The organism is Corynebacterium sp. UMB2355A (assembly GCF_033877495.1).
In the GTDB taxonomy this organism is placed as follows: Bacteria; Actinomycetota; Actinomycetes; order Mycobacteriales; family Mycobacteriaceae; genus Corynebacterium; species Corynebacterium pseudogenitalium.
Genome location: NZ_CP138855.1, coordinates 517,823 through 979,195, shown reverse-complemented (window position 1 = coordinate 979,195; position 461,373 = coordinate 517,823). Strand labels below are relative to the sequence as shown.

The window sequence follows — 461,373 nt, the reverse complement described above, 5'->3', positions numbered from 1 at the left end:
GCCCGAAGAACCGCGCCGACGGCTCCTCGCCGGTGCGCATCACCAGCTGCTGCGAGTCCACGACGATCTCGCCCACGTACTCGCTGCGCCCATCCCCGTGGGAGAGCGTCGCCGAACCGGCCACCACCACGCCCGTGTCCGTCCTAATGCACGGCGACGGCACCACAGGCCCCTCCACGGCCAGGTCCACGGAGCCCGCACCCCATGCCACCGCCGCCGGCGACGCCGGATCGGTGGGCAGGTAGGCCACCTCCACCCACATCACGTCCGCGCGCATCAGCCGCGTCAGCACCGCACTCAGTGCAGCATCACTGCCGGACACGACCACACGCAGCCGCTCTTCCGGCCGCTGCGGCGCCAGCTGCGGGGCACCCAGGTGCTCCACCGACGGCGACTTCTGGATCTCCGCCAGGCTCGGCGTCGGGTCGTGGGGGAGGGTGGAGCTGGCGGCGTCGAGAAGAAAAGAAAGCTCACTTCTCGACGGCACCTCCGACAGTGTGACCTCCTCCGCACCCGGAACTGTGAGGGAGCTAGCACACGCACAATGAAGAAGACGCATGCCATTCACGCTACAATAAGCCCGGATTAGTGCCTATTAAAGGAGAGAGAATGTCCGCCATCATCATTGTCGGCGCCCAATGGGGCGACGAGGGGAAAGGCAAAGCCACCGATATCCTCGGCGGGAAAGTCGACTACGTAGTCAAACCCAACGGCGGTAACAACGCAGGTCACACGGTTGTTGTGGGTGGCGAAAAGTACGAACTTAAGCTACTGCCGGCAGGTGTGCTCAGCGAGAACGCGACCCCGATCTTGGGCAACGGCGTCGTTATCAACCTCGAAGCGCTTTTCGACGAAATCGACGGCCTCGAAGCCCGAGGCGCCAACGCCTCACGCCTGCGCATCTCCGGCAACGCGCACCTCGTCGCGCCCTACCACCAGACACTCGACCGCGTCCAGGAACGCTTCCTGGGCAAGCGCGCCATCGGCACCACCGGCCGCGGCATCGGCCCCACCTACGCCGACAAAGTCGCCCGCGTCGGCCTGCGCGTTCAAGACATCCTCGACGAATCAATCCTCCGCCAGAAGATCGAATCGGCGCTGGACGTCAAGAACCAAATGCTGGTCAAGATGTACAACCGCCGCGCTATTGAGGCCGACGCAATGATGGACTACTTCATGTCCTACGCCGAACGCCTCAAGCCCATGATTATCGACGCCGAAAACGTCCTCAACACCGGACTGGCCGAAGGCAAGCACGTCCTCATGGAGGGCGGCCAGGCCACCATGCTCGACGTCGACCACGGCACCTACCCGTTCGTGACCTCCTCCAACCCGACCGCCGGCGGCGCCTGCGTCGGCTCCGGCATCGGGCCGACCAAGATCACGGCGACCCTGGGCATCGTCAAGGCGTACACCACTCGTGTCGGCGCGGGCCCGTTCCCAACCGAACTGTTTGATAAGTGGGGCGAGTACCTCCAGGAAACCGGCGGCGAAGTCGGCGTGAATACCGGCCGCAAGCGCCGCTGCGGCTGGTACGACTCCGTCGTCGCCCGCTACGCCGCCCGCGTCAACGGCTTCACCGACTACTTCCTGACCAAACTCGACGTCCTCACCGGCATCGGCGAAATCCCGATTTGTGTGGCCTACGACGTCGACGGCGTCCGCCACGACGAAATGCCGCTGACCCAGTCCGACTTCCACCACGCCACCCCCATCTACGAAACGATGCCGGCCTGGGACGAAGACATCACCGGCTGCACCACCTTCGAGGAGCTCCCGCAGAAGGCCCAGGACTACGTCCTCCGCCTGGAGGAGCTCTCCGGCGCGCCGATCAGCTACATCGGAGTCGGCCCTGGCCGTGACCAGACCATCGTCCGCTTCGACGTGATGGACCGCTAGCTTTCTGCTTCCTTCGAAGTTCGGGACCTGGGAGACGCTCCCAGGTCCTCTTTTTTGCTCGGGGCGAGGGGGTGGATATATGCCTCTCAACTTTATTCGGAAAATCGTGAACAAAATTGCGCTTTTTGTGACAGCGCACACAAGCAAATTTGTTCACAATTTGCCGACTCCGCTCGAGAGCACACCTTCCCCTCTCAAGTTTGCTCGCCACATACGCAGCTGAATATGCTGACCACTATGAACGCAGCAATGCCCGAAGAGCAGCAGTCAGAGCAGCAACAGCAGCTCGACAACGAGCCCATCACTCAGCTCGACCCCGCGCGGGATTTGAGGTGTGACCCTCGCCAAGTGCTGGTGCTGGGCGACAGCGTGGTTGAGGAGGAGCTTGCGTGGTCCTTCAAGCAGCTCGGGTTTGACGTGACGCACCTGCACACCTCCGAAATTGCAGCGGAAGACATGCAGCAGCGGTATCCGTCGTTGACGGTGGCGGGAGCCGGGGTGGACCCGGAGGTGCTCAAGGAACTGGAGGAGCGCGCCGGGTCGATTGTGGCGCCGTCGGTGGAGGCGCAGGAGTTGTGCAGTTCGCGTGAGGGCGTGCGTGCGACGGCGACGGATTCCTTGGGCTTGCCGACGTTGCGTTGTGAGTTCGTCCGTTCTCCGGAGGAGCTGGAGGAGGCGGCGTTGCGGTTGGGTTTGCCGGTCGTCGTGAAGCCGGGGCGCTCGTCGGAGGGGCAGGGCCAGACGGTGCTGCGGAGCGAGCAGGACCTGCACGCGGAGGTAACCACAGCGTGGGAGGCGGCTGCGGAGGTGGACCCGGAGGGTCCGGTGGTCGTGGAGCGGTTTATTGAGTTTGATTTTGAGTTGACGATTTTGGCGGCTCGTTCGGTGGACCCGGCGACGGGTGAGTTGGCGACGTGGTTCTGTGAGCCGATCGGTACGCGGCATGAGCGCGGCCGTTTGGTGGAGGCGTGGCAGCCGGCGGTGTTGTCGGAGGCTGCGGCGGGGAACGCCCGGTCGATTGCGGCCAGGATTACGGGGGCGCTCGGCGGGCAGGGTGTGTACGCGGTGGAGATGTTCGTGGCCGGTGATGAGGTGTACTTCTCGGATGCGCGGCCGCGGCCGTCCCTGGATGGGTTGCTGACGCGTGCGACGCAGCGCCTGAACCAGTGTTCGTTGCACGCGAGGGCGGTCATTGGCCTGCCTATTGACGCCACCTTGGTCAGCCCGGGCGCAATGGTCCTGGTGGAGGATGTTGTCCCGAGCGTGGACGATCTGGCGAAGGCGATGTCGGTCGCGGAGACTGGTGTGCGTTTTGTGGATGGTGCTGCGGTGGTGACGTCGACTGGTGAGTCGGCGCAGGAGGCGCGGGACCGGGCGACGCTGGCGGCGTCGCGCCTCTGAACCGGGCCCGTGTTGGATTTGGACTAGTTTACTGGTTTAATTGACAGATTACTGCAATCTTTTTTAGAGATGGAGTTGTCTGCGCATGAACACTTCCCGGTTGGGTATGGCGGTGGTTGCTGCGGTGGTGGCGTCGTCAATTGTGGTGCCGCAGGCGTCGGCGCAGATTGATGTGGAGGCGGCGAAGCCGTTTCTGAACGTGGTTGCGCCGGATTATGCGCAGGCGCTGCATTCGACGGAGGCGCTGTTTTCGCCGGGGAATCCGGATGATCCGGCGACGGTGAGTGGTTCGGTGAAGCTGCCGATGGAGGTGGCGCGTTCGGCGCGGACGGTGAGTGCGTCGGCGAAGGTGCTGACGAACCGCAAGGGGGAGCCGCTGGGGCGGCCGGTGATGGTTGATGATGGTTCGGGGAATTTGACGCCGGCGTTGCATCCGGGGACGTGGGCGCCGGTGCGTCGGGAGCCGATTCGTGTGTTCGCGCAGTGGTATGAGGGCGTGTATACGGAGCATTCGTCGCCGACGTTTTATACGGAGGTGGATGAGAACGGGAACTTTTCGCTGAAGCTGCAGCCGTATGTGGATGCGCGTGGGGTGGAGCGTGAGTTTTTGGCGGATGCGACGGTCGGCGTGGTTGGTTCGGGTGATCGCGGGCGTGATCAGTTGCGTGAGAAGCTGCGCGTCTGGGTGGAGCTGCCGGAGAGCGTCCGGGATGACTACCGCCTGATTCATCAACCGGCGGGTATTGTGCCGCCGACGAATTGGTTGGGCAATGTGACGCCTTCGTATGAAACGAATGGTTGGTGGCGTGGCGGCAAGGTGAATGGGTTCTTCGTGGCGTACCAGGACCGGAGGAACTCGGCGCAGCATCTGAAGGACCGCTCGAAGTGGGTTGAGAATGACGGCTCGGGAACTCCGTTTGGTGTGTACACGGGGCAGATGTTTTGGAATACGGTGGATACGCCGTATAACCGGCGCTACCAGGAGTCGATGACGAACAATGCGGGGGATGCGCCGGCTGCTGGGATGATGGTGGTCGGCTCCTACTTGTCGGATGAGGCAGTGGCGAAGACGCTCGAGTATGGCAAGAAGCAGTTCGGCAAGAAGGTGCGTAGCCGATCGTGGACTCCGGAGGATGAGAAGCAGCTGCAGCTGTGGATTAATGAGCAGGTTGCGAAGGACCAGAGCTGGATCGCGGAAACGGCGATGACCAGGACCGACGAGAACGGCGATTTCAACCTGTACTGGCGCGGTACCTACGGTGACACTTACAGCTATCCCGGTCTGGTAGGAAGCTGGCATCACCGGGTTGCGGAGTCGTGGGATGAAGGCTCGTGGGCCAAGGGCAATATGTATTCCAAGCACATCAACTGGGAATGGACCTATATTTCGATTTTGACGCCGGACGGCAAGGAGCTGCCGAACAACGTCGGTGCGATCCACCCGTGGGCACTGGGCTACTGGGGCGGCCCAGGTCCGAGTGGTGGCTACTTCGACTACTGGTCGGGCTCGGATGTGCCGTGGCTGAAGGCCTGGGCAGGCTCGGCGTACGCGGGGTCGACGCTGGTGAGCTCGCCGCGCTACGCTTTATCGACGGCCCCCTTGAAGTTCCACGTGGAGAAGCGGAATACGTTCAATAACTGGGCGCCTCCGGGGGAGACGGTTCGCACGTTTGGTTCGGGCGTGCCGCTTTCGAAGGGGTTGAGCTACAAAATCGTCTGGTATGACGATGAAGGCGAACGGGTTCACGAGTGCAAGGCAACGACGCCGGATGACCAGGCGCGCATTGCGTCGTGTGACTTCAAGGTGCCGGATGATGCGAAGAAGGGCGATACGTACATTGCCCGCCTGTTCTACGCGTCGGACGCTGGCAACGTGCAGGCGATGCTGGCGCAAGATTCGTTTGCGGTGACGCACATGTTCTTGGAGTACGGGGATCCGGTGCAGGCGGCCGTCGGTAGGCAGGCGCTTGCCACGCCGAGCTTCGATAACCCGGATTCGGATCCGTTGGAGGAGAAGCCGGAGCGCGCGGAGTTCCAGCTGGGCTCGCTGCCGTTCGGGGTTGACGCGTCCCAGGTGAGCGTGGATGATGAGGGCGTGGTCCGTTTCACGCCACGCATGGACCAGGTTGGCGAGCGCATTGAGATCCCGGTGGAGATGCTGGACCCGAGTAACAAGATCCAGCGTTATGATGCGCAGGGTTCGCAGGGCCCGGGCTCGCGTCCGGTGTCGGCCGCGATTGCGACATTCGTGCCGCACGTTGCCCAGTACGCCTTGGAGTACAAGGAGCAGCAGGTGGAGCCGGGGCAGACGGCGAAGTTCCCGGCACCGACGTTCGATGATCGCGCGACGAAGAAGCGTGAGAAGCTCACGTTCGAGGGCACCCAGTTCGAGCTGGAGCGCCCCGTGGAGGGCGTCACTATCGACGCCGACACCGGCGAGCTCACGGTCGATGTTTCGCATCGCCAGCTCACTGATGTTGAGGTCCCGGTCGTGGCACACGTGCCGTACGAGGATCCGATCCGCGGCGTGGCGAAGGTTCGCCTTCGCATGCCACTGCCGGTACTGAGCACGGTTGAGCAGCAGTCAGTAGCGGCGGGTGCACACCAGGAGCGCCTGGTTCCGACGGTGGAGCACGCCGGCAACGCACAGGCTCGACTGGAGCGCATCGGTGCCGAAGGGAAGTCTGTTGAGGGTGCCTCAGTAGACCTGGACCTGGATTCTGGCGCGATGCTGCTGACCGTCCCGGTGGAGACCAAGCCTGGCGACGACTACGTGATTGTCGTCTCCGCGCTCTCTACCGGCGAAGAGATTGGCCGCATTCCGCTGCGCGTTACCGAGAACGTCGCGGACCTCTACACGCCGAAGTACCAGGGCGCGACGACGAAGGCCAACGGGGATATCACGCTGGACAACCTGGGCGATGCCCTGCCGAAGGATGCAGAGGTCTCCGTCAGCGGGCCGCTGGACTGGGGCGTTACCGTCGAAGGCGATGCGGTGAAGCTGCACGCGCCGAAGCACGCGACCCCGGGCACCGTGGTCTTCGATATCACGGTGCGCTACAAGGACGGCTCCTCCGACGTGATCCCGGTGCGCGTCCGCGTGGCCGCCCCGGTCACGACGACAGCGCCGACCTCCACCACACCGACCTCAGCTGCCCCTACGGCGACGGTGTCGACGTCCACCGCGACGCCTGAACCAGCACCGGTGACGACGAAGGGGACGTCGACAAGCGAGGCGACCTCGCAGGCCCCGACCACCCCAGCGACCGCGCCGGGCACCACCCCAGTGCCGACCACCTCGTCGGTCCCGATTCCGCCGGCGGACGCCCGCGCGAACTACGCGGATCCGAACAGCGCGCTCGGCCGTGTGCCGGTTGACATGGGCGGACGCGCCATGACGCGCGACCCGTTCGCCGACTCGCTGGCGCTGGTGCGCAGCTACGAGATGCACGCCCCAGCGGGCGCGCACGGCTGGGAGTTCACCCTCGACGAGAACACCGGCCAGATCCACGCGGTTGCGCCGTCGCAGGAGTTCCTGGCCGCGCTCTTCGAGGAGGCCTACGGCAGCGCCCGCGACGGTGTGGTGCAGCTGCGCCCGCCGGTGTGGGCCCAGTTCGCGGTGGACTTCCAGCACGTGCTTCGCCCGGCGGTCAACGTCATCGTCGAGCACGAAGACGGCCGCGTCGAGCTGGCCACAGCAGCCTTCGAGCTTCTCGACGCCCACAAGCACCCACTGCTGGACCGCACCGCGGACGCCGACGGCGACGGCGTGTCCAACCTCGACGAGTTGGAACAGCGCACGAACCCGTTCGCCGTGCCCGCCCCGACCCCGACCGCGGAGCCGGAGCAGCCAACCGAGACCACTACGCCTGCGCCCACGACGGCGCCGTCCGAGGATTCGGAGCGCTGGGAAGTGGAGAAGTGCATCGCCGTTTCCGTCGCAGCCGGCGTGCCGCTGCTGTTGTTGCTGCCGTTGGGTATTGCGGCGCAGGAGATCCCTGGTGTGCAGCAGGCGCTTGCTCCGATGCGCAAGGCGATGGCCGACGCGTTCGGCCCTGGCGGCCAGTCCGGCGTGAAGAACCCGGAGATCGCGCTGGCTGGCGCGGGCCTGCTGGCGTTCGGCGTGGCGCTCAGCGCGTTGATCTACACGCAGTGTGGGCCAGAGGTGAACAAGGACGGGCTGAGCAGTAAGAAGTAGAGGTCGGTTCCGGTATAGTCAAGCGCATGTCTGAGTGGAGGTTTGAAACCCTAGAGCTTGAGAACTTTCGTAACTACGAACGGTTCTCGCTCCACTTTCACGAGCGCTTGACTGTTCTTACCGGTGTGAACGGTGCCGGAAAGACTGCAGTGCTGGATGCATTGAAAATCATCCTTTCGGTGCCAGTTGGGGTTTTCGGCTACCAAGCAGTTGGAATCAAGCAGGACGACGCGCACTTAGCGCCACAGTTGGGAAACAACAACCGCGTGTCTCAGGTGGAACCGTACTACCCGGTGTCCGTCAATGCTGACTTGGTATGTGGCAATGAACGTTTTGAGATGACGCGCTCACTCAACGGGCCGAAGCGGAAAACAGTTGGGGCGAATTCTGAATTCCGGAAGTACTGTGAGTCCTTGAAAGAGGAGCTTATCGCGGACGCGAGTATGAAGACCGCTCCGCTCCTTGCAGCGTATGGTGTCGAGCGCTTAGTGAAGGAGATTCCGCGCAAGGCGTCTGTGCCCACTTCCCGTCTATCGGCCTACGACAATGTGCTGGATCCTCGTTCGGATTTGAACCAGCTTTCGTCATACATTGAATATCTGGACGCGCAGCGCCTCGACGCGCTCAGCGCTGACGAGTCTCTTAAGACGAATGCCGATGCACAGCAGCTGCAGTCCATCTTTGACTCGTGCAATAGCATCCTTGAGCCAACAGGGTGGGGGAATGCCCGGTGGGACCGGAAGGCGAAGTCCGTGGTGCTTACGCACAAGCAACATGGGACCCTGCCACTTTCTTTGATGGCAACTGGCACGAAGATTTGTGCTGGTCTAGCGCTTGATATCGCTACTCGTATGGGCCGACTCAACCCACACCTTTCTGGTGAGGAGCTGCGGCGCCAGACTCCCGGCATCGTGCTCATTGATGAAGTGGACATGCACTTACACCCATCGTGGCAAAGGAAGATTTTGCCGACGCTGTTGGAAACCTTTCCCGCCGTACAGTTCATCGTGACGACGCACAGCCCGTTGGTCATTGCCAACGCGGAGACGGCATCAGTCCGGGCTCTCGTTGACAATGAGGCGCACACACCCGAGTATGCACAGGGCCTTGATATTGAGACGGTAATCGAACGAGTCCAGGGGGTGGATCCTACACCGGATACAGCGAACCGCAGGATGCTCACCACCTATATGGAGATGGTTCACGCCGGGCAAGGCAATAGTGAGGAAGCCCTTGGATTGCGCCGACGGATTGAGGAATCCCTCGGCGGCCTCGACCTTGTACCAGAACTATTGGAAGCAGATGCGTATCTGTTTCTTGAAGGTGACGGTTAGGGGGGAACCGACAGTGTTTATTCAGCGCCGTCAGGACAACCAAGAAGAACAGCAGCTGCGCGCAGAGCTTCAACGTGCGCTTCGCCAGGGCTTGGAGTTCCATGATTACTCAGGCAAGGATAAGCTCCGTGCGTTTCTGCTGAATCGTCAGGGATACAGGTGCGCCTACTGCGAACGAAGGATCAACGACAAGCGGCGCACCTCAAAGAAATCTCAAGCAGACACGCGCCGCGCTCCAACGAATAAGATTGAGCACTTTCACCCTCAGAGCAGTGTGTCTGCTAGTGATGAGTGCAGGGCTGCTGCGGGATGCAACGAATTGCACGAATCTTCTCTGGAACTCACCAACTTGCTCGCGGTGTGTGCAGGGCAGGCTGACTTTGCAGGTGCGGTGAGCCGCCATTGTGATACCAGTAAGGCAAACACTGACATTTGCGCCCGATTGAAAAACCCAAACACCGCCGAACAACGCGATCCATCGGCTTCTGAGCTCGGCAGCCTGGTTGTCGTGGAAAGGGACGGAACGGTGCGCCCAAACCCGGCATATTTTCCCGGCGAAGAGGAAATGAAGGCCGCGCAAGACGTTCTCAACGATGTACTCAACCTCAACGCCATTTGGCTGAAGGAGAGTAGGGCAAAGCTGTACGCGCTCTTGACACAAGGCCTTGTTAGTGCGATCGAAGAGCAGTCGCGCAAGCACCACAACGTGAGCCGACGCCAGCTACGCCAGAAGATTGTGAGGGCGCGGCTCAAAACGCTTGAGGAGAAAGCTCCGGAGTTTCCGTCGGTCTACCTCAGCTTCTGCGTTGAAAACTCGCAGTAAACCGCCTTGTATCAACTATTAGAACGCCCCTATTAGGGGGCGTTTTGCGCTTCTTGGAGATTTCTCGCCACCGCTTTGGCTGATCTTTGTCTGGAAAACTCGGGGAGGAACTCGTTTCGGCAATTACCGGATAAGACGCTGAACTAAAGGTCTGATGCAAATGTCGTGAGCGCTACGTTTGTGTTTCGTTCGATGTGTTTAGGTTTTATTCCCGTTGGGGCTCAAAGAATGTTTGGCGGTAATCCGCTTGGCTGCTGTTGAAAGTCAAAAGAAATAGGGCCGTTATCAATTCATTCTTAAAACGCTTTAACCAAAAGAAAAGTAACCGGCCGGGGATGGGGTTTCAGTTTGAGTCGATGCAGGCTGCCGTGGATTACGGTCGAATAGGCGCTGAATACGGGCGGAATTGCGCAAGTTTCTCGCGAAAAAGGATTCCTAGAACAGTGCACTCCTGTCGATATTGTTTAGTTTCGGGAAAGGTCTGTGCGCCTTATTGACGGGCACGGACACAACTTTCTGGACATTCAGATCTTCGGGAAGAAGGAAGAAACATATGCGAAAGAGCATCACGGCACGTCGTGGCACTTCGATTGCTGCCGCGGCGTTGTCCTTTGCACTGGTGGCCCCGCTGGCTCAACCTGTTGCGTTTGCACAAGACAACCCGCCGGCTTCTGCTGCTCCTGCCTCAAGCGCTGACAAGGGCGCCCAGCAAGCAGCAGCGAACGATGCCGATCCGTACGGCGCGATCTACTCGCCAGGCATCAGCGGTGGAAAGCACACAATTAGCGGTAACGCCATGGTCTTCGACCAGCTACCGGGTAGCTCATGGGGTCCGAGCTTGCCAGAGTATGGCAAAGCGCTGCCAGCTGTGAACTCAGGAACCGGCGCAAACTTCAAAGGCGCTACCGTATACGCGCAGTGGTTTGAAAAGCCTGACAAGTCGGCCACCGGTGGCGAACCCAACGTGGCTTCACCTATCTATAAAACGACGGTCAATGAAGACGGTACGTTTGCGATTAACATGCGTCCGTACCTGGATCCGACCGGCCAATATCGCGAGTTTTGGGCGCAGTACGCTTTCACTGCAGGAATGCGTGGACAGCGGGTAAAGATCTGGGTTGATGGGTACGACCGCAACGAGTTCCGCGCTGCGCGTGGCTACGGTGAGCGCGTCATGCCCGATGGAACGGTTATTGATACCACTGGTGGTGTCTACTGGAATACCCCGACTGGTTATGTGTCTAGCGCGCACCAACTCTTCGTCCGTAAGTCGAAGCCTGAGGAGATGCTTGGGCCAGAATCCGGATGGCGTGAGGTCTCGGAGCAAGAAAAGAAGATGCCGTGGTCGAACGGCGGAGCCATTACAGGTAAAGCGTACTGGAACCTGAACCAAGGTCTGGGCAAACAGGCTCAGAAAGATCTGGCTGGTTCAAGCGGTGACCGCAAGGTCAAAGGTCTGAAGGTTGTCGGTGCGTATCTCTCTGACAAGGCTGTGAACGCGATTACTAAATACGCTGAGGAGAACCGTGGTTCAGAGTTCCAGGACCACACCCTTCGCGGTGCAGGTTGGGATATCCAGGATGAGACGAAACTCCAAGCGTGGATCCGCGACCAGATTAAGCAAAACCCTGACTGGATTGCAGAAAAGGTCACCACGACGACGGACGGTAATGGCGAATACCGCCTGCAGTTCAAGGGGACGTATGGCATTTTGCCGAACAAACCGGGGTACGTTCCGGAGGAGCTGGCCGGAACGGTAGCGAAGGACGCGGCCGATGGCACGTTCACGGCGAACACTGCGTATCTCTATGCTGACGCCAAACACGTGAACTGGGACTGGATGTACGTGGAGGCACCCGACCTGCCAGAGGGAACGTCCAACATGGGCGCCTGGCGTGGAAACGTGTGGCAGGGGTTGACGTCCACAAACTGGGGTGTGTCGAACCTGGCGACGTCTGAGCCAGCCGACCAATTCGATATGCGTGGTATGCAAGCAGTACTCCGCACCCCTAACTACAACATTTCTTCGTGGGACATGGTCCTGTTCCCGAACCGAATCAATTTTGAAGTAGCAAAGTACGATTCGAAGACGAAGTTCGCGCGGAAGGGTGATTCTACGTTCGCGCAGACCGCCAGCTTGCCAGCGGCGGATATGAACGCGTTGTATGAGGTTGAGTGGACGGACTCGAACGGCAAGGTCCTGCAGGTCTGCAAGGGTGCCGATTCATCAGGCAAGCTGCTTCCAAGTGGTGAGGGCAACGGCCTCACTGCGTCCTCTGCCGGGACGTTGCCGAACTGCCCTGTGAGTGTTCCTGAGGACCTCAAGGAAAAGACCATCTACACGGCGACGCTGTATGGCTTGGACGAGAACGGTGCACGTATCCCGCTTGGGTCCGACTCGTTCACCGCCGTGGTTGGCATTGCGGCAGAGGTCGGGCCGGAGTACAAGGAAACCCCTGCGCGTATCGGCGAGGAAACCTCGTCAAAGCCTGCGACGTTTGTTGACCTCGAATCGGGTGAGGCGATTCCTGCCGATGACAAACGGTTAGAGGGCGCAACGTTTGAGGTCGTCGAGGACGCGATCCCAGAGGGCTGGGTCGTGGCTGTCGACCCGAAGACCGGTGCAGTCACATTCACGGCTGGTCCGAACGGACGTGACGGCCATGCGCTCAAGCCTGGTGACATTGAAGAAATCCCTGTCCGGGTCAAATACTCCGACGGTACGACGAACGGCGCGATTGCACCTGTGCGTATTGCTGGTGAACGCGACGAAGTTGAACCAGCCTACGATGAGCAGCGTGTGGTTCCAGGAACACCTGCTTCGACTGAGCCAAAGTTCTTTGCTCAGCAGCTTGATGGAACTGTTACGGAGACCGCCGTAGAGCACCCTGAAGGTGTTTCGTTCAAGAAGGATCCAGACTTTGAAACCCCGGCCGGGTACACGGTTGATGTAGATCCCGCGACCGGAAAGGTTACGGTGACTGCTCCGGAGAAGCCTGCCGATGACACGGCTGAGGTTGTCACGGTGCCCGTCGTTGTTACATACAAGGACGGCACGGAAGATACAGTTGAGGCGGTGTTCAAGCTTGACACTGATGGCGACGGCACGCCGGACGTCGACGACACGGATGACGATGGTGACGGCATCGACGACGTCGACGAGGAGAAGGCCGGTACGAAATCGAAGGATGCAAATTCTGCGCCGTCGAGTATCGGAGATATTGATGACGCCACCGTTACCGTCCGCGAGCCGATTGCTCCGATCGCAGTGGTGGTTGAGAAGCTACCTACTGGTGGTTCCGTTGAGGTAACGGGGCTGCCGGATGGCCTGAAGTACAACAAGGAGACGGGCCAGATTGAGGGCACTCCGACAACACCGACGCCGGAGGGTGAGCCTGCCGAGGTCACCGTGAAGGTGCTGGGCAACGACGGCAAGCCAGTCGTTGATAAGGATGGTAAGCCGGTTGAGAAGACCTTCAAGATCACGGTGCAAAGCCAGGCAGGTAAGTACAACCCGCACGGCAAGGACCAGGAGGTTGCGAAGAACTCCGAGCCGAAGGCTGAGGACTCGGTCGCGAACAAGGATGAGCTTCCGGAGGGCACCGAGTACGCCTGGAAGGAAGCTCCGAAGACCGACACTTCCGGTGACAAGCCAGCTGTCGTTGTTGTGACCTACCCAGATGGCACCACCGATGAGGTGCCGGTGACCGTGAAGGTCGCTAAGGATCAGGCTGAGCAGTACGACCCGGAGGGTAAGGACCAGACGGTTGAGACCGGCAAGAAGCCGGAACCGAAGGACAACGTCAAGGATGCTGACAAGCTGCCGAAGGACACGACGTTTAAGTACAAGGACGATCCGGATACCTCTACCGCTGGTGATAAGCCGGTCACGGTCATCGTGACCTACCCGGATGGTTCCACCGACGAGGTTGAAGCCAAGGTCGTTGTTCAGGATAAGGTTACGCAGGCTGACCAACATGACCCGCAGGGCAAGGACCAGACGGTGGAGACCGGCAAGAAGCCGGAACCGAAGAACAACGTCGAGGACGCTGACAGCCTACCGAAGGGCACGACGTTCAAGTACAAGGAAGATCCGGACACCTCTACCGCTGGCGACAAGCCGGTCACCGTCATCGTGACCTACCCGGACGGTTCCACCGACGAGGTACAGGCCACCGTGAAGGTGGAGGAGCCGAAGACGGAGGATCCGAAGCCGCAGCCGAAGAAGTCCGACGCCGACACCTACGAGCCGCAGGTCCAGGACAAGACCGTCGCGCCGAATGAGGTGCCGGAAGCCAAGGACCACGTCACCAACATCGACGAGCTGCCGGAGGGCACGACTTTCGAGTACGAGCAGGCTCCGGACACCTCCACTGAGGGCGACAAGCCGGTGACCATCGTCGTCACTTACCCGGATGGCACCACCGACAAGGTCAACGCCAACGTCAAGGTGCAGAAGAACGCGACCGACGCCGACAAGCACGACCCGCAGGGCCAGGACCAGAAGGTCGAGAAGGGCGGCACCCCGGACGCGAAGGGCAACATCAAGGACGCGGACAGCCTGCCAAAGGGCACGTCGTTCAAGTACAAGGAGACCCCGGATACTTCGAAGCCGGGCGTCTACGACGTCACTGTTGTTGTGACCTACCCGGACGGCTCCACCGACGAGGTGCAGACGACCATCACTGTCGGTACCGACGCTGAGCGCTTCGTGCCGGAGTACGACAAGGTCACGGGCGTTCCGGTTGATGGTGAGGAGAACACCAACGACCCGTTCGGTACCAAGGCGCCGGTGGAGAGCGTTGAGGCGAAGAAGCCTGAGGGCGCTGAGAAGTGGGCGTTCACCCCGCAGGAAAACGGCGTGCTCAAGGCGAAGGCGCCGTCGATGAAGGATGTCTCTGACGAGTTCAAGGCGAAGCTGCCGGAACTCAAGAGCACTGACGTCGAGAAGCGTTGGGATAAGTTCTTCGAGACGTTCAAACCGTTCGCCCGCCCGGCTGTCGAGGTTGACTTCACTTACGAAGACGACTCGACGAACAGCGCGACCGCCAACTTCGACCTGATCGGCAAGGACGGCAAGTCGCTGCTGGATCCGAATGGCGACTTCGACGGTGACGGCGTCACGAATGAAGCTGAGGTCAAGGCTGGCTCCGACCCGGCAAACGACGGCGAGAAGCCGGACACCACCGCGCCGACGGTGAACCCGATTACGGCTGGTGACACGAAGATCTCCGGCAAGGGCGACCGCCCGAACGAGACGATCATTGTCACGTTGCCGAATGGCAAGGAACTTGAGGCCACGACCGACGCGAACGGCAACTGGTCCGTGAACCTGCCAAAGGGTGTTGAGCTCAAGCAAGGCGACAAGATCAATGTGAGGGACGGCCACGGCAACAAGGCGAAGACTGTCACGGTTGCTGGCAAGGTCAACGCTGGTGCCTGTGCAGCATCCGCTGTTGGCTTCGGTCTGCCGTTGATTGCGTTGCTGCCGCTGGGGCTGGCTTCCCAGATTCAGATCCCTGTGCTGAGCGACCTCGCGGGACAGGTAGAGGCGCAGCTGAAGACTGCGAACACTCGCATCCAGCAGCAAGCTGGCATCTTCAACCCGGAGATGGCTGCTCAGGCTGAGCGCATCAACGCGCAGCTGCGCACCGTCGGTGCGGACCTCGGCATGGTTGTCGCAGGCATCGCACTGATCGCAGCTGGTGTCCTGGCAGGCACGTTCATTTACGACGCCTGCAAGCCTGGCGGCCCGAGCTCTTCTGTGAAGGACCTGGAGCTGAAGGGCTCGTCTGGTAAGACGACGAAGTTGTCGTCGGAGCACGCGAAGAAGGATGACAAGCTGACAAAGTAGCAAGTTGCCGCGCGACCCGCTTACACCCCCGAGTAGGGGGCCAGGTTGCGTGAAGCAAGCCTGAAGGTCTGTTAAGAAAAGCTATAGCTGTGGCCCGTTATCGAATGTGTAACGGGCCACAGCTTATTTATTTTATGAATTGGGCTATTTGGGGAACAGGTACGCCACATATGTAATTTTGGGCTAGAAACCAGGTGTGATGACGTTTCGGGGGGGGGGGGGGTATGTATTTAGATGTATAAAAACGTACTAACTGGCCCAAAAATGGGCTATATGAAGGCCGAAAATCGACGTTTGTAAGTCTATGACCTGCAAGATTAGAAAACAACTGTACGTAATCTGTGGCCTGTATGGATTGATACAATTTCTGGTGAATGGCTTTTAATTGGCATGCAAAATCATTTTTGTCTGGAAGTTTATTCAGCGATTTGGTTGGTGAATTGAAAGTCATACCGCTTGGATTAATGGAAGGAATCTTCATGCGAAACTCATACAGGGCGCGTCGTGGCACATCGATTGCTGCAGCCGCGTTGTCGTTTGCGTTAGTAGCGCCACTGGCGCAGCCAGTTGCGTTTGCTCAGGAAAAGCCAGCTGCCGTGCAGAACCAGAATGCGGATACACCGAAGGCTGACGTACCTGCCGTTGGTGGTGACGAGAAGGCGATTTACTCTCCGGGTGAAGCGAGCCAGGAAGGCACGATCTCCGGCTCCGTTAAAGAGATCGTGGACCCTGGTTCTCTTGCCGGCAATGGTTTCGAGAAAACCCAGGCCACTGGTCACGCGATTCCGGGTGTCAAGGTGTACGCCCAGTGGTACGAGGGCGAGAACTCTCAGCACTCGTCGCCGGTGTACTACACCGAGTCGGATGAAAACGGTAACTTCACCCTTAAGATGGCGCCGTATGTTGATGCAAACGGTGTGACCCGTTTCTTTGATGCGGATGCATCTGTTGGTCTGACCACTGGTAACGATCGCGGCAAGCGTGATCAGAAGCGTGAGAAGATTCGTGTCTGGACTGAGCTTCCGGAGGACTTGACGGATAAGTACCGTCTGGTGCACCAGCCAGCAGCTGGTATCTTCCCTCAGCTTGGTATTGTGTCCCCTACCACCCCGACGACGCAAGGTGATGGGCCGTGGGGTGGCAACAAGGTCACGGGTATGGCCATCCAGTACGCGCAGAAGGATAAGCTTCCGCAGCACCTGCCGGAAGACCAGTGGCAAGAAAGCACTGGTCGGTCCAGTAACCAGGGTAACTACGCTGGTCAGGCGTTTTGGAACCTTGACGTCCTGCAGGGCGGTAAGACCCACAATGACGTAAGTGCCTTTAATCCTAAGGATATTCCTGCTGCTGGTCTGAAGGTGGTTGGCTCCTACCTCACAGATGAGGCAGTGACCAAGATTGAGGAGTACGCGAAAAATAACTTTGCAGGCAAGACCCTACGTGGTAGCGAATGGACCGCTGTTGATGAGGCTGGCCTGCAGCGTTGGATTAATGAGCAGGTAGCAGCCGATCCGGAAGGCTGGATTGCTGAGACAGTGACCACCACGACTGGTGCTGATGGTCGTTTCCAGTTGTTCTGGAAGGGTATCTACGGTTACAGTCACAACAGCACTGGTGGGAACGTTCCCAAAGAGAAGCAGCACAAACTGGCTGGTTCCTGGGACGAAGGCCACTGGGAAAATGTTGTCTATAATTCCCTTACCGATTCCGCTCCTAAGCACGTCAACTCGCATTGGAGCTACGTCAGCATCTTGGGCAAGGATGGCAAGAAGCCGCTGCCGGATAATGTCGGTGTGCTGTATCCGTGGTCGCTCGGCCAGTGGGCTGGCCCAGGCTTCGGCGCTGACTTGGGCTCTGGTAATTACGCGCAGCTTTTCGGCGGTCAAGGTGCCTTGATCGGTGAAACCACTGATAGCTTCACCGGCTGGAATATTGCGCTTGCTCCGCAGGCGTTGAAGTTTGATGTGGTTGATAAGAACACGTCGGATAACTGGGCCACGATTGGTGAGAAGGTTCAGACTGATACTTCTGGTCTGCCTCTTGCTGAAAACTTGAAGTACTACGTTGAGTGGTTCGATAAGGATGGCAAGTCGGTCAAGAGGTGTGATCCAGTCCCGGCTGATGCTGCTACGAGGATTCCGAGCTGTGAGTTGCCGGTTCCGGCTGATGCGCAGACGGGTGATACGTTTACTGCTCGTTTGAAGGCTACTACCGGTGAGCCTGCCGATGGCGATCTTGTGTTGGCGATGGATGCCTTTGCGGTAACGCGTGCTTACCTTGATTACAAGGAGGTTCCAGCGAAGCAGGGTGTTGAGGCTTCCTCTGCACCGGAGTTTGATAACCCGGCGACTGCTGAGGCCAAAGAGACGAAGCCTGAGAAGGCAAAGTTTGAGCTTGGTGCGTTGCCTGCGGGTGTGACTGCTGATCAGGTTGAGGTTGATCCTGCGACTGGTGTGGTGACGTTTACGCCGAAGGCTGGCCAGGAGGGTAAGACGTTTACGTTCCCTGTTGTGATGCGTGATGAGGCTCTGCAGGTTCCGAAGCTTGATGAGAACGGCGATCCGGTCAAGGACGATGAGGGTAAGCCGGCTACGCAGGCGCGCATCGTTGCTCGTGGTGAGGCCCCGTTCAAGGTTGCCGCTCCTACGGATGCTGAGAAGTATGAGCCGAAGGGTCAGGATCAGGAGGTGCCGGTGAACGGTACTCCGGATCCGGAGAAGAGCATCGAGAATGTTGGTGATCTTCCGGAGGGTACGAAGTTTGAGTACAAGGAGACTCCTGATACGAAGACTCCGGGCAAGAAGGATGTCACTGTTGTGGTGACCTACCCGGACGGCACCAAGGACGAAGTCACCACGACTATCACGGTGACCGAGACTCCGAAGACCGATGCTGAGAAGTATGAGCCGAAGGGTCAGGATCAGGAGGTGCCGGTGAACGGTACTCCGGATCCGGAGAAGAGCATCGAGAATGTTGGTGATCTTCCGGAGGGTACGAAGTTTGAGTACAAGGAGACTCCTGATACGAAGACTCCGGGCAAGAAGGATGTCACTGTTGTGGTGACCTACCCGGACGGCACCAAGGACGAAGTCACCACGACTATCACGGTGACCGAGACTCCGAAGACCGATGCTGAGAAGTATGAGCCGAAGGGTCAGGATCAGGAGGTGCCGGTGAACGGTACTCCGGATCCGGAGAAGAGCATCGAGAATGTTGGTGATCTTCCGGAGGGTACGAAGTTTGAGTACAAGGAGACTCCTGATACGAAGACTCCGGGCAAGAAGGATGTCACTGTTGTGGTGACCTACCCGGACGGCACCAAGGACGAAGTCACCACGACTATCACGGTGACCGAGACTCCGAAGACCGATGCTGAGAAGTACGATCCTAAGGGTCAGGACCAGGTTGTCAAGACCGGTGAAAAACCGGATCCGAAGGGCAACATCAAGGATGCTGACAAGCTTCCTGATGGTACGACCTACGAGTATGAGGGTGGGGCCCCGGACACGTCTAAGGAAGGCACCCAGGGCGTCACGGTCATTGTGACCTACCCGGATGGCACCAAGGACAAGGTCACTACCACGGTTACGGTGAAGGACAACCCGACTCAGGCTGAGCTGAATGATCCGCAGGGTCAGGACCAGAATGTCCCGACTGGTGGTACTCCGGATCCGAAGAACAACATTAAGGATGCGGATAAGCTTCCTGATGGTACGAAGTTTGAGTACGAGGGTGGTATTCCGGATACCTCGAAGCCGGGTGAGTACGATGTCACCGTTGTTGTGACGTACCCGGATGGTTCGACCGATAAGGTTGACACGAAGCTTATTGTTGGTACTGATGCTGAGCGTTTCGTACCGAAGTACGACGAGGTCACGGGCGTTCCGGTTGATGGTGAGAAGAACACCAATGATCCGTTCGGTAAGACGGCTCCGGTTAAGGATGTCGCCGCTACGCCGAGCGAAGGCTCGGATGCGGATAAGTGGACGTTCACCCCGCAGGACAACGGTGTGATCAAGGCTGAGGCTCCTTCGATGAAGGATGTTGAGGGCAAGATCGAGGCGAAGCTGCCGGAGATCAAGAGCCATGAGGCTGGCAAGCGTTGGGCCGAGTTCGTGAAGGACTTCACTCCGTTTGCTCGTCCGTCCGTCGACGTCGGTTTCACCTACAACGATGGCTCCGAGAACAAGGCGACGGCTGGCTTCGATCTGGTTGGCAAGGATGGTAAGTCCCTGCTGGATCCGAAGGGTGACTTCGATGGTGACGGTGTGACCAACGAGGATGAGATCAAGGGTGGCTCGAACCCAGCAAATGATAGCGAGACCCCGGACACCACTGGCCCGACGATCAATGAGATTAAGCCTGGTGCTAAGGAGATCTCTGGTAAGGGCGACCGCCCTGGTGAGGAAATCATCGTCACGATCCCAGGCGTGAAGGATCCGATCAAGGTCACAACGGATAAGGACGGCAACTGGAAGGTTGAGGTTCCGGCTGGTGTTGATCTGAAGACCGGCGACACGATCACCGCAACTGATGCTGCTGGTAACAAGACCGAAGCAAAGGTCTCGATTGATACCGGCAAGTGTGTCGCCTCTGCCGTTGGCTTCGGTCTGCCGCTGATTGCGCTGCTGCCGCTGGGTCTGGCTTCCCAGATTCAGATCCCGGTTCTCAGCGATGTGGCTGGTCAGGTCGAGGCTCAGCTGAAGACGGTGAACACCCGTATTCAGCAGCAGGCTGGCATCTTCAACCCGGAGATGGCTCGTCAGGTTGAGCAGATTAATGCGCAGCTGCGTACCTTCGGTGCGGATCTGGGCATGGTCGCTGCAGGTATCGTGCTGATCGCCGCTGGCATCCTCGCCGGCACGATCATTAACGACAACTGCAACCCGAATGGCCCGAAGTCCTCTGTGAAGGATCTGGAGTTGAAGGGTTCGTCGGGTAAGACGACGAAGTTGTCCTCTAAGGAGGACAACAACGTATCGACGTCCACTCCGAAAGCACCTGCAACCGATACGCCAAAGGCGTAAAAGGATCGTGATGTAGCCTCCTCCCCCATGCAGGGGGCTACATTTCGTAAATCTTGCCTAAAGTCTTGGTAAGAAAATTACAGTTGTTGCCTATTGCGTTTACTGCAATGGGCAGCAACTTTTATATTTGCCCGATTGGCCTTAATTGTTTCGACAATTATTAACATTTGTCTTCCAGTTTAATTGAACTGGTCCTATTGGAACTGTGTTAATGAGTTCCATTTATAGTGACCAAAATGTATCACTAGAAAAAATTGCGACATTCCGCCTGTGCTTATCTGACATTTGTACTTCTTTGTGGTTGAGAATTAGAAAAGCCCTGTAGGGATCCTGCATTTTCCATAGATTGATACAATTTACGGTGAGTGACTAATCGTTGACCACTGTCTACGTCCACCACCTGCAGTTTTGTGGTTTTACTAGACCTTGGCTGACAGGTAGGTAGCCACATTGATTAGACCATATGGAAGGAATGTTTATGCGAGGCCAATTTAAGGCACGTCGTGGCACGTCGATTGCTGCGGCCGCATTGTCGTTTGCTCTGGTGGCACCGCTGGCGCAGCCGGTGGCGTTTGCGCAGGAGGAGAAGCCCGCTGCTGAGTCTGCTCAGAATCCGGAAGCTCCGAAGCCTCCTGCCGAGGCGCCGGCTTCGAATGCTGAAGCTTATGAGGATGCGATCCACTCGCCGGGTGATCCTGAGAACAAGGGTACGATTTCTGGTTCCGTCAAGGAAGTAGTGGAGATCTACAAGGGCTTCGGTAAAGTTCAGGATGCTGGTAAAGCTCTTGAAGGCGTGAAAGTGTATGCCCAGTGGTATGAGGGGCGTAGGTCCGAGCATGCCTCGCCGGTGTACTACACAACGACGAACGCGCAGGGTAACTTCTCATTGAATATGGCGCCGTATACGGATGCCGAAGGCGTGGAGCGTCGTTTCTCTGCTGATGCATCAGTGGGCGAGACTGTTCCACAGCGCGATCAAAAGCGCGAGAAGATCCGTGTTTGGGCAGAGCTGCCAGAAGATTTGGCAAGTAAGTATCGTCTGGTGCATCAGCCGGCCGCTGGTATTTTTCCTCCGACGGCTATTACTCCTGGTACGCAGGGTGATGGTGTCTGGAGTGATAACAAGGTCTCTGAGGTGAAGATTCAGTTTGCCCAGAAGACGCAGTTGCCGCAGCACCTGCCACAGGACAAGTGGGTTGAGTCTCAGGGCAGTGGGCTGTACGGCTCGTATCAGGGGCGTGCGTTTTGGAACTTGGATGTTGCCTCTGGCGCGTTGAGGCATGAGACGGTCTCGAAGTATGACGGCAAGGATGTGCCTGCTGCGGGTCTGCAGGTGGTTGGTTCGTACTTGTCTGATGAGGCTGTTAAGGCGATCAATGAGTACGTGAAGAAGAACTTTGCGGGTAAGACGCTGCGTGGCAATGGCTGGACTGTTGATGATGAGCAGGGCCTGCAGAAGTGGATTCATGAGCAGGTAGCAGCTGATCCAGAGGGGTGGATTGCTGAAACGGTCAAGACCACCACGGATGCTAATGGTGAATTTTCGTTGTATTGGAAGGGCCTGTGGGGCAATAGCTGGGAGAGCACTCCTGGTACTTTGACGCCGCCGGCGGACAAGCTGCACACGCTTGCATCTCGTGATGAAGGTACCTTTATCAACGGTAATAAGAGTTCCAAGCACGTAAACATGGACTGGTCGTTCGTGCAGATCCTGGATAAGGATGGCAATGTTCTGCCGGATAATGTGGGTACGTTGTATCCGTGGTCGTTGGGCAATTGGGATGGCCCGAACGCTGGCCGGGACGCGGAGGTCTTCGGCGGCGGCGGCGTCGAGATCAACAAGTCTGATGATAAGTACCTGCGTTGGAATATTGCGTTGTACCCAGCACCGTTGAAGTTTGATGTGCTGGAGAAGAACACCTATGACAACTGGGCTCGTGTTGGTGAGACTGTTGAGACGCTGACGACTGGTTTGCCGATTGGTGAAGGTCTTGAGTACTTCATCGAGTGGACCAATGATGCTGGTGAGGTTGTCAAGACCTGTGGTCCGGTGATGCCTGATGCTGATACGGCAATTGCATCGTGTGCGGTGAAGGTACCTGAGGGTGTTAAGCACGGTGATGTGTTTACTGCTCGTCTGTACCAGGGTAAGGACAACTCTGGTGCGTTGCTTGCGCAGGATGCGTTTGCTGTGACCACCTCCTACTTGGCGTATGAGCCTGAGGATGCGAAGGTTGGTGTTGCGAAGGATTCGACACCGAAGTTTGATGATCCGGATACTGCTCCTGTTGAGGAGAAGCTTGAGTCGGCTGAGTTCTTCTTGAATGAGGAGAAGCTTCCTGAGGGTGTTACTGCTGATCAGGTCGAGGTTGATCCGAAGACTGGTGTTGTGACGTTTACGCCGAAGGCTGGCCAGGAAGGTAAGTCCTTCGACATCCCGGTGAAGATGGTTGATACGGCTATCCAGGTGCCGGTGTATGACGATAACGCTGACCCAGTTGTTGACGCGAAGGGTAACCAGGTTACTCGCCCGCGTACGATTTTCCATGCGTCGGCAACGTTTAATGTTGTGGACAAGGACAATGCGTCCTTCGAGCCGAAGTATGAGCACACTCTTGTGACGCCGGATAAGCCGGCGGAGTCGTCGCCGACCTTTACTGACAAGGACGGTAATAAGACCGAGGCTCCGGAGGGGTCGAAGTTTGCGGTTCCGGAAGACTTTACGGCTCCTGAGGGCTACACCGTTGACTTCGATGAGAACTTCGAGAACAACGGTAAGATCACGGTGACTGTCGATAAGGACAAGCTCAACGGGGATACTGTTGAGGAGTTTGATGTTCCGGTTACGGTGACGTACCCGGATGGTTCTACGGATGAGACGTCTGCGCCGTTCTATCTGGATACCGATGGGGATGGTAAGCCGGATGTTGATGGTGGCATCAAGGATGAGGACGGCAAGGTAGTTGTCGAGGGGGATGACGACGACGACAATGACGGTGTCACCGATAAGGAGGAGAAGGATAAGGGTTCGAACCCGAAGGACGAGAAGTCTGTTCCTGCGTCGGTAGATACCGAAAAGAAGATTGTTGTTGAGGGCCAGGAGACTGATCCGTTTGATACGGCGAAGGATGTTCCGGAAGACGGCGAGGTCACGGTTAAGGACTTGCCTGGTGGTCTGACTGTTGATGACAAGACCGGCAAGGTCACCGGTACCCCGGAGAAGATCAGTGACTGGGGTAAGGAAGAGGAAGAGCGTGAGGTGACTGTCACGGTCACTATCACCGATAAGGACGGCAAGAAGGTTGCCGAGGATCAGAAGGTCATCACGGTTCAGCGTGATACCGATGGTGATGGCACCCCGGATGTCACCGATACTGATGACGATGGTGATGGCGTCTCCGATGAGGATGAGAAGACGGCTGGTACGGATCCGAAGGATTCGAATTCGGTTCCGTCGACGATTGCTGACATTGCCGATAAGTCTGGCACTGTTGGTGAACCGATCGATTCGTTTAAGATCGAGGTTGACAACGTTCCGACTGATGGTTCGGTCAAGGTTGAGGGTCTGCCTGATGGCGTGACCTACAACCCGGAGACTGGTGAAGTTTCTGGTACGCCGGAGAAGGCTGGTAAGTCCACGGTCACCGTGACTGTCCTGGATAAGGACCGCAAGCCGGTTACTGGTGCGGATGGCAAGCCGGTGACGAAGACGTTCGAGTTCGACGTCAAGGACAAGGCTGTTACCCCGACGCCAGATACTCAGGACAAGGACAAGTACCAGCCTGAGTACGAGGGTGGCGAGGGCAACCCTGGCGGTACGGCCGAGGTTCCTGCTCCGAAGTTCAAGGACGACAAGGGTAACGAGACCACGCCTCCGGAGGGCACGACGTTCGACAAGGGCGAAGGTGCACCTGAAGGTGTCGAGATCGACAAGGATGGCAAGATCACGGTCAAGGTTCCTGGGGATGCCACTCCGGGTGACAAGATCACTGTTCCTGTGAAGGTGACCTACCCGGATGAATCAACTGAGACCGTTGATGTCACGGTTAATGTTGTCAAGCCTGATCCTTCTGTGAAGGAGGGTGACAACACCACGGTTCCTGCTGATGGTGGCGAGCACACTGTTGGTACGGTCGAGAACCCGAACGGTGACGAGAAGGGCAAGCTCGTCGATAAGGACGGCAATGAGATCCCTGGATCGAATGTCGAGATCGACAAGGAGACTGGCAAGGTCAAGGTCACGGTGCCGGAAGGTACTGACCCGCAGGATGCCAAGGTCATCATCACCGATGGCACTGGTAAGGACACGATCGGTGAGATCGACGTCAACATCGTCGATCCGGAGTCTGATGCGGCGAATAACGTCCCGAACTACGGCGATCGTAAGAACGTCGAGGCTGGTGAGACCGAGAAGTCTGATCCGTTTGAGGGCAAGACTGATGTTCCTGTGAAGAAAGCAACGGGCACTGAGTCCGACGGTTCGGAGGCGTGGACGTTTAACACGGCGCCGAAGACTGGTGTTGTTGAGGCGAAGGCTCCTAGCTATGACGATGTCAAGAAGAAGATCGAGGCTGAGCTGCCGAAGATTGATAGCAGCTGGGATAAGTTCAAGGAGATCTTCACCCCGTACGTTCGTCCGTCTGTGACGGTTGATTTCGTCTACAACGATGGTTCGAAGAATGATGCAACTGCAGGATTCGATCTGGTTGGTAAGGATGGTAAGTCCTTGCTGGATCCGGATGGTGACTTCGATAAGGACGGTATCTCTAATAAGGATGAGATCGAGAAGGGTTCGAATCCTGCTAATGGCGATGAGATTCCGGATACTGAAAAGCCGACGGTGAATCCAGTTAAGCCTGGTGATACGACGATCTCGGGTAAGGACGATACTCCGAATTCGACGATTAAGGTCACGTTGCCGAACGGTACGGTCGTTGAGACGGAGACCGATAAGGACGGTAACTGGAAGGTTGATGTTCCGGCTGGTGTTGAGCTGAAGCACGGTGACAAGATCACGGTTACGGACAAGAGTGGCAAGTCGACTGACGTCACAGTTACCGACACCGCGGCGCCGACCGTGAACCCGATCAAGCCTGGTGATAAGACGATCTCCGGTAAGGGTGACCGTCCGAACGAAACCATCAAGGTTACGCTGCCGAACGGTAAGGTTGTTGAGACCGAGACTGATAAGGACGGTAACTGGAAGGTTGATGTTCCGGCTGGTGTTGAGTTGAAGCCTGGTGACAAGATCACGGTGACCGATGGCGCCCACACGGTCGAGGCGAAGGTCGGTATTGATACCGGCAAGTGTGTGGCGTCTGCTGTGGGCTTTGGTCTGCCGCTGATTGCGCTGCTGCCGCTGGGTCTGGCTTCTCAGATTCAGATTCCGGTTCTCAGCGATGTTGCTGCGCAGGTTGATGCTCAGCTGAAGACGGTCAACACCCGTATTCAGCAGCAGGCTGGCGTCTTCAATCCGGAGATGGCACGTCAGGCTGAGCAGATCAACGCGCAGCTGCGTACCGTTGGCGCAGACCTGGGCATGGTCGCTGCAGGTATCGTACTGATTGCTGCCGGTATCCTGGCTGGCACGGTTATCTACGACAACTGCAACCCGAATGGTCCGAAGTCTTCGGTCAAGGATCTGGAGCTGAAGGGTTCTTCCGGCAAGACGATGAAGCTGTCCTCCAAGGGAACCGCGGCTCCTAAGACCACGGCAAAGCCGAAGAAGGAGCAGTAAGAAATACGCTCTGAACAGCCACCCCCTTGCGGGGGAGGCTGGGGGTTAAGCGCTTACTGAACGCTTTCTAAGAAGAGAAAAGCTGCCACCCGTCATATATGACGGGTGGCAGCTTTTTGTATTGGTACTGACAACGGTCGCTGTTAGTTCTGGGAATCTTCGTCTTCGCAGGTGACGTACATATGTCTGCTAATTATCTATACAAACAATTACATGCGCACTATAGGACAACCGTCCTAACGCTGCCTACCTGATGGATTCTTAGAGTTTGAAACATATCAGTGTCGCAAAAGCCTGCAATGGAATAGCCCTAAAGGTCTATTAGAAGCGCAGGCCATTCGTTGTTATTCTTTGATGACTGTAAACCACGTAGCGCCTGTGTTTGTGCCTAAAGATCGGTGAAAAACGCGGCGGTGCGACTATATGTTTCAAATCAACGAATGAAAGGAATTGTTGTGCGAAGCTCCTACAAGATTCGTCGCGGTACCTCGATCGCTGCGGCAGCACTTTCGTTTGCGCTCGTTGCGCCGCTGGCACAGCCGGTTGCGTTTGCCCAGGAGGAGACTTCTGCTACGGCCGACCAGGGATTAATTGCTCTGGAGCCGGCTGAGTCGGTCGGGGCATACGAGGATGCAATCTACTCCCCAGGTGAAGCGGATAAGAAGGGGACCATTTCAGGGTCTGTCAAGGAAGTTCAGGAGATTCTTGCGGGGTTCGGTGAAGTTCAGGATGCCGGTAAGGCACTTCAGGGCGTGAAGGTATTCGCCCAGTGGTATGAGGGTGTTAATACTGAGCACGCTTCTCCGGTGTACTACACCATGTCTGATGAGAACGGTAACTTCACGCTGAATATGGCGCCGTATACGGATGCTGAGGGCGTCGAGCGTACGTTCATGGCGGATGCCTCTGTTGGATTGACCACGGGTAAACCATCTGGTCGCCGTGATCAGCGTCGTGAGAAGATCCGTATGTGGGCCGAGCTTCCTGAAGAGTTGGTTCACCAATACCGACTAGTGCATCAGCCAGCCGCGGGGATCTTCCCAACGACGACGACCACACCTGGCACACAAGGCGATGGACAGTGGGTCGGCAATCGTGTCAAGGGCGTCACGATCCAATATGCACAAAAGACAGACCTGCCACAGCACTTGCCACAAGAGCAATGGGCTGAGTCTCAAGGTGGCGGCTCTGCAGGTGCGTATTGGGGTCGTGCATTCTGGAATCTACGTGTGCTTCAGGGTGCGCTCAGGCACGACACCCTTTCGAAATACGACGGTTCCGACGTACCGGCTGCCGGTTTGACCGTCGTTGGGTCCTATTTGAGCGATGAGGCCGTTAAAGCAATCCACGAGTACGTTAAGGAGAATTTTGCAGGCAAAACTCTTCGTGGCAAAGGGTGGACTGTCGATGACGAGCAGGGTCTGCAAAAGTGGATTAATGACCAGGTAGCAGCTGATCCAGAGGGTTGGATTGCTGAGACAGTCAAGACTACGACAGCCGCTGACGGCAAGTTTTCGTTGTACTGGAGAGGCCTGTGGGGTAATAGCTGGGAGAGCACTCCTGGTACTTTCACGCCGCCGGCGGACAAGCTGCACACGCTTGCTGATTCCCATGACCAGGGCAGCTGGGCGGAAGGTAACCGAAGCTCGAAGCACGTGAACACGGACTGGTCATATGTTCAGTTACTTGATAAGGACGGGAACACATTGCCAGATAACATCGGCATGCTGTACCCATGGTCTCTGGGACACTGGGATGGCCCAAATACTGGTACCAGCATGAAAGTGTTCGGTGGCGGTGGATCATTAATCTCTCGCTCTACTGGTGCCTATGGCAATTGGAATATTGCGCTGTATCCAGCACCGTTGAAGTTTGATGTGCTTGAGAAGAACACCTACGACAACTGGGCTCGTGTTGGTGAGACTGTTGAGACGCTGACGGATGGTTTGCCGGTTGGTGAAGGTCTTGAGTACACCATCGAGTGGACCAATGATGCTGGTGAGGTTGTCAAGACCTGTGATCCGATTGCTCCGGATGCGTCGACGCGTATTCCGTCGTGTTCGTTGACGGTGCCGGCTGATGTTGAGCACGGTGATGTGTTTACTGCTCGTCTTTACCAGGGTAAGGACAGCTCTGGTACGTTGCTTGCGCAGGATGCGTTTGCGGTAACGACGTCGTATTTGGCGTATGAGCCTGCGGATGCGAAGGTTGGTGTTGCGAAGGAGTCGACGCCGACGTTTGATGATCCGAAGACTGAGGCTGAAGAGCCGAAGTTGGAGTCGGCAAAGTTCTTCTTGAATGAGGAGAAGCTTCCTGAGGGCGTGACCGCTGACCAGGTGACGGTTGATGAGACCACCGGTGTGGTGACGTTTACCCCGAAGGCTGGTCAGGAAGGCAAGTCGTTTGATATTCCGGTGAAGATGGTTGATACGGCCATCCAGGTGCCGGTGTACGACGAAAACGGTGACCCGGTTGTTGATGAAGGGGGTAACCAGGTTACTCGTCCGCGTACGATCTTCCATGCACCAGCAACGTTTAAGGTTGCTGAGAAGCCTGTTGCTGACACGGTTGAGCCGAAGTACGCCAATGAGCTTGTTGTTCCGGGTAAGGAGACGAAGTCCACGCCATCCTTCACCGACAAGGACGGTAAGGGCGTCGATGTTCCTGAGGGTGCGAAGTTTACGATCCCGGAGGACTTCCAGGCTCCTGCTGGCTACAAGGTCGACATTGATGAGACCACCGGTGAGATCACGGTGACTGTTGATGGTGTTAATAAGGACACTGTTGAGAAGTTTGAGGTTCCGGTTACGGTTACCTACAAGGATGGCTCCACTGATGAGGTGACCGCGCCGTTCTATCTGGATACTGATGGTGATGGTAAGCCGGACTTTGATGGTGGTTACACCGATAAGGACGGTAACGACGTCGAGGGTGATACCGACGACGACAATGATGGTGTCTCTGATGAGGATGAGAAGGACAAGGGTTCTGATCCGAAGGACAAGAATTCCATCCCGGCAACGGTAGACACCGAGAAGAAGGTCGTTGTTGAGGGTCAGCCGACGGACCCGTTTGATACGGCGAAGGATGTTCCGGAAGGTGGCAAGGTCACTGTTGATGGTCTGCCGGATGGTCTGACTGTTGATGACAAGAACGGTAAGGTCACCGGTACCCCGGAGAAGATCACTGACTGGGGTAAGGATGAGGAAGAGCGTGACGTGACTGTCACGGTCACCATCACTGATAAGGACGGCAAGGAAATTGCCAAGGATAAGAAGGTGATCACGGTTCAGCGTGATACCGATGGTGACGGCACCCCGGATGTCAACGACAATGATGACGACGGTGACGGCTTCACTGATGAGCAGGAGAAGGAAGCCGGTACTGATCCGAAGGACCCGAACTCCAAGCCGGAGGATAAGACTCCGGCACCGTCGATTGAGACCGGTGAGAAGACCGATGAGGTTCCGGCTGATAACAAGCCGAAGACTTTGGATGACAAGGTCAAGAATCCGACTGAGGGTATGACGGGTGATGTCCTGGATAAGGACGGTAACCCGATCGAGAATGCCAAGGTTGAGGTTGATCCGAAGACTGGTGAGATCAAGGTGACGGTGCCTGAGGGTACCGAGCCGCAGGATGGCAAGGTTGTCGTCAAGGACAAGGACGGCAACAAGGTCGGTGAGATTGACATCAAGATCACCGAGCCGAAGGACGAGACCCCGGCTCCGTCGATTGAGACCGGTGAGAAGACCGATGAGGTTCCGGCCGATAACAAGCCGAAGCCTTTGGATGACAAGGTCAAGAACCCGACTGATGGTATGACTGGTGATGTTCTTGATAAGGACGGTAACCCGATCAAGGATGCCAAGGTTGAGGTTGATCCGAACACTGGTGAGATCAAGGTAACGGTGCCTGAGGGCACCGAGCCTCAGGATGGCAAGGTTGTTGTTAAGGATAAGGACGGCAACCCGGTTGGCGAGATCGACATCAAGATCACCAAGCCGGCACCATCGATCGAGCCTGGTGGCAAGACTGACGATGTTCCGGCTGATAACAAGCCGAAGACGTTGGATGACAAGGTCAAGAACCCGACTGAGGGTATGACTGGTGATGTCCTGGATAAGGACCGCAACCCGATCAAGGATGCCAAGGTTGAGGTTGATCCGAACACTGGTGAGATCAAGGTGACGGTGCCTGAGGGTACCGAGCCGCAGGACGGCAAGGTTGTCGTCAAGGACAAGGATGGCAACAAGGTCGGCGAGATCGATATCAATATTCTTGATCCGAAATCTGATGCTGTGAAGAACACGCCGGATTATGGTGCGCCTAAGAATGTTGAGGCGGGCAAGACTGAGACGTCTGATCCGTTTGAGGACAAGACCAATGTTCCTGTGAAGGAAGCGAAGGGTACGCCTTCTGCTGGTTCTGACGATTGGGACTTCAATACCGTTCCGGAGACTGGTGTTGTTGATGCGACGGCTCCTGGCTACGACAAGGTTGGCGAGAAGATTAAGTCCGAGCTGCCGAATATTGATAGCAGCTGGGAGAAGTTCAAGAAGATCTTCACTCCGTATGTTGAGCCGTCTGTGACTGTGGACTTTGTCTACAACGATGGTTCTAATAACTCGGGTGTTGCTGACTTCGTTCTGGTTGGTAAGGATGGCAAGTCCTTGCTGGATCCGGAGGGTGACTTCGACGGCGACGGTATCTCGAATAAGGATGAGATCGAGGGTGACTCGAACCCAGCAAATGGTGATGAGATCCCGGATACCACTGCACCGGAGATCAATCCGGTGGCGCCTGGTGACAAGACCATCTCTGGTAAGGGTGACCGTCCGGGTGAGGACATCAAGGTCACGCTGCCGAACGGCAAGGTCATTGAGACCACGACCGACAAGGACGGCAACTGGAAGATCAGCGTTCCGTCCAACGTCGAGTTGAAGCCGGGCGACAAGATCACAGTCGAGGACGGCAAGGGCAACTCCGCGGAAGTTACCGTTAAGGACACCACTAAGCCGACGATCAACGACATCAAGCCTGGTGACAAGACGATCTCTGGTAAGGGCGATCGTCCGGGTGAGGACATCAAGGTCACGCTGCCGAACGGCAAGGTCATTAAGACCACGACCGACAAGGACGGCAACTGGAAGATCAGCGTTCCGTCCAACGTCGAGTTGAAGCCGGGCGACAAGGTCACCGTTGAGGATGGCTCTGGCAACACTGCCACCGCACAGGTCGGCATCGACACTGGTAAGTGTGTGGCGTCTGCTGTTGGCTTCGGTCTGCCGCTGATCGCGTTGCTGCCGCTGGGTCTGGCTTCCCAGATTCAGATTCCGGTTCTGAGCGATGTTGCTGCTCAGGTTGATGCTCAGCTGCAGGCTGTGAACACTCGTATCCAGCAGCAGGCTGGCATCTTCAACCCGGAGATGGCTCGTCAAGCTGAGCAGATCAATGCACAGCTGCGCACTGTTGGTGCTGACCTGGGCATGGTTGCTGCAGGTATCGTGCTGATTGCTGCCGGTATCCTGGCTGGCACGGTTATCTACGACAACTGCAACCCGAATGGTCCGAAGTCTTCTGTGAAGGACCTTGAGCTGAAGGGTTCCTCTGGCAAGACGACGAAGCTGTCCTCCAAGACGGACAACAAGACTCCGGCAAAGCAAGAGAAGAAGCAGCAGTAAGAAATACGCTCTGAACAGCCACCCCCTTACGGGGGAGGCTGGGGGTTAAGCGCTTACTGATCGCTTTCTAAGAAGTAAAACGCTGCTGTCCGCCATTTGTGGCGGGCGGCAGCTTTTTGCGTTGCTGCAAGGTTGGGGCGGCCCGTCGCGCGCCACCTCAAATTGCTCGAAGCGTGCGATTAGAAGCGTGCGATGCAGGTCGCGCATTCTCACCGGCCCGGGGCGACTTTCGGCGACCAGCGTCGCTCGCACTCCTTTAGTACCTCGGCCCGAACGAGGATCACGCAAAAACAGCACGAAGACCTCGCGGAAACAACGCACAGCGAGCCCAGAACGCGCATGATCCCACAGCCACTGAACCCTATATGGCTATGTCAAAAAGTAGGTACAACAAACCTGCCGCAGGGTTTTCTCGGCAAGATGGCGAAGCTCTCGACTAAGAAGGACAACTCGACTTTCGTTTCGCGGTCGTTGGCAATGGCTGCTTGGGCTAACAAACTGCGCATGTACTCTGCCTAACCCGCTGGGGTGAAAGCGGGAGATTAATGCTACGCTTGCAAGCACCACGACTAGCCGTCATTTCCGATAAGGAAAGGCGGCTGGTTCTCTTTTTGTCCTTATAGTTTGAAGCCCAGATCTCGTTACTTGAAGAGTGCGGCACGGCTTTTGAAGACAAGCAAGATTGAAATTGTTCCCCGAACCACGTTGATGGCGGGACCTTTCTTCGTGGACAGGCGTCCCGACCTAGGGAAACGTAAACGTTGGTCGACGGGAGCCGACCTGAAACGCAAAATAGTTCCCGGGCGGCGGCGCGGGAACTTTTTTGAAAGGCAAACCGGGAAGCCGGCCATCCAGCGCGCCACCGCCACAACTGAGACCCAGAACCAGAAATCAAAGAAATGTGAACTGGACCCCAATTGTCTGCCCGCGTGTCGTGATGGGGCTGTAGAATGATACGCATTTATGTCCGCCACGATCGTAAAGGCTGGGTTATGGCTCAACATCTACTGCTTACCTGCACGAACACGAACCTCGGCAGTGCTGATGCTGACGCGCTCGCGGCACAGCACGGCCTGCGCACCGTCCGCGTCACGGGGGAAACGCTCGCCGAGGCCTACGCCGCCTGCGAGGGTCAGGAACAACCCACCTTGTTAGTGGGGCAGGGGGAGTGCTCCTTTGATGCAGAGCTCGCCGCAGCACTCGGGGCTGCGGTCATCGTGCTTATCGACGCCCCGCAGCGCGCACCCCTCGCGCAACGGATAGTGGAACGCCACGGTGCGACGCTGCTCGCAACGGTCACGGACGTGCAGGAGGCGGCCGACCTCACCATTCCGGAGGTCGCGCCGGTGATGTCCCCACTGGTCTTTGGCTCTCACCTGTTGGGCCAGGCCCGCGAGGTCGGCGCGCACATCGTCCTGCCGGAGGGCGAGGAGCCCCGCGTGCTGGAGGCGGCGCACAGGTTGTTGGCGGGGGGCGTCGTGAAGCTGACGCTGCTGGGAGACGTGGACGCGATTGCTGCGAAGGCGCGGGAGCTTGAGTTGGACGTTTCGGCGGCGACGCTGCTGGATCACCGCACCTCCGACCTGGCTGAGGAGTTCGCGCAGACCTTCGCTGAACTGCGCAAATCCAAGGGTGTGACCCTGGAGCAAGCACGCGAGACTATGCAGGACGTCTCCTATTTCGCCACGATGCTGGTGCACACCGGACGCGCGGACGGCATGGTCTCCGGTGCGGTGCATACGACGGCGGAGACGATTAAGCCAGCCTTCCAGATCATCAAGACGCGCCCGGAGGCCTCCGTGGTGTCCTCGATCTTCCTGATGGTGATGCAGGGCCGTCTGTGGGCGTTCGGCGACTGCGCCGTGAACCCGAACCCGTCCGCGCAGCAGCTCGGCGAAATCGCTGTGAGCTCGGCGTTGACCGCCGCTCAATTCGGTATCGAACCGAAGGTTGCGGTGCTCTCGTACGCCACGGGCAGCTCCGGCGCGGGCCCCGACGTGGAGCGTGCAGGCGAGGCCGTCGCCGCCGCCCGCGCTATTGATGCGGACTTAATTATTGACGGCCCCCTCCAGTTCGACGCTGCGTGTGATGAGGGCGTCGCGAAGCAGAAAGCCCCCGACTCACCCGTGGCGGGGCAGGCGAACGTGTTCATCTTCCCCGACCTTGAGGCGGGCAACGCCGGGTACAAGATCGCGCAGCGCACTGGCGGCGCGCTGGCGGTTGGCCCGATTCTGCAGGGGCTGAACAAGCCGGTCAACGACCTTTCGCGCGGCGCGACGGTCGATGACATTGTGAACACTGTGGCCGTGACTGCGATTCAGGCAGGGGTGAAGTAAATGAGCTACGTACTGGTGATTAACTCTGGTTCCTCCTCGGTGAAGTTTCAGATCGTGGACCCTAATTCGGACGCCTCGGACGCGCCGTTCGTCTCCGGGCTTGTCGAGCAAATCGGGGAACCTCAAGGCCGCATTACCATCAAGCACGGCGAGGACCGCTGGGTGCTGCAAAAATCCATCCCGACGCACAAAGACGGGCTGGAGGAGGCGTTCCACCGCCTGGCGCTGCGTGGCGTGAGCCCGAAGGACCTGGATGTGGTGGCGGTGGGGCACCGCGTGGTGCACGGCGGCATGGTGTTCAGCCAGCCTGAAATCATCGTGGACCAGGTTGTCGACATGATCCGGGACCTGGTGCCGCTGGCGCCGCTGCACAACCCGGCGAACATCGACGGCATCGAGGTCGCCCGCGAACTGCTGCCGGACATCCCGCACGTCGCGGTGTTCGACACCGGCTTCTTCCACTCCCTGCCGCCGGCCGCGGCGCTCTACGCCATCAACGCCGAGGTGGCCAGCCAGAACCAGATCCGTCGCTACGGCTTCCACGGCACCTCCCACGAGTTCGTCTCGGGCCAGGTGCCGGGGCTGATCGGGTCCGACCCAAACCACACTCGCCAGATTGTGCTGCACCTGGGTAACGGTGCGTCGTGCTCGGCGGTGGCGAACGGGCACGCGATCGATACGTCGATGGGGCTCACCCCGCTTGCGGGCCTGGTCATGGGTACGCGATCCGGCGACATCGACCCGGGCATCATCTTCCACCTGGCGCGCCACGGCGGCATGAGCATCGACGAGATCGACGAGCTGCTGAACAAGCGCTCCGGTGTGAAGGGCCTGGCCGGCGTGAACGACTTCCGCGAGCTGCGCGCCATGATCGAAAACGAGGACGGCGACGCCTGGCTGGCCTACAACGTCTACATCAACCGGCTGCGTAGCTTTATCGGCAGTTACATGGTGGCGCTGGGGCGGGTGGACGCGATCACGTTCACCGCGGGCGTGGGCGAGAACGACAAGTTCGTGCGCGCGGACGCCCTGGACAATATGGAGGCCTTCGGCGTGAAGATCGACCCCGAGCGCAACTCCTTGCCCAACGACGGGCCGCGCATCATCTCCGCCGACGACTCTCGCGTGAAAGTGCTTGTCGTGCCGACGAATGAGGAGCTCGCCATCGCGCAGAAGGCGGCGGCGCTCGCGCGTCGCGCGTAGCCTCCCGTGCGCCTGCCTGTCATTGTTCAACACCTTTGTTGTATGTCCGTTATTCGTTAGAATTTAAAACGGCATGTCAATAGCTGTAAAAGCAAATGTCTGCATAGTGAGTACACTGAGTAGCGTTTAGCAATTTACGGACAGTTTTAAGAAGGAACGATGATGGGCAACGTGAGCGGTCGCAACGGGGCGAAGCGGCGAGGTGGGGTGTCGGTAGCAGCCTGCGCGCTTGGGGCATCGTTAGTAATCACAGGTGCGCCGGTGGTGGCAGGTACAGCCACGGCGCAGCAGCCCACTGCTGAGTCCACGTCATGGAAAACGCCACGCACTGAGGCGGCCCGGACGGACGTCACGTTCCCGGACCTCGTCGTCGCGCCCGGTGAGACCGCAACGTCGAAGCCGCAGCTGAAGCGTAACTTCTGGACCGCCGCCTGGAACAAGATCGGTACCCCCGTCAAGTGGGAGCTCAAGGAGGGCTTTTCGACGCCCACCGGCTGGCACCTCACGTTTTCCGACGACGGCACCCTCAATGCCACCGCCGGCGAAGGCATCGAAACCACTACGTTCAAGGTGCCGGTGACCATCACCTTTGCTGACGACTCCACCAAGGACGTCGAGGCCAACGTCACCCTCGCCGACGGCCCAACCATCGAGCCGATCAAGGACCAGAAGTACTGGCAGAACCGCCTGATCCAACCGCGCCGCGTGATGGCGTGGAACGTCCCGGCTGACGCCGTCATCGAGCTGGAGGGCCTGCCCGCGGGCCTGAGCACCTCCGCCCAGACCCGCCTTGGCTCCGGCTCCTACCTCTTTATCAACGGCCGTCCAACTGAGACCGGCACGTTCAACGTGACTGCACGCGTCACCGGCGCAGGCGACCCGCTCGAGGAAACGTTCACCATCACGGTCGCCGACTCGGCTGAGCTCGGCGAGCCGGAGGACGCCGACATCGCACCTTCCGAAGTCCCGCCAGTGCGCCCCGGCACCGACGTGCACATCCCGCTCGACGTCGAGGACGCTTCCTCCGTGGAGGTCGAGGGCCTGCCCGATGGCCTGAAGTACGACGGTGAGCAGAACGCGATCGTCGGCACGCCGACGAAGGAGGGCACCTCCGAGGTCGTCGTGGACAAGGTCACGGAGGATGGCACGCACAAGCGTGATTCCTTCGAGTTGACGGTGGACGAGAACGCACCGGAGCCAAGTGAGCCAAGTGAGCCGTCCGAGCCCGCAAATCCGTCGGACCCAGCAGACCCATCGGACCCAGAGGGCCCCGTTGCCCCGGACCAGTTCGAGTGGAACCCCATCAAGGTCCGCGCAGGCGAGGAAACCGGCGTGACCCCTGTCCGCTCCACGCAGGGCGTGCGCGTGCTCGCGGAGCCCGGGAACCCGGATTGGTTCACCGTCTTCGCCAACGGCGCCGTGTACGCCGCCCCGTCGCGTGACGCGAAGCCGGGCACCTACACCATGAAGGTTCGCACCGAGAAGGGCGAACAGGACACCATCACCGTCGAGGTCACCGCAGCCGTCAAGGACTCCGTACGTTACGAGTCCTCGTACGCGGACACCTACGTCCGCGCCGGCGGCACCGCCACCTCACCTGCGCCGTACGCCCGCCTGGGCTACAACGGCATGGTCTTTGAGCGCCAGCCGTTGCCGAAGGAGGCGTCGTTTAGCACGAAGTCCGAAGGCGTGAAGCTGAACCAGCACACGGGCCAGATCACCCTTTCCGCGGACCTGACCGCGGAGGCGGGTAGCACCATCGAGGTGCCCGTCACTGTCACCTACCCGGACGGCAGCACGAAGGAGATCATCGCGCACTTCCAGGTGCTTGCGCCGCAGTTCGCGCAAACGCAGAAGTTTGAATACGAGCGCCGCGAGGCCTTCGAAGGCGAAACCATCAAGGTCAACCTCACCGAACCTTTCGACCCCGCCTCCGACCCCGAGTTTGCCATCCAGACGAAGGCCTCCAAGTACCAGGGCTGGGACCTCTTTATCGACGCCACCACAGGCACCATCACCGCCACAGCCCCAGCGCAGGACGCGAAACCGCTGAACGTGGAAGTCGTTGCGCGGTACGCAGACGGTTCCCACAAGACGGTCGTGGCCGTGATCGGCGTGCGCGACGCGAAGCCGCAGGCCTACACGTCCAACCTGGACTTTGAGGACGCCGTCGTCGGCGACGACGGCACCGTCACCATCACCCCGAAGGGCGACATCCCCACCGGTGTGGAGTTCGAGCCGGAAGGCGCGGCTGCGCTCGGCGGCGTTGCTGGCCTGCGCGTCGACGTCGACGAAAAGACCGGCCAGATCAAGGTCACCCTGCCGAAGGACGCCAAGCCCGGCCAGGGCTACGACCTCGGCGTGCGTATCAACTTCCCCGACGGCGGCTCGAAGGTGGTGCAGCTCAACGTCGCCCGCGACTCGCAGGCCCACCGCGAGCAACCGTCCTGGACCCCGATCGGCGTGGCCATCGGCGCCAACGCCGTAACCCAAGAGCCGAAGGTCGCACCGAAGGGAGCCACCTACGCCATCTCCGCCGACTTCGCCGCGGAGGGCTGGAAGGCCGCCGTCGACGCGACCACCGGCGCACTCACCGTCGCCGCCCCCGCGTCGGCGCATGTCGGGGACCGCACCATGATCCCGATCGTGGTCACCTTCGAGGACGGCTCCCAGAAGCTCGTCGAGGCGCAAGCCACCGCCGTCAAGGCGATGGGCGGGGCAGTCTCCAACGCGTACGACCCAACCCAGGTCCGCGCAGGCGAAACCACCACGCTCACCCCGACGCTGAAGGGCGCGCACTACTCGCTGCTCAACCCAGTCGGCGGCCTCGATACCCGTATCGACGCCACCACCGGCGCCCTCACCGTCGGCGCCCGCCCGAACGCGGTCCCCGGCGTGCGTGAAGTCCCGGTGCGCATTAGCTTCCCGGACGGCTCCACGACCATCGCGAACGCACGCATCTCCGTGCTGACCAGCGACGGCAAACCATCCCTCGCCGAGGCGACCCCGGAGTTCACCGACACCATCAAGGTGCACCCAAGCAAGGCCACCACCTACGTAGTGCCGAAGCCAGCCGGGGCCGCCAAGGAGGCGTTTGCCCTCGGCCAGCTACCGAAAGCGCTCGCCAACTGGAAGATCGACATCGACGCCACCACCGGCGCACTCACCATCACGCCACCTGCTGGCACGGCGCCTGGCATCGTGCCAGTCCCAGTCGTGGTCAGCTTCGCGGACGGCTCCCAGGCCACCAAGCTCCTCCGAGTGCAGGTGGTGAAGGGGCCGCAGGAGGTGGAGAAGGGGTCGTCGACAAGCAGTGAGATTCCGCCAGGCGCGAAGATCGCGGGCTTCGTGCTAGGCCTGCTCGCCTTCCTGGGCGGGCTGGGCTACTCCCTGTACGAGCACCGCGACTTCTTCCGCACATTCCTAGCATTCCCAATCAACCAGCAGCGCTGAGAGGACAACGACAGTGACCGGCAAAACCAACAAACAACGCATCGCAGCGATACTCGCAGGCGTTAGCGTCGCCGCAGGCATGGTCGTGGCCCCACACGCGGATGCGGCCATTACCCCAGGCAGCTTCGCCATCGGTGTCAACCGCGACTCCGATAGCGGCAACTTCCGCGTCGACGTGAACAAAGCGCGCGTGTCCTGGATGTACTTCAACCATCCCGAAGGCACCACGCGCCTGCTGCAGAACGCCTTCTACATCGACGGCGCCGTCAACGGCTCACCCATGAGCTACGTCGGCAACGCCACCGAAGTCGTCGAAGCGAAGCCCGTCGGGAACACCGACCGCGTCGTGCTGCGCCACACCGACCCCAACTCGGGCGTCGAGATGACCCGCACCTTCGTCGTCGGCGACGACTCCATCCAAGTCACCGTTGACCTGCGCAACACCACCGGCCAGGCCGCTAACATGCGCGTCGAGATGGCCAGCGGCATCATCGACCGCGACTTCCAAGTCACCGGCGTCCCCCGCGGCGACGGCTACCACGTCGACGTCAGCAACGCCTACAAAATCAACGTCGACTTCATGGGCGCCACCAGCAAGGGCAAAGGCGAACAGCGCCACGACGCCATCAACGGAGGCACAGGTGACGACGCCCACTTCGTCGCCGGCGTCTGGGAACAAGACGTACCCGCCGACGGCACGCTGCGCGCCACCACCGCCATGACCCTCGACGTCGCCCAAGGCACCATCGACACCGACGGCGACGGCTTCCCCGACGAATGGGAAGAAAACGGCTTCACCGACGAAAACGGCAACGTCTTCCCGCTCCAGAAGTGGGGCGCCGACCCCAAGAAGGTCGACCTCTTCCTCCAACTCAACTGGATGAAGTCCGAATGGGAAACCAAGAAGTGCTCCGAGCAGCGCAAATACGCGCCAACCGAGGAAGACTTCCGCAAGTTCCTCGACTGCTCCGAAGCCAACACCAACGTGTACCGCCCGTCGCGCCAAACCCTCAACGACCTCGTTGACGCCTTCGCACAGCAGAACATCAACCTGCACATCGACGCCGGCGACTACTACAACCCAATGCGCCTCGAACACCCACAAGGCGGCCCGACCGAAGACTTCACCCCGTACTACTTCGAAGGCAAAGTCCCCGGTATCAAGATGCTCGAGGACCGCGACCGCCTCCTCAACGGACGCCAGACCGTGTTCCGCGTCGGCGTCATCGGCGACCAACAAACACGCACCAACTTCTCCTCAGGCAACGCACTGATCGGGGACGGCGCTTTCTACGTCGCAAAGAACCGCATGATGACCTCGCAGGACCAGCTGCGCAACACCATCCTGCACGAGTTCGGTCACAACCTTGGCCTGACCCACTCCGGGCCACTCGCCGACACCAGCCGCCCAATCTCTGACTACGTGCCCGGCTACCTCTCAGTCATGAACTACCTCTACCAGTTCACTGACTTCCGCTACTCCAACGAGCGCTCTCGTCCGACGGGCAAGCTGCCGAAGGCGTGCCAGACCGTCCAGTGCTACACCGGCGACTACGACATCGACCCCGACTGGCCAAACCTCGCCTTCATCGGCGGCCAAATCGGCCGCGCCAACGGCACCACCGGCACCCCCGGCCACGACGACCACGAACACGCCGACGACGAACCAACCGTCCGCGAACTCGAGGTCTACTCCGCCGAATTCAACAACGGCAAGGCCGGCCTGCGCGTGCGCAACGAGGAAGGCGCTGGCAACATCATTATCGCCAACCGCACTGACTCCAAGATCGCCTTGGAGCTGTCCAACCTGGGCATTGACATCCACAAGTTCCGCCTCCAGGCCACCTACCCCGGCGGCCGATACGAGCAGGAATACACCATCGAAGGCGCCCTCAGCGACGAGTCCAAACTGCCCATCAGCGTCCCAATCACCAACACCGCCGGCTACACCGGCTCCACCATGCCGATCACCTTCCGGGTGTTTAACCAGGACAACGACATCGTCGCCGACGAAACCATCGAGTTCTCCGCCCTCAACTACAACGGCGAAGACACCGCGAAGCTCATACGGGAACTTCGCAAGAAGAAGTCCGACCTGCTCAAGCGGGCAGAGCAGACCGTGGGCAAGGCGGAAGGTGGCGCCGGACCACGGCCAACCAAGCCACTCGCGACCCAGGCCAACGCCGCCATCCCGACCCGCGCCGGCCAAGCACCAGTGACCTCACTGAACGCGGCGCCGAGCGGAACCTACGACGCCCCGGCTCCCGCGCGCCCTGCCAAGCCGACCACTCGCCCAACCGCCCACCCAGCGCCTTCGACTGCGCAGCAGCAGAACCCAGGCAAGGGTGGGGAAACGGGTGGCCTGTCCGGCGGTGCCATCGCAGGCATCGTTGTCGGCCTGCTGGCGCTGCTCGGTATTGTGGCCGCAGCCGTTGGCCTAGGCGGCTTCTAAGCCCGCTGATTGGGTTTGCACCAAATTCCCCCAGGTCCTAGGGCTTCAGCCCGCGAGCTGGGGGAATTTCTTTTGGGAGCTGGGGCCACGAGCGTGCACACCACATTCCTTCCTGCGGAGCCCACGAACTGGGGAAATGTAAAACCCGTCCGCCGAAACCCCGGAATGTGGTGCGCCTAGCTAGGGGGCAGTGCCAAGAGGCGCAACTCGAATTGGACCAGATGTTCAAACGTACTGGTAGTAAAAGGGCTAGATAAAAGCGAATGCGTCTTTTGGCACTGGCATCTCAAGCGGCGCACCAAATTCCCTCCCGAGAAACCAACGACCTGGAGAAACGCAAAGCTTGCCCGTCAAAATCCCGGAATGTGGTGCCAGGTGGACGTGGGAAAGCAGTGACCCCAGCGATTTGCAACTTAATGCAGGGATTGTCCTGGGGCCTTCGCTGCTCGAGGCTATCGGATTCGAAGGGGTAAGTCAATGTATTGGCGATATCGCGACCGTTTCGTTTGGTGTATACACTTCGTGCTATGCCTGCACGTGAGAATCAGCCCGTCCGTCAGAACCCAGAAGTCTCAGCTTCATTCACTGACCTAGAGTGTTGGTTCTCGGTTCCGCGTATGGAGACCTTTTCGAACCAGAAAAACCCTGTGGACTTATACCTTTGGAATGCACGACTGGCCAAAGCATTCCTTGAAGACACTGAGCATTTTGAAGTACTGCTGCGCAATTGGATTGATCGATGCGTTGCTAAAGCTTGGGGGGAGAGGTGGTATGACAATATAAACTCCCCGTCGAATCCCGCTGGGCTGAACTTTAATAGCATTGACAAGCGGGGCATAGCGAAGGCTAAAAGGCGCGTGGGAGAAGCGGATCCGCCTCCGGGGCGTGTGATTGCAGAGTTGACGCTCGATTTTTGGGTTCACATATTTGATAAGCGGCATAGTGCGACTATCCACCCAAAGCTTATCTCAGCCATTAAACATCGTCATTCTATTGAAGACTTTGCAGTCGAGATACAGATTGTTTACCGACTGAGGAACCGTTGTGCCCATCACGAGCCGTTGGTCAAGGCGGATCGCAATGTGGAGTGTGAAAATGTTGATCGGGCATTGCGCGCAATTGAGAATGTGACCAGCTGGATAAGTCCTGATGCGGGTAGATGGATAATGGGAAATTCTCGGGTAAGAGGGGTGTATGCTCGACGCCCCTAGTGGAGTGCGCACGAAATTCCCTCCCGGGAAACCGGCGACCTGGGAAACGCAAAAACCTGCCCGCCGAAATCCCGGAATGTGGTGCGCCTGGCTAGGGGCCAGTGCCAAAAGACGCAACTCGAATTGGACCAGATATTCAAACGCACTGGTAGTAAAAGGGCTAGGCAAACTCGAATGCGTCCTTTGGCACTGGCGCCTCAAACAGAGGCACCAAATTCCCCTCCAAAACCCAAGCAAACCCTAGAACCACGTCACGGGGCGGATCTTGTTGGCCATGTCCACGAGGTCGAAGCGGTGTTGGAGGTATGGCGCCACCCTGGCCAGGGCGCGAAGGGTCCTGGCGAGTTCGTTTTGGAGCTCGTGGGCGGTGAACCTCGTGTCCAGGATGGGGGAGGGGTCGGGGTGGTGGCCGTCGAGGGTGTAGGTGAGGGCGGCGCGGAGGATGAAGACCTTGATTTGGAGGTAGCGGGGTTCGGTGTTGGGGATGCGTTGGAGGCGGAGGGCGGCGTTGCGGATGCGGTTTTCGGTGGGGTCGGTGACGAGGCTGAGGATGGAGGTGAGTTGGGCGAGTCGGTTATGTCGTGAGGCGACGGGGACGCGGTCGAGGGCGGCGGCGGCGAGTTCGGGTTGGTTTTCGTGCATGAGTTGGCGGGCCAGGCCGAAGGCGGAGGAGACGGTGGTGGGGTTGGTGCTCCAGACCAGGGCGTAGAGGCGGATGGCGTGGAAGCGCAGCATGGCGGGGTTGGTGGTGACCATGGACCAGTCGGGGTCGAGGGAGCCGGTTTCGTGGAGGTGCTCGAAGACGGTGTTGGGGAGTTCGTCGAGGTGACGGTTCATGCCGGCGGCGCCGCGGGCCACGCGGGGTTCCAGCAACGCGGTGTCGTGGAGGTCGGCGGACTGGAGGAGGAGTTCGGCGACGGCGGCAAGCGCCAGTTTGGAGGCGGATTCGCCGGGCAGGATTTGCAGGACACGAGAGAAGGCGACCTGGGCGTCGGTGTATCTGCTGGTCAGTAGGTTGGTGATGCCGGTGTACCAGTGGTAGCGCCAGTTCTTCCGCAGGCCCTCGTCAAGTGAGTCGAGCCAGGTGCGCGCTTGGGTGGTGAAGCCGAGGTCGAGGAGGGTGCGGGCGACGGCGAAGGGGATTTCGATGGAGTCGGGGTGGCGGTCCTCGGCAAGCGCTTGGCGCAGGGCGGCAAGCGTTTCGGAGGGTTCGGAGTAGGCGGTGCTCTGCAGGGTGGCGGCGCCGGGGTCGGTGGCGTCGACAAGTGGGACGGGCAGGGCGATGTTGACTTCCTGGGGCGTGATGGTGACGGTGCGGGTGATGCCGTCGATGAGTTGATTGGTGCGGAAGACGACGTGCTTGGTGCCGAACGTGCGGCGCTGCGGGGAGAAGAGTGAGTGTTGGGCGGGGAAGGTGCGGCCGTCGCGGATGGCGAGCACTTCGCGCAGGACGCCGAGAAGTTGGGCTTCGAGTTGGGTAACGGAGTCGAAGCGGTCGTCGCGGTTGGGGGCGCAGCAGCGGGCGATGAGTCGGTAGAGGGAGATGTAGCGGCGGAAGAGGGGTTCGGTGGTGGGGGTGGGGATGTCGGCGTCGTGTGGGAGGTCGATGATGAGGGCGGCGAGGGTGCGGCCGATGGTGTAGATGTCGGATTGGACGGAGGGGCCGTCGGTAGCTACTTCGGGCGCTTGGTAGCCCTTGGTGCCGTAGATGAAGCCGTAGGAGCCGATGCCTGAGACCGCGCCGAGGTCGATGAGTTTGACCTGGTCTTCGGTGACGATGATGTTGTCGGGCTTCAGGTCGTTGTACACGACGCCGCGCGAGTGCAGGTAGTCCAGCGCGGGCAGCACTTCGAGGATGTAGGCGATCGCGATGTCCACCTCGCACCTGCTTATCGACGGCCCACCTACGTACTCCATGACGATGAACCCGCCAGGCACGCGCGGGTCGTCGATGAAGTTGAAAATCTTCACGATGCCGGGGTGGGTGATGTCGGCGAGGAACTCGCGCTCGGCGACGGCGGCGGCCTCCTCGTCCTTGTTGCGGGCCGAGTGCAGCCCCTTGAGCACGACGTTTCGCCCGGAGACGAAGTGGTCGGTGGCTAAATAGATCCAGCCCATGCCGCCGTGTGCGATGGTGCCGAGCACCTCGTACTGTTCGGCGACCAGGTCGCCGGGCTTCAGCGCCGGGGCGGGGACGCCTTCGAAGGTGGATGGGTCCCGAAGGGCGTCGGTGGGGTTGATGGGGTGGACCCAGGGCAGTTCGACCATGCCGTCGGCAACCGTGCGGGTTTCGCGCTTCGTGCCGCGCAGCTCGCGGAACCGGTCGAGTGCGCGGCGCCGCGAGCGTTGCGAGGTATCCTCCTGCCGCTTCTCCTGACGCAGCGCCTCGAGGTCTTCGAGGAGGGCGGACATGGAGTCGTCGTACTCGAAGAGGTCGTCGTCATCGTCGTCGGCGAAGGGGTCGAAGGCGACGGCCTCGGTGCCTGGGTCATTCGTGCTCATTGGGTTCCTCCCGGTACATCAGCGGTGGGGGGTAGGGGTCTGTGGTGGAGTCGGAGAGCCACTCCTGGAACATGCGGTGCCAGGTGCCGTCGGAGCGGATGCGCTCGATGGTCGCGTTGACCTGCCGCACTACTGAGTCGTGCTCAAGCGGGATGCCGACGGCGTAGTACTGGGTGGCCAGCGCGTCGGGCAGGATGTCGGTGTGCGGGTCCTGGGCGAGCATGCCGGCGAGGATGGCGTCGTCGGCGATGATGGCGTCGGCCTGGAACTGCTGGGTGGCCATGAGGCAGTCGGACCAGGAGCGGGTGCGCAGCACCGGGGAGTGCGGAGCGAGGGTGCGCACGATGTTGAGCAGCGTCGTGCGGTCGACGACGCACACGGTGCGCTCTGGCAGGTCGTCCATGCTCGTAATGCCGCGATCAATCGGGGCCAGCACCCTGACCTGGGACTTCAGGTAGGGGGTGGAGAACGCCACCTTGGAGGCGCGCTCCGGGGTAATGGACATCGTCCTAATCACAATGTCCACGCGCCCCTCCCGGAGCAGCTCCGCACGCGAGGCCGAGTCCACGAAGCGGAAGTCCACCGCCTCGGGGTCGTCGAAAAGGTCGCGGGCGATTTCCCGGGCCAGCTCCACCTCGAACCCGCGCAGCTGCCCGCGCACCATATCGCGGTAGGACAGTAGGTACTGGGACTGCTCCACGCCCACGATGAGCCGGCCGCGCTCCCGGATCTGCTCCAGGGCGGGGTCATCTTCCGGAGTGGCTGCGCGCGGGCGCAGCGAGCCCTCCCAGTCCAGGCCGTGCGGCACAAACTCCATCGACGGCTGCTTGCCGGCGCCGTCCAACAGCGCGCCGGGCGGCAGCGGGATCGCCTCGTGCGCCGTGGACGCCGCCCCCGTCGGCAGCTCTTCAAGCGAGGGCCGCGGCGCACACCCCGCAGCGCCCGCCGCCACCGCGAGCGCCACCAACAACGAGCCAGCTCTGCGCATCATACGTACTCCCTGAATCGCCGCTGCACCCCGAACCACATGCTGATGACCGCCAGCAGCGACAGCAGCGCGACCACCGTCGACACCAGCCTTGTCGCGTCCAGGGAGGTGTGGATGTAGTTGCGCATCTCGGCGCGCGCCGACTCAATCAACGTCACCATGTTCGCGTCCAGCTCCGTGTACGCGGTGGACGCGCTCGGGTGGTCCGCGCTATCGACCATCAGCACGTCGACGGCGCGCTCAAACCGGCCGGCATCGAGCGTCGAGACGAGTTCGCCATGCGCCTGCGACCACTGCTCCAGCGCCCTGCTTGCCGACGCCACCTCCGGCGCATCCGACGCCGTATCCAACGCCGCGCTCACCCCCTGGTACGTGGACTCGAAGGACTCCGCCGACTCCGCAACGGACTGTCGGCGAAGCAGCGCCATCGTCTCGTCGGTGCGGGTCTCCTGGGCGCGGAGGCGGGCGTCGGTAAGCTGGCGCAGCGGCGCCGCGGCCTGCTCAAACCCGATGACGCCCGAGCGCCACGAAATGAAGTTCGAGCCCGCAACCCACGCCAGCGCCACCACCATCGCCGCCGTCGCCGCCACGAAGCCCTTATTCCAACGGCGGCGGAACGTGCGCCACAGCCACCACTGCGCCCCCGCCAGCAGCAACAGCGCCGCCACCAGACCCGAAAGCGGCACCCACTGCGGCGCGTTGAGGCGCACCATCTCCACCGCCACCTGGCGCTGCGTCAGCGCAAACAGCGTGTTCGCCGAGGTAATCATCCGCTCACGCATCATGCCGGACGCCTCCGACATATAGGACACGCCCACCGGGTTGCCCAGGCGCTGGTTCACCTTCGCGCGCTCCATGAACGCCACGTACAGCGGCAGGTCGCGTTGGATGGAGCGCACCAGGTTCTGGATTCGCTCCTGGTCCTCCGGCCGCGTCAGCTCCGAGGCACCCTCGTAGATGTCGCTCGCCGCGATCACCGCCTGATCTATCGACGCCAAGTACGCCTTCACCTCATCCGGCGTCATCAACCCTGCCTGCACGAAGCCCGTCGTGGCCACCGTGTCCGCCTGCGACAGCGACGTGAGCAGCACGTGCGCGGAGTGGTTCATCGGCTCCGTGGTCTGCACCAAGACGTCGAGCGCGTGCTGGCGCTTACTCATCGACTGGCTCTGCGCGAACCCAATCGCGCCCACGGCCACCGTGAGCACCAGCATCATCGCCAGCATCTTGCCCGGCGTGGTGATCACGAAGTCCGCCAGGCGCCGCGCCGCGCGAATCGGCCCACTCAACGCGCGCTGCTGCGGATGCAGCGCAAGATCATCCAACCAGGCGTCGCTGGGAGGTGGCGTCGTGACAGTCATTCCTCAACCATAACCACCGCGCCCGACCTATTTCTAGGAAACGACCTACAGTGGAACACATGCAAGGAGACGGCAACGGATGGGTCGAAGGACCCAACGGACAGAAAATGTGGGGCAAACACGGCGCCGCGGGGCTCTTCCTGCAGGCCACGCACGGCGGCGAGCCCGTCGTGCTCATGCAACACCGCGCCCCCTGGACCGCCCAAGGCGACACGTGGGGCATCCCCGGCGGCGCCCGCGACTCACACGAAACGGCCTCCCAAGCCGCCCTCAGGGAGACGGAAGAAGAATGCGGCATCGATGGGGGCGAAGTGGACGTCGATAAGGAGCTCGTCACCTCCGGCCCCGCACCCAGTGGCTGGACCTACACCACCGTGCTCGCGCGCGTGCGCTCCGGCGAGCCACTCGAGACCACCGCCAACGAAGAAAGCGTTGAGCTGCGTTGGGTTCCCCTGAAAAAACTCGAAGAACTCGCCCTACACCCGGGGCTGCGTGCCGCGCTGCCAGACATTCTCAGGCATACTGTTTCGCATGATTGAAGTCCAAAACCTGTCAAAGGTCTACGGCCCCGTCCGCGCCGTCGACGACGTGAGCTTCCGCGTCAAACCCGGCATCGTTACCGGGTTCCTCGGCCCCAACGGCGCAGGCAAATCCACCACCATGCGTATGATCGTCGGCCTGGATAAGCCCACGTCAGGCAGCTGTCTTATCGACGGCACCAGCTACCGCAACCTCAAGCGCCCCGCCCAAAAAGTCGGCGCGCTCCTCGACGCCAAAGGTGTACACCCCAACCGCTCCGCCCGCGCGACGCTCCTGTGGCAGGCGCAGGCCTCCGGCATCCCCGCCTCCCGCGTCGACGAAGTCCTCTCCCTCGTCGGGCTGACCGACGTGGCGGGCAAGAAAGTCGGCGGGTTCTCCCTCGGCATGGGGCAACGCCTCGGCATCGCCGCGGCCCTGCTCGGCGACCCCGAATACCTCATCCTCGACGAACCCGTCAACGGCCTCGACCCGGAAGGTATCCGCTGGGTCCGCTCCCTCCTGCGCGCACTCGCGCAGGAAGGCCGCACCATCCTGGTGTCCTCCCACCTGCTGGCCGAAATGGCGCAGACCGCCGACCACCTCATCGTGATTGGCAAGGGCAAACTCGTCGCCGACACCTCCGTCCACGACTTCATCAAGGCCCACTCCGGCTCCCGCGTTGTGGTGCGTGCCGCTGATGATGGGCTTTCTCGTTTGCAGGGGGCCGTGGAGGCAGGCGCGCCGGGCGCCAGCATCAGCCCAGGCACCGACGCCGACGGCCGACCCAACCTCACCATCAACGACGCCACCCCCGAAACCATCGGGCGCATCGCCTTCGAAGCTGGCGTCATCCTCACCGAACTCAGCGAACACCACGCCTCCCTCGAAGACGCCTACATCCAATCCACCGAAGGCACCGAACAGTTCGCATCCCGCACAGTCCAGGAGGGCAAGTAACCATGAACCTCATACTTTCCGAGTGGACCAAACTCCGCAGCACCCGCTCCTTCTGGTGGACCAGCGCCGCCATGATCATCGTCGCCGGCATCTACGGCGCACTCTTCGGCTGGCTGGCCAACACCTCCGGCATGCCCTACACGCCCCTGACCGTCGTCTCGACCGTCTCCATGACCATCGGGATCGTCGTCATCGTGCAAGCCGCCATGACCGTCACCACCGAATACCGATTCGGCATCCCCGCCACCAACTTCCGCCTCACACCGCAGCGCTGGCGAGTCGCCCTGGCCAAAGTCGTAGTGGGCGTCGTCGGCGTTGTGGTTGCGACGCTGCTAGCCGTGGTCGTGGCGTTCATCCTTGCCGATCTCACTACCGCCGTCCCCGCAGGCTGGACCACAAATAGCGCCACCCAGCGCGCCCTGTGGGCAGTACCCCTCGGCATGGCGCTGCTCACCCTGTTCACCCAGGGCGTCGGCTGGATCGTCCGCAACACGTCCGCCGCCATCGTCATCGGCCTGTCCATGATGCTCCTCCTGGAGACCATCGTCGGGTTCATCCCCAAATACGGCCAAGACGTAGCGAAGTTCCTCCCCTTCAACAACCTCATCGCCTTCATGATGAACCAACCCACCCAACACTGGGAGCTCGGCGCCTCCCTCGGCATCTTCGCCGTGTGGGCCGTGGCGTTGTGGGTGATCGGCGTGCTGTTGACGGAGGCGCGGGACGCGTAGCTTGATAGCAGTGCCAGAAGACGCAATCTCCTAAGAGTACCCCATTAAAACCGCTGGTTATAAAAGGGCTATATTTATAGGCTTGCGTCTTTTGGCACTGTTCACATTCGGTCAAGTAATTCTTCCATCCGGGGGACCACCTCATGGAACGTGGCGGCGGCGAACCTGACCACGGTCCAGCCCTCCAACGCCAGATCCAAGTTGATTCGGGCATCCTTCTGACGCTGGTCATACTCCCAATGGTGCTGGCCGTCATACATGATCCCGATTTTGAGCGGTTCGATGGCGAAGTCGAACGTCGTTACGAGGCGGCGGCCTCTATATACCGGGACTTGCTCACTTAGTTTCAGTCGGCGTTGCTTTGTTACGGCGTGAAGTAGCAGGCGCAGCTCGGTTTCGCGCGGCGAGTCGGCGAGCTTGCTGGAAAGCTTGAGTACCTTGTTGAGCCATCGCTTCTCCACGCGCCAGTCCGCTGCTTGGCGCAGCGAAGATGTTGAAACGTTGAGGTGCCTGCGAACGCAATCCACCAGCTGCACTGCCCGTACTTGGAGGGGGTCGAGCCCCTCGGGCGTGATGACGGCAGGAGAGTGCTCTCCGCTTTTTAGCATCTGGATCGCCTGAATCGTGGCGTACGCGGGGGCCGCTGCGTAGATCGTGTGTCCGAAGTGGTGCACTGTTGTGAGTGCGATACCGTCGGCTCCCCGGCGTTTGAGTCCGGGCGTTGTTGGGGTAGGGGAGCGGGTCTTACTGGTCGGGCCGATGAATGTGACGGGGGCTGCGTCTGTAAGGTAGGGCAACCTGTAAAGGGTGAGAGCTGAGTAGCCGCTGGCGATGTGGGTCGGCCACTGTTGTGCGTAGTCGAGGATCATCTGTAGTGCCTCCGGTTGCGGTGTTTGTCTGTAATTCATATTTGTTTAGACGCATTTGATGGGCGCCTGGTTTCCTTGTTCTTCCACAATTTCTGTTTACAGTGCCAAAGGACGCAACCAATAAGCTCTAGCACTTTTGTGACCAGGTGTTATGGCGGTGTCCGTTTTGGGAATTGCGTCTCTTGGCACTGGGCAGATTTGGTGGGGAACTTTCTTGACCCACAAACCACACCCGCCACATGAGAAAACATTTAGAAAGTTGCGGAGGTTTAGGCAAAACGACTAATGGGGACTACCCTGGGAGTGTCATTGGCTTTTGCTGCAGAAAGGATTCGTTGTGGCGAAAAATCGCGGCCGAGCAGCAGATGAAGCTCGCCGGGCGGGTTCGCGTGTGCGGACCCGGTTGCGGAGGGGTGTGGTTGTTGCGGCGGCGGCGTTGATCGTGACGCCGTTGGTGCAGGTTGCAGGGCCAACAGAGCTGCAGGTGCAGGCAAATGCGCAGGCGAAGGGACCGGCGCTGGCCGAGACGAATCCAATCAAATATAAGCTGCTGGAGGTCAGGCCCGGGAAGCTGGGGCGTAGTGAGCTGGAGTCGGGGGACTTGGCGTCGATAGGCAGGGTCGAGCGGCTTATCAAGAAAATTAAGTTTTCGGACGTGGCGTGGCACCCTACACCCACGAGCGGCATTGATGCGACGCATCGCTTTCAGGTGAGTGTGTGGGCACCGGAGATTGGGGTACTTGCCACCGAATATCACAAAGAAGTGCTGTCGGGGAAGGACTCCATTTATAAGTGGAATCCTCAGAAGTTTTTGGATGACCAGTCGAAGATCAACGAACTGGATTTCGACATTAGGTTCACGGATGGCTCGGTGCAGGAGAACGTGGTCTTGCCGCTGCGTCTCTTGGGTCTCGACGGCCGCCTCGCCAACGATCCGGATGGGGATTTTGATGGCGATGGTGTGTCGAATGGCGAGGAGGCCAAGAAAGGCGCGAACCCGTTTGACGCCAGGGATAGGGGTGTCGCGAAGAATCCGTTGCCGAAGCTTCCGGAGACGACAACGCCGGCGCCTACTTCAACAACGACGAGCGCAAAACCGCAGCCAAAGCCGTCGCCGTCGAGCAGCACCCCGCAGCCGCAGCCGAAGCCGAGCAGCGCGCAGCAGACGAAGCCTTCGAGTGCGAAGCCGACGTCGACAAGTGTGAAGCCGACTACGACGACGCGGAAGCCATACATGGCTGAGCAGTACGACCCGTACCCGGGCGAGCTGCTGGTGCGGCTGAAGCCGGGCCAGGAGTTCCGAAGCGGGACGCCGTTCGGCAATGCTGAGGTGAAGGTGCGCTCGATTCGGTATAAGGGCGAGCAGAACGGCAGGAAGTCGCCGGCGCTGGACCACGCGCTTGTCGACGCCTCCGACGGCAACCGTTTCGTTGTGAAGGCGAAAGGCCTGGAGGCGTTCGCGGAGGCCTACGAGCAGGAGTTTGGGAACTCGAAGCCGGAGTTTGAGCGGGTTTCGAAGTGGTTCATGAACACCTTCATCACGCATGCGCGCGTGGAGGTGGACTACCCGGATAACTCGTCTGATGCGAAGGATTTCTTGATCGGGTTTGTTGGCGAGGACGAGCGTGTGTTCTCCATCCCAGCCGCGGACTTCGACGGCGATGGCGTGAGCAACGAGGACGAAGTGAGCTTGGGGACGAACCCCTTCTCGCCGGACAGCACTCCTCATGAGAAGCCGAAGTTCGCGATTACCTCGAAGAGCGTAAAGCCTGGCGAGGTGTACGAGTTCGTGCCGTCGGCGAAGTTGGACCCGAATACCAAGTTCCTGGGTGCGGAGGGCTACCAGGTGTCGCTGACGCCGGATGGCAACGTGCGTGTTGTCGGCAGTAGTGACAAGTGGAATCACAAGTTCTCCTTCAAGGTGTGGGACCCGCTGTACGAAGAGCTGGCGACGCTTCACGTCGAGTCTGATTTCTCGGAGGATTGGACGCCGATCAACGTGAAGGCGGGGACGACGCTTGAGACGAACGTGATGAGCCCGGATGAAATCGCGAGCGGCATGGAGATCGTCTCGACGAAGGATGAGCTGAAAGCCGGTGGGGTGCCGGATTGGGTCTCCATCGGTAGGGACGGCGAGGTGTTCTTGAAGCCGCCGCGCTCCGAGGGCGGATCGAAGGGTGAGCGCAGGTACTGGGTACGGCTCTCCACCGGCGAGCAGCGCGTGATTAAGGTCAACGTGCTCGACCCAACCCCGTACGCCGAAGGGTACAAGCTGCAGTACCCGGACGTGTTCGTCCGCCTGGGCGAAGAGACCCGCAGCCACGCGCCGCTGGCGACCCTGACGCAGGGCGCCGAGGTGTTCTTCAACCAGCCGATCCCGGAAGAGGCGCAGGTCTCCTACTCGATCGAGGGCGAAACTGACGCGAGCGTCGTTGAGCGGGAGGGCACCGCCGAGGACGGCGAGCAGCCAGGCATGGTCACGTTCAAGGCCACTGGCGACGACCTGGAGGCCGGTGACGTCGTGCAAGTGATGGTAAAGGCCAGCTTTAGCGACGGCTCCACCCAGCACGTCCCCGTTTACTTCAACATCCTGCCGCGCCAGATCGCGGGCAGCTACAACCACGCCTATGAAACTGGCCGCGAGGTGCTGCCGGGGACGCCGATCGTCCTGCATAGGACGGATGTTCGCAACGTGCCGGAGGGCACCGACTTCGTGTTCTTCGAGGACGCCGAGGGCAACAAGAACCTCAATGGGTGGAAGGTGTCCGTGAATCGTGACACCGGCAACCTGGTTGTGCGTGCGCCGGAAAATGGTGCCCGGCCGCTGGACGCGGTGGTGACGGTGTCCTACCCGGACGGCAGTTCCACCGATGTGCCATTCCACGTCGGGGTGAAGCACAGCAAACCGGACGCGGAGGCATTTACGCCGAGGTACGCGCCGGAAACGCTGACCGGCGGCACCCGCACGTCCTACGAGATGTTGACCCCGGTGCCGGAAAACACCACGTTCTCGATTGAGGAGAACGCTGGGTTGGATGTGAGCGTCGATACGAAGACGGGCCGCATCACCGCCGTGCTACCGAAAGACGCGCCGGGCGGCGCCAAGTACAACGTGCGCGTGCGTGTGAAGTACCCCGATGGCTCCGAGGAGTTTATCGACGCCGAGCTGCGCAAGAAGGCTATCGCCGACGAAGAGCGCCCGCGCTGGAGCGACATCTACGTCAACGCCGGCGACTTGGCTTCCACGCCGCAGGGCCAGCGCGTCCCGCCTGAGACCACCTTCGGTATCGACGCCAGCTTCGCCGCCAAGGGGTGGCAGGTGCACGTCGATAAGTATTCGGGCAGGCTGCAGGTGCTGCCGGACGCGTCGGTGAAGTCGAAGTCGAAGGTTGAGGTGCCGGTTGTGGTGACCTACCAGGACGGCTCGCAGCGCACCGTGAAGGTGTCGGCGTACGTGCGTGAGCCGCGCCAGACCGCTGCGCCGACACCATCGACAGAGGCACCCACGTCCACGCCGACACCGACCCCGAGTACCCCGGCGCCAACGCCGGAGCCGGACCCAGCCCCCGAGACTGGGAGTTCGGCAGCGGGGTGGATTACTGTAATTCTCGGTGCACTTGGGTTCCTGGTAGGCGCCGGTTTGCTCGCGCTGCAGGAAGTCCCAGTTGTTCAGTCGAATCTCAGACACCTTATGCGTGACCTGGGCTTGAGGAGGTAAAAGGATGCGTTTTCACAAGACAGTGATTGCAGGTGCAGTGACGCTCGCGCTCGGCATGGGCGCAGTGTCGGCCGTGCCTGCGACGGCGTCCCCCGTCAATTCAGATGATGATGCCATCCAGACCCAGCTCCACATCCGGAAGAGCTACCACGAGGCAACCCTGACCTACATGAACCCGAAGTCGGTTGCGGGCAAGTTGGAGAACCAGGTCGGTGTGATCGGCTGGGCCGATGGGCGCGTGGTGGCGCCGATCGCGAAGAGTACGACTGAGAGCTCCCCCGAGGACGGCGTCACGGTGCTGGAGCACACCGACCCGCGACGCGAAGTCACCATGAAGCGCACCTTTACGGTCAAAGGCGACGAGATCAACGTGGTCACCGAGCTGACCAACAACGCCGGAACCGCCCGTGAGCTGGCGATCCGCATGTACAACCACGCCAAGCCAATGAAGGGCACCATGACCGCCGCGCAGTTTGGGGACAGCCTGCGCGGGGAGGACAAGTCCGCCTACCGAGTCGACGCGAACTTCCCGGGTGCGACGGCGCTTGCCACCGCTCAGGATCCGGCGACTCTCCCAGAGTGGAACGCGGGCTCTGACAACAAAAACATGGAACGTGGTGAAGTCCTCAGCGGCACCTGGGTCCAGACCGTCGAGTCTGGCGCGACGATGAAGGCCGAGATGACGGTCAAGATCGAAACGCAGCTGGGGGCGCTGGACTCGGATGGTGACGGCCTGCTAGACATCTGGGAAATGCAGGGTGCGAATGTAAATGGCGTCGATATGCCGTTGCACCGCTGGGGCGCCAACCCGTATGAGAAAGACATCTTCCTCCAGATGAACTGGATGAAGTCCGAGTGGGAAACCGAGGGCTGCCAGGAAGCGGCGCGCTTCGCCGTCAACCCCGAAGGCTTCGCCCGCTACGACGCCTGCTCGAAGATGAACACGAACGTCTACCGCCCGTCCGGGCTCATCCTGGACCAGCTGGTGAAGAAGTTCGCCGCACACGGCTACAACCTGCACATCGACGCAGGTAAGGGCTACTCCAAGAACTTCGAAGCCCGCGACGACGAATACCGCGGCGGGCCGATCCTTGGCTACAAGGACCACTACTTCAACTCGCCCGAAACGTCCGGCTCGGAGCTGATCACCACGTCGGTGGACCTGCTCAAAGAGCGCGAAGGCATCTTCCGCTCCGGCGTCATCGGCGACCTTATGGACGCCCCCTCCGCCAACGGCTCCATCAACTACGCCACCGGACGCGCACTGATCGGCGGCACGAGCTTCTACGTGTCCAAGAACGCCCGCATGGGCGCCGAGGACAAAGTACGCAACACCATCATGCACGAGCTCGGCCACAACCTGGGTCTGAACCACAACGGCATGCTGTGGGTCGACGGCAAGCGCCAATCCGTCTACGAATGGACCAAGTACGGAGACTGGCTCAGCGATCGCCCATCCGCCATGAACTACGCCTACCAGTTCGTCACCTTCGACTACCAGGAGGAAGACAAGAGCGGCAACCAGGAGGCCCCGCACCCAGGCTGCGCCGACGCCCCCGACTGCTACGTCGGCGAGTGGTCCGTCCCGTCCGAGTGGAAGAACCTCAACGTCAAGGCCGGCGGCATCGGTGATGTCTCCGTCAAGCCCGCCGAGTCCGACTCCGAGTCGGACAAGGACGCCGAGAAGCGCCGCGGCATCGAACGCGACGCCCGCGAACTCGACGCCGCCGCTGCCCTCAAGAACGACGGCAAGGCCGACTTCTACATGGCCGACGAAAACAGCATCGCCACCGTGCGCGCCGACAACAAGGTTGTGGGCACCATCGGCAACCGCGGCTACCACGACCACGAATTCACCGTGCGCGCCTTCTACGGCAAGGAACTTTCCCGCATCGCCCCAGTCCAGACCATCAAGGTCAAGGGCATCGGCGACGCCAAGGAAGCCGGGCCGCAGTCCCGCAAGGAAATCCAGATCCCAATCCCGGACACGCAGCGCTTGTACGGCTCATACGTGCCGGTCTACATCCAGATCGAAAACGAATCCGGCGAAATCGTCTTCAGCGAGCTTTTCGACATCAGCCTCCTCGACTACACCGAGGACGAGCTGCGCCAAGTCAGCACCCAGCTCGGTGACTCCGTGCTGGGCCAGCGGGCATCCGCACTGCTCTCCCAAGGTAAGCTCGGCGACTTCCAGGACACCAACCGCCGCAACCTCGCGGACACCAAGGAACTGAAGCAACCTAAGCGGCCATCGACGCCACCAACCACGTCAGCGAAGCCGTCGCCTTCAGCGGCCCCGAGCACCGCGGCGCCAGCTGACCCAACCACGCAGGACGCCAAAGCCACCGACGACAAGGGCGGCGTCGACGAGAAGACCCGCAACACGATCCTGATCGTTGTCGGCGTGCTGCTCGGCATCCTGGGCCTGGGCGGCGCGGCCGCCGCCGTGATGGCGAACAAGTAGGTCGCTTATTCGCCCGACGCACCAAATTCCTTGGTTTTGGCTAGGGTTCCGGCGTTTTCCCAGGTCGCTGGTCGGTCGTGGGGGAATTTGGTGTTTGGCGTGTGAGGGCGCGCACCAAATTCCAGTTCACCCCAAATGCGCGACCTGAGGAAACGTAGGGTTTGCTCGCGAAAATCCAGGAATCTGGTGTCTAGCTAGATGGGGGGACACCAAATTCCCGGGTTCGAGCACGGGGCCTCGGCGTTTTCCCAGGTCGCTGGTCGGTTGTGAGGGAATTTGGTGCGCTCGTCCTCACCCCAGTGCCAAAGGACGCAACCCCCTTTTCACGACCTGGTCTTTTACCCCCTCCCCCAACAGGAATTGCGTCCTTTGGCACTGCCAGTGAACTACTGCAGCGCCGAGGTCAGCTTCATCACGTTGTCGATGTAGCGGCGGTACCACGGCCGCGTGTTCCAGCGCTCCAGCGTCAGCTCGCGGGTCACCGACAAGTACGTGGTGGCGAGTTGGTTGAGGTTGCGGAGGAGGGGGCCGTCGCAAATTAAGAGTGAGCTTTCGTAGTTGAGTGAGAAACTACGAATGTCCATGTTGGAGGACCCAAGCACGCCGACGGCGGCGCCGGGCTCCTTCGAGGTGGGGTCGACGAGCAGGAACTTGGTGTGCAGGACGTAGGGGGCGGGGAACTCCCAGATGCGCACACCGGCCTCGAGGAGTTGTTGGTAGTAGGAGGACTGGGCGTGCTGCACCATGAACTGGTCTGCCTTCTGGCCAACGAGCAGGTCCACGCGCACGCCGCGGTAGCAGGCGGTGGTGATGGCCTCCAGCAGTGAGTCCTCGGGGACGAAGTAGGGGGAGCACAGCACCAGGTGTTCTTTGGCGTGGTGGATGAGGGTGTTAAACATCCGCAGGTTCGGTTCGGCCTGGTAGCCGGGCCCTGATGGGATGAGCTGGACCAGGTTCGCGTCTGCGGGGGCGCCGAGATCCAAAGGGGCGGTGAGCTCGATGGGCTCGCCGGATTCGGAGTACCAGTCCACGGCGAACAGCGCCTCGATGGAAGTGACGATTGGCCCTTGGAGTTCCACGAAGGCGTCGACCCATTGGCGTCCGGCGGCGCGGTGTTGGCGGGTGAGGTAGGTGCGGTCGATGAGGTTCATGGAGCCCATCATGGCGGTGTGGCCGTCGATAATGATGAGTTTGCGGTGGTTGCGCAGATCCGGGCGGCGGAAGCGGCCCTTGAGCAGGCTCAGCGGCAACATGAGGTGCCAGTGGATGCCGGCCTTCGTCAGGCGCCGTTTCAGCGCGCGGAAGCCGGGGTATTTCATGGAGCCGATGTGGTCGAAGAGGAGGCGGACGTGGACGCCGCGGGCCACGGCACGCTCCAACGCCTCAAACACAATGGCGGTGGTGTTGTCCCAGGCCACCGCGTAAATCTCGATGTCGACGTATGCTTCCGCCTTATCGACGAGCTCCGCAATCCGCACCATCGTCTTCTCGTAATCCGCCCACATGGCGACCGCGCTGCCGTGCACGGCGGGGAAGCCGGTCAGGGTGCGGTTCAGCGTGATCATCGAGGTCACTTCTGGGTTCGCCTGCTGACCGGCGGGAATGTCGGGGATGTCGGAGTAGACGTCGTTGAGGACGGCGTTCGCTTCCTTCTGGATGCGGTGGCGCCGCTGCGAGACGTACTTGGACCCCATCAGCAGGTACAGCGGCAGGCCCACGAACGGGAGCAGCAGAATGAGTAGCAGCCAAGCGTTCGCGCTCGACGGCTTGCGGTTCGACGGCACCACGCCAATCATGACGAACTTGATGGCGTAGTCGATGCCCATGGCGATGAGCTGCCACAGGGAGAGGCCACTGAACAGAGACAACATGGCTACCGCACCTGGTCGAGTGCGAGGTCGGCGGTGTCGTAATCAGCGATGACGGGCGCGTGATCCGATGCGCCCTTGCCGTCGCGCTCCGCCACGTCCACCCGAGCCTGTTGCAGGCGGCGGGCGAGCGGGGGCGTCGCTAAGTGGAAGTCAATGAGCATGCCTTCGTTCTTGGGGAAGCGCATGGACTTGTAGTCCCAGAACGAGTAGGGGTCCGCGTGGCGGATCTCCTCCAAGCCGGACTCCAGCAGCATCTGGAACGCGGCGCGCTCCGGCTCCGTGACGTGTGTCTTGCCCTCAAACCAGGCGATGTCCCACACGTCCTCGTCGCGCGGCGCAATGTTGAAATCGCCCGTGAACAGCTGCAACGCTTGCGGGTCCACGGTCTCGCGCAGGGAGTAGAGGAACTCGAGCTTGTAGTCGTAGTGCGGGTCGCCGATCTCACGGCCATTCGGCACGTACAAGCTCCATATATCGACGCCCCCACAGCTCGCCCCGACCGCCCGGGCCTCCACAACCGGATCGCCCTTCTTCGCGAACGCCGGTTGGCGCTCAAAGTGTGTCCGCACGTTCTCCAGCCCCACCCGCGACGCGATAGCCACACCATTCCACTGGTTGTAGCCCACATGCGCGACCTCGTAGCCCGCCGCCTCGAACGTGGAGTAGGGGAACGTGGCGTCCTTCGTCTTCGTTTCTTGCATGGCCAACACGTCGACGTCGTTGCGGTCGAGGAAAGCGGCGATCCTCTCCGCCCGCGTACGTACAGAGTTCACGTTCCAAGTGGCGATGCGCATGCCAATATCCTAGCGCAGACGCAGGACACGCCGCCGATGATGGTCATCGCCCACGATCTCCTCCGGGCCGACCTCCCACAGCTCCGGGTGTCGCGCCGCGTGCTTCTCCGCCGCCTTGCCGATGCGCTCCGGCACCAACAGGCGCACTGGGAGGGAGTGGGCGTCGTAAAAATCTTTGAGCTCGGTGAGTGGCAGCGGTGCGAGTGCCGCCGACGGGCCCAACGGCACTGCCGTATTATCCTGCGGGTTCGCGGCGCCCGCGCGGGCCAGCCACCCCTCGACCCACTCCTGCACCGGTGCCGGGTTCGCCTCCGCGAGCTCCACCTCTTTTCGACGAATCTCCGAATTCCGAACCGTCTTCGGCGCCAGCGAACGCACCGCCACCGGTTCCGTGATTGTCACCTCGCGCCCATCGCGGCGGCGCACCCGCAGCGGGTCCAACCCCACGACCTCCCCGATCGCCTCATTGACCCCGGACTCCGTGCGGTAGCGAACCGTCACCCTGCCCCCGACAGCGGGCGCTTCTTGGCGGAACATCTTGGCTATAGTGCCTTTAGTGTCCGAACGGGTCTTCGTCCGTGCCCGGCAGCCACGTGTTGCCCGGCTCCGTCCACCCGTTCGCCTTAATCGCGCGCTTCGCCTCCCGCTTGTAGCGGCCGGTCAGCACGTCCGTGTACACGAAGCCATCCAGGTGGCCGACCTCATGCTGCAGACACCGCGCGAAGAACCCAGTGCCCTCAATTTCAATCTCGTTACCGTTCTCGTCCAGGCCCGTGACCTTGGCCCAGTCCGCACGGCCGGTGGGGAAGCCCTCGCCCGGGACGGACAGGCAGCCTTCGTCGTCCTCGCCGTCGTCGCGCGGCATGGTCTTCGGGATCTCGCTTGTCTCCAGCACCGGGTTGATCACGGTGCCGCGGCGCATCGTGTCGCCGTCAGGGCAGTGGTACACGAACAGGCGCAGCGGCACACCAATCTGGTTCGCGGCCAGGCCCACGCCGTTGGCGGCGTCCATCGTTTCGTGCATGTCCGCAATGAGTTCCTGCAGCTCCTCGACTGGTTGCTCCACCGGCTTCGTCGGGTTGTGCAGGACAGGGTCGCCATAAATAACGATCGGTCGAATGGTCATGGCTACCATAATAGGCATGCCTGAGCAGCTTTCAGATTCGGACCGCGCCATCCTCACCTTCGAGGCCCACGCCCCGCGCGCCATCGGCGCCAAAGAGGAAGCCATCACCACGCAGCTCGGGCTTACACCGGTTCGCTACTACCAAAAACTCAACCTCCTTCTCGACGACCCCTCCGCCCTCTCCGAATTCCCCCAACTCGTGCGCCGCCTGCAGCGCCTCCGCGACCGGTGATCGGTTCAGGGATCCATTTCGCGTTTCCCCAGCTCGCGTCGTCTGTCCCTACAGGAACTTGGTGCACACCTGGCCGCTCCTCGCCCCAAACTGCTCGTAGCGTGCGCTTAGAAGCGTGCGATGCAGGTCGCGCATTTTCACCCAGCCCGGCCGATTTCCGACGACCAGCATCGCACTCCTTGAACACCTCGACCGGAATGTACTGGCGGTTGGCGAAACCAAGCACGTGGTGCGCGTGGGAAGATGTAAACGTCTGCAAAAACGTTTAGAGTGGCGCATGTGACTAATGTGAATCCTGAGAACGAGTACCAGGGCGCCCACCGCCGCGCCGAAGAGCCCGAAGAGGACGACTACGACCAAAACTACGAAGCGGCGCCGGCGGCGGCGTTCCCGAAGCGGGGCGTCGCGATGATCCTGCTGGCCGTCGCAGCCCTTCTGTTGCTGTGGGGCATTTACGCCATGAACAAGGGCGACGGAAACCAGGACGCGGCCGCGCCGGGCACCACCGAAGCCACGACCGCCCAAGCAACCCAAGCTACCCAGGCAACAACCGCGATCTCGGCGCCGGCGAGCCCATCCGAACAGGCCAAGCCGGAAGGAACCCAGCCCACCGAGCAGCAGCCAGCCCCGGCCGAAAAGCCAGCCGAGCAGGAACAGCCAGCGCCAGCCCCCGCCGGCCTGGCCCGGGAGCAGGCGCAGGTGTACGTCTACAACAACTCCGGCATCCCGGATCTGGCGAACCGGACCGCCGGTGACCTCGCCGCCCAGTACAACGTGGCGAACCGTTCCAATGACGCCGCCGCGATGAACATGCCGGAGCAGACCTACGGCGCGTTCCCGCAAACCTTCGTGTTCTTTAACCCGAACACTCCGGGTGCTGACGCGGTTGCGGCGGAGCTCGCGCAGCGGATCGGTGGTACGCCTCGGGCGACGACGGATGTGCCGGCGAATACGAGTTTGCCGCGGGAGGCCGTCGAGAAGCCGGAGGCGATCACTGTCGTCCTTGCGGGAGAATAAAACCCCGCGCGGGCCCAGCGCAGCGTTTAGACTGGCTACTTATGGATCCATACCGCGAGTTCGCCCGTTCCCCCGAGCCGACACTGGGAGTGGAGTGGGAGATCTGTGTTGTCGATAAGGAGACGCGGGACCTGGTACCCCGCGCCCCCGAAATTATCGACGCCATCTCCGCCACCAACCCCAACGTGCACCTCGAGCGGGAGTTCCTCCAGAACACGGTCGAGCTGGTGACGCCGGTATGTAAGAACACGAAAGAGGCCGTCGACAAGCTGGCGGAGAACTTGGCCGTCGTGCGCGCTGAAGCTGACGCCCGCGACCTCGACCTGTGGGCCAGCGGCGGCCACCCATTTTCCGACTTCCGCGAGCAAGCCCTCAGCCCCAAAATTTCCTACAAGGAAATGATCAACCGTACTCAGTACTGGGGCCAGCAAATGCTGCTGTGGGGTATTCACTGCCACGTCGGCATCAGTCACGAAGACCGCGTCTGGCCAATCATCAACGCGGTGATGACGCACTACCCGCACCTGCTCGCCATCTCCGCATCCAGCCCGGGCTGGGACGGGCTGGACACCGGGTACGCCTCCAACCGCACCATGCTCTACCAGCAGCTTCCCACCGCCGGGATGCCGTATCAGTTCCAGAGCTGGGCCGAATGGGTCCAATTCATGGACGACCAGCGCACCTCCGGCGTGATCAACCACACCGGCTCCATGCACTTCGACGTCCGCCCCGCCGCCAAGTGGGGCACCATCGAAGTCCGCATCAGCGACGCCACCTCCAACCTGCGCGAACTCGCCGCAGTCGTCGCGCTCACGCACTGCTTGGTCGTCTACTACGACCAGCTTCTCGACGCCGGCGAAGCCCTCCCCACGCTCCAGCCCTGGCATGTCGCCGAAAACAAGTGGCGCGGGGCCCGCTACGGCCTCGACGCCCTAGTAATCACCAGCCGCGACACCGACGAACGCTGGCTCCGCGACGAACTCGTTACGTTGGTGGACACCCTGCAGCCTGTGGCTGCGCAGCTTGGGTGCACGCGCGAGCTGAACCTGGTGCTGGAGATCATGCAACGCGGCGCCGGCTACCAGCGGCAACGCCGCATCTATGAGATGACCGGCTCCTGGCACGACGTCGTCGCCGCGACCTGCGCCGAGATGCAGGAGATGACTTGGGAGTAGGTCCTTCCTAGCTGCTGCGCACCAAATTCCCACGTGGGGTGCGCGCGACCTGGGCTTTTGTGTGCGCGCCCAACCTGAATACAGGAATTTGGTGCTTGTCCTCATGTAGCAGTGCCAAAGGACGCACTTCTTGTTGCGGGAGGAGGCAAAAGCCCAGGTCGTGAAAAGCGCGTTGCGTCCTTTGGCACTGGCAGGCCAGACAGCGCACCAAATTCCATTGCGGCGAATGTGCGACCTGCGGAAACGCCCAGGCGGCCTCCTGAAATCCAGGAATGTGGTGCGCGCGACTCGCGCGGGAGCGCAAAAACCTACTTCTTGGTGGGGTCGACGCGCTTGGGGTGGTAGGCGGCGGGTCGGTCGTTGCGGCTGAGGGTGTCGGGGTTGCCGTAGAGGCCTTCGCGTCGGGCGACGCGGCCGAGGCGCTGCGCGGTGACGGGGTTGGTCATCAGGGCGAAGATGAGCAGGATGAGGATGACGCCGATGTCGTGAAGTTCGTGGGTGCCGGCGGCCCCTCCGGCCTGCCCATTCGAGAGTCGAATAATCGTGCCGATGATCATGAGGACCAGCCCCGTGGTTTGGGGCTTCGTGATGGCGTGGATGCGCGCCATAGTGGACTGGAAGCGCGCGGTGCCGATGGCGGCGGAGAACACCATGAATGCGCCGGGGAGGATGAAGACGAGGGAGGCGGCGTCGAGGAAGAATGCGAGTGTCATTGGTGGGTCCTTCCTAGGAATTGTCGCGTTTGCGGAAGCGGGCGACGGACAGGGAGGCGATGAAACCGAGGAGCGCGATCACCATCATGACGTTGACGACGGTGGTGTCGAGCGTCCAGCAGATGTAGAGGGCGAGGACGCATTGGAGTGATGCGGTGATGGCGTCGTTGCCGAGGACGCGGTCCATGGAGTCGGGGCCGACGATGACTCGCCAGGCGAGGACGAGGAAGCCGATGGCGAGGAAGATGCCGGCGGCGATGAGGAATGCGTTGTATACCTGGGGGTTCATGGGTTATCGCCTGCTTTCGAAGATGTCGATCATTTGGCGCTCGAGTTTTGCCACGTTGGCGATTTCGCGGTCGATGTCGGTTTGGTTGTCGGCGTGGAGGACGTGGATGGTCCATTCGCGGTTGGCGATGTCGATGTCGGAGACGCTGCCGCCGGGCTGCAGGTTGTAGGCGCAGGTGGCGAGGTAGAGGACCAGGTCGTCGGAGACGCGCATCGGTACGCGAAGGATGGCGTTTTTGGGCGGGGCGGCGGGCCGCAGCGCGAGCCAGGAGACTTTGGCGGAGGCGACGATGAGGTCGGCGAACCACTGCAGTACGAACAGCAGCAGTTTGCCCCAGTGGATTTTGTTGCCGCTACGGGGGATGTTCGGCAGCGGCAGCACGAGCACGATCAGGACGCCGAGCGCCAGCCCGGCGGCGACGTTGCCCCAGGTGAGGTCGCCTTGCATGAGGACCCACATGAATGCGAGCCAGAGGACGAAGGCGCCGCGGAAGCGGTTTCGGATGCCGGTGAGGAGGTGGTTCATCGGTGTGCTCCTGTCGGTTCGGCGGTTGCGCTGGCGGGGAGGGGGACTCGTTCTGTCGTGACGACGTCCTCTCCGTCAGCGGAGCGCGCTGATTTGCGGGCGAGCGCGTCTTTGCCGCCGCCGGAGTCGGTGGGTTGGCGGAAGGCGTCGAGGTCCCGGGTCGGGTTGGTGGGGTCGCCGGAGAGGACGGCGTGTTGGTAGATGCGTTGGTCGCTGGCGGATTCGGCGGCGCGGTCGGTAATGGCGGAGATTGGGCCGGCGAGGAACGTGATGGCCACGGAGGTCGCTACGAGGAGCGCGGTGGACAGCAGCATACCGACGGGGATGCGGCCGACGTCGGCGCGGTCGTCGACGGCGATGGTGTCGTGGCGCTCGGTAAGCGATGAGGGCCGCGCCATGGCGACGGATTCGGGGGCGTCGGCGCGGTCGCGGAGGAAGCCCTTGGACCAGACGAGGATCATGGCGTAGAGCGTCAATAAGGAGGTGACGACGGCCCCTGCGATGAGCACCCAGGCGAGCCAGGAGCCTTCGGCGGCACCGGCCTGGATGAGCATGATCTTGCCGAGGAACCCGGAGAACGGCGGGATGCCGCCCAGGTTGAGCGCCGGGATGAAGTAGAGCAGCGCGATGAGTGGCGCGGTGTAGAGCAGGGAGCCGAGGCGGCGCAGCTGCGCAGACCCGGCCTGGCGCTCGATGAGGCCGACGACCAGGAAGAGCGAGGTCTGCACCAGGATGTGGTGGACGGCGTAGAAGATCGCGCCGGACAGGCCGGCGACGGTGCCGAGTGCGATGCCGAAGATCATGTAGCCGATGTGGCTGACCAGAGTGAAGGAGAGGAGACGCTTGATGTCGTTCTGCGCGAGTGCTCCCATCACTCCGATGACCATGGTCAGTAGTGCGACCCACATCAGGAGGGTGTCGAGGGAGCCGTCGATAAATATGGTGGTGCGGACGCGAATGATGGCGTAGACGCCCACCTTGGTGAGCAACCCGGCGAACACCGCGGTGACCAGGGAGGCGGCGGTGGGGTAGGAGTCGGGGAGCCAGGCGTCGAGCGGGAAGACGGCCGCTTTGATGCCGAATGCGACGAGCAGCGTGGCGAAGATCGCGGCGCGCGTGCCGTCCGGGACCTCGGCCATGCGCTGGCCGACCTGCGCCATGCTCACCGTGCCGGTGGAGGAGTAGATCAGCGCGAGCGCGAACAGGAACACCATCGAGGACGCCATGGAGACCATCACGTAGCCGATGCCGGCGCGCACGCGCCCCGGCGAGGCGCCGAGAGTGAGCAGCACGTACGAGGCCACGAGGAAGACCTCGAAGCCGACGTACAGGTTGAACAGGTCGCCGGCGAGGAAGGACAGGTTCACGCCCATGCACAGCAGCATGTAGACGGGGAGGAAGACGGCGACTGGGTCGTCCTCGTCGCCGTCGCGAAGCCCTTGGGAGATGCCGTACCACATGACGGCGAACAGCACGATGGAGGAGACGAACACCATGATGGTGGACAGGCGGTCCGCCACCAACGTGATGCCGATGGGTGCTTCCCAGCCGCCCATCTGGACGGTCTGGATGCCGTGGACGTCTGCGATGATGATCATCGCACCCGAGATGACGGCCAGCGCGAACAGAGTCGTCAGCGCGATGGTGCGCTGCAGGGTGACGGCGCGCCCGGTGACCAGGATCAGCGCCGCTGCCAGCGCTGGCAACAGCAGCGGCATGACAGTGAGGATCGGCATGGCGGGCAGCGCCCAGTGGGCGAACTCGAACAGGTTATTCGTCATCGTCGGCCTCCTTGACGGGGTCTTCAAAGGAGCGTGGGCCGAAGGCGTCGCCCTCGGAGCTCATGCGTCCGGTCTCTGGGTCGTCGGAGGCGTCGTGGTCGGGGGCCGCCGCCGGGGTCTTCGGACGGGCGGCGATCGCGCGGTCTTCCTCGTCGCGCTCGATGATGTCGTCGGTGCGGTAGCGGTACTGGCGGTAGGCCAGGGCCAGCATGAACGCGACCATCGCCATCGAAATGACAATCGCGGTGAGGATCATCGCCTGCGCGAGCGGGTCGGCGGTGCGCTCGCCGAACAAGGTAGACATGCGCCCAATGATCGGCGGAGCAGCCTGCCCGCCGGATTGCAGCAGCAGCAGGTTCGCGCCGTTGCCGAGCAGCAGCACGCCCATGATCATGCGGGTCAGTGCCCTATCGAGCATCAGGTACACGCCGGTGGCCACGAGCACACCCGACCCGATGAGCAGGAACAGGTTCGCTTCCATTACTCGCTCCTTTCGCGGCCACGCGCGGTGGTGTGCACCGGCGCCCCAATTGTCGACGCCCGGCCCCGCCCTGCCGTCGCGTCACCGTCACCAGTGACCGCTTCTCGACGCCTCTTTCGCGCCAACCGCTTCGTTGCCTGCGCTTCGCGGCGTCGTTTATTCTTCTCCTGCAGCTCACGAGCGCGCTGGCGAGCGTACTGCTTGCGGTTGTCTTCCTCTTGGTCGAGGTAGCCGCCCATGGAGGTCAGGATGTGCAGGGTCAGGCCGACCACGATGAGGTACACACCGGCGTCGAACACGAGCGCCGAGGTGACGTCAAACGAGCCGATAAGCGGCAGCGTGACCGTGGTGTAGCCGGACGTGAGTGGCGGGTTGCCGAAGAACATCGGGGTCACCGCCGCGGCGAAGGAGAACAGCATGCCGGTGCCCAGCAGCTTCGCCGGGTCCACAGGCAGGGCCTCCTCGATTTCCTGGCGCCCGCCCGCGAGGTAGCGCAGCGTGAACGCCAGCGCCGCCACCAGGCCGCCGGCGAAGCCGCCGCCGGGCGCGTTGTGGCCGCCGAAGAAGAAGTACAGGGACAGCAGAATCATCGACGGGAACAGGATCCGTGTTGCCACGTCCACCATCAGCGAACGGTTCTGCGCCGTCTCCGAATCCACGCCGCTGGCCAGCCAGCGCGGCTTGGTGGTGGACAGCGTCGGGCGCCTCGAGGAGCGCCCAAACTTGCCGGTGCCGAAGATCAGGCTGGCCACGCCCGTCGCCGCGATCACCAGCACAGTGATCTCGCCGAATGTATCGGCGGCGCGCAGGTCCACGAGCAGCACGTTCACCGTGTTGCGGCCGTGGCCGATGTCGTGCGCCAGCTCCGGCATGAACACCGAGATCGGGTCGGCGGTGCGCGCGCTCATCGCAAACATGGCGATCACCACAACCGACACGCCAGTCAGGATCGACAGCCAGGCACGGGCCCGGTTGTCGTCGCTGCGGGGCTCGACCTCCGTCGGCATCTTGCGAAGGATCAGCATGAACACCACCATCACGATGGTCTCCACGAGCGCCTGCGTCAGCGCCAGATCCGGCGCGCCGTGCAGGGCAAAGATCGTCGCCATGCCGTAGCCGGTCAGCCCCACCATCACCACGGCGGATAGGCGGTTGCGTTGGACCGTCGCAAAGACAGCCATGCAGACCATGATGAACACCACCAGGCCCTGCCACGGCGAATCCCACAACATCATCCGAATATCGTTCGAGCGGCCCAGCACCAGCGCCGCCAGCGGCACCACGGCCAACACCGCGAAAATCACGCCCAGGTTGATCACCAGGGAACCGCGCTGCGTCGACGCCGTCAACCGCAGCGACGCAGTCCGCAGCTGCGTGAGCAGCGCGTCCCACAACGCGTCACCATTGCCGAGCGCAGGCTTGCCCGTCTGCAGCGGTTTCAGCAACGCACGCTGCCAGAACATGACGACGCCACCCAGCACAATCACGGCCGTCAGCACCAGCGGGATCGTAATCCCGTGCCACAGCGCCAACTCCTCCTGCTCGCCGCCGGGGAAGCGCACATCCAGGTACTCGTTGAACGCCGTCGACAGCAGCACCGGGAAGATACCGCACACCACCGTCAACGTGGTCAGCACCGCCGGCGAAATCCACAAGGTCGGGCCGATCGGGTGCATCTCGCGCACCGCCTTCGACTCGCCGTTGTTGTGTGCTGGCTTCGTCGCAAAGGCGGACCACCAGAAGTACAGCGAGTAGGCCATCGTCAGGATGGAACCAGCGACGATCGCCACCAGCGTCATGTAACCCGGCATGCCGTGCAGCATCTCCTCGTTCAGGACCGCCTCCAGCGCCGACTCCTTCGCCACAAAGCCGAAGAACGGCGGAATACCCGCCATCGACGCCGCCGACACCGCCGCCAAAAACGCCACAAACGGCTCCCGCTTCGCCAACCCCGACAGCTCGTGGATGTCGCGGGTGCCCGTCGAGTGGTCAATCGCGCCCACGATCATGAACAGCGTCGCCTTGAACATCGAGTGCCCGAACGTAATTGCCAGGCCAGCCATCGTCGCCTCACGCGACCCAATACCGATCACCGTCGTGATAAAGCCCAGCTGAGACACCGTGCCGTACGCCAGGATCAGCTTCAGGTCACGCTGCTTCAGCGCCAGCCAGCCACCCAGGATCATGGTGAACACGCCGGTCGAAAGCACCACCAGGTGCCAGGTACTCACCACCGCCAAATCCGGCGCCAGGCGCGCCACCAGGTAAATCCCGGCCTTCACCATCGCCGCCGAGTGCAAATACGCCGACACCGGCGTCGGCGCCGCCATCGCCCCCGGCAACCAAATATGCCACGGGGCCTGCGCCGACTTCGTCATCGCCCCCAACATAATCAGCACAATCGCCGTCGAAATCGCAGGCGTATTCTCAATATTCGCAAACTGCGACACCTCGCTGAGGCGCCAAATCCCCGTCTTGTAGCCCAGCAGGTTAATGCCGACGAGCATCGCCAGCCCGCCGAACGTCGTAATCATCAGCGCCTGAATCGCCGCCCTTCGCGACGACGCCCGCTCACCGTAGTAGCTGACCAGCATGTACGAGAGTATCGACGTCAACTCCCAAAACACGTACATCAGCAAGAAACTGTCCGAAATCACCAACCCGTACATCACGGAGGCGAACATGGTCAGCTCCCCGCCAAACTTGGCCAACCTGCGCGGATTCGAATCGAAATAGCCCCAGCAGTACAGCAACACCAAGGAGCCGACGCCCAAAATAATCAAACTGAACAAGCCCGCCAGGGCGTCCAACCTGAAATCCAGGTTCAACTCCGCCGACGGCATCCACGGAATCCGCGAAACGATCTCCCCGCCATCCACAAAGACACCCTTTGCGAACAGGTACACCATCCACGCGAACCCGCCCAGCGGCACCAACGCCACCAGCGCAAACGCCGATCTACCGATCGTACGGATCAACAACGGCGCCGCCGACGTCGCGACGAACAGCGCGACAAGTAGCGTCAACACAACCCGGGCCTCCTTGTTCAGCTTCCTTAGCTTCTTCAGCTTCGGCGCGCCACAGCAACGCAGCTGCCCACCATGCACCGTCGAAACTAGAAACAAGGCGCGTCATGATCAGTGGCGCGACCAACAAAATCTCACTGTACTCACAGCTCCGACATTTTGCGAACGGCTTTCGCCCGGGCCGCCCCGCCGCTGGCTGGCCCCTCCTGTGCCCGCGCCCCGCGCCTGTGCCCTCTTTGAAAAAGTTCCCGCGTCCGGGAACCATTTTGCGTTTCGGACTGGTTCCGGTCGACCAACGGTTGCGTTTCTGCAGGTCGCGACGGCTGTCCACAAAGAAAGGTCCCGGGTTCACGCTGGGCCGGGGAACTTTTCCGGGGTGGCGGGTTCGCGCGCCGTGGCTTTCACGTGATTCCTGTTCGTGTCGAGGCGTTAAAGGAGTGCGACGCTGGTCGCCAAAAATCACGCCAGGCCAGCGAGAATGCGGACCTGCATCGCACGCTTCTAATCGCACGCTTTTAACCTTGGAGGCGGAAAACGGGGGAGGATCAGCCAGGGAATATACATACGAAGAACCCCCAAATCTGCAAAGTGTAGTAGGTGGATTGTAGTAATCCTCGAAAAAACGTGCGAAACGGGGATTACTACATTCCTTTTACTCCCATTTGGGTTTCGGCAGCGCCCCAGCCAGCAAAAACAAGCCGAAACCCAGCCGAAACCCGGCCGAAACCCGGCTACTTCCCGTACTGCTGCAGGAAGAGCGCTTCGGCGACGGCGATGCGTTCGATTTCGGTGGGGTCGACGGATTCGTCGACGCCGTGGATGCCGCACTGCGGTTCCTCGACGCCGTAGAGGGCGATGGCGGCGTCGGGGAAGTGGTTCTGCAGCGTGATGGTGAGTGGGATGGAGCCGCCGGAGCCGATGAGGGCGAGGTCGGCGCCGTCGTAGGCGGTTTGGAGGCAGTCGCCGAACAGGGCGATGGCCGGGTGGTTGGGGTCGGTGGCGAATGGTTCGTTGACGCCGGAGATTTCCACGGTGACGTGGGCGCCGTTGGGGGTGTGGGCGTGGATGTGTTCCTTGACGGCGTTGGCGATGGCGGCGGCGTCGGTGCCGGCGGGGACACGCAGGTTGTATTGGGCTTCGGCTCGGTGGTTGACGGCGTTGACGGCGTCGGCGACGGGGGTGGAAGTGAAGCCGATCATGGTGATGGCGGGGCGGGCCCAGACCATGTCGGCGGGGTTGTCGTCGGGGGTGCCGTTGAGGGCGACGCCGTCGAGGACGCCGGCGTCGGTGGCGAAGGTGTCGGCGGGGTAGGGCTGGCCGTTCCAGGTGGCGGTGCAGTCGACGCCGTCGATGCTGGTGCGGCCGGTTTCGTCGAAGAGGGAGTCGGTGATGCGGACCAGGGCGTGGGCGGCGTCGGGGGCTGCGCCGCCGAAGGAGCCGGAGTGGATGGCGCCCTGCAGCGTTTCGACGGTCACGTTGATCTGGGCGCCGCCGCGCAGGGAGGTGGTGAGCGTTGGGACGCCGACGGCGGCGTTGCCCGAGTCGGCGATCATGATGGCGTCGGCGCGGAAGAGGTCGGGGTGGGCGTCGATAAGTTTGCCGAGGCCGTCGTCGCCGCCGAGCTCCTCGGAGCCCTCGACGACGACCTTGATGCCGAGGTCGGTGCCGCCGTTGGCCTGGATGAGGCGCAGTGCTTCGAGGTGCATGGCGAGGTTGCCTTTGCAGTCGGCGGCGCCGCGGCCGTACCAGCGACCGTCGCGCTCGGTGAGGGTGAAGGGGTCGCTGGTCCAGGCGTCGGGGTTGTTGGCAGGCACGACGTCGTAGTGGGAGTAGAGCAGCACGGTGGGGGCGTCGCCGACTGGGGCTTTGGTAGCGATGATGGTGTCAGCATTATCGACGGTCGCGTGGCGGGTCACGTCCAGCCCGAGGGCCTCGAGTGCGGAAACCGTCCAGGCGCAGGCGGCTTCGTGCTGGTCGGCGAGCTCAGGCGTGGAGTGTGGGGAGTTGAAGCCTACGAGGGCGGAGAGGTCGTCGAAAATTCGGTCGCGGTTTGGGGTAAAAGCTGTTTGTGTCATGTGGTCGAAAGTACCACCAACCGGAGGAGTACAATCCTTTCCGTTCGTTTTTATGCCTATATATTGAAAGGTCTTGCAATGGCCTCGACGATGCGTGAGTTGACGCTGCGCGGGATCATCATTGGTGGTTTGATCACCTTGGTGTTTACTGCTGCGAATGTGTATTTGGGGTTGAAGGTCGGGTTGACTTTTGCCACGTCCATTCCGGCGGCGGTGATTTCCATGGCGGTGCTGCGGAAGTTTGCTGGGCACAATGTGCGTGAGAACAACATTGTGCAGACGATTGCGTCGGCGGCGGGTACGCTTTCGGCGATTATTTTCGTCCTTCCGGGCTTGGTGATGGTCGGCTACTGGCAGGGTTTCCCCTTTTGGACGACAGCCCTGGTGTGTGCCCTGGGTGGCACGTTGGGCGTGATGTATTCGATTCCGTTGCGTCGCGCGCTGGTGACCGGGTCTGACCTGCCGTACCCGGAGGGTGTCGCGGCGGCGGAGGTGCTGCGCGTTGGCGACGGGGATAATGGTGGTTCGGAGCGCGATCACGCGGAGAACTCTGAGGGCCTGCGCGTGATTATTCTTGGTGCGGTTGCGTCGGCGTTCTACTCGCTGTTGGCGGCGATGAAGGCGGTGGCCAGCGAGGTTGCCGGGTTCTTCCGCGTTGGTGGCGGCGGCACGATGATGGGCGGTTCGCTGTCCCTGGCGCTGCTGGGCGTGGGCCACCTGGTGGGCCTGCCGGTGGGTATTGCGATGCTGGTTGGCGTCGTCATTTCCTTTGCGATCCTCCTGCCGATGAAGTCGGCGGACAACATGGGAGCAGGCCTGGAGCTGGCCGAGGTGGTTTCCACGACGTTCGCGGACGAGATCCGCTTTATCGGTGTGGGCACGATGGCGGTGGCGGCGCTGTGGACGCTGATCAAGATCGCGAAGCCGATTGCCACGGGTATTGCGTCGTCGTTGGCGTCGTCGAAAAAGAGACATGACGGCGTGGCCGTCGATGTGACGGAGCGGGACATCCCGTTCCCGATCGTGGCGGGAGTGATTGTGGCGTCGATGCTGCCGATTGGCATGCTGCTGTGGAACTTCGTCCGTGGCACCGACATCCACGAGCACGCGCTGTCGCTCACCATGATCTCGGTGCTGTTCATCCTGGTCATCGGCCTGATTGTGGCGTCGGTGTGTGGCTACATGGCGGGGCTGATTGGGGCGTCGAACTCCCCAATTTCCTCGATCGGCATCATCGCGGTGCTGTCGTGCGCGCTGCTGATTGGCGCGTTCATGGCGGGCACGGACGCGAATGCGGCCTCGCTGGTGGCGTACACGCTGTTTACGGCGGCGATTGTGTTCGGCATCGCCACGATTTCGAACGATAACCTGCAGGACCTCAAGACGGGTCAGCTCGTGGGGGCGACGCCGTGGAAGCAGCAGGTGGCACTGATTATTGGTGTGCTGTTCGGCTCGGTGGTCATCCCGCCGATCCTGCAGGTGATGCTCACCGGCTTCGGCTTCCAAGGCATGGAGGGCGCAGGCCCGGACGCGCTCGCGGCACCGCAGGCGGCCCTGATGTCCTCGGTGGCGAACGGCATTTTCAACAGCTCGCTGGACTGGGGCCTGATTCTGCTGGGTGCGGGCATCGGCGTTGCGCTCATCATTATCGACGAGACCCTCACCCGCACCACGGGCAAGTACAGCTTGCCGCCGCTGGCTGTGGGCATGGGTATGTACCTGCCGGTGTCGGTCACGGTGATCGTGCCGATCGGCGGGCTGGTCGGATACATCTATAACCGTTGGGCGCAGGTGCAGCGCCACCCGGACTTCGCGCGCCGTATGGGCACGCTGGTGGCCACGGGCATGATCGTTGGCGAGTCCCTGTTCGGCGTGCTCAACGCGGCGCTCATCGCGGGCGCGGCAGGGGAGAGCCCGCTGGAGGTGTTCACGGAGCAGTCCTGGACGCCGTGGTTCAGTACGGCCCTGTTCGTTGTGTTGGTGTGGTTCGTGTACTCGAAGACGCGCTCCAAGGTCAGCTCGGTGGCCGAAGACGGTTCCTTGCACTCGGCGGGCGAGAGTGCTAAAACTGTGTCTTAGCACTCGAGGCAATTGAGTGCTAACGTGGGTGAGGTTGGCCGCGCGTCAACCGTGCCGTCGCGGGCGCCTGCATTTTACGACGAATACAAGGAGAAAACTTACATGGCTAAGATGATCGCATTCGACGAGGAAGCACGCCGCAGCCTAGAAAACGGCCTGAACACACTAGCCGACGCCGTCAAGGTCACCCTTGGGCCGAAGGGACGCAACGTCGTCCTGGAGAAGTCCTGGGGCGCACCGACCATTACCAACGACGGCGTCACCATCGCCCGCGAGATTGACCTCGAGGACCCATACGAGAAGATCGGCGCCGAGCTGGTCAAGGAAGTAGCCAAGAAGACTGACGACGTCGCCGGCGACGGCACCACCACCGCAACGGTCCTGGCACAGGCGCTGGTCCGCGAGGGTCTGCGCAACGTCGCAGCTGGCTCCAACCCAATGGGCATTAAGCGTGGCATCCAGGCAGCCACCGAGAAGGTCTCCAAGTACCTGCTAGACAACGCGAAGGAAGTAGAGACCCAGGAGGAGATCGCCTCCACGGCTGGCATTTCGGCATCCGACCCGGAGATTGGCAAGAAGATCGCTGAGGCGATGTACGCCGTCGGCAACGGTGCGGTAAACAAGGAATCCGTCATCACCGTTGAGGAGTCCAACACCTTCGGCGTTGACCTCGAAGTCACCGAAGGCATGCGCTTCGACAAGGGCTTCATCTCCGCATACTTCGCCACCGACATGGAGCGCGGCGAAGCCGTCCTGGAAGACCCATACATCCTGCTGGTCTCCTCCAAGATCTCCAACGTCAAGGACCTCGTTCCGCTGCTGGAGCAGGTCATGCAGTCCGGCAAGCCACTGCTCATCATCGCCGAGGACGTCGAGGGCGAAGCTCTCTCCACCCTCGTCGTGAACAAGATCCGCGGCACCTTCAAGTCCGTCGCCGTCAAGGCACCGGGCTTCGGCGACCGCCGCAAGGCCATGCTGCAGGACCTCGCCATCCTCACCGGCGGCCAGGTCATCTCCGAAGAGGTCGGCCTCTCCCTGGAGACCGCCACCCCTGAGCTGCTCGGCCAGGCACGCAAGGTTGTCGTGACCAAGGACGAAACCACCATCGTCCAGGGCGCCGGCGACCAGGCCCAGATCGACGGCCGCGTCAAGCAGATCCGCGCCGAAATCGAGCACTCCGACTCCGACTACGACCGCGAGAAGCTGCAGGAGCGCCTGGCCAAGCTGGCCGGCGGCGTCGCAGTCATCAAGGTTGGCGCAGCCACCGAGGTTGAGCTCAAGGAGCAGAAGCTGCGCATCGAGGACGCCGTCCGCAACGCGAAGGCAGCCGTCGAGGAAGGCATCGTCGCCGGCGGTGGCGTCGCCCTCCTGCAGGCCTCCCGCGAGCTTGTCGACGACCTCGGGTTCGAAGGCGACGAAGCTACCGGCGTCAAGATCGTCCGCGAGGCGCTCTCCGCACCACTGAAGCAGATCGCTCTGAACGCGGGCCTGGAGCCAGGCGTTGTCGCCGACAAGGTAGCCAACCTGCCTGACGGCCAGGGCCTGAACGCCTCCAACGGCGAGTACGTGGACATGATGGAAGCCGGCATCAACGACCCGGCCAAGGTGACGCGCTCCGCACTGCAGAACGCTGCCTCCATCGCGGCCCTGTTCCTGACCACCGAGGCCGTCGTTGCCGACAAGCCTGAGCCAGCCGGCGCCGCCGGTGGCATGGACCCAGACGCCATGGCAGGCATGATGTAAAACGCTAGTTTCTGACTGGCTTTCTCCCGGGTGCCCCGCTTTCGTGGTGGGGCGGCCCGGGATTTTTGTGTTCGGGGTTGTTCGGGTTTCGGGGTGGGATGTGTCGCTCCGAGCTGACTCGGAATTTTGTGAACAGATTTGCGTGTGGTTCGGCATCGGTTTCGCGCTGACTAGCGTTGGTCGACCGGAAGAGGTCGACCGGAATGATTGTGGCAGCAAAAGGCCCCGGAGAGAGCATGCCTGAAACCGTACCCGCAGCAGCCTGGAAAATATGAGGAAATTCTTAGAGTTTTAGCGGAGAAGATAGGCATGAATGTCTAGCAATAATGGACAGTTGGTTACATAAGCAATGGTCAACGAATAAAACCGATTTGCTCAGCGAAAATCGGAGAATATGTCGACTGAGAAACCTTGAGATTCGTTCAAATCCGCCTGGACAAAGCGGGGGGGGGGTGATTAGATTCAATGTGTTCCCAAAGTCGGGCCATTGACGCGTGCGCAAGAAATCTAAACTTCTTGAAGTGCGCTGAGGGCCCTGAGCAACCTCTTTTGGAAGGAAACCAAATGGCAATTGCCCTCAAGAAAACCGCCGCGATCGCAATCGCAGCAGGCCTGACCTTCGCCGGCTCCGCTGGTATCGCGGCGCAGGACGCGATGGCGCAAACGATGAATGATGAGCCAGCTGTAGCAACCGATGTCCTGGATGCCGGCACGATTGGTGATGCACCGGCCAAGCTGACGATCCATAAGATGGTGAACCCGACCGAGCTTCGTAACGCTACCGGTGAAACCGACCAGGGGGCATCTGGGAAGCCGCTGCCAGGTGTGAAGTTCACTGCTCAGAAGATCAAGGGCATATCACTCAGCAGTCTGTTTTCAACCAAATCGCCAAGTTTGCGAATGATCGTGATGTGGCTGGTGCCACAGCCCTTGGTCTGGAAGGCCAAGAGTACACTGGCACTACCAATGCGAAAGGTCAAATCGCTTGGGAAAACATGCCTGTAGGCGCTTACCTCGTCAAGGAGACCAGTGCTCCTGAGGTGAAGTCCCCAGCAACTGAAACCTACGTCACCGCTAAGCCTTTCATCGTTTTCCTGCCGATGACCACTCCAAAGGGTGACGGTTGGAACCGCGACGTTCACGTTTACCCGAAGAACTCGATGGCGAAGGTCAGTAAGACCGTCGTTGATCAGGATAAGAACACCAAGAGCGACGCAGCTCAGGGTGAGCAAGGCAAGCCAGGCTTCCTCGGTGCACGTCCCGCAGATAATGCCGTAGTTGAGTACACCCTGGACGGCGTTGTTCCGGCCGCACCGGAAGGCCGCGAGCTGAAGAACATCACCCTCACGGATGCTTCGAACAAGGCTGAGCTTCAGTGGGATGAGAACTTTATCGTGAGCGTTGAGCGTGTTCGTGGTGCGGATACGACTCCGATCACCAAGTACACGCCAACGGGGATTCAGAAGCTCGATCCGAATCTCAACAACTCCAACATCGCTGCTGGGGCAAACCAGACCTTCAGCGTCACGGTTAACCCTAAGGAAGCAGACCTGCAGCCTGGCGACATCGTCCGCGTCACCGTGAAGGCGACGATGCTGAAAGATGACACTACATCAAAGGGCATCGAGAACTCGGTGAACCAAACCTTCATTTTCCATAATCCAAAGACGAAGACGGATGATGAGCCGAAGCAGACGCCGCATGACAAGGTTGTGACCTACGTTGGTGACATCTCCGTGTACAAGCGTGGAGAAGTTGATGGTAAGGATAACCAGCCGCTTGCTGGTGCTGAGTTCCAGATCGGCAAGTGCAATGCCAACAAGGACGACCTCGACGGTGGCGCTATCCAAACTGGCATTACCAACGCGGATGGTAACTTGACCTTCCCAGGTCTTCACGTTACTGACTGGGTTAATAACGCTGCGCCGACTGAGACTGTAGCTAACTACTGCATCAAGGAGACCAAGGCTCCTAAGGGCTACGAGACTCCGAAGGGTAAGGCAGCAGTCCGCGAGATCGTGCTGACGAAGGAAACGACTAACAAGCTCAATGCTGGTAAGACCGCATTCGAGGCCGTAGCTGGCTCGAACGAGATCGCTAACGGCGCTGTGGTCGACAACCTGAAGAAGACCACGCCGACCCTCCCAGCCACGGGTGGCATGGGTATTTTGATCGTGGCCCTGGCGGGTCTCGCGATCATCGGCGGCGGTGTCTACGCGGCACGTCGTAACTCCCGCACTGCGTAATCAGTACGTGGTGTAGGAGCCCCCTGCGGAAAGCCCCGCAGGGGATGGCCGGTCGGCGGGAAGGCCTAAAATTCCCGCCCCAGTTTTGGAAGAAGGGGACGTCGATAAGGCGTTCTGGATGAAAGGAAGACGCGGTGGCAACAGAGGTGAAGGCGAAGCATCGGCGGAGCCGGCGCAGCAATCGTTCTTCAGGCGTATGGCGCTGCCCGTCATCCTGGTGCTGGTGGGCATTGCGGTGCTCATGTACCCGGTCATTGCGACGCAGTGGAACAACCGGGTGCAGGAGCAGATAGCGAAGCTCTACGAGGAAGAACTGCAACAAACACCAGTCGAAGAAGTAAATACGGCATTCGAAGCCGCGAAGGCGTACAACGAGGCGCACACCGACGGGCCGATCCTCGACCCGTGGCTCGCCCGCATCAGCGAAGACAACGCTGATTACAAGGAGTACGAGCGTCAGCTGGAGGGTGTGTCGGCGATGTCGCAGATCGCGATTCCGGCGATTGACCTACGCCTGCCCGTTTTCCACGGCACGGCGGAAGACACCCTGCAGAAGGGTCTCGGTCACCTGTACGGGTCGGCGCTTCCCACAGGTGGCAAGGGGTTCCACTCGGTCATCACGGGTCACACAGGCTTGACGACGTCCACCCTGTTCGACAACCTTTCCGACATCAAAGTCGGCGACGCCGTCTACGTCTCTACGTTCGGCGAGCGCATGAAGTACAAGGTGTACGACATCGAGGTTGTCCTGCCGGATGAGACCGACAGCCTGCGCGCCGACCCAGAGCGCGACCTGCTGACGCTGATCACCTGTACGCCGTACGGCATCAATACGCACCGGTTGCTCGTCCACGCGGAGCGAGTGCCCATGGACCCAGACGAGGCCAGCGTCCTCGACGACTCCACCTCCACCCTGCAGTGGTGGATGTGGGCCCTCGGCGGGGTGTCCCTGCTGATCCTGCTGGCGCTGATCTGGTGGGTGTACCGCGAAAAGAAGAAGAGCGACCGTTCCGGCGCTGTGAACGAGGAGGTTCTGTCCTAATGCGCTTGTCCCAACTATTGGCAGCGTGTGGTGCAGCCACGATGCTTGCCGCGGGTGCGTTTTCGCCCGCGGTGGCTGACGTGCGCCCAATCAGCGGTAATGACGCCAACCTGAATCCGGCGAGCATCGACAAGAATAAGCCGATCCAGTTGCTGCTGAAGAAGCAGGGCACCAACCCGTACGACCAGGTCCCGGCCGGTCAGAAGCCTCCCGCCATCGCCGGCGCCAAGTTCACCTTGTCGAAGGTGCGGGGCATCGACATCACCTCGGAGCAAGGCCGCAACGTGGCAAAGAAAACCACGCTTGACGACGCCCGCTCGCGCGGCCTCGACGTCATCGAAACGAAGGCGACGAACCAGCGCGGCGAGGTCATGTTCGACAACCTCACCCCGGGCCTGTACCTGGTGGAGGAGTCCGCGCCGGACACGAAGTACGAGTACCACCTGAGCAGCCCGAAGCTGCTCATCCTCCCACTTCCTGACGAACGCGGCATCCGCTACGAGTACGAAAACGTCCTGGTGATGAAGTGGGACAAGAGCTACGGCACCCCACCACCGTGGGAGCCTTCCGAGCCACCATCAACGACGCCAACAAAGCCCGGTAACACGGTGACCACGACGAAGACGACGACGTCGACACCTCCTCGAGTGAGCACCACCATCCGGACGACGTACACCACGACCCCTCCGAATGGCACACCGACAACGGTGACGACCACGGTGCCGTCGACAATCGTGACAACGAAACCGAACGGGGTGGTCACGACGGTGACCCACCCCCGCGCCGTCCCCGAGGAAGAGCGCGGGTCGCTGGCGTCCACCGGCGCGAACGTGCTGTGGGCCGCGGGACTTGGCGGACTGTTAATTGTGCTGGGATTGTTCCTGGCGCGGCGAAGCAAGAACGAGACACGGTAAAGCGGAAGTAGGGAAAGAAAAATGCGAAACTTTATCAAACCTGCAGGATCTCCTGCTCGGCACCGTGCCCGTGGACTTGCAGCCGTAGTAGCCTCGGTGGCGTTGGCCGCCGGCCTGGGCGCGTACCCGGCCGTTCAGGCGGAGGAGACCACGACGGTCTCCGACATCACTACCGACGACGCCGGCCTGCCCACCTACTCGTGGATGGACGACGACACACCGTCTTCCTCCGCCACGCCTTCGGCGCCTGCCGCAGCGTCGGCCTCTAATCCGGCCTCTGCATCTGCTTCGAAACCAGCAGAGGCCCCGGCCACCGCGAACCCCGTGACCGTCGAGCGCAAGGGCGTCGTTGACCGCATCGTGGTCAACGACCCCGATGGCGAGGCATGGGAGTTCGGCGGCAAGGCGTCGAAGGAAAACATCTTCGCGCTCAAGCGTGAGGGCAAGGGCGAGATCAAGGAAGTCCTGTCCGTCACTGCTGATGGCCGCAAGCTCGAGCCTTACGACTACGGCTACGTGAACGCTAAGGATGGCGGTTTTGTGGCGTTCAACCTGAACGCCCTGCACACGATTCCGCCGCAGGTCGTTGAGATTGAGGCCCGCACGACCGACGCCGGTGAGTACGCGATCGCCGAGAGCGCCGAAGTGCCGTCCGAGGCACAGCTTGCCGAGTCTGGTTATGGCAAGGGGCGCCCCGCGGAGGAGGTTGCGGATTCACAAGACCGCGCTGCTGCCCCGGGAGATATTCCGGGTGTCCCAGGGCAGCAGGATCAAGAGTTTTCTCTTACCGATGCTAAGCCAGATTTCTTGGGGGACAACCCCCAAATTGAATTTAAGATCAACGAGACTGGTAACTGGCGAGTAACCAGGTTCGCCATCAAGAAAAACCGAAACGATAACAATACGAAGGATATCTCCGGTCCAGTTAGGATCCGCGTCGTTCGTCAGGGGGCGATTGTCGTTGACCGAACCATTGATTTCGCTAACGCGATTTTTTGGAATAAGAACGCCAAGGGAAAGTCTTATGACACGGAGTTTCAGCTCATTCCGAGTATTACTGACCTCTATATCAAGGGTGGCGACTCGGTAATCCTGAATCCCGTGGCACCTCCAAACGGTATTTACCGGGTCCAGATGTGGGGCCAGGACATGGACAATAAGCCTCAGGACCACAAGGTGAATGTCGCAGGTGATGGTATTCCAGTATCCTCGCACACGACTATTGGCGACAATCCGTACGAGACAACATTCGATGTTCAAGCGCGTTCTAATTTCTCAAGTGCAACAGTAACTCTGAGCCCTTCAGTCCGATTAGAAGATGTGTTTTTCTCTATTCCAATTGAGCAAACGGACGGTGTAAGGCTCGAAAATAAAGTTGAGACCTACCCGGATCGTGTGGTTATTACATGGTTCCCGACGAAGGACGGCCGCCGAATCGACTCGGTACCGGTTTCGGCAGACTCGACTGTGACGCTTCGGACTTCCTACAGATCGGCTCCAACCAGACCCGAGGACATCACTTTGCAAGGCTCCCTCGCGGCTCCGGTAGAGAAAGATCTTCCGATTCTTCCTTCAGCCGACGCTGACGTGTTGCCACTTACGCACGGCGATAAATGTGAGCTTCGCGATGTAAAATCTGTTCATCGACAGCCACCTCGCTTACTTTCCATTGCGGAGCAAAAATATGGCTTCCGACGATTTATCGTCGCGAGCCCACAAGCCTCTAGCAATAGAACTTCTTCGCAGCTGTATCTTCAGGTAGAAGACGGACAAGGTGCATTGCAGTCAGAAAAGATCGGACCCGCCAGCGGGTGGGTATATAACGCACTTGCCTACAACGAGAACGATAACTACCTCTATGCTGTTAGTCAGCCCAGGATTTCGGTGAAGACGGGCCACAGGGATGACCCTTGTTTCCCCGCAGGCCACTTACTGCAGATAAATCCTTATACGGGTGAAGTTTTTGATTTGGGCAAGCTTCAAGGACTTGATGGATTTCTTCCCGAGAATCATCCGGACAATACAACATCCAACGACCTCGGTAGCGGCATCAACGCAGGTACCTTCGATGATGACGGCACATACTGGGTCGCAGGTGCGTCTGTATGGGGTAGTGGCCGTCTTTACAGCGTGAATTTAGACACGATTACTGCAACGCTAAAGCCTGCAAAAAACGTGACTCTGCAAGCCAAAACAATCTGGAATCCGGGACAAACATTCCGTACGGTTTCAGAGGACTTTGTTGCCATCCCAGGTGCGAAAGGGTATCTGTGGGGCCTGCAAAGTGGGTGGGCGCAAAGCGATGGAAGGAACAAACAGCGCGTTTTCTTGGAACGTATTAGCACGAGCGGTGGTGCCCCCCTGCGCGTGGATATTACCGATATGAAGATGCCTGATGGGCAGACCGTCGGTCAGTTTCTCAACATTACAGACCAAGCGCCTGTTTGGGGACAAGCATGGGTTGAAGAAGACGGATCGATTGCTTTCGGAAAGGGTGGCCGGTCTTCCGTGGACTCGAACACAACGGAAGTAATCAAAATTAAGGTCGGGAACCCGACGGCGAAGGCTCCAAATCTCCTAAAAGTCGAAGTAGTCGGCGCTCAAACTGCACCGTCCTCATACAATACTGACGGTGCATCGGCAAAGGCTCCTACGACGACACCAGAACCAATTGTTCCAGACGTCACCAAAGAAGCGATTGGACAGTCTGCGAAGAAGCAGGAAGACGGGACCTATATAGTAAAATACCAGGTAAATGTAACAAACCCAGGAAATCGCGAGGCTGCCTATAGTAAGGTAGTCGACACTCCAACGATGCCGACGGGGATTGTTGTGAAAAAGACTTCTTGGTCCTTGGTCGATGAATTCGGGAAATCGTATGCCACGACATTTCAAACTGGCCAAGGTCCGTTTGTGCTATCTGGCGGTGGAACGATACAGCCGAAGGGGCTCAATAGATTTGGTGCTACAAGTAATGGCATCCATCAATTTAATGTTGAAATGACAATCTCTCTCGATGCCTATACAGGAAACGAGACTGGAGATGAATGTGCACCCGGCAAATCGCTTTTCAACTCTGTACAAGTTGGGCCCAAGGAGGCGAAGGCCTGTGTGCCTCCGCCAGAAGTAGAGAAAAAAGCTCGGCTTGTGATTGCAAAGATTTCTTCCGATGCAGTTTCGCACGAGCTATTGAAGCCAGAAAACCGTCTAGACGGTGCTGAGTTTATACTTCAAAAACTGGACGAAAATGGCCAAGTCATCGGTAATGGAATCCCAATGATTTACGATAAGGAGAATCGAATCTTCAAGTCAGAAGAATTGGAGCCGGGTCACTATCAGCTCGTAGAGACTCGGTCGCCTCAAGACAGTCTGGGTGTTTACAATCTTCTTGTGAAGCCGATTGTGTTTTCGTTGTCGGTGGACAACGGGAATGTGACGATCGCGCTAGATGAAGATGCCAAAATTGTCGCGACGCAGGTCGATAAGGCGGTGGCACCGAGCTCCTGGCAGCTTACCTCCCAGGATGCGGTACTGACCGTTGCCAACGTCCGCCAGGGCAACCTGCCCAAGACTGGCGGAAACGGCCTGCAACTGCCGATCCTCCTCGGCGGTGCGCTCATCGCCGCTGGTGCGTTGGTGGGACGACGACGGGTCGTCGCTTAGTGGAGAGTGCGTCCTGAGCGCGTGACGTTACGAACAAGCTGACGGGGCTTGGCGCTGATCAACAGTGATCGGGGCCAAGCCCCTTCGGGACTTTGGAGTGCAATCGACCAATTGCCGACAAGTGGCGCTACGGTGTAATGTCTTCGCTCCCGGTTTGAAAGTGAACCGTCTGACTAGAAAGCAGATTTGGTCACGCGTGAATCGGATTCGACTTTGGGCTTGTGGCAGCTCGGTGAGCGGACAAGGGCAAAGCGACGGGCGAAGCCTTCTATCTGGTACCGTAGAAAACGTTAGCCTCGAGGCTACCGGCTCTAAAAGGATTGCTTTTAGTTGCGTCAAGGTCTCTCGGGGTGCTTGTTTTTAGGGGGGCATCGGGGGAGATTGAACATGCCCCTTTTGAGGCTTATGGGAGGCCGCGCTCAGAGGAGATTGTGTTCTTTGGGTTGGTGGGGCCGTCGTCGATAAGGAAGACCTGCACCCGTGGCGATGGTGACTCTCAAATTACGAGCCTTGCCCTCGACCTCTTGTGTGTGTACATTGTGAGTACAAGGGTTTTGGGAGGTTGAAATGGCTGTGAAAGATAGACGGCTGAATCTGCGTACATCGTCAGTGCAGGAGGAGTGCCTGCGGCGTGCGGCTGAGGTGACGAATTCCTCGGTATCGCAGTTTGTGCTTGAGAGCGCTGTTGAGCGCGCTGCCAGAGTGCTTGCTGATCAGCGGCTCTTCGTGTTGGGGATGGACGATTTTTCTCGTGTGGAGGAGTTGCTTGCTCAGCCTGCCGACTTTTCACGGCTAGGTACGCTTTTTGCGGAGGAAACTCCTTTTGGCAAGGAGTTCAGCTTTGGAAGCTGATGGGATTCTTCACCCGCCACGTCGGTTGGAGAAGTCGGATAATCGGGCTGAGTTTCGGTGCGGGGAGGCGTCGCTTGATACGTGGTTTCACCGCTACGCGATGCAAAACCAGCGTGCCAACAACTGTGCGGTGTATGTATCAACGTGGAATGAGCGGGTCGTTGGCTACTATGCGGTGTGTACCGGGGGTATCGTCGCTAAGGTGGCGCCGGAGCGTTTTGCGAAGGGGCGGCCGGATCCTATTCCGGTGATCATCCTTGCACGGCTTGCGGTTGACCAGAATGCTCAGGGGAAAGGCGTTGGCAAGGCGCTGCTGCGCGATGCGCTGGAGCGCTGTTTTACCGTTGCCGTTGAAGTCGGTGCCGCGGCGGTAGTTGTGCACGCGCTGGACGAGCGGGCGAAGCAGTTCTACATGCAGCACGCTGGTTTTCAGGAGATGCCGGGGCAGCCGCTGCATCTTCTGCTGTCGGTGAAGGGGATTGAGCGGTACATGGCGTGATGGGGGCTGAGGCAGGTTTTCGCCGACCAGCTGTTAGGACTACGCATTTAGTAACGTGGTGTTCCCCTCACTCGGGCGGGTTGTGCACAACTAGAGCCAAAAACTGCAGATACCAACTACGCTGTTTTGGGAGCCGACTCCCACGTCTTGGACGAACCGAATGCTTTGCCTCGGCCAGCTGCAAGTAGTGGTGTCTGGGTGCTCGCAAAACGGAAAATGTACAAAGGGGAACACACGTCGACTACGCCTGACGTGTTGCTTATTTGGAGTAATAAGTAATAGTGCTAGTGCTAATACTGGGGGTGGCACATGGGCGATCTCAATCAACATAGGAAATTTTTGTCCAAAAGTACTGAAGAGCGGTTGCCTTCTCAGCGGCTTAAGGTCAAGCTCCTAGTTTGTGGATTTCTCCTATTAATCGGTGTAATTGCTGGATACTATATTTGGTGTTCAGACCTATCATGGCCGTTTTATTTGTCAAGGGTATGCAAATATGTTTTTCCTAGCTTGACCCCAATAGTTGCAGCTATAGCGTTGATATCTGGGTTCAAGACTATTGAGCAGAAAAAAGAGTCAGATGATCGCACCGAGTACTACAAACAGCTGCAATGGGCAATTGACAACTCTCTTACCAACAACGCCCTCATGCGATTGCAGTCACCGAGTCTCATTAGGAGCGTTTTGACTTCGCGCAAAATCGCCGAAGAAGAAAAGGAAATCGCACAGGCAGCTGAAGATTACGCCAATGCTCTTGAGGCTCAACTGCGCAAGGAGTCGAGTAGTCCAGGAAACCTTACGCCAGGTGGGGGTCTCGCTTTTGCCGAACCGGAACGAAATAGGAGTGGAACAAACACAACTCTTCGTTCACTTGGGATAATCCCATATTCCGTTGGATTCATTTGTATTTTTGCGATGCTCCTGCCGGTGCTCATTTTGCACTACGATGACGAAGATGAGGGGAAGGAGAAACTCAAATGACGACACGCTATCCGCAGCGACGTAAAGACAAAGCGCACATTTCGTCAGTCGACCCTGAAATTGTTGCTGCCCTTTTGGAAGCTGCCGAAACTTCACGTCACCGCACAGATGAATTCATGGCACGTCGCTACCCTGAGGATCGTTCGAAAAATAGGTTTTGGAAATCGTATTTTCTGAAGAAGCGCGCGTAGCATTTTCGAACAACAACGTAGTGAGGAAGTAGCCACCGCGGGGATGGCGGGTACCCCACGAAACGTCGCGCTGTTTTTGCCGATAACACCCTCCGGGCAGCTCGGATGTAGCCGTTGCGTCTGTCAGTAATCCAGTTCCTTAACGATGTTGCTGCTGGGTGCCGGCCGGTAAAGTGTGCTACCCAGTCGCAGACTTCGGGTGTGGTCATTTCTTCGCGGTGTTTGTCGATCGCGGACTCGCGGATGAAGGCCTTAGGATCTCAACCACTTTGTTTAACAGGTGACCCCAATTTGTGTATCTCCGCGCTGGAGGTTTTTAGGTCGTAGATGGCGTCGTCAATGAGGCGGGCTTATGCGCGGGGTGACTTGCGCTGTATAGCTATGCTTTGTTGCTGTGAAGTTCGGCCTCTAGCTCGGACCGGGAAAACCCTAAATGCTCGATGACTTCGTCGAGGCCCGTGCGGTTGCCTTGTCTCTGGCGACGCGAACCAGCGCCAGCGTTGCGTCCTGAAGCGTTTCTCGGTCGCGGAAAATCGTTCTACCTCGCAAGCGTCAACGACTTCGGAGACGAGTTTTCCGTGATACGACCAGGCAACCTGCGTGTGTTCCTCGGCAGGCGAAACGGTTCCAGTGTTGCCGTGCTGCGACGCTTCAGTAACCGTGCCCAAAAAACTATTTAGAAATCTATGTAGTTGCAACGGGGGTACGTTTGCGTGACAGGGCTTTGGCTGGCCTTCGGACTGAGGCGTGAGGAGACATCAATCTCACGAAAAGACGTCATCCTTAGGCATTAGCTCTAAAAACGGATTCTCTGAGGTCTTAAAAAGCTCTGGAGCCTAGGCGCCTCCAGGCGACAACGCTCCGGTAACCGGCCCGTCGTCACTCCAACATATCCTCTTTTGCCGCCATGAGCCATAGACGTGACCCACTAATAACAGCGTGATAGAGTTCCACATGCGAAACTAGGCAAAAAGAAAACCCGCCTCCGAGGAGAACGGGGAAACTATGTATCGGATTTTACACGATTGAAAAGGTTTGTCGAGACCGAACCAACACGAGGAACGGTTGTATCGACGACAGTGATTAACATCTGCGGCCGGGCGAAAAATCTGGGCTAAAGCGTGCATGCCAGTCAACATGGCTTGGGGTGTTCGGTATTGCCGAACGTTCGCTAATGCCGAACGCTTTTTAGCTGGGGTGAGAGATCGTCGTGGCGGTGGGGTGGAAGCGAAAGCCGTAACGATCCGTGCTCAGCGAACTATCAGAAATAGGGGGCCGTGCAACAATGGTTCGAATGTCGCTTTTACACAGGAAGTTCAAAGAAACGGTGGAAGAATAGTTTGCGGTCACCTGTATGAACGCATTTCAGCAGCTTAAGTAGTATTTTATATTTTGTGGTGATGCGCTGGGGAAACTCGCCTGAACGTTTGCTGTCACGTCATGTATGTAAGGTACACGCGCCGGGTGCCCCTAATGTGAGGTGAATCATTCACGAAGCCTTGACGTGAGTTAAAAATACGTGCAAAATTAACGGCTAAGACACACCATCACGGTGTGCAACCTTAAGAAATGTAGACACACGGGCACCCGCCCACAATGTCAAGACCTGTAAGGGGTAAGTATGGATCTCGCAGTCATCACCGACGCGTTGAAGGACTTCAGCACCTTCTCCAGCAATATCGTCAAGTTGTTCCGCCTCATTCCGGACCTGTTTATCAACTTCGGCAAGCTGGGCGACAAAGCAACTGCCCTGCCGAAATAATCACGGCTTAACTCTCAACATCCCACTGATTTTAAACTCAAAGGAGTAAACTCATGCAGGCACTCGAGAACTGGGCGTTCCTCTCGTCTGACGCACACGTAGCAGGCGCACTTCTGACCATTCTGAAGCAGCTCGGCGAAGGCGCAGACGCCATCGTGAAGCTGATCGGTCTGGTTTCCTAAGACCCCCTGATACAAACCCCGCCACAAAATGTGGCGGGGTTTTCCCTTTTGGGAATGCGTGGGAAAACGGGGGTGGCGTCGATAAATAAAAACCAACAATCAGCGCCGATCCGGGGGCAATGGGGTTAAACTTGATACATGGCTGACCACAAGGATGACGAACTCCCAATGATCGACCTCGCCGCCGTAGAAGGCTGGATCGTCGACGACACCGATGAAGACGACCCGGCGCTGCTCATGCCGGACGGGACACCAATCGAAACCTGGCGCGAAAACTACCCCTACGAAGAACGCCTCAGCCGGAGCGAGTACGAAGAACAAAAGCGTGCCCTCCAGATTGAGCTGCTGAAGTGGCAGAACTGGACTAAAGACACTGGTCAGCGCCACATCATTATTTTTGAGGGTCGTGACGCAGCGGGTAAAGGCGGCACCATCAAACGCTTCAACGAGCACCTCAACCCGCGTGGTGCGCGCACCGTCGCCCTGGAAAAGCCGAGCCCGCGCGAATCCACCTCCTGGTACTTCCAGCGCTACATCCAACACTTCCCGGCAGCAGGCGAAATCGTGTTCTTCGACCGCTCGTGGTACAACCGCTCCGGCGTCGAACGCGTCATGGGCTTCTGCACCGAATCCCAACACGCCGAATTCCTCCGTGAAGTGCCGATGCTTGAGAACATGATCCTTGGCTCCGGCATCTCGCTGACCAAGTTCTGGTTCTCCGTCACCCAGAAAGAGCAGCGCACCCGCTTCGCCATCCGCCAAGTAGACCCGGTGCGCCAATGGAAACTGTCGCCGATGGACCTCGCATCCCTGGACAAGTGGGACGACTACACCAACGCCAAGGAAGAGCAGTTCCGCTACACGGACACTGACGAATCGCCGTGGATCACCATCAAGTCGAACGACAAGAAGCGCGCCCGCCTCAACGCGATGCGCTACATCCTGAGCAAGTTCGAATACACCAACAAGGATCATGATGTGGTGGGGACGCCGGATCCGCTGATTGTGAAGCGTGGGCGTGATCAGATCGGGGACTAGGGAGTAGGCCTATCTGGGAGGCAGCAACGGAAAGGGAGGACTTTCCGTTGCTGCTTTTGCTGGGGGCTACACGCATGATGTCTCTTCAGCCCCTGATAGGTCCTCGGAGCCGACTTCTTGGGGATAGGTATTTGGGGTGGGATAGTCATCACGAGCGGAGTCGGGATTTTGTGAACAGAATTGCAGATGGGAGTAATGCCCCTTTAGACCCTTAAGCCTGAGACTCGGCTTTCGATGAAGGTGCAACGCTAGTCGGACACTCTAGCATGGGTAGCCCGTCTGTCGTGCAAAGCCACGCTGCTAGCAAAGTGCTGCAGACGGCGGCTTCTACGCGGAGAAACTGTGGGATTAATGGCTGAAACGGACGGACAGGCGGTTAGAGAGTTAATCGTTGAGGCGCCTCAAACCTGCGGGAGGATGCCGGTCTAAGACCACATTCCATATGGACCTCGAGTGTTGTGAGCTGGTGAAACGTCGGGTTTGATGGGGATAAATCGAGGAATTTGGTGCGTGGACGTTGGAGTCTGATGTCGCCTGTACTTACCTGCCAGAAAGGGATGTCGATGGCATAATTGTCATAGTGTAATGGCTATGGGACAATAAACGTTCTTTACCAGGAGATGGAGGTGGGATGGCGAATGAGCACTCGAACGATGCGCAACATGACCCGTGGCAGGGTGATAGCTCGCTCCAGCGACGGTCGGATAATTCGGGAAGCACGTATCCACGATCCAGCGGAAAACCTGGAGAAAGCGTGGAAGCAAACGGGGCAGGCACTGCGGCAGGCGATCGACTCTCAGAACAAGATGATGTTTTAGAAGCCGAGGTGCTAGATCAGGTTAGTAACAGGGTCACGCACGATCTCATGAGCGTGATGCGAGTTGCTCCTTTGCCTCATCCTAGTGAACTTCAAGCTTACGAAGAGGTCGAAGCTGGTTTAGCAAACAGAATTGTCGCAATGGCAGAGGACTCTGCCATTGCGGCGAATGAAGCGACAAGGTCCAACGCCGCAGTCAACTACGCTCTAGCCGAATCAATCCGTGAAGAGGGGAGAGCGGTGAGAAGAGGACAGTGGATGTTTGTCTGCCTAGCGGTTTTGTTTTTGGCTGTGGCGGTAATTCTTGAGCTGCTTGACCGAACTCCATTTGCAACGGGTATGGGGATTCTCGGTTTCTTAAGCCTGTTGGGCAGTATGTTTATTCCCAAGAAGAAGCCCCAATGGGGTCCTTCAGGAAAAGGGGAAGAAAGCTCAGCAAGGTAATGCGGAGGGCCCCACAGTGCGCCCACCCAAAAAGCAAACCCCCACCCCCATTTACCTGGGGATTCTTAAGGCTCTGTAAGTATTGCTGTTCTCTCCTCGAGCACGGTACGATTGCGGTGTTTTACACCAATAGAAGCATCCATAGAAGCTGGAGCACAGCAAAAAGGGCGGTTTCATGACAACAGCGGGTTGGCCAGCATTTGGCGAACCGCCTCGGCTGCGACGAGCCGCAGCGGCAGTAGTTGTGTCCATGCTGCTCGCGCTGGTTGCCGTGCTCGGAGGCCTCGGCGGTCAAAGCTCAGCGAGCGCCGCCGACGCTAACGGCCGCGTCAATATTGGGGACTGCTCGTTTCGTAAGGCGGACGGGGACGCCAAGAAGTGGGCGAACCAGATGTGTTGGATTGATGCGTCGGATATTGCGAAGCCGGGGACGCACAATGTGACGAAGCGTTTCGGGGATTACACGCTGACGTACACGGTGACGGTGGAGGCCTCGGATACGGGGACGGGGTCGAATAAGGGCAGCTTGTCGGCGGGGCAGCAGCCGCCGTGGAGCCGGGCTGCGTTCGGGAACCAGATTGCGGGGCAATCGTTCTTCGTTGCGGAGACGGGGGCTACCGCGAATGACATTTTCCAGACGGAGAAGAACCGCTTCGTGCGCCTTTCGTTCCGCAACGTGAAGTTCACGTACCGCGGGCAGCCGCTGCCGTCGTTTCGGATGATGGTTGCGGATGCCGAGTCGACGGGCAGTGTGCTCGGCGGCGAAATGATCAGCGTGGATGTCTCCAACTCGGGCGGCACGGGCACGGTCAATCCGCCGATTAGGCTGACGCCGAACGGCAGTCGTGAGGCGTGCCGGAAGACGTTCGGGGCGGGCGTCGAGAGGAATCAGTGGCAGTGGGCCGACATGGGCGGCAAGAAACGTGACTTCATCTGTGATAATGACTCCGGCGGTACCTACGGCACGTTCCTTGTTGGGTTGGATTCGCCGACGGCGTTTGAGATTGGCATCGCGTCGAACTCGGGCGGTACGGCACGCTTCCCGGACCCGCGCGGCAACCAGGCGTTCGCGATGGCGATCGCGCTTAACCGCATCTCCACTCAGGAAGGCAAGGAGCTGGGCACGGCGGACACGGCGGCGCAGCAGGCGTTCACCGGCCAGGCGGAGCAGCCGGTGACGAGGATTTTCACCCAGGATGGGCAACAGCGTAACTGGATTGAGCCAGTCGGTGGGTCGAGCACTACTCCGGTGCTGCGTCGTCTGAACGCGGACGGTGTGCCGGAGGATACTGTCGGGCTGCAGTCGACGATGGCTGGGAAGGATCTGGCCTTTCGTCGTTACTCCCCGGAGTGGACGTGTAGCGCGATTTCCGCTGACGGCGCCACGGACACCTTCGTGTACGAGCCAGGAGCCAACACTGACCAGGCCCCGGTGCGTTTGACGCACAACGGTGCGCCGCTGAGCCGCGCGGATGCGGAGCGCAGTGGCATTTGGTTCCGGGAAAACCGCGCGGAGGGCGTCTCCGAGGTGCAATTCGCGAACAAGGAAAACCGGGAAATCAACTGTAACGTGCACTGGAAGTCTCGCTTCGCCCCGGCATCGTTGGAGCTGAACAAGCGGGTCACCGGCACGGCGAGCAATTACGCGGAGCTTGCCGGCAAGAAGTTCACCATCGACTACGCGTGCACGGCCCCGGAGGGGTTCCAGGCCGCGTACCCGGATGTGAAGCTCAGCGGGTCCCGCGAGGTGCAGCCGGGTTCTCGCCAGCTTGTCGACGGCCTGCCAGCCGGCGCGACGTGCACCCTCAAGGAAACCGCGCCTGCGGCGGTGTCGGGCGCGGACCTGGATCTGCGGTGGAATGGCGCCACCCACGGCACCCCGAACCAGGGCAGCGCGCAGCATACGTTGACGCTGCAGCCGAATACCGCACCTGCGGCTGTTGAGGCGGAGAACCAGTACTCGGCGCGGACTGCGACGCTGCAGTTGCGTCATGTGGTGCAGGGCCCGGCGGCGACGCCCGTGCTGCAGAATCAGGAATTCACGTTTGAGCTCAGCTGCCCGGCCACCAATGCGCCTGCGCGGCAGATCACGGTCCGCGGGGGCGCCCCGGTGACCGTGGATGGTGTGCCACGCGGGCAGGATTGCGTGTTGCGCCCCGTCGAAGGGCTGACAGCGGAGCAGCAGAAGTACATCAGCCTGACCAGCAGGGACGCCACCGGTGCCGCCCAGCAGCAGGACGGGCTGGCGCTCCGCCTGCCTGCGACCGGGCCTGCGGCCGCCGAGCCGGTGGAAATCCGCAGCACCTACGACTACCGCACCGCCGATGTGCAGGTGCACCAGGTGCTTGCGGGCCCGGCGGGTGCGTTGCCGTCCGTGACGGGCCAGGGCTTCAGCGCGAACTATGCGTGCACGGCCCCGGACGCGACGAAGCGCACCGGCACTGTGACGCTGACTGATGGCCACGCCGTCATCCCGAAGATGCCGGTCGGATCTACGTGTACGTTGAGCTCGCAGGAGCCCACCGCGGCTCCCGGCGAGGGCCCGGTGCGCACGTTCGAGCTGCAGAGCACGACCGTCGCGCCGCAGACGTTGACGGTCGGCGATGGGCAGGCGGACGCATTCACCATCACCCGTACTTACGACTACAAGTACGGCACTGCACAGCTTTCCAAGGTCGTGACTGCCAACGGGGTGCGCAGCTTGCCCGCGAATTACACGTTCAACTTCGCGTGTGGTTCCCGCAACGTGGTCACCGACGGGCAGGTCACGGCGGTCAAGCTTGAGGGCACCGCAACGGTCGCCCCTGGTGCGCCCGTCACGCTGAAAGTGGGGGATCCGCGTGTCGACGACGGCCCCGGCGCCACCATGCGCGTGCCCTACGGCAACACCTGTACCTTCACCGAGGATCGCCCCCAGCTGCCCGGCGGCGTGAACTGGGACACGGACGTGGATAACGTGGCGCTGACCATCACCGGCGCCACCAACACCGCCACCGTGACCAACACGTTTACCCCTGCCGGCAACGGGCTGACCATCACGCAGCGCTACACCGGGGAGCAGGCACTGTACCCGAAGGTGGGCGTCGATTATCAGTTGAGCTGCGGTGCATTCCAAGAGACCTTCCAGCTTGCCGACGGCGCCCAGCGCACCTTCAGCGCCGCCGAAATCCCCGCAGGCACCCAGTGCACCCTTGCGCGACGCAGCCCGGTGGACACGCAGCGCACCAACAGCAAGGGCGTGGACTACCCGATCACCCACACCACGGTGGGCCATTACGCGCCGGGTGGCGAGCAGGCCACGGAGCTGGCGCCTGGCGTGTCGTTTACGGTCGGGGAACGCGCGACGCTGGCCATGGAGGACGAGTTCGCCTACCAACGCGCCACCCTCACCGGGGTCAAGCGCGTGCGGTTCGACCCGGCGACCAAGGACCTGATCGCGCCTGCGAAGCAGGAGGCGTGGCTTGGTCGGGAGTATCCGGCGTCGCTGCGCTGTGTGCTGCCGGACGGCACGCCGGGGGCGTCGCTGCAGGCGTCGGTGCGCAATGGCGTGGCCGTAACCCAGGGCGACCTGGTGGTGGGCAGTAGCTGCACCGTCGCGGAGAACCCGCTGACCCCGGAGCCGGGCATCCACATGGCGGCCACGACCGCCGTGGACGGCACACCGGGCAACACGTTTACCGTCGCGCGGGCTGGTAACTCGGTGGAGTTCATCAACACGTTCTCCCGCCGGGTCACCGACGCAACCGTGCGCACCGGCGTGGTGCTGCCGGGGACGGCGCGCCAGGACTATGAGGTCACGGGGAAGACGCTCGGCGCGTTGCTGCCCGCCCACCCGTTGACGATGGTGTGCCGCGACGGCGACGCTGAATTGCTCCGCCGCAGCGCCACCGTCGACGGCGAAGGTGCCGTCAGCGTGGCAGGCGTGCCGGTTGGCGCGGCCTGCACGGTGGAGCTCGGCGGGTATGCGCCGCTGGATCTCCAGGCGGACACCCCGGAGGGCCCGCTGCGGGCAACCATGCTGCCGGACGCGGTGGACTGGACGCTCAGCCGCCCGGACTCGACGCTGGCGACGGGCAAGCCACTCGAACAGCCCAGCGCGGCAGCGCTGTCCCCAGCGTTTGTGGTGGAGGAAGACGCGGCGGCCAACGTGGTGCGTGCTACGAGCCGCTACGTGTACCAGACCGCGCCGCTGAAGCTGCGCAAAGACATCCAAGGCAATCCCGCGGACATGCGACTGCTCGGCGAGGCGAACACGATGCGCTTCGCGCTGCAGTGCCGGGCGCTCGGCACCGAGTTGACCAGTGTGGAAGGGCTGCCGCTGCAGCTGCAACCCGGTGACTTCACGGCGGTCGACGGCTGGCTGCGCTACATCTCCGCAGGCGGCGCGGAGTCCGCGGTGCCGGTCGGTGCGCATTGTCGCCTGCGCGAAATCGCGGTAGACAACGTGCCCGCCCAGCTCACCGTGGTTGCGGTCCAACCCAGCGCGAAGGCCGACGTCACCACCCAGGGCGCTGAGCTGCACCTGGTGAACAAGGTCAGCCGACGCACCACCAACCTGCAGGTGGCGATGCGCCAAACCGGGTACCTCCACGGCGCGGACCCCGCAGGCTACACGGGCACGCTCGTGTGCAAAGACGACGACGCCACCCTGGCCACCCGCCCAGTCCAGTTCAGCGTGGCCGAAGTTCCCGAGCGCCCGCTGCCCGGCGCGGACGCCGTGCCGGTGACCGGGCTGCGCACCATGGAGGTGCCGGCGGGGACCTCGTGCACGCTGACCATGGATGCCGCGGCGGCGCTCAGCGCGCGTGGCGAGCTTGAAGTGTCCGTGGGTGATCGCCGCCCGTACCTCGGCTTCGCCGCCTGGCACAACGGCACCTACGACGGCCCGGATACCACCGTGGACGGCGTCGCCCCGCAGGACGTGCGAGCCAAGCAGTACGAATACGCAGTGGACGTCCCCGCCGACGCCCCAGACACAACCGCGGCTGACCCGGCGGTGGTCGTCGGTGTGCAGGCGCACCACCCGCGGGCAACCGTAGACGTAGCGCTGACCAAGCAGGCTGCCGGCGCTCCCGACGCAGCAGGCACCTACACCTTCCGCGCCAATTGCGGCGACGGCACCCGCGAGCCGTTTACCCTGCGCGCCGGGCAGACCCACGTGTTGCGGAACGTGCCCGTGGGCAGCGAGTGCACCGTGGAGGAAGAGCAGACGGCTGGTACGTACACGTTCGCGCTGACCTCCCAGGGCGCCAAGCTGGGGGAGAGCTACCAGCCTGAAACCGGCACACCGACCGTGGCGTTTAAGGTGCTCGCCCCCGAGGCCACCGACACGAGCCGCGCGGGCGACGCCTGGGCGGCGACCGCGCTGAACAAGTACGCCAGCGTGGCGCTGAACAAGCGCATTTCAGGCACCCCGCTGTCCGGCGTCACCAACGTGGTGGATACCGCCCTGTTGCCGGATCACGCCACCACCATGGACGTCACCTACGAGCTGACCAACACCGGACAGTTTGACCTGAGCAACATGGTGCTACGCGACCCAGCCTTGGCAGGCATGACCGCGCGCACGCCCGACGGCCCGCGCACCATCGGCGAGCAGGGCACCATCCCCGCCACGGCATGTTCTGCGGTGCGGGCGGCGCTGGCGCCGGGCCAGTCCGCAACCTGCACCGTCACGGTGGACATCCCCGCGGAAGGAACGTTCCACCACCGCGGCACCGCGACGCTGCAGGCAGCCACGGGCACCCTCGGGGCGGTCAGCGCCGAATCCACGTACGGGGCGCTGCGGGTGCCGTCGACCATTGGCTGGTTGTTGCCAGATACCGGCCGCACTACACTCGTGTGGATTCTGCTGCTTGGCCTGCTGCTCTTTGGCTTCAGCGCCCGTCGCTTCCTTACAGAGACTTCAACCTCAACAACTCCAACAACAGAAAGTTAGACACCATGAAACACATCATTTCCCGCACAGCACTTGCAGTATCCACCGCGGCCGCGGTCGCGTTCGTCGGCCCGGTCGGCGCTTCCGTCGTGGCAACGCTGCCTGCTGCCGTCGCCCAGTCGCAGGTTGACGTCAACCAGGCCACGAAGCTGACGATCAAGAAGTACGAGGGCGAACCGATCGGTGAGGGCGGCAGCCTCGATGACATGAAGACCATCAAGGGCGTCACCTTCAAGGTTGAGCGCATCGCCACCGCGCCGCTGAACACCGCGAAGGGCTGGGACGACGTCGCCGCAGAAGGCGAGAAGAAGGTTTCCGATGTGCAGGCGGACCCGAGCTTTAAGGCGAAGGAAGTGGCGACGAACGCTGACGGCGAGGCCGTGTTCACCGACCTCGGCGTGGGTCTCTTCCGCGTCACCGAGCTACGCGCCGAGGGCGCGAAGCACTCCGTGGCGACCCCGTTCCTGCTTACCCTCCCGGCATTCGAAAAGGGCGTAGCGCAGTACGAGCGCACCATCAGCCCGAAGAACCAGATCCTGGAGCCGAAGAAGTCGCTCATCAGCGAAAACATCACCCAGGGGGATAACGCCCGCTACCGTATCGACGCCCCCATCCCAGCGTTCGGCCCGAACCCGGAAGGCGATCAGCTGAGGGTCGTCGATAAGTTGGCTGCGAACCTCAAGTGGAGCCAGGCCGATCACCCCGTGCAGGTGCAGGTGCTGAAGTCCGCCAAAGACGAGAACCCGGAGACCCTTGCCGTTGGGACCCACTACACCGTGGCCGATGCAGGGGGCAACACCGTCGACGTCGAGTTCACCGAGGCCGGCCTGAAGAAACTACGCGAGCTGCGCGCCGCCAACCCCGGCCTGACCGTACGCACCGAGTTCGACGCGACGCTGGTCAAGCTGCCTGAGAACGGCACGATCGACAACACCGCGCAGGTGTACTACTCCAACGACGATCAACCGCACAACACCACCCCAACCGACGACCCGAACGACGGCGCCACGACGCTGAACTTCGCCAAGGTTGAGGTGACCAAGCTGCTGAACAAACAGGCCAAGGACGGTGACAAGAACGGCGCCGGCGCCGAGTTCCAGATCTTCACCTGCACCAAGCAGGACGACGGCTCCTGGAAGGTGGACGAAGGCACCGCCGCTCAGCGCGTCGTCATCGGGAAAGAGGTGAAGACGACCCTGACCGCCGACCAAACCGTCGCCAAAGGCGACCACGCCGGGGCAGCCCTGGCGAAGGCCGAAGGCCTCAACCTGACCAAGAAGGACAGCAAGTTTGCCGACTACTGCGCCGTAGAAACCAAGGGCGTGTCCGGCTACCTGAATAACCCGGAGCCACAGCCGTTGAACTACGACGAAGCCACGAAGACGCTCACCGGCAGCGTCAACAACGTCAAGGACAACCTGTTCGGCCGCCTGCCAGCAACCGGTGAGCGCACCATGCTCATTATCCTGGCGCTTGGCGTGGTCCTCTTCGGCGGCGGCGCTGTCTACCAGCTGCGCTCCCGCAAGGCATAGGTAGAGGAGCACACGGCGGTGAGAAACCCGGGGACTGCGATGGCGGTGGCGCTGGCCGTAACGGTCGGCGTTGCCGACGTCGGCATGCCTGCGTTCGGGCCACCCGTCGCGGTGGCCGCCGCACCGGGCAGCGTCACGGTGGACCTTCGCGCCGCCGCAGGTGTCGACGGCCTGGACACCATCGGGGAGCGCACCGTCACCGCCTCACGCATCACCACCGTGGACATGAGTACCCAGGCCGGGCGCGAATCCCTAGCCACCCTCGACGTCCCCGCACTGCTACGCACGCAGCCCGACACGATCGTCGAAGTCGCCACCGCGCGCACCAGCGGCGGACGCGTCACCCTCGACGGCCTGCACCCCGGCGCGTACCTCTTCACGCTTGGCGACAGTGAGGCGAAAGCGGCGTCGCAAGTCTTCTTCGCGCCCTTCGTGGTGCCCGTGACGGGTGGCTCCGCGCGCACCGTGGAACCGAAAGCCCAGCACCTCAACGTAGTGCTCACAGCCAGCCGCCAGCGCGTCCACCCCGGCGAGGACGTCGCCCTCACCGTGCGCGGCGTTGCGCCCAACCCGTCTCTCGACGGCACCATCGGCCACTACGAGCTCACCCTGACGCTCACCGGAAACCTGGAATCCGACGGGGAACCCACCGTGCGCATCAACGGGGAGGCACTCAGCCCAGGTGACGTCACTTTCCACCGCGAAGGCAACCGCTTGCGCGCAGCCTTGACCAAGTCCGGCCTGGAAAAACTCGCGCGCACCCGCGCCGCTGACGTCACCACCACCGTCACGCTCGAGCAGCGCGCCCGCGCCACCGCGGAAGGCACCGCAGGTGCCGACGCCACCCTCACCACCGACGGCATGGACCCCGAACGCAACCACGTCACCATGCAAGCCACCCACGCCGACGTGCTCATCGAGGCGCCTGCGCAGCAGGGCTCCTCCACGGGAGATTGACGCTGGCTGTGGGGCCTACTCGGCCTGCTGCCGCTCGTGCCGCTTCTGCCAGGGCTGCCAGGGCAGGCGGGGTCCTCGGGCACCGCCCCGGCTGGACCATCGCCGACAGGCCCGGCACCGAAAGCGACCGCGCCGGAAACACCGAAACCTACAACTGAGACGCAGCCTTCACAGGACGGACCGCGGGGGCGCGTCGGCCAAGTACTCGCCTACACCGGCGCCAACGTCATCTGGCTCGCGCTGCTCGCCCTCGCCCTGATCGTTGCGGGATGGTTGCTGGCGCGTCGAAAAGAAGACGAGCAGGAACAGTGAGCCAACCCACCCGCAAACGCGCCGGAAACCTCATCTCCCTCATCGGGCTGATCCTCGGCGCGCTCCTGCTGCTGTACCCAATCGTGGCCACACTCGCCACCAACGAACAGCTCCGCCGCCAAGCCGACGCCTACAGCGAACACACCACCAACCTCAGCGCCGAAGAACGCGACGCCCAACTCGCCCGCGCCTGCGACTACAACCAACGCCTGCTGGCCACCGGCACACACGCACGCCCACCCTCAACAAACGACCCCGACATGCCCGACTACATGGCACAACTCAACCTGCCAGGCTCCGGGGGCATCATGGCACGCATCCGCATCCCAGACATCGGGGTGGACCTCCCCGTCTACCACACCACCGCACCCCACGTACTCTACGAAGGCGCAGGCCACATGTTCGGCTCCACCCTGCCCGTCGGTGGCGACGGCACCAACTCCGTCATCACCGCCCACACCGGCATGGTCAACGCCGCCATGTTCGACTCCCTCCCCACCCTCAAACCAGGCCAAGACATCTACATCGACGTAATGGGGCAACGGCTGCGCTACCAAATGGTTAGCCGCGAAATCGTCAAACCGGACCAATACCAGGCCGTGCGCTACCAGCCGGGGGAAGACCGTCTCACCCTGATCACGTGCACCCCCTACGGCCTGAACACCGACCGGCTGCTCGTCCACGCCATTCGCGTGCCCCTCGACCCGGACGCCCCCGAACCGCGCGTCACCGGCCTGGGGATTAGCTGGTGGATGATACTCGTGGCCCTGATCGTGCTGGTGGTGCTGCTGCTGATCCTGTGGCGCTGGTGGAAACGGAGGCGCCGGGAGGCTGGGTAGGGGTAGTTGGGGGTTGGCGTGGCACCAAATTCCTACACGCAGGGGTCGCGACCTGGGGCTTTGCAGGTCGGCCTTATTGAAATCGGGGAATTTGGTGCAGTAACATTCGAGCCTGACACCAAATTCCCACGCTCACAATCTGCGACCTGGGAAAACGCGACGGCACCTCTTCCAAAAGAGGGAATTTGGTGCATAGATGGGGCAGCGAGTGACAAAAGGCGCAATCCTGCCCGCTGACTCCGGCAAAATCCCAGGTCGTGAAAATTGGGCTGCGTCCTTTGTCACTCGGGGTGGCGGGGCAGACACCAAATTCCCTCCCGCGAGCCACGTGACCTGGGGGAACGCGGAACCCTCCCCAGAAATCAAGGAATTTGGTGCGCAAGTCTGCAGTGCCCCAAGCACCCCAACCAAAAACTACAAAATCGCCTGCGACAGCTTCCGCAGGTTCTTGAGCTGCTTGTGGTTGGCGGCGTCGAGGGCGCGTTCCTCGGCGGCGGCCACATCCTCCGCGAGTCTGGTCAGGGCCTTGCCGCCCTTCTTGGTGGCGGTCACGATTTGGCGGCGGCGGTCCTTCGGGTCGCGTTCGCGTTTGACCCACGCGTGCTTCTCCAGGCAGTCGATGAGGCGGACCATGTCGGAGGCGTCGATCGCGAGGAGCTCAGAGAGCTGCGACTGGGAGCGTGCTTGCTCGGATACGCAGCTGAGCACCCAGAACTCGCGCATGGAGGAGTCGTGCTTCGCCAGGGTGCGCTCCACCTCGTCTTTGGTGTGCCTGCGCACGCGCTCGATCTGGAACGATGGCGAAGTAGTCAGCGCCTCTGGGAGTTCAATCGTGGCCATAAATCTCAGAGTATCGGGCTGCTGGCCAGGAATGAAACCGTGCTACTCGGTGGGCAGCCCGTTGGCGATCCACTCCATGGTGCCGCCCTCGACGTTGATGGGTTCCCAGCCGTGTACCTGCTCGAGGTATTCGCATGCGCGGGAGGAGCGCCCGCCGGAGCGGCAGATGACGTAGATGTCCTGGTCGGGGTCGATCCGGTCGGTGAGGGTGGTCAGTTCGCTCAGTGGCAGGTTGGTGGCGCCTACGGCGTGGACTTCTGCGTATTCTTCGGGTTCGCGGACGTCGATGAGCTGGGCGTTTTCGGGTACTTCTTTAACGTTGATGGATTGCATGTGCGCGATTGTAGCGGAAGTGCCGGGTGCGTCGGCTACGATTTCCACTATGCGTACGCCTCCTCGAACTCGACCGCCTCAGTGGGTGTTTTGGGTGCGCCGGGTTGTGGCGTTGGTGCTGCTCGTGGCACTCATCTCGCTGTCAGCAAGGTGCGGCAAAGAGGAGCCTGCGCCTGCGCCCGAGCCTCCAGCAGAGGTTCCTGCAGCACTTGGTCAGTCGCAGCCGCTCGAGATGTTTATTCCCTCGGTCGGGCTTCGCGCGCACTTCGAGGAGGGCCCGTGCCGCGTGCGCGCGGACGCCTTGGATCCGGCCACATTAGATAAGGCATGTGTGTATACGGCGCCGGAGAAGCCGTATTCGCTGCCGGGGCCGGGTGCTGAGGATCTGGTGGTCGTCGCTGGTCACACGGGTGCAGGGGTGCACGGGGTCTTTGACCAGCTTTTCGACGGCTCCTCCGACCAGCACACCATCCGGGTGGGGGACATGCTGTACCTGCGCACCGCCGACTCCGAGGCAGCTGGTGGGAAGTGGTTGTCGTACCGCGCGACTGACCTGCACGATCCGGTGAAAGAGGTCATGGCCAGCGATGTTGATATTTGGGGTGATGGGCCACGCCCGGGCCTGCTGCTGACGATCTCCTGTATTCAGCCGCGCAATATTTTGGCGGACTCGGTTCGCAACGCGGTCATTGGGTGGCAATTTTCGTCCGTGCTGGATGCGCCACCGACCGATACCGGCGCAAAGTAACTGAAGTTTTTTGTGTAAACACTTGTGACTGGGGTGAAGTGCGTCTACAGTGGGGCTAAACCATGAAGTAAGACTTGAGACTTCATGTTGAGCAAAGGAGCCCCTAATGAAGCGCAACACCGTTTTGGCCGCCGTCATGACCGGCGCGCTCGCAACCGCCATCGTCCCCATGGCCCAGGCACAGGACATCCCGCTGCCGGCCGTGACCCACGACATCAACGGTGCCGAGTACTTCCTCACCCAGGACGGCACCCACTACGTGCCGGACCGCAACCTGGTCAACATCGCCTTTGACCAGCTCTCGGCGGCTGACCGCGAGCGCGCAGTGGACGTGGCGAAGGCGGCTGTCGCCGGGCTTATCGACGCCCCCGCCGCCGAAACCGCAGCGCCCCAAGCTCCCGCAGCCGAGGCAACGACCCCTGTCGAGCAGCCAGACCCGACCGGCGACCACCAGGACGTCCCATTCACCGCCGAAGACGTTGACCCGAACAACCCGGCACCAGCGGCAGCCGGCCTGATCGCCCTGCCAGCAGTGCTCGCTATCGGTGGTCTGACGTACTACCTCAACGCTGACGGCAAGACCTACGTCACCGACCTGGCCCGCATCAACGAGCCTCCAACCGACGCCGAGGTGAAGGACTCCAACGCGCTGCTCGCGGAGAACGCCGCTGAGGTCGCGCGTCAGGGCCTGGCAACCTCCAAGGCTGCAGGTCAGGCGCCTGTTGAGGCGCAGCAGCAGGCCGCCCCAGCGCAGGCTCCGGTTGCAGAGCAGCGTGGTATCGCGGCTGAGACCGGGTCGAACACCCTGGTGCGGGCGCTGTTTGCGTTGGTGGTGGCGTCGATAATTGGTGCAGCCGTCTTTGCATACGGGCGCCGGTTCCTCATATAGTAAACCTTTGTGAAAACTCGAAATGTTCTTGCTGCTGTTTGTGCTTTCTCCCTGGTACTAGGGGGTACGACGCCCGCTTCCGCGCACGTCGACGTGAGGCCCAACGGGTCCGAATGCAAAGCGTTGAAGTCGCAGTTCAAGCGGGGGCAGCAACTGGACATTTCGCGGTTTACGTTCGCGGGTGACCGCAATACGGGCATCCGCAACAACACCCTCTACCTTTACGACACCACCGGCCACCGCGCCGACATCCAGCGCGCCGCCGACCTGTGGGTCAAGGCCGTGCGCGACCGAGGTGGATACCTGGATATCAAGTTCATCGACCACAAGACGCCCGAGGCCGTCAGCGTGATCGTGGACCCAAGCCTGCGGCCGCTGGGGCGCGTGACCGGCGGCGGGCCGACACTGACCGTGCGGATTAGTCCCAGGATGTTTGGGCGCTATGTTGAGGCGAAAAGCCGCATTATGACCATCGCGCACGAAATGGGCCACGCGATGGCACTCGCGCACAGCTGCGACGACCTCCTTATGGTCGTCGGAGGCTCCCGTAAACCCGGCCTGGTACCCCAGCCTCTCGACGCCGAAATCCTCATCCAGCGCAACAACCTGCGCCAGAAGCCGACTCCTACACCGGAGCCTTCGCCTGAGCCTTCGCCTTTGCCACCGGTGGTGACGCCGACGACTTCCGAGCGTCCGAAGCCAAAGCCGACGACATCGTCTTCTTCGTCTTCGTCGTCGAGCCAGCCGTCCCTCCCGGACCTGCCACCGTTGCCGATGCCGACGATCCCGAGCGCCCTACCGCTGCCAACGACCTCGACGAGCTCGACGACTTCTGAAGCGCCCTCCGTCACTGTGACGATTGCTCCGGAGACCACGCCGTCTACCTCGACGACTGCTACCTCTAAGCCTTCTACCTCTAAGCCGTCCTCGACGTCTTCGCAGGTACCGAGCACCGACTACATCGTTGCGCCGGAATACGTCGCCCCGCCAAAGCCTTCCACGGTCGAAGAGGGCGAACGCATCGTCGCCGACGCAGAAGCCACGTTGAAGAAGGCCGAGCAGGCTGAGAAGAACGCTCGGAGTACGAAGGACCGCATCTTGGCGCGCCTGCACGTGGAGAATGCGGAGCGTGCCCTCGCGGAAGCCAAGGCAAACCTCGGGAAGCTGCGCGAGCAGCTCGCCAGCGAGACCTCAACGACCACGTCCACAACGCCTACCACGTCGACCACGTCCGCGCCGCGGACAACCGCGACTACGTCGGTTGCGCCAACTCCGACCACGTCGATTACGTCCGTTACGCCAACTCCGACCACGTCGACTACGTCCGCGCCGCGGACAACCACTTCGGCGGCCCCGAGCGTGTCGGCAACGCCAACTACGTCTACGACTTCCGCTACGCGGACAACGCCGACGGTGGGGCCGTCGACAAGCGGGGAGACCTCCACGTCATCGCCTCGTTGCTGCCCGAACTGTGGAGCCACAACACCGCAGTACGAAGCCCCGAGCTACGCGCCCGCAGTGAAACCAAAGAGCGTTGAGGAAGCCCGCGCGGCGCTGGCGACCGCCAAGCAAGAACACAAAATCGCCGAAGCGCTCATGAAGGTTGTGCGCCGCACCGGTTACGCACCAGAAATCAACAAGGCGCAAGCCGAGCTTGACCGCACGTTCTTCCGCGTCGTCGAGGCGCAGGAAAACCTGGACGAGCTGCTGGCAAAGGAGCCGACGCCAACAACCACGGACGTCACTTCTTCTGCTGCGCCATCGTCGGTGACTACTTCGGTCACACCGTCTCCGACCACGTCAGAGGTTTCGACGACCACATCCTCGTCCGCGACCTCGTCCACGTCTTCGTCCGCGTCCTCGGAAGCACCGAAAGCGTCCGCGCCGCGGACAACCGAAACGACTACGGCGGAGCCTTCCACGGAGCCTTCGACTTCCGAGGCGCCGAAGGTGTCCGCGCCGCGGACAACCGAAACCATCGAACCTTCGACCTCGGAGACGTCGAAAGTGTCCGCTCCGCGGACAACTACGCCAACGACTACGCTGGTTGAGCCCGCACCAGAGTCTTCAACAACGCTGACTACGACGGCATCCTCTTCGACGACCGAGTCGACTACCACGTCCGAGTCCGCCGCGCGGACAACTGAGGAAGCCCCAGAGCCGGAGGTGGGGACGTCGACAAGTGAGCCGGCACCCGAGCCGAGCGTTCCGGCGCCTGCGACCTGCGCGAAGGATGGTTCTTCAAGTGGATCCTCCGAGAATTGCGAAGGCAGCTCGAAGGGCGGCATCATCGCGGCGATCCTGGTGCCGCTGCTTGCGCTGCTGGGCGCGGCGGCGTTCTGGGCGAAAGATCACCTCAAGTTCTAGACGCTCGTGGTGTGCAGATTGGGCAGCCAGTGACAAAGGACGCAACCCTGCAAAAGCGCATCCTTATTTCCGCTGGTAGGAAAAGGGCTGGATGTATTGGGTTGCGTGTTTTGTCACTCAGGCCGACTCGGGCCTGCTGAGCCGACGCCAAAACCAGGAATTTGGTAGAGGCCCAAGCAAAAAGCCGCCCGGGAACACCCAGGCGGCTTCAAAGGCAGCAGACTACTTCTTGTAGTTGTCGATGGAGGCCTGCAGGATTTCTCAGCCTCTGCCTTGTTGCCCCAGCCGGAACCGGAGACTTCCTTGTTCGGCTCGAGGTCCTTGTAGTGGACGAAGAAGTGCTCGATTTCGTCCTTGAGGAACTGGGAGACGTCGTCGATGTCCTGGTAGTGGTCGTAGCGGACGTCGTCGATGACGCAGAGGAGTTTGTCGTCGCCGCCGGCTTCGTCGGTCATCTTGAAGACGCCGATTGGGCGTGCCTTGACGATGACGCCTGGGAAGACGGACTCAGGGAGGATGACGAGGGCGTCCATTGGGTCGCCGTCGTCGGCGAGGGTTTCGTCGATGAAGCCGTAGTCGAGTGGGTAGGCCATCGGGGTGAACAGGTGGCGGTCGAGGTAGACCTTGCCTGTTTCGTGGTCGAGTTCGTACTTGTTGCGGGAACCCTTGGGGATTTCGATGGTGACTTCGACAGCCATGTGCGCTCCTTTTGTAGTCGCGTTGATAATACCGGTACTTATCATACGGGGCTGCGTCGCCGTGTGGGTTTGGGCTACGCTTATGCGCCGTGAAGCTTTGGACTTGGATTGTTGGCGGGGTTGCGTTGGTCGCGGTGGGTGGCGCGGCTGGCTTCGGTGTGGCGGCGCAGCAGGAGTTGGCGCGCATTGAACACGCCCCGGCGTATCAGTTGCCGCAGGCGGAGCCGGTGTTGGTGCCGGCGGTGCCACGCCCGGTGGATGTCGAGGCGCTGCAGGCGCGCCTGGCGGAGCTTGCGGAGGACCCTGCGTTGGGCACGTTCCACGCGCGTGTATCGGACGGCTCGACGGGTGAGGTGCTGTTTGATCGGTTGGCGGGGGAGGCGTTGCGCCCGGCGTCGACGACGAAGATTCTGACGGCTGCGGCGGCGGTGTTGGAGTTGGGGGCGGATGACAGGATCGAGACGCAGGTGGTGAGTGGGGAGCAGCCGGGCTCGGTCGTGATCAAGGCGAATGGTGACGTGTGGCTGGACGCGGAGGCCATCGACCAGCTCGCCACACAACTCAAAAACCAGCAGGTCACCGCCGTCTTCATCGACACCAGCGCGTGGGAAGAGCAGCCGACCATGATGCCGGGTTGGGACCCCGTGGACATCGATGGCGGCTTCGTCGCGCCGCTGGAGCCGGCGATGCTCTCGGGCGGTCGCCTGAACGGGGAGACCGAGGGGGACGTGCCGCGCTCGCATACTCCGGCGTTGGATGTGGCGCAGGCGCTCGCGGACCGCGTGGGCGCCGAGACGGTCGGTCTCGGCCCGGCGCCCGCGGAGGCGGACACGCTGGCAAGTGTGGAGTCGCCGGACCTGGTGCAGCGCCTGCACATGATGATGAAAGAGTCCGACAACGTCTACGCGGAGGCCATCGGCAGGGAGGTGGCGGCCCACGTAGGTATCGACGCCCCCTCCGCCACCCTGCACGTCCTGGCGGAGCACGGCTTTGACACGGACGGCATCACGCTGGTGGACAGCTCTGGCCTGTCGGTGGACAACCGGATCACCCCGCGCATGTTGGACAGCATCCTGAGTGATGCCACCCAGCACGAGCAGCTGCGCCCGATGCTGGACGCGCTGCCGGTCGCGGCCGGCGACGGCACCTTGGCCACCCGCTATGGGGACCTGGCCGGGCGTGGCTGGGTGCGCGCGAAGACGGGCACCCTGGACGAGACGTCCGGGCTGGCCGGCACGGTGACTGCGGAAAGCGGCAACGTGTACACGTTTGCGCTGCTCTCGAATGACTCGGACATTCTGGAGGCGCGCCGGGCGATGGACACGTTCGCTTCGGCGCTGCGGGAGTTCTAGCCATGGAGCCGTTCTGGCCCCGGCGCAGCCCCCACTTTTTGGCGTGCCGGCGCGCAGTGCGCGGGTGGACGGAGCCTGCGGTAATTGGGCTGTCGGGCGGGGCGGACTCGTTGGCGCTGGTAGCGGCGGCCGCAGCGGAACGCTTGGACGTGACGGCGCTGGTGGTGGACCACGGGCTGCAGGAGGGATCGGCGGAGGTGGCCAGGCGCGCGGCGGAGCAGGCGCGGAACTTTGGGGTGCCCGCGGAAATCGCGACCATCCAAATCACACGCACAGGTAAGGGCACGGAGGCCGACGCCCGCCAGGCCCGCTACGCGGCCCTGTTCGAGCACGCCGGCCCCGACCGGGACGTGTGGACGGCCCACACCGCGGACGACCAGGCCGAAACGCTGCTGCTCGGGGCGCTGCGCGGCAACCCGGCGGGGATGGCGCCGCGCGCGGGTCGACTGGTTCGCCCGTTGCTGGGTGTCCGCCGCGCGGACACCGCGGGCGCCTGCGCCGAACTGGGCGTCGCACCCTGGCAGGACCCGATGAACAAGGACGAGCGGTACCGGCGTGTGGCGCTGCGCACCCGGGTGATTCCGCTGCTGGAGGAGATCGTCGGTGGGGAGGTGGTCCCGGCGTTGGCGGGCACGGCGGACCGGATCGCGCAAGCCGCAGCGCAGCTGCAACGCATCACCCCGGCCCCGAACGCCGAAACGCTGGATTGCGCGGAGCTTGCAACACTGCCGCCGGTGGTGAGGAGGGCGGTGTTGGCGGAGTGGGTCGTCGAAAAGCGGGGGGAGGTCAAAGGTGCCCACCTTGCGGCTATTGAAGCCCTGGTGACGAACTGGCGGGGACAAGGTGCGGTGCAGCTCGGCGGGGGAGTGCGGGTGGAGCGGCGCGGCACAACGCTTCTGTTCGCGTAAATGGTTGTCCAAGGTGACGTGAAAGTGGCAAGATGATGAACTGATGCCAACCGAGAAGGGCTTGAGAAAGGGCACCCGATGACCGAGCTGTATGACAAGAAGGATTTCAACGTTGCGCCACACCGCTACGGAGACGACGTAGAGGCGGTGTTGATTCCTGAAGAAGACCTGCAGCGGCGCATCCAAGAGCTGGCTGACATGGTCTCCGAGAAGTACCGCGACTCCGAGCAGGACCTAGTGCTCGTGTGCGTGCTCAAGGGCGCGGTGTTCTTCTTGACGGACTTCGCCCGCAAGCTCTCCATCCCGTGCGAGATGGAGTTCATGGCGGTGTCCTCCTACGGCAGCTCCACCACCTCTTCGGGCGTGGTGCGCATTCTGAAGGACCTGGACAAGGAGATCGAAGGCCGCGACGTGCTCGTGGTCGAGGACATCATCGACTCCGGTTTGACCCTGTCGTGGCTGCTGAAGAACCTGTCGGGGCGTAACCCGAAGAGCCTCGAGGTGATCACGCTGCTGCGTAAGCCTGAGGTGCAGAAGGCCAAGATTGATCTTCTCGACGTCGGCTTCGACATCCCCAACGAGTTCGTCATCGGCTATGGCCTGGACTACGCCGAGCGCTACCGCGACCTGCCGTACGTGGGCACGTTGCACCCTCGCGTCTACTCCGACGCGCCTGAGGACATCTAATACACACAGAAGAGCTGTATGACCAAGAATAAAAACGTGTTGCGGTGGGGCCTGATCGGCGCCACCGTGCTTATTGTTTTGTACCTGCTCACCCTCATCGGGGATGACACCCGCGGCTACCAGCGCGTGGACACGTCGATCGCGATGGAGCAGCTGCAGAACAAGAACGCCAAGGAAGTCCAGATCGACGACCGCGAGCAGCGCGTCCGCATTGACCTGCGGGAGCCGATCAAGGTCGAAGAGCGCGAGGGCGTCGAGCAGATCAGCGCTCAGTACCCGGCGCGCACCACGCCGGAGATTTTCGGCGCGGTGAAGGAAGCCGCGCCAGACAAGTACAAGACGAACGTGACGCAGGAGTCCTTCCTGATGTCGATGCTCGGCTTCATGCTGCCGATGGTGCTGATCTTCGGCCTGCTGTTCTTCTTCATGTACCGCATGCAGGCCGGGGGCGGCATGTTCGGGATTGGGTCGTCGAAGGCGAAGCAGCTGTCGAAGGATAATCCGACGAATACGTTCGCGGACGTCGCGGGTGCGGACGAGGCCGTCGATGAGCTGCAGGAGGTCGTGGACTTCCTCATTGACCCGAAGATTTACGAGTCGCTCGGCGCGAAGATCCCGCGTGGCGTGCTGCTGTACGGCCCGCCCGGCACGGGTAAGACGCTGCTCGCCCGCGCAGTTGCGGGTGAGGCCGGGGTGCCGTTCTACACCATCTCCGGCTCCGACTTCGTGGAGATGTTCGTCGGCGTGGGCGCCTCCCGCGTGCGCGACCTGTTCAAGCAGGCACGCGAGAACTCGCCCTGCATCATCTTTATCGACGAGATTGACGCCGTCGGCCGCCAGCGCGGCTCCGGCATGGGCGGCGGCCACGACGAGCGCGAGCAAACCCTGAACCAGCTGCTGGTGGAGATGGACGGTTTCGGCGACCGCGAGGGCGTGATCCTGATCGCGGCGACGAACCGCCCGGACATCCTGGACCCGGCGCTGCTGCGCCCGGGCCGCTTCGACCGCCAGATCCCGGTGACCAACCCGGATATCGCGGGCCGCGCCCAGATCCTGAAGGTGCACGCGAAGGGCAAGCCGTTGTCCAAGGACGTGGACCTGGATGCGCTGGCGAAGCGCACCGCCGGTATGAGCGGTGCGGACCTTGCCAACGTGCTCAACGAGGCCGCGTTGCTCACCGCCCGCATCGGCGGCAACGTGATCACCCCGGACGCGCTGGAGGAGGCCACGGACCGCGTGATCGGCGGGCCGCGCCGCTCTTCCAAGGTGATTTCCGAGAAGGAGAAGAAGGTCACCGCCTACCATGAGGGTGGGCACACGCTCGCGGCGTGGGCGCTCAAGGACATCGAGCGCGTCTACAAGGTCACCATCCTCGCCCGCGGCCGCACCGGCGGGTTCGCCATGACGGCCGACGAGGACGACAAGGGCATGTACAACCGCGACGAGCTCTTCGCCCAGCTGGTCTTCGCCATGGGCGGGCGCTCCGCGGAGGAGCTCGTCTTCGGCGAGCCGACCACGGGTGCCTCCAACGACATCGAGCAGGCCACCAAGATCGCGCGCGCGATGGTCACCGAGTACGGCATGACCTCGGCGCTCGGCACCGTGAAGTACGGCCAGGCGCAGGGCGACGCCTTCTCCGGCATGGGGGCGGGAGCCAAGATGGAGTCCTCGCCGGAGGTTGCGGCCACGATCGATAAGGAAGTACACACGCTTATCGACGCCGCCCACGCCACCGCCTACGGCATCCTGGAGCAGTACCGCGACCAGCTGGACACCATGGTGTCCAAGCTGCTGGAGAAGGAAACGCTGCGCCGCCAAGACCTCGAAGCGCTCCTCGAGGGCGTGGAGCCGCACCGGCCGGAGCTGCCTGCCTACGACATCCGCTTCGGCCGCCAGTTCGGCCGCGAGCCCGTCAAGACCCCGGTCGAGCTTGCCGAGGAGCGTGGCGAGGAGCCGCCGAAGCGCTTCTCCATCCTTGAGGCGTCGCGTGAGACGCGGGAGCGGCGTCGAAAAGAACGGGAGAAGGAGCACGGCGCTCCGCTGCCACCGCCGCCTGCGGGAGGTACCCCGACCTACGGCGGGCCGAAGCCGCCGAACGACTGGACGTACCCGGGCGCGCCGAAGGCGAAACCTGAGCCCGCGCCAGCGCCTGAGCCTGCGCCGAAGCCTGAGCCGGATACGCACCCGGGCATGGACAACTACCGCCCGGACGAGGAGATTGGGTTCCGCCTGCCGGAGCACGAGCGGCCCGACCGGCCCGACCGACCGTCAGAGGAAGAAACCAAACAGCTGCCACGACACAGGAGCAACGAGGATGACCAGTAAGTTCGACCGCGCCCGCGCCGAAGCCGCGGTGCGCGAACTCCTCATCGCAGTCGGCGAAGACCCGGACCGCGAGGGGCTGAAGGAAACCCCGGCGCGGGTTGCGAAGGCGTACGAGGAAGTGTTCGCGGGGCTGCACCAGGACCCGACCGCTGTGCTAGAGAAGACGTTCGCGGAGGACTACCGGGAGCTCGTGCTGGTGCGCGACATCCCGGTGTACTCCACGTGTGAGCACCACCTGGTGCCATTCTTTGGCAAGGCGCACGTCGGCTACATCCCGGGCAAGGAAGGCAAGGTCACGGGCCTGTCGAAGCTCGCCCGCCTGGCCGATATGTACGCGAAGCGGCCACAGGTGCAGGAGCGGTTGACGGCGCAGATTGCGGACGCGATCGTCGATAAGCTGGGGGCTTCCGCCGTGATCGTGGTGCTGGAATGTGAGCACCTGTGTATGGCGATGCGGGGCATCCGCAAGCCTGGTGCCGTGACGACGACTTCCGCGGTGCGCGGCGGCTTCCAGAAGAACGCCGCCTCCCGGGCCGAGGTCTTGAGCCTGATAAGGAGCTAACAATGGTCAGTGTGCAGGATCTCACTGCGCCGGGGCGCACGACGGTGATGGGCATCGTCAACGTCACGGAAGATTCGTTTTCGGACGGCGGGAAGTGGCTCGCAGTTGACGACGCCCTCTCGCACGCCCACGAGCTGGTCCGCCTGGGCGCGGACATCATCGACGTGGGTGCGGAGTCGACCAGGCCGGGCGCGACGCGTGTGCCCGCCGAGGTCGAGGCGGCGCGCGTTGTCCCGGTGATCCGGGCCCTTCACGAGGACGGCATCCGGACCTCCGTGGACACGATGCGCGCCGCCACCGCCGAGGCCGCCGCCGAGGCGGGCGTGGACCTTATCAACGACGTCTCCGGCGGGCTCGCGGACCCGGACATGTACGCCACGATGGCGCGCACGGACCTGCCGGTGTGCCTGATGCACTGGCGCGCCCAGCAGTTCGTGAACGCCTCCGGTGCCGCCGACCACGGTGGGGACGTGGTCGCCGACGTACTCGGCGTGTTCGACGAGCTGGTCGCCAACGCTACGGCCGCCGGGGTGCGCCCCGAGCAGATTACGCTGGACCCGGGCCTCGGCTTTGCCAAGACCCCGCAGGAGAACTGGCAGCTGCTTCAGGCCCTGCCCGCACTCATGGACTGCGGCTACCCACTGCTCGTGGGGGCCAGCCGCAAGCGCTTCCTCACCGGGGTGCGCGCCGCCCGCGGGCTCGAGCACGGGCCTATCGACGCCGACCCAGCCACCGCCGCCGTCACCGCCCTGTGCGCGCAGGCTGGCGCCTGGTGCGTGCGCGTGCACGAGGTGGCCGTCTCCCGGGACGCCGTCGACGTGGCCGCCGCGTGGAAGGCAGGCAACCTTGGCTGACCGCATTGAGCTCAAGGGGCTGTCCGTCTACGCACACCACGGCGTGCTGCCGCACGAGCGCGAGCACGGGCAGCGCTTCCTGCTGGACATCACCTGCTGGCTCGACTTCGCAGGCGCCGCAGCCACCGACGACCTGACCCAGACGATGAACTACGCGGAGCTAGCCCAGCTGGCCAGCGACATCGCCTCGGGCACGCCGCGCCAGCTCATCGAGACGGTGGCCACCGAGATTGCCGAGGCCGCCATGGAGCGCTTCGACATCCTGCACGCGGTGGAGGTCACGCTGCACAAGCCGCACGCACCGATCCCGCTGCCCTTCGAGGACGTCGCCGTGGTGGCGCGCCGCTCCCGCAAACGGATGGGGGCCCGCTGATGCGCGCGGTGATTTCGGCAGGCTCCAACATGGAGGACTCGCGAGCCCACCTGCAGTCGGTCGCCGACGAGTTCGCCGCCGAGCTCCTCGACGCAAGCTCGATTTACGCCACCGCGCCCTGGGGCGGGGTGGAGCAGCCAGACTTTCTCAACCAGAGCTTTCTTATCGAAACCGACAGCGACGACCCCTACAGCCTCCTCGCCCGCTGCCAGCGCCTAGAGCAGCAGGCGAACCGCGTACGCGACGTGCGCTGGGGCCCGCGCACGCTGGACGTGGACATCATCGACTTCGAGGGCTACCGCAGCGACGACCCTGAGCTGACGCTGCCACACCCTCGCGCACACCTGCGCGAGTTCGTGCTGGTTCCCTGGCTGGAGATTGACCCGCACGCCAAGCTGCTCGATCGCCCGGTCAGCGAGATTCTCGCGGAGCTGGAACCGCAGGGGGTTCGCAAGCTGTGAAACGCACGCCGCTGTCCGGAGTGATCGCCGTGTTCGGGTTTTGTACCGCCGCGGCGTTCATTGTGGTGCGCCGCCTGTTCGGCCTGCTTGAGTCGCTGAACATGGTGGTGCCGCTGAGCCTCTGGATCGTCGCCGCGGTGTGTTTCTACGTTGCGTTCATGGTGCACAAGCGCCGTGATGAGGGCAAGGTTGGCCTGGATCGCAGCCAGCTCAACCCGATGATGGCGGCGAACTTCATGCTGTTTGGCAAGGCCTGCACCTGGGCAGGAGCGGTCAGCGGCGGGCTGTACGCGGGGTGCCTGCTCTTCGTGCTGCCCCGGATGCACGTGCTGATGGCCGCGGCGCAGGACGTGCCGCCCTTGGTCTCCGGGGCGTTGGGCGGCGTCACGCTGGCGGTAGCTGGTGTAGTGCTGGAACGGGTGTGTGAGGTGTCGCCGCCCTCAAGTGGAGAACAGGTTAGCTAAGGTAGTGGGCATGAAAAATACTTGGGTGATTGTTCCATTTGTGGCTGCGCTTGCAGGCACAGTGGTGATGTTGTTTACCAACTCCGCGAACATACTCAAGCTTTCGCTGATCCTGGCGCTGTGGGCCGCCGTCGCGGGCCTCATTGTGATCTACCGCCTGCGCCGCGACAACGAGGAGGCCGTGCGCCTGCAGGAGGAGCGGGAGAAGACGTTCGCCGCAGAGCTGGAGGCCGCGCGCGCTGGCGCCCCCTCGGGTGTCGACGCCCCCTCCGAGGAATTGCTGCGCGACATCCAGGAGGAGCTGCGGTCCCTGCGCTCCACGATTGAGGAGATGAGCGGGCACGTCTTCGAGTACGAGCCCGCTGCCGTGCACGCCGCGGCGCGCCGCATCCAGGAGATTGAGTCCTTCACCCAGCCCACCTACGAACCGTCCGAAGACCGCCCGGCCGGGGCGCCGTCCTCCGACGCGATCGCCGGGCGCATTGGCAGCCAGCCGAGTCGGGAGACGCAGAACCCGCTCACGGCGCTGATTAGCGAGCACCAGGCGAAGCAAGAAGCGCAAGAAGCACAGAAGCCTGAACCGGCACCAATCCCGGAGCCTGAGCCCGTACCCGAGCCAGTGCCTGAGCCGGAGCCCGAACCGGAACCTGAGCCTGAGCCTGAGCCGGTTCCCGAGCCAGAACCAGCACCAGAGCCTGAGCACGGACGCCACGAGCAGCCAGTCACTGAGGTCATCGAGACCGTGCCGGAACCAGCCCCGCGTGCTGGGGGACGCCGCCGCCGCGACGCGGCCGGCGACAACGCTGTCTCCGTCGCCGAGCTGCTAGCGCGCCGCAACAAATGAGCCCAACGCTGACCATCGCCGCCTGGCGCGGCCCCAGCGCGCTGAGTGATCAGCTTGCGCGCGCCGGGCACCGCGTGACGTACCCGTGCGTGGCCGCGGACATCGCCGCCGCCGACCTGGTGCTCCTCGAGGGCTCCGCTGACGTTATTGAGCGCGCCGCCGCCGAGTGCGCGCCGTTCGTGCGCCCGAGGCAGATGTTCTGGCACACCAACCTGGACCACGGCGCCCAGCTCCTCGACGAGGTTGAGGTCGCAGGGGCCGTCGTCATGTGCGCGCACAACATCGTGGACAACGTGTGGGTCACCTCCGCCGCCGACGAGCTGGGGGAGACCGTGATCGCGCTGGTGCTCGGGGAGCTCGGGCAGGTCACCATGCCAATCACGGATGCGGACCGTCCGCTGGTGGCCACCGCCCAACACCTGCGCGCCCTGCAGCGCGTAGTCCAGCAGGACGCGCTTGCGCTGCTGCGGCAGGCCAACCCCAACTTCGAGGCGGTCGCCGAGGCCTTCGATGGCGCCGAACTGCCGCCGCTGCGCCCGCTCGACCGAGAGCCGGTTGGGGGAGAAGGGGTGCGTCGATTAGTGGAAGTATTGGAGCGCCGCGCGGCGCAGCAACGAGAGGAAGACCTGTGACTTTTGAACCGGGCAACGCGGTTGTCGTGCGTGATGAGCAGCTGCTGGCCACCTACGGGCGTGCATTCCGCAAGATTGGCAAGACGATTGCGGTCGTACCGCTGGGCGCCGACGTCCACGCCGGGCACATCGAGCTGATCCGGGCGGCGAAGTCGCTGCTCGGCGCGTACGTGTTTGTCACCTACTCAGGCGAGGACGTGCCCGAGACCTTCCGCAATGAGGGCGTCGACGTGGTCTTCCACGGCGAGCTGCGCACCGCCGTGAGCGTGCGCACCGGAATGGAGCACCTCGACGACGCCGACGCCATGGCGCGCGACGTCGCCCACATCCTGGCGGTGCTCAACGCCACCCATGCCACCGACCTGGTGATGGGGGAGAAGGACTTCGAACTGCTCGTCGCCACCCAGCTTGCCGTGGCGGGCCTGCGCATGGAGGTCAAGCTGCACAGCGTGCCTACCGTGCGCATGCCGAACGGGCTGGCGCTTTCGCTGCGCAACGAGCGCGTCGCTGAATACGCCCACGACCAGGCGCTTGCGCTGTCCGCCGCCCTGACCGCGGGGGCGCACGCCGCCGAGCACGGCGCCGAGACCGTCCTGGACACCGTGCGTGGCGTGCTCGAGGCCGCCGGGGTTGCACCGGCGTACCTCGCGGTGCGCGACCTGGCTATGCGCGAGGCCCCTGCCCAGGGCGACGCCCGACTGCTCGCCGCGATCGACCTGCCCGCCACCGACGGTGGCACGGTGCGCCTCCACGACAACGTGGGTCTGCCGCTTGGCATCGGGTTCAAACACATCGAGGACTAGGGCGGAAAGACGAGGGCCATAGCGAGAAACGGCGAGTTATTCGCTACACTCTTTGGCATGCCTATAGACCTGATTGCTGGAATCCTGAACGAGCGCTTCGGCATGGACTTCACCCCCGAGCAAGTCCAAGCCACAGGGCGCACCGAAGACTCACAGCTCTTCGTCGCCAGCAATGATGCAGGCCAGGCCGTCGAAGTCGAGCTTTTCGACGCCGCCCAGCCCGAGAACCAACGCCGCGACATCGCAGGCCTGAACCGGGCGCTTGCCGCCTCGAACCACCCCGGCGCGTTCCAGCCGCGCAGTGCCGGCTACACCGACGACGGCCACCTCTATGTACTGCGCGAAGCCCCGACCGGCGCTTCGCTCGCCCGCCTGATCGCCGACAAGCGTGCTGACGGCGGCGTGTTCACCCCCGCCGAGGCCCGCGAGCTGCTCATCGGCGTGGCTGAAGCCATCGACGACTACGACGCCCAGGGCCTCGGCGCGTTCGTGGCCCGCTCCGTGGACGCCTCCCGGATGCTGGTGCAGCCAGCCTGGTCCAGCGTCCCCGTCAAGCTCACCCTGGTTGGCCCGACGGCCACCGCACCCGAGCACGCCGAGGAGCAACACGCGGCGAACGTTGCAAGCTTCATTGAACTGTTTAACTCTATGACTGGCCTTGACGTCGACGAGGACGCCGCCAACGCCGCCACCGGCTGCGTCGGTTACCTCAACGCCGTCGCCGGTGAACCCCTCGATGAGCCGGAGGTCTCCCCGGTCGCGCCGGGCGCCACCGACGGCTACCGTCAGCCACCGCAGCCCTACCCGTACGGCCCGACTGGCGAGTACATCCGCCCGGAAGACGAGAAGAAGTTCAAGCTCTGGCCGTGGATCGCGGCCATCGTGGCGCTGCTGCTCATCGCTGCTGGCGGCATCTGGTACTGGATGCAGCACCGCGGTGAGGAATGGGTCGGTGTCGAAGCCGAGATCGCCGAGACCTACCCCGGCATCGTGTCCGACAAGGCCGGGCAGAAGGGGTGGCACGGCCTGATCTGTGACTCCGCCACGCCGGACGAGGGCCAGGAGGGCAAGATCCGCTGCGCGAACGAGACGTTGGGGGTCTCCGTCGCAAAGTATGTGTCCTCTGATGCGCTCGAGCGCGTCCTGCCGGACCCGAAGGAGGCCGTCGTGCTTGGCTCCGGCGAGTGCCTCATCTACGACTACCAGCTTCCCGACGCCACCCCGCCGGCCTTCGTGCTGACCCCGCGCACCGAGCGTGAGTACATGGTGGTCATCAACGGCGATGATGCCGAGGCACAGCGCCTCGACCTGCCTCTCTGTGCCCCAGTTGCTGACGAGGAGTAGCCTTAGCGGGCTATGAAATCAACGAACCCAGTACTGCTTATTGGAGTGCTGGTGGTCTCTGCGATGATGATGATCTTCAACGAGACCACCGTCGCTGTTGCCCTGCCCGCAATCATGGCGGACTTCGGCGTACCCGCCGATACGGCCCAGTGGCTGATGACCGGCTTCCTGCTCACCATGTCCGTGGCGATCCCGGCCTCCGGCTTCGTCATCCAGCGCCTCAGCACCCGCGCCGTCTACTTCGCCTCGATGGCGCTGTTCATCGTCGGCTGCGTCATGGCGGCCACCGCGCCCTCGTTCGGGGTGTTGCTCGCCGCGCGCGTGGTGCAGGCACTCGGCACGGCGGCGATGTTGCCGCTGCTCATGACGGTTACCGTTACGGTGGTCGCCCCGCAGCGCCGCGGCACGGTGATGGGACTCAACGCGGTGGTGATGTCGGTCGCGCCCGCCCTCGGGCCCACGCTCGCCGGCTTCGTGCTCGGCGCGTTTACCTGGCACCACATCTTCTGGGTGATGGTGCCTATCCCCGCCGTGGCGGTGCTGCTCGCGGTGTTCGCCCTCCCGAACGTCGGCGAGCGCCACGACGCTCCACTCGACATCCTGTCGGTGCTCCTTTCAGCACTCGCGTTCGGCGGCCTCGTCTACGGCTTATCGACGATCACCTCCCTGCTCACCGGCGATTCCTGGACCCCTCTTGTTGCCCTGGCGGTCGGCGCGGTGTTCCTGGTGCTGTTCGTGCGCAGGCAGCTGCGACTGGCGCCAACCGGGCGCGCGCTGCTTGACCTGAGTGTGTTTGCCCACCGCAACTTCGCCTTCTCCGTTGTGGGCGTGTTCATCGCCTTCGGCATCCTGCTGGGCACCGTGAACATCCTGCCTGTTTACATGCAGGTCGGCCTTGGTATCTCCACCGTTGCCACCGGCCTGATTCTCCTGCCCGGCGGTATCGCGCAGGGCGTCGCGTCCCCAATTGCGGGGCGCTGCTACGACGCCTACGGCCCACGCCCCCTGGCTATCCCGGGTGCGGTGCTGATGTTGGCCTCCCAGTGGATCCTCGTGGCCATCCTCGCCGATGACACCCCACAGTGGCAGCTCGTCGCCGTGCTGATCCTGGTCAACGTGGCGATGTCCATGATCATGACCCCGCTCATGACCGTGTCGCTGTCCTCGCTGCCGTCGCAGCTCTACGCCCACGGATCCGCGGCGCTCAACACGCTGCAGCAGCTCGGCGGGGCGGCGGGCACCGCGGTGTTCATCGCAACGATGACCATGGGCACCCAGGCCACCGGCAGCGCCTCCGACGGGACGGCGCGCGCCTTCATCGTTGGTGGCGTCGGCATGCTGCTCGTCGTTGTAGCCGTGTGCTTCGTGGGAGGCAAGCCGAATACACGACTAATTGACCACGGCTGACCCGGACCGACTAGGCTAGGTCAGCGTGAAGAATCAAACAACGCAGGACCTCTCCGAACAGCAACAGTTCCGTCGTGCGAAGCGCGAAAAGCTTCTGAGCGAAGGCCGCGACGCCTACCCAGTCGTCGTCGACCGCACGACCTCCTTGCGCGAGCTGCGCCAGAAGTACCGTGCCGTGCCCGAGGGCGAAGGCGACGGCAAGTTCAACCTCGCGCCGGGCGAAGAGACCCAGGACGTCGTCGCCGTCGCGGGCCGCATTATGTTCCAGCGCAACACCGGCAAGCTCTGCTTCGCCACCCTCCAGGAGGGCGACGGCACCCAGCTGCAGGTCATGCTTTCCCTCGCAGAGGTAGGGGAGGAGGCGCTCGCGTCCTGGAAGGCCGACACCGACCTCGGCGACATCGTCTCCGTGCGTGGCCGCGTCATCGCTTCCCGCCGCGGCGAGCTCTCCGTCCAGGCGCAGTCCTGGCACATGGCGTCCAAGGCGCTACGCCCACTTCCGGTCGCGTTCGCTGACATGAACGAGGAGCAGCGCGTCCGCCACCGCTACACCGACCTCATCATGCGCGAGGACGCCCGCAAGAACGCCATGACCCGCATCAAGGTCATCGCAGCTGTGCGTAAGTTCCTCACCGGCCACGACTTCGTCGAGGTCGAGACGCCGATGCTGCAGACCCTGCACGGCGGTGCCGCAGCCCGCCCGTTCATTACCCGCTCCAACGCGCTCGACATGGATCTCTACCTGCGCATTGCGCCGGAGCTCTACCTCAAGCGCTGCGTCGTCGGCGGCATTGAGCGCGTCTTCGAACTCAACCGCAACTTCCGCAACGAGGGCGTCGACTCTTCCCACTCGCCCGAGTTCACCATGCTCGAGACTTACCAAGCGTGGGGCACCTACAAGGACGGCGCGAAGACCATGCAGGAACTCGTGCAGTTCTGCGCGAAGGAAGTCTTCGGCTCCACCACCGTCACCCTTCCAGACGGCACCGAGTACGACTTCGGCGGCGAGTGGAAGGTCATGGAGATGTACCCTTCCCTCAACGAGGCGCTGCAGCGCAAGTTCCCGGGCCAGCCTGAGGTCACCATCGAGTCCTCCGTGGAGGAACTGAAGGGCATCGCTGACGTCATCGGCCTGAAGGTGCCGAAGGATGAGGGCTGGCTGCACGGCAAGCTCGTCGAGGAGATCTGGGAGCACCTCTGCTCCGACCAGCTGTACGAGCCGACCTTCGTGATCAACTTCCCAGTCGAGACGTCCCCGCTGACCCGCGACCACCGCGAGCAGCCCGGCGTCACCGAGAAGTTCGACCTCTACGTCCGCGGCTTCGAGCTGGCCACCGGCTACTCCGAACTTGTCGACCCCGTCATCCAGCGCGAACGCTTCGAAGACCAGGCCCGCCTCGCCGCACACGGCGACGACGAAGCCATGGTCCTCGACGAGGACTTCCTCGCCGCGATGGAGCAGGGCATGCCGCCAACCGCCGGTTGCGGTATGGGCATCGACCGCCTGTTGATGGCCCTGACCGGCCTGGGCATCCGCGAGACAGTCCTGTTCCCGCTGGTGAAGCCGGAGGCGTAGGGCTAGTTCGCTTGGGTTTAGATGGGCCCGGCGCTTGGGATTTTGTGTTTTCCCAGGCCGCCGGGCTTTTTGCTTGGCCACGTTCGCGTGCTGCTGTGGAAAAGTTCCCCGTGGCTTGGCTGGGCGCGCACCAAATTCCCGCCTATTAAAACGCTAGCCCTTTGTTGACCAGCTGTTATTCTGATAGCACTTTTTAAAATTCGGGGATCTGGTGCGCAGTTCAGCTTGGCGGCCGTGAACTTTCTGCTTGTGTCCTACTTCAGCGGGATCCCATTGGCGTCGGTGTCGTAGCCTCCGCCGCCGACGAGCACCATGATCATCTCGATGATGCACCACACCCACAGTGCGAAGAAGATCGGGGTGGAAACGATCCAGCCGACGAATGGGATCAGGCTGAAGAGGCTGCCGGTCAGGAAGAGCCCCACTTTGGTGACTCCCCGGAAGTTCTGCCCAAGGTAGAAGTTGCCGATGCCAAACGAGCCGAGGAAGAAGAACAACGCCGCCGCGAGGAACTTGTTCTTTTGGGGCGCGGCGTACCCGTATGCAGACTGCATTTGTGCAGGTGCGAACTGTTGCATCTGCGGTTGCCCGTACGGTGAACCCTGCCCAAACTGGCCGAATTGCCCAGTCTGCCCGTACTGCCCGAACCCTTGGAACTGGTTGGTTGGCTGCGTGATTGGGAGGCCGTCTTTGTCGTACATGGGCTGTTGGTTGGTCATGTGAGTCCTCAATTCAAGGCGGTCGGCAATGGTGTATTCCGTAGTGTAGTTCATTCGTGTCCCTTTGTATCGGTATGATGCGCAGAGTTAGGCAGCAGAGTTAGTCAACAGTGATGGGCGTAAGGCGATTCGATGGTGAAGCAGGTTTCGTTGTGGGTGTGGGTGCTCGTTGGGGTGCTCGCAGCCGCGAGTGGGCTCAGTGAGGTTTTTGGCAGTGCGGCGCGCGGCGAGTTGCTGGATGTCGGCGTGTTTCGCGACGCCGGCAACGCCCTGATCAGCGGCGCCGACCTGTACGACGACTTCCCGACTCGTAGCGGGTTCCGCTTCATCTACCCGCCGTTCGCGGCCTTGCTGTTTGTTCCGCTGACGTGGATGCCTGAGCCGGTGATGGACGTGGTGTGGACGTTGGCGACGATGGCGTGCGTGGCGCTCATTTCGTGGTTGGCGCTGCGCAGGCTGGACGTGAAGGTCACGCCGCTGGTGTTGGTGGGGGTGATTGCGTGGTCCTTGGCGATTGATCCGTTGCAGGCGAATTTCTTCTTCGGTCAGATTAACGTGTTCTTGTTCGCGCTGGTCGTGGTGGATGTGCTGGGCCTGTTGCCGCGGCAGTTGCGCGGTGTCGGTGTGGGGATTGCGGCTGGGATTAAGATCACGCCGGCGGCGTTCGCGATTTTGTTCTTGGTGAAGAAGGATTGGGCGTCGGTGGTGCGTGCGGCGGGGACGTTTATGGGCACGATTCTGGTTGGTGTGCTGATGCGTCCGGCGGAGACCTGGTACTACTTCACCGACGAGTTTTTCAACACCGACCGCGGCGGCAACGCGATGTACCCGCCGAACCAGGCGCTGTCCGGCCTGTTCGCGCGCGCGGGTCTCGAGGCCCCGACTGGCGTCATTTTCCTGGTCTTCGCGCTGCTCACGGGCTTGGGTGCGTGGTACCTGCTGCGCCGGGGGCTGGACGTGCATGCGCTGTTCTTCGTCGCGCTGGGTATCAGCGTGGGTGGTCCGTACGCGGTGTCGCACCACTTCTCCTGTGTGATGTTGGCGGTCCCGCTCATCTTCGCGGCGGTGCCGTCGGTGTGGAAGCTCGCGCACGTGCTCTACGTCGCGGTGCTGTTCGTGCCGTCGTATCAGCTCTACCCGGAGGTTGATGCCTACAGCTTCTCGACGCCCCTTTGGTACATGGGCAACTTGATCGGGTTGGCGTCGCTGGCGATGTGGGCGGCACTGCTGCTGGAGCGTTGGTTCCCAGCTGAGAGCAAGCTTATTGCACACCAAAACGTTCCGTCATATAGTGGAACGTAATACCAACCACAGGGTTGTTACCTGCCGGGTTCGGCGGGGCAAGACCTGGGACGTTTTCGCGTCCCGGGTCTTTTTTCATCCCTGGTTCTTTGAAGAAAAGGAGTGAACATGGCAACCAAGCAGGCCGCTTGCAGGAGCAGGCGGCGGATATCCTTGCGGGGATTGGCGGTGCGGACAACATTGCGTCCTTTACGCACTGCGCGACCCGTTTGCGTTTTGAGCTCAACGACGCCTCCCTGGCTGACAAGGAGCGTCTCGAGGCGAACCCGAAGGTGATGGGTGCGGTGCCGCAGGGCGGGTTGCACTACCAGGTGATTGTTGGCGGGGATGTCGCGACGGTGTACAACGCGATGAATAACCTGCCGGAGATGCAGTCGCGTGGCAGCCAGAGCAACGATGACGTGAAGGCGGCCCAGCGCGCGAAGGCGCAGGGCAAGGTGCCGTGGATGGACGCCTTCTTCGAGTACCTCTCGGATTCCTTTAGGCCGATTCTGGGTGTGTTGCTTGGGGCGTCGTTAATTATTGCGTTTGCTGCAGTGATGGACGCCTTCGAACTTGCGAACTTCCATGCGGAGGTCAAGACGCCGGGTTGGCAGTTCGTCGACGCGATGTGGCGCTCGGTGTTCTACTTCCTGCCGGTGATGGTTGCGTACAACGCGGGCAAGAAGCTCAACATTGAGCCGTGGGTGCCTGCCGCTGTCATCCTGGCGCTGTTCACCCCTGAGTTCATGGGGCTGGCGAGCCACCCGGATGCCGTGGTTGAGACGAATAACCTGCTCGGCACCGAGGTCAGCCGCGTGACGGTGATGGGCCTGCCGATGCTGCTGCCTGACTACGGTGGCAACGTGTTCGTGCCGCTGATCATGGCGGTCGTGGCGGCCCTGGTGTACAAGGGGTTCCAGAAGATCATCCCCTCCGCGGTTCACATGGTGTTCGTGCCGTTCCTCACCCTCTTGGTGATGATCCCAGTCACCGCGATCGTGATTGGGCCGCTCGGCTACGCGCTCGGCGCATGGATTGGTGTTGGCCTTGCGTGGCTGAACGGTAACGCGCCGTTTGTGTTCGCCATCCTGATCCCAATGCTGTACCCGTTCCTGGTTCCGCTCGGCCTGCACTGGCCGCTCAACGCCCTCATGCTGGTCAACATACAGACCCTGGGCTACGACTTCATCCAGGGCCCAATGGGTGCTTGGAACTTCGCCTGCTTCGGTGCAACCGCTGCTGTGTTCGCGCTCTCGCTGCGCGATAAGGATCCAGTCATGCGCCAGACCTCCGGTTCGGCGCTGGCAGCTGGTCTGTTCGGTGGTATTTCGGAGCCGTCCCTCTACGGCATCCACCTGCGCTACAAGAGGATCTACCCGCGGATGCTGGTGGGCTGCTTCACCGGTGGTCTGACCATCGCGATTCTGGGCACCCCGTTCGGCGGCGTGCAGACCAACGCGTTCGTGTTCACCTCGCTGTTGACCACCGTGGTCTTCAGCCCGATGTGGGTCTACGTCATCGCTATTGCGGTCGCGTTCTTCACCGCGTTCTTCGTCATCTACTTCACCGACTACCGCACGCCGGAAGAGCGTGAAGAGGCTCTGGCTCGCGCACGCGCGGCACAGGAGGAAAAAGAGCAGGAGGAAGCTCCGGCAGTTGCGGCAGCAGCTCCGGCGGCGGCCGCTCCAGCCGTTGCAGCAGAGGCCGACGCGCCTGCAGCTGCGGCGACCCCAGCAGCGGACACCCGCGAGGTCACCGCGCCGATCGCAGGCAAGGTTGTCCCGATGGACCAGATCCAGGACGCCGCGTTCGCATCCGGTGCGCTCGGCCAGGCGATTGGTGTGCTGCCGGAAGGCGGCGTCGAGAAGGTTGTGGCGCCGGTTGCTGGCAAGGTGATCTCTGTCGCGAAGACGGGGCACGCCTACGGCATCAAGACTGACGACGGCGTCGAGGTCCTCGTCCACATCGGCATTGACACCGTCAAGCTGAAGGGTGAAGGCTTCACCCCGCTCGTGGAGAAGAAGCAGCGCGTCGAGATTGGCGACGCCCTCGCGGACGTCGACTTCGGCGCAATCGCAGGTCACGGCGTGGACACCACGGTGATCGTGACCGTGGTCAACTCCAAGTCGCTGGCCGCTGTGGAAGATATCGCCACTGGTGAGGCCGAGGTCGGCCAGCCACTGTTGGGGGTAACCAAGTAGGGTCGAACACATGCAAATACTGCGCATCTTTAACAACAACGTCGTCCTGGCCCGCCGCGGGTCGGAGGATGTTGTGGTGACCGGTCGAGGCATCGCCTTTGGGGCAAAGAAGGGCGACGTCCTCGACGAGTCGAAGGTGCAGCGAGTATTTGTTCCGGCGGATGGTCGGGACCCGGACCACTCCGGCCAAATGATTGCCGGGCTTCCCGCCGAAGATATACACCGTGTGACCGCAGCGTTGGAGGCCGTGGGCGCAAAGCCCAGCATCACACTGGTCACCGCGGTGACGGACCACATCATCAACGCGTTTGAGCGCGCATCTCGTGGCGAGGAGATCGCCTACCCGTTGCGCGCCGAGGTTCAGCACCTGTACCCGGCAGAGTATGCACAGGGCGAGCGGCTGCTGGAGCGCATCAACGAACTTTTCGACGCCGCCCTGCCCGCCACCGAAGCCACCGCACTTGCGATGCACCTGGTCAACGCCGGTTTCAACACTGGTGACCTGGCGCATACGTACCGGATGACGGGGTTGATTCAGCAGATGATGCAGATCATTGAGGCTGAGTTTGGGGTGGAGTTCGAAGCGGCGTCGATAAATGTGGCCCGGTTTATTACTCACATTCGTTATCTGTTTGTTCGCCTTGAGCAGGGGAAACAACTCGAGCGCGGAAATTCTCCGTTGGCGCGTGAGTTGACGCGCAGTTACCCGCGGGAAGTTGAGTGCGCCCGAAAAGTGGCTGCTGTAGTGGAGCTTCGCTTCGATACGGAGTTGACAGAAGATGAAATTGCGTACCTTGCTCTGCACGTTGCGCGCCTCAGCGCGTACCATCAAATGTAATACCATTAGCTTGATTGCTGAAAGGACACACTCATGACTGACCGCACCGTCTTGTATGGGATCGGGGTTTCCTCAGGTACTGCCTCTGGCCCGGTCGCAGTTGTTACACCCGCCGTTGGTATCGACGAGCACGAACAACCATGCACCGACCCAGACGCTGACGGCGAGCGCGTCGTCGCGGTCTTGGAAGAGGTCTCCGCGTCCCTGACGGCGCGCGCAGAGCACGCGAACTCCGAGACATCCAAGGCAGTCCTTGAGGCAACCGCCACCCTGGCGAAGGACCGTGGCCTGGTGCGCGGCATTAAGAAGGAGCTGAAGAAGGGGACCGGCGTGACCAAGGCGGTCCACGACGCGGTGGAGGCTTACGCGGCGAAGTTCCGCAAGCTCGGCGGCTACATGGCTGAGCGCGTCACCGACCTCTACGACATCCGCGACCGCGCCACCGCGCGCCTGCGCGGGCTGCCGGAGCCGGGCGTTCCAGCGCTGACCGAGCCGTCCGTGCTCGTCGCGAACGACCTTGCACCGGCTGAGACCGCGACGTTGGATCCAGCGTTGGTCGTCGGCATCGTGACGGAGGCCGGCGGCGCGACATCGCATACGGCGATCCTCGCCGCGCAGCTCGGCATCCCCGCAGCGGTGCAGGTCAAGGGCATTACTGAGGCGCTTGTCGACGCCCCAGCGATCGCGCTTGACGGCGGCGTCGGCGAGGTGATCGTCGCCCCGAACGAGTCGGACGTCGCCGAGCTCGAGGAGCGCTCCCGCCGCCGCGCCGCAGCCCTGGCAGGCTCCTCCGGCGAGGGTGCCACCCGCGACGGCTACCGCGTGAAGCTGCTGGCCAACATCGGCACCGCGGACGATGCCGCGAAGGCCTCTGGCTACGACCTGGAAGGCTCCGGCCTGTTCCGCACCGAGTTCCTCTTCCTGGACCGCGATTCCGCCCCGAGCGTCGAGGAGCAGACCGAGACGTACACCAAGGTGCTGCGCGCATTCGGTGACCGCCGCGTCGTCGTGCGCACCCTGGACGCAGGCGCCGACAAGCCGCTGTCCTTCGCCGACCTCGGCGAGGAAGAGAACCCGGCACTGGGCCGTCGCGGCCTGCGCCTGTCCATGGCCCGCGAAGACCTCCTCGACGACCAGCTCAAGGCGCTGGCCGCAGCACGCAAGGCTGTCCCGGAGGCTGAACTGTGGGTCATGGCCCCAATGGTGGCCACGGTGGAGGAGACCCGCTGGTTCACGGAGCGCGCACGCGCCCACGGTCTGCCGAAGGTCGGCGTGATGGTGGAGACCCCCGCGGCCGCAATCCGCTCCTCCCACATCCTGGACATCGCGGACTTCGCGTCCATCGGCACCAATGACCTGTCGCAGTACACCATGGCCGCCGACCGCATGCAGGGCGAGCTCGCAGAGCTGCTCACCCCGTGGCAGCCGGCAACGCTGGCCATGATCCGCGAGACCTGCCGCGGTGGCGAAGCCACCGGCAAGTCCATCGGCGTGTGCGGCGAGGCAGGCGGCGACCCGCTCATGGCGCTCGTCCTCGTCGGCCTGGGCGTGAGCTCCCTGTCCATGGCGCCGGGCAAGGTCAACGCGGTGCGCGCCGCGCTACGCCTGCACGACCGCGACACCTGCCGCCAGATGGCAAACTTTGCCGTCGACGCCCCGACCGCGAAGGAAGCACGCGAGAACGTGCTCAAGATCGCGGATCCGGTGCTGCGCGACCTGCTCTAAACTGGCCGGTTGGGGCCGGAGGAGGCGTCGAAAAGCCTCTGTTCGCTACGAGCGAACACCCGACCTGAGCTGGTGTAATGGCCCCTGAAGCCATGAAGTGACGCCCTCGGCGGGACGATGTGTCCGCCGGGGGCGTTATGGTTGGTGACAACTCTTTAAAAACCGTTATTAGTAAGGGGTCAGCCAGTTGTTTGAGAGGTTTACCGATAGGGCCCGCCGCGTCATCGTCTTAGCTCAGGAGGAGGCGCGCGAGCTGAACCATAACTTCATGGGTACCGAGCACATCCTGCTCGGACTTATTAAAGAGGGCGAAGGCGTCGCAGCAAAGGCGCTCGAGTCCATGGGTATCAATCTTGACGACGTCCGCTCCGAAGTCATCGAGATCATCGGGCATGGCACGCAGCCAGTCACTGACCAGATCCCATTTACCCCACGCGCCAAGAAGGTACTGGAGCTCTCCCTGCGCGAAGGCCTGCAGATGGGGCACAAGTACATCGGCACCGAGTTCCTGCTGCTCGGCCTCATCCGCGAGGGTGATGGCGTCGCAGCCCAGGTGCTGATCAAGCTTGGCGCCGACCTGCCGCGCGTGCGCCAGCAGGTCATCCAGCTGCTCTCCGGCTACGAAGGCGGCGAAGCGCAGAACCCGGAGACCCCGCAGGGCGGCGGCCCCGGCTTCGCGGGCGCCGGCCAGGGCCCAGGCATCATGGGTGGGCCGCGCCCGGGCCAGCAGGGCGAGCGTTCCAACTCGCTCGTGCTCGACCAGTTCGGCCGCAACCTCACTGCCGCAGCCCGCGAGGGCAAACTCGACCCGGTGGTGGGCCGCGATAAGGAAATCGAGCGCATCATGCAGGTGCTCTCGCGCCGCACCAAGAACAACCCGGTGCTTATTGGTGAGCCGGGCGTCGGCAAGACTGCCGTCGTGGAGGGCCTCGCGCTCGACATCGCGAACGGCAACGTCCCCGAAACGCTGAAGGACAAGCAGGTCTACTCCCTCGACCTTGGCTCCCTGGTTGCAGGCTCGCGCTACCGCGGTGACTTCGAGGAGCGTCTGAAGAAGGTGCTCAAGGAGATCAACCAGCGCGGCGACATCATCCTGTTTATCGACGAGATCCACACCCTCGTCGGCGCCGGCGCTGCCGAAGGCGCCATCGACGCTGCTTCGCTGCTCAAGCCGAAGCTGGCACGCGGCGAACTCCAGACCATCGGCGCAACCACGCTCGACGAGTACCGCAAGCACATTGAGAAGGACGCCGCCCTCGAGCGCCGCTTCCAGCCCGTCCAGGTCGACGAGCCCTCCGTCGAGGACACCGTCACCATCCTGCGTGGCCTGCGCGACCGCTACGAGGCGCACCACCGCGTCTCCTACACCGACGACGCCCTCAAGGCCGCCGCCACCCTCGCGGACCGCTACATCAACGACCGCTTCCTGCCGGACAAGGCCGTCGACCTCCTCGACGAGGCCGGCGCCCGCATGCGCATCAAGCGCATGACCGCCCCTTCCGAGCTGCGCGAAGTCGACGAGCGCATCGCCGACGTCCGCCGTGAGAAGGAAGCCGCCATCGACGCCCAGGACTTCGAGAAGGCGGCTGGCCTGCGCGATACCGAACGCAAGCTCGGCGAGGAGCGCAAGGAAAAGGAAAAGAAGTGGCGCTCTGACGACCTCGAGGAAATCGCCGAGGTCGGTGAAGACCAGATCGCCGATGTGCTCGCGCACTGGACCGGCATCCCAGTCTTCAAACTCACCGAGTCCGAGTCCTCGCGCCTGCTCAACATGGAGTCCGAGCTGCACAAGCGCATCATCGGCCAGGACGAAGCCGTCCGCGCCCTGTCGCGCTCCATCCGACGCACCCGCGCCGGGCTCAAGGACCCGAAGCGCCCATCCGGCTCCTTCATCTTCGCCGGCCCGTCCGGCGTTGGTAAGACGGAGCTGTCCAAGGCACTTGCCGAGTTCCTCTTCGGCGACGAGGACTCCCTCATTCAGGTCGACATGGGCGAGTTCCACGACCGCTTCACCGCCTCCCGCCTCTTCGGCGCCCCTCCGGGATACGTCGGCTACGAGGAGGGCGGCCAGCTCACCGAGAAAGTCCGCCGCAAGCCGTTCTCCGTGGTGCTCTTCGACGAGATCGAGAAGGCCCACAAGGAGATTTACAACACGCTGCTCCAGGTGCTCGAGGAAGGCCACGTCACTGACGGCCAGGGCCGTATGGTGGACTTCAAGAACACCGTGCTCATCTTCACGTCCAACCTGGGCACCGGCGACATCTCCAAGCCAGTCGGCCTCGGCTTCACCGGCAACACCGCCACCGACGCTGACGCCCAGTACGAGCGCATGAAGAACAAGGTCCACGACGAGCTGAAGAAGCACTTCCGTCCAGAGTTCCTCAACCGCATCGACGAAATCGTGGTCTTCCGCCAGCTGACCCAGGAAGAAATCGTGCAGATGGTGGACCTGCTCATCAGCCGCGTGGACACCAACCTGGCCGCGCAGGACATGGGCATCGAGCTTACCGAGAAGGCCAAGAACCTCCTGGCCATCCGTGGCTTCGACCCAGTGCTCGGTGCGCGCCCGCTGCGTCGCACCATCCAGCGCGAGATCGAAGACCTGCTCTCGGAAAAGATCCTGTTCGGCGAGATCGGCGCCGGCGAGATCATCACCGTCGACGTCGAAGGCTGGGACGGCGACATCGAAGCCGCCCGCAACACCCGCGGCAAGGCAGCACCGGACGCAACCTTTACGTTCACCCCGCGCCCACGCCCGCTGCCAGCCGAAACCTTCGGCGAGGACGCAGTCGCTGAGGAACCAGAGGAGCAGGCAGTCAGGGACATCACCCCTTCGGAGGGCACCCCTGAGACCGAAGCTTCCCAGTTCCCAGACGAGCGCCCAGAGTCTGGCCCTGAGCCTGACTCCGACTCCGATTCCGACGGTCGGGGACCTGAACCGGTCTAATCAATAGGTTGGAAAGCCGCACCCTGGTGGTGCGGCTTTCTTTTTGTCTTGGTGGGGCGGGTATTGGTGCCAATAGACGCACCCATATACGTCTAGTGCTTTTCTGACCTGCAAGAATGGACGGCGTGGATTCTTGGATTGCGTCCTTTGGCACTCTATGTATCTAAAGAGGCACCAAATTCCCTCGCGCGCGGCGGCAGCGACCTGGGGAAACGCAAAAACATGCTCCCAAATCAGCGAATTTGGTGCCATCGAAGCCGGTCCAGTGTCAATAGACGCAACCTTATACGTCTAGCGCTTTTCTGACCTGCGGGAATGGTGGGGGTGGTTTGTAGGATTGCGTCCTTTGGCACTCTATGTATCCAAAGAGGCACCAAATTCCCTCGCGCGGTGGCAGCGACCTGGGGAAACGCAAAAACGCGCTCCCAAATCAGCGAATTTGGTGCGCCCACACCAAGGCCGGGTTCGGCAGGCCGGAGCCGACCAGCCAGGTGCCTAAACCTACAGCGCTGAGTACAGCGAAGATGCCGAAGAGGATGGCGTCGGCGACTGGGCCGGTGTAATGGTAGTTCGAGGCGGTGTTGATGGAGGTGTTGTCGGGGATGTTGCAGTGCGGGGTGAAGGCTGGCGCGTTTGGGTCGAAGCGCTCGTCGAGCCAGGTGATCACGTGGGCGGTCTCGAGGACGATTGGCAGGGCGTGGCCGGCACCGGCGAAGTTTGCGAATGGGGTGGTGGAGGACCCTGAGTCAAGTGGCGTGGATCGGGTGCCGGGGATTGCGACGCTGCGGTACTCCACGGGTGAGCCGAGCGCGCAGTAGTCGCGGGCGAGTTGGACGGCTTGTGGGGCGGGGACCATGTCGTCGTCGGGGTTGGTGAGTACCAGGGTCGGGACCTTGGTGGGGACGCGGCCGAGCTTGTTCTGGTCGAGGCGGGCTCGCAGCACGGGGTTGTCGTGGGCGAGTTCGGCCAGGTTGACGCCACGTTTCGTGTAGGCCTTGAATTCCTTGGGCGCGATTCGGACGGCGTCGAGGATGCACGCCTTGGACAGGGCGTCGAGGGTGCGAACGCCTTCCTCGTTGAGTTCGACGTAGAGGGCTTCGCGGAAGTCGGGGTAGGTGGAGGAGTAGGAGACGGCGGCGAAACCGGCGACTGGGGTGATCAGAGTCCCGCGGGACTGTTCGAGTACGGCCAGTGGGTCGGCGGGTGGGGCGCCGACGAATGCGGCGACCACGTTGAGTTCGGGGGCGTAGTCGGCGACGAGTTCGGCTGCCGCGCCGGATGCGCCGCCGCCTTGCGAGTAGCCCCAGAACGCGACTTTTTCGCCGGCGTGGGCGGCGTAGCGGGCGGCGTCGATGACGGCGTGTCCCTGGTCGACGCGGTTGAGATACGTGTGCGTACCTGGGGTGCCGAGGCCGACGTAGTCGGTGACGATGACGCGGTAGCCGGCGTCGAGAAGCATGTGGGCCATGGGGCGCTCGTAGTCGACGCTGAAGGAGGTCCCTGAGTCGGAGGAGATCAGCGAGGTGTTCTTGCTGGGTGCGCAGTGGTCGGCCATACCGCGGGTGCCGGGCGCGATCACGACGAGCCCTTTCGCGTTGTCCCTGTCGTAGAGGGTGGCGGTGACTGGCGCGCGCGTGCCCAACTCGGTGGTGGTTTCGTAGCGCACGACTTTCGGCGCGGGGCGGAAGGCGGATTTGATGGCGGAGGAGCCCACCTCCGCCACGGAGCTCAGCGGGTCGAGCGAGCTAGCGGCGGCGGAGGGGGCAAGTGGGGCGGCGAGTGCGAGGGCGCACGCGGCGGAGATCACAGGACGATGAACCATGGTGAAAGATACTAATCGACGCCACTTCGCAGCACACAGCGCTTAGGGCAGCAGCATGAGGCTGACGGCCATGATTGCCATGCCTCCCATGACGCCGTAGACGCTGTAGTGGTGGTGCCCGGTGGCGATCGCATTCGGCAGTAGCTTGTCGAAGCTGATGAACACCATGATCCCGGCGATCACCGCGAAGGAGTAGCCCATCGTGGTCGGCCCCATAAAGGGCGCGAGGATGAGGTACCCGACGAGCGCTCCGAGCGGTTCCGCAAGCCCTGAGAGGGTGGCCCACCCGGCGGCCCACCAACGTCGGCCGGTGGCTTCGCGCAGCGGGACTGCCACGGCGACGCCTTCTGGGATGTTGTGCAGCGCGATGGCGACGGCGATAGGAATGGCCAGGTACGGGTCGGCGAGCGCGGACATGAAGGTGGCGAAGCCTTCGGGGAAGTTGTGCAGCGCAATCGCCACGCCGGTGATGACGCCCGCGCGCCGCATGGCTTGGGCGCGTTTGTCCTCGTCGCCCTGGATGCTTTCGTGCGGGTTGATGTCGTGCGGTACCAGCTTGTCGATCACCGCGATCAGCGCCACCCCGCCGAAGAACCCGAGGATCGCGCGCCCCTGGTCGAGCGACTCGATACCTGTGGGAAGGAGCTCCGCAAGCGAGATGTAGACCATCACGCCCGCGGAGAACCCCAGGCTGCCAGCCAAGAACCTGTCACTAATGGAGGCTTTGAGCGCAACAACAATTCCGCCGATGCCGGTGGAGATGCCGGCTAGCAGGGTCATCGCGAAGGCGACCAAAACGCTCGAACTCATGCGGACAGTCTATGTGTAGTCTGAGCGCATGGGAATTTATTATCGCAAGAAGCACAAGGTGAGTAAGAACTCGTGGCTGAACTTCTCCAAGTCTGGTGCTTCGGCTTCCACGAAGGTCGGCCCTGTCACGTTCAACTCGCGCGGTGGCGTGTGGGTGAAGCTGCCCGGTGGGTTCAATTACCGCGGTAGGTGGAAGTAGCCGGCGTCGTCTTGGACGGCGAGGCCGTCCTCAAGCAGTGAAAATAGCGCGCGGGAGCGTTGCGCTGCATCGGGCCACACCACGTCGATGTCGCGTTGTGGCACGGGTGCGGACGCGCCGCGCAGCACCCGCATGATCTTGCCGCGCACCTGCCGGTCGGTGCCTGCGAAGCGCTGTGTCTTCTTCTTGCGCTGCTCCTCCGGGTTCGGCTCCGGCTTGCCTGCGGCCACCCACGCGCAGCGGCTGACCGGGCACGCCCCGCAGTCCGGGTTTGTGGCGGTGCACACCAGGGCGCCGAGCTCCATCAGGCCGACCGAAAAGGTCGGGCCGTCCCACTCCAAATCGTCGGCGGGCAGCAGTGCCGCCACCTCCTGGAGCTCCGCCTTGCGCGGGTGTGCGACGGGCCGCCCGCGCTCGGCGCGCGCGACCACCCGGCGCACGTTCGTGTCCACCACCGGCACGTTTTCCCTGTACGCGAAGCAGGCCACGGCGCGGGCCGTGTAATCGCCGATGCCGGGCAGCGCCAGAAGATCCTCCACGCTGCGGGGGACGTGGCCGTCATGAAGCTCGGTGATCGCTCGCGCGCACTCCAGCAGACGCAGCGCGCGACGCGGGTAGCCGAGGCTGCCCCAGGCGCGCAGCACCTCGTCGGCGCCGGCGGCCGCGAAGGCCTCCGGGGTGGGCCAGCGGCGCATCCATTCCTCCCAGATGGGGGCGACGCGCGCCACCTGCGTCTGGTGGCTCATCACCTCGCTGAGTAGCACGCCCCACGCGCTTGTGCCTGGTGCGCGCCACGGAAGCTCGCGCGCGTTGGCGCGGTACCACGGGATAATCTCGGCGGGTTGGAGGTTTGTTCGAATTTTGGCCACATCCTCAGTCATCTCTGCCAAAATATAGCCTATGAGTACAGAAAAGACGCCTCGTGAGGTGTGGGAACTCCTCAAGGCAGGAAATGAACGATTCGTTGCAAGCCAGGAGACGCACCCGCACCGCGACCCCACGTGGCGCGAACAGCTCCGCGACGGCCAGAACCCCATCGCCGCCGTCGTCGCCTGCTCGGATTCGCGTGTCCCAGTTGAGCTGCTTTTCGACGTCGGCTTCGGTGACATCTTCGTCATCCGCACAGCGGGCGGTTGCGTCGACGCCGCGGTGTCCGCCTCCGTCGAGTACGCGGTGGAAGGGCTGAATGTGCCGCTGGTGATGTTCCTGTCGCATGAGTCCTGTGGCGCGGTCGGTACGGCGCTCAACGCGGTGGAGACGGAGGAAGTCCCGGACGGGTTGGTGCGCGTGTTCGTGGAGAAGATCGTGCCGTCGGTGCTTCAGTCGCCCACGCGTGACCCGAAGGATGTTGAGGTCACCCACGCGAACTTGAGCGCGCAGCACCTCATTGAGCGCGTGCCCGTGCTCGCGGAGCGTTTGGCGAACGGCACTGTCGGCGTGGTTGCGGCACGCTACCAACTTGCCGATGGCCAGGTTCACCCGACCATGGAAAACTTCGGTATAGAGTAAGGGGCATGACTAACCAGCATCCGCTTCCTCCCGAGATCTACCGGCGCCGCCGCGTTGCGGCGCTCGTTGCGTTGTTGGTGCTCGTGGTGTTCCTGGTGTGGGGGTTGAGCGCTATGGCGCGCTCAGGCGGCGGCGACGCCGACGTATCGACGTCCACTTCGCCCACCACCACGCCTGTCACGGAGCCGACGGTGCCGGAACCGGGTGCTGCGACGCCGAGTGAGTCCGAAACTGCAAAGGAAAGCGTATCCGGTGAGCCGACCGAGCCGACCTCGTCAGCAGAGCACACGCAGGCTGCGCCTTCGGGCACCTGTGAGCTGAAGGATTTGCGTGTGGTGGCGTCGACAAACCAGCCGTCGTACGCGGTAGGGGAGCAGCCGGTGTTCTACATGGAAGTGCAGAACCCGACGGACGCGGACTGCGTCATCGACCTGGACACCAACATCATGCGTTTTGAGGTCTACGACATGGCTACCAACAACCGCGTGTGGTCCGACGTCGACTGCTTTGACCCTGTCTTTGCTGGTCAGGAGACGTTCCCGCGTGACTCGAAGCGTGGCTTTGAAGCCCGCTGGTCGGGTACCAGCTCGCAGCCGAACGTGTGCACCGACCGCCAGCCGGTACCAGCTGGGTCCTACTACCTGCACACCGTGATCGGCGACAACGCCTCTGACGCGGTCCCGTTCAACCTGACTTAGCTGAGGCGGCGCAGCCCTTCGTAGATGTGGCGCGCCCACAGGCTGGTCACGTGGTCTGCGGAGCTCAAGTCTTCCGGCTGCGCCTCCAAAATGGCGGGCAGCGTGCCGAAGACGGCCACGATCTGATCCATCAAGAACTTCTGCAAGCGAGGCACGCGCGCAAGCGCCCGGTAGCCACGCGGGATCAGCGCTTGCACGAGGTTCTCCTCGTTCGCGGGCAGCCCCAGCTGGCGCGCCAACGTGGTCGTGTTCAGCAGCTCCGAATCCGGCAGGGTGTCCAAGGCATCGAGGGCCTGGTGGACCTGCTCGTCCGTGGGCACGGTGGTCGTCGCGATGTAGTCGCGCACCAGCATCTCAACGTCGTGGGCGTTGTTGCCCTCCAGCTCGGAAAGCTGCAGGCTGAGCTGGCGGGCGTCGACACCCAACTCCACGATGCTCAGCTCCAGATCGGTGACGGCGCGCTCGAGCATCAGCTGGCGCTGCAGCACGTTGAGCACGTCGGCGACGGTGGCATAGTTGTTCATCTCTGCCACGAACAGGCGGTGGTTCGACATGTCGAGGCGCTGGCGATAGCGCTCCACCGTGGACAGTGCCTGGTTCGCCCGGCCCATCAGGACCGCCGGCTCCTCCAAGCGGTGGCGACGCCCACCCGCGTACACCGTCACCGTATTCATCGACGCCGACACCGAGATCACCGGCCTGCCGGTCTGCAGCGCGGTGCGCTCCGCGGAGCGGTGGCGGGTGCCGGACTCACTGGTGGGGAAGTGCGGGCTGGGCACGAGCTGCACGTTGGCGTGGGTGATGCGGGAGCCGTCGGCGGATAAAACGACGGCGCCGTCCATCTTGCACAGCTCGCGCAGCAGCGGTGGCTGGAAGGCGACGTCGAAGGCGATGCCGCCGTCGCAAATCTCGACGACCTCCGGCCCGTCGCCGAGGACGATGAGGCCACCGGTGTGGCCACGTTGGATTCGCTCGAGGCCGTCGCGAAGTGCGGTGCCGGGGGCAAGGCGCTCGAGGGCGGCGCGCATCGTGTCATCACTCATGCTGTGCAAGTGTAGCGATAGCCTGGCCAACCGTGGCCACCTGCTCAATTCGCAGGCCCGGGACCTGCAGTGACTCGCCCGCGGGCACGATCGCATGCTCGTATCCCAGGCGCGCCGCCTCTTGCAGACGACGGCCCAGGCTTGGCACGCGGCGGATCTCGCCGGCCAAGCCGACCTCCCCGATCACCACCGTCTTTGGTGGCAGCGGTGTCTCGTGCAGGCTCGACCACGTCGCCAGCGCCACCGCTAGGTCGGTCGCGGTCTCCGTGATGCGCACCCCACCCACGGTTGCCACGTAGGCGTCCTTGTCGTTCGTGCGCTGCCCGCAGCGCGCCTGCAGGACCGCCAGCACCATCGGCACGCGGTTGCCGTCCAGGCCCGTGACCACGCGCCTGGGCGACTTGTTCACCGGGTCCACGGTGAGCGCCTGCACCTCCGCGAGCATTGGGCGCACCCCGTCCATCGCCACGGTCACCGCGGAACCATCCGGGGTGCGGCCGCGGTGGGAGAGGAACAGCCCGGACGGGTCCGGTACTTCGCGGATCCCCTCGGCGGTCTGCTCGAAGCAGCCCACCTCATCGGTCGCGCCAAATCGGTTCTTGATGCCGCGCAGCATACGCAGGCTTGATTGCCGGTCGCCTTCGAAGTTCAGCACCACGTCCACCAGGTGCTCCAGCACGCGCGGGCCCGCGACGTTGCCGTCCTTGGTCACGTGCCCTACCAGCAGAATCGGCAGGTGGGTCGTCTTCGCTAGCGTGGTCAGCGCGGCCGTTACCGCGCGGGACTGCGCCACGCCGCCCGGCACGCCCTCCACACCGGGAGCGTGCATCGTCTGTACCGAGTCCACGATGAGCAGCGAGGGCTTGATCTGCTCCACGTGGCCAAACACGATGTCCAGGTTGGACTCGGCCGCCAGGTAGAGGCGCTCCCGCAGGGCGCCGGTGCGTTCGGCGCGCCCGCGGACCTGCCCCGCCGACTCCTCGGCGGTGACGTAGAGCGCTTTGCGACCGTCGATCGCCGCCCAGCGCGAGGCCACCTCAAGCAGCAGCGTCGACTTGCCGACGCCCGGCTCGCCCGCCATGAGCACCACCGACCCAGGCACCACGCCGTTGCCCAACACCCGGTCAAGCTCGCCGATGCCGGAGCGCACCGTCTTGGTCGCAGCGGCGTCGATAGTTGTGATTGGGCGCGCAGGCGTTTGCGGCGTGAGTGCAGCGGCACGCGGTGCACTGGAGACCCCCGTCGCGCGGGTGGCGGTAACCACCGGCGCTGATTCTTGCAATGTCCCCCAAGAGCCGCATTCAGGGCAGCGGCCAAGCCACTTAGGAGAGGAGTATCCACACTCAGAACAGGTGTGGATCACCCGAGGCTTCTTCGCCATAGAGCCTTACTTGTTCAGGTCGCGGTGGACCTGGCCGGAAGGCAGCAACGGAGCGGAAACCGGGGCGTTGACCTCGAGGGTGCCGGTGTCGAACGTGAAGGTCACAGGCACGGTGCCGCCGTACGCGAAGCTGTCGTTCGGCAGGGCGGTGCGGATGTACTCGATGCAGTTCTTGCCGTCATCCTGCGGCATGCGGTCCAAGCCTGCAGCGGAGTCACCAACAAGCACGCAGTTGTAGCCGATTTCCTTCGAGGATTCGATGCTGACCGGGGTGCCATCGACGGAAACGGAGCGCAGCGAGTGCGTCGTCATCGACGTGTCCTGGTTCAGCGCGCTGAACTTCAGTGCAGCGGAGCCGGTCTCGTCGAGGACGACGGTGACGTCCTGCACGGCCAGCTCGCCGTTCTCGGTTTCGACGTTGGCGCCGTCAACTGCAGCCACCTGGTCAGAGGTCTGAGTGATTTGGCCTGCGGAGCATCCGGCCATGAGCAGTGCGGTTGCGAGTGCGAAAACCGGCTTCAGGGACTTCACGTGGGTGTCCTCCATCGTTCTTGTTTCACATATATGTTTCTCCGCACAACCCTAGCGCCTGGACCTAGACTTTTCACAGTTTCCTCACGCGTACCAGGCCCAGGCGGCGCGGGTGGGGTTAAACTTTAGTTGAGTTCGGCGCATCGCGGGTGCGCGTCCCCATTACGGCCCGTAATGGTAGGGTGGTGAGGTTACTGAGCCGGTTGTCATCCTCAAGGAGTGTTCATGGAATTCAAAGTCGGAGAAGTGGTTGTCTATCCGCATCATGGTGCGGCACGCATCGCCGACATCGAGCAGCGCGAAATTGGCGGAGAAACGCTCGACTTTCTCGTACTGCAAATCCTCCAGTCGGACCTTGAGGTCCGCGTTCCTGTAAAGAACACCGAGCTTGTCGGTGTGCGCGACGTCGTCGGCAAGGAAGGCCTGGAGAAGGTCTTCTCGGTGCTGCGCGAGACCGACGTCGAGGAGGCCGGCAACTGGTCCCGCCGCTACAAGGCGAACCAGGAGCGCCTCGCGTCCGGTGACATTAATAAGGTGGCGGAGGTTGTCCGCGACCTGTGGCGCCGTGACCAGGGCAAGGGCCTGTCTGCGGGCGAGAAGCGCATGCTGGGCAAGGCGCGCCAGATCCTCGTCGGCGAACTCGCGCTGGCGGAGCCAGTCGACGAGAAGAAGGTCGAGGAGCTGGAAGAGGGCGTCCGCAAGATTATTGAGGAGCAGGTCAAGGCCGGTATTTCCTTCGCACCTGACGTGGTGGTTGAGGACGAGGATGACATCGACATGGATGACCTCAGCTTCGACGACGATGAAGACGACGAGAAGTAGCGGGACGTAGCCAAATGTCTCGCAGGGTAGTGGCCGTCGTCGCTGCGGCAGGCCAGGGCACGCGGCTCGGCGCGAGCGTGCCGAAGGCGTTCGTGCCGCTGCGTGGGCGCAGCCTGCTGGAGCGCTCGGTGACCGCGATGGAGACCGCTGAGGTCGTGGACTCGATCATCGTGGTGGTCAGCCCCGAGATGGAGGAGATCGCGCGCACCACGCTGCGAGGCCACGACGTCCGCTTCGTGCATGGGGGCGCGGAGCGCGCCGATTCTATCTACGAGGGCCTCAAGGCGATCGAGCACGAGGACGCCTGCGTGCTCATTCACGACGCCGCCCGGGCCCTGACCCCGCCCGGTATGATCGCGCGCGTCGCCCGCGCCGTGCTCGAGGGCGCGGATGCGGTGGTGCCGGTGCTGCCGGTCGTCGATACCATCAAGGAGATCGACGCAGCTGGGCGCGTCGTCGGCACCCCGGACCGCTCGACGCTGCGGGCGGTGCAGACGCCACAGGGCTTTGACCTGCGTTCTCTGCTCGCCGCGAACCGCGCGTACTACGAAGGGACGCCAGACTTCGTCGCCACGGATGACGCGAGCCTGATGGAGTGGTTCGGCGTGGACGTGCACACGGTGCAGGGGGACCCGATGGCGTTTAAGATCACCACGCCGATTGACATGCGCCTGGCGCAGAGCATTACGGACGAGGCGGAGCCGACAATCTTCGAGGTGCCGTCGGGGAGCACGCGGTAGGCTTGCGCGCATGACGTCGCACACAGATTTTCCACAGTTCAGGGTTGGTACAGCGTTTGACGCGCACCAGATCGAGGCCGGGAAGCCGTGCTGGATCGCGGGCATCCTCCACGAGGGCCAAGACGGCTGCGAGGGGCACTCGGACGGCGACGTTGTCAGCCACGCCGTGGTGGATGCGGTGCTTTCGGCGACGGGCCTGGGGGACCTGGGGTCCTTCGTCGGGGTGGGTCGGCCGGAGTATGACGGAGTGCGGGGCACGCAGCTGCTCAAGGAGCTGCGGGAGTTGCTCGCGGAGCATGGGCACCAGGTGATCAACGTGTCGGTGCAGATGATTGGCCAGACCCCGAAGATGGGCCCGGTGCGCGAGGAAGCGCAGCGCGTGCTCTCGGAGGCGCTCGGCGCCCCGGTGTCGGTGTCGGCGACTACGACGGACCACATGGGTTTCACCGGTTCGGGTGAGGGGCGCGCTGCCGTCGCTACTGCGCTGGTTGCACTAAGCTAAGGGCCGTGACTGCCGAGACCCAACAGATTTTTGACACCGCGACGCGCACGCTGCGTCCATTCCGCCCGCTGCGTGAGGGCCACGTTTCCATCTACTTGTGCGGGGCCACGCCACAGTCCGCCCCGCATATCGGGCACTTGCGTTCGGGGGTGGCGTTCGACATTGTGCGCCGCTGGTTCGCGGCCAAGGGCTACGACGTCGCGTTCGTGCGCAACGTCACCGACATCGATGACAAGATCTTGAACAAGGCCGCCGAGCACGATCGTCCCTGGTGGGAGTGGGTCAGCACGTATGAGCGCGAGTTCACGCGCGCCTACAACACCCTCGGCGTGCTGCCACCGTCTGTCGAGCCGCGCGCCACGGGCCACGTCACCCAGATGGTCGACTACATGCAGCGGCTTATCGACGCCGGCTTCGCCTACGCCTCCGAGGGTTCCGTCTACTTCGACGTGGCCGCCTGGACGAAGGCGAGCGACGACTACGGTTCCCTGTCCGGCAACCGTGTCGAGGAGATGAACCAGGGCGAAAGTGACGTGCACGGCAAGCGCGGCAGCCACGACTTTGCACTGTGGAAGGCCGCCAAGCCGGGCGAGCCGAGCTGGCCGACCCCGTGGGGCGACGGCCGCCCCGGCTGGCACCTGGAGTGCTCCGCCATGTCCACTTGGTACCTGGGCGCCGAGTTCGACATTCACGGCGGCGGTCTGGACCTGCAGTTCCCGCACCACGAAAACGAGCAGGCGCAGTCCCACGCCGCGGGTGATGGCTTCGCCCAGTACTGGATGCACAACCACTGGGTGACCATGGCGGGCGAGAAGATGTCGAAGTCGCTGGGTAACGTGCTGAGCATCGACAACATGCTGGACGCCGTGCGCCCGGTGGAGCTGCGCTACTACCTGGGATCCGCGCACTACCGCAGCGTGCTGGAGTATTCGCCGGAGGCGCTGCAGGAGGCCGCGGCGGGCTACCGCCGCATCGAGGACTTCGTGCATCGCGCCGGCACGCCCGAGTCGACCACCTGGACCGAAGGCTTCGCCCAGGCGCTAGACGACGACTTCTCCGTGCCCCGCGCGCTCGCCGAAATCCACAACGTGGTCCGCGAAGGCAACAAGGCGCTCGCCGCGCACGACACCGCCAGGGCTGGCGAGTTGGCTGCTCAGGTGCGTGCGATGGCCGCGGTGTTGGGTGTGGACCCCGGTGTGTGGGACGATGGGGCGTCGAAAAATAATGGAGTAACCGAGGCACTTGATGTGTTGGTTGGTGCCGAGCTTGAGCGCCGGGCCGCCGCGCGTGCCGAGAAGGACTGGGCCGCGGCCGATGCCGTGCGTGACCGCCTTGCCGCCGCAGGCATCGAGGTCACCGACACCGCCGACGGCGCGCAGTGGCAACTGAAGGAGAACTAATGGCCAAGCCATACCACCGCCCCGATAAGCAGAAGAAGAACAAGAAGACCGCCACGAAGGGCTCTGGCGGGCAGCGTCGCCGCGGGCTGCGCGGCAAGGGTGCAACCCCGAAGGCCGAGGACCGCGTCTACCACGCGGCGCACAAGCGCAAGCTGGAGCGCAAGCGCCGCGACCAGGGCCGCCACGAGCGCGAGCTGCCGGACATGGTTGTTGGCCGCAACCCCGTCGTGGAGTGTCTGCACGCCAAGGTGCCAGCCGAGGCGCTGTTCGTGGCACGCGGCACCGGGCACGACGACCGCCTCAGCGAGGCCGTCACCCTGGCGAACTCCCGCAACATCCCGGTGCAGGAGGTGGACCGCCACGACTTGGACATGATGACCGGCAACGGCATGCACCAGGGCATCGGCCTGAAGATCCAGCCGTACAAGTACGCGGACGTCTTCGACCTGGTCGCCGGTGTGGCGGACCGCGGGGAGACCGGCATGTTCGTCATCCTGGACAACATCACCGACCCGCGTAATCTCGGCGCGGTGATCCGCTCGACGGCCGCGTTCGGCGGCCACGGCGTGATCATCCCGGAGCGACGCTCCGCGCAGGTCACGGGCGTGGCGTGGCGTACCTCGGCGGGCACGGCGGCTCGCCTGCCTGTCGCGCGGGTGACCAACGTGACCCGTACTGTCAAGCAGTTCAAGGACAACGGCTACATGGTCGTGGGCCTTGACGCGGGCGGCGAGCACACCCTGGACACCTTCGAGGGCGCCACCGACCCGGTGGTCATCGTCGTCGGCTCGGAGGGCAAGGGCATCTCCAGGCTCGTGCGGGAAAACTGCGACGTGATCATGTCCATCCCGACAACCGAGTGGGTAGAGTCCCTGAACGCCTCCGTCGCGGCGGGCGTGGTACTCAGCGAGTTCGCGCGTCAGCGCCGCGTGAAGTAGCCCACCGCCCGGCACACGAGGTAGATGGCGAAGGACACGAACGCCACCATCACGCTCACCGGCAGGCCGGGCGCCAGCGAGAGCAGCATGCCGCCCACGGCGGCAAGCTCCGCGAAGAGCACAGACCACGCCACCGCCGCTGCGGGACGCGCCGTAATGGCCACCGCGGACGCGCCGGGCGTGATCAGCAGCGCCATCACGAGCAGCACGCCCACGATCTGCACGGTCTGGGCGGCCGCCATGCCGAGCAGGATGGCGAACAGCGTGGCCAGTACCTTCACGCGTACCCCGCTGGCGGCCGCCATCTCCGGGTCTACAGAGGCGAACAGCAGCGGGCGCCACAGCACCATCACGGCCACCACGACCAGCAGCGTGGTGGCCGTCAGCACCCCGAGGTTTTCCCTGCTCACCCCAACGATCTGGCCGGTGAGCAGCGCCATCGCCGTGGTGGAGTTACCGGGGTAGAGGTGGATGCACAGCACGGAAATGCCCATGCCGAAGCTCATCACCACGCCCACGGATGAGTCAGTGTCGCTGCGAAGCCCCAGCAGGACGAGCACGATCGCCGCCACAATCGAGCCGAGAACGGCCCCCAAGCTGAGGTTCAGGCCCGTCACGAGCGCAACCGCGGCACCCATCAACGCCAACTCAGAAGTAGCGTGCACCGCGAATGACATTTTCCGCATCACGATCAGCGGCGCAATCACCCCGGAGAGCACGCCCAGCATCGCGCAGGCGATCAGCGCAGTGATCACGAAATCGAACCCGAGCAGGTACTGCGTTTGCTCCAGCATTTACAGGATCACCGTCTTTCCACCCACGCGTACGACCTCCACTGGAGCCCCGTACAGCTCACTGAGCACATCGGAGCGCAGCACCTCGTCGGCACTGCCGACCACGTGCCCGTTCGGCCCCAGGTAGAGCACCTTGTCCACGATGTCGATCACCGGGTCGATGGAGTGCGTCACCATCACCACCGCGACCTTCGCAGCATGTAGCCGGGACATGAAGTCGCGCTGGCGCGCCACGTCGAGCGAGAGCAGGGACTCGTCGGCAAGGATGAGATCGGGCTGCTTCGCAAAGGCCTGCGCCTGCCGCACCAGTTGCTGCTGGCCGCCCGACAGGGTGCCCACGCGGGCGTCGGCAAGGTGCAGCGCACCCACGCTGTCCAGCAGCGTATCGACGTCCCCCTTCCTCGGCCGACGCAGCGGACGGTGGTCAAGCGAGAGCGACACTAGGTCGCGAACCCGCACCGGCAGTTCCGGTGGGAACATGCGCTGCTGCGGGATAAACCCGATGTTCTTCGGTGCCGAAATCGTGCCTGAGCTGAGCTTGCGCGTACCCAGGATCGTGCCGAGCAGCGTGGACTTGCCGCTGCCGTTCGGGCCCAGCACAGCGACAAATTCCCCCGCGGCGACATCAAGGTTGATGTCGTGCCACAGGGGATCACAAGAGGCGTTGGTCAGGTGCAGCATTAGAGCTCGTCAAGCGCCTTGGCAAAGTAGTCGAAGAAGTTCTCGCCGTTCGGCGGGGTCTCGTAAATGTCGACGACCTTCACGTTGTTGGCCTTCGCCACCTCAACCAACTTGTCGGAGACACCGTTCGGGCTCTGCGGGTTGTTAATCAGGATGTCGATTTCGCCGGACTCGAGTGCAGCGATGAACTCCGCGAGCGCCGCCGAGGACGGCTCCGAGTGGTTCAGCGTTGCGTGGCGGAAGGACTCCGGAGTGACGTCCTCGAGCGCGGACTCCTCGATGATCGCGTCCGCGATTGGGTGCGTCTGTGCCAAGCGCGCCGCCTTGAGACTGTCCAGCTTCGTTTGTAGCTGCTCAAGCTTCCCGTCGAGCGCGTCCGTGCTGCCATCAGTGCGCTGCGCGAGGTCCGCGCCCACCTTCGCGATCGCCGCGGTGGAGTACCAGATGTGCTCGTTCTCCTCGTGGGCGTGGTCATGGTCGTGGTCGTCATGGCCATGCTCACCGTGCTCGTGCTCGTGCTCGTGCGCCTCCGTCAGCGGCAGCGCGGAGACCACGTTCGCGTCCTCCGCCGCGCCGTAGATGCGGGCGTCGTACGCGCCACCGTTAGCCACCACGAGCACCGCCTTCGCCACCTGCGCCAGGTCGGCGGCCGTCGGCTCGTAGTCGTGGGGGTCCACCGAGGTATTCGAGATGATCGCGGGGACGTTCTGGCCCGTCACCAGGCTCGCGACGTCCGCCCACACCTGCGTCGTGGCCACGATCTGGCCGTCGGCGGCATCAGCTGCGGTGTCGCCGGTGCTGTCAGTGCTGCTGCAGGCGCTCAGTGCGAGCGTCGATGCAGCAAGGATGCCAATGAAGCGTCGTGAAAACATGGCCGCCATTGTATGCGGTATTGAAAATGAATATCAACAACGAGCGTCGGCGAGCGCCTTCAGGAAGGCCGCCATCTCGTTCACGCCTGCAACGTCAACCCCTACCTTGATCCCCACATCCGCAGGCCCCAGCACCGCAAGCGCTGTGTCGTCCGTGACGTCATCACCAGCGAAGAGCGTCGCAGCAAAGCGCTGCTTGTGGGCCTGCAGCCACGAGCCCTTCGACACGTCCACCGCGGAAAACTCCACCACGTTGTTGCCCGGCGTGACAGGGCGAGGCGTTTGAATCCGCAGGGCCTGCGCCAGTAGGCGCTCGCGCTCCGCCGCGTCCCCCACGGGCGCGACGTGCAGCACTCGCTGGTAGGGCTTGACCTCCACGTACGCCGGCGGAACCGCGATCGCCTCCAGCTGCTGCTCAATCGCATCCAGGTACGCGATATCCTCCGGCGTGAGCTCCGGGCCAGGCTCCGCGCCGTGTGAGCCCACCAATACGACGGGCTCGCGCAGCGGGAACACCCTGCGTAGTCCCTCCAGGTGGCGGCCGGACAGCATCGCCACCTCCGTATTCGGGGCGTGTGCCAGGCGCTCAATCGCGTCCAGCGCCACCGGGTGCGGTTTCACCGCGTAGGGGTCTGGGTTCAGCTCGCTGATCGTGCCGTCGAAATCGAGGCAGACAAGGAGCGAAGGGGCCGTCGATAAGTAGGCGATGGAACTCACAGCATCATCACCCGCATGCTCGGTTCGTTCACGTCGTCGCCCTCGAGCGTGAGCACCTTCTCGGTGTCACTGACATTGTTGATGCGGAACGTGGCCTCCGGCACCACCAGCGACGCCAGCTGATCGTGCGTGTAGCGCGCCGCCCCCTCGCAGCCCGCCGTGTCGGCGAAAGAAATCTCGTTGACCGTCAGCGTGTCTTCAGTGACCGTGACGTCGCCTTCAACCTTGCCGCATCCCGTCGAGCCCGTCAGCTTCGAACCGTCGATGCTCACATTCGCCCGATCCGGCACATCCCCCGGCGTGTCCGGCGACGTATACACCGCAACGACCTGCCACACCGGCGGCGCCGGCGAACACGCCGCCAGCCCCAGTGCTGCACCTGCAACAACCAGCCGTTTCATCGCGCAACCTCCTGCAAAAACTCCGCGGCCCACCGGTGCACATCGTGCCCCAACACGCGCGCGTACATCCGCCGCATCCGCTCCGGATCCGGGTCAAGTGCCTCCCGCATCGCCCGAAGTATCGACGCCCCCTCGAACGGATTACACAAATACGCATCGTGCAGCTCCACGGCCGCGCCGGCGAACTCGGACAGCACCAACGCGCCGTCCCCGTCCGGGTGGCAGGCCACGTACTCCTTTGCCACCAGGTTCATGCCGTCCTTAAACGGCGTCACCAACATCACGTCCGCAGCCGCATAGAACGTGCCCAGCTCCTGCTTGGACACACCGCGGTGCATGTAGTGGATCACCGGGCGACCCACCGAGCCGAAGCGACCGTTAATCCTGCCCACCGCTTCTTCGACCTGGCGGCGGGTCTTGCGGTAGTGCTCGATGCGCTCCCGCGACGGAGTGGCCAGCTGGATCAGGGTGGCGTCGACACCTTCCTCGAGCAGCTGCTCAAACGCGAGCAAACGCTGCAGGATGCCCTTCGTGTAATCCATGCGGTCCACCCCCAGCATCAGGGCCGCAGGGTTACCTACCGACTCCCGCAGCTTCGCCACCGCCTCCGGCGAGCCAACCTGCACCGCCGCCGGGTCAATCGAGATCGGGAACGTGCCACTGCGCGGGCTGTTGCTATCGTCGCCGACGAGCGCGCGGAAGTTGCGCTCATCCGCCTCGCGCTGAAACCCCACCAGGTCGCAGCCGTTGAGTCCGCCGATGAGTTCCTCGCGCCACGGGAGCTGACGGAACAGGTCGGGGGAGGGGAAGGGGATATGCAGGAAGAACCCGATGGTCAGGTCGGGGCGCATCTCGCGCAGCAGGCCCGGCACCAGCTGCAACTGGTAGTCCTGCACCCACACCGTCGCTCCCTGCGCTGCCACCTCGGCGGCCGCGCGCGCGAAGCGGACGTTAACGTCACGGTAGCGCTGCCACCACTGCTCGTTGTACTGCGGGGCCACGATCAAGTCATGGTAAAGCGGCCACAACGTCGAGTTGGAGAAACCCTCGTAGAACTCCTCGTAGTCCTGGGCGTCCAGCGTCACCGGGTGCAGGTCAATGCCATCAAAGCGAAACGGCGCGACCGGTTCATCCACCGCGCCGGACCACCCCACCCAGCAACCGGCGCGTGCCCGCAACACGGGTGCGAGCGCAGCCACGAGCCCGCCGGGTGATGCCTTCCACCCGCCCTCGACACGGTCGACGGGCAGGCGGTTAGCCACCACTACGAACTCATTCACAACTACGACTTCTTCTTTACAGTCTTCTTTTTGGTGGCCTTTTTCTTTGTTGCTTTCTTCTTGGTGGCCTTTTTCTTCGTGGCCTTCTTCTTAGAAGCCTTCTTCTTGGTGGCTTTCTTCTTCGTAGCCTTCTTCTTGGTCGCCTTCTTCGGCTCTTCCTCTTCCTCAGCGCCCAGGACTTCCTCCGCGTACTTCTTGTACACGAAGCCCTGTGGCTCGACACCGAGCATGGACATCAAGGTCACGCCATCAAAAAAGTCCTCGGCGTAGGTAGCAACAATCCTGCGAGCACCAGATGCTGTCTGCTCCTCAACGGCGTGGAGCGCCTCAGGCGAGGGGCGAGAGTCGGTGATCTTGGGTGGCACTACGGGTTCCTCCTTGTATGACGCGCATTACTAGCACAACGATTCTACGCCAATATTAGTGACGAAGCCCGCCTGGGGGCCTCCGTCGGCGGATCTGCTGGAACGTGAAGCGCCCGGCCCGCTTGAAAGCCTCGTACGGAATGTAGTGCTGCGGGGCACGCAGACGGCGCGCCACCCATTCGCCAAACACCACACCGCCAGCCAGCGCCATACAGGTGCCGACCGCCATGAATAGGTTGGTCAGGCCCACCACGATCTGCTCGTTCATCATGGCGTACATCCCGCGATACACACCAGAGCCAGGCAGGAACGGGGTCACACCAGCCACCGCCGTGATCACCGGGTTGATCAGGAAACGGCGGGCAATCAAACCACCAGCAAGGCCGACGACGAACGCCAACGCCGCTGTCGCCATCAGAGCACCGGAGCCGATCGGGATTAAAAACAGGTAATACATACTCGAACCGGCGGCGGCCGTAAACGCCGCCACCACCACCGCGGGGCGCTCCGCGAAGCACGTCACCGCGAATGACGCCGACGCCAACGTACTCCCCGCAATACGCGCCGCCGCACCACTAAACGTTGGGGTCCCCAGCATTGTCTCCAGCGGAGGCAAGCCCAGGCCCATGAGCTCCCACGTGTTCAACCCAATCGCGACACCAGCCACGATGCCGCCGGTAAACAGCAGTGTCTGGAAGAATCGCGCCGAGGCCGTCACCGGCGAGCCCGTCACCCCGTCAAGCAGCGACTGCACCAAGGTCAGACCCGCCAACAGGACCACGATGCCCACCGCGATCACTTGGCTGGGCACAATCGTCTTGCCGATCATCGGCGCGACCTCGTAGAACAGCGCCGCCGGGATCGTCGTCAAGAAGCCGCCGATGGCGCAGTGGAAGAAGTAAGGCAGGGAGTTGCGGGACAGAATCTTGTTAAATCCCATGATGAGAAACGACGTCAGGCCGCCGATCGCTGACATGAACAAGTCCCCGCCCAGCAAAATCGCGACGGCCGCGCCCATCACCAGCCAACCCGCCAGGTACCGCGTATTGCGCCACGGGATAGGGGAGTTATCAATATCGTCGAGGATTTTCTCCGCAAGCTCCGGTGGCGTGGCACCCGAACGAATCGAGCGAATCAGCCGGTCCGCCTCCTGCAGCTTGTGGTAGTTTTCGCTCATCATCGTGACCACGCGGAACACGTTGACCGGGGTACGCTTGTGCACCCCAATAATCGTGTTAATCATGATCGTGTTCACGGTGATGTCCACATGACAGTAGTGCAGCCCATACGAAGACGTCACTGTGTGAATCTGCGCAATCGCATCCGAAGACGTCGTGCCATTCGCGATCAGGATCTCCCCAATGCGCGCAGCAATATTCATCACCCCGGCTACCTGCGCGGTATCCGTCAGATCGATCGGGGCAAGCACGGACGGCGGTGGCGACGTTCGCGCCGCGTCAATCGTTGCCACATGTTGGCGCGACCCGCGGACAAACTCCCACAGCGAATTCAAGTTCACGTATTCGACCCTAGCAAGCCACCCCGACACGCCTAGAATGGCCACATGACCTGGCAACTCTACGAGCAACTTATCGACGCCACCCCGACCACCATCACCGTCACCGACTTCGGCATCGCACCCCACTGGGCCTGGCTCCGCACCTCCGACGGCCACGTCGGCATCGCCGCCGTCTACTCCGGCGACGGCCGCCCCGTCCTCTCCGAGTCCCCAATCGGACGCCCTCTTATCGACGCCGCCTCCATGGTCACATCGTGGAACTTCGCCGAAGCCGGCGTCGGCCTCGCCGCCATCAATGCTTGGGTGAACCGCGACGCATCCCACTTCGCCGAAGCTCCGGACGCATTCGTCGCCTACGCCTCCCACTACGCCGGCAAGCGCGTTGGCGTCGTCGGGCACTTCCCAGGCCTGGAGCGCACCCTCCGCGACGTCGCCGACCTCTACGTCTTCGAGCGAGTCCAACGTCCCGGCGACTATCCGGACTCCGCCTTCGAATACCTCGCCCCGAATCTGGACGCAGTCTTCATCACCGCCTCTGCCCTCGTGAACAAAACGATGCCCCGCCTCTTGGAGCTCGCATCCGGGCTGGACACCATCATTGTCGGTCCATCAACCCCAATGACACCCACGCTTTTCGATGCCGGCGCCACCACCCTTTCCGGGTTCATCCCCACCGACCCTGCCGGGCTCGTCGGGACGCTGAAGGGCATCGGTGGAGGTAGGAAGTGGGATTTCGGTAAACGAGTGAACGTTAGTGTAGACTCTTCAGCGCTGCTAGAGTGGCGCAATCGGTAGCGCAACGCACTTGTAATGCGTAGGTTGCGAGTTCAAGTCTCGTCTCTAGCTCTGAAACCCCCTCCCGGGACGTACCTAACGCCGGGGAGGGGGTGTTTGCGTTGGGGGAGCGCCCGAAAAATTCCCCGGCTCAGGGAACTATTTTGATGCCCGACGCCCCGCAATCGCCCCGGTGCACCAATTTCCCCATTCTCGCCAAGGCCAAGCGACGTTTCCCCAGTTCAGCGTTTGATGGCGGTGAGATTGGTGCCCAGGCAATGCACAGTCATTCCCGACGACCTGCATTGGTCGACGCTAAGAGGTCGACCGGAACGAAATCCAACCGGCCCCAACCCCGCCTCTCCCGGCGGACTATCCCTGTTTTACTCACCCACGTGCAGGGGGTGTACAGGAAACGTTCAGAGAAACGGCGTTAGATAGAGACAGTTATGTTCGCGGGCGTGGAAGCCATTCGTGGCGCCGACGCGTTTCCTGAGAGAAGTAACAGGAGGCGTGGAATGCCCTGGTCTATGAAGGAGTGAACTGTACATGTCTGAGGCTACGAAGCCTGTAAAGGTGCTCGTTGTTGACGATGAGCCGAATATCGTTGAGTTGTTGACGGTTTCTTTGAAGTTCCAGGGCTTTGAGGTTGAGAGTGCGGGGTCTGGCCAGGAGGCGCTGGAGAAGGTGAAGGACTTCCGTCCGGACGCGTTCATCCTTGACGTGATGATGCCGGGGATGGATGGCTTTGAGCTGTTGGGCAAGCTGCGCAGCGAGGGCATTGACGGCCCGGTGTTGTTCCTGACGGCGAAGGACGCGGTGGAGGACCGGATCCACGGCCTGACTATTGGCGCCGATGATTATGTGACGAAGCCGTTCTCCTTGGAGGAAGTGATTACTCGTCTGCGTGTGATTCTGCGTCGTGGCAAGGTGACGGAGGACGCAGATGAGGATACGACGCTGCGCTACGCCGATCTGACGTTGAATGATGAGACGCACGAGGTGACGAAGGCCGGCGAGATCATTGAGCTGTCGCCGACTGAGTTCAACCTGCTGCGCTACTTGATGCTGAATGCTGAGGTGGTGCTGTCGAAGGCGAAGATTCTGGATAACGTGTGGCACTACGACTTTGGTGGCGACGGCAACGTGGTTGAGTCGTACATTTCGTATCTGCGACGCAAGGTGGATAACGGTGATGTGCCGTTGATTCACACGGTGCGTGGCGTCGGCTATGTGCTGCGTACACCTCGTAAGTAAGGCGTAGGTGACCGATGAGTAGGCGTCGGCTTCATGCGCTTGCGTACTCGAGGACGAAGCCGCTGCAGAAGCAACTGGTGGCGTTGGTGTTGGCGATTGCTACGCTGGCGCTGGTGGTGAGCTTCTCTGCGGTGTATATCTTCATGCGCAGCATTTTGTATCAGCGTGTCGACGACCAGCTCAGCGAGGGGTTGGACACGTGGGTTGGTCAGGTGACGTGGGTGCCGTCGTCGGGTGCGCCGAGCGATTTTTATCAGGAGACGTGGTATCCGCAGTTCGGGACGTCGTGGAGCCCGGTGTATGTGGATACACCGCCGGACCTTTCGAGGGTCAAGCAGCAAGATAAGGCGGTGACGGTGCCGTCGACAGGCGTGGCGCCGGGCGTGAAGTGGCGCGCGATGTCACGTGAGATGCCGGACGGCACTGTGAAGTATGTTGCGAAAGAGCTTGACGCGGAGCAGCGCGTGCTGCGTTGGCTTGCGATTGTGGAAACGACATTTGGGCTCCTTGCCGTGGTGGGGATTGCGTGCGCGGGGCGCACCTATATTCGTAAGGCGTTGGCCCCGTTGCGTGAGGTAGAGAACACTGCGCTTGCAATTGCCGACGGCGATACGAAGCGCCGGGTGCCGGTGTGGTCGAGGGAGACTGAGGTCGGCAAGTTGTCGTACGCGATGAACACGATGGTGCAGCAGCTGCAGGAGTCCGTGGAGGATGCGCAGCTGAAGGAGGAGCAGATGCGTCGCTTTGTGGGTGACGCTTCTCATGAGCTGCGTACTCCGCTGACGAGTGTGCGCGGGTATGCGGAGCTGTACCGCAAGGGTATGGCGCCGGATGCGGACATGGTCATCGGCAAGATTGAGGAGGAGTCCGCCAGGATGCAGTTGCTGGTGGAGGATTTCCTCGCGTTGACTCGTGCGGAGGGCACTCGCCTGGATAAGCGCCAGGTGGATGTGTTGGAGATGGTGACTTCGGCGGTGAGCTCTGCGCATGCGGCGTTCCCGGAGCGTTCACTCACGATTGAGAACAACGCCTCCTGCGTGCCGACGGTCAACGGTGACCCCTCGCGGCTGCACCAGGTGTTGCTGAACCTGATTGTGAACGCGTTCAAGCACGCGGGCAAGGATGCGTCGGTCACGGTGGCGTTGCGGGAGAACCTGGACCGCATCATCATCGAAGTCATTGACGACGGCTGCGGTATGGAGGAGAAGGACGCGGAGCACATCTTCGAGCGGTTCTACCGCGCGGACAACTCCAGGAACCGCGCCTCCGGCGGTGGTTCGGGGTTGGGGTTGGCGATCGCGAAGTCCCTCATCGAGCAGCACGACGGCACTATCACCGTGAAAAGCGCGCCGGGTGAGGGCTCCACGTTCACCATTTCCCTCCCGATGGAGAAGGGCCCGAAGGATTAAGCCTCGAGTGCTGCGCGCAGCTTCTCCGCGGCCTCGTCCATCTTCGCCGGATCGGTTTCGTCCATCTTCATCACGGTGGACAGGTCGTAGCCGGACATGTCGTTGGCGGGGAAGACGTGGATGTGTGCGTGCGGCACTTCGAAGCCGGCGATGAGATAGCCGGCGCGCTCGCTGCCAAATGCCTCGATGATGGCGTTGCCTACTCGCTGGGCAACGTCATTCATTTTTGCCCACAGCGCTGGCTCGATGTCGGTCCACTTATCGATCTCCTTGACGGGAACGACCAGCGTGTGACCGTACGCGATCGGCTCGATGGTGAGGAACGCGGCGACGTCCTCGTCCTTGTACACGAAGCGGCCTGGAATTTCACCTTGAATAATCTTTGTAAACACAGTGCTCATAGCGCCTAGGTTACCGGTAAGTTAGTGGGCATGCGCATCCTTGTTATCGGTTCGGGCGGCCGCGAACACGCCCTGTTGAAAGGTCTTGCAGGACACGAGCTCACTGTCGCGCCGGGAAACGCCGGCATGGCACCACTTGCTGAGGTGAGGAGTGTCGACGTCGCTTCGCCTGAGGCAGTCGTCGAGCTGGCGAAAGACGTTGACGCTGAGCTTGTCGTGATTGGCCCTGAGGTGCCGTTGGTTGCGGGAGCGGTTGACGCACTGCAGGCCGCGGGCATTCCGGCGTTCGGCCCGACGAAGGCCGCGGCGCAGCTGGAGGGGTCGAAGGCATTCGCGAAGGACGTCATGGCCGCCGCGGGTGTGGCGACGGCTCGGGCGCAGCGCGTTGAGCACATCGAGGATATCGACGCCGCTATCGAGGCGTTTGGCCCGCACTACGTGGTCAAGGATGATGGGCTGGCTGGCGGCAAGGGGGTCGTCGTCACGCTCGATGCTGCCGAGGCCCGCGCGCACGCTCGCGCGGTGATTGAGGCCGGCAACCCCGTGCTGTTCGAGTCCTTCCTGGAGGGCCCGGAGGTGTCACTGTTCTGCCTCGTTGACGGCGAGACCGTGGTGCCGCTGCTGCCAGCGCAGGACCACAAGCGCGCCTACGACAATGACGAGGGCCCGAACACTGGTGGGATGGGCGCGTACACGCCGCTTCCGTGGCTGCCGGAGGGCGGCGTGGACCGCATCGTGGACGAGATTGCGCGGCCGGTGGCGCGCGAGATGGTCGCCCGCGGCATCCCGTACCAGGGCCTGCTGTACGTCGGCGCCGCGTGGGGGCCAGAGGGCCCGTCGGTGGTGGAGTTCAACGCTCGCTTCGGCGACCCGGAGACCCAGCCGGTGCTCAGCCTGCTGCGCACCCCACTTGTCGACGTCCTCTACGCCGTAGCAACGGGCAGCCTCGACACGCTGCCGGCGCTGGACTGGGAGGACGGCTACGCGGCGACGGTGGTGCTGGCGGCGAAGGATTACCCGGAGCACCCGAAGACCGGGGACGCCATTAATGGCGCCGACCTGGACAACCCCGACGTGGTGTTGCACGCAGGTACCGCGACCAAGGATGGGGAGTACGTCTCTGCTGGTGGGCGCGTGCTCAACGTGCTGGGTAAGGGCGTAACGCTGCAGGACGCGGTGGACGCTGCCTACCAGGCGATTGGGCAGATTTCGCTCGAGGGTTCCTTCTACCGCAAGGACATTGGGCGGCGCGCGATTGAGGGAGAAATCCGTATCTAGCGCGCGTGTCGGGACGTTGTGCGATAATCAGCGTCGTGGCTGAGAAACTGTTGAAACCGAACAATAGCAACGTCCTGTCGAACCGCTACGCGTCGCCGGAAATGGCGACGCTGTGGAGCGCAGAACACAAGATCATTCTGGAGCGTCAGCTCTGGATCGCCGTGATGAAGGCGCAGCGTGAGCTGGGAGTCGAGATTCCCGAGGAGGCGATCGCTGCGTACGAGGCGGTCGTCGACAAGGTGGACCTGGCTTCGATTGCTGAGCGTGAGAAGGTCACGCGACATGACGTGAAGGCGCGCATTGAGGAGTTCAACGCGCTGGCCGGGTACGAGCACATCCATAAGGGGATGACCAGCCGTGACCTGACCGAGAATGTTGAACAGCTGCAGATTTATCGCTCGCTGGAGCTGATTCGCGACAAGTCGGTTGCGGTACTCAAGGCGATCGGGAACCGGGCGGATCAGTACTCCACTCTGGTGATGGCGGGGCGTTCGCACAACGTTGCGGCGCAGGCCACGACGCTGGGCAAGCGTTTCGCATCGGCGGCGGATGAGATGCTGGTAGCGGTTGAGCGCATCGAGACGCTGCTGGCGGCCTATCCGCTGCGCGGCATCAAGGGCCCGATGGGTACTGCACAGGACATGCTGGACCTGATGGGCGGCGACGAGGCGAAGTTGCGTCAGCTGGAGCAGTCGGTGGCGCGCCACCTGGGCTTCGAGCGCACCTTTGACTCGGTCGGCCAGGTCTACCCGCGTTCCTTGGACTTTGACGCGATCTCGGCGATTGTACAGCTGGGAGCGGGTCCGTCATCGCTCGCGACCACGATCCGCCTGATGGCCGGCAACGAAACGGTGACGGAGGGCTTCAAGGAGGGCCAGGTTGGTTCTTCGGCGATGCCGCACAAGATGAACGCGCGTTCCTGTGAGCGCGTCGGTGGCTTCCAGGTGATCCTGCGCGGCTACCTCACCATGGTCGCTGACCTTGCTGGGCAGCAGTGGAACGAGGGCGATGTGTTCTGCTCGGTGGTGCGCCGCGTGGCCCTGCCTGACGCGTTCTTCGCTATCGACGGCCAGTTTGAGACATTTCTCACTGTGCTGGATGAGTTCGGTGCGTTCCCGGCGATGCTCAACCGTGAGCTGGACCGTTACCTGCCGTTCTTGGCCACGACGAGGATTTTGATGGCGGCGGTACGCGCGGGTGTGGGCCGTGAGACGGCGCACGAGATTATCAAGGAGCACGCGGTTGCGATGGCGCTTGATATGCGCGAAAATGGCGCTGAACAAAACCTCATTGAGCGCCTCGCCGCTGATGAGCGCCTCCCGCTCGACAAAGAGCAGCTGCAGGATGCGTTGGCTGACCGCCACGCGTTCATTGGCTCGGCGGAGTCGCAGGTCAGCAACGTGTGCGCTCGTATCCAACAGCTTATCGACGCCCACCCGGACGCCGCTGCGTACAAACCAGGGGAGATTCTGTAACCTTTATGTCCATGCGTCCAGAGCTTTCTGACTATACCCACCTGGCTGGCGGCAAAGTCCGCGAGATTTACGAGGTGGATGACGAAACGTTATTGATGGTGGCGTCCGACCGCATTTCGGCGTTCGACTTCTCGCTGGAGCCGGCGATCCCGGATAAGGGCCGGATTCTGACTGCCACGTCCATGTTCTTCTTCGACCTGCTTTCGGGTGTGCGCAATCACCTGGCGGGCCCGGTTGATGATCCCCGGATTCCGGAGGAGGTCCTCGGCCGCTCGTACGTGGTGAAGAAGCTGAAGATGATTCCGTTCGAGTGTGTCGCTCGCGGTTACCTGACTGGTTCGGGCAAGAAAGAGTACGACCGCACCGGTATGGTCTGCGGCGTGAAGCTGCCCGAGGGCCTGGTTGAGGCCTCGAAGTTACCGGAGCCGATTTTCACCCCGGCGACGAAGGCCGCGCAGGGCGACCACGATGAGAACGTGACGTTCGAGTATGTGGAGGAGAAGGTGGGCGCGAAGCTCGCTGCCCAGCTGCGCGACCTCACCTTGGAGGTGTACACCAAGGCTGCGGAGTACGCGGAGACCAAGGGCATCATCCTCGCGGATACGAAGCTGGAGTTCGGCGTCGACGAGGAAGGCAACCTGGTCCTTGCGGACGAGGTACTCACGCCTGATTCGTCCCGCTACTGGCCAGCCGATACGTACGAGGAAGGCAAGGTGCAGCCGAGCTTCGATAAGCAGTACGTGCGCAACTGGCTCACCGGCCCGAAGTCCGGCTGGGACCCTGCGGAGAACACGCAGCCACCGGAGCTGCCTGGTTCCGTGGTGGAGGCGACCCGCGACCGTTACATCGAGGCGTACGAGCGCCTCAGCGGCGAGAAGTTTGGGGACTGGCCGGGGGCGCGTGCCTAAGGCGTGAGGTTGCGCGTAGACTCGTCGCCTATGACGAATTTCAGCGCGCAACCGCCAGTGGCAGCACAACACCCTACGACTCGCGTGTTTCATGGACGCGAGTTCGTCGATAATTATGAGTGGCTCCGGGACAAGCAGTCCCCGGAGACCATTGCCTATTTGGAGGCGGAGAACGCGTATACCGCGGAGGCGACCGCCCCGTTTGCCCCGCTCGCTGAGCAGGTTTACCAGGAGATGAAGTCTCGCATCAAGGAGACTGATATGTCCGTGCCGCAGCGCAACGGCGACTGGTGGTACTACGGCCGCACCATCGAGGGTAAGAGCTACGGCGTGTCCTGCCGCGTGCGGGTCGGCGACGACCCGTGGACGCCGCCGACGCTGCCGGAGGACGGCTCGCCGCTGCCGGGGGAGCAGGTGCTGCTTGACCTCAACGAGATGGCCGAGGGCCATGAGTTCTTCTCACTCGGCGCGTCAGCGGTATCTACGTCGGGGCGCTTGCTCGCCTTTTCGACGGATACCTCCGGCGACGAGCGCTTCGACCTGCGCATCAAGGACCTGGAGACCGGCGAGCTGCTGCCGGATACCATCGAAGGTGCCTTTTACGGCGCGACGTGGGCGGGGGAGCAGTACCTGTTTTACCTGCGCGTTGATGACGCGTGGCGCCCGCACCAGGTGTGGCGCCACGAGGTAGGCACGGCGGCGTCAGAGGACGTGCTGGTCTACCAGGAGGACGACGAGCGCTTCAACCTCGGCGTGGGCGGGGACCGCGCCGAGCAGTTCCTGTACATCGTGGCCAGCTCGAAGCTGACCAGTGAGTGGCGTGCGGTACCCCTGGAGACGCCGACCGCCGAGTTCGAGGTGCTGTGGCCGCGCGAGGAAGGCGTGGAGTACGACCTAGATTACGCGGAGCTCGCCGGGCGCGGGTACTGGGTGGTCACGCACAACGCCACCGGCCTCAACTTCGCAGTGGGGACCTGCCCGGTGGATGCGCGGGTGCCGCTGACTGAGCTGGAGACGTTCGTGGAGCACAGCGCGGATGTGCGCGTAGAGGGCGTCGATACGTACCGGGACTTCCTGTTTTGTGCCTACCGCTCCGGCGGCATTAGCAGGCTTGCGGTAGCGCCTGTGGAGGGCGGCAGCTTCGGCGCGCTGCGCGAGCTCGAGTTCGACGAGGAGCTCTACACCGTGGGCTTGGGCGGTAACCCCGAGTGGGACGCCCCGGTGGTGCGGCTGACCTACACCTCGTTTACGCAGCCTGCCCAGCTGTTCGACTACCAGGTGGCCACCCGCGGCGTGACGTTGCTGAAGCAGCAGGAGGTGCTCGGGGGCTACGACGCCGCCGACTACGTTGCCAGCCGCATGTGGGCTACGGCCGACGACGGAACCCAGGTGCCGATCTCCGTGGTGCACCGCGCGGACCTGGACATGACCCATCCGCACCCGACGCTGCTCTACGCCTACGGCTCCTACGAGTCCTCCGTGGACCCAGGCTTTTCCGTGGCGCGACTGTCGCTGCTGGACCGCGGCATGGTGTGGGCGTGCGCGCACGTGCGCGGTGGCGGTGAGATGGGCCGCGGCTGGTACGACAATGGCAAGATGCTCACGAAGAAGAACACGTTCACCGACTTCATCGCGTGCGCCGACGAGCTGGTGCGCGCGGGCGTGAGCTCCTACGACACGCTTGTGGCCGAGGGCGGATCGGCGGGCGGGATGCTGATGGGCGCGATTGCGAACATGGCCCCGGAGAAGTTCGCGGGCATCCAGGCGATCGTGCCGTTTGTGGACCCGCTGACCTCAATCCTCATGCCGGAGCTGCCACTGACCGTGGTGGAGTGGGAGGAGTGGGGCGACCCGTACCACGACCCGGAGGTCTACGACTACATGGCCTCCTACGCCCCGTACGAGAACATCACAGCCCAGCGCTACCCGGACATCCTTGCAGTGACCAGCCTGAACGATACGCGCGTGCTGTACGTGGAGCCCGCGAAGTGGGTGGCGAAGCTGCGTGAGATAGCTACGGGCGGGGAGATTCTGCTTAAGACGGAGATGTCCGCGGGCCACGGCGGTGTGTCCGGCCGCTACGAGAAGTGGAAGCAGACCGCGTTCGAGTACGCCTGGACGCTCGTACACTCGGGGGCGTGCACCGTCTAGCAGCCGCAAAATAAAGGACTCCCGCGGGAGGGATCCGTTCGTTATACTGTCTTCGTCGTAATGACCTCCGAGACACGAAGGATTCTCATGGCAAAAGTCGTGGTAAATGTCATGCCTAAGGCTGAAATTTTGGATCCGCAGGGCCAAGCTGTCCTGCGCGCGCTGGGCAGAATCGGGGTGAACGGTGTCGAGGACGTGCGTCAGGGCAAGCGCTTTGAAATCGAAGTCGACGACACCGTGTCCGACGATGAGCTCAAGCGCGTCGCCGAAACCCTCCTGGCAAATATGGTGATTGAAGACTTCGAGGTTGTTCGATGACGGCAACCATCGGTGTAATCACGTTCCCAGGCACGCTCGACGACGTCGATGCGTTGCGTGCCGTCCGCCTGGCTGGCGCACAGCCGAAGTCGCTGTGGCACGCTGATGAAGATTTGACGGGTGTTGACGCCGTCGTGGTCCCCGGTGGGTTTTCCTACGGGGACTATTTGCGTTCCGGAGCCATCGCCGCACAGGCCCCGATGATGGGCGCTGTGGTGGAGGCTGCGAAGAAGGGCATGCCGGTGCTGGGCATCTGCAACGGTTTCCAGATCCTCACCGAGGCTGGCCTGCTGCCGGGCGCGCTGACCCGCAATCAGCACCTGAACTTCCACTGCGTGGACACCTACCTTGAGGTGGCCAACGCGGAGACCGCGTGGACGAACCGCTTCAACGAGGGGGACAAGATCCTCGTGCCGGCGAAGCACGGCGAGGGCCGCTTCCAGGCGTCCGCCGAGACCATTGAGCAGCTGGAGAAGGAAGGCCGCGTGGTGTTCCGCTACACGGATAACTTCAACGGTTCCATCAACGCGATTGCTGGTGTGACGAGCGAAAACGGTCGCATCGTTGGGCTCATGCCGCACCCGGAGCACGCGATTGAGGCGCTTACGGGGCCGTCGACGGACGGGCTCGGGTTGTTCTTGTCCGCTATTTCTTCGATCGGAGCGTAGGGAAACAATGACTGTACATAATGACACGGTGGAGCACGCCGCGCAGACTCCTGAGCTGGAGCAGCCCTACGCGGAACTCGGCCTGAAGACCGACGAGTACGAAAAGATCAAGCGCATCCTGGGCCGCCGCCCGACGGATGCGGAGCTGACGGTGTACTCCGTCATGTGGTCCGAGCACTGCTCCTACAAGTCCTCCAAGGTGCACCTGCGCTACTTTGGGGAGACGATGACGGAGGAGATGGCGTCGAAAATTCTGGCCGGTATCGGCGAGAACGCGGGCGTCGTCGACATCGGTGACGGCGACGCGGTGACCTTCCGCGTGGAGAGCCACAACCACCCGTCCTTCGTGGAGCCCTACCAGGGTGCCGCGACGGGTGTGGGCGGCATTGTGCGCGACATCATGGCGATGGGCGCGCGCCCAATCGCGGTGATGGACCAGCTGCGCTTCGGCCCTGCTGACGCACCGGACACCAAGCGAGTCCTGCCTGGCGTGGTGCACGGCGTTGGCGGCTACGGCAACTCGCTGGGCCTGCCGAACATTGGCGGCGAGACCGTCTTCGACGAGGCATACGCGGGTAACCCGCTGGTCAACGCGCTGTGCGTGGGCACGCTCAAGGTCGAGGACCTGAAGCTGGCGTTCGCCTCCGGCACGGGCAACAAGGTGGTCCTCTTCGGCTCCCGCACGGGCCTTGACGGCATCGGCGGCGTGTCGGTGCTGGGCTCTGCGACCTTCGAGGAAGGCGAGGAGCGCAAGCTCCCAGCCGTCCAGGTTGGCGACCCGTTCGCGGAAAAGGTCCTCATCGAGTGCTGCCTGGAGCTGTACAAGGCCGGCGTTGTCGTCGGTATTCAGGACCTCGGTGGCGGCGGCTTGGCGTGTGCTACCTCCGAGCTGGCTGCGGCGGGCGACGGCGGCATGACCGTCAACCTGGACAACGTGCCACTGCGCGCGGCGAATATGAGCGCCGCCGAGATCCTGGCGTCTGAGTCCCAGGAGCGCATGTGCGCCGTGGTCACCCCTGAGAACGTGGATCGCTTCATGGAGATCTGCGCGAAGTGGGAGGTCGGTGCGGCCGTGATTGGTGAGGTCACCGATGAGAAGGACCGCTACCTCGTCTACCACAAGGGCGAGTTGGTACTGGACGCGCCGCCGTCATCGATCGACGAAGGCCCGGTCTACGACCGCCCGTACGCGCGCCCCGAATGGCTTGATGGCGTGCAGGCGAAGGCGGACGTCGATACTTCGGAGGACCTGGAGGCTACCTGGCTGAAGATGGTTGCCTCCCCGGCGCTGTGCTCCCGCGACTTCATTACGCAGCAGTACGACCGCTACGTGCGTGGCAACACCGTGCAGGCCCAGTACTCGGATGCGGGCGTGCTGCGCATCAACGAGGAGACCTCGCGCGGCGTGGCGATTTCCGCTGACGCGTCCGGCCGCTACGCCTACCTGGACCCGAACATGGGTGTGCGCCTCGCGCTTGCGGAGGCCTACCGCAATGTTGTGGTCACCGGCGCGAAGCCGGTCGCGGTGACGAACTGCCTCAACTTCGGTTCCCCTGAGAACCCCGACGTAATGTGGCAGTTCCGCGAAGCCGTCCACGGCCTCGCCGACGGCGCTGCTGAGCTGGAGATTCCGGTCTCCGGCGGCAACGTGTCCTTTTACAACCAGACCGGCGAGACCCCAATCCTGCCGACCCCAGTCGTGGGCGTGCTCGGCGTGATCGAGGACGTCAACGCCGCCATCCCGCACCGCCTGCCGAAGGGCGAGGGCGAGCAGACCTTGCTCGTGCTGGGTGACACGAAGGCGGAGTTCGGCGGCTCGGTGTGGCAGGACATCTCCGGCCAGAGCCTGAGTGGTCTGCCGCCGCAGGTGGACCTCGCGAACGAGGAGCGCCTCGGCGAGTTGCTTCACGCGAACAAGGATATTCTTGCCGCGCACGACCTGTCTGAGGGTGGCTTGTCCCAGGCTGTCTTCGAGATGCTGCTGGGCTCCGGCAAGGGCGCCAAGCTGGATCTTCGGCGGTCCACGAGGACGCGTTCACCGCGCTGTTCTCCGAGTCCGCCTCCCGCGTGCTCGTCGCGGTGGATCCGTCGCTTGTCGACGCCACCATCGAGCGCGCAAACGCCACCGGCGTCCCAGCGCACGTGTTGGGCACCACCACCGACGACGGCCAGATCACCTTCGGTGAGCACTCCGTCGCCGTGGCCGCGCTGGCCGACGCGTGGGCGAATACGTTGCCGGCACTGTTCGGCAACGCGACGGCCCCGAACGCCGCGCTGTAGTTAGCGCGATTTAGAGGTTATGCCGCCAGGTCATTACGGTGCCTGGCGGCGTTTCCATGCGCAGGCCTGTTGCCTCAACGCCGGGCTGGGAGGCATCGTCGACGGAGAAGCTGACGAAGGTCTGGTTGTAGGTCTGGTTGGGGACGAGGTCCTGCGGGTTTCGCGGTAGGCCAGGGAGCTCTACGGTGTCGCAGAGCTGGGTGGCAAAGTTGCGCACGCGGTTCGCCGCCACGTTGCCTTCGCCGACGATGGTGATGTCGGGGCTGGCTACGCTTTCGTCGGGGCTGTCGCCTGCGGTGTTGCCGGTGTAGACGTAGCTGATGTCGAAGCACCGTAGCTGGGTCACGTCGGCGAGCGCGGTGTCGGCGTTGGTGTAGTCGCCGACGCGGCTGCGTGCCTCCTGCCCTGAGATGACGCGGGGGTTCTCTACGCGGGCCCGGAAGTGGTACGCCCCGCCGCTATCGCCGAGGAGCGTGACGGCGGCGGACTGGCGGAACTGCAGCGCGGTCGCCGTCTTCGGCTGGGGCGCCGCGCAGCCCGCCATCGACCCGGCGAGGCAGGCGCTCGCGGCCAGCAGCCCAGCGGTTCGCTTCAGCACTGACATAGCCGCCACTAGTCGACGCGCTGCTGCGCATCATCTGGGCGCACCAGCGGCTCCGGCTCGTACTGCGCCCGCAGGTCCTTGAGCGTCTGCGTGTGCTCCCAGAGGCGCTTGTCCTCGTCCGTGACTGGGGTGAACTTGCGCGCGGCCAGCGGGTTGCCGTCGATGTCGATACCGATGTAGGTCACCGTGGCGTGAATCGCGTTCTGGAGCGACTCGCGTCCGCCGCGCGGATCCCCCGATCGAACAAAGATAGAGGTGTGCATCGAGCGTGCATCCGTCCTGGTCAGGCGCGCTTCCACCTCGATGAGGTCGCCGATGTGGATCGGCTTGTAGAAGCGGATGCCGCCCGCGTACACCGCTGCGGTGCGTTCCCCGGACCACTCCATCGTGCAGGCCATGCCGGCCTCATCGATCCACTCCATGGCGGTGCCGCCGTGCACATCGCCGCCCCAGTTGATGTCGGTCGGCTTCGCCAGGAAGCGGTGGATCGTGCGCGGTGCGGTGGAGTCGTCCGTGTAGGTCTGTTCCAGCATGGACGCCTCGATGGCCTTGCGCAGGTCGATGCGGGAGATCGCGGCGGCTTCCACGCGGCGCTCCTCATCGGTCTCAGGCGTAAATGTCGGCACCGGGGTTGGGCGCCCAGCTGTATCCTTTGCCACGAAAATCACCAGGCAGTCGCACGCGCGAGTGAAAACACCTTCCCGGGGGTCTGCCGAGAGCACCTCGTTGACGATGTGCATGGAAGTGCGGCCAGTCATCGCGATCCGGGAACGGACCTCCACAATGTGACCCGACGGAATCGGTCGGGTGAAGTGGATGTGGCCGACGTAGGCAGTCACGCAGTAGGTCGAAGACCACTGCGCGGCACACGCGTATGCCGCCTTGTCGATCCACTGCAACACACGGCCACCCGAAACACCCTGGGCGCCCGCGTGGAGAACATCTGTAGGAGCCGCCATGAAACGCAGCGTGATGGAAGGAGACTTCATGGCACCACAGCATAATATGAAATCCATGGCACAGAGGAAGGCACAGAAGAAGACAGAGGTGGACCCGGCAGCGACTCGAGCGGCCGTCTTGGCAATCAAGGACTGGCTGTTGGACGAAGAGGGCGTCGATAAGCCCGGCAGGGCGCTGCTTGCCGACGCCGTTCGCCGCACCGCCCGCACCCTCGCCCACGAGATGCCCGGACACACAGTAGAGCTGCGAGTACCCCCGTTTGTTGCGGTGCAGTGCGTCGAAGGCCCCCGCCACACCCGCGGCACCCCGCCCAACGTCGTGGAGATGGACCCGACCACCTGGCTGCGAATCGCCACAGGTTGTGCCACTTTCGAGGAAGAAGTTCGCGCCGGGCGTATCGACGCCTCTGGCTCCCGAGCCCACGAAGTCCAAAAAGGGCTGCCCGTTCTACCCCTTCACCCCTAGGTGTTCGTTAGAGTAGAGCACGTGCGAACCGAAGAGGAATACATCGGGGATGACACGCCGCGCGAAGAATGCGGTGTGTTCGGCGTTTGGGCGCCCGGTGAAGACGTATCAAAACTGACATATTTCGGACTATTTGCCCTCCAGCACCGCGGCCAAGAAGGCGCAGGTATCGCTGTGGGCGACCATGACCAAGTGGTGGTGTTCAAGGACATCGGGCTGGTCAGCCAAATCTTTGACGAGCCGACGCTCGGCGCGTTGCAAGGCGACGTCGCCATCGGCCACACCCGGTACTCCACGGCGGGCAATAACTCGTGGGACAACGTGCAGCCGATGTACCGCGTCAGCCCCAACGGCACCGACGTCGCGCTGGCACACAACGGCAACCTGACCAACTACGTGGAGCTGCAGCGCGAAGCCGTGGAGCGCAAGCTCATCCCCGCCGACGGGGTAGAGGGCCAGGGCTCCTCCTCCGACACGGCGGTCGTCTCCGCCCTGCTTGCCGACGCCATCCGCGACGACGTCACCCTCCTGGAATCCGCGCGCCAACTCCTGCCGCGCGTCAAGGGTGCGTTCTGCTTCATGGTGACCGACGGTAAAACCCTCTACGCGGCCCGCGACCCACACGGCGTGCGCCCACTGTGCCTCGGCCGCCTGGAACGCGGCTGGGTCGTCGCATCCGAAACGTGTGCGCTGGACATCGTGGGCGCCTCCTTCGTCCGCGACATCGAACCAGGCGAGCTCATCGCCATCGACGAGACCGGCGTCCACTCCGAGCGCTTCGCCGACGCACCGCACGCGCACTGCGTGTTCGAGTACGTCTACGTCGCCCGGCCCGACTCAGTTGTCGACGGCCAATCCGTCAACAGCGCCCGCATCGACATCGGGCGCCGCCTGGCCCGCGTCGCACCCGTCGACGCTGACCTGGTCATGCCGGTCCCAGAGTCCGGCACCCCGGCAGCAATCGGCTACGCCGAGGAGTCCGGCATCCCGTTTAAGCAGGGCATGATGAAGAACGCCTACGTGGGCCGCACCTTCATCCAGCCCTCGGACACGCTGCGCCAGTTGGGCCTGCGACTGAAGCTCAACCCGGTGCGCGAAGTCATCGAGGGTAAGAAGCTCGTCGTCGTGGATGACTCCATCGTGCGCGGCAACACCCAGCGCAAACTGATCCGTATGCTGCGCGAGGCCGGCGCCGCCGAAGTGCACGTGCGCATCGCTTCGCCACCGGTGAAGTGGCCGTGCTTCTACGGCATCGACTTCGCCAGCCCCGGCGAGCTCATCGCCAACCACGGGCGCGGCGGCAACGAAGAAGTTGTTGCCGAGTCCATCAGGACCATGGTGGGTGCGGACTCCCTGGCGTTCGTCACCACCGAGGACATGATCGCCTCCACCAACCAGCCAGCCTCCAACCTCTGCGCGGCCTGCTTCACCGGCGAGTACCCACTCGGGCTCCCGGAGGGCAACCACAACGCAGATCTTGTTCGTCGTCTTCAGAAAGGTGAAAACGCATCATGACCCACCACAACACCCCAGCTGACTCGGGCGTGTCCTACGAGGCCGCAGGTGTCTCCATCGAAGCCGGCGACAAAGCCGTAGAGTTGCTCGCGCCCCTTGCCAAGCGCGCCTCCCGCCCAGAGGTCCAGGGTGGCATCGGCGGCTTCGCCGGCCTGTTCGCCTTGGGCAAGTACAAGGAGCCGCTGCTCGCGGCCGGATCCGACGGCGTCGGTACCAAGCTGGCCGTCGCTCAGGCGATGGACAAGCACGACACCATCGGCATCGACCTGGTCGCCATGTGCGTCGACGACCTTGTCGTCTGCGGCGCGGAGCCACTTTTCTTGCAGGACTACATCGCGATCGGCAAGGTCGTTCCCGAGAAGGTAGCCGACATTGTTTCCGGCATCGCCGAGGGCTGCGTCCAGGCGGGCTGCGCGCTGCTCGGCGGCGAGACCGCTGAACACCCAGGCGTCATGGACGTCAACGACTACGACGTTTCCGCCACCGCCATCGGCGTCGTCGAAGCTTCCGAGCTCCTCGGCCCGGACAAGGTCCGCGAGGGCGACACCATCATCGCGATGGCGTCCTCCGGCCTGCACTCCAACGGCTACTCACTCGCACGCTACGTGCTGCTCGAGCGCGCCGGGCTGCCTCTCGACGGCCACGTCGACGCCCTCGGCCGCACCCTCGGCGAGGAGCTTTTGGAACCAACCAAGATCTACGCTCTCGACTGCCTGGCGCTTGCCAAGGAGTGCGACGTGCGCACCTTCTGCCACGTCACTGGCGGCGGCCTGGCGGGCAACATGGAGCGCATCATCCCTGAGGGCCTCGTTGCCGACATGGACCGCTCCACCTGGACCCCCGGTCCGATCTTCCAGACCATCCAATCCGTCGGCGACGTCCCCGTCGAGGAGATGGAGAAGACCTTCAACATGGGCATCGGCATGGTGGCCGTCGTGGCACCAGAAGCGCGTGACCAGGCGTTGGCGCTGCTGAAGGACCGCGGCATCGACAGCTGGGTCCTCGGCGAGGTCCGCGCTGCAGATGCCGACGAGGATGCCCGCGCGGTGCTTCGGGGCCAGCATTCTTAGGACTCACGCACCACATTCCGCAATTTCAATCACCGGGCTTCACAAAAGCCTAGGTCGCTGATTGGCTGTGCAGGAATGTGGTGTCGCCTTAGTGGCCTCAGTGCCAAAGGACGCACCCAGTTTTATCTAGCCCTTTTGTGACCTGTGGATATGTAAGTGGCCTGTTTTGGAATTGTGTCCTTTGGCACTCGTGCTCCTGTGCGTGCACCAAATTCCCTCCCGCCCGACCAGCGACCAGGGAAAACGCCAGGCCTCTACCTAAGGGAAACCAAGGAATTTGGTGTCTCCTTGGTGCCAGCAGCCTCTGAACGAGTGTTAAGGCACCAAAAGAACACCCGCGGCCCGGATGGGCAGCAGGTGTTCTTTGTAAGCGTTGGACGTTTAGCGGCCTGAGGTGCCGTACGCATCCCAGTCGGCGTAATCGGCGTACTGTTCATCTACCTCGTAGTCGTCGTCCTCTTCCCAGCTCTTCTTCGGAGCTTTGCCTGCGAGCTCGCGTTGGAGCGACTCGAGGTCCATTTCAGGAGAGTTGTACTTCAGTTGGCGAGCAACCTTGGTCTGCTTTGCTTTGGCGCGTCCGCGACCCATTGCGTGACCCCCTTGAGGTGGTTCTTCTGGGCGGCTCCCGGGCAGGGAGCGGCCTCATGCTTTTCGATTCGTTAATTGTCCTGTAGGACATAATAGCGCGAACGTTCCAAAAATTCCCCTCCACGGGGTGACCTGTGTGTTTGCCCAGCGGGCCCCGGCAAGAGCCCGCACCGGGCCCCAATTTGAGACCTAGTTGCCGCGCAGCCGTTGTTGTGCCTTGCGCCCGGCTTTCTCGCCCTCGTCGGTGGGGAGGGAATCGGGGTCGATGCGGGCGGAAACGCCATCGATGTCAAGGTCGACGTCAGTGCCGGCGTTGAGTGCGGACCGTTTCAGGCGGGCCAGTGCGATGGGGCCGTAGTCGGCGTCGTGGACGACGGTGCCGAGTGTGCCAACCGCGCGCCCGCCCGCCCGGATGGTTGCACCGATCTCTGGCTCGGTGGGTGCGGAGCCGTCGAGCTGCAGCATGACCATCAGGCGGGGGGAGCGGCCAATGTTTTCCACGCGCGCGACGGTCTCTTGTCCGCGGTAGCAGCCCTTCTCCAGGTGGACTGCGGCGATGCGGTCACCGCGGTTGATCAGGCGCGGGGCTTCGTGCGGGATGGTTTTTTCGTCGCAGTCGGCGCCGAGTTCGGGCTCGCCGGCCCGCACGCGCTCGGCGGTGAACGCCATCAGCCCGCCGAGCACGCCGCCGCGTTCCACCAGCGCATCGACGACCTCTTCGAGCCGGTCGCGTTCGACCGCGATGTCGAAGCGCGCGTGCGCGGTCCACGGGGACACCCGCCGGGAAAACGCCGTGCCGTCCATCGACGCGAGGGCTTCCGTGGCGTCGGCTGGGCCGATGAGCGTGAGGATCGCCAGGTCGGTGTCGGTGATGGTGACGTCGGACCAGAACACCATTTTGCGCAGGAACGCGGTGAAGGTTTCGTATTGCGCGGCTGGCAGGTCGAGGTAGAACGTGGCGCCGTCGTAGAAGACGTCGGCGTGGTGGAGGATCCTGCCCTGCGCGTCGAGGTCGAGGGCGGAGGCTGCGAAGCCGGAGGGGGCGTCGTCAAGCTTTTGTGAGAGGAGGTTGTTTAAGAACTCTGGTGCGTCGGGCCCCGCGACCGCGATGATGCGGCGCTGCGAGCGGTCGATGATGACGGGCTGGGTGTCCATGGCGCGTTGTTCGCCGAGCGGCTCCCCGTAGTGCCAGGCGACCCCCTTCGCGTCGAGCGGCGTCGTGCCCGCAAACTCTGCGGCGCCAGGGCGTTGCAAAAGTGGAGAAGAGTTCAACACATCCACCATCGTAGCGGGATACTATGAACGCATGGGTTCGTCGCACTTGTTACCAGCTCCAGTGATCTATCTTGTGGAACCGTTCGGCGGTTCTATTCGACGCCAAAACGCCAGCATGCCGCACGTGTTTTGGGACGACGCCGCCGTCACGCGTGGCGACGGCATCTTCGAAACCATCCTGATCCGGAAGGGGGTGCCCGCCAACCTTGAGGCCCACATTGAGCGTTTCCGGCGAAGCGCCCGCACACTCGACCTGCCGGACCCGGGGGTGGACCACTGGGTGAAGGCGACGAATGAGGCGGTGGCCGACTACGTGCGCGAGCGCGGCAGCGAGCCGGAGGAAGTGGACGCGCGCTGCGTGTGGACGATGACGCGCGGCCGCGAAACCACCGGGGTGCCCACAGCGTGGCTGACGGTGCGCCCCATCGACGAGACTGCCCTGAAGCAGCGCAAGAGCGGGGTGTCGGTGATGACGACCTCGCGTGGCTACTCCCTGGACACCGGTGAGCACGCAGTGCCGTGGATGCAGGTAGGCGCGAAGACCTTGAACTATGCGGCGAACATGGCTGCGCTGCGCTGGGCGAAGAGCCACGGGCACGACGACATCATCTACATCGACCCCACCACCGAGCGCGTGCTGGAAGGTGCGAACTCGACGGTGATCGTGGTGAAGAAGGGCGGGCGGATCCGCACGCCGAAGCCGGGGCCGGGCATCCTGCCGGGCACGACGCAGGCCGCGCTGTTCGAGTACGCATCCGAGCGCGGCTGGAAGTGCAAGCAGAAAGACATCTACCTCAATGAGCTGTTCAAGGCTGAGTCGGTGTGGCTGGTGAGCTCCACGCGGATGGCGACGAGGGTGAAGCGCCTGAATGACAAAAAGCTCCCGGCCCCCGAGAACGCTCGGGAGATCCAGGAGCTGGTGCAGCAGGCGCTCGACGCGAGTCTTGGCCTGTAAAAGCCGGTAAACCCTAGTGCTTAGCCGGCGATGCGCTTGAGCTCGGCGGACATGTAGGGGACCATCTCGCCGTCGACGGCGCGCTCGTCAACCCAACCGAGGTTGTTGTTTGGCATCAGGCCGTAGACGCGCTTGCCGGGGCCGTGGTTCTCAGGGCCCGTTTCCGTCACGATGGTCGACGCGCTGGTCAGCTGCCATGCGCGCTCGTTGAGCAGCGTGCCGTACATGATCTCGGTGAGCCCGCGGGAGTTGGTGAGGGTGACCTCGATTTCGTCCTTCAGGGAAATGCGCCAGAAGCCGACCTCGCGCTGGTCCGCGCCGGTGGGTTTGCCGTCCTCGTCCAGGCGCCAGATGCGGGACTCGAAGCGGAGGTAATTCTCGCCGTCGTGGGAGATGACCAGCTGCTGGCCAAACGCGTACTCGTCGCCGTTATCGTTGGCCTGGCCCTCGCCGTGCCACACGCCGACCAGCGGCAGAAGTGCTAAGAGGCCGTCGTGCAGGTTGGGGCCCTCGCGAAGGTTGGCCGTGTCCGCTGGCAGCGGCATTTCATCAAACCCAAGCGCTGGGATATTGCGGTGCGCAGTCGCCTTCGACTGTTCAGCGGCGAGGTTGACTGCTTCGTTTCCGTTTAGTTTTTCACTCATGCGTACCAGGCTACAACGTCCTACACCAGCGGCGCGAGGTCGCTGGCCTCCACGACGGTGTTGATGCGGTCGCGGGAAAACTCGATGGAGCCGCCGGAAAGTTGCACGTTGTCGGCCTGGCCGCCTAGCGGCAGGTCGCGGGTGTCCCTGTCCAGGGTGTACGCGTCGATGACGCGGTCGGTGAGGTCGGAGGGGACGTCGATAAGCTGGCTGGGCCGCATGCGGAACGTGGGGCCGTCGAGGCGCAGGGTGACCACGACTGTGGTGGGAATGTCCGTGCCGGGGACGGTGCCGGTCATGCGGGCTTCGCTTGCGGTGCCGCCGGAGGGCGAGATGTCGTAGGGGTGCGCGATGTCGAGGTCGGTCATGCCGAGGAGCTGGCCGAACGCGACGCCGTCGAGGCGTACTGTGCGGCGCACGACGTCGGCTTGCGCGCCAGTGAGGTCCGCGCGGCGCAGGCGTTGCCCGGCGTTTGCGGGCAGTTCCAGGTTGATCAGCTCCACCCCGGCGTTGCCCACGCCGACGCCCGCCACCGGCACGTCTACGGAGTGCAGGCTCACCCTTGACACAGCTCCGGTCACAGCAGCCAGCGCCACCGGGAACCCGGAGATGTAGGCCTCGGGGGCGACTTCGAGCCCGTTGAGCTGCGCGGCCTGCCTCGACAGCGTGCGCTCCACGCCGGAGGCAAACAGGGTGTCGGCGGTGCCACCGATGCACAGCACCGCAACGAGCCCGAGTGCGATCGACCGTTTCTTCACGTCTCTAGTTGTACACACACGCTAGCCTTGGGGCATGACGAACACTCGCTTTCACCCCCAACCGCTCACGCTGCCGGAACATCCGGAGACGGCCAAACAGGTCGAGGCGATGCTGCAGCGCGTCGCGGACTACGACGGCATCGCAGCCTTTTCCGAGCAGTTCCTCAACGGGCTTCACGACGCCCGCCTGGGCCACAACCACCTGGTAGTCAACCAAGGTGACGACGTTGTAGGAGTCGTGGGGTTCGCCCCGGACGGTTCGGCGGAGCTCGCGGTGGATCCGCAGTCGCGAGGTCAGGGGATGGGCCGCAGCCTTGTCGACGCCACCTTCGCCCACAACCCCGCCGCCGGCCTATGGGCCCACGGCAACCTGCCCGACGCACACGAGGTTGCGCTGCTCCTCGGGCTCCGCCCGGTGCGCGAGCTGCTCGTGATGCGTCTGGACGAGGTGCGCGCTGAACCCGTGCAGCTGCCCGAGGGATACGAGGCGTTCAACCTCACCGAGGCGAGCGCAAAGTGGGGCCGTGGGGCCGTCGAAAAGGCGTGGCTGGAGGCCAACAACCAGGCGTTTTCCTGGCACCCGGAGCAAGGCGGCTGGGATATCGAGCGCCTGCACCGCGCGATGGAAGCGGAGTGGTTCGACCCAGCCGGGGTGTGGCTGCTCTACCGCGGCGAGGAGCTTGCGGGCTTCCACTGGACGAAGCGCCACCCGGACGGCACCGGAGAGGTCTACGTTGTCGGCTTGGCGGACGCCTTCCGCGGCCACGGCCTTGGCGGCGTATTGATGGAACTGGGGCTGGTTCACCTCGCGGAGCAGGGAAGCCCGGCCGTGATCCTCTACGTTGAGGCGGACAATGCCCCGGCCGTGAAGCGCTACGAGGAGCTTGGATTCCAGGTCGCGGAGCGCCACGTCGTATATAAAGCGGCGGGGGCAGCGGCGGGTGATTAAACCCAACCGTCACGCAACATTCATGTGAAGTTCACGAATAGGGGCCTTTAGTGTTCACCATCACGCTTTAGCGTTACTCCTCGAACATTAAAGGTCACTATTTCTTGGAAAGGTATTCCACGTGAATTTCAAAAATCAGCGTTCTGCAGCAGTATTCGGTGCATTGGCGGTAGCGTCGGCCGCGTTGGTTGCGTGTGGCAACGGTGCAGACAATGCGGCGGACACCTCCGCAACGGATACCCCCGGTTCCGATGCTGCAGTCGCAGGGGAGTACGAACTTTCCGGCGAAACTGGGCAGCTGCTGGCGGAGGGCGCGTCTTCGCAGCAGAACGCGATGGATTACTTCCGTACGGTGTACGAGGCGGACGTTCCGGGCGCGACGCTGGCATACAACCCGACTGGTTCCGGCGCTGGCGTGAAGCAGTTCCTGGACAACCAGGTGGTCTTCGCTGGTTCCGACTCGCCACTGAAGGAAGAGGAAGTCGCAAAGGCTGCGGAGCGCTGCGGTGGCAACGAGGCGTGGCACCTGCCGTTCGTGATTGGCCCTGTCGCGGTTGCATACAACCTGGAGGGCGTCGACGAGCTGACGCTGAGCGTCGACAACATCGTGGAGATCTTCCAGGGCGTCATCAAGAACTGGAATGACCCGAAGATTGCGGAGTCCAACCCGGGCGTGGAGCTGCCGGACCAGAAGATCAACGTCGTTTACCGCGCGGACGAGTCGGGTACCTCGGATAACTTCCAAAAGTTCCTGATTGCGGCGTCGGATGGCAAGTGGGAGTCGAAGGGCAAGGCGTTCCCGACGGAGGTCGGCTCCGGTGCGAATGGCTCCACCGGTGTCGCTGACCAGGTGGCAAACACCCCAGGCGCGATCACCTACGTTGAGGCGGGCTTCGCAGACAAGATTGCGAAGGTTGACTTCGGCAACGGCCCGGTTGAGCTGAACTCCACCACCGTGGGCAACGCGCTGGCACACATGAAGTTCTCCACGGAGGGCCACAACATGGTGGTGGACTCGGAAGCGCTGTTCGCGTCGAAGGATGCGGATTCCTACCCGCTGATCCTGACCACCTACGAAATTGTGTGCTCGGCTGGCTACGATGCCGCAACCGCTGGCATGGTGCGTGACTTCCTGAACGTGGCGCTGGACTCGCAGGACAGCGAGCTGGAGTCCGAGGGCTTCATCCCGGTGTCGGGCGCGCACGCTGAGCGTCTCCGCGAGGCCATCAACGCGATTCAGTAACAATGGCTACAGCTCAAGTTGAGGCGCGCCCCCGGCGCCGAGCCGGGGACCGCGTCTTCGAGGGCGTATCGACGTCCTCTTCGGTTTTAATCACGCTCATCATTTCTGCGATTGGCGCATTCCTCCTGCTGGAGGCCCTGCCGCCCCTGCTGCGGAACGAAGGCGGCTTCCTCGGGTTCCTGACGTATTCGGGCCCGTGGGAGACGGCGAACCTGGACGCAATGCGTTTCGGTATCCCGAACTTGTTCTTCTCCACGGTGATGATTTCGCTCATCGCGTTGCTGATCGCGATGCCGGTCGCTCTGGGCGTGGCGCTGTTCCTCTCGAGCTTCGCGCCGAAGCGCATGGTGCGCCCGCTCGCGGTGCTGGTGGACCTGCTGGCGGCGGTGCCGTCGATCGTCTATGGCATCTGGGGCGCGAAAGTGCTGGGACCCGCGCTCGGCAAGTTCTACGAGTGGGTGCATTCCTGGGGAGGCGACTTCTTCCTCTTCGCCCACTACCAAAACTCGCCGTCGTTCGCGACCGGCCGCAACATCCTGACCGGTGGCATTGTGCTGGCCATTATGATCTTGCCGATCATCGCAGCCACCGCCCGCGAGATCTTCACGCAGACGCCGCGCGGTCTCATCGAGTCTGCGATGGCCTTGGGCGCGACGCGCTGGGACGTGGTGCGGATGACGGTGTTGCCGTTCGGTAAATCCGGCTTCGTGGCTGGCTCCATGCTGGGTCTTGGCCGCGCGCTGGGCGAGACGATGGCGCTGTACATGGTGGTCTCCCCGGCACCGCTGTTCCGCGGCTCGCTCTTCGACGGCGGCACCACCTTCGCAACCGCTATTGCGAATGCATCGGCGGAGTTCAACAACCCGATTAGCGCTGGCGCCTACATCGCGGCGGGCTTGGTCCTGTTCGTGATAACGTTCGCGGTCAACGCTGCAGCGCGCGCGATTGTGAGGAGAAGTAAATGACAACAAAGCCTATGTCGCCATTTACCCCCGTGGCGAAGTCGCGCACGATCAAAAGCGCTGTGATGGGCACGCTCGTGGCTGCCACGATGGTGCTGGCGATGCTGCCGCTGCTGTGGCTGCTGGTCACGGTGGTCGGCCGCGGGTGGGACGCCATCAGCGACGTGTCCTGGTGGACCACCGACATGGTCGGTATCCGCGCCACCAAGGAGGGCGGCGGTGCGCTGCACGCGATTGTAGGAACGCTGGCGCAGACGTTGGTGGCGTCGATAATTGCGATCCCGATTGGCGTGGCCACAGCGATCTACCTGGTGGAGTATGACAAGGGCGGGAAGCTGGGCAAGCTGACCACGTTCATGGTGGACATCCTGTCAGGTGTGCCGTCGATTGTTGCCGCGCTGTTCATCTACGCGCTGTGGATCACGGTGCTGGGGCAGGCGCGCTCCGGTTTCGCGGTCGCGCTGTCGCTGATCCTGCTGATGCTGCCCGTGGTGGTGCGCAATACGGAGGAGATGCTGCGCGTGGTGCCGATGGATCTGCGTGAGGCGTCCTACGCCCTGGGCGTGCCGAAGTGGAAGACCATCGTGCGCGTTGTGGTGCCGACGGCCTTCTCCGGCATCACCACCGGCATCATGCTGGCGATTGCCCGCGTGATGGGCGAGTCTGCGCCGGTGCTGATCCTCGTCGGATCCACGCCGATCGTGAACTGGGCCGGCATGTTTGGTCAGCCGCAGTCCTCGCTGCCGCTGTTCATGCTGGACATGTGGAAGGCAGGCGGCACGGGCGCAGCCGCCGACAGGCTGTGGGGCTCGGCGCTCACACTGCTCATCATTGTTGTTGTGCTCAACGCGCTCGCGCGGTTGATTGCCGCGAAGTTTTCAGTGAAGAAATAAGGATTACGTGCAATATGTCGAAGCTTCAGATGCGTGACGTCAACATTTACTACGGTGATTTTCACGCGGTGCAGGATGTCACCATGGAGATTCCCGCGCAGGCAGTCACTGCGTTCATCGGCCCTTCGGGCTGTGGCAAGTCAACCGTGCTGCGCACGCTCAACCGCATGCACGAGGTGATCCCGGGCGCCTCCGTGCAGGGCGAGATCATCCTGGACGGCCACAATATTTACGGCAAGGACGTGGACCCGGTGTCGGTGCGAAGCACCGTCGGCATGGTGTTCCAGAAGGCCAACCCGTTCCCGACGATGTCCATTGAGGACAACGTCGTGGCGGGCCTGCGCTTGGCAGGGGTGAAGAACAAGAAGGAGCTCAAGGACGTCGCGGAGCGCTCCCTGCGCGCGGCGAACCTGTGGGACGAGGTCAAGGACCGCCTGGACAAGCCGGGTGGTGGCCTTTCAGGTGGTCAGCAGCAGCGCCTCTGCATCGCAAGGGCCATCGCGGTGCGCCCCGAGGTCTTGCTTATGGACGAGCCCTGCTCCGCCCTCGACCCGATCTCGACCCTGGCCGTGGAGGAACTCATCCACGAGCTGAAGGAGAACTACACCATCGTGATCGTGACGCACAACATGCAGCAGGCCGCGCGTGTGTCCGACAAGACGGCGTTCTTCTCCCTGGAAGCAACCGGTAAGCCTGGCCAGCTCATCGAGTTCGACGACACCACCACGATCTTCGAGAACCCGTCACGGCAGGAAACCGAAGACTACATCGCAGGCCGCTTCGGCTAGCCGCTACTTCTTGGCTCTGAACCGCCGCTCGATTGCCGCCAGCTTCGAGTGGCGGTCAAACGCGTCCTCGTCGCGCTGCTTCATGTACTCCTTCGGGTTTAGGCCCGTGACCAGGAAGACGACGCGACCGGCGACGTTCACGCAGCGGTCCGCGTAGCGCTCGTAGTAGCGGGAGACGAGCGCCACGTCGACGGCCTCCCGGGCAGAGTGTTCCCAGGAGTCAGACGTTGTGATGGCGTTGAGGTAGTCGTGGAGGTCGTCGACACCTTCGTCGATTGCGTTGAGCTCAACAGCGACGTCCGCGTCAGGGTCGAGCAGCAGGTCGTGCGTGATGTTGACCATTTCGTCCACGCGGGCGGCCATCTCAGCGATCGGGGCGTGCTCCGTGTTCGGCAACACGGGGAAGGGGTGGCGCAGCCGCGCCAGCTTCGCAATGTGCTTCGCCATCGCGCCCATCCGCGAGAAGTTCTCCACGATATAGATAGAGGACAGCACCTGGCGCAGGTCTCCCGCCACCGGGTTCTCCAGCGCGAGCAGGCTCATGCTGCGCTCCTCGCAGCGCAGCTTCAGCTCCTTGAGCGGGTCGGACGCGTTGAGGGCATGCTCGGCGTCCTCGAGTGACTGCTCCAACAGCGCGGTGGACGCCAGCTGCATGACCTCGCGCACGGTGTCGCACATCTGCAGCAGGTCGCGGTTGAAGGCTTCGAGGTGTTCACGGTAGGCGGTACGCATGTCCGCCATAGTAATAGGTATGGCCTCATCAACGAGGTAAAAGCCTAGCCGCCGTTGTTCTCGATCTCGGCGCCCTCCGGCACGGTGGCGTCCTCCGGATCGTCGAGCCAGCCCTCAGGCAGCGCAACCTTGGAGGAGGAACCCTGGCGGCCGCGGGCGTCATCGGCGTGCTCGGCGAGTTCTTCGGAGTCCGCGATGGTCGCCAGCAGCGCCCCGAGCTCATCGAGCGTTTCCACCCGGGCCAGGTCCTTGCGGAATTCGCCGCCAACCGGGAATCCGCGCAGGTACCAGCCGGTGTGCTTGCGGATGTCGCGGCAGGCCTGCTGCTCACCGACGTGCTCCGCGAGCAGTTCCGCGTGGCGGGCGATGATGCCGCTGACGCGCCCGAGCGTCGGCTCCGGCGGGATCGGCTCCCCGCGCAGCTGTGCACCGATCTGGGCGAATAGCCACGGCCTGCCCAAGCACCCGCGGCCTACCTCCACGCCGTGGCAGCCGGTTTGCTCCATCATGTCGGTCGCATCCTTGGCAGCGAAGATGTCCCCGTTGCCGATCACCGGCAGCCCCGTGCCGCGCATGTGCTCAACCAGCCGGGCGATCTCATCCCAGTGCGCCGCCCCGGAGTAGCGCTCCGCGGCAGTGCGCGCGTGCAGCGCCACGGCTGCCGCACCTTCCTCGGCGGCGATGCGCCCGGCGTCCATGTGCGTGTGGTGGTCGTCGTCAATCCCGATGCGGAACTTCACCGTAATCGGCACCCCCGAACCTTCCGCCGCGCGGACAGCCGCAGCCACTATGTTGCCGTACAGCCTCCGCTTATACGGGATGGCAGAGCCGCCGCCGCGCCGGGTCACCTTCGGTACCGGGCAGCCGAAGTTCATGTCCACATGGTCGGCGATGTTTTCCTCGACGATCATGCGCACCGCCTCGTACGTGTAGGCGGGGTCCACGGTGTAGAGCTGCATGGAGCGCGGCTGTTCCACATCGGCGAAGCGGATCATCCTGAGCGTTTTCTCGTTGCGCTCGACCATCGCGCGGGCGGTGATCATCTCGCAGACGTACAGCCCGGAGGTGGTGCCGGTGAGCTCCTGCTCAATTTCGCGGCACAGCACGCGGAACGGCATGTTGGTCACGCCGGCCATCGGCGCGAGGAGGACGGGGGAGTTCAGCTCCAGGCCGCCGATGCTCAGATGTGGATTCATAGTGCCCCCATTGTTCCCGCCACTGCGTGCGCAGTCCAATTCGGATGTCCCTTTTGTTTGTCGACGCCCGCTTCGCTCGGTAGGGGGTATCCAGTGAGGGTGACCTTTCTGGATGTTTGCGTAGTTTTCTGCCGTAAGACCTAAGTCACAATTATGGTGGTGTGATATCTGAATCATCAACACGAAGTGAGGTTTTTAATGAGCGAGCGTATCGCGAGTGACAAGCTGCGCGCCAAGGTCATGACTGCAGAGGAAGCTGCCCAGTTCGTGAACCATGGAGATAAGGTCGGTATCTCGGGATTCACCGGCGCTGGTTACCCGAAGGCAATGCCTGCTGCGATCGCAGCCAAGGCAACCGACGAGCACAACGCTGGCCGGGAGTACGCAATCGACCTGTTCACCGGCGCCTCGACGGCACCGGAGTGCGACGGCGTCCTGGCGGAAGCAAATGCGCTGCGCTACCGAATGCCGTACCAGTCTGACCCGCAGATGCGTAACAAGATCAACGCCGGAGAGATGAAGTTCCAGGACATCCACCTGTCCCACTCCGGCATGATGGTTGAGCAGGGTTTCTTCGGCGACGTGGACGTCGCGATCGTCGAGGCCGTCCGCATTACCGAGGAGGGCAACATCGTGCCTTCCTCGTCGGTCGGCAACTCCGTTGAGTACCTCAACGCTGCGAAGAAGATCATCATCGAGGTCAACGAGTGGCAGTCGCTGGACCTTGAAGGTATGCACGACATTTGGCTCGTGCCACCACTGCCGAACCGCATCCCGATCCCGATTACCAAGGCTGGCGACCGCATCGGTACCACCTACATCGAGATCGATCCGGAGAAGGTCGTCGCCGTCGTCAAGACCAACGCTGAGGACCGCAACGCGCCGTTCAAGGCTCCGGACGAGACCTCTGAGCGCATCGCCGCGAACTTCCTCGACTTCCTCGAGCACGAGGTGCGCCACGGCCGCCTCACCTACGACGGCTACGTTATGCAGTCCGGCGTGGGCAACGTGCCGAACGCTGTGATGGCGGGCCTGATGGACTCGAAGTTTGAGAACATCCAGGCGTACACCGAGGTTATCCAGGATGGCATGGTCGACCTTATCGACGCCGGCAAGATGTCCGTCGCATCCGCAACGTCCTTCTCGCTGTCCCCTGAGTACGCAGACAAGATGAACGCGGAAGCCAAGCGCTACCGCGAGTCCATCATCCTGCGCCCGCAGCAGATCTCGAACCACCCGGAGGTCATCCGCCGCACCGGCCTGATTGCCTCCAACGGCATGATTGAGGCGGACATTTACGGCAACGCGAACTCCACCCACATCAACGGCTCCCGCATCATGAACGCTCTGGGCGGCTCTGGCGACTTCACCCGCAACGCCTACATCTCCTCGTTCATCTCCCCGGCAACCGCGAAGGACGGAGCGATTTCCTCCATCGTCCCGATGGTCTCCCACGTGGACCACACCGAGCACGACGCGATGGTCTTCATCACCGAGTTCGGTGTAGCTGACCTGCGCGGCCTCGCTCCACGTGACCGTGTGGCCAAGATGATCGCGATCGCTCACCCCGACTACCGCCCACTGCTCGAGGAGTACGTGGAGCTGGCGTCGAAGAGCAAGTTCCAGCAGACGCCACACGATCTTCGTCATGCGTTCGACTTCCACACCCGCATTATGGAAACCGGCACGATGAAGAAGTAGCGCCAGCTACGACACCACATCCGGGCCCGTCGGCGAGGCAGCAACCTCGATGCCGACGGGCCCGTCGACGTGTACGACCGCAATCACCGTGCGCTGTGGCAGCGCGCCGGGTAGCGGTTCGTGCAGCAGGACGTCGAGGAGGTGCTCCGCGGCGTCGATGGAGAGGTGCTCGGTTGGCTCGTCCAGCAACAGGATGGGGGCGTCGCTGACCAGCGCGCGCGCCAGCAACAGGCGGCGGCGCTGCCCGGAGGACAGTGAGTTCGCGCCGTTATCCAGCATGAAATCCAGGCCGAACTCGAAGCCGGTCGCCTCCAGCGCTTCGGCCATGCGGGCGTCGCTGGCGTCGCCGTTGGCAACCAGCAGGTTTTCACGCACCGTGGTTGCGAAAACCCAGGCGTCCTCCGCGAACAGGCGCGCACCCTCCGCGATGGCCGCCGTGCCGCCGGCGACGGGCAGCAGCCCAGCGAGCGTTTCCAGCATCGTGGTCTTGCCACAGCCGGAAGGCCCGCGCACCAGCATCCGCTGGCCGGGGGCAAGCTCGAAGTCCCATGCTTGGTCGCCGTAGACGGTGCGCAGCGCCTCCGCCCGCACGGCCACGCCGGTCTCCGGGTGGGGGAGAGGGCCGCCGCTACGCTTCGTTGCCTCGGCAGCGCGGTCCGCGACCTCGCGCAGGCGGTGGGCACTGCGCTTCGCCTGGTCCGCGTGCACCGCAGCCCCCGCGAGCGGGCCGTGCGCCTCAAAGGCCGCCAGCGGCAGCATTACCAGCATGCCCAGCCACACCGGGTTGCCCGTGTACGTCTCGACGGCCAACCACGTGATGAGCAGTGCGCAGATGCCCGTGGCCCACGCCTGGATTGCAGACGCGGTGGCCTCCGGGCGCGTGGATTGAGCCCACGCCTTGCTCGCATCCGCTGAGGCCTGCGCGGCCTGCTCGATCAGCGCGTCGCCCTTGCCAGCGACGGCGTACTCCACCCTGTCGTGCAGCACCGAGTCGAGCTGCAGCGTGAAAGCGTTTTCTGCCTCGACCAGGAAGGTGTTGCGCGAAGCGCGCGTCGCTAAGTAGGGGATGAGCAGGCCCGTGAGCGCGAACCCACCCGCCATGATTACCGCCGCCAGTGGGTGCAGCAGCGCCGCGCCCACGATGGCTACCACCGTGAGCACCACGGCGACGCCACGCGGGACGAGCGTGCGCACGATGTAATCCGTCACGCGCTCCGTATCCGCCACCAGCAGCGCCTGGCCCTCGCCGCGGCCCACACGGCCGGCGGCCGCCTGGGCGTCGTACATGGTGGCGCGCAGCGTCGTCAGCGCGCGCAGGCCCAGCTTGTGCGCCACCAACCGGTCAAGGTAGCGGAACACCGCTCGCGAAATACCCAACGCGCGCACAGCCGTCACCGCCACCGAGAGGTCCAACACCGGCGGCATCTCCCACGCGCGCGTAATCAGCCAGCCGGACAGTACCGTCAGGCTCAGCGCCGCCAGCAGCGTAATCGCCCCGGCGATGATTGGGCTGATCAGGTCGCGGGGACGCACCTGTGCGATGCGCAGCAAAAACTTCAAGTCACTCATACCTGCACCACCTGGTCTGCGGCGTCGAGTACCCGCTGGTCATGGGACGCAACCAGCACCGCAGCGCCCCGCTGCGCCAGCTCACGCATCCTTCGTATCACTTCGTCGACCAATTCGGGGGAGAGGTGCGCGGTCGGCTCGTCCAACACGAACACGTCCGCATCCGCGTCGAACGTGCGCGCAATGCCGACGCGCTGTCGCTGTCCTGCGGAAATGCCGTCCCCATATGGGCCGACAGCGTGCGCCTCAGACACGCCCACCAGGCCGACGTCCCCGCGCGCGCCAAACAGTGCCACGTTCGAGCCCACGGTCCCAGGCTCCATCGCCGGGGTCGCAGGCAGATACGCCACCTTCTTCTCGACGCCCACTTCGCCCCCAACCATTGCATCCGGCAACTGGCCCAGCACCGCCAACAGCGTGGTTGACTTACCAGAACCATTCGCGCCGGTCAGCACCGTGACCTGTCCGCGCGGTGCATCAAACGTCAGACCGTCCGGGCGTACGCCGTCGCGCCCACGCACGCTCAGGTTGCGTACCTGCACACCGGGTTCCTCGGCGATGTAGGAGCCGGTGGTGGCGGAGGGGGCGTCGAGAAGCTCGAGGACGCGCTCGGCAGCGCTCAGGCCGTCGGCTGCGGCGTGGTAGCTTGCGCCGACCCTACGGATCGGTGCGAAAACCTCCGGGACGATGATGAGCACCGTCAGCCCGGCCAGCAGCGTGATCGAACCGGTCACCAGCCGCAGGCCGATGCTCACCGCGACCAACGCCACCGACAGCGTCGCGATGAACTCCAATGCGAACGAGGACAGGAATGCCAGTCGTAGCACTCCCATCGTGGAGTCCGCGTGTTTTTGGCCCGTTTGGCGGATCTGCTGCGCAGGACGCTTCGTGGCGTGCAGAGCGCGCAGTGTCGGAGCACCTGCCAACAGGTCCGACAGTTGAGCACCCAGCCCAGCTGTGACCTCGAGTCGGCGTTTGGTGTGATCCGCCGTCAACTTGCCGATCAGCACCATAAACATCGGAATCAACGGCAGCGTAATCAGGCAAAACACGCCAGAGATCCAGTCGAAGTAGAAGATGACGGCCACCACGATTGGGGTGCCGATGGCCGTCGAAAAGAGGGCAGGGAGGAACTCCGTGAGATACGGGCGGAAGTCCGTAATGCCGCGCGTGAGCACATGGCGCCACGTCGCCGAATCCTGCTCCACCGCGCGCGGGTCCTGCTTCGCTAACGCCCGCAGCGCCTTCGTCCGCAAGTCCTCTACAACGCCGCCGACCGCATCGGCGGACCAGCGCTGCGCTACCCACGACAACACGCCGTGGGCCACAACAACGCCAGCAAGCGCCAACAGCAACGAGGCACGCGGAACCGCGCGCTCCGTCACCGCTGACGCTGCGACAATCCCAATCAAAATACCCCGGGCCACCAGCAGTAACGTGTCTGCAGCTTGCGCAACGCCCGTGCGCACAATGAGTTGGCGCACGGGCGGAACGAGGCGAAGTAGCCGGGGGTCAATCGGCGAGGCCATAGCCTAGACCGACACCCTCTTCCGGAACGCCCAGTAGGTCCAAATCTGACCCGCCAGGACGATCGGGGTGAGGCACACAGCCGCCCACGTCATCACCTTCAAGGTGTACGGCGAAGAGGACGCGTTGCGGATATCCCAACCAGCGAACAGATCGCTTGTCGACGGCATCACGTCCGGGAACAGCGAGCCGAACAGGACAATCGCGCAGCAGATAATGGCAAACGCCGTCATCCAGAACGCCAATCCATCACGGTTGCCAGCGATGCCAACCACCGAAACGATCAGGCCGACCGCCGCGAGTGCCAGCGGGATCCAGGTCCAGCCAGCGCCCAGCGTGAGCTGGATCCACAGCAGGTACGCTGCGCCAACCACAATCGCCGGGCCAGCGATGAACTTCTTTGCAAACGCGTGCATCTCAGCACGCAGCGGATCGTGGGACTTAAACCCAAGGAACGTCGCACCGTGCAGCATGAACAGCAGTACGAACGCCACGCCGCCCAGCAGGCCGAGCGGGTTGAGCAGGCCAAGGAAGCCGTCGTAGAAGGAGTCCAGACGGCCCTGCTCGTTGAGCGGAACGCCCATCACGATGTTCGTGAAGCCAACGCCCCACAGCAGCGTAGGCAGGTAGGAGCCAAACGCCGTGCCGGCGTCGCAAAGCCTGCGCCACTTCAGCGTGTCCACCTTGACTCTCCACTCCAAGCTCACGCCGCGGACAATCAGGCCCATAAGGATGAGCACCAGCGGCAGGTAAAAGCCGGAGAACAGCGTGGCGTACCACTCAGGGAACGCCGCGAAAATCGCCGCGCCGCCCGTAATGAGCCACACCTCGTTACCGTCCCAGATCGGGCCGATTGTCCTGATCGCAGCCGTGCGACGACGGTCGTTCTCGATCTCATCGCCCTTCATGAACGGCAACAACATGCCAACACCGAAGTCAAAGCCCTCCAACACGAAGTAGCCGGTGAAGAACACTCCGATGATCACAAACCAAAGCACTTGCAAGTCCATGATTTATAGCTCCTTGTTGTCCGCAGTGGTTGTGGTTGCGCCGGACTCCTGCGAAGACTTGAAGCTCAACGGCTCCAACTCGGTCTCGGCGTTCGGGCCATAGAGCACATCCTTCAAGCGCTTGGAGTCGCCCTCGTGCAGTCCAGGCTGGTCCATGCCCTTACGGACCTGACGCTGAATGAGCCACACCCACAGCACCGCACCGATGCCGTAGAGCACCGTGAACAGCACCATAGAGAGCAGCACCTGCCACGGCTGGTGGTCAGAAACACCGAAGTCCAGCAGCATGTGAATGTTCTGCTCCATCCCTGGGTGATCCCCACCCTGGAACGCCGGGTTCGGGTGGACGATCCACGGCTGGCGGCCCATCTCGGTGAAGATCCAGCCCGAAATGTTCGACAGCCATGGAGCCGGCAGCGCCACCAGGCACAAGGTGCCCAGCCACTTCGCAGTAGGCACGCGCTTGCCGCGGGTCACCCACAGGCCTACCAGCGCCATCACGACGGAAACGACGATGAAGAAGATCATCATGCGGAAGGACCAGTACGTCACGAACAGGTTCGGGGTGTAGTTGCCCGGGCCGTACAGCGACTCGTAGTACTGCTGCAGATCCAGCACGCCCTGCAGCTCAACGCCAGAAAGCTTGCCCTGTGCCAGGAACGGAAGCACAAATGGCAGGCCGATCAGCTGGGTTGCGGACTCGCAGTCGTTGTACGTCGAGATAGAAAGCACCGAGAAGTGCGGATCCAGCTCAGTGTGGCACAGTGCCTCTGCCGACGCCATCTTCATCGGTTGCTGCGTAAACATCAGCTTGGCCAGCTCGTCACCAGTCAGCGTGATGAGCACCGTCGCAGCGAGGATGACCCACGCACCGAAGCGGGTGCAGGAACGCCACACCGTCGCGGCATCCCCATCCGGATCGCCCTTGCGGGCCTCGCGGATCATCCACCAGCCAGCGACGCCGCACACCAAGGTGCCCGCGAGCATCCAAGCGCCGAACACCGCGTGCGGGAATGCCCACAGCACCGTCGGGTTCGTCAGCAACGCCTTGAAGGAAACCAGCTCAGCGCGGTTCGTTTCCGGGTTGAACACAGCGCCCACCGGGTGCTGCATGAACGAGTTTGCGGTAATAATCCAGAACGCCGAGATGTTCACGGCGATCGAAACAATCCAGATTGACGCAAGGTGTGCCCACTTCGGCAACCTGCCCCAACCGAAAATCCAGACGCCGAGGAAGACGGATTCAAAGAAGAATGCCGTCAGGCCCTCGAAGGCGAGCGGTGCACCAAACACGTCTCCCACGAACGAGGAGTATTCAGACCAGTTCAAGCCGAACTGGAACTCCTGGACGATGCCGGTGACAACGCCCATTGCGAAGTTAATGAGGAAGATGTTTCCGAAGAAACGGGTCGCGCGGTACCAGCGCTCGTCGCCAGTCTTGTGCCAGATGCTTTGCATGATCGCAACCATCGGCGCGAGTCCCATGGTCAGTGGGACGAAAAGGTAGTGATAGACCGTCGTAATGCCGAACTGCCACCTTGACAGATCGACTAAATCTAGCGGCATTGTGACTCCTTCAACGTAAACAACCAATAAAGGTTATGGTCATATATTTACCGTAGCAGGCGCCGAAAACCCCTAACTTCCAGGGAGTATGACCATATATGGGGGTAGCGTCCTGAAGGGTCATTTCGGGGTGGGTTTACGATTTCGGCCCACCCTTGAGTTGTGCTAAGTTGTTGCGCACGGGCCTTTAGCTCAGTTGGTAGAGCTACGGACTTTTAATCCGCAGGTCGCGGGTTCGATCCCCGCAGGGCCCACATTCAGCGCCACGCGACTTCGGTCGGTGGCGCTTTTTGTTGGATGCAGAATGGCTTGAGTCGGCGCGAAGCTTAAAGTGTAGTAACAGGATTGTAGTAACTCTTGTCCGCACTCCCGTTTCGAGGATTACTACAATCCTGTTACTACACTTTGCAAATTTTGGCTAACGAATCACCCTTGAAAACTTGCTATGTACTGGTGATTTGTGATGTTATTCTGCATCGGCTTATGATGGTCGAGCTGTTAACGCAGCGGGCCCCCATCGTCTAGAGGCCTAGGACTCCGCCCTTTCACGGCGGCAACACGGGTTCGAATCCCGTTGGGGGTACTTCAGCCGCAAGGTTGAAACACAAAAACATATGGCCCTGTGGCGCAGTTGGTTAGCGCGCCGCCCTGTCACGGCGGAGGTCGCGGGTTCAAGTCCCGTCAGGGTCGCCATGTTTGAAGAGTCGGAACGGAAACGTTCCGGCTCTTTTTATTTTGTCCAACCTGCCTACATGAAGAGGTGAAGTGGCGTCGAAAAATATGGTTTGTGCTGGCGATTTGCTTGTGTTCGAGAGCTCTGTGTAAAGTATCAACTCGTGCAAGCGACCGTGTAGCGGCCGTGAGTACGAAACTGAATAAGGCCCTGTGGCGCAGTTGGTTAGCGCGCCGCCCTGTCACGGCGGAGGTCGCGGGTTCAAGTCCCGTCAGGGTCGCGAACAGCACTTGTGTTGTTCTGGCCAGATAGCTCAGTCGGTAGAGCACACGCCTGAAAAGTGTGGGGTCGCCAGTTCAATCCTGGCTCTGGCCACACTCCAACCCCTTCACTGCGGTGGAGGGGTTTTGTGTTTCTGTCCCCGAGGATTGGAGCGTTGATTTGTCGCAGCACGACGCAGTACAGCCCGAGCTGAAGAGGAATGACCAGGAGTCCCGCTACGAGATATTTGTCGACGGGCAATTGGCCGGGTTTGCCACGTACGCTGACGTCGACGGTGCGCGGGAGCTGCCACATACGGTGGTGGACCCGAAGTTCCGAGGCCAGGGCCTCTCGAAGCCGCTGATGCAGTTCGCGCTTGACGACGCCCGCTCCGAGGGGCTCAACGTTATTCCGACGTGCCCCGCTGTGGCGCGCTACATTGCGCAGAACCCGGAGTACGCGGACCTCGTCAAGTAGCGCGGATTAGATGACGTAGCTGCCCGGGTCGAAGTACTTGTCGGGGTCGACGAGGTGCTTTGTTTCGCACTCTTGGCGCTCCCTGACCTTGGCAGGAATGCCGACGGCGATAGAGTTCGCTGGAATGGACTTTGTGACGACGGCATTCGCCCCAACCGCTGTGTTGTCTCCGATTGTGATGGGGCCGAGGACCTTCGCCCCGGCACCGATGGTGACGTTGTTGCCGATGGTGGGGTGGCGCTTCGTCTGTGTGAGCACCTGCCCGCCGAGCGTTACGCCGTGGTAGAGCATGACGCCGTCGCCGATTTCGGTGGTCTCACCGATGACGATGCCCATGCCGTGGTCGATGAAGAAGCGTCGGCCGATGGTGGCGCCGGGGTGAATCTCAATACCGGTGAAGAACCGGTTGGCCTGGGCGAGCACGCGCGCTGGCCCCTTGAGGTTGCGCTTCCACATCCAGTGGCACACTCGGTGCGTCCAAATTGCGTGGAGTCCGGAGTAGACGATGGCGTTCTCGAGGTCGCCTCGCGCCGCCGGGTCGTGGTCCCTCGCGTTGGCGAGGTCCTCGCGGATCATGTGAATCACGCGGATGGCCGTTTTGATCATGTGGCGATCCTATCAATGACCATCGGTGTGGGTGACGTCGTGCTGGGTCGGCCTAGTCGCGAATGTCTTCGTAGAGCACGGTGGAGACGTAGCGCTCGCCGAAGTCCGGAATGATCACGACGATCGTTTTGCCTTCGTTCTCGTCGCGGGCGGCGAGTTCGAGCGCCGCCTTGAGGTTTGCGCCCGCCGAGATGCCGCCGAGGACACCGTCCTTCAGCGCAAGTTCGCGTGAGGTGGCGACGGCGTCTTCGTTTGAGACTGTAATAATCTCGTCGATGACGTTGCGGTCGAACGTGCCAGGGATGAAGTTCGCACCGAGGCCCTGAATCTTGTGCGGGCCTGCCTCGCCGGTGGACAGCAGTGGGGAAGCAGCTGGCTCGACTGCGACGGCCTTGACGGATTCCTTCTGCTCTTTGAGGTACTTCGCGGAGCCAGAGATCGTGCCACCTGTGCCGACACCGGCAACCACAATGTCGACCTCCCCATCAGTGTCGTTCCAAATCTCGGGGCCGGTGGTCTCGTAGTGGACCTGCGGGTTGGCTTCATTTTCGAACTGGCTGGCCAGGATTGTGTTTTCCGTCGTCTCGACGATCTCGTTCGCCTTATCGACGGCCCCCTTCATGCCTGCCGCGCCTGGCGTCAATACGATCTCTGCCCCGTACGCGCGAAGGACCACGCGACGCTCCTGCGACATTGTCTCCGGCATGGTCAGGATGACTTTGTAGCCCTTCGCAGCGCCGGTGAGCGCGAGTGCGATGCCGGTGTTGCCCGATGTCGCTTCCACGATGGTGCCGCCTGGCTTCAGTTCGCCGGAGGCTTCCGCCGCGCGGACGATAGCGTCACCAATACGGTCCTTGACGGAATTTGCCGGGTTGTAAAACTCAAGTTTTGCTAGGACGCGTGCCTTGAGCCCGTCAGCGATGCCGTTGAGCTCTACGAGCGGCGTATTGCCGATGAGGTCCAATACTGACTTTGCGATCTTTGCCATGAAAATAACTCCTTTACCTGTATGTTTCGCTTACGTTGCGTTCTTGTTGCGCGATTATACACTCGCGACATGAACCAGCTAGTCTTTGTCAAATAGACCGATTTGTTCACCTACTTCCGGGGTTGTGTTTCTGTGAATGTGTGGCAAGTGCAAAGTTTGGCTACCCCCGAAAACGCGTTATGATGAAAGGGCTTTGAGTCAAGTTCGACAAGCAGTGTCCCTAAACAGGGGACACTCGAACGGGTGGAAAGCGAGAGATCATTGACCGACGCACAGTGCCTTAAGGAAGACGACGACGCCATCCGGGCAGCGTTGACCACGCTGAAAACCGCAACCGGTATCCCCGTAGCCATGTATGGCACCCTCCTGGCGGATAACCGTTTGCAGATCACGCAATGGATCGGACTACGGACTCCAGCCCTGCAGGAGCTTGTCATTGAGTCAGGTGCCGGTGTAGGTGGAAGGGTCGTCGCTACGCGCCGCGCGGTGGGTATTTCCGACTACACACGCGCGAATGTCATCTCCCACGAGTACGACAAGCAGATTCAAGACGAAGGCCTGCACTCCATCGTTGCAGTCCCGGTAATTACCCAGCGCGAGATCCGTGGCGTCCTCTACGTGGGTGTGCACTCGCCGGTGCGTTTGGGCGACAAGGTGATTGAAGAGGTTGCTATGACGGCTCGCTGTCTCGAGCAGGACCTCGCGGTCAATACCGCCCTGAGGCAGGGCGACGGCGCGCGCGCCGGACAGAAGACGGGTCGCGTTATGAACAGTGCTGAGTGGGAGCAGGTTCGCTCCACGCACTCGAAGCTGCGCATGCTAGCAAATCGTGTGGGCGATGAAAATCTTCGCAAGGAAATCGAGCAGCTGTGTGACCAGATGGTTTCCCCGGTGCGCGTGAAGCAGACGACGAAGCTTTCCGCTCGTGAACTCGACGTTCTTTCCTGTGTTGCGCTCGGCCATACCAATGTTGAGGCCGCGGCCGAGATGGGGATCGGTGCCGAGACGGTGAAGTCCTACCTCCGCAGCGTGATGCGCAAGCTTGGGGCACACACCCGCTACGAGGCCGTTAACGCAGCTCGTCGCATCGGGGCGTTGCCGTAACCGTTGTTGGGTACGCTGGGTTCCGTGAAAGAACGATTTTTAGTCTCTGGCGGTACCCGGCTTGAAGGCGTCGTAAAGGTAGACGGCGCCAAGAACAGCGTGTTGAAGCTCATGGCGGCAGCGCTGCTCGCCGAAGGTACAACAACGCTATTTAACTGCCCCGAAATTCTCGACGTCCCCCTCATGCGGGACGTCCTCGTCGGACTCGGCTGCTCCGTAGATATCGACGGCACCGTGGTCACCATCCACACTCCTGCTGAGGTTTCTCCCCACGCCGACTTCGAAGCCGTCCGGCAATTCCGCGCCTCCGTTGCGGTGCTTGGCCCGCTCGTCGCCCGCTGCGGCGAGGCGTATGTTGCCCTTCCTGGTGGCGACGCGATTGGGTCCCGACCTCTAGATATGCACCAGTCTGGCCTGGAGAAGCTGGGGCGACGACACACATCGAGCACGGAGCCGTTGTTGCCCGCGCCCAGCAGCTGCACGGCGCGGACATCGCACTCGACTTCCCCTCGGTTGGTGCGACCGAGAACATCATTACCGCGGCAGTACTTGCTGAGGGGCGTACTACTCTCTCCAACGCGGCACGTGAACCGGAGATTGTCGACCTTTGCGACATGCTCCGGGCCATGGGGGCGAAGATCGAGGGTGCGGGAACGTCGACAATTGTTATCGATGGCGTCCAAAAGCTGGAGCCGACGCAACACACCGTGGTTGGCGACCGGATTGTTGCCGGAACCTGGGCTTACGCAGCTGCAATTACTCAGGGCGATATCACGGTATCCGGCATTGCACCAGGTCACCTGCACCTTCCTTTGCAGAAGATCAAGCTGGCTGGCGCGCAGGTGGAGACTTACGACAACGGTTTCCGCGTACGCATGAACCAACGCCCCAAGGCCGTCGACTACCAGACGCTGCCGTTCCCCGGCTTCCCGACAGACCTGCAACCGATGGCGATTGCACTTTCCGCGGTAGCCGACGGCGTTTCAGTCATTACGGAGAACGTCTTCGAAGCGCGCTTCCGATTTGTCGACGAAATGATGCGCCTCGGCGCTGACGCCAACATCGATGGCCACCATGTGGCTCTTCGTGGTGTTTCGACGCTCTCCTCCACGGATGTGTGGAGCTCCGACATTCGCGCCGGAGCTGGCCTTGTCCTTGCTGGCCTTGTCGCGGAAGGGCAGACCACGGTGCACGATGTCTACCACATTGACCGTGGTTACCCGCGATTTGTGGAGCAGCTCAATGAACTCGGTGCGAAGGTGCAACGAGCAAACGATTAGAACGCTTAAAAACCGGTCCCTCCCAGGCGATTTGTGTTGTTTGTTGGTTCGTGGTTAAGTTATCCCTCGTTGCCGACGAGCGGCCTGGCCGCTTGGAGGGAATGATCAAAGTGAATAAAGTTGCTGCTTGTGGGCGGTTTTGAGTCTGGCTGGTTTGGTTGGATTTGACTTTGTGTTTACGGGTGTGTAACTTTGTTTCAGCTGCTTGACGCTGGCTCTGGTTGGGGTTGGTTGTTGGGTGTGCGGTTGTTGTTTGAGAACTCGATAGTGTGCCAATGTACTTTTTATTTTTTTGATTGCATTGACTTTTGGTTGCGTGCTGTGTGCCATGTTTTGGTGTGTGCCGGCGGTGATGCTTGAACCTATGATTGGGTGTCACTGGTGTGGTGCAGATGCATGGTCGCGTTGACTGTATTGGTTGATGTGGTTGTGACTGGTCCTGTTTTGCCCCGTCGGGTTGGGACCGGTTTTGTTTGTACTTTATTTTTAGTAATTTTAGGATTTTGCCAGACACTGACTGTTGTTGGTGGTTGGTTTGTTTTTGGTTAGGTTTTCGGGCTTTTCACGGCCTTGTTTCTTTCTGAAATAGTTTTTGTGGAGAGTTTGATCCTGGCTCAGGATGAACGCTGGCGGCGTGCTTAACACATGCAAGTCGAACGGAAAGGCCAGTGCTTGCACTGGTACTCGAGTGGCGAACGGGTGAGTAACACGTGGGTGATCTGCCCTGTACTTCGGGATAAGCTTGGGAAACTGGGTCTAATACCGGATAGGACAACTTTTTGGATATTGTTGTGGAAAGCTTTTGCGGTATGGGATGAGCTCGCGGCCTATCAGCTTGTTGGTGGGGTAATGGCCTACCAAGGCGTCGACGGGTAGCCGGCCTGAGAGGGTGTACGGCCACATTGGGACTGAGATACGGCCCAGACTCCTACGGGAGGCAGCAGTGGGGAATATTGCACAATGGGCGCAAGCCTGATGCAGCGACGCCGCGTGGGGGATGAAGGCCTTCGGGTTGTAAACTCCTTTCGCTAGGGACGAAGCATTTTTGTGACGGTACCTGGAGAAGAAGCACCGGCTAACTACGTGCCAGCAGCCGCGGTAATACGTAGGGTGCGAGCGTTGTCCGGAATTACTGGGCGTAAAGAGCTCGTAGGTGGTTTGTCGCGTCGTTTGTGTAAGTCCACAGCTTAACTGTGGGACTGCAGGCGATACGGGCATAACTTGAGTGCTGTAGGGGAGACTGGAATTCCTGGTGTAGCGGTGAAATGCGCAGATATCAGGAGGAACACCGATGGCGAAGGCAGGTCTCTGGGCAGTAACTGACGCTGAGGAGCGAAAGCATGGGTAGCGAACAGGATTAGATACCCTGGTAGTCCATGCCGTAAACGGTGGGCGCTAGGTGTGAGTCCCTTCCACGGGATTTGTGCCGTAGCTAACGCATTAAGCGCCCCGCCTGGGGAGTACGGCCGCAAGGCTAAAACTCAAAGGAATTGACGGGGGCCCGCACAAGCGGCGGAGCATGTGGATTAATTCGATGCAACGCGAAGAACCTTACCTGGGCTTGACATGTAGCGGATCGCCGCAGAGATGTGGTTTCCCTTGTGGTCGCTATACAGGTGGTGCATGGTTGTCGTCAGCTCGTGTCGTGAGATGTTGGGTTAAGTCCCGCAACGAGCGCAACCCTTGTCTTATGTTGCCAGCACGTAATGGTGGGGACTCATGAGAGACTGCCGGGGTTAACTCGGAGGAAGGTGGGGATGACGTCAAATCATCATGCCCCTTATGTCCAGGGCTTCACACATGCTACAATGGTCGGTACAGCGCGTTTGCTACCTTGTGAGGGGATGCTAATCGCACAAAGCCGGCCTTAGTTCGGATTGGGGTCTGCAACTCGACCCCATGAAGTCGGAGTCGCTAGTAATCGCAGATCAGCAACGCTGCGGTGAATACGTTCCCGGGCCTTGTACACACCGCCCGTCACGTCATGAAAGTTGGTAACACCCGAAGCCAGTGGCCTGTCATGGGAGCTGTCGAAGGTGGGATCGGCGATTGGGACGAAGTCGTAACAAGGTAGCCGTACCGGAAGGTGCGGCTGGATCACCTCCTTTCTAAGGAGTTTTATTTTGTTGGCTCACAGTTGTGGGCTTGTTTGTTGGTTGAGTCACCGTAGGTGTGGCTGCCAATTGTTGTTTCCGGGTGGAGACACACCAGCTACAGACTGTCATGCATTCGTGTGGTGGTTGTGGTTGTGGTGGTGCGTAACTGGTTGTGTAATCAAGAAAAGTAAATGTTGTGTGTGTTGGTGCACTGTTGGGTGTCTGAGGCAGCAGTTGTGTTGTCTTGAATGATTCCGCGTGTTGATCACTGACTGGTTTGGTTGGTGGTTGGTGTGTGGGGTGTGTTGTGTGAGAACTGTATAGTGGACGCGAGCATCTTTATTCTTGTGGAAGAATTTTTTGATTGTAAGTTTGCCTAACAACAAGTGATTGTCATGCTGTTTGTGTGTGGTGGTTGTTTGTTGTTTGTTTGTTGTGTGTTTTTGTTTTGTTACAAGGGCGTACGGTGGATGCCTTGGCATGCTTAGCCGATGAAGGACGTGTGAGGCTGCGTTATGCCTCGGGGAGTTGCCAACAAAGCGTTGATCCGAGGATGTCCGAATGGGGAAACCTGGCACTTGTTATGGAGTGTTACCTGCAGATGAATGTATAGTCTGTGTGGGGGTTACGCGGGGAAGTGAAACATCTCAGTACCCGTAGGAGAAGAAAACAATTGTGATTCTGCTAGTAGTGGCGAGCGAACGTGGATGAGGCTAAACCATGCGTGTGTGATACCTGGCAGGGGTTGCGCGTGTGGTGTTGTGGGCGATGATTGTGGGTATGCTGCCATGTACCCTCATGATGCGGCGTGTTAGCGGAAGTCACCTGGGATGGTGTGCCGGAGAGGGTGAGAGCCCCTGTACGTGAAGGCGTGTCGTGTTGTGGTGATTGTTTGCCCGAGTAGCAGTGGGCTCGTGGAATCTGCTGTGAATCTGCCGGGACCACCCGGTAAGCCTAAATACTAAGTGTGACCGATAGTGGATAAGTACCGTGAGGGAATGGTGAAAAGTACCCCGGGAGGGGAGTGAAAGAGTTCCTGAAACCGTGCGCTTACAATCCGTCAGAGCACCGCGTGTGTGTGATGGCGTGCCTTTTGAAGAATGAGCCTGCGAGTCAGCGGCATGTCGCGAGGTTAACCCGTGTGGGGTAGTCGTAGCGAAAGCGAATCCTAATTGGGTGTTGTAAGTGGCATGTCCTGGACCCGAAGCGGGGTGATCTACCCATGGCCAGTGTGAAGCAGCTGTAAGAGGTTGTGGAGGCGCGAACCCACTTAGGTTGAAAACTGAGGGGATGAGTTGTGGGTAGGGGTGAAAGGCCAATCAAACTCCGTGATAGCTGGTTCTCCCCGAAATGCATTTAGGTGCAGCGTTATAGTAGTTTGCCGGAGGTAGAGCTACTGGTTGGTTGAGCGGGACTATCATCTTAGCAACATCAGCCAAACTCCGAATGCCGGTCAAGTGTTCTATAGCAGTGAGACTGTGGGGGATAAGCTTCATAGTCGAGAGGGAAACAGCCCAGATCGCCGGTTAAGGCCCCTAAGGGTGTACTAAGTGGAAAAGGATGTGGGATCGCGAAGACAGCCAGGAGGTTGGCTTAGAAGCAGCCATCCTTGAAAGAGTGCGTAATAGCTCACTGGTCGAGTGGTTCTGCGCCGACAATGTAGTGGGGCTCAAGTACACCGCCGAAGCCGCGGCATAGTTTTTACTATGGGTAGGGGAGCGTCGTGCATGGGGTGAAGCCATACTGTAAGGGGTGGTGGACTGTGTGCGAGTGAGAATGCAGGCATGAGTAACGAGAGATACGTGAGAATCGTATCCGCTGGATGACTAAGGGTTCCTGGGTCAAGTTCGTCTTCCCAGGGTGAGTCGGGTCCTAAGGCGAGGCCGACAGGCGTAGTCGATGGTCAACGGGTTGATATTCCCGTACCCGTATGCATGCGACAAAGAGTGAAGCGGTGATACTAACCACCCTGAACTGGCAACATGCGCATCCTTTTGGGTGTGTGGTTGTTGGTGATGCGTGGGGCCTGATCCGTGGTAGTTCAGTGATGGGGTGACGCAGTCAGGTAGCCGCGCCAAGTGTTGGATATCTTGGTGTAAGCGTGTGGCACGTCGACTTGTGAAATGCGGTCGATATTTTGTGTGAGGCGTGATGCGTAGCCCAATTGTTGGGTGATGGTGGTGATCCTTTGCTGTCGAGAAAAGCCTCTAGCGATGTGTGTGTATGGCCCGTACCCGAAACCGACACAGGTGGTCAGGTAGAGAATACTAAAGCGGTCGGGTGAACTGTGGTTAAGGAATTCGGCAAATTGCCCCCGTAACTTCGGGAGAAGGGGGGCCCTTGCTGGTTGCATACTGTTTCGGTGTGTTGCTGGTGGGGGTCGCAGAGAATAGAGGGGAGCGACTGTTTATCAAAAACACAGGTCCGTGCGAAGACGGTTAAGTTGATGTATACGGACTGACGCCTGCCCGGTGCTGGAAGGTTAAGAGGACCTGTTAGGACGCATGTCCGAAGCGGAGAATTTAAGCCCCAGTAAACGGCGGTGGTAACTATAACCATCCTAAGGTAGCGAAATTCCTTGTCGGGTAAGTTCCGACCTGCACGAATGGCGTAACGACTCCCCTGCTGTCTCAACCACAGGCCCGGTGAAATTGCAGTACGAGTAAAGATGCTCGTTTCGCGCGGCAGGACGAAAAGACCCCGGGACCTTCACTATAGCTTGGTATTGGTATTCGGTGCGGTTTGTGTAGGATAGGTGGGAGACTGTGAAGTGGTCACGCTAGTGATTGTGGAGTCGTTGTTGAAATACCACTCTGACCGTAGTGGATGTCTAACCTTGGCCCATGATCTGGGTTGGGGACAGTGCCTGGTGGGTAGTTTAACTGGGGCGGTTGCCTCCCAAAATGTAACGGAGGCGCCCAAAGGTTCCCTCAGCCTGGTTGGCAATCAGGTGGTGAGTGTAAGTGCACAAGGGAGCTTGACTGTGAGACTTACAAGTCGAGCAGGGACGAAAGTCGGGACTAGTGATCCGGCACCTACTTGTGGATGTGGTGTCGCTCAACGGATAAAAGGTACCCCGGGGATAACAGGCTGATCTTCCCCAAGAGTCCATATCGACGGGATGGTTTGGCACCTCGATGTCGGCTCGTCGCATCCTGGGGCTGGAGTAGGTCCCAAGGGTTGGGCTGTTCGCCCATTAAAGCGGCACGCGAGCTGGGTTCAGAACGTCGTGAGACAGTTCGGTCTCTATCCGCCGCGCGCGTTGAAACTTGAAGAAGGCTGTCCCTAGTACGAGAGGACCGGGACGGACGTACCTCTGGTGTGCCAGTTGTTCCGCCAGGAGCAGGGCTGGTTGGCTACGTACGGGAGGGATAACCGCTGAAAGCATCTAAGCGGGAAGCCTGTTTTGAGATGAGGTTTCGTTTGAGGTTCCCTAGAGATGATGGGGTTGATAGGCCGGATTCTGGTAGCACTGTGAGGTGTGTAAGGTGACTGGTACTAATTACACCGAGACTAAAACAAAGCACACACATGTTGGTGTTGTTTATGGTCAAGAGTTTTGAGTGTTCTTCCGCGAAGAAGAGTGTTTGCGTCCACTGTGCAGTGTCTGGCATGACATGCCTGTGCTGATATGTGAATATTGTCGTTGTTATCAACAGTATTGTGTTGGCACGATTTTGGTCGTGTCGGTGGTTGATGGCGGCGGGGAAACGCCCGGTCCCTTTCCGAACCCGGTTAGCTAAGCCCGCCCGCGCTGATGGTACTGCACCTGGGAGGGTGTGGGAGAGTAGGTTACCGCCGGCCTATAACTTCATTTTCTTGTGTGTGGTGGGTTCCATTATTCCCGTTGTGGGGGTGGTGGTACCCACCACACTCTTTTTTGTGTACCCCCACAACAAACAAACAGGGATGGTTGTGTGTGGCCGGTTACCAATTCTGATCCACAGACAACACACCAAAAGTATTTGCAGCGCTTGGTAGTCGTCTAAAATGCCGCGTTACCGCGCATGGCGCCTAGCCCTGCGAACGCAACGCCGACGGCGAGCGTCCACAACAGATACTTCGCGCATGGTGCGTACCTGCGCTCTTTGAGCAGCATTCCTGCTTCTTTGGCGAGCGTTGACCATGTAGAGAGCGCACCAGCAAATCCCGTTCCAATGAACACCGCCCACATCGGCGCCATCGCGACTGTAAAACCGAGGACCATGGATGCAGCAGCGTTGGCCGTGAAGGTGCCCTTGCGCGGGGGGAGGGCGGAACTAATCCACCACCGTGTGGCGCCGCCTAACGCGCCGCCAAAGAACACTGCAGGGATAGCAATTGGGTCAATAAACACTATCGATCACCTGCCTCCTTGCGATCACGCATGGTGTCGCCAGCCCACCAGCCAGCGATGCAGAGAACAACGCTGGAGAGTACGTAGATGAACGCAGTGATTGCAGTCGTTTGCGCTGCGGCGACGGTGAGAGCGGAGAACGTCGTGAAGCCTCCGAGGAAACCTGTGCCGAGTAATGGGCCTGGTCGGAAGTAACCCATTGCGTAGCTGCCTAAGACGTTGATGCCAAGCGTGACCAGAAAAGCGTAATGCGGTGCTGCAGGCAGCACCGCAAGGAGTCCCGCTGTAAGCACGTAGCGTGTAAGTGCTCCCGTGCCAGCTCCGACGCCTACCGCGAGGGGCTCATTCGACTCAATGTTTTGTAATTGCACACCAGAAGTCTACTAGTGCGCTTACTCCCAATTCATGCCTTGCTGCTTTACAAATACTGCAACCTCCTCGGGGCTACGGCGAAGCTTCGGATTGAATTTGAGGTACTCGCGAGTCTCACGGGCGACGAGCCCGGAAAGCAGCAGTAGACCGATGAGATTCGGGATTGCCATGAGGCCGTTCGCCAGGTCGGAGAACGTCCATACGAGTTCGAGGTGCGTGGTGGCGCCGAGGAACGCTACGGCGGTAAAGAACATCTTGTATGGCAATGAAGCCCACTGGCCGAAGAGGGCGGTTGCGGCGCGTTCGCCGTAGTAGGACCAGCCCAGGATCGTAGAGAATGCGAAGAAGATGAGGGAAACGGAGACGATGTCGCCGCCCCAGGTGCCTGGCAGGACCGTCGAGAAGCCGCGTGCGGTCATGACTGCTGCCTCGTCGCGTCCCATGTCCCAGGTCCCGGAGGTCACGATGACAAGGCCGGTGATGGTAACAACGATCAGGGTGTCAATGAACGTCTGGGTCATGGATACCAGCGCCTGGCGGGTGGGGTGCTGGGTCTTCGCTGCCGCAGCGGCGATTGCTGCAGAGCCCATGCCAGACTCGTTGGAGAAGATGCCGCGGGCAACACCGAACTGGATTGCCATCATGATGGTGGAGCCGACGAAGCCACCGGTCGCGGCTGAGCCGGTGAACGCGTCGTGGAAGATGAGAGAGATAGCGGCAGGGATCTGGTCTGCCATCAAAGCGAGCGCGACGATGCCGCCACCGACATAGAGAACAATCATCAGGGGAACGAACGCTGCCGTGATCTTGCCGATGCCTTCAATACCACCCAAGATGGCTGCGCCGACGCCAATGAAGATCAGGATGCCGGAGACAGTAGGTTCGATGCCGAATGCTTCCTGCATGCCTGCAGCGATGGAATTGCCTTGAGTGAGGTTACCGATGCCGAAAGACGCGAAGATAGTAAAGAGCATGAACGCGACCGCGAGCACGGACCCCAGCGGGCCCGGGATTCCGCGGCGGAGGTACTCGTGTGGTCCGCCTTGTTGGCGTCCTTTGTCGTCGGTGGTGCGGAAGCGGACGCCGAGGTAGGCCTCGGAGTATTTCGACGCCATACCGACGATGCCTGTGACCCAGATCCAGAGCAGGGAGCCCGGCCCACCGATCGAGATCGCGGTGGCTACGCCGACGATGTTGCCGGTGCCGACTGTTGCGGCGAGGGCCGTCGTTAAGGCCTGGTAGTTGCTGATGTCGCCGGAGCCTTCTTCATTCTTATCGACGAACGCGTGGCGGGTCGCGCGGCCGAGCGTGCGGAACTGGATGCCACCCATTCGGACGGTCAGGAAGAGGCCCGTGCCGAGCAGCAGCGGGATGAGCAGGAATGGGCCCCAGACGAACGAGGCGATCGTACCGAGGGTTTCGTTGAGTTGCGCAGCCATCGTGATCCTTTCGCAATAGGGTGTGGGCCAGGTTACCTTTCTCCCGATAACGTGATTGAGATAATAGACACATAACCTTCCGTGTGTACACGGTTTGTACGATTTTTCTGGCGGAAGTTTCCAAAAAAGGGAAAGATGGGTGTGAACGTATTCGAAAGGATGTTGTCGTATGGCTCATGAACGTGCTGGCCAGATTGCCCGCCCGGAAGATTTGATCGATATTGCGTCGTTGGTGACTGCTTACTACACCCGTGATGTAGACCCGCACAATCCTGACCAGCAGGTGGTGTTTGGTACCTCTGGTCACCGTGGTTCTTCGCTGGATAACGCGTTTAATGAGGTGCATATTCTGGCGACCACGCAGGCGATCGTCGACTACCGTCGTGAGCAAAACATTGGCGGTCCGGTCTTCATCGGGCGCGATACGCACGCGTTGTCTGAGCCGGCGATGGTCTCCGCGCTTGAGGTGCTGTTTGGCAATGGGGTTGAGGTGCTTGTTGACGCCGCTGGGCGTTACACACCGACTCCGGCGGTGTCGCACGCAATCTTGTCGCACAACGCGAAGCTTTCTGGCGGGGTCACGGGTACTGATCCGAAGCGCGCGGACGGCATTGTGATTACGCCGTCGCACAATCCCCCGCGTGATGGTGGTTTCAAGTACAACCCGCCGTCGGGTGGTCCGGCTGACACGGACGCGACTGACTGGATTGCGAAGCGGGCGAACGAGTATATCGCAAACGGTTTGGAGGGCGTGAAGCGCTCCGCGGCGTCTGGTGTGCTCGATGAGCGTGCGCAGCGCTATGACTACCTGAATAACTACATCAATGACTTGCCGAACGTCGTCGACATTGCGGCGATTCGTGAATCCGGTCTGAGCATCGGCGCTGATCCGATGGGCGGAGCGAGCGTCGATTATTGGGGTGCAATCGCTGAGAAGCACGGCCTGAATATGACCGTGGTGAACCCGGAGGTCGACCCGACCTGGCGTTTCATGACGCTCGACACTGATGGCAAGATTCGCATGGATTGCTCCTCGCCGGACTCGATGGCGTCGCTGGTGCACAATCGTGACAAGTATGACATCGCTACCGGCAATGACGCTGACTCGGACCGCCACGGGATCGTCACGCCGGACGCCGGCCTGATGAACCCGAACCACTACCTCGCCGTCGCGATTGAGTACCTGTTCTCACATCGCGAGGGCTGGGCGGACAACACCGCGGTTGGCAAGACGCTGGTGTCCTCGTCGATGATTGACCGCGTTGTGGCGTCGCTCGGGCGCACGCTCGTTGAGGTCCCGGTTGGCTTTAAGTGGTTCGTGCCAGGGCTTATCGACGGCACCGTTGGCTTCGGCGGCGAAGAATCCGCGGGTGCGTCCTTCCTGCGGAAGGATGGCACGGTGTGGTCGACTGATAAGGACGGCCTGATTCTGGATCTGCTCGCGGCGGAGATTACAGCTGTGACGGGGAAGACGCCGTCGCAACGCTACGCTGAGCTCGCTGAGAAGTTCGGCTCCCCGGCATACGCTCGTATCGATGCCCCGGCGAACCGCGAGCAGAAGGCGACGCTGAAGGCGCTCTCCCCGGAGCAAGTCACCGCGACCGAGCTGGCTGGTGAACCAATCACCGCGAAGCTGACCGAGGCACCAGGCAACGGTGCACCGATTGGCGGCCTGAAGGTCACCACGGAAAACGCCTGGTTCGCGGCGCGACCATCGGGCACGGAGGACAAGTACAAGATTTACGCCGAGAGCTTCAAGGGCAAGGAGCATTTGGCGCAGGTGCAGCAGGCTGCGAAAGAGCTTGTTGCGCAGGTGCTCGGATAGAATGGCCAATCGTGACTGAGACACACGAGACCAAACAGGCAAGAGGCAAGCTGCTGGAAATCGCGTCGGCTGCGGCGCGATTTGGGCTGGCGGCTGTGTGGATTGTCGCCGGGTGGACCAAGATTGGCGCCCATATGGAAGTGACGCAAAACATCATTGCGTACGAGATTTTCACCCATGAGTGGTCGAATATTTTGGCGCAGTGGATCGGACCGTTGGAGCTGGCCGGTGGGCTGCTCCTGCTGGCTGGCATCAAGCTGCGCGAATGCGGCTGGGTCTCGATCGGGGTCCTGGTGCTGTTCATCATCGGGATGTACTCGGCGTGGTCGCGAGGGCTGGTCATCGACTGTGGGTGCTTTGGCCCGCAGCCGTCAGATGAGGGCACGAACCTCATTGAGACGATCCTGCGCGACGTCGTCTTGATCGCGGCGACCTTGTTCATGATTTATGTGCCGTACAAGAAGTTTGCGATTTATCCATAGCCTCATCCAGCGATTAAGCTGTTGGGCAATTTCCAACGTCAAGGAGTAAATACGTGACTACCCGTAAGGTGAAGAACCCGAACGAGAAGAACGGTGCAGGGTTCATCTGGGCAATCGTTGCAGTGATTGCGATCGCGGCGCTTGTGATCGGCCTGATTTTCGTCAACGGCAAGAAGGGCCGCGAGGCAGCCATGGCCGAGAACATGATTGACACTACTGGCATCACTGTGAGCTGGAACGAGGACGACCACTTCATTCGCCTCGCAGCCGAAGGCGTCGACGACGCCCCGATGGCAGAGCTCTACGAGGACTTTTCGTGCCCACACTGTGCAGATCTGGCAGTAGCGACGGATGAGCAGATGCTCGAGAAGCTGCGTGAGGGCAAGATCGAGGTCGAGCTGCGCCCGATGGTGACGCTCGATGGCCTGACCAACGGTCACTCCACGATGGGGCTGGCTGCGGAGCTGGCACTCGTCGCTAATGATGAGCCAGCGGCGATGATGAACCTCCGCGACCACCTGATGGTGAACCAGAGGGATGTGTACTCGAAGGTGACCGACGATGACCTTGCTGACCTGGCGCGTGACTACGGCGCGAGCGACAAGGCGGTGCAGGATATCCGTGATAAGACCTATTACGATGCTGCGCGCGCAATGTCGAACGGTAACTTGAAGTTGCAGCAAGAGCGCGGCGGTGAGGCGGGGACTCCGCGCGTCATGGTTGACGGCAAGGACGTTGAAGGCGAGATCAACAACTGGGTCGATACCGTCGCAAACAGCTAACTATATGTCCGCGTGGGGCCTGGCTGCATGATTTGTGGCCAGGCTCTCTTCACGTGTATGGTGATGAAAGCTCGTAAGAGTTCAAGGGGCTATGGCGCAGTTGGTAGCGCACCACACTGGCAGTGTGGGGGTCACGGGTTCGAATCCCGTTAGCTCCACAGAGAGTGCTCTCCACCGGTTAAGAACTGGTGGGGAGCTTTTTGTTGTAGCAATGAGCTGTGTTGAGGGTGAGTCTGCGATCAATTACTCGAACGAGTTTCACGAGAAGTATTTCTACGATGGCGAGCTCGGTGCGATCTATACCCCGGAAAAGACCACGTTTCGGGTCTGGGCGCCGACGGCGAAGTCGGTGGAATTTCTGAACTACTCCGATAACGCTGCCGCGACTCCTCTGGCGAGGGGCGAGCGGGGAATCTGGGAACTCACCCTCGAAGGTGACCGCCACGGGCTGGAGTACCGCTACCGACTGGAGTTCGGGGACGGAACGGTCAACGAAGCCGTCGACCCCTACGCGCGGGCAGTGACTGCCAACGGGGAGCACACCGTGGTCGTTGATGCGGAACATATTGTGCCCGAGGGGTGGTCCGGCAAGCGTATGGCGCCGTTTTCTTCGATGCAGGACGCCATCATTTATGAGGCACACGTGCGCGACCTGACCATCGGACCGGACAATGGCATCACGCACAAGGGGAAGTTCCTGGGACTCACCGAGGCTGGGACCAAGACACAGGCGGGGAACCCATCGGGTCTGGACTACTTGAAGTCCCTGGGTATCACCCATCTACAGTTGCTGCCGATCTACGATTTTGGCAGCGTGGATGAGACCGGCGACCTGTCGTTTAATGCGCAGTACAACTGGGGCTACGATCCGGAAAACTATAACGTTCCCGAGGGCTCCTATTCGACGCACCCCCAGGACCCAACCGCGCGGATCATGGAACTGAAGTCCATGATTGACGCGCTGCACAACAACGGTATCCGGGTCATCATGGACGTGGTGTACAACCACGTCTACGTCGCGGAGCACTCGCCGTTGCAGCAGACGGTGCCTAACTATTTCTTCCGGACGGACCCGCAAGGCAATTTTCTTGATGGGACGGGCGTCGGCAATGAAACCGCGTCAGAGCGGCCCATGATGCGCAAGTACATCGTTGACTCAGTGACGTACTGGGCCACAACATACAACATCGATGGCTTCCGGTTTGACCTGATGGGGATTCATGACGTCGACACGATGAACGCCGTGCGCGAGGCGCTCAACGAGATTGATCCTTCGATAGTCATCCTCGGGGAGGGGTGGGAGATGGGCAACCACCCCGAAGGCGTGCTCGGCGCGAACCAGAAGAACGCCGACAAGCTGCCGGGTATCGCGTTCTTCAATGATCACTACCGCGACACCGTCAAGGGCTCCAACTTTGAGTTGGAGCATGCTGGCTTTGTAAACGGCGCGGATCAGGAGCATCGTTCTTGGGACCTGCTGAACAACATCAAGGGTGCCCAGCACGTGCGGGACTACCTGGGTCCGGAGCAGTCCGTGGTGTACAACGAGGCCCACGATAACTACACGATGTTCGACAAGCTCAAGGGCAGCATGCCGCACGCGTCTGATGAGGAAATCGCGCGGCGTCATGCACTCGCTACGGCCACGCAGTACTTGGCCAACGGAGCAGTGTTCATTCATGCGGGGCAGGAGTTTCTGCGCACGAAGGCGGGCGACCACAACTCGTACAAGTCGCCAGATGAGGTCAACGCGCTCGACTACGACAGAGCAGCTCAGTTTGCAAAGCACGTGCAGTTCTTCCGCGACCTGAACGCGTTCCGCAAGCGCTACGACTTCATGCGCCTGCCGAGTTATGAGGCGATTAACAGCAAGTACACGCACGGAATCGTTGCTGGTGCTGACAACGTGCACATGAATCATGTTGGCTACACCGTGAAAAATGCATTCCCAGGCAATCGCGACGCCTTCGTGTACGTGAACGCCGCGACGGAACCGTGGCAGGCGCCGCTGCCAACCGGTGAGTACGAAGTGATGATCCAGGCAACGGACGTCTACGAGACGCCACGAGCACTCACTTCACACGGCGACGTTACTGTCCCACCGCTGAGCATCATGGTCCTCCGGGCAGCCCCGGTTGCATTTGCCTCGCATTAAACGCACGGTATAAACTGACTCCTACGCGTGTTTTAGCGTGCGCGGGGCTATGGCGCAGTTGGTAGCGCACCACACTGGCAGTGTGGGGGTCACGGGTTCGAATCCCGTTAGCTCCACAGAAAAGACCGCAGGTTGCTTAAGACCTGCGGTTTTTGTGTTCCCGGACCGGCGCCGTCACCACGACGCGCTCGCTGTTACGCAGCGTGAACTCCAGCCGGTAGGCGTGCAGGAACATGCGCTGCGCGCTCGTGCGGGAGCCGTACGCGCGGTCGCCGATGATGGGGTGGCTTTCGTGGGCGGCGTGCACGCGGATTTGGTGGCGTCGTCCAGTAATGAGCTCGGCCTCGACGAGCGTGTTCGGCCCGCGGTTTTCCACGCGGCGGAATCGTGTGTGGGCGTCGTCGCCGTCGGCGCTTACGACCATGGTTTTCGGTGTTCGCGCGATCGGGGCCTTTACGTCGCGCGCGCCCGCCCAGCGTCCCTCCACGACCGCGCGGTAGATGCGGATCACGTTCTGCTCGCGGAAGGCTCGTTGCAGGTGGCGTAGCTCCGCGTGATTCAGCGTAATCAGCAGCGCCCCTGACGTCTCCTTATCGATGCGGTGCGCAAGCTCAGCGTCGGGGTACACGTCACGGATCCGCTCGATGACGCCGCGCCGCGTCCCTGTCCCCGCATGCACCGGCACCCCCGCCGGCTTATTTACTACCAGCGCCGTCGGCCCCTCCCACAGCATCTCAAACCCATGGTTCTTACTTTTCGACGCCCTCTTCGCTTCCTTACAGAACTCACCCGGCAACGTGATCACGTCCCCGCCACGGACGCGGTGATCCTGCTTGATTCGTTTCTGGTTGACCCGCAACGCCCCCTTGCGTGCGAGTTTGAACAGCATGGTCGCGGGGCACGTGGTGTGGCCGGCGAGGAACTTGTGTATCCGCCGCCCATCGTGGTCCTCCGGGACCGTGATCGCCGTGTATCCGGGTGGGGGAATGTAGGTGGTCATGGCTGGCACCATAGCAAGGTGCTAGTACTGGTGCCATGTATGCAACATCGTTCGCTACCGTCGAGACGCAGGTCGGAACACTGACGGTTGTCGTTTCGCCCCGCGGAGTACGCCGGATCGCGTTGCCGACGGACGACCCCGCTGAGGTAATCCACGCCACAGGCGCGCGCCCGGGACCGATTGGTGCCGTCCGCGGGCAGCTCGAGGAGTACTTTGCCGGGACACGAACGTCTTTCGATGTCCCGCTCGACCTTGAAGGCCTCCCGCCGTTTCGGACGAAGGTGCTGGACGCGCTCCAACACGTGCCGTTCGGCGAGGTGACGACGTATAAGGGGCTAGCGGTGGACGTCGATAATCCGGGGGCGGTGCGTGCCGTCGGCACTGCCTGCGCGAAAAATCCGCTGCCGCTGCTCATTCCGTGTCACCGGGTCGTGCGTAGCGATGGCCACCTCGGGCGCTACCGTGGTGGGGAAGATATGAAGCGATTTTTGCTTGCATTGGAGGGCCACCTTGAGTGATTTCAGTAAGCGTTGTATCGCGCCGGGCCAGGCGAGCAGCGAGGCGGCGGGGCTGCGCTGGCTGCGCGAGGGCAGCGACGCAGTCGTGGAGGTCTGCGGCGTGGACGAGGAGCAGCGGACGCTGCGAATAGAACGTGTCGAGACCGTGCGGCCCACTCGTGACGCGGCGCGCCGGGCGGGGGAGGAGCTGGCGAAGATCCACGCGATGGGCGCTGAAGCCTTCGGTGCGCCGCCGACCGGGTGGGATGGCCCGAACTTCATCGGCCGGGTTGAGCAGGACTGCGTGCCGGAGCAGCGGTGGGCGAAGTTTTATACCGAGCAGCGCGTGCTGCCGTTTGCGCGGGCTGCACATGTGGCGGGAAATATTTCGAAGCAGCAGCTAGAGCTCGTGGAACGCGCCTGCGCTGCGCTCGTTGAAGAGGACGAGGACGCCCCGCTGGCGCGTATCCACGGGGATCTTTGGGCGGGCAACCTGCTTTTCGACGAGTCGGGCCCACGGTTCATTGACCCGGCGGCGCACGGTGGACACCCGCTGACGGACATTGCGATGTTGGCGCTGTTCGGCGCACCGTTTTTGGAAGATATCGTTGCGGGCTACGAGTCGCGGGCGAGCCTGGGGGAGGGATGGCGTCGGCGCATCCCGATTCACCAGCTTCACCCGCTGGCTGTGCACGCGCTGACGCACGGGCCGGCGTACGCGGGTGAGCTTGCCAACGCCGCGCAGGCGACATTAGACGTAGCGGTTTAAGCCTTCCACCAGGAGGTATCTGGCCCTGGGGGCAGGTGTCGTTTGTGCTGGCCGATGCGCCACAGGTGCTCGATGCGTTCCGCCGCCGCGGACGGAACGGTGTTGCCTTCGAGGTAATCGTCGATGTGCTGGTAGGTCACGCCGAGTGCTTCCTCGTCGGGCAGCGCCGGGCGGTCCTCTTCCAGGTCGGCGGTGGGGACTTTCTCCCAGAGACGAGAGTCGGCGCCGAGCTCGCGGAGGAGAGCTGCGCCTTGGCGTTTGTTGAGGCCGGCGAGGGGGGTGAGGTCGGCGGCGCCATCGCCGAACTTGGTGAAGAAACCGGTGACGTTTTCCGCCGCGTGGTCAGTGCCGATGACCAGGAGGTTGCGCTCGCCAGCAAGCGCGTACTGCGCCACCATCCGAAGTCGGGCCTTCACGTTGCCCTTGTTGAAGTCGCTGAGGGGCGCCCCCAACGCGTCAGCGGCCTCGTCGCTGAGCGCTTTCGTTGCAGGTGCGATGTCAACGGTCACCGTCTCATCCGGTTCGATGAAGCGGAGCGCCAACTGGGCGTCGTCCTCGTCGACTTGGACACCGTGGGGGAGGCGGACGGCGAGGAAGTGGGCGTCGACACCCGAGTCCCGCAGCCGCTCGACAGCGATCTGTGCGAGGCGACCTGCGAGCGTCGAGTCCTGGCCCCCGGAAATGCCGAGTACGAAACCGGCTGAGGAGGCTGCGCGGGCATAGTCGCAGAGGAATGCGACGCGACGCTCGATTTCTCGCGCGGGATCAATCGAAGGTTGGATCCCGAGCGTGTCGATGATCTCTTGCTGTTTGCTGCTAACTTGCGGTGAATCTGGCCGAGACATAGGAACCAGCGTACCCACGGTGCATATTGGTATGCATGCAACAACTCACCACTGCCCAACGAAGCTACGTCCGGAAAGTTGCGGGCGTCGCCGCGCTGGGCGGGCTGCTCTTCGGCTACGACACCGGCGTGATGAGCGGCGCGCTGCTCTACATCACCCCCGAATTCCAGCTCACCCCAGGGCAAGAAGGGCTTGTGACCTCGATGTTGCTCGTCGGTGCCGCGGTCGGCGCGCTCAGCGGCGGAGCGATCGCGGACAGGCTCGGCCGCAAACGCACCTTAATAATGGGCGGCCTCGTGTTCATCGCGGGCTCGCTGTGGTGCGCGCTTGCGGGGTCGGTGGAAGCACTCGCGGCGGCCCGAACGTTCTTAGGGGTCGGTGTCGGCGGAGTGTCTATCGTGGCGCCGATGTACATCTCGGAGATGGTGCCCGCCCGGGTGCGCGGCAAGATGGTATCGCTGAACACGCTGATGATTGTGGTGGGGCAGCTGCTCGCGTACTCCGTGAACTCCGCACTCGCCTCGACCGGCAGCTGGCAGCTGATGCTCGGACTCGCCGCAGTCCCCGGAGCCGCCCTGGCCGTCGGCATGGCATTCCTGCCTGAAACGCCCCTGTGGCTCGCCCGCCACCAGCGTATCGACGCAGCCCTCACCATCGGCGACCGAGTCGGCATGACGCGTGAAGAACTCACCCTCGAAACCACCGAAGACGCCGAGCTTCGCGCCCAGCGTGGCGGCGAGTGGGCACGTCTGCGCAACGTTCGGTGGCTACGCATGACCGTGCTGATCGCCGCGCTGCTCGGCATCACGCAGCAGGTCACCGGTGTGAACGCCATCGTCTACTTCGCGCCAACGATGATGAACAAAGTCGGCCTCTCCACCGAAAACGCCGTCTACACCTCCATGGTGATCGGGCTCGTCTCCGTCGTCGCGTGCTGGGTCGGACTGCAGGTCATCGACAGGATCGGCCGCAAACGACTACTGCTCATCGGCCTGAGCGGCAACGTCATCTTCCTCTTCGCACTCACGCTCACGTACCGTGCCGCGGAAAACAACGCCGCACTCGCGTGGGTCTCACTCGCCTGCATGGCGCTGTTCATCGCGTCGCAGCAGGCAGCAGTCTCGCCCACCACCTGGCTGCTTATCTCCGAGCTGGTCCCGCCACAAATCCGCGGCGCCGGCATGGGCCTCGCAGGGCTTGCACTGTGGGTCATGAACTGGATCGTCGCCCAGTTCTTCCTCCCACTTGTCGACGCCCTCTCCGCCACCGCCACCTTCTCCATCTTCATCATCTGTGGCATCCTTGCAGCAGGATTCGTCCGCTACTTCGTCCCCGAAACAATGAACCGGAGTCTGGACGAAGTGGCGTCGGAAATGGAGCAACGCTACACCAAGTAGCACCGGCGTTTTGGTTTCCCCACGTGATGGGGTAATATAACGCGACGTGTCGCGACCAGACTGTTTCCAGTGGTCGCACGAAGATGAAGATCCTCGATTAGAAAGGAGCGCCCGATGAAGGTCCGCAAGTCGCTTCGGTCGCTGAAGAACAAGCCGGGCGCCCAGGTTGTGCGCCGCCGTGGCAAGGTTTACGTCCTGAACAAGAAGGAGCCACGCTTCAAGGCTCGTCAGGGCTAATTCAGCACTCGTGAAAACCCGCACCTCGTGTGCGGGTTTTTTCGTGCCCGGGGCACTAGGGTGGTGGAGGTGAAACGAGCATGCTGCGCCCTCCTCGCCGTGACCGCCCTCGGGGCCTGCGGGACACCCACTAACGACGCCCCGCCGACCATCACCGTCACCTCAACGACAACGCACCCGAACGCTCAGCCGCCTGCACCAGTTGACGAACCGGTGGGCGAAGAGGACGTCGATAAGCTGCTTTCCGCCATCGCTGATGCTGTTGCCAACCAGTTCGGAGGCACCGTCGCAGTCGCCGCGGGCGGGGTCGGCAGCAGCGACGACCCAGCGATGCCTGCCTGGTCAACCATCAAAGTCCCCCTCGCAGTTGCCGCGTACCGCGTGGCGCCCGACACCGCGCAGCTCGCAGCACCCGCCGCGATCACCGCCTCAGACAACGACGCCGCGCTGCAACTCTGGAACGCCCTGCCACCCGGCGCCGGCGATACCGTCTTGGCCGAGGGTGGCGTACCAAAAACCATCAACACCGAACGCATCCGGCCCGAGTTCTCAACCTTCGGCCAAACCATGCTCACCGCCGCCGAGGAGTCCACCTTCATGTCCAATCTGAGCTGCCTGAGCGGCGCCGGCCCCGTCCTTGAACTGATGGGACACATCGTGCCCGGGCAGGACTACGGTCTCGGCCAGCTCCCCAATGCGCGGTTCAAAGGCGGGTGGGGGCCCTCGGTGACTGGTGGATACGAAGTGCGCCAGATGGGACTCGTGTCAAATTCCGCAGGGCAGGACGTTGCTTTGGCTTTGGTCGTTGTCCCCGCCGACGGCAGCTACCAAACCGGCCAGGCCATGGCTAACGCCGTTGCAGAACAGCTCCGGAGCCAGCTAGATCAGCTGCCGGTTGCGGCATGCTGATTGGTTGATGTGGGTGTCCGCGGGGCGGACAAACAGCTGGCGAAGCTTGGCTCAACCCACCTCTCAATAAGTAAGGTTTCCGCGGCGCGGACACCGCTTCGTGAATTGCATCGGCGAAGCATGCGTTCCGCGGGGCGGACTACTCGCCGGTTAGTGCAGGCCAACCTTATTTACTGTCCGCCGCGCGGACTCCAACGAAGCTTTAGTCGACTCCAGTAGCATTCCGCGGCGCGGACACTTCGAGCCCTTTGCGACGGCCTTGTTCACAGTCCGCCGCGCGGATACCACTTCGTGATCTCTACCGCCGATTCCCGTATTCCGCCGCGCGGACACCCACTCACACACCCGTGCTCGAAGGTGGGCGTCGAAAAGCCAACCCCCACACTGTCCGCCGCGCGGACACCCACCAACAAATATTTGAATAAACCTCTTGACACCACCATTCGAACACGTATACTAAACAAAACAACCAAAACACCAGGGGGAACCATGCACACCACCATCGACGCCGACACCATCATCAACACCATCGTAGAAAGCGCACGCCTGTTCGCATACTCGCACGCGGAAATACTGACCGCGATCGCCGAATTCGACACCCACAACCTCGCCGAAGCATACGGGTGTGCCTCAACCGGGGCATGGCTTGCCAGAGTGCTAAAAATGAAACGCACCCGCGCCTACGAATACGCCGCCGTCGCACGCAAACTCACCGCCTTTCCCACCATCCTCGACGCGCTGCGACAAGGAAGCATCGACTACACCAGCGTGCGCTACATGCTCGACTACGCCACCGACACAAACCAACACGAACTCGTAGAAATAGCGCGCTACTCCGGCTACCAAGGCCTCGTACATGCCCTGGCAGGCGCAACCCCCACCGAGAAACAACCTCAGGATGCTGGTGAACACTGCGGGCTGACCATCCGCGAAGATGGCCAATACGTACGCGGCTGGTTTTGCATGAACGCTACCGACGGTGTGGCCTTTCAAGCAGCCCTGCGTGCAGGCGCACACGCCTATGCGGATGATAACGCGGTGGATGAGGCTGATGCGCAGATGATGCGCTCGACCTTCGGGCTGCCACCGGCACGATTAATGCTGCAATCACTCATGGGGATGGTGCACATGGTGCGCACCGGGGCTGCCACACACGCCACGATGGCGCCGGCGGCACAGGTGATGGTGCATATGACATCAGATGGGCGAGCGTTTTTACCGAATCACATGGCGGCGCCTGCCGCACGGCTTGCCAACTTGGTAGATCATGCAGATTTGATGGGTGTGCTCTATGACGCCCAGGGGCAGGTGATTAGGTTTGGGCGCAAACGCAGGCTTGCAAGCCCGAAGCAGGTGCAGGTGCTTCTAGGGATGTGGGGGCATAAGTGTGCGGTGCCAGGCTGTGGGCATACGCGGTTTTTGCAGATGCATCATATTCGGGATTGGGCTGAAGGTGGTGCGACGGATTTGGAGAATTTGGTGCCGTTGTGCTCGAGGTGTCATTCGTTGGTCACGGATGGGTTTATTCGGGTGGTCAAGCCTGGCCCGACGTTGTATTTCCGGTTTGCCAGTGGTGAGCAGTGGGTGTGTGAGCCTGGTCGGGTGGGGTATCGCGATGATGCTGCCGAGATTGAGTTGGATGGGTGGGGTGTGGATTCGTTTGCGGATGAAGCCGCACCGACGTGGGATTGGGACACACCCAAGGTTTAACCACGTCGGCGCATCTTCCTACGGCAGCATCGACTGAATCTGCTTCATGATCTGAGGGTTCGTAGCGACGACACCACCAACCAACGCGATGATGCCCAGAATTACCAGTGCGGCGATTCCACCCTTCGAGGAACCGGAAGCGCTGCCGTCCTCTGCAACCTGAGGCTGCGTTGGATCTGAGGCAGGAGGCTCGGATTGTGTAGTAGTTGCCGTAGTTTTCTCAGACGGTGCTGCAGACGATGTTGTCTTGCCTGTTGACTTAGTCGGAACCGGTGTCTGGCGAGGAGGCTCTGCAGCGGGAGTTGTCTCCTTCGGCTTCTGCGGAGCTGACGTAGAAGGCTTCGAAGCGGTTGTTGTCTTGGTTGGGCGAGGCTTCGGCACCGACAGCGTGATTGTCTCGGAAGCTTGATTGCCAGCTTCATCCGTGGCGGTGATGACTACGCGGTGTGTGCCCGAATGCTTGGTCGAGCCAACAATTCGGCTACCTTTAAGTCGCAGACCAGCTGGCAGACCGGTCACAGACAATGCCGTTTCAGTTGCGTCCTCGACACCGATAGGCAAGTCGAACTTGGTTGCTGCAGGCGGGTTGTGGTCCACCAAGATGCGAGGCCGGACGGTGTCCACCACGCGGAATCCAATTGTGCCCTGGCCCGTATTTCCGGCCGCATCAAACGCCTTGACGGAAGCTTGGAAGGCGCCGAGGTCTGACGGGGTACCGCTGATGGTGCGGGAGCTTTCGTCGAAACGCAGTCCGTGCGGGAGGCCCGAAACGGTAACCCGCTCCACCCCTACGCTGTCTGTTGCATCAACAACATGCGAGAACGGTGTACCAATTTCGTGCTCAAACTCGGTGTTTTGCACTGTAGGTCCAGTGGTGTCCTCCACAACCAGCTCGAGCTCCGACTCGGACGTGTTGCCGCTGGTGTCGGTAGCGCTGATGGTGACGGCGTGCGAGCCGACCGCGTCGGTGACGCCATCGATGACGCCGTTGGTGTCGTCATAAGACAGGCCTCGGGGCAGGCCGTCGACGCGCACACTGACTGGGGTTACGTCGTCAACGTCGACGCTGATGGAGTCATTGAATTCCGAATTGGCTTCCCAGCGAGCGTTGCTCCGCACGTTGATGGTCGGCTTCTTCGTGTCGCGCACCTCGAGCGGGATGGTCGCCGTCGCGCTATTGCCGGCGGGGTCCGTGGCGGTTACGTGGATGTCGTGCGTTCCGACTGCGTTGGTCTGCCCGTGAATGTGTCCCTCATATGACGTGAGGTCATCGGGGAGAGCGCTGACTGTCACGTTGGGGGAATAGCCGCTGTTGTCGGTTACTGGAATCTCAAGGTCGGCGTACTCGCCGGCCTCCAGATTAACGGAGTGGTATCGATGACCGGCGCAGTGGCGTCGGCAATCCAGAATTCGAGGTTGCGTGAGGTCTCGTTCCCGAGGGTATCTCGCGCTGTTACATTCGCGTATTGCCAACCAGGCTTCGTCGGTGTCCCTCGAACAGTGACGGTGGCGCGGAGCCGTGGTTCGTCGTACTGAATGTCCGCATACAGACCTTCTGGCAGGTCGGTTACCTCGACGGTCAGCTCGTTGTACTCGTCCGTGATGGTGAATTCGAACGGTTCGATTTCGGCATCGGAGTCGAATTCTTTCTTTTCGACGTCCCCAATCACGGGAGCGGTCTCGTCAGTTGCTTTCGCGTATTCGTAAAGAAGGTCTTCTTGCCAGCCCTCCGGAAGCTCGACTGGGTTGGCGTCGACAAGGCTTTGGACTTCAATGCCTTTCACGTTGCCGTTGTCGTCGTAGTAGATCCCGGAAACAAGGCCTGCGACGTCGTCTCCGATGGTGACCGGCGTGTTGATCTCTGGGACGAAATCACCGTAGGGGAGAAGCAGGATCGCGTCGCCGATGGTGCCTGCCACGGTCAATGAACGCCAGTCGATACTAGCCGTGTCCCCCAGGTGTACTTGGTCGGTCGATAGGAGCGCTCCAGGAGTCTCGGCGTTTTCGCCCAGACGTGTGTCATCCGGGGCTTGGATGTATGGGAGATGTGCGTCGAAAAATGTGCCGATTTCGGCCAGTGCCCAGTGCTTGGGCCACCCGTATGTCGTAGAAACTCCGCGCGCCCCGCCCGGCCCGGTGCACGCAGGACTTGTGTAGATCCGCTGATGGACGTGATCGACGTATTTCGCTGTGCACTCCTGGTCGAGGAAGAGATCGCGATCGTTGTCGTCGAGGCCCACGGCGTCGCCTTGGTTGACCGCGACGGGGTTCTCGGCCTCGTCCTGCGCTTTTTGGTACGCGTCCCACTGTGCTTTCGCGAGGCCCGAGTAGTTGACGTACTCGTCGCTAGTTGGAGTCTCTTCCCATCCGACAGCAATACCGTATTTGTGGGCTTGACCTGTTCCGACTCTATCGTTCCCGGAGTTCACGCCGATAAAGTGACGCTTGCCGTCTTCATCAATGACCCAGTTTGGCCCGCCCGAATCTCCCTTATGCATTGGGTCGTCTTGTGTGAAGTGGATGACATTATTGATCACGCCCATGACGTAGTTCTGCATCACGTGGCCGGTCGTTTGACCGAAGCCGTACACCATCTGACCGACCCGGAGCATTGACGGCAACAGAACGCTGTCGGAGGTGTAGGCATTCTCTCCAAGTAACGCCGAGCGGTGTTCGGGGATATCGATGTAGCCCCAGTCTTTGCTCATGGTGCTGTCGGTGAGATCGCCTTCGAAATCGAACTCGGTCACCACCGTGCCTAGGTAATAGTTCCTGTTTTGTGTGTCGGTGAAGTAGAGAGGGCCGCCATCGCTGCAGTGACCAGCTAGGAAAATGCGGTTGTTGGGCTTATCGATGTATCCGACGGTGCAACCATGACCGTTGTTGAAAATTTTGTCACCCTGGTTAATCGTGCTTACTTCGCCCGGAGCATATGACAGCATGGATTCACGCTCGAGGAGTAACGCCACTTTGTTCGGTTCGCTTGTCGGAGGAACTTCTGGGTCTGCGAGGAGGACGAGTCCCTGTCTGTGGTCGTCGTTGTCAAAGACCCCCTCATACATCCCGAGGTAGCGGCCGCCGACTGAAACTGGTGCGCCATGTGTCAAATACGCATGGCTCGGAAGTGTAATCGCCAGGAAACCATCGGTGGTGTTCTCAATCGTTGCATCGTAGTCTTCCCGTGGGCCGTGAACGGTCACGGTATCTCCGGCCGAGAGGTACGAACCGAGAACTGGCTCAGCTGACTCACCGACTTGTGGAAGCAGCGAGTCCGGGATCGCGTAGGAAGCGAAGCGATTCAGGAAGAGATCTTTGTTGTGAGAAAAATCGGTCTGCCTGTCCTCGAAGTAGTGTATGGAGCCCTCGGAGTCGCGGTAGTACAGGGAATGCCCTTCGCCGCAAAGCGCGTCGGTATACACACGCCCATCCGCGATGTGGGCAACCTGGCAAAAGTACTCAGCGCCACCCTTTGAGAATGAGAGCTCATCCCGCTGCTCGAACAGCTCCTCATGCTGATCGGGCACCCACTGACTTGTCGTCTGGGCTGTGGCGTCGGGCGGGGAGAAGACAGTGGCGCTCATCGCGAAGGCTGTGAAAAGGGCGATAAGCGTCTTACCAGGTCGGAAGCTTCGCATGAATTAAATGTACAGAATCTTCACGAGCTTCTCACAGTTTTGGTATAGGAGATGCGTCACGAAGTCTGAGCATGCGCTTGACCACGTTCTCGGCAGAGATGAGGCACATGGGCACACCGACGCCCGGGACGGTGGTTTGCCCCGCGTAGTACAGGTTGTCCACTTTGGCGGAAATGTTGCGACCGCGGAAGAACGCGGATTGCCGCAGGGTATGTGCAGGCCCGATGGCGCCACCGGCGAAGGAGTAGTAGCGTCCGGCGAAGTCGGCGGGGCCGATGGTGCGCTTCACGACGACCCGTTCCCGCAGGTCAGCGACGCCAGTGCGTGCGGCGATGAGGTCGAGTGTCGCGTCAACGATGGCGGCGACACGCGGGGACTCTGCAGCGCCGTACGCGTCCCCGTGCCCGATCGACGGGTCGGCCGCGACCGGGATGAGCACGAACAGATTCTCACACCCGGCGGGCGCGACAGTCGGGTCCGTGGCGGAGGGCTTGCACACGTAGATCGAGCGCGATGCGTCGCGCGAGCCGCTGCTGTCAGCAGGGAACACGGCGTCGAAGTCTTCGCCCCACTCCTCGGAAAAGAACAGCGTGTGGTGAAGCAGTTCCGGCAGCGCACCGCGCACACCAATGAGCGCGAGTACGCAGCTCACACCTGGGTTGTGGTGCTTAAAGTGCGCCTCGGAATAGGTGCGAGCAGACGCGGGGAGCAACGAAGTCTCGGTGTGGTGCAGGTCTCCGGCGGCGACGACGGCGTCGGCAGGCAGGAAGCGTTCTCCGCTGTCGCTGAGCACGTGGATGCCGGTGGTGGAGCCGTCGATAACTTCGATGCTGGTGGCCTCGTGCTCAAGCAGGATTTCGACGCCGTGCGCGCGGGCGAGCCGCTCGAGCGCGGTGACGATGCCGCTGAATCCGCCTTGTGGGTAGCGCACGCCGAGAGTCAGGTCGGTGTGGCTCATCAGGTGGTACAGGCTCGGGGTGTCGCGCGGCTGTGAGGACAGGAACACCGCCGGGTACTGCAGGATCTGGCGCAGGCGCGGGTCGCGGAAACGCTTGTCCACGTAGCGCTGCAGCGGCTGGAGCAGCAACACCGCGAGGGTGAATGCGCGGGAGACGACGTCGCGGTGCAGGAACGGCCGCAGCGAACTGAACGTGGTGTAGAGGAAGCGGTCGAGCGCGATGTTGTAGACATCGGCGGCGCTGGCGAGGTAGTCGCGCAGCGCGTCGCCCGCGCCGGGCTCGAGGGACTCGAAGAGGTCGGCGACGGCGTCGGTGCCGAAGGGGACGTCGAGAAGCGGGTGGTGTTCGGGGTAGATGCGGTAGCCGGGGTCGAGCAGCTGGAGGTCGAGTTCGGCCGCGGTGGAGGTGCCCATGAGCTCGAAGAAGTGGTCGTAGGCCTCGGGCATGAGGTACCAGGAGGGGCCGGTCTCGAAGCGGAAGCCGTCGATGCGCAACTCGTCCGCGCGCCCGCCGAGGTGTCCATTCTTTTCGACGACCACCACCGCCGCACCGCGCTTCGCCAGCAGGCACGCTGTTGCCAGGCCTGCGATTCCCCCGCCGATGATGACAACGCGCTCCGTCACTGCAGCCTCCTTCCCGTCGCCGCCGTCCGCGCGATGATGGCTGCTTTCCGCGGCGCGGACACCCGGACTCGTTGGGTGAGGATGGCTTCTGGTGGCGTGTCCGCGAGCAAGTCGGTGAGCGCTTCGAACAGGTTCGCCGCTACCGCGACGGCGACACCGCAGCGCTTGGGCAGCGCGGGGATGGCGGACCACGCGGCGTCGAAGTCGTGGCGGATGTCCGCGATGATCGCGTCTCGGCCGGCCTTGGTTAGCGGGTAAGAAGCTTGCGGGAAGTAGTTACGGGCGAGCCGGTTGGTGTCGTCGGCGTAGTCGCGCAGGAAGTTCACCTTCTGAAACGCGGCCCCCAGCGCCCGCGCACCTTCCTGCAGCTTGCTGTACTTGGCCTGGGGAGGGCGTCGGCCCCCGAAGAAGACATCCACGCACAGCAAACCGATGACCTCGGCGGAGCCGTAGATGTATCGCTCGACGGACTCCTCCGTGTGCGCCTCGCCGGTTACGTCGTGGTGCATCGAGGTGAAGAACGCGGCGAGGTGGGCGTCGTCGAAGTTGCAGCGGCGCGCGGTATCGGCGAAAGCGTGCAGGATCGGGTCGGTGTGGAACGTGGTTGCTGTGGCGCTGCGGACGCGCTGCTCGTAGTCCTTGAGGGCTGCCGCGCGCTCGGGGGAGGGGGCGGCACCGTCCACAATTTCGTCGGCGATGCGCACCACCGCGTAGAGGTTGCGGATGTCGGTTCGCTGCGGCTCGGGAAGTAGTCGCGTGGCGGCGCCGAAGCTCGTCGAATAGCTGCCAATGACCTCGCTCGCGGCGCGCCGTGCCATGTGGCTGTAGCGTTGCTGCGGGCTGGGGTGGGAGCGAAACATTGGTGGGCTTTCAGGTCATCGGAAGTGATTTTTCATAGTCTAGGCTACATGTGGACCCGCGGTGGGAGCCGTGCTGGGAATACCACGCGTGTAACTACTATATGTAGTATCACTTGCAGAAATATCACCCAAGGTATAGTGTCTTCTCTTGTAGCGCCGATCAAGACGGCGCGGGGAAAACTCCCGAAATAGTCTTCATTTTATGTAGAGAGAGAGCCCACAGGTTATGTCTATTACCGTTTACACCAAGCCGGCGTGCATGCAGTGCAAAGCAACTACCAAAGCACTCGAAAAAGCAGGGCTGGAGTACGACCTCGTAGATATCTCCGTCGACGACGAAGCGCGTGACTACGTCCTCGCGCTCGGCTACCTCCAGGCACCAGTCGTTGAGGTAAACGGCGAGCACTGGTCTGGGTTCCGCCCGGAGCGCATCCGTGGCCTGGCTGCGGCTTAACTCTTCCGACGTCTAACGCCGCTAGTGTTTTACACATTGGCGGCTCTTTTTATGTAGAGGGCATCCAACATGTTGATCGTGTACTTCTCGTCGTTGACAGAGACGACGAAGCGGTTCGTCGATAAGGTGAGGCTTCCGGCGCAGCGTATTCCGTTGCGGCGCACGGACCCAGCACCAATTATCGACGAGCCCTACGTCCTCATCTGCCCGACCTATGGCGGGGGCGTATCGATGACGCACGTGAACACCAAACCTGTCCCGCCGCAGGTCATCAAGTTTTTGAATGACGAACACAACCGCAGCTATATCCGTGGCGTCATCGCGTCTGGCAACTCCAACTTTGGCACGGACTACGGCCTGGCTGGTGACGTAATATCGGAGAAGTGCAACGTCCCGTACCTTTTCCGCTTTGAGCTGCTGGGTACTGATGACGACGTGCTTCGCGTGCGCAGCCAGCTGATCGAGCACGCCGACCGCCTCGGTTTGCTGCCGCTGACCCCCGAGCAGGAGGAAGCGCTAGAGTCGGTTGGGCAGCTGCCGGGGCAGGAAAACGCACAACGCTTAGCGCAACTGCGCGAGAAATATACAAATAAATACCGTAACGCCGATCGTTAATTAACACTGAAGCATCAAGAGGATATCTGTGTCTACGAACCCTATTCATGGCAAGAATGTGCCGGAGCCGGTCAACGAGGCTGACATGCTGGACTACCACACGCTCAACGCACTGCTGAACCTGTACGACGAAAACGGTCAGATCCAGTTCGATAAGGACCGCGAGGCTGCGAATCAGTTCTTCCTGCAGCACGTGAACCAGAACACGGTGTACTTCCACGACCTCGAAGAGAAGATGAAGTACCTGGTGGACAACAAGTACTACGAGCCCGAGGTTATTGAGGCATATGACTGGGAGTTCGTGAAGGACACGTTCAAGCGTGCGTATGCCTTTAAGTTCCGCTTCAAGTCCTTCCTGGGCGCGTACAAGTACTACACCTCCTACACGCTGAAGACATTCGACGGTCGCCGTTACCTCGAGCGCTTCGAGGACCGCGTGGCGATGACCGCGCTCTTCCTCGCCGACGGTAGGGAAGAGGTCGCATCCGCGCTCGTCGACGAGATTATGACGGGCCGCTTCCAGCCGGCGACGCCGACATTCCTCAACGCAGGCAAGGCGCAGCGCGGCGAGCTCGTGTCTTGCTTCCTGCTGCGCATCGAGGACAATATGGAGTCCATCGGCCGTGCGATTAACTCCTCGTTGCAGCTGTCGAAGCGCGGCGGCGGCGTAGCGTTGCTGCTGTCGAACATTCGTGAGGCCGGCGCGCCCATTAAGCACATCGAGAACCAGTCGTCTGGTGTGATTCCAGTGATGAAGCTGCTGGAGGACTCCTTCTCCTACGCAAACCAGCTCGGCGCACGCCAGGGCGCAGGTGCTGTGTATCTCAACGCGCACCACCCTGACATCATGAAGTTCCTGGACACCAAGCGCGAAAACGCTGACGAGAAGATTCGTATTAAAACGCTCTCGCTGGGCGTCGTCGTCCCAGACATCACCTTTGAGCTGGCGAAGCGTAACGACGACATGTACCTGTTCTCGCCGTACGACGTCGAGCGCGTCTACGGCGTTCCGTTCGCCGACATCTCCGTCACCGAGAAGTACGAAGAGATGGTGGAAGACCCGCGCATCCACAAGTCGAAGATTAATGCGCGTCAGTTCTTCCAGACGCTGGCGGAGATCCAGTTCGAGTCCGGCTACCCGTACATCATGTTCGAGGACACCGCGAACCGAGCGAACCCGGTCAAGACTGGCCGCATTAACATGTCCAACTTGTGCTCCGAGATCCTGCAGGTCAATTCCCCGTCGGAGCTCAACGCTGACCTGACGTACGCGAAGGTCGGCCACGATATTTCCTGCAACCTTGGCTCCTTGAACATTGCGATGGCGATGGATTCCGACGACTTCTCCCGCACCGTCGAGACCGCAATCCGCGGTCTTACGGCGGTGGCGGACAAGACGTCGATTGACTCGGTGCCGTCGATCCGTGAGGGTAACGACGCCTCCCACGCCATCGGCCTGGGCCAGATGAACCTGCACGGATTCCTTGGCCGCGAGCACATCCACTACGGCTCAGAGGAAGGCCTCGACTTCACGAACGCCTACTTCGCGGCCGTGATGTACGAGTGCATCAAGGCATCGCACAAGATCGCAGTGGAGACGGGCAAGAAGTTCGAAGACTTCGAGCGCTCCGAGTACGCCACCGGCGAGTTCTTCGACCGCTACAACCCGGAGGATTTCCAGCCGAAGACGGAGAAGGTCAAGGCGCTGTTCGAAAAGTCGACGATTGCAGTGCCGACGGCCGAAGAATGGGCAGCACTGAAAGAAGCGGTCGCTCGCGACGGCATCTACAACCGCTACCTGCAGGCAATCCCGCCGACCGGCTCGATTTCTTACATCAACAACTCAACCTCCTCGATCCACCCGATCGCGTCGAAGATTGAGATCCGTAAGGAAGGCAAGATCGGTCGCGTCTACTACCCGGCGCCTCACCTGAACAACGACAACACCGAGTACTTCGACGACGCCTACGAGATCGGCTTCGAGAAGATCGTCGACACCTACGCTGTCGCTACGAAATACGTCGACCAGGGCCTGTCGCTGACCCTGTTCTTCAAGGACACGGTGACGACGCGCGACCTGAACCGCGCGCAGATCTACGCATGGCGCAAGGGAATTAAGTCCCTGTACTACATCCGCCTGCGCCAGATGGCCCTGGAGGGCACCGAGATCGAGGGCTGCGTATCCTGCATGCTGTAAGCGCTGGTTGAGAACAGTGCTGGCTTAGAACTCGACGAAGCCGTCCACTCCGCGCAGAAGGCTCCAGGATGCGTTTTCTGCTCCTGTTGAGTCGCCGGATTGGATGGCTTCTGCCACTTTCAGGTGGTATGCCATTGCATCAAGGTGTGGGTCGTTCGGCATGATGCCGTAGCGGGTGCGCCCTTCAAGCACGTACAGAATGGGAAGGGTGAGGGTGCTAAACATCTCGTTGCCGGAGCACTCCAATATTAAGGTGTGAAAACGTTTATCCGCCTCGAGGAACGCGTCCGTGTTGCCCTGTCCAGCTTCGGAGAGCTCCATGAGCTGTTCGGCGAGCGCCTTGAGTTCCTGTGCTTGTTCCTTCGTTGCGTTCGTCGCTGCGAGCGCTGCTGCGACCGGCTCGACTGCCTTGCGCAACTGGTCGAGTAACACGATCTGCTTCGCTCGGTGCGCTTCGCTGCTGAGACGCCAACGGATCACCGCCTGGTCAAAGACAGCCCAGTGTGCTTCCGGCAGCACCTTAATGCCGACTCTGCGAGAGGAGCTCACAAGCCCAAGCTGCTCCAGCGCGCGCATTGCCTCACGCGCGACTGTGCGCGAAATCCCAAACCGGCTGGAAAGATCCTGGAGCGTAAAGCGCTCTCCCGGCGCCATTGTCCCCGATACAATCTCGCCCCCAAGCTCGTCGAGCACCTTGGTCAGAAGAGGTCCTTCGGCGGATTCGGAAGGATCGAGGGTGAGAGGCATGCTATTCATCCTTTTTCTCGTATCGGAGAGTTTGAATTGAGACTATTAATCAGCATAACCCCGGCTGTGAACTACAACGCAACGAGTCGGGCATGGGTGGGGGTAGGAGGGGGTGAATCCTAAGGAGAAAGCGCTGTAGGGAACTGGTCGCGTTTGGCGAAAGTCAAAGTCGGCTGTCCGGAATGTACCCCCGCCAAGTGTCCGCCGCGCGGACAATCGCAACCGGCGCCGCTGCGTAGAGGCGCTTGCGCTAAGATGGGCGCCATGACTGAAGAGTATCTTGGCTACCTGCAGGCTCATAAGGAGCCGATGAAGGCGATTAACTGGAACGAAATCCCTGATGAGAAGGACCTCGAGGTCTGGGACCGCCTCACGGGTAACTTCTGGCTCCCAGAAAAGATTCCTGTTTCGAATGACATTCCGAGCTGGAACACGCTGACTGATGATGAGCAGCTTTCCACGATGCGCGTGTTCGCAAACCTGACGCTACTGGATACGCTGCAGGGCACCGTCGGTGCGGTATCTCTGCTGCCGGACGCGAAGACGCTGCACGAAGAGGCCGTCTATACGAATATTGCGTTCATGGAGTCGGTGCACGCGAAGTCCTACTCGAACATTTTCATGACGCTGGCGTCCACCCCGCAGATTAATGAGGCGTTCCGCTGGACAGAAGAAAACAAAGAGGTGCAGCGCAAGGCTAAGATTGTAGAGTCCTACTACCGTGGCGACGACCCAATGAAGAAGAAGGTCGCCTCCGTCATGCTGGAGTCCTTCCTCTTCTACTCGGGCTTCTACCTGCCTTTGAACTGGGCGGTGCACTCGAAGCTGACGAACACCGCGGACATTATCCGCCTCATCATTCGCGACGAGGCGGTGCACGGCTACTACATCGGGTACAAGTACCAGGTCGGCCTGCGCGACGAGTCGCCGGAGCGTCAGGAGGAACTCAAGGAGTACGCCTTCGACATCCTCTACGACCTGTACGAGAACGAGATCCAGTACACGGAAGACATCTACGATCCGCTGGGCTGGACCGAGGATGTGAAGCGATTCCTGCGCTACAACGCGAACAAGGCCCTCAATAACCTGGGCTACGAGGGACTTTTCCCGGTCGATGAGGCTCGCGTTTCGCCGGCGATCCTGGCGTCGCTATCGCCAAACGCTGATGAGAATCACGACTTCTTCTCTGGCTCGGGTTCCTCGTACGTCATTGGCAAGGCCGAGGAGACCGAGGACGATGACTGGGACTTCTAACCCTGTCAGCTGAGTGCTTTTCGACGCCACTTCGTGCCACTGCAGCAGTTTGCGGTGGCACGTTTTTCGCTTTCGGGCGTCAACATGCCCAAACTTTGGGTTGATACTAAACGGGGGACGTGTGTGGGGGAGTTTCGAAACGTTGCGAGCGTACTGGCTTGTGCTATGTGTTTGGTGGCTGCTGTGACTGTTGGTGTTTCGGCAGGTAGCTCATGGTGGCTGTTGTCAGGCCTTGGCGGGGGTGCGAGGTGGATATTGGGGGGAGGCCAAGAAAGGCTGGCAAATGTATGGGCGCGTCACTTAAGATGATGCGGTATCACAATTAGCTTTCGTGTACCTGTTTTGTGCGCGAAAGTTACAGTCAGGAGGAACGAATGACCGCTGTGGCGCCAAGGCTGGAGACTAAAGTCCAGTCGACACGTCCGGAGCCAACTGGCAATGGCCGGATTGGCTCTCAGATTTATAAGCAGCTCACCACGACAGACCACAAAGAGCTGGGCATCATGTACATCATCATGTCCTTCATCTGGTTCTTCGTTGGTGGCTTGATGGCTCTGCTGATCCGTGCTGAGTTGTTCAGCCCGGGCCTGCAGTTCCTGTCCAACGAGCAGTTCAACCAGCTGTTTACCATGCACGGCACCGTGATGCTGCTTGCGTTCGGTACGCCAGTTGTGTGGGGCTTCGCTAACTATGTCCTGCCGCTGCAGATCGGCGCGCCGGATGTGGCGTTCCCACGTCTGAACGCGTTCGGCTTCTGGATTACGTCCGTCGGTGTTTTCGCGATGCTGGCTGGGTTCTTGACCCCGGGTGGTGCGGCTGACTTCGGCTGGACCATGTACATGCCGCTTGCTGACGCAACGCACACCCCATCCGTATCCGCGAACCTGTGGATCGTCGGTGTGGGCGCAACCGGTATCGGTACCGTCGCATCCGCGATCAACATGCTGACCACCGTGCTCACCATGCGTGCGCCAGGCATGACGATGTTCCGTATGCCAGCGTTCACCTGGACCGTGTTCGTCACCTCGATCATCGCGCTGATGATCTTCCCGCTGCTGCTCGCTGCTGCACTGGGCGTGCTGTACGACCGTCTGCTGGGCGGCCACATCTACGACACTGCAAACGGTGGCGCAATCCTGTGGCAGCACCTGTTCTGGTTCTTCGGACACCCTGAGGTGTACGTCCTGGCGTTGCCGTTCTTCGGTATCATCTCCGAGATCATCCCGGTCTTCTCCCGTAAGCCAATGTTTGGCTACATCGGCCTGATCTTTGCAACGCTCGCGATTGCTGGCCTGTCGATGGCTGTGTGGGCGCACCACATGTTTGCAACCGGTGCCGTCCTGCTTCCGTTCTTCTCCTTCATGACCTTCCTGATTTCCGTCCCAACCGGCGTGAAGTTCTTCAACTGGGTGGGCACGATGTGGAACGGACACATCACCTTCGAGACCCCGATGCTGTGGGCGATGGGCTTCCTGTTCACGTTCCTCTTCGGTGGTCTGACCGGTATTATGCTGGCTTCGCCACCGCTGGACTTCCAGCTGCATGACTCCTACTTCGTGGTTGCGCACTTCCACTACACCCTGTTCGGTACCGTGGTGTTCTCCGCAATCGCTGGTGTCTACTTCTGGTTCCCGAAGATGACCGGCCGCATGCTGGACGAGCGCCTGGGCAAGATCCACTTCTGGTTCACGTTCATCGGCTTCAACATGACCTTCCTGGTCCAGCACTGGCTGGGCAACATGGGCATGCCACGCCGCTACGCTGACTACCTGGATACCGACGGCTTCACGCTGCTGAACCAGATCTCCACGGTCGGTTCCTTCATCCTGGGCATCGGTATGCTGCCGTTCATCTGGAACGTCATCAAGTCCTGGCGTTACGGCGAGATTGTCACCGTGGATGACCCATGGGGCTACGGCAACTCGCTCGAGTGGGCAACCTCCTGCCCGCCACCGCGCCACAACTTCACCGCGCTGCCACGTATCCGCTCCGAGCGTCCTGCGTTCGAGCTGCACTACCCGCACATGGTGGAGCAGCTGCGCCGCGAGGCTCACAGCAACCACAAGGCTGATACCCCAGCAACGTGGAAGGGCACGAACTCCGGGAAGTAACCAGATGGTGAACCCCTCATCCTGACAGATCACACCCCTCATCGGTTCTCCGATGAGGGGTTTTGTGTTGTCAAAAGGTGCTACCCTCATCACAGTCAGCCAGTAACACGAAGGAGTACACCACCAATGACGGCGTTTGAGGTAGAGCTGCAAGCAGGTCTCAAGCCTGCGGTTATCACCGCGTCGGGCCCAGACCGCCCGGGCGTTTCGGGTTCGTTTTTCACAACCCTGTCGCGCCACAATGTCCAGCTGCTCGACGTGGAGCAGACGGACTTCCGAGGGCGCCTGATGCTGGCAGCCTTCGTGGGCATGGACCCAAATGACTTGGTGGATATCGAGCGTGAGCTGCGCGTCGCGCTGTGGGACTATGGTCAGCGTGTCACCATCGAGACGGATGTCTCCGCCCGCTCGGACCAGCGCCCGCGTTCCACGCACGTGGTGGTGGTCCTTGGCAACCCGGTTACGGCTGAGGCGGTTTCACGGCTGGGGACGGAGTTGGCGTCGGTAGGCGCAAACATTGACACGATTCGCGGGATCGCGCAGTACCCGGTGACAGGTTTGGAGCTGTGCATTACGATCCCGAATTACTCGCCGGGTGACGGGCAGGAGATCCGTAAGAAGCTCGCGGAGATCTCCGCAGAGCTGGGGATTGATCTCGCGATGGAGCACGCGGGCCTGCACCGCAGGATGAAGCGCCTGGTGTGCTTCGACTGTGATTCGACGTTGATTACTGGCGAGGTTATCGAGATGCTGGCTGCGCACGCGGGACGTGAGGCGGAGGTCGCTGCTGTGACTGAGCGCGCGATGCGGGGCGAATTGGACTTTGAGGAGTCGCTGCGCGAGCGAGTGAAGGCACTGGCGGGGCTCGACGCGTTGGTGATTGAGGAGGTGGCGAAGGACATTGTGCTCACGCCTGGAGCGAGGACCACGATCCGCACGTTGAACTCGATGGGGTACCGCACCGCAGTGGTGTCCGGTGGGTTCATTCAGGTGCTGGAGGGGCTGGCTGAGGAACTGGAGCTCGACTACGTGCGTGCGAACACGCTCGAGATTGAAGGCGGCAAGCTGACCGGTCGGGTGATCGGCAAGGTGGTGGACCGCCAGGCGAAGGCGGAGTTCCTGCGCGAGTTTGCGCAGGACAGTGGGCTGCGCATGGACCAGACGATCGCGGTGGGTGACGGCGCAAACGACATCGATATGCTCTCTGTGGCTGGTCTGGGCATTGCGTTTAATGCGAAGCCGGCGTTGAAGGAGATCGCGGACGCGTCGGTGAACCACCCATTCCTGGATGAGGTGCTCTACATGATCGGCATCCCGCGCGACGAGATCGACGACTCGAATGAGCGCCAGGGCATCGACGGCCGCGTAGCGCTGACAAGCCGCGAAGCATGAGCAGACAGTTAGCTTGGCAGCTCCTGCACGAGCGCACCAGCGCTGACTACCGGCAGCGCACCGAGGACCCGCGCGACCCGGAGACGGTGCAGGCGATGCAGTTGGTGATCAACCTGCCGAAGCAGGACCCGCCGACACGTAACGCCGTGCTAGTCGACGCCGCCCGCGCCACCGTCGCTGTCTGTCTCGCGGAACAAGCGGGTCAGCCTGGGTCGTGGCGGGAGCACCTGCAGCGCTGGTACGACCACCGCATCCGCAAGGTGACTCGCCGTGCGCGAAACAAGGCGTGGTTGGACGTGCAGGAGGTGCCCGGAGTGACGGTCGGGTCGGTGCGGGCGTTTGTGCCATCCGCGGTGTGCGACGTGCCGCACGAGGTATCGAAGCTGCAGATCAAGGGGACGGACCTGCCGATGGAGTCGGTGGAGGGGCAGGTGGGGGCGTCGACACCTGTGATTGTGGTGGATGCTGGGCTCGAGATGTCTGCGGGGAAGGCGGCCGCACAGGTGGGGCATGCCTCAATGCTGCTTGCTGCGCAGCGCCCGCTCGAGTGGGTGCAGGAGTGGGCCGAGGACGGCTTCCCGCTGAGTGTCCGCGAGGCGGACAGCGGCGTGTTTGCGGAGTGCTTGGCGTACGCGCGCGAACACGACGGCGTGGTGGTCGCCGACGCAGGGTTCACGGAGGTCGCGCCAGGTTCGGTGACGGCGCTGGCGTTTAGCGCGCTGCCACCAAGCGTTTTAGCGCGCCTCTGACGGTATCGGGGTTGGTGGTCTCCCAGAAGGCTGGGAGGCTGCGGCGCAGGAATGAGCCGTAGCGCTTCGTGACTAAGCGGTTATCGAGTACGGCGACGACGCCGCGGTCACTGACCGAGCGCAGCAGGCGGCCCGCGCCCTGCGCCATGAGGAGCGCGGCGTGGGTGGCGGAGACCTCCATAAACCCGGAGCGCCCGGCGGCATCCGCGGCGTTGGCACGTGCCTGCAACAGCGGGTCGTCGGGGCGGGGGAACGGGATGCGGTCGATGATGACAAGCGACAGGGAGCGGCCGGGGACGTCGACACCCTGCCAGAGGGTCAGTGTGCCGAACAGACAGCTGTTCTCGTTGCGTGCGAACTTGTCCACGAGCGCGCCGGTGGAGTCTTCGCCTTGCAGCATGATGTCGAAGGGGAGCCGGGTGCGCATCGCCTCCGCGGCCTGCTGGGCGGCGCGGCGCGAAGAGAAGAGACCGAGCGTCCGGCCGCCCGCGGCGGTGATGAGCTCGGCGATCTCATCGAGCGTCGCGTCCGACAGGCCGTCGCGGCCAGGTGCAGGCAGGTGCTTGGCGGTGTAGAGGATGCCGGACTTCGCCGGGTCGAAGGGGGTGCCGGCGTCGAGGCTGTCCCATGTCTTGTCCGGAAGACCCCAGGAGGCCGCCATGGCGTTGAAGTTCCCGCCGACCGTCAACGTGGCAGAGGTGAGCACCACGGTGTGTTCGCCGAAGAGCTTCTCCCGCAGCAGGGCGGCGACGGAGAGTGGCGCGACGGCCACGGAGTCGTCGTACTTGTCGGAGCGTGTCAGCCACACCACGTCGTAGTGCTTGGCTGGGTCGTCCTCGTCGAAAACTTCGAGGATGCGGACGGTGGCGTCGTGCAGGTCCTCGAGGTGGTTCTTGAGGTTGCCGCGCTCGGCAGCGGTTTCTGGGTCGTTCGCGGCCTCGCCCTCGGGGGCGTCCGCGATGGCGTTGCGCGTGCGCCACAGTGCATCGCGGACACCGGTGAAGGCGCCGCGCGCGGGATTGGAGATGCGCTCCCAACGGCCGGGCTCCTCCAGGGCGAGTGCCGCGTTGAAGTCGTCGGCGACGTCTTCGAGAATCGCCTTATCCGCACCGAGCTTGCCCGCACGCCGGGCAGCGAGCGTCAGCGCGCGGGCTGAGAGTTCGTTGGTGGCTACGGAGGTGATGCGCCCGTCGAGCTCGTGGGCCTCGTCGATGATGACGACGTCGTGCTCCGGCAGTACGTCAACGTCTGCGAGGGCGTCGATAGCTAGCAGCGCGTGATTCGTTACCACCACGTCGACGGAGCGGGTCTTCTCCCGCGCAAGCTCGGCGAAGCATTCGTCGCCGTGCGGGCAGCGGCTCGCTCCCAGGCACTCGTTGGAAGTAACGGACACCTGGCGCCACGCCAAATCGGGTACGCCGGGTTCGAGGTCGTCGCGGTCGCCGGTCTCGGTGTCCTGTGCCCACTCGGCGACGCGCTTGACGTGTTTGCCCAGCCAGGAAATGTCGTCTTCCTCGATGAGCGCCTCCGGCGTCTCCTCGTCTAGCCCGATTTTGTGCAGGCAAACGTAGTTGTTGCGGCCCTTCTGGATGGCGAACGTCGGGCGGCGCTCCAAAAGCGGCTCGAGGGCGTCGGCGAGCCGGGGCAGGTCGCGCTCGACGAGCTGGCGTTGCAGCGCGATGGTGGCCGTCGATACGACGACGGTGCTGTCCGACTGCTGCGCGTGCCGAATCGCGGGGATGAGGTAGGCGAGCGACTTGCCGGTGCCAGTGCCAGCCTGCACGGCGAGGTGGCGTCCGGCATCGATCGCTTTGGTGACGGCCTTCGCCATCGCGACCTGCCCAGGGCGCTCTGCGCCACCGAGGGCGGCGACGGCGGCCGCGAGGAGGTCTTCGGTCGTTTGGGCGAAAGGCTGGTCACTCACGTCGGGAAAGTCTACCTACTCGGTGGGCTCAGGGAAGCCGACGAAGCGCGTCGGGATCGCCGCGTCGCCCTTTGCCAGCGCCAGGCCCTCCCACGGCAGGGTGGTGCGAGCGGTGTTGTGCAGCTCGCGGGCGGCCTCGAGCTCGTCATGCTTGTCGACGACCTCTCCGTCCCGAATCAGCGGTACCACCAGGTCACGGTACTCGAGGGCTGGCTTCGTATCGATTTCCGCACGCAGCGGGTAGATGAGTTCCGCCACCGCGACGCCGGAGGCGCGGTAGGCGCGCTTGGCCAGCTTCGCGCCGCCGTAGGTGCGCTTCCCGGAGGAACGCTTGGCCACGGGGTGGCCGTCGACCTCTACAAGCTTGTACACCAGTGTGGCCGTCGGCGCGCCGGAGCCGGTGACCACCGAGGTGCCGACGCCGAAGCCGTCGACAGGGTCGCCGCGCAGCCCCGCGATGGCGAACTCGTCGAGGTCGGAGGAGACGATGATCTTGGTGTTGAACGCGCCGGCCTCGTCGAGTTGGGCGCGCACGCGACGCGACACGATGCCCAGGTCGCCGGAGTCGATGCGGATCGCGCCGAGCTCAGTGCCCGCGACCTCGAGTGCGTGCTCGATGCCTTTGGTGATGTCATACGTATCGACGAGCAGCGTGGTGTCCTTGCCCAGGCTTTCGACCTGTGCCTTAAACGCGGAGACCTCGTCGGGGCGACCTTCCTCGTCGACGTGCAGCAGCGTCCACGCGTGGGCGGCGGTGCCGGAGGCCGGGATGCCGTATCGGTAGGAGGCTTCCATGTTGGAGGTGCCGACGAACCCAGCGATGTAGGAGGCACGCGCAGCAGAGACCGCTGCCTGCTCGTTGGTGCGGCGCGAGCCCATCTCGACGATCGGGCGGCCATCAGCGGCCGTGACCATACGGGATGCGGCGGAGGCCACCGCGGAGTCGCCGTTGAGGATCGACAGGATGACTGTCTCCAGGATCACGCACTCGGCGAAGGTGCCGCGCACCGTCATGATCGGGGAGTAAGGGAAGTAAATGTCGCCCTCGCGGTAGCCATCGACCTGGCCGGAGAACGAGTAGCCCCGCAGGTATTCCTTGGCCTCGTCGGATAGGAAGTCGAGCGCCTCGATTTGCGCGTCGGTGAAACGGAAGTTCTGGATGGCGTCGACAACTCGGGCGGTGCCTGCGACGACGCCGTAGCGGCGGTCATTCGGCAGGCGGCGGGTAAAGACCTCGAAGGCGCACTGCCTGTGTGCGGTGCCGTCTTGAATGGCGGCATCAAGCATGGTCAGCTCGTACATGTCCGTCAGGAAAGCCGTCGAGTAGTTGGGGTGGGCCTGGTTTTCAGTCATGTTCGATGAGTGTAGTGCGTAGACGGGACTGCTGGGTGCATTAGCACACAATGCTTGCGGGCGTCGTGTTTCTGAAGCAGGTAAGGTGGTGCACATGAAAAAGACAGGAATTGTAGCGATGAGTTCGCCAATGGCGTCTCCTGAGCTCGACGAAGCCATCGACGTCGAGGTTGCGACGAGCGAAAACCTGCCGTGGATGTGCATAGTGTGGGACGACCCCGTCAACCTGATGAGCTATGTCACCTACGTTTTCCAAACCGTCTTGGGCTACGACCGCAAGCGCGCCCAGGAGCTCATGATGCAGGTGCACACCGAGGGGAAAGCGGTGGTGTCCTCTGGTGAAAAAGACAAGGTCGAAGGCGACGTGAAGAAGCTGCACACCGCTGGCCTCTGGGCAACAATGCAGCAGGCCGGCTAGGCCAGGGCAAGGAGAGAGTAGCGAATGCAAGCTTGGCGGAAGAAGAAGGGCCTGTTGCGCTCAGGCATCAAATTTACGACGCTGTTTGACCCCCTCGAGCGCGAGATCATCGGGGACTTGACGGCGACGGTGTCCGAGGCGTTGATCGCTAGGGCGCAGTCCGCGCCGCGCGACGAGTTCTCGGAGATGATGGGGCTGTCTGTGGGCCACTCCGAGGCGCCGACGGACCCGAAGCTGGCCCGCCTGCTGCCGGACTTTGAGCGGGAGCAGGACGAGGAGTTCGAGGGCGACAACGGCCTGCTTCGCAGCTTGCACGAAAACGACATCATCAAGGCGAAGCTGACCAACCTGCAGGTGGTCAACGAGGCGCTGGGCCCAACCGGTGGCGTTGAGGTGACCATCGAGGAAGAGGAGGCGCACCAGTTCCTGGCGGCGCTCAACGATATGCGCCTGTACGTCTCGGCCGACGACCGCGGTGGCGAAGCCGCCGAGCAGCAGCGCGCGCAGCTCATCGAGTGGTTGGCGTTCTGTCAGGAGTCGCTGCTGCAGGCGATGATGGGCGAATAGGCATATGACGCAACCTCCACACGCACCGAGGCCAGGCTGGGGCTACGGCCAGACTGGGCAGCCGGGTTACGGCAAGCCCTTCGACCGGCCGTTCTCGCACCCGGACCAGCAGCTTGCCGCGTTCGGCGTCGACCCAGCGATGGACCCCACCGCGCGGCGCAAGAGCAAGTTCAAGCAGCAGCGCAGAACCGGGCTGCTGTTTGCCCTTGGATACATCGTGATTATCTGGGCCGTGCACATCCTGAACATGGCAGTGTTCGGCGGGGCGCTTAACGGCCTCGGCGTGCACCCGCTGGACCTGACCAGTATCTGGCACATCTTCACCTCGCCGCTGCTGCACGCTGACCTGGACCACTTGATCGGCAACACCGGATTGGGGGCGCTCTTCGCGTTCTTGGTGGGGTACTCCGGTAAGCGAGTGTTCTGGGAGGTCACGGCCTTTGTGGTGCTGATCGGCGGCATCGGAACCTGGTTGTTCGGTGGGATCGGCACGAACCACATTGGTGCCTCGGGCCTGGTCTACGGCTGGCTGGCGTACCTGCTGGTGCGCGGCTTCTTCAACCGGTCGGCGGGCCAGGTGTTGCTTGGTGTCATCCTCGGGTTTACGTACTCGGGCCTGATGTGGGGCGTGCTCCCACTGGTCGAAGGTGTCAGCTGGCAGGCCCACCTCTTTGGAGCGATTGGCGGCATGGCGGCAGGCATGATTATCACCTCGGACGACCCGCCGGAGCTCGCGATGAAGAAAGCGCAGAAGAAACAGCGCAAGAATCCGAATCAGCCCTATGGGCTAGGATGATGTGACGTGAAAACGCTCGAGAACAATGCTCCTATCGGTCTTTTCGACTCTGGCGTGGGCGGACTGACGGTAGCCCGCGCCGTCATCGACCAGCTGCCCAACGAGTCGATGATCTACATCGGCGATACCGCGAACAGCCCGTACGGGCCACAACCGATTGCGCAGGTGCGCCAACACGCGATGCGTATCGCCGACGAACTCGTCGCCCGCGGCTGCAAGATGCTGGTCATCGCCTGCAACACGGCCACTTCCGCATTCTTGCACGACGCCCGCGAGCGCTACGACATCCCCGTCGTCGAGGTCATCCAGCCGGCAGTGCGGCGCGCAATCGCGACGACGCGAAATAACAAAATTGGTGTGATCGGCACGCAGGGCACCATCACCTCCGGGGCATACCAGGACCTGTTCGCGCTCAACTCAAATTTGGAGGTGACGGCCACCGCCTGCCCGCGGTTCGTCGAGTTCGTGGAGCGAGGCGTGACATCAGGCCCGGAGATCCTCAGCATTGCCAAGGAGTACTTGGCGCCGCAGCGCGAAGCGGGCGTCGATACGCTGGTGCTGGGCTGCACCCACTATCCGCTCCTCTCTGGCATCGTGCAGCTTGCAGTGGGGGACGACGTCACACTCGTGTCCTCCGCGGAGGAGACTGCGAAGGACGTGCTCCGCATCCTCACTGAGCGCGACTTGCTGGCTGATCCCGAGGTGGAACCAACGCGAACCTTTGAATCCACCGGCGACCCGGCAGTGTTTGACTCCCTCGCGACGCGCTTCCTTGGGCCGATGGTGCACGCCGTAAACCACCCCATGAGCTAGGCCACAGCTGCCGGTTTTTACTGACATGGCTACAAAACTGAGCGTTTTTAGTGGAAACGTTAGAAATTGCGTAGTTTTCATGGCACAGTAATTCCATGAAGTTGACCATTCTCGGGTGTTCAGGGAGTTTAGGCGCCCCCGGTAATCCCGGCTCGTCCTATGTGATCAGTACTCCGGGCAACCCGGACATACTGATGGACTTTGGGCCAGGCGCATTGGCTGCGATGCAGACGCGCGAGGAAATGGATCCTTCCAACGCGCACCTGATTTTTTCGCACCTGCACGCGGATCACTGCTCTGACGTGCCCTCGCTGCTGGTATGGCGACGCTACCACCCGGAGAAGCCCGCGGAGAGCGCGCATAAGCTGTACGGCCCAGGCCACGCTGCGACGCACTTTGGCCGCATGGCTGCGAACACCGCCGACGAGGTCGACGACATCAGTGACACCTTTGACGTACACACGTGGAGCCCTCGCACCCCGGTTGAGATAGATGGCGTGCAGGTCACCCCGTTCCCGGTGGATCACCCGGCGCAGGAATCGCACGCGCTGCGGGTCACGTGCAAGAAGACCGGCGCGACGCTGGTCTACTCGGGCGATAGCGGGGTCACGCCTAACCTAGTCGAGGCGGCCCGCGACGCGGATCTCTTCCTCTGCGAGGCCGCCTGGGGTCCGACATCCGAGGGGATGGCGCCCGGCATGCACCTGTCTGGTGAAGAAGCGGGGCGGATTGCGCGCGAAGCGGGCGTCAAAAAGCTCGTGGTTGTGCACATCCAGCCGTGGGCGGACCAGCAGGCCACGCTTGAGGCCGCTGCGCGCGAGTTCGGCGGGCCGACGGTGCTCGGCGAGCCCGGCGCCTGCTTCGAGCTGTAACGTAGTGCGTTACCCTGGAGGGCATGACAACTTCTGATTTTCTGCGCGCAGACGGGCGCGCGCTCGACGAAATGCGCCCGGTGCGTATCACCCGCTCGTTTACCTCGAACCCGGCAGGTAGCGTCCTTGTAGAGTTCGGCAACACCCGCGTCATGTGCACCGCCTCCATCGAGGAAGGCGTGCCGCGCTTCAAGAAGGATTCCGGCGAAGGTTGGCTGACCGCCGAATACTCCATGCTCCCGGCCGCAACCCACGAGCGCATGCCACGCGAATCGATGCGCGGCAAGGTGAAGGGCCGCACCCACGAAATCTCCCGCCTGGTCGGGCGTTCGCTGCGCGCCGCGGTGGACCTGCGCCAGCTGGGGGAGAACACGATCCAGCTCGACTGCGACGTCCTCCAAGCCGACGGCGGCACCCGCACCGCCTCCATCACCGGCGCGTACGTCGCGCTTGCGGACGCCATCTCCGTCCTCAAAGAACGCGGCGTCGTACCGGGTGAGCCGCTGCTCGCGCCAGTCGCCGCAGTCTCCGTAGGGATTATCGACGGCCGCGTCTGCCTCGACCTGCCGTACGAAGAAGACTCCCGCGCTGAAGTTGACCTCAACGTAGTCATGCAGGAGGGCGATAACTTCGTCGAAATCCAGGGCACCGGCGAGCACGGCCTGTTCGGCCGCGAGGAGCTCAACCAGATGCTCGACGTGGCACAAAAGGGCTTGAACGAGCTCATCCAGGCGCAGAAAGCCGCGCTGGCATGACGGTAAGGGTGCTGGTTGCGTCTAATAACGCAAAGAAGCTCAAAGAACTCCAGCAGGTACTCGACGACTGCGGCATCGACGGCGTGGAACTCGTCGCCCTCGGCGACGTGGAGCCGTACCCGGAGCCGAAAGAAGACGGGCTGACGTTTGAGGAGAACGCACTGATCAAGGCGCGCGCCGGGGTAGCAGCCACCGGGCTGCCGTGCGTGGCGGACGATTCCGGCCTGGCCGTCGCCGCGCTCAACGGGATGCCCGGCGTGCTCTCCGCCCGCTGGTCCGGGCATACCGGGCCACACGGCGCCGTAGACACCGACACCGCGAACAACAACTTGTTGCTCGCGCAGATGGCGGACATCGCTCAGCGTGACGCGGCGTTCGTGTCTTGCTGCGCGCTCGTGACCCCGCAGGGCGAGGAGTTCACCGCCGAGGGCCGCTGGGAGGGTAGCCTGCTCGAAGCGCCGAAGGGCGAGCACGGCTTCGGCTACGACCCGATCTTCCAACCAGCCGACACCCCCGGCCGCTCGTCAGCGCAGCTCACACCGGAAGAGAAAAACGCCCGCTCACACCGTGGGACGGCGTTGCGGGCGCTGGCACCGCGCATCGCGGCGCTTTGTAGCTAGCGTGGGCAGCTAGCGTAGCTGGAACGTGCGCGTGACCTCCTTGCGGCGCTTCGCCTCCACCCAGAAAGACAAGAAGGGGACGACGCCAGAAATCGCGGTCACCGCCCACGTCTGCGCAGCCCAACGGGCCTTCAGCCCCAGGTTCAGCGACGTGACCAGGAACAGGATGTACGCCAGCCCATGCACGCGCGCCACCCACTCCAGCATGGACACGTCCATGTGTAGGAGGTACTGCATGATCATGCGCGCGCATAGGAGCAGCAGCAGGATGCCCGTTGTCCACGCTGCGACAGAGAACGCCGTGAGCGCTTGCTTTACTCGGCGCTGACGCTCCGGGTGAATCTTGGGTGCTGCTGCGTTTGGCTGCGGCTGGGTCATGCTTTCAGGCCTCTCACTTTCTGTTCGGTTCACTCTTCGGCTCGCTGTTTGGTTCCGTCGAACCACGACGGCGTGGTGCGAGCATCGAGTTGTATTCTTCCACATCGAGAGTAGGGCGCTCCGGCAGGAAATCCTCATCAATCTCCACCGGATCACGGCTGCCGTCCGCACCGTAGCGTGCAAGGTCCGCCTCGTAGAGCTCATCCATCGACCCCGATGCGTTCAGCGCATCAATCTTTTCGTTCTCCATCTTTAACCCCGCCTTGTAGGCGTAGACGAAAAACGCACCGAAGAACGGCCACTGCAACGCATACCCCAGGTTCTGGAACGTCCCCGTCCCGGACTGGTAGCGAGTCCACTGCCAGTACGCCAGCAGACAGCACGTAATCACCGCGGCGATGAGCAACACGACGTGCCATGCGCGAACCCGAACGTGCCGACGCTTCGGCGCGCCCTCTTCACCTGGGAAACTGTTTTGCTCGCTCACAGTGCTTCAGTCTAGCAACAACACTTATCGACGCCCCCTCCGACAAGTTTTGCGGCCCCGATACTTGTTCTGCGGTTGCGTGTGTCCGCGAGGCGGACACCCCTGATGCGTTCCCGGAAGGATGGAGCTGGTAGACGTGTTGCCGCGGACAGATAGAGGGGATCCTGTGTCCGCTCGGCGGAAGATGAAAAGGGGGTTGGTTGTCCGCGGGGCGGAAACATTTGATGTCTTGCCGCTGACAGGTGGAGCAGATCGCGTGTCCGCGCAGCGGACACCTCCCCCAACCTGGTAGCAGCAGCCCCGGTCCTTCCTGCTAGTTTGTGCCCACTTGTGCAGTGTGTAGGATGAAAGGCGCTTTATGCGCCCGTGGCGGAATTGGCAGACGCGCTGGATTTAGGTTCCAGTGTCTTTGACGTGTGAGTTCAAGTCTCACCGGGCGCACAAGAGGAAAGAGCCTCCGGGATTGCAAATGACGCAGTGTCGGAGGTTCTTTTGTGCGCGCCGCAAAAGCCAAAAGCTGGGCTTAAGGGACATTTTGTGTGTAACTAACTGCGTCCAGCCCACCCTTTTCTCACGCCTAAGCTGGGGTTCCACTGATGATCAATGCTGGTATCGAATTCTTTCGGTCCGTCGACCTCTTCCCGTTGACCTCTTCCGGTCGACCTACTCCGGTTTACCAACGCAGGTCAGCGCAAAATCGGCAAAATAGCCCCAAAACCATCCAAATCGCGCTGACCTGGGTTGGTCGACGCAATGAGGTCGACCGGAACCCCCGATACCTCGATGCGACCAGAATCGTGCACGTCAAGGGCTTTGCTCGTCCCCCTGGCTATATGCGACCGCCCAACGCACAGGCGGCTGATTCTAGTCCCCTAGAGCCCTCGATGCCGCGGGTCCCTGCGCTACCCGCAGACTCCAGACCACACACCAGACGTCATTCGGTGTTGATTTCTCAAAACGGGCGAATGGAACTGTTTTGAAAACCATATCTGGTTGTTGGCCGAGGTCATCCCGGGAAACCAGATAGATTTATACACACAAAATGTCCCTTAAGCCAAAAGCTGAGTAGCGGAAGCCGCAAAACTACGGCGCGTCGATCGGGAACTGGACGGAGCCGTCCGTCGACTGGGTGGGTGCTTCGTCCTGCTCCGGCCCGTAGATGAGCCAGCCGCCGAGGGCGACCAAGGCCGCGATCGCGATGGTCGCGATGACTGCGCGCTGCTTCTTGGGCTCGGCAGGGCGGTCGGGGTTGTACTCGTCTTTGAGGTAGGGGTCTTGGTTTGGCGTCGTATTCTTATCCACGGCGCCAAAGATATCATCTTATGCGCCGGTGGTTGCATTCAGGTCCCAGTCGCGCAGGATGCGCTCGACGTGGCCGGTTGCACGAACGTTGTACTGTGCCTGCTCAACCTTGCCGTCGGCGCCAACGAGAATGGTGGAGCGGATGACGCCCTGCACGATACGACCGTAGTTGTTCTTCTCGCCGAATGCGCCGTAGGCGGTCATGGTTTCCTTGGACGGATCGGAAAGCAGGGTGATCTTCAGATCGTGGTCTTCGCGGAACTTCGCCAGCTTTTCTGGCTTATCGGGGCTGATGCCGACGACAGCGATGTTGGCGTCGTTAAACACTTCGAGGTGCTCGGTGAAGTCGCAAGCTTCCTTGGTGCAGCCCGGGGTGTTGGCGCGTGGGTAGAAGTAGACAATAACGCGCTTGCCGGCGAAGTCTGCAAGCGAAGCGGTTTCGCCTTTGTCGCTGGTCAGGGTGAATGCGGGGGCGGTGTCGCCTTGTTCGAGTCGAATGTTGTCAGTCATAATTCCCCGTTTTACACTAGATTGGTTGGAAGTTCTGTAAATAGTTAACACATCTAGGAGTATGTAGATCGTGGCACGAGATATTCATGACATTGAGCGCAGCCTTGCAGAGACCCGCTCGAAGCTCGCTAGCACCCTCGATGAGCTCGCAGACCGCGCTCAGCCATCCAACCTTGCAGACAGCGCGAAGAGCGAAGCTGCTAACTGGCTGCAGGATGAGACCGTCCAGAAGGTCCTGATTGGTATCGGCGTTGGTGTCGCAGCACTTGTTGGCATCAAGGTGTTTAACAGCCGCAAGCGCAAGAGCGAGCTGAAGAAGCTGCAGGAGCTGCTCTCTCAGCGCTAGTTCACAATCAAACCCCGCCCTCCACGCTGGAGGAGCGGGGTTTTCTGCTACTTGGCGACAATCGTCGCCCCGGCCTCTTCCATCTCACGCAGCGCCGCCTGGCCACGCTCCTCGTCGACGGGGGAGCACAGGTCGGCGAGGACGCGGACGTCGAAACCCTCCTTGCGGGCATCAAGCACCGTGGCGCGCACGCAGTGGTCCGTAGCGATGCCGCACACATCGACGGCGGTGACGTCGTTCTCGCGCAGCCAATCGCCGAGCAGCACATCGCCGTCAGTGACGCCCTCAAAGCCGGAGTACGCGGCGGTGTAGTGCCCCTTCCGGAAGTACTTGTCAATACTTATCGACGCCAGCGGCGCGCGCAGCTGTGCGCCATCGGTGTCAGCAACGCAGTGGACTGGCCACGTATCCACAAAATCCGGGTCCTGCGAGAAGTGGGTGCCAGGGTCGATGTGCCAGTCCTGCGTGGCGAGCACGAAGTCGTAGTCGTCTCTGTGTTCTTCGAGCAGTGTGCGCACGCCTTCGGCGACGAGATCACCCTTCGCGGTGCCGAGGGAGCCGCCGGGGCAGAAGTCATTTTGGATATCAACAAGGATGCAAGCGACAGTCATGCCGATAGCCTAGCCGGTGGCGCGCCTGCTCGGGGCGTTTCAAAGTATGGGGGAATTTATGGGGGATTTGGGTTAAGATACGAAAAGCCCCTGGCCTACGGTACTGTTCCCGCTGGTCAGGGGGTTAAGGTGGTGCGCCATCAGGGAATCGAACCCCGAACCCACTGATTAAGAGTCAGTTGCTCTGCCAATTGAGCTAATGGCGCTTGTTGTCTTGGAGGCTGTCCTCGTTGGCAACGTTGAATACAGTAACACTAAGGTTTGCAAGGTGTAAAATCGCCAGGTCAGCGTGGTTATTTTCGATCGTTATGGAACGGTTATCGTTTCGGGTCGCTGTAAAGTAGCGTTTCGTTGCGCTGGGGCGATAGTGTTGTTGGTTGCTAAAACTTCGGGTGTTGTGAGGAAGCGAGAAACGTGACAAACATGCGCCGGTCTCTCATGGGTGTTGGTCTCGTCGCTGTGTTGGCGGTGGGTGTGGTTGGGTGCTCGTCAGACGCGGGTCAGGGCATCAATCAGGTGGCGGAAACCACTGGTCAGACGACCGTCAAGCCTGAGCCGCCGGCGTTTTCGGTGAAAGATGAGGAGACCGACGTCGAACCCCTCGACCCGATCACGGTGAAGTCTGAAGCCGGACTCGAAGAAGTCGAGATGACGAATGAGGACGGCAAAGTTATCGAATCGTCCTTCAATGACGACCACACCGAATGGGAAGTCACCGAACCGCTCGGATACGGCCGCTACTACACCATCGTGGCGAAGGATAAGGCTGGCCAGAAGAAGACCGTGAGCTTCTCCACGGTCGTTCCGGCGGCAACCACGAACGTCTACATGGGCCCGCTGGAGGGTTCGACGGTCGGTGTTGCGCAGGCAATCACCTTCCGTTTCGACGTCCCCATCCAGGACACGAAGGTGCTCGAGGAACTCATCGATATTGAGACTTCGAACGACACCGAGGGTGGCTTCTTCTGGCTGGACCCATACGAGCTGCGTTGGCGCCCGAAAGAGTTCTGGGAGCCCGGCACCACGGTAAAGGTGACGGCCGACCTCTACGGCAAGGACCTCGGCGGCGGTGTTTACGGTGCGCAGGACAACGAAACCACCTTTGAAATCGGCGATGAGGTGAAAACCGTCATCGACAACAATGAAAAGGTGTTGCGTGTCTACCAAAACGGTGAGCAGATCCGCTCGTTCCCGGTCTCGCTTGGTACTGACTTCCAGTACGACACGCCGAACGGCACCTACGTCGTCGGTGACGAGCACACCTCACTCGTGATGGACTCCCGCACCTTCGGCCTCGGGCTGGGGCAGGGCGGCTACGTCACCCCGGTCGACTACGCCACCCAGCTGTCCTACTCGGGCATCTACGTCCACTCCGCACCGTGGGCGGTATGGGCGATGGGGGCCACGAACCAGTCGCACGGCTGCGTCAACGCTACGTATGCGGACGCGCAGTGGTTCCAAGAGACCGTGAAGCGGGGCGATCCGGTCGTTGTGAAGAATACGAACGGTGGCACCCTCAACGGCTACGACGGCCTTGGCTACTGGAACCTGGACTGGGAGCAGCGCTCCGGCGGTTCAAAGGACCCGAACGCTTAAGTCGGTCTGTTAGAAAAAGTTCCCGAGCAGGACTCGAACAAGATGCACCTACCCTACAAGGCAGCGGAATCGCTGGAGGTAATGACTACACTGATGACGTGGTGCTGTCTACTCGGGACAGGTGCGGGACCCCTGTGGTACTACGACGCGGTTGGTACACCCCGGATGCTAAAAGGGGAAAAGGGGGTCCTTGGGGCTATGACAAGATCAGGCATAAGCACGGAATTTGGAACCTATATACGATAAACAAGTACTTTAAAGGGCTCTGCGAAGCGAGGATGGAAGGTACCGACCGTATCTATGAAACTCCTATCTATGAGGCTGTCCGCACTAATGATGGAAAAAGGTTGGAACTGGAAGATCATTTGAACTTCGAGCAGTAATAGAAACTACAGTGTGGGTCCCTGGAGGACTAGAGCCACGTGGAGTGAAGACAATGTTCCCGCTACGTGAGTCCAATGATGGCAGCGACGTGGTTCCCCAGTGGTTCAATATGGAGAAAAACATAGATTAAAATAGGCGCGGTGAGGCAGGGGGTAAATGATTAACCGTGGCCGGTTCGTGGAATATAAAGCTCTGTGCCCATCTTTTTGTCTGCCTTCGCTCTCCTCAATTCTATAAAGCGTTGAGGCGTGTTGTCGCTAACGGTTCCGAGCCATTTTATTTTATCTCCGCAACCGTAGTCTAAATCCCCGGCGAATGGATCACCGGCAAGCTGATCTGCCCAGGCCTTGACAGCAGTATCTTCTTCCGATGAGACTCCCCCAGTACTCGGTATTGGGGGCATTTCCATGCCAACATACGCAAGTCCTTTCGTGGACATTACTGAGAATACGCAGTAGACGTACTGAGCCGTTCTCCAAGCTGCCCGTAGCTCGACAGCTCCGGAAGAAATGAGGTTTTCTTGAGCAAAATACCGCTTTAAAAGCGAATTCATGTAATAGGCAAAAGACGTTATGTTCCAATTGTCTACCATGTTTTACTCCTCGTATTCGCGCTACTGACAGTCAATGCAGCTTCCGCAGTCCATACCAACTGCATAGTACCTCTGAGTACTTTAGTGCCCAGAGGCTTATCTACATGGTACGTTCGCTACAGGTTCGTCGTTCTAACAGCCAGTCAGATAAGAAGGAACCGTGGCGTAGTTTCGGGATAGCCACATCGACGGTGCTGACCCGTGTATCCAGTAGTCGGTGGCGGTAGCCGTTGCGGTGGTTGACGCGGTTGTCGCTGGTGGTGCCGTAGTCAGCGCTGCCGACAGTATCGTCTTGGGAAGATAGAATTTGGTTGATGAAATCACCGAGCATCTGACGCGTCAGATCGGGTGATGCTTGAGTGAGTAGCTCTTCGAGGTATGCTTTTGGTTGCCAGTTGTGTCGGCACCGGGGGCTTAACTGTGAGAAGCGGGTCGAATAGCGGAGTTCTCCGCTAGGAGGTGTAAAAATTCCTCTGGGTCTTTAACCGTCAAGCGAATGGGTCTTCCGATATTGCGGTGTAGGAGGATATTTGCAGAACCGGCATGGAATGAAATAGTGCCATCCAGGAAGTGAACCCCAAACGTTTGGGATTCGAGTATGGGGCCCGAGGGAAGGATCTCCGCCCCCTTCAGAGATTCCAAACGAACGTTGCTAACTGGAATGCCAAGAACTGAAATCCGAAGGATTTCATCATTCAGCAACACCCCGACATTAAAGAAAATTGCCAGAGACACTAAAAGACCGCATGTGATAAAGGCGGTTTGATCTCTTCTGGTCAAGAAGTAGACACACAATAAGAGTACTGCGAAGATAAGTACGATCCGACTAAAATTATATCCAAATACTCTTGATCGATAACTTGAACCAGTCATGAATATCACTCAACTTCCTTCCAACTATCTTCATGGGTAGTAAGGCGAAAATCACCACTGAGCCCGGGAACTTTTTTGGGTTTCAGGCCCATTTCGGTCGACTAGCACATGTGTTTTCCCAGGTCTCGACGCCTGTCCATGAAGAACGTTCCCCGCTCATCGAAAGCTCCGGGAACAATTCTTGGCTTAACGTACCTGCCGTCGAAAGCAATGTGCCCCGCAACCTGTTTATACAGGCCACGGGGCACTCTCGGGGTGGCTGACGGGGCTCGAACCCGCGACACCCAGGATCACAACCTGGTGCTCTACCAGCTGAACTACAGCCACCATCGCTGTTTTTCAACAGCGGGAACTACTTTACAATGAAAGCCTAGGATTGCAAAAACCGCTGGTAGTGGGCGTGTGCGGCGGCTGCGGCGTCGGCTGCTTGCTCGGAATCTGGGCCCGGGGCCGGTGTGAATACGGAACGGCGGTAGTAGTCGAGCTCCTGGATGGACTCCACGATGTCGGCGAGCGCGCGGTGTGCCAGCCCCTTCTCGGGCTGGTTGTAGTAAGCGCGCGGGAACCAGCGGCGTGAAAGCTCCTTGATGGTGGAGACGTCGATCATGCGGTAGTGCAGAGCGGCGTCGAGACGTGGCATCTGTTCCCGGATGAAGGAACGGTCTGTGGCGATGGAGTTGCCGGCGAGTGGCGCCGGGTGGTCCGGATCGCAGTGCTTCTCAATGAGCGCGAGGACCGCGTCCTCCGCCTCCTTGATGGACACGGAGGAGGAACGGATCTCGTCGAGAAGTCCGTTCTCAGTGTGCATGTTCAGGACGAAGTCGTCCATCTCCGCGAGCTCATCCTCAGTAGCGTGGACCACCAGGTCCAGGCCGTCGTCGAGAATCTCAAGCTGGGCATCGGTGACGAGCGCTGCGACCTCCACGATGACGTGGCGGGACGTATCCAGGCCCGTCATCTCCAGGTCGACCCACACGATGCGGTCGTTTTTTGCAGGGACATCCATTTACTCTTCTCCCATCTGTGCATAGAACCGCCCCATGATTGGGGCGAGGGCGCCGCGCGGAGCGTACGTCGATACGAAATCCATCACCTTGGAAAGCGGGCCGGGCACCACGCGGCGCTTGTTGCTGCGCATCGCGCTGATGGTGTCCTTTGCGCAGGACTCGTACGTGGTCCAGAGGAAGTCCGGCACGACCTTATCCACGATCGACTGCTCCTCCTCAGGAACTTCTGCCTCTCGCACCGGCCCCGGCGCGAGCAGGGTGCAGTGCACGCCGCTGTCCTTGAGCTCGTAGTGCAGCGCCTCCGTAAACGTATTGACGCCCGCCTTCGTAAACACATACGTGGCATTGTTCGGGATCGGCGTGTTGCCCGCTGCCGAACCAACGTTGCACAGCGCACCCTCGCCGCGCGGCACCATTTGGTCCAATACAGCCTTCGTGATGCGGAACACCGCCGTGGCGTTGAGGTTGAACTGGTCCGTCTCATAGGTCCAGTCCTGCTTCATAAACGGTCCGAAGGAGGCGATACCGGCGGAGTTCACGCAGATGGTGATCTTTTTCTGTCCGATGTAGTCCAGCAGCGCGGTCACGTCGCGCTCCTTCGACAGGTCCGCCGCGAAGACTTCGGCGTTGATGCCATGCGCTTGTGCCAGCTCCTTGGCAAGCTGCATCAGCACCGCTTCTCGACGCGCCACCAGCAGCACGTTATAGCCAGCAGCAGCAAGTTGGCGGGCAACCGCCTCACCGATGCCCTGCGAAGCGCCGGTAATTAGCGCGAAAGAATCAGTAGTTGGGGAGGGAAACGTCATGCACCTCAGGGTACCCGAACGCCCGACTCCGCAATCGAGCGCAACTCCTCCACACAATCCTGGTACGCGCGGGCTCCAGCCGCGGTCAGGGTGACCCAGTCCACGTTTTTGTCTGGGTTCGCCTTGCGGTCCGTAAACAGGGACACGTAGCCGGCTTCTTTGAGTGCGTCGATGGCTGTGAGGTAGGCGTCGCTATCTAGCTGGGTGAGGGTGCGCAGCCGCTTGGGGTGCATCTCCTTGTTCTCCGCGGCGCCGACGTCGCTGGTGGTGGCCTCGGCCGCAAAGAGCGCGGCACAGATACTCAAGCACGAGGGTTGCAACAAAATGTCAGGCATTGTTCCTCCAGCTTCTCACGTACGTAACGACGAAAACGACGGTCGCGAACGCACCGAGCAGACCGGAAAATACCTTGTTCTGGAGCGGCGCGACCTGCAAGAGCGATATGCAGAGGAAGTACACGCCGAAGGGAAGCAACGACATTTTGGGGTCCTCTTTGACCGGCTGTCGGATGCTGGAGCGCACTCCGTTTGACCTGCGGCGCTCGATAACAATGATGCACCCGATACAAGGCAAGAACAGGAGGAACGGCCAAAACTGGTCGAGAACAAAGATCAGCGGCAGGCTCACCCCGAAGCAGACCGCCGCGCACAAGATCCACCCCCAAGGAACGGCCGGCTTTTCCCGGGTGCGTTCCTCGGTTTCATGCGCTGCGGCCAGCAACTCGAGGGCCTGAGCGGAAGAAATAGAGACGGACATGGCGCCATGGTACATCGGGGGCGATGCTATTTTTGTCGGCAGCGTCGCGCTAGACCATCAATGTCGGCCCAGCGCTGAAATGCGCGGCTGGTGTGTGCGATGACCGAATCCAAATCCGCGGCATGTGTAACGATGTACTCCATCAGTCGGGCGCCTTCTTCGCCTGCGGCTAAATCAGGTCCCTTGCCCTCTGGCTCTCGGACATGAACCGAAAACAAGCGCAGATAAGTGAGCCCAACGATAAGTGCGGTGCGCTTGTTGCCATCGGCAAACGGATGGTTATTGGCTATATGGACGGTCAGCGCGGCTCCTCTATCAAACACCGAGGCGTACCGGGGCTGGCCGCTGAATAACTGGAACGGGGCGTAAACTGCACTTTCCAAAGAAGCCCGGTCCACAGTAAATCCAAGATAACTCTCCGGTTCTCCGTTCGCGTTTACACGATCCCCGCAGCCTTGATTCACTGCGCACGCCAACTCCACGAGCATTTGAGCTAAAAGCTGCTCTCTGGAAGCTTCACTGTGGTCAGACAATTGCGTTGATTACCGGTCCGCGAGGAGTGAAAGGGCGTTGTGCCATTCCGCTTCGACTTCATGTGCAGTGGCAAGCAGATGATCGAAGCTAGGAAGGTGATCCACGTCTGGCAGGGAAGGCGAGTCTGGGACAGAATGTCCTGACTGGAGCAACTCCGTGAACTCTTCGCGCATCGTGGTCATGCTCAAAGCGCTGCTACAATGCGTGCCCCCGACCGCGTTGCTGCGTGCTTCCTGCCAAGCTCGACCGTGGCTCATGTCTGACAACTCCGCGGATGTCAGCGAACCGTAGAAATTCACAACGCTTTCAATCGTTGCTCGGGCAAATGGCGAAAGTGCCGAAGAATTCCCACCAGGAACGTGTGGGACCTCCCAGCCACGCGCGACGTTTTCTGTACTGCGGCGGAGGTCATAGGGGACGGGTCCTTTTGCCCAAGCTTGCAGCTCTTCCTCGAATAGTGGCAGTCCGGTCCAAGCAAGGTGCCAGCCTTGGGAAAAGAAGCAGATTTTATAAAGCTTCATCTTGTCGACGCCGGGGATGAGTTCGGTCACATACTGGCCGGCGTCAAGAATATTGGACATAGTGATCACCAACTTTAGAGAGGCTTCAGGAACCCAACGGTACTCGAACCTAATGGACCGCTATCCTACCAGCACATACGAGTGTGCTACGAGTGAAGTTGTTTTGCTTGAGGGCTGTTCTTTACGGGGCTGCCTGGGCGGCTGGCGCGCCACGTGACAGGGGAGACGCCACAGTGCTCGGCACATTCCGGAACGCGCCATAGGCGCGGCCGGTCTACTCATCGATAATGATGGGCTGCACGGCTATGCCTTCTTTTTGTTCTTGTCGATGCCGTAACCGACGGCAAGGAAGGCGAGACCGAAAAGAGGGTTGGCGCCTGCAAGGGTGGTGATGATGCCGGTTCCGGCTCCAAGGAGTGTGAATCTCATTGTGGGTCCTTTCTTCAAACCCACCATACCAGCAAAAACACCCCCACCACCAGGCAAAACGTCAGGCAGCGGGGGTAAACGAAAAGCGCCCCCAGCAGGATTCGAACCCGCGACACACCGGGTAGAAGCCGGTTGCTCTAATCCACTGAGCTATGGAGGCTGAGCTGGGCGTCGATAAATCGGCTCCCAAGCCTTCGATAGTATAGCGCAGTTAGATTCCGCACAGCGCGCGGGTGGCGTCGCTGATGGTGGCCAGGCGGGCATCGGCGGCGGCCCAGTCAGGTGCCTCGCCTGTTTCGACTGGCAGGACCACCTCGAGGTAGCACTTCAGTTTCGGTTCGGTGCCGCTCGGGCGGATGACTACGCGGTCGTTGTCCGCGGTGCGGATCAGGATGCCGTTGGTGCCTGGGGTGGCGCCGTAGCCGTTGTTGAGGTCGACGTACTCGACAACCTCAGAACCGGCGAGCTCCGTCGGAGTGTGCGCGCGGAGGCGCTGCATGGCGTCGCTGATGAGGGAGAGGTCTTCGACGCGGAAGGTCAGCGGCTGAGTGCGGTACAGTCCGTACTTGCTGGCCAGGGCGTCGAACTGCTCGAGCACACTCATGTTGCGCGCCTTAAGCTGCGCCACGATCGAGCCGACGATCACCGCGGCGGACATGCCGTCCTTGTCTCGGGCGTGCGCTGGGTCGACGCAGTAGCCGATTGCTTCCTCGTAGCCGAACACGAGCTGCGGGGTGCGCCCGATCCACTTGAATCCGGTGAGCGTAGTCGCGTGTTCCAGCCCGTGAGCTGCCGCGATCTTGCCGAGCAGTCTGCCCGAAACAATCGAGCACGCCGTCGAGCCGCCTTGCGCACGCGACGCCACGTACTCGCCGATCAGCGCGCCGGTTTCGTCGCCGGAGAGCTTCACCCAACCGTTGCCTAGCGGGGTGCCCGCGCTCGGGGTGGTGCGCGCCGGGACTGCGACTGCGCAGCGGTCGGCGTCGGGGTCGAGGGCGATGATGGCGTCCGCGTTGACCTCGTTCGCCTTCTCGACTGCGAGATTGAGGGCACCGTCTTCTTCAGGGTTGGGGAAGGCGACGGTGGGGAAGTCAGGGTCAGGCTTCCACTGCTTCTCAACGCCCACTGCGTCCCCAAAGCCCGCAGCCTCCAGGGTGGTGCGTGCGAGTTCGCCACCGACGCCGTGCATTGGTGTGAGCACGATCGTGATCGGTGGGGTGTCGTCGAGGTCGCTAAGCGCGCTGGTGGCGGCGACGTAGTCCTCGCGGGTGTCCACCTGCTCGATGGTCGTGTCCAGTGGGAGCTCCGTCGCGCCGGGTGCGGCGGCGATGCAGGCGGCGATCTCGGCGTCGGCAGGCGAGATGATCTGGCAGCCGGCGGCGTTATCTGCGTCGACGACGCGCCCGCCGAGGTAGACCTTGTAGCCGTTGTCCCACTTCGGGTTGTGGGAGGCGGTGACCATGATGCCGGCGTCGGCGTTGAGCGTGCGCACGCTGAAGGAAGTCAGCGGGGTCGGCTGGGCCAGCGGCAACAGCATGGCGTGCCCACCCGCGCCGGCGACAACCTCAGCTGCGGCCTGCGCGAATTTGGCGGAGCCGTGGCGGGCGTCGCACCCGATGACCACACGAGGGGTGTCCACCTGCTGCTTGAGCCATTCCATGAGCCCGGCGGTGGCGCGCATGACCACGGCCTGGTTCATGCGGGACTCGCCGAAGCCAATCTCGCCGCGCAGCCCCGCGGTGCCGAACTGGAGCGGGCCAGCGAAGGCTTTTGCAAGCTCGGCCTCATCGTCGAGGACGGCGGTTAATGCCTCGCGGGTGGCGGGATCGGGATCTTGCGCGATCCACGCCTCGGCCTGTGCACGAAGATCAGTAGCCATTGTTAGTTCCACCCTTCCAGCACCGCAGCGGAGCTGGACAGGCCCAGGCGGGACGCGCCAGCCTCAATCATTTCCTTCGCGGTGGCGGCGTCGCGGATGCCACCGGAAGCCTTTACACCGAGCTTGTCGCCGACGGTCTCGCGCATCAGTTTCACCGCGTGCGCGGAGGCGCCACCAGCGGGGTGGAAGCCCGTCGAGGTCTTCACGAAGTCGGCACCGGCCTCCATGGAAGCCTTGCACGCTGCGACAATCTCGTCGTCGGTGAGGACGCCGGACTCGATGATGACCTTGAGCAGCTTGTCGCCGCAGGCCTTCTTTACTGCTGCGATGTCGTCGCGTACGACGTCCCACTTGCCTTCCTTGGCGGCACCCAGGTTGATGACCATGTCAACCTCGTCCGCGCCGTTTGCAACGCTGTGCGCGGCGTCAGCGGCCTTTGCCTCAGTTGGGACTGCGCCGGATGGGAAGCCACACACCACTGCGACCTTCAGGTCAGCTGGGGTCTCGATTGGCAGCATGGATGGGGAGACGCAGACGGAGAACGTGCCGAGGTGCGAAGCTTCGTCGATAAGCTTGGCGACGTCCTCGTGGGTGGCCTCCGGCTTGAGCAGCGTGTGGTCGATCATCTGGGCGACATTTTGGCGAGTAAGCATGTTGAAAAACTCCTTGAGTTGTAGAAAGTGTGCAGGTTAAGCCGGTTGCTTCATGCGCGCGGTGAGCGCTGCGTAGAGCGCGGTGCCGGCGACTGCGATGACTGCCAGGATGAGCATGACGGTGGGGTAGCTGCCCGAGTTTTGTGGCAGGAAGCCTGGCACCCCAAGGCCGAGATCCACCAGCTTCGCGCTGTACGCGATGCCGAGCGGGACGGCGACGTTGATTGTGAGGTTGTAGAAACCGATTGCGATACCCGACTTCGCAGCGGGGATGTTGCCGATAGCCGTTGCGACCAGTGGCGCGTACAGCAGGGCGAAACCGCAGGCGAAGAGCAGGGAGGAAAGCATGAAGACCCACGGGCTGGCTTCCATCCCGACTGCGAGGATCAGCAACGCGATGGTGATGGAGGCGAGTGCGGTGAAGATCGCGGGGCGCGTCGGCAAGAACTTGCCAATCTTGCCTGAGAGCGCGCCGACGATGACGGCGCCGGTGTAGCCCGGGATGAGCAGCAGGGAGGCGTCGTCAGCGCTGAGCCCGTGGACGGCCTTCGCCATTGCGGGGAAGAGCACCAGGTAGCCGAGCTGCACCGAGTAGACAATCGCGACGAGCACGATGGCGGTGACGTAGGCGCGGTTCTGGAAGAACTCCGGGTTGACCAGCGGGCGCTTGCCCTTCTTCACGTGCGCGATGAACGCGATGAGCGCGAGCGGAATGAGCCACAGGAACTGGAAGGCCTGCATGAACATGATGGCGCTCGTGGCCAGCACGGCGATGAGGAACAAGCCCAGCCAGTCGACGTGGCCCGACTCCAGCGAGGCCTCCTCCGGGACCGTCTTCATGATGACGGGGACGGCGAAGATCAGGATGAGCGGGATCAGGAACATCGCGGTCCACGAGATGTGAGTGGCGATGTAGCCCGAGGTCAGCGCGCCGAAGAGCGTCGCGCCCTGGAAAGCAGACGTGGAAAAGCCCAAGTAGGTCTTCTGATCCTTCTCGCTGAGGTGCTTGGTCACGTAGATGACGTAGAGCGTCTCCGCCGCGGCGAGGCCGGTGGTCTGCACCACGCGGCCGACCAGCACCAGCCCCCACACGTTCTGGCCGAGGTAGCCGATGACCGAGCCGACCAGCGTCAGCGTGATACCGACCATCAGCAGCTTGCGGATACTCACCACGTCAGCCAATGCCGCGTACACCACCGCGCCGATGCCGATGATCACGCCAGCAAGCGAGGCCTGCAAGCTGACCTCATTGAGGGAAAGGTTGAGCGCCTCACCCATCGAGTCGGTCATGAACTTGAAACCGTTATCGATGATCAGTGAGAACACGAAGGTAAACAGGATGATCGGCACGGCCCGCTTCGGGCTGAGCGCCTTTTGAACTGTTTGAGATGTCATGGTGAGTTCCTTCAAACGTGTGGGGACGGGTTGTGGTTTAGACGGCGGCCAGCGGAAGTGCCAGCTCCATTATCTGGGTAAACGCGTTCTGGCGCTCCTCAGCGGAGGCCTTCTCGCCGGAGCCGATGACGTCGGACACGGTGAAGATACCCATCGCGTCAACGCCTGCCTCGGCGGCGACGGCGTAGAGGCCGGCGGATTCCATCTCGACGCCGAGCACGCCCATCTTCGCCCAGCGGTCGTTGACGTCGTCCTTGAAGTTGTAGAAAACGTCGGAGGACAAGATGTTGCCCACATGGATGTCGACGCCCTGCTTCTGCGACTCCTTGTAGGTTGCCTCGAGCAGCTTCCAGGACGCGGTCGGGGCGTAGGTGCCCGGCAGGTCGTACTGCTCGATGAAGTGCGAGTCCGTGGATGCGGAGGAGGCGACGATGATGTCGAAGAGCTTCATGTCAGGCTGGAAGCATGCGCAGGAGCCGACGCGGATGAGCTTCTTTACGCCGAAGAAGTGAATGAGCTCGTAGGCGTAGAGGCTGATGGACGGAATGCCCATGCCGGAGCCCATCACGGAAACTTCGTGGCCTTGGTAGGTGCCGGTGTAGCCGAGCATGTTGCGCACGGCGTTGAACTGGACTGGGTTTTCCAGGTAGGTCTCTGCGATGAACTTCGCGCGCAGTGGGTCGCCCGGCATGAGGACGGTTTCAGCGATAGGTCCGGTTGGGACGATGTGCGGGGTGGAGACGGTCGGGGTGGACATGTGCAACTCCTTTTGCAGTATCTGATTGACCTTTCGGTGTCCACTCTAAGACCGCTAGGAACATATGGCAATATTGAAGTTTGCAAATGTTCTGATTGGGGGTGCAATCCACCCTAGATGGGGGAGAAGGGGCGTCAATTAGCGGGTCTTCGCGATCTCCAGCACCCGAACCGCCGTCGGCTGATCAATCACCAAATCACTGGCCAGCCCCATCCACAGCGCCGTCTCAATCGCCTCAGCTTTATACAAACCCCCAGCTACCAGCACTCGACGCGGCCTCGCCCGCAGCTCGTCAAGCTCAATGCCCACCGTCAGATCATCAATTCTTTTCGACGCCACATCCCCCTCCCGCGTGTAGAACCGCGAACAAGCATCCCCCACCGCAACCCCGAGCAGCTCCCGCGACATCTCCTCAGACAGGTACCCCAGGTTCATCAGCAAGCTCTGCTTTCGCACAGAACCCACCGTGAACACCGCCACGTCCGTCTCTCGCCCCTGCTGCAGTACGTCGGCGATGTGGGAATCCTGCTCCACGATCTCCTTGGTTTCCACTCGCTCAAAAATGACAGGCAGTGGGAGCGTTAACGCGGGCGCGTTGAACGCGGTGCAGAAACCGGTGATCGTCTCAAAGTCATTCGTGGCCAGGTTGGAACGCGACGACCCACCTTTCAACTGCACAATCTGGCGCGCCCGCATGTTCGTCGGTCGTAGATTCCGCGCAATGTTGAGCAGCGTTTTTCCCCAGGACACCCCCACCGAAAGGCCATCCAACGGCATCGACTCCAGGTAGCGTGCGCCAGCCACCCCAAGATCCTCCATGATCGCTGCAGATGGGTTCGCCGGGTGAACAATCCGCACACCCTCCAGCGCGTACCGGGAGGTGAGATCCTCGATCAGGATCTCGTCCGCCTCCTGCGGGTCGTGTACTTCGATGGTGACGTAGCCACGGTCCTTCGCGTGCTGCAGAAGCTTCGCCACCGTAGGACGGGAGCAGCCCATCTCCGCAGCAACCTCCGCCTGACTCAGCTCCGAGCGGTAATACAACTTGGCAGCCGTCAACGCATCCCGATCACGTGTGTCCATGCACTACAGCGTAGCGCCTGGGGGTTTGCCCTTAACTGTGTGGCAGTATCTTGGCTATGCCCCAAGCGAAAGGAAAACCATGAGCAACGACGAAGTAACGATGCCACGCAAAGAATACGAGGCGCTGAAACGAGAAAATGCTCGACTGCGCAAAGAGGTAAAGCTTTGGAAGGACACCAGCGATGTCCTGGGAAAAGCTATGGGGTCTCTGCCAAGGAAGAATGGCGAGACCTCCGACGCGGCGGAAGAATCCTAAGTCCCGAGGAAACGAAGCGGTACGAGGAGGGCGTACGTCAAGAAAATGAGTTCCTGGATCTGCTCATGAGCGTCGGCCACTCCATGCGCCGTGCGTGTGAAATTTTGAGGATCTCGCGCTCGAGGCGCTACTACCAGGCCAACCCGAGGCCCAAGAAAGAAAACCCGATCCCTCACCGCGAACGAAACATCCCACGTATTCCGGATTCAGATGTACAACAGATCCTCGATCTTTTCGACGCCCACCCCGACCTGAGCGCGGACGCCATCTATCAGAAGGCGCAAGACAGCGGGTTGCAGCTCGCGAGCTTGCGGACTTTCTACCGCATCGCCCGTGCACACGGGAAGCTACAGCGTCAGCGCCGCGCTGCTGAATCAGACTCGTAAATCCACCGTGGCGTTTTTCGCGACGGACCCTCTGCGTTGGGTGTCCGCGCGGCGGACACTTATTGGTGGTGGGTTTTCTGGAGCTGCTGGTGAGAGGGCTGCCGCGGACAGAGTGCGGTCAGGGTGTCCGCGGGGCGGACAGTTCTTTGGCGATCCGGTCTCACCGGTTGAGTGTCCGCGGGGCGGACAGGGCAAGTGGTTGGTTCTGCCCAATCCGCGAGGTGGGAGAGGTGCCGCGGACATGGTGTGGCATGCCAGTTGTCCGCGGGGCGGACAGGTTTTCTGGGTTGGGGCATCCCCGGGTGAGTGTCCGTGCGGCGGACAGATTAAGTGGTTGGTTTTCTCAAACGGCTGATGAACGTGCTGCCGCGGACAGAGTGCGGTCAGGGTGTCCGCGGGGCGGACAGTTCTTTGGCGATCCGGTCTCACCGGTTGAGTGTCCGCGGGGCGGTCAGGGCAAGTGGTTGGTTCTGCCCAATCCGCGAGGTGGGAGAAGTGCCGTGGACATGGTGTGGCATGCCGGTTGTCCGCGGGGCGGACAGGTTTTCTGGGTTGGGGCATCCCCGGGTGAGTGTCCGTGCGGCGGACAGATTAAGTGGTTGGTTTTCTCAAACGGCTGGTGAACGTGTTGCCGTGGACATGGTGTTGCATGCAGGTTGTCCGCGGGGCGGAATCGGCGAACGGTGGATGGCAGCGTTCTTTTAAGTGAACTGTCCCCGACAGGTCCGAGTCCTGGTGGGGCTGAGCAAGAAGCTATTGCTCACACTAGTGACGTGGAGGCGGAGAAGTGGGCGTCGAAAAACTTGGGAACAGGCAGATTTCGAACGTAGGGTAGTGAGCATGTCAAATGCGCAGGTTGCCTCAAAGTCGGCGGTGAAAGCGGCGTTTCCGCTGTATCTTGCGGCGGGGCTCGTCGCGGCGCTCATCGCCGGGGTGATTTCGGAGATGTTCGCGGGCGCCTCGCTCGCGGCGTTGGGTATCCCGGATCCGGGGGCGTTGACGACGTTCGGCCTGCCGGCGCTGCGGGGCGCAGCGTGGGTACTGGCCGCGCTGGCTGCCGGGTCCTTCCTCTTCTCTGCGTGGTTGCTGCCGCCGAAGCAGACGGGACAGGATCTCAACGGCGCGCGCCTGACCGTCGACGGGGTGATTGCGTCGCGGACTGGCGCGGCGTCGTCGGCGGGGTTGGCGCTGATCGGAGTGGTGATGGTGCCGCTGGTGCTTTCCGACGTCTCAGGCCAGCCGCTGAGCACCGTGATGTTTGAGGTCGACGCCTGGACCTTGGCGCTGGACAAGGTTGCTGACGCCCGCGTCTGGCTGATTGTCGCGGCAATCGCGGCGTGTGTGGCCGTGGCGGGGTACCGGGTGTCGTGCTGGTGGTCGCAAGTGGCTTTGTTCATCGGCTCGTTGTTGGCGATTATGCCGCTGGCGCTGACTGGTCACTCCGCGACCGGTGGCGATCACGACTTCGGCACGAACTCCTTCATCTGGCACCTGGTATTCCTGCTGGTGTGGGTTGGCGCTCTGATGGCGCTGGTGGCGCACGGTTTCAGGTTGGGGCCGAACTTGGCCCCGGCGGTGCGTCGATACTCGCGCATCGCGTTGTTCGCCTTCGTGGCGATGGCGGTGTCGGGCGTGATTAACGGTGCGATCCGCGTGCACCTGGACGACATCACCCGCTACGCCTACGGCTGGGTGCTGGTGGGCAAGCTGGTTGGCATACTGCTGCTTGGTTTGATGGGGTACGCGCACCGCGAGCGGACGATTCCGGCGCTTGAGGCGGAGGGGCCGTCGCAACGCAGGGCTTTCGTACGGCTCGGCGCGGTGGAAGTGCTGGTGATGGCCGCCGTGACTGGCCTCGCGGTGACGCTCGGACGCACTCCGCCGCCACCGCCACGAGACCCGAACCTCACCCCGATGCAGATCCAGATGGGCTACAATCTTGAGGACCCACTGACCTGGTCGAACTGGGTCGGACTGTGGCGTTTCGAGCTGCTCTACAGCGTGATCGCGATCCTGCTGGCCGTCTACTACCTGCACCTGACGCGCAGGGTGAGTGGGTGGTCGAAGGGGCGCACGGCGTGGTGGCTGCTGGGGTGCGCGACCGTCGTAGTCACGATGTGCTCCGGCATTGGGCTGCACATGCCGGCGTCCTACTCGGCGCACATGACGGTCCACATGATTCTGTCGATGGGTGTGCCGGTGTTCCTCGTGCTGGGCGCGCCGCTGTCGCTCATTATCGACGCCTACCCGTCCGGCGAGTTCAACCCCCGGATGTGGGCGGAGTCCTTCCAGCGCAGTAAGTTCCTGCGCATCGTGACGTACCCGCCGGTGTCCGCGGTGCAGTTCCTGGTGTTCTTCTACGTCATGTACGTGTTCACTGATCTCTACGAACTGATGATTTCGGAGCACGCGGGCCACGTCATCATGAATGCGGTGTTCCTGGTGTCGGGTTACTTCTACTTCTGGGAGCTCATCGGCCCGGACTACATCGAGGGCCGCGTCACCGCGAAGACGCGCCTGCTGTGGCTGTGGATCTCCATGCCGGTGCACCTCTTCATGGGCGTGTACCTCATGCAGCTCAACACTGTGATGGGTGAGGAGTTCTACCGCTCGCTGCTGCTGCCGTGGGAGCCAGATCTGCTTGCGGATCAAAAGGTCGGAGGCGGTATCGCGTGGGCGTCGGGCTCGTTCCCGTTGGTCATCGTGTTCGGTGTGCTGTTCATCCTGTGGTGGCGCGAGGACCGCGCAGAAACCGCAGAGGTTGACCGCATCGCGGACGAGACTGACGACGCCGAGTGGCGCGCCTACAACGAAATGCTCGCACAGTACACGTCGGATACCCCGCAGCACAAGGGCTAATCGACGATTCCCTGGGATCTGTGGAATTCCAAAAATCAATCCACAGGCTGCAAGGCCGCATCCTTTCTTTTCTGTTTCTGCACTGGAAAGCTCCGAGTTGTACCAGTTCAGCAACCAATTGAAAGGACACAACAATGAGCCAGATGAACGTCACCGTATGCGGAAACCTGACGGCAGCACCGTACTTTAAGTGGTTCCCGGCGTCGGGAAACTCGGTGTGCAAGATGCGCATCGCATCCTCCCGCAGACGGCGCACAGGTGAACAAGACAACCAAGGCCGCGACATTTGGGAGGACACGGACCAGCTCTACATCGACGTTGAGTGCTGGAACCAGCTCGCCATCAACGCGCGCACCTCACTGTTCCGCGGAGCGCCGGTGATGGTTTCCGGCAGGTTAGTCACGGAGACCTGGGTGGAAACTAACGACGCCGGTGAGAAGCTCAACCGTTATCGCACCGTGCTTAAGGCCGACAAGGTCGCGTTCGAGCTCGGCATGCACCAAATTTCTTCCTGGAAGATCACCGAGAACGGCCACACACTCGAAGGTCAGCCTGCGGTAAAGATCAAGACGGCGGTGGACTTCATGACGGAGGAGGAGCGCGAGTTCTACTTCGAGCAAATGAAGATGCAGGCGACGGCGTCGTCGGCGGACTCGGCGGCGGCTACGGAACCACAACCGCAGTCGCCTGAGCTTGAGCCCGTTGCGGTAGGTGCGGCCGCTAGCAGCACTGAAAGTGACGACGGTCCCGCACCCTTCTAGCACTCCGACGGTGCCGCCGCTTGGCGCTGGAAAGCGCACGTTCACCTTTCGCTGATGTACCCTGTGAAACGATGTATGTCCGCTTCAGTTAAAGGGGTTTTTACGTGGCTGAGTTCATCTACACGATGAAAAACGTTCGCAGGGCCATCGGTGACAAGGTCATTTTGGACAATGTCACCATGGCCTTTTATCCCGGCGCCAAGATTGGTGTCGTTGGGCCAAACGGCGCAGGTAAGTCCTCGCTACTCAAGATCATGGCGGGGATTGACCAGCCAAACAACGGCGAAGCATTCCTGGATCCCGGCGCAACGGTCGGCATCCTCCTGCAGGAGCCACCGCTGAACGAGGAGAAGACCGTTCGAGAGAACGTCGAAGAGGGCCTCGGCGACATCTTCGAGAAGAAGCAGCGCTTCGAAGAAATCGCTGAAGAGATGGCGACGAACTACACCGACGAGCTCATGGAAGAAATGGGCAAACTCCAGGAGGAGCTCGACGCCGCTGACGCCTGGGAGGTCGATTCCAAGATTGAGCAGGCGATGGAAGCACTGCGCTGCCCGCCGTCCGATAGCCCGGTGACCAAGCTTTCCGGTGGTGAGCGCCGCCGCGTCGCGCTGGCGAAGCTGCTGCTGTCCGAACCGGACCTGCTGCTGCTCGACGAGCCAACGAACCACCTGGACGCCGAGTCCGTCCTGTGGCTGGAGAAGCACCTGCAGTCCTACCCGGGCGCAGTTCTGGCGATTACCCACGACCGCTACTTCCTGGACAACGTGGCCGAGTGGATCTGTGAGGTCGACCGCGGCAAGCTCTACCCATACGAGGGCAACTACTCCACCTACCTGGAGAAGAAGGCCGAGCGCCTCGAGGTTGCTGGCAAGAAGGACCAGAAACTGCAGAAGCGTCTGAAGAACGAGCTCGAGTGGGTACGATCCTCGCCGAAGGCGCGCCAGGCGAAGAACAAAGCGCGTCTGGAACGCTACGAGGAAATGGCTGCCGAGGCAGAGCAGTACAAGAAGCTGGACTTCGAAGAAATCCAGATCCCGACGCCTCCACGCCTGGGCAACAAGGTCGTCGAGGTCGAGCACCTGGACAAGGGCTTCGACGGCCGCGTCCTGATCAAGGACCTGTCCTTCACGCTGCCGCGCAACGGCATCGTGGGCGTGATCGGCCCGAACGGTGTGGGTAAGTCCACCCTGTTCAAGACCATCGTTGGGCTGGAAGAGCCAGACGCAGGCACCGTCGTGGTCGGTGAGACCGTGAAGCTGTCCTACGTCGACCAGAACCGCGAAAACATCGACCCGGAAAAGACGGTGTGGGAAGTAGTCTCGGACGGCCTCGACTACATCGTGGTCGGCCAGAACGAAATGCCGTCGCGGGCCTACCTCTCGGCGTTCGGTTTCAAGGGCGCTGACCAGCAGAAGCCGTCCAAGGTGCTCTCCGGTGGTGAGCGTAACCGCCTGAACCTGGCGCTGACGCTGAAGCAGGGCGGCAACCTGATCCTGCTCGACGAGCCGACCAACGACTTGGACGTCGAAACCCTTGGCTCGCTTGAGAATGCGCTGCAAAAGTTCCCAGGTTGCGCTGTCGTGATTTCGCACGACCGCTGGTTCCTGGACCGCACCTGTACCCACATCCTCGCCTGGGAAGGCAACGTTGAGGAAGGCAAGTGGTACTGGTTCGAGGGCAACTTCGGCGACTACGAGAAGAACAAGGTTGAGCGCCTCGGTGAGGAAGCGGCGAAGCCGTCGCGCGTCACCCACCGCAAGCTCAGCCGCTAACAGCGGAAAAGGTAGGAAATGGCTATGTCGGAACAGAATATGCGCGGCAGGATTCACACGCACTCCATCTCGCTGAGGTGGAACGATTTTGACCGGTACGGCCATGTGACAAACTCGGCTTACATCGAGATCGCGCAGCAGGCGCGACTCGCGTTTGCCCAGGAGTTCTTCGAGTCTCAGGGGTACGAGTTTGTGGTGTTCGTTCGGCGCATCGAAGCGGACTACGTTCGCCCAGTGCTGCCGAACACGCAGGCAGTGACCGTTGATACGCAGGTGATCCACCTCGGCAACACGTCCTTTACGACGCGTCAGGAGATCAAGGACGCACAAGGCAGCGTCTGTTGCGTGATTGATTGCGTACAGGTCACCGTGGATAAACGGACGGCGAGCCCGCGAGCAATCACCTCGCAGGAGCTCGGCATCCTTGCCCGCGCCTACACAACGCTCGACGGTGACGACGAGCTGGGGCAGGCATAGGTGGCTACCACCGAAACGCTTGTTGTTGAGCAGGGGGAGCGCGGACTGCGCGCCCTGCTGCAGCGCGCCCTCGCACTCCAGGATGACGCCTACGCGCGGTTCCAGCGAGTCGGGGAACACGACGTCGATGTCTTTGTCACCACCCCGTTCGACTGCGTCGCCTCGCGCCGGGTCCGCGGAACTATCTCCCGCGACGGTGCGGTGGTGCCTGCGCGCCGGGTTCTCGAGGCACTCGAAACTGCGACGGGAACACTTGGCGCGGCGCAGGATCAGAACTGGCCTGGGGCACTGCCACCGGCGCAAGGGTTCGTGCTGCGCGAAGAGGTGCCTATTTCTACAGCGCGTCAGCTCGCCGACGAAGGCCGAAACCTTGCGCGCCAGTTCGCGGGCCCGCTCGGCCCGCCGGTTTCACTTCTCGACGCCGTGGTCATCACCGTCGACGCGGACGACCGCGGCCCGAAACTTGAAATACCCATGCGTGCGGTGTTTACCTGCACCTCGCTTGGGCTCATTCCGGGGTTCGAAGCCCCGGTCGAAGTGCCTCGCTACCTGCGGGTTTCGAGCGCAGGCAGGTGGGTGCGTATCGACGCCCCCTTCGGCACCGTCTACCACAGCAAGTCGCTGAGCCTATTCGTATGACCGCGGGCCCTGGTTGATCATCATGTACGCGACTCGCTGCATGTGATTCCACATGGCGGCGCGGTAGGGCTGGGGCAGGGTGGCGTCGTCAAACTCGGCCATTGCCTTGCCCATCAGCTCGAGCCAGCGGTCCGCCTCAGCCTCCCCGATTGCAAACGGGAAGTGGCGGCGGCGCAGCATTGGGTTGCCACGGCGCTCCTGGTAGGTGCGTGGCCCGCCCCAGTATTGGGTGAGGAACCAACGCAAGCGGGATTCGGCGCCTTCCCAGTCCTCGTCGGGGTACATGGGGCCGATGAGGTCATCTTCTTTGACCTGGGCGTAGAAGCGGTGCACGAGCGTGTGGAAGAACTCCTCGCCGCCGACGGCTTCGTAGAGCGTTTGCTGTGCCTCGTTGCTATTGCTGATCTGCATCGTTGTTCTCGCCTCCAGGGGTGCGGTCCAGGTGTCGGATGTAGGTCGGCTCCGTGCCAGGCAGCGGCACGCCGTGCGTGTGAAGCGCCTCGAGGATGACCGCGGTCATGAAACGGGAGACGCCCCACTGCTCGCCAGGCAGCGTATTGACCATCACGCGCAGGGTTGCGCACTCCGGGTCGAACTTGGAAATGCCCAGCATGGTGGCCTCACCGACGAGTTTGTCCTTGATCTCGGGGCGCGTCACTGCGTCCTGCATTGCGGCCTCGACAACGCTGGCTGCCTGCTCCGGATCAGCCTGGATGGAAACAGGGATCTCGAGGCGGGCAACGGAGAAGACGTCGCTCTGGTTGCCAAGCAGGTCGATGTTACCGTTTCGGACGTACCAGAGGGTGCCGTCAATATCGCGGACGGTGGTGATGCGCATCGTGACGTGCTCTACAGTGCCCTCAATGTCGTTGACCGCGATGACGTCACCGACACCGTACTGGTTTTCCAGCAACATGAAGATGCCGCTGAGGAAGTCTTTCACAAGGGACTGCGCGCCGAAGCCGAGGGCGACGCCGACGACGCCCGCAGAGGCCACGAGCGGGGCGACGTTGACCCCGAGTTGGTCGAGCACCGCGAGGACCGCCCACACCCAAATCACAATTGCTGCCGCGGAGCGTCCTACGTTCGCCAGCGTGAGGATGCGCTGCTGGCGGCGCTGCTCCCGCGAGCGCGAATGCGCAGTGTCGGGTTTCACGGCGCCAGCGCGGCGGCGGAAGGGGAGAGCCGCGCTGGAGGAGTTGATGGCGTTGTTCGCGGCCTTCGTAATGATTCTGCGCACCACGATGTGCAACACAAGGGCAATGGCCAGGATGACCAGGATCCACAGGGGGCGGGTCACAAAGATGTCTCGCGTGGCGGGGTCATTCCACCACGAGGTGACGGAGTCGACGGCTTCGTCGACATCTGGAACGCTCACGGATTTGGCTAAGACTGATGGAGAAAACTGCGTAAGAGAAAACATTGTGCTCTAGTTTACGCGCTACGTCTCGAGCAGCCGTCGAGCACCCGGGTTACCGCAAATGGGGGTATTGGCCGTGGCTTGGGCGATGTTGTAATTGGCGTTGGAGATTCCTGAATTTGGCACGTCGATAGGGTTCAACTGAAAGTATGACTTTGCAATTTATGGACGTGTCAAGTGTCGCGCACTTTGTTCAAATTTATTGTTAGGTACTTTTATGGTCCAATGAACTATATTAGAAACAACTGAGATTTTGGTGTTGTACCTTTTGGCGTCACACCTGGAGTTATGGGCGGGCGGCAGTGAACCTAAACGCAGCCGCAAAAATAGGAGGAATTTATGGCGAAAAAGCCAGCGTATGTAGCGATTGCTGATGCTCTGCGGAGCCAGATCGAATCGCGCGAGCTCGAACCCGGCGACAAGCTACCGCCAGAACGCGAACTTGTAGACATGTACGGGGTGGCACGCATGACCGTGCGCCATGCACTGGACCTATTGCAGCTCGAAGGAATTATTGAGCGTAAGCGTGGCCGCACCGGTGGCACATTCGTTCGCGCGCTGCCTCCGATCATCGACTTGACGGGCAAGGTATCGCTGACGGAGCAGCTTATCGCGTATGGTCTGGACGTCTCTTCCGAACTGATTTCGGAGACCGCTGCGCCCGCACCGCAGATCGTCGTCTCTGCATTCGGCGTAGACTCCCGCGATAAGTTGCTCACCAGCGAGCTCGTTCACTTTGCCAACGGTAACCCGGTGTTCGCTGAAACCACGTACGTTCGCCCCGGTTATGAGTCCAAGTACAGCCGTAGCTCCGTCGACTACGCATGTGGCCAGCGTACCGACCTGGGTGGCGTGACTCCTCACCTGCGCCGCGAGGACATCCTGTTCCCGGCCAACCCGACCGATAAGGAGCGCGAGAGCCTCTCCTTGGCGGCGAACACCCCGGTGCACCGCATCACGCGCAAGCTCTTTGAGGGTGACACGCTGGTCATGTTCGCCTCTATCGTGGCTCGCACGGATGCGGCGCAGATCCGCATCGTCGAGGAGCTCTAGCCTCTAGCGCAGCGTTTTCGCTGCGCCTTCCGCGCCTGCGTCACCAACACGGTTGCGCAGCGCGCGCTCCACGCGGGCCTTACCCTCCGAAACGATGCGGCGCAGGCCCGCCGGAATGTCCTCCCGCGCAAGGAGCGCCTCGGCGCGCTCGACTGTAGCAATCGAAATATCCCACAGCGGGAACAGGCCCTCGAGCGTGTTCTGAGCCATCTCGTTGGTCAGTTTGTCCCACAGCTCTGGCGCGATCTCGAAGTAGCGCTCGGCCAAGCCGTCCATGCCTTCGGAGGTGAAGGTGAGGCCGTCGATAAGGAAGCGCACCTCAAGGTTTGTGCGTGTACCGCTGACGATCTCATCCCACGCCCACTGTTTGTTCGTGACGGCGTCGATGCGCAGGCGCGACAGCGCACCCTCGGAGGACGGATCCTCCTCGTTCTTGGCGGTCTTGGCCAGCATGGCGCCGCCTGCGACAAGGTTCGTGAGCACGAGCCAGCGAATCTCCTGGTTATCCAGCGACTGTAGGAGTTCGTGGAAGTACGTCGTGTTCTGCTTCGAAGGCTGCAGGCGGGCGAGCGCGCGCTGGTAGATACCTGCAGGCTCCTGGCCGCGGAATGCCTCGCTGAGCATGTAGAAGCCGGTGCGCTGCCAGGACCATGCCACGTACTGCTTGACCGCCAGCGTCGCCTGCGCGAGGAGGCGCTCCTGCACACTCGGTTGGTCTTCGAGGCGGCTGAAGTTGGCCACGGCCATCACAAACTTGCGCGCTGGCAGCAGCGTGTCGCGGACGGCCTCCCACAGGGATGACCAGCACAGGGTGCGCGCAAGTGGGTCCTCAATCTGCCCGATGTGCTCCAGCACGAACTCAGTGTGTTCCGGCGTGAGGCGCATCTTGCAGTACGTGAGGTCTTCGTCGTTGACCAGCGCGAGGTCGTGGTCGATGCCGACGAGCTCGGGAACCTCAGTGCGAGCCCCCTCGATGTCCACCTTTACGTGGTGGGTGCGCACGACCTTGTCGCCGTCAAGCTTGTACAGCCCGATGCCGACCCGGTGGGTGCGCAGCACATCGGATTCCTGCACGACTGCGAAGGAATCCTCAGTGATTTCGGGGCGAAGGGTGGACACACCGGTGGTGCGCAGCCACTGCTGGGACCACTCGCTCAAATCGCGGCCCGACGACTTCTCCAACGCGCCCAGAAGATCGTCGAAGGAAGCGTTGCTGAACTTGTGGTTGTTGAAGTGATCGCGCACGCCCGCGAAGAACTCGTCGCGGCCAACGTATGCCTGCAGCTGCTTCAGCACGGACGCGCCCTTGGCGTAGGTGATCCCGTCGAAGTTCTGCTCGGCGGTCTCGATGTCCGGGGCGTCAGCGGCGATTGGGTGGGTCGTCGGCAGCTGATCTTGCTGGTAGGCCCATGCCTTCTCGACGGCCGCGAACGTCGTCCACGCATTCGGGTACTCGCCGATCTCGGTCTGGGCAATGGCTGCGGACCAGGTCGCGAAGGACTCGTTGAGCCACAAGTCGTCCCACCACTGCATCGTGACGAGGTCGCCGAACCACATGTGCGCCATCTCGTGCAGGATCGTGTCGTTGCGGCGCTCGAGGCGATACGGGGTTGGCTCGGAAGTAAAGACGTACTCATCGCGGAACGTCACCGCGCCGGCGTTCTCCATTGCGCCCATGTTGTACTCGGGGCAGAAAATCTGGTCGTACTTGCCGAACGGGTACGCAATCGCAAAATTCTTGTGGTAGTACGCGAAGCCGTCTTTCGTCTGGCGGAACAAGCGTTCCGCGTCGAGGTGCTCCATGAGTGAGGCGCGGGCAAAGATGCGAAGCGGGATACGCTTCAGATCGTCGACGTACTCGTCTTCGACGAACTCGTACTCGCCGGCGCAGATTGCCACCAGGTACGTCGACAGTGGGTAATCAATGGTGCAGGACCACACGTTGCCCTCACGGGTCGCCTCCTCGTTGAGCACGACCGTGTAGGAAGTCGGTGCGTCGACGGAAAGCTTGTACGTGGCCTTGATGTCCGGCTGGTCGAAGCAAGCAAACACCTTCATCGCCATCGCGGGCTCGAACTGGGTGTAGAGGTAATCCTTGTCGTCCACCGGGTCGACGAACTTGTGCAGGCCTTCACCAGTGTGGTTGTAGGTAATGGTGGCGTCGACAACTAACGTGTGCTCGCCCTCGGTGAGCGTGAGGGTGCGGCCGTCGACGGGGCGGCCGTCGAGCGTTGCGGAGAACTCGTCGGCGACCAGGTCGAAGAACGTCTCACCTGCGCCCGAGCGGAACGTGACCGTGGTGGTCGACGTGAACTGCTCTGCTCCGTTGACATCGAGCGCAATATCGTAATGGACATCTGAGATAAGTTGTGCGCGAAGTTGTGCGTCGCTGCGCTTGAGGTTTGTCTTCATGTCCTCCAACATACTCGCCGTACCTGTGTGTTTTTCGCTATGGTGGCTGCATAATTTCCGGAACGAATGGAGGAATGATTCTGTGACTGCACCAGTTACCTTTTGGTTCGACGTAAGCTGCCCATTTTGCTGGCTCACTTCGCGTTGGATGAAGGAAGTAGAAAAGGTCCGCGACATCACGGTCGAGTGGGTGCCGATGTCACTGTCCATTCTTAACGACGGCCGCGACATCCCCGCCGACTACGCCAAGATGATGGAGGCCAACTGGGGTCCCGCGCGCGTGTTCGCAGCGGTGAAGCGCGACCACCCAGAGAAGATCGACGCGCTCTACACCGCGATGGGCACCGCCATTCACGCCGGGGAGCAGGGCGGCAAGAAGGGCTACGGCGCCTACGACGAGATCATCGCGGCAGCACTCGAAGAGGTAGGTCTCGACGCCAGCTACGCCGACCTTGCCAACACCAACGAGATGGACGAGCTGCTCGGCACCTACCACCAGGGTGCGATGGACGCCGTCGGTGACGAGGTGGGCACCCCGGTGGTCAAGCTCGGAGACACCGCATTCTTTGGGCCGGTCATCACCCGCGTCCCAACGGGTGAGGAGGCAGGCAAGCTTTTCGACGCCTCCCTGGCACTGAGCGAATACCCCTACTTCTTCGAACTGAAGCGTTCCCGCACGGAACCGCCGCAGGTGAGCTAGCAGGAAGGTAGGGTAGAGCGCATGCGAATTTACCTTGGGGCAGATCATGCCGGTTTCGAACGAAAGAATCAGATTAAGGCCCACCTGGAAAAGCAGGGCCACGAAGTCATCGACTGTGGTGCGCACGAGTATGACGCCCTCGACGACTACCCGGCGTTTTGCATCGCCGCAGCTGAGCGGACGGTAGCGGACGAAGGCTCCCTCGGCATCGTGCTGGGCGGCTCCGGCAACGGCGAGCAGATCGCCGCGAACAAGGTGAAGGGCGCTCGCTGCGCCTTGGCGTGGTCTGAGGAGACCGCGCGCCTGGCACGCGAGCACAACAACGCGCAGCTCATCGGTATCGGTGGGCGCATGCACACCGAGGAAGAAGCGCTGAAGATCGTCGACGCGTTCATTGGTCAGGAGTGGAGCAACGAGGAGCGCCACCAGCGCCGCATCGACATCCTGTCCAAGTACGAGGAGACGGGCGAAGCCCCGGCTATCTAGCCCAGTTCTTCGTAGTCCGCGGGGTGCGGGCCGTGGCGCCCGAACTCCTCCTCATCGAGCGCGACGATGGCGGACATTTCTTCGGGGCTGAGCGTGAAGTCGAAAATGTCCATGTTTTCACGCATCCGCTCCGCGGACGTGGTCTTGGGGAACACGATCACGTCGTTTTGTAGATGCCAGCGCAGCACCACCTGCGCTGGCGTTTTGCCGTGTGCCTCGGCGGCGTCAGTAATTTCGGGGAAGTCCGTGAGGTCGTAGGCGCCGCCACCGAGCGGAGCCCAGCCCTCGATGGCGATATTGTGCACACGCATCGCGTCGAGCTCTTTCCAGTTCTGGAACAGCGGGTGCAGCTCAACCTGGTTGACCACGGGGGTGACGTCGGTGTGCATCTCAATCTGCTCAATGTGCTCTGGCAGGAAGTTTGAGACGCCGATGGAGGTCGTGAGTTTAGCCTCGCGGAGTCCAATGAGGGATTTCCACGCATCCACGTATGCGCCCTGTCCGGGCAGAGGCCAGTGAATGAGGTAAAGATCCACGTGGTCAAGCCCGAGTTTCTCCAGTGACTCCTCGAGCGCCGCCGGGGCATCGTGGTGGCGGTTGTTCCACAGCTTCGTGGTGATGTACAGCTCCTCGCGCGGGATCCCCGACTTCGCGATTGCCTTGCCGACGCCCTCTTCGTTCCCATAAATGTGGGCGGTGTCGAAGTGCCTGTAGCCTGCCTCCAGCGCTTCGCTGACCAACCGCTCGGCCTCCTGCGGATCTACGCGGTGGAGGCCGTAGCCGAGTTGAGGGATTGATGTGCCGTCGTGAAGCGCAAACATGGGTACCATGCGCTTTACTTTAGCGGCTTGTCACCTTGCCAGTCGCTTGCGCCACCGGGGCTACCAGCGCGGGGCGAGCCAGCCTGCACACCACCGCGATCACGGCTGCCGCAACGAGGAACAGGATGACGCCAGTCCAGCTCGTGCCGTACACGTCTGGGTCGACGTCGCCGGAGGCAGCGAACATCGCGTTCATGTTCCTGCGCAGACCCGTGGTGAGCACCAGGAAGACGTGCACCACGGTGAACAGGACGAAGAACAGCATGGTGGGGAAGTGAATGGTGCGTGCAGTCTTCAGCGAGAAGAAAGTCCAGGACTTCGGCCACCACTCGCTCATGCGAGCGCCGGAGAGGATCGCCAGCGGCGCGGCGAGGAACACCACCGCGAAGTACGACAGCTCTTGCAGCGCGTTGTAGTGCACCCACGGGTTTTCCGTCGGCCAGTCCAGGCTGAGGTACTGGATCCCCGCGGAGACCGCTTGCGGGATGACCTCCCAGCTCGTGGGCACGATGCGCATCCACTGACCGGTGGCGAACAGCACGATGTAGAACGCCACGCCGAGTGCCACCCAGAGCACGTCAATGGTGAGGTGCAGCCACAGGGTAAGAGAAATCTTCTTCTTGGGGTTTGTGCGCGGCGCCCAATAGGCTTCGGGTTTGCGTTCGTGGCGCACGGTTATACCAGTCTTGATGATGAGCGCCATAAGCAGCATGTTGAAGAAGTGCGACCACCCCAACCATGCCGGCAGCCCGACAGGTGCGCCTTCGGGCAGCGGCTGCTGGCCGGTGTAGCGCTCGATGAAGCTGCTGCCCGTCGGGGTGCCGACGAACCAGCGCGCCACCAGGACCGCGACTACGAACGCAGCGAGCAGGGCCGCGCCACCAATCGCCCACCAGCGACGCGATGGAGTTTGAGTCGGCGCAGGCACGGGCTGTGCCGCCGGCTCCGGCCGCTCGGGCTGTGCTAGCTGCGGCGTGGACTCGACTGCTGGTACCGGTACCAGTTCCGGTGCCTGTTCTGCAGCCTTCGCCGCTGCGCCGTAGAGCGGAGGAACCGCCACAGCGGGGTCCTCTGGGACGTCGACACTGGCGACAGGCGGGAACGGGCCAGCCCCGGCAGTACGCGGAAGGCCCTGACGCACGGCGACCGTGGTGAGCGGGCCAGCTGGTTGCTCTTCCGCGGGCTGTTCGGCGGCAGTGCGTTCTGCAGCCGCTGGAAACACCTGCTGCACGGCAGGGTCCGCAGCGACTGCGACCGAGTCTGTAGGAGGCCATGGCTGGCCGTTCGGGGTACGAGGCAGGCCGCGACGGAGGGGCGTCGATACGCCTTCGGGTTGCGCTGGGGCCGGAGCCGCTTGAGCGCCGACCAGATCGCCGGTCACGGCCGGATCGGGTTCGAGCGCGACCTCATCAACTGGTGGCCACGGCTGGCCGCTCGCTACGCGGGGCAGGCCACGACGAAGGTGCACCTGCATTACTCGGACGCCTCCGTGCCGCGGCGAGCTGCGATCTGCTCGATGAGTTCCGGCACCACGTCGAAGAGATCGCCAATGATGCCGAAGTCCGCGATATCGAACAGCGGAGCGTCCTCATCGTTGTTGATCGCGATGATGGTGTCGGCTGTCTGCATGCCCACGAGGTGCTGCACAGCGCCAGAAATGCCGATGCCGATGTAGAGCTTCGGGCTGACCACGATGCCGGTCTGCCCAATCTGGGCGTCGTGGCTGATTTGGTCCTCGTCCGCAGCGGAGCGGGTCGCGCCGACTGCGGCGCCGAGCTCGTCGGCAAGCCCGCCCACGAGCTGCTCGAACATGTCCGCGTCACCCAAAGCAACGCCTCCTGCAACCACGCGATCGGCGGTGAGCAGCTCCGGGCGCGTCGAGGTGCGCACCACCGGCGTCACCGAAGTCACCGTCGCGGCGCGTGTCCCGGAGGCAGTGACGTCCAACTCGTGAACCTCGGGCGCGGTGGCGTCCGCACGGCGATCGATCGCGCCGATGCGCACCGTAATAATTGGCGCCGAGTGGGTCGCTGCAGCGGTTGCGGTGTAGGCGCCGCCGTAGTTCTCGTGGTCCGTCACAATGCCCTGGTCGTCGCGGCGGACATCAATCGCGTCGGTGAGCAGGGCCTTGCCCTTGCGCACGGCCAGGCGCGACGCGACGTCGCGGCCGCGGACGGAGTGGGCGAGGATCACAGCTGCCGGGTCGGTGGCGTTGAACGCGGCCTCGGCGGCGTCGACAAGAGGGACTGCCTGCTGCTGCGCGTCAACGTTAGTGGTCAGCACCACGGCTGCGCCGAGCTCGCCGAGCGCTTCGGCGTGTGCTGGGTTGGTGGTCAGTACAACCGGGGTACCCAGAGGCGCGGCTGCGCCGATGAGTTCGGCGGCGGTGGAGTCGAGCTGGTCGTCGTGCGTCGCGTCGAGCACGACCAAAACTGTGCGGGGAGAGGTTGCCATGTCAGTATCCTTCGTTCGGCGGGTTAGATGTAGTGCTTCTCTGCAAGGAAGTCGACCAGCTGGCCCACAGCGTTCGGGCCGTAGTCAATGATCTCGCCACGCTCACGCGCAGGACGCTTTTCGACGTCCACCATGATCGCCCGCGGCCGTGCAAAATCCTCCGCGTCGACACCGAGCTCCGCCAGCGTCAGCGTGTGCAGTTCCTTCTTCTTTGCCGCCATCAGACCCTTGAAGTTCGGGAAGCGGGCATCCGGGTACTCGTCCGAGACCGCGACCAGCGCCGGGAGCTGCGCCTCCAGGGTGAGCGTGGCGTGATCGCTGACCTGCGTCGCAGTCACCATGTCGTTGTTGAGCGTGACCTCGGTCGCGTTGGCGATGGCGGGCCAGCCGAGCATCTCTGCGAGCAGTCCAGCCATGACGCCGCCACCGCCGTCAGAGGACGCGGTACCGAGCACAACCAGGTCGTAGTCCTTGTTGCGCAGTGCCGCCGCGAGCACTTCTGCCGTCAGTGTCACGTCCGCGCCGAGGAGGGCGTCGTCGGCAATGATGTAGGCATCATCCGCGCCCATCGCAATGCCCTTGCGCACGCTGGCATGCGCTGTTTCTGGCCCTACCGTAATGAGGTCGATGATGGTTTCCTCGTCGCCGCGGGCCTCTTTCAGCCGCATCGCGGCTTCGACGGCGCGTTCGCAGACCTCGTCAGCGACGACATCACCGGAGCGATCGGTCAGGCCGGTTTCCAGATTCAGGTCGCGGTCGCCGTACGTATCCGGGACTTCCTTGAGCAACACTGCAATGTTCACGAAACGCTCCTTCAGCGGTGGGGTGCTAAACGGTAGGCATTCTAGCGCACTGGCCTGGACTAAAAGTCAAATCCCCCGAAGTCGAAGCCACCACCATCCCCAAAGAGGCCGCCGTCACCGAACAGGCCCTCGCCGCCGGCGTCGCCCATGTCGCCCATCTCCCCGGCATCGCCGATGTCTCCAGCATCTCCCATATCGCCGAAGTCGCCTGCGCCGGCGTCCCCGAAGTCACCCGCTGCGAAGGCCTCAGGCGATGGCGTGCCGGCCATACCTGCGAACATCGCGGAGTAGAACATCATCGAACTTGCAGCCCACATGCCGGTCATCATCGCTGGAGCCCACCAGGCGGTGGAGTACCAGCCAGCCGGTACTGGGCGGCCGGCGACAACGCCGCCAGGGTAGTAGTTCGGGGTGCGTTCAGAAGCGTACGGGGATGCGGTGACGGTGGTGCCGTCTTCCTGGCGGATCGTTCGCTCTTCGGTCACCCGGCCCGCGCGACGCTGGCCTTCCAGTTCCGGAAGCTCTGGGCCCGCGGGCATGCCCATGATTTCGCGTGCTGCGTTGACATAGTGCAGCCCCTCCAGGGCAGATTCGCGAGCGAGCATAGCCTGCTTCGGTGTGGTCGCCTGGCCCAGCGCGCCACTTGCTGCGTTGTAGCGTTCAGAGGCGTCGGCCATCGCCTGGGTCGAAGCGGCGTCGGTGCCGGAAATAGTAAGGACTTGCGAGCCAAGTCGCTCTGTCCAGCGGCGTGCGTCCGCAATCGCATCCTCGAGCTGGAGCTGTTCGCGCTGGTTGGTCGCGCCATTCTGGCGGCTCTTTATCAGGTACACCGCGGCGCCAACGATAGCGAGGATCAAAATGAGGTTCATAGTGAGGGAAAGCTCCTTCGGAATCGGCCACAAATTATTAGTACTTACAACGTGCAACGCACGTGGTCGGGAGAAAGTTCCACGCTAAGCGGGTGGTTTTGTCTCAAAGTGGGCGGTGGGTTACACTTGCGCCCATCACCTTTTGGTGAAGTGGGAATGTCGTATAGTGGCTAATACCTCAGCCTTCCAAGCTGAAGACGCGGGTTCGATTCCCGTCATTCCCTCCAAATGTTAGAGCAGAAGACGCGGTTGCACGAGATGTGTAGCCGCGTTTTTGTTTCTGTGAATATAGCCCAAAAGTAGTGTTGAACTGTCGATTTGCGTATTGCTCTGGGGCATGGTTATAGTTGCCAACGTCGCAATGAGCAATCATTCGCGGGGCGTGGCGCAGTTTGGTAGCGCACCTGCTTTGGGAGCAGGGGGTCGCAGGTTCAAATCCTGTCGCCCCGACATCAACAAGCCCGCTAGAAATAGCGGGCTTGTTTACATATCCGTACAATTTACCCGATTAATTACAGGAGTAATCCGTGAAGACTTCCGTCGACAAGCTCAGTGAGACTCGTGTCAAGTTGGACGTCAGCGTTCCTTTCGATGAGCTCGGCAAGGAAATCGACCAGGCGTACAAGTCAATTGCGCAGCAGGTCAACATTCCTGGCTTCCGTCGCGGTAAGGCTCCTCGCCAGCTGATCGACGCCCGCTTTGGCCGTGGCCCGATCCTGGAGCAGGTTGTCAACGACATGCTGCCAACCCGCTACGAGAAGGCTGTCCTGGAAAATGGCCTGAACCCGATCGGTCAGCCAGAGATCAACATCACCAAGATCGAGGACAACGACGTCGTCGAGTTCACCGCTGAGGTCGACGTTCGCCCAGAGATTACTGTCCCTGACTTCTCCAAGATTGACGTCACTGTTCCGGCCCTCGAGGTCAGCGACGAGGACGTCGACAAGGAGATCGACCAGCTCCGCGAGCGCTTCGGCGAGCTCAAGGACACCAAGCGCAAGATGAAGACCGACGACTTCGCAGTCATCGACCTGCACGCTGAGGTTGACGGCGAGAAGGTCGAGGAGGCTTCCACTGAGGGCCTGACCTACCAGATCGGCTCGGACGACCTGATCAAGGGCCTCGACACCGCGCTGCGCGGCATGAAGACCGGCGAGGACAACGAGTTCACGGCGACGATTGAGTTCGGCGAGCACAAGGGCAAGGAAGCCACCATCAAGGTGCACGTCCAGCAGTCGAAGGAGCGCAAGCTTCCTGACTTTGACGACGAGTTCGCTCAGATGGCCTCCGAGTTCGACACCGCTGAGGAGCTGCGCGAATCCACCAAGGAGCAGCTCGCTGAGGACAAGAAGACCCAGCAGGCAGCTGACATCCGTGACGAGGTGCTGAAGGCAGCGCTCGAGGAGACCAAGTTCGAGCTTCCGAAGTCCATCGTCGAGGAGCAGGAGCACAACATGCTCCACCAGATGCTCGGCCAGCTGGCGCACGACGAGGCTGCTGTCGCACAGTTCCTCGAGGCACAGGGCATGACCCGCGAGGAGTTCGACAAGAAGAACCACGAGCAGGCTGAGTCCGCTGTCCGTACCCAGCTGTTCCTGGACGCTGTTGCTGACCAGGAGGAGCCTGAGGTTTCCCAGCAGGAGATGACCGACCACATCCTGTTCACCGCGCAGTCCTACGGCATGGATCCGAACCAGTTCGTGGCGCAGCTGCAGCAGGCAGGCCAGATCGGTAACCTCTTCGCAGACGTTCGCCGCGGCAAGGCACTCGCTACCGCGATCTGCCGCGTGTCCGTGAAGGACGACAAGGGCGAGACCGTCGACCCGAACGAATACTTCGGTGAGGTTGAAGAGGAAGAAGCAGAGGCTTCCGAAGACTAAATCGTGAGTTGAAACGCCCCGGCGATGCGCACGCGTTGCGCCTACGCCGGGGCGTTTCGCCATTCACTACGGGTTCACAACGTACGTGTACGCCATCAGCGAACAACCCCGTGCAAAGTGGACTATCGGAGTAGGGTGGTGGCATTGTTGACGCTACATAAAAGAGTTTGAACCACGAAGGAGCCATTTTTATGACATCCCCATCGCAGGGCATGAACTTGGGTGATTCTGTCTATGAGCGCCTGCTGCGCGAGCGCATTATTTTCTTGGGCCAGCAGGTTGACGACGAAATTGCGAACAAGCTGTGCGCGCAGATCTTGCTGCTGTCCGCGGAGGATCCAACTCGCGACATCTCGCTGTACATTAACTCCCCGGGTGGTTCCGTGACTGCCGGCATGGCGATTTATGACACGATGAAGTACTCGCCGTGCGATATTGCTACGTACGGCATGGGCTTGGCGGCGTCGATGGGGCAGTTCCTGCTTTCCGGCGGCACGAAAGGCAAGCGTTACGCGCTTCCGCACGCTCGGATTATGATGCACCAGCCGTCCGCAGGCGTTGGCGGTACTGCTGCCGACATTGCTATTCAGGCTGAGCAGTTCGCTGCGACGAAGCGCGAGATGGCCCAGCTTATCGCTGAGCATACCGGCCAGACTTTTGAGCAGATTACGAAGGATTCCGACCGTGACCGTTGGTTCACGGCCCAAGAGGCGATGGAGTACGGCATCGTGGACCACGTTATTGAGAGCGCTCAGGGCTCGATCAGCAACTAAGTAGACAGGAGAATTTACGTATGTCTTTCCAAATGCCTTCCTCCCGCTACGTGCTGCCACAGTTCTTGGAGGAGACTTCCTTCGGCACGAAGCAGATCGACCCATACGGCAAGCTTTTCGAGGAGCGCATCGTCTTCCTGGGCACCCAGGTCGATGACACTTCCGCGAATGACATCATGGCGCAGCTGCTGGTGCTGGAGTCTCAGGACCCGGACCGCGACATCACGATGTACATTAACTCGCCGGGTGGCTCGTTTACCGCGCTGATGGCGATTTACGACACGATGCAGTACGTCCGCCCGGACGTGCAAACGGTGTGCCTCGGCCAGGCTGCGTCTGCTGCGGCGGTCATCCTTGCCGCTGGTGCGCCGGGGAAGCGCGCTGCGCTGCCGAACTCGCGGGTGCTGATCCACCAGCCCGCGACGCAGGGTACCCAGGGCCAGGTTTCTGACCTTGAGATCCAGGCCAATGAGATCGAGCGCATGCGCCGCCTGATGGAGGACACACTCGCGCACCACACCGGTCGCACTGCGGAGCAGGTCCGCATCGATACGGATCGCGACAAGATCCTTACCGCGCAGGAAGCTGTCGAGTACGGCATCATCGACCAGGTCTTTGATTACCGCAAGCTGAACGGCTAACTTCTGATCGCTTTTCGACGCCACCAAGGGTAACCGGGTGGCGTCTTTTTGTGTGCTTGACCAAGCGTGAATAAAAGGGCGCGAATAGACAGACCGTGCGGTACATTCTTCACACATCTGCGAAAACACGACACGTGAAGATAAAGGAAAGAGCGCGGTGGATATTAGAACCTCCATTAACACTCGGCCGATGAGTCCGTACCAGTGGCTGATCATTGCCGTCATTACCTATTTGAACGCCCTTGACGGCTATGACCTCGTCGCAACCGCATTTGCGGCGCCGCACCTGGCGGAGGAGTTCGCGATCAGCTCGTCGCTGCTGGGCTGGGTACTGTCGGCAGCGCTGCTCGGCGTTGGTGTCGGCGCGGCGGTCTTTGGGCCTGCGGGGGATCGATGGGGGCGTCGAAACGTGATTCTTGTGGCGCTGCTGATTGACACCGTGGGCCTGCTCCTGTCGGGCTTCGCGGGGAGTACCGCGGCGTTTATCGCGTGGCGCTTCGTCACTGGTGTGGGCGTGGGCGGCGTGCTCGCGTGCGTGACCGTGCTGGTCAGTGAGTATTCTAACGACCGGTTCCGTGGGCTGGCGATGGCGGTCTACGCGTCGGGGTACGGCGTTGGAGCGACGCTGTGCGGCGTGCTGGCGTCCAAGGTTGTGGAGAGCCACGGCTGGCACTGGATCTTCTTCGTGGGCGCGGCTCTGTCTGCCGTGGCGCTGGTGCTTGCAACGGCGTTGCTGCCGGAGTCGGTGGACGTGCTCGCAAGCCGTGGTGACGCTGCGCGCGTTGAGCGTATCGCACGCCGTATTGGACACGGGGGAGCAGTGGTTCCGGCCCAGACGAGCGCCCCGGCTTCCGCCTCGGGTGCCCTGCGCGCAATCGTCTCCCCAGCATGGCTGTCGACGACTGTACGGATCTGGATTGCATTCTCGCTGATCAGCTTTGGTTTTGCCTTTGCTAATTCCTGGACGCCCAAGTTGCTCAACGAACTGGGACTGTCCGCGCAGCAGGGTATTTTCGGCGGCATCATGATCGCGTTCGGCGGCACGATCGGCTCGCTGATCTTCGGAGTGATTACCACGCGTGTTGACGCCCGCGTGCTGCTCATCGCCTTCGCCATCGGTGGCGCGGGCGCGTTGGTGGCCTTCATCTTCTCCGCGGGCGCGTCGTTCGTGGCGTTCCCGCTGGGCGTACTGGTTGGTATGTTGCTGAACGCGTGCGTTACCGGCATGTACACCGTGACCCCGGCGTCCTACCCGACGCACTTGCGGGCGACCGGCGTTGGAGTGGCGTTGGCTGTGGGGCGAGTTGGTTCGGTCTGCGGACCACTGCTCATCGGCTACCTCGCCGAGGCCGGGCTGGGGCCACGTGGACTCTACATCGTTGCGGCAGGCGTGTTCGTGCTGAGTGCGGTCGCCCTGGTAGGGCTGCGAGCGCCGGCCGCGAAGCCGGTCGTCGTCAAGAAGCCAGCGGAGGTGCTGCAGGCTTAAGGGCAGTACGGGACCGCGTCGCGCACCGCGGCCGGTGCGGAGGTGAAGTCCTTACGGTCCCAGCAGGCGTTGCCTTCGTGCTCGCCGACGGGGTCAACGGATGCCCAAGAGTTGCCGTTGGAAGCCCAGAAGTACTCCTGGCCGTTCGGCATCACGGTGCGGGCCCAGTCGCCGTCGCAGAAGGTGCTGTATTCGTCGCTCGCTGACTGCTGGCCCTGCTTCGGCCACGCGCACGTCGCGCCGTTCTGTGGGGCGGGCTCGGCAGGCTGTACCGGCGCGGGCTCGTCGCTGTCATCATCGCTAGAGGAGGCAGAAGAGCTCGACTTTTTCGAAGAACTCGAGGAGCTAGACGAGCTTGAGCTCTTCTTCGACGTGCTCGTCGATGTCTTCGTCGAGGTGGACGTCTCGGTCTCGGTCGCGTCCTCGTCATCATCGTCGGGCGCCGGGCTTGTCGACGTCTCCTTCGCCGGGAACGAGATCTCAGGCTCCGCCAAACGATCCTCCGGCGACGAGTTACACCCGGCCAACAGCGTCGTGCACGTCAAGAGTGCGGCAAGCACAAGTTTGGGCCGGGTGTTCATCACTAGGGGATCCTTTCTGACAGACTTCTGCGTCTAGCGTAGCCGACAAATCTTAGCCCAAAAACTTCAGCAGCGCTTCATTGAACGGAGCAGGGTTCTCGATGGGCACCTGGTGCGAGCCCGGCTCAATGACCACAGACTCCACGGGGCCTGCGACGCCGTCGGCGATTTCGGCCAGTTTGTCCGGGCCGGTACCGGCGTCGCCGGTGGCCGCGATGGTCAGCACTGGGCAGGTGATCTGATCCAGGTGGGAAGCGAAGTCCCACTTTGCCAAGGCATCGCCGTTTTGGGCGTAACCCTCGGGGTCGATGGCGCTGACCATGTCGTGGATGCGCTCGACTTCCCCTGGGTGGGCGTCGATAAATGCTGGGGTGAACCAGTTAGGAATGAGCATGTCGGCGATGGGGCCCATGCCTTCCTCCCGTGCGATGCGCGTGCGCTCGTCCCACTGCTCATTGCCACCGAGGTAAGTCGCGGTGCAAGCGAAGACTGCCTTCTCCACGCGCCCGCTGTACGCCGCAAGATACTGCGCAATGGCGCCGCCGAGGGAGAGGCCGACAACGCTGAAGCGGTCGACCCCCTCGCGGTTGAGTGCGCTCAAGATATCCTGCGCAAGCAGCTTCACGGTTGCGGAGCTGGGAGCCACCTGGGCGACGTCGGAGCCGCCGTGCCCGCGATGATCGACCGCGATGACACGGTGGTGCTTCGCCAGTTCAGGAATCTGCTTCGACCAGGATTCGTGCGTCGTCGCGATGGAGGAGAGGAGCACCACGGTGCTGGTGTTGTCTTTATTGCCGTATTCCACAGTATGTATATGCGTCATGCGCTCCATTGTGCCCTTGATCGCCACAATGCGCGACAACGTGCGAGAGTGTGTGAGTTTGACGTACCCGCTAAGCTCTAAGGTCAACCCTTAGGCGAGACGAAGAAGCTGGAGTCCAACGCATCTATGGCAACATCCCAAAACACCTCAAACCTGTTGAAGTGCTCCTTTTGCGGCAAGACGCAGAAGCAGGTTCGCAAGCTTATTGCCGGTGGCGGAGTCTACATTTGTGACGAGTGCATCGAACTGTGCAACGAAATCATCGAGGAAGAACTCGGCGGGGCGCAGGCTGAGCAGGATGAGGCTGCGGATCGGCTGCCGAAGCCAAGTGAGATCACCAAGTTTTTGGACCAGTACGTCATCGGGCAGGACTCGGCGAAGCGCACGCTCGCGGTGGCGGTGTACAACCACTACAAACGCATCCGGGCGGAGTCGGAGAATGTAACGAACCGCAAGCGTGATGAGGAAGTGGAGATCGCGAAGTCGAATATCTTGCTGCTGGGGCCGACGGGCTCCGGCAAGACGTACCTCGCGCAGTCGCTTGCCAGGATGCTCAACGTGCCATTCGCAATTGCCGACGCCACCAGTCTCACCGAGGCGGGGTACGTCGGAGAGGACGTCGAAAACATCTTGCTGAAGTTGCTGCAGGCCGCGGACTTCGACGTTAACCGGGCGCAGCACGGCATCATCTACGTCGACGAGGTAGACAAGATCTCCCGCAAGTCCGAGAACCCCTCGATTACCCGCGACGTGTCCGGCGAAGGCGTGCAGCAGGCACTGCTGAAAATCCTGGAGGGCACGGTCGCGTCCGTGCCGCCGCAGGGCGGGCGCAAGCACCCGAACCAGGAGTTCATCCAGATTGATACCACGAACATCCTGTTCATCGTCGCCGGTGCGTTCGCGGGCCTGGATAAGGTGATTGCGGAGCGCGTGGGCAAGAAGGGCATCGGATTCGGGGCGGAGATCGACTCGAAGCAGGAGCGCGACGAAGCCAACATGCTGGCGCAGGTGCAGCCGGGTGACCTGGTGAAGTTCGGCCTCATCCCTGAGTTCATTGGGCGCCTGCCGATCATCGCGAACGTGGAGAACCTCGACCGCGACGCCATGGTGCGCGTACTCACCGAGCCGAAGAACTCACTGGTGAAGCAGTACAGCCGCCTCTTTTCGATGGACGGCGCCCAGCTCACGCTCACCGATGATGCCCTCGAGGAGATCGCGGACCGCGCTGCCGAGCGCAACACCGGCGCCCGTGGCCTGCGCGCCATCATGGAGGAAGTGCTCGTGCCCATCATGTACGACCTGCCCGACCGCGAGAACGTCAGCGAAGTCGTTATCAACGGCGACGTGGTGCGGGGCGCTGCAGAGCCGCAGTTCGTGGAAGCTGAAGGGCAGCGCTCGGCCTAAGGCTGCCGAGTCGCAGTTAGTAGATGTCGTAGAGGTCGTCGCTGGTGCCGGTGCCTTCGCTGTCCGGCAGGGGAGTGGCCTCGAGGTAGCTTTCGTAGCCCGAAGGCGCGATGTTGGATGTCAAAAACGCCAGCACGGTATCAATAACCATGCGCCGCATCCCTTCGACGTTCCGCGGCTCGTCGAGGTCGAGGTGGCTCGTAATTATCGACGCCGCGTTGCCCGATACCCGCAGCGTGCTCAGCGCCGTGAGCAGCGCGAGTACGTCATCGGCGGAGATCCCCGGCCGGAAGGCGCCGGCGTCCTGGCCCACGAGCAGGAGGCGCTCGACGTGCAGCGTGATCTCGCTGCGGCCGTGCACAATGTCCGCCGAGGCGTCCTCGAGGACCGGCTCGAGCCGCTCACGAATGAGCAGCTGAACTGCCTCAGGGTTGTCCTGGAAGGAGTGGAACATGCTGTCTACGAAGCGGCGCATGCCGTCAACTGGGACTGCGTAGGAGCGCTGCAGGATCTCTTCGGGTGGAGCCAGGCGGTCGAGCGCGCGCCTGATCGTTTTTGCGTAGAGGCCCTTTTTGTCGCTGAAGTGGTAATGGATCATCCTTTTCGACATGCCGGTTTCCTTCGCGATGGCACCCAGCTTTGTTTGGGAGAAGCCACCGCGGGCGAACATGTCGAGGGCGATGTCGACGACACTGTCGATTTCTGCGTTGATATCTGGTTCAGGTGCTTTGATACTCGCCGAGGTGGGGTCGGTGGGGAAATCCATCGTTGTATCCGCTCCTGAATTACTACGCATGCGTGAATGTTGGCTCATTGGTGACATCTACTTTTCTCTATGATGCCCCCATTTGAGAATTTGCACCGTGCAAAACGGGAATTTGTCTGCCTTACTATGCCTTTTAGACCTAAAAGGGGGAGGGTATGCACGATTTCGGGGGTAGCGTGTCGGTTGAGCTACCTATACTTTGAATGTCAGATACCGCACACTATTGACCCGAGGTTTTTCTATGACACACCATTCTTCCACTCCCGTTAAAGTCGTTGTCACCGGCGCAGCAGGCAACATCGCGTACTCCCTGCTGTGGCGTATTGCCTCCGGCGACGTCTTCGGTGCGGATCAGCCGGTCGAGCTGACGCTGCTCGAGATCCCGGCAGCTGTCCGCGCGGCGGAGGGTACCGCGATGGAGCTGCACGACTCTGCCTTCCCGCTCGTGACTGGTATCAACGTTTCCGATGACCAGTTCAAGGCATTCGAGGGCGCAAACGCCGCGTTCCTGGTTGGCGCGAAGCCACGCGGTAAGGGTGAGTCCCGCGCGGACATGCTTACCGCGAACGGCAAGATCTTCGTCGAGCAGGGCAAGGCCATCAACGCTGGCGCTGCGGACGATATCCGGGTGCTCGTCGTGGGTAACCCTGCGAATACGAACGCGCGTATCGCTGCGAAGGCCGCGGCGGATGTCCCTGCCGAGCGCTTCAACGCCTTGATGCGACTGGACCAGAATCGTGCACTGTCCATGCTGGGCCAGAAGCTGGAGGTGCCGTCGTCGACAATTGAAAAGATGGTGGTGTGGGGCAACCACTCGGATACTCAGTTCCCGGATGTGACCTTCGCTGAGGTCGGCGGCGAGAAGATTGCCGACAAGCTGGACCGCGATTGGTACGTCGACGAGTTCATCCCGCGCGTTGCCAAGCGCGGTGGCGAAATCATCGAGGTTCGTGGTAAGTCCTCGGCGGCCTCGGCTGCGTCTGCGGCAGTTGACCACATGCGTGACTGGGTCAACGGCACCGACGGCAAGTGGACGACGGCAGCGCTGCCTTCCACCGGCCAGTACGGTGTCGAGGAGGGGCTGCTTTTCGGCTTCCCGGTGATTGGCCGCGATGGCAAGTGGGAGGTCGTCGAGGGGCTGGAGATCAGCGACTTCCAGCGTGAGCGCATCGACAAGAACGTCGAAGCGATGCGCGGCGAGTGGGAGATTGCCTCCAAGCTTTTCTAACCGGTCGCGCCTACCGGAGGTTGATGGCTAAGATAGTCAACCGTGACTGACGCGACTGAACATTTGGTAGGCAAGAACCGAGCCGATGCGCTCCCGAAGTCTTGGGAGCCCGGCGAACACGAGCAGGCTTTGTACGAGGGCTGGGTGGAGAAGGGATACTTCACCGCTGACGCTTCCTCGGACAAGCCTGCTTATTCTGTGGTGCTGCCCCCGCCGAATGTGACGGGGCAGCTGCACATGGGCCACGCCCTGGACCACACGCTCATTGATGTTATGGTGCGCCGCAAGCGCATGCAGGGCTACGAGGTGTTGTGGTTGCCGGGTATGGACCACGCGGGCATCGCTACGCAGACGAAGGTCGAGGCGAAGCTGAAGGCCGAGGAAGGCAAGGACCGCTACGACTATGGCCGCGAAGAGTTCGTGGACAAGGTATGGGAGTGGAAGCACCAGTACGGCGGCACCATCACCACGCAGATGCGGGCTATCGGTGACTCCGTGGACTGGTCGCGCGAGCGCTTCACTCTTGACGACGGCCTCTCGCGCGCAGTGCAGACGATCTTTAAGCAGCTGTATGACGCCGGAATGATCTACCGCGACTACCGCCTGGTGAACTGGTCGCCGGTGCTGGAGACCGCGGTGTCCGACATTGAGGTCGTTTATAAGGATGTTGAGGGCGAGTTCGTCTCCATCCGATACGGCTCGCTCAACGACGACGAGCCACACCTGGTCGTTGCCACGACCCGTGTTGAGACCATGCTGGGCGACGTCGCCATTGCCGTCCACCCAGACGACGAGCGCTACACGGACCTGGTTGGCCAGGAGTTTGACCACCCGTTCCGCGATGACCTGAAGATTCAGGTGATCGCCGACGATTACGTCGATATGGAGTTGGGGACCGGCGCGGTGAAGATCACGCCTGCGCACGACCCGAACGACTACGAGATGGGCTTGCGCCACAACCTGGACATGCCGATCATCATGGACGAGACCGGCCACATTGCCGATACCGGCACCAAGTTCGACGGTATGAGCCGCGAAGAGGCGCGCGTGGCGGTGCGCGAGGCGCTGGCGGAGCAGGGGCGCATCGTCAAGGAGGTGCGCCCGTACGTGCACTCGGTGGGCCACTCGGAGCGCTCCGGTGAACCGATTGAGCCACGCCTGAGCCTGCAGTGGTTCGTCAAGGTTGAAGAGCTGGCGAAGATGTCCGGCGATGCGATCCGCAACGGCGATACGAAGATTCACCCGGCATCGATGGAGAAGCGCTACTTCGACTGGGTGGACAACATGCACGACTGGACGATTTCGCGCCAGCTGTGGTGGGGCCACCGCATCCCGATTTGGTACGGCCCGAACGACGAAGTGGTCTGCGTCGGCCCTGACGAGGAGCCGCCGGCTGGTTACACCCAGGACCCGGACGTGTTGGATACCTGGTTCTCCTCTGCGCTGTGGCCGTTCTCGACGCTCGGCTGGCCAGAGAAGACCCCGGACCTGGAGAAGTTCTACCCGACGTCCGTGCTGGTCACCGCGTATGACATTTTGTTCTTCTGGGTTGCCCGCATGATGATGTTCGGCACTTTTGCTGGAAAGAACACCCCAGAGATCCTCGGCGAGGGGGTTGACGGCCGTCCGATCATCCCGTTCACGGACCTGTACCTGCACGGCCTGGTGCGCGACGAGAAGGGCCGCAAGATGTCGAAGTCCCTGGGCAACGGCATCGACCCAATGGATTGGGTCGAGCGCTACGGCGCTGACGCGCTGCGCTTCGCCCTTGCGCGCGGCGCGAACCCGGGCGTGGACTTGCCGATCGGTGAGGACAACGCCACGTCCGCGCGTAACTTTGCCACCAAGCTGTACAACGCGACCCGCTTCGCTCTGATGAACGGCGCAGCGGTTGGTCCGCTGCCGGCCCGCGAGGAGCTGACGGACGCCGACCGCTGGATCCTGGACCGCGCGGAAGAAGTCCGCGCGAAGGTCGACGCCTACTTGGACGACTACCAGTTCGCGAAGGCAAACGAGGACCTGTACCACTTCGCGTGGGATGAGCTGTGTGACTGGTACCTGGAGATCGCAAAGACCCAGATCCCGCGCGAGGGCGAGACTGCGCAGGGTCGCAACACGCAGATCGTGCTCGGCCGCGTGCTCGACGTGGTGCTGCGCCTGCTGCACCCGACCATGCCGTTCATCACCGAGGTCCTGTGGACCGCGTTGACGCAGCAGCCTTCGGTGACACAGGCGCCTTGGCCGACTGCGGAGGACACCAATGGTGGCGTCGAAACGGATGATGTGGCGCGCCGCAGGATCCAGGATGCGATCAAGCTGATTACTGAGCTGCGTCGTTTCCGCGCTGACCAGGGTGTGAAGCCGAACCAGAAGGTGCCGGCGAAGCTTGACTTTGCCAAGGCGGACCTGGCTGGGCTAGAAAACGTTATCCGCGATATCGCGCGGGTGGAGACGCCTGCTGAGGGCTTTGCGGCGTCGGCAAGCATTGAGATGCGCCTGAGCCAGGCGACGCTCGACGTGGCGCTGGACACCTCCGGCACCGTCGACGTTGCGGCCGAGCGCAAGCGCCTGGAGAAGGAACTCGCGGCGGCGGAGAAGGAGCTCGATACCACTGGCCGTCAGCTTGGCAACGAGCAGTTCCTGGCGAACGCGCCGGAGCAGGTCGTTGAGAAGATCAAGGTGCGCCAGCAGGTTGCGAAGGAAGAGTTCGCACGTGTGACGGCGCGCCTGGCGCAGCTGCCGGAGGCGTAGATGGCTGACAATGCTGACCTGCCTGAGCTTCCGGAGCTTCCCGAGCAGTTCGATATCTCCGTCGAGGAGTCCGGGCTGCGCCTGAACCTGGGCGCGCCGCAGGCGGAGGAGACAGAAGACGTCGTCGCGCGCGAGGTCACGCCTGAGGACCTCGCGGCATTGCGTGAGGTCCAGCAGGAGCTCGAGGAGCGCTGGGGTGAGACGCAGATCGACCCGACGCTCGAGCGCGTCGAGTACGTCATGGACCTGCTGGGTTCCCCGCAGCGTTCGTTCAAAGCGATTCACGTCGCGGGGACGAACGGGAAGACGTCGACAACCCGGATGATCGAGTCGCTGCTGCGCAGCCTCGGGCACCGGGTGGGGCGCACGACGAGCCCGCATCTGCAGTTGATCACCGAGCGCATCGGGATCGACGGCCAACCAATCCACCCCGCGGACTTTGTGCGCATTTACGAAGAGATTCAGCCGTACCTCGCGATGGCTGACGACCACTTCGGTCAGCCACTGAGCTTCTTCGAAGCCATGGTGTGTATCGCCTACGCCGCGTTTGCCGACGCCCCGGTGGACATCGCCGTGGTGGAAGTCGGCATGGGTGGCCGCTGGGACGCAACCAACGTGATCGACGCGGACGTGAACGTCATCATGCCGATCGGCATCGACCACACGCAGTACCTCGGCGACACCATCGAGCAGATCGCGGGCGAGAAGGCCGGCATCATCACGAATCCGGACTCTGTCACGGTCATCGCCGACCAGCAGCCGGAGGCCATGCGTGTGGTGCTGGAGCAGACCGTCCAGGTCGGTAGCGCCGTCGCGCGCCTCGGCTCCGAGTTCGGCGTTGAGGAAGCCGGAGTGGCCGTCGGAGGCCAGCAGCTACGGCTGCGCGGGCTCGCCGGCAGCTACGACGACATCTTCCTGCCGCTGTCCGGCCCACACCAGGCCCGCAACGCGGCCGTCGCGCTCGCGGCGGTCGAGGCATTCCACGGTGCACACGCCGAGCACCCGCTCAACATCGAGGCGGTGCGGGAAGGCTTTGCGGCGGTCCGCTCTCCGGGCAGGCTCGAGCGAGTGCGCGCCACACCCACCACGTTTATCGACGCCACCCACAACCCACACGGCGCAACCGCCCTCGCAGAGGCACTGCAGCACGACTTCGACTTCACCCGACTCATCGGCGTGCTGGGCATCCTCGGTGACAAGGACGCCGCTGGCATTTTCCAGGCGCTAGAGCCGGCGCTCACGGAAGTCGTGATTACGCAGAACTCCTCGCCACGCGCAATGGAAGCCGAAGACCTTGCCGAGATCGCCCGCTCCATCTTCGGCGATGAGCGCGTGCACGTGCAGCCGCACCTGCCGTCCGCCTACGAGCTGGCTGTTGAGCTTGCCGAGGACGCCCTTGCGGAAGTCGGCGTGCAGTCCGGCTCCGGTGTGATCATCACCGGCTCTGTCGTGACCGCGGGGGAGGCCCGCACCATGTTTGGAAAGGACCCAGAGTGAGCAGAGAAAAACGCCAACCGCCGATTAGCCCGCTCGGGCTCGGGCACGAGCCGGTCAAGGACCCAATCGCAGGACTGCGCGGAGTGCTCTCCGGCACGCTGATCATGGAATCGATCACCGTGCTGCTCATCCTGCTCGTGATTCTTAAAGTCGACGGTGGCGCCTACTGGACCACGTTCAACTGGGTCTACATCACGGTCATCGGCGTTGCGCACGCGGTGATGGCGTTCGCGCAGAAGTTTCCGGGCGCGATGTGGATTAACTTGGCCCTGCAGGTGCCGCTCATCTTTGGGTTCTTCGTGCACTGGTCGGTCACGGTGGTTGGCCTGATGTTCGGCCTGGTGTGGTTCTTCATCGTGAAGCTGCGCTCCGACATTGTGCAGCGCATGCGTGGCGGCTACCTGACCACGCAGCACCTGGACGCCGACTAGAGTTCGCGCCGCAGAGTTTTCCCCGCCGCGTTGCGGGGGATGTGATCCGTGAAGGTGACTTCACGGATCTTTTTGTATCCGGCCACGCGCTCGGCAACCCACTCCATGATTTCCTCGCGGCTCAACGTAGCGCCGTCGGCGACGACGATGCAGGCGCGCGGGACCTCGCAATCGACGCCGTGGGTGCGCACGATATGGCGGACGACGGCGGCGTCGGCAACCGCGGGGTGGGTGCGTAGCAGTGCCTCAAGCTCGGCGGGGGCGACGTGGAAGCCCTTGTACTTAAGTACTTCTTTCGCCCGGTCGACGATGTAGACGGTGCCGTCCTCAGCCAGCGTGACGATATCCCCGGTGTGCAGCCACCCACCAGTGATCGTTGCCTGAGTTGCCTCAGGGTCGTTGCGGTAGCCCCGCATCACCTGCGGGCCCCGGATGAGCATCTCACCGGGTTTGCCGGGGGCGACGTCGTGGCCGTCGCGAAGGTCGATGATGCGGAACTGCGTGTTCGGCACCGCGAACCCAATCGAACCCGGCTTCGACCTCCCAGCGATGCCCACGTGGGTCACCGGGGACGTCTCCGTGGTGCCGTAGCCCTGCAGGATCACCGTGCCGAGCCGCTGCTCAACGCTGTCCGCCAACGCAGCATCCAGCGGGGCGGCACCGCACACCATGAACCGGGAGTCCGCGAACGCCTCCGCGGTCGCCTCCGGGTGGCGGGAGAGCGCAAGCGCGATGGGTGGCGCAATAAAGCCCAACTCAATACGGTGCTTGCGCTGCGCCTCAATGAATACGTTCAAGTCAAACGCCGCCATCGTGTGAATATGGTGGCGCGCGTAGAGCGACGACAGCAGCAGCGTGTTCAGCCCGTAGATGTGGGCGAACGGCAGCGGCGCCAGTGTCGGGGTGCCCGCGCCGATACCGCTTGCGCGAAGCGCGGCCGAAAACTGCAGCATGTTCGCGCACAGGTTGCGGTGGGTCAGCTCGACGGCCTTCGGCAGGCCGGTGGTACCGGAGGAAAACGCAACCGCGGCAATATCTTCCGGCCCGGCTGGGGAGGCGCTGTGCTCGGCAGGTTCGGTGGGGGCGATGGGGGCGTCGAGAAGAACTTTGGCCTCGGCGAGCGCGCAGAGGTGGTCACGTTCGGCCGCGGTGAGACTCGTCCCCAACAAGCTTGCCGACGCCCCCACCTGCACCAACGCGAGGAAAGTGACGGCGAAGTCGATGCCGTTGGGCAGCTGCACTGCGACGCAATCCCCGGGACCGATGCCGCGGCTGCGCAACGTGGCGGCGAGCGCCAGCACCTCCTGGTGAAGCTGCGCATAGGTCACTCTTCGCCCCGTCTCGACCTCCGTGAGCGCCGGCGCCGACGCATGCTCGCCGAGGTTGCCGAAGAGCAGATCGGTGATGGAGCGCGCTCGCGTGCCGACGTCCGGAATTGGCGGCAGGGGACTCTCATATGTCATGGAGCAAACTTTAATCACCCCCACATCAAGATGTTCGCACCCGGTGGTTGTTGTTTAGTAGGGTATGGAGACATGACTGAACGTACACTGATTTTGATTAAGCCAGACGGCGTTGCAAACGGCCACGTCGGAGAGATCATCTCCCGCATTGAGCGTAAGGGCCTCAAGCTGGTCGAGATGGACCTGCGCACCGCAGACCGTGAGACCGCTGAGAAGCACTACGCAGAGCACAAGGACAAGCCGTTCTTCGGTGAACTCGTTGACTTCATCACCTCTGCTCCGCTGGTAGCGGGCATCGTCGAGGGCGAGCGCGCTATCGAGGCTTGGCGCCAGCTCGCCGGCGGCACCGACCCGGTTGCCAAGGCAACCCCTGGTACTATCCGCGGCGACTTCGCCCTGACCGTCGGCGAGAACGTCGTCCACGGTTCCGACTCCCCAGAGTCCGCCGAGCGCGAGATCGCAATCTGGTTCCCGAACAAGTAAGAACCACGCTGCGACCGCCCATCCTGCTGTACATGGCAGGGTGGGCGGTTTTGTTGTGTTGGCGGCGATGCTGAAATAGGCGCAGTCGGCGTCGTGTGCCACAATGGGGGCAAGCTTTTTACAATTTTCTGTAGGAACGTGTGTCAGCCGTGCGGCAGCGGGCAGAATGCTTCGCGCCCGGTTGACGCAGCTTGCAGATGCAAAAATATAGGAGCACGTACGTGGCGAAAAAATCTCATACCGAAATTCAGGACTTTGATCGATCAACCCTGAAAGACAAAATGCGGGTGTTCCAGCTCGCGAAGGCGTTGGGGGTGGCGTCGAAAGACGTTGTCGTCGCGCTGACCGAGCTGGGGATTACAAAGGTTGCGCAGTCCTCGATTACTCGGGAGGAAGCCGAGAAGGTCATCGATGCGCTGCAGCAGCCCGCGGACAAGGCTGAGGCGAAGAAGTCGAAGGATAGCAGCGACGAAAAGATCCGCGAGCGGGTGCGCAAGGACGTAGAAAACGAAATCCACCAGATCGAGGAGAAGGTGGATGCCACCTTCGAGGTCGCCGACGAGCCAGAGCAGGAACCAACACCAGAGCCTGAACCAGAGCCGGAGCCCGAACCAGAGCCGGAGCCCGAACCTGAAGAGGAAGCAACGGTCGAATACGCGCCGATCTTCAAGGCGCCGACGCGTCCAAAGCGCCGCCGAGCAGTGCGCACCTCCGAACCGAAGGAAGCGGATGAGGATGCCGCACCGAAGGGTGAAGTTGAGGAGCCCAAAGAGGAAGAACCTAAGGTCGAGGTTATTGACGAGCCGAAGGGGATCAGCGGTTCCGCCCGTCTGGAGGCGCAGCGTCGTCGGCGGAGTGAGCGTCGAGAAGCGGAGCGCCAGCGCTCCCGCATTGTTTCTGAGGCGGAATTCCTCGCGCGGCGCGAGTCGGTGCACCGCACGATGGTGGTGCGCGAGCGCGACCGCAACGACGGCCCAGGCCGCATCACGCAGGTAGCGGTCCTGGAGGACGGGCTGCTTGCGGAGCACTTTGTGTCCACGGACGATAACGCGTCGATCATCGGCAATATTTACATGGGCCGTGTCCAGAACGTGCTGCCGGGCATGGAGGCGGCGTTCATCGACATCGGAACCGGGCGCAACGCGGTGCTCTACGCCAGCGAGGTTGACTGGAAGGCTGCGAAGCTTGGCGGAAAGAAGCGCAGGATTGAGCACGCGCTGAAGTCCGGCGACCAGGTGATGGTGCAGGTCTCGAAGGATATTAACGGGCACAAGGGTGCTCGCCTGACAACGCACATTTCGCTGGCCGGACGTTTCCTCGTGTACGTGCCGGGTGGCCGTAACGCTGGGATCTCCCGCAAGCTGCCCGTCACCGAACGCAAGCGCCTCAAGGGCATCCTCAACGAGGTTGTGCCTGGCAAGGGTGGGGCGATTATTCGTACGGCTGCCGAGGGCATGTCGAAGGAAGCGATTGCTGAGGACGTCCAGCGCCTGCACAAACAGTGGGAAATGGTGCAGGAAAAGGCAGAAGCCGCGAAGAACGGGAAGGGCTCGCGCCCGGCGCTGCTCTACGAAGAGCCGCGCCTGATCGTTCGCGTCGTCCGCGACGTCTTCAACGAGGACTTCTCTGAGTTGATCATCGACGGCAAGAAGTCCTACAACATTGCGCACGCTTACCTGCAGTCCGTCGCGCCTGACTTGTTGGACCGCGTAACCAAGTTTGACCGCTCCGAACACGACGGTGCCGACGCCTTTGCGGAGCACCGCATCGACGAGCAGGTCCAGAAGGCGCTTGCCCGCGTGGTGTGGCTGCCGTCGGGCGGCACGCTCGTTATTGAGCGCACCGAGGCCATGACGGTGATTGACGTCAACACCGGCAAATTCACTGGCTCCGGCGGCAACCTCGAGGAGACGGTCACCGCGAACAATTTGGAGGCCGCGGAGGAAGTCGTCCGCCAGCTGCGCCTGCGCGACATCGGCGGCATGGTGGTCATCGACTTCATTGACATGATCCTGGATGAAAACAAGGAGCTGGTGCTGCGTCGCCTGAAGGAAACGCTGGGCCGTGATCGCTCCCGCCACCAGGTCTCCGAGGTCACCTCGCTCGGCCTGGTGCAGCTGACCCGCAAGAAGCTCGGCGATGGTCTGCTTGAGACCTACTCCAAGCCGTGCGAGTGCTGTGGTGGCCGCGGTGTGATCATCACCGAGGAGCCTGTAGAGCACGCGACGTACAACCCGGAGGAAGACGACCTGCAGCACCGCGGTGGCCGCGGCAAGCGTCGCGGGAAGTCGAACGGCGAGCGTTCCAACAAGAAGGCGGAGGAGAAGCGCCGCAGCAAGCTGGACGAAAAGGCGATCGACGAGCTGGTCGGCTCGGTTGTGTCCGAAGACAATGAAGCACACGAGGACAACGACGAGCCGAAGCCGCCTGTAGTAGGTGAATCCTCCAAGCGCGAGTCCGGTTCGCGCCGCCGTGGGCGTCGAGGCACGGGCCGCGGGCGTGGGCGCGCGCAGGAACAGGACAAGCCACAGGACAAGCCACAGGAGCAGGCTCAGGAGAAAGGCAAGCCCGAGCAGACGTACGAGGAGGCCGTCGACGCCTTCGAGCGCTCCCCGCGCCGGAAGCGAGCGACCCGCGGTAACTCCCGGTCGGACCACAAGCCAAAGCGTGAAGATTTTGAACGCCAGGAGCACGTGCAGAAGCCTGCGAAGGAAGCTCCACGTGAGGAGGCGCAGGAGCAGCCGAAGGTGAAGGTGACGGAGTCTCCTCGCCGGCGCGGGCGTCGGCGCGCAGTGCGCAAGACGTCCCAGCCGCAGCAGCAGGAGCAGCCGAAGGCGAAGGAAACGAAGCAGAAGGCAACCAAGCCTGCGACGAAGAAACAGGAGTCGAAGGCGAGTGCGCGGCGCAGGCGGCGACGCGCGACACGCCGAACCTCTTCCAAATAGAGGGACAGCGGGGTGCGGTTTGATAATCGCACCCGCTTCTGTGTAGTATTTGACAGTCGCTGTTTTGGGCTGTGAAGCCGCGCCGTTTACGCATGCAGGCACGGTGGAACGCGAAAGGCCACAAAGCGCTAGAGAACTGTACCAACTGTCTTCTATGCATGCGGGGAGACACAACGAGTTTAGATAAGGGGTAACCCTCTATGTACGCGATCGTCAAGACTGGCGGCAAGCAGTACAAGGTTGCCGAAGGCGACCTCGTCAAGGTCGAGAAGATCGAGGGTGAAGCGGGCGACAAGGTTGCCCTCACCCCGGTTCTGCTCGTCGATGGCGCGGATGTCACCGCAGGCCCTGATGCTTTGTCCAAGGTTTCTGTTGAGGCTGAGATTGTCGAGCACGGCAAAGGCAAGAAGGTCGACATTCTGAAGTACAAGAACAAGACCGGCTACAAGGTCCGCCAGGGCCACCGTCAGCCACAGACAACCATCAAGATCACTGCTATCAAGTAAGACTTGCACTAAGGAGAAATAGACAATGGCAACGAAGAAGGGTGCATCAAGCTCCTCGAACGGTCGTGACTCAGAGTCGAAGCGCCTCGGTGTGAAGCGTTTCGGTGGTCAGCAGGTAAAGGCGGGCGAGATCATCGTTCGTCAGCGCGGCACCAAGTTCCACCCAGGCGACAACGTCGGCCGCGGTGGCGACGACACACTGTTCGCACTTGCAGCTGGCGCAGTCCAGTTCGGCATTAAGCGCAACCGTCGCATCGTCAACATCGTCCCAGCGGACGGCGAAGGCGTTTCGGCAGAGGTGCTCGAGGCTGCAGAGGCAGCTGGCGTTGCACAGGAAACTGCGTAACCCGTAGCAATACTTGAAACACCGCACACCCCGACCGGGTGCGCGGTGTTTTTCTTTCCCACAACCCGGTACCCTCCACTACTAGAACTCTTTTGCAAGGAAGGCGGAACTAATGGCCCAATTTGTTGACCGCGCGGTGCTGCACCTCCAGGCCGGTGACGGCGGACATGGCTGTGTCTCTGTCCACCGCGAAAAATTCAAACCCCTCGGCGGCCCGGATGGTGGTAACGGCGGCCACGGCGGTGACATCGTGCTGGAGGTATCCAACCAGGTGCACACGCTGCTGGACTTCCAGTACCGTCCGCACGTCAAAGCGAAGCGAGGCGGCAATGGCGAGGGTGATCACCGAAACGGCGCCCGCGGAGAGGACCTTATCTTGGAGGTCCCAGTCGGAACCGTTGTGCGTAGTGAGGACGGGGAAATCCTTGCCGACCTGACGGTGCCGGGCACCCGTTTCCTTGCGGCTGAAGGCGGCTTCGGTGGGTTGGGCAACGCGGCTCTTGCCACCGCGAAGCGGAAGGCCCCGGGCTTCGCGCTCAAGGGTGAGCCTGGCGAAGCACACGACTTGATCCTCGAGCTGAAGTCCATGGCGGATGTGGGGCTAGTGGGGTTCCCGTCGGCGGGGAAGTCCTCGCTGATTTCGGTGCTTTCGGCCGCGAAGCCGAAGATCGCGGATTACCCCTTTACGACGCTCGCTCCGAACCTTGGCGTGGTCAACGTCGGCGACGATACGTACACTATCGCGGACGTGCCAGGCCTGATCCCGGGGGCGAGCCAGGGCAAGGGTCTGGGGCTGGACTTCTTGCGCCATATTGAACGCACTGCTGTGCTGGCGCACATCGTGGACGTTGCCACGATGGAGCCAGGGCGCGACCCGATTTCTGACATTGAGGCGCTCGAGCACGAGCTTGACTCCTACGCCGACCAGCTTGACCTGGACTCTGGTCTCGGTGACCTGCGTGAGCGCCCTCGCATCGTTGTGCTGAACAAGATGGACGTGCCGGAGGCCCGGGAGCTCGCGGAGTTCTTGGAGGACGACATCAAGGAAAAGTTCGGCTGGGATGTATACATGATCTCCACCGCGACCCGCGAGGGCCTTGACCCGCTGAAGTGGGCGCTGTGGAACATCGTGGAGCGTGCCAGGAAGCGACGCGTGAAAGCCGAGAAGGCAACTCCTACGGAGGTGCTGCGACCGAAGGCGGTTGCGCCAAGGCGCCGTGGGCACGCGCAGGAGGGCGGCATCGAAGTTGTTCCTGACCCGATGTGGCCGGGCGGCTGGCTGGTCACTGGCGAGAAGGCGGAGCGCTGGATTCGCCAGACCGACTTCGAAAACGACGAGGCGGTCGGCTACCTCTCGGACCGCCTGAACAAGGCCGGCGTGGAGGACCAGTTGCGCAAGATCGGCGCGAAGGAGGGTGACACCGTCACCATCGGCGAGATCTCGTTTGATTGGGAGCCATCGCGAGCGGGTGACCCAACCATGGCGGGACGTGGCCAGGACGCCCGACTCTACGACACCACGCGCGCGTCCGCATCGGAGCGCAAGCGCGCGTCCCAGGCACGCCGCGGCCTTATCGACGAGTTCGATTTCGGCGACGGGGAGACAGCCGACCGGGAACGTTGGCAGGGTTAGCGCTACACTGAGCTGCTATGAACGCAGCAACAACTACGGAGGCGCAACTTCGCGAGCACATTGCTGGTGCGAAGCGGGTCGTCGTCAAGCTTGGTACCTCCTCACTCGTCAATGAGGACTCCTCGGTGAGCAGGGTCAAGATCGACCGTCTCGTGGATGCGCTGGTGGATCGCATGGATGTCGGCACCGACATTGTGGTGGTGTCCTCCGGCGCGATCGCGGCGGGAATGAGCCCGTTGGGGCTGCGGACTCGCCCGCGGGATCTTGCCACGAAGCAGGCCGCTGCGGCGGTGGGGCAGGTGCACCTCGCGCAGGAATGGGGCGCCTCCTTCGCCAGGCATGGTCGCACAGTGGGGCAGGTGCTGCTCACGCAAGCTGATGCCGGTGTGCGCGAGCGCGCGCGGAACGCCCAGCGCACGATCGACCGGCTGCGGCAGTTGGGCACGGTGCCGATCGTCAACGAGAACGACACTGTGGCGACCTCCGAGATGCGCTTCGGCGATAACGACAGACTCTCGGCGATTGTGGCGACGCTCATCGGAGCCGATGCGCTCGTGTTGCTTTCAGACGTCGACGGCCTCTACGACCGCAACCCGGCCGACCCGAGCGCGCGCTTTGTCTCTGAGGTCCGCACCGGCGCTGACCTCGAGGGCGTCGTGGCCGGTGACGGTGGTGCGCTCGGGACCGGGGGGATGGCGGCGAAGGTGTCGGCGGCGCGGCTCGCAGCCCGCGGCGGAGTGCCAGTGCTGCTGACCAGCGCGACCAAAATCTCGCAGGCGCTGCAGGACGCAAGCTGCGGAACCGTATTCCACACCCGTGAGCAGTCAACGCTTAGGGCATGGAAATTCTGGGCGCTCTACGCCGCGGACGCTGAAGGCGTGCTGCGCCTGGATAAAGGCGCCGTGCAGGCCGTCACCAGTGGGGGCACGAGCTTACTCGCGGTGGGTATCACCGACATCGAGGGGGACTTCCACGCCGGTGACATCGTGGAGATCCTGGGGCCCGACTCGGAAGCCGTCGGGCGCGGCGAGGTTGCGTATGATGCCGCGGAGCTTGCCGGCATGTTGGGCAAGCACACGGATGAGCTGCCGGAAGGGCAGCGCAAACCCGTCGTGCACGCCGACTATTTATCAAATTTCGCCACCCGTCTGTAAATACACGCTAGGTTGGGGTGCATGAAATTTGCATTCTTACCGAAACCTTGGGACGCAGTCGTCGATGACCTGACAGATCACGGCCACACGTTTGTGGACCTCGACGAGTCTCCAGACGTGTTGGTGTTTCGCGGGAATCCGGAAGATTTCCCAGAGGAATTACCGCCGAGCGTGAAGCTTGTGCAGGTGGCGTATGCGGGCGTCGAAAAGCTGGTAGAGGCAGGGGTGCTCGATGTCGATGTGCCGGTGGCTAATGCCGCCGGGATATACGACGACACTGTGGCCGAGGCGGCACTGGCGCTGCTGTTGGGGGTGCTGCACCGGCACAAGGCGGTGACGCCGCAGTGGAACGACAGGCAGCTCAACGAGGAGACGGACTACCTGTTCGACAACAAGAAGGTCGCGGTGATTGGGGCGGGTGGCATCGGTAAGATGCTGATCCGCTTCCTCGAGCCGTTCGGGCCGGAGATTATTGCGGTGAACCGCTCCGGCAACCCGGTGCCGGGGGCCAAACGCACCGTGGCGATGTCCGAGGCGCGGGATGTGTGGTCGGAGGCGGACTACTTCGTGCTCATCGCGCCGCTGACGAAGCAGACGCACCACCTCGTCAACGCGGAGGTGCTGCGCGCGATGAAGCCGAACGCGGTGGTGGTCAACGTTGGCCGTGGCCCACTGATTGATACGGAGGCGCTGACCACGGCCCTGCAGGATGGCACGATTGCTGGCGCTGGCCTGGACGTGACGGACCCTGAGCCGCTGCCGGAGGATCACCCGCTGTGGCAGATGGACCGCTGCCTGATTACCCCGCACACCGCGAACATCCCGCGCTACATGCAAGCGCGCGTGGGTGAACTGACACGCCGAAACTGGGAGGCACTGCAAGAGGGCCGCCCGTTGCCGACGCAGATTGATGTGGAGGAAGGATACTAATGACGACTATCGAAGCTCAGGTGCTGCAGTTGGCGAAGGCTGCGAAGCAGGTGGCCCCGGTGATCGCAACGCTACCGACCGTTCGCAAAAACGCTGTGCTGCAGCACGCGGCGCGGGCGCTGGAAGCACGTACTGCGGAGATTCTGCAGGCCAACGCCCGCGACATCGAGGAAGGCCGCGCGGCTGGCATGGACGAAGCGTTGGTAGACAGGCTCGCGCTGGATGAGCAACGCATCGCGGGCATCGCGGACGGACTGCGTCAGGTCGCGAGCCTCCACGACCCAGTTGGGGATGTGGTGCGCGGCGGCACGATGTACAACGGGATCCGGATGCGCCAGGTTCGCGTGCCGCTCGGCGTGATGGGCATGGTCTACGAGGCCCGCCCGAACGTCACGGTCGATGCGTTTGGCCTGGCGCTGAAGTCAGGCAACGTGGCACTGCTGCGTGGTTCGAAGTCGGCGGCGCATTCGAACGCGGCGCTGGTCGCGGTGCTGCAGGGCGTGCTGGCGAAGGAGGGGCTGCCAACCGAGGCGGTCCAGCTGCTGCCGAGCGACTCGCACGACTCCGTCACCGCGCTCATCACGGCACGCGGCCTCGTCGATGTGGTCATTCCGCGCGGCAGCGCCCGGCTTATCGACGCCGTCGTTACCCAAGCAACCGTGCCAACCATCGAGACCGGCACCGGCAACTGCCACGTATACGTGGATGCTTCAGCGGACATTCAGCAGGCGATCGACATTGTCGTCAATGGCAAGACGCGCCGGGTGTCGGTGTGCAACGCGACTGAAACGGTGCTGCTTGACGCGGCGTTGCCGGATGCGGACAAGCTGGCCGTCGTAAAGGCACTGCAGGACGCCGACGTGACCGTCCACGGGGACCCGGCAGCACTTGGTGCGTTTGGGGCTTGCGACGTAGTCGAGGCCGACGAGCACGATTGGGCGGAGGAGTACCTTTCGATGGACGTTGCCGTCGGTGTCGTCGACGGCGTTGAGGGGGCCGCGAAGCACATTGCACGCTACTCCTCGGGGCACACGGAAGCCGTGGTCGCCACCAATGCACGCGTGCTGCAGTACTTCGCGGACCACGTGGATTCGGCAGCCATCATGCTCAATGCCTCGACCGCGTTTACGGATGGCGAGCAATACGGCATGGGTGCAGAGATCGGGATCTCTACCCAGAAACTGCACGCACGTGGACCAATGGCGCTGCCTGAACTGACAAGCACGAAGTGGATCCTGGAGGGCAGCGGGCAGACTCGAAGTTAGGAAAATGGTGTGGGCGGGCTACACTAATGCGCAGTTTCTTCACACCCGGAGTCCAAGGTGTGACTCATCCATAGAGAAGGTGCATAGTGTTCCGCAAAATGCGTACGTTTTTCCGTCGTCGGCTACCCGTGACTGCAGTTGCGTTCGCCGCAGCAGCAGCTGCGGTGGTTACCCCCGTGCTGCCGACGGAGGAAGCGACCGCCCAGCAGCGGTGCCCTTCGGTCGCGGTAATCGCTGCACGCGGCTCCGGTCAGAATAACCAGATTTACCGAACACGCTATGCCGGGGAAGCCCCGTGGACCTCGAATGGTTGGGAGGGGGAGACCATTCGCGCTTTCCTTCGCTATTCGGAGTCGCGCTACCGTGCCACTCACGGCGGGAACTCCCTGATGAAGGACGTGGAAGTCCTCGGTATGGAGCCGCGCTACTACCCAGCGATTTACCCGGATTATGATGTCCCTTCCGTTGCAGCACCCGCGACGCTGCTGCAGGCGCTGGGTTTGGCTATCCAGTACGCGGTGCCGTTGTTTACGATGGCGCGACAGGCTGGCACGGACTTTATGGACTCCGTCAACATTGGGCGCACTGGCGTGATGGCGCTGGTGAACGACTACGAACGCGCGAGCGGGTGCCATCCGAAGTACGTGCTGTCCGGCTACTCTCAGGGCGCGATGATCCTGCTGGAGCACGAGCGTGAGCTGGCACGCCGCGGCAAGCTAGCGGGCGTTGTCTACTTTGGCAACCCGATGACTGCCGCGCGTGATGCTGGCACGGTGGGCGTGGCAAACGGCGGCGCAGGCGGCATGCTTGGCTTCCTGCCGTTTAACACCCGCACCGCGGGTGCGACCCGCAACAAGGTCAACTACTGCTTGCCGCTGGATGCAGTGTGTGATCTTTCCGTCCAGGTCCTGCGGGCCGCTGCCCCGACGGGCGGTACCCACGGCCAGTACTTCCTGCGGTGGAACCGGTGGGATGACCAGGTGGCAGACTCTTTTGGTCGCTTTGTTGATCAGGTTCGATACCGCTAAGAGTTGAAGGAAGGACAAGGACACAGTCATGGTTTCGTGGAAGCGGGCAGCGTGTAGCGCTCTTGTAACAGCGACGCTGTTGACCAGTGGGGTGACGGTTGCGCAGGCTCAGGAGACTGAAGCAGGCGTGGCGGTGCCGACGCCGTCACGCGGGGTATACATCCAGTCGCAGAAGTGCCAGTTCCGGACGGATGGCAAGGGCAACGTACTTGTCGACGCCAACGGGCAGCGCATCCCAGTGCTTGACGAGCATGGCAAGCCGGTGTGTGAAGACCTCAACGCCAGCTCGATGTCATCGATGAAGCAGCGCCCAGATTCATCCCCAGAAGGCAAGGAGAAGTTGCCGTGGTGGGGCATCCTGCTCATTGTGCTTGGCTCAATTGTTGGCGTGGGGCTTACAGCGTTCTGGCTCGCTTTCGAGCAGGCGAACGTCTGGATCGGGTAAGCACGTGGCAGAGGCCGTAGCAGCATCATTGCGCGACGCCCGACGCGTGGGCGTCATGGGCGGTACTTTCGACCCGATCCACAACGGCCACCTCGTGGCCGCGAGCGAGGTCGCCGACCGTTTTGACCTTGACGAGGTCGTGTTTGTGCCGACGGGTCAGCCCTGGCAGAAGGCGGATCGGCAGATCACCGACTCTGAAGATCGCTACCTCATGACGGTCATCGCGACTGCCTCGAATCCGAGGTTCTCGGTCTCTCGGGTAGACATTGACAGGGAGGGGCCGACCTACACCCTGGACACGCTGCGGGATTTGCGCGCCCTGTTGCCACAGGCGGAACTGTTCTTTATCACGGGCGCGGATGCGTTGGCGTCGATAATGTCGTGGCGCGACTGGGACCTGATGTTTGACCTGGCGCAGTTTGTCGGCGTGACGCGCCCCGGCTACGAGCTGAGCGAGGCCTTCTTGCCCGAAGACGTGCAGGAGCAGGTGCATTTGATTGAGATTCCTGCGATGGCGATCTCGTCCACGGGGTGCCGCGAGCGCGCTAAAGAAGGCCGCCCGGTGTGGTACCTGGTGCCAGATGGCGTGGTGCAGTACATTGCGAAAAACGACCTATATCGTTCAAGTGGCGAACAGCGCCCTTAGCGTGGGACAATAGGCGCGTTACTGCTATTTTTCATTACTGACGAAGGACTGAGTACTTGACTGCTCTGCAGATCTCTCTTGATCAGGTCGCGATCGCCGCGAAGGCCGCCGACGAAAAGCTCGGCGAGAACATCGGCGTCATCGATGTGTCGAACGTGATCGGCATTACCGATATTTTTGTGATTGTCTCCGCGGACAACGAACGCAAGGTAAACGCGATCGTCCAGGAGATTGAGGACGACATGACCGACGCCGGCTTCGAGCCGAAGCGCCGCGAGGGCGTTCGCGAAAACCGCTGGGTGCTGCTGGACTACGGCAACATCGTGGTGCACGTGCAGCGCAGCCCGGAGCGCGATTTCTACGGCCTGGACCGCCTGTACGCAGACTGCCCGGCCATTAGCGTGGAGGGCCTGCCAGCCTACGAACGCCCGGGTGCGTTTGCGGACGGCGAGAGTGTGCGTTCGGCGCAGCAGATTGAAGACCTTCCGCTGGCAGGCGATGCCCCTGAGGACGAGGACGAGTTCTAACACCATGGCGCGACGACTCATCTTGCTGCGACACGGCCAAACCACGTATAACGCCACGTCGAGGATGCAGGGGCAACTCGACACGGAGTTGTCGGAAGAGGGGAGGCAGCAGGCGCGAAACATTGCGCCGGTGTTGACAGAAATGGGCGTCGCCAAGATTGTGGCTTCGGACCTGAGCAGGGCTGCAGTCACGGCGCAGATCGTCGCGGAGCACCTCGAGCTGCCGGTGACGTATGATGCGCGCCTGCGCGAGACGCACCTCGGGCAGTGGCAGGGCAAGACACACGCCGAGGTCGATGGTGCCGACGGCAGCGTTCGCGCCCACTGGCGCAATACCCCAACGTGGGCGCCGCCGGAAGGCGAGAGCCGGATTGACGTCGCGCAACGGGCACGCCCGGTTGTTGACGAGTTGATGGAGCACTTCGACGAGTGGGATGACGCGGCGGTGCTGCTTGTCGCCCACGGAGGTACGATCGCGGCGCTGACGTCGAGCCTGCTGGACCTGGAGATCTCGCAGTACCCGATGATGAAGAGCCTGCGTAACGCGAACTTTGCGCAGCTGCAGGCGTTGCCGCGCTACGGCGAGCCGGACACTGGCGTGCAGTGGTACCTCGAGGCGTGGAACCAGGGGTTGACGGTCTAGATGGCGGTACGGGTTGTTGTTGATTCCTCGGCGGGTTTGCCAGCTGATATTGCCAGTGAGCTCGACATTACGGTGCTCCCGCTGCACGTCATGGAACAGTCTGAGGACGACGAGGTGTCGACGAGCGGGCTGTCCGCAGTCGAGCTCGCCGCCGCGTACGGGCGCCAGATCGAGCGCTCTGGGGACGATGGCGTGGTAGCCCTACACCTGTCGAAGCACTTTTCTTCCACCTGGTCCGCGGCGGTTTCTGCTTCGGGGGTGTTCCCGGGGAACGTGCGGGTGCTCGACACCAGTACCGTTGGTATGGCGGTCGGAGCGGCAGCGATGGCCGCGGCGACCGTCGCGCGCGAGGGGGCGAGCCTCGACGAGGTAGAAGCGATGGCCTCGTCCACGCTGAAGCGCTCGGAGACGTGGTGCTACCTGCACCAGCTGGACTGGTTGCGCAAGTCTGGCAGGATTTCCACGGGGACTGCGGTGTTGTCGGCGGCGTTGCTGGCAACGAAGCCGATTCTGCGGATGCACAACGGCAAGCTCGAGTTAGCAGGCAAGACTCGCACCCAGACGAAGGCGTTTTCCAAGCTCACGGAGCTTGTTCTGGAGCGTGCGGATTCCCAGCCGGTGTTTGCTGCGGTGCAGCATGCGGACGCGGAAGAGTCCGCGCAGCAGCTGGCGGGCATGCTTGATGAGGTGCTGCCGCGGCACTCACGAGTGCTGGTGGAGCCAATGGTCGATGTGCTTGCTGCGCACACCGGGCCCGGCGCGATCGGGCTGTCGGTCGTGTTTGGTTCGCGCACGTAGCGGCGCTGTCAAGGGGGTTGGCTGCGGCTGTGGAGAAGTAGCCTGCACGGGGTGTGCGGTTTGGGGGTTGTCCACAGCGGGTTTGCTTGGTCTGTTGGGGCGAGGACGCCGGTTTTAGCCTGTGGTTATGCAGGTCAGTGAACGGATTCAAGAGCTTACGCGCCCGACTGGTGAGGAGGCGCTGCTGCAGGTGAAGTACCCGACTCCTCGCGTGCACGTTCCGGTGAAGCCGGCGGCCGCGGTGATGGGGGTTGTGATGAGCCTACTGGTGCTGTGGGCGGTGGTGCAGGTCCGCGGACCGGACGTTGCGGAGGAGGACGCACCTGTTTGGGAAAACGTTGCTACTGCGACCGATGTGCCGGAGCGCGTGGTGGTTGCGGTGGTGGGGGAGGTGGCAAATCCTGGGCTGGTGACGCTGAACCAGGGTTCCCGCGTGGCGGATGCGCTGGATATTGCGCAGCCGCTCGACCACGCGGACTTGCTGCAGTTGAATCTCGCTCAAGTGCTTGTCGACGGCCAACAGCTCCACGTCGTCGCAATCGGTGAAGGCCCTGCCGTGCCAGGTGGGGATGGTGGTGCTGTGGACGCGGCAGGTCAGATTTCGCTCAACGGTGCGTCGGCCGCGGAGCTGGTCACGCTGCCCGGGGTGGGGGAGGCGACCGCGGCGGCGATTATCGCGCACAGGGAGGCGAACGGCCCGTTCCAGAAGGTCGAGGATCTGATGCAGGTCAAGGGGATCGGCCCTGCGAAGTTTGAGGCGATTGCGCCGTTGGTGGGGCTGTAAGCGGTGCAGGAGCTTCGGCTGGTGCCCACGGCGCTGTGCGTCTGGATAGCGACGATCGTGACTGTTGCCCTCGCGCCGTGGGCGGGGTTCGCTGTAGTCGCCGCGGCGGTAGTGCTGTGCGGGTGTGCGCGTGCGGTGGGCCAGGCGGTGCTGGTCGGTTCCGGTGGTGTGGCGACCGTCGTGGTGGCCTGGGTCCGCATCACGGTGGCGCGGGCGGGAACGCTGCGCCTGCCGGTGGAGGCCACCGTGACGGCTGCCCCAAAGGAGCTTGCCTCTGGCGGGATGCTGGTACGCGTGCGCGCCGGGAGCGGTGGCGCCGAGCTGCCGGTGTTTGTCCGCGGCGGCGTCCCCGATGGCGTGGTCAGCGGTGCGACGGTGCGGGTGGACGGCACTGTGTCGGAGTCCTCGCGGGCGGGCGTGAACCCGTGGGCGGTCAATGGCACGGTCGAGCCGTTGAACGGGCCGACGGGTGCATCCGGGTGGGCGCAGCACGTGCGGGCAACGTTCGCCGATGCGGTGCGCGAGCACGTCGGGGAACACTCGCAGGGCCTCATCCCGGGCATGGTGCTGGGCGATACCTCGATGCAGGGGGCGTTGGAGCAGCAGGCGTACATCGCTACCGGGCTGTCGCACCTCTCGGCGGTATCGGGTTCGAACGTTGCCATTGTGACGACGTTCGCCGTGGTAGTAGCTGCAGCGCTGCGCATCGGGCTCTATGGCAGGCTCGTTGCAGCGGGTGCTGCGTTGGCGGTGTTCGCCTTGCTCGTTGGGCCGGAGCCGAGCGTGCTGCGGGCATCGGTGATGGGGTTGGTGGGGCTCGTTGCGGTCGTCTCATCGAGCCAGACGGAGGTCATTCACGCGTTGTGCCTGGCGGTGATTGCGCTCATTTTCTTCGATACCGACCTGGCGCTGCACTACGGGTTTGCGCTGTCGGTGGCTGCGACCGTCGGCATCGTGGTGCTCTTCCCGCTGTTCTACAGGGCGCTCGCACCGACGGCGTTGCCGGACATCCTCGTACGCGCCGTAGCGGTCGCCATCGCCGCAGACGTTGCGACGATGCCGCTCGTGGCCGCGATGGCGGGCCAGGTCTCGCTGGTCTCTGTTGGCGCGAACGTGCTGGTGGCCCCCGTCACGCACCTGGTGACGGTGCTTGGGCTGTGCGCGGTGGTGCTGGCGGTACTACCGGGAGGTCTTGAGTCGATCGTGCTGTGGGTGATCTCCCCGCTGACCTGGTGGGTCCACGCTGTGGCTGAACATGGAGCGGCGCTGCCCGCCGCCACAGTTGCTGCGAACCCGGTGACGGTGCTCATCGGCTACGGGTGGGTGGTCGCCGTGCTGTTGCTTGTGCCGTGGCGCCGCCGGACACTGGCGCTGTGCCTGACCTGCGCGGTGGTAGCAAGCGTTTGTATCGCGTGGCCGCGAGGCGCCGTTGTGGATCCCGCGACGCTCCGCAGCCACGTCGTGGCCACCAAAGACGACATCCTTCCCATCCCGTCAGGCACCGAGCTCGTCGTGGTACTCGAGGAAGGCAGCGCACCCAAGCGGCCGGCAGCAACCCCGGACGGCATCCCCGTCATCTTCCCCAACCGGGGAGCAGTGCCCGTCCTCTACGCAGATGGGAGGCAACAGCTACGCTAAGAAGCATGCTCAACCCAGTGCACCTGGTCCTCGGGGAAGACGAGTTCCTCGCCGAACGCGCCACCAAAGCCATCATCGCCCAGCTCAGCCCAGCTGCGGAGCGCACCACCCTGCGCGCAGGCGACGTCACCGAAGGCGAACTTGCCATGGCGACCAGCCCGTCACTGTTCGCCGAGGAACGCATCGTACTGATCAAAAACACCGAGCTGGCAGGCAAGGAACCGCTCGAGATCCTGCTGCGCGCCTGCGTGGACCCGGCGCCAGGTATGACGCTGATCATCGAGCACTCCGGAGGTGGGCGTCAAAAAGCCTATGTGAAGAAGTTCGAAAAGATCGCCGAGGTCCACCGCGCGAACCCGCTGCGCGACCGCGACCGGCACTCGTGGCTCACCCAGGAGTTTAGGCGCTACGGGCAGCGCCCAACCCCGGACACTGTCGCTGCGCTGCTCGAATCCGTCGGCTCTGACCTGCGGGAACTCGCCAGTGCGGTGAGCCAGCTCGTGGCGGACACCGACGGGGAAGTCGACGTAAACGCTGTGCGCAACTACTACACGGGCGTGGCGGAAGTCGCGGGCTTCGACATCGCGGAGCAGGCCATCGCCGGGCGCGCCGACCGCGCGCTCGCCTCCACGCGCCGGGCACTGCAGCTGGGCACGAGTCCGGTGGCGATCGCGGCGGCGCTTGCGCACAAGGTCGGGGACATCGCCAAGCTGTACGGGGTGCGGGGTAACCCGGACCAGCTCGCGCGGACGGTCGGGATGCATCCCTTTGTGGTGAAGAAGACTATGAACGTTGCCCGTCAGTGGTCGGGTGATGCGGTGTCGCAGGCCGTCATCATTGTCGCTGAGCTGGAGTCTACGGTGAAGGGCAATGGCGGGGAGCCGGAGTACGCGGTGGAAGAAGCAGTCCGCAGGATTGCCCAACTCGCGTGATAGCGTAGGAAAACTATGACGCAGCAACCAAACGAGATCCCCGAAGACGTGCAAGCCTTCGCCACCCGCCTCTTCCAGATGGCGCGTGACGGCGAGGCAACCCTGCTCGATTACGTTGACCAGGGCGTCGACGTCAATCTGGCGAACCAGGACGGAAACTCGTTGTTGATGCTCGCCAGCTACTCCGGGCACCTCGCCCTGACCGAAGGGCTCATCGCGCGTGGCGTGGATGTCAACGCCCTGAACGCTCGCGGGCAAAGCCCGCTGGCAGGGACGATCTTCAAGAAGGAAGACGATATCGCCCGAGCGCTCATCAGCGCGGGTGCCGACGCCACCATCGGTACTCCAAACGCCATCGACACGGCGAGCATGTTCGGTCGCGAGGACCTCATCGACCTGCTCAAGGGCACGCAGCGGTGATCGCGCCGACAGATCTCGCGGTCATTGTCGGTCTGAACTTGGTCGGTGCGGCCGCCCCGGGGCCCGACGTCATCCTGGTGACCCGTACCGCGACGCGCTCGCGGCCGCACGCGTGGGCAACGACGTGCGGAATCCAGCTCGGTGTGCTGTGGTGGTGCTCGCTGACCGTGTTCGGTGCGGCGGCGCTATTGACCGCCATGCCGCGCGCGCTGCAGGTAGTGCAGGTGATCGGTGGAGCGTACCTGGTATGGATGGGCATCAATGCGGTGCGCCAGGGTTGGCGCGACCGGCGCAACCCACCGCTTTCCCTCGAGGAAGCAGAGCAGCGGCTCGGTAGCCTGCGCACGAGCTTTGTTCGGGGGCTGTCTACCAACCTGGCGAACCCGAAAATCGTGCTGGCGTTGTCCGCCATGATTGCGCCACTGCTGCCAGCCAGTCCGTCGTGGGCAACGCAGGTTGTGGTGATCTTGTCGTTGTGGGCCAGCTCGTTCATCCTGTTCGGCGTGCTCACGCAGGTGGTGTCTACGAACCGGGTGCGGCGCAAATTACTAGCCGCCGGTCCCGCAATCGATATGGGCTCCGGCGGCTTCTTCTGCGTTGTTGGCGTGCTCCTCGTGGTGCGTGGTCTGCTTAGCGCAGGCTGAGCAGGAAGTCCACGGTGGCGGTACTTGCAGATGGATCCGTGAACCACGTGTGGCCGCCACCTTCGACGCGCTGCAGCTCAGTTCGGGCGCCACAGGCAGGGCTCAACGTGGTGACGTTGCCCAGGCGGGTCTCGGTGGCGGAGCCCGCGATGCAGCCGTTCTTGTCCATGAACAGGTTGAACACGTCGTTGACGGAACGGAACGGCTTGCCGTGGCGGGTGCCGCCGTCGTAGCCGACGACGTTGTCGTTGGTGCCGTGCATGATGAGCGTCGGCACGGAACCGCTCTTGCAGCCCTCGACGGTCGGGTTGTAATAGGCGCCCGCCACAGAGGCGATACCGTTGACAAGCTCAGGGGCGTGGCAGGCAAGCGAGGCCACCATGCCGCCACCGTTGGACAGGCCGACGGCGCTTACGCGGTCGCGGTTGGCGCCGTAGTGCTCGACGAGGTCGTCGATAATCGCGCGGGTGTACGCAATGTCCTCCCGCGTCGACGTGCGTGCGTACGGTGCACCCGCCCAAGCTTGGGCCTCGCCCTCTGCGTAGACGACGATGGCGCGGCCCGCAGCAGCGGACTCGAGGTGGGCGTAGCCCTGCATCTGGTCGGCGGTGTGCTGCCACCCGCCGTAGCCAATGATGACGGGGTAGGACTTGCCCTCCTCATAGCCCGAGGGCAACACCACGTTGTAGGAACGCGAGCGACCGTCAGCGTTGACGGTGCGGCGCTCCTGGGAACCGCGGCGGCCCGGCTCGTGCGAGGAGCCGATCGTGCCGGTGACCGGGCCCAGAATAACAATTGCGGCCACAAGGCCGACGAGCAGCGCCAGCCGGTCAAGTCGAATGTTCTGCGGGTTCAGCATCTTCTGGAGCTGACGCAAGTCAGGCATCTGCTGCGCCTGAGCGGTAGGGGTGACGGCGGACTGCTCAGGGGCCACCGCGACGGCGCCCAACGTCAGAGTTGTAGCTGTTACTGCTGCGCAAAGCGCACGACGATAGTTCTTCACAATTTCAGTATCGTAGAGCAGATCCAGCAATGTTACGAATGCAAAAAATCCTGCGCACCGGACGGAGCCGGGGCACAGGATTGCTATGCGCGAAAAGCTTAGGCCATCTTGTTCAGAGCGCGAGCCATGTTCGACTTCTTGTTCGCCGCGTTGTTGCGGTGGAACACGCCCTTGGACACAGCCTTGTCCAGCTTGCGGGAAGCGAAACGCAGCTGCTTCTCAGCGGCAGCCTTGTCGCCGGACTCAACAGCCTCACGGAACTTACGGATCTCCGTGCGGACAGCGGAACGGACGGACTTGTTGCGAACGCGACGCTTCTCGTTGGTGAGAACGCGCTTCTTCTGCTGCTTGATGTTAGCCATAATGTGCACCTCTTAAATAAGTTGGTATCGATTGCAATGTCGAAGATTCGGCAACGGGCTGTTGCTGCGTAATGCTTTGAACTTGACGCGAACCCAAGGTCCTGCCCGCGTAGATCACGCACCCGAAACCGGATACAAACAACTCGACTAAGATACCCCACCACGAGAAACGGGGCAAGTGGCAGGCTTACTAGGTCCAGTGGTACGTGTCGCGCAGCCGGTTCGCCACGCGATCGAAGCGCCGAGCGGGGAGGGTGGCGCCTCGCCGGTGGATACTTGCCTCCGGCACGACAAGCAGCAGGTCCAGGCGCAGCCAGCCGGGTTGGCCGGAGGCGTCCCAGTCCCCAGTGCCGATGCCGAGCCACTCCTCAGTGGCAGACGCAGGGTCCGACACCGGCTCCTCGCCGCAGTGGATGAGCAGGGCGAGAACATCGTGGTGGTCGCGTCCGACGACGAGCATCGCGCGTTCCTCCGGGGGAGTCGACGGCACGAGCGCCCACACGACCTCGCCGGGCTCGGCGTTGCCATCCATGTCCGGACCGTAATACAGGTTCCGGGCGTGTTGCTCCGTAGGTTGGACGTCGATACGCGTGGCGGTGGTGCGGGTCTTGGTGTCGGGGGTGAGCCCGAGGCGCTCGTTGAGCAGCGCGAGCCCCTCCTCGAGGGAGGCACGCCGTTGCTGTTGAAGCTTGCGCCAGAAAACCATGGTGCAAACTTTAAGTGTTTTGCCTGGCCTGGGCAAGGTTGTGTTTCGAAATGGGGCACTGCGAGGTAGAGTGGCACAATTATGGCTGCCCAAAAACGAAATTTCGCGGAAACCACCTTCACGGACCCGGAGAGGATCCGTAACTTCTGCATTATTGCCCACATTGACCACGGAAAATCCACGCTCGCGGACCGCATTTTGCAGCTCTCCGACGTCGTCGAGGCCCGTGAGATGCGTGATCAGTACCTGGACAATATGGATATTGAGCGCGAGCGCGGCATTACTATTAAGGCCCAGAACGTCCGCCTGCCATGGACACCACGCTCCGGCGAGTACGAGGGCCAGGAGATGGTCCTGCAGATGATTGACACGCCGGGCCACGTCGACTTCTCCTACGAGGTCTCGCGCGCACTCGAGGCGTGTGAGGGCGCAATCTTGCTTGTCGACGCCGCCCAGGGCATCGAAGCCCAAACCCTCGCGAATCTGTACATGGCGATGGACAACGACCTGGAAATCATCCCGGTCCTCAACAAAATCGACCTACCGGCAGCCGACCCGGAGAAGTACGCGCTGGAGATTGCCAACATTATCGGCTGCGAGCCGGAAGACGTGCTGCGCGTGTCCGGCAAGACAGGTGAGGGCGTCCCGGAGCTTCTGGATAAGGTCGTCGAACTAATCCCGGCACCGTCGTCAGAGTTTGACGCCGACGCGCCGGCCCGCGCCTTGATCTTCGACTCCGTCTACGACACCTACCGCGGCGTCGTTACCTACATCCGCATGATGGACGGCAAGCTGCTGCCGAACCAGCAAGTGCAGATGATGAACACCGGCGTGCGCCACGAGATCCTCGAGATCGGCGTGGTCTCTCCAACCATGAAGAAGACCAAGGGGCTCGGCCCCGGCGAGGTCGGCTACCTGATCACCGGCGTGAAGGATGTGCGCGAAACCCGCGTCGGCGACACCGTGACCTGGGCTAACAAGGGCGCAGAGGAGCCACTCGACGGCTTCGAAGAGGTCAAGCCGATGGTGTACTCGGGCCTGTTCCCGGTCTCGCAGGAGGACTTCCCGGCGCTGCGCGAATCGCTGGAGAAGCTGCAGCTTAACGACGCCTCCCTGACCTGGGAGCCAGAGACCTCCGTGGCGCTGGGCTTCGGTTTCCGCTGTGGTTTCCTGGGGCTGCTCCACATGGAGATCACCCGTGACCGCCTCGAGCGCGAGTTCGACCTGGACCTGATTTCCACCGCGCCGTCGGTCACCTACCGCGTGATCGCCGAGGACGGTTCGGAGCAGATGGTGCACAACCCATCCGACTGGCCGGGAGGCAAGCTGCAGGCGGTGTACGAGCCGATCGTCAACATGACGATCATCGTCCCGCAGGAGTTCGTCGGCACCACGATGGAGCTGTGCCAGTCGAAGCGCGGCACCATGAAGAACATGGAGTACCTCTCGGAGGACCGCGTCGAGCTGCGTTACTACATGCCACTCGGCGAGATCATCTTCGACTTCTTCGACATGCTCAAGTCCCGCACCAAGGGCTACGCCTCCCTGAACTACGAGGACGCCGGCGAGCAGGAAGCGGACCTGGTCAAGGTGGACATCCTGCTGCAGGGCGACCCTGTGGACGCGTTCTCCGCGATCGTGCACAAGGACTCCGCGCAGTGGTACGGCAACAAGATGACCAAGAAGCTCAAGGAACTCATCCCACGCCAGCAGTTCGAGGTTCCCGTCCAGGCGGCGATTGGATCGAAGATCATCTCGCGTGAAAACATCCGTGCGCTGCGCAAGGACGTGTTGTCCAAGTGCTACGGCGGCGACATTTCGCGTAAGCGCAAGCTGCTGGAGAAGCAGAAGGCCGGCAAGAAGCGCATGAAGGCGATCGGCTCGGTTACCGTGCCGCAGGAGGCATTCGTGGCAGCACTGTCGACCGACGAGGCGTAGCCCCTCAGCGCCGAGTGTGGTGGAAATCACCACGCAATTTACGGTCTATATTCTTTGTGGGGCATCCACCGCGCGAGTGCGTGGTGGATGTTTTTGTGACCTTGAAGTTTCGTTAGTGTGCGGCGCCTGTTTGTGGCAAGGTGCTGAAAATGTACTGAATGGGCTACGGCGTGACGGCTCGTAAACGTGCAGGCAGGGGAATTGTCTACCGTGTTTCATATGTTTTTGTCGGGCTAATTAGGATGCGTGTTTTCGAGAAACTTTGAAGTAGCATCAGGGCGATTGTATTGCCTCCGAAAGGACACCCCTCATGCGAAACATTGGAGCGTCCCGCGCCGCCCGCCGACGTGCGCTGATCGCCGGAACCATCATCTGTTCACTCGCGCTCAACACCACGCCCGTCCTCGCGGCAGACCCGCACCCCGCTGTAGAGCAGGCACAAACTGAAAATGACGCCATTGCCGCCGGCCGCGTCACCTCGTTGGAGCAGATCGAGCAGCAGCAGGTGCAGGGAGTCGTGCAGGGCCGCGCAGTGCTGGTTACGGACGCCTACTCGCTGAATGCACAACAGCAGGGACTCGGAAATGGCTACACCGTCTACCTGCAGTGGATGGACAACACGTCCCCGGCGTCGCCAGTGTTCACTGCGAGCACCCACACACTTGCCGACGGCACCCCTCCGGGAGAAGGCTACTTTGTCTTCGACAATCTCGACTGGGTCGACTCCGAAGGCGCTCTGCACCGCTTCGCCCCGGAATCTGGAGGCAAGCGGACCCGCTACAAGCTGTGGCTGCGCCCCAACCAGCAAGGGCCCGCCGGCAACACCCTGGTCACGCTGCGCCAGGGACCAGGTTCCGGTGTCGGATTCATGAGCCCCGACACCGACGAATTACTCGGCGCCAAAGTCATCGAAGGCTCCGCACTGACGCACGCCCACATCTACGCCTCCGAACAACCCGCCACCGCCGACGCCCCCTTCGCGTTCGCCCGCCCGCGCGCTGAGTGGCAACTCGACGAGCACGGCCCCGCCGGAGATCGACCACAGTACTCAGTCTCCGGCGCGGTGTACTGGTCCAGTATCAACCAGGAAGACGGATTCCCACGCAAAACTGAAGGCCAAGATGGCGACGGCCACTACGTGGTGATGAGCCGCTTGAGCGAAGAGGGCGTCGAAAAGCTCAGCGAGGCCACCGGCGACGTCGCAGACCCTGCCGAGCTTTCCCGCGCACAGGCAGCATTCTTGCGCGAACACCCCGAAGCGATCGCTGAAACCGTGATGGCCAAGGTCGAGCACGGCCACTACACCGTGCGATTCAGCGGACGCGTAACCGAAGACTCACTCTACGGCTTCGTCGTCGCGGGCTCGAAGCACTCCGGGCCAACGCAGCAGGTGCTCCCGGCGTACTCGGGATGGTCCGTGCCGATGTTTGGCCCCGCTGGCGAACACTCCGTACTCCCGGCGGCCCAGTACCGCGCGGAAGGCATCTTCGCCGCCGACGGCGTCCACTTCGCCCTCGTCCCCGACGCCTCCGACCCCCGCCTCCACCTCAGCGCCTCCACCGGCCTGCACCGCGCCGCGCCTGGAGCCGACGTGCACCCCTTCGTAGAAATGGTTTCCGCACTTGGCCAGTCCGCCGACATCGAGTGGACCAACGCGCGAGGCGAAATCGTCGGTGCCTGCAACGACGACAACCTCAACACCTGCACCTTCACCGTCCCCGACGACACCCCCGACGGCGCCACCTTCCAGGGTCGATTGATGCTCGAGTCCCAAATTGTGGACTCCGCACAATTCTCAGTCAGCGCCAAACCACTCGCCGAGGACTACCAGCCGGAATGGCAGCCAATCACCGTCGAAGCAGGGAAGCGCACCACGGCGCCGTCACCCACACTCGCCCCCACAAGTCGTCCCGCGCCTGACGACATCAGCTTCGCCCGCGACGCCCACACACAAGATTGGGTCACCGTGTCCGCCGATGGTTCCCTCACTGTCGCACCGCCCGCCGGGACAAAGGCCGGGCGCCACGACGTCCCGGTTTTGATTACCTACCCGGACCAGTCCACCGAGACGGTTACTGTCGCTGTGACAGTGTCCGCAGCTGAGGCTGAGGCCACGCCGTCGAGTTCGGCGCCGAGTGATGCGCCGAGTGTAGTGCCGAGTGTGGTGCCGCCGAAGCCAACGACGTCCGCGCCGTGGACAACCACTCCCACGAAGCAGTCCGCGCCGCGGACAACTACGTCTGTTACGTCTGTTCAGCCGAGCATTGAAAGTTCCACGCCGCGGACAACTACGTCCACGACGTCCACGAAACCGTCCGCCCCGCGGACAACCACGACCACGAAACCGTCGGCTACGAGGCCGGCACCGAAGTCCACGCCGCGGACAACTAGGCCTGCTTCGTCGAGTGCTGAAAGTTCCGCGCCGCGGACAACCACGACCACCAAGCCGTCCGTCCCGCGGACAACCACGACCACGAAACCGTCGGCTACGAGGCCGGCACCGAAGTCCACGCCGCGGACAACCGCAACGACCAAACCGTCTGCCCCGCGGACAACCACGACCACGACCACGAAACCGTCGGCTACGAGGCCGGCTCCGAAGTCCACGCCGTGGACAACCGCAACGACCAAACCGTCCGCCCCGCGGACAACTAGGCCTGCTCCGTCGAGCGCTGAAAGTTCCGCCCCGCGGACAACCGCGACCACGAAACCGTCCGCGCCGCGAACAACTAGGCCTGCTCCATCGAGCGTTGAAAGTTCCGCCCCGCGGACAACGAAGGCACCGACTTTGGACGCCCTCGTTGAAGGGCTGACAGAGCTCCGGGGTGGCGCTGACTATGCGGGTCAGAGGCTAACAGTGTCGGTAACAGGTCAGGGCGAGTCGCCTGTGCAAGCGAATAGCAAAAAGAGGTGGAGTCTTCGGTTGTCGCGGCCGTTGCGTGCGGGGGACGTCGTGAAGGTTCGTGATGTTGCGGGCAACGAAACGAAAATGACTGTTCAAGCGAAACCGACGGCAGCACCTATGTCAGGCTCTTCGACGGGCAACATCGTTGGTATCGTGCTCGGAATCTTGGCGGTGTTGATCGGTGGTGCTGTCGCGTTCGGGCTGCACACGGGTATGTTGAAGCTGCCCGGGGTGCTGCATCGATGAGGTGAGGCTCGGCCGTAAAACCTAAAAGGTAGTAACAGGATGGTAGTAATCCCTTTTTCGGCTCCCCAAAATCCGGATTACTACAATCCTGTTACTCCCATTTGCGCAAAGGGCTCTGATGAGCCGAGCTGGTCGGCGCCCTGCCGAGCTAGTCCTTCTTGGACCCAGACCCAGACTCAGACTCAGACTCAGAATCGGAGTCTTCGGCTTCGTAGCCGTCGGCCCAGGTGCCGGTTTCGTAGTCGTAGCCGACGTTTTCGCCGTCCTCGTTGGTGCGCTGGTACCAGTCGGTGACGTGGGCGGCGGTGGAGTCGAAGTCGGCGCCGGCGCCCTTGCCTTCGTCGGCTTGGTTGACGGTGAGTTCGAAGTCGTCGCCGTATTCTTCGAGGCCCTTGATGACGGCGGCGCGCATTGCGGAGCGCGCGTAGGTGTTGCGGATTGCGAGTGGGTCGGTGGAGAGATCCCGCAGGAAGGCGATGCCGATGAAGATCAGGATGACGGAGAAGGGCAGCGCGGAGAGAATGGTCAGGGACTGCAGGCCGGACAGCGCGTCTTCGCCGCCGGTGAGCAGCATGACGACGGCGATGCCCATCATGCAGGCGCCCCAGAACAACACGATGAGCTTCTTCGGTGCCGGGTCGCCCTTGGAGGACATGGTGCCCATGACGACGGAGGCGGAGTCGGCAGAGGTGATGAAGAAGATCGAGAGGATGACGATCAGGAGCACCGAGATGATGCTGTACAGCGGTAGCTGCTCAAACATGGCGTAGAGGATGCTTTCGGTGGAGCTGGTGCCGTCGAAACCTGGGATGTTGTCCCGGTTGAAGGAGATGGTGGTGCCGCCGAAGATGGTGAACGCGAGGATGAGCACGGTCGTCGGTACGACGATGGTGACGATGACGAACTGTCGCAGCGTGCGGCCGCGGGAGATGCGGGCGATGAACATGCCGACGAACGGGGTCCACGCAATCCACCATGCCCAGTAGAAGGCGGTCCAGGCCGACTGGAAGTCGAGGGTTTCCGTGCCCCAGGTCAGCGAACGGGACGCCATGTCCATGTACTTGTCGACGTACGCGATCGTGCCGGACGGGATCAGGTTCGTGAGGAACAGGGTCGGGCCGGTGACGAACACGAAGAAGATCGCGCCCAGTGTCAGGGTGATGTTGATGTTGGAGAGGATGCGCACGCCCTTGGACACGCCGGAGACGGCGGAGATCATGAAGCCGGTTGACAGCAGCATGATGATGGCGATGAGCACGCCGGTGGACACTTCGATGCCGCCGACGATGGACACGCCCTCGGTGATCTGCAGGGACGCAACGCCGAGGGATGCCGCTGTGCCGAAGAGGGTGGCGACGATCGCGAGGATGTCGACGATCTTGCTGGTCCATGTCGCCCCACCCTTGGTCAGTGGGGTGAAGATGGAGGACAGGAGGGAGACGCGGCCGCGTCGATACGTCGAGTAGGCGAGTGCACCGCCGACGAGCGCGTAGGCCGACCACGGCGAAACGCCCCAGTGGAAGTGGGACTGCGCCATGGCTTGGTGCAGGGCTTCGGGGGTTTCGGCGTCGACAGTCAGCGGTGGTGGGGTGATGTAGTGGTTGAGGGGTTCGGAGGGGCCGAAGAAGAAGATGCCGACGCCAATACCTGCCGCGAACATCATGGCGATCCAGGAGAAGAAGGAGTACTCCGGTTCCTCGTCGTCCTTGCCGAGCTTGATGGTGCCGAAGCGTGAGAACGCGATGACGAGCATCAGGACGACGCAGCCGGACATGATGATGTTAAACAGCCAGCCGAAGTTGTACATGCCCCAGTTCAGTGCGTTGCCGGCGACTTCGCCGACGGTGTCTGGGGCGGCGATGCCCCAAATGATGAACGCGACGATGAGCACCGCTGTGACACCGAAGACGAGTTTGTCCACCCCGAATCGGTTGCGTTGTTCTTCTACGCTGATCCCGGGGACGAGTCCGGGGTGCATGTCGTCGGGGTAGGCGGGTGCAGCATTGGTGCTGGACATGAGGTGCTCCTTGAGATTGTGAGTCTCTTAGTTAACCGCATCCGGGACGATATGGCTAGTTGGGTCCGGACGTTTTCGGCGGTTGATAGCCAGGAGGAGCAGCGTTGTACCGATGGTGAATGCGGAAGAAAACGCCAGGTCAACCCACCCAAGCTCGGTGGGGCTGGCGTCGGGTTCGATGAAGAAAACAGAGATATTATTAAACGCGTGCATCACCACTGCGGCCTCGAGTCCGCCGGTGTACCAGACAAGGGCGGAGACGCAGATGGTGAACACGAGGATGTCGGTAAGTCCGATCCAGTTGTACTCGTGCAACGCCACGAAGGGGATGACCGGTACCGCGTACGCCACCCACGGCGAGCGCACCCACGTGCCGACGATCTGGGGGATAGCGCCGCGGAACATGAACTCTTCCGACGCCGCCTGAAACGGCGTGATGAGCACGTACATCAGCAGGATTGGCGTGAGGTCGATGTCTTCCCACGGCGTGGTCAGGCCGAACAGTACCAGCATGACCAGGCTGCTGCGAAGCACGATTGGCCAGCGCACGCGGCCCGCCACGCTGACGAGCAGCGCCGGATCGCGTCCGGCCACCCGTGCTGCGAGGAACGCCGCCGGCAGCGTCAGCGCAAGGCTGAGCACGATGGCCAGCTGAGATTCCATGTCGCCGGTGGCGTCCAGGAAGAAGAAGGCAGCCAGCGTCAGCGTGAGGAAGAACGCTACGAGCAGCAGCGCCTCTATGAGCGCGCGCCACCACGGCCGTTCAGCGGCGAGGAGGTGGTACTCAGGGTAGGGCTGCAACGGCGACCTCCAGCGCGATGCTCGCGGAAGCACCCGGGATCAGGGTCACGCCGCGGCGGTCTTCGCCGAGCAGCGCTGGCTCCACGCACACGAAGTGCGCCCAGTCGTCGTCGCCGAGGTCCTCGGCGTCGCGGCAGACGTCGGGGCCGGGGTTCCACACCACGAGGTGGTCGGTGCCGGTGCAGGTAAACGTGAGCTCGCGCGTGGCGTCGCGGAGGACGGCGCTGGTCGCTCCGGCAATCACGGCGTCGGTTTCGTTGCCGAAGCGCAGCGGGCCCTCCACCGTCTTCAACTCGCCGTCGGTTTTGTCGAGGAAGCGGGAGCCTTGGGCACCCGAGAGCTCCGCGGTTGCCGCGTCGCAGGCCCAGTAGGGGTGCAGCGCGATCTGGACGGGCCGCGGGGTGGTCGCCCCGTTGGTGATGGTCAGTTCGAAGCGCGAGCGGGCGTCGTCAAGCTGGCTGCGGAAGACGAGGTGGAAGTTGTCGTGGCTCACGCGCATCGTGTCGCCGTCGTGTTGCCACTCGAGGCTGGTTGCCCAGCCGTGCATCTGCTCGCCGAGGGTCTGTGCGAACCACGGGGCAACAACTGGGATGCCTCCGTGGGCCGGATTGTGCTGGGAATGAAAAAACAGTGGTTGCGTCACGGCTCCCAATGCTAGTGGGGGTATAGCATGAGGGCCATGTCTCTGTTTGCTTCCTCTCTCCACTGCGTTGATGTCCCCTTCGAGCGCGAGGGGGTGCAGCTGTTCGCGCGCATCGTGCGCAGCGCCACGACCGCGAAGGACGCGCCGGCGCTGCTCTTCCTCCAGGGCGGCCCAGGTTTCCCGAGCCCACGCGAGCGCTTCGAGTGGATCGAGTACGCCACCAAGCGCGGCTACCAGGTGGTGCTGCTGGATCAGCGCGGCACGGGCCGCTCCTCCCGCATCGATCGCGCCATGCTTGGCGACGCCACCATCGACTTCACCCGTCTTCGCGCCGACGTCATCGTGGACGACGCGGAAGCGCTGCGCCGCACGCTGGGGCTGGCGCAGTGGGACGTGCTGGGCCAGTCCTTCGGCGGGTTCTGCCTGGTGCACTACATGCTGCGCTACCCGGACTCGCTGCGTGCGGCGCTGTTTACGGGTGGGTTGCCCTCGATCAGCAGGGGCGTGGACGAGGTGTACGAGGCGACGTTCGCCACCGTGCGGGCCCGCCACGAGGAGCTCTTCGAGGCAGTGCCGTGGGCGCAGGAGCGCATCGCGGAGGTGTGCGAGCACCTCGAGCAGCGCGAGGAGTTCCTGCCAACCGGGGAGCGGCTGAGCGCGCGGCGTTTCCGGACCATCGGCACGCTGTTGGGGCAGGAGGGCGGCGCAGGCACGATCGCGGCGCTGCTCGAGGCCCCCTTCCACCCGAATGGTGCGATGCGCACGGACGTGCTTGCGCAGATCGGCGCGCTGGTCAGCTACGAGTCTGGCCCGCTCTACGGGGTGATCCACGAATCCATCTACGGCGGTACCGTACCGGGTGCGACCGCGTGGTCGGCGCAGCGCGTCGCCGAGCGCACTCCCGGCTTCGGCGCCGGCGAAGGGTTGCTCACCGGCGAGCACGTCTTCCCGTTCCAATTCGACGAGGACCCGGCGCTGCGCCCCTTCAAACAGGCAGCGCACGAGCTGGCGGCCAAGGACGATTGGCCCAACCTTTACGCCGGGGCTGCAGGGTTCAACGCAGCCGACCACGGGATTCGGACCGCGGCGGCCGTCTATACGCAGGATATGTACGTGCCGCGCCAGTTCTCCCTCGAGACCGCCGAGGCACTCGGCATCAACGTGTGGGAAAACGACCAGATGCAGCACGACGGGTTGCGCAGACACGGCGAGACCGTGCTGGGTGCGCTGTTAGAAATCGTAGGCGTCTAGCTCGACGGCGCTCGGGTAGGAGGGCTGCGCGCCGGGCTTCGTTACAGCGATCGCGCCGACCTTCGCCGCGACCTTCGCGGCCTCGTCCAGGGTGTCGCCCTCAACCAGGCGGTGGCACAGCGCGCCCGCGAACGCGTCACCAGCGCCAACCGTGTCGACGGCCTCCACCCGAGGCGTGGCCACCGGGCGCAACCCATCCGCGTCGGCGATGAGCGCCCCGGCCGCACCGAGGGTGAGCACGACGGAGGCGAAGCCGGCGTCGAGAAGCTGCTGGGCCAGCTGCTCCGGGGGCTCCTGCGGGGAGACGCCGAGCTGCTCGAGGATGAGGCCGGCCTCGTGCTCGTTGGCGAGCAGCGGGTCGGCGGCGAGCAGTGCTGCGCGGTCCACCTCCACGACGGGGGCAAGGTTGACCACGACGCGCGCACCGTGGGCCTGCGCCAGCTCGACCGCCTTGGCGAAGCCGTCCGCGGGGATCTCGCCCTGCAGCAACACGAGTGAGGCGTCCTCGATGGCGGCGACGTGGCGCTCAACGTGGTTCGCGTCCACCTCGGCGTTCGCGCCGGGCACGACCAGGACGGTGTTCTCGCCATCGGCGGCCACGGTGATCACAGCAAGGCCGGTGACCTCCTCTTTCTGCTCGACGTGGGTGAGGTCCACACCCGCGACCTCCAGGAGCGCGAGCGCCGGTGCCGCGTTCGAGTCCTTACCAACCGCGCCGACTAGCGCCACATGCGCGCCCAGCTTCGCGGCTGCGCACGCCTGGTTGGCGCCCTTGCCTCCGGCGGTGAGCCCGCCGCCTTCGCCCAGTAGGGTTTCGCCCGGGTTAGGGTGGCGGGCAACGTTGACGGTGAGGTCTGCGTTAATGGAACCAACTACTACGATCTTCATACCCACCCACAGTAGCGCCTAAAACATGCTGTCGATGAGGCGCCGCGTGTATTCGTGCTGCGGATTACGCAGGACGTCCTGCGTGCGGCCCTCCTCCACGATTTCGCCCTCGTGCATCACGATCGTGCGAGGGCACAGCGCGCGCACCACGCCGAGGTCGTGGGAGACGAACACGAGGGTGGAGGCGAGCTCGTCGAGCAGGGTGAGCACCTGGTTACGCAGGGTGGCGTCGAGGGCGGAGACGGGCTCGTCCGCAAGCAGGATATCGGGGGTGGCGGCGGTCGCGCGCGCGATAGAGATGCGCTGGCGCTGCCCGCCGGAGAACTCGCGGGGCAAGCGTCGCTCGGTGCCCTCGAGGCCCACCGCGGCAAGCACCTCGCGGGCCCGCCGCGTATCGACGCCCGCCTCCTCCACCGACGCCCCGACCCGCATCCGCGGGTCCAGGGAAGAGTAGGGGTCCTGGAACACCATCTGGCAGCCGCCGTTGATGCGGACCTCCCCGGAGTCGACGCCGCGCAAGCCCGCGATGACGTGCAGGAGGGTGGTCTTGCCGGAGCCAGAACCGCCCACGATGCCGATGCGCTCGCCCCGGCGGACCTCCAGGTTCACGTTGCGTAGTGCTTTGGTGGTGCCGCGGGTGACGGAGACGTCGCGAAGCGTGACCACGGGCGCGCCTACCTCGCGTGGCGCAGTCGCGAGCGTGGGCAGCGTCGGGTTGAGCAGTTTGCGCGAGTAGGCGCTGTCCGTCGGCTCGATCGACCCAGCGCGAAACACCAGAACTTCCTGCGTCATGTGCCTGACCACCGGCATGTCGTGGGAGATGAACAGCAGCCCCATGCCGCGGCGGCGGACCACGGCGTCGATGAGGTCCAGGATCTGGCGTTGGACGGTGACGTCAAGGGCGGTGGTGGGCTCGTCGCAAAGCAAGAAATCGGGGTCGCCGGCGAGGGCAAGCGCGATGAGCACGCGCTGGCGCTGCCCGCCGGAGAGCTCGTGCGGGTAAGCCTCGGGGCGGTCGACGCCGACTTCCTGCAGCAGGTGCCGCGGCACGACCTTGCCGATCTTCTTGAGCGGGTCGAGTGCCGTCATGGGTTCTTGGAAGACCATTGCGACGCGAGAGCCGCGCACGCGGCGGCGGGTCCGCTCGGAGGTGCCGATCATTTCGACGCCGTCGACGGTGATGGAGCCTTCCGCGGGGAGGTCCGTGAGCCCCATGATGGACAGCGCCGTGAGTGACTTGCCGGACCCGGACTCGCCGATGATGCCGAGGCGCTGGCCGCGCTCGAGCGTGAAACTGATGCCGTGCAGCAGGCCCTCGATGCGGAGGTTAGAAACGTTGATCACGGTGGCCTCCTGCTACGTTGCACGCGAGAATCGTCAGCGCGATGGCCAGCGCCGGCCACAGCGCAAGGTGCGGGGCTGTGGCCAGGTAAGGCTGGCTGGCCTGCAGCATCCGGCCCCAGGACGCAAAGGGCGCCTGCACACCGAAACCGAGGAAGGACAGGCCCGACTCGGCCAGCACCGCCATGGAAAACGCCACCGCGATCTGGGTGATGACCACCGGCAGGATGTTCGGCAGCACGTGGCGCCACGCCACCATAATCCCAGGCACCTTGTTCAGGCGCGCGGCCAGGATGTAGTCCTGGGACATCACGCGAAGCGTGGCTACCCGCGAGACCCGAACGAACCCGGGGATACCCGCGATGCCAAGGGCGAGCACCACGATCCACATGCTGGCGCCGAATGCAGCGGTCAACGCGATGGCCAGCAGCAGCGCCGGAAACGCCATGAGCACGTCGCTGCCGCCCATGACGGCGCGCTCCGTCCAGGAGCGTCGCATGCCCGCGAGCACCCCGAGTGGCACGCCCACGAGCAGGGAGAGCGCGGCGGCACCTGCGCTCGCAGCAACGGTGTAGCGCGCGCCCATCATGATGCGCGAGAGTAGATCGCGGCCCAGCTCGTCGGTGCCGAGCAAGTGCGTAGCGCTTGGTGCGGCGAGGCGCTGCGCCGGCATGGCCTGCAGCGGGTCGTAGGGCGTCCACACTAGGGAGAGCACCGCCACGAACACGATGGCCCCCAGCGTTATCCACCCAGCTATTCGTTTCGGGTTCACTTCGCCCTCCTGACACGCGGGTCAACGACCCCGTAGGCGATGTCCACGAGCGCGTTGACCAGTAGCGTAAACGCCACCAGCAGCATCATCGTGGACTGCACCGCTGTGATATCGCGGTTGCGCACCGAGTCCAGCAGGAAAGAGCCAAGGCCGGGGATGGCGAAGACTTGCTCCACAACCACGGCGCTGACCACCAGCGCGGACAGCTGGATCCCCACCACCGTGAGCACCGGCAGCGCGGCGTTGCGAAGCACGTGCTCGCGCACCACCTGCGTCATGCTCGCACCGGTAGAGCGCGCGGTGCGCACGTAGTCGCGCTCGAGCTCCTCGGAAACCGCGGTGCGGATATACCTCGCCAGGATCGCCGTCTGCACGGCGGTCAGCGACAGCACCGGCAACACCGCGTGCGCAGCCGTGCCCCACCCGTTGGCAGGCAACCAGCCCAAACGCACCGAGAACACCGCCACGGCCACAATGCCGACAACGAAGCTCGGCACCGCCATGCCCAGCTGCGTCAGCCCGGACAGCACCGCACTGTTTCGCCGCGCCAGCCAGATCCCGACAGGAAGCGCGATGGCCAGCGACAACACCATCGCAGCCACCGCCAACACCAGCGAGACCCCCGCGCGCTGCCAGATCACCGGACCCAGGTCCGCGCCGCTGGCCAGCGACACCCCGAAGTCACCGCGCAGCATCGCGACAATCCAGCTCACGTATTGGGCCACCAGCGGGCGGTCCGTCCCTAACGTGTGCGACAGCTCCGCCACCGCTTCATCCGAGGCGTTGAGCCCAAGCGCGATGCGCGCCGGGTCGCCCGGGATGGCGCGCAGCAGCAGGAAAATCACCACGCTGGCCGCGGCGAGCAGCGCGAGCAGCCGCAGCAGCGTTGATGCAACGTGTTTCATCGGCGCACCTCGTTCAGTGGCAGGGAATCGGTGACCACGTTCGGGTCAAGCCCGTGCACGCCCGGCGCGTAGAGCACGATGTTCGGCGCGTTAACCAGGGTGAGCGCCCCGGCATCCGCCATGATGGTGTCCACCGCGGCCCGCAGGTCGCCCTGCGCCATGAGCTCGCGGGCGTGCGCGGAGTCGTAGCCGAAGTAGTAGTCCGGGTTGCCGAACATGTGCACCATGTCGCGCGGCTCCACGTGCGAGATAATCGACGCCTGATAGTCGTGCTGCTTGTGCACCTTGTTCAGCCACACCGCCGGGAACTCGACGGTGTGCAGCGTGACGCGGAAGCCGACGCTGCGAAGCTGGGAGTAGATGAGCTCGCTGGCGGTCTGGGCGTACGGCAGGCTGGGCACCTCGATGGTGACCTCAGGGGTGCGTCCGGCGAGCAGCTCCCGCGCCTTGTCCGGGTCGAAGGGGTAGTAGTTGGTGCCGGTAAACCATGGGTCGGTTGGTGGGACGGGGGCGCCGCCGGTGTCGGTGGCAAGCCCGTTGTAGACCACCGCGTTGAGCGCGTCACGGTCGATCGCGTAGGCGGCGGCGCGCCGCACGGTGACGTCGTCGAAGGGTGCAGCCTTGTTGTTCATGCTGAAGATCACCTCGCCGTTGGTGGTACCGACCGCAGTGGTGATGTCGTCTGGCAGGGCGTCGAGGAGCTGCGGCGCCTGCATCGCCCACACGACGTCCACATCGCCGACGCGCAGCGCGTTCACCGCGGCGATGGCGTCGCCGAAGTAGCGGATCATGGCCCCGCTTTGCGGCTTTGTGCCCCAGTAATCGGGCCGCGGGTCGAAGGCAATCGAGTGGCCGGGCTCAAACGAGCGCAGCGTGTACGGCCCGGTGCCCAACGGGTTTCGAGCGAGCCTTCCCACGGAGTCGGGCGTCATCATCGCACCCGTCATCGTGCCCATGGACCACAGCCACTGCTCGCTCGGTGCCTTCAGCGTTACCTCGAGCGTGCGCGGGTCCACCGCGCGCGCGGATGCGACCGGGTCCATATTCTCCTTGATGCCGTTGACCCAGGATTCCTTCACATAGTTGATGGAGAAGACGGCGTCGCTGGCGTCGAAGGGGGAGTCGTCGGAAAAGGTCACGCCCTCGCGCAGGTCGAAGGTGTAGACGGTGCCGTCGTCGCTTACGCGCCACGAGGTCGCCAACCACGGCTGTGGCTCGCCGTTGGCGTCAATACGCACGAGCGTCTCGTAGATGTTGCCCATCAGCGCCTGGGGTGCGGCGGCACCGCCGATGGAGGTGAAGTCGAGGCCCGCAGGGGGCCCTTGCGTTGCGACGACCACATCCTCCCTGGGCGTCGCGGGACCACATGCAGCGAGGCTCAGTCCGAGCGTGGCGCCGAGCGCGGACGCCACCAGCCCGCGCGACAGGGTGCTGAAATGCATGAGTGTAGAGTCTAGCGGTCCCAGACTCCTGCGAGAATTTCCATCGAACGCAGCGCCTCTTCATGCGTTGGGGCCTGCAGCGAAATCATCAACTCGTCCGCGTGCGCGGTGGCGGCGAAGTCGGTGAGGTAGTCGCGGACCTGATCACCGGTACCGGCCGCGGTGTAGCGCAGCATGCCAATAATCTGTTGGCCCTGTGGGGAGCGCACAACCTCGTCGAGCTGCTCGTCGTTGAGCATGGTGCCGCGGCGGCCGATCATGGCGCGCACCCGGTTGCGGTGCACCAGGTGGGTCTGGCGCTCGGCGTCCTCGGCGGTGTCCGCGGCGGTGACGTTTACGGCCGCGATGCAGTAGGGCTCCGGGTAGCGCTCGGACGGCTCGTAGTTCTCCTTGTAATACACCGTGGCCTGCTCCAGCATGTTGGGCGCGAAGTGGGAGGCAAACGAGTACGGAAGGCCGAGCTTCGCTGCGAGCGACGCCCCGAACATGGAGGAGCCGAGGATATACAGCGGCACGTTGGTGCCTGCGCCCGGCACGGCGGTCACCCCGGCCAGCGGGGAGTTGTCGCTCAACCACGCCTGTAGCTCGAGCACGTCTTCCGGGAAGTGCTCGGCCGCCCGCGGGTCGCGCCGCAGCGCCCGGCCGAGCGTTTGCTGGTCGGTGCCCGGGGCGCGGCCAAGCCCGAGATCAATACGGTTCGGGTAGAGCTCCTCGAGCATCCCGAACTGCTCCGCAACCACGTACGGCGAGTGGTTCGGCAGCATCACGCCACCCGCGCCGAGCCGAATGCGCTCGGTTTTCGCCCCGATGTGGGCAATGAGCACCGCGGGCACCGAGGAGACAATGCTGTGCATGTTGTGGTGCTCGGAGTACCAAATACGCGAATACTCCAGCGATTCCGCCTTCTGCGCGAATGCAACGGAACGCTGCATTGCGTCGGCGACGGACTCGCCGGAGTATCTGGTGCAAAAATCAATCAGTGAGAGTGGGGTAGACATGGCCCCACACTACGCGTTGACGTCCTCCGCGTGTTGCTTCGGGCGGGCCAGGTCCACGACCAGGCCAATGACGAACGCGACGACCACCGGCAGGACCCAGCCGAGGCCCGCGGAGTCGAGCGGAGCCCACGTCACCAGCGGACGCAAGGCGTCGGCGCCCCAGTCCAGGGAAATGAAGGTCTCGATTGCGGACCAGACCACAGCAACCCAGAATCGGCAGGAAGAACGCCCAGCGGAAGGTCAGGCGGCGCTTGAACGCTGGCTCGACCAGGGTGACGAAGATCAAGGCAATGGCCGGCGGGTACAGGAAGCCGATGACCGGTGCGGCAATCGTCATCACGAAGTCCAGGCCCTGGGTCGCGATGACCATCGAGGCGATGGTGAAGATGACTGCCCACGTGCGGTAGGCGCCGCCAAACTCAGTGGAGAAGTACTCTGCGGTCGCGGTGATTAGGCCGACTGCGGTGGTCAGGCAGGCCAGCAGCACGATCAGTGAGAAGATGACCTGGCCCGCCTGGCCCATCGTCAGGTTGGAGGCTTCAGCCAGCAGGCCTGCGCCGTTATCGAACTGGTCGGAGTCCGGCATCACGCGACCGATCATGCCCAGCCCGACGTAGATGAGTGCCAGCAGCGCGCCCGCACCAACGCCAGCTGCGATGGTGCCGTTGACCAGCTTTTTGCCCTCAGGGAAGCCCTTCGAACGCAGCGTGGAAATCACAACAATGGAGAAGGCCAGCGCGGCGATGGAGTCCATCGTCAGGTAGCCCTCCAGCAGGCCGGTCGGGTACGGGCCGGACTGGTAGTGTTCCGAAGGGGCGGAAGGCTCTACGTCCCAGCGGAACAGTGAAACGGCGATCATCACGATCAGCAGGATCACCAGCGCCGGAGTGAGGAACTTACCGAGCTTTTCCATGATGGTGTTCGGGTTCCAGCTCAGCGCCAGGGCAATGCCGAAGAAGATGACGTTGAACACGCCCGAGGCGAACAGGCCGGACACACCGAACAGCGGGGTGATGGCCGTTTCCATCGACACCGCGCCGGTACGTGGCAGCGCGTAGAACGCGCCGATGGACAGGTAGGCGAGTACCGGGAAGATAACACCGAAGATGCTGCCTGCGCGCTGCGCGAGGTCGCGCACGTTCGTGCCGGACAGTGCAATAGCGATGACCGCCAGCACCGGCAGCAGCGCGCCGGTGCTGAGGAAGCCGAGGATGGCAGGCCAGAAGTTATCGCCTGCCTGGACGGCCAGGATTGGTGGGAAAATCAGGTTGCCGGCACCGAAGAACATGGAAAACAGTGCCAGCGCGGTGACGACGACCGCCTGGGTGGAGTTCCCCTGTTTCGTGCCCGTTTGAGCGTTCTGTGTATGGTCCATTGCCACACAGTACAACACACAGCGAAAAAATGGGAAATCTTTTCCATTCTGTGAGACGTTTATACGAGTGTTTCGATCGCCCTCAACGGAATCTCCACCCAATCTGGGCGGTTGTTCGCCTCGTACACCACCTCGTACGCAGCCTTATCCACCACGTACGCTGCAAGAACCGGGTCCTCGCTCGCGGGGGCAGTGCCGTAACCCTCCAACAGCTTTTCGACGTGCTCCCGCTCCCAGGCAGCGTCAAACCCGCCCACAGCCGCGGCGTACCCGTAGGAGCGGATCATCCCAGCTACGTCCCGCAGCGGGTGATCCGGCAGACGGCGCTCCTGCAGCGGACGGGCTGGCTCGCCCTCGAAGTCGATGAGGAACCACTGGGAATCCGTCTTCAGCGTCTGTCCAAGGTGGAGGTCGCCGTGGACGCGCTGCGTGGTCAGCGTCGGAGCGGCGGTGGCGGCGGAGCTGGCGTCGAGAAGCGAGTAGAGCTTCAGGATGCGCTCGCGGTACTGCTCGAGCACCGGCGCGCGCTGGATGTAGGAGTCCAAGTGGTGCGTGAGCCGTGTGCGCAGGGACGACGGGCTGGCGGTCTCGGTGGGGAAGGCCTCGGCGAGCGCGGTGTGCACCTGGCGGATCGCCGTGCCGAGCGCCTTGGTGTCGCTGGTGTCGAGCGTGCCGCCTGTGGCGAGCACGAAGCCGTCGGTGCCGCCCACAATGCAGTCCTGCTGCATCGCAAGGGTCTGGCCGTCGCGGGTAGCGTAGCCGCGCACCGCGGCGACCGCGGGGCAGTCCGCGATCTGGCTCAGCAGCTCCACGTCCGGGTTCAGCCCGTCCTCGAGGCGGCGGAATACCTTCACGATGTGCTCGCCGACCACCAGCGAGGTATTCGATTGCTCGGCACCGAGCGGGCGCGCGCCGGCGGAGTCGATGGCGCCCTCTACCGCGCCGAAGGATGCGACGTTAGCCAGGTAGGCCTCGGCGCCCTCGGGGGTGTGCAGGACGTCGGGGGTGCCGGTGGCGTCGACAAACACTTGGTAGTGGTCGACTGTGCCGCCGTGGTGCACCGCGAGAATCTGCCAGGTGAAGCGCTCACCGGTGGTTGGGGAGGTGACATCTTCCGCGGCGACGACGTCGATGGCGTCGACTGGCTCGGACTTCGCGCCGTAGAAGCGCTGCGCAGCAATATCAATCATGTGACCAATGTTAGGAGATATCGAACCAGAAGAAGCCATGAGGCGCGAGTGTGCTCAGCCACGGCAGCTCACCGATGGCCGGGAACTCCTCACCGCCGGTCAGCTCACGGGGCACCACGCCGTTGTAGTGCGACAGGTCCATCTCGACGGCCTGCGGGCGCGAAGACATGTTGTGCACGCACAGGATTCGCTCGCCCTCATACTCGCGGATAAACGCCAACACCTGCGGGTTTGCGTGATCCACCTCGATGTAGGAGCCTCGGCCGAACGCGCGGTACTGCTTGCGGATCATGATCATCTGGCGCACCCACTGCAGCAGCGAGTTCTCCAGCTTCATCTGGGATTCCACGTTGACAATGTCGTAGCCGTACTGGTCGTTGCGCACCGGCGGCAGGTAGAGCCGCTCCGGATCCGCCTTGGAAAAGCCACCGTTGCGGTCGTTCGACCACTGCATCGGGGTGCGCACACCGTCGCGGTCAGGCAGCCAGATGTTGTCGCCCATCCCGATCTCGTCGCCGTAGTACAAAAACGGCGAACCGGGCAGGGACAGCAGCAGCGCGTGCGCCAGCTGCAGGCGCCCGCGGTGCCCACCCAGCAGCGGGGCAAGGCGCCTGCGGATGCCCACGTTGGCGCGCATCCGCGGCTCGAACGCGTAGTTCTGGTACATGAACTCGCGCTCCTGGTCCGTCACCATCTCCAGCGTGAGCTCGTCGTGGTTGCGCAGGAACATGCCCCACTGCGCGGACTCCGGAATCGGCGGCGTCTCGCGCAGGATATCGACGATCGGCTGCGCCAGCTCCTGGCGAATCCCCATGAAAATGCGCGGCATGACCGGGAAGTGGAACGCCATCTGGCACTCGTCACCCTCGCCCTCACCGAAGTAGGCGACGACCTCCTCCGGGAGCTGGTTCGCCTCCGCGAGCAGGAAGCGGCCCGGGTACTCCTCGTCGAACAACGCGCGGACCTTCTTAATGAACTCGTGCGTCTCCGGCAGGTTCTCCGAGGAGGTACCCTCGCGCTCGAAGAGGTACGGGATGGCGTCGAGGCGGATGCCGTCCATCCCCAGATCCAGCCAGAAGCGGATGACGTCCAAAATCTCCTGCTGGACCGCCGGGTTGTCGTAGTTCAGGTCAGGCTGATGGGAGAAGAAGCGGTGCCAGAAGTACTGCTTGCGCACCGGGTCGAACGTCCAGTTGGACTCCTCGGTGTCAATGAAGATGATGCGGGTCCCGGCATACTTCTCCGGGTCATCCGACCACACGTAGTAATCCCCGTACGGGCCCGACGGGTCGCGGCGAGACTCCTGGAACCAGGGGTGCTGGTCGGAGGTGTGGTTGATCGGAAAGTCTGTGATGATGCGGATCCCGCGACGGTGGGCGGCGTCGATAAGGGAGACGAAGTCTTCCACCGTGCCGAACTCCGGCAGCACCTTGCGGAAATCCCGGATGTCGTAGCCGCCGTCCTTCAACGGCGAATCGTAGAACGGTGGGATCCAGAGGCAGTCGACGCCGAGCCACTGCAGGTAGTCCAGCTTGGACTCCAGGCCCTGTAGGGTGCCGGAGCCGGTGCCGTTCGGGTCGAAGAAAGCGCGGACCAGCACCTCGTAAAATACTGCGTCCTTGTACCACTCCGGGTCAGGGCGCTCCCACGGCTCGGCGGCCGGGGTGGGAGTGGAGAAGTCGGTGGCCTGCGGGGTAGGAAGTTTGTCGTTTTCGTTCATGCTTCCTCACAGTAGCTTGATTGCCTCAGCCATGCGCCGGACGGCTTCCTGCAGGATCTCGGGCGAGGTGGCGAAGTTGAGGCGCGCCTTGTGCGCGCCGCCGGGCCCGAAGCTGGTGCCCTCGTTGAGCGCCACGCCCGCGTGTTCCAAGAGCCATTCGGCCGGGGTCTCGGTGGTGAGCTTCGTGCCGGAAAAGTCCACCAACAGCAGGTAGGTCGCCTCCGGGACGGGGAAGGTGATGCCGGGGATCTGCTTCGGCAGCTCCTCGACGAGCCAGTCGCGGTTCGCCCGCAGCTGCTCGACCTGCTGGTCTAGGTACTCGGTGCCCTGCCCGTAGCAGGCCTCCGCAGCCACGATGCCCAGCGTGCCCGTGCCTTCCTTTGTGATGTCGGACAGCGCGTTCCAGGTAGCCACGTCCTCATCGTTGGAGAAGAGCATCTGCGCGCACTTCAGGCCTGCCACGTTCCAGGCCTTCGACGTCGCCGTGATCGTGATGCACACGTCCGGGTTGTGCTCGGCGGCGCACACGTGGCTGCCCTCGTAGACGATCGGGGCGTGGATCTCGTCAACGATGACGCGGCCCCCGTAGCGGCGCGCGATGTCGCAGATCGCGTTCAGCTCCTCGCGGCTGAAGATGTAGCCCCACGGGTTCATCGGGTTGGTCACGATAATGGAGCCGGCACCGTTGCGAAACGCCTCCTCGACCTCTGCCAGGTCCAGGCCGCCCTCGCTGCCGACGTCCACGCGATTGCGCCCCGCGGTTGAGGCGATCTCGAGGAAGGGGAAGTACGCCGGCACGGGCACGATGACGTCGCCTTCGGTGAAGTGCTCGATCGCAAGCAGCACGCCGCGCACCACGTCGGGGACAGTAAAGATGCGTGCAGGGTCCGGCCGCCAGCCGTAGCGCTGGGCGTAAAACTCGGAGACGTTCTTTGCCAGGCACTGCGCGCGAGGTGCGGGCGTGTAGCCGAGGCATTCGCGTTCGACGGCGTCGAGCACCGCAGCTTTGACGGGTGGGGCGGTGGGGAAGTCGCTTTCGGCGATAAACAGTGGCAGCACGTGCTCGTCGTGCACGGTCCACTTGCGGGTACGGCGGTCGCGGAGGGTGGAAAGGTCTGGGAACTTCATGTCCCACGACTGTAGTCAGGCCACCCTCACACGCCACAGGCCCGCGAGGTTGCTACTCCTCCTCGCTGTCGTCGGTGTGGAAGCCGAAGGCCTGTAACCTGGCACGATCCGCCGCCGAGGAGGACGCGGTGAGCCGTAGCAGCTCTGAATAAATACCGCCGGAGACCGCAAGCTCCGCAGGGGTGCCAATTTCGTCGATGCGGCCGTCGCGCAGGGTGATAATGGTATCGACATCCGCGATGGTGGATAGTCGGTGTGCGATCATGATGGTGGTGCGGTCCTCCATCAGCGCGTCGAGTCCTGCCTGCACGGCGCGCTCCGCCTTCGTGTCGAGGGCGGAGGTGGCTTCGTCGAGAATCAAGAATCGGCGCGTCCTTCAGCATCGCACGCGCGACGGCGACGCGCTGGCGCTGCCCGCCGGACAGGCGCAGGCCGCGCTCGCCGATGACGGTGTCGTAGCCTTCGGTGAACTTCATGATGAAGTCGTGCGCGTTGGCGCGCTTAGCCACCGCGACCACCTCGTCCATCGTCGCGTCCGGCTTACCGTAGGCGATGTTCTCAAACACCGTGCCCGAGAACAGCGCCGCCTCCTGGAACACCACGCCCGTGGTCGCGCGCAGCTTTTCGACGCCCAGCTCCGCCAGATCCTGCCCGCACACCTTCAGGGTGCCTTCCTGGATGGGGTAGAGGCCCAGCAGCAGGTTCACGATGGTGGACTTGCCACCGCCGGACTCACCAACCAGGGCGACCTTCTCTCCAGCGTGGGCGCGAAAGCTCATGTCGTGGATGACGGGCTCGCCTGGCTCGTACTCGAAGGTGACTGAGTCGAACTCCACGACGGGCTCGTGGACTGGCAGCGGGCGGTGCTTTACAACGGTGAGCTCCGGCACACCTGAGGTCTGGGTCGCGGCGACGAGCTCGCGGTTCGCGGTGGGCTCCACCTCCTCGTCCATGACCTGGAAGTAGTCACGGGAACCGGCGACGGCGCGCTGGGCACTGTCGACGATCCAGCTCAGCATCATCACCGGCTGACGGGCCATGGTGACCAGCTGGATGAGCATGACCATGTCGCCGATACTGAAGTGGCCCTGGATGGTGCGCACGAACAGGATCATGTAGATCCCCATGAAAATCAGCGACATCGCCAGCCCGCGCAGGGCGTCCATGGAGTGCCACCAGCGCGACTGCGGGCGGGTGATGCTCACCGTGTTGTTGTAGTGGTTGCCGAACTTGTCCAGCTCACGGACCTCCGCCACGTATGACTTGGTCACCTTGACCTGGCCGACGACCTCCGCGAAGCGCCCGTTCGCTTCGTCGATCTGCGCGTTCTTCTCCGCCTCCCACTTCTGCCACCGCTTCGAGGTCAGCGCCGTCAGCCACGTGTAGATGGGGAAGAGCGCCAGCAGCAGCAGGGTCAGCGGCCAGTAATAAAAGGAGGTGATGATGAGGATGGCGATGATCTGGATGATCATCGGCAAGAAGTTGTTGGAGAAAGACTGGATGAACTGTGTCACCGAGGCAATCGAACGATCCAGCCTGGCAATGATGGTGCCGGTGACCTGGGTGTCGAAGTAGCGCTGCGGCAGCGACAGCAGCTTGGCGAAGTAGCGGGTGGACAGGATCTGCCGGATCCTCGCCGCCATGACGTCGCCGAGGTAGCCGGAGACATTTTTCGCCAGCCCGCTGAGCGAGGTCGCAATAAACAGCGCGAACGCGAGCCACAGGACGGTGCGCACTGGGTCGGCGGGCGCGTTGGCTGACTCGTTGATGGCGTCGACAATTGTGTCGGTGGCCTCGCGCACGATGAAGGGAGAAATCAGCCCGAGGCCTGCAACAACCGTCGAGATGATGACGATGGCGAGGTAGAACGGCCACAGGGCGGAAGCGCTTTGTAAAACACGGGTGAGAGATTGCATAGGTGGCCCAGCGTAGCGCGGCCGGGTGAAACTCGTACAATAGTGACCAATTGTTTTCGCTTGAACCATATGAAAGGGCACCGATGCGCCACCACACACTGTCAGCTGCGGTCTTGCTGCTCGTTACTACTCTCACGCTGGGCGGGTGCGTGTCTGAGGATGACACCGCAACATCCACTGACATCGAGGTGACGACGCCCACTGGCGCCCCACAGCCGGAGTTCCACCAAGAGCAGGTGGACCCGGTGACCTCCACGGAGATCACCGGCGAGCGCGTCGACGACCCGAAGATGGAGCTGTCCTACAAGTGGCAGGGCAGCAGCTACGGCACCGGCGCCGGCAGCATTATCGTCGTGGCAGTGACGAACAAGAGCGACGTGCCAATGCCCGTTGACGTGCTCAAGCCGAAGCTGCGCTACAACACCGGCAACAACAAGTTTGTCGACGCCAACCCGATCAGCGCCGAGCAGGCAGGGGTGGACATCCTCGGCGTGGACCGCCCGCTGGGTCCGGGGGCAACCACGAACGCGAAGTATGCCTTCGACGTGACCCCGGATGGCCTGTGGGATGCGGAGTTTACGATCGGCAACGTGAAGTTCAAGGGGAACCTGAATAACTAATGCGCGAAGAAGTAATCCTGCTCAGTGAAGACGGCGCGCCGATCGGCTCCGCGGACAAGGCCGCAGTTCACACCGGGGACACCCCGCTGCACCTGGCGTTTTCCTGCTGGCTGTTCAACGAGGATGGCCAGCTGCTGCTCACCCGGCGCGCGTTGGGGAAGAAGACGTGGCCCGGAGTGTGGACGAACTCCTTTTGCGGCCACCCCGGCCCCGGCGAGGACGTGTCGGCGGCGATCCTGCGCCGCTCGGTCGAGGAACTGCGCTTGCCGGAGGGGGCTGTGCTGGACGTGACGCCGGTGCTGCCGGAGTTCCGCTACCGTGCGGTGGATTCCTCCGGCATCGTTGAGTACGAAGTCTGCCCGGTGTACTCCGCGCGCCTGGCGCCGGGCCACGAGGCTGTGGACCCGAACCCGGACGAGGTGGACTCGTTGCACTGGGCGGACCCCGCCGACGTTGTTCGCGCGGCGGACGCGACCCCGTTCGCGTTTTCGCCGTGGCTGGTCGAAGAGCTGGCGGATAAGCGGCTGCGCGCTGTGCTGGAGCGCGCCGGGCGCTGACTTACTGGTTGAACGCCTCCCGAACGCTGCGCAGCGGATCCTCCACGACGGTCGTGGTGTCCGCGCTGAGCGAGGCGCGCAGGACGTTTCGGCCCGGGCGGTAGGTGGGCCAGTCGGCCTGCCCGCTGCTGATGTAGCTGTAGACAAGTTGACCGATGCGCGTTGTGGGTTCCCCGAACAGCGTGTCCAGCTCGTAGCTGTGGCCAAGTGGCGTATCTGCGCAGAACTCGATCTGGCGGATGTCGGCGGGGCCGTGCTCGCAGGCGGCGTTGACCCAGCGGCGGATCAACGCGTCCGAGAAGAACCTCCCCGCGAGTTTGCCGGGGTCCGTGGTTCGTGCGGCCTCGATGTAGTTGCGCCGGGCTGCCGCGCTTTTGGCGCCGAAGAATCGGCCGAAGCAGCGGATGAACGTGGCGCCAAAGGCGTTGAAGCCCTCGCCGGACTGGTGGAACTCCTCGCGGGTGGAGGTGACCACGATTGGTACCTCGGCGAGCTCCGCAGGCTCGAAGGGTGCCGGGCCAAGCGCGATGTCGTGGAAGTACTGGGTGCGGAAGCGCTGGTAGGCGCGCTCGATGGCGTCCGGGCGGCGCTCGGCCAACCAGTTGAGGTCGAGGCGCGTCAGCGGCGTGCCGAGCGCCCCGCGCGCCGCCCACTTGCGCTGCGCAAAGGGCACGCGCGGAAACGCGGGGGACAGCGCCAGCACGCGCCGGAACGCTCCCTGGTAGTGGTCGCGGCGCGCCAACCAGAGCGCCAGCGCCGCCCCCGCCGAGTGCCCGACCAGCGTGACGTTGGTTGGGTCGCCGCCGAAGTGCTCGATGTTGCGCAGCACCCACCGCAGCGCCTCCTGGCAGTCCTCCACCGCGCGGAACGACGTGTCATTGGTGAAGGGGAGCAGTCCAGGGAATTTTCGACGGTACCCCACCCGCACCTGCACGACGCCTTGCTTCGCGAACGCCTCCGGCTGGGAGGTGGTCTCACAGTGGTTGCCTTCCTCGAAGCGGCCGCCGTGCAGATAGACCATCACCGGGTAGTCGTCGAGGGCCCGCGCCGTCGCCGGGGTGGTGATGCTCAGCCCGATGGTGTCTGGGTGCGGCGTGGTGGCGTCGATGAGATGACCCTCGGGGGCGGGGCGTGGGGGATTGAAAGGGACGTCGATACGCGAGTAGGGGATGGAGTAGAACTCGCGGGTGGCTGTGGTGGCGGTGCCGGTGATCGCGCCGGCGGGGCAGGTGATGGTGACGTCCATGACAGGCCAGTCTAAACGCTTCCGCCAAGTTCCTCGACGAGCTGCCGAAGGTGACTTATGCTAGTGAGTGATTATTGTCTTTCTTCTGTAGGAATGAGTTGTCCCAAATGACAGATACCCAAGCACGCATCACCGAGTACTGGGCAGGCCGGGCTGAGGCATACCACCGCGAACACAGGACAGCAGAGCGCGCCAAGGCAGACCGCGCAGCGTGGACTGACATCTTCAAGCGCTACATGCCGCAGGACGCGGTTCGCGTGTTGGACATGGGCACGGGTGACGGCTACATTGCGCACATCATTGCGGAGCTCGGCTACGCGGTCGTCGGCGTGGATGCGTGCGAACCAATGCTCGATGAGGCCCGCGACGAAGCGGAGCTCCGCCAGGAGGAAGGCATCAACACCCCACTGTTTGCCGAGGTCGACGTGACGGACCTGCCCTCGTCCTTCTACGACTTCGACGTCGTTGTCAGCCGCTACCTGCTGTGGACGCTGCGCGAGCCGACGGAGGCGATCCGTGGGTGGGCCGAGGCGCTGAAGCCTGGCGGTCTGATCATCGCAGCGGACGCGACCTGGTTCCCGAACGGGATCTCGAAGGAAACGCAGGTCATCTCCGATAACGGCCCGGACTCTTTCGTGCTGACCTACACCGACGACGTACTCGAGGAGCTGCCGTTGGCGACGGCCGACTCCCCGGAGGCATACGCAGAGGTCTTCCGCGCCGCTGGCCTGGAGGACGTCGAGGTCGTTGAGCTGCCGGAGATTACCAAGATCGACGAGGAGTTCGGCACGCCACAGGGACACGAATCGCGCCCGACCTTCCTGGTGATTGGTCGTAAGTCGGCCTAACTTGCGCTCCAAGTAGGATGGGGCGCTATGACTGACAATCCGTTGTTGCACCCGTCCGAACTGCCTTACGGGCTGCCTGATTTTCAGGCGATCCGTCTCGAGCATGTGCTGCCCGCCTTTGAGCGGGCGCTTGTGCTGCATGAAGAAGAAATCGCCCGCATCTGTACTGAGGAGACCCCGACGTGGGAGAACACCGTCGAGGCGCTGGAGCGCGCGGGCAGCGACTTAGAGCGAGTCTTGGCATGGTTTTTCAACCTGCAGGGCACCGACGGTTCGCCTGAGTTCGACGAGGTGGCGGACGCGATCGTGCCGCGCCTGTCTGCGCACACGGACGCGATCTACCAGAACCAAGAGCTTTATGGCCGCCTGCGTGCGGTGGAGGCCCCGGCGGACGAGGAGTCGCGCCGCCTCTACGACCTGCTGCTGCGCCGGTTCACCCGCCGTGGCGCGGAGCTCGACGAGGCAGGCAAACAGCGCCTGCGCGAGCTGAATCAGCGCCTCTCGGAGCTTTCCGAGCAGTTCGGCCGCAACCTACTCGCGGACACGACGAAGCTCGCGGTGCGCATGACCCGCGACGAGCTGGCGGGCTTGAGCGAGGAGCAGCTCGCCGCCTACCGCGACGCAGAGGACCCAGACAACCCAGACGCCTACGTCGTGCCGATCGAGCTGCCGACGACCCAGTCGCTGCAGGCCGAGCTCGAGTCCAGCAGCGCGCGCCACAAGCTGTTCGACGCCTCCCGCCAGCGCGGCCGTGACACCAACAGTGCGCTCGTGGTCGAGTCGGTGCGGCTGCGCCAGGAGCGCGCGAAGCTGCTCGGCTTCGACACGCATGCCGATTACGTCATCGCGGAGGAAACCGCGGGTAGCGCTGCCGCGGCTCGCAAGCTCATCAGTGACCTCGCGCCCGCGGCCGCGTCGAACGCCGCCGCGGAACGCAAGCTCGCAGGCGAGCTGGCCGGGATGGAACTGGACGGCGCGGATTGGCCGTACTGGGAGGCACGCCGCAGGGAGGAGGCCTTCGCGGTCAACGACGCGGAGCTGCGCAAGTACTTCCCGCTGCAGCAGGTGCTGCGCGACGGCGTTTTCTACGCCGCGAACCTGCTCTACGGCATCACGGTTACCCAGCGCGAGGACCTGCACGGCTACCGCGACGACGTCCAGGTGTGGGAGGTCAAAGAGGAAGACGGCACCGGCATTGGCCTGCTGCTGACGGATTACAGGGCGCGGACGTCGAAACGCGGGGGAGCGTGGATGAGCTCCTTTGTGGACCAATCGACGCTGACCGGCACGAAGCCAGTAATGGTCAACGTGATGTCGCTAACCTCCGACCTACTCACGATCGACGAGGTCACGACCGTCTTCCACGAGTTCGGCCACGCGCTGCACGGACTGCTGTCCAACGTGCGCTACCCGACGCTCTCCGGCACCAACGTGCCGCGCGACTGGGTGGAGTTCCCCTCCCAGATCAACGAGAACTACGCGTTCGCGCCGGAGATTATCCGTAACTACGCGCGCCACGTGGACACCGGCGAGGTCATCCCGGATGCGCTGCTGGAGGCGGTGCGCCAGGCCCGGACGTTCGAGCAGGGCTTCGCCACCGCGGAGTACCTGGCGGCCTGCGCGATTGACCTGGCGTGGCACTCACTCGACGGCGAGGTGCCCGAGGACATTGACGCCTTCGAGCAGCGCGCACTCGAGAAGGTTGGCCTGGATGTGGAGGGCCTCGAGCCGCGCTACCGCTCAACGTGGTTTAACCACATCTTCGCGGGCGGCTACTCGGCGGGCTACTACTCCTACCTGTGGGCGGAGGCGTTGGACGCCGACGGCTACCAGTTCATCGAGGAATCCGGTATCAACCGGGACAGCGGCCAGCGGTTCCGGGACACGGTGCTCTCGGTTGGTGCCGCGCGCGACTACGCCGAGGCCTACCGCGCCTTCCGCGGCCGCGACAAGGACACGCGTGCTCTGCTGGTCCGCCGCGGGCTCGAGGGCAGCGATGTTTGATCTGTCGCCGTGGCTGCAGACGCCACTGATCCTGCTGGTGGCGCTGCCGCTCGCGGGGGTGGCGTCGTGGGCGATGCTGCGTTTGAGTGACTGGATCGCGTACAAAATTTCGAAGAAGTAAGGTGGTCAACTATGGCCAACCCTGAAGAACTCCGCAGACGCGATCAGCAGCTTCCGAAGCAGAAACGCAAATACCCACAGTCCCGTGTCACACAGGCACTGTGGGTGATGATTGCGCTGGTCGTCGTCGCGGCCCTGGCCGGGCTGTTCTAGCGCTCTAGCGTTTCGACGCCTCCGCGACCCGACCGAACAGCTCGATACTCGGCAGGTCCTCGATGAGGACCGCCTTGCCGTTGTTGTCCGTCAGCGGGATGCACCAGTTGGAGTACTGCTCCGCGTTGGTACCCGGCTGGTTCTGGATGCGGGTATCGCCGACCATATCCACCAGGTTCGTCACCGTCATCGCCGATGGGGTAGCGGCGATGAAGCGGGTCAGGCCGACGAGCAGGTCCTCCACGTCGACGTCGCGCGCGAATTCCTCTGCGCTCAGGTGCGTGAACTCGGTGTGCTCGAGGGAGGTGCCGTGGAAGTGGCCGTCCTCGCGCACGCGGTCAAGCACGCGGGCCTGCCACTGGTGGTCGTTCTCGTTGAGCTCTTCGAGCGGCTCTTCGATCAGGCCGAGCTCGTCGCGCAGGATGTTGTGCGCGAACCGCAGGTAGCCAGCGGTCGGCGGCAGGTCATGCGTGCCGACGGCCGACAACGCCAAGCGGCGGTAATCCCAGGTGTGCAGCGGGGAGCCGTCGTCGTACGACTCGAACCACAGCACCGTCGTCCCAAGGATGCCCTTGTCCTGCAGGACGTCCTGGACCCACGGCTCAAACGTGCCCAGGTCTTCGCCAACCACCACGGCGTTCGCACGCTGCGCCTCGAGCACCAGGGTACCCACCATGGCCTCGTGGTCGTAATTCATGTACGTGCCGAACATCGGGGAGACGTTCCGCGGCATCCAGAATAGGCGGAAGAGACCAAGGATGTGGTCGACGCGGATGCCGCCGGAGTGGCGCAGCACGGTGCGCAGCAACTCACGCCACGGCTCGTAGCCGGCCTCGGCGAGCGCCTGCGGGTGCCATGGCGGCTGCGACCAGTCCTGGCCCTGCTGGGAGTACTGGTCCGGCGGGGCACCGACGGACGCCTCGGGGACGAGCACGTTGGCAAGCGTGTTGGCGTCGGCACCATCGGGGTGGATCCCCACCGCGAGGTCGGTCATGATGCCGACCTTCATGCCCGCTGCCAGCGCCTTGTCCTGGGCGCGGCGGCGCTGCTCGTCGGCGATGAACTGCAGCCACATGTAGAAGCGTGTGAGTTCCTCGAGTTCCTCGTCGAGCTCGTGGCGCGACGGCGCGGTCTCCATTGCCTCCACGGCGCACCAGCGGGCGAACTCCTCGAGGCCTTCGCCCTCGTCGAGGCAGAAGAGCTCGAAGTCGTGGGTGCGGCGCTCATCGGCGCAGGCGATGAAGAACAGCTCGCGAAGTACGGCGAGCTTCGTCTCGAAGATTTCGTTGCGACGCAGCGGCTCCGCACTGCGGTTGAGTGCCTTCAGCGGAGCGACCATGCGCTCAATCTGGACCTTCGCGTCCTTGTCAAGCTTGTAGTACTCATCAACCGCCTCGACAGAGATGTAGATCGGGTTGACGAAGCGGCGCGACGTCGGCAGGTACGGCGAGTCCTCCACCGGCGGAATTGGCTGCGCGGCGTGCACCGGGTTGATCAGCAGGTAATCAGCGCCCTGCTCAGCCAGCAGCACCGCAAGCGTTCCGAGATCCTCGAAGTCGCCGATGCCCCAGGACTGCTCGGAGCGCACCGAGTACAGCTGCGCCATCACACCGAAGACCGGGTTATCGATGTAGCGCTGGTTGCTCTCCAGACGCGCCGGGACCACCAGCAGCGGGCAGGAGTCCTTGAAGTTATCGGACTCCAGGTGCAGCGTGTGGTAGCCCGGGGGCAGGTTGCCCGGCACGTGGAAGGTGGCCTCGCCCCAGACCACGCCGGCGACGTCGGCAGTTGGTGGTGCCCAGTTTTCGTCCTGGTAAGTCTCGCGCGGGGTGCCGTCCTCAAGCTGGATCCAAGTGTGGGCTGGGTGGCCGTCGTGCACGTGGACGTTGAAGTGGCGCTCCTGCCCGGCCGTGGCCACAACGCAGGGCGGCAGCGGGCGGGTTGCCCAGTACTGGTGCCTGGCGTGAATGAGGTGGTGCAGCTCCTCGTCGGAGGGGGCGTCGCTAATGTTGACGCCCAGGGCCTGCAGCAGAGAGATGAACGATTCCGGCGGCGGGGTGGTCATCGCACCGTTGGAAGCGCGGTAGCTTGTGCCGAACCCGTACGCGGAAGCTAACGAATGGAGTAGTTCTACGTTGGTCACATCAACCCATTGTGCCAAAGAACTGATGTTTTGCAGAGTGGAGCTCACGCAAAAGGTAGTTTCTGTCAGGTAACCTTGCCAACCATGGCTTCAGAAACGTACACAACTCCGCTCGGATTCAAGCTGAGTTCCACTGACACCTGCCTGTCGGCGCTCGTGGATATCTGCACGAAAAAGCCTCACATCGTGCTGTTTTCCCGCCCACGTAATTACGACTGGGTCAACGTGACGGCGGGGGAGTTCCTCGAAGAGGTCTACGAAACGGCCAAGGGGCTCATCGCAAACGGCGTCGAGCCGGGCGACCGCATCGCGGTGCTTTCCTCCACCCGTTATGAGTGGTCCCTCGTTGACTTCGCCATCTGGGCAGCGGGAGCGGTCAGCGTCCCGATCTACCCGTCGAGCTCCATGCACCAGATCCAGTGGATCCTCGAGGACTCCGGCGCCGAGATCGCCTTCACCGAGTCGCGCGACCACACCCAGCTGATGAGCGCCTTCCTCCTCCAGGAAGACGGCAAGCCGCGCCTGAAGGACTCGAGCTCGAAGCTGCGCAAGATCTACGAATTCAATGCCGCCGGGGTCGAAACCATCAAGTTCGAGGGCAGGGACGTCGAGCAATCGCTTGTCGACGCCCGCTCCGCCTCCCTCACCCACGACGACCTCGGGTCCATCGTGTATACCTCCGGCACCACCGGCCGCCCGAAGGGCGTGGCCTTAACCCACGGCAACTGGGCGCACCAGACCTGGGCGCTGATCAAGAACGACATCGGTGAGGTGGCCCGCCCCGGCAAGCGCGTCGTTACTTTCTTGCCGCTGGCGCACGTGCTGCAGCGCGCAGTCAGCCTCGCGCTGACGATGGCGGGCGCTACCCAGTCCCACTGGGCCGATACCCACACCCTGACCGTGGAGCTGCAACGCGCCCAGCCGAACATGGTGCTCGGCGTGCCGCGCGTCTTCGAGAAGGTCCGCAATGCGGCCTATAACAAGGCCGCGGACGGTTCCGCCATCGGCAAGGCTGCGTTCCTTGAGGCGGAGAAGACCGCCATCGAGTACTCCAAGGCCATGGACACCCCCGAGGGGCCGAGCCGGATACTCAAGGCGAAGCGCCGCGTCTTCGAGCGCGTCGTCTACTCCAAGATCAAGGAGGCCATCGGCGGCTCCGTGAAGTACGGCATCACCGGCGGCTCCGCCATGAGCGCCGACTTGCTGCACTTCTTCCGCGGCATCGGCATCCCAATCTACGAGGGCTACGGGCTCACCGAAACCTGCGCCGCATCCTGTGTCAATAACAAGAACGCCAACAAGATTGGCACCGTCGGGCGCCCGGTCAACGGCTACCAAGTCCGCACCAACGACGACGGCGAAATCGAATTCAAGGGCCCCGGCGTCTTCGACCGCTACTGGAATAACAAAGCCGCCACCGAAGAAGCCTTCACCGAAGGCTGGTTCAACACCGGCGACCTTGGCGAGGTTGACGACGAAGGCTACGTGCGCATCACCGGCCGCAAGAAAGACCTCATCGTCACTGCCGGCGGCAAAAACATCTCACCGGGGCCGATGGAGGACATCATCCGCCAGGACCCGCTGATCTCCAACGCGCTCGTCGTCGGCGACGGCAAGCCGTTCGTCGGCGTGCTGGTCACGCTCGACGAGGAGGAGCTGCAGCGCTGGAAGTCCACCCACAACATCCCGGAGAACCGCAAACTCAGCGACCTCGCCGGCGACCCCGTCCTGCGTGCCGAGGTGCAAGACGCCATCAACGTTGCCAACGGGACCGTCTCGCACGCCGAGGCGATCAAGAAGTTCCGCATCCTCGACCGTGACCTGAGCGAGCAGGCAAACGAGATGACGCCAACCCTCAAGGTGAAGCGCAATGTGGTGTTCGAGCGCTTCCGTGAGGACATCGACAAGCTCTACGAGCGCTAAGCCCCCGGCGCGCCTCAACCCGTGGGGCGCGCCCATGGCTTAACATTTCCATCGACTTTTGATCCGTACTTCCTGTGAGCCAGAAGGGGGCTATTCGTGCATAAAACTGCAGCGATGCTACGCCACCGTGAGCTGACACAGGAGATTTACAACATCGGCGACGAAGTCGCTGAATACACGGAACACCTCGCCGAAGCAGTCGCAGACTACGACGGTGAACTTACCGACGACTGCCTCGCCGAATTCGTCGAAATCGTCGACGATGCCCGCAACGACGCCCGCCGCATCGTCGGCGAACTTATCGGGCTTCGCCAGGCGCTGACGACCGGGATGCGCGCCGGGGTGCTCTCCGCCTCCTACCGGCCGGAGGAAAAGATCCCCGAGCCCGAACTTCTTGACGCCGCCGGCCTCGAAGACCTCTTCCCACTCCAAGCGCCGTTCTCCGTGCAGACCATGCAGGATGCGCTTGCCGGCCGCACCGACCTGACCGTGCAGCACCTCGGCGAGATCGTGCAGTACACGCTCGAGCAGACCGAGATGGTCGCAAGGGAACTGGGTGCCGTGAGCCTGCCGCACCTGTATGCGCGGGTCGGCGAGCTGGTCGAGGCTGCTGTCGATGGCTGGATGGAAACCGTCTGCATCGACCACCCCGCGTTCGTGCGCACGATGCGCGGTGTCGCCCCGCCACAGTTTCTCGAGGAGCGCGCCCGGGTGGACGCCATAGTGGCGAAGGTGGCGGCGAAGCGCCGCCGACGCGGGGCGTAGGTCTGTGGCACGAGGGGGTGCGCACCAAATTCCTTCATTTTGAGGGCGGGGGTTAGCGTTTCCTCAGTTCACTAATGGCTTGTGAGGGAATTTGGTGCTTGTCCTCATGTAGCAGTGCCAAAGGACGCACTTCTTGTTGGGGGAGGAGGCAAAAGCCCAGGTCGTGAAAAAGGGGTTGCGTCTTTTGGCACTGGCCGGTCAGGGAGCGCGCCTCGAACACAATTCGCAAACTCGGCCCCGGTCTGCTGCAATTGCGAGGTATGAACACAGCGCAGCAATCACAGCCCGACTTTGGCGTCTATATCCACGTGCCGCTTTGCGCAACGCGGTGTGGGTACTGTGACTTCAATACCTATACGCCGACGGAGGTGGAAAGCTCCCATCAGGAGTACCTCCACGCGCTGCAAAAGGAGCTGCGGCTGGCGGCGCAGCAGCCAGGCGTGGCTGAGGCGAGCACGGTGTTTATTGGGGGAGGGACGCCCTCGCTGTTGGGGGCGGATGGACTGGGCAGGGTGTTGTCGATGGTGCGGGACACCTTCGGCATCCAGGCGGGGGCGGAGGTGACGACGGAGTCGAACCCGGAGTCGACGGATCCGGCGTACTTCGCGGAGCTGCTGGAGCACGGCTTTACGAGGGTGTCGTTGGGGATGCAGTCGGCGTCGGCGTCGGTGCTTAAGGTGTTGGACCGGAAGCACACGCCGGGCAGGGCGGTCGCGGCGGCCAAGGAGGCCCTCGACGCCGGCTTCGAGCACGTGAATCTGGACATGATTTACGGCACGCCGACGGAAACGGACGACGACGTACGCCGCACCCTCGACGCCATCCTGTCGACGGGCGTCGACCATGTGAGCGCCTACTCGCTGATCGTGGAGGACGGCACCGCCATGGCGCGCAAGATCCGCCGCGGTGAGCTGCCCGCGCCGCAGGAGGATGTGTACGCGGACCGCTACGAGATGATCGCCGACACCTTGGAGGCGGCCGGGTTCGGCTGGTACGAGGTGTCCAACTGGGCGCGGCCAGGCGGGGAGTGCCAGCACAACCTGCTGTACTGGCGTGGCGCGCACTGGTGGGGCGCGGGCCCGGGGGCGCACTCGTTTATTGGGGACCGCCGGTTCTGGAACGTGAAGCGGCCGGAGCGCTACAACCAGTTGCTCGCCGACAGCACGCTGCCGATTGACAGTGGGGAGACGCTCACACCACAGGAGCAGCACGAGGAGCAGGTGATGCTGGGGCTGCGGCTGAAGGAGGGTGTGCCTCGGGGGCTGATTGGTGAGGGGGCGGAAGGGGTCGTCGAGAAGTATGTGGCGGCGGGCCTTTTGACTGCGGGCGAGCGCGTGGCCGTGACTGATGCTGGGCGCTTGCTGGCGGACGGGATCGTGACGGACATTTTGGCTGCCGAGGAGGCAGAGTAGTATGAGTTAGCAGTCGACGAAGGAGAGTGCTAATGAGTGCAGCGAATGATCGCAGACAGCGGGTGCTGCGCGCAATCGTCGCCGACTATATTGCGCGGCAGGAACCCGTCGGATCGAAGATGCTGGTGGAGCGCCACGGGCTGAAGGTCAGCTCGGCGACCATCCGCAACGACATGAGCGTGCTGGAGCGCGAGGGCTACATCACGCAGACGCACGCCTCTTCGGGGCGCATCCCGACCGAGGCCGGGTACCGCGCGTTTGTCGACGCCCTCCACGACGTCAAGCCGCTTTCCACCGCGGAGCGCCACGCCATTTTGGACTTCCTTGAGCACGGCGTGGACATGGAGGACGTGCTGCGCCGCAGCGTGCAGCTGCTGGCCCAGCTGACGAACCAGGCGGCGGTGGTGCAGCTGCCGACGCTGAACGTGTCTCGCGTGAAGCACTGCGAGGTGGTGGCGCTGGCCCCAACGCGGCTGCTGCTCGTGCTGATCACGGATACCGGGCGCGTGGACCAGCGCAACGTGGAGCTCGCCGCGCCGCTAGGTACCGACGGGGTGTTCCTGCTGCGGGACCTGCTCAATACGGTGCTGGTGGGCAAGACGATGCGTGATGCCTCCGCCGCGCTGAAGATGCTGCACGCGCAGGCGCCGCCGGTCATCGCGGATGCGGTGGAGCGGGCGACGGCGGTGCTCATCGAGACGCTGGTGGAGACCACGACCGACCGGCTGCTCATCGCGGGCGCCGGGAACTTGAGCGTGAACCAGATGGTGGATCTGCACAGCGTGATTGAGGCGCTGGAGCAGCAGGTGATCGTGCTGAAGCTGTTGGCGAACGCGCAGCAGCTGGAGCACGTCTCGGTCAGTATTGGCAACGAGAATGAGGAAAAGGAATTTTCTCAGGCCTCCATTGTTAGTACTGCATATGGAGCTGGCGACGAGGCGCTCGGCGGCCTTGGGGTGGTCGGTCCGACACATATGGACTATCCGGGTACCATGCAAAAGGTTGCCACCGTGGCTCAGTACATCAGTCGCATTTTGCGGGGCGAATAACTTCGAAGTGTTGAAAGGGAACTAACTAGTGGCTCGTGATTATTACGGCATCCTCGGCGTTGACCGAGAGGCGACCGAGCAGGAAATCAAGAGGGCGTACCGGAAGCTCGCCCGCAAGTACCACCCGGATGTGAACCCGTCTGATGAGGCGGCTGAGAAGTTCGCCGAGATCTCGCTGGCGCAGGAGGTGCTGCTGGACCCAGCGAAGCGCAGCATCGTGGATCGCGGCGGCGACCCGATGGAGCAAGGCGGCATGGGCGGCGCCGGTGGCGGTGGCTTCGGGGGCTTCGGCGACATTTTCGACGCCTTCTTCGGCGGGGGCGGGCGCAGCCACGAGCCGCGCTCGCGCGTCCAGCCGGGCAACGACGCCCTGCTGCGCACCCAGATCACCCTGGAGGACGCCTATGCGGGCGTGACCAAGGAGGTCACCGTGGATACCGCGGTGCTGTGTCAGAAGTGCCACGGCACCGGCTCCGAGTCTGAGGCGAAGCCCGTGCAGTGTGATTACTGTGCAGGCCAGGGCGTGGTGCAGGAAGTTCAGCAGTCCTTCCTGGGCAACGTGATGACCACGCACGACTGCCCGAAGTGCCACGGCTACGGCGAAGTGATCCAGGATCCGTGCCGCCAGTGCGCCGGCGACGGCCGCGTGCGCGCCACCCGCGACCTGAAGGTGAAGATCCCGGCGGGTATCGCCAACGGGATGCGCATCCGCATGGCGGGGCAGGGCGAGGTCGGCCACGGTGGCGGCCCCGCCGGCGACCTCTACGTGGAGGTACAGACCGCGCCACACAAGATTTTCGTGCGCGACGGCAACGACTTGCACCTGCGCCTGAACGTGCCGATGTACGACGCCGCGCTGGGCACCAGCATCGACGTCGAAAACCTTGCCGGTGACACGACCACCATCGAGATCCCGGCGGGCACCCAGCCGGGCGACGAGGTCCGCCTCGAGGGCGAGGGCATGCCACGCCTGCGCGCCGAGGGACACGGCGACATGATCGCCCACATCCAGGTCGTCGTGCCGACGCACCTCAGTGGCGAGGAGCGCCGCAGCCTCGAGCAGCTTCGCGACTCCCGCGGCGACGCCACCGGCGTCCACCACGACGACGAGCGCGACGAAGGCTTCTTCTCCCGCATGCGCGACAGGTTCCGCCGCTAAATGAGCGTTCCGTACTTCCTCACCCCGAACCCCGCCAGCGGGACCCTCGACGGCGACGAGGCGAAGCACGCCTTCGTCAAACGCATCGAGCCCGGCGAGCGCATCGCGCTGACCGACGGCGCCGGCACCGTCGCGGACGTCATTGTCCGCCACAGCGACAAGCAGCAGCTGCGCGGCGACGTCACTGAGGTACGCACCGTGCCCGCGCCCGAGCAGCGCGTCACCCTGGTGCAGGCAGTGCCGAAGTCGGAACGCGCGGAGCTCGCCGTCGACCTCGCCGTGCAAGGAGGTGTCGACGCCATCGTCCCCTGGATCTCGCACCGCACCATCGCGCGCTGGCCCGCCGCCAAACAGGCCAAGCAGGTGGAGAAGTGGCAGCACCAGGCGATCGCGTCCGCAAAGCAGGCGCGCCGGGCATGGGTGCCGCAGGTCGCAGACCCAGTGACCACGAACCAGCTGAAAGACCTGCTTGCCGAGGTGGGCGAAGGGGGCGTCGAGAAGCAGGCGCTGGTGCTGCACGAAGACGCGGCCGTGCCGCTGACCACCGTCGAGTTCGGGCCGGACATCTGGCTCATCGTGGGGCCGGAAGGCGGCATCGGCGAGGATGAGCTCGAGCTCATCGGCGCCCGCGCTGTCACCCTCGGGCCGGAAGTGTTGCGCACCGCCAGCGCCGGTTTTGCTGCACTATGCGCAATCGGCGCGCTAACGACGCGCTGGTAGGGTTAGGCGACATGGAACCTTTGGTCACGCGCAACATTGAGCTTGACTCTGTATACACCCAGGACGTGCTCGGTATTAATGACACGAACCTGCGGGTGCTCAACCAACACCTCGGCGCCGACGTGCACGCCCGCGGCAACGCGGTGACCGTGCGGGGCCCGGCCGTGGTGGTCGCGCACGCGCTGCGGGTGCTCGACGAGCTCGAGTCGATGGCGCGGCGCGGCGTTCCCATTACCGCGGATACCGTCACGCACGCGATTTCGCTGATGGAGGTGGAGTCACCGGAGTCGGTGGCGGAGCTGCTCGGCGCGGAGATCATCTCGCGGCGCGGCAAGGTCATCCGTCCGAAGACGGCAGGCCAGCGGGCCTACGTCGACGCGATCGACGACAACACCATCACGTTCGGCATTGGGCCTGCGGGCTCCGGCAAGACGTACCTGGCCGTGGCGAAGGCGGTGCAGGCGCTGCACAATAAAGAGGTCAAGCGCATCATTTTGACCCGCCCCGCCGTCGAGGCAGGAGAGAAGCTCGGCTTCCTGCCGGGCACACTCAGCGACAAGATCGACCCCTACCTGCGCCCGCTCTACGACGCGCTGCGCGACATGATGGACCCGGAAGCCATCCCGAAGCTCATCGAGGCCGGCATTATCGAAGTCGCCCCGCTGGCGTACATGCGCGGGCGCACCCTCTCGGACGCGTTCGTCATCCTCGACGAGGCCCAGAACACCTCTGGCTCCCAGATGAAGATGTTCCTCACCCGCCTGGGCTTTGGGTCGAAGATGGTGGTCACTGGCGATATTTCCCAGGTTGACCTTCCACGAGGCACGGTCTCCGGCCTGCGCGTCGCCCGCCGCATCCTCGGCGACATTGAGGGCATTTCCTTCCAGGACCTGCGCGCAGAAGACGTTGTGCGCCACCACCTGATCTCCCGGATCGTCGCGGCCTACGACGAGCACGACGCGCGCAACGCCGCACGCTACGAACGAAAACAACGCGAAGAAGAGGCAAGACAGTGAGTATTGAAGTCCTCAACGAATCGGGGGAGGCGGACGTCAACGAGGAAATGCTCGTCGATGTCTGCTCCTTCGCCCTGCAAGCCATGGATGTGCACCCAGACACGGAGGCAACCATCACGCTTGTCGACGAAGCCACCATGGCTGACCTCCACGTCCGGTGGATGGATTGGAAGGGCCCACGGACGTCATGAGCTTCCCGATGGACGAGCTCACCCCAGGCGGCGGGCGCCCGGACGCGTCCCCGTTCGGCGCGGCGATGCTCGGCGACATCATCCTGTGCCCATCCTTTGACCGCAAGCAGGCGGAGATGGCAGGCCACGACCTCGGCCACGAGCTCGCCCTGCTCACCGTCCACGGTGTGCTGCACCTGCTCGGCTACGACCACGTCATGCCGGACGAGGAACGCGAGATGTTCTCGCTGCAAAACGAGCTGCTCGCGGACTGGTACGACTCGCTGGCGGCACGCGGCATCGAGTACCAGCCTAAGCCGACCGGCGCCCATGCATTTCCCTCAGCCGCCGACCGCGAGGAGCTCGACCGCATGATGAAGGGCCGCGACTAAATGGAGTTCACCGTTGCCTACGGCCTCGTCGCCGTGCTCGCGCTGCTGCTTTCCGGCCTGTTCGGATCGGTCGAATCGGCGCTGACCCCGATTTCACGCGCGCGCGTCGAGACCATGGTCAAGGACGAAGTCTCAGGTGCCAAGGCACTCGCCCGAGTTGTCGACGCCCGCGCGAACCAGATCAACATGCTGGTCATGCTGCGCACCGTCCTTGACGCCGTTGCAGCCGTCTTCGCCGCCATGCTGGCGATGGACCTGCTCTCCTCCGACGCGTGGGCGATCATCGCCGCAGTCGCGTCGGTGACGCTGCTGCAGTTCAGCATCATCGGCGTATTTGCGCGCACCGCGGGGCGCCGCAACCCCTACACGATCTCGTTGAAGGCGGCGCCGTGGCTGGTCATTGTCAACCGGGTCCTCGGTCCAGTTTCACGCCTGCTCATCTGGGTGGGCAACCTGTTCCACCCCGGCGAGGACTTCCGCGACGGCCCGTACTCCACCGAAGTGGAGCTGCGCGAGATGGTCGACATCGCCCAGGAGAAAGGCGTGGTGGAAACCGCCGAGGGCCGCATGATCCAAAACATCTTCGACCTCGCCTCCACCCACGCCCGCCAAATCATGGTGCCGCGCCCCGAAATGATCTGGATTGAAGGGGAGAAGTCCGCCCGCCAGGCAACCACGCTGATGGTGCGCTCCGGGCACTCCCGCGTGCCCGTCATCGGGGAGAACGTCGATGAGATTGTGGGCGTCGCATATTTGAAGGACATGTTCGGCCCCACCGGCACCCCAGTGGCGCCGGACACCGTGCTGTCCACCCTGATGCGCGACCCGCTGTTCATCCCGGACTCCAAGCCACTCGACGTGCTGCTGCAAGAGATGCAGCGGGTGAACACGCACATCGCCATCGTGATCGACGAGTTCGGCAACGTCGCCGGCTTGCTCACGATGGAGGACCTCCTGGAGGAAATCGTCGGCGAAATCACCGACGAATACGACGACGACGAAGACGCCCCAATCGAGTTCGTCGCCGCGCGCACCCTGCGCGCCCAGGCACGCCTGCCTCTCGACGACCTCGTCGACTTCCTCGCCGACAACCTCGACTACGAGCTCGCCTTCGAGGAGGACGTCACCGACTCCGTCGATACTGTGGCAGGCCTGCTGTCCTACGAGCTGGGCCGCGTGCCGCTGCCGGGGTCCGCCATCGTCCACGACGGCCTACGCTATACCGCGGAAGGCGGCCGCGACCGGCGCGGACGCATTAAGACCCGTAGCGTGCTCATCGAGGTCCCCGAACCCGCCGAAGCACCCATGGAAGATTCAGACGGGGGTTCTGAAGACAAGTAGCCGTCAGGTTTGTACGCTTATCCCCATGAGCAATATCTTGTCGATCCAGTCCGCCGTCTCCTACGGCCACGTAGGCAACTCCGCCGCCGTCTTCCCACTGCAGCGCATCGGCCACGAAGTGTGGCCCGTCTACACCGTCAACTACTCCAACCACACCGGGTACGGCTCCTGGAAAGGCCCAATGATCCCAGCCACGGAGGTTGCGGCCATCATCGACGGCATCGAGGAGCGCGGGGCCCTCCCGCGTGTCGACGCCATCCTCTCCGGCTACCAAGGCGGCGACGACATCGCCGACGTCATCATCGACACCGTCGCCCGCGTCAAAGCCGTCAACCCCGACGCCATCTACGCCTGCGACCCAGTCATGGGCAGCGCCAAATCCGGCTGCTTCGTCTCCGACAACATCCCGCCCCTCCTACGCGACCGCGTCGTCCCCGTCGCCGACCTCATCACCCCCAACCAGTTCGAACTCGGCTACCTCGTAGAACAAGACGTCACTGACCTGGACTCCACCCTCCGCGCCGTCGACGCCGCCCGCGAAATGGGCCCCTCCACCGTCCTCGTCACCTCCGTCGAACGCGCCGACGCCCCCGCCGACACCATCGAAATGATCGCCGTCGACGACCACGGCAAGTGGATCGTGCGCACCCCACGCCTGCCATTCAAGCGCAACGGCTCCGGCGACGTCACCGCAGCCCTCTTCACCGGCCACTACCTGCGCGGCGGCAACGCCGCCGACGCCCTGGCCAAGACCGCCAGCTCCGTCTACGACCTACTCAAGCGCACCTACGACTCCGACTCCGCCGAGCTCCTGCTCGTCGAGTCCCAGGACGCCTACGCCAACCCTCAGCTGCAGTTCGAGGTCGAGGCGCTTTAGCCTTTGGCGCCGGCTGTTCCGCCTGCGTTTTCGCGCTCTTTTCGCGCCGTTTTCGTGCCTTTTTTGCGCCTTTTTTGCGCCCGTTTTGCTCAAAGCGTGCGCTTAGAAGCGTGCGATGCAGGTCGCGTGTTTTCACCCTGCCGGGCCGATTCTCGGCGACCAGCGTCGCACTCCTTTAACACCTCCACCGGAACGTTTTCGAGGTGGTATTTGAGGCGTTTTCGAGGCAGCGCTCGCGGCCAGGTCGGGTGCCCCCGGATGCACACCATGGTGTGCAAAGCCGAAAAACCCTGGCGCCGGTGACCACATACCTGCCACAATGAGGCGCATGGATACGGGGGACTGGAAAACACGGTTGCGTTCCGAGTTCGTTGACGTTCGGGGCTGTGTGAATGTGAGTCGCGAGGTGCGGGAGCGGTTGGACTCTGGTGAGTTGGTGAGGTTGTCGTCGGGGGTGGCGGTGCCGGCGTCGATAATTGAGGAGGTCCCGCAGTACCAGCGTGACTGGGCGCGGAGCTTCGCTGTCGGTGCGGTTGCGCAGACTGCGGTGGTGACGGGGCGGGCGGCGGCGCACCTGCTGGGGATGTGGACGGTCAATCAGCCGATGCCGCAGGTCTCGATGTTGACGCACAACCCGCCGCCGAAGCCGACTCGGCAGCCGGATGTACGCTACGTGCGGTCGCGATTTCGGCCGGATGAGGTGGTGCAAGGCCAGCATCTGAGCACAACAACTCCGTACCGGACCTTTTTGGAGATTGCCCGCGAGGCAGGGTTCAAGCACGCACTCGTAGCCGCGGATTGGCTGCTCTATTCGCGCACGCTCATCGCGCCACAGCTGCAGTATTTAATGCGCACGACTCCCCGGTTTCATGGGATTGGGGCAGCTCGGAAGGCTGTTCAGTATGCGGTGCTCGGTCCGGAGTCTGCGCCGGAGTCCTATACCAGAGCAGTGCTATTAGACGCGGGCTTCAGGAACGTGTTGTCCAACGTATGGATAGACTCGACGCGCTACCGTGTAGACCTTCTCGTGGAAAACGCACTGATCATCGAAATCGATGGGAACATGAAGTACATTGGCCCCGACGTGGATACGGCAGATGTGCTGCTGAAGGAGAAGCGCCGCGCCGATACTCTGCGCAATCTCGGCTATGAGCTGATCCGTTTTTCTCCCCACGATGTGGAAAGCAACCCCGCCTCTTTCTTATCGACGGTCCACTCCGCCCTGAACCGCGCCCGCCGGTAGCTCGCGTCCGTTTCGTTCCACGTTTCGCTCTGGTTTTCGCCACGTGTTTCGCGCCCGTTTTGCGCCGCTTTCGCAACCTGTTTCGCGCCGCTTTCGCGCTCAAATTGCGCCCGTTTTCCCGCTCATTTTGCTAAAAGCGTGCGCTTAGAAGCGTGCGATGCAGGTCGCGTGTTTTCACCCTGCCGGGCCGATTTTCAGCGACCAGCGTCGCACTCCTTTAACACCTCCACCGGAGTGAAAGCGGCACGAGAGTCACGCGAATTCAGATGGCAGCACGCCATTTCCGCACCGTCGTAGACACCCAGCAGCGCTACAACTTGCCTCCAGCGCACCCCAAATTGCTAAAAGCGTGCGCTTAGAAGCGTGCGATGCAGGTCGCGCTTTTTCACCCTGCCGGGCTGATTTTCAGCGACCAGCGTCGCTCACTCCTTTAACACCTCCACCGGAGCTAAAACGAAACGAAAACGGCCCGAGCTAAAACAGCGACAACACCGTACTGCCAACCGCGCAGGGTAGACTTCTGCACCATGAGCGAAAACTTCCCGGAGTTCCCAGATCTGTCCAACGCACCAGCAGACGCAAACGCGAGCACTCCCGACTACGCCGGCTTCACGCAGACCCCGGAGGGGTTTCGGTCGGGCTTTGTGAGTTTTGTGGGCAGGCCGAATACGGGCAAGTCGACGCTGATGAATGCGTTGGTGGGCGAGAAGATCGCGATTATGGCGGATCAGCCGGAGACGACGCGTCGGCCGATTCGTGGGGTGGTGAATCGGGAGGATGCGCAGGTGATTGTGGTGGATACGCCGGGGGTGCACCGGCCGCGGACGTTGTTGGGGCAGCGGCTGAATGAGATCGTGAAGGATACGTACCAGGATGTGGACGTGATTGGGTTTACGGTGCCTGCGGATGAGAAGTTGGGGCCGGGGGATCGCTACATTTTGGAGGAGATTCGGGCGGCGAAGCCGAAGACGCCGATTGTGGGCATCGTGACGAAGTTGGATAAGGTGCCGAAGGACGTGGTGGGGGAGCGTCTGCTGGAGATGCACGAGTATTTGGGTAAGGACGTGGAGTTGGTGCCGGTGTCTGCGAAGGACCGGGTGCAGCTGGACGTACTGATGGATGTGCTGGTGAGCAAGCTTCCGGAGGGGCCGCGGTTTTATCCGGTTGATCAGGTGACGGATGAGGGCGTCGAGGCGCGGATTGAGGAGTTGATCCGTGAGGAGGCGCTGAGTGGGCTGCGTGAGGAGTTGCCGCACTCGGTGGCGGTGCAGATTGATGAGATGCATCCGGATCCGGAGCGCCCGGATCGGATGATGATTTACGCGGTGATGTTTTTGGAGCGCCCTGGTCAGAAGCGGATTATCGAGGGGCCTGGCGGGCGTCGTTTGAGCGGGATTGTGCACCGTTCGCGGAAGCAGATTATGGAGCTTGTGGGTCAGAATGTGTACCTGGATGTGCGTTTGAAGGTGTTGAAGAACTGGCAGGAGGATCCGAAGGCGTTGGGGCGTCTTGGCTTCTAGGAGAGGTCGCGGGGCGGGGAGGCCGTCGTGGCGTGATCGTGCGTTTGTGGTGCGCACGTACGATTTCGGGGAGGCGGATCGCGTTGTTGTGTTGTTGACGCGCGATCATGGCTTGGTGCGGGGGGTGGCGAAGGGGGTGCGCAAGGCGCGGTCGCGGTTCGGGTCGCGCTTGCAGCCGTTCGTCGAGGTGGATGTGCAGGTCTATCCGGGCAGAGGCTTATCGACGATCACTAGCGCCGATACCGTCGCGTTTTATGGTCACGCGATCATTGATGACTTCGATAGGTACGCGGCGGGTTGCGCGATGTTGGAGGCTGCGGAGAAGCTGTCCTTTGACCAGGGCGATCCGAAGTTGTTCGCGCTGCTGCAGGAGGGCTTTGAGCGTCTGCAGTCGCCGACGCACCCGACCTTGGTGTTGGACGCGTTTTTGTTGAAGGCGGCGGCGCACGCGGGCTGGAAGATGAGCCTGTTTAACTGCGCGAACTGTCAGGCGCCGGGGCCGCATAAGGCGTTTCACGCGGCGGCGGGTGGAGCGGTGTGCACGCTGTGCAGGCCGCCGGGGGCGATGGATGTGGACCCGGAGGTGCTGCATTCGATGTGGCTGTTGGAGCATGACCATGTGTGTTCGGAGGAGTTTGCGGAGCAGGTGCACCGGGCGACGTCTGCTCACCTGCAGTTTTATTTGGGGGCGGGGTTAACAAGTTTGCGAGTGATGAAGCAGGCATAATGTTTCCCATGAGCAGACCGCAGATTTCCCCGGAGTTTATTCCTCGTCATATCGCGTTGGTGATGGACGGTAACGGCAGGTGGGCGCAGGAGCGTGGCATGAAGCGCACCGAGGGCCACAAGCGTGGTGAGGCGGTGCTGCTGGACTGCGTGGATGCCTGCATTGAGATGGGGTCGGTGGAGTGGCTGTCGGCGTACGCGTTCTCGACGGAGAACTGGCGCCGCGCGGCCTCGGAGGTGCGGTTCATCATGGGCTTTTCGCGCGATGTGTTGCACCGCCAGCGCGAGGAGCTGCACGAGAAGAACGTGCGCATCGTGTGGGCGGGGCGCCGCCCGCGGCTGTGGCGCTCGGTGCTACGCGAGCTCGAGGCCGCTGAGGAGCTCACGCAGGACAACACGGGGCTCACACTTGCGATGTGCATCAATTACGGTGGTCGCGCCGAGATTATCGACGGCGCCCGCCAGCTTGCCAAGGACGCTCGGGACGGCAAGATTGCGCCTGGGGATATTACGGAGAAAACGTTCGCGAAGTATATGTACCGGCCGGATATGCCGGACGTGGACCTGTTCTTGCGGCCGAGTGGGGAGAAGCGGACGTCGAACTTCTTGCTGTGGCAGTCGGCGTACGCGGAGATGGTCTACCAGGATAAGCTTTTCCCGGACTTCACCAAGGACGATATGTTCGACGCCGTGTACGAGTATGCGAAGCGGGACAGGAGGTTCGGAGGGGCCGTCGATAAGTTTGATTAGGCCTGGCAGGTGCTGCAGATGCCGTAGATTTCTGCTTCGTGGGCGACGAGCGTGAAGCCGTGCTCTTTGGCGGTGGCCTCAGCCCAGGACTCGACGGGGCCGCCTTCGATCTCCTCGCTGGTGCCGCACTTGACGCACACGAGGTGATGGTGGTGGTGCTCGGTGAGGCAGTGCCGGTAGAGGGTTTCGCCCTCTGGGCTTTGGATGACGTCAACGGCGCCGATTTCTGCGAGCCCCTGCAACGTGCGGTAGACGGTGGTGAGACCGACTTGCTCGTTGCGGTCGACTAGCGCTGCGTGGATGTCTTTGGCGGGGCTGAACTTGTCAATGTCTTTCAGCGCGTCCACGACGGCCTGGCGCTGGCGGGTCATGCGCGGGCCGAGTTTCCTGACGGGGTTATTCGAGCTTGGCATAGTGCGTCCCAGAGTAGCGGACGGCGCCAATGTGGTGGGGTAGATGCTAAGTGTCTGGGGGATTGGCTACACTAAGCGGGTAGTTTTTGCATCACCCATATATGAGGAGTGTTCATGTCAGCCAGCAAGATCGATACCGTTGTTAACCTTTGCAAGCGCCGTGGCCTTGTGTACCCGGCCGGTGAAATTTACGGCGGTACGCGTTCTGCATGGGACTACGGTCCGCTCGGTGTCGAGCTGAAGGAAAACATCAAGCGCCAGTGGTGGAAGCACATGGTGCAGTCCCGGAAGGATACGGTCGGCGTGGATACGTCGATTATCCTGCCGCGTCAGGTGTGGGAGGCATCGGGCCACGTGGAGGTGTTCACGGACCCGCTGGTGGAGTCGCTGTACACCAACAAGCGCTACCGCGCTGACCACCTGCTGGAGGCCTACGAGGAGAAGCACGGCCACCCGCCAGTAAACGGTTTGGCTGACATCAAGGACCCGGAGACGGGCCAGCCGGGCAACTGGACTGAGCCGCGTGAGTTCTCGGGCCTGATGAAGACGTACCTCGGCCCGGTCGACGACAAGGAGGGCCTGCACTACATGCGCCCGGAGACGGCGCAGGGCATCTTTGTGAACTTCAAGAACGTGATGACGTCGGCGCGTCTGAAGCCGCCGTTCGGTATCGCGAACATCGGCAAGTCCTTCCGCAACGAGATCACGCCGGGCAACTTCATTTTCCGTACCCGTGAGTTTGAGCAGATGGAGATGGAGTTCTTCGTCAAGCCGGGTGAGGACGAAGAGTGGCACCAGTACTGGATTGACAACCGTCTGCAGTGGTACATTGACCTGGGGGTTAACCCGGATAACCTGCGCCTGTACGAGCACCCGAAGGAGAAGCTGTCGCACTACTCGAAGCGCACCGTCGACATCGAGTACGCCTACAACTTCACCGGCTCCAAGTGGGGCGAGCTCGAGGGCATCGCGAACCGCACGGACTACGACCTGCGCACGCACTCCGAGAAGTCCGGCGAGGACCTGTCCTACTTCGACCAGGCAGCAAACGAGCGCTGGACGCCGTACTGCATCGAGCCTGCAGCAGGCCTTGGCCGCGCACTGATGGCCTTCCTTGTCGACGCCTACCACGAGGAAGAGGCCCCGAACGCCAAGGGCGGCACGGATACCCGCGTGGTGCTGAAGCTGGATCGACGCCTGGCGCCGGTGAAGGTTGCTGTGCTGCCGCTGTCCAAGAAGTCCGAGCTTGCCGAGCCCGCTGAGGAGCTCGCCGCGAAGCTGCGCCAGCACTGGAACGTCGACTTCGACACCTCCGGCGCGATCGGCCGTCGCTACCGCCGCCAGGACGAGACCGGTACGCCGTTCTGCGTGACCTTCGACTTCGACTCGCTTGAGGATGGCGCCGTGACCGTCCGCGAGCGTGACACGATGGAGCAGGAGCGCGTCAAGATCGACGAGCTCGAGGCATACCTGGCTACCCGCCTAATCGGCTGCTAGGAGGCACTCGCCATGCATTACGTAAGCTGGGACCGCACGCAGCGCGACGCCCCGAAGCTGTTGGCTGAGGCCGGCCCGGAGGTACTCGGCGAATTCACGCACGAGTCCGCAACGGTGGGCGGGCAGCAGTGGGACCTGCTGGTCGCCCCTGAGTCCGGCGCGGTGGCGAAGTGTAACGGTGAGACAGTGGTGGAAGCCACCGCTTCCTTGGCACGCGCGAAGGAGATCCCTGTGCACATCGGGGAGCGCTCCTACGTGCTGGTCAACGAGTGGGGCAAGAACTGGGTGGTCAACGACGCCGCCGGCGAGAAGGTCGCGCAGTTCACCCAGGACCACAACGGGGTGCGCAAGGCAATCCTCGAGTTCGAGGGCGAGACCACCCTGCCTGCCACCGACGTGGCCGGCCTGGCGTGGGTAAGCCGCGAGGTCCTGGAGGCGAAGAAGCTCGGGATTTCGAATGCGTTGATCGGCACGCTGTTGCTGTTCTCGGGAATCATCGTGCTGGTGATGTTCCTCTAATGACCACGGTGTGGTGGCGCGGTGCGGCGCTCGAAGGCACCGATGCGGCGGTGGCAACCGTGGAGGGCGCCACGATCACCGCGGACGGCCACCGCATCACGATGGTGTCGACGTCCCCTGCGTCGCTGCGCGGGGTCGACGAGCGCGGCCAGCGCTATCTGCTACGCAAGACGAGCCTGACGGTGGCGCGCTACGCCGCCGAGTGCGGCGGCAGGCCGTACACGGTGCGCAGAACCCGGGGGCGCTGCCGCGACATTATCGACGCCCGCGGCACCACCGTCGCAACGACAAACGGCCACCTCAACGGGGAGTTGGAGGTGACCGTTCTGGGGGACTGCGCCTCCGAGGCGCTCGTGGGGGATCTGCTGTTTATAACGTGGGCGCTCACGTACGTGGATACGCCCACGCGCAGGCTGCGCTACTAGCCGGTTAGAAGGTGCCGCCGCGGGTAGTCATCCCGCCGCCACCGCCGCCACCGGAGAAGCCGCCGCCTCCACCGAAACCACCCCCACCGAAGCTTCCCCCGCGGTTGCCGCCACCGGAGAGGATCGATCCCCACAGCACGGCCTGCGCCATGGAGTTCGCGGTATCGCGGGCTTGGGCGCGGCGGTACTGATCCAGATCGTCCTTGGCGGCCTGGATCGCGCGACGCGCGGTGGTGGTTGCCTGGCGGGCGTACTCGATGGCCTCGCGGGTGTTGCTGGTGCGGCGCTGCTGGGCCTCCGCGTACTCGCGCTGCGCCTGCGCCAGTAGGGTGCGCGGCTGCGAGCTGATGATGCGGCCGCGGGAACGAATCATGTCCTCGGCGGACTGGATCTGGGTGGTGGCCACCTGCATCTGCTGGTCGAACATGGTCAGGGCCCGTGACTGGTCGTGGGCGGCACCCTCGGCGCGTTCGATTTCGGCGTCGAGCTGGGCGTCCACGTCGCTCAAGTCGGCGTACAGGCTCAGCGGGTCGGTGGTGTCGCGGTCGCCGATGTTGGCGATAGCCTCACGGGCGGTCGCGGAAGCTCGATCGAGGGCGGCCACGTCGATGTCAGCGCCCTGCGCACGCGCGCCCTTAAGCTGCGCGATCTGCTCGATCTCGTCGCGGATTTCCTGAATGAGCGACGAGAGGTTCTCCTTCGCTGTCCGGATGTTCGCGTCGGCGTGCTCGATGGCTGACAGGTTGTGGTCGGAAAGTTCGACGGCGCGGGTGGCGGCGGAGAGGACGTCGAGAAGCGGGCCCTGCTCACCGGCCGGACGCGCGGCAAGACCGCGGGCCTTGTCCAACTGCGCCTCGGCCTCGTCGAGAGACTCGGCGGCGAGCTCCACGTTGCCGTCGATGGAGTACAGCATCTGGGCGGGATACTGCTCCCGCAGCGCCGCTAGCTGTTGCTTCGCCGGCTCCAGCCGCGAGCGCAGATCCACGGTGCGCTGCATCACCTTCTCGATCTCCTCCGGCGCGCGCATCAGCACACCGCGCATCGAGTTGAACTCCTCCGTCTTTGCGCGCAGCGACGCCTCGGCGGTGCGGGCAGACGTAATGATGTCGATGAGCATGGCACGGCGCTCCGGCTCGGTCTCCGGGATGGCGTCGTGCAGCGCCTGCTGGGTGCGAAACGCGCGCTGCAGGGCAGTGGTCGCCGAGTTCATCGCGGCGGTAAACGGGCGCACGCGGTCCGCGCCGAACTCAGAGGTAGCCAGGTGCAGCTCCTCCTGGCCCTGCTGCACGGACTCGTCGGCAGCGACGAGCGCCTCCTGCGCCACCGTGTCCAGGGTGGCGGTAGGCAGGCGGTTCAACGAATCCGCATCGCCGGGTGCCAGCTCGCGTGCCGACGCCACCTGCGCCTCCCGGTGCTGCTTGTTCTTACGACGCGACACAGCCCAGTACCCGCCACCAGCAACCGCGGCGAGCCCGGCACCGCCGGCAATCAGGCCAGTTGCCTCGCCGCCGCCTGAGCCCGAACCCGTGCCACCCGAACCAGCACTAGCGCTGCCGGCCGCCTCAACCGCGGCCAGCGCGGCACCCGCCCAGTCAGACTGCACCAACCTCGCGTACGCCGCCTGGTCAATCGCGTCCGCCTCCGCAGACGACCACTGCTCGCCAGTAGTCACGCTGTAGGCGCGCTCATTCGGCGAAATCGCGATGACTGCCGTGTTCGGCCCGTTGGCCCGCACCGCGTCCTCCGTCCACTCCGACGGCGGCGTTCCCTCAAAGGAATCTAGGAACACCACCCGCACCGAGCGACCCTTCTGCGCGCTGACCTGCGCGATAGCGTCCTCAACCTGGGAAATCTCCCCAGGAGTCAGGACGCCAGCTTCGTCGGTGACTGGCGTCGTCAACAAGCTGGGCTGAAGTGCCAGCACAGACACGGACGGCGCTGCAGCCTGCGCCACCGGAGCGACAGCCAGCAACGCGCCCCCAACGAACAGCGGGGCAGCGGCCAAGAGACGGTAGTTGCGCTTAGTCATGCCAATGAGGGTAGTCGCTCACACAGAAACGTGCCGGAACCGTTTACGCTCAGAAGGCGTGTACACCTATAACGCCGCAGACGTCGAACGCCGCGCCCCCGAAGCCCCCAAAGGGGCCCAAACCGCGCCCCACGCAGACACCCGCGACGCCTTCGCCCGCGACCGCGCGCGCGTCCTCCACTCCGCGGCGCTACGACGCCTCGCCGACAAAACCCAAGTCGTCGGCCCCCGCGACGGCGACACACCCCGCACCCGCCTCACCCACTCGCTGGAAGTCGCCCAGATCGCACGCGGCATCGGCACCGGACTCGGCCTTCACCCCGACCTATGCGAAATGGCCGGCCTCACCCACGACATCGGCCACCCGCCCTACGGCCACAACGGCGAAAACGCCCTCAACGAAGCTGCCCCCTGCGGCTTCGAAGGCAACGCACAAACCCTACGCATCCTCGCGCGCCTCGAACCAAAAATAATTATCGACGCCACCACCTACGGCCTCAACCTCACCCGCGCCAGCCTCGACGCCGCCACCAAATACCCGTGGACCCGCACCAACCCCGACGGCACAATCAACCGCAAATACTCCGCCTACGACGAAGACGCCGACATCCTCGCCTGGGCACGCGCCGGACACACCGACAACCGCCCGCCCATGGAAGCACAGGTGATGGACTTCGCCGACGACATCGCCTACTCCGTCCACGACGTCGAAGACGGCATCGTCTCCTCTCGCGTGTCCCTCCAAGTCCTTTGGGACTTCGTCGAGCTCGCCGCCCTCGCCGAGAAAGGTGCCGCCGCGTTTGGCGGCACCGCCGACTCCCTCATCGACGCCGCCGACCGCCTCCGCGCTCTGCCCGCCATCGCCGCAGCCGCCGACTTCGACTTCACTCTCCAGTCCTGGACCCAACTCAAAGCGCTGACCTCCCAGCTGGTCGGGCGCTACGTCGGCGGGGTCACGCAGGCCACGCTCACCGACGAAGCAAACAACGTGCTGGGCAGACAGCACGGCAACCTCGTGGTCCCGCGCGACGTGGAGGCAGAGGTCCGTCTTCTCAAGACCGTCGCCGTGCTCTATGTGATGGACGAGCCCGCGCACCTCGCTCGCCAGGACCGGCAACGCGACCGCATCTTCCACGTCCACGAGTACCTGCGCGCCGGCGCGCCGGGCACCCTGGACACGATGTTCCAGCAGTGGTTCGAGGCCGCCGAGACAGATCTGGAGCGCGAGCGCGTCATCGTGGACCAGATCGCTTCGATGACGGAGTCGCGCCTCGAGCGCACCGCGAAGAAGGCCGCCGCATTCGACGGCTTCTACTAGAGGTATGCCTCGCGAGATTATTCGGAAAATCGTGAACGAAATTGTAGTTTTTGTGACTCGGCACACAAGCAAATCTGTTCACAAAATCCCGACTCCGCTCGAGACGACACCTTCTACCTCTACGTGGAGAGGAATCCAGCGATCTGCTCGAGCGCATCCCGCGTGCCAATTTCGCCCGGAAGCCACGGAAGCTCAAGGATCGGCACCGGAAGGTCAAGCAGCTCCAGCGCTCGCGCTTCCACCTCGCGCCGTCCCGCCAAAAATGAACCGGCCTCATCTGGCGTGCGACGGTTCACCACGGCCCCGCCGACGTGCACACCGTGGGAGGTGAGCTCCTCGTAGAACTCCATCGACTCCATGACCGGCAGGCGTTCGGCGGTCAGCACGATGTGGAAGACGCACTGGGCGGGATTGGTGAGCACGGCGCGGAGGTGCTCGAACTTGCGGCGGCGCTTCAGCAGCGTGGAGCGGATCTGCTGATTGCGGCGGTCGACGGGGGAGCCGCTGTTCCCGGAAGTGCCGCCCATCCCGCGGACGAGCTCGCTGAACTTATCGGACTTATCGCGCCGGGCCAAGAGGCCGTCGGTGTAGGCGGCCATGACCTCGGGGAGTGCCATGAGGCGGGAGGTGTGGCCGGAGGGGGCGGTGTCGAAGATGATGTGGTCGTAGTCGCCGCGCTCTGCGACGAGGTCCGCGATGCGCTCGAGGAGTGCGGCCTCGTGCAGGCCGGGGGAGTGCCGTGACATCTCCAGGTGGCGGTCCACTTCGCGGTGGAGGCGTTCGGGCATCATGGCGCGCATCGATTCGCCGACGGCGCGCAGGTGCTGCTCCGTGATAGTTGCCGGGTCGAGCTCGATGGCGTGGAGGTTCGGTTCGAGGGCGGTGGGGGCGTCGTCAAGCGTGGTGCCCCAAATGTGCCCGAGGTTGTGTGCGGGGTCCGTCGAGACCAACAGGACGCGGCCGCCGCGCGCGGCGAGGCGTACGGCCGTGGCGGCGGAGATCGTCGTTTTACCGACGCCCCCTTTGCCACCGAAGAACATGACTGGGGCGTCTAGCAACATGAGATCCCATCGAGTGGTGAGCGTTCCATGCCCATGCGGGTGTGCCAAGCGTGGAAGTCGTCGTAAAGCAGGGGGAGGAGTTCGAGTGTGTAGTAGCTGGCGGGGTTCGGGATGCCGAGCATTTCGGAGGCGACGAGCAGGGTGAACAGGTCGTCCTCCTCGCGTGCGGCGCGGGCGAATTCGCGGCGGTAGGGCGCCTGGTAGAACTCGCTGAGGCCCGCGCCGAGCGCGGCCAGCTTACTGCGCAGGCTCATGGACTGGCGTGTCCTCCCAGTCGACGGCTGGCTCGCGGCGCGCCTTGCTGATCGCGGTGATCGCCTCAACGATGACCCAGATCGCGCAGATAATAATGACGACGTCGATAGCGAGCAGCAGCCAGTTGCCTGCCTCGAAGAGGGTGCGCAGCTGCAGCACCGCCGCCCACAGTGACATGAGCGTGACGAACGCCAGCGGGATCAGCAGTGGCAGCGTTGGGCGACGCAGCCTGGTCAGGATGACCACCAGGACTGCCAGGGTCAGCCCGGCCATCAGCTGGTTCGTGGTGCCGAACAGCGGCCAGATGATCATGCCGCCGGACCCGTCGAGGCCCGTCGAGAACGTCAATCCCAGTGCGGCACCTACCGCGATGATCGTGGCTGCCAGGCCGGAGAGCTTCACTCCCATAATCTGGCCGATCTCGCCGACGACCATGCGCTGCAGACGCACACCAGAGTCCATCGTGGTCGCAGCGAAGAGGACAGCCATGGTGGCCAGAATCGTGGCCGACAGGGACGTCGGGATGCCCAGGCCCTGGTTCATCAACGCACCGCCGCCTTCGACGAAGGCGTTGACGCCACCGGCGTTCCACTCGTTGTACACGTTCTCCCAATCCGCGATCGTCTTGTAGCCGCCCGTCGTCGCCACAATCGTGCCGAGGGCCAGCAGGCCCTCACCAACCGCACCGAAGTACCCGACGAAGCGCGCGTCCGTCTCCTTATCCAACTGCTTCGCCGACGTACCCGAAGCAACAATGCCGTGGAAGCCAGACACCGCACCACACGCAATCGTCACGAAGAGCAGCGGGAAGATACTCGGCGTGCCCTCCGGCACCGCCTCATTAATCGACGGCGCCACAATCTCCGGACGCACAATAAAGAACGAAGCGTACAGAATAATCAGACCAACAAACAGCTGCAGACCATTGATGTAATCACGCGGCTGCAACAGCACCCACACCGGCAGCATCGACGCAATGAACGCGTACACGAACAGCAAAATGATCCAGATACCGCGATCCGGAATGCCCATCACCGTCTCCGGCAGCGCGAGCGGCACGCGGTCACCAATCACCATCAGCGCGTACAGCGCCACAACACCAACCACCGACACCAGCGGCAGATTCCACTTCAGGCGGTAAATCGCCTGCCCAATCAGCACCGCCACCAGGATCGCGCCCCACGTCGGAATCACCGCCGACGGCGTCGCGATCAGCAGATTCGAAATCACCACCGCGAACGCAGTATTCACCATCAGCAGCAGCAGGAAAATCACCACGAGGAAGAGATTGCGCCCACGCGCGCCGATATAGCGCCCCGACAACGTGCCAATCGACTGGCCCCTATGCCTTTGCGACGCCCACAACGCCCCCAAATCGTGCATCCCCGCAAAGAACACCGTTCCCAAGGTCACCCACAGGAATGCGGGCAGCCAACCCCAAATCACAGCGACTGCCGGGCCGATAATCGGCGCGGCGCCCGCCACGGAAGTGAAGTGGTGGCCCCACAGCACGTACTTGTTGGTGGGCACGTAGTCCACGCCGTCCTCCATGGTGTGCGCCGGGGTCTCATAGCTCTCAGAGAGCTTATAGACCCGCTGGCCCAGGAACTTTGAATAGAGCAGGTACCCGGTGAGCAGCATCGCCAGCCCGATGAGTACGAGGAAGAGCGAGTTCATGCGGTCGCCTTTCTTTCAGTGTCTTGAGTCACAACTGCGGAAAGTATGCCACACCTCACAGCTCATTTCCGGCGTTTTCTGAACACTCTCGGAGGTTCTCGTCGGCGACGGCTCGTGTGGGGTGGGGATATGCCTCGAGAGATTGTTCGGAAAATCGTGAATAGAATTGCGCATTTTGTGACTCCAACCACACGCAATTTTGTTCACAATTTCCCGACTCCGCTCGAGAGCACACATGCCACCCCAAAATCACCACGCGGGAAGAAGGCCTTCGGGCCGCTCATCGTCGGGGAATCTGCTAATCCGTGCGATGTAGGCTTCAATGGTTGCGTCGCGTGGGGAGCTGTCAACATATTGCAGTGGTTCGCGCGGGCCCCGGCAGATGTCGCAATGTGGACGGCCGTGGTAGGTGGCGCGCACGGTGTCGGCGATGAGGTTGATCGTGCCGCGGAGGTCGCGGTGGAGTGCTTCCACGGGGACGTGCAATGTGCGGACCCAGCTGGTTTCGGTGGGGGCGCAGTGGTCGTCGAAAAGTGGGGCGTCGGTGAGTGCGAGGGCGAAGTGGGTGCCGTACATGACGCGGTGCGGTTGGGTGTGCCAGTAGTGTGCGGGGAGTGCGTGGTGGGAGAGGAGGGCGGTGGCGAGGTAGCTGAGCTCGGGCGCGATTGGGTGGTGGGTGGCGCGCTCCCAGCAGAGTTGGAGGGTGTTGCGGTCGCGTTGGTGGGGCAGGGCCCAGATGGCTGCGGTGATGGTGTCCTCGTGGCCGCCGATGTGTTTGAGGTGGTTGAGGACGGGGTAGAGCTGCGCGCGTGGCTCCCATTTGAAGATGCCCGCGATGGTTTCGGGCAGGGGTGCGACGCGGATTCCGGCGATGGTGTCGGTTGTGTGGAGGATTTGGCGTCGATAGTGGAGGCCGGGGCGCCATTTGCTGCGGGTGATGGAGGTGCCGTTGGGCAGTGCGACTTCGGTGAGTTCGGGCTGTCGGCCGAGGTGCGGCACGGGGAGGCGGTGGAGGCGCGCGGCGGTGCGCCCAACGATGGCGGCTTTGCGGTTTTCGCGGCCGTGGATGAGGGCTCGTGCGATGCGGCGGGTGTCGGGGTCAAGCGTGCCCCACCACCGCTTTTCGACGGCCCCATACCTCCCAATCTGCACCATAGTCCCGCTCGCGACGGCCTGTTTGTGCCGCTGAGCTAGTACTGTGCGTCCCCGAAGGCTGTGAATGTGTGCGCGCAGCGCTGCGAATTCCCCCATGCGTTGGAAGTGTAGCAATTTTGTTCACAATTTCCCGAGTGTGCTCGAGACGCCACCTTCCCCCAGTTGGTTACCTTGGCTGCACCTCGCAGAAGGTGTCGTAGTGGTTGTCGGTGTAGTACCACTCGTCGACGACGCCGTCGGCTCCGCCGCCGGTTACGATCCGTCGCAGCCCGCGGTGGTGCACGCCCGGTGTGTCTACGGTGTATTCGCGGTAGTAGCCGAGCGGTTCCTCTGGGAGGGTGCCTTCGTAGTTGCCGAAGCGCGAATCGTCCTCCGGGTGCGGGTAGGGGCCGCCGGACTCGATGAGGTCGATGGTGTCCCAGGCCTCTGCGGGGAGGTTCGGGCAGGAGGTGGGGTCTCCCGCCGTGGTGCCCTTGTCATTGCCGGGCAGGAGCGTGTTGAGGAGGAGCGCCGCGGCGACAACGACGGCGCCGACAGCGGTGTTCTTCGATGTTCGGCTCACGGGAAGTCATTGTGGCACAGGCTCCGCAGAACAGTTAGGAACTGCCTTGCAGAAGTCGTAGTGGAAGCTGTGTATTTGTTGTAGGCTGCTTTCAACAATTGAAAAGACTTTGGCTTTGCGCTGGTTGCGGAGCTATTCGCTGTAAAGGGGAACTCATGGGAAGAAATGTGAGGGGCTGGCGTCGCGCGACCGTTGCGGTGGGTGTGTCGTTGGCATTGGGGGCGGGATCGATGACCGCTCCGGTTCAGGCTGCGCCAAGTGAGCCTGAGTTTGGTTCGAGTGTGGAGGATCCGTATGCGGCAGGTGTGCAGCTGCCGAAGATGCAGCCGTTGCGGATTGGGAGTGTCGTCTTGCCTGGGGAGCTGGTCGGTGTTGCCTCAGTGCTTGGGTTGTTGGCGATTATCGCGACGATTGCAGCAACGGTGACGAAGGCCCAGGGCGGGCAGGGCGGATCCTCGAGTGGTGAGGGGAGCTCGCGGTTGGGGTTGAAGCCGGATGAGTACCGGGCGGATAACGGGGCCATCTATAAGGTGAATTCGCAGGCCCGGAACTTTTCGACGCAGCAAGCCACAGCACTGTTCCCGAGAGGCGCCGGGCAGATCGGTTCGACTCTCGAACTGAGCAAGCAGGCATTCGAGCAGTTGCACCTCCGCGAGGGCGACGTGCTTTCGATCCCGCCGAGCGCGAAGTTCCCGGGGGCGGCGATGGCGAAGATCGTCAAGGTTGAAGAAGGGACGACCGCCGTCACGGTGGAGACGAAACCTGCGATCCTGGATGACATCATTGAGTACACGAAGGGCGATGTGAAGTTCCAGGGCCGCCTGATGACTGCCGAGCCGATGACGATCATCGACCCAGTGACTGGCGCGCAGATCAATGCGATGCCAGCAGCGGATGCCGAAAAGGAAGCAAAGCTTGAGCTTACAGCTGATCTGAAGAAGCTTGCGGAATCGAAGAGGCTGGTGAAGAAGGATGCCTTGTCGAAAGCGGAACTCACTGGTGGTGTCAGCGTGAGCCCAGAGTTGGGCATCAATAAGGAAGCTGTCGAGAAAGAGGCAGATAAGAGCTTTGAGCTCAAGACGAAGATTTACACCAAGTTCGAGGTAAAGACTGGGTCAAAGATTGACGTGGGCGAAGACTTGGGTAAGGCGGCGGAGGATTACTTGCAGAAGCGGTTTGGCAAGAAGCGACCTTGGCTGTTCCCAGTGGGACCGGTGTGGGTGTATATGGACACTGGTGTTGAGCCAACGTTTGAACTTGAACTGTCAGCTGAGCGGGCCAGGAGCTTCTCATTAGAAGCTTCGAAGGAGGGCGTTATCGGGTTTAAGTATGACGCAGATAGTCGGAGTTTGAAACAAATCTCCCGTGAAGCTTCCCCGGGGACGTTCAAACCAGAATTTAGCGAGGTTGAGAGCACGTTAACCGCACGGCTTGAGCCCGGTGTGCAGGCTACCGCAGCTTTGTGGAAGACATTTAATGGCGCGCTTGGCGCAAGTCTGGCGGGTCAGGCCGACCGAAAGAACGACACATGCACTGGGTCGTTGGCCCTGAACGCGCCAAAGGGTGAGATCACTGTGGAATCGCCACTCGGTGGAGTACTCGGCGGTTGGTCCAAGATGGAGTTCTTGAGCCTGGAACTGACTAGTGAATTGGTGAAGAAGGAGTGGGACCTTGGCTGCGGTAAAGACCCAGACACGGGCAAGGACCCAGGCAAGAACAAGGATCAGGACAAGGGTAAGGATCAACCCCAGCACACACCCGATATTTCGGCCGACCTAAAGCACAAGATGCTAAACATGAAAATTCCGGCGGTGTGCGGACATTATGGTGGACGCCTTATTAACGGGCGCCTGGAGGAGTCTGCTGTCCGGTATAAGTATGGGTTTGTAGACATTAATACCCGCATCGGGGAATCATTCGACGAGCCATTAGGCGTCAATGCGAAGTGGCTCAACGTCGATGGGAAGGATCGCATTCTGCTGGTAGCGCAGTGCTATGCAGGAGGCACTGCTTGGCCACAGAGCCTCTTCCTGCTGGACGAAAACCTCAATTTTGTAGAAACCGGACCTTACGGGAATGGCCTCACCATTGAGCCACAGCGACCAGAGGCGCGCAGGCCGTTCTACGTCTTCGAAACGGAAGGCGACAAGGTCATGCTCAAGTACGGCGCGGCCGATGAGCGCGACGCGATGGCCGCGCCGTCGCTGATCATCGAGGGCACGTACCGTGTTGATGGCCAGCGGCTTGTGCCGGTCGGTACGCCGCGTGTGGAGAAATTGTTCTAGGAGCGGTACGCACATCCTGAATGTCGGTGCCGGGGGTTAGGATGTGCGTATGGCTAGGGGCAGAATTCCGGATAGTGACATTGAGGCTATTCGTGAGCGGGCGGCGATCGAGGACATCGTTGGCGAGTATGTGCAGCTCAAACCGGCTGGGTATGACTCGCTGAAGGGCTTGAGCCCGTTTAAGGATGAGAAGACGCCGTCTTTCCACGTCCGGCCGGCGCGCGGGTACTACCACTGCTTTTCCACGGGCAAGGGCGGGGATGTTTTTTCCTTCCTGATGGAGATGGAGCAGATGTCCTTCCCGGAGGCGGTGGAGGCGGTTGCTCAGGAGATCGGCTACCACATCAATTACCAGGGCGGGACGACTGGTGGGCGTGATGTGAAGCCGGGGACTCGGGCGCGCTTGTTGGCGGCGAATAAGGCGGCGCACGAGTTTTACCGTGAGCAGTTGGAGACTCCGGAGGCGGAGGTCGGTAGGAATTTTTTGCTGGAGCGTGGGTTTTCGAAGGAGCTGATTTATCACTTCGAGTGCGGCTACGCCCCGGATGGTTGGGACACGTTGACGAAGCACTTGCTTCGCAAGGGTTTCGACGCCCAGGAGCTCCAGGACGCCGGGATTTCGAGTATGGGGCGTCGCGGGCCGATTGATAAGTTTCGGCGCCGTTTGATTTGGCCGATTAAGGATGTGGCCGGCAACGTGATCGGGTTTGGGGCCCGCAAGCTCTTTGATGATGACCCGATGGGTAAGTACATGAACACTGCGGACACGATGTTGTACCACAAGTCGAAGGTGCTCTTCGGGCTGGATTTGGCCAAGAAGCACATTGCTACGGATCACCAGACGGTGGTGGTGGAGGGCTACACGGACGTGATGGCGATGCACGCTGCGGGGGTGAAGACGGCGGTGGCGTCGTGTGGTACGGCGTTCGGTAAGGATCACATGGCGGTGATCCGCCGCCTCATGTTGGATGACAACTACTTCCGTGGCGAACTGATTTACACCTTCGACGGTGACGAGGCTGGCCAGAAGGCGGCGATGCGCGCGTTCCAGGGGGATCAGCAGTTTTCGGGGCAGTCGTTTGTGGCGGTCGCCCCCGACGGCCTGGACCCTTGTGACCTGCGCCTTGAGCGTGGGGATTCTGCGTTGCGGGACTTGGTGGCGTCGAGAATTCCGATTTTTGAGTTCGTGATTGAGTCCCTGCTGAAGGACTACTCGCTGGACACGGCGGAGGGGCGCCTGCAGGCGTTGCGACGCACCGTTCCCGTCGTCGCCGGTATCAGCGACAAGGTACTGCAGACGGAGTACGCGCGCAGGCTCGCCGGCTGGGTGGGCTGGCCGAACCCGGACGAGGTGCTCCAGCAGGTCCGCGAGGAGGCGCGTCGGCCGAAGAAGCAGCAGCGTACCTGGCAGAAGCCACAGCGCCAGCAGCAGGCCGCGCCGGGTCAGCCGCCCGCGTTGGTGCCGCCGAACCCGCAGGATCCGCTGTTGTGGCCGCAGCGCGAGGCGCTCAAGATTGCGCTGCAGTACCCGGAGAAGGCCGGCAGCTACTTTGAGGGCATTTCGCCGGAGGCGTTTACCAACCCGGCGTATCGCCAGGTGCGTGACGCGATCGAGAAGGCTGGCGGGGTGACGGGCGCGCACGTCGGCCCGCAGTTTTTGGCGAAGGTCGCGCAGGAGATGCTGGACCTGGTGGGCCGCAATTTCGTTTCAGAGTTGGCGGTTGAGCCGATGCACCCGGACGACATTGACCGTTACGTGGACTCGGTGCTCTCGCGGTTGCAGGAGACCCGCGTGGGGGATCAGATTGCGCTGCTGAAGGCGCAGCTGCAGCGCATGCGTCCCTCCGACGACGAGGCCGCCTACAACGCGCTGTTCTCCGACTTGGTGGCGCTTGAGCAGGCGCGCCGGGAGCTCAACGACCGCGCCCTGCGCGGCGGGGCCTACGGGCCGCAAGGCTAGTTACCCTTGGCTTTGGCTTCCTGCCACAGCCGGTCCTGGGTTTCGGCGTCGATGGTGCCGGTGCTGCCGTCGAAAAGGTAGGGGGAGCGCGCCTTCATCTTATCGACGAACCCCTGCGCCACCTCCGCGAACCCGAACGCGCCGCGCTCTGCCGCGATTTCGGCGTGGAAGAGGACTTGCAACAGGACGTCGGAAAGCTCTTTGCGCAGGGCTTCGTCGCCTTCGTTGTCGGTGATGGCGGCGGCGAGCTCCTCGGTTTCCTCGTGGAGGTAGGGCAGCAGCGTTTCGTGTGTCATGGACCGCTCCCACTGCCCGCGCGTGCGTGCCGCGTGCATGACGGATACTGCCTGGTGGACGGGGTCCTCGAGCGAGGGCACCCGCTCGACGTGCTCGCCCTTCGCGACGCGCTCCCGCACCACCTCGTCATCCTCGTTTGTGGTGAGGAGCCAGGGGCAGGGGCCGTCGGGAGCGTCGGCAAGGTCCCACCGCACGGAGACGGGCACTTCCATGGTGAACTCCACTGGTCCCCGGATGCGCTGCGCTACTGAAACGGGCAGCATGTCGGGCCAACGAGGGTCAAGCACGAGGATGGTCATAGTGTGTAACAATAGTCCGCATGACAAACCAGATTGCAGAAGCCATCAAGGCCGTTTCCCCAACCGCGGAAGCCGTCGCGCAAGAAACCGTCAGCTTTTCCCCGATCCGCTGGAAGACCGGCTGGCCGCACAACCTGCGCCGCGTCCCACCCTTCCGCGACGACGCCACCGCGACCCTGACCCGCCGCGAAGTCTTCGCCTTCGCGCAGGATGTGGTGGACTCCGAGTTCGCCCGCGACCAGATCATCGACTTTTTGGGCGCGTCCTTCGCATTCCAGGGCGGCAAGAACGCGCAGGCGCAGCTGAAGCTGCAGCAGTTCCTGCGCAACAAGGGCAAGGCGAACGCGCTGCTGCAGGCGCTGCGCAAGGTCGGCTCCGGGGAGCTCACACCAGTCCAGCAATACGAAGCTGTCGTGGCCACGGGCCTGCCCGCGAAGTTCGCGTCCGGCCTGATCTATTTCCTGGCAGGTCCACAGGAGGCCGCCGACGAGAAGCCGCTCATCATCTGCTCCAACCGCGCGAAGGGCGCCGACCTGGACGTAACCAGCGACTGGTCCGCCGACGAATACGGCACCTACCTGGCAGCCATCAAGGCCGGGCGCGACGAGCACGCCCCCGAGCTGCCACTTGACGCGGTAGAATTCGCACTACGCGAGCACGCCCGCCAAGGATAGGAGAGCATCATGAAGGCGCGTACAACAGTTCTTGCCGGACTTGCACTGAGCTGCCTGGCGCTAGCCGGGTGTTCGACAGGGAAGTCGACGGACCTGGGATTCGCAGCTGCGGCTCAGGACGGCACGCCGTTTACGGTGTCGCAGGTTGTCGGCGAGCACGCCGAGCGCGCCTACCTCTTCTGCCCGTACACGGACAAGGCGCAGGCCGAGGCCCTGGGCTTCGACCCCGACGATGTCTACAGCATCAACGACGACTCACAACGCTGGGAGACCTGGAGTGGCATAGGCGTCATCTTCAGCGATGATCGCAAACCCGCCATCGAGTGGTTCGACCCCTCAGTTATCGACGCCTGCCCCGGCGTCACCACCGGCGATCCCGTCGATGTGAACGCCCCGATTACCCCCACCGTCCAGCCCGTCGAGTTCGCGGGCGACGAAGGCCCCACCGACGTGATCAAGTTGGTGGTGGAGTAGGGGCTTCTTTGGGGATTGTGCGCTAGCGGGGTGCGCACCACATTCCCTCACAGGTTTTGTCCGACCTGGGCTTTTGCCGCGCTCGCCGGTCGGAATCGTGGAATGTGGTGCGCGTGCTGCTTGAACTGACACCAAATTCCCTCCCGTGCTTTACGTGACCTGGGGAAACGCAAAAGTCGGCGAAGGAAAACGGGAATGTGGTGCGCAAGCAACGGGGCGAGCGCCTAAAACCTAGCGTGCCAGGAGCTGGCCCAAGTCCAGGTTGGAGGACAGCTGCTGCAGCTGTGGCGGGATGTTGGTCTGGGAGCTGCCGAGGAGCTTCGCCCAGTCCTGTACCGGGTCCGGCTTCACGATGCCGCACTCCAGCGCACGGTCCGCAACTGCCTGGACGGTGCCGCCGGACATGACGCGAAGAGCGATGGAATCGCCAATCTTGCCGTTGAGGTTGTTGACCAGCTGCTGGCGGGTAGTGTCCTTGCCGGCGACGCCGGTGCCGTTGAGGGTGACGCGCAGGGTGTTGCAGTTCATGGTCTTGACGTTGCCGTTGACCAGCTGCAGGAGCGAGGTGGCGTCCTGTGCCTGTGCTGCTGGTGCTGCGAGGCCTGCAAGGCCGGTCAGGGCTGCGACGCCGATGGCTGCGATACGGGTGGAAATGCGCATAGGGTGCTCACTTTCAGGTTGTAAATAGGTGCTTGAAAAACAGAACGGGATACACCATACCTGTTACTAGTGTGACGCAAGTGAAAATTGGGGATTACGGGGGTAGTGTAGGATCTTCTGCCATGACGTTTTCTGGCCGTCCCGGCAGGCGTGCGCGCGGGTGTGGTTGTGTGGCGCTGCTTGTCGTTGTCGGCGCGGTGGTGATGGTTGTCGCGTTGGTGGCCTTCCTGCTTAGCGTGCTCGGCGGCCCGGAGCAGTTCGTGCAGCGCCAACCAGTCCCGGAAGACGTACCCCCGGCTGCGGCCACGCCACCACCTGCTATCGACGTCCACGCGCCCGGCCGAACCGCCAATGAACTCCACGCGTGGGCCGCCCCTATCGCGGAGGAGATCGGGGTCGACCCGCAGGCGGTGCGTGCATACGGTAACGCCGCACTGATCGCGGCGGAGGCCTGGCCGGCCTGCAATCTGCAGTGGAATACGCTCGCTGGCATCGGATGGGTGGAGACCCGCCACGGCACCTATACGGGCAAGAAGTTCGACGCTGGTCGCCTCGACGAAAACGGGGTGGCGCAGCCGCCGATCATCGGCCCGGCGCTCGACGGCACGGGCAACTTCGCACTTATTGCGGACACGGACGGCGGCACCCTCGACGGCGACACCGAGTTCGACCGCGCGGTGGGGCCGATGCAGTTTATCCCCGGCTCGTGGGCGATCTATGGCCGCGACGCCGACGGCGATGGGGTAGCAAACCCGCAGCAAATTGACGACGCCGCCCTGAGCGCCGCGAACCTCCTCTGTGCGAACGGGCGCGACCTGTCCACTGCGGAGGGGTGGTCGGATGCGGTGCTGACGTATAACCACTCGCGCGAGTACCTCCACAATGTCCGCGATGCCGCTGCGAACTACGCGCTCACCCAGCGCGCCACCCGGTAGGCGTGCCGCAGCCATGCCGAGAAAGCCACAAAAGTGGGCGAAACCGGGCATGGGCAAAAGGTTTGACGAAGATCACATTCCGAATGGTGTGACCTTAAATGGCGTGGTTGTGGGCCTATCGCTGCACGGAAACGCAGGCAAAGCACGAGTGTGACGAACGCCAACAAGCATTTTTTGCTGCGATCTGGAACAATCGGTAACGGAAATTTGGTTTGGCCAATCTCAAGGAGATGAACTGTAGTGGCTGATATTATGCACGTCTTTGCTCGTGAAATTCTGGACTCTCGCGGTAACCCAACCGTTGAGGCTGAGGTTTTCCTCGACGATGGTGCGCACGGCATTGCGGGTGTTCCTTCCGGTGCGTCCACTGGCGCACACGAGGCGCACGAGCTGCGTGACGGTGGCGATCGCTACGGCGGCAAGGGTGTCCAGAAGGCTGTCAAGAACGTCAACGAGGAGATCGCTGACGCATTGGCTGGCATCGAGGCTGACGATCAGCGTCTGCTCGACCAGGCAATGATTGAGCTCGACGGCACGGACAACAAGTCCCGCCTCGGCGCGAACGCGATCCTGGGCGTGTCCATCGCTGCGGCGAAGGCTGCTGCTGAGTCCGCTGGCCTGCCGCTGTACCGCTACATCGGCGGCCCGAACGCTCACATCCTGCCTGTTCCAATGATGAACATCGTCAACGGTGGCGAGCACGCTGACTCCGGCGTTGACGTCCAGGAGTTCATGATTGCTCCGCTGAGCGCTGAGTCCTTCGCTGAGGCTCTGCGCATGGGTGCAGAGGTCTACCACTCCCTGAAGTCCGTCATTAACGCGAAGGGCCTGTCCACCGGCCTTGGCGACGAGGGCGGCTTCGCTCCTTCCGTCGACTCCACCCGCGCAGCGCTCGACCTGATTGTCGAGGCAATTGAGAAGGCTGGCTTCAAGCCGGGCGAAGACGTTGCACTGGCGCTGGACGTTGCTTCCTCCGAGTTCTTCGAGGACGGCGTGTACAAGTTCGAGGGCGGCGAGCACTCCGCTGAGGAGATGGCCAAGGTCTATGAGGAGCTCATCGCTGAGTACCCAATCGTCTCCATCGAGGACCCACTGCAGGAAGATGACTGGGAGGGCTACGCAAACCTGACCAAGACCATCGGCGACAAGGTCCAGATTGTTGGCGACGACTTCTTCGTCACCAACCCTGAGCGCCTCGCACGCGGCATCAAGGAGCACGCTGCGAACGCCCTGCTGGTGAAGGTCAACCAGATCGGTACCCTGACCGAGACCTTCGACGCTGTGGACATGGCTCACCGCGCTGGCTACCGCACCATGATGTCCCACCGCTCCGGCGAGACCGAGGACACCACCATTGCGGATCTCGCAGTGGCTCTGGGCTGCGGCCAGATCAAGACTGGTGCACCGGCTCGTTCCGAGCGCGTTGCGAAGTACAACCAGCTGCTGCGCATCGAGCAGGAGCTCGGCGACGCCGCTGTTTACGCTGGTCGTTCCGCATTCCCACGCTTCAAGTAATCGCTTGATTCGTACGCACCCCCTGCCCATCGCGCGCTCGCGCGTGGCAGGGGGTGTCGCGTTTTTCCCTGCTGTACACTAATGAGCACTATGAGCACTGGCACGCCCCGAGACAAGCACACAGCGAAGCGCCGCAGGAAGCGGTTGGCTCGCACTGTGCCCGTGGCGTCCCGCGAGCAGCGCAAGCAGCAGCTCGCCGAGCAGAAGGCCAACAGGGAGTCGCGCTTCGCCGCCCCCAATTTAGCGACGCTCGCCCTGCTCATCATCGTCCTCATCGCCGTACTCGTGGCAGTAGCAGCCCCACTTCGTAATTTCTACGAGGGCCGCAACGAGATCGCGCGCGCCCAGGCAAACATCGAGTACTTGGAGCGCCGCCAAGCGGACCTCGAGCGCGAGATCGCGAAGTACGAGGACCCCGAGTACCTCAACGAGGTTGCCCGTCGGCGCCTCGGCGTGATGGAGCCCGGCGAGTCCGCCTGGCGAGTCATCGATCCCCGCATGACTCACGGCACCACGATCACCTCCGACGAAACGCCCGACGACCGCGGATGGGCCGTGTTCCTCTGGGACTCCCTCCGCGAGGTCCCCGAGGATGTCCCCGCCGACGCTCCTGAAGAATCGCCCGCCCCGGCAGAATCGCCTGCTCCCGAAGCGCCCGCGGAAGCACCTGCGGCGCCTGAAGCGCCTGAAGCGCAGTAGCCCGAGCCTAAAAGGTAGCAACAGGATTACTGCAATCCACTTTTTGCGCGCTCCCACCTGGATTATTCCAATCCTTTTACTCCCATTTGGAGAATCACCAGGCTGCCAGCCCCACCCCACCCCGAGCGCTCCCGTTGACCGACTAACAGCGTGCTATTAGCAGCGTGCGATTAAAGGAGTGCGACGCTGGTCGCCGAAAACCGCCAAGCCCGGCCCAAACAGCGCGACCTGCATCGCACGACATCTAGCACACGCTTTTTACGCCCACGCTGGGGTCCAACAAGCGCAATCAAGAACCAGAACTGTGTAGCCTGAAACCAACCCAACGGCTTGCGACAACGAGAGGAGCAGTGGCTGATTGATTACCTCACGCTCCCGAAAAGAAAGAAGCGCTCGAAGCTCACTGAGTTCTTCGGCTGGGTCCTTGGGTTTTAACGTTTAACCAGGCAAGTTAAAGTATTCTCAATTCTGTTGCGCCGTTTTCATTACCAAGATTGAAAGGAGGGAAGCGATGGGGGTTCTGCGTGTTGATATCGAACCGTCTGTGCTGGACTGGGCGCTGCGACGTACAGGACTCAGTGACGAAAAGCTCCGTGCCACGTTTCCCAAGGTAAACGATTGGCGCTCAGGGGAGGAGCGTCCGACGCTCAACCAAGCGAAGGAACTAGCGAAGAAGGCACGAATCCCATTTGGAAGGCTCCTTCTTCAGGCGCCTTCTGGCGAAGAGACTGATGTACCTGATTTTCGTACTGTCAGAAATGAGCGTCTCGATGGGCTGAGTCCTGATCTGCAGGAAGTTATTCACTCCGCCGAGGCGCGCTTGGGGTGGTACTCGGATTACGCGGAGGAAGTTGGAATTCCTGGTCCTGAAATTCTGCGCTCTGCCCAAGATTCCACCAGTTCCATCCTGGCTGCTCGCCAGGCTCGCATCGCGCTGGGGTTTGACGAGGCTTCTGCAATTCCTGGGCCAGAGAGAGTGACGACACTAGCGCATCAGATGGAAGATGTAGGGATTTTAGTATCCCGAAATTCCATTGTCGGAAACTCTACGCAACGTCATTTCAGTATTGATGAGTTCCGCGGATTCACCCTGATTGATGGGGAATTCTGCCTGGTGTTTGTGAATACAAGTGACGCTAAAACTGCGCAGCTCTTCAGTCTCGCCCACGAGTTGGGTCATGTTGCTTTGGGGAAGGCTGGTATTTCTGACCACAGCGATCACCTGCGGGTAGAGCGCTGGTGTAACGAGTTTGCAGCGGCATTCATTGCCCCAGAGACTGCAGTGAAAGAACGGTACAACAAGAAGTGTTCTTTGCTCGACAACGTCACGTCTCTGGCAAGCGTGTTTGGCATCAGTAGGGAAGCGATGCTGTTGCGCTTGAAAGATATTTTCCTGATCGAGCAACAAGAGTTCGACGAAGTTATGCGATTGGTCCGTGTCAGGAAAGAAAAGAAAGCTACACAAGAAGGCAGCGGCGGTCCTTCGTTCCATGTCCTCGTTCGGTCTCGCGTCGGCGAGCGGTTCTTCGAGACGATCACCTTTGCCGCAAAGTCTGGACAGATTCCTGAGAGAGATGCTGCGCGGCTTCTTGGCGCTGCCTCGTATAAGTCCTTTGAGAACCTGGTGAAGAAAAGCGATTGGGCTAGCAGGGAGGCAGAGTACTTAGGAAGCAAATTTCAGCTGATCGGGGATTAGGTTTTAGAAAGCGCAGGCAGGACAGGGTGCGCAGCGAAACCAAAGGGATCGATATTAGAACGTCTTTGCGTATCGATTCGAGTAAACTTTGGTGATATGTGTATCGATGAAGGAAACGAGCAGACAATTACCCGCTTGCTGGATAAGAGTGAGGAGGCGTTTGTTCTTGCTGTCGAACTGTACAATCGACCGAGCTTAAAATACGGTGCGGAAAGTTGTTCGATTTTGTTGTGCAATGCTTGGGAGCTGATGCTGAAAGCTCACATGATCAGAAAGTGGGGCATTGATTCAATTTACTTCAAAGATGATCCTAGTAGGACTCTTGCTCTTTCCGATTGTTTGAAGAGGGTTTTTACGAATGAGAAGGATCCTCTTCGGGTAAACATGAAGAATGTGATGGAGTTTCGTAATACGAACACGCACTTCATTACAGACGAGTACGACTTGTTTTATGGGCCCTTCTTGCAGTCGTGCGTGGAAAACTATGCGGACAAGCTTTGGGAATTGCATAACCGTTCGGTAAGCGAGCTCATCCCAGACAATCGGTTGGCCTTGGCAATGAGAAGAGGTGCAATCGTTCCTGACGTTATTCGGACAAAGTATGACGCTGCAGTTGCGCAGGAACTACTTGCCCGGCGGAAAGATGTTGCGGATGCTATCGGGGCTGAAGGAAATCAGAGGATCGCGGCGACTTACGAGACCTCGTTGAGGCTGGTTAAAAAGAAGAATGATGCAGATTTGAATGTTTACATTCAAAACGGATCGGAGCATGGCATCGCCATCGTCAAGGATGTGAAAGATGCCGTTAGCTTTTATCCTTATACTGCTGGTAACGCGACTAAAAAGATCGATTCTTTGTTAAAGAAAAGAGGCATTACTTTTTGCTTCAATGGTTCAGTGAAAGAGAAGTTTACTACGTATGCTTTCCAACTCTTTACCAAAGCGTACGAGATGAAAGGCGATGAGCGCTTCTCCTACGACCGTAAGACTGCGGGAGAGAAAACGAGCAATTGGATATATTCCGAGGCAGCAGTCGAATTTATCGCGCATCAAGTTGAAAAAGACCCTGGTCACTGTCTTGATCAGTTAAGAAGGAAAATTAATACAAAATAACTGAGCCGCAAATCGCCTTCGAAAAGTAAAACACCAACCCTTGGAGCAAAGGAATTCTCAGGTCGTTTGACCTTACTCCCATTCGGGAACCCAGCTGTATCCTTCTCGGGTTGGTGCTGTGATACACATTCTACGCAACCTTAGTCAGTTAGGCAATGCCCCCATGACTGATTGTGCAAGAAGCAGCTGAAGCCTCAACCCACCTCCGCCGCACCGTTCCACCACCGCCCACCTCGTGTGGAACAATGTTGCTCATGCAACCGACTCAAGAGGATCTCAATATCATTCAGGAGCAGCTCGGCCGCGCGCCCCGCGGTGTGCTGGAAATTTCCTACCGCACGCCGGACGGCCAGCCTGCGGTGGTCAAGACTGCACCAAAGCTTGACGACGGCACTCCGTTCCCCACCCTCTACTACCTGACGGACCGCCGTCTCACGGCCGAGGCTTCGCGTTTGGAGGGCGCTCAGGTGATGAAGTGGATGGAGGCCCGCCTGGCCGAGGACGAGGATTTGCAAGAGGATTACCGTCGCGCTCACGAGTACTTTTTGGCGAAGCGAAACGAGATTGAGGACTTGGGTACGGACTTCTCCGGCGGCGGCATGCCGGATCGCGTGAAGTGCCTGCACGTACTGATTGCGTACGCGTTGGCGGAGGGCCCGGAGCACTTCCGTTTCGGTACGGAGGCTGTGGCGCTCGCTGCCGAGCACGGCAACCTGCGCGGCACTGCGATCCCGGCTGATTGGCCGACGCTGGAGCAGCTCGGTATCACGCTTGCTGAGGCGGGGGAGCACCTCGCATGAGCCAGCCGGTAACGCTTGCCGCGGTTGACTGTGGCACGAACTCCATCCGCCTCCTGATCACCCGTTTCGACCCCGATAAGAACACGTTCGAGGAGGTCTGCCGCGAGAACATCATCGTGCGTTTGGGCCAGGGCGTGGACGAGACGGGCGCGTTCAACCCGGAGGCGATTGAGCGCACCCGCAAGGCGCTCGCCACCTACACTGAGCGCATGCTCGCCGAGGGTGTGCAGCGCGTGCGCATGGTCGCCACCTCCGCGACCCGCGACGCCTCCAACCGCGACGTCTTCTTCGACATGACCCGCGAGCTGCTCAGCCAGATCCAGCCCGGCGCACAGGCCGAGGTGATCACGGGGGAGGAGGAAGCCCAGCTTTCCTTCATCGGCGCCACGATGGACCTTCCCGCAGGCGACGGCCGGTTCTGCGTCATCGACTTAGGCGGCGGCTCCACCGAGTTCGTGGTAGGCAACGGCGACGCAATCGAGGGCCGCATCTCCACCCAGATGGGGTGCGTGCGCCTCACGGAACGTTTCTTGCGCTCGGATCCACCAGCGCCCGAGGAGCTGCGCGCGGCCCGCGACTACGCGCGCGAGCAGGTCCAGCACGCGGCAGCGGTGGTCAACATGGCGAAGGCACACACGGTGGTCGGCTGCGCCGGCACCTTCACGACGCTCTCCGCGCTCACCCAGCGCCTCCCCGAGTACGACCCAGCCCGCATCCACCTCTCGCGCCTCACCTTCGAGGACCTACGTGCCACCATCGCGGAGATCCAGGCGTTGAGCGTGCAGGAACGCAAGGACCACCCGGTGATCCACCCCGGGCGTGCCGACGTCATGCCCGCCGGCGCTGCCGTCGTCGAGGAAATAATGAAAGCCGCCGAGGATCTCACTGGTCTTGACTCGATTGTGATCAGTGAGAAAGACATCCTCGACGGCATCGTGGCCTCGTTGGCAAGCCACGAATAGTTACCTTAACCCATGCCGGGGCTAGTCCTCGTCCGGTTCCAAGATTTGATCCTGGTGCCCCCGTTTGCCTCGTAGATCTTTGATCTCACGCATGCGGGGCTCCGGATCGATCTTGTTCGCGATGGCTTTGCGGGTGGAGGTCACCACCTGTTTGGCCACCGGCGAGTTCACCGCTTTCTGCGTGGCGTTGACAATCTGGTGATAGCGCTTGCGCCCGGCTTTCGTGCCGAACACGTACCCGGCGGCTGCTCCGACAACGAATTGAATCATGGGTGCCATAGTACAGAGGATTACGATCTTGCTTCAGTACTGCCACAATTAAGGTTTTAAGAAAGCTAACCGTTATCCTGGATGCCAAGGCACACGCCGATATTGCGATGACTGTTGGTGCACTCTGTGAGAAGGGAATGAAGTTGGCTCGTATTTTGGTGCTATCGCATTATTGGGCGCCAGAAAATGGGGTCCCACAGCGGAGGTGGACGTGGCTCACTGAGATGCTGCACGAGCAGGGGCATTCCGTCAGTGTCATCGCGCCACCGCCGCATTACAATCGCGTGAATGATTGGGCGGAACGCGCCAAGGATGCAAGAGTGCGCACTCGGCGCCGCATTCGGGGGGTGAACAAAGTCGAGTGGGGTCCATCGGGGGAGCGGATTTTCGGACACAGTATCTATCTGGTGGCTCCGGGCTGACAGCGAAGGCTTTGAACCAAGGATTTGTTGCGCTCTCGACGCTGCTGAAAGTCGCCAAACAGCGCTATAAGGCGGAGGAGGCGACGCCTGATCTCGTCATCGGCACGGTTCCGGCGCTGCCTACTGCTTTTATTACTCCGCTTGCTGCGAAGTTGCTTGGGGTGCTGTACGTGATTGATTTGCGGGATGCCTGGCCGGACTTGTTGAAGTACTCGAATGACTGGAACTCTGGACTGGGTGAATCTTCGTGGCGGGAACGAATCTTTGGTAAGGGGCCAAAGCAGGTTGTGATCGCGATCGTTTCGCACCTGCTGAAAAAGTCGCTGCGCAACGCCGCCGGTGTGATTGTTACCGCCGATGATTTGGGGGAACAGCTCCAGACAAAGCTAGCTCGCAGAGGCGCAGGCGTTCCGGTGAACGTTTGTACCGTGCGAAATGTGTTTCCAGTCAAAAGCGCATATTCAAGGGAACATGCAACCCATGTGCATCATGTGCAGAGCGACCGCCCGTATCTCAATGTGTTGTACGCCGGCACGTTAGGTCGAGCCCAGAAACTTGGCAATGCGATCGAGGCAGCAGAATTAGCCCACCGACAAGGCGTTGATGTGCACTTGAAGCTTATCGGTGCTGGGGTGACCAAAGAAGCTCTACAAAACCAAGCACGGGAACTCGACGCCGATATCGAAATTTTGCCTAGAACCTCAGCAGATGCGCTCGAGCAGTACTACGCCTGGGCTGATACTGCCCTGGTGCATCTTGCTGATTGGGCGCCACTACAGCGTGCAGTGCCTTCGAAAACATACGAGCTTATGGAAGCTGGGATTCATATCAGTGGGGCAGTGGAGGGTGAACCTGCGCGCTTGATTGAACAGTTGCACGCAGGGCATACAGTGCCCGCGGAAGACCCACAGGCGCTGGCACAACTCTGGGTACGGCTGGCTCATAATCGGGAGCAATTGGAAGTCCCGAGTACTGCGGCTCAGTGGGTGGTTCACGAACGAGACGTTGCGAGTCCAGCTGCGCTACAGAAGTTTCTCGACGCCCTCTCGAACTAAGGCAGTACCGTGAAATCATTGTTCAAAGGTGTGTATCTGCGCCAGGTCGTATTTACTGCGGGATTTATCGCGCAGCAGTGCAGAACTGACGCTGATGCGTTTGCGCGCAACGTGGCGCAGCGACTCAAACATGTTCAGTTCGTGGGTCCTGCGCTGCAGCGTCGTGTGCTTTCGAACCAGGACGATGATCTACAAGACACCGCGAAGGCTGCTCGGCGTGCCTTCGAATCTGGTAATTTTTCGGAAGCCATTGACGTGCTCGCAGGCAGTCGGCGTCACCGGCTGACACGCCAACGTTATGAGTTTGAGCGGGCGAAGCTGTACCAGGACATTGAACGATCTTTGCCGCTGCACGGAGCGAAACGTGTTTTTCACTACCTCACAAACTCGTTGCCGCACACGAGCGCGGGATATTCGCTGCGAAGCCACGCTGTGCTGGAATGTATGCAGTCCGCGGGCATTCAGGTAGCAGCTGCGACGCGGTATGGCTATCCAAATGTTGTCGGCAAGCTTGCTACGGATGAATGTGAGTGTGTCGATGGCATTGATTATTTTCGGATGCTGCCCTTGTGGCCATCGAACTCCTTTTTTACACAGCAAGACCGAGCTGTAAGACAGCTAGTACGGTATGCAGGGAAGTTCGGTGCTGAAGCACTGCACACTACGACGGGATTTGAAAATGCCTTGATCGTCAGTCGCGCAGCAAAACGGCTCGGCATCCCGTGGGTGTACGAGATGCGGGGCGCACCGGAACAAACATGGCTTTCAAAGCAACCAACGGACAAACGCGAGACTGCGAAGCAATCTGAGTACTATCAAGCGGCACACCGCCAGGAACTCGAGGCGGCTCGCCAGGCAGCTGCAGTGGTGGTACTGAGCGAGATTACAAAACGGTCTCTGATTGAGCGCGGAATTAGTGCTGAAAAGATTGTGGTTGCGCCGAACGGTGTGCCCGATGACGCGTTCCAGCGCCGCGATTCGAAGCTTGAACTACGCCGGGAGCTACGCCTTCCCGAGGGCAAGACGCTTGTGGGAGCCATCACCGCAGTTGTCGACTACGAAGGCCTGGAGTACTTCCTCGAGGCACTCACAAAGCTCGATGAGTCTTTCTTTGGTGTCGTAGTGGGAGATGGGGTAGCGCTGGAGCGGCTGAAGGAACAGGCTCAAGCGCTAGGCATTGAACAGCGAGTGCGTTTCGTCGGCCGACAGCCTGCGAGCAGCATTCACAAATGGTACGGGGCGCTCGACGTATTCGTAGTGCCGCGCAAGGACACTGTCGTGTGTAGGAACGTGACTCCTATTAAATCGGTGATGGCACAAGCACTCGACATTCCTGTTGTTGCTTCTGATCTACCCGCGCTCCGCGAAGTAACAGGTGGCATAGAAACGTACGTGGAACCGGAGAATACGATGTCGTTGGCGGAGGGAATCCGCGTCGCGGCAAGCCTCGAACATGACGAAAGGCGTACATTATGGGCGCGAACGAGGGCGTGGTCCGCTGTAGCGCAGGAATACGCCGCGCTATACAGGTAGTGAACAAAATAGCGTTGCTACTGCGTGCTTACTAAGCTGTAACAGTTAGGCTTTGAATGACGGAGAGTTGTTGCACCGCCAGTGGAAGGATTGTTGATGAGTCTTGATACGAACAGTGACGAAGAGAATCACCAGCCTTCCAACACTGTCGTTGTAGATACGTCGTCGTTGAAAAAGCTCTCAGCGCGGCCGCCTATCGGGCAGTACATTGCTGAGATCTGGCAGCGACGCTACTTCCTGCACGCAGATGCCACCGCGAAGGCGTTTCGCACGCCGCGTGACGTCTGGATGGGCAAAGTCTGGCTTATCATTTCGCCGTTGATTGATGCGATGATGTACGCCGTAATTTTCGGTTTAATCATTCGCACGAGTAACGGTATTCAGAATTTCCCTGGGTATGTGGTGCTTGGGGTCACGGTTTTCCAGATTTTCCAGAAATACATCACTGACGGTAATGATTTGGTGAAGAAGCAGCAGAATCTGATCAAGTCGTTCATGTTTCCACGTGCGGCGCTGGTGCTTTCGCAGAGCTTGCGGCTTTTCTATTCGACGATGCTACCTGTGGGAGTTGCGACGGTCTTTACCTTGCTAACGCAGATCCATGAGCCGCTGCACTGGACGATCATCTTTCTCATTCCGCTTTTCTTCCTGGCGCACATTTTCGGTACGGGCATCATGTTCATCGTTGCACGTGTCACCGCCTTTTATCCGGACGCAGAAATTATCTTCCGCCTGGGTCAGCGTTTCTGGTTCTACAGTTCCGGTGTGTTCTTCTCCGTTGAACGTTTTGTCCACCAGCCGGTGCTGAAAGACGTCATGGAAAATAATCCTGGATACCAGTTCCTGATGGCCGCTCGTAATTGTGTTATGTATGGTCAGGTGCCGTCGATGGATCTCTGGGGGCCGATCATTATATGGTCGTTTGCTACCTTCGCTGTTGGATTCCTTTTCTTCTGGAGGGCGGAAGAGCGCTATGTCACAGTCAAATAGCAACGACAGCGCGATGGTTCCTTCGATCGTGCTTCAGAACATCACCATGGACTACCCAGTGAAGTCTGAGGAAAAGCGCTTCGGCTGGGACACAGTTCGCGCACTCGATGGCATCAACCTCGTGATGTATGAAGGGCAGTCGGTTGGGTTCTTCGGCCAAAACGGCTCTGGGAAGTCGACCATGATGCGGATCATCGCTGGGGCTGAGCGGCCGTCGAGCGGTGAAGTGCGAGTGAAATCTCAACCGACGCTCATGGGCGTGCGTGCTGCGCTGCAGCCGCGACTGTCTGGTGCGAAGAACATTCGGATCGGCTGCCTTGCAATGGGGATGACGCCTGAAGAAACCGAGGCTGCATTCCCTGGGATCATCGAGCTGGCTGATATTGGAGATGCGATCGACCGTCCGATGAACACGTATTCTTCCGGGCAGGGAGCACGCCTGGGATTTTCGATTGGGCTGGCAACGAACCCCGAAATTCTCATCGTTGACGAGACTCTCTCTACTGGCGATGCGGCGTTCGCACAACGGGCAGAAGCAAAGATGCAGGCGTTGATTGATAGTGCTGGCACCGTCTTACTTGTTTCGCATTCACCGAAACAGCTGGAGGCAATGTGTGATCGGGGAGTGTGGATTCACGAAGGAAAGATCATCGCTGATGGTGACGTGGAGGGGGTTTCGGCAAAGTACCAAGAGTGGGTCAAGCTGAAAGGGGCGAATGATTTCGCTGCCGCGGACGAAGTCATCGAACAGGTTCGGTTGGGATATTCTAGCCCCAACATTGTTTTTAAGTAGCGGAGAACACGAGTGGGATTGGGAAACATCCGGACAGCGCTTTCGTATGCGCATGATGCGCGCGCGTGGCTGAGGCAGGCTCGCCACGCGGGAACTTGGGTGCATACGAAGGCGGCAAAGGCTCCGATCCTCAGCGTGGTTATCCCTTGTCACAACGCTGCACGCTGGATTGCGACCTTGGTACACTCGGTTCAATCACAAGGCATCGATGAGCTCGAAATTCTGGTAGTCGATGATGCATCGACCGATGCTTCCAGAGCTATCTTGAATTCGCTTGCGCTGCTCGACAAACGGATCAAGATCATCGACGGTGAAGGGCGTGGCCCCGGTGCGGCTCGCAATCTCGCGATACAGCAGGCACAGGGAGAGTTTCTCACTTTCGCCGATGCTGATGACATCGTGCTTCCAGGTGCGTACTCTTCAATGCTTGATTCGTTGAAAACAACGGGAAGTGACTTTGTCTTTGGTGGGTACGTTCGCCATAAGGGCAGCTCGGTTTCGCGCCCCCAGATTGTTGAGGCGACGCACCGAGAAGATTTAGCAAATGCGACTGCGGAAACGTTTCCTCAGGCGTTTGAGGAACCAGTGCTGTGGAACAAGATTTTCCGCACCGACTTCTGGAATACACGCGTCGGACCAATTCCCGAGGACGTGAACTATGAGGACCAACCTCCAGTGCTGCGAGCGATCTGTGCAGCAACTTCATTCGATGTGCTGAAGCGAGATGTGTATTCGTGGCGTTTGGCTTCTGCTGGTACATCGCGTTCGACGGTGAAGACTTCGTTGCGAGACGTTCGAGATCGAGCTGCTATCACACGAATGATGTGGAAGGAAGCAAAGGAGGGGGATGCCCCGCGTGAACTGTTGGAGTTCATGCTTGAACGGATTATCGCGCGAGATTTGCATATGTTTGCAATTCACTTGCCCCATAAACCACACGGGGATCCGTACCGCGAAACCATGAGAGCACTCGCTCGCGATATTACGGGTTGGGCTAGCGACTTTCCCGAGGTTATGCAGCGTATTCCACTTGAACACAGATTGTTGTTTTGGATGCTTGCGCATGGCGGCGACCAAGATATTGATGACGAAATTGGGCTCCGCATGGAGCTAAAGCACTCCTATGCGTTCGAATCGAACGGGGTGCTGGCATCAGGTTGCCACCCAACTGTTGAAGGACTACCGGAGGATTACCTGCGAGCTCGTGTTGTTGATCTACCGGTTCATGCCATTATCCAAGAAGTCCATTGGGTCGGCGCAAATAACGTGGAGCTTCAAGTCAGAGCATTCATGGCAGGTGTGAACAGCGATGAGGTAGAGCTTTTATTTTTCGCTGTGGAAAACGGAGATGAAGAACACCGCGTACTACTTAAGCGAAAGAAATGTGGGGACTCGCGGAATAACGCCGCAGTACAGGACCCATGGTTCGACAGGAATGGCGACTCTTTCGTACTCGTCGTAGACCTCAACAATAAAAAGCGCGTATCCATTGCCGTGGAAGCACGCTGGAATGGACTGACTTCGACAACATACGTTAAACACAGTGGAGAGCCAGCGACAAAGCAACCAGGAGCTCTCAGAGGCGGCCAGCGCTGGACAGTATCGTCTGAGCGAGACGCAGGCGGTGCCCGGTTCCTGCTACAACTGCGTGAAGTTGCCTCGACAACTCCCGTGCTGACGAGTTGGACCACCAGTAATTGGAGGGTCCACGGTGAAACGGATGTCTCGGAATTGCATTACGCAATGTGGCCAACTGGGTACCGTGCGCTGTTGGGGCGGTCAAAGAAGATTCCGCTAGAGTCAAACGGCGTACGTGTAGAGTACGGCGTGGTGAGCGAGCAATCGCTCAAGTCCTGTGCTTCTGTGAAAATCCGTCCAGACAGCAAAGGCATTGCCTATATTGATCAAAGAGCAGTACGGGTAGTGTTGGATTCTGCGGAAATCAACGGCAGCCGACTGGTTCTTACAGGGCGCTGCAGCTCAGAATCGTTGCACCCTTCGGTATGGCTGAGGTCCTCACAGCAGACGTTAAAAGCAGAAACTACCTGGGAGAAGGGAACCTTTCGAGCATGTTTTGATCTCCCCCAAGTACAAGCCACTTCATATTTTCTGCGTTGGTCCATCTTCAGTTCGAATCGCATTGCAAGGGCATCAGTTGAACCTGGAGAACTAGATAGCAATATCTATGTTGAGGGAACTGCGCGGTCCGTTCGCATTGTACCCAGGGAGAACGGGACCACTGCCGTGTATATCTTGCCTGCAGATCAAGTATCGAAAGCTACTCGATGGGAGACCTACCACGGAATTCCAAGCCAAGAACACGACCTTATCGATGGAATTTTCTTCGAGTCTTTTAGCGGTAAGAACACGGCTGACAATCCTGGTGCGATTTGCGAATATCTTTCTGGGCGAAATATTGATGTCCCGCTTTGGGTATCTGTTCGTGATGAAGACACAGAGGTTCCCCCGGGTGCCATTCCGGTGATCACCGGCAGTGACGCTTGGTACGACAAACTTACTCGAGCCAAAGTTATTGTCGGAAACGACAATTTCCCTCTGTGGTTTCGGAAGCGACCGGGTCAGCATTGGTTGCAAACGTGGCATGGTTGGCCTATCAAGCGGCTGCTCTTTGACGCACACCCTAACTTTGTTGGTCTTTCATATAGGCGTTTGATGAAGCGCCAGGCAAGTGACTGGGATTTGTTGCTCGCACAGTCCGATGAAGCAGCTCAACGGATTGCAGGTTCTGCGTATTACACAGGCCCGGTACTGAAAGGAGAGTACCCGAGGAACCTTGCTCTTGCTCGGGCGATGCAAGAAACAGCAAGCATCAAAGCGGAGCTGAATATTCCTCCGGACAAGCGAGTGATTTTGTGGGCTCCTACATGGCGTTATTTATGCGAGGATCTAACTTTTCCAGCGGATAGGATTGCGAAAGATAATGACGCGGTAGTGCTTGTTCGCGGCCATCATATGAAGGCAGTGCACAAAAAGGGCAAGAACGTGAAAAACGTCAGCTCCTACCCGTGTGTGGAGGAGCTTCTTGCCATTGCAGATCTACTAGTTTCGGACTACTCTTCAATCTTCTTTGACTACGCGCTCACTGGTAAGCCATCGATTGTGTATGCACCGGATTTAGAGGCGTACAAAACTCAAGAGCGCGGGTTCTATAGCGATTGGCCTTATGACTCTGGGCGACCAGTTGCACTCACCACCAAGGAGCTTGAATCAGAAATTGCGATGGCGCTGATGCAAACCACGCAGTCTAACTCTGATGAATCAGCTCAGAAAGCTGCGATTCAAAAATCTGTGCTTGAGAATCTTGAGCAGATAGAAACCTGGATAATTCAAATGTTGAAGACCTAAGCTTCTACATGCGCTTCATTCAAACCAAATGATCGAACTTCACCTTGGGCAGTGAACTCTGCATCAGAGAGTTTCCAAGTGTGGTTGTTGCCACGCACCTGGATGAAGTTAAACCGGTCTGTAGAGTAGATGTGTCCATTGGCTGCGAGTATCGATTTGAGGAAGGCAGTATCCTCCCCGGTGGTTCTATCTTCAAATGGGTTTTGCTCAAAAGTTTCGCGTGGTCCGAACAGAGTGGGGCCTGCAACGAAATTGGTCCACAGGTGTTCTTGGTCAGGTCGACGTAGAACAAGGACATTAATCCTTCTACATAGGCATATGCAGCTTGTTTCCCAACGAGATCAGCCCCGCTGTACATCACTGCATTGCGCATGTCCTCGAGGTAGTGCGGCAAATAATAGTCGTCGTCGTCGAACTTAGCTATGAAGTCTCCGCTCGACTGAGAAACTGCCGCATTCAAGCAGTTACCGAGCGACCAAGTTTGAGGTGCTTCCAACTTTGTCACTTTGGAAGGGTCGATGCCCAGGTTGAGGCATAGTTCGTTTAGCTGCGCCTGCTTCAGTTCATAGCCATGTGTTATGAGGATGAGTTCTCGCTCTTCTATTGACTGCCTTGCAAACTGACCCAATAAATGTGGCATATTGTCTGGCCGGTTGGATGAACAAATGACTGATACGAGGCCGGACGAGCGAGAAGGGGTTTGAAGCCCAATAGCAGTGAAAAGCTGCTTTGTTCGGTGACTGTAGCAGTGTTCGTTCCAAATGGTTCGTTGAGCGCGGTGCACCATTTTTTCGCGGTACTCGGGAGAATTAATCAGTGTAGTGATTGTTGCAGCAGCTTCTTCCACAGACTGCACCTCTGCCAAAGCATCGGGAGAGAAAAAATTCGTTGTTGCTGGGCTCGGGGTAGTGACGACTGCAGCACCACTAGCTGGAAGCTCAAATAACCGCCGGGCACACATCGAAGGGCTAGTGACCACTGAGTTCACGTTCAAGAACACTTTGTGTTCCTTGTTCGCGGAGAGCATTCGCTCCGGTGGCAAGCTCCCTACGATGTATCGGCGCATCTGCTTCGGGAAACGGTATCGTTTGTCCACGTTTCCAAGCCGAGAGAAGATGCAGAAGTTGAAGCCGTTCTTTGACGCCGCGGTGTCAGCTGCCTCAAGGAGGAGATCGAGCTGTTGGCGGCGCTCCGGATATTTGTGATTGAAGTAAGTGCCCGCAAAAGCAATATCACCACGTTGCCAACGCTTATCCCGGATACCTGGCATATTTGGCTGGTTACGAGCAGGGTTATGAATTGCAGGTTGAGCCGCAAACGGCATGACTCCTACGACAACATCCGGCGCGATCTCACGGTACCGTTCAACCATGTCCAAATCGGTGGTGAAGATGTAATCGAACAGCGACGCGGTGGTACTGAAGTCATCAAAATGTGCAGGGTCTTCTTTGTTCCAGAAGACGGTGGGAACGTTATTCTTTTTGCACCAGTCCAGCATTTCACTCAGAGCTGGGTCTGCTGAATCAGCTTTGTTTAGTCGACTTCGCCAAGCGCCACTGTTGCCGGCGTGAGCAGATTCCACAAATAGAAAATCGATGCTAGTGCCTTCAAGCACTTGCTTCCAGTTGTCTGGAGTCGGACTGACTACTTGAAATTCATTTTTCCAGCAGAACATCGAAAAATCATCTAGGATCACGGCGCCAGTTATGTGCGATGTTGGGAGTCTTTCGGGATTTGGCTTGAAAGTTTTTGAAGCGAGCGGGTCGAAGAAAGAGGTGTCTTGCTGTAGCAAATGCGTGATTTTTTGAAGGCTACTGCGTTTCATTGGAACTATTTGATCGCCTAACTGGCGAGCCTCACTGCTAAGTTTCGCTAGTACGTAGTTGATGTTTCCACGTTTGATCTGGCGAATCATCGTGGATGCACGTTGAATTGTGTGGGGAAAGTGAGAGAGCATACGAACAGTTCCTTAATTGTGATTGCCGCTTTACCATTTAGGCTAAAAGAAATTTTGATTCGCCGGTGACCGGTTGCTTTAGGAGTCTACTCGTTCAAAACTGCTGGTATAGATATATGCCTCTGTCCCTCAACGCCGAAGCTTAGAGAGTTTAATGAAGCACTCACGGGAGATTCAGTATGTAAACCTTTTAGCAAGGGCGTGGTAACCTGGTTGCGTTAGTTTTCAAAGTACGAGCAGGACACTGATTGAGGACTTGTATGCGTCGCGTAATAACGTACGGAACATTTGACCTTCTGCATTATGGTCACATTGAACTTTTACACCGAGCGAAAGCATTAGGTGATTATCTCGTAGTTGCTCTATCAACTGACGAGTTTAATGCACTAAAAGGGAAGAAATCCTATTTTTCGTATGAGAGACGCCGCAGGATGCTAGAAGCAATCCGCTATGTCGATCTCGTTGTGCCGGAGGAAGAGTGGGGGCAAAAAGCACGCGACGTCGAGAACCTTAAGATCGATGTATTTGTGATGGGCGACGATTGGGTTGGAAAATTTGACTCCGAACTAGAGGGTAAATGCGAAGTAATTTATTTGCCACGCACTCCTGATATTTCTACTACTCAGATTAAACAAGAGCTCAACAAGAATTCATAAGGAGACGAAGATCTGTGGCTAAATCCGACTTCTCTGCTCGCGTTTTTGAGTTTGCCGGGAAAACTATAGCTGGAAAAACCACTAGTCAACGTGGCGTAAAACTTGTTCAGTACGCAGCTGCGCGAATGGGCGGATAAGAACTGGGCTTCTGCATATCAGCTCTATAACCAAATTCCTGAAAATCGGCGGTCTATTGCGGTTCTGGAGCGTCTGCTTATTTTGGCGAACAAGTTGGATCTTGTCGAGGAAAAGGAATCAATCTTCTCAGCGTTTGTTGCAGACTATCGTTCGATAACGGAACTAGCTGAGAGCCTTAAAAGTCGCGAAAAATCTAAAAGAACCTGAACTACAAGCGATGATCATGCAAAGGCTGGGGGAAGGCTTAGCAGCGCAAGGTGGATACACTCCAGAGCTCTTTGCGGCAATACATCGTCAGGATCCAGCGTGGCGGCGACTCGAAGTGCTGTCGGCACACAGTGGGGAGGCACACGACACCGCGAAGTGGTTTGAACTCACAGCTGGAGCCGCTTGGGAGCTGAAGGATTACGAGTTGGTGCTCAGGACAATGGAGGGCATTGGCGAGAAGCAGAAGAATACGCCAAATCTCAAGTACATTGAAGCTGAATCTTATCGACGACTTGGTGATATCGACGCCGCGAGGAACGCGTACAAGGAGTATTTAAAGCTTTTCCCTAAAGGGAAGGAGTTTCAATCGGCTGTAAAACAGATCCGTAAGTCTGACGGTGACCTAGTGGCTTATGAAGTGATTTCAAGTGGGCTTTTGGGTGATGAGAGCTCAGATATTGCTGTGGCCGAAATGGCAAACTTGAAAGAACGGCTACATGCGTATTCCGAAGCTACCGAGCTTTATTCGGAGTTGGCTTTTTCTAACTCTCATGATGCACGTATGAGTTATAAAATTGGGCTCAATGCTGAGCGCGATGGCGATCTCGAGCTTTCCGCCCTAGCTTACAAAGATGCTTTGAGGAAGCAAGGAAACCCACGGGGACATTGGTACTCCTATCGGTTAGCTTGCGCTTACTACGGTCTGGAACGATATGCCGACGCAATGCGTGCGTATGCTGACTACTTCAAAATAAAGCCATCTGACAAACAGGATCAATGGGGATTTGAACGGATCGTAACGAATCTTTTCAAAGGGAAATCACATCATGAACTGCAAGAATTAGTTCGCTGTCGGGTGTCTAAGGGTGCTCACAGTAATGAACGCATCCAGCGAAACTATGGGTTCTTGCCGCTTGGCCCAAGCCCCGCAAGGTTTGCGCTGGCTGAATCTGCGGTACGAAAAGGACCGTATCAAGTTGCGGCCGACATAATGCGTGCGGTAATTCCTGTAGCGTCGACGTGTTCGGCAACAAGCTGGCGGAAGCGCTCGTAGCTGTAGTAACGCTGGGATGGGTGGGCTGGTTGGGTGGTGTAGCGGCCCCACAAGACTTGGAGGGGGACTTTGTTGCGCGCGGTGCGTGCTTTGGTCACTGCGTCGAAGTCGATGGGTACGAAGTCGCCTTGGGCTACACTTCGGCCATCAACAAACCATGTGGTCATTTCTTCGTCGGTGATACCGGCGAGTTGTTCCTGGGGTGTGATTTGGTGTGACGCCATTGTGTGGCGCTTTTTGGACTGTGGTGTGTGAGCATCGCACAGTCGAGCAGATTTGGCGGACGGACCAGCCTTGTAAGACAAGGTTCATCACGGCCTGGTAATCAGTCGCGATAGGACTCCTCTGATGATGCCGTGTGCCCTGTTGCCACGCGGTCAGAAGAATCTTCTCCTAAAGCGTTACTCGATACTCACCATGTAAAGTGTCAGCACCTCGTGCACGTTGAGTGTCATCAGGTTGTGCACACTGGGTGTCAGGAGGTTGTGCACACTGTGTCCCATGGGTGTGTGCACAGTCCTGCGTGTTTTAGTGGAGTAGTTTGTCTGGGCTAATGGTGGCGAATCGTTTTTGGGCTTTTTCGTGTTTGATACGCCATTGTTTGGGTGGATCCTTCATCCACACGCCTTTGATGTTGTAGGAGTTGATGTATGCCTTTGTCTTTGCGATAGCGACCACGGGAAGTGGGATCGACAAAGCGAGTTCACCGTCTTCGGCATCCCAAAAGCCAAGTTCGCTTTCTGTGGCTGTGCGGTGGAAACTTCTGTTTCTCATCGATCGGGGAACAGCAATGCGCATCCCTTGGAAAAACACCATCTGATTAGCTTCAGTGACAGTCACTGTACCGAAACCGTTGTCATCTGAGTCAGCAATACTGGGGCATGAATAGCCTGTGACTCCACCGTTTCGTTTCGGACGTGGTGGTTTTTCATCCTGGCGGATAACCCCTGAGGTGAGGTAAGCGTTACGACGTTGAAGCGCGTAGTTTTCTGCTTTCTGCTTTAGCACCTCCAGTGGGATCGGGTCTTGAGGTGGCACAACCCCAACAAGGTGCCACGCTGTGGCCGGGGTGACACACTCTGGAAGGCCCTGGTGTGGGCGCCGGTTATTGTATTGATCTCGATACTTATCGATCAGCACCTCGCACTGCTTCAGTGTTTTTGGTTTGTGTGCCTCCAAGAATCTAAACAGTGTGCGGTGTGAACGCTCGTCTTTACCTTAAGTTTGCGGGTTGCGTGGCCTGCCGGAAATACTCAAGCACCCAACCGATGCCAGGTAGGCTTCCAAGGGGCCAACAACACCGTTGCGTAGCTGGTTAAAAGCAGCCCCATTATCACTGAGAAGTTCATGCGGGGCACCAAAGGTGGCAATGGCCTTGCGTACAGCATCTGTGGCATCTTTAGAGTTTTCGTGTGCCGCATAGGCGCAGGTACCGACATCGAAGCGGGTAGCGTCATCGATGATTTGATAGATGGTGACAGGTGTTCGTTTGTCGTCGTGGAGGCGATAGTAAAACCCATCAATTTGCCACATGTGCATGGCTTGACCACGCTGGAAACGAACACGGGTGATCTTGGGGCGTTTCTTCGGGTTTGATTCCACAGCTCCTGCCGCACGCAACAGGCGAGCAATCGTGGATACGGACGGCACCGGATCTGCTAGCTCTCCTGATGCAATACCTTCAAACCGAATGGAGATGGGACCATAGTCCCAGCCCTGGGTTTTCAAACGCTTCCGGATCACAAGCAGTGCTGCGGTCACGTGCTCGTCGTAGGTCCTTGCTGGGGTGATCGGGGCGCTGGAATGCGGATGCAACGCGGCACCTGCTTCCTCATCGTATCGGGCACGGATGTTGTAGAACGTGCGGCGGGAGATCTTCAACTGTTCGCAAAACGCGGTGATAGATAGACCGTGACCGTCGAAGGGATCGAACTCAATAATTTTCCGGCGAATCTCCGGAGGAATTGCCTTACTCATTATCCGATTGTGCCCGACACACAGCATAAAAGGTCACGAAACTGTGCACAATGTCATGACATTAGGTGTAAACAATGTCATGACCTTAAGCGTGCACACTGTCATGACTTTAAGCGTGCAAAAGGTAGTGACACATAACAACCGAATACTCACCACGCCGCTACCATTTCAATCTTCTAAACAGATACCCTCGCGCCACATTGACTCGTTTAGATTCTGCATTGGGAGACGGATTTTTCTTCAGCAAGGACGGTGGGTGCAGCGATCGTCTGGAAGATGTTTGCAAGTACTCTTTTGACCTATCTCCGTACGGAAATCAGATGAGCTCAGCGGCTTTGATTTTTGAGATGCTTAATAGATATTCTGCGATCTATACAGACCGTGTCTATATCGCTATCGCAGCGGCAATGATGGGGAAAGATGTCTATTTGTTTAGCTGCAGTTCTAACAGAACCGTAGGGATTTATACTGCAACGATTAAGGATAACTACCCGAAAGTTGAACTCATCAACTTGAGTTAAGGATATGGGTGTGTACTGCTGACGTCGTGACTTTGCTGGTTAGCTGATAAGAGTACCACGTGGCGTGGTATACAGGCAGGGAATTGGCATAACGGTTGCCCATACGGCGGCTAAGGGAAGTTGAAGATTGATGCAGCGAGAAGGTGTATCTTACATTACGTTTGAAGAGTACTGTCAGTACGATTGGCAGATCCTGTGGTGCGGTCGAAAACGGATATCAGCTTGGTGCTAAATACACGTCGTCCTTATCCATTCTCAATATATTATTTCCGAGTACTTTACAATCCATAGATGAATTAGGATATTCGCTTTAATGAACCGGTCACAACCCAGAAATATGCAGTTTTCAGCGGCGTCGATGCGATTAAGCTACTAGACCCCGGGTATCGATAACGTGAGGGTGTTGAGAGATTTCATTTGCACTTAGGCGGAATTGATAGTGGTCAACCAAGACGACAAGAACGTCTGCCTGTTCTACGGTTTTTGCAAGGTCCGTGTGACGAATGTTCGCTAAACTCCTTAATTGCTGTGGCAATTGACTCAAGTTTGGTTCAACAACATCCACGTGTGTTTCTGGATGCTTCAATGCAATCTGCTGAGCAATCTGTAGAGCGGGGGATTCCCGGACGTCATCGATATCGGGTTTGAATGTAATTCCAAGTATGCCGATACGCGGATACTCAGATTTAGGTTCGATTTCTGCTAACGCAGTGTCAATCTTGGAAAGTACATAATCAGGTTTGGAATCGTTGACTAGCCTGCTTGTTTTGATCAGCTTGGCTTGATCTGGTGCAGAATGGACGATAAACCATGGGTCAACTGCGATGCAGTGGCCTCCGACGCCTGGACCCGGTTGGAGTACATTTACACGCGGGTGCCGATTTGCGAGGGAGATCAGCTCCCAAACATCGATATCCAGTTCATCGCAGATCAATGAAAGCTCATTTGCGAAAGCAATGTTGACATCTCGGAAAGCGTTCTCCGTGAGTTTCGCCATCTCTGCGGTGCGCGCGTCCGTGGTGAGCACATCGTTTCGGCAGAATCGTTCGTAGAGCTTCCTCGCGCGCTCTGAAGACGCCTGGTTGACGCCTCCCACGATTCGTGCGTTAGTTGTCATTTCTTCCATGATTTTGCCCGGGAGTACGCGCTCTGGTGCATGCGCAACATAGATGCTGCTCGTTTGATCAGGAGTCAGCGTAAAATCTGCGCGCTCAGAAACTAGAAGATCTGCCACTTTTTCGGTCAACCCGGGAGGGCTTGTCGACTCAAGAATGACAAGTTCATCACCCTGGAGTAGCGGAGCAATTGATTTTGCTGCATCGAAAACGTAGGAGGGATCGACCGACTTGTCTGAGGAGAGTGGAGTCGGGACAGAAATGATGTAGACATCTGCAGGCTTGAGCACTGTCCCCACGGACAAAGATTGAGACTCGACTACATTCTTGAGCAATTCGTCGAAACCGGGCTCAACAAAAGGGACCTCGCCTTTCGCGATTGCCGCTACCCGATCCGCGTTGATGTCGTACCCGAAGACCTGCAGGCCTGTGGATGCGAAAAACGCGGCAGTCGGGAGCCCGATATATCCGAGACCGATTACGGCAATGTCGAAGTGGTCGCGTCGATCAACGGTCATGGTGCTCCTCAGCTGGATTGTGGGGTGATGCCGTTGATAGTTTAGCGTGTTTGCCTGCCGAACCTACAAGAGGCTAGAACGATGAGTGAAGCTCTGGTGCCTGAGAATCGATTGTGAGGCTGAATAGGTCACCGAGAGCCTTCGCGGTCCGCTCAGCTGCGTGGCCGTCACCGTAAGGATTCACTGCGTTTCTCATAGCGGCATGGGCATCCGGGTTGTCGAGGAGTTCCGTGGCTTCCGAAATGATGGTGTCAGGGTCAGGGCCAATCATCTTCACAACGCCGGCTTCAATGGCCTCTGGGCGCTCCGTTGTGTCTCGGATTAGTAGTGCTGGTAGTCCGAGCGCTGGTGCCTCTTCCTGCACTCCGCCAGAATCGGTGATAATGAGGTCAGACTGCTTCATCAGGTGAATGAATTCGTCGTAGGGGAGTGGGCCGGTGGCCACCACATTTGGGAGATGTTCAACGCCCGGGAGGAGACGTTCCCGAATCCGAGGATTCAAATGCATGGGAACAAAGAACGCTGTGTCGCTGTAGCGCTCTGCCAGATTTCCGAGCGCGACTCCGATCTTGGCGAGCGAATCAAGATTTTCTCGTCTGTGAGAGGTGAAGATGACTCGGCGGTCGAAGTTACGAAGCGCATCTTCAACTGAGGTGTTAGTAAAGCGGCTTTCTTTTGTTGCAGTCTCAAGCAAAGCGTCAATAACGGTATTCCCGGTGACAACAATCGCGTCTTCCGAAATGCCCTCGGCGATGAGGTTGTTTTTCGCACGGTTCGTCGGAGTGAGGTGCAGCGATGCGATCGCGGAAATGATCTTGCGATTCGCTTCCTCCGGGAATGGGGAACTCAAGTCGAACGAGCGGAGTCCTGCCTCGACGTGAACGATCTTGGCTTCGCGGTTAAATCCTGCGATGGCAGCAGATGCCGCAGTTGAGGTATCTCCTTGAACGATGAGTGCATCAGGTTTGAACTCTTTCAAAACCTTATCGAGGCGCTTGAGAGCTCGCGACATAATCCGGTTCAGCGGTTGCTTTCTGTGCATCAAGCCGAGATCTATATCCGGCTGAAAACCGAAAAGCTCTGTCACTTGGGCGAGCATTTCGCGATGCTGCCCAGTGGAGACGACCAGCGTTTCAAACTCATCACGGGCGCGCAGTTCCTTAATGACCGGTGCAAGCTTGATGGCCTCCGGGCGTGTACCGTAGACAACCATGATCTTTGCAGGGGTCATCTGGATTCCTTATCTGGCTCTAGAAACTGCTGAATTTGCTGATACCTTAACTGTTTGATGGTAGCAACTGTAGGGGCCGTTTCAAATTGCTTTGAGCATGTTGTAATGTGTTTCCGGAACTGGTGCATTTCAGCCCTGTTCAAAGAAGGGGCTATAGCTCAGTCGGTTAGAGCCGCGGACTCATAATCCGCTGGTCGCGGGTTCGAGCCCCGCTGGCCCCACGTGTGCGCGTCGCTGTTTCCTAACTGTAGAGGGTAAAGTAGTGGCTCCTTGATGGACCAATTTCAAGGTATGGTGAGTTTTTTGGAGTCTCACAAAGTCTCTTCAGTGTAAGGGGTTGGCTCTTCGTACGCGGAAGAATTCGCTAGGTAATTGAGTGGGAACAAAGACTAGGGGTTTGTCAGCTAGCTGGCAAACCCCCGATGTCTATTCTGATTAGCAGATTAAGCTGACTTTCAAGCTGGCATATTCGTACTTTGCAATTCTATACGAGCCATTGGGGCTAAAATGTAGGAAATGGTATATTTAGCACCATGAAAAAAGTGGATGTGGCTAACTATGTCGCGCGGCTCGGTGGCGCCTTCGAAAAAGCTAAGTTTCCAGCTATTGTTGATCTTTCGCATAATGTTTATTCGGTGGTCGGCAAACTTGACCCCGCCCTAGGGGCGTTTAGGCAGGGAAATAGGCTGTATAAAGAGGGTGAATTTGATGCGGCCATTCCTTACCTGCAGACGGCTGTAGAGGGTGGATACTCAAACGTTGAAGCTCCACGACGGCTTGCCATTTCCTACTACGAAACTGAATCTCTTGACAAGGCACAAAAGGTCGTAGAGGCAGCTATGGCAGACAATCGTTATGCTGCTGCAGATAAGGATGCGCTCCGAACCATACTTGAAAAAATTCAGACTTCTTCTCTCGAGCCAGTAGCTTCCTCTCAGGGGGGAGGCGCCAAAGATGCGAAAAAAGAGAAAAATAAAGTGCTAAAACCTTGGCAAAAAGTTGAGGTTATGCAGCAGGAATATAAGGAAAAGTCGTCAAAGAGCTCTTGGGTATATAAGTTTGCTGATGCCCTGCAGAGTTGTGGTCGCATAGACGAGGCTGCGGAGCAGTTTGCAATCGCGTTCGAAAATTCCGGGAAGAGCTCATGGTATGCGTATCGGACTGGTCTGACCTATGAACTTGGTGGAGATAGGGATCGTGCGCATTATTATTACTCTAAAGCAATTGAATATGACTCTAAGTTCACTGCTGCTAAGTTTGGAATTGGACCGTTTCATATTGAAAAAGGCTATTTAGATCTGGCTGCTGTAGCTTATGCAGAGAATTTTCATAAGGCGAAGGATGCCGATGTTCGGCTAGAACTCGCGTTGCGAACGGCTCGAAGCTATGCACAACTGCTGGACGTGGAAAAGGCAGCGGAGTTCTATAATCAGGTTCTTGAATTGAAGCCGTTTGATTCTTCATTGATGCATGAATATTCCGACGTGTTGGAAATTGCGGGTCGTGTTGAAGAAGCGAGCGTGCTGGCCGAGACAGTGCTCTTTATGCATGATTCTGGAAAAGCATATGATCACGCTGCTTGGGTATTGGCACGTTTACTTGCCAAGCAAGGGAAATACGAAGAGGCTGCTCACTTTTTCCGGCAAGTGATTTGTTCCGAACCGAACGCGGAATTTGGAGATTCTTTGCTCGAATCTGATGAGCAAATTTCGGTTGACTCCGGTGTAGAGAGTTATCTGCAGCATGGTCTTGGCGTATACAAGCCATCAACTGTGGGGGATGCACTATTTGCCTTTGAACTAGCACAAAAGCTGGGAATGCCCGAAGAAGGTGAACGCTATCTAACCCTCATAAATCTGCAGAATCACACAGTTGACTCGCGCGTCCTTGAGCGGCTTGTTGAGAAGCTAATTAACGAACGTCGGTATGAAGAGGTCTGTTCATTGGCGTTGCAATCGGAAACGAATCATCCTCCCCGGGTATACCGTCAAAAACTGCCTCCGGCCGGATCGCATTCCAACAGGCTGCTGAAATATGCTGAATGGTGTGATTTGCCACTTCGGGATAATCTCGTCTTTTACGAGTCAAACTTGGGTCTATCCATTGACTGTAACCCCTACGCTATCTATCGGCGTCTACGGAAAGAAAAGGGGCGCGATCTGTTTCACGTCTGGGCGGTGGATGGCGAGGTGTCTATACCTTTAGACGTGCAGGCGGATCCGAATACGGTTGTTATCAAGAAGTCTTCTCTCGCGTATACCAAAATGCTTGCAACAGCCAAGTATGTTGTAAACAACTCCACGTTCCCGACTTACTTCATCCGCAGGGAAGGCCAAGTGTATTTGATGACGTGGCATGGAACGCCGTTAAAGACTCTTGGCAAAGATCAGCATGGTGCTGTGATGACTCACGGAAATATGGCTCGAAACTATCTGCAGGCTAGTCATATGATTTTCCCGAACGAGCATACCCGTCGGGTGATGATCGATCATGCTGATATTGGAGAGCTTGTCACTGGAAAAATCGAAATTACCGGCTACCCCAGAAATGACGTTTTAGTCAGAACCGCTGGCTCAACTGGCAATGTACAACCTATCGCATTGTTTGCGCCTACCTGGCGAGAATCCGATTCAATGGAAGCTCAAGCTAGCCATCTTGTGCGGGTCTGTGATGCGCTTCGCTCAGCTGGGTTCCGGCCTCTGCTTCGTGCGCATCACTATGTAGAAAAAGCCGCACGCGAGCTCGATAGTCAACTTGAGTTTGTTGACCGCGCAGTTTCCACGTATGACCTCCTTCCGGAAGTCGACCTACTCGTCACTGATTTCTCTTCCATATATTTTGATTTCGCTGTGACGAATAGGCCAATTGTCTTTTTTGTGCCGGATTGGGAGGACTATTCCAATGAGCGCGGAGTGTACTTTGACAAATCGCACTTGCCGGGAGCAGTTTGTGAGGACTACGATGAGCTTTTGGCCACCCTCGCATGCTATCCAGGGCTGCCATTGGCGAGTGAACAGTTTCTGCACGAGTTTGCTCCTATGGAAGACGGTAGCGCAACAGAGCGGACAATTGATCTCATTTTCGGGCAGGAGAAAGACAATCCCGATGTAACGATAAGTCTGAAGGCTGTTGAGCGGAGCCCGCAGATCTTGTTCAGGCAGAGCTTAATACCGAACGGCATGGCGTCTAGTTTTGAAAGCCTCTCGAAACAACTTGTGACACATGGTATTGGAGTTACAGTGTTGACTGCAGGTGAAGCTCTTCGATCTGATGAAAACCGTCAGCAGACCTTAAAAGTATTGCCTGCGGAAGCGAAGGTAATTGGCCGTGTCGGACCGATCGTAAAGTCTGCAATTGAGTATCATAATTCGATTATTGACAGGAACCGTACCAAGGAACGGTCCTTGCTTAGCGAAGAAACACATCGTTTGATGTTTGAACGCGAAGCAAATCGAATCATGCCTGGTTCTTCGTTCGATGCCTATATTGAATTTGATGGGTATTCAGAATTTATGGCAGATATTATGCTCGCTTTGGCAAATAACCGTGCTCTCACTGGACTATATCTGCACAGCGATATTGTTGCTGAGGCGAAAACCAGAATGCCTGAGCTCTATCGCATGATCGATATAGCAAATAAGTTTGACAAAGTGGTCTCCGTTTCTGAGCTGCTTATGAAGCTAAATAGTCTTAAGTATTTGCATGAGCGGGGTGTACAGATGGAAAATCCTGCCTACATTGAGAATTCCATCGTGGGAGACGAGATTGTCATGAAGTCTCATGCAGAAATGGAGATTGGACTGCCGGAGGGCTTTGTCGATGGGTATTACGTCCATGTCGGAAGATTTTCTCCCGAGAAGAACCAGCTCTTCCTCTTAGACGTCCTTGGAGAACTAGTTCAAAAAGGTTGTCCGGCGAAGTTAGTGTTTGTGGGAGATGGCCCAGAACGCAGTCGAATTGAAGAACGCGTAGAAGCTCTCGGTCTTTCGTCGCATGTGTTTTTCACAGGAATGGTTCAGAATCCGTACCCCTATATTGTGAATTCTAATGGTTTACTGTTGCCGTCTCTTCACGAAGGACAACCGATAGTGATCCTGGAAGCTGCTACCTTGGGAATTCCAGTGTTTGCATCGCAGATTGATGCAGTGAAAGGAATGCAACATTTAGTCGATATGAATGTTCTTCCTTTCGACGCGAAAGAATGGGCGGACTCTTTGCTGCTACCTCGCAGCTACGAGCGAGCGCGCTTCGATTATCATGCTTACGAAATGAGTGCTGTACAGCAATTTACTGATGTGTTCCTAGCATAAGAGCAGACCCCGAGGGTGGTCTCCCCTGTGCAGTATGTCGAGGTTCGAAGGATGTCGGCCGCCCGTAGAGTGCTCATCCGCTGCTTCTCGTGGTTTCAGCTACATGCGTGCATAGACATCTTTGGCGCTCTGCGCGCCGTGGAGCGCAAACACCGGCACGGGGAGGTCGGGGTGAGCACGCGTAAGCAGGGTTTCGAGGGCGCTGGTGTGCTCGCGGCGCTTGACTAGCACAAGGACATTGCTTCCATTGGCGGTGGCGCGGGAGATGGTCTCTGCGATGAGCGCGTTGCGGTCGCTATCGGCGGCGAGGGCATTGTCGAGGTCTGGCCAGTAGAGGTGGGGCTCGTCGTAGGTCAACTCTGTGGTCTGCACAACGTAATGTTTGGGGCCCGCATGCTCGAGTTCCATCGTGTGGCGGATAGGTCCGCAAATGAGAGGTAGGAGAGCGTCGAGGCCGTCGGAGCGGTACGGAGTCGCGGTCAGTCCGTTGATGAAACGGACGTTGAGGTCTGCAAGGACTCGGGTGAGGCCGGCGGAGCCGACGCGATGGCATTCGTCGATAATGATGTAGCCGTAGTTGGCGAGGAAGTCGGTGTGCGAGTCGGCTCGGCTGATCGACTGGGCCGTGACGATGTCGATGTCTCCGCTGAGTTTCTTGGAGTTGCCGCCGTATTGGCCGATGGTGGGGGCGTCGAGAAACTTAGTGAGTGCTTCGCGCCACTGCGTCGCGAGCTCTACGTTGGGAACGATGATTGCGGTCGGCACTTGGCGGTGTGCGATTAGCGCACAAGCCATCACGGTTTTGCCAGCGCCAGGAGGAGCGACGAGTATACCCGTAGGGTGTTTTCGCATGGCTGCGACTGCTTTGCGCTGCCTGGGGTGCAGCTTGCCGGTGAATTCGGCGTGCATGGTGTGCGGCTTTGGTGTTTTGCCACGGCGGGTCACGGTGTAACCAGTGGTTTTGAGAATTGTGATGGCGTCGTCGAGTGCGCCGCGATCCAGGGTGAGGGTGTTGTCGTGCTCGTCGAAGCGGATGATGAGGCGAGGTGTTTGGAACGTGGACAGGCGTTGGGCCTGGCGGATGTAGAACTGTGGGTTGGGGATCGCTCCGAGGTGGCGAAGTGCAGTGGCCGTGGTGCCGTCGACGCCTTTGAGCGAGATGTGCACTCGGGAATCGTGTGTGACAAGTACCTTGCCGGTTCGTTTGAGCGCTTTGAGCTCGGCCTTGGCCGGCGGCTGGGGGAGTTGGGTCTCCGGATCAGGCTGCAGGCGAGCAGCAATCTTTTTGAGCTGGGATTTGGACGCTTTGGCAGTGGATGCGAGCGTGGCGAATTGGTCGTCGGTGGGTACGAAGGAGGCGTCGACAAAGATGGTGCGGTGCTCGGCGCGATGTTGACCCGCGAGCGGGAGCGCAATGAGGTTGCCGAAGCCGCGGCGTTTGCCGGGCAGCGTGTCTTGGGAGGGAAAGAAGCGATCGAAGCTGGTGAAGAACTGTTTCGGACTGGCCTTGGCGAGCAGACCGGTTCCTACGGTACGCGCGAGGGCAGCCGGGACAGGCTCGCTGAAGAGATCCACACGTGAGCGCCAGTGCCGGAGTGGGAGAGTTCGATAAGCGGGTCGAGGCCGTACTCGCGACAGGTATTGGTGTACAGACGGGCGGCGGTGCGGAAGTCGGCGTCGTCGAAATCGCAGGCGAGGAGGAAGCAGGTGTCGCCCTTGCATAGTGGGTAGAGCCCAACGTGGAGGTTGTTGTCACGGCGGAGGTGCTGCTCGAGGACCTGCGGAGTGAGTGGCTTCAGGTTCGGATTGTTGCGGTCGTAGCGGCCGTAAGATGCTGGTGACCAGCCCTTCCTCTCGCCGTTGTGCCATGCGGTGGCGTACACGTCCTCGCGACCGCGGAAGTAGTCGGTGAACAGTCGCAGCTTTGTGTCGGGGGAGGAGGCGTTGGTGACTGTGGTGGTGTCGGTTCTGGGGCTTGTGCTGCTGTGGTAGGTGTGGACGGTGCCTTTTGGGGTTCGGTGAGGAATGCCTCGAAATCATCGGTGCCAAGGAGCTTCGCGAGCGCGTGCTCCAGGAGCTGCACGCGGGCCTCGAGGTCGTGCGTGTCTGGCATGGTCGGCTCCGGTTTTGTGGAGGGGAATCGATGAGGTCAGTGTAACTGGGGTGGGGCGGGTTGAGCGGCGGTATGCTGATTCGCAACGTGAAAGGAGGCGCTCAAGATGCGGTTGGAGCTACATCGAACGAACGATGCTGAGCTTTTGGAACGGAAACGCGACCTCGTGGCTCGTCTCGAGGAGCAGTTGGGAGATCATCAGCTCACCCCGGATTGGCTACGATTTCTTGCTGACTCGGGTTCCTTTACGCTGCAGGAGCGCGCTATTTACGATGAGTTCTGCCGCGTGAAGGTCCTGTTGCAGGAGGGGTAAGGTGTGCCGGGAAGAAGCGGCCTTCGCTTATATATCTGGAAATGGAAGCCAACCCCATGAACGAATTGGTAACCAGTTTTCGCAATTGAAGTTCCCTACATCGCGCAAAGTCCCCAGTTAGGCACTGAGTCGACGGTTAAGGCTCTCGGCATGCTCTCCCACTCGGCTGCTACCAATGAGCATCACGTTGAGGTCATGACAAAAGTCCCTGAACAGTTCGTAATTCTTTCGCTGGACAGTTGTAACCGGGGCCAAGGCGACCGCAGTGACCGAAAGGTGGTCCTTGCCAATCTCGAGGGGAGTGAGGAGTCGTTGTACTTAAGTTTGCCTCCTTCCTGGCGCAGCTTATCGATCTTCAGCGTCCACGCATCGATGTGCGACCGCGTTTTAGCAGGGTTATCTACTTGGAAATTGAAAGCCTGATTCAGTTCCAATACGGGGTCTTCTCGCACTACGGCGAGGTTGAGATCGAGCTCGCGCCTGGCAACGGAGACATCGGCATCCGGAACTGTGGCTTTTCCGAGTTCCGGGAACGAGCGGTACACAGTGCGGATTTTTCCGCTTCAACTGGCGGACTCCCGGTTTGACATCGCTTTGCGCTTGGCCGCCAATCAAAGTGTCAAAAAGCAACTGGGTTGCATCGGAAATGTTTGCTGCATCCATGCTTCGGACCTGGTCGACTCGGATTATGTTCATCCAATGGCTGCTGACAAAAGTTAAGTAGCCACGAAGTGAATAGCGATCCCCAAGGTAGAGAGGTTCTGTAGGAGCAGAAAGCTGTTCTAGCTCGTTTTTGAAGTTTTGTAGTGTCTGTTCGATCGCTCCTTGGCTCTCAGAATCAGTAAACGCGCGCTGCGTATCCTTGAACTTGAACCGCGGTTCTCCCGTGCGAGGGTCAAGCACGACTACGCCCACACCGATGGTGGTGATTCCCATCGGCTGGGGACTGCTCGAACCGTCCAGTAGTCGAATTGCATGTCAAATTCCTTCGTGAGCAGCTGCGGATGATTGTCGGAAGTGGCTGCTGGTCAGCGGGTTTTGCCCACTACTCACAAGCGATGCCGTCGCCGTCGCGGTCGAGCTTCCTGCTGTAGCCAGGTTGGCCTTCATAGATTGGCGCTGCACCGGCTGCACGCGCTTCAGAACAGTTGGCGTAGTAAACACGCGCTGGCGCCGGGGCAGGCGCCGCTGGCACTGGCTGCTCGATTACGGGCTCGGGCGCGGGAGCTTGTGAAGGTTCTTCGGCCGGAATGTCTGCAAATTTGGCGATGCTAGCCGTGGTCTCCTCGGTTGTCATACTGCTCGGGGAAGAGCTGCTGTGAGTAGAGCTGGTCGTCGAGGTGTGCGTTGTAGTGGTTGCGGCTGAGGTGGATTCACTCACTGCGGAAGTAGTTGTCAGTGCAGCCCTCGTTGGCGTGGGCTCCGTATCGGGGGTGGCTTCGAGTTCGGGGGAGAGACTACCACCGGCAATAAACAGCACCAGTGCTGTCAGCCAAACCAAAGGCCACCTGCGGTTCACCGGGGTGAACTGTGGTGCATCGCCCATGCTGTTGAGGACCAACGAATCGCGCTGGGGATCGAGTAGCTTGCGCAGCTGCTCCTGATTCGCGACGGCTTCTTGCGTCTCGTTGTAGTGCTTTTTATCTTGGGCCTCGCACCACAACCACCAGGCGCCCGGCACAATGAATGCTGCGGCGAACAGGAAACCACCAATTTCGCCCGAAAACAACAAGATGATGCCGAGCGCTATCGCGATCCAAGCGAACACTGTTTTGGTTTTCGAAGAAGACCGTTGCGATTGTGGCTGGGTGGTGTAACTCATGGCTGACCTCTCGATTTAAAGCACAGGGATACAGCCAGGATAAGCGAATAGCCCGGGGATGCGGAAACCTCGGGCTATTCGCTTGCTCCTCCAACTGGGCTCGAACCAGTGACCCTTCGATTAACAGTCGAATGCTCTGCCAACTGAGCTATGGAGGAATACGCACTAGGTGCGAAAGACACTCTAGCGTATGTTACAGAACAATGGAAATCTGCAGCTTGCGTATCTGGGAACTGCCGTAAAGGTGGGTGAATGGGCGTCGAAAAGTGGGAAGAAGCTGTAGCGTGGGGCCATGGCTACGACATATCGAGTACAAAATCCGGCGACGAATGAGATCGTCGCAACGTTTGAGCAGACCACCGACCAAGAGCTGCAGGACACCCTCCAGCGCGCCGACGCTGCGTACAAGACATGGAGTGCCCTCAGCTACGAGGAACGCGCCGCGTACCTGCGCAAAGTCGCCCAGCTTTTCGACGAGCGCCGCGACACCCTCGTGAAAATTATCGCCGAGGAGATGGGTAAGGCCATCGACCAAGGCGACGGGGAAGTCAGCGAGTGCGTGGAAATCTGCAACTACTACGCAGACCACGGCGCTGAGTTCGGCGCGGACGAACCACTGCCGCACGACGGTGGGGACATCGTGATTCGTAAGGTGCCGCTCGGCGTGATCGTCGGCGTGATGCCGTGGAACTTCCCGTACTACCAAGTCGCGCGCTTCGCGGCGCCGACGCTGATGGCGGGCAACACCATCATCCTCAAGCACGCGTCCATCTGCCCGCGCTCCGCCGAAGCTATCCAGCAGATCTTCGACGACGCCGGCGTACCCGAAGGCGTCTTCAACTACCGGCGCATCAGCCACAGCCAGATCGAAGACCTGCTCGCGGACCCACGCGTGCAAGGCGTATCGCTCACAGGTTCCGAGGGGGCAGGCAAGGCCGTCGCGAAGGCCGCGGGTGCAAACCTGAAGAAGGCCCTGCTGGAACTCGGCGGTACCGACGCCTACATCGTCCTCGACACCGATGACGTTGATCGCGAAGTGCGTACCGCGCTGAAGAAGCGCATGGGCAACGTCGGCCAGGCGTGCACCTCCAACAAGCGGATCATCGTCATGGACGACATCTACGACGAGTTCGTTTCCAAGATGGTGGACGCCGTGTCCGCGCTTCGCCAGGGCGACCCGTTCTCCCCGGAGCGCGGCTGCTACTACCCGCTGTCCTCCCGCGAAGCCGCCGAAACGCTGCGTGACCAAGTCGCTGCAGCCGTCGACGCCGGCGCCACCCTCCACTGCGGAGGCGAACTCACCGGGGAAGGTGCCTACTTCACCCCGGCCGTCATCACCGACATCCCAGTCGGTTCCGACTCTTACTACGAGGAGTTCTTCGGGCCCGTCGTGGAGATCTACAAGGTGTCCTCCGATGAGGAAGCCGTGGAGCTGGCCAACAACTCCCGCTACGGACTCGGCGGCGCGGTGTTCTCCACCGATGAGGAGCGCGCGAAGAAGGTGGCCAACCAGGTTGTCACGGGCATGATCCACGTCAACATCCCGCAGGCTCGCGGTGCGGGGCTGCCGTTCGGCGGCGTGAAGAACTCCGGCTTCGGTCGCGAGCTCGGGCCGCTCGGGATGGACGAGTTTGTGAACAAGCAGCGCTACTTCGTGGCGAAGTAGCGCTGGGGGGGACGGGGGTCTCGCGGGAATAGTCGGGATTTTGTGAACAGAATTGCGTCTGCTGTGAGCGGGGTTAACCTCTCTTCAGCGGGCGCACTTCTACGTTGATGCCGACGGGACCAGCCACGGACTCGATCTCCACGGTGCGTGGCCCCTCACCGAGGAAGTCGAGGGAGGAGAGCGTCTCCGTGGCGTCCGCGGTGAACAGCTCGATGGAGCCACGGTCCAGGTAGATGTCCAGGGCATCGCCCGGGACCCACGGCATGGATCGGTAGCCGCTGCCGGCACCGTTGCCTCGCGCGAGCACCAAATGGATGCGCTCGGCAAGGGTGTCGAACACGATGTGGGCGCAGCGGGCGTTGTCACGAATGAGGTGGAGGACCACCTGCTCGCAGGTGTTAGTCTGCAGCGGGACGGGCTGCTCCAGGTCGGGGGTGACGCGCAGCCATGCCTCCTCGAGCGGGGCAAGGGTGGTTGTTTCGCCTGCTTGGAGGGCGGCGTTGTGCGTTTCGGCAGGGTCGAAGAGCTCGGCGATTTCCGGGGCGGGCGCGCAGTGGAGTGTGAGGGCGTCGCTAAGAGAAAGCTCCCGTGGGAGGCTGAGCTGCCCGGACCAGCCGTCCTCGCGCGAGGCGAGCGGGTGAGCGAACTCGCCCATCCAGCCGAACGCCAGGCGGCGGTTGTTGGGGGCGGCGAAGGACTGGGTGGCGTAGAAGTGGTGGCCCCAGTCGAGAAGCCGGAAGTCGGTTTCGGGCACGAACTGCGCGCCGGGCTCCCACGAGCCCACGACGTAGCCGACATTGTGGCCGTTGCGCAGGCTGTACCCAGAGCGGATCGGGGTGCGCACCATCGGGCCGTAGATGAGCACCCACTTGCCGTCGAGGAAGAAGAAATCAGGGCACTCGATCATGAAGACGTTCGGGTCTGGGTCGATGAAGAGGGAGCCTGCCTCGGACCAGTTGTAGAGGTCCTCGGAGGTGTAGAGCAGTACGTGGCCGCGGCCGTCGACTTCTGCGCCGATGGTCATGTACCAGCGGCCGTCGTGGGAGAACACTTTCGGGTCGCGCGCGTCCGCCTTGACGGGCGGGACCACGGCGCCGTGCTTCTCAAAGTGGACGCCGTCAGTAGAGGTGGCCAGCATCTGGGTCTGGAACTTGCCGTCTTTATCATCGACGCCGTTGACCCAACGGTTGCCCGTATAAAACGCATACAGCGTGCCATCGTGGACGACAGCGGAACCGGACCAGATGCCGTCGGCGTCATCGGATCCGGGATCACCCGGCGCTAGAGCGATAGGCTCTTCGCGCCACTCGAGCAGGTCCGCGGAGGAAGCGTGGCCCCAGTGCATCGGGCCCCACGCTGGGCTGTACGGGTGATGCTGGTAGAAAGCGTGGAACCGGCCGTCGAAAAAGCAGAGGCCATTCGGGTCATTTATCCAGCCACCAGGGGCCGCGACGTGGAACGAGGGGTACCAGCGGTCGTTGGTGTGACGGAGGGGTTGCATGATGAAACCTTTCTAGAAACGTTGCGGGCTAGCGAGTCGGGATTTCCTCGGGGTTGACCACGGCTTCGTCGTCGCGCTTGAGCGCGAAGACCGCAATGAGACCAGCGACGAAGACCACGCCTGAGATGACGAAGAACGTTGGCTGGTAGCCAATCTGGTCGCGGAGCGAGCCCAACGGCGTCGACAGGATCACGTTGCCGAGCTGCGAAGACAGCTGGAATGCCACCAGGTACAGGGTCGCGGAGAGCGCCTTGTTGAAGTGGATCGCGAAGTACTTGAAGATAGCCAGGATGCACAGCGGAACCTCAAACGCGTGCAGCATCTTCGCAATACTGATCAACACCGGGCCGGTAAACGCGGCGCACAGGAAAATGCGGACGAACATCACGCCAATCCCCAACAGCAGCGTATTGCGGGCACCCACCTTACGCATCAGCAGCGGAATCAGACCCATCATGATCGCCTCAAGGAAGACCTGTACCGAGTTCAACGTGCCGTACGCACGCTGGCCGACCTCCGCGGAACTAAACAAAGACGTGTAGAAATCTGGGAACATCTGCTGGTCAAACACGGAGTAGAACGTCCAGGACAACAACACAATGACGATGACCTTCCACACGTGGCTGTCCTTGAGCAAGCCGATCATCTCTGAAACAGGCGGAGTCTTCGCCGTGACCTCCTCAATCGAGGCATCCTGCGCAGTGCCCTTCGGATGCCAGAACAGCTGTGTGCACAGCAATAGTGCACCAAGCGCGGAGCCGATCCAGAAGTTCAGCATCGGGTTGATCGTAAAGAAAATACCTGCAAGCAGTGCGACGATTGCGTACGCGAACGAGCCCCACATGCGGGCCTGCCCGTACTCAAAGCCGGTGCGGTTCGCCATCCTCTCCACGAACGCTTCCAGCAATCCGGCGCCGGCCACGAACCCCGCTGAGAGCACCACGCCGCCCAGGATCGCGCCGATGATGAAGTGGTCCTTAAGCAGCGGCTGGTAAATGAACTGCGTGAACGGACCAATGAGGGTTGCGCTCGCGCCGATGAAAATAGTTAGCGGGCGTTTCAGGTCAAGCTTGTCCTGAAGCACGCCGTACACCAGCATCAGCACCATCGTGATAGCGCCTTGGATGGCGTAAACGGTACCTACCTGTGCGCCGTTGAGCTGCAGGCCACCAGACTCAGACGTGAGCCAAATTTGGTAGAAGGACCACCAGATTCCCCACGCGGCGAAGAACAAGAAAATCGTGGCGGAACCGAAGCGGTACGCGGGGTTTGAAAACTGCGATCGAAGCATCTCCATCGCCGAATGTCCTTTCTGTAAGGCCCGGGGGTAGCCGGGCACGACAATGGCTTCGCAGGGATATGTGCAGGTGCGCGTGCTGCGCTTCTCGTTCTTGGTCCTTGCAGCGACCCTGCTTAAACCTTTAAGCGCATAGTATCCCGGGGGTGTACGAAAGGTAGGGAAGTTGCTAAAACGATTTAGCGAGCTTGGGAAACGCTCCCACGCTCAACCACTTTCAGGGGGAGCAATGTGGGATTCTCGGCTTCGGGCTGTTCGCCGGACAGAAGGCCAACCAGCATGCGCGCCGCCCGCGCACCCATCTCCTGATACGGCAGCCGGAACGTCGTCAACCCCGGCCGCACCAACGCCGCCAAATCCTCATCATCAAAGGACAGCACCGAAATTGACGACGCCACATCCAACCCCGCGTCCTGCATCGCCTGATACACGCCCAACGCCAAACGATCATTCGCAGCGAGGACCGCGGTGGGGTAGTTTGCTGGATCGTCGTCAAGAATTTCCGACATCCGCGCATACCCCGACGCCGGCTCCCACACCGACGCGTAGCCCTCCGCGTGCAGACGGATCCCGTGATGGGCCAAGGCGGCGTCGATACCGCGCATGCGCTCGCTGATGCTGAACGAAGGCGTCGCGGCCTCTGGGAACCTGCCGATCAACGCAATCGAACGGTGCCCCCGCGCCACCAAATAGTCAATCGCGTCCCTGCCAGCAGCAAAGTCATCCGGCAAAATCGCAGGAAGATCGCCCGCCTGACCGTTGCAGATCACGAGCGGCAAGTTCGTCTTCGGCAAGTCGAGTTCGCGCGAGGCCATCAACCCGACCACAACGCCATCCACGTTCCGCGACTCCAACGTGCGCAACGCCGGAGCAAACCGATCCGAACGGTGGCCGGTCTCCGCCATCATCACCGCGTGGCCCAACCGCTCGGCCTCATCCACAATCCCCGTAATCATCGGAGAGGCGAAACGCGTAGTTGTGACCTCGTCGGAGAGGAAACCAATCGTGTGCGTGCGTCCAGTCTTCAGTGCCCGCGCCAGCGTATTCGGGCGGTAGCCCAGTTCGCGCGCGGCCTCCCGGACCTTCCACGCCGTCTCCTCCGGGATGCGTGAGCCGGGCTTGCCGTTGAGCGCGAGGCTCACCGTGGCCGTGGAGACGCCGAGATGCTTCGCGATATCCGCGAGCGTGACACGATGCGAACTTCTGGACATTTGAAGCAGTATAGCCGGGGTGGGGTGGGCTTGATGGGGGTGGTAGGTGCCTTCGTGGGAATAGTCGGGATTTTGTGAACAGAATTGCGTCTGCTGTGAGCGGGACTACTCGCAGGCGACGCCGTCGCCGTCACGGTCGAGCTTGGAGCGGTAGCCGGGCTCGTGGCTGTAAATCGGAGTGACTCCGGCGCGGCGTGCTGCGGCGCAGTTGGCGTAATAACCATTCGCCGGCGCTTTTCCGTTGTGCGAAGGCGCGGGTGCCTGCTTCGGGGCCGGAACTGGAGCCGGAGCCGGGGCAGGCTTTGGGGCGGGCTTCGGGGCAGGCGCGGGTTTTGGTGCTGGCTTTGGAGCGGGAGCTGGCTTCGGAGCAGGCTTCCTAGCTGGTGGTCCAGGGATGATGCCTGGCAGCGGATTCGGGATGATGCGCTGCTGGACCGCCCAGAACGTAGCACCAGCGCCGATGCCCAGCACCGCGAGGATGCTTGTGACTGCGATGGCGGCGATGGCGCCGTCGGAAAGCCCTTCTGAAGGGGTCTCCGGCTTGGAGGCCGTGGTGGTTGTCGGGGCGGGGCTTTCAGGAGCGGCGTGTGCTGGTGCCGCGACACCGAGCGTGAGCGAGCAGGCGAGGGCTGCTGTGATAGTTGTTTTTCTCATGTGTAAATCATGTCATGAATATTGGAAAAACCTGAATTGTTGCGCTGGGATGGCGTGGTTGGTACGCCTTGCGCTGCTGACGAGTGCCAAAAACGACGTGGATCCGCTGGTGCTCGAGATTCTCGGTCCAGAAGAAAACGAGGGCTCATAACTTGGGGGCGCATGCCTCGGTTGTTCCGGTCGACCTCATTGCGTCGACCAGCCCAGGTCAGCGCGATTTTGATAGTTTTGGGGATATATTGCTGATTTTGCGCTGACCTGCGTTGGTCAACCGGAGTAGGTCGACGGGAAGAGGTCGACGGGGGCGGAGCGCGCGTCGGCTTAGGCTTAAGCCGGCTTAAGGGAAATTATGTGTGTATAAATCTATCCGGTTTCCCGGGACGATACTCTCCGGGAACCCGCTGACCACCTCGCCACACGACACAAGGTGACTAGACACAGCTTAACCAGGTGGTTTCAACTGTTGCGGTTTATCATGGCGCCCAGCGTGACAGACCAGTATCGCGTATACGATCAGGTCTTTATCTGCGGCAGCTATTTCGCACCCGGTAGTTACATTACGTGTCCACGATCTGCGGGTAACCCCGCTGGCTTTTGTAAGAGTTCTTTACATGTCATTTCGCAAATTCTCTATCTTGCAAGACTTCCTCTGGGTTCGTCAATGGAGGCTTCACCTTGTTTGAGTAGTTCCTCGTTTACACCAAGCGCTTGTCCGCGGCATGAGGCCGAGCCATCCCCGTCAGCGAGAGGTGCGCGTACACCTGGAGTTCGGGGGCGATGTCAGGCAGGTGGATAAGGCCAAGCGGTCTGTGCATGAACCATCACATAAAACTCTTGAATCGGTGAACAGCATTGGTTATTATCAAGGCAACGCTGGCGACAAGTCCTCCAGGGGAGGACTTCTTACCCCGATAGGTGAGATAGCCAGCTTCTCTATGTTTTGGCTTAAGGGACATTTTGTGCGTAAATACGGCGTGTCGCGATAAGAGACATTTTGTGTGTAACTAGCCGCGTCCGGCCCACCCTTTTCTCACGCCTAAGCTGGGGTTCCACTGATGATCAATGCCGGTATCGAATTCTTTCGGACGCCCATCCAGGTGACCACGGCTTAAGGGACATTTTGTGTGTATAAATCTAACCGGCTTACCGGGATGACCTCGCCCAACATCACGATATGGTTTTCAAGACAGTCCCATTCGACCGTTTTGAGAAAACATTCATCGTCGCGTTTCAGCGCGAACACCGCGATCACACCAGCGAGGAAAACCACGCCGGAGATGACGAAGAACGTTGGCTGGTAACCAATCTGGTCACGGAGCGAGCCCAGCGGGGTGGACAGGATCACGTTGCCGAGTTGCGAAGACAGCTGGAATGCCACCAGGTACAGGGTCGCGGAGAGTGCCTTGTTGAAGTGAATAGCGAAGTACTTGAAGATAGCCAGGATGCACAGCGGAACCTCAAACGCGTGCAGCATCTTCGCGATACTAATCAACACCGGGCCGGTAAACGCCGCGCAGAGGAAAATGCGGACGAACATCACGCCGATACCCAAAAGCAGCGTAGTGCGGGCGCCCAGTCTTCAAACCCGCGCCAAGGTGTTTGGGCGTTAGCCCAGCTCGCGGGCCGCCTCCCGGACCCTCCGCACTGTCTCTTCCGGAATGCGCGAACCGGGTTTGCCGTTTAGTGCGAGGCTTACCGTGGCAGTGGAGACGCCGAGATGCTTCGCGATATCCGCGAGCGTGACACGATGCGAACTTCTGGACATTTGAAGCAATATAGCCGGGGTGGGGTGGTCTTGGTTGGGATGGGCGTGGTGGGATGCGGTGAGGTCGGAGTACTCGTCGAAAACTGACTCGGGATTTTGTGAACAGAATTGCGTCTGCTGTGAGATGGGGTGCTCGCTCCAGCCAGCGAACTTCGGCGGTGGCACCGACGGGTCCAGGCACAGTGGTGTAACTGGCGGGGCGTGCGTTCATACACTATCTTTAGACGTATGGGGGTTATGGAAGGCGCGATCCTCCAAATTAGTTTGAGGATCGCATATTTCATCTTTTTGGGTATATTTGCTGCTGCCGTGATGATCGATGGTTGGGACTTCACCGCTACAAATGCAATCGGTGCCGCGACACCAATCTTTGCGTCGATAGTTGCGTTGCGCGGAGTTATTCGAACGCTTGAAGTTGCCAACGTTCAAGAATGGTGGCACAGAACCGAGTGGATCGTCGATAGGCTGATTGACGCTCGGAATCATCATGAGATTGAACCATGTCCGAGATTCTAGTGGCGCATTTGAACTCAAACATCCCTAACGACGAAGAGCGCAAACTAATCAACAGCATAATGAACTCGGCATTGAAGTCTTTGCGAGTAGACTGAAAATCCATATTTCGGCTCGAGTTCAAAGGAAATTAGCATGCACACTATGGGACTTTTTCGCCGCAAGCGCGTGCTTCCGTACGCGAATGATGAGCGCACTGTTTTCCAGGACACCGATGACGCGAAAACAAGGTTGGCACGCCTTGCGCTGTTGACGAGTGCCAAGGGGGAGGTCGATCCTCTAGTGATAGAGATTCTTGGACCTGCAAAAAGCGGGAATTCATAACTTGGGGGCTTAAGGGACATTTTGTGTGTGTAAATCTATCCGGTTTCCCGGGATGACCTCGGCCAGCAACCAGATATGGTTTTCAAAACAGTTCCATTCGCCCGTTTCGAGAAACCAACACCAAATGACGTCTGGTGTGTGGTATGAAGTCTGCGGGTAGCGCAGGGACCCCAGCGAGATCGAGTGCTCTAGGGGGGACTAGAACCAGCCGCCTGTGCGTTGGGCGGTCGCATATAGCCAGGGGGACGAGCAAAGCCCTTGACGTGCACAATTCTGGTCGCATAGAGGCGCTCGGGGGTTCCGGTCGACCTCATTGCGTCGACCAACCCAGGTCAGCGGTGATTTGGATGATTTTGGGGCTATTTTGCCGATTTTGCGCTGACCTGCGTTGGTAAACCGGAGTAGGTCGACGGGAAGAGGTCGACGGGCCGAAAGAATTCGATACCGGCATTGATCATCAGTGGAACCCCAGCTTAGGCGTGAGAAGAGGGTGGGCTGGACGCGGCTAGTTACACACAAAATGTCCCTTAAGCCGCTCCGGTCGGGGGCCGAAAGAGATCGACGGGATCAGCGTGGTCAAGACCGCAGCAACCAGAAACGCAAAAACCCGAGGCATATGCCTCGGGTTGTGGTTGCTCCTCCAACTGGGCTCGAACCAGTGACCCTTCGATTAACAGTCGAATGCTCTGCCAACTGAGCTATGGAGGAATATGTGCTTGAAAGCAACGAGCAATACTTTAACCCGGATGTTGGAAATAGAAAAATCGCCAGGTCGGGGCATGTTTCGTAGACATCAAAGATTCGCAAGACTAGGGTGGTCGCTATGAAACACTCACTGCTTGCACTCACTGTAGCTTCGGCTGTGTCCGTGACGGCCGTCCAGGCGCCTGTCGCGTGGTCGGAGGAGAACTCGGCGGACGGGAATGCGCAAGGGGCGCAGCAGACGACAACGAAGGACGGCAGCTCCGGCAGCTCCGACGGCGAGGAACTGAGCCCGGCTGCAATTGCGGGGATCACGCTTGGTGTCCTGGCCGCTGTTGGTGCGGGCGCTGCGTTCGCGGTGTCGCAGGGGCTGATCCCGAACGTGGACCCGAAAGTGGTTGCTGGGTTGACGGGGTTGTCTTCGACGGTGCCGGGGTTGGCGGCGTTGGGCTTCGGAGGGGCGTCGATAAATAGGTGCTCTCCGCAGGCCTTTGATGCGGCGATGCCGGGCTGGCCAGGCGTGACCGGGACGACCGTGCTGTACTGCGAGGGTCAGTGGGCCGTGGCGGGGCAGAAGCAGTTGGATTGGATTGTGCCGTTTGAGCGCAAGGGGGATCGCTGGGTGGCGCTGCTGCCGGTTGGGACGTCGAAGCGCGGGCTGAACTCCGCGTGCTACAACGGTGACGCGCTGCGAGGCCGCGGTGCGCCACAGCAGTTTGTTGACAAGATCCGGGTCTGTGCCCCCGATGAGATCGGGCGGTAACGTGCCGCTGTAGTCTTGCAGCGTGGAAAAAAGAGGATTTCGAGTAGGCGCGCTGGTGCTTACTGCGCTGGTGATTGCGTTGGTCACCGCGCTCGCGGTGTTGAAGTTTGTGGTCCCGAACGGCCTGCAGGTCGGTCGGGAGGAGATCGGTGAGGCGTCGATAGGGGCGTCGTTTAGGCAGGTGGGGGAGCTCTCGGTTGAGGAGTATGCGTACTCGAACGTGGGCAACTACGACAACAAGGGGCTTGAGCTTGCAGGCGTGAAGGTGCCGCTGACCGGGCGCAACTTCTTGCTGCGCTACAGCGGGACCGTCAAGGCGGGCATCGCGGACGTCGAGGCGATCGGTGTCAAGGTTGACGACGCCGCCCAGACCATCACGGTGCGAGTCCCAGAGGTGAGCGTGACCTCCTCGGAGATCGACGATAAGAGCGTGCAGGTGTACAAGCAGTCGATGAACCCGCTCAACCAGGTCAAGGTGGAGGACGTCACCGGCTTCCTCGCCGAGGAGAAGACGCGTGCGGCGGATCGCGCGGTTAAGGAGGGGTTGCTGGATCGCGCGCACACGCGAGTGGAGGAGCTCATGACCTCGCACGCGGAGGCGCTCAAACAGGGCACGGCGATGCAGGACTACGAAGTGCGCGTCGAATGGGTGCGCGACTAGCTATCATGTGGGCATGATTTTAGAAGAGCACCTTGCATCCTGGCCTGTGAAACACTGCGCGGCGGCGCTCGTCGGTAAGTGTGAAGAAACCTACGGGGACCAGCACCGTGTGTTTGAACTGGCGAGCGTGACCAAGCTGCTCGCCGCGTACGGGGTGCTGCTGGCGGTGGAGGAAGGCGCCTTCGAGCTGGACACCCCGTGCGGGCCGGAGGCATCGATGGTGCGGCACCTGCTGTCGCACGCCAGCGGCGTCGGCTTCGATAGCAGGCGCCCGCAGAAGCCAGTCGGGGAGCGGCGGATTTACTCCTCGGCGGGCTACGAAATTCTTGCGGACTTCGTGGAGGAAACCACCGGCATCGCATTTCCGGAGTACCTGCACGAGGGGGTCTTTGCGCCGCTCGGGATGGAAACGGCGGTGCTGGAGGGCTCCGCGGGCCACGGGGCGCGCGCGAGCGTCGCAGACCTGAGCAAGTTCGCCGCGGAACTGCTGCAGCCCACACTGCTGCACCCAGACACCGTCGCGGAGGCGTTCCGCAACCAGTTCGGGGACTTGCGTGGGGTAGTGCCCGGCTACGGGATGCAAAAGCCATGCCCGTGGGGTCTCGGATTTGAGATTAAGGGGGAGAAGTCCCCCCATTGGACGGGGGACACCATGCCGGCCGACACGGTGGGGCATTTCGGTATGGCGGGGACCTATCTGTGGGTTGCGCAGGGCCAAGCCATGGTCGCGCTCACTGACGAGCAGTTCGGCGAGTGGGCGAAGCCCTTGTGGCAGGAAACGAACACTGCCATCTGGAACGCCCTGCTTTAGACTCGGGGGCATGCACGATACACACACGCCACCCCCGGAAGCAGGCCACCGCCTGCCGCCCGGCCAGGTTTGGCCACTCATGCTTGCCCTGTTAACCGCCGTCTTCGCGTTCCAGCTGAACGCGTCCATGCTGGCGCCCGCGCTGGCGACGATGGAGCGCGAACTCGACGCCACCACTTCCCAGATCGGGTTGACGCAGACCGCGTTCTTTACCGCTGCGGCCCTGTTTTCCCTGTTTATGCCGCGGTGGGGAGATTTAATTGGGCGTCGAAAAGTGCTGGTGGGCATGATGGTGGTCACCGCGATTGGCTCGGTGGTTGCGGCGCTGGCGGCGAATGTCACCATGCTGTTCATCGGGCGCGTCATTCAGGGCGTGTCGGGGCCGACGGTCGCGCTGACGTCCGTGATGCTGCGCCAGGAGGTGCGCGAAGAGAAACAGTTCGCGCTGCTGATTGGCATCTTGACCTCGATTAACGGTGGTATCGCGGGTATCGACGCCATCATGGGCGGCTGGCTCACAGCCGCCTTCGGCTTCCGTTCCCTGTTCTGGGTCATCGGCGCCTTCGCGGTCGTGGCGGTGTTCGCCGTGCACTTTGGTGTGCGTGAGACGAAGTCCGACGCCGGCTACGCCATGGACTGGAAGGGTGTGGTCCCGCTGGTCGTGGCTGTCGGCGCGATCCTGACCGCGCTGAACGAGGCCGGTGCGTTGGCCGCCGCGAACTGGTTCATGGTCATTGTCCTACTCGCGGTCGGCGCGGTGGCGCTGGTGGTGTTCTGGCGCATCGAGTCCTCCACGGAGCACCCGCTCGTCGCCCCGCACCTGCTCAAGGAGCGGCGCACGTGGGCACTCTTGACGACGACCACCCTGACCATGACCGGCATTTTCGCCGTGATGAACGGCCTGGTCCCGAACCTTGCCCAGGACGAAACGTTCGGGCCGGGGATGTCGGCGGGCGTGGTGTCCTGGTGGACGCTGACCCCGTACGCGCTGGCCGGCCTGGTGTTTGGCCCGATCGCCGGGTTCTGTGCCGGGCGGGTGGGCTACAAGCTCATGCTGCAGATCGGTATCGCCGGTGCGTTCCTGTCGGTGGTCTTCGGCACGTTCGTGGTGTCCAACCCGACGAAGGGCCTGCTGCTGGCGCTGTCGGTTGCCGCTGGTGTGACCTACGCGGGTATCGCGAACATCATGCTCGGGTCGCTGCACGTGGTGCTGGCGCCGAAGACGAACCAGGGCTACCTGCCTGGCCTGAACGCGGGCGCGTTCAACCTGGGCGCCGGTATCTCCTTCACCGTGATCTTCGCGGTGGTGGCCACGTTCGCCGACCAGAACGGCGGCTACCGCGCCGGCATGATCGCGGGCGCAGTCCTGCTCATCGGCGCGTTCTGCACGTCGTTCCTCATCCCGCGCCCCGAATCGCTTCCGGACACGATCGCCGCAGAAGACGCGGCACGAAAGAAGGTGCAGTAAATGACAACCAAGATCATCCTCGACTGCGACCCAGGCCACGACGACGCCGTGGCCATCCTGCTCGCAGCCGGAAACCCAAACATTGAACTCCTAGGCGTGACCACCGTCGGTGGCAACCACACGCTGGAGAAGGTCACGCGTAACGCGGCGCAGGTGCTGACCGTCGCAAAGCTCACGGACGTTCCGCTGTACGCGGGCGCGACCCGGCCGATCCTGCGCGAGGTAGAAACCGCCGAGGGCATCCACGGCGACACCGGCATGGAAATCCACGGCTTCGAGCTTCCCGAGCCGGCGCTGTCGGTGCAGGAGACGCACGGTGTGCAGTTCATCATCGACACGATCATGAGCGAGCCCGCCGGGACCGTCACCCTGGTACCAACCGGCCCGTTGACTAACATCGCGCTTGCAGCCCGGCTCGAGCCGCGCATCGTCGAGCGCGTCAAAGAAGTCGTGCTGATGGGCGGAGCCTACGGCGCTGGGAACTGGACTGCGAGCGCAGAGTTCAACATCATCGTCGACCCGGAAGCCGCCCATATCGTCTTCAACGAGCAGTGGCCCGTCGTCATGGTCGGCCTGGACCTGACGCATCAGGCGCTGGCAACCAAAGAGGTCGAGGAGCAGTTCGCTGCGCTGGGCACGAATGTCGGCGACTTCGTGGTCGGGCTCTTCGGTGCGTTCCGGAAGAATTACCAGGACGCCCAGGGGTTCGACGACCCGCCAGTCCACGACCCGTGCTGCGTCGCCTACCTCATCGACCCAACTGTGGTGGAGACGGTCAAGGTACCGGTGGACGTCGAGACGCACGGCCTGCTCACCACCGGCCGCACCGTGGCGGACTTCCGCAGCCCCGCGCCCGCCGACTGCCACACCTCCGTGGCCACGAAGCTCGACGCCGAGCGGTTCTGGTCCATGGTGCTCGACGCTGTCAAGGCACTGGGGTAGCAGCCAGGTAGCTCCTGACCCTCAAGTAGAGCTTCAGTAAACAGGGGGATCAACCAGTTGTTGAGGGTTGCCCGGTGTGTCTCGTGTCATGCAAAGTGATGCGAGAGGCCGTTGGGGAAGACGAACCTCGTCTCGCACGAAGATGTGCCCGCCTAGTCAGCGGGTGCGGAACCGACTAGTCACCGGGCGCGTGCGCCGCACTGTCACACACAGAAGGGTCCCCACAATGACAACAACTCTCGTTGCCCCGCGTACGTGGCGCTCTGTCTGCGCCGCGCCGACGACCTCCGTCATGAGCATCCAGGACATGCCCGCCGCAGCGCGCATGCACGTCGAAGAACTCCTGCTCATGCTCCCGGACGCGCCCGTCAACCCCGAAGCACTCTGGGACGACGCCTGGTTCACCCGCTGGCGCCGGGACAGCACTGGCACCTACCAGTGCCGCGAAACCTTCCTCGCGACCCCGGACGTCACGCGCAGCTTCGCAGACGCGCTCGCGGCGCTAGCCGCCGAGTACGGCTTCAGCGCCAGCGTCGAAGCGGCAGGATAGGGCTAGCTATACGCGCCGTCGCCGAAAGGATCGGTGATGACGTCCACAAGCTGGGCAACGGAATCGATCACCTTCGTTGGCCGGTACGGGTAGCGGGCGATCTCGGCGTCATCCGAAATTCCCGTGCGCACCAGCAGTGTGCGCATGCCGGCCTCCAGGCCGGACTTCACGTCCGTATCCATCCGGTCACCAATCATGACCGTGTGCTCCGAGTGCGCGCCGATATTGTTCAGCGCCGAGCGCATCATCACCGGATTCGGCTTGCCCACGTAGTACGGCTCCATCCCAGTCACCGACGTAATCATCGCAGCCACCGCGCCCGTCGCCGGGAGAATGCCGTTCGGGCCGGGGCCCGTCAGATCCGGATTCGTGCCGATAAACCGGGCACCCTTCAGAATCAGGTTGCAAGCCGTCGTGATTGCTTCAAACGAATAGGTGCGCGTCTCACCCAGCACCACAAAGTCCGGATCCTGGTCCGTCAGGATCCACCCGGCCTCGTGCAGTGCCGTGGTCATCCCGGCCTCACCAATCACATATGCCGAGCCCTCGCCGACCTGCTGCGACAGGAAGGTTGCCGTGGCAGTCGCGGACGTCCAGATCCGCTCCGGCTCAATCTGCAAGCCCATCCGGACCAGCTTCGCCGAAAGGTCCCGCGGGGTTTGCATCGAGTTGTTCGTCAGCACCATAAACGGAATCGATTCCTCGTGCAGGCGCTGAATGAAGGCGTCCGCGCCGGGAATCATCTGCCCTTCCTTGTGCAGCACGCCGTCCATGTCGGTGAGATAGGAAATAGTCACGTTACGCTCCTTTGTAGTCCTCGTGCCCTTCAATGTAGGCGCTGAGCTCACCCAGCGTCGAGTGCTGCCGGTAGGTTTCCTCATCAATCGGCACGCCAAGCTCTTGCTCGATGCGCACCGCAAGCTCGATACGATCTAACGACGCCACCCCGGCGCCATCCAGCGTGGTCTCCCGGTCCAGCGCTTCAGAGTCCTCGCCGGTCACGCGCTCAATGAGGCGCGTGAGCTGAGCGAACGCGGAGGCATCCTCGGTGTTCGTGGTGGGGTCGGAGGGGGCGTCGTCAAGCTTGAGGGCGCTTAAATCTAGGCGTTGTGAGAGTTCCATACCCACATAATAAGGTGGAAGCATGCTGCAAACAGTTGCCTACCTCCGATCGCTCACGCCCAAAGCGCGCCGCCAGCTCATTGCGACGCGCGAGGCGCTGCACACCGGCGACGGCGAGTACGGGCTCAAGCCCGACCGCGAGGGCGTCCTTGAAGTCGACGCCGGGGGAGAGCGCATCAACATCCACTGGTACGAACTCGGCCCCGAGGACCCCGATGCCGTCACCGTCGTCTACATCCACGGCTTCAACATCGCCGCCGAAGAATTCTTCCTGCAAACCGAAGACGTCGCAGGCCACGGCGTGCGCCAACTGCTGCTTGACCTGCGCGGGCACGGGCAGACCGGCAAAGTCGACCCCGAGCTTTTAACTATCGACGCCGCCGCCGACGACGTCGCCGCCGTCATGCGTGAGCGCAACGTGCGCGGACCCGCCATCGTGGTCGGGCACTCGCTCGGCGGGCCGATTTCGCTTTCGATGATGCGGCGCTACCACCACGAATTCAATCTCGCCGGCTCGGTGCAGATTTCCAGCGCGGTCGAACCATTCACCGTCCAGGGCCTGCCACAGATCCTCGCCGGGCCGATCGGGCGCTTCATCGAAGGCGTCGTCGCCGTGACCCCGCACTTCGCGGAAGGCGTGCGGCAAGTCGTCACCGACATGCTCACCCCGATCCTCGCACTGGGGTTCTACTTCCGGCCGATGAGCTACCAGCTGGTGCAGTTCCACGCCGCCATGATCCGCGAAACCCCGCTGGAAACCTACGCCGGCTACTTCGAGGATCTGCTGCACCACTCGGAACTCGACGCCGGCGAGGTGCTTGGCACCATCCCCGGCTACATCCTCGTCGGCGACCACGACGCCGTCACCCCGGTGTCCCAGAGCGCGAAACTCCACGAGATCTGGCCGCGCGCCTACATGCAGGTGCTGCCCGAAAGCGGCCACATGCCGCCTCTCGACGCCCCCGGCGCCGTCAGCACCGCCATCAACCGACTCATCCAACGCATTACCGAAGACGTGAAGTAACTCATGAATTACAAATTGCTCGCCGCCACCACCGCCGCAACCTGCGCCATCGCCTGCGCCCCGCTGGCAGTGGCCGCTGACGTGACGGACGCCGACCGCTACCAGCCGAGCTTCCACACCGAGCCCCGCTACGTACCGCTGGTCCCAGGTCAGCTCTACACGGAGAGCACACGTTTCACCCCGACCGGAGCGCCGGAGGGGACAACGTTCTGGGTCGCCGGCGGGGAGAAACGCAAGGGGTGCCCATCGTTGCCACGATCGAAAACGACACGACCCTTGTCGTGCGCCTCCAGTTCTTCAACTGCGACCAAGTCGAAGCCGGGCAGCTCTACGCACCGAGTTGCACCACCGTCCAGCGCGGCGAAAACACCCGCAAACTCGACATCGGTGTGAAATACCCAGACGGGACTACGGAGTACATCAGCGTGCCGGTCTCGCTCGTTGCCGACCAGCGCCTGATCTACGAACCCGTCTACAAACCAGTCGAGGTCGCCCACGGCACATCGTTCACAGCGACGCCGTTCAACCTTCGCGATCGCGTCGAACTCCCCACCGACGCGAAGTTCGAGCTCATCGACCCACCAGCCGGGTGGGACCTCTCCATCGACCCCGTCACCGGCACCGTCAGCGGCACCGCCACCGACGCCGCACGCACCCCCTCGACCGTCGAAGTCCGCGCCACCTTCGAAGACGGCACGACCCGCACCGCTGACCTCCGGCTCAACCACGACGGCCCCAACCTACCAGCACCGGCGCAACCACAAACACCCCCAGCGGACTCGAACGGCTCCTCGGGTTCGAGGGCGCTCGTCATCACGCTAGGGGTGCTCTCTACGCTCGCGGTGGTCGGGGCGCTGTTCGCAGCGTTGGCGCCGAACATTCCGGCGCTCGCCCCGTACCTCCCGCGCTAGCCCTTAGGCTTCGGTTGGGTCGTCGATCTTCAGGTCCTTCGCGGCCTGCGCGGCAACATCCATCTCGATCTTGCCCTCGTTCGCCAGGCCCATCAGCGCCGCAACCACCATCGACTCGGCGTCAATATTGAAGTAGCGGCGTGCCGACTCACGCGTATCCGAGAAACCGAACCCATCCGCACCAAGCACCAAGTACTGGCCCGGCACGTACGGGCGGATCTGCTCTTGCAGGTCCGTGGCGAAGTCGGACGTCGCAACGTACGGGCCCTCCGTCTGCTTCAGCTGACGGGTGACGAACGCCTCGCCGACGTCCTCACCCGGGTGCAGCAGCTGCTCGTTGGCCACACGCGCACCGTCGCGCGCGCACTCCACCCAGGAGGTCACCGAGTACACCGAGGCGCCCACGTTGTAGTTCTCCTGCAGGATCTTCTGCGCGCGAAGCGCCTGCTGCATACCAATGCCGGAAGCAAGCAGCGACACGTTGTGCTCGTGCTTCTCGCCTTCGTCGAACAGGTAGATGCCCTTGTGCAGGCCCTCAACGTCGAGGTTCTCCGGGCGCGCCGGCTGGTGCGTCGGCTCGTTGTAGACGGTGATGTAGTACATCACGTCCTCGCCGTGGCCGTCGCCGTACATGCGCTCGATGCCCTTGGAAATCAGGTACGGCATCTCGTACGCAAAGGCAGGATCGTAGGTGACCACCGCCGGATTTGTCGACGCCAAAATCGGCGAATGACCATCCATATGCTGCAAGCCCTCACCAAACAGGGTGGTGCGGCCAGCAGTCGCGCCGATGATGAAACCGCGCGCCATCTGGTCGCCAGCGGCCCAGAAGTTGTCGCCCGTGCGCTGGAAACCGAACATCGAGTAGAAGATGTACATCGGGATCATCGGCTCGCCGTGCGTCGCATAGGACGTACCGGCCGCGATGAAGGACGCCGAGGAACCGTCCTCGTTGATGCCCTCGTGCAGGAGCTGGCCGTCCGTCGCCTCACGGTAAGACAGCTGCAAGTCGTGGTCCACTGGGACGTAGTTCTGGCCCTGCGGGTTGTAAATCTTCAGGGTAGGGAACCAGGAGTCCAGGCCGAACGTGCGCGCCTCATCCGGAATGATCGGCACCACTCGCTTCCCGATCTCCTTATCACGCATCAACGCCTTAAAGGTACGCACCAGCGCCATCGTCGTGGCAACTTCCTGCTTACCCGAGTCCTTGAACATAGCCTTGTAGGCCTTCTCGAAGTCCTGCTGCTGCTCCAGCGGCGTGAACTTCACACGACGCTCCGGCAGGTACCCGCCGAGCTCCTCGCGGCGCTCCTTCAAGTACTTGATCTCCGGAGCGTCCTCGCCCGGGTGGTAGTACGGCGGCAGGTACGGATCCTTCTCCAGCTCCTCGTCGCTGATCGGCACGCCCTGCTTGTCGCGGAAGCGCTTCAGGTCCTCCAGCGTGAGGTTCTTCATCTGGTGCGTCGCGTTACGACCCTCAAAGTTGTGGCCCAGGCCGTAGCCCTTAATCGTGTGCGCCAAAATGACCGTCGGCTTGCCCTTGGTCTCCAGCGCACGCTTGTACGCCGCATAGATCTTGCGGTAGTCGTGGCCGCCGCGGCGCAGCGCCCAGATCTCCTCATCCGACATGTCCTCGACCAGCTTCAGCGTCCGCTCGTCGCGGCCGAAGAAGTGCTCGCGCACAAACGCGCCATCATTGGCCTTAAACGTCTGGTAATCACCATCCGGAGTGGTATTCATGACGTGGACCAGCGCACCGTCCTTGTCCTTCTCCAGCAGCTCATCCCACTCGCGGCCCCACACAACCTTGATCACATTCCAGCCAGCGCCAATGAAGAAGGCCTCCAGCTCCTGGATGATCTGGCCGTTGCCGCGGACGGGGCCGTCGAGACGCTGCAAGTTGCAGTTGACCACGAAGGTCAAGTTATCCAGGCCGTACAGCGACGCCATGTGCAGTAGACCGCGCGACTCCGGCTCGTCCATCTCGCCGTCGCCGAGGAACGCCCACACGTGCTGCTGATCCGTGTCCTTAATACCGCGATCCTGCAAGTACTTGTTAAAGCGAGCCTGGTAAATGGCGTTCATTGGGCCCAAGCCCATCGACACCGTCGGGAACTCCCAGAAGTCCTTCATACCGTGTGGGTGCGGGTACGACGGCAGACCACCCTGCGGACGCGAATGCTCCTGACGGAAACCATCCAGATCATCCTCAGTCAGACGACCCTCCAGGAACGCACGCGCGTACATGCCCGGGGAAGCATGACCCTGGTAGAAAATCTGGTCGCCGCCCTGCTCAGCGTCCTTGCCGTGGAAGAAGTGATTAAAACCAACCTCATACAACGCCGCCGCCGACGCATACGAGGAAATATGGCCGCCAACCTTCACACCCGGACGCTGCGCGCGGTGCACCATGATCGCCGCGTTCCAACGCATCCAACGGCGGTAGCGCTTCTCAATCTGCTCATCACCAGGGAACTCCGGCTCCATCTTCGTCGGAATCGTATTCACGAAATCCGTCGACGACAACGCAGGCAAATCCACCCGCTTCGCCGACGCCCGCTCCAACAGGCGCAGCATCAAAAATCGAGCACGCTCCGGCGTGGACTGGTCCAGAATCCCATCAAACGAGTCAATCCATTCTTGGGTCTCTTCCGGGTCCGTATCATGCAGATACGAAGCGACACCCTCGCGGATCAACGGGATGTTGGAGTCATTATTGTGTTCAGCCAAGGAACGTCCTCCTAACGTTTCGGGCCTGCAACCAGCGAGGCACAGGCGGGAATGAAAACCTGCAAAACAGGATACGTGGTTTCAGCCAATTGCGTTGAACGTCACAAAACTCGAGGGCCCCCGGAGGCCGTCGCATATTTGTCCGGTAATGTGTAACCCGCAGATGTAAACTAAACGGCATATTTGCATACAACACTCATCTCATTGGGAGGAATAAGAACGTTGGGCGCCAACGGTGTCGATACATACGCTGACCGACTAGGGGTCAATCAAGGCGAAATCGTCCAAGAAATCGGTTGGGACGACGACGCCGACGCAACCATCTCCGAAGCGATCGAAGACCGCATCGGCGACCAACTCCTCGACGAAGACGCACAAGACCTCTGCGACATGATCCTGCTCTGGTACCGCGAAGACGACGGCGACCTTGTCGACGTCCTCGTCGACTGCTCCCGCAACCTCGACGACAACGCCCGCATCTGGCTCATGACCCCAGGCGCCTCCAAGCCCGGCGGCGTACAACCCGGCGTCATCTCCGAATCCGCCCAACTCGCCGGCCTGGTCCAAACCACCGCCGACCGCTTCGGCGAATGGCAAGGCTCCTGCCTCCGCTCCGCAGGTGTACCAAAATAGGCGTTTACCTGCCCGTTTGTTGTTAATTTTGCGATCGGTAGAAGCTTTGTTAAAGTCTCTACCCAGCGCGCCGTTAGCTCAGCTGGAAGAGCAACTGGTTTACACCCAGTAGGTCGGCGGTTCGAGCCCGTCATGGCGCACCAGGTCAAAGGCCCTTTCCGAGGAGTCGGGGAGGGTATTTTTCGTTTTCTGGGCTATGCTTTGGCTTTCTGTTGGGCTGGCGCACCAAATTCGGGTTAAGCGACAAAATGTGTGCTTTTCTCGGCGTGTCGACTTAAGCGACAATATGTGTGCTTTTTCGGGGCTCGGGATGAATGGGCCGTGGGTGTTGTGCTGGGGTTATGGCCGTACTACCCAGCCATGTCGGATGTCCCAGGAGGGGTTGAAGTCGGTGTCGCAGACTTGCGGTCGGTCGTCGGGCGAGTTGGCTTGATACCGCTCACACATGCAACTGGCGGGCGTGTGTAAAGTCTGCGCGCCCAAAGTCTTGCTCGGCTGCGAACGCCAGAGGGGCATCGTGGTGCTGGACCTGCAGGAAGTACCACCGTCCATGATTGCTCGCTGGTGGCGTCCATTGTTGCGGTGGTGAGTCCGCATGACCGGCCATGGGCCTGTTGTGTTTTCTTTTCCGTGCTGAGTTGGCTGCAGGCTGGTTCAACAGTCTGCCCCTTTAGCACATCCGACGCCTGAAGTGGTGGACCTTCCAGTCTACGGTCGGGAATCCCGATTCAACGAGCACTTTCCCGCCGTAGGCCCAGGCAGGGCCGGGAATCCATATGCAAAAAGCACACATTTTGTCGCTTAACCCCCAAATTCGAGGTTTTTCATTTGGAGGGATTGCGTTTCCCCAGATCGGTGTTGTCCTGTGCTGGGGAAACTGCTAAATTACTTACCAAAGTGGCCGTGGTACTGGAAATGAACGTACGTTCAGTACCACGGCCACCATCCATAATAGTGTTCATTCTATCTTGAGGAAAACGCCCTTGACCACCACACTTAGAGCCAAAAACCTCCGACGGATTGTAGAATCGGGACCGAATGCAGCTGAGGTTCTCTGCGGTTGTGACCTTAATCTTCGTGGAGGTGGTTTGACAGCGATAGTGGGACATTCAGGTTCCGGTAAAACATCGCTGCTGATGTGCCTGAGCGGTTTAGATGAACCGACTTCAGGGTCGGTCACCGTCGATGAGCAAGATATTTATCGTCTATCGGCTAACAAACGAGCACGCATGCTGCGTACAAAAATAGGGTTTGTTTTTCAGCAGTACAATCTTGTTCCTTTTCTTACGGTGGAGGAGAACATTATGCTCCCCTTCCAGCTCGACCGGGAAAAAATACCTCAAGACGTTATTAACGAGCTCATAGAATCATTCAACCTTAGCCATAGGTGCAATGCACCTGCTCGAACTTTATCTGGAGGTGAACAGCAACGAACGGCATTATGTCGAGCTTTGGCTCGACGTCCCGACATTGTTTTCGCTGATGAGCCAACAGGTGCCTTAGATTCTCAAAGCACGGAAATTGTCCTCCATACCCTCCGACGAATGGCGGATGAGGGACAAATGATTGTGATGGTTACCCACGATTTAGAAGCCGCGACCTTGGCTGACACCGTTGTTGTGATGCGCGATGGGCGCATTGTTCAAACTGTCGGTCGGAGTACTAGCCAGGAGCTATTAGAGCTCATGTCTAACGTCGGAGAGTAATCAAATGCAACGCTATGTCCTGCGAATGTTCGCCGACGAATGGAAACAATGGGCACCTGCCATTGCTGTGGTTTCAGTCATATCCACGATGCTTGGTTTATGTATCCATCAGTTTGCTTGGACGATGGCGCCATCATTCCGCGATGCTGTCGCTGATGCGGGTGTTCCCCTCGCAGAGTTTCAAATTCTTTCCGTAACCATCTACACCGTTATTGCCCTCGTTTCTTGGGTAGCTCTCACTGTGGTAGGGCATGCGAGCGTCCAGTCAACCCGCCACTCTCACGCCCTCTGGCTTCTCCTTGGGGCATCTCCCCGAGCTGTATTCCTGTCCACTTTGCTCGTTTTACTTCTCGTGAGCCTTTGTGGCGCAACCTCGGGTGCAATCGTTTCTTCAATCTTGAGCTTCTGGGCGATACCGGCTTTCAACTCAGAAGTGTCAGCATCGGTTGAACTGCCACGTTTTACTATCGCTCCGTGGTCTCCTGTGGCAATAATCATCGCCAGTTTACTCACAACGTTGATCGGTGGGATTATTCCCGCACGGCGGGCGTCACATATCCAACCCGGTATTGCTCTCCGTACCTCTAATCAAACTAACCAAAGTGTTAAATCATCACTCATTAGAGTGTGTTTCGGGCTGTTCTTCTTCATGGTCGCGGTAGCCCTCGTAGTGGCCTCTAAGTTTGCTCTCCAACTTGGCTCCACTAGCCCAGGATCAATGTTTAACCTCAGTGTAAATGCAGGTATTTCTGCTCTATTTTCGGTATATCTCCTTTGCCCTGAGATTGTCAGATTCGTTTTCTGGGCCCTTCATAAGGCATTCGAATATCTAGGATTAGTGATCCCGGCATTGGGGACACGCGCTGCTGCAGATCGAGCGCAAATCAACGCAACTACGATCGCTCCCCTAGCTGCCGGTTTGGGTGGAATTGGTTTATTGTTATGCGCCGTGCGTTCTGTAGCCGCCATGACTCAGATCCTTCAACCTGGAACGTCAACGAATTTAACCGATGTGTGGACTATCGTTGCCGTTGTCATCGTGTCAATGCTTTCCACAAGTGCAGCTGTGGTTTCGTTATCAGCTCGTGGCCGAGGGCGGGAAATTGCTTTGCTTCAAGCAGCCGGTATGTCTGCGCAGCAGGTTCGTACTCTCATCATTGCTGAGAGTTTTGCAATGTCCGTGGCCGCCACCTTTGCTGCATTAGTTCCCGTAATTATTAGTGGTTTGGTTTGTTCCTTTGTATCTGCAGCTGCCCTTAACGGGAATGCTGTTGTGGTGTGGCCATTTTTGAGCATGCTGCTCGGTTTATTCTGTTCATGGGTCATGATGTTCATGCTCCTTCACATTCCGACAATTGCATATCTTCGTGAAGGTCCAGGACTACAGCTTCGAGAACAGGGGAACTAATGGGAAGAACTGTTCTCGGTAAGATTGATGCAAGAATTCATGGTTACGCAGACATTTTACGCTCGTGGGAACTATTTCAGGTGGTGCGAGATCAGTGCACCAAATCCCGGCATTTCGGCTCGGAGGGCGTGTATTTTCCCAGGTCGCGGACTTTTCGCAAAGGAATGTGGTGCCCAGCGAACACCCAGCGAACACCTAGCGGGCGCAGAAACCCCTACAGCTCCGCCTCGATGGCGGTGAAGACGGCCTGCATGCTGGCCTGCGGCGTGCCGGGGACGACGTCGGCGAGGACGACGCCGACTCCTTGCGGGGCCTGGAAGGTGACGGCTTCGGCGTCGAGGGGCATGAGGGCGCCGATGATGGCAAGTTCGGCATCAGCGATGCCAGCAGAACCAGAAGAACCAGCAGGAATGTCGATGTCGGCGACGTCCCACTCGCCGACGCGCAGGCGCAGGGAGCCGGTTTCGATGTTGTCGGGGTCAGGGAAGACGGCGACTTCGCGCAGCTCGGCGCGGAGGGCCTTGGCGGCGAGGGCGATGTAGTCGAGGAGGTGGACGAAGGCGTTGTCGGTTTGGGGGACGCTGTGGACGACGGAGTCGATGAGCGGGGCGTTGTGGGGTCCGCGCAGGCCGAGCAGCGTGGTCATCGGGGCTTCGCGGAAGGCGTCGAGGTCGTCGAGGATGGCGTCTTCGATGTCGGCGGGTTCGGCGGCGGCGTCGAGGTGGATGTTGGCGTCACCGAGCAGCGTGAGGCAGCGGGCGAGATGTTTGACGTCGCGTTGGGTCAGCTGGTGGGGCATTAGCGTTCTTCTTCCTTTTCGTATGATTTGGCCCAGGGGTTGCGCCGTTGGGTGCCGTAGCGGGACCGCGCCTGAGCGGGAGCAGCGGGAGCAGCGGGGGCGGAGGCGGGAGCAACAGGCTCGGCGGGTTCGGAGGGGGCGTCGAGAAGCTCGGCTTGTTCCTCTTTGAAGCGGCGGCGTTCGCGCGTTTCGGCCCAGATGAAGTAGATGAGGCCGGCGGGCGCCATGATGCCGAAGGCGATCCACTGCAGTCCGTAGGAGAGGTGGTTGCCGGTCTCGAGCATGGGCAGCGGGATGGCGGTGAGGACGCCGGGGGAGTCGCTCAGGAGTTGGACGTAGGGGCTGGCCAGGGCGGTGTCGGTGAGTTCGCCGACTTGACCTGGGCTGATGGAGTAGACCATGGTGTAGCCCTGGTCGTTGAGGGGTGCGGAGGGGTGTACGCCTTCGTCGACGCGCATCATGCCGGAGATGGTTTGTTCGCCGGTGGGTGGGGCGTCGATGTCGGGGACTTGGGTGGAGCCGATGGCGGGGACCCATCCGCGGTTGACCAGCACGCTTTGCCCGTTGTCCAGGTGGAATGGGGTCAGTACTTGGAAGGATGGGGTTCGGTCGATGGGGCGCAGGCGCAGCAGCACATCGCTGTCTTGGGCGTAGGTGCCGGTTGCGGTGATGCGGGTCCACTCGGCGCCGGGGGCAAGGGCTCCCTGCTTGTCGACGACCTCTCCGATCGGCACCGGGTCATGCTCGAAGGCGGTCTTGATGTGGTCGTTGCGCTCCACGAGCGCTTCGTTCTTGTTGAGCTGCCAGGGCGCAAGCAGGGTGAACGCGAAGTATGAGAACAGGACGATCAGGATGGCGACGATGACCCACCCTGGGGTCAGAAACGTTTTCCACCATGGTTGTGCACCTGTTTCCGGCTGCATTGTTGCTCCCGCTTTCACAGAACCCTCGTTTACTCCGGCTAGTCTAGCTGCGCTTTGACCCAGCTGATAATACCTGGGGCGGCGGCTTCGATTTGTTCGCGTGTGGTTTGGAAGCCGTCGGCGCCGCCGTAGTAGGGGTCTTCGACGCCGGCGCCTTCGGGGGCGACTGGGTCGAAGGAGCGCAGCAGGCGGATACGGGATTCGGGCACGCCGCGGGCGATGAGTTCGGAGACGTGGTTGGTGTCGAGGGCGACGATGAGGTCGGCGTCGATTTGGTTGGCGCCGAACTGTTGGGCGCGGTGGCGGGTGCCGTCGTAGCCGTGGTCGGCAAGTTCGGCGATGGCGCGCGGGTCGGCGGGGCCGCCGACGTGCCAGCCGCCGATGCCGGAGGAGGTGACGCGGACGTGGTCGGCGAGGCCGGCGTCGGTAAATTTGGCGGCGATGATCACTTCCGCCATGGGCGAGCGGCAGATGTTGCCGGTGCACACGAAATCAATATGCATAGAGGATCTCCTTGAGCTCAGTTGCGGTTTGTGCGGCGTGAGTGGCCTGTGCCCACTCCGCGGCGTCGCCGTAGCCCCAGGTCACGGCGACGGACGGGATGTCGAAGTGGGCGGCACCTGTGAAGTCGTGGGTGCGGTCGCCGACCATGATGGGGCGCTTTGGTGCGAAGGTGTCGTGGACGTACTCCAGCACCGCGATCTTGGTGCTGCGGCCGCGCTCGTGGTCGGCGGCGCCGAGGAAGTCCAGGTGCGGCCAGATGCCCGCGCGCTTCAGCGCAAGGGTGGCGAAGGTTTCGCTTTTGGACGTCGCCGTGCCCACCCGGAACCCATCCCGGTCAAGCTGGGCGATGAGTTCGGCCATGCCGTTGAAGACGGTGAACTGCTGCCACCCGTCGGTGCTCATGAAGTCGGAGTAGACCTGCATCGCGGCGTCGACTTGCGCGGGCGTGCACCCGGCTTTCTCGTAGGACTCGCGCATGGGCGGCCCCGGGATCTTCGCGATGAACGCTTCGTCAGGCGGGGCGACGTCGATGGCGGCGAGCCCCCGCAGGAAGCCTTCGCGGATTCCTGGGAAGGAGTCGAGGATGGTGCCGTCGACGTCAAAGAGCACGGTCGGGCGGTTTGTTTGGAGTGTCACGCCCACCAGCATTCCAGGTTTGTAGGCTAGTTGCCATGACGACGAAGACTGTAGGAGATATTGTCGCGGCACTCGAGGCCGCCTACCCGCCCGAACTCGCCGAAAGCTGGGACCAGGTCGGCCTGATTTGCGGCGACCCGGACGAGCCCGTGCACAAGGTGGCGTTTGCCCTGGACTGCACGATGAGCGTGGTGGAGCGCGCGCTGGAGGAAGGCGCGGACATGCTGGTGGTTCACCACCCGCTGCTGCTGCGCGGGGTGCACTCGGTTGCGGCCAATACACCGAAGGGCAAGGTCGTGCACACACTGATCCGCGGCGGCTGCGCGTTGTTCGCGGCGCATACGAACGCGGACTCGGCGCGCCCGGGGGTCAATGACAAGTTGGCGGAGTTGGTCGGGATTCGGCCCGGTAGGCCGATTCGCCCGGTGGGGGATGTGGACGTCGATACGCCGGGGGCGCTCGAGCGAGCCACCGGCCTTGGGCGAGTGGGCACCTTGCCTGAGCCGATGACCCTGCGCGAGTTCACCCAGCGCGTGGCCGACGCCCTGCCTGAGACCGTGTGGGGCGTGCGCGCCGCAGGCGACCCGGAGCAGATGGTGCGCACCGTCGCAGTCTCCTCCGGCTCGGGCGACAGCTTCCTTGACGATGCGAGGGCGCTCGGCGTCGATGTCTATGTCACCTCGGACCTGCGCCACCACCCAGTCGACGAGCACCTGCGCGCTGGTGGGCCCGCCGTGATCGATACTGCGCACTGGGCGAGTGAATTTCCGTGGACGCAGCAGGCAGAGGGTATCGTGAACCCGCTAGGCGTGGAAACGTGCATCATCCCGGTGCGCACGGACCCGTGGACCGTTTCCGCCCACCCGAATCAAGCCAAGTAAAGGAGCAGTGCTTCCCCGTGAAACTTGCCGTAGAACTCCAGCAGGTACTACTGAATCTTGCCAAGGCTGACCGCCAGGCCGCCCACCCCGAGGCCACGAGCGAGGAGGAAAAGGAGCTGCAGCGCCTCACCGCGGAGCTCGAGCGCATGCGCGGCGCGGCGTCTGCGGCGCAGCTCGCCGTCGACGACATGGAGCTGGAGATCCTGCGTATCCAGGAAGACGAGCGCAAGCTCAAGCGCCGCGACTTGGACAACAAGCGCATGCTCGGCGCGGAGACAGACGAGGAGCGCCGCAAGGACCTGCAGCACGACCGCTACACCACGAAGTCGCGCATCGCGGACCTGCAGTATGAGCTGAAGGAGGCCCACAACGAGATCGCGGCGCTGCGCAACAACCGCGACAACCATGGGGCTCGCCTGGACGGGCTCGAGCGTAAGGTCGAGGCCGCACAGCGCGCCGTCGACGCGTTGCCAGCACGCGAGCGCGTGGACACTGAGGTGCTGCGCAGCCAGCTGCCCGCAGACGTCCTCGAGGCCTACGACGAAATCGGTGCCGCCGCGTTCAACGGCCGCACCTGCAACGGCTGCTTCATCGCGCTGCCCGCCACCGAGCGCAACCAAGTCAACGCCACCCCGGCCGACGAGGTCCCGATGTGCCCGAACTGCGGCACACTGCTGGTCCGCACCCAAGTACAGGAGTAGTTGCATGAAGGTAGCCATGTTTTGCGACGGCGGCTCCCGCGGCAACCCCGGCGTCGCCGGAAGCGGTGCCGTCGTCTACGGCCCGGACGGGGAGACCCTGGCGGAAGTGGTCTACGCGGTGGGCAAGAAGTCCACGAACAACGTGGCCGAGTACCACGGGCTCATCGAAGGCCTGAAGGCCGCCATCGACGCAGGCGCCGACGAAGTCGCCGTGTCCATGGACTCCAAACTCGTGGTCGAGCAGATGAACGGGCGCTGGAAGATCAAGCACCCCGACATGCAGCAGCTCGCACTGGAGGCGAAGCAACTGGCGCGCACGTGCACGAAGGTCACCTACACGTGGGTGCCGCGCGCCAAGAACAAGAAAGCCGACGAGCTGTCCAACGTGGCCATGGACGCCGCCGCGAAAGGCAAAAAGGGCCTCGTTGCACACGAGGCACCTGCGCAAGCGCCGAAGCAGGCGGCCAAGCAGGTTGCCCCGGCGGCACCAAAAGAGGCGCAGCCCCACGAGACCGCCAGCCCCGGCCACTGGTCCGGCACCGACGCCCCACGCACCCGCTTCGTGCTGCTGCGCCACGGCCAAACCGAACACTCCGCCCGCCGCGTCTACAGCGGGCAAGCCAACCCGCCGCTAACCGAAATCGGGCAGGCGCAGGCGAGCCGGGCCGCGGCTGCGCTTGCGGAGATGGGGCACATCGACGTGATCGTTGCCTCACCGCAGGCGCGTGCCCAGCAAACCGCGCAGGCCTGCGCGGACGCGCTCGGGATTGCGCACGAGGACATCGTCACCGAGGAGGGCTTCCGCGAGGTGGACTTCGGTGACTTTGAGGCGCTCAGCAGGCAGGACGCGCAGCAGCGCTACCCCGAGGATTTCGAGGCGTGGCAGGCCTCCGCCGCCACCGCGCCGCCGAACGGCGAGTCGCTGACCTCGCTGCACCGCCGCGTCACGCGTGCCCGGCTGCGCGTCCAGGAACGCTACGAAGGCAAAACCATCCTCTTGGTGGCGCACACCACGCCGATCAAGTCGGTGATCCGCCAGGGGCTGAACGTGAGCGCCGAGGTGTTCAAGCACCTGTTTCTGGACTTGGCGTCGATTTCTGTGGTGGAGTTCTACGGGGAGATGGGCGTGGTGCGCTGCGTCAACGACGTCGCCCACCACCGAAAATAAAGCGCACCGGCCGCTGTGTTGTAGAGTGGCACAGTGCGAATGAGCCGGGCGACCGCGTCGCCCCGAACCGCCACACGCGTTGTGGCTGGCGGGGACCGAGGAAAGTCCGGACTCCACAGGGCACGGTGGTTGCTAACAGCAACCCGGAGCGATCCGCGGGCAAGTGCAACAGAAAGTACACCGCCAACCCAGGCAACTGGGTGGGTAAGGGTGAAAGGGTGCGGTAAGAGCGCACCGGCATGCACAGTGATGTGCGTGGCCAGGTAAACCCCACCGGGAGCAAGGCAAGAACCGCAGCCGCAAGGCTGGGGTCGTCGGACGTGATGAGGCTGCCCGCCCAGTCCGAAGGTAGCTGCTTGATGCGCCCAGCGATGGGACGCACAGATGGATGGTTGCCGCCCGCGCCTACGGGCGTGGGTACAGAATCCGGCTTATAGGCTGGCTCATTCGCCTTACACTTCGATCCTGCCAACCTCACCAGTCGTGACCGGGATGACCAGCAGGTTCTCCTGCATCCGGGAGGCAAAGTTTTCGGCTTTCGACGCCGGCACCAGCGCCAGCACCGACTGGGATACTCCAGGTGCGGCTGGTCTAGCGACGCTCGCTCCGCACTCGCATGCAAGCTGGCTCAGCAGCGCCGGGGTTGCCAGGGCCTCATCGGCGGCGTCACCCGCGTGGGGGTGCAGCGCGTTGACCAGCGCATCGATCTGCTGAGAGCGCAACGCCTGCGCCGCACCCAGCGCGCGTGCCGTTTCGTCCTCACAGCGCTGCAGCACCGCGCGTGCGCGCCGCGGATCCGGTGCGGAACTATCGCCAACAGTGTGGCGGGCCTCCACCCACTGGACCACGCGCGCGGTCGCGTCAGGTAGTTGGCGCAGCGAGGCCACGCCGAAGTTTGCTGCTGCCGTCTCGATGAACTCCTGGCGCCGCCGCATCGACTCCGCGAACGCGTCCGGCTGCGCAGCCTGCTCCTTGGCCACCACGTACAGCCGCAGGCCAAGGCGCTCCGGGTGGGTGATCTGCGTGACCGAGCCGTCCGCCTGCTCCACAAGGTTCAGCGTGGTGCCGTGGCCGCGAAGCGCCGCGGTGTAGCGCGCCTTCAATGGGCTGGACGTGGCGTACGCGGTGGCGGACTGTGCGCAGACCTCCGCAAGCTTCGTGCGCAGGGGAGGGGCGTCGATATCGTCGTGGGCGCCGGCGCACGCCAACGTGATGGCGGCTTCTGCCGCCGCAATCTCGCCGAGGCCAACTCCGTGCGGGACGTGGGAGACCACCGAGATGTCCATTCCCGTGGTCTCGCGGGAAAGCACCTGGCGGTGGATCAGCGTATGGATCAGCCCGGTAATCCGGTGCGCGAGCTGCGCTTCCTCGGTGCCCGCGGTAGGGGCGTTGAGTGCCGCCAGCGTGCTGGTCGCGGCGAGAATCCGGCCGTCGGCACGCGTGAACTGGAGCGAAATGACATCGTCCGACCTGCGGCTCACCGCGGCACACACCCGCTGTGGGCCAAGCCCGATGATGCTCGCCCCGCCATAATTATCGACGCCATCACCAGCCACCACCACCGTTGCCGGCGCGGAAGCGACGTGGTCGGGGGCGCAGCCAGCGTGGTGGGCATGTGCAGCACGCATCTCCTGTTGGACATTCATAGGGCACAACCATACCCGTGGCGCTAAGGTGGGCGCCATGAGCGGAAACTTCTATTACAACCCGACCACCGGCGAGATCACCGAGGGCAAAGTGCAGTCCTGGGAAAACCGCATGGGCCCTTACAAGACGCGCGAGGAAGCCGAGGATGCGCTGCGCATCGCGGCCGCGCGTAACCAGCAGGCGGACGCGGAAGAGGCCGCCGAGGACAACTGGGGCACCCCACCTTCCTGGGAGAAGTAGCCCCTACTGCACGAACAGGACTTACAGGGCTTTCTGCGCCGCCTTCTTTACTTCGCGGATCGCGCCGAAGTAGCCGCGCAGTGCCTTTTCACCGTCGCGGAGTTCGCGCTGGAAGCACATGCCGTAGGCGAACACGTCCTCGTCGCGCTGGCGCGCCAGCTTCGCAAGCACCAGCAGCTCCTCGCGCGAGGTCGCGCAGTCCTGGAAATCACCCAGCATCGATTGCAGGCGCTTGCAAGCCTTGATAAGGCGCTTGAACTTCGGGTCGCCGGTGGCGGCCGCGGCGTAGCGCAGCCGCTTGGCGGCCTTGCGTACGTCGTGCACGTAGGCCTCGCGCTTCGCGCGCGGCAGTGACGTGTCGTGGTAGCGGTCGTCGACCTTGGCGTGGCGCTTCATCAGCTTCTTATATGCCTTGCGCACGTGGCGGGCCAGGGCCTCGTCGCTGTCCTTGATACCCTCGCGCACCTGGGGAGGGTTCGCGATGAGTTCATCGATGGCGTCGAGAAGGTTGAGGTAGGCGTCGCTGTTGCACATGTTGACGATGTTGCGGTGCGCGAGCTTGTACACGCTGTGCATATCCTCGCGCAGGTGGGCTGCGGCAGCATCATCCATGCAGCCGGAGTCGTCAGTGTCGAGCAGCTGCAACCACCGGGCGTGCACCACCTCAGCGTCTCGCGCCACCCCGAGCACGCCCGCGACGTGCTTGAGTTCCTTCTCGATCTTCGAAAACGCATCGCCCTGCACGAGCCCGTCGAAGGTGCGCAGGATGGAGCGCAGCTCCCGGATTGCCACTCGCTGCTGGTGCACCGAGTCCCACTGGTCGGCGCGTACGGCGCGGTCGCCGTGGACGATGGTGTCACGAAGCGTGCGTACGGAAGTTAACAGCGAATGCAGTGGGGAATCCGCAGGCAGGTGTGCCTCGGTGAGGTGCGGAGGCAGCGGAGCTTTCGCCAACGAGTCCCCGAGCGCGGACGTCAGCTTCGACGGCGAGGAGGATGGGCGAGCGCCGGAGGAGAGCAGGTAGCGCTCCGCCTGGCGCAGCAGGGACGCACCTGCGTTGGTGCCCGCGACCTGCTCCGTGAGTTCGAGTTCCCACTCGCGCCAAGTGGTGTGCGAGCCCCCTGGTAGCAGCGAGCGGGCGGAGACGTGGTCGTCGCAAAACTCGGCGACGGGCTGGCCTTCCTCGTCGGCGAGGATGGTTTCCACGCGGTGGTTGTCCACCTGGGCAATGGGCTGCAGCGGGTGGCGGCGCACGATGGCGCGGACGGCGTCGACAAGCTCCTGCGGGACCGTGTGCGGGTCCTGCAGTGGGCAGCGTAGCTCGGTGCGGCCTTGACCTGCTGGAATCTTCATGTGCCAGCCGTCGTCCGGGCCTCCCGTGCGGCGACGCAGCGTGATCTTCTCGCGCGTCAGGCGCAGGTCAGCCGTGTCGTAGTAGATTGCGGAGAGCTGCTGGTGGCTCGTGCTCGCAAGCGCGGATACCCCTGGCAGCTGGCGCAGATCGGGGACGGCGGTGGAATCGTCGACAGCTAACTTGATCTCAATTTCTACGAACTCATGTGGTGCGGCCACGGCAAAGCCCTACTTTCAACGCGAAGCATGTGCGGTCACCGCAAAGTCTAACGCGTTCGCCCACTTTCGCGGCGGCATGAGCGCAGGCGCAGTAGGGTACAACACTATGGACACGCAACAGGAAAACGTACTTCGCATGGTTGAACAGCGAGACATCGCGTTCATCCGCCTGTGGTTCACTGACATTTTCGGATCCCTGAAAACCGTCATGATGAGCCCCGCCGAACTTGAGGCCGCCTTCGACGAGGGCGTGGGCTTCGACGGCTCCTCCATCGAGGGCTTCTCCCGCATCTCCGAGTCCGACACCTTGTTGCGCCCGGACCCCTCCACCTTCCAGCCGCTGCCGTTCGACGAAGGCACCGGCCTGCAGACCGCCCGCATGTTCTGCGACATCACCATGCCGGACGGCGACCCGCTCTACGCCGACCCGCGCCAGGTACTGCGCCGCCAGATGACGCACGCGCGTGAGCTCGGCTTCGAGTTCAACGCCAGCCCCGAGATCGAGTACTACGTGCTCAAGCAGAACATGCCTGGGGAGGACCCGGTGCCGGCGGACAAGGGCGGCTACTTCGACCAGGCGAAGCGCAACGAGGCGCCGAAGTTGCGCCGCCAGGCGATCGCCGCGTTGGAGTACATGGGCATTGTCACTGAGTTTTCCCACCACGAGGCCAGCGCCGGCCAGCAGGAGATCGACCTGCGGCACACCGACGCGCTGACCATGGCCGATAACGTGGTCACCTTCCGCTACATCGTGAAGACTGTCGCGGAAGCCAATGGCGTGCACGCCACGTTCATGCCGAAGCCGTTCGCGGACATGGATGGTTCCGCGATGCACACCCACTTCTCGCTGTGGGAGGGGGAGACCAACGCCTTCCACGACCCGGACGATGAGATTTCGCTGTCTAAGACGGGCCGCCAGTTCATCGCGGGCATCATCGAGCACGCCAACGAGATCTCCGCGGTGACGAACCAGTGGGTCAACTCGTATAAGCGCCTCCAGTTCGGCTCCGAGGCGCCGACCGCGGCGACGTGGGGCGTTTCCAACCGCTCCGCGATGGTGCGCGTGCCCACCTACCGCCTGCACAAGGCGGACTCGCGCCGCATCGAGGTCCGCTCGTTGGACTCCGCCTGCAACCCTTACCTTGCGTACGCGGCGGTGCTGGCAGCGGGCTTGCGCGGCATCGAGGGCGAGTATGAGCTCGACGAGCCAAGCCGCGACGACGTATTCGCGCTGACTCGCCGGGAGCGCCGCGCGATGGGGTACCGCGACCTGCCGAACTCGCTCGACCAGGCGCTGCGCCACCTGGAGCGCTCCGAGTTTATGGCGGAAGTGCTCGGGGAGCAGGTCTTCGAGTTCTTCCTGCGTTCGAAGTGGGACGAGTACCACGCCTACACCTCCCAGATCACCCCGTGGGAGATCGAAAGCGGCATCGACCTTTAAGGAAACACCATGTCTGCAGATGCACCCTTGCCGAACCCTGCGAAGCTCGGGCTGACCAGCCCCCGCGCCGCCGAGGACTTAACCACACTCGGCATCACGGATGCGAAGGTGCTCGCAGCGCTTGCCGACGCCGGCGATCCAGACCTGGCGCTCAACACGCTCTACCGTCTCTTCAGCGCGCTTGACGACGCCCCATCCTGGCAGGACGTGCAGTCCCACCTGGCGGCCGACGGCCAGTTCCGCACCCGGCTGTTCGCGCTGCTCGGCGGCTCCACGGCGCTGTCCGACCACCTGGTGGCGCACCCGCAGCGCTGGTGCAGCCTGCTCGAGCCGCTCCCAGGCAGCGAGGAGCTCTTCCGCACGATGCTCGCGGCCGTCGATGCCGCACCCGCGGGCCTCGAGGGCGACACAGCAAGCGAGGACCTGACCACCCCCGGCACCTACCGGGCGGGGCAGGAGTGGTCGCGTCACGCCAGCGCCACCACACCGCTTCGCGAGCACTACCTCACCCTCATGATGCGCATCGCCGCCTCCGACCTCGCAGGTGAGGTGGGCTACCGCGACGTCACCGAGTACGTCACAACGCTCGCCGACGCCGCTCTGACCGCAGCGCTGGCCGTCGCCATCCGCGAAACCTACGGCGACGACGACCCCGACTCCCGCCTCGCGATCATGGCGATGGGCAAGTGCGGCGCCCGCGAGCTGAACTACATCTCTGACGTCGACGTCATCTTCGTCGCCGAACCAGCCACAGCCCCGGCAACCAAGACCGCCAGCACCGTGATGCAGCTTGGCACCGCGTGCTTCTTCGAGGTCGACGCCAACCTCCGCCCCGAGGGCAAGTCCGGCGCGCTCGTGCGCACCGTCGACAGCCACCTGGCCTACTACAAACGGTGGGCGCAGACCTGGGAGTTCCAGGCGCTGCTCAAGGCGCGCCCGATGACAGGCAGCGCCGAGCTGGGGCAGCGCTACATCGCGGCGTTGCGCCCGCTGGTCTGGGAGGCGTCGCAACGCACAAGCTTCGTCGAGGACGTCCAGGCGATGCGCAGGCGCGTGCTCGAGCACGTGCCGAAAGACCTGCGCGAGCGCGAACTCAAGCTGGGCAGCGGCGGGCTTCGCGACGTCGAATTCGCCGTCCAGCTGCTCCAACTCGTGCACGGGCGCATTGACCCAAGCATTCGGGTGAAGAACACCGTCGACGCGCTCCAGGTGCTTACCGACGGCGGCTACATCGGCCGCGAGGACGGCGCCAAGCTGATCGACGCCTACGAGTTCCTCCGCCTGCTCGAGCACCGACTGCAGCTCACCCGCTTCAAGCGCACCCACCAGCTGCCCAAACCCGACGACGCGAAAGCGCTGCGGTGGCTCGCGCGCACCTCAGGCTTCCGCACCGGCCCACGCGCGACCGCGACCGAGGCGCTGCGCACCCGCCTCAAGCAGGTCCGGTTCACCGTGGCCAACCTGCACGAACGCATTTTCTACCGTCCGCTGCTTAGCGCGGTGGTGAACCTGAGCTACGGCGAGGCTACCTTGAGCGCCGACGCCGTCAAGGCCCAGCTCGCCGCACTCGGCTACCGCCACCCGGCGCGCGCCCACGACCACCTCACCGCGCTGGTGAAGGGCACCTCGCGCCGGGCGAAGCTGCAGGCGATCCTGCTGCCGTCGCTCATGCACTGGCTGGGTGGCACCGCGGACCCGGACGCGGGGCTGTTGAACTACCGCAAGCTTTCGGAGGCGGCGGAGGATAAGAGCTGGTTTTTGCGCATGCTGCGCGACGAGGGCGTGGTCAGCCAGCGCCTCATGCAGATCCTGGGCACCAGCCCGTACGCCTCCGAACTGATCATCGCGGCCCCTGAGGTGGTCAAACTCTTTGGCGACGGCTCCTCGGGTCCGCGCCTCATCGAGGCGGCGCCCGACCAAGTGGAGAAGGCGATCGTCGCAGCCGCCGGGCGCTACGAGGACCCGGACCGCGCGGTGTCGGTGGCGCGTTCGCTGCGTCGGGCGGAGCTCGCGCGCATCGCCGCTGCCGACCTGCTCGGCTTCATGGAGGTGCGCCAGGTCTGCGAGGAGCTCACCTACGTGTGGGACGCCGTTCTGCGCGCCGCGCTCGCCGCAGAGATGCGCGCCCAGCACCAGGACCCCGAGCGCCCAACGCCGGCGCGCATCGCTGTGATCGGGATGGGCAGACTCGGCGGGGCGGAGCTCGGCTATGGCTCGGACGCGGACGTGATGGTGGTTGCCGCAGCCAACGAGGGCTACAACGACCACGAAGCAACCGTGTGGGCCGCCAAGGTCATTGAGGCGATGCGCGCGCGCCTGGCCAAGCCGAGCGCCGACCCACCCCTCGAGGTCGACCTCGGACTGCGCCCCGAGGGGCGCTCTGGCGCGGTGGTGCGCACGGTGGAGTCCTACGAGCGTTACTACACCGAGTGGGGCGAGGTGTGGGAGCGCCAGGCGCTGCTGCGCGCCGTCACCATCGCCGGTGACCGGGACCTCGGCGCGGACTTCCTCCGCGTCATCGACCCAGTGCGCTACCCGCCGGGGGGTGCCAGCCAGCGCGACATCAGGGAGGTCCGCCGCATCAAGGCGCGCGTGGATAACGAGCGCCTGCCGCGCGGGGCGGACCGCGCCACCCACACCAAGCTGGGCCGCGGGGCGCTCGCCGACGTCGAGTGGACCGTGCAGCTGCTCACCATGATGCACGCGCACACCCACCCGGCGCTGCACACCACCTCCACGCTGGAGGCGCTCGACTACCTCGTCGACCCGGACGACGACCTACCGCAGGTCATCGCGCCACAGCAGGCACGCCAACTGCGCGAGGCCTGGCTGATGGCCACCAGGGCCCGCAACGCCATCGTGCTGGTCACCGGCAAGCGCACCGACCAGCTGCCCGCGCCGGGCACGCAGCTCGGCCCCGTCGCAGGCTCCGCGGGCTACAGCCCGGAGCACCAACAGCAGTTCCTCGAGGACTACCGGCGCACCACCCGCCGCGCATACCGCGTGGTCGAGGAGGTGTTCTGGGGCGAGGCCCCGTCGCACGAGTTCGAATAACTTATGCTGGTGCCCATGGCTGTACAGATTGCAATCGACCTTGAACACGCAACGTTCGCGGACCTCGTCGCACTTGTCGACGCCGCCCGCGTCGCCGGCGTCACCGCAGACACCGCACTCGAGCTGGCAGACTCCACGCTGAGCATCGCCGTGGAGCCCGGCACCACGGATGCACACCAGCAGCGCGTGCCCGAGCGCACCCGCGAAGGCGAGGGGCCGACCACGGTCTCCACCCCCGGATCTTCGGCGCTGCCGCAGCTTGGCGACGCCGCCATCCGCTCCGTCGTGGACATCCTGACCGGGCGACAGGAACCCCCGCGGCGCTAGTTTGCCTTCATTGGTGGTGCTTGCTCGACGATCTTGAGTCGGCGCATCTGCGGCTGCGCCTTCGCCCGTGCCACGAGCAGGCCCACCATCAGCAGGATTGCTAGCACATAGACCGCGATCCAGGCGTACTGGAAGTCCTCCCACGTGTACTGCACCGAATCTGCCGAGTGGTCCAGCAAAATCCCCACAGCCTGGGCTGCCACCATGGAGGATGTGAACCCGCCCATATTGGCCAGGCCGGTGCCGGTCGCCACCATGGCGGGTGGCACGTGCTCGCGCACGTTATCGAAGCCGAAGTTGGACGCGGGCACCACCGTGCCCATCACGATCACCACCGCCAGGATCGCGCCGAAGCCGCGCGGAGTGGACGTCGAAAAGAACCACAAAAACATCAGCGGCGTCAGCGAGCACAGCACGATGACCGCCATGTCACGGCGCACGCCCAAGCGTGCAGAGACCGCACCGAGCACCGGCGACGCGACGATCATGCACACCGTCAGCACGATCAGCACCGTGCCGGCCTCCTGCTCGTTCAAGCCCATGCCGAGCGTCATCATCGGCACACCCCACAGCAGGGTGAAAGTGACCATCGGGAAGATGGAGAACCCGTGGATGAAGAAGGCCTCCCAGCACACCGGCGAGCGCACCACCGTCGAGAGCGTGGTGCGAAGCGGCACCTTTGCGCTTTTGGCCGCAGCCTCCTCGCCAGGCTTCGCGGGAGCGTCCGCCACCGCGACCACCGCGGCGAGCGCCACGAGCACCCCGACCGCACCGAGCGAGACGAACGCGACCTGCCAGCCCTTCGCGTGCAGCAGCGCCAAGAACGGCACCGCGGACAGGAACTGACCCATCTGCCCAATCGCAGTGGACAGCTGCGTAAACAGCGGCGTCTTGCGGGGAGGAAACCAGCTCGGCAGGATACGCATCACCGCCAGGAACGCCGTGGCGTCGCCCGCGCCGATGAGCACGCGCGCCGCAAGTGCGACAGGGTAGGAGGACGTAAACCCGAGCAGGATCTGGCCCACCGCCATCACGAGCGCGCCGACGATCAGCATGAAGCGCGGACCCTGCCTATCGATGAGCACCCCGGTCGGGATCTGCGCCAACGAGTACACACCAACCTGCACTGCGGTGAACACTGCGATCCGAGAAGCGTCGATACCAAAGCGGTCGATCGCCTCAACACCCGCGACACCGAAGGATGTGCGACCCAAGATGGCGACCACGTACACCGCGACCGCAGCGAACCACACAAAAAGGGCGCGCCGGGTGACGCGCTGCTGTGGGTCGTTGGTCTGGGAGACAGGGGAGTTGGAATGGGGCATGCGGTATAACGTACTCCTTTGGCTGTGCAATCCGGCATGCGGGTCCGGTGCGTCACGTAGACTGTGCAACCGTGGATTACATTTCAACGCGCGATACCGCAGGCACAACCTACAAGTTCACCGACATCCTGCTCACGGGCTTAAGCCCGGATGGCGGCTTGTTCCTTCCCGTGGAGTACCCGCAGCTAAGCCCCGAGCAGCTCGACAGCTGGCGCACGCTGCTCGCCGAGCGCGGGTACGCGGCACTCGCCGCCGAGGTGCTCAAGCTCTTTATCGACGACATCCCGCACGCCGACATCGAAGTGATCACCGCCCGCGCCTACCGCACCCCCGTATTTAACGACGCCGCCATCGTCCCCGTGACCAAACTCGAGGACGACCTGTGGCTGGCACACCTCTCCGAGGGGCCAACCGCGGCGTTTAAGGATATGGCGATGCAGCTGCTCGGCGAGCTCTTCGAATACGAGCTGGGCCGTCGCGGCCGCCACCTGAACATCCTGGGCGCTACCAGCGGCGATACCGGTTCCTCTGCCGAGTACGCGATGCGCGGCCGCGATAACATCCGCGTGTTTATGCTCACCCCAGCTGGCAGGATGACGCCATTCCAGCAGGCCCAGATGTTTGGCCTGGACGATCCGAACATCTTCAACATCGCCCTCGACGGCGTCTTCGACGACTGCCAGGACGTGGTCAAGGCCGTCAACGGCGACGCCGACTTTAAGGCGAAGTACGCCATCGGCGCCGTCAACTCCATTAACTGGGCGCGCCTGTTGGCCCAGACGGTCTACTACATCTCTACCTACCTGCGCGTGACCGAGAACAACTCGCAGAAGGTGAGCTTCTCGGTGCCAACCGGCAACTTCGGCGACGTGTGCGCGGGCTACATCACCAAGCGGATGGGCCTGCCCGTTGACCGCCTGATCGTGGCTACCAACGAGAACGACGTCCTCGACGAGTTCTTCCGCACCGGCCAGTACCGCCCGCGCAGCGCGGCAGAGACCCAGGCGACGTCCTCGCCGTCCATGGATATCTCGAAGGCGTCGAACTTCGAGCGCATGATGTTCGACGCCGTCGGGCGAGACGCCGCGCTGACCGGCGAGCTCTTCGGCACCAAGGTGAACAACGGCGGCTTCGACGCCGAGGACTTCGGCGGCGCAGACGTCCTGGCCCGCATCCGCGACGCGTTCGGCTTCTGTTCCTCCTCGTCCACCCACGCTGACCGCGTGGCGACCATTCGCGAGGTCCACGAGCGCTCCGGCGTGCTGATTGACCCGCACACCGCCGACGGTGTCCACGCCGCCCGCGCCGTGAGTGGCGACGTCAACACTCCTGTCGTCGTGCTTGAGACCGCGCTGCCGGTGAAGTTCGCCGAGACCATCGTCGAGGCCACCGGCACCCAGCCGGAGGTGCCCGAGCGCTTCCGTGGCATCATGGACCAACCACGGCACGTCACCGAATTGCCGAATGACGCCGACGCCGTGAAGGCCTTTATCCAAGACTCCATCGAAGGGAAGTAGCACATGGCACAGGAACAGTTCGCAGGCCCGGAGTACTTCACCGAGTTCGACCCCGAGAAGTTCATCCGAGACATGAAGATTCAGAAGGAAGAAGCTGCCAAGGGCGACCCCGCCTTCGCTGACGATGAAGCGGGCGATGAGCAGTAGCGGCGACCTCGCCAAGAAATACCAGCCCGAAAACGGGCAACAGTGGACGTTCCCGGAGCCGGTCGCCCCAGTAGGGCAGCCGGCGCCTCGTCGCGGGCTAGGTGGTGCCGCGTGGTTTACCATCATCGTCGCCGCGCTGTGCTTGGTCGGGATGGTGGTGTGGCTGGGCCTGCACACCTCTGAAATAGACACGCGCACCGCCGAGGAGCGCCAAGCCCAGGAGGCCGTCCAGCGACCCGGGGAGCAACCGCCTGCCGCGGCAACGGGCAACCGGATCCTGGTGCCCGAGTTCGCACCGTGGGCGCCGGGCTCGCTGATCCAGTCCACGGACCACTACCCGGAGCCGGGGGAGCGCTTCACCGCGCAGTCCTGCACCGTCGCGTTCACGTTCTCGGGTGCCGACGGCCGCTCCTACGCCGTCACCGCCGGGCACTGCGGGCGTGAAGGCAACCTGGTGTGGCCGAAAGGGGCCTCGGACACCAACGACTATTCGCAGGAAGTCGGTAGGTTTATCTACTCCGGGCTTTACACCCCTGATGTAGAGGACCCAGAGGCGGAGCGCATCGACGTCGGCATTATCGAGATCTACGACACGGACCGCGCCGTGCCGCTCGTCGGCGACCCGATCCCAACCGGCATCGGCGCCGACATCGGCCCCGTTGACCGCGTCTGCAAAACGGGCGGGACGACCGGCTACACCTGTGGCCACTTCGAGGCCGCGAGCCGCGTCCAGATCGTGACCGCCCACGACGACGAAGAACAGCGTGAGTCCCGCGGCGACATCGCAGGCGTCTGCGCCTCCTCCGGCGACTCGGGCGGCCCCGTCTTCGCAGACGTGAATGGGCGGGCCACTATCATCGGCGTGGTCTCCGGGACGGAAGCCGACCGTTCAGGAGAGGAGTGCTGGGAAGGCATGGAGGACCCGATCATGATGTCCTACTCCAACGTTGATCAAATTCTGAGCGTCATCGAGCGCGTCGTGCCGGACGCCCAGTGGGTCGAACAGCAGTGGTGAGCTACTGCGTATCGGGCGTCGGGTTCGTCTGCAAGTCGTGCTTGCCCTTGTCATCAATCTCGAGCGTGGTCACTTCGTCTGCCCCGTAGGCCTGGTAGATCACCTCGACGAAGCCGTCGGGCAGGCCGACTTCCTCCCACATTGCGATGAGGCTGTCGCGATCAGCCTCGTCGGCCACGTTCATCCACGTTACCTTGACTTTCTGTCCGAACGGGTAGTGCAGGAACCCGACGAAGTCGGCGTCGTAACTCAGCGCGAGGCGCATTTGCTGCGCAATCGATTCTGGTGCGGGCGCTTCGTGGCAGTAGTCCCACAAATTCACGTTGAGGTTGCTGCCCGTGCGCAGCTCGACGCCGGGGATGCAGTTCTGCTGCAGCAAACGCGACAGGTGGCCCGAGAACGAGTCCACGTCTTGCACCGCGGTATCCGTGATGTTGCCGCGCAGCGCTGCGCCGCGGTGTGCTTCGTGCACCTCCGCGTTCGCGATCAGGTACGGCCGGATGCTCGCTTCTATCGACGCGATGTCGGCCTGCGGTGCCTCGGGCTGAAACACTAGTTCGCGCTGCAACCGAGTCTCCTGTGGAGCGTTGTGCTGGTAGGCGTACAACGCGACTGCCAGCGAGGCCAGCACCACCACGAGCGCTCCGTACACCGCCACAAACAGTGCAGTTGGCACCCGGCGAAGCAAAGCGCCAGACTGTGCGGAGTCATCAGTGGTGGTGTGCAACATGACGTAAATAGTAACCGAAGTACACTTGAACCCATGCCTATACCCGAGTTCATCGTGCAGACCCGAACAAAGATCGGAACCGACCCAATGTGGGTTCCCTCCGTATGCGCCGTCGTGCTGCGGGACTCCACCGCGGACACCCCGTGGGCAGTCCCCGAAGTGCTCCTCGTCCGCCGCGCGGACAACGAGAAGTGGACGCCCGTGACCGGCATCGCCGACCCAGGCGAGGACGCCCACGACGCCGCGGTGCGCGAGGTGCTCGAGGAGACCGGCATCAAGGCCACTCCGGCTGCGATCCTCGGCGTCGGCGCCATCGGCCCCGTCACCCACGACAATGGGGACATCGCAAGCTACATGTCGACGCAGCTCCGCCTCGAAGCCGTCGACCCCTCCCAGGAGCCCGTCGTCGGTGACGACGAATCCATCGACGTCGGCTGGTTCCCGCTATCCCACATGCCGGTCACGGACGCGAAGTGGCGCCTTGTCATCGGCGACGCCGCCGCCCAGCGCAAGCGCCCCGAGGGCTTCCAGCCACGCATGGGCTTTAGCAAGCGCAACTAATGCGGTTCGGCGTCGACGTATCCGAGCACCAGGCAGGCTTTGACTTCACCGCCTGCCCACTCGACTTCGCCATCATCCGCACCACCGACGGCACCTACCAGGACCACGCGTTCCCCACCCTGTTTGTCGACGCCCACTCCGCCGGCCTCAACGTGTCCACCTACCACTTCCTGCGCAGCCCTTCCGAGGGAACCAGCGTGGCCGAGCAGGTGGAGGCCAGCGTCGAGGTACTCCAGCGCGCCCCCGGCGCTATGCAGTGCCCGATGTGGCTCGACGTGGAAAGCCCCGCTGGGCTCACACTTGCCGACGTCCGCTCCGCCTACGACACCTTCCAGGGGCGTGGGGTGCGCGTTGCTGGCGTCTATACGAATGCCTGGTATTGGCGCCGATACATGCGCTTGGCCCGGCCCTCCCAGTTCGGTGCGCTCTGGCTCGCAGACTGGGGTTCCGACGAGCCAGCATTTCCAGGTGCCGACGCCTGGCCAGCCCCGCTCGGCATGGGCACCCCCGAGGTGTGGCAGTACACTTCCCGCGGCACCATCGGGGGATTCACGGTGGACCTCAACGCGTGGAGGGACGCCTCATGAACGATATGCGCGCTGCGTTGGCAGCCGTGGTGTGCGCTGCGTGCGTTGTGGTCCCGTCTGTGGCACCGCCAGCTCAGGCGCAGTTACTGGGGAAAGGCGATAGCGAGCCTTTGCCCGAGGCCCCGCTCGAGTCGTACGAGCGCAACATCGCGACCTCACCGCAGCGCTGCACTGATTTCGAGATTGTCATCGCCGCCGGCACCGGCGACTCCAACCAGGGCGACGACCCGCTGCACGTGCGCGGACTGCGACCCGGGTCGACCCTGATCGCTGACGTCGAAGCGGCTGGCGAGAGCGTGTCTGCCTGGCAGGTGCCGTACACGGCCTCGGTTGGCGTGCTCGGCACGCTGGGGGAGACCAGGACGAACATGGCCCTGCCGTACGGGGCGTCGCTAGATACGGGCAAGCGTGCGGTGCGCACGCACCTCGCCACGCTCCACGACGCATGCCCGGACACGAAGGTGTTGTTCCTCGGGTTTTCGCAAGGGGCTGGCCTGCTCGGGGACCTCGTGGCGGAGTCCCCCGACCCGAGCCTTGTCGCGGCCTACCTTATCGCGGATCCGGGGCGCAGCCGCACCACCTACCACACGGCGGAAACAGTCACCGGCGCGCGTGGCGTCCGCGGCGAGAACGGCGAAATCCTCATCCCGCTCGACGGCGTACGCCTTGCTAGCGACGTCTCGGGTCTCACCGGGCCACGCCGCACCAGCTTCCACGACGCTGAGGCTGAGGTACTCACGTTTTGCCACAGCAACGACCTCGCCTGCGCCACGCAGCACGACGGGTTGGCGCAGCGCGTCGGCGTGCGCCTCGCCCAGCCCGCCGCAGCCCCGCTGCACAAACTTGCCGGGCGTGGCTTCAAGGACTTCGGGCACAACCCGATTGCTACGCTGCTTGCACTGGCGTGGGAGTTAGCTGCCGTGTCTCATGTAGTACAGGAATATGCGGGGGAGACACCGCCGTTTTCGGGAGAAGACATCACCGGGTTGGGCGTGCTGCTCCACGTGGCCGCGCAGGAACTGCTGCCGATGGCCGCCGGGCTAGGCGTTCCTCAGATCCCGATGCCACTGATTGACCTCATCCCGCACGTGATGAACATGATGCCCCACCACCTGTCCTACTTCGAGGGCGGCGACCACCCCGCGTGGACCATCGACGGCGAGCCAGTGGAGTCGTGGATCGCCCACGACATGGTCGCCCGGATGCAGGCGAGCTAACTGTTCTTGGTGGTGTACGTCTTACCGGGTACCGGCTGCGGCACCATCTGATCCAGGCTCGCCTGCCGCAGGCCTTTCGCACGCAGCCCGTCGATCACGCACTCCACGGCTTGGGCCGTCGTGGGGTGAATATCATGCATCAGAATGATCGACCCGGCCCGCGCCTGGTCAACCGCAGTCTTGCACGTCCGCGCCGGGTCGCGGTGCTTCCAATCCAACGTATCGACGTCCCATAGGACCACCGCCTCGCCCTGCACCCGCGCCGCGTCAGACACGGTCGCGTTGAGCGCCCCATACGGCGGGCGGACAAACCGCGGGGAGGCACCAGTGGCATCAGCAATCGCGCGGGAGCCCTCCTCCACTTCGCGACGCACCTCCGGCTGCGAAAGCTTCGTCAAGTCGCGGTGCGTGGCAGTGTGGCTGGCTACCGTGTGACCGGCAGCCCGCATCCGCTGCACGACGCCCGCATTCGCGCGGACCTCCGGCGCCAGCATGAAAAACGATGCCGGGGCCTGTTTGCGCGCCAAGATATCCAGCACCTGATTCGTGGAGGCCGCCGGACCGTCGTCGAACGTGACGGCCACACAGTTGGAGCAGTCCGCAGGTTGATCCTGGGCCGGAGCCGACGCGCTGGGCGCGGGTGCAGGAGCAAGCTGCTGCGCCCACGGATGGTTGCGCGCCTGCGGCGGAAGCGCCCGGTAGATAGCCGTACGGAGCTCCTCACCAGCCTGGGAACTGGACTGCGAGAACGCCTGTGAGCTGCCCGCGAGCGGGTTCGCGGCCGCGTGCGGTGCTGTGAACAGTACCGCCACCGCAACGAGCGTGGATACGACTTTGCGCATTGCTTACACCACCATCCAGAGTTAGTACGCGTGTCAGAGTACCCGGTTTGAAGGACTCGCGAAATTGTGACGCAGGTACTCGACAACGGGCACCACCTTGAACTCTTCCAATTGTTGGCCGTGCTCGCCACGGTAGACCACCCAGCGCTGCGTCGGGTCAATGTCCAACTGGCTGCCAACCGTGGCGAGGTTTCTCCCGTGGCGCGAGCGAAACGTTGCGGAGGATTTTATTTCAACAGCGCGTGGCTCGTGCGTCATGTCGAGGAGATCCACTTCAATCTTGCTGTCATCGCGATAGAAATACAGGTCAGGGGCTATCCCTTGGTGGTGGTAGCACTTGGCTGTTTCTGCCACGATGAGGTTCTCCATCACCGCGCCGAAAGCCGGGGAGTTCACGAGGTCTACTTTTGTGCGGATACCCAGGAGGTGGCAGAGCAGTCCAGTGTCGTAAAAGTACAACTTAGGGGTCTTCGTCAGCGTCTTGCGGGAATTGGTGTGAAAAGGACGCAGTGTGAACACGATGAAGCTGGATTCCAGGATGCTTACCCAGTTCTTCACGGTCGCAAACGCGACGCCGAGTTCGCGAGCCAGCCCGGTGTAGTTGATGAGGCTGCCGGCATTAAGGGCCATCAGTTTCATCATCATTTGAAAAGCGTCCGTGTTCTGAACATTGAGTAACTGTGTGACGTCTCGTTCGACGTATGTGCGGAGGTAGTTCTGGTAGTAGATCTCCGGCGGCATATCTACTTGATAAAGGCGCGGATACCCACCGTGAACCATGAAATCTTCAGCGCTCGTGTCGGGTCGTGCGGTGAGTGCCTCCCGAAAAGAGAGTGGAAGCAGGTGGGTGATGCCGACTCTTCCGGCTAGGCTTTGCGAGATCTTCTCCATGAGGAGGAAGTTCTGCGAGCCGGAAAGCACGTATTGTCCCGGTGTGCCCTGTTCGTCTGAAATAACCTGCAGGGCCGAGAAAAGCTCGGGCGCATACTGGGCCTCGTCGATGATGAGGGCAGAGCCACGATCATGGATAAAGCCCGTGGGATCCTCGGTGGCTAACGCGCGTAGCGTTGGGTCTTCGAGATTGAGATAGGTGAAATCAGGGAACTGTTCACGAATCAACGTCGATTTTCCGCTTTGCCGTGGTCCGGTCACGCTCACGATCGGAAACCACGAAGCCAGTTGCTCAAGATGCTGTCCCAATTCCCTCGGAATGAACACTATTTCACCAAATCCCTAAAGTGCGACTTACCAAATCCCTAAAGTGCAATCTACCAAATCACTAAAGTGCGACTTACCAAATCCCTAACATGTTGACTGTTATTGTTGGTCATTGCGGTAGTTCTGAGATCGGTGGACCTTCCTGAGATGTGCTACCTCCAGAAGCTGGTCATGCCACGCTTGGTGGCAATCTGGTAGTCAATGAGCTCGCCGAGCAGCTCGAAATTGAAAGGGGAGCCCCAAGGCTGGCGGATGATATTCTTCGTGAAGTCGGTGCCCAGGGCTTCGAGCTCTGGCTGGAAATGCGTGATCGTTGCTTGCTCAGGTGCGACGGCCATGTGTTTCGACGCCACCGAAAACCCGACGATATACGTGCCGCCGAGCGTAAACATCGGCTGGCTCCATTTGATATGTAGCTCGAGATCCGGGTAGTTGCTGTGCACCCAGTCGATGACGTCGGTCATCCGGGCGCGCTTGTCACCTTCGGGAACGGTTGCTAGAAATTCGTCAAGTGTTTTCAGCGCCACCAGACCCAACATAGGCGATAGCAGTGCCGTGCACGACACAAGTCCGCCCAGCAACCACCCAAGCAGCGTCAGGCAGCCTGCTCCATAACCCCAATCCAAGAGACCGCTGCGTCACGGGAGTACCCGACGCGTGCTTACCTACAGGCTTTCAAATACCAGGGTTGCCTGCACGCGGTCGCCTCCGAGCAGTCCTTTACTGCCAGATGAGGTGGTGGTGATGGTGTGCAGGCGATAGCCTTTCGCGCACTGGGTGTTGATGACGTCTTCGAGTTCGGAAGGACTTCTGGAGGCAGTGCCCATGAGCTTTTCTTTGAGCACCACTTGCAGTACAACGTAGGTTGGATTCGTGCACGTAATCCTAATGTGATTAGCTCGTGAGTTTTAGGCATTTCGGGGGGTATCCGAGCGCCGGAGAACACAGCTTCACATAACAAGCCTTCGTTCTAAGAAATCAAAGCGATCCCGGTAATTAGGCATCGAACTCGGGCAGACGAAGAATATCTGCGACCACATGGGTGCGAAGGTACTCGCGCAGATAGGGGAGAGCGAAGTCTGCGGTGCCGCGGTCGTAAGTGATTAAGTCGGCTTCGCTAAGGCGGCGTCGATAGTTGTACGCTTGTTGTTCGCTCACTTCGAGGCGGCTGGCGACGTCGCTGATTTTCGAGGCACCATCATCGAGCGACATTGCAGCAAGGAACCTACGATCCTCCGCAGAAAGATCGTTGAGCGCTGGTTCATGAACAAGTTGCCCGAGTTTCTTCCGTGCACGAGTAATCGCCTTCTCCGTAGCCTCCAATTGAATTGTGTCAGAGGATTCAAAGCGCCAAGCGAAGTTGCCAATCAACTGGATCATGAACGGATAACCTCCAGTAGCTTGGACAGCTGACACAAGGGCTCCCTCGTCCCACGAGCGTCCGGCCTGTTGGACGGGAACTGTGAGCCCCTCACGGACCTCTGTACCTCTGAGTCGGCCGAGATCCACGCGGTTTGCACGCCTTAAGAAAGTGATTGGATTGCGCCCTTCGTCACTGGCAAGCAGAGGTCTCACCGAACTTGGAATACCGGCCATTACCACGGCGATTTCCCTGTTTTCTCGAACGAGGTGTTGAATAGCCGTCGCGAACTCAACAATTTCATCATGATGTACGAAATGAAGCTCATCGACCGTAATTAAGACACCACTGGCAGAACGGCTAAACCTGTTGTGGTTCGCGAGCGTGTCAAGGACCTCCGTGAGTAGAGTACGGAGTGAACGTGGCCTTTGAGCAGGCCGTTCGAACTCATGCTTGAGACGCAAAGCACTCGGACCAACTTGAAAAGAGGTTCGGGTCGGCGCATCGCTCTCGAGAAACTCTGTAAGCTGGTCTCTCAACTTATCGACGAACCCCTCAGTCGCCGTTTCGGAAAACGTTAGCCACCCAGTGTCTTTTGCGGTGTCTTCTAACTCGTTGAGTAGGGCTGTTTTTCCAATACCTCGTGCGCCAACGAGGAGTGAGATGCGTTCGTGTGCACCTGGCCCTTCTTCAAGACCGAGTCTGAAGTCATCGATTACTTCGTCGCGGCCGACTAGGAGCGGTGGGCTCGTCCCAAGCGAAGCACGGAAAGGGTTTTGTGTGGTCGTCATAGTTACACATTAGCGCTCTTGTGTGGAGATGTGTGGTTTATGTGGAGTTATGTGGTTTGTGTGGAGTTGTGTATAGCGGGGCGGATGGAACTGGTTTCTGTGGGCGAGCTGTGCACCACAATCCGTCCGCGGACTTCTGTCACCTGGGGAAATACTCAAGTCTTTCTGGGGGAAATGGGGAATTTGGTGTCCGGGCCTGAAGCCTAGTGACAGGGGGCGCAAGTTTGAACTTCGACCTCCACGTTCCCGCAGGTCACAAAAGGGCTAGATGTTATGTGTTGTGTCTTTTGGCACTGGCACGAAGCGGCCCGCACCAGATTCCTGGGTTTGGGAAGGGGACGTCGGCAAATGCGCAGGTCGCCGATTTCGCGTGAGGGAATGTGGTGCAAAAGTCCGCTGCACAGGAAGAAGACAAAGAAAAACCCACGGCAACCGTGACGGAAACCGTGGGCAAGAGGCCAGGACGAACCTGGGCTCAGAATCTAGCAGTCAAAGTACAGCTCAAACTCCAGCGGCGTCGGGCGCAGGCGCGCCGGGGTGATCTCACTGTCGTACTTCAGCTTCACGTACGTGTCGATGAGGTCTTCGGTGAAGACGTCGCCTTCGGTGAGGAATTCGTAGTCGTCTTGCAGGGCCTGCAGCGATGCCTCGAGTGAGGTCGGCGCCTGCGGGATGTCCTTGGCTTCCTCCGGTGGCAGCTCGTAGAGGTCCTTGTCCACCGGAGCGTGTGGCTCGATGCGATTCTTCACACCGTCGAGGCCTGCCATCATCATCGCAGCGAAGCCGAGGTACGGGTTGCCCGATGGGTCCGGTGCGCGGAACTCGATGCGCTTCGCCTTCGGGTTGGTGCCCGTGATCGGGATGCGGATCGCGGCGGAGCGGTTGCGCTGGGAGTACACGAGGTTGATTGGGGCCTCGAAACCTGGAACGAGGCGGTGGTAGGAGTTCAGCGTCGGGTTGGTAAACGCAAGGACAGCGCCGGCGTGCTCGAGGATGCCGCCGATGTACCAGCGGGCGATGTCGGAAAGTCCGCCGTAGCCGTTCTCGTCGTAGAACAGTGGCTTGCCGTCCTTCCAGAGGGACTGGTGGGCGTGCATGCCGGAACCGTTGTCACCGGCCAGGGGCTTCGGCATAAAGGTGGCCGTCTTGCCGTACTGGGTGGCGGTGTTCTTGATGATGTACTTGAAGTCCTGGAGGTCGTCGGCTGCGTGCAGGAGGGTGTTGAAGCGGTAGTTGATCTCTTGCTGGCCGCCGTTGCCTACCTCGCGGTGGAAGCGTTCGATTTCGAAGCCGGATTCGCGCAGGTTCTTGACCATGGCGTCGCGCACGTCGACGGTCTTGTCGTGTGGTGGGACGGGGAAGTAGCCGCCCTTGACGCGGTTGTGGTAGCCAAGGTTCGGGCCGCCGACTGCGTCGGTTTCCTTGCCGCGGTTCCACCAGCCTTCTTCGGCGTCGATCTCGTAGAACGCGCGGTGGCCTTCGACCTCGTATCGGATGGAGTCGAAGAGGTAGAACTCGGCCTCGGCGCCAAAGCTACAGGTATCGGCGATGCCGGTGGAAGCCAGGTACTGCTCCGCCTTGCGCGCAACGTTGCGCGGGTCGCGGGAGAACGCTTCGAGGGTGAATGGGTCGTTGACGAAGAACTTCACGTTCAGGGTCTTCGCTGCGCGGAACTGGTCCAGCTTCGCGGTGGCGAGATCCGGCATGAGCGTCATGTCGGACTCTTCGATGGTGGTAAAGCCTCGAATCGATGAGCCGTCAAAGGCGAGGCCTTCTTCCATGACGGTTTCGTCAAACATGGAGGCAGGGATAGAGAAGTGGTGCTCGATGCCGGGGACGTCGGTAAACCGGACGTCGACAAACTCCACGTTCTCGTCCTGAATGAACTTCTTTACGTCTTCGATAGTTTCGAAAGACACGACCTTTTCTCCTTCGGACGGCGTTGGGAACTTCGCACAATTCTAGCGTGTAGCTCCCGCTCTGTAACAGCTTTTCGGGAAAAGAGGATAGGCTATGTCGCATGTCTGCACCCCAAGGAAAACGATGGCTCGACGGCCCGGAGCTTCCCGGCCAGTTCAAAGGCGATGATGCGATCCCTGACTACCCGGGGCAGTTTCTTGGGCTGCCGAAGGAGGGCGCGGGCGCGCAGGCGTCGGTGGCGCGACGCATGGGAGGCGTCGCGATCGACTGGGCAATTGCCTGGGCGGCTGCAGCGATCATTCATGCCAACACCACCGTTTTCGGTGGCACGTCGACGTTGACGTATCTGTTGTGGATCGTGTTGGGCATCATTTGCGGTTGGCTATTTGCACGCACGCCGGGCATGGCGATCCTCGGGATGGGGGTGGCCCGCGTCGACGCAGAAGAGCCCGTCGGGCTGTGGCGCGCGGCAGTGCGCACGCTGCTCACTGCGTTCATTCTGCCCGCAGCGCTTGTTGACGCCGACGGCCGCGGCATGCACGATCGTGCGACCAACACGACCGTGATTCGGAGCTAGGGCTCCTCCAACGGGCGGAATTCCACGGTGCGCTGGAACGCCCAGTTCTTGTCAGTGAGCAGACGGGCCACCGTCAGGCCTCCAGAGAGGAACAACACCGTGAGCACGACGGCGGTAGTCGAGTCGATTGCCGCGGAGATATTGCCGTTCGTGATCTGGTGCAGCGCCGCGTAAATGGTGGGGCCGGGGATCATGACCACGGCCGCGGGGATGGTCACCGTGGTGCGCGGCACCCGAAAGTGTTGGCCCAGCCAGGACCCAAGAATGCCGATCACAAGGGTCCCCAGCAGGCAGGCGAGGAAGTATTCCACGTGGGCGTCGACAAGCATGAGGCGCAACACATTGGCGACAGTGCCGAGCGTGGCTGCCAAAAGTGTCATCCTGCGTGAGGCGTTAAACAAGATAGCGAACCCACCCACGGAGACGAAGCTGGCGAGCGCCGCAGCCCCGTAAAACGCAGGATCCGGGGTTGCGCTGACCGTACTGGGGGCGGGTGCATCGGTGACCATCGCGATGACCGCGACCGTCAGCATCATGGTGATGACCACTTCGAGCGCGAAGAAGAGCCTCGGCAGCCCCGAGGTGAAGTCGAAGCGGGAGAGATCCATCAAAGAAACGAACAGGGGAAAGCCCGGCACCAGGTACAAAATAGCGGGGACGAAGCCCGCGGAGAGCTCAAAGTCGGAGTGGGGAAGCGCCCACGCGAGCGCCAGGAACAGCAGCGTTGACACCAGCGCCGCTGCCATCACGACGCCTAGCTGCAGGAGGTGTTGACGCGCCAAGCGCAGCCGCACGTACTGGCCCACACCAGCCGCAATAATCACGAGCAGCGCGGTGAAGTAGGAAAAGTGGTTCAGCACCGCGAAGCCGCCACATGCAAGGCCAGCCGCGCAGCTTGAGGTCAGCGGACCCCAACGTGGAGTAGGGATCGCCTCAATCTCGTCAATGGCGGCGTTGATCTCCTCCGCGGTGGTGTAGCGGTGCATCTCGTGCTTGGTCAGATTCTCGAGCGCCTCGATGCGCGACGCGTTCACCCCTGGCAGCGGAAGATCAGCCACGAGCGTGCGGAAATTATCACCGCGGTGGACAGTGCACGTGATCGTGTCGAAGCCGACGACCACGTCGGCGTCGTCGAAGTGCATCGCGCGGGCACAACGCTTCACGGCGCGGGTGACCCGGTAGCCGGGAGCGCCCGCGGACAACAAAAGAGCGCCGAGGCGCAGCGCGGTGCTGGCCTCGACGCCCATGTCGAAGGAAGACATACTTACTTGCCTTGACGCTGCTGCATTCGGCGCATACGGCGGTTCATACCCGCCATGTTCTGGGCCTGCTTCGGCAGCGGGCCGCCAGGCAGACCAGGCATCTGGCCAGGCTGCGTACGAGCGTCCATGGCCTCGAGCTTCGCGCTCATGGAGTAGACGTCATCCTTGCGGTAGTGGCGTGGCAGCTTCATCAAGTGCTTCTGCAGGTCACGTACTGCAACCTGGCCTTCGCCTTCGCCCACGTACACCTCGTGGATCGGCACGCCTGCCAGTAGGCGGTCCACGCGGCGGGACTCCTTCTTCATCAGGGTGCGTAGGCGGTTCTCGTTGCCCTCACCGACCAGGATGACGCCTGGCAGGCCAATCACGCGGTGCACGGTATCCATATGGGTGTTGGCCTGCACACCGGTCTTGGTGATCCACACCATGCCGATGGTGTTGCGCAGGTTCTCCAACGTCCAACCGGCAACGCCCGGGGTGTCACCGACCTCGTCGTACATCGAGCGCTCCAAGCGGCGGGTGAACATCCACATCGCCAGCACGGTACCGAACGCCAAGCCGAGCGCCAGCATGTACCACTGGCCGCCCCAAATGAGGCCGATCAAGAAGAAAAGCAGACCCATGCCAAGCAGGCAGGCCAGCATAATCGGGATGAGCTTCTTATCCCGCTTGCGCTGAATCTGAAACGCCTGCCAAATCTGGCTACGTGTCTGCTTTCCCTTTGCGCGCTTCGCGGCGCGCTCCTGCTTCTTCGCAGCCTTCAGGGCTGCCTTATCCTTCGACTGAGCCATGCCGTCAACTCTATGTCACGAACATGGCCGGACCAAAGTGGCCAAAGCGGGTTAGGAACGTGTTGCTACCGGGTGATCCTTCGAAGCACCGTACTTCTCCAGGAGCGTCGAGGCTTCCTGGGCAGTGTCGCCCTTCGAGGTTTCCGCCAGGTGGCGCAGGTTTTCCGGCAACTCCAGGCCGCGGTGCTCCATCGCCTCGACGTAGAGCTTGCCCGCGCGGTATGAGGAGCGCACCAGCGGGCCCGACATGACGGCGCCGAAGCCCATCTCGTAGGCCGCGTCGCGGTACTCGATGAACTCTTCGGGCTTTACCCAGCGGTCGATCGGGTGGTACATCGGGCCGGGGCGCAGGTACTGGGTGATCGTGATGATGTCGGTGCCGGCGTCAACAAGGTCTTGCAGCGCCTGCATGACCTCTTCCTGGGTCTCACCCATGCCCAGGATCAGGTTGGACTTGGTGATCAAACCGAAGTCGCGCGCCTGGCGGATGACGTCCAGGGAGCGGTCGTAGCGGAACGCCGGGCGGATGCGCTTAAAGATGCGCGGGACCGTCTCCACGTTGTGCGCGAAGACCTCCGGGCGAGCTTCAAAGACCTCCTGGAGCAGATCCGGCTTGCCGGAAAAGTCCGGGGTGAGATTTTCGACGCCAGTATGCGGGTTGAGCTCGTGAATCTTGCGCACAACCTCCGCATACAGCCATGCGCCCTCATCCTCGAGGTCGTCGCGGGTCACACCGGTGATGGTGGAGTAGTTCAGGTTCATCTCGCGAACTGACTCCGCCACACGCTGCGGCTCGTTGACGTCGAGCGGCTCGGGCTTCGCCGAGTTGATCTGGCAGAAGTCACAGCGACGAGAGCAGTTCGCGCCACCGATCAGGAATGTCGCCTCGCGCGACTCCCAGCACTCGTGAATGTTGGGGCAGCCGGCCTCCTGGCACACGGTGTGAAGGGACGCGCCCTTCACCTTCTTTTTCATGTCCTCGTACTCAGGGCCGGTCTTGACCGCGTTGCGGATCCAACGCGGTTTCGACTCGATAGGGGTCTGGGCGTTGCGTTTTTCTACGCGAAGTAGTTTGCGTCCTTCTGGTGCAATAGTCACGCCGTCCACCGTAACGGACAGCCCCTCCAAAGTCGAGGTTTAATGGGAGGCTCGCCTTACATCTCGACGTTTGAGCCCCTTCGTCGGATCCGGTGCCGAACCAAAGCTGTGGTCGGCCACCACGAGCTCGCCTGCAAGGGCGCGCTTGAGGGCGTCGAGCAGCGGAGCGGTCATCTCCTCAGGTGTGACGTCGCGGCCGAGCTCCAGGCTCATCGTGGTCACGTCGGCGTCGTCGATGCCGCACGCAACGATGTGGCCGTAGTGCTCCAAGGTGTTGTCGCAGTTCAGCGCGAGCCCATGCATGGTCACTCCGCGGGTGATGCGGATACCCAGCGCCGCGATCTTCCTATCGCGGTGCGACGCCGAGCTATCCGCCGCGTCGACGGTTTTTGGCACCCAGACGCCGGAGCGGCCGTCGATACGCCCGGCGGCATGTACCCCCGCCTTGCGCACCGTCTCGATGATCGCCTCCTCCAGGCGGCGCACGTAGTCCACGACGTCTACCGGCTGGGCAAGCTTGATGATGGGGTAAAGGACAAGCTGGCCCTCGCCGTGCCACGTGATGCGTCCTCCGCGATCAACGTCCACGACCGGGACCGGGTACGACGGATCCGGCAAGTCCTCCGGCTGGGTTCGCTTGCCCGCGGTAAACACCGAGGGGTGCTGCAGCACCAACACCGTGTCCGGGATCTCGTCCGACGCACGCTGCTTGGCCAGCTCAGCCTGGAGGTGCCAGGCTTCCTCATAATCAACGAGCCCCAGCTCGCGCACATCAATAGGCGCGGCTGAGGCCCGAATGGATTTGTCGGCAGGGAAGAACGGATCGCGTGGAGCTGTCATGCCTGCCAACGATAGTCGCTAGTTTTCGACACCGTTAGCGGCAGCGTACTCGTCCGCCGTCATCAGCGGACCAACCTCCTCGACCTCAACCTCGAAGAGCCAGCCAGCACCGAACGGGTCCTCGTTGATGGCCTCGTAGGCGCCATCAATGTCCTCGTTGACCGCGGTCACCGTGCCAGTCACCGGTGCGTACAGGTCAGACACCGACTTCGTCGATTCCACCTCACCGCACGTCTCACCAGCCGTGACCTGGTCGCCGACCTGCGGCAGCTCAGCGAACACGACCTCGCCGAGGCGATCCGCCGCAACGTTCGTGATGCCTACGCGCACCTTGGTGCCAGCAGCGTCCTCAGGGCGAGCGTTGATCCACTCGTGGTCCTCCGAGTAGTAAAAATCAGGGTTCAAAGACATGATTACTTGTCCTTTCGGGAATAGAACGGTGTGTCCACAATAGTAAACGGATAGCGGCGGCCGCGGATATCAATCTCAACATCCGTGCCAACCTCGGCGTGCGCTGGGTCGATGTGTGCGAGCGCCACCGGACGCTGCAGCGTGGGCGAAGGCTGCCCGGAGGTGACCACGCCGATGCGCGTATCGCCCAGGTAAATCTCGGCACCCTCGCGAGCAGCGCGACGCTGCTCCGACGACAGCCCGGCAATAACCACCGACGGCTCGCGGCTGACAAGCGCGTCCTTGCCCACGAAGTCCGCCTCTTTCTTCGCAAACGCGCGGCCCATCCCGGCCTCGACCGGAGTGATCTCGCGGGAAAGCTCGTGGCCGTACAACGGCATCGACGCCTCGAGCCGCAGGGAGTCGCGCGCAGCCAGGCCGCACGGCGTCGCGTTCGGTGCGAGCGCGTCCCAGATCGCGCGGGCGTCCTCGCGGTCGCAGTAGAGCTCGAAGCCGTCCTCGCCGGTGTAGCCGGTGCGAGCGACCAGCACGTCGCAGTCACCGAAGCGCATCGGTGCCGCCGAGTAGTACGCCAAGGCACCGGCGTCGCCGTCGAGGTGCGAAGCGATCGTCGATAAGGAATCAGGGCCCTGCACCGCAACAAGCGCGACGTCCGCGCTACGGTTCGTCAGCTCTACATCGAAGCTTGCTGCGCGCTCCTGAAATGCCTCCCACACCGCGGGCGTGTTGCCAGCGTTCGGCACGACCAGGAAGTGATCGTCTGCGAGGCGGTAGGAGATCAAATCGTCGATGATGCCGCCATCTTCGGCCACAATCATCGAGTACTTCGCCTTGCCAACACGCAACGTAGACAGCGTGGAAATCAACGTGTAGTCCAAAAACTCCGCAGCCTGGGGGCCGCGTACATCAATCTCGCCCATGTGGGAGAGATCAAAGATGCCGACGCGCTCGCGCACCGCACGGTGCTCCGCAAGCTCGTTGTCGTACTTCAGTGGCATGTTCCAGCCACCGAAGTCCGTAAAGGAAGCACCAAGCTCCTCATGCGCTGCAAACAAAGGGGTCTCAGCCATCACAATCACTCCTTACTTTTCCGCACTCGCTGAACTTTCAGAAATATCAAACGCCTCCGGCGGCGGGCAGGAGCACACCAGGTTGCGGTCGCCGTACGCCTCATCAATGCGGCGCACAGGCGGGAAGTACTTCTCGCGCACCAAGCGCTCTACCGGGTAGGCGGCCTGCTCGCGGGAGAACTCGTAGTCCCACGCGGTGCTAGCGACGCTGTGCGCGGTAAACGGCGCATGGTGCAGGACGGAGGCCTCGTAGGACACCTTGCCGTCGATGATCTCTTGGATCTCCGCGCGGATGGAACGCATCGCCTCGATGAAGCGATCCAGCTCGTCCAGATCCTCGGACTCGGTCGGCTCCACCATCAGTGTGCCCGCCACCGGGAACGCCAGGGTAGGGGCGTGGAAGCCGTAGTCCACCAGGCGCTTCGCCACATCCG

General features: G+C 61.8%; 389 protein-coding genes, 18 tRNA genes, 3 rRNA genes, 1 other RNA gene and 9 pseudogenes (2 of these 420 only partly in view). 255 read left to right on the top strand and 165 right to left on the bottom strand.

The features are described from left to right. Positions 1 to 559, bottom strand: partial view of a hypothetical protein gene (locus R0V12_RS04595; protein WP_320072937.1) — the 5' portion only. The gene continues 326 nt to the left of window position 1, outside the view; the window shows 559 of its 885 coding nt (coding positions 1-559); its start codon is at positions 557 to 559; its stop codon lies off the left edge, out of view. A gap of 50 nt (positions 560 to 609) precedes the next feature. On the opposite strand from R0V12_RS04595, the gene R0V12_RS04590 reads away from it, so the two are divergent. The 14 genes from R0V12_RS04590 (at position 610) to R0V12_RS04525 (ending at position 42,612) form a co-directional block, all read left to right on the top strand. Then, positions 610 to 1,899 (top strand): adenylosuccinate synthase, encoded by a 1,290-nt coding sequence (locus R0V12_RS04590; RefSeq protein ID WP_070361829.1) that lies wholly within the window; start codon positions 610 to 612, stop codon positions 1,897 to 1,899. A 237-nt stretch (positions 1,900 to 2,136) separates the two neighbouring features. After that, a complete protein-coding gene (locus R0V12_RS04585) occupies positions 2,137 to 3,300 on the top strand; it encodes an ATP-grasp domain-containing protein (protein WP_320072936.1) in 1,164 nt (387 codons plus the stop codon). A gap of 85 nt (positions 3,301 to 3,385) precedes the next feature. Next, a complete protein-coding gene (locus R0V12_RS04580; protein WP_320072935.1) occupies positions 3,386 to 7,498 on the top strand; it encodes a YPDG domain-containing protein in 4,113 nt (1,370 codons plus the stop codon). A 26-nt stretch (positions 7,499 to 7,524) separates the two neighbouring features. Then, a complete protein-coding gene (locus tag R0V12_RS04575) occupies positions 7,525 to 8,832 on the top strand; it encodes an AAA family ATPase (RefSeq protein ID WP_070479561.1) in 1,308 nt (435 codons plus the stop codon). Further along, complete coding sequence (locus R0V12_RS04570; RefSeq protein ID WP_320072934.1) at positions 8,816 to 9,655, top strand: HNH endonuclease family protein; 840 nt, start codon at positions 8,816 to 8,818, stop codon at positions 9,653 to 9,655. Before R0V12_RS04575 ends, R0V12_RS04570 begins: the two co-directional genes overlap by 17 nt. A 553-nt stretch (positions 9,656 to 10,208) precedes the next feature. After that, positions 10,209 to 15,509, top strand: coding sequence for a Rib/alpha-like domain-containing protein (locus tag R0V12_RS04565; RefSeq protein WP_320072933.1), 5,301 nt, complete (start codon positions 10,209 to 10,211; stop codon positions 15,507 to 15,509). Positions 15,510 to 15,988: 479 nt separating this feature from the next. Then, a complete protein-coding gene (locus R0V12_RS04560) occupies positions 15,989 to 20,536 on the top strand; it encodes a Rib/alpha-like domain-containing protein (RefSeq protein WP_320072932.1) in 4,548 nt (1,515 codons plus the stop codon). Positions 20,537 to 21,014: 478 nt separating this feature from the next. Beyond that, entirely contained in the window at positions 21,015 to 26,273 is a 5,259-nt protein-coding gene (locus tag R0V12_RS04555) for a YPDG domain-containing protein (RefSeq protein WP_320072931.1), read from the top strand. Positions 26,274 to 26,713: 440 nt separating this feature from the next. After that, positions 26,714 to 31,957: a YPDG domain-containing protein gene (locus R0V12_RS04550; RefSeq protein ID WP_320072930.1), complete on the top strand. Its 5,244-nt coding sequence runs from the start codon at positions 26,714 to 26,716 to the stop codon at positions 31,955 to 31,957. A 992-nt stretch (positions 31,958 to 32,949) separates the two neighbouring features. After that, on the top strand, positions 32,950 to 34,293 hold the full coding sequence (gene pta, locus R0V12_RS04545; RefSeq protein ID WP_320072929.1) for a phosphate acetyltransferase: 1,344 nt from the start codon (positions 32,950 to 32,952) through the stop codon (positions 34,291 to 34,293). Further along, the gene (locus tag R0V12_RS04540; RefSeq protein ID WP_320072928.1) at positions 34,294 to 35,496 is read left to right on the top strand and encodes an acetate kinase; all 1,203 of its coding nucleotides are present in this window, start codon (positions 34,294 to 34,296) and stop codon (positions 35,494 to 35,496) included. A 162-nt stretch (positions 35,497 to 35,658) separates the two neighbouring features. Then, entirely contained in the window at positions 35,659 to 38,949 is a 3,291-nt protein-coding gene (locus R0V12_RS04535) for a YPDG domain-containing protein (RefSeq protein WP_320072927.1), read from the top strand. Positions 38,950 to 38,962: 13 nt separating this feature from the next. Beyond that, entirely contained in the window at positions 38,963 to 41,401 is a 2,439-nt protein-coding gene (locus R0V12_RS04530) for a hypothetical protein (protein ID WP_320072926.1), read from the top strand. Between the two features lie 527 nt (positions 41,402 to 41,928). Beyond that, positions 41,929 to 42,612: an Abi family protein gene (locus R0V12_RS04525; RefSeq protein ID WP_320072925.1), complete on the top strand. Its 684-nt coding sequence runs from the start codon at positions 41,929 to 41,931 to the stop codon at positions 42,610 to 42,612. A gap of 240 nt (positions 42,613 to 42,852) precedes the next feature. Here R0V12_RS04525 and R0V12_RS04520 read toward each other — a convergent pair whose 3' ends face one another. Genes R0V12_RS04520 through R0V12_RS04510 form a run of 3 tightly spaced genes read right to left on the bottom strand, consistent with a single transcriptional unit; the run spans position 42,853 to position 47,463 of the window. Then, the gene (locus R0V12_RS04520) at positions 42,853 to 45,114 is read right to left on the bottom strand and encodes a serine/threonine protein kinase (protein ID WP_320072924.1); all 2,262 of its coding nucleotides are present in this window, start codon (positions 45,112 to 45,114) and stop codon (positions 42,853 to 42,855) included. After that, positions 45,101 to 46,105, bottom strand: a complete 1,005-nt coding sequence (locus tag R0V12_RS04515) for a glutamate ABC transporter substrate-binding protein (protein WP_320072923.1) — start codon at positions 46,103 to 46,105, stop codon at positions 45,101 to 45,103. The genes R0V12_RS04520 and R0V12_RS04515 overlap by 14 nt, the downstream gene beginning before the upstream one ends. Next, positions 46,102 to 47,463: a hypothetical protein gene (locus tag R0V12_RS04510; RefSeq protein ID WP_320072922.1), complete on the bottom strand. Its 1,362-nt coding sequence runs from the start codon at positions 47,461 to 47,463 to the stop codon at positions 46,102 to 46,104. Before R0V12_RS04510 ends, R0V12_RS04515 begins: the two co-directional genes overlap by 4 nt. A 59-nt stretch (positions 47,464 to 47,522) precedes the next feature. Between R0V12_RS04510 and R0V12_RS04505 the strand changes: the two genes are divergently transcribed. The 3 genes from R0V12_RS04505 to R0V12_RS04495 are packed head-to-tail and all read left to right on the top strand — an operon-like array spanning position 47,523 to position 49,670. Then, entirely contained in the window at positions 47,523 to 48,002 is a 480-nt protein-coding gene (locus R0V12_RS04505; protein WP_070975670.1) for an NUDIX hydrolase, read from the top strand. Beyond that, on the top strand, positions 47,995 to 48,939 hold the full coding sequence (locus R0V12_RS04500; RefSeq protein ID WP_320072921.1) for an ABC transporter ATP-binding protein: 945 nt from the start codon (positions 47,995 to 47,997) through the stop codon (positions 48,937 to 48,939). The genes R0V12_RS04505 and R0V12_RS04500 overlap by 8 nt, the downstream gene beginning before the upstream one ends. 2 nt (positions 48,940 to 48,941) lie before the next feature. Further along, entirely contained in the window at positions 48,942 to 49,670 is a 729-nt protein-coding gene (locus R0V12_RS04495) for an ABC transporter permease (protein ID WP_070361845.1), read from the top strand. A gap of 101 nt (positions 49,671 to 49,771) precedes the next feature. Here the strand turns inward: R0V12_RS04495 and R0V12_RS04490 are convergent, their stop codons facing one another. After that, complete coding sequence (locus tag R0V12_RS04490) at positions 49,772 to 50,578, bottom strand: endonuclease domain-containing protein (protein WP_284805308.1); 807 nt, start codon at positions 50,576 to 50,578, stop codon at positions 49,772 to 49,774. 298 nt (positions 50,579 to 50,876) lie between these two features. Between R0V12_RS04490 and R0V12_RS04485 the strand changes: the two genes are divergently transcribed. After that, complete coding sequence (locus R0V12_RS04485) at positions 50,877 to 54,257, top strand: Rib/alpha-like domain-containing protein (RefSeq protein WP_320072920.1); 3,381 nt, start codon at positions 50,877 to 50,879, stop codon at positions 54,255 to 54,257. 4 nt (positions 54,258 to 54,261) lie between these two features. Then, positions 54,262 to 56,721 (top strand): zinc metalloprotease, encoded by a 2,460-nt coding sequence (locus tag R0V12_RS04480; protein ID WP_256005566.1) that lies wholly within the window; start codon positions 54,262 to 54,264, stop codon positions 56,719 to 56,721. 386 nt (positions 56,722 to 57,107) lie between these two features. Here R0V12_RS04480 and cls read toward each other — a convergent pair whose 3' ends face one another. Genes cls through R0V12_RS04460 form a run of 4 tightly spaced genes read right to left on the bottom strand, consistent with a single transcriptional unit; the run spans position 57,108 to position 60,512 of the window. Next, positions 57,108 to 58,589 (bottom strand): cardiolipin synthase, encoded by a 1,482-nt coding sequence (gene cls, locus R0V12_RS04475; RefSeq protein ID WP_413774871.1) that lies wholly within the window; start codon positions 58,587 to 58,589, stop codon positions 57,108 to 57,110. Between the two features lie 5 nt (positions 58,590 to 58,594). Continuing rightward, the gene (locus tag R0V12_RS04470) at positions 58,595 to 59,386 is read right to left on the bottom strand and encodes an exodeoxyribonuclease III (RefSeq protein ID WP_320072919.1); all 792 of its coding nucleotides are present in this window, start codon (positions 59,384 to 59,386) and stop codon (positions 58,595 to 58,597) included. Between the two features lie 9 nt (positions 59,387 to 59,395). Then, complete coding sequence (locus tag R0V12_RS04465) at positions 59,396 to 59,923, bottom strand: GNAT family N-acetyltransferase, cg3035/Rv0428c family (protein WP_070361850.1); 528 nt, start codon at positions 59,921 to 59,923, stop codon at positions 59,396 to 59,398. A gap of 16 nt (positions 59,924 to 59,939) precedes the next feature. Continuing rightward, positions 59,940 to 60,512, bottom strand: coding sequence for a peptide deformylase (locus R0V12_RS04460; protein WP_256008458.1), 573 nt, complete (start codon positions 60,510 to 60,512; stop codon positions 59,940 to 59,942). Positions 60,513 to 60,528: 16 nt separating this feature from the next. Here R0V12_RS04460 and R0V12_RS04455 point away from each other — a divergent pair, with 16 nt between their 5' ends. The 3 genes from R0V12_RS04455 to R0V12_RS04445 all read left to right on the top strand — a co-directional run bounded on the left by R0V12_RS04455 (position 60,529) and on the right by R0V12_RS04445 (position 62,936). Beyond that, positions 60,529 to 60,744 (top strand): DUF3263 domain-containing protein, encoded by a 216-nt coding sequence (locus R0V12_RS04455; protein WP_070361851.1) that lies wholly within the window; start codon positions 60,529 to 60,531, stop codon positions 60,742 to 60,744. 279 nt (positions 60,745 to 61,023) lie between these two features. Then, positions 61,024 to 61,761, top strand: a complete 738-nt coding sequence (locus R0V12_RS04450; protein WP_256008459.1) for a LytR C-terminal domain-containing protein — start codon at positions 61,024 to 61,026, stop codon at positions 61,759 to 61,761. Between the two features lie 41 nt (positions 61,762 to 61,802). Further along, entirely contained in the window at positions 61,803 to 62,936 is a 1,134-nt protein-coding gene (locus tag R0V12_RS04445; RefSeq protein WP_320072918.1) for a glutamate--cysteine ligase, read from the top strand. A 308-nt stretch (positions 62,937 to 63,244) separates the two neighbouring features. Here the strand turns inward: R0V12_RS04445 and R0V12_RS04440 are convergent, their stop codons facing one another. The 7 genes from R0V12_RS04440 to R0V12_RS04410 form a co-directional block, all read right to left on the bottom strand. Then, on the bottom strand, positions 63,245 to 63,649 hold the full coding sequence (locus tag R0V12_RS04440) for a monovalent cation/H(+) antiporter subunit G (protein ID WP_320072917.1): 405 nt from the start codon (positions 63,647 to 63,649) through the stop codon (positions 63,245 to 63,247). 13 nt (positions 63,650 to 63,662) lie between these two features. After that, positions 63,663 to 63,938, bottom strand: coding sequence for a monovalent cation/H+ antiporter complex subunit F (locus R0V12_RS04435; RefSeq protein WP_320072916.1), 276 nt, complete (start codon positions 63,936 to 63,938; stop codon positions 63,663 to 63,665). 3 nt (positions 63,939 to 63,941) lie between these two features. Further along, the gene (locus R0V12_RS04430) at positions 63,942 to 64,463 is read right to left on the bottom strand and encodes a Na+/H+ antiporter subunit E (RefSeq protein ID WP_256021507.1); all 522 of its coding nucleotides are present in this window, start codon (positions 64,461 to 64,463) and stop codon (positions 63,942 to 63,944) included. Next, positions 64,460 to 66,244: a Na+/H+ antiporter subunit D gene (locus R0V12_RS04425; RefSeq protein ID WP_320072915.1), complete on the bottom strand. Its 1,785-nt coding sequence runs from the start codon at positions 66,242 to 66,244 to the stop codon at positions 64,460 to 64,462. Before R0V12_RS04425 ends, R0V12_RS04430 begins: the two co-directional genes overlap by 4 nt. Beyond that, positions 66,234 to 66,725: a Na(+)/H(+) antiporter subunit C gene (locus tag R0V12_RS04420; RefSeq protein ID WP_320072914.1), complete on the bottom strand. Its 492-nt coding sequence runs from the start codon at positions 66,723 to 66,725 to the stop codon at positions 66,234 to 66,236. The genes R0V12_RS04425 and R0V12_RS04420 overlap by 11 nt, the downstream gene beginning before the upstream one ends. Then, complete coding sequence (locus R0V12_RS04415) at positions 66,725 to 69,754, bottom strand: Na+/H+ antiporter subunit A (protein ID WP_252932177.1); 3,030 nt, start codon at positions 69,752 to 69,754, stop codon at positions 66,725 to 66,727. Before R0V12_RS04415 ends, R0V12_RS04420 begins: the two co-directional genes overlap by 1 nt. A 728-nt stretch (positions 69,755 to 70,482) precedes the next feature. Continuing rightward, positions 70,483 to 71,826: a dipeptidase gene (locus R0V12_RS04410; RefSeq protein ID WP_070975572.1), complete on the bottom strand. Its 1,344-nt coding sequence runs from the start codon at positions 71,824 to 71,826 to the stop codon at positions 70,483 to 70,485. Positions 71,827 to 71,904: 78 nt separating this feature from the next. Here R0V12_RS04410 and R0V12_RS04405 point away from each other — a divergent pair, with 78 nt between their 5' ends. The 20 genes from R0V12_RS04405 to R0V12_RS04310 all read left to right on the top strand — a co-directional run bounded on the left by R0V12_RS04405 (position 71,905) and on the right by R0V12_RS04310 (position 99,854). Next, a complete protein-coding gene (locus R0V12_RS04405) occupies positions 71,905 to 73,905 on the top strand; it encodes an OPT family oligopeptide transporter (protein WP_320072913.1) in 2,001 nt (666 codons plus the stop codon). 102 nt (positions 73,906 to 74,007) lie between these two features. After that, a complete protein-coding gene (gene groL, locus R0V12_RS04400; RefSeq protein ID WP_320072912.1) occupies positions 74,008 to 75,648 on the top strand; it encodes a chaperonin GroEL in 1,641 nt (546 codons plus the stop codon). Between the two features lie 564 nt (positions 75,649 to 76,212). Beyond that, the gene (locus R0V12_RS04395) at positions 76,213 to 76,653 is read left to right on the top strand and encodes a hypothetical protein (RefSeq protein WP_320072911.1); all 441 of its coding nucleotides are present in this window, start codon (positions 76,213 to 76,215) and stop codon (positions 76,651 to 76,653) included. Further along, the gene (locus R0V12_RS04390; RefSeq protein ID WP_320072910.1) at positions 76,560 to 77,894 is read left to right on the top strand and encodes a SpaH/EbpB family LPXTG-anchored major pilin; all 1,335 of its coding nucleotides are present in this window, start codon (positions 76,560 to 76,562) and stop codon (positions 77,892 to 77,894) included. Before R0V12_RS04395 ends, R0V12_RS04390 begins: the two co-directional genes overlap by 94 nt. Before the next feature lie 118 nt (positions 77,895 to 78,012). Next, entirely contained in the window at positions 78,013 to 78,936 is a 924-nt protein-coding gene (locus R0V12_RS04385; RefSeq protein ID WP_320072909.1) for a class C sortase, read from the top strand. Further along, on the top strand, positions 78,936 to 79,850 hold the full coding sequence (locus tag R0V12_RS04380) for a SpaA isopeptide-forming pilin-related protein (RefSeq protein WP_320072908.1): 915 nt from the start codon (positions 78,936 to 78,938) through the stop codon (positions 79,848 to 79,850). Before R0V12_RS04385 ends, R0V12_RS04380 begins: the two co-directional genes overlap by 1 nt. Positions 79,851 to 79,871: 21 nt before the next feature. Then, positions 79,872 to 83,513 (top strand): DUF6923 family protein, encoded by a 3,642-nt coding sequence (locus tag R0V12_RS04375; protein ID WP_070361869.1) that lies wholly within the window; start codon positions 79,872 to 79,874, stop codon positions 83,511 to 83,513. Between the two features lie 567 nt (positions 83,514 to 84,080). After that, the gene (locus tag R0V12_RS04370) at positions 84,081 to 84,365 is read left to right on the top strand and encodes a type II toxin-antitoxin system TacA family antitoxin (protein ID WP_070361871.1); all 285 of its coding nucleotides are present in this window, start codon (positions 84,081 to 84,083) and stop codon (positions 84,363 to 84,365) included. Continuing rightward, a complete protein-coding gene (locus R0V12_RS04365; protein WP_070361872.1) occupies positions 84,355 to 84,864 on the top strand; it encodes a GNAT family N-acetyltransferase in 510 nt (169 codons plus the stop codon). The genes R0V12_RS04370 and R0V12_RS04365 overlap by 11 nt, the downstream gene beginning before the upstream one ends. Before the next feature lie 309 nt (positions 84,865 to 85,173). After that, entirely contained in the window at positions 85,174 to 85,842 is a 669-nt protein-coding gene (locus R0V12_RS04360) for a single stranded DNA-binding domain-containing protein (protein WP_143000799.1), read from the top strand. Further along, a complete protein-coding gene (locus tag R0V12_RS04355) occupies positions 85,839 to 86,033 on the top strand; it encodes a hypothetical protein (protein WP_070361874.1) in 195 nt (64 codons plus the stop codon). Before R0V12_RS04360 ends, R0V12_RS04355 begins: the two co-directional genes overlap by 4 nt. 1,621 nt (positions 86,034 to 87,654) lie before the next feature. Continuing rightward, complete coding sequence (locus R0V12_RS04350) at positions 87,655 to 87,795, top strand: hypothetical protein (RefSeq protein WP_168156160.1); 141 nt, start codon at positions 87,655 to 87,657, stop codon at positions 87,793 to 87,795. A 53-nt stretch (positions 87,796 to 87,848) separates the two neighbouring features. Continuing rightward, positions 87,849 to 87,977 carry a hypothetical protein gene (locus R0V12_RS04345; RefSeq protein WP_255366114.1) on the top strand — a complete coding sequence of 43 codons (129 nt, stop codon included), beginning with the start codon at positions 87,849 to 87,851 and terminating at the stop codon, positions 87,975 to 87,977. Positions 87,978 to 88,115: 138 nt separating this feature from the next. Then, positions 88,116 to 89,015 carry a polyphosphate kinase 2 gene (gene ppk2, locus R0V12_RS04340; protein WP_070361875.1) on the top strand — a complete coding sequence of 300 codons (900 nt, stop codon included), beginning with the start codon at positions 88,116 to 88,118 and terminating at the stop codon, positions 89,013 to 89,015. A 754-nt stretch (positions 89,016 to 89,769) separates the two neighbouring features. Further along, on the top strand, positions 89,770 to 90,276 hold the full coding sequence (locus R0V12_RS04335) for a DUF2335 domain-containing protein (protein ID WP_177224263.1): 507 nt from the start codon (positions 89,770 to 89,772) through the stop codon (positions 90,274 to 90,276). 175 nt (positions 90,277 to 90,451) lie between these two features. Continuing rightward, a complete protein-coding gene (locus tag R0V12_RS04330; RefSeq protein WP_320072907.1) occupies positions 90,452 to 96,214 on the top strand; it encodes a CshA/CshB family fibrillar adhesin-related protein in 5,763 nt (1,920 codons plus the stop codon). A gap of 5 nt (positions 96,215 to 96,219) precedes the next feature. Then, positions 96,220 to 97,746, top strand: a complete 1,527-nt coding sequence (locus R0V12_RS04325) for a SpaH/EbpB family LPXTG-anchored major pilin (RefSeq protein WP_320072906.1) — start codon at positions 96,220 to 96,222, stop codon at positions 97,744 to 97,746. Between the two features lie 18 nt (positions 97,747 to 97,764). Then, positions 97,765 to 98,703: a hypothetical protein gene (locus R0V12_RS04320; RefSeq protein ID WP_320072905.1), complete on the top strand. Its 939-nt coding sequence runs from the start codon at positions 97,765 to 97,767 to the stop codon at positions 98,701 to 98,703. 36 nt (positions 98,704 to 98,739) lie between these two features. Next, a complete protein-coding gene (locus R0V12_RS04315; RefSeq protein WP_320072904.1) occupies positions 98,740 to 99,015 on the top strand; it encodes an LPXTG cell wall anchor domain-containing protein in 276 nt (91 codons plus the stop codon). Then, entirely contained in the window at positions 99,012 to 99,854 is an 843-nt protein-coding gene (locus tag R0V12_RS04310; protein WP_320072903.1) for a class C sortase, read from the top strand. The genes R0V12_RS04315 and R0V12_RS04310 overlap by 4 nt, the downstream gene beginning before the upstream one ends. A gap of 414 nt (positions 99,855 to 100,268) precedes the next feature. Here R0V12_RS04310 and R0V12_RS04305 read toward each other — a convergent pair whose 3' ends face one another. Both R0V12_RS04305 and R0V12_RS04300 read right to left on the bottom strand, forming a co-directional pair. Further along, the gene (locus tag R0V12_RS04305; RefSeq protein ID WP_320072902.1) at positions 100,269 to 100,694 is read right to left on the bottom strand and encodes a MarR family winged helix-turn-helix transcriptional regulator; all 426 of its coding nucleotides are present in this window, start codon (positions 100,692 to 100,694) and stop codon (positions 100,269 to 100,271) included. Positions 100,695 to 100,736: 42 nt separating this feature from the next. Further along, complete coding sequence (locus R0V12_RS04300) at positions 100,737 to 101,027, bottom strand: rhodanese-like domain-containing protein (protein ID WP_070975668.1); 291 nt, start codon at positions 101,025 to 101,027, stop codon at positions 100,737 to 100,739. A 49-nt stretch (positions 101,028 to 101,076) separates the two neighbouring features. Between R0V12_RS04300 and R0V12_RS04295 the strand changes: the two genes are divergently transcribed. From R0V12_RS04295 to R0V12_RS04285, 3 genes are all read left to right on the top strand, one after another. Then, positions 101,077 to 101,775 (top strand): hypothetical protein, encoded by a 699-nt coding sequence (locus tag R0V12_RS04295; RefSeq protein ID WP_320072901.1) that lies wholly within the window; start codon positions 101,077 to 101,079, stop codon positions 101,773 to 101,775. A gap of 106 nt (positions 101,776 to 101,881) precedes the next feature. Then, complete coding sequence (locus tag R0V12_RS04290; RefSeq protein ID WP_070975563.1) at positions 101,882 to 102,664, top strand: hypothetical protein; 783 nt, start codon at positions 101,882 to 101,884, stop codon at positions 102,662 to 102,664. A 123-nt stretch (positions 102,665 to 102,787) separates the two neighbouring features. Beyond that, a complete protein-coding gene (locus R0V12_RS04285) occupies positions 102,788 to 105,031 on the top strand; it encodes a hypothetical protein (RefSeq protein WP_320072900.1) in 2,244 nt (747 codons plus the stop codon). Positions 105,032 to 105,253: 222 nt separating this feature from the next. Here the strand turns inward: R0V12_RS04285 and R0V12_RS04280 are convergent. Then, positions 105,254 to 105,729: pseudogene (locus R0V12_RS04280) on the bottom strand (inorganic diphosphatase). A gap of 89 nt (positions 105,730 to 105,818) precedes the next feature. On the opposite strand from R0V12_RS04280, the gene dacB reads away from it, so the two are divergent. The 15 genes from dacB (at position 105,819) to lysS (ending at position 120,321) form a co-directional block, all read left to right on the top strand. Beyond that, positions 105,819 to 107,081: a D-alanyl-D-alanine carboxypeptidase/D-alanyl-D-alanine endopeptidase gene (gene dacB, locus R0V12_RS04275; protein WP_320072899.1), complete on the top strand. Its 1,263-nt coding sequence runs from the start codon at positions 105,819 to 105,821 to the stop codon at positions 107,079 to 107,081. A gap of 2 nt (positions 107,082 to 107,083) precedes the next feature. Continuing rightward, entirely contained in the window at positions 107,084 to 107,989 is a 906-nt protein-coding gene (tilS, locus tag R0V12_RS04270) for a tRNA lysidine(34) synthetase TilS (protein ID WP_320072898.1), read from the top strand. Between the two features lie 78 nt (positions 107,990 to 108,067). Further along, positions 108,068 to 108,676: a hypoxanthine phosphoribosyltransferase gene (hpt, locus tag R0V12_RS04265; protein ID WP_176754803.1), complete on the top strand. Its 609-nt coding sequence runs from the start codon at positions 108,068 to 108,070 to the stop codon at positions 108,674 to 108,676. Positions 108,677 to 108,694: 18 nt separating this feature from the next. Continuing rightward, on the top strand, positions 108,695 to 111,001 hold the full coding sequence (gene ftsH / locus R0V12_RS04260) for an ATP-dependent zinc metalloprotease FtsH (RefSeq protein ID WP_288857964.1): 2,307 nt from the start codon (positions 108,695 to 108,697) through the stop codon (positions 110,999 to 111,001). Continuing rightward, positions 110,991 to 111,563, top strand: coding sequence for a GTP cyclohydrolase I FolE (gene folE, locus R0V12_RS04255; protein WP_070361892.1), 573 nt, complete (start codon positions 110,991 to 110,993; stop codon positions 111,561 to 111,563). The genes ftsH and folE overlap by 11 nt, the downstream gene beginning before the upstream one ends. A 2-nt stretch (positions 111,564 to 111,565) precedes the next feature. Next, positions 111,566 to 112,417 (top strand): dihydropteroate synthase, encoded by an 852-nt coding sequence (folP, locus tag R0V12_RS04250; RefSeq protein WP_320072897.1) that lies wholly within the window; start codon positions 111,566 to 111,568, stop codon positions 112,415 to 112,417. Further along, a complete protein-coding gene (gene folB, locus R0V12_RS04245) occupies positions 112,410 to 112,790 on the top strand; it encodes a dihydroneopterin aldolase (RefSeq protein ID WP_070361894.1) in 381 nt (126 codons plus the stop codon). Before folP ends, folB begins: the two co-directional genes overlap by 8 nt. Then, positions 112,790 to 113,251, top strand: a complete 462-nt coding sequence (gene folK / locus R0V12_RS04240) for a 2-amino-4-hydroxy-6-hydroxymethyldihydropteridine diphosphokinase (protein WP_070361895.1) — start codon at positions 112,790 to 112,792, stop codon at positions 113,249 to 113,251. Before folB ends, folK begins: the two co-directional genes overlap by 1 nt. After that, a complete protein-coding gene (locus R0V12_RS04235) occupies positions 113,248 to 113,715 on the top strand; it encodes a DUF3180 domain-containing protein (RefSeq protein WP_070361896.1) in 468 nt (155 codons plus the stop codon). Before folK ends, R0V12_RS04235 begins: the two co-directional genes overlap by 4 nt. Before the next feature lie 10 nt (positions 113,716 to 113,725). Beyond that, positions 113,726 to 114,559 (top strand): DUF6779 domain-containing protein, encoded by an 834-nt coding sequence (locus R0V12_RS04230; RefSeq protein ID WP_311475373.1) that lies wholly within the window; start codon positions 113,726 to 113,728, stop codon positions 114,557 to 114,559. Then, entirely contained in the window at positions 114,556 to 115,191 is a 636-nt protein-coding gene (locus R0V12_RS04225; protein ID WP_252931430.1) for a hypothetical protein, read from the top strand. Before R0V12_RS04230 ends, R0V12_RS04225 begins: the two co-directional genes overlap by 4 nt. Further along, positions 115,188 to 115,994 carry a pantoate--beta-alanine ligase gene (locus tag R0V12_RS04220; RefSeq protein ID WP_252931431.1) on the top strand — a complete coding sequence of 269 codons (807 nt, stop codon included), beginning with the start codon at positions 115,188 to 115,190 and terminating at the stop codon, positions 115,992 to 115,994. The genes R0V12_RS04225 and R0V12_RS04220 overlap by 4 nt, the downstream gene beginning before the upstream one ends. 57 nt (positions 115,995 to 116,051) lie before the next feature. Beyond that, entirely contained in the window at positions 116,052 to 117,338 is a 1,287-nt protein-coding gene (locus R0V12_RS04215) for a hypothetical protein (RefSeq protein WP_311475372.1), read from the top strand. A gap of 12 nt (positions 117,339 to 117,350) precedes the next feature. Beyond that, positions 117,351 to 118,745 carry a DHA2 family efflux MFS transporter permease subunit gene (locus R0V12_RS04210; RefSeq protein ID WP_252931433.1) on the top strand — a complete coding sequence of 465 codons (1,395 nt, stop codon included), beginning with the start codon at positions 117,351 to 117,353 and terminating at the stop codon, positions 118,743 to 118,745. Between the two features lie 25 nt (positions 118,746 to 118,770). After that, complete coding sequence (lysS, locus tag R0V12_RS04205; RefSeq protein WP_070478134.1) at positions 118,771 to 120,321, top strand: lysine--tRNA ligase; 1,551 nt, start codon at positions 118,771 to 118,773, stop codon at positions 120,319 to 120,321. 254 nt (positions 120,322 to 120,575) lie between these two features. Here lysS and R0V12_RS04200 read toward each other — a convergent pair whose 3' ends face one another. After that, the gene (locus R0V12_RS04200) at positions 120,576 to 121,040 is read right to left on the bottom strand and encodes an NINE protein (RefSeq protein ID WP_256060069.1); all 465 of its coding nucleotides are present in this window, start codon (positions 121,038 to 121,040) and stop codon (positions 120,576 to 120,578) included. Between the two features lie 132 nt (positions 121,041 to 121,172). On the opposite strand from R0V12_RS04200, the gene R0V12_RS04195 reads away from it, so the two are divergent. The 5 genes from R0V12_RS04195 (at position 121,173) to R0V12_RS04175 (ending at position 130,035) form a co-directional block, all read left to right on the top strand. Next, positions 121,173 to 122,342 carry a glycosyltransferase 87 family protein gene (locus R0V12_RS04195; RefSeq protein ID WP_320072896.1) on the top strand — a complete coding sequence of 390 codons (1,170 nt, stop codon included), beginning with the start codon at positions 121,173 to 121,175 and terminating at the stop codon, positions 122,340 to 122,342. Between the two features lie 89 nt (positions 122,343 to 122,431). Then, complete coding sequence (locus R0V12_RS04190) at positions 122,432 to 124,525, top strand: glucose PTS transporter subunit IIA (RefSeq protein WP_320072895.1); 2,094 nt, start codon at positions 122,432 to 122,434, stop codon at positions 124,523 to 124,525. A 10-nt stretch (positions 124,526 to 124,535) separates the two neighbouring features. Then, a complete protein-coding gene (locus R0V12_RS04185) occupies positions 124,536 to 125,363 on the top strand; it encodes a PRD domain-containing protein (RefSeq protein ID WP_320072894.1) in 828 nt (275 codons plus the stop codon). A 33-nt stretch (positions 125,364 to 125,396) separates the two neighbouring features. Then, the gene (ptsP, locus tag R0V12_RS04180) at positions 125,397 to 127,088 is read left to right on the top strand and encodes a phosphoenolpyruvate--protein phosphotransferase (RefSeq protein WP_320072893.1); all 1,692 of its coding nucleotides are present in this window, start codon (positions 125,397 to 125,399) and stop codon (positions 127,086 to 127,088) included. Between the two features lie 187 nt (positions 127,089 to 127,275). Next, positions 127,276 to 130,035: an ATP-dependent Clp protease ATP-binding subunit gene (locus tag R0V12_RS04175; protein WP_256060065.1), complete on the top strand. Its 2,760-nt coding sequence runs from the start codon at positions 127,276 to 127,278 to the stop codon at positions 130,033 to 130,035. 430 nt (positions 130,036 to 130,465) lie between these two features. Here R0V12_RS04175 and R0V12_RS04170 read toward each other — a convergent pair whose 3' ends face one another. Both R0V12_RS04170 and zupT read right to left on the bottom strand, forming a co-directional pair. Further along, positions 130,466 to 131,857, bottom strand: a complete 1,392-nt coding sequence (locus R0V12_RS04170; RefSeq protein WP_320072892.1) for a lipase family protein — start codon at positions 131,855 to 131,857, stop codon at positions 130,466 to 130,468. 42 nt (positions 131,858 to 131,899) lie between these two features. Next, positions 131,900 to 132,667, bottom strand: coding sequence for a zinc transporter ZupT (zupT, locus tag R0V12_RS04165; RefSeq protein WP_320072891.1), 768 nt, complete (start codon positions 132,665 to 132,667; stop codon positions 131,900 to 131,902). Positions 132,668 to 132,695: 28 nt separating this feature from the next. Here zupT and R0V12_RS04160 point away from each other — a divergent pair, with 28 nt between their 5' ends. Next, entirely contained in the window at positions 132,696 to 132,866 is a 171-nt protein-coding gene (locus R0V12_RS04160) for a DUF4236 domain-containing protein (RefSeq protein ID WP_071565885.1), read from the top strand. On the opposite strand, the gene R0V12_RS04155 is transcribed toward R0V12_RS04160, so the two are convergent. Next, a complete protein-coding gene (locus tag R0V12_RS04155; RefSeq protein WP_284805458.1) occupies positions 132,845 to 133,747 on the bottom strand; it encodes an HhH-GPD family protein in 903 nt (300 codons plus the stop codon). The two genes, R0V12_RS04160 and R0V12_RS04155, sit on opposite strands and share 22 nt — an antisense overlap. 19 nt (positions 133,748 to 133,766) lie before the next feature. Between R0V12_RS04155 and R0V12_RS04150 the strand changes: the two genes are divergently transcribed. After that, entirely contained in the window at positions 133,767 to 134,375 is a 609-nt protein-coding gene (locus R0V12_RS04150) for a carbonic anhydrase (protein WP_070361913.1), read from the top strand. Positions 134,376 to 134,380: 5 nt separating this feature from the next. Beyond that, on the top strand, positions 134,381 to 135,073 hold the full coding sequence (locus R0V12_RS04145; RefSeq protein WP_070361914.1) for a hypothetical protein: 693 nt from the start codon (positions 134,381 to 134,383) through the stop codon (positions 135,071 to 135,073). Here the strand turns inward: R0V12_RS04145 and disA are convergent. Genes disA through R0V12_RS04130 form a run of 3 tightly spaced genes read right to left on the bottom strand, consistent with a single transcriptional unit; the run spans position 135,070 to position 138,043 of the window. Continuing rightward, positions 135,070 to 136,116: a DNA integrity scanning diadenylate cyclase DisA gene (gene disA / locus R0V12_RS04140; protein WP_320072890.1), complete on the bottom strand. Its 1,047-nt coding sequence runs from the start codon at positions 136,114 to 136,116 to the stop codon at positions 135,070 to 135,072. The genes R0V12_RS04145 and disA overlap by 4 nt on opposite strands. After that, positions 136,109 to 137,497: a DNA repair protein RadA gene (gene radA / locus R0V12_RS04135; protein ID WP_256001050.1), complete on the bottom strand. Its 1,389-nt coding sequence runs from the start codon at positions 137,495 to 137,497 to the stop codon at positions 136,109 to 136,111. Before radA ends, disA begins: the two co-directional genes overlap by 8 nt. Positions 137,498 to 137,503: 6 nt before the next feature. Beyond that, entirely contained in the window at positions 137,504 to 138,043 is a 540-nt protein-coding gene (locus tag R0V12_RS04130; RefSeq protein ID WP_413774862.1) for a hypothetical protein, read from the bottom strand. 210 nt (positions 138,044 to 138,253) lie between these two features. On the opposite strand from R0V12_RS04130, the gene R0V12_RS04125 reads away from it, so the two are divergent. From R0V12_RS04125 to rlmB, 5 genes are read left to right on the top strand one after another with little or no spacing between them, the layout of a single operon-like run. Beyond that, positions 138,254 to 138,850: a CarD family transcriptional regulator gene (locus R0V12_RS04125; protein ID WP_320072888.1), complete on the top strand. Its 597-nt coding sequence runs from the start codon at positions 138,254 to 138,256 to the stop codon at positions 138,848 to 138,850. Between the two features lie 14 nt (positions 138,851 to 138,864). Next, entirely contained in the window at positions 138,865 to 139,590 is a 726-nt protein-coding gene (gene ispD, locus R0V12_RS04120) for a 2-C-methyl-D-erythritol 4-phosphate cytidylyltransferase (protein WP_070478112.1), read from the top strand. Between the two features lie 10 nt (positions 139,591 to 139,600). Then, positions 139,601 to 140,092 (top strand): 2-C-methyl-D-erythritol 2,4-cyclodiphosphate synthase, encoded by a 492-nt coding sequence (ispF, locus tag R0V12_RS04115; RefSeq protein ID WP_320072887.1) that lies wholly within the window; start codon positions 139,601 to 139,603, stop codon positions 140,090 to 140,092. 5 nt (positions 140,093 to 140,097) lie between these two features. Next, positions 140,098 to 141,492, top strand: coding sequence for a cysteine--tRNA ligase (gene cysS, locus R0V12_RS04110; RefSeq protein ID WP_256008624.1), 1,395 nt, complete (start codon positions 140,098 to 140,100; stop codon positions 141,490 to 141,492). Beyond that, positions 141,492 to 142,430: a 23S rRNA (guanosine(2251)-2'-O)-methyltransferase RlmB gene (gene rlmB, locus R0V12_RS04105; protein WP_070361922.1), complete on the top strand. Its 939-nt coding sequence runs from the start codon at positions 141,492 to 141,494 to the stop codon at positions 142,428 to 142,430. The genes cysS and rlmB overlap by 1 nt, the downstream gene beginning before the upstream one ends. Here the strand turns inward: rlmB and R0V12_RS04100 are convergent. From R0V12_RS04100 to thrE, 8 genes are read right to left on the bottom strand one after another with little or no spacing between them, the layout of a single operon-like run. Then, on the bottom strand, positions 142,412 to 143,224 hold the full coding sequence (locus R0V12_RS04100; protein ID WP_256060058.1) for a metal ABC transporter permease: 813 nt from the start codon (positions 143,222 to 143,224) through the stop codon (positions 142,412 to 142,414). The two genes, rlmB and R0V12_RS04100, sit on opposite strands and share 19 nt — an antisense overlap. Then, entirely contained in the window at positions 143,225 to 143,905 is a 681-nt protein-coding gene (locus tag R0V12_RS04095) for a metal ABC transporter ATP-binding protein (RefSeq protein ID WP_320072886.1), read from the bottom strand. After that, positions 143,905 to 144,777, bottom strand: a complete 873-nt coding sequence (locus R0V12_RS04090; RefSeq protein ID WP_320072885.1) for a metal ABC transporter solute-binding protein, Zn/Mn family — start codon at positions 144,775 to 144,777, stop codon at positions 143,905 to 143,907. The genes R0V12_RS04095 and R0V12_RS04090 overlap by 1 nt, the downstream gene beginning before the upstream one ends. Positions 144,778 to 144,810: 33 nt before the next feature. After that, complete coding sequence (locus R0V12_RS04085; protein ID WP_288857947.1) at positions 144,811 to 145,494, bottom strand: trehalose-phosphatase; 684 nt, start codon at positions 145,492 to 145,494, stop codon at positions 144,811 to 144,813. Further along, the gene (locus R0V12_RS04080; RefSeq protein ID WP_256042178.1) at positions 145,491 to 145,895 is read right to left on the bottom strand and encodes an META domain-containing protein; all 405 of its coding nucleotides are present in this window, start codon (positions 145,893 to 145,895) and stop codon (positions 145,491 to 145,493) included. Before R0V12_RS04080 ends, R0V12_RS04085 begins: the two co-directional genes overlap by 4 nt. Next, entirely contained in the window at positions 145,892 to 147,175 is a 1,284-nt protein-coding gene (locus R0V12_RS04075; protein ID WP_320072884.1) for an alpha,alpha-trehalose-phosphate synthase (UDP-forming), read from the bottom strand. Before R0V12_RS04075 ends, R0V12_RS04080 begins: the two co-directional genes overlap by 4 nt. A gap of 2 nt (positions 147,176 to 147,177) precedes the next feature. After that, a complete protein-coding gene (locus R0V12_RS04070; RefSeq protein WP_070361929.1) occupies positions 147,178 to 147,540 on the bottom strand; it encodes a hypothetical protein in 363 nt (120 codons plus the stop codon). A 55-nt stretch (positions 147,541 to 147,595) separates the two neighbouring features. Then, positions 147,596 to 149,059, bottom strand: coding sequence for a threonine/serine exporter ThrE (gene thrE / locus R0V12_RS04065; RefSeq protein ID WP_246814913.1), 1,464 nt, complete (start codon positions 149,057 to 149,059; stop codon positions 147,596 to 147,598). Between the two features lie 45 nt (positions 149,060 to 149,104). Here thrE and R0V12_RS04060 point away from each other — a divergent pair, with 45 nt between their 5' ends. The 4 genes from R0V12_RS04060 to R0V12_RS04045 all read left to right on the top strand — a co-directional run bounded on the left by R0V12_RS04060 (position 149,105) and on the right by R0V12_RS04045 (position 152,499). After that, positions 149,105 to 149,854 (top strand): DUF364 domain-containing protein, encoded by a 750-nt coding sequence (locus R0V12_RS04060; RefSeq protein ID WP_083290865.1) that lies wholly within the window; start codon positions 149,105 to 149,107, stop codon positions 149,852 to 149,854. Then, a tRNA-Thr gene (locus tag R0V12_RS04055) sits at positions 149,833 to 149,905 on the top strand. Before R0V12_RS04060 ends, R0V12_RS04055 begins: the two co-directional genes overlap by 22 nt. A gap of 477 nt (positions 149,906 to 150,382) precedes the next feature. After that, positions 150,383 to 151,090, top strand: coding sequence for a response regulator transcription factor (locus tag R0V12_RS04050; protein ID WP_070361930.1), 708 nt, complete (start codon positions 150,383 to 150,385; stop codon positions 151,088 to 151,090). A gap of 14 nt (positions 151,091 to 151,104) precedes the next feature. Beyond that, positions 151,105 to 152,499, top strand: a complete 1,395-nt coding sequence (locus R0V12_RS04045; protein ID WP_320072883.1) for a sensor histidine kinase — start codon at positions 151,105 to 151,107, stop codon at positions 152,497 to 152,499. Here R0V12_RS04045 and R0V12_RS04040 read toward each other — a convergent pair. Next, positions 152,496 to 152,900 (bottom strand): HIT family protein, encoded by a 405-nt coding sequence (locus R0V12_RS04040; RefSeq protein ID WP_070361932.1) that lies wholly within the window; start codon positions 152,898 to 152,900, stop codon positions 152,496 to 152,498. The two genes, R0V12_RS04045 and R0V12_RS04040, sit on opposite strands and share 4 nt — an antisense overlap. A 30-nt stretch (positions 152,901 to 152,930) precedes the next feature. Between R0V12_RS04040 and purD the strand changes: the two genes are divergently transcribed. The 7 genes and pseudogenes from purD to purL all read left to right on the top strand — a co-directional run bounded on the left by purD (position 152,931) and on the right by purL (position 161,978). Continuing rightward, positions 152,931 to 154,178, top strand: a complete 1,248-nt coding sequence (gene purD / locus R0V12_RS04035; RefSeq protein WP_070975667.1) for a phosphoribosylamine--glycine ligase — start codon at positions 152,931 to 152,933, stop codon at positions 154,176 to 154,178. A 101-nt stretch (positions 154,179 to 154,279) separates the two neighbouring features. After that, the gene (purB, locus tag R0V12_RS04030; RefSeq protein WP_413774870.1) at positions 154,280 to 155,653 is read left to right on the top strand and encodes an adenylosuccinate lyase; all 1,374 of its coding nucleotides are present in this window, start codon (positions 154,280 to 154,282) and stop codon (positions 155,651 to 155,653) included. 11 nt (positions 155,654 to 155,664) lie between these two features. Continuing rightward, complete coding sequence (locus R0V12_RS04025; RefSeq protein WP_070363439.1) at positions 155,665 to 156,561, top strand: phosphoribosylaminoimidazolesuccinocarboxamide synthase; 897 nt, start codon at positions 155,665 to 155,667, stop codon at positions 156,559 to 156,561. A 30-nt stretch (positions 156,562 to 156,591) separates the two neighbouring features. Then, the gene (locus R0V12_RS04020; RefSeq protein WP_320072882.1) at positions 156,592 to 158,712 is read left to right on the top strand and encodes a S9 family peptidase; all 2,121 of its coding nucleotides are present in this window, start codon (positions 156,592 to 156,594) and stop codon (positions 158,710 to 158,712) included. Between the two features lie 87 nt (positions 158,713 to 158,799). After that, positions 158,800 to 159,030, top strand: coding sequence for a phosphoribosylformylglycinamidine synthase subunit PurS (gene purS, locus R0V12_RS04015; RefSeq protein ID WP_070361934.1), 231 nt, complete (start codon positions 158,800 to 158,802; stop codon positions 159,028 to 159,030). Further along, on the top strand, positions 159,027 to 159,698 hold the full coding sequence (gene purQ / locus R0V12_RS04010) for a phosphoribosylformylglycinamidine synthase subunit PurQ (protein ID WP_070478088.1): 672 nt from the start codon (positions 159,027 to 159,029) through the stop codon (positions 159,696 to 159,698). The genes purS and purQ overlap by 4 nt, the downstream gene beginning before the upstream one ends. Before the next feature lie 7 nt (positions 159,699 to 159,705). Continuing rightward, positions 159,706 to 161,978: pseudogene (gene purL / locus R0V12_RS04005) on the top strand (phosphoribosylformylglycinamidine synthase subunit PurL). 10 nt (positions 161,979 to 161,988) lie between these two features. Here the strand turns inward: purL and R0V12_RS04000 are convergent. Continuing rightward, positions 161,989 to 162,582 carry a hypothetical protein gene (locus R0V12_RS04000; protein WP_320072881.1) on the bottom strand — a complete coding sequence of 198 codons (594 nt, stop codon included), beginning with the start codon at positions 162,580 to 162,582 and terminating at the stop codon, positions 161,989 to 161,991. Between the two features lie 8 nt (positions 162,583 to 162,590). Beyond that, positions 162,591 to 163,571: an acyl-CoA thioesterase gene (locus R0V12_RS03995; protein WP_288792087.1), complete on the bottom strand. Its 981-nt coding sequence runs from the start codon at positions 163,569 to 163,571 to the stop codon at positions 162,591 to 162,593. A 25-nt stretch (positions 163,572 to 163,596) separates the two neighbouring features. Here R0V12_RS03995 and R0V12_RS03990 point away from each other — a divergent pair, with 25 nt between their 5' ends. Genes R0V12_RS03990 through purM form a run of 3 tightly spaced genes read left to right on the top strand, consistent with a single transcriptional unit; the run spans position 163,597 to position 166,592 of the window. Beyond that, positions 163,597 to 164,007, top strand: coding sequence for a sterol carrier family protein (locus tag R0V12_RS03990; protein WP_320072880.1), 411 nt, complete (start codon positions 163,597 to 163,599; stop codon positions 164,005 to 164,007). A gap of 21 nt (positions 164,008 to 164,028) precedes the next feature. Continuing rightward, the gene (gene purF, locus R0V12_RS03985; protein WP_252931992.1) at positions 164,029 to 165,522 is read left to right on the top strand and encodes an amidophosphoribosyltransferase; all 1,494 of its coding nucleotides are present in this window, start codon (positions 164,029 to 164,031) and stop codon (positions 165,520 to 165,522) included. Next, positions 165,519 to 166,592, top strand: coding sequence for a phosphoribosylformylglycinamidine cyclo-ligase (gene purM / locus R0V12_RS03980; RefSeq protein WP_070975533.1), 1,074 nt, complete (start codon positions 165,519 to 165,521; stop codon positions 166,590 to 166,592). The genes purF and purM overlap by 4 nt, the downstream gene beginning before the upstream one ends. A gap of 381 nt (positions 166,593 to 166,973) precedes the next feature. Here the strand turns inward: purM and R0V12_RS03975 are convergent, their stop codons facing one another. After that, positions 166,974 to 167,180: a DUF3073 domain-containing protein gene (locus tag R0V12_RS03975; protein ID WP_070975532.1), complete on the bottom strand. Its 207-nt coding sequence runs from the start codon at positions 167,178 to 167,180 to the stop codon at positions 166,974 to 166,976. Positions 167,181 to 167,369: 189 nt separating this feature from the next. Continuing rightward, a complete protein-coding gene (gene ygfZ, locus R0V12_RS03970) occupies positions 167,370 to 168,455 on the bottom strand; it encodes a CAF17-like 4Fe-4S cluster assembly/insertion protein YgfZ (RefSeq protein WP_256021430.1) in 1,086 nt (361 codons plus the stop codon). 31 nt (positions 168,456 to 168,486) lie between these two features. Here ygfZ and R0V12_RS03965 point away from each other — a divergent pair, with 31 nt between their 5' ends. Continuing rightward, complete coding sequence (locus R0V12_RS03965) at positions 168,487 to 169,410, top strand: aminodeoxychorismate lyase (RefSeq protein WP_320072879.1); 924 nt, start codon at positions 168,487 to 168,489, stop codon at positions 169,408 to 169,410. A gap of 20 nt (positions 169,411 to 169,430) precedes the next feature. On the opposite strand, the gene R0V12_RS03960 is transcribed toward R0V12_RS03965, so the two are convergent. After that, on the bottom strand, positions 169,431 to 170,054 hold the full coding sequence (locus R0V12_RS03960; RefSeq protein WP_320072878.1) for a heme-binding beta-barrel domain-containing protein: 624 nt from the start codon (positions 170,052 to 170,054) through the stop codon (positions 169,431 to 169,433). A gap of 20 nt (positions 170,055 to 170,074) precedes the next feature. Further along, positions 170,075 to 170,812, bottom strand: a complete 738-nt coding sequence (locus tag R0V12_RS03955) for an LmeA family phospholipid-binding protein (protein WP_320072877.1) — start codon at positions 170,810 to 170,812, stop codon at positions 170,075 to 170,077. Between the two features lie 34 nt (positions 170,813 to 170,846). Here R0V12_RS03955 and mshD point away from each other — a divergent pair, with 34 nt between their 5' ends. The 5 genes from mshD (at position 170,847) to pstB (ending at position 175,647) form a co-directional block, all read left to right on the top strand. Next, positions 170,847 to 171,761, top strand: coding sequence for a mycothiol synthase (mshD, locus tag R0V12_RS03950; protein ID WP_252931975.1), 915 nt, complete (start codon positions 170,847 to 170,849; stop codon positions 171,759 to 171,761). A gap of 121 nt (positions 171,762 to 171,882) precedes the next feature. Next, positions 171,883 to 173,004: a phosphate ABC transporter substrate-binding protein PstS gene (pstS, locus tag R0V12_RS03945; RefSeq protein WP_070361948.1), complete on the top strand. Its 1,122-nt coding sequence runs from the start codon at positions 171,883 to 171,885 to the stop codon at positions 173,002 to 173,004. 2 nt (positions 173,005 to 173,006) lie between these two features. Beyond that, the gene (pstC, locus tag R0V12_RS03940; protein WP_070361949.1) at positions 173,007 to 173,969 is read left to right on the top strand and encodes a phosphate ABC transporter permease subunit PstC; all 963 of its coding nucleotides are present in this window, start codon (positions 173,007 to 173,009) and stop codon (positions 173,967 to 173,969) included. After that, positions 173,966 to 174,859 (top strand): phosphate ABC transporter permease PstA, encoded by an 894-nt coding sequence (gene pstA, locus R0V12_RS03935; RefSeq protein WP_070361950.1) that lies wholly within the window; start codon positions 173,966 to 173,968, stop codon positions 174,857 to 174,859. Before pstC ends, pstA begins: the two co-directional genes overlap by 4 nt. Before the next feature lie 14 nt (positions 174,860 to 174,873). Then, complete coding sequence (gene pstB, locus R0V12_RS03930; RefSeq protein WP_070361951.1) at positions 174,874 to 175,647, top strand: phosphate ABC transporter ATP-binding protein PstB; 774 nt, start codon at positions 174,874 to 174,876, stop codon at positions 175,645 to 175,647. 3 nt (positions 175,648 to 175,650) lie between these two features. On the opposite strand, the gene R0V12_RS03925 is transcribed toward pstB, so the two are convergent. Continuing rightward, positions 175,651 to 176,379 (bottom strand): phosphate signaling complex PhoU family protein, encoded by a 729-nt coding sequence (locus R0V12_RS03925; RefSeq protein WP_070363440.1) that lies wholly within the window; start codon positions 176,377 to 176,379, stop codon positions 175,651 to 175,653. Positions 176,380 to 176,423: 44 nt separating this feature from the next. Continuing rightward, on the bottom strand, positions 176,424 to 177,575 hold the full coding sequence (dusB, locus tag R0V12_RS03920) for a tRNA dihydrouridine synthase DusB (protein WP_070478060.1): 1,152 nt from the start codon (positions 177,573 to 177,575) through the stop codon (positions 176,424 to 176,426). A 198-nt stretch (positions 177,576 to 177,773) separates the two neighbouring features. On the opposite strand from dusB, the gene R0V12_RS03915 reads away from it, so the two are divergent. Beyond that, positions 177,774 to 179,276 (top strand): acetyl-CoA hydrolase/transferase family protein, encoded by a 1,503-nt coding sequence (locus R0V12_RS03915; protein ID WP_070361953.1) that lies wholly within the window; start codon positions 177,774 to 177,776, stop codon positions 179,274 to 179,276. A gap of 6 nt (positions 179,277 to 179,282) precedes the next feature. On the opposite strand, the gene cydC is transcribed toward R0V12_RS03915, so the two are convergent. The 4 genes from cydC to R0V12_RS03895 are packed head-to-tail and all read right to left on the bottom strand — an operon-like array spanning position 179,283 to position 184,948. Further along, a complete protein-coding gene (gene cydC / locus R0V12_RS03910; protein ID WP_320072876.1) occupies positions 179,283 to 180,845 on the bottom strand; it encodes a thiol reductant ABC exporter subunit CydC in 1,563 nt (520 codons plus the stop codon). Next, the gene (locus R0V12_RS03905) at positions 180,842 to 182,374 is read right to left on the bottom strand and encodes an ABC transporter ATP-binding protein/permease (RefSeq protein WP_320072875.1); all 1,533 of its coding nucleotides are present in this window, start codon (positions 182,372 to 182,374) and stop codon (positions 180,842 to 180,844) included. The genes cydC and R0V12_RS03905 overlap by 4 nt, the downstream gene beginning before the upstream one ends. Before the next feature lie 3 nt (positions 182,375 to 182,377). Then, positions 182,378 to 183,382: a cytochrome d ubiquinol oxidase subunit II gene (gene cydB, locus R0V12_RS03900; RefSeq protein ID WP_070361956.1), complete on the bottom strand. Its 1,005-nt coding sequence runs from the start codon at positions 183,380 to 183,382 to the stop codon at positions 182,378 to 182,380. Positions 183,383 to 183,385: 3 nt separating this feature from the next. Continuing rightward, the gene (locus R0V12_RS03895) at positions 183,386 to 184,948 is read right to left on the bottom strand and encodes a cytochrome ubiquinol oxidase subunit I (RefSeq protein WP_070361957.1); all 1,563 of its coding nucleotides are present in this window, start codon (positions 184,946 to 184,948) and stop codon (positions 183,386 to 183,388) included. Positions 184,949 to 185,129: 181 nt separating this feature from the next. Here R0V12_RS03895 and R0V12_RS03890 point away from each other — a divergent pair. From R0V12_RS03890 to R0V12_RS03865, 6 genes are all read left to right on the top strand, one after another. Then, a tRNA-Lys gene (locus R0V12_RS03890) sits at positions 185,130 to 185,202 on the top strand. 256 nt (positions 185,203 to 185,458) lie between these two features. Next, positions 185,459 to 185,531, top strand: a tRNA-Glu gene (locus R0V12_RS03885). A 33-nt stretch (positions 185,532 to 185,564) separates the two neighbouring features. Beyond that, positions 185,565 to 185,641, top strand: a tRNA-Asp gene (locus R0V12_RS03880). A gap of 186 nt (positions 185,642 to 185,827) precedes the next feature. Further along, positions 185,828 to 185,901 (top strand) — tRNA-Asp (locus R0V12_RS03875). 22 nt (positions 185,902 to 185,923) lie between these two features. Further along, a tRNA-Phe gene (locus R0V12_RS03870) sits at positions 185,924 to 185,996 on the top strand. 66 nt (positions 185,997 to 186,062) lie between these two features. Continuing rightward, positions 186,063 to 186,359: a GNAT family N-acetyltransferase gene (locus R0V12_RS03865; protein ID WP_070361958.1), complete on the top strand. Its 297-nt coding sequence runs from the start codon at positions 186,063 to 186,065 to the stop codon at positions 186,357 to 186,359. Between the two features lie 6 nt (positions 186,360 to 186,365). Here the strand turns inward: R0V12_RS03865 and epsC are convergent, their stop codons facing one another. Together epsC and cysK are read right to left on the bottom strand one after the other, a co-directional pair. Next, positions 186,366 to 186,965 carry a serine O-acetyltransferase EpsC gene (gene epsC, locus R0V12_RS03860; protein ID WP_070361959.1) on the bottom strand — a complete coding sequence of 200 codons (600 nt, stop codon included), beginning with the start codon at positions 186,963 to 186,965 and terminating at the stop codon, positions 186,366 to 186,368. A 52-nt stretch (positions 186,966 to 187,017) separates the two neighbouring features. Then, positions 187,018 to 187,953 (bottom strand): cysteine synthase A, encoded by a 936-nt coding sequence (gene cysK / locus R0V12_RS03855; protein WP_320072874.1) that lies wholly within the window; start codon positions 187,951 to 187,953, stop codon positions 187,018 to 187,020. A 261-nt stretch (positions 187,954 to 188,214) separates the two neighbouring features. Here cysK and ramA point away from each other — a divergent pair, with 261 nt between their 5' ends. From ramA to rrf, 5 genes and pseudogenes are all read left to right on the top strand, one after another. Beyond that, entirely contained in the window at positions 188,215 to 189,057 is an 843-nt protein-coding gene (ramA, locus tag R0V12_RS03850; protein WP_070478053.1) for an acetate metabolism transcriptional regulator RamA, read from the top strand. A 24-nt stretch (positions 189,058 to 189,081) separates the two neighbouring features. Further along, positions 189,082 to 190,337, top strand: a pseudogene (murA, locus tag R0V12_RS03845) (UDP-N-acetylglucosamine 1-carboxyvinyltransferase). A 591-nt stretch (positions 190,338 to 190,928) separates the two neighbouring features. Next, a 16S ribosomal RNA gene (locus R0V12_RS03840) occupies positions 190,929 to 192,445 on the top strand. A 431-nt stretch (positions 192,446 to 192,876) separates the two neighbouring features. Then, positions 192,877 to 195,957: ribosomal RNA gene (locus tag R0V12_RS03835) — 23S ribosomal RNA — on the top strand. A 161-nt stretch (positions 195,958 to 196,118) separates the two neighbouring features. After that, positions 196,119 to 196,237, top strand: a 5S ribosomal RNA gene (rrf, locus tag R0V12_RS03830). The 16S, 23S and 5S rRNA genes sit together here, the layout of an rRNA operon. 181 nt (positions 196,238 to 196,418) lie before the next feature. Here the strand turns inward: rrf and R0V12_RS03825 are convergent. Genes R0V12_RS03825 through R0V12_RS03815 form a run of 3 tightly spaced genes read right to left on the bottom strand, consistent with a single transcriptional unit; the run spans position 196,419 to position 198,580 of the window. Continuing rightward, on the bottom strand, positions 196,419 to 196,769 hold the full coding sequence (locus tag R0V12_RS03825; protein ID WP_256007910.1) for a fluoride efflux transporter FluC: 351 nt from the start codon (positions 196,767 to 196,769) through the stop codon (positions 196,419 to 196,421). After that, positions 196,769 to 197,140 carry a CrcB family protein gene (locus tag R0V12_RS03820; RefSeq protein WP_240492789.1) on the bottom strand — a complete coding sequence of 124 codons (372 nt, stop codon included), beginning with the start codon at positions 197,138 to 197,140 and terminating at the stop codon, positions 196,769 to 196,771. Before R0V12_RS03820 ends, R0V12_RS03825 begins: the two co-directional genes overlap by 1 nt. Before the next feature lie 21 nt (positions 197,141 to 197,161). Then, positions 197,162 to 198,580, bottom strand: a complete 1,419-nt coding sequence (locus tag R0V12_RS03815) for an alanine/glycine:cation symporter family protein (protein ID WP_320072873.1) — start codon at positions 198,578 to 198,580, stop codon at positions 197,162 to 197,164. A gap of 169 nt (positions 198,581 to 198,749) precedes the next feature. Here R0V12_RS03815 and pgm point away from each other — a divergent pair, with 169 nt between their 5' ends. The 6 genes from pgm (at position 198,750) to R0V12_RS03785 (ending at position 203,940) form a co-directional block, all read left to right on the top strand. Continuing rightward, positions 198,750 to 200,405, top strand: a complete 1,656-nt coding sequence (gene pgm, locus R0V12_RS03810) for a phosphoglucomutase (alpha-D-glucose-1,6-bisphosphate-dependent) (protein WP_070478262.1) — start codon at positions 198,750 to 198,752, stop codon at positions 200,403 to 200,405. 11 nt (positions 200,406 to 200,416) lie between these two features. After that, positions 200,417 to 200,887, top strand: coding sequence for a MauE/DoxX family redox-associated membrane protein (locus R0V12_RS03805; RefSeq protein ID WP_320072872.1), 471 nt, complete (start codon positions 200,417 to 200,419; stop codon positions 200,885 to 200,887). Positions 200,888 to 200,940: 53 nt separating this feature from the next. Further along, complete coding sequence (locus R0V12_RS03800; protein WP_320072871.1) at positions 200,941 to 201,669, top strand: DsbA family protein; 729 nt, start codon at positions 200,941 to 200,943, stop codon at positions 201,667 to 201,669. 85 nt (positions 201,670 to 201,754) lie between these two features. Continuing rightward, positions 201,755 to 201,827, top strand: a tRNA-Ala gene (locus R0V12_RS03795). A 53-nt stretch (positions 201,828 to 201,880) separates the two neighbouring features. After that, on the top strand, positions 201,881 to 203,824 hold the full coding sequence (pulA, locus tag R0V12_RS03790; RefSeq protein WP_084028543.1) for a type I pullulanase: 1,944 nt from the start codon (positions 201,881 to 201,883) through the stop codon (positions 203,822 to 203,824). 43 nt (positions 203,825 to 203,867) lie between these two features. Next, a tRNA-Ala gene (locus R0V12_RS03785) sits at positions 203,868 to 203,940 on the top strand. Positions 203,941 to 203,960: 20 nt separating this feature from the next. On the opposite strand, the gene R0V12_RS03780 is transcribed toward R0V12_RS03785, so the two are convergent. Beyond that, positions 203,961 to 204,824, bottom strand: coding sequence for an RluA family pseudouridine synthase (locus R0V12_RS03780; protein ID WP_311476091.1), 864 nt, complete (start codon positions 204,822 to 204,824; stop codon positions 203,961 to 203,963). A 35-nt stretch (positions 204,825 to 204,859) separates the two neighbouring features. Here R0V12_RS03780 and R0V12_RS03775 point away from each other — a divergent pair, with 35 nt between their 5' ends. After that, positions 204,860 to 205,342, top strand: a complete 483-nt coding sequence (locus R0V12_RS03775; RefSeq protein WP_070361968.1) for a methylated-DNA--[protein]-cysteine S-methyltransferase — start codon at positions 204,860 to 204,862, stop codon at positions 205,340 to 205,342. Further along, positions 205,335 to 206,090 carry a fructosamine kinase family protein gene (locus R0V12_RS03770; RefSeq protein WP_311476088.1) on the top strand — a complete coding sequence of 252 codons (756 nt, stop codon included), beginning with the start codon at positions 205,335 to 205,337 and terminating at the stop codon, positions 206,088 to 206,090. Before R0V12_RS03775 ends, R0V12_RS03770 begins: the two co-directional genes overlap by 8 nt. Here the strand turns inward: R0V12_RS03770 and nadE are convergent. Further along, on the bottom strand, positions 206,087 to 206,935 hold the full coding sequence (gene nadE, locus R0V12_RS03765) for an ammonia-dependent NAD(+) synthetase (RefSeq protein ID WP_320072870.1): 849 nt from the start codon (positions 206,933 to 206,935) through the stop codon (positions 206,087 to 206,089). The genes R0V12_RS03770 and nadE overlap by 4 nt on opposite strands. A 35-nt stretch (positions 206,936 to 206,970) precedes the next feature. On the opposite strand from nadE, the gene R0V12_RS03760 reads away from it, so the two are divergent. From R0V12_RS03760 to R0V12_RS03745, 4 genes are all read left to right on the top strand, one after another. Next, complete coding sequence (locus R0V12_RS03760; RefSeq protein ID WP_070361971.1) at positions 206,971 to 208,332, top strand: sugar porter family MFS transporter; 1,362 nt, start codon at positions 206,971 to 206,973, stop codon at positions 208,330 to 208,332. 114 nt (positions 208,333 to 208,446) lie between these two features. Continuing rightward, positions 208,447 to 208,569: a type B 50S ribosomal protein L36 gene (gene ykgO / locus R0V12_RS03755; protein ID WP_018020497.1), complete on the top strand. Its 123-nt coding sequence runs from the start codon at positions 208,447 to 208,449 to the stop codon at positions 208,567 to 208,569. Between the two features lie 69 nt (positions 208,570 to 208,638). Further along, positions 208,639 to 209,478, top strand: a complete 840-nt coding sequence (locus R0V12_RS03750) for a serine hydrolase (RefSeq protein WP_320072869.1) — start codon at positions 208,639 to 208,641, stop codon at positions 209,476 to 209,478. Positions 209,479 to 209,967: 489 nt separating this feature from the next. Beyond that, positions 209,968 to 211,188 (top strand): HNH endonuclease signature motif containing protein, encoded by a 1,221-nt coding sequence (locus R0V12_RS03745; protein ID WP_320072868.1) that lies wholly within the window; start codon positions 209,968 to 209,970, stop codon positions 211,186 to 211,188. Positions 211,189 to 211,206: 18 nt separating this feature from the next. Here R0V12_RS03745 and R0V12_RS03740 read toward each other — a convergent pair whose 3' ends face one another. From R0V12_RS03740 to R0V12_RS03725, 4 genes are read right to left on the bottom strand one after another with little or no spacing between them, the layout of a single operon-like run. Then, positions 211,207 to 212,481: a putative Ig domain-containing protein gene (locus R0V12_RS03740; RefSeq protein ID WP_320072867.1), complete on the bottom strand. Its 1,275-nt coding sequence runs from the start codon at positions 212,479 to 212,481 to the stop codon at positions 211,207 to 211,209. Between the two features lie 26 nt (positions 212,482 to 212,507). Then, positions 212,508 to 214,823 (bottom strand): chymotrypsin family serine protease, encoded by a 2,316-nt coding sequence (locus R0V12_RS03735; RefSeq protein ID WP_320072866.1) that lies wholly within the window; start codon positions 214,821 to 214,823, stop codon positions 212,508 to 212,510. 31 nt (positions 214,824 to 214,854) lie between these two features. Further along, on the bottom strand, positions 214,855 to 216,405 hold the full coding sequence (gene crtI / locus R0V12_RS03730) for a phytoene desaturase family protein (RefSeq protein ID WP_320072865.1): 1,551 nt from the start codon (positions 216,403 to 216,405) through the stop codon (positions 214,855 to 214,857). Next, on the bottom strand, positions 216,402 to 217,223 hold the full coding sequence (locus R0V12_RS03725; protein WP_320072864.1) for a phytoene/squalene synthase family protein: 822 nt from the start codon (positions 217,221 to 217,223) through the stop codon (positions 216,402 to 216,404). Before R0V12_RS03725 ends, crtI begins: the two co-directional genes overlap by 4 nt. Before the next feature lie 268 nt (positions 217,224 to 217,491). Between R0V12_RS03725 and nrdH the strand changes: the two genes are divergently transcribed. The 3 genes from nrdH to nrdE all read left to right on the top strand — a co-directional run bounded on the left by nrdH (position 217,492) and on the right by nrdE (position 220,531). Then, complete coding sequence (nrdH, locus tag R0V12_RS03720) at positions 217,492 to 217,719, top strand: glutaredoxin-like protein NrdH (RefSeq protein WP_070361976.1); 228 nt, start codon at positions 217,492 to 217,494, stop codon at positions 217,717 to 217,719. Between the two features lie 69 nt (positions 217,720 to 217,788). Further along, positions 217,789 to 218,334, top strand: coding sequence for a class Ib ribonucleoside-diphosphate reductase assembly flavoprotein NrdI (gene nrdI, locus R0V12_RS03715; RefSeq protein WP_070478473.1), 546 nt, complete (start codon positions 217,789 to 217,791; stop codon positions 218,332 to 218,334). 85 nt (positions 218,335 to 218,419) lie between these two features. Beyond that, on the top strand, positions 218,420 to 220,531 hold the full coding sequence (gene nrdE, locus R0V12_RS03710) for a class 1b ribonucleoside-diphosphate reductase subunit alpha (RefSeq protein WP_070478486.1): 2,112 nt from the start codon (positions 218,420 to 218,422) through the stop codon (positions 220,529 to 220,531). 24 nt (positions 220,532 to 220,555) lie between these two features. Here the strand turns inward: nrdE and R0V12_RS03705 are convergent, their stop codons facing one another. Then, positions 220,556 to 221,278: a FadR/GntR family transcriptional regulator gene (locus R0V12_RS03705; protein WP_320072863.1), complete on the bottom strand. Its 723-nt coding sequence runs from the start codon at positions 221,276 to 221,278 to the stop codon at positions 220,556 to 220,558. A gap of 264 nt (positions 221,279 to 221,542) precedes the next feature. On the opposite strand from R0V12_RS03705, the gene nrdF reads away from it, so the two are divergent. The 4 genes from nrdF to R0V12_RS03685 all read left to right on the top strand — a co-directional run bounded on the left by nrdF (position 221,543) and on the right by R0V12_RS03685 (position 226,784). Next, positions 221,543 to 222,532 carry a class 1b ribonucleoside-diphosphate reductase subunit beta gene (gene nrdF / locus R0V12_RS03700; RefSeq protein ID WP_070363445.1) on the top strand — a complete coding sequence of 330 codons (990 nt, stop codon included), beginning with the start codon at positions 221,543 to 221,545 and terminating at the stop codon, positions 222,530 to 222,532. Between the two features lie 374 nt (positions 222,533 to 222,906). Further along, positions 222,907 to 224,643 carry an aa3-type cytochrome oxidase subunit I gene (ctaD, locus tag R0V12_RS03695; protein WP_070361980.1) on the top strand — a complete coding sequence of 579 codons (1,737 nt, stop codon included), beginning with the start codon at positions 222,907 to 222,909 and terminating at the stop codon, positions 224,641 to 224,643. Between the two features lie 126 nt (positions 224,644 to 224,769). Further along, on the top strand, positions 224,770 to 226,035 hold the full coding sequence (serB, locus tag R0V12_RS03690; RefSeq protein ID WP_070478470.1) for a phosphoserine phosphatase SerB: 1,266 nt from the start codon (positions 224,770 to 224,772) through the stop codon (positions 226,033 to 226,035). Further along, positions 226,032 to 226,784: an aminoacyl-tRNA hydrolase gene (locus R0V12_RS03685; protein ID WP_070478468.1), complete on the top strand. Its 753-nt coding sequence runs from the start codon at positions 226,032 to 226,034 to the stop codon at positions 226,782 to 226,784. Before serB ends, R0V12_RS03685 begins: the two co-directional genes overlap by 4 nt. Here R0V12_RS03685 and R0V12_RS03680 read toward each other — a convergent pair. Together R0V12_RS03680 and R0V12_RS03675 are read right to left on the bottom strand one after the other, a co-directional pair. Next, positions 226,747 to 228,708, bottom strand: coding sequence for an ATP-dependent DNA helicase (locus tag R0V12_RS03680; protein WP_320072862.1), 1,962 nt, complete (start codon positions 228,706 to 228,708; stop codon positions 226,747 to 226,749). The two genes, R0V12_RS03685 and R0V12_RS03680, sit on opposite strands and share 38 nt — an antisense overlap. Before the next feature lie 15 nt (positions 228,709 to 228,723). Further along, the gene (locus R0V12_RS03675; protein ID WP_070361984.1) at positions 228,724 to 230,061 is read right to left on the bottom strand and encodes a nicotinate phosphoribosyltransferase; all 1,338 of its coding nucleotides are present in this window, start codon (positions 230,059 to 230,061) and stop codon (positions 228,724 to 228,726) included. Between the two features lie 118 nt (positions 230,062 to 230,179). On the opposite strand from R0V12_RS03675, the gene clpS reads away from it, so the two are divergent. The 7 genes from clpS (at position 230,180) to rdgB (ending at position 234,902) form a co-directional block, all read left to right on the top strand. Beyond that, on the top strand, positions 230,180 to 230,479 hold the full coding sequence (gene clpS / locus R0V12_RS03670) for an ATP-dependent Clp protease adapter ClpS (RefSeq protein WP_071565662.1): 300 nt from the start codon (positions 230,180 to 230,182) through the stop codon (positions 230,477 to 230,479). A 24-nt stretch (positions 230,480 to 230,503) separates the two neighbouring features. Then, positions 230,504 to 231,046, top strand: coding sequence for a DUF2017 domain-containing protein (locus tag R0V12_RS03665; protein ID WP_070361986.1), 543 nt, complete (start codon positions 230,504 to 230,506; stop codon positions 231,044 to 231,046). 4 nt (positions 231,047 to 231,050) lie between these two features. Then, positions 231,051 to 231,842, top strand: coding sequence for a rhomboid family intramembrane serine protease (locus tag R0V12_RS03660; protein ID WP_070478466.1), 792 nt, complete (start codon positions 231,051 to 231,053; stop codon positions 231,840 to 231,842). 6 nt (positions 231,843 to 231,848) lie between these two features. Beyond that, complete coding sequence (murI, locus tag R0V12_RS03655) at positions 231,849 to 232,655, top strand: glutamate racemase (protein ID WP_070361988.1); 807 nt, start codon at positions 231,849 to 231,851, stop codon at positions 232,653 to 232,655. A 95-nt stretch (positions 232,656 to 232,750) separates the two neighbouring features. Beyond that, the gene (locus tag R0V12_RS03650) at positions 232,751 to 233,527 is read left to right on the top strand and encodes an MBL fold metallo-hydrolase (protein WP_070478464.1); all 777 of its coding nucleotides are present in this window, start codon (positions 232,751 to 232,753) and stop codon (positions 233,525 to 233,527) included. 23 nt (positions 233,528 to 233,550) lie between these two features. Next, positions 233,551 to 234,282 carry a ribonuclease PH gene (gene rph / locus R0V12_RS03645; RefSeq protein ID WP_070478462.1) on the top strand — a complete coding sequence of 244 codons (732 nt, stop codon included), beginning with the start codon at positions 233,551 to 233,553 and terminating at the stop codon, positions 234,280 to 234,282. Beyond that, entirely contained in the window at positions 234,279 to 234,902 is a 624-nt protein-coding gene (gene rdgB, locus R0V12_RS03640; RefSeq protein ID WP_320072861.1) for an RdgB/HAM1 family non-canonical purine NTP pyrophosphatase, read from the top strand. Before rph ends, rdgB begins: the two co-directional genes overlap by 4 nt. Before the next feature lie 9 nt (positions 234,903 to 234,911). Here the strand turns inward: rdgB and R0V12_RS03635 are convergent, their stop codons facing one another. Together R0V12_RS03635 and R0V12_RS03630 are read right to left on the bottom strand one after the other, a co-directional pair. Then, positions 234,912 to 235,280 carry a DUF3817 domain-containing protein gene (locus R0V12_RS03635; protein WP_070361992.1) on the bottom strand — a complete coding sequence of 123 codons (369 nt, stop codon included), beginning with the start codon at positions 235,278 to 235,280 and terminating at the stop codon, positions 234,912 to 234,914. 13 nt (positions 235,281 to 235,293) lie between these two features. Then, on the bottom strand, positions 235,294 to 235,767 hold the full coding sequence (locus tag R0V12_RS03630) for a hypothetical protein (RefSeq protein WP_071573755.1): 474 nt from the start codon (positions 235,765 to 235,767) through the stop codon (positions 235,294 to 235,296). Positions 235,768 to 236,127: 360 nt separating this feature from the next. Between R0V12_RS03630 and R0V12_RS03625 the strand changes: the two genes are divergently transcribed. Further along, a tRNA-Leu gene (locus R0V12_RS03625) sits at positions 236,128 to 236,208 on the top strand. 642 nt (positions 236,209 to 236,850) lie between these two features. Here the strand turns inward: R0V12_RS03625 and R0V12_RS03620 are convergent. Then, positions 236,851 to 237,069 carry a hypothetical protein gene (locus tag R0V12_RS03620; RefSeq protein WP_071573756.1) on the bottom strand — a complete coding sequence of 73 codons (219 nt, stop codon included), beginning with the start codon at positions 237,067 to 237,069 and terminating at the stop codon, positions 236,851 to 236,853. An 18-nt stretch (positions 237,070 to 237,087) separates the two neighbouring features. Then, positions 237,088 to 237,579, bottom strand: coding sequence for a thioredoxin-dependent thiol peroxidase (gene bcp, locus R0V12_RS03615; RefSeq protein WP_320072860.1), 492 nt, complete (start codon positions 237,577 to 237,579; stop codon positions 237,088 to 237,090). 70 nt (positions 237,580 to 237,649) lie between these two features. Here bcp and R0V12_RS03610 point away from each other — a divergent pair, with 70 nt between their 5' ends. Continuing rightward, positions 237,650 to 237,925: a DUF3618 domain-containing protein gene (locus R0V12_RS03610; protein WP_070361996.1), complete on the top strand. Its 276-nt coding sequence runs from the start codon at positions 237,650 to 237,652 to the stop codon at positions 237,923 to 237,925. Between the two features lie 47 nt (positions 237,926 to 237,972). Here the strand turns inward: R0V12_RS03610 and R0V12_RS03605 are convergent, their stop codons facing one another. Next, complete coding sequence (locus tag R0V12_RS03605; RefSeq protein ID WP_256042557.1) at positions 237,973 to 238,536, bottom strand: isochorismatase family protein; 564 nt, start codon at positions 238,534 to 238,536, stop codon at positions 237,973 to 237,975. Between the two features lie 130 nt (positions 238,537 to 238,666). Next, positions 238,667 to 238,742 (bottom strand) — tRNA-Lys (locus R0V12_RS03600). A 217-nt stretch (positions 238,743 to 238,959) separates the two neighbouring features. On the opposite strand from R0V12_RS03600, the gene R0V12_RS03595 reads away from it, so the two are divergent. After that, entirely contained in the window at positions 238,960 to 240,132 is a 1,173-nt protein-coding gene (locus R0V12_RS03595) for a L,D-transpeptidase (RefSeq protein ID WP_320072859.1), read from the top strand. Between the two features lie 544 nt (positions 240,133 to 240,676). Here the strand turns inward: R0V12_RS03595 and R0V12_RS03590 are convergent. From R0V12_RS03590 to R0V12_RS03515, 16 genes and pseudogenes are all read right to left on the bottom strand, one after another. Beyond that, a complete protein-coding gene (locus R0V12_RS03590; protein WP_311475575.1) occupies positions 240,677 to 241,108 on the bottom strand; it encodes a hypothetical protein in 432 nt (143 codons plus the stop codon). A 103-nt stretch (positions 241,109 to 241,211) separates the two neighbouring features. Beyond that, a pseudogene (locus tag R0V12_RS03585) lies at positions 241,212 to 241,496 on the bottom strand (transposase); the annotation flags it as partial. 739 nt (positions 241,497 to 242,235) lie between these two features. Then, positions 242,236 to 242,308: transfer RNA gene (locus tag R0V12_RS03580), tRNA-His, on the bottom strand. Between the two features lie 43 nt (positions 242,309 to 242,351). Next, complete coding sequence (orn, locus tag R0V12_RS03575; RefSeq protein WP_320072858.1) at positions 242,352 to 242,987, bottom strand: oligoribonuclease; 636 nt, start codon at positions 242,985 to 242,987, stop codon at positions 242,352 to 242,354. Further along, on the bottom strand, positions 242,988 to 243,794 hold the full coding sequence (cmrA, locus tag R0V12_RS03570; RefSeq protein ID WP_320072857.1) for a mycolate reductase: 807 nt from the start codon (positions 243,792 to 243,794) through the stop codon (positions 242,988 to 242,990). A gap of 5 nt (positions 243,795 to 243,799) precedes the next feature. Continuing rightward, on the bottom strand, positions 243,800 to 244,129 hold the full coding sequence (locus tag R0V12_RS03565; protein ID WP_320072856.1) for a transcriptional regulator: 330 nt from the start codon (positions 244,127 to 244,129) through the stop codon (positions 243,800 to 243,802). Beyond that, the gene (locus R0V12_RS03560) at positions 244,122 to 244,550 is read right to left on the bottom strand and encodes a hypothetical protein (protein ID WP_320072855.1); all 429 of its coding nucleotides are present in this window, start codon (positions 244,548 to 244,550) and stop codon (positions 244,122 to 244,124) included. The genes R0V12_RS03565 and R0V12_RS03560 overlap by 8 nt, the downstream gene beginning before the upstream one ends. A gap of 26 nt (positions 244,551 to 244,576) precedes the next feature. Beyond that, positions 244,577 to 245,083 (bottom strand): type II toxin-antitoxin system death-on-curing family toxin, encoded by a 507-nt coding sequence (locus tag R0V12_RS03555; protein ID WP_320072854.1) that lies wholly within the window; start codon positions 245,081 to 245,083, stop codon positions 244,577 to 244,579. 9 nt (positions 245,084 to 245,092) lie between these two features. Beyond that, positions 245,093 to 245,665 (bottom strand): Panacea domain-containing protein, encoded by a 573-nt coding sequence (locus R0V12_RS03550; protein ID WP_320072853.1) that lies wholly within the window; start codon positions 245,663 to 245,665, stop codon positions 245,093 to 245,095. 243 nt (positions 245,666 to 245,908) lie between these two features. Further along, entirely contained in the window at positions 245,909 to 246,034 is a 126-nt protein-coding gene (locus R0V12_RS03545) for a hypothetical protein (protein WP_255365827.1), read from the bottom strand. Between the two features lie 86 nt (positions 246,035 to 246,120). Next, positions 246,121 to 246,194 (bottom strand) — tRNA-Arg (locus tag R0V12_RS03540). Between the two features lie 51 nt (positions 246,195 to 246,245). Then, positions 246,246 to 247,913 (bottom strand): phospho-sugar mutase, encoded by a 1,668-nt coding sequence (locus R0V12_RS03535; RefSeq protein WP_320072852.1) that lies wholly within the window; start codon positions 247,911 to 247,913, stop codon positions 246,246 to 246,248. 2 nt (positions 247,914 to 247,915) lie between these two features. After that, positions 247,916 to 248,566, bottom strand: a complete 651-nt coding sequence (gene deoC / locus R0V12_RS03530; protein ID WP_288857876.1) for a deoxyribose-phosphate aldolase — start codon at positions 248,564 to 248,566, stop codon at positions 247,916 to 247,918. A gap of 36 nt (positions 248,567 to 248,602) precedes the next feature. Then, a complete protein-coding gene (locus R0V12_RS03525; protein ID WP_320072851.1) occupies positions 248,603 to 249,961 on the bottom strand; it encodes an MFS transporter in 1,359 nt (452 codons plus the stop codon). A 37-nt stretch (positions 249,962 to 249,998) separates the two neighbouring features. Continuing rightward, entirely contained in the window at positions 249,999 to 250,718 is a 720-nt protein-coding gene (gene deoD, locus R0V12_RS03520) for a purine-nucleoside phosphorylase (protein ID WP_320072850.1), read from the bottom strand. A 138-nt stretch (positions 250,719 to 250,856) separates the two neighbouring features. Then, on the bottom strand, positions 250,857 to 251,801 hold the full coding sequence (locus R0V12_RS03515) for a sugar-binding transcriptional regulator (protein ID WP_070478434.1): 945 nt from the start codon (positions 251,799 to 251,801) through the stop codon (positions 250,857 to 250,859). Between the two features lie 79 nt (positions 251,802 to 251,880). Here R0V12_RS03515 and R0V12_RS03510 point away from each other — a divergent pair, with 79 nt between their 5' ends. The 7 genes from R0V12_RS03510 (at position 251,881) to R0V12_RS03480 (ending at position 258,954) form a co-directional block, all read left to right on the top strand. Then, positions 251,881 to 252,057 (top strand): hypothetical protein, encoded by a 177-nt coding sequence (locus tag R0V12_RS03510; RefSeq protein WP_252931352.1) that lies wholly within the window; start codon positions 251,881 to 251,883, stop codon positions 252,055 to 252,057. A gap of 65 nt (positions 252,058 to 252,122) precedes the next feature. Beyond that, positions 252,123 to 252,443 carry a hypothetical protein gene (locus R0V12_RS03505; RefSeq protein WP_320072849.1) on the top strand — a complete coding sequence of 107 codons (321 nt, stop codon included), beginning with the start codon at positions 252,123 to 252,125 and terminating at the stop codon, positions 252,441 to 252,443. 840 nt (positions 252,444 to 253,283) lie between these two features. Next, positions 253,284 to 255,302, top strand: a complete 2,019-nt coding sequence (locus tag R0V12_RS03500) for a bifunctional copper resistance protein CopD/cytochrome c oxidase assembly protein (protein ID WP_320072848.1) — start codon at positions 253,284 to 253,286, stop codon at positions 255,300 to 255,302. 134 nt (positions 255,303 to 255,436) lie between these two features. Continuing rightward, positions 255,437 to 256,063, top strand: a complete 627-nt coding sequence (locus R0V12_RS03495; RefSeq protein ID WP_320072847.1) for a single-stranded DNA-binding protein — start codon at positions 255,437 to 255,439, stop codon at positions 256,061 to 256,063. A 104-nt stretch (positions 256,064 to 256,167) separates the two neighbouring features. Next, positions 256,168 to 257,838, top strand: a complete 1,671-nt coding sequence (gene ettA / locus R0V12_RS03490; RefSeq protein WP_071573571.1) for an energy-dependent translational throttle protein EttA — start codon at positions 256,168 to 256,170, stop codon at positions 257,836 to 257,838. Between the two features lie 24 nt (positions 257,839 to 257,862). Further along, complete coding sequence (locus tag R0V12_RS03485) at positions 257,863 to 258,315, top strand: acyl-CoA thioesterase (RefSeq protein WP_071573570.1); 453 nt, start codon at positions 257,863 to 257,865, stop codon at positions 258,313 to 258,315. Beyond that, positions 258,316 to 258,954 carry a DUF8185 domain-containing protein gene (locus tag R0V12_RS03480; protein WP_256005403.1) on the top strand — a complete coding sequence of 213 codons (639 nt, stop codon included), beginning with the start codon at positions 258,316 to 258,318 and terminating at the stop codon, positions 258,952 to 258,954. Here the strand turns inward: R0V12_RS03480 and R0V12_RS03475 are convergent. After that, entirely contained in the window at positions 258,943 to 259,365 is a 423-nt protein-coding gene (locus R0V12_RS03475; protein WP_070478425.1) for a globin, read from the bottom strand. The two genes, R0V12_RS03480 and R0V12_RS03475, sit on opposite strands and share 12 nt — an antisense overlap. Then, a complete protein-coding gene (locus tag R0V12_RS03470) occupies positions 259,349 to 260,377 on the bottom strand; it encodes a mechanosensitive ion channel family protein (protein ID WP_070478424.1) in 1,029 nt (342 codons plus the stop codon). The genes R0V12_RS03475 and R0V12_RS03470 overlap by 17 nt, the downstream gene beginning before the upstream one ends. Positions 260,378 to 260,713: 336 nt before the next feature. Between R0V12_RS03470 and R0V12_RS03465 the strand changes: the two genes are divergently transcribed. After that, complete coding sequence (locus R0V12_RS03465) at positions 260,714 to 261,427, top strand: GntR family transcriptional regulator (RefSeq protein ID WP_320072846.1); 714 nt, start codon at positions 260,714 to 260,716, stop codon at positions 261,425 to 261,427. A gap of 3 nt (positions 261,428 to 261,430) precedes the next feature. Here R0V12_RS03465 and pepN read toward each other — a convergent pair whose 3' ends face one another. Continuing rightward, positions 261,431 to 263,839 carry an aminopeptidase N gene (gene pepN / locus R0V12_RS03460; RefSeq protein WP_320072845.1) on the bottom strand — a complete coding sequence of 803 codons (2,409 nt, stop codon included), beginning with the start codon at positions 263,837 to 263,839 and terminating at the stop codon, positions 261,431 to 261,433. A gap of 82 nt (positions 263,840 to 263,921) precedes the next feature. On the opposite strand from pepN, the gene R0V12_RS03455 reads away from it, so the two are divergent. Continuing rightward, complete coding sequence (locus tag R0V12_RS03455) at positions 263,922 to 264,539, top strand: mycothiol-dependent nitroreductase Rv2466c family protein (protein ID WP_070362020.1); 618 nt, start codon at positions 263,922 to 263,924, stop codon at positions 264,537 to 264,539. 21 nt (positions 264,540 to 264,560) lie between these two features. Continuing rightward, positions 264,561 to 265,025, top strand: coding sequence for a ribose-5-phosphate isomerase (locus tag R0V12_RS03450; RefSeq protein ID WP_070362021.1), 465 nt, complete (start codon positions 264,561 to 264,563; stop codon positions 265,023 to 265,025). Here R0V12_RS03450 and R0V12_RS03445 read toward each other — a convergent pair. The 5 genes from R0V12_RS03445 to R0V12_RS03425 are packed head-to-tail and all read right to left on the bottom strand — an operon-like array spanning position 265,022 to position 269,972. After that, a complete protein-coding gene (locus R0V12_RS03445; RefSeq protein WP_070362022.1) occupies positions 265,022 to 265,855 on the bottom strand; it encodes an aldo/keto reductase in 834 nt (277 codons plus the stop codon). The genes R0V12_RS03450 and R0V12_RS03445 overlap by 4 nt on opposite strands. 10 nt (positions 265,856 to 265,865) lie before the next feature. Then, positions 265,866 to 267,320 (bottom strand): cytochrome b/b6 domain-containing protein, encoded by a 1,455-nt coding sequence (locus R0V12_RS03440; RefSeq protein WP_320072844.1) that lies wholly within the window; start codon positions 267,318 to 267,320, stop codon positions 265,866 to 265,868. Next, on the bottom strand, positions 267,320 to 268,300 hold the full coding sequence (locus R0V12_RS03435) for an electron transfer flavoprotein subunit alpha/FixB family protein (RefSeq protein ID WP_320072843.1): 981 nt from the start codon (positions 268,298 to 268,300) through the stop codon (positions 267,320 to 267,322). The genes R0V12_RS03440 and R0V12_RS03435 overlap by 1 nt, the downstream gene beginning before the upstream one ends. Before the next feature lie 23 nt (positions 268,301 to 268,323). Next, positions 268,324 to 269,103 carry an electron transfer flavoprotein subunit beta/FixA family protein gene (locus R0V12_RS03430; RefSeq protein ID WP_320072842.1) on the bottom strand — a complete coding sequence of 260 codons (780 nt, stop codon included), beginning with the start codon at positions 269,101 to 269,103 and terminating at the stop codon, positions 268,324 to 268,326. Positions 269,104 to 269,162: 59 nt separating this feature from the next. Then, positions 269,163 to 269,972, bottom strand: a complete 810-nt coding sequence (locus tag R0V12_RS03425; protein WP_070478417.1) for a hypothetical protein — start codon at positions 269,970 to 269,972, stop codon at positions 269,163 to 269,165. A gap of 152 nt (positions 269,973 to 270,124) precedes the next feature. Between R0V12_RS03425 and R0V12_RS03420 the strand changes: the two genes are divergently transcribed. From R0V12_RS03420 to R0V12_RS03395, 6 genes are all read left to right on the top strand, one after another. Further along, positions 270,125 to 270,199, top strand: a tRNA-Gly gene (locus R0V12_RS03420). Between the two features lie 149 nt (positions 270,200 to 270,348). Continuing rightward, positions 270,349 to 270,422, top strand: a tRNA-Pro gene (locus R0V12_RS03415). A 77-nt stretch (positions 270,423 to 270,499) separates the two neighbouring features. Next, positions 270,500 to 271,852 carry a trigger factor gene (tig, locus tag R0V12_RS03410; protein WP_071573559.1) on the top strand — a complete coding sequence of 451 codons (1,353 nt, stop codon included), beginning with the start codon at positions 270,500 to 270,502 and terminating at the stop codon, positions 271,850 to 271,852. A gap of 191 nt (positions 271,853 to 272,043) precedes the next feature. Next, a complete protein-coding gene (locus R0V12_RS03405; RefSeq protein WP_070362027.1) occupies positions 272,044 to 272,625 on the top strand; it encodes an ATP-dependent Clp protease proteolytic subunit in 582 nt (193 codons plus the stop codon). A gap of 20 nt (positions 272,626 to 272,645) precedes the next feature. Beyond that, positions 272,646 to 273,266, top strand: a complete 621-nt coding sequence (locus R0V12_RS03400; RefSeq protein WP_070362028.1) for an ATP-dependent Clp protease proteolytic subunit — start codon at positions 272,646 to 272,648, stop codon at positions 273,264 to 273,266. A 190-nt stretch (positions 273,267 to 273,456) separates the two neighbouring features. Next, the gene (locus tag R0V12_RS03395; RefSeq protein ID WP_320072841.1) at positions 273,457 to 274,752 is read left to right on the top strand and encodes an MFS transporter; all 1,296 of its coding nucleotides are present in this window, start codon (positions 273,457 to 273,459) and stop codon (positions 274,750 to 274,752) included. On the opposite strand, the gene R0V12_RS03390 is transcribed toward R0V12_RS03395, so the two are convergent. Together R0V12_RS03390 and R0V12_RS03385 are read right to left on the bottom strand one after the other, a co-directional pair. Beyond that, positions 274,749 to 275,336, bottom strand: coding sequence for a hypothetical protein (locus tag R0V12_RS03390; protein ID WP_176754779.1), 588 nt, complete (start codon positions 275,334 to 275,336; stop codon positions 274,749 to 274,751). The two genes, R0V12_RS03395 and R0V12_RS03390, sit on opposite strands and share 4 nt — an antisense overlap. Before the next feature lie 49 nt (positions 275,337 to 275,385). Continuing rightward, entirely contained in the window at positions 275,386 to 276,156 is a 771-nt protein-coding gene (locus tag R0V12_RS03385; protein ID WP_070363448.1) for an alpha/beta fold hydrolase, read from the bottom strand. Between the two features lie 126 nt (positions 276,157 to 276,282). Here R0V12_RS03385 and clpX point away from each other — a divergent pair, with 126 nt between their 5' ends. Continuing rightward, complete coding sequence (gene clpX / locus R0V12_RS03380) at positions 276,283 to 277,560, top strand: ATP-dependent Clp protease ATP-binding subunit ClpX (RefSeq protein ID WP_320072840.1); 1,278 nt, start codon at positions 276,283 to 276,285, stop codon at positions 277,558 to 277,560. 16 nt (positions 277,561 to 277,576) lie between these two features. Here the strand turns inward: clpX and R0V12_RS03375 are convergent, their stop codons facing one another. Further along, entirely contained in the window at positions 277,577 to 278,374 is a 798-nt protein-coding gene (locus R0V12_RS03375; protein ID WP_288857884.1) for a TetR/AcrR family transcriptional regulator, read from the bottom strand. Positions 278,375 to 278,567: 193 nt separating this feature from the next. Here R0V12_RS03375 and R0V12_RS03370 point away from each other — a divergent pair, with 193 nt between their 5' ends. Genes R0V12_RS03370 through R0V12_RS03355 form a run of 4 tightly spaced genes read left to right on the top strand, consistent with a single transcriptional unit; the run spans position 278,568 to position 284,233 of the window. Beyond that, a complete protein-coding gene (locus tag R0V12_RS03370; RefSeq protein ID WP_256000909.1) occupies positions 278,568 to 279,554 on the top strand; it encodes a malate dehydrogenase in 987 nt (328 codons plus the stop codon). 42 nt (positions 279,555 to 279,596) lie between these two features. Then, positions 279,597 to 282,305: a valine--tRNA ligase gene (locus R0V12_RS03365; protein WP_070975228.1), complete on the top strand. Its 2,709-nt coding sequence runs from the start codon at positions 279,597 to 279,599 to the stop codon at positions 282,303 to 282,305. Then, on the top strand, positions 282,306 to 283,802 hold the full coding sequence (folC, locus tag R0V12_RS03360) for a bifunctional tetrahydrofolate synthase/dihydrofolate synthase (protein WP_320072839.1): 1,497 nt from the start codon (positions 282,306 to 282,308) through the stop codon (positions 283,800 to 283,802). It begins immediately after the preceding gene. Then, entirely contained in the window at positions 283,799 to 284,233 is a 435-nt protein-coding gene (locus R0V12_RS03355) for a DUF4233 domain-containing protein (RefSeq protein WP_320072838.1), read from the top strand. The genes folC and R0V12_RS03355 overlap by 4 nt, the downstream gene beginning before the upstream one ends. Here R0V12_RS03355 and R0V12_RS03350 read toward each other — a convergent pair. Then, the gene (locus R0V12_RS03350) at positions 284,230 to 285,696 is read right to left on the bottom strand and encodes an AMP-binding protein (protein ID WP_320072837.1); all 1,467 of its coding nucleotides are present in this window, start codon (positions 285,694 to 285,696) and stop codon (positions 284,230 to 284,232) included. The two genes, R0V12_RS03355 and R0V12_RS03350, sit on opposite strands and share 4 nt — an antisense overlap. Positions 285,697 to 285,768: 72 nt before the next feature. Here R0V12_RS03350 and ndk point away from each other — a divergent pair, with 72 nt between their 5' ends. The 19 genes from ndk to R0V12_RS03255 all read left to right on the top strand — a co-directional run bounded on the left by ndk (position 285,769) and on the right by R0V12_RS03255 (position 303,463). Further along, the gene (gene ndk, locus R0V12_RS03345; protein WP_070478404.1) at positions 285,769 to 286,179 is read left to right on the top strand and encodes a nucleoside-diphosphate kinase; all 411 of its coding nucleotides are present in this window, start codon (positions 285,769 to 285,771) and stop codon (positions 286,177 to 286,179) included. A 197-nt stretch (positions 286,180 to 286,376) separates the two neighbouring features. Continuing rightward, the gene (locus R0V12_RS03340) at positions 286,377 to 289,124 is read left to right on the top strand and encodes a translation initiation factor IF-2 N-terminal domain-containing protein (RefSeq protein WP_479684180.1); all 2,748 of its coding nucleotides are present in this window, start codon (positions 286,377 to 286,379) and stop codon (positions 289,122 to 289,124) included. Between the two features lie 200 nt (positions 289,125 to 289,324). Further along, positions 289,325 to 289,630 (top strand): 50S ribosomal protein L21, encoded by a 306-nt coding sequence (rplU, locus tag R0V12_RS03335; RefSeq protein WP_071567665.1) that lies wholly within the window; start codon positions 289,325 to 289,327, stop codon positions 289,628 to 289,630. Positions 289,631 to 289,655: 25 nt separating this feature from the next. Continuing rightward, positions 289,656 to 289,976, top strand: a complete 321-nt coding sequence (gene rpmA / locus R0V12_RS03330; protein ID WP_320072836.1) for a 50S ribosomal protein L27 — start codon at positions 289,656 to 289,658, stop codon at positions 289,974 to 289,976. Between the two features lie 112 nt (positions 289,977 to 290,088). Beyond that, positions 290,089 to 291,609 carry a GTPase ObgE gene (gene obgE, locus R0V12_RS03325; protein WP_070362042.1) on the top strand — a complete coding sequence of 507 codons (1,521 nt, stop codon included), beginning with the start codon at positions 290,089 to 290,091 and terminating at the stop codon, positions 291,607 to 291,609. 17 nt (positions 291,610 to 291,626) lie between these two features. Then, entirely contained in the window at positions 291,627 to 292,763 is a 1,137-nt protein-coding gene (proB, locus tag R0V12_RS03320) for a glutamate 5-kinase (RefSeq protein ID WP_320072835.1), read from the top strand. 21 nt (positions 292,764 to 292,784) lie between these two features. Next, the gene (locus R0V12_RS03315; protein WP_320072834.1) at positions 292,785 to 293,693 is read left to right on the top strand and encodes a D-isomer specific 2-hydroxyacid dehydrogenase family protein; all 909 of its coding nucleotides are present in this window, start codon (positions 292,785 to 292,787) and stop codon (positions 293,691 to 293,693) included. After that, positions 293,693 to 294,958 carry a glutamate-5-semialdehyde dehydrogenase gene (locus R0V12_RS03310; RefSeq protein WP_320072833.1) on the top strand — a complete coding sequence of 422 codons (1,266 nt, stop codon included), beginning with the start codon at positions 293,693 to 293,695 and terminating at the stop codon, positions 294,956 to 294,958. The genes R0V12_RS03315 and R0V12_RS03310 overlap by 1 nt, the downstream gene beginning before the upstream one ends. 98 nt (positions 294,959 to 295,056) lie before the next feature. After that, positions 295,057 to 295,986 carry a cutinase family protein gene (locus R0V12_RS03305; protein ID WP_070478481.1) on the top strand — a complete coding sequence of 310 codons (930 nt, stop codon included), beginning with the start codon at positions 295,057 to 295,059 and terminating at the stop codon, positions 295,984 to 295,986. Between the two features lie 28 nt (positions 295,987 to 296,014). Beyond that, positions 296,015 to 296,431: a hypothetical protein gene (locus tag R0V12_RS03300; RefSeq protein WP_256007954.1), complete on the top strand. Its 417-nt coding sequence runs from the start codon at positions 296,015 to 296,017 to the stop codon at positions 296,429 to 296,431. Positions 296,432 to 296,486: 55 nt separating this feature from the next. Then, the gene (gene nadD, locus R0V12_RS03295; protein WP_413774869.1) at positions 296,487 to 297,077 is read left to right on the top strand and encodes a nicotinate-nucleotide adenylyltransferase; all 591 of its coding nucleotides are present in this window, start codon (positions 296,487 to 296,489) and stop codon (positions 297,075 to 297,077) included. A gap of 56 nt (positions 297,078 to 297,133) precedes the next feature. Continuing rightward, entirely contained in the window at positions 297,134 to 297,604 is a 471-nt protein-coding gene (rsfS, locus tag R0V12_RS03290; protein ID WP_320072832.1) for a ribosome silencing factor, read from the top strand. 4 nt (positions 297,605 to 297,608) lie between these two features. Beyond that, on the top strand, positions 297,609 to 298,247 hold the full coding sequence (locus R0V12_RS03285) for a histidine phosphatase family protein (protein WP_070478388.1): 639 nt from the start codon (positions 297,609 to 297,611) through the stop codon (positions 298,245 to 298,247). Beyond that, positions 298,248 to 299,045 carry a DegV family protein gene (locus tag R0V12_RS03280; protein WP_256005378.1) on the top strand — a complete coding sequence of 266 codons (798 nt, stop codon included), beginning with the start codon at positions 298,248 to 298,250 and terminating at the stop codon, positions 299,043 to 299,045. 127 nt (positions 299,046 to 299,172) lie between these two features. After that, a complete protein-coding gene (locus tag R0V12_RS03275; RefSeq protein ID WP_305083623.1) occupies positions 299,173 to 299,829 on the top strand; it encodes a ComEA family DNA-binding protein in 657 nt (218 codons plus the stop codon). 3 nt (positions 299,830 to 299,832) lie between these two features. Next, entirely contained in the window at positions 299,833 to 301,467 is a 1,635-nt protein-coding gene (locus R0V12_RS03270; protein ID WP_320072831.1) for a ComEC/Rec2 family competence protein, read from the top strand. A gap of 5 nt (positions 301,468 to 301,472) precedes the next feature. Continuing rightward, positions 301,473 to 302,399, top strand: coding sequence for a DNA polymerase III subunit delta (gene holA / locus R0V12_RS03265; RefSeq protein ID WP_070362053.1), 927 nt, complete (start codon positions 301,473 to 301,475; stop codon positions 302,397 to 302,399). A gap of 15 nt (positions 302,400 to 302,414) precedes the next feature. Beyond that, entirely contained in the window at positions 302,415 to 302,819 is a 405-nt protein-coding gene (locus tag R0V12_RS03260) for an ankyrin repeat domain-containing protein (RefSeq protein WP_320072830.1), read from the top strand. Then, on the top strand, positions 302,819 to 303,463 hold the full coding sequence (locus tag R0V12_RS03255; protein WP_320073009.1) for a LysE family translocator: 645 nt from the start codon (positions 302,819 to 302,821) through the stop codon (positions 303,461 to 303,463). Before R0V12_RS03260 ends, R0V12_RS03255 begins: the two co-directional genes overlap by 1 nt. On the opposite strand, the gene R0V12_RS03250 is transcribed toward R0V12_RS03255, so the two are convergent. From R0V12_RS03250 to R0V12_RS03240, 3 genes are all read right to left on the bottom strand, one after another. Then, positions 303,450 to 304,466: a CE1 family esterase gene (locus R0V12_RS03250; RefSeq protein ID WP_320072829.1), complete on the bottom strand. Its 1,017-nt coding sequence runs from the start codon at positions 304,464 to 304,466 to the stop codon at positions 303,450 to 303,452. The genes R0V12_RS03255 and R0V12_RS03250 overlap by 14 nt on opposite strands. Before the next feature lie 98 nt (positions 304,467 to 304,564). Continuing rightward, a complete protein-coding gene (gene rpsT / locus R0V12_RS03245; protein WP_070362056.1) occupies positions 304,565 to 304,828 on the bottom strand; it encodes a 30S ribosomal protein S20 in 264 nt (87 codons plus the stop codon). A 190-nt stretch (positions 304,829 to 305,018) separates the two neighbouring features. Next, positions 305,019 to 305,534 carry a type II toxin-antitoxin system PemK/MazF family toxin gene (locus R0V12_RS03240; protein WP_256007960.1) on the bottom strand — a complete coding sequence of 172 codons (516 nt, stop codon included), beginning with the start codon at positions 305,532 to 305,534 and terminating at the stop codon, positions 305,019 to 305,021. An 81-nt stretch (positions 305,535 to 305,615) separates the two neighbouring features. Here R0V12_RS03240 and lepA point away from each other — a divergent pair, with 81 nt between their 5' ends. Together lepA and R0V12_RS03230 are read left to right on the top strand one after the other, a co-directional pair. Continuing rightward, positions 305,616 to 307,472, top strand: a complete 1,857-nt coding sequence (gene lepA / locus R0V12_RS03235; protein ID WP_070362058.1) for a translation elongation factor 4 — start codon at positions 305,616 to 305,618, stop codon at positions 307,470 to 307,472. A gap of 310 nt (positions 307,473 to 307,782) precedes the next feature. Then, positions 307,783 to 310,623, top strand: a complete 2,841-nt coding sequence (locus R0V12_RS03230) for a Rib/alpha-like domain-containing protein (protein WP_320072828.1) — start codon at positions 307,783 to 307,785, stop codon at positions 310,621 to 310,623. Positions 310,624 to 310,771: 148 nt separating this feature from the next. On the opposite strand, the gene R0V12_RS03225 is transcribed toward R0V12_RS03230, so the two are convergent. The 3 genes from R0V12_RS03225 to R0V12_RS03215 are packed head-to-tail and all read right to left on the bottom strand — an operon-like array spanning position 310,772 to position 314,084. Then, positions 310,772 to 312,640, bottom strand: a complete 1,869-nt coding sequence (locus R0V12_RS03225; protein ID WP_320072827.1) for a BCCT family transporter — start codon at positions 312,638 to 312,640, stop codon at positions 310,772 to 310,774. Between the two features lie 27 nt (positions 312,641 to 312,667). After that, complete coding sequence (locus R0V12_RS03220) at positions 312,668 to 313,441, bottom strand: CPBP family intramembrane glutamic endopeptidase (protein ID WP_070478030.1); 774 nt, start codon at positions 313,439 to 313,441, stop codon at positions 312,668 to 312,670. Beyond that, the gene (locus R0V12_RS03215; protein ID WP_320072826.1) at positions 313,425 to 314,084 is read right to left on the bottom strand and encodes an aldose epimerase family protein; all 660 of its coding nucleotides are present in this window, start codon (positions 314,082 to 314,084) and stop codon (positions 313,425 to 313,427) included. The genes R0V12_RS03220 and R0V12_RS03215 overlap by 17 nt, the downstream gene beginning before the upstream one ends. A gap of 36 nt (positions 314,085 to 314,120) precedes the next feature. Between R0V12_RS03215 and R0V12_RS03210 the strand changes: the two genes are divergently transcribed. Next, entirely contained in the window at positions 314,121 to 315,335 is a 1,215-nt protein-coding gene (locus tag R0V12_RS03210) for an alpha/beta fold hydrolase (RefSeq protein WP_070478028.1), read from the top strand. On the opposite strand, the gene R0V12_RS03205 is transcribed toward R0V12_RS03210, so the two are convergent. The 11 genes and pseudogenes from R0V12_RS03205 to R0V12_RS03155 all read right to left on the bottom strand — a co-directional run bounded on the left by R0V12_RS03205 (position 315,315) and on the right by R0V12_RS03155 (position 329,010). After that, positions 315,315 to 316,223, bottom strand: coding sequence for a ribokinase (locus R0V12_RS03205; RefSeq protein WP_070478027.1), 909 nt, complete (start codon positions 316,221 to 316,223; stop codon positions 315,315 to 315,317). The two genes, R0V12_RS03210 and R0V12_RS03205, sit on opposite strands and share 21 nt — an antisense overlap. 18 nt (positions 316,224 to 316,241) lie before the next feature. Beyond that, the gene (locus R0V12_RS03200) at positions 316,242 to 317,567 is read right to left on the bottom strand and encodes an ATP-binding cassette domain-containing protein (protein ID WP_070478026.1); all 1,326 of its coding nucleotides are present in this window, start codon (positions 317,565 to 317,567) and stop codon (positions 316,242 to 316,244) included. Then, positions 317,551 to 318,336, bottom strand: a complete 786-nt coding sequence (locus R0V12_RS03195; RefSeq protein WP_070478025.1) for an ABC transporter permease — start codon at positions 318,334 to 318,336, stop codon at positions 317,551 to 317,553. The genes R0V12_RS03200 and R0V12_RS03195 overlap by 17 nt, the downstream gene beginning before the upstream one ends. After that, positions 318,333 to 319,241 (bottom strand): ABC transporter permease, encoded by a 909-nt coding sequence (locus R0V12_RS03190; RefSeq protein WP_320072825.1) that lies wholly within the window; start codon positions 319,239 to 319,241, stop codon positions 318,333 to 318,335. The genes R0V12_RS03195 and R0V12_RS03190 overlap by 4 nt, the downstream gene beginning before the upstream one ends. Next, the gene (locus R0V12_RS03185) at positions 319,238 to 320,683 is read right to left on the bottom strand and encodes an ABC transporter substrate-binding protein (RefSeq protein ID WP_256059858.1); all 1,446 of its coding nucleotides are present in this window, start codon (positions 320,681 to 320,683) and stop codon (positions 319,238 to 319,240) included. The genes R0V12_RS03190 and R0V12_RS03185 overlap by 4 nt, the downstream gene beginning before the upstream one ends. Before the next feature lie 11 nt (positions 320,684 to 320,694). Further along, positions 320,695 to 321,681 (bottom strand): LLM class flavin-dependent oxidoreductase, encoded by a 987-nt coding sequence (locus R0V12_RS03180; RefSeq protein ID WP_070362069.1) that lies wholly within the window; start codon positions 321,679 to 321,681, stop codon positions 320,695 to 320,697. Positions 321,682 to 321,690: 9 nt separating this feature from the next. Continuing rightward, positions 321,691 to 323,056, bottom strand: a pseudogene (gene brnQ / locus R0V12_RS03175) (branched-chain amino acid transport system II carrier protein). Between the two features lie 59 nt (positions 323,057 to 323,115). Further along, positions 323,116 to 324,246 (bottom strand): phosphotransferase, encoded by a 1,131-nt coding sequence (locus tag R0V12_RS03170; RefSeq protein ID WP_256059856.1) that lies wholly within the window; start codon positions 324,244 to 324,246, stop codon positions 323,116 to 323,118. 10 nt (positions 324,247 to 324,256) lie between these two features. Continuing rightward, positions 324,257 to 325,966, bottom strand: coding sequence for a maltose alpha-D-glucosyltransferase (gene treS / locus R0V12_RS03165; RefSeq protein ID WP_070362071.1), 1,710 nt, complete (start codon positions 325,964 to 325,966; stop codon positions 324,257 to 324,259). Between the two features lie 6 nt (positions 325,967 to 325,972). Further along, positions 325,973 to 327,094 carry a MalY/PatB family protein gene (locus R0V12_RS03160; protein WP_320072824.1) on the bottom strand — a complete coding sequence of 374 codons (1,122 nt, stop codon included), beginning with the start codon at positions 327,092 to 327,094 and terminating at the stop codon, positions 325,973 to 325,975. A 52-nt stretch (positions 327,095 to 327,146) separates the two neighbouring features. Further along, a pseudogene (locus tag R0V12_RS03155) lies at positions 327,147 to 329,010 on the bottom strand (ABC transporter ATP-binding protein). An 83-nt stretch (positions 329,011 to 329,093) separates the two neighbouring features. Between R0V12_RS03155 and R0V12_RS03150 the strand changes: the two are divergent. Beyond that, the gene (locus tag R0V12_RS03150) at positions 329,094 to 329,630 is read left to right on the top strand and encodes a hypothetical protein (protein WP_070362074.1); all 537 of its coding nucleotides are present in this window, start codon (positions 329,094 to 329,096) and stop codon (positions 329,628 to 329,630) included. Then, positions 329,630 to 330,187, top strand: coding sequence for an isopentenyl-diphosphate Delta-isomerase (gene idi, locus R0V12_RS03145; RefSeq protein WP_320072823.1), 558 nt, complete (start codon positions 329,630 to 329,632; stop codon positions 330,185 to 330,187). The genes R0V12_RS03150 and idi overlap by 1 nt, the downstream gene beginning before the upstream one ends. Position 330,188: 1 nt before the next feature. Here idi and R0V12_RS03140 read toward each other — a convergent pair whose 3' ends face one another. Continuing rightward, positions 330,189 to 331,433 carry an alpha/beta fold hydrolase gene (locus tag R0V12_RS03140; RefSeq protein ID WP_320072822.1) on the bottom strand — a complete coding sequence of 415 codons (1,245 nt, stop codon included), beginning with the start codon at positions 331,431 to 331,433 and terminating at the stop codon, positions 330,189 to 330,191. Positions 331,434 to 331,540: 107 nt separating this feature from the next. Here R0V12_RS03140 and R0V12_RS03135 point away from each other — a divergent pair, with 107 nt between their 5' ends. The 4 genes from R0V12_RS03135 to R0V12_RS03120 are packed head-to-tail and all read left to right on the top strand — an operon-like array spanning position 331,541 to position 334,558. Next, positions 331,541 to 332,281 (top strand): class I SAM-dependent methyltransferase, encoded by a 741-nt coding sequence (locus tag R0V12_RS03135; protein WP_320072821.1) that lies wholly within the window; start codon positions 331,541 to 331,543, stop codon positions 332,279 to 332,281. 27 nt (positions 332,282 to 332,308) lie between these two features. Then, positions 332,309 to 334,285: a M3 family metallopeptidase gene (locus R0V12_RS03130; protein WP_320072820.1), complete on the top strand. Its 1,977-nt coding sequence runs from the start codon at positions 332,309 to 332,311 to the stop codon at positions 334,283 to 334,285. Continuing rightward, positions 334,278 to 334,406, top strand: coding sequence for a hypothetical protein (locus R0V12_RS03125; RefSeq protein WP_255364707.1), 129 nt, complete (start codon positions 334,278 to 334,280; stop codon positions 334,404 to 334,406). The genes R0V12_RS03130 and R0V12_RS03125 overlap by 8 nt, the downstream gene beginning before the upstream one ends. Before the next feature lie 11 nt (positions 334,407 to 334,417). Further along, positions 334,418 to 334,558, top strand: coding sequence for a hypothetical protein (locus tag R0V12_RS03120; RefSeq protein ID WP_143109958.1), 141 nt, complete (start codon positions 334,418 to 334,420; stop codon positions 334,556 to 334,558). 4 nt (positions 334,559 to 334,562) lie between these two features. Here R0V12_RS03120 and malQ read toward each other — a convergent pair whose 3' ends face one another. Continuing rightward, entirely contained in the window at positions 334,563 to 336,701 is a 2,139-nt protein-coding gene (gene malQ, locus R0V12_RS03115; RefSeq protein WP_288857906.1) for a 4-alpha-glucanotransferase, read from the bottom strand. Between the two features lie 84 nt (positions 336,702 to 336,785). On the opposite strand from malQ, the gene R0V12_RS03110 reads away from it, so the two are divergent. The 14 genes and pseudogenes from R0V12_RS03110 to R0V12_RS03045 all read left to right on the top strand — a co-directional run bounded on the left by R0V12_RS03110 (position 336,786) and on the right by R0V12_RS03045 (position 351,764). Beyond that, positions 336,786 to 338,624 (top strand): AMP-dependent synthetase/ligase, encoded by a 1,839-nt coding sequence (locus tag R0V12_RS03110; protein WP_256020842.1) that lies wholly within the window; start codon positions 336,786 to 336,788, stop codon positions 338,622 to 338,624. A gap of 96 nt (positions 338,625 to 338,720) precedes the next feature. Further along, a complete protein-coding gene (locus R0V12_RS03105) occupies positions 338,721 to 339,389 on the top strand; it encodes a hypothetical protein (RefSeq protein ID WP_083290858.1) in 669 nt (222 codons plus the stop codon). A gap of 260 nt (positions 339,390 to 339,649) precedes the next feature. Then, positions 339,650 to 340,801: a radical SAM family heme chaperone HemW gene (gene hemW, locus R0V12_RS03100; RefSeq protein ID WP_320072819.1), complete on the top strand. Its 1,152-nt coding sequence runs from the start codon at positions 339,650 to 339,652 to the stop codon at positions 340,799 to 340,801. A 32-nt stretch (positions 340,802 to 340,833) separates the two neighbouring features. Continuing rightward, a complete protein-coding gene (gene hrcA / locus R0V12_RS03095; RefSeq protein ID WP_284805387.1) occupies positions 340,834 to 341,850 on the top strand; it encodes a heat-inducible transcriptional repressor HrcA in 1,017 nt (338 codons plus the stop codon). A 28-nt stretch (positions 341,851 to 341,878) separates the two neighbouring features. Further along, complete coding sequence (gene dnaJ, locus R0V12_RS03090) at positions 341,879 to 343,009, top strand: molecular chaperone DnaJ (RefSeq protein ID WP_320072818.1); 1,131 nt, start codon at positions 341,879 to 341,881, stop codon at positions 343,007 to 343,009. Then, entirely contained in the window at positions 343,010 to 343,729 is a 720-nt protein-coding gene (locus R0V12_RS03085) for a 16S rRNA (uracil(1498)-N(3))-methyltransferase (RefSeq protein WP_320072817.1), read from the top strand. An 11-nt stretch (positions 343,730 to 343,740) separates the two neighbouring features. Beyond that, positions 343,741 to 344,745: a PhoH family protein gene (locus R0V12_RS03080; RefSeq protein WP_070478049.1), complete on the top strand. Its 1,005-nt coding sequence runs from the start codon at positions 343,741 to 343,743 to the stop codon at positions 344,743 to 344,745. Beyond that, positions 344,742 to 345,307: pseudogene (gene ybeY, locus R0V12_RS03075) on the top strand (rRNA maturation RNase YbeY). The gene R0V12_RS03080 and the pseudogene ybeY overlap by 4 nt, the downstream one beginning before the upstream one ends. Further along, positions 345,308 to 346,648 (top strand): hemolysin family protein, encoded by a 1,341-nt coding sequence (locus R0V12_RS03070; protein WP_320072816.1) that lies wholly within the window; start codon positions 345,308 to 345,310, stop codon positions 346,646 to 346,648. Between the two features lie 25 nt (positions 346,649 to 346,673). Further along, entirely contained in the window at positions 346,674 to 347,525 is an 852-nt protein-coding gene (gene pdxY / locus R0V12_RS03065) for a pyridoxal kinase PdxY (protein ID WP_256005354.1), read from the top strand. A gap of 328 nt (positions 347,526 to 347,853) precedes the next feature. Further along, entirely contained in the window at positions 347,854 to 348,768 is a 915-nt protein-coding gene (locus R0V12_RS03060; protein WP_320072815.1) for a DUF559 domain-containing protein, read from the top strand. 527 nt (positions 348,769 to 349,295) lie between these two features. Beyond that, a complete protein-coding gene (gene era, locus R0V12_RS03055) occupies positions 349,296 to 350,288 on the top strand; it encodes a GTPase Era (RefSeq protein ID WP_084028550.1) in 993 nt (330 codons plus the stop codon). Next, positions 350,278 to 351,015, top strand: coding sequence for a DNA repair protein RecO (gene recO / locus R0V12_RS03050; protein WP_256001468.1), 738 nt, complete (start codon positions 350,278 to 350,280; stop codon positions 351,013 to 351,015). Before era ends, recO begins: the two co-directional genes overlap by 11 nt. An 8-nt stretch (positions 351,016 to 351,023) precedes the next feature. Next, entirely contained in the window at positions 351,024 to 351,764 is a 741-nt protein-coding gene (locus R0V12_RS03045; protein WP_240492792.1) for an isoprenyl transferase, read from the top strand. Here the strand turns inward: R0V12_RS03045 and R0V12_RS03040 are convergent. Beyond that, entirely contained in the window at positions 351,761 to 352,177 is a 417-nt protein-coding gene (locus tag R0V12_RS03040) for a Fur family transcriptional regulator (RefSeq protein ID WP_256005349.1), read from the bottom strand. The genes R0V12_RS03045 and R0V12_RS03040 overlap by 4 nt on opposite strands. A 114-nt stretch (positions 352,178 to 352,291) precedes the next feature. Here R0V12_RS03040 and R0V12_RS03035 point away from each other — a divergent pair, with 114 nt between their 5' ends. Genes R0V12_RS03035 through R0V12_RS03025 form a run of 3 tightly spaced genes read left to right on the top strand, consistent with a single transcriptional unit; the run spans position 352,292 to position 354,618 of the window. Beyond that, positions 352,292 to 353,674 (top strand): glycine--tRNA ligase, encoded by a 1,383-nt coding sequence (locus R0V12_RS03035; RefSeq protein WP_070362094.1) that lies wholly within the window; start codon positions 352,292 to 352,294, stop codon positions 353,672 to 353,674. A 12-nt stretch (positions 353,675 to 353,686) separates the two neighbouring features. Further along, positions 353,687 to 354,193, top strand: coding sequence for a hypothetical protein (locus R0V12_RS03030; protein WP_070362095.1), 507 nt, complete (start codon positions 353,687 to 353,689; stop codon positions 354,191 to 354,193). Next, positions 354,193 to 354,618, top strand: a complete 426-nt coding sequence (locus tag R0V12_RS03025; RefSeq protein WP_320072814.1) for a hypothetical protein — start codon at positions 354,193 to 354,195, stop codon at positions 354,616 to 354,618. Before R0V12_RS03030 ends, R0V12_RS03025 begins: the two co-directional genes overlap by 1 nt. A gap of 4 nt (positions 354,619 to 354,622) precedes the next feature. Here R0V12_RS03025 and R0V12_RS03020 read toward each other — a convergent pair whose 3' ends face one another. Further along, positions 354,623 to 356,647 carry a TPM domain-containing protein gene (locus tag R0V12_RS03020; protein ID WP_320072813.1) on the bottom strand — a complete coding sequence of 675 codons (2,025 nt, stop codon included), beginning with the start codon at positions 356,645 to 356,647 and terminating at the stop codon, positions 354,623 to 354,625. Between the two features lie 4 nt (positions 356,648 to 356,651). Between R0V12_RS03020 and R0V12_RS03015 the strand changes: the two genes are divergently transcribed. Further along, the gene (locus tag R0V12_RS03015; protein WP_320073008.1) at positions 356,652 to 357,965 is read left to right on the top strand and encodes a deoxyguanosinetriphosphate triphosphohydrolase; all 1,314 of its coding nucleotides are present in this window, start codon (positions 356,652 to 356,654) and stop codon (positions 357,963 to 357,965) included. Between the two features lie 119 nt (positions 357,966 to 358,084). On the opposite strand, the gene R0V12_RS03010 is transcribed toward R0V12_RS03015, so the two are convergent. The 5 genes from R0V12_RS03010 to R0V12_RS02990 all read right to left on the bottom strand — a co-directional run bounded on the left by R0V12_RS03010 (position 358,085) and on the right by R0V12_RS02990 (position 362,675). Continuing rightward, entirely contained in the window at positions 358,085 to 359,026 is a 942-nt protein-coding gene (locus tag R0V12_RS03010; protein ID WP_320072812.1) for an ArsA family ATPase, read from the bottom strand. After that, on the bottom strand, positions 359,017 to 359,280 hold the full coding sequence (locus R0V12_RS03005) for a cory-CC-star protein (protein ID WP_256042243.1): 264 nt from the start codon (positions 359,278 to 359,280) through the stop codon (positions 359,017 to 359,019). The genes R0V12_RS03010 and R0V12_RS03005 overlap by 10 nt, the downstream gene beginning before the upstream one ends. Beyond that, positions 359,264 to 360,958 carry a carbon starvation CstA family protein gene (locus R0V12_RS03000; protein ID WP_256042244.1) on the bottom strand — a complete coding sequence of 565 codons (1,695 nt, stop codon included), beginning with the start codon at positions 360,956 to 360,958 and terminating at the stop codon, positions 359,264 to 359,266. Before R0V12_RS03000 ends, R0V12_RS03005 begins: the two co-directional genes overlap by 17 nt. 249 nt (positions 360,959 to 361,207) lie before the next feature. Continuing rightward, positions 361,208 to 362,209, bottom strand: coding sequence for a hypothetical protein (locus tag R0V12_RS02995; protein WP_320072811.1), 1,002 nt, complete (start codon positions 362,207 to 362,209; stop codon positions 361,208 to 361,210). A 70-nt stretch (positions 362,210 to 362,279) separates the two neighbouring features. Next, complete coding sequence (locus R0V12_RS02990; RefSeq protein WP_320072810.1) at positions 362,280 to 362,675, bottom strand: guanyl-specific ribonuclease; 396 nt, start codon at positions 362,673 to 362,675, stop codon at positions 362,280 to 362,282. 155 nt (positions 362,676 to 362,830) lie between these two features. On the opposite strand from R0V12_RS02990, the gene R0V12_RS02985 reads away from it, so the two are divergent. Together R0V12_RS02985 and dnaG are read left to right on the top strand one after the other, a co-directional pair. Then, a complete protein-coding gene (locus R0V12_RS02985; protein ID WP_320072809.1) occupies positions 362,831 to 364,960 on the top strand; it encodes a hypothetical protein in 2,130 nt (709 codons plus the stop codon). 49 nt (positions 364,961 to 365,009) lie between these two features. Beyond that, positions 365,010 to 366,920, top strand: coding sequence for a DNA primase (gene dnaG / locus R0V12_RS02980; RefSeq protein ID WP_320072808.1), 1,911 nt, complete (start codon positions 365,010 to 365,012; stop codon positions 366,918 to 366,920). Here dnaG and R0V12_RS02975 read toward each other — a convergent pair. Next, positions 366,917 to 367,516 carry a MazG nucleotide pyrophosphohydrolase domain-containing protein gene (locus tag R0V12_RS02975; RefSeq protein ID WP_252931293.1) on the bottom strand — a complete coding sequence of 200 codons (600 nt, stop codon included), beginning with the start codon at positions 367,514 to 367,516 and terminating at the stop codon, positions 366,917 to 366,919. The two genes, dnaG and R0V12_RS02975, sit on opposite strands and share 4 nt — an antisense overlap. A gap of 20 nt (positions 367,517 to 367,536) precedes the next feature. On the opposite strand from R0V12_RS02975, the gene R0V12_RS02970 reads away from it, so the two are divergent. After that, entirely contained in the window at positions 367,537 to 368,190 is a 654-nt protein-coding gene (locus R0V12_RS02970) for an 8-oxoguanine DNA glycosylase OGG fold protein (RefSeq protein WP_320072807.1), read from the top strand. 9 nt (positions 368,191 to 368,199) lie between these two features. After that, positions 368,200 to 368,664 (top strand): hypothetical protein, encoded by a 465-nt coding sequence (locus R0V12_RS02965; protein ID WP_320072806.1) that lies wholly within the window; start codon positions 368,200 to 368,202, stop codon positions 368,662 to 368,664. A gap of 231 nt (positions 368,665 to 368,895) precedes the next feature. Here R0V12_RS02965 and R0V12_RS02960 read toward each other — a convergent pair whose 3' ends face one another. Beyond that, positions 368,896 to 369,324 (bottom strand): hypothetical protein, encoded by a 429-nt coding sequence (locus R0V12_RS02960; RefSeq protein ID WP_070362106.1) that lies wholly within the window; start codon positions 369,322 to 369,324, stop codon positions 368,896 to 368,898. 122 nt (positions 369,325 to 369,446) lie between these two features. Here R0V12_RS02960 and R0V12_RS02955 point away from each other — a divergent pair, with 122 nt between their 5' ends. From R0V12_RS02955 to R0V12_RS02925, 7 genes are all read left to right on the top strand, one after another. After that, positions 369,447 to 370,259, top strand: a complete 813-nt coding sequence (locus R0V12_RS02955; protein WP_320072805.1) for a lytic transglycosylase domain-containing protein — start codon at positions 369,447 to 369,449, stop codon at positions 370,257 to 370,259. 240 nt (positions 370,260 to 370,499) lie between these two features. Continuing rightward, positions 370,500 to 371,774, top strand: coding sequence for a phosphopyruvate hydratase (gene eno, locus R0V12_RS02950; protein ID WP_284818248.1), 1,275 nt, complete (start codon positions 370,500 to 370,502; stop codon positions 371,772 to 371,774). 90 nt (positions 371,775 to 371,864) lie between these two features. Further along, entirely contained in the window at positions 371,865 to 372,473 is a 609-nt protein-coding gene (locus R0V12_RS02945; protein ID WP_320072804.1) for an FtsB family cell division protein, read from the top strand. 511 nt (positions 372,474 to 372,984) lie between these two features. Then, complete coding sequence (locus tag R0V12_RS02940) at positions 372,985 to 374,169, top strand: ImmA/IrrE family metallo-endopeptidase (protein ID WP_256042255.1); 1,185 nt, start codon at positions 372,985 to 372,987, stop codon at positions 374,167 to 374,169. Between the two features lie 96 nt (positions 374,170 to 374,265). After that, positions 374,266 to 375,282 (top strand): DUF3644 domain-containing protein, encoded by a 1,017-nt coding sequence (locus R0V12_RS02935; protein ID WP_070362111.1) that lies wholly within the window; start codon positions 374,266 to 374,268, stop codon positions 375,280 to 375,282. A gap of 254 nt (positions 375,283 to 375,536) precedes the next feature. Further along, complete coding sequence (locus R0V12_RS02930; RefSeq protein WP_320072803.1) at positions 375,537 to 376,082, top strand: DUF501 domain-containing protein; 546 nt, start codon at positions 375,537 to 375,539, stop codon at positions 376,080 to 376,082. Continuing rightward, positions 376,079 to 377,044, top strand: coding sequence for a Ppx/GppA phosphatase family protein (locus tag R0V12_RS02925; RefSeq protein ID WP_320072802.1), 966 nt, complete (start codon positions 376,079 to 376,081; stop codon positions 377,042 to 377,044). Before R0V12_RS02930 ends, R0V12_RS02925 begins: the two co-directional genes overlap by 4 nt. 21 nt (positions 377,045 to 377,065) lie before the next feature. Here R0V12_RS02925 and R0V12_RS02920 read toward each other — a convergent pair whose 3' ends face one another. Next, complete coding sequence (locus tag R0V12_RS02920; protein ID WP_070363455.1) at positions 377,066 to 377,314, bottom strand: hypothetical protein; 249 nt, start codon at positions 377,312 to 377,314, stop codon at positions 377,066 to 377,068. A 433-nt stretch (positions 377,315 to 377,747) separates the two neighbouring features. Between R0V12_RS02920 and R0V12_RS02915 the strand changes: the two genes are divergently transcribed. The 5 genes from R0V12_RS02915 (at position 377,748) to R0V12_RS02895 (ending at position 385,473) form a co-directional block, all read left to right on the top strand. Beyond that, on the top strand, positions 377,748 to 378,791 hold the full coding sequence (locus R0V12_RS02915; protein WP_320072801.1) for a glycosyltransferase: 1,044 nt from the start codon (positions 377,748 to 377,750) through the stop codon (positions 378,789 to 378,791). A 9-nt stretch (positions 378,792 to 378,800) separates the two neighbouring features. Then, positions 378,801 to 380,324 (top strand): glycosyltransferase family 4 protein, encoded by a 1,524-nt coding sequence (locus R0V12_RS02910; RefSeq protein WP_145945239.1) that lies wholly within the window; start codon positions 378,801 to 378,803, stop codon positions 380,322 to 380,324. A 96-nt stretch (positions 380,325 to 380,420) separates the two neighbouring features. After that, positions 380,421 to 381,314, top strand: a complete 894-nt coding sequence (locus R0V12_RS02905) for an ABC transporter permease (RefSeq protein WP_320072800.1) — start codon at positions 380,421 to 380,423, stop codon at positions 381,312 to 381,314. Then, positions 381,298 to 382,107: an ABC transporter ATP-binding protein gene (locus tag R0V12_RS02900; protein ID WP_256020889.1), complete on the top strand. Its 810-nt coding sequence runs from the start codon at positions 381,298 to 381,300 to the stop codon at positions 382,105 to 382,107. The genes R0V12_RS02905 and R0V12_RS02900 overlap by 17 nt, the downstream gene beginning before the upstream one ends. 99 nt (positions 382,108 to 382,206) lie before the next feature. Continuing rightward, positions 382,207 to 385,473 carry a bifunctional glycosyltransferase/CDP-glycerol:glycerophosphate glycerophosphotransferase gene (locus R0V12_RS02895; protein WP_320072799.1) on the top strand — a complete coding sequence of 1,089 codons (3,267 nt, stop codon included), beginning with the start codon at positions 382,207 to 382,209 and terminating at the stop codon, positions 385,471 to 385,473. A 19-nt stretch (positions 385,474 to 385,492) separates the two neighbouring features. Here the strand turns inward: R0V12_RS02895 and R0V12_RS02890 are convergent, their stop codons facing one another. Next, the gene (locus tag R0V12_RS02890) at positions 385,493 to 387,388 is read right to left on the bottom strand and encodes a glycosyltransferase family protein (RefSeq protein ID WP_320072798.1); all 1,896 of its coding nucleotides are present in this window, start codon (positions 387,386 to 387,388) and stop codon (positions 385,493 to 385,495) included. A 302-nt stretch (positions 387,389 to 387,690) separates the two neighbouring features. On the opposite strand from R0V12_RS02890, the gene tagD reads away from it, so the two are divergent. The 3 genes from tagD to R0V12_RS02875 all read left to right on the top strand — a co-directional run bounded on the left by tagD (position 387,691) and on the right by R0V12_RS02875 (position 389,485). Further along, a complete protein-coding gene (gene tagD / locus R0V12_RS02885; protein ID WP_320072797.1) occupies positions 387,691 to 388,086 on the top strand; it encodes a glycerol-3-phosphate cytidylyltransferase in 396 nt (131 codons plus the stop codon). A gap of 102 nt (positions 388,087 to 388,188) precedes the next feature. After that, complete coding sequence (locus tag R0V12_RS02880) at positions 388,189 to 388,431, top strand: hypothetical protein (protein ID WP_320072796.1); 243 nt, start codon at positions 388,189 to 388,191, stop codon at positions 388,429 to 388,431. Between the two features lie 10 nt (positions 388,432 to 388,441). Next, positions 388,442 to 389,485: a tetratricopeptide repeat protein gene (locus R0V12_RS02875; RefSeq protein WP_320072795.1), complete on the top strand. Its 1,044-nt coding sequence runs from the start codon at positions 388,442 to 388,444 to the stop codon at positions 389,483 to 389,485. A gap of 528 nt (positions 389,486 to 390,013) precedes the next feature. Here R0V12_RS02875 and R0V12_RS02870 read toward each other — a convergent pair. Together R0V12_RS02870 and R0V12_RS02865 are read right to left on the bottom strand one after the other, a co-directional pair. Continuing rightward, positions 390,014 to 390,685, bottom strand: a pseudogene (locus tag R0V12_RS02870) (integrase core domain-containing protein); the annotation flags it as partial. Between the two features lie 18 nt (positions 390,686 to 390,703). Continuing rightward, a complete protein-coding gene (locus R0V12_RS02865) occupies positions 390,704 to 391,462 on the bottom strand; it encodes a DDE-type integrase/transposase/recombinase (protein WP_320072794.1) in 759 nt (252 codons plus the stop codon). A 200-nt stretch (positions 391,463 to 391,662) separates the two neighbouring features. Between R0V12_RS02865 and R0V12_RS02860 the strand changes: the two genes are divergently transcribed. Continuing rightward, entirely contained in the window at positions 391,663 to 391,983 is a 321-nt protein-coding gene (locus R0V12_RS02860; RefSeq protein WP_320072793.1) for a hypothetical protein, read from the top strand. A gap of 364 nt (positions 391,984 to 392,347) precedes the next feature. Here R0V12_RS02860 and wecC read toward each other — a convergent pair whose 3' ends face one another. Together wecC and wecB are read right to left on the bottom strand one after the other, a co-directional pair. Continuing rightward, positions 392,348 to 393,616 carry a UDP-N-acetyl-D-mannosamine dehydrogenase gene (wecC, locus tag R0V12_RS02855; protein ID WP_320072792.1) on the bottom strand — a complete coding sequence of 423 codons (1,269 nt, stop codon included), beginning with the start codon at positions 393,614 to 393,616 and terminating at the stop codon, positions 392,348 to 392,350. A gap of 73 nt (positions 393,617 to 393,689) precedes the next feature. Beyond that, the gene (wecB, locus tag R0V12_RS02850; protein WP_320072791.1) at positions 393,690 to 394,847 is read right to left on the bottom strand and encodes a non-hydrolyzing UDP-N-acetylglucosamine 2-epimerase; all 1,158 of its coding nucleotides are present in this window, start codon (positions 394,845 to 394,847) and stop codon (positions 393,690 to 393,692) included. A 147-nt stretch (positions 394,848 to 394,994) separates the two neighbouring features. On the opposite strand from wecB, the gene R0V12_RS02845 reads away from it, so the two are divergent. Together R0V12_RS02845 and R0V12_RS02840 are read left to right on the top strand one after the other, a co-directional pair. Then, positions 394,995 to 395,068: transfer RNA gene (locus tag R0V12_RS02845), tRNA-Ile, on the top strand. 312 nt (positions 395,069 to 395,380) lie between these two features. Further along, positions 395,381 to 399,157: a CDP-glycerol glycerophosphotransferase family protein gene (locus tag R0V12_RS02840; protein ID WP_320072790.1), complete on the top strand. Its 3,777-nt coding sequence runs from the start codon at positions 395,381 to 395,383 to the stop codon at positions 399,155 to 399,157. Between the two features lie 99 nt (positions 399,158 to 399,256). Here R0V12_RS02840 and R0V12_RS02835 read toward each other — a convergent pair whose 3' ends face one another. Together R0V12_RS02835 and R0V12_RS02830 are read right to left on the bottom strand one after the other, a co-directional pair. Further along, positions 399,257 to 400,732, bottom strand: a complete 1,476-nt coding sequence (locus R0V12_RS02835) for a TOTE conflict system archaeo-eukaryotic primase domain-containing protein (protein WP_320072789.1) — start codon at positions 400,730 to 400,732, stop codon at positions 399,257 to 399,259. Beyond that, positions 400,684 to 401,040: a TOTE conflict system archaeo-eukaryotic primase domain-containing protein gene (locus R0V12_RS02830; RefSeq protein ID WP_320072788.1), complete on the bottom strand. Its 357-nt coding sequence runs from the start codon at positions 401,038 to 401,040 to the stop codon at positions 400,684 to 400,686. Before R0V12_RS02830 ends, R0V12_RS02835 begins: the two co-directional genes overlap by 49 nt. Positions 401,041 to 401,376: 336 nt before the next feature. Here R0V12_RS02830 and R0V12_RS02825 point away from each other — a divergent pair, with 336 nt between their 5' ends. Together R0V12_RS02825 and R0V12_RS02820 are read left to right on the top strand one after the other, a co-directional pair. Continuing rightward, the gene (locus tag R0V12_RS02825; RefSeq protein WP_320072787.1) at positions 401,377 to 401,583 is read left to right on the top strand and encodes a hypothetical protein; all 207 of its coding nucleotides are present in this window, start codon (positions 401,377 to 401,379) and stop codon (positions 401,581 to 401,583) included. A gap of 404 nt (positions 401,584 to 401,987) precedes the next feature. After that, entirely contained in the window at positions 401,988 to 402,170 is a 183-nt protein-coding gene (locus R0V12_RS02820) for a hypothetical protein (protein WP_320072786.1), read from the top strand. Between the two features lie 458 nt (positions 402,171 to 402,628). Here R0V12_RS02820 and R0V12_RS02815 read toward each other — a convergent pair whose 3' ends face one another. Continuing rightward, entirely contained in the window at positions 402,629 to 403,405 is a 777-nt protein-coding gene (locus R0V12_RS02815) for an excalibur calcium-binding domain-containing protein (RefSeq protein WP_320072785.1), read from the bottom strand. 85 nt (positions 403,406 to 403,490) lie between these two features. Further along, positions 403,491 to 403,563 (bottom strand) — tRNA-Asn (locus tag R0V12_RS02810). A 134-nt stretch (positions 403,564 to 403,697) separates the two neighbouring features. On the opposite strand from R0V12_RS02810, the gene R0V12_RS02805 reads away from it, so the two are divergent. Continuing rightward, positions 403,698 to 405,071, top strand: coding sequence for an NAD-dependent succinate-semialdehyde dehydrogenase (locus R0V12_RS02805; protein ID WP_320072784.1), 1,374 nt, complete (start codon positions 403,698 to 403,700; stop codon positions 405,069 to 405,071). Positions 405,072 to 405,144: 73 nt separating this feature from the next. Here the strand turns inward: R0V12_RS02805 and R0V12_RS02800 are convergent, their stop codons facing one another. From R0V12_RS02800 to R0V12_RS02785, 4 genes are all read right to left on the bottom strand, one after another. Further along, the gene (locus R0V12_RS02800; protein WP_320072783.1) at positions 405,145 to 406,572 is read right to left on the bottom strand and encodes a glycoside hydrolase family 32 protein; all 1,428 of its coding nucleotides are present in this window, start codon (positions 406,570 to 406,572) and stop codon (positions 405,145 to 405,147) included. A gap of 28 nt (positions 406,573 to 406,600) precedes the next feature. Continuing rightward, the gene (locus tag R0V12_RS02795) at positions 406,601 to 407,869 is read right to left on the bottom strand and encodes an oligosaccharide MFS transporter (protein ID WP_320072782.1); all 1,269 of its coding nucleotides are present in this window, start codon (positions 407,867 to 407,869) and stop codon (positions 406,601 to 406,603) included. 179 nt (positions 407,870 to 408,048) lie between these two features. Then, entirely contained in the window at positions 408,049 to 409,080 is a 1,032-nt protein-coding gene (locus R0V12_RS02790) for a LacI family DNA-binding transcriptional regulator (RefSeq protein WP_320072781.1), read from the bottom strand. A gap of 105 nt (positions 409,081 to 409,185) precedes the next feature. Continuing rightward, complete coding sequence (locus R0V12_RS02785; RefSeq protein ID WP_320072780.1) at positions 409,186 to 409,734, bottom strand: excalibur calcium-binding domain-containing protein; 549 nt, start codon at positions 409,732 to 409,734, stop codon at positions 409,186 to 409,188. A 394-nt stretch (positions 409,735 to 410,128) separates the two neighbouring features. Here R0V12_RS02785 and R0V12_RS02780 point away from each other — a divergent pair. Then, positions 410,129 to 410,275, top strand: a pseudogene (locus R0V12_RS02780) (IS256-like element ISCau1 family transposase); the annotation flags it as partial. Between the two features lie 567 nt (positions 410,276 to 410,842). Here R0V12_RS02780 and R0V12_RS02775 read toward each other — a convergent pair. From R0V12_RS02775 to R0V12_RS02760, 4 genes are all read right to left on the bottom strand, one after another. Further along, on the bottom strand, positions 410,843 to 411,310 hold the full coding sequence (locus tag R0V12_RS02775; protein ID WP_320073007.1) for an MFS transporter: 468 nt from the start codon (positions 411,308 to 411,310) through the stop codon (positions 410,843 to 410,845). Positions 411,311 to 411,340: 30 nt separating this feature from the next. Beyond that, positions 411,341 to 411,499 carry a LacI family DNA-binding transcriptional regulator gene (locus tag R0V12_RS02770; protein ID WP_083329380.1) on the bottom strand — a complete coding sequence of 53 codons (159 nt, stop codon included), beginning with the start codon at positions 411,497 to 411,499 and terminating at the stop codon, positions 411,341 to 411,343. Between the two features lie 207 nt (positions 411,500 to 411,706). Further along, positions 411,707 to 411,988 (bottom strand): hypothetical protein, encoded by a 282-nt coding sequence (locus R0V12_RS02765; protein ID WP_320072779.1) that lies wholly within the window; start codon positions 411,986 to 411,988, stop codon positions 411,707 to 411,709. A 983-nt stretch (positions 411,989 to 412,971) separates the two neighbouring features. Continuing rightward, positions 412,972 to 413,044 (bottom strand) — tRNA-Asn (locus R0V12_RS02760). A gap of 115 nt (positions 413,045 to 413,159) precedes the next feature. Here R0V12_RS02760 and R0V12_RS02755 point away from each other — a divergent pair. The 6 genes from R0V12_RS02755 to R0V12_RS02730 all read left to right on the top strand — a co-directional run bounded on the left by R0V12_RS02755 (position 413,160) and on the right by R0V12_RS02730 (position 418,233). After that, positions 413,160 to 413,801, top strand: coding sequence for a hypothetical protein (locus R0V12_RS02755; RefSeq protein WP_320072778.1), 642 nt, complete (start codon positions 413,160 to 413,162; stop codon positions 413,799 to 413,801). 22 nt (positions 413,802 to 413,823) lie between these two features. Further along, on the top strand, positions 413,824 to 414,462 hold the full coding sequence (locus R0V12_RS02750; protein ID WP_320072777.1) for a DUF4230 domain-containing protein: 639 nt from the start codon (positions 413,824 to 413,826) through the stop codon (positions 414,460 to 414,462). A 13-nt stretch (positions 414,463 to 414,475) separates the two neighbouring features. Then, positions 414,476 to 415,273 carry a serine hydrolase domain-containing protein gene (locus R0V12_RS02745; RefSeq protein WP_320072776.1) on the top strand — a complete coding sequence of 266 codons (798 nt, stop codon included), beginning with the start codon at positions 414,476 to 414,478 and terminating at the stop codon, positions 415,271 to 415,273. Positions 415,274 to 415,283: 10 nt separating this feature from the next. Beyond that, on the top strand, positions 415,284 to 416,741 hold the full coding sequence (gene uriT / locus R0V12_RS02740) for a uridine transporter UriT (RefSeq protein WP_070975102.1): 1,458 nt from the start codon (positions 415,284 to 415,286) through the stop codon (positions 416,739 to 416,741). Then, a complete protein-coding gene (uriH, locus tag R0V12_RS02735; protein WP_320072775.1) occupies positions 416,742 to 417,683 on the top strand; it encodes a uridine-preferring nucleoside hydrolase UriH in 942 nt (313 codons plus the stop codon). Between the two features lie 226 nt (positions 417,684 to 417,909). Beyond that, positions 417,910 to 418,233 carry a hypothetical protein gene (locus R0V12_RS02730; protein WP_070975100.1) on the top strand — a complete coding sequence of 108 codons (324 nt, stop codon included), beginning with the start codon at positions 417,910 to 417,912 and terminating at the stop codon, positions 418,231 to 418,233. A gap of 2 nt (positions 418,234 to 418,235) precedes the next feature. Here the strand turns inward: R0V12_RS02730 and R0V12_RS02725 are convergent, their stop codons facing one another. Together R0V12_RS02725 and R0V12_RS02720 are read right to left on the bottom strand one after the other, a co-directional pair. Then, positions 418,236 to 419,030, bottom strand: a complete 795-nt coding sequence (locus R0V12_RS02725; RefSeq protein WP_246814907.1) for an HAD-IIA family hydrolase — start codon at positions 419,028 to 419,030, stop codon at positions 418,236 to 418,238. 1 nt (position 419,031) lies between these two features. Next, positions 419,032 to 419,355 carry an acyl carrier protein gene (locus tag R0V12_RS02720; RefSeq protein ID WP_320072774.1) on the bottom strand — a complete coding sequence of 108 codons (324 nt, stop codon included), beginning with the start codon at positions 419,353 to 419,355 and terminating at the stop codon, positions 419,032 to 419,034. Positions 419,356 to 419,377: 22 nt separating this feature from the next. Here R0V12_RS02720 and R0V12_RS02715 point away from each other — a divergent pair, with 22 nt between their 5' ends. Genes R0V12_RS02715 through R0V12_RS02705 form a run of 3 tightly spaced genes read left to right on the top strand, consistent with a single transcriptional unit; the run spans position 419,378 to position 421,290 of the window. After that, on the top strand, positions 419,378 to 420,379 hold the full coding sequence (locus tag R0V12_RS02715) for an alpha/beta fold hydrolase (RefSeq protein ID WP_320072773.1): 1,002 nt from the start codon (positions 419,378 to 419,380) through the stop codon (positions 420,377 to 420,379). 3 nt (positions 420,380 to 420,382) lie between these two features. Further along, on the top strand, positions 420,383 to 420,772 hold the full coding sequence (locus tag R0V12_RS02710) for a hypothetical protein (RefSeq protein ID WP_320072772.1): 390 nt from the start codon (positions 420,383 to 420,385) through the stop codon (positions 420,770 to 420,772). Next, a complete protein-coding gene (locus tag R0V12_RS02705; protein ID WP_320072771.1) occupies positions 420,769 to 421,290 on the top strand; it encodes a Rib/alpha-like domain-containing protein in 522 nt (173 codons plus the stop codon). Before R0V12_RS02710 ends, R0V12_RS02705 begins: the two co-directional genes overlap by 4 nt. A 3-nt stretch (positions 421,291 to 421,293) precedes the next feature. Here R0V12_RS02705 and aceE read toward each other — a convergent pair whose 3' ends face one another. Further along, on the bottom strand, positions 421,294 to 424,020 hold the full coding sequence (aceE, locus tag R0V12_RS02700) for a pyruvate dehydrogenase (acetyl-transferring), homodimeric type (RefSeq protein ID WP_284818812.1): 2,727 nt from the start codon (positions 424,018 to 424,020) through the stop codon (positions 421,294 to 421,296). Positions 424,021 to 424,224: 204 nt separating this feature from the next. Here aceE and R0V12_RS02695 point away from each other — a divergent pair, with 204 nt between their 5' ends. The 4 genes from R0V12_RS02695 (at position 424,225) to R0V12_RS02680 (ending at position 427,767) form a co-directional block, all read left to right on the top strand. Then, a complete protein-coding gene (locus R0V12_RS02695; protein WP_070362150.1) occupies positions 424,225 to 424,653 on the top strand; it encodes a DUF3052 domain-containing protein in 429 nt (142 codons plus the stop codon). Between the two features lie 67 nt (positions 424,654 to 424,720). Further along, positions 424,721 to 424,796 (top strand) — tRNA-Val (locus tag R0V12_RS02690). 840 nt (positions 424,797 to 425,636) lie between these two features. Next, entirely contained in the window at positions 425,637 to 426,359 is a 723-nt protein-coding gene (locus tag R0V12_RS02685) for an ABC transporter ATP-binding protein (protein WP_320072770.1), read from the top strand. A gap of 4 nt (positions 426,360 to 426,363) precedes the next feature. Then, positions 426,364 to 427,767, top strand: a complete 1,404-nt coding sequence (locus R0V12_RS02680) for an FtsX-like permease family protein (RefSeq protein WP_320072769.1) — start codon at positions 426,364 to 426,366, stop codon at positions 427,765 to 427,767. A gap of 214 nt (positions 427,768 to 427,981) precedes the next feature. On the opposite strand, the gene R0V12_RS02675 is transcribed toward R0V12_RS02680, so the two are convergent. The 4 genes from R0V12_RS02675 to R0V12_RS02660 are packed head-to-tail and all read right to left on the bottom strand — an operon-like array spanning position 427,982 to position 430,629. Continuing rightward, a complete protein-coding gene (locus R0V12_RS02675) occupies positions 427,982 to 428,566 on the bottom strand; it encodes a hypothetical protein (protein ID WP_320072768.1) in 585 nt (194 codons plus the stop codon). Beyond that, positions 428,566 to 429,489 (bottom strand): SURF1 family cytochrome oxidase biogenesis protein, encoded by a 924-nt coding sequence (locus tag R0V12_RS02670; protein ID WP_320072767.1) that lies wholly within the window; start codon positions 429,487 to 429,489, stop codon positions 428,566 to 428,568. Before R0V12_RS02670 ends, R0V12_RS02675 begins: the two co-directional genes overlap by 1 nt. A gap of 38 nt (positions 429,490 to 429,527) precedes the next feature. After that, the gene (locus R0V12_RS02665; protein WP_311475860.1) at positions 429,528 to 429,992 is read right to left on the bottom strand and encodes a low molecular weight protein-tyrosine-phosphatase; all 465 of its coding nucleotides are present in this window, start codon (positions 429,990 to 429,992) and stop codon (positions 429,528 to 429,530) included. Then, complete coding sequence (locus R0V12_RS02660; protein WP_311475859.1) at positions 429,982 to 430,629, bottom strand: HAD hydrolase-like protein; 648 nt, start codon at positions 430,627 to 430,629, stop codon at positions 429,982 to 429,984. The genes R0V12_RS02665 and R0V12_RS02660 overlap by 11 nt, the downstream gene beginning before the upstream one ends. 35 nt (positions 430,630 to 430,664) lie before the next feature. On the opposite strand from R0V12_RS02660, the gene R0V12_RS02655 reads away from it, so the two are divergent. The 4 genes from R0V12_RS02655 (at position 430,665) to rnpB (ending at position 433,829) form a co-directional block, all read left to right on the top strand. Then, entirely contained in the window at positions 430,665 to 431,510 is an 846-nt protein-coding gene (locus R0V12_RS02655) for a Nif3-like dinuclear metal center hexameric protein (RefSeq protein ID WP_070362158.1), read from the top strand. 17 nt (positions 431,511 to 431,527) lie between these two features. Beyond that, entirely contained in the window at positions 431,528 to 432,211 is a 684-nt protein-coding gene (locus R0V12_RS02650; protein WP_311475857.1) for a zinc ribbon domain-containing protein, read from the top strand. Positions 432,212 to 432,215: 4 nt separating this feature from the next. Next, complete coding sequence (locus R0V12_RS02645) at positions 432,216 to 433,379, top strand: bifunctional RNase H/acid phosphatase (protein WP_320072766.1); 1,164 nt, start codon at positions 432,216 to 432,218, stop codon at positions 433,377 to 433,379. 36 nt (positions 433,380 to 433,415) lie between these two features. Next, an RNA gene (rnpB, locus tag R0V12_RS02640) (RNase P RNA component class A) lies at positions 433,416 to 433,829 on the top strand. A 2-nt stretch (positions 433,830 to 433,831) separates the two neighbouring features. Here rnpB and R0V12_RS02635 read toward each other — a convergent pair. Next, positions 433,832 to 435,025, bottom strand: coding sequence for a galactokinase (locus tag R0V12_RS02635; RefSeq protein WP_320072765.1), 1,194 nt, complete (start codon positions 435,023 to 435,025; stop codon positions 433,832 to 433,834). 37 nt (positions 435,026 to 435,062) lie between these two features. On the opposite strand from R0V12_RS02635, the gene R0V12_RS02630 reads away from it, so the two are divergent. Beyond that, the gene (locus R0V12_RS02630) at positions 435,063 to 435,266 is read left to right on the top strand and encodes a hypothetical protein (protein ID WP_070976472.1); all 204 of its coding nucleotides are present in this window, start codon (positions 435,063 to 435,065) and stop codon (positions 435,264 to 435,266) included. Between the two features lie 21 nt (positions 435,267 to 435,287). On the opposite strand, the gene R0V12_RS02625 is transcribed toward R0V12_RS02630, so the two are convergent. Further along, on the bottom strand, positions 435,288 to 436,838 hold the full coding sequence (locus R0V12_RS02625) for a CYTH and CHAD domain-containing protein (RefSeq protein WP_320072764.1): 1,551 nt from the start codon (positions 436,836 to 436,838) through the stop codon (positions 435,288 to 435,290). 106 nt (positions 436,839 to 436,944) lie between these two features. On the opposite strand from R0V12_RS02625, the gene glnA (R0V12_RS02620) reads away from it, so the two are divergent. Genes glnA (R0V12_RS02620) through R0V12_RS02610 form a run of 3 tightly spaced genes read left to right on the top strand, consistent with a single transcriptional unit; the run spans position 436,945 to position 441,660 of the window. Beyond that, positions 436,945 to 438,279 (top strand): type I glutamate--ammonia ligase, encoded by a 1,335-nt coding sequence (gene glnA / locus R0V12_RS02620; protein ID WP_070363460.1) that lies wholly within the window; start codon positions 436,945 to 436,947, stop codon positions 438,277 to 438,279. 9 nt (positions 438,280 to 438,288) lie between these two features. After that, positions 438,289 to 441,333 (top strand): bifunctional [glutamine synthetase] adenylyltransferase/[glutamine synthetase]-adenylyl-L-tyrosine phosphorylase, encoded by a 3,045-nt coding sequence (locus R0V12_RS02615; protein WP_288791699.1) that lies wholly within the window; start codon positions 438,289 to 438,291, stop codon positions 441,331 to 441,333. A gap of 15 nt (positions 441,334 to 441,348) precedes the next feature. Next, positions 441,349 to 441,660 (top strand): hypothetical protein, encoded by a 312-nt coding sequence (locus R0V12_RS02610; RefSeq protein WP_252932132.1) that lies wholly within the window; start codon positions 441,349 to 441,351, stop codon positions 441,658 to 441,660. Here R0V12_RS02610 and R0V12_RS02605 read toward each other — a convergent pair. After that, positions 441,657 to 442,985: an MFS transporter gene (locus R0V12_RS02605; protein ID WP_320072763.1), complete on the bottom strand. Its 1,329-nt coding sequence runs from the start codon at positions 442,983 to 442,985 to the stop codon at positions 441,657 to 441,659. The two genes, R0V12_RS02610 and R0V12_RS02605, sit on opposite strands and share 4 nt — an antisense overlap. Before the next feature lie 71 nt (positions 442,986 to 443,056). Here R0V12_RS02605 and thrC point away from each other — a divergent pair, with 71 nt between their 5' ends. From thrC to R0V12_RS02590, 3 genes are read left to right on the top strand one after another with little or no spacing between them, the layout of a single operon-like run. Beyond that, positions 443,057 to 444,502, top strand: coding sequence for a threonine synthase (gene thrC, locus R0V12_RS02600; protein ID WP_320072762.1), 1,446 nt, complete (start codon positions 443,057 to 443,059; stop codon positions 444,500 to 444,502). A gap of 3 nt (positions 444,503 to 444,505) precedes the next feature. Continuing rightward, positions 444,506 to 444,649, top strand: a complete 144-nt coding sequence (locus tag R0V12_RS02595; RefSeq protein ID WP_168156175.1) for a hypothetical protein — start codon at positions 444,506 to 444,508, stop codon at positions 444,647 to 444,649. After that, a complete protein-coding gene (locus R0V12_RS02590; RefSeq protein WP_320072761.1) occupies positions 444,639 to 445,664 on the top strand; it encodes a trypsin-like serine protease in 1,026 nt (341 codons plus the stop codon). The genes R0V12_RS02595 and R0V12_RS02590 overlap by 11 nt, the downstream gene beginning before the upstream one ends. Before the next feature lies 1 nt (position 445,665). Here R0V12_RS02590 and R0V12_RS02585 read toward each other — a convergent pair whose 3' ends face one another. Then, on the bottom strand, positions 445,666 to 446,394 hold the full coding sequence (locus R0V12_RS02585; protein ID WP_320072760.1) for a hypothetical protein: 729 nt from the start codon (positions 446,392 to 446,394) through the stop codon (positions 445,666 to 445,668). A gap of 33 nt (positions 446,395 to 446,427) precedes the next feature. Between R0V12_RS02585 and R0V12_RS02580 the strand changes: the two genes are divergently transcribed. The 3 genes from R0V12_RS02580 to R0V12_RS02570 are packed head-to-tail and all read left to right on the top strand — an operon-like array spanning position 446,428 to position 448,759. Next, entirely contained in the window at positions 446,428 to 446,955 is a 528-nt protein-coding gene (locus R0V12_RS02580; protein ID WP_071572421.1) for an NUDIX hydrolase, read from the top strand. After that, entirely contained in the window at positions 446,955 to 447,542 is a 588-nt protein-coding gene (locus R0V12_RS02575; protein ID WP_320072759.1) for a glycoside hydrolase family 25 protein, read from the top strand. Before R0V12_RS02580 ends, R0V12_RS02575 begins: the two co-directional genes overlap by 1 nt. After that, positions 447,539 to 448,759, top strand: a complete 1,221-nt coding sequence (locus R0V12_RS02570) for a cutinase family protein (protein WP_320072758.1) — start codon at positions 447,539 to 447,541, stop codon at positions 448,757 to 448,759. The genes R0V12_RS02575 and R0V12_RS02570 overlap by 4 nt, the downstream gene beginning before the upstream one ends. Here R0V12_RS02570 and R0V12_RS02565 read toward each other — a convergent pair. From R0V12_RS02565 to glnA (R0V12_RS02540), 6 genes are all read right to left on the bottom strand, one after another. After that, on the bottom strand, positions 448,756 to 449,601 hold the full coding sequence (locus tag R0V12_RS02565) for a polysaccharide deacetylase family protein (RefSeq protein WP_320072757.1): 846 nt from the start codon (positions 449,599 to 449,601) through the stop codon (positions 448,756 to 448,758). The genes R0V12_RS02570 and R0V12_RS02565 overlap by 4 nt on opposite strands. A gap of 33 nt (positions 449,602 to 449,634) precedes the next feature. Continuing rightward, the gene (locus R0V12_RS02560) at positions 449,635 to 450,819 is read right to left on the bottom strand and encodes an ATP-binding protein (protein WP_320072756.1); all 1,185 of its coding nucleotides are present in this window, start codon (positions 450,817 to 450,819) and stop codon (positions 449,635 to 449,637) included. 152 nt (positions 450,820 to 450,971) lie between these two features. Then, the gene (locus R0V12_RS02555; protein ID WP_320072755.1) at positions 450,972 to 451,346 is read right to left on the bottom strand and encodes an iron chaperone; all 375 of its coding nucleotides are present in this window, start codon (positions 451,344 to 451,346) and stop codon (positions 450,972 to 450,974) included. Between the two features lie 138 nt (positions 451,347 to 451,484). After that, positions 451,485 to 451,646, bottom strand: coding sequence for a DUF4177 domain-containing protein (locus R0V12_RS02550; RefSeq protein WP_070976494.1), 162 nt, complete (start codon positions 451,644 to 451,646; stop codon positions 451,485 to 451,487). Between the two features lie 169 nt (positions 451,647 to 451,815). Continuing rightward, positions 451,816 to 452,970 carry an ATP-binding protein gene (locus tag R0V12_RS02545; RefSeq protein WP_320072754.1) on the bottom strand — a complete coding sequence of 385 codons (1,155 nt, stop codon included), beginning with the start codon at positions 452,968 to 452,970 and terminating at the stop codon, positions 451,816 to 451,818. Positions 452,971 to 453,452: 482 nt separating this feature from the next. Next, positions 453,453 to 454,889, bottom strand: coding sequence for a type I glutamate--ammonia ligase (glnA, locus tag R0V12_RS02540; RefSeq protein ID WP_070477828.1), 1,437 nt, complete (start codon positions 454,887 to 454,889; stop codon positions 453,453 to 453,455). 101 nt (positions 454,890 to 454,990) lie between these two features. On the opposite strand from glnA (R0V12_RS02540), the gene R0V12_RS02535 reads away from it, so the two are divergent. Then, positions 454,991 to 455,467 (top strand): RDD family protein, encoded by a 477-nt coding sequence (locus tag R0V12_RS02535; RefSeq protein WP_070362177.1) that lies wholly within the window; start codon positions 454,991 to 454,993, stop codon positions 455,465 to 455,467. Here R0V12_RS02535 and R0V12_RS02530 read toward each other — a convergent pair. The 7 genes in view from R0V12_RS02530 to gcvP are tightly spaced (at most 51 nt apart) and all read right to left on the bottom strand, a layout consistent with a single transcriptional unit that may run on beyond the window. Next, on the bottom strand, positions 455,464 to 456,729 hold the full coding sequence (locus tag R0V12_RS02530; RefSeq protein WP_320072753.1) for a threonine/serine exporter family protein: 1,266 nt from the start codon (positions 456,727 to 456,729) through the stop codon (positions 455,464 to 455,466). The genes R0V12_RS02535 and R0V12_RS02530 overlap by 4 nt on opposite strands. 2 nt (positions 456,730 to 456,731) lie before the next feature. Then, complete coding sequence (locus R0V12_RS02525; RefSeq protein WP_070362178.1) at positions 456,732 to 457,520, bottom strand: DUF4191 domain-containing protein; 789 nt, start codon at positions 457,518 to 457,520, stop codon at positions 456,732 to 456,734. Positions 457,521 to 457,571: 51 nt separating this feature from the next. Then, the gene (gene lipA, locus R0V12_RS02520) at positions 457,572 to 458,618 is read right to left on the bottom strand and encodes a lipoyl synthase (protein WP_070363464.1); all 1,047 of its coding nucleotides are present in this window, start codon (positions 458,616 to 458,618) and stop codon (positions 457,572 to 457,574) included. A gap of 39 nt (positions 458,619 to 458,657) precedes the next feature. After that, entirely contained in the window at positions 458,658 to 459,458 is an 801-nt protein-coding gene (lipB, locus tag R0V12_RS02515) for a lipoyl(octanoyl) transferase LipB (RefSeq protein WP_070477825.1), read from the bottom strand. 18 nt (positions 459,459 to 459,476) lie between these two features. After that, positions 459,477 to 459,869 (bottom strand): glycine cleavage system protein GcvH, encoded by a 393-nt coding sequence (gene gcvH / locus R0V12_RS02510; protein WP_083290837.1) that lies wholly within the window; start codon positions 459,867 to 459,869, stop codon positions 459,477 to 459,479. Between the two features lie 2 nt (positions 459,870 to 459,871). Continuing rightward, positions 459,872 to 460,939, bottom strand: a complete 1,068-nt coding sequence (gcvT, locus tag R0V12_RS02505) for a glycine cleavage system aminomethyltransferase GcvT (protein WP_284804427.1) — start codon at positions 460,937 to 460,939, stop codon at positions 459,872 to 459,874. Between the two features lie 12 nt (positions 460,940 to 460,951). Further along, positions 460,952 to 461,373 carry the final stretch of an aminomethyl-transferring glycine dehydrogenase gene (gcvP, locus tag R0V12_RS02500; protein WP_320072752.1) on the bottom strand. The gene runs 2,437 nt beyond the window's last position, so 422 of the gene's 2,859 nt are visible here — the last part of the coding sequence; its start codon lies off the right edge, out of view; the stop codon is at positions 460,952 to 460,954.

Excerpts from the sequence above, each read along its gene's own strand:
- R0V12_RS04480 (WP_256005566.1), top strand. The coding sequence starts at position 54,262 with ATGCGTTTTCACAAGACAGTGATTGCAGGTGCAGTGACGCTCGCGCTC.
- R0V12_RS04060 (WP_083290865.1), top strand. The coding sequence starts at position 149,105 with ATGACCTGGCAACTCTACGAGCAACTTATCGACGCCACCCCGACCACC.
- R0V12_RS03275 (WP_305083623.1), top strand. The coding sequence starts at position 299,173 with ATGCAGGTCAGTGAACGGATTCAAGAGCTTACGCGCCCGACTGGTGAG.
- R0V12_RS03565 (WP_320072856.1), bottom strand. The coding sequence starts at position 244,129 with ATGCCTGACATTTTGTTGCAACCCTCGTGCTTGAGTATCTGTGCCGCG.
- R0V12_RS02550 (WP_070976494.1), bottom strand. The coding sequence starts at position 451,646 with ATGGGCACTGCCTCCAGAAGTCCTTCCGAACTCGAAGACGTCATCAAC.
- R0V12_RS03995 (WP_288792087.1), bottom strand. The coding sequence starts at position 163,571 with ATGAAGTCTCCTTCCATCACGCTGCGTTTCATGGCGGCTCCTACAGAT.
- gcvH (WP_083290837.1), bottom strand. The coding sequence starts at position 459,869 with ATGTCTTTGAACCCTGATTTTTACTACTCGGAGGACCACGAGTGGATC.
- R0V12_RS02665 (WP_311475860.1), bottom strand. The coding sequence starts at position 429,992 with ATGCATATTGATTTCGTGTGCACCGGCAACATCTGCCGCTCGCCCATG.
- R0V12_RS04130 (WP_413774862.1), bottom strand. The coding sequence starts at position 138,043 with ATGGAGGACACCCACGTGAAGTCCCTGAAGCCGGTTTTCGCACTCGCA.
- groL (WP_320072912.1), top strand. The coding sequence starts at position 74,008 with ATGGCTAAGATGATCGCATTCGACGAGGAAGCACGCCGCAGCCTAGAA.
- R0V12_RS03160 (WP_320072824.1), bottom strand. The coding sequence starts at position 327,094 with ATGAAGTTCCCAGACCTTTCCACCCTCCGCGACCGCCGTACCCGCAAG.
- R0V12_RS02575 (WP_320072759.1), top strand. The coding sequence starts at position 446,955 with ATGCGGTTCGGCGTCGACGTATCCGAGCACCAGGCAGGCTTTGACTTC.
- R0V12_RS04305 (WP_320072902.1), bottom strand. The coding sequence starts at position 100,694 with ATGGCCACGATTGAACTCCCAGAGGCGCTGACTACTTCGCCATCGTTC.
- R0V12_RS03030 (WP_070362095.1), top strand. The coding sequence starts at position 353,687 with ATGCATTACGTAAGCTGGGACCGCACGCAGCGCGACGCCCCGAAGCTG.
- R0V12_RS03405 (WP_070362027.1), top strand. The coding sequence starts at position 272,044 with ATGACATCCCCATCGCAGGGCATGAACTTGGGTGATTCTGTCTATGAG.
- R0V12_RS04300 (WP_070975668.1), bottom strand. The coding sequence starts at position 101,027 with ATGCAATCCATCAACGTTAAAGAAGTACCCGAAAACGCCCAGCTCATC.
- folC (WP_320072839.1), top strand. The coding sequence starts at position 282,306 with ATGGCTGACAATGCTGACCTGCCTGAGCTTCCGGAGCTTCCCGAGCAG.
- R0V12_RS04045 (WP_320072883.1), top strand. The coding sequence starts at position 151,105 with ATGAGTAGGCGTCGGCTTCATGCGCTTGCGTACTCGAGGACGAAGCCG.
- R0V12_RS04325 (WP_320072906.1), top strand. The coding sequence starts at position 96,220 with ATGAAACACATCATTTCCCGCACAGCACTTGCAGTATCCACCGCGGCC.
- R0V12_RS04230 (WP_311475373.1), top strand. The coding sequence starts at position 113,726 with ATGAAAAATACTTGGGTGATTGTTCCATTTGTGGCTGCGCTTGCAGGC.
- R0V12_RS03140 (WP_320072822.1), bottom strand. The coding sequence starts at position 331,433 with ATGGACGTCACCATCACCTGCCCCGCCGGCGCGATCACCGGCACCGCC.
- R0V12_RS02920 (WP_070363455.1), bottom strand. The coding sequence starts at position 377,314 with ATGATTCAATTCGTTGTCGGAGCAGCCGCCGGGTACGTGTTCGGCACG.
- R0V12_RS04050 (WP_070361930.1), top strand. The coding sequence starts at position 150,383 with ATGTCTGAGGCTACGAAGCCTGTAAAGGTGCTCGTTGTTGACGATGAG.
- pepN (WP_320072845.1), bottom strand. The coding sequence starts at position 263,839 with ATGAAGACAAACCTCAAGCGCAGCGACGCACAACTTCGCGCACAACTT.
- R0V12_RS04020 (WP_320072882.1), top strand. The coding sequence starts at position 156,592 with ATGACGAATTTCAGCGCGCAACCGCCAGTGGCAGCACAACACCCTACG.
- cydC (WP_320072876.1), bottom strand. The coding sequence starts at position 180,845 with ATGAGTGACTTGAAGTTTTTGCTGCGCATCGCACAGGTGCGTCCCCGC.
- R0V12_RS02800 (WP_320072783.1), bottom strand. The coding sequence starts at position 406,572 with ATGCAACCCCTCCGTCACACCAACGACCGCTGGTACCCCTCGTTCCAC.
- ctaD (WP_070361980.1), top strand. The coding sequence starts at position 222,907 with ATGACCGCTGTGGCGCCAAGGCTGGAGACTAAAGTCCAGTCGACACGT.
- obgE (WP_070362042.1), top strand. The coding sequence starts at position 290,089 with ATGGCCCAATTTGTTGACCGCGCGGTGCTGCACCTCCAGGCCGGTGAC.
- R0V12_RS04470 (WP_320072919.1), bottom strand. The coding sequence starts at position 59,386 with ATGCGCATCGCCACTTGGAACGTGAACTCTGTACGTACGCGGGCGGAG.
- R0V12_RS04170 (WP_320072892.1), bottom strand. The coding sequence starts at position 131,857 with ATGGTTCATCGTCCTGTGATCTCCGCCGCGTGCGCCCTCGCACTCGCC.
- nrdI (WP_070478473.1), top strand. The coding sequence starts at position 217,789 with ATGTTGATCGTGTACTTCTCGTCGTTGACAGAGACGACGAAGCGGTTC.
- R0V12_RS03435 (WP_320072843.1), bottom strand. The coding sequence starts at position 268,300 with ATGGCAACCTCTCCCCGCACAGTTTTGGTCGTGCTCGACGCGACGCAC.
- R0V12_RS04465 (WP_070361850.1), bottom strand. The coding sequence starts at position 59,923 with ATGTTCCGCCAAGAAGCGCCCGCTGTCGGGGGCAGGGTGACGGTTCGC.
- R0V12_RS03535 (WP_320072852.1), bottom strand. The coding sequence starts at position 247,913 with ATGGCTACTGATCTTCGTGCACAGGCCGAGGCGTGGATCGCGCAAGAT.
- R0V12_RS02985 (WP_320072809.1), top strand. The coding sequence starts at position 362,831 with ATGGGAAGAAATGTGAGGGGCTGGCGTCGCGCGACCGTTGCGGTGGGT.
- mshD (WP_252931975.1), top strand. The coding sequence starts at position 170,847 with ATGACGAACACTCGCTTTCACCCCCAACCGCTCACGCTGCCGGAACAT.
- R0V12_RS02790 (WP_320072781.1), bottom strand. The coding sequence starts at position 409,080 with ATGTCCAGAAGTTCGCATCGTGTCACGCTCGCGGATATCGCGAAGCAT.
- R0V12_RS03110 (WP_256020842.1), top strand. The coding sequence starts at position 336,786 with ATGGCTTCAGAAACGTACACAACTCCGCTCGGATTCAAGCTGAGTTCC.
- R0V12_RS02655 (WP_070362158.1), top strand. The coding sequence starts at position 430,665 with ATGACGACGAAGACTGTAGGAGATATTGTCGCGGCACTCGAGGCCGCC.
- R0V12_RS02890 (WP_320072798.1), bottom strand. The coding sequence starts at position 387,388 with ATGATTCGCCAGATCAAACGTGGAAACATCAACTACGTACTAGCGAAA.
- R0V12_RS04375 (WP_070361869.1), top strand. The coding sequence starts at position 79,872 with ATGCGAAACTTTATCAAACCTGCAGGATCTCCTGCTCGGCACCGTGCC.
- era (WP_084028550.1), top strand. The coding sequence starts at position 349,296 with ATGAGCGAAAACTTCCCGGAGTTCCCAGATCTGTCCAACGCACCAGCA.
- purD (WP_070975667.1), top strand. The coding sequence starts at position 152,931 with ATGCGCATCCTTGTTATCGGTTCGGGCGGCCGCGAACACGCCCTGTTG.
- R0V12_RS02970 (WP_320072807.1), top strand. The coding sequence starts at position 367,537 with ATGACAAACCAGATTGCAGAAGCCATCAAGGCCGTTTCCCCAACCGCG.
- R0V12_RS04515 (WP_320072923.1), bottom strand. The coding sequence starts at position 46,105 with ATGATGCGCAGAGCTGGCTCGTTGTTGGTGGCGCTCGCGGTGGCGGCG.
- folP (WP_320072897.1), top strand. The coding sequence starts at position 111,566 with ATGGTCAGTGTGCAGGATCTCACTGCGCCGGGGCGCACGACGGTGATG.
- pgm (WP_070478262.1), top strand. The coding sequence starts at position 198,750 with ATGGCTCATGAACGTGCTGGCCAGATTGCCCGCCCGGAAGATTTGATC.
- R0V12_RS02815 (WP_320072785.1), bottom strand. The coding sequence starts at position 403,405 with ATGAGTTACACCACCCAGCCACAATCGCAACGGTCTTCTTCGAAAACC.
- clpS (WP_071565662.1), top strand. The coding sequence starts at position 230,180 with ATGAGTTCGCCAATGGCGTCTCCTGAGCTCGACGAAGCCATCGACGTC.
- R0V12_RS03525 (WP_320072851.1), bottom strand. The coding sequence starts at position 249,961 with ATGACATCTCAAACAGTTCAAAAGGCGCTCAGCCCGAAGCGGGCCGTG.
- hemW (WP_320072819.1), top strand. The coding sequence starts at position 339,650 with ATGAACACAGCGCAGCAATCACAGCCCGACTTTGGCGTCTATATCCAC.
- pstC (WP_070361949.1), top strand. The coding sequence starts at position 173,007 with ATGGCTACAGCTCAAGTTGAGGCGCGCCCCCGGCGCCGAGCCGGGGAC.
- R0V12_RS02940 (WP_256042255.1), top strand. The coding sequence starts at position 372,985 with ATGGGGGTTCTGCGTGTTGATATCGAACCGTCTGTGCTGGACTGGGCG.
- R0V12_RS02525 (WP_070362178.1), bottom strand. The coding sequence starts at position 457,520 with ATGGCTCAGTCGAAGGATAAGGCAGCCCTGAAGGCTGCGAAGAAGCAG.
- R0V12_RS02955 (WP_320072805.1), top strand. The coding sequence starts at position 369,447 with ATGACGTTTTCTGGCCGTCCCGGCAGGCGTGCGCGCGGGTGTGGTTGT.
- R0V12_RS04560 (WP_320072932.1), top strand. The coding sequence starts at position 15,989 with ATGCGAAACTCATACAGGGCGCGTCGTGGCACATCGATTGCTGCAGCC.
- R0V12_RS03505 (WP_320072849.1), top strand. The coding sequence starts at position 252,123 with ATGAGCGTCGGCCACTCCATGCGCCGTGCGTGTGAAATTTTGAGGATC.
- R0V12_RS03465 (WP_320072846.1), top strand. The coding sequence starts at position 260,714 with ATGGCGAAAAAGCCAGCGTATGTAGCGATTGCTGATGCTCTGCGGAGC.
- R0V12_RS04215 (WP_311475372.1), top strand. The coding sequence starts at position 116,052 with ATGCCTATAGACCTGATTGCTGGAATCCTGAACGAGCGCTTCGGCATG.
- R0V12_RS03010 (WP_320072812.1), bottom strand. The coding sequence starts at position 359,026 with ATGTTGCTAGACGCCCCAGTCATGTTCTTCGGTGGCAAAGGGGGCGTC.
- lepA (WP_070362058.1), top strand. The coding sequence starts at position 305,616 with ATGGCTGCCCAAAAACGAAATTTCGCGGAAACCACCTTCACGGACCCG.
- R0V12_RS02635 (WP_320072765.1), bottom strand. The coding sequence starts at position 435,025 with ATGAATGTCCAACAGGAGATGCGTGCTGCACATGCCCACCACGCTGGC.
- gcvT (WP_284804427.1), bottom strand. The coding sequence starts at position 460,939 with ATGGCTGAGACCCCTTTGTTTGCAGCGCATGAGGAGCTTGGTGCTTCC.
- holA (WP_070362053.1), top strand. The coding sequence starts at position 301,473 with ATGCTCAACCCAGTGCACCTGGTCCTCGGGGAAGACGAGTTCCTCGCC.
- R0V12_RS02610 (WP_252932132.1), top strand. The coding sequence starts at position 441,349 with ATGGCTGTACAGATTGCAATCGACCTTGAACACGCAACGTTCGCGGAC.
- R0V12_RS03125 (WP_255364707.1), top strand. The coding sequence starts at position 334,278 with ATGTTTGATCTGTCGCCGTGGCTGCAGACGCCACTGATCCTGCTGGTG.
- R0V12_RS03210 (WP_070478028.1), top strand. The coding sequence starts at position 314,121 with ATGTCTCTGTTTGCTTCCTCTCTCCACTGCGTTGATGTCCCCTTCGAG.
- R0V12_RS03170 (WP_256059856.1), bottom strand. The coding sequence starts at position 324,246 with ATGATTGATATTGCTGCGCAGCGCTTCTACGGCGCGAAGTCCGAGCCA.
- R0V12_RS03340 (WP_479684180.1), top strand. The coding sequence starts at position 286,377 with ATGCAAAAATATAGGAGCACGTACGTGGCGAAAAAATCTCATACCGAA.
- R0V12_RS02670 (WP_320072767.1), bottom strand. The coding sequence starts at position 429,489 with ATGCAGCCGGAAACAGGTGCACAACCATGGTGGAAAACGTTTCTGACC.
- R0V12_RS04460 (WP_256008458.1), bottom strand. The coding sequence starts at position 60,512 with ATGACCATTCGACCGATCGTTATTTATGGCGACCCTGTCCTGCACAAC.
- R0V12_RS03510 (WP_252931352.1), top strand. The coding sequence starts at position 251,881 with ATGAGCAACGACGAAGTAACGATGCCACGCAAAGAATACGAGGCGCTG.
- R0V12_RS03895 (WP_070361957.1), bottom strand. The coding sequence starts at position 184,948 with ATGCCGCTAGATTTAGTCGATCTGTCAAGGTGGCAGTTCGGCATTACG.
- ftsH (WP_288857964.1), top strand. The coding sequence starts at position 108,695 with ATGACCAAGAATAAAAACGTGTTGCGGTGGGGCCTGATCGGCGCCACC.
- deoD (WP_320072850.1), bottom strand. The coding sequence starts at position 250,718 with ATGTCCACCCCGACCGTCTCCACCCCGCACATCGTCCCAACCGGACCT.
- R0V12_RS02875 (WP_320072795.1), top strand. The coding sequence starts at position 388,442 with ATGATCATGCAAAGGCTGGGGGAAGGCTTAGCAGCGCAAGGTGGATAC.
- R0V12_RS02805 (WP_320072784.1), top strand. The coding sequence starts at position 403,698 with ATGGCTACGACATATCGAGTACAAAATCCGGCGACGAATGAGATCGTC.
- R0V12_RS03300 (WP_256007954.1), top strand. The coding sequence starts at position 296,015 with ATGGTTTCGTGGAAGCGGGCAGCGTGTAGCGCTCTTGTAACAGCGACG.
- rpmA (WP_320072836.1), top strand. The coding sequence starts at position 289,656 with ATGGCAACGAAGAAGGGTGCATCAAGCTCCTCGAACGGTCGTGACTCA.
- R0V12_RS03015 (WP_320073008.1), top strand. The coding sequence starts at position 356,652 with ATGAGGGTAGTCGCTCACACAGAAACGTGCCGGAACCGTTTACGCTCA.
- R0V12_RS02570 (WP_320072758.1), top strand. The coding sequence starts at position 447,539 with ATGAACGATATGCGCGCTGCGTTGGCAGCCGTGGTGTGCGCTGCGTGC.
- R0V12_RS04525 (WP_320072925.1), top strand. The coding sequence starts at position 41,929 with ATGCCTGCACGTGAGAATCAGCCCGTCCGTCAGAACCCAGAAGTCTCA.
- R0V12_RS02615 (WP_288791699.1), top strand. The coding sequence starts at position 438,289 with ATGTCTGCAGATGCACCCTTGCCGAACCCTGCGAAGCTCGGGCTGACC.
- uriT (WP_070975102.1), top strand. The coding sequence starts at position 415,284 with ATGCACGATACACACACGCCACCCCCGGAAGCAGGCCACCGCCTGCCG.
- R0V12_RS04360 (WP_143000799.1), top strand. The coding sequence starts at position 85,174 with ATGGGCGATCTCAATCAACATAGGAAATTTTTGTCCAAAAGTACTGAA.
- R0V12_RS04410 (WP_070975572.1), bottom strand. The coding sequence starts at position 71,826 with ATGACACAAACAGCTTTTACCCCAAACCGCGACCGAATTTTCGACGAC.
- R0V12_RS04425 (WP_320072915.1), bottom strand. The coding sequence starts at position 66,244 with ATGACGAATAACCTGTTCGAGTTCGCCCACTGGGCGCTGCCCGCCATG.
- nadE (WP_320072870.1), bottom strand. The coding sequence starts at position 206,935 with ATGTCTCGGCCAGATTCACCGCAAGTTAGCAGCAAACAGCAAGAGATC.
- R0V12_RS03485 (WP_071573570.1), top strand. The coding sequence starts at position 257,863 with ATGTCGGAACAGAATATGCGCGGCAGGATTCACACGCACTCCATCTCG.
- R0V12_RS03205 (WP_070478027.1), bottom strand. The coding sequence starts at position 316,223 with ATGAAGATCGTAGTAGTTGGTTCCATTAACGCAGACCTCACCGTCAAC.
- R0V12_RS03425 (WP_070478417.1), bottom strand. The coding sequence starts at position 269,972 with ATGAACCTCATTTTGATCCTCGCTATCGTTGGCGCCGCGGTGTACCTG.
- R0V12_RS03000 (WP_256042244.1), bottom strand. The coding sequence starts at position 360,958 with ATGAACTCGCTCTTCCTCGTACTCATCGGGCTGGCGATGCTGCTCACC.
- R0V12_RS03705 (WP_320072863.1), bottom strand. The coding sequence starts at position 221,278 with ATGCCTCTCACCCTCGATCCTTCCGAATCCGCCGAAGGACCTCTTCTG.
- R0V12_RS04225 (WP_252931430.1), top strand. The coding sequence starts at position 114,556 with ATGAGCCCAACGCTGACCATCGCCGCCTGGCGCGGCCCCAGCGCGCTG.
- R0V12_RS03315 (WP_320072834.1), top strand. The coding sequence starts at position 292,785 with ATGAAATTTGCATTCTTACCGAAACCTTGGGACGCAGTCGTCGATGAC.
- R0V12_RS02945 (WP_320072804.1), top strand. The coding sequence starts at position 371,865 with ATGAGCACTGGCACGCCCCGAGACAAGCACACAGCGAAGCGCCGCAGG.
- R0V12_RS03745 (WP_320072868.1), top strand. The coding sequence starts at position 209,968 with ATGCACACCACCATCGACGCCGACACCATCATCAACACCATCGTAGAA.
- R0V12_RS02770 (WP_083329380.1), bottom strand. The coding sequence starts at position 411,499 with ATGTCCAGAAGTTCGCATCGTGTCACGCTCGCGGATATCGCGAAGCAT.
- R0V12_RS03375 (WP_288857884.1), bottom strand. The coding sequence starts at position 278,374 with ATGAGCCAACATTCACGCATGCGTAGTAATTCAGGAGCGGATACAACG.
- R0V12_RS03070 (WP_320072816.1), top strand. The coding sequence starts at position 345,308 with ATGGAGTTCACCGTTGCCTACGGCCTCGTCGCCGTGCTCGCGCTGCTG.
- R0V12_RS02755 (WP_320072778.1), top strand. The coding sequence starts at position 413,160 with ATGAAACACTCACTGCTTGCACTCACTGTAGCTTCGGCTGTGTCCGTG.
- R0V12_RS03130 (WP_320072820.1), top strand. The coding sequence starts at position 332,309 with ATGACTGACAATCCGTTGTTGCACCCGTCCGAACTGCCTTACGGGCTG.
- R0V12_RS04000 (WP_320072881.1), bottom strand. The coding sequence starts at position 162,582 with ATGTCAGTGCTGAAGCGAACCGCTGGGCTGCTGGCCGCGAGCGCCTGC.
- R0V12_RS02785 (WP_320072780.1), bottom strand. The coding sequence starts at position 409,734 with ATGAGAAAAACAACTATCACAGCAGCCCTCGCCTGCTCGCTCACGCTC.
- pstB (WP_070361951.1), top strand. The coding sequence starts at position 174,874 with ATGTCGAAGCTTCAGATGCGTGACGTCAACATTTACTACGGTGATTTT.
- R0V12_RS04590 (WP_070361829.1), top strand. The coding sequence starts at position 610 with ATGTCCGCCATCATCATTGTCGGCGCCCAATGGGGCGACGAGGGGAAA.
- R0V12_RS04200 (WP_256060069.1), bottom strand. The coding sequence starts at position 121,040 with ATGACCAACCAACAGCCCATGTACGACAAAGACGGCCTCCCAATCACG.
- R0V12_RS04345 (WP_255366114.1), top strand. The coding sequence starts at position 87,849 with ATGCAGGCACTCGAGAACTGGGCGTTCCTCTCGTCTGACGCACACGTA.
- cysK (WP_320072874.1), bottom strand. The coding sequence starts at position 187,953 with ATGGCAAAGATCGCAAAGTCAGTATTGGACCTCATCGGCAATACGCCG.
- purQ (WP_070478088.1), top strand. The coding sequence starts at position 159,027 with ATGACGGCAACCATCGGTGTAATCACGTTCCCAGGCACGCTCGACGAC.
- R0V12_RS03025 (WP_320072814.1), top strand. The coding sequence starts at position 354,193 with ATGACCACGGTGTGGTGGCGCGGTGCGGCGCTCGAAGGCACCGATGCG.
- R0V12_RS02590 (WP_320072761.1), top strand. The coding sequence starts at position 444,639 with ATGAGCAGTAGCGGCGACCTCGCCAAGAAATACCAGCCCGAAAACGGG.
- folE (WP_070361892.1), top strand. The coding sequence starts at position 110,991 with ATGACCAGTAAGTTCGACCGCGCCCGCGCCGAAGCCGCGGTGCGCGAA.
- pulA (WP_084028543.1), top strand. The coding sequence starts at position 201,881 with ATGAGCTGTGTTGAGGGTGAGTCTGCGATCAATTACTCGAACGAGTTT.
- R0V12_RS04540 (WP_320072928.1), top strand. The coding sequence starts at position 34,294 with ATGAGCTACGTACTGGTGATTAACTCTGGTTCCTCCTCGGTGAAGTTT.
- R0V12_RS04420 (WP_320072914.1), bottom strand. The coding sequence starts at position 66,725 with ATGGAAGCGAACCTGTTCCTGCTCATCGGGTCGGGTGTGCTCGTGGCC.
- R0V12_RS03650 (WP_070478464.1), top strand. The coding sequence starts at position 232,751 with ATGAAGTTGACCATTCTCGGGTGTTCAGGGAGTTTAGGCGCCCCCGGT.
- R0V12_RS03760 (WP_070361971.1), top strand. The coding sequence starts at position 206,971 with ATGCAACAACTCACCACTGCCCAACGAAGCTACGTCCGGAAAGTTGCG.
- R0V12_RS03285 (WP_070478388.1), top strand. The coding sequence starts at position 297,609 with ATGGCGCGACGACTCATCTTGCTGCGACACGGCCAAACCACGTATAAC.
- R0V12_RS03350 (WP_320072837.1), bottom strand. The coding sequence starts at position 285,696 with ATGACATATGAGAGTCCCCTGCCGCCAATTCCGGACGTCGGCACGCGA.
- R0V12_RS04520 (WP_320072924.1), bottom strand. The coding sequence starts at position 45,114 with ATGAGCACGAATGACCCAGGCACCGAGGCCGTCGCCTTCGACCCCTTC.
- pdxY (WP_256005354.1), top strand. The coding sequence starts at position 346,674 with ATGAGCAATATCTTGTCGATCCAGTCCGCCGTCTCCTACGGCCACGTA.
- zupT (WP_320072891.1), bottom strand. The coding sequence starts at position 132,667 with ATGAGTTCGAGCGTTTTGGTCGCCTTCGCGATGACCCTGCTAGCCGGC.
- R0V12_RS04090 (WP_320072885.1), bottom strand. The coding sequence starts at position 144,777 with ATGTTTTCACGACGCTTCATTGGCATCCTTGCTGCATCGACGCTCGCA.
- R0V12_RS04500 (WP_320072921.1), top strand. The coding sequence starts at position 47,995 with ATGATTGAAGTCCAAAACCTGTCAAAGGTCTACGGCCCCGTCCGCGCC.
- R0V12_RS02710 (WP_320072772.1), top strand. The coding sequence starts at position 420,383 with ATGAATTACAAATTGCTCGCCGCCACCACCGCCGCAACCTGCGCCATC.
- R0V12_RS03395 (WP_320072841.1), top strand. The coding sequence starts at position 273,457 with ATGAGTCCGTACCAGTGGCTGATCATTGCCGTCATTACCTATTTGAAC.
- R0V12_RS04435 (WP_320072916.1), bottom strand. The coding sequence starts at position 63,938 with ATGAACCCCCAGGTATACAACGCATTCCTCATCGCCGCCGGCATCTTC.
- R0V12_RS03550 (WP_320072853.1), bottom strand. The coding sequence starts at position 245,665 with ATGTCCAATATTCTTGACGCCGGCCAGTATGTGACCGAACTCATCCCC.
- R0V12_RS02825 (WP_320072787.1), top strand. The coding sequence starts at position 401,377 with ATGCGGTTGGAGCTACATCGAACGAACGATGCTGAGCTTTTGGAACGG.
- R0V12_RS04395 (WP_320072911.1), top strand. The coding sequence starts at position 76,213 with ATGGCAATTGCCCTCAAGAAAACCGCCGCGATCGCAATCGCAGCAGGC.
- R0V12_RS03310 (WP_320072833.1), top strand. The coding sequence starts at position 293,693 with ATGACGACTATCGAAGCTCAGGTGCTGCAGTTGGCGAAGGCTGCGAAG.
- R0V12_RS03590 (WP_311475575.1), bottom strand. The coding sequence starts at position 241,108 with ATGGTAGACAATTGGAACATAACGTCTTTTGCCTATTACATGAATTCG.
- uriH (WP_320072775.1), top strand. The coding sequence starts at position 416,742 with ATGACAACCAAGATCATCCTCGACTGCGACCCAGGCCACGACGACGCC.
- rph (WP_070478462.1), top strand. The coding sequence starts at position 233,551 with ATGACAACTTCTGATTTTCTGCGCGCAGACGGGCGCGCGCTCGACGAA.
- R0V12_RS04095 (WP_320072886.1), bottom strand. The coding sequence starts at position 143,905 with ATGCTGCACCTGACCAACGCCTCTTGTGATCCCCTGTGGCACGACATC.
- purS (WP_070361934.1), top strand. The coding sequence starts at position 158,800 with ATGGCAAAAGTCGTGGTAAATGTCATGCCTAAGGCTGAAATTTTGGAT.
- cydB (WP_070361956.1), bottom strand. The coding sequence starts at position 183,382 with ATGGACTTGCAAGTGCTTTGGTTTGTGATCATCGGAGTGTTCTTCACC.
- R0V12_RS03180 (WP_070362069.1), bottom strand. The coding sequence starts at position 321,681 with ATGTCTACCCCACTCTCACTGATTGATTTTTGCACCAGATACTCCGGC.
- R0V12_RS03665 (WP_070361986.1), top strand. The coding sequence starts at position 230,504 with ATGCAAGCTTGGCGGAAGAAGAAGGGCCTGTTGCGCTCAGGCATCAAA.
- R0V12_RS03450 (WP_070362021.1), top strand. The coding sequence starts at position 264,561 with ATGCGAATTTACCTTGGGGCAGATCATGCCGGTTTCGAACGAAAGAAT.
- R0V12_RS02975 (WP_252931293.1), bottom strand. The coding sequence starts at position 367,516 with ATGACCATCCTCGTGCTTGACCCTCGTTGGCCCGACATGCTGCCCGTT.
- R0V12_RS02900 (WP_256020889.1), top strand. The coding sequence starts at position 381,298 with ATGTCACAGTCAAATAGCAACGACAGCGCGATGGTTCCTTCGATCGTG.
- glnA (WP_070363460.1), top strand. The coding sequence starts at position 436,945 with ATGGACACGCAACAGGAAAACGTACTTCGCATGGTTGAACAGCGAGAC.
- deoC (WP_288857876.1), bottom strand. The coding sequence starts at position 248,566 with ATGCTTACTCGCCAAAATGTCGCCCAGATGATCGACCACACGCTGCTC.
- R0V12_RS04505 (WP_070975670.1), top strand. The coding sequence starts at position 47,523 with ATGCAAGGAGACGGCAACGGATGGGTCGAAGGACCCAACGGACAGAAA.
- R0V12_RS02680 (WP_320072769.1), top strand. The coding sequence starts at position 426,364 with ATGCAACGCTATGTCCTGCGAATGTTCGCCGACGAATGGAAACAATGG.
- R0V12_RS04535 (WP_320072927.1), top strand. The coding sequence starts at position 35,659 with ATGGGCAACGTGAGCGGTCGCAACGGGGCGAAGCGGCGAGGTGGGGTG.
- pstA (WP_070361950.1), top strand. The coding sequence starts at position 173,966 with ATGACAACAAAGCCTATGTCGCCATTTACCCCCGTGGCGAAGTCGCGC.
- R0V12_RS03595 (WP_320072859.1), top strand. The coding sequence starts at position 238,960 with ATGCGCCGGTCTCTCATGGGTGTTGGTCTCGTCGCTGTGTTGGCGGTG.
- R0V12_RS04155 (WP_284805458.1), bottom strand. The coding sequence starts at position 133,747 with ATGACTGAGGATGTGGCCAAAATTCGAACAAACCTCCAACCCGCCGAG.
- R0V12_RS03735 (WP_320072866.1), bottom strand. The coding sequence starts at position 214,823 with ATGCGAAGCTTCCGACCTGGTAAGACGCTTATCGCCCTTTTCACAGCC.
- R0V12_RS03085 (WP_320072817.1), top strand. The coding sequence starts at position 343,010 with ATGAGCGTTCCGTACTTCCTCACCCCGAACCCCGCCAGCGGGACCCTC.
- proB (WP_320072835.1), top strand. The coding sequence starts at position 291,627 with ATGAACGCAGCAACAACTACGGAGGCGCAACTTCGCGAGCACATTGCT.
- R0V12_RS03060 (WP_320072815.1), top strand. The coding sequence starts at position 347,854 with ATGGATACGGGGGACTGGAAAACACGGTTGCGTTCCGAGTTCGTTGAC.
- ispD (WP_070478112.1), top strand. The coding sequence starts at position 138,865 with ATGTCTCGCAGGGTAGTGGCCGTCGTCGCTGCGGCAGGCCAGGGCACG.
- R0V12_RS03385 (WP_070363448.1), bottom strand. The coding sequence starts at position 276,156 with ATGACGCATATACATACTGTGGAATACGGCAATAAAGACAACACCAGC.
- R0V12_RS04510 (WP_320072922.1), bottom strand. The coding sequence starts at position 47,463 with ATGACTGTCACGACGCCACCTCCCAGCGACGCCTGGTTGGATGATCTT.
- R0V12_RS02530 (WP_320072753.1), bottom strand. The coding sequence starts at position 456,729 with ATGTCTTCCTTCGACATGGGCGTCGAGGCCAGCACCGCGCTGCGCCTC.
- R0V12_RS04580 (WP_320072935.1), top strand. The coding sequence starts at position 3,386 with ATGAACACTTCCCGGTTGGGTATGGCGGTGGTTGCTGCGGTGGTGGCG.
- rdgB (WP_320072861.1), top strand. The coding sequence starts at position 234,279 with ATGACGGTAAGGGTGCTGGTTGCGTCTAATAACGCAAAGAAGCTCAAA.
- ppk2 (WP_070361875.1), top strand. The coding sequence starts at position 88,116 with ATGGCTGACCACAAGGATGACGAACTCCCAATGATCGACCTCGCCGCC.
- R0V12_RS03915 (WP_070361953.1), top strand. The coding sequence starts at position 177,774 with ATGAGCGAGCGTATCGCGAGTGACAAGCTGCGCGCCAAGGTCATGACT.
- R0V12_RS04350 (WP_168156160.1), top strand. The coding sequence starts at position 87,655 with ATGGATCTCGCAGTCATCACCGACGCGTTGAAGGACTTCAGCACCTTC.
- R0V12_RS04040 (WP_070361932.1), bottom strand. The coding sequence starts at position 152,900 with ATGAGCACTGTGTTTACAAAGATTATTCAAGGTGAAATTCCAGGCCGC.
- R0V12_RS04555 (WP_320072931.1), top strand. The coding sequence starts at position 21,015 with ATGCGAGGCCAATTTAAGGCACGTCGTGGCACGTCGATTGCTGCGGCC.
- R0V12_RS02865 (WP_320072794.1), bottom strand. The coding sequence starts at position 391,462 with ATGAGTAAGGCAATTCCTCCGGAGATTCGCCGGAAAATTATTGAGTTC.
- R0V12_RS04100 (WP_256060058.1), bottom strand. The coding sequence starts at position 143,224 with ATGCTGGAGCAAACGCAGTACCTGCTCGGGTTCGATTTCGTGATCACT.
- R0V12_RS04290 (WP_070975563.1), top strand. The coding sequence starts at position 101,882 with ATGAAGCGCAACACCGTTTTGGCCGCCGTCATGACCGGCGCGCTCGCA.
- R0V12_RS04585 (WP_320072936.1), top strand. The coding sequence starts at position 2,137 with ATGAACGCAGCAATGCCCGAAGAGCAGCAGTCAGAGCAGCAACAGCAG.
- rplU (WP_071567665.1), top strand. The coding sequence starts at position 289,325 with ATGTACGCGATCGTCAAGACTGGCGGCAAGCAGTACAAGGTTGCCGAA.
- R0V12_RS02995 (WP_320072811.1), bottom strand. The coding sequence starts at position 362,209 with ATGGGGGAATTCGCAGCGCTGCGCGCACACATTCACAGCCTTCGGGGA.
- clpX (WP_320072840.1), top strand. The coding sequence starts at position 276,283 with ATGGCAACATCCCAAAACACCTCAAACCTGTTGAAGTGCTCCTTTTGC.
- R0V12_RS03020 (WP_320072813.1), bottom strand. The coding sequence starts at position 356,647 with ATGACTAAGCGCAACTACCGTCTCTTGGCCGCTGCCCCGCTGTTCGTT.
- orn (WP_320072858.1), bottom strand. The coding sequence starts at position 242,987 with ATGGATGTCCCTGCAAAAAACGACCGCATCGTGTGGGTCGACCTGGAG.
- tilS (WP_320072898.1), top strand. The coding sequence starts at position 107,084 with ATGGAGCCGTTCTGGCCCCGGCGCAGCCCCCACTTTTTGGCGTGCCGG.
- nrdF (WP_070363445.1), top strand. The coding sequence starts at position 221,543 with ATGACTGAAGAGTATCTTGGCTACCTGCAGGCTCATAAGGAGCCGATG.
- pta (WP_320072929.1), top strand. The coding sequence starts at position 32,950 with ATGGCTCAACATCTACTGCTTACCTGCACGAACACGAACCTCGGCAGT.
- R0V12_RS03445 (WP_070362022.1), bottom strand. The coding sequence starts at position 265,855 with ATGGTACCCATGTTTGCGCTTCACGACGGCACATCAATCCCTCAACTC.
- purB (WP_413774870.1), top strand. The coding sequence starts at position 154,280 with ATGGCGACGCTGTGGAGCGCAGAACACAAGATCATTCTGGAGCGTCAG.
- R0V12_RS04550 (WP_320072930.1), top strand. The coding sequence starts at position 26,714 with ATGAAAGGAATTGTTGTGCGAAGCTCCTACAAGATTCGTCGCGGTACC.
- tagD (WP_320072797.1), top strand. The coding sequence starts at position 387,691 with ATGCGTCGCGTAATAACGTACGGAACATTTGACCTTCTGCATTATGGT.
- R0V12_RS03925 (WP_070363440.1), bottom strand. The coding sequence starts at position 176,379 with ATGCGTACCGCCTACCGTGAACACCTCGAAGCCTTCAACCGCGACCTG.
- R0V12_RS02925 (WP_320072802.1), top strand. The coding sequence starts at position 376,079 with ATGAGCCAGCCGGTAACGCTTGCCGCGGTTGACTGTGGCACGAACTCC.
- R0V12_RS04080 (WP_256042178.1), bottom strand. The coding sequence starts at position 145,895 with ATGAAACGGCTGGTTGTTGCAGGTGCAGCACTGGGGCTGGCGGCGTGT.
- R0V12_RS02605 (WP_320072763.1), bottom strand. The coding sequence starts at position 442,985 with ATGCCCCATTCCAACTCCCCTGTCTCCCAGACCAACGACCCACAGCAG.
- R0V12_RS03185 (WP_256059858.1), bottom strand. The coding sequence starts at position 320,683 with ATGCATTTCAGCACCCTGTCGCGCGGGCTGGTGGCGTCCGCGCTCGGC.
- R0V12_RS03545 (WP_255365827.1), bottom strand. The coding sequence starts at position 246,034 with ATGAGATTCACACTCCTTGGAGCCGGAACCGGCATCATCACCACCCTT.
- R0V12_RS03190 (WP_320072825.1), bottom strand. The coding sequence starts at position 319,241 with ATGAAACACGTTGCATCAACGCTGCTGCGGCTGCTCGCGCTGCTCGCC.
- R0V12_RS02715 (WP_320072773.1), top strand. The coding sequence starts at position 419,378 with ATGCTGCAAACAGTTGCCTACCTCCGATCGCTCACGCCCAAAGCGCGC.
- R0V12_RS03635 (WP_070361992.1), bottom strand. The coding sequence starts at position 235,280 with ATGACCCAGCCGCAGCCAAACGCAGCAGCACCCAAGATTCACCCGGAG.
- R0V12_RS03780 (WP_311476091.1), bottom strand. The coding sequence starts at position 204,824 with ATGACCACCTACATTCCCCCACCCGGATACACGGCGATCACGGTCCCG.
- R0V12_RS03370 (WP_256000909.1), top strand. The coding sequence starts at position 278,568 with ATGACACACCATTCTTCCACTCCCGTTAAAGTCGTTGTCACCGGCGCA.
- treS (WP_070362071.1), bottom strand. The coding sequence starts at position 325,966 with ATGAACGAAAACGACAAACTTCCTACCCCGCAGGCCACCGACTTCTCC.
- R0V12_RS04295 (WP_320072901.1), top strand. The coding sequence starts at position 101,077 with ATGCGTACGCCTCCTCGAACTCGACCGCCTCAGTGGGTGTTTTGGGTG.
- R0V12_RS02585 (WP_320072760.1), bottom strand. The coding sequence starts at position 446,394 with ATGTTGCACACCACCACTGATGACTCCGCACAGTCTGGCGCTTTGCTT.
- radA (WP_256001050.1), bottom strand. The coding sequence starts at position 137,497 with ATGGCGAAGAAGCCTCGGGTGATCCACACCTGTTCTGAGTGTGGATAC.
- nrdH (WP_070361976.1), top strand. The coding sequence starts at position 217,492 with ATGTCTATTACCGTTTACACCAAGCCGGCGTGCATGCAGTGCAAAGCA.
- idi (WP_320072823.1), top strand. The coding sequence starts at position 329,630 with ATGCGCGAAGAAGTAATCCTGCTCAGTGAAGACGGCGCGCCGATCGGC.
- R0V12_RS02905 (WP_320072800.1), top strand. The coding sequence starts at position 380,421 with ATGAGTCTTGATACGAACAGTGACGAAGAGAATCACCAGCCTTCCAAC.
- R0V12_RS03120 (WP_143109958.1), top strand. The coding sequence starts at position 334,418 with ATGGCCAACCCTGAAGAACTCCGCAGACGCGATCAGCAGCTTCCGAAG.
- purM (WP_070975533.1), top strand. The coding sequence starts at position 165,519 with ATGACCCACCACAACACCCCAGCTGACTCGGGCGTGTCCTACGAGGCC.
- R0V12_RS04380 (WP_320072908.1), top strand. The coding sequence starts at position 78,936 with ATGCGCTTGTCCCAACTATTGGCAGCGTGTGGTGCAGCCACGATGCTT.
- ptsP (WP_320072893.1), top strand. The coding sequence starts at position 125,397 with ATGACTGACCGCACCGTCTTGTATGGGATCGGGGTTTCCTCAGGTACT.
- R0V12_RS03500 (WP_320072848.1), top strand. The coding sequence starts at position 253,284 with ATGTCAAATGCGCAGGTTGCCTCAAAGTCGGCGGTGAAAGCGGCGTTT.
- R0V12_RS03305 (WP_070478481.1), top strand. The coding sequence starts at position 295,057 with ATGCGTACGTTTTTCCGTCGTCGGCTACCCGTGACTGCAGTTGCGTTC.
- epsC (WP_070361959.1), bottom strand. The coding sequence starts at position 186,965 with ATGATCAAAACGGCCATCCGCGTGATTCACATGATCCGCGAGGACCTC.
- R0V12_RS03815 (WP_320072873.1), bottom strand. The coding sequence starts at position 198,580 with ATGGCTGCGCAACTCAACGAAACCCTCGGTACGATCGCCTCGTTCGTC.
- R0V12_RS04440 (WP_320072917.1), bottom strand. The coding sequence starts at position 63,649 with ATGACACTCGCATTCTTCCTCGACGCCGCCTCCCTCGTCTTCATCCTC.
- R0V12_RS02535 (WP_070362177.1), top strand. The coding sequence starts at position 454,991 with ATGTCTGCACCCCAAGGAAAACGATGGCTCGACGGCCCGGAGCTTCCC.
- R0V12_RS04160 (WP_071565885.1), top strand. The coding sequence starts at position 132,696 with ATGGGAATTTATTATCGCAAGAAGCACAAGGTGAGTAAGAACTCGTGG.
- R0V12_RS02965 (WP_320072806.1), top strand. The coding sequence starts at position 368,200 with ATGAAGGCGCGTACAACAGTTCTTGCCGGACTTGCACTGAGCTGCCTG.
- hpt (WP_176754803.1), top strand. The coding sequence starts at position 108,068 with ATGACCGAGCTGTATGACAAGAAGGATTTCAACGTTGCGCCACACCGC.
- R0V12_RS02745 (WP_320072776.1), top strand. The coding sequence starts at position 414,476 with ATGATTTTAGAAGAGCACCTTGCATCCTGGCCTGTGAAACACTGCGCG.
- R0V12_RS03230 (WP_320072828.1), top strand. The coding sequence starts at position 307,783 with ATGCGAAACATTGGAGCGTCCCGCGCCGCCCGCCGACGTGCGCTGATC.
- R0V12_RS02645 (WP_320072766.1), top strand. The coding sequence starts at position 432,216 with ATGAAGGTAGCCATGTTTTGCGACGGCGGCTCCCGCGGCAACCCCGGC.
- R0V12_RS04355 (WP_070361874.1), top strand. The coding sequence starts at position 85,839 with ATGACGACACGCTATCCGCAGCGACGTAAAGACAAAGCGCACATTTCG.
- R0V12_RS04575 (WP_070479561.1), top strand. The coding sequence starts at position 7,525 with ATGTCTGAGTGGAGGTTTGAAACCCTAGAGCTTGAGAACTTTCGTAAC.
- R0V12_RS04405 (WP_320072913.1), top strand. The coding sequence starts at position 71,905 with ATGGCCTCGACGATGCGTGAGTTGACGCTGCGCGGGATCATCATTGGT.
- ykgO (WP_018020497.1), top strand. The coding sequence starts at position 208,447 with ATGAAGGTCCGCAAGTCGCTTCGGTCGCTGAAGAACAAGCCGGGCGCC.
- R0V12_RS03260 (WP_320072830.1), top strand. The coding sequence starts at position 302,415 with ATGACGCAGCAACCAAACGAGATCCCCGAAGACGTGCAAGCCTTCGCC.
- R0V12_RS03400 (WP_070362028.1), top strand. The coding sequence starts at position 272,646 with ATGTCTTTCCAAATGCCTTCCTCCCGCTACGTGCTGCCACAGTTCTTG.
- R0V12_RS02960 (WP_070362106.1), bottom strand. The coding sequence starts at position 369,324 with ATGCGCATTTCCACCCGTATCGCAGCCATCGGCGTCGCAGCCCTGACC.
- R0V12_RS02545 (WP_320072754.1), bottom strand. The coding sequence starts at position 452,970 with ATGACGACCACACAAAACCCTTTCCGTGCTTCGCTTGGGACGAGCCCA.
- R0V12_RS03045 (WP_240492792.1), top strand. The coding sequence starts at position 351,024 with ATGAGCAGACCGCAGATTTCCCCGGAGTTTATTCCTCGTCATATCGCG.
- R0V12_RS03905 (WP_320072875.1), bottom strand. The coding sequence starts at position 182,374 with ATGGCCTCGCCGATTGACCCCCGGCTACTTCGCCTCGTTCCGCCCGTG.
- R0V12_RS04455 (WP_070361851.1), top strand. The coding sequence starts at position 60,529 with ATGCCTGAGCAGCTTTCAGATTCGGACCGCGCCATCCTCACCTTCGAG.
- R0V12_RS02730 (WP_070975100.1), top strand. The coding sequence starts at position 417,910 with ATGACAACAACTCTCGTTGCCCCGCGTACGTGGCGCTCTGTCTGCGCC.
- R0V12_RS03605 (WP_256042557.1), bottom strand. The coding sequence starts at position 238,536 with ATGACTGTCGCTTGCATCCTTGTTGATATCCAAAATGACTTCTGCCCC.
- disA (WP_320072890.1), bottom strand. The coding sequence starts at position 136,116 with ATGAGTGATGACACGATGCGCGCCGCCCTCGAGCGCCTTGCCCCCGGC.
- R0V12_RS03080 (WP_070478049.1), top strand. The coding sequence starts at position 343,741 with ATGGAACCTTTGGTCACGCGCAACATTGAGCTTGACTCTGTATACACC.
- R0V12_RS02720 (WP_320072774.1), bottom strand. The coding sequence starts at position 419,355 with ATGGAACTCTCACAACGCCTAGATTTAAGCGCCCTCAAGCTTGACGAC.
- R0V12_RS03240 (WP_256007960.1), bottom strand. The coding sequence starts at position 305,534 with ATGGTTTTCTGGCGCAAGCTTCAACAGCAACGGCGTGCCTCCCTCGAG.
- R0V12_RS02930 (WP_320072803.1), top strand. The coding sequence starts at position 375,537 with ATGCAACCGACTCAAGAGGATCTCAATATCATTCAGGAGCAGCTCGGC.
- R0V12_RS02580 (WP_071572421.1), top strand. The coding sequence starts at position 446,428 with ATGCCTATACCCGAGTTCATCGTGCAGACCCGAACAAAGATCGGAACC.
- rlmB (WP_070361922.1), top strand. The coding sequence starts at position 141,492 with ATGGCCAAGCCATACCACCGCCCCGATAAGCAGAAGAAGAACAAGAAG.
- hrcA (WP_284805387.1), top strand. The coding sequence starts at position 340,834 with ATGAGTGCAGCGAATGATCGCAGACAGCGGGTGCTGCGCGCAATCGTC.
- bcp (WP_320072860.1), bottom strand. The coding sequence starts at position 237,579 with ATGACTGACAACATTCGACTCGAACAAGGCGACACCGCCCCCGCATTC.
- R0V12_RS04370 (WP_070361871.1), top strand. The coding sequence starts at position 84,081 with ATGGCTGTGAAAGATAGACGGCTGAATCTGCGTACATCGTCAGTGCAG.
- wecC (WP_320072792.1), bottom strand. The coding sequence starts at position 393,616 with ATGACCGTTGATCGACGCGACCACTTCGACATTGCCGTAATCGGTCTC.
- R0V12_RS04210 (WP_252931433.1), top strand. The coding sequence starts at position 117,351 with ATGAAATCAACGAACCCAGTACTGCTTATTGGAGTGCTGGTGGTCTCT.
- R0V12_RS03515 (WP_070478434.1), bottom strand. The coding sequence starts at position 251,801 with ATGGACACACGTGATCGGGATGCGTTGACGGCTGCCAAGTTGTATTAC.
- cmrA (WP_320072857.1), bottom strand. The coding sequence starts at position 243,794 with ATGACGTTTCCCTCCCCAACTACTGATTCTTTCGCGCTAATTACCGGC.
- R0V12_RS03035 (WP_070362094.1), top strand. The coding sequence starts at position 352,292 with ATGTCAGCCAGCAAGATCGATACCGTTGTTAACCTTTGCAAGCGCCGT.
- nadD (WP_413774869.1), top strand. The coding sequence starts at position 296,487 with ATGGGCGGTACTTTCGACCCGATCCACAACGGCCACCTCGTGGCCGCG.
- dnaG (WP_320072808.1), top strand. The coding sequence starts at position 365,010 with ATGGCTAGGGGCAGAATTCCGGATAGTGACATTGAGGCTATTCGTGAG.
- R0V12_RS03660 (WP_070478466.1), top strand. The coding sequence starts at position 231,051 with ATGACGCAACCTCCACACGCACCGAGGCCAGGCTGGGGCTACGGCCAG.
- R0V12_RS02595 (WP_168156175.1), top strand. The coding sequence starts at position 444,506 with ATGGCACAGGAACAGTTCGCAGGCCCGGAGTACTTCACCGAGTTCGAC.
- R0V12_RS02935 (WP_070362111.1), top strand. The coding sequence starts at position 374,266 with ATGTGTATCGATGAAGGAAACGAGCAGACAATTACCCGCTTGCTGGAT.
- R0V12_RS02765 (WP_320072779.1), bottom strand. The coding sequence starts at position 411,988 with ATGATGATTCCGAGCGTCAATCAGCCTATCGACGATCCACTCGGTTCT.
- R0V12_RS04445 (WP_320072918.1), top strand. The coding sequence starts at position 61,803 with ATGGATCCATACCGCGAGTTCGCCCGTTCCCCCGAGCCGACACTGGGA.
- R0V12_RS03225 (WP_320072827.1), bottom strand. The coding sequence starts at position 312,640 with ATGTCCAGCACCAATGCTGCACCCGCCTACCCCGACGACATGCACCCC.
- R0V12_RS03965 (WP_320072879.1), top strand. The coding sequence starts at position 168,487 with ATGGGTTCGTCGCACTTGTTACCAGCTCCAGTGATCTATCTTGTGGAA.
- R0V12_RS04185 (WP_320072894.1), top strand. The coding sequence starts at position 124,536 with ATGCAAATACTGCGCATCTTTAACAACAACGTCGTCCTGGCCCGCCGC.
- R0V12_RS03775 (WP_070361968.1), top strand. The coding sequence starts at position 204,860 with ATGTATGCAACATCGTTCGCTACCGTCGAGACGCAGGTCGGAACACTG.
- R0V12_RS03040 (WP_256005349.1), bottom strand. The coding sequence starts at position 352,177 with ATGCCAAGCTCGAATAACCCCGTCAGGAAACTCGGCCCGCGCATGACC.
- wecB (WP_320072791.1), bottom strand. The coding sequence starts at position 394,847 with ATGACCCCTGCAAAGATCATGGTTGTCTACGGTACACGCCCGGAGGCC.
- R0V12_RS04125 (WP_320072888.1), top strand. The coding sequence starts at position 138,254 with ATGGAATTCAAAGTCGGAGAAGTGGTTGTCTATCCGCATCATGGTGCG.
- R0V12_RS02675 (WP_320072768.1), bottom strand. The coding sequence starts at position 428,566 with ATGCCCCACCAGCTGACCCAACGCGACGTCAAACATCTCGCCCGCTGC.
- R0V12_RS04430 (WP_256021507.1), bottom strand. The coding sequence starts at position 64,463 with ATGAACCACCTCCTCACCGGCATCCGAAACCGCTTCCGCGGCGCCTTC.
- R0V12_RS04495 (WP_070361845.1), top strand. The coding sequence starts at position 48,942 with ATGAACCTCATACTTTCCGAGTGGACCAAACTCCGCAGCACCCGCTCC.
- R0V12_RS03005 (WP_256042243.1), bottom strand. The coding sequence starts at position 359,280 with ATGAGCCTGCGCAGTAAGCTGGCCGCGCTCGGCGCGGGCCTCAGCGAG.
- lipB (WP_070477825.1), bottom strand. The coding sequence starts at position 459,458 with ATGACAGCTCCACGCGATCCGTTCTTCCCTGCCGACAAATCCATTCGG.
- R0V12_RS02565 (WP_320072757.1), bottom strand. The coding sequence starts at position 449,601 with ATGCGCAAAGTCGTATCCACGCTCGTTGCGGTGGCGGTACTGTTCACA.
- R0V12_RS03150 (WP_070362074.1), top strand. The coding sequence starts at position 329,094 with ATGCGCCACCACACACTGTCAGCTGCGGTCTTGCTGCTCGTTACTACT.
- R0V12_RS04565 (WP_320072933.1), top strand. The coding sequence starts at position 10,209 with ATGCGAAAGAGCATCACGGCACGTCGTGGCACTTCGATTGCTGCCGCG.
- nrdE (WP_070478486.1), top strand. The coding sequence starts at position 218,420 with ATGCTGGACTACCACACGCTCAACGCACTGCTGAACCTGTACGACGAA.
- R0V12_RS03685 (WP_070478468.1), top strand. The coding sequence starts at position 226,032 with ATGAGCAGACAGTTAGCTTGGCAGCTCCTGCACGAGCGCACCAGCGCT.
- R0V12_RS03725 (WP_320072864.1), bottom strand. The coding sequence starts at position 217,223 with ATGGCACGGCGCGCCGCGAGCGAGGTCATTGGCAGCTATTCGACGAGC.
- R0V12_RS03990 (WP_320072880.1), top strand. The coding sequence starts at position 163,597 with ATGGCACAGAGGAAGGCACAGAAGAAGACAGAGGTGGACCCGGCAGCG.
- R0V12_RS04025 (WP_070363439.1), top strand. The coding sequence starts at position 155,665 with ATGCGTCCAGAGCTTTCTGACTATACCCACCTGGCTGGCGGCAAAGTC.
- R0V12_RS03675 (WP_070361984.1), bottom strand. The coding sequence starts at position 230,061 with ATGACTGAAAACCAGGCCCACCCCAACTACTCGACGGCTTTCCTGACG.
- R0V12_RS02840 (WP_320072790.1), top strand. The coding sequence starts at position 395,381 with ATGAAAAAAGTGGATGTGGCTAACTATGTCGCGCGGCTCGGTGGCGCC.
- R0V12_RS03960 (WP_320072878.1), bottom strand. The coding sequence starts at position 170,054 with ATGAGTGAAAAACTAAACGGAAACGAAGCAGTCAACCTCGCCGCTGAA.
- R0V12_RS04195 (WP_320072896.1), top strand. The coding sequence starts at position 121,173 with ATGGTGAAGCAGGTTTCGTTGTGGGTGTGGGTGCTCGTTGGGGTGCTC.
- R0V12_RS04150 (WP_070361913.1), top strand. The coding sequence starts at position 133,767 with ATGAGTACAGAAAAGACGCCTCGTGAGGTGTGGGAACTCCTCAAGGCA.
- dusB (WP_070478060.1), bottom strand. The coding sequence starts at position 177,575 with ATGAATCCACATCTGAGCATCGGCGGCCTGGAGCTGAACTCCCCCGTC.
- R0V12_RS02795 (WP_320072782.1), bottom strand. The coding sequence starts at position 407,869 with ATGGAGATGCTTCGATCGCAGTTTTCAAACCCCGCGTACCGCTTCGGT.
- R0V12_RS04330 (WP_320072907.1), top strand. The coding sequence starts at position 90,452 with ATGACAACAGCGGGTTGGCCAGCATTTGGCGAACCGCCTCGGCTGCGA.
- R0V12_RS03560 (WP_320072855.1), bottom strand. The coding sequence starts at position 244,550 with ATGTCCGTCTCTATTTCTTCCGCTCAGGCCCTCGAGTTGCTGGCCGCA.
- serB (WP_070478470.1), top strand. The coding sequence starts at position 224,770 with ATGACGGCGTTTGAGGTAGAGCTGCAAGCAGGTCTCAAGCCTGCGGTT.
- R0V12_RS03135 (WP_320072821.1), top strand. The coding sequence starts at position 331,541 with ATGACAGATACCCAAGCACGCATCACCGAGTACTGGGCAGGCCGGGCT.
- R0V12_RS03470 (WP_070478424.1), bottom strand. The coding sequence starts at position 260,377 with ATGTTTTCTCTTACGCAGTTTTCTCCATCAGTCTTAGCCAAATCCGTG.
- R0V12_RS03280 (WP_256005378.1), top strand. The coding sequence starts at position 298,248 with ATGGCGGTACGGGTTGTTGTTGATTCCTCGGCGGGTTTGCCAGCTGAT.
- ispF (WP_320072887.1), top strand. The coding sequence starts at position 139,601 with ATGACGTCGCACACAGATTTTCCACAGTTCAGGGTTGGTACAGCGTTT.
- R0V12_RS03440 (WP_320072844.1), bottom strand. The coding sequence starts at position 267,320 with ATGCAGGTGCACCTTCGTCGTGGCCTGCCCCGCGTAGCGAGCGGCCAG.
- R0V12_RS03975 (WP_070975532.1), bottom strand. The coding sequence starts at position 167,180 with ATGGGTCGCGGACGCGCCAAAGCAAAGCAGACCAAGGTTGCTCGCCAA.
- R0V12_RS04145 (WP_070361914.1), top strand. The coding sequence starts at position 134,381 with ATGACTAACCAGCATCCGCTTCCTCCCGAGATCTACCGGCGCCGCCGC.
- folK (WP_070361895.1), top strand. The coding sequence starts at position 112,790 with ATGCGCGCGGTGATTTCGGCAGGCTCCAACATGGAGGACTCGCGAGCC.
- R0V12_RS03475 (WP_070478425.1), bottom strand. The coding sequence starts at position 259,365 with ATGCAGATCAGCAATAGCAACGAGGCACAGCAAACGCTCTACGAAGCC.
- ndk (WP_070478404.1), top strand. The coding sequence starts at position 285,769 with ATGACTGAACGTACACTGATTTTGATTAAGCCAGACGGCGTTGCAAAC.
- R0V12_RS02630 (WP_070976472.1), top strand. The coding sequence starts at position 435,063 with ATGAGCGGAAACTTCTATTACAACCCGACCACCGGCGAGATCACCGAG.
- rpsT (WP_070362056.1), bottom strand. The coding sequence starts at position 304,828 with ATGGCTAACATCAAGCAGCAGAAGAAGCGCGTTCTCACCAACGAGAAG.
- R0V12_RS04385 (WP_320072909.1), top strand. The coding sequence starts at position 78,013 with ATGAAAGGAAGACGCGGTGGCAACAGAGGTGAAGGCGAAGCATCGGCG.
- R0V12_RS03495 (WP_320072847.1), top strand. The coding sequence starts at position 255,437 with ATGAGCCAGATGAACGTCACCGTATGCGGAAACCTGACGGCAGCACCG.
- R0V12_RS04490 (WP_284805308.1), bottom strand. The coding sequence starts at position 50,578 with ATGAATTACAGACAAACACCGCAACCGGAGGCACTACAGATGATCCTC.